This is a genomic window from Flagellimonas maritima, from assembly GCF_003269425.1.
Lineage (GTDB): Bacteria > Bacteroidota > Bacteroidia > Flavobacteriales > Flavobacteriaceae > Flagellimonas > Flagellimonas maritima.
The window spans coordinates 173,014-634,386 of sequence record NZ_CP030104.1 but is presented as its reverse complement, the minus strand read 5'-3'; the positions used below and the strand labels follow the sequence as shown (position 1 = coordinate 634,386).

Genomic DNA, 461,373 nt, shown 5'->3' with positions numbered 1-461,373 from the left:
GGCATAAGTATTCTTATATTGTTTCTTTGGAGCGTAGGTAAAAACCTCGAGCACAACGAATGGTCATTACTGCAAAGGCAGTAATCCGGAGAGAAAGCAGAATTGATTCAAGATTATGCTTCGACTGCGCTCAGCATCCGTATGGAATAACATTAAAAAAGTAGGAATGTTAATGAAAAATATTATTGTATGGATAGGAAAGACAGATAGGGATACATTAATCCAAATGCCCATGGTGTTGTTCGCGCAAGCAAGCAACGGCTGCTCCTATAATACCTGCATGGTTCATTAATTCTGCTTTAACCACATCGGTTTCAATAGTAATAAGATGATTAAATTCCTGCCATCTTTTCGAGGTTCCTCCACCAACGATAATTAAGTCAGGAGAGATTATCAATTCCACCAATTTTAAGAATTTGTTGAATCGTTTGCCCCATTTTTCAAAAGTCAAACCTTCTCTCTCTTTTGCGGACGCAGCAGCGTAGTGTTCAATTTTTTTGTATTTCTTAAAGGGTATTTGGCCCAATTCAAAATTAGGGAGCAATATGCCATTGTAAAAAGCACCGCTACCAAGACCTGTGCCTATGGTAATCATGATAATTAGACCTTCTTTGCCTTTTCCAACGCCGTAGTTCATGGAAGCATAACCAGCTGCATCTGCATCGTTCAATACGGTAAATTCGTGGCCCGTAGCTTTTGTGAACAATTCGTCTATGTTGACACCAACCCAACTCGGATGAAGGTTTCCGGGCGATTGACATACTCCATTTTTCACAATTGTCGGAAAGCCACATCCTACAGGCCCTTTATATTTAAAGTGGTCAACTATTTGAGCGATGACCTTGGCCATATCTTCAGGCTTTCTTGAACTTGGGGTGGGAATGCGATACCTTTCCGTAAGCATTTCTCCAGTTTCAGCGTTTACCAGTGCACCTTTAATACCAGACCCACCAACATCAATACCAAGAATTTCCATAAAAAGGAAGAAAATTAAATTTTAACAAATAAACAAAAAACTTTTGGCGGTCATGGGGTCAATACCACAACAATGTTCAATTATTTGTTAACGGTTCTCTTTTGGAGGCTGAATATAGTAGTCGATTGAGTTCAGGGAATGGTTGGGGTCAATAATGTCCAAAATTTTGTCTATTGCTTTTCCAAACCCTGTTAAGGTATCCAATTGTTTATTTTTTCCCAAAGCACTAGAAATGGTTTCATCCCTGTTACCAAATTCATAACCCCCTTCTTTTATCCAGAGCAGGTTGAACAAATGCTGCATGATTACGTTACCCAATTGATCTATGGAGATGGCCATTTCTAAGGCAAACTCCCCAACCCCTGTCAAACCTCTTGTAAACAGTTGCTGAAAAAAACCGTATATCAAGCCAAGCGGTCCAGTAAGAACGGTCAAAACTATCGATATCAAGAAAAGTAATATACCGATTAAAGGATTGGTTTTTTTATTTTTTTTGCAGTCGCGTTTTTTAAGGATCATGATGCAGTTGCTTTTTGAATAACCTCAAAAACTTTGCTTCCATCACATTTCAATGTTTTATGCGGATATTTAAGAATAAGGGCATAATCATGGGTGGCCATAATGATTGTCCGCCCGTTCTGGTTGATGTCTTGAAGTACTTTCATGACTTCAACACTTGTCTGCGGGTCTAAGTTTCCCGTAGGTTCATCTGCAAGAATCAACTCTGGGTCATTCAGTAGGGCTCGAGCTATTGCAATACGTTGCTGTTCTCCACCGGATAATTCATGCGGAAACTTAAAACCTTTGGTTTTCATTCCCACTTTGTCCAAAACTTCTTCAATTTTACTGTCCATCTTAGTGGTATCTGTCCATCCCGTTGCTTTGAGAACAAAACGTAGATTGTTGTTAATATTTCTATCGGATAGTAATTTAAAATCCTGAAAAACAATACCTAATTTTCTCCTTAAATATGGAATGTCCTTTTCCTGCAGCTTTTTCAAATCAAAATCGACCACATTGCCAGAGCCTTGCTTCAAGGGAATATCCGCATATAAGGTTTTCATAAAACTACTTTTCCCACTCCCCGTTTTACCGATTATATATACAAATTCCCCTTTTTTTACTTCTAAGGTAATTTTGTTCAAGATGAGATTTTCATTTTGGAATATAGCTACGTCTTTTAATTTTACGATGGTTTCGAGCATAATTTTACATTAAAAAATAAAGGTACTAAGTTCTAAATTTATAATGAGTTAAGCGTTTACAAATTATGCTTCCTAACTTTGGAATATACTTTGGCTTAAATTTTGACGTTATGGTAACAATCAATCGAGAACAGCGTAGAACACTATGAATCGAAATCACCTCATTTTCTTCCCCATTTTCTTGGGAACTTTTTTTATTCTTATAGCTCAAGAGACCAAAATCCATACCCACGAAAAAAAGGTCTTTCAAGATGCACTATCACTTTATAATAACCAACAATACCAAGCAGCACAGACTATTTTTGAAAAAGTGAAGGTCGAGACAAAGGACTACGAGACCAAAGCAAATAGTGCCTATTATGCCGCAAATGCAGCCATACGCCTAAACCAACGTGGAGCCGATAAGATGATGGAGGATTTTGTGGAGCGTTACCCAACCTCTACAAAGCGTAACTCGGCTTTTTTGGACGTAGCCGATTATTATTTTGAGACGGGAAAATATCCCTATGCACTCAAATGGTACAAAAAAGTGGATCAGTCCACCATGTCAAATACCGATAAGGAACGTTTCAATTTCAATAATGGGTATGCGCTGTATTCGTCCAACAGGCCAAAGGATGCAGAGCGTTATTTAAGCAAAGTGAGCAATTCGACCAAATATGGATCCCAAGCAAAATATTATTTGGGATATATTGCCTATGAGCAGGATGATTACGATGGTGCTAGTGAGCGTTTTGATCAGATTACCGACCCCGAACTTCTTAATGAAAAGTTATCGTATTATCAGGCGGACCTAAATTTTAAGTTAGGAAATTTTGAGGAAGCCATTGCCCTGGCCAAAAAACAGTTGCCAAAGTCTGACCGTAGTGAAGTATCCGAGCTTAACAAAATCATCGGCGAAAGCTACTTTAATTTGGAACAGTACGAAGAGGCCGTTCCATATTTGGAAAAGTACCGCGGAAAACGTGGGAAATTCAATAATACGGATTATTACTTGATTGGATATTCCTATTATAAAATCGGAGACTATGACAGCGCGGTTCAACAATTCAACAAAATTATAGGAGGCACAAATAGCGTCTCCCAAAATGCATATTATCATCTGGCCGAGTGCTATCTGAAATTAAATAAAAAATCAGAAGCCTTGAACGCTTTTAGAAATGCTTCCCAAATGGATTTCAGTGCAGAAATACAAAAGGATGCTTTCTTGAATTACGCTAGATTGAGCTACGAAATAGGAAATGCGTACGAACCTGTTCCAGAAGTGTTGACTGCTTATCTGGAAAAGTATCCAAAAGATGAACATCAACAAGAAATTCAAGAGTTGTTGGTAGATTCCTATATCACTTCAAGGAATTTTGAGGGAGCAATGGTTCTTTTAGAACAAAACAAGGGATACGCCAGCAAAGAAACCTATCAAAAAGTAGCATTTTACAGGGGAGTGGAACTGTTTATGGACGGTGATTATGAAACAGCTTTTGAGCACTTTTCCAAATCGTTGAAAAGTGCGGAAAATCCAACTTTTGAGGCACGCGCACTGTATTGGAAATCTGAATCCGATTATAGATTAAATCGTTTTGAGGCAGCTTTGGAAGGTTTCAATAGGTTCCAAGGACTTGAGGCTTCAAAAAATCTAGAGGAATATCAAGATTTGGATTATAATTTGGGGTATTGTCATTTCAAACTGAAAAATTACGGTAGTGCAGTAAATCATTTCAAAAATATAGTCAGCTCTGGCAAAGAAAATATAGACATACTCAATGATAGTAACCTGCGATTGGGCGATAGTTATTTCGTTACCAGTCAATACAAACTAGCTCAGACCGCTTATGATGAAGCATTAAAACTAAACGTTTCTGAACAAGACTATGCAGCTTTTCAAAAAACATTGTGCAGTGGGTTTTTAGGAAATAATAGCGCCAAGCTTGAAGGCTTAAATCGATTTTTAACAAGATATCCTAAGTCCTCTTTTAGGGACGACGCCCTTTTTGAGCTGGGCAACACATATGTAAAAATAGATGAAGAGGCCAAAGGCCTTCAAACGTATGACAGGCTTGTTGAAGAATTTGCAACAAGCAAGTTTGCTCCTAGAGCATTGCTTCGCCAAGGATTGGTTCACTATAACGCCAACAGAAATAGTCAAGCATTGACCAAGTTAAAGGAAATTGTGCAAAAATATCCAAAAACACAAGAGGCCAAACAGGCTGTAGGAACTGCCAAATTGGTCTATGTGGATGAAGGAAGGGTAAGTGAATACGCTACTTGGGCAAGAAGTTTGGATTTTGTAGAAGTTACGGACACTGAATTGGATAACGCAAGCTACGAATCAGCCGATAGAAAATATGCAGAAGGTAAAACCGATATGGCCATTCGAGGTTACGAAGATTATTTAAAAGAATTCCCAAACGGCCTACATGCGCTACAGGCCAATTTCAATCTTGCCCAACTCTATTTTGCCAAAGGGGATAAGGAAAAAGCATTGCCAAATTATAAAGCTGTTGCCGATAGCAATGGGGAGTTTACCGAACAGGCACTTTCTAGGGTCTGCGAGATATATGTTGGAAAACAGGATTATGAAAATGCCATTCCTTTTTTGGAAAAATTGGAAAACACTGCTGAAATCCCTCAAAATAGAACCTTTGCGCAATCCAATTTGATGAAGGGCTACTACGAAAAAGAGAATTTTGATAAAACGATAACCTATGCGGAAAAAGTTCTTAAAGCTCCTAAAATAGATAATCGTATTAAAAGTGATGCGCAAATTATGATCGCACGTTCTGCAATCGCAACAGGTGATGGACAATTGGCAGAAACTTCGTATGATGAAGTCAAGAAAATCGCTATTGGGGAGACAGCGGCAGAAGCTTGGTACTATGATGCCTATTTTAAAAATAAGAGTCAGGATTTTGAGGCTTCGAATACATCGGTACAAAAACTGGCCAAGGATTATGCGTCACATAAAAAATGGGGAGGAAAAGGATTGGTATTGATGGCCAAGAATTTCTATGCATTGGGCGATGCATTTCAAGCTACCTATATATTGGAAAGTGTAATTTCCAATTTTTCCGAATTTGAAAGCATTGTGGCAGAGGCCAAGGGAGAACTTTCCATTATAAAGGCACGTGAGGCAAAAAGCAATTCTTCTGTAGATCCTAACGGGAACTAAATTTAAGACACACCATGTACAAAAAGCATAGCTATATATTCACCATATTATTTTTGAGCCTTTGGGGAGCAGTTTTAGCCCAGGAAACCGATGATATAGGTACTGAAACGGTCACTGTGGTAAAACCTTACTCACCGACCGTTTCAGATGCCTTTAAGTTGAAATCATCACCCAATTTAAATGATTCCATTGTCTTGCAAAAAAAGAAAATAAATTACAGCATTTTCTCCGTGCCCGTAGCTTCTACTTTTACTCCCGCAAAGGGAAAAGCATCGCGGGTGAAAAAAACACCGCCACCAACCTTGTACAATTCGTACGCATCGGTCGGTTTGGGAAATTTCAATAATGCTCTGGTAGATTTTTATACGAGCCGCGAATTCAGTAGGGGAGAGGACCTGTTGGATTTTGGACTGAATCATAATTCTTCAAGAGGCAATATTGAGTCGACTCCTTTGGATGCAGATTTTTATAATACCAAAATTGATGTTTCTTATGCAAAAAAGGACAGGGATGTGGATTGGGGTGCCAGTGTCGGACTTCAACATCAGCTTTACAATTGGTACGGAATCGAAAATGATGCTTTTGACGAGGCAGTGGTTGCAAGCATTGACGAAACCCAAAATTATTTCAACGCACAGGCCAAAGCACATTTAAATCTTGAAGATTCCTTCTTTAAGAGTGGAACCATTTTGGTAAGGAGGTTTTGGGATGCTACGGAATCTGGGGAGAATCGTGCCGTACTAGCGCCTACTATTGAGCTACCTGTAACAGAAGAAATGGTGACCATTAGCACTAAATTGGATTATGTTGGTGGAAGTTTTGAAAACGAATCCTTAAACAATACAACAAATGAGGTTGGAATAAACTACGGTCATTTTCAAGTTGGCATAAATCCGAGCCTTACCATGCTTCGCGATGACCTCACGCTTAATCTTGGTGCCAATTTGGTTTATGGAATGGATACAGAAAATAGCGATGGTAATTTTTATATCTATCCAGCAGTTACGGGATCTTACCGTTTGTTAAATGAAACGGTTATAGCCTATGGTGGTGTAGAAGGTGAGCTAAGACAGAATTCTTATTATGATTTTGTAAATGAAAATACGTTTGTCTCCCCAACACTAACTATTCAACCTACGGATCAGCAGTATGAAGGATATTTAGGTATTAAAGGGCAGTTATTGTCCAATGTAGGGTACAACATCAAGGGTTCCTACACTGCTGAAAATCGAAGACCTTTGTTTTTGTTGAATCCAGAAAATCTGTTCAGGAATGATGAAAAGGGCTATTTCTATGGAAATTCCTTTCAAGTGTTCTATGATGATATAAAAACCCTAGGCATTTTTGCAGAATTGAATGTTGATGTGAACCGAAATTTTACTTTGGGGGTCAACGCGGAGTTTTACGACTATGATACCGAAACGGACAACCCAGCTTGGAACCTGCCCAGTATTAAAGGCTCTTTGTTTATGGATTATCAAATAGGTAAACAATGGTATATGGGAGCCAACCTGTTTTTTGTTGGCGAGCGTGAAGATTTGGTTTCTGTGGCTCTTGAGAACGCTGAGCCTTCTGATTTTCCTTCGACTATAGTCACTTTAGATAGTTTTTTTGATGCCAATGCACATGTAGGCTATCGTTTTAATGAACAGCTTTCCGTCTTTGTGAAAGCGTCCAATATTGCCAATAATGATTATCAACGTTGGGCCAATTTTAGAGTTCAAAGTTTTCAGGCCCTAGCTGGTCTTTCTTATAAGTTCGATTTTTGATTCAGAGACTTTTTATAATATTATTCTACAATACATCTATAGTTTGTAGGTAAAAGCACAATAAAGCATACAGAAAATCGTTATATTTTGACTATCAGCCTACTTATCCTGTAGTAATGGGTTATTTTGGATGAATCGGAAGTCATGCGATTACCATTCACGAACATAGTGCCCCTTTCTCTCCTTTCCCTGATATTCTCATCAGCGGTATCACAGAATCTTGTCCAAAACGGAAGCTTTGAAGATTTCATAGAATGTCCTATCAAAATGAGTAACCTCAACAAGGATGCTGAATTTTGGAGTGCTCCCACTTTAGGGACTACTGATTATTTTAATGAATGCAGCAAAACAAAACTTGGAATCCCAATGAACTTTAAGGGCAAGCAAGAAGCTTTTGAAGGCAATGCCTATGCTGGTCTATATTTATATGCACCAAAAGATTATAGGGAATATATACAGGTAGAATTATCTGAAACCTTAAAAAAGGGGCATCGTTATAGCTTAAAACTTTCACTAAGTCTTTCTGAAAAATCTGATGGAGCCGTCATGGAGATTGGTGCTGCATTTTCCGAAAAGCCTCTGTCCATTCATACCAAAAGACAGCTTTCCAATGCCACTTTAGAATCAGAAATAATAAAAACCACGCGGCCAGAGCAGTTTTTGACCAATGGCTTTTATGATGACAAAACAGAGTGGATGCACATTGAACTGGAAATTATAGCAAAAGGTTTTGAGCGCTATTTGATTTTGGGAAATTTTAAAAGTAATGGCGGCACTAATTACTTGGATTTTGGAAAGAACAGAACATCTACCGAAGGTTATTCTTATTATTATCTGGATAATATAATGCTCACCTATGTGGGACCTGACTATCAGCCTAACCAGACCTATGTACTCAATCACGTTAATTTTGACTTTGATCGTTTTGAATTGGGACCAAAAGCAAGAAAAAGTTTGAAGGATGTTTATGAGCATCTAAAAAAACATCCTAAATTAAAAGTAACGATTAGTGGACATACAGACCATTTGGGTTCTGAAGAGTATAATGAAGTTTTGTCCAATCAACGGGCAAATACTGTAGCAAAATACCTTAGAAAACTTGGACTTGAAAATGATAGGATTTCATATATCGGTTATGGGAATAAAATTCCTTTGGACAGTACGCTTACAGATAAGGCCAGAAGAAAAAATCGACGCGTGGAGTTTGTAATGACAGAGTTCGTTGATGAGTGATACAACAACGATATGGATTTGAAATATTTTAAAAATTGAAAACGCCGGCCAAGAGAATTTCTGACTTTGGAATCAGGACTGCTTTTCCCCATGAATTCCGATAAAATTTTTGGTCCAAGCTGGAATTGCCATCCAATAGTTCTTTAATGGTAGCATCATATTCCAATACAATATCACCAGTATTACCGCCACTTATTACAAAAAAAGACTGTGGCTTATAACCCTTGGACTTGATGTTGACCTTCCAATGAAAATCCTTTTCGCTTTTTAATAAAAAAGAACCGTCATAATCGGTATAGGCAACAATGTCCGTTGCATCGATTTCAACAGAAGCCCTATAAACGGGAAATCCAAGTTGATCAACAACTTTTCCGTTTATTTTATTTTGACCAAGGCCAAAATAGGGAACAAGGGACAATAAGAGCATATAGGTTACTATGCGCATTGAAAGATAAGATTTGGACTATAATAACGATTATTTTCGAAAAAAAGTATTCAAAGAAGAACGAACCTGAGAAGATTAAAAAATCCTGATTAAACAATATGGGTAAAAAAACTACGTTAATTTAGGCGGTACGAGAACCTACAAACCAATATAACTATGTATTGTAAGACTACTCGTATTTTTTTATTTTTCGGTTTTAGTATTTTATTGGGGTTTCCAATTTCTGGACAAAATTTGATTTTAAACCCTGGATTTGAAAACTTCAAATCTTGCCCCTCGCACATAACAAATCCCAGTATTTTACTTGAAGATATTTCTTTGCCGACATCAAGTTCTGGCGACTACTTCAACAAATGTGGTTCAAATGATTTTGGGATTCCTTCCAACTTCAAGGGTTCACAAATAACAACAGAAGGCTCAGGTTATGTTGGACTTTATTTCTATGCTTTAAATAACTATCGCGAATATGTTCAATTGAATACCAGCAAAACGTTGAGAGAAAAACATTCTTACAAAATATCAATACAATTAAGTCTTGCTGAAGCATCTAGCTTGGCTTTGAAAAATATATCAATTGTACTGGTCAACAAAAAGATAAAGTTTCCCAACGGTTCAGCTTTGACCAGTTCTCGTTTAGATTTACATGAGGATATTACTTTTTATGAAGTAAAATTAAAACCGAACAAATCTTTGGCAAATACTAACGATTGGGTTACGCTAACAGCAGAATTTGAAGCCAAAGGTTTTGAAAACCATGTCATTATAGGCAATTTTAGCAATAATGCGAACACAGCGTTGTTGGAACATAAAGGTTCCGTATTATCCAGTGACTTCTCTTATTATTATGTTGATAATATAGTTCTTGAGGAGCTTCCAAGAGTCAATTATGAAAAAGATAAGATATACGTTTTGGAGCGAAATCCGTTTGAGCCCAAAGGATACGAATTGGATGCAGAAGCAATAGCAAGTATCAAAAAAATATTCAAGTATCTCAAAGAAAATGCAGCTGTACAGATGAAGATTACAGGGCATTCCGATAATGTTGGAAAACCCGAATACAATAAGTTCGTATCCTCTTTAAGAGCCAGGGCAGTTGCACTTTATCTTAAAAATCTTGGTATTGATGACAAGCGTATTGTTTGGGAAGGTGTCGGGGACACAAGGCCACTTGGAAATGGAAAAATCAAAGAAAACCATCTTTCCAATCGTAGAGTAGAATTTGTAATGACCGAGTTTAGGGATTAGTGATACAACAGCAAATACTTATGATCGCCCGTAGTGCATTTTGCTATTTTACCTATTGGCCCCAAAATTTAGAGGTACACATGTTAAAACAGTATGTTTTTGTTATCGCCCTTAACTTGTTTCAGGGTCCCATACTCAAAATTGGTTGTAAAATTAGGATGTGGGATGCTGAAACGAGTTCAGCATAACACCATATTAAGATTTCCAGCTTTCATAATATACAGCAGTTTTATAATTGTATATTTTAAAGGCTAATGTTTTTAAACGCTTATCAACATAAAGAGACAGGTTATGGCAAGTCGAATTTGGAATGCTTCGAGTTCGCTGGTAACTAAAACCATCTTTACAATAACATTTTCTATTTTTGGAGGAAACCTTCAAAAATGAAAAATCTTCTTTCCCTAGTATCAATTCTTATTTTTCTTATGTCTTGCAATCAAAAAGAAGAAGTGGATTTGATAGTCTATAATGCAAATATTTACACCGTCGATGCTGGCTTTTCCAAAGCAGGTAGCTTTGCTGTTTCCAACAGTAAGTTTATTGCAGTATCCGATTCCACTGATATTTACGAAAAATATTCTGCAAAAAAGGAAATGAACGCTGACGGTAAAACTATCGTCCCCGGACTAATAGATGCACATTGCCACTTTTACGGATTGGGCCTCAACCAACAAGTGGTCGATTTGGTAGGAACCACAAGTTTTCAAGAAATAGTGGATAGAGTAGTAGCTTTTCAAAAGGAGAATCCTTCTAATTTTATTCAGGGAAGAGGATGGGATCAAAACGACTGGGAAGTAAAGGAATTCCCTACCAAAGACAAATTGGACGAACTTTTTCCTAATACCCCGATAGCGTTGGAACGAGTGGACGGGCATGCATATTTAGTCAATCAAAAAGCACTGGAATTGGCAGGAATTACTTTGGACACACAGGTCGAAGGTGGAGAGATTGTGAAAAAAGATGGAAAAATAACTGGAGTACTGGTAGACAATCCTATGGGAATGGTCGATGAAGTTATTCCCAAACCAAACAAGGCTACCCAGATTCAGGCTTTAAAAGATGCCGAGCGTTTGTGTTTTAATTATGGATTGACCACGGTCAATGATGCTGGATTGCACAGACCAACAATTGATTTGATAGACAGTCTACAAAAAGCCGGCGATTTGTCTATACGGGTATACGCGATGGTGAGTAACACAAAGGAAAATTTAGACCATTACCTGAGCAAGGGAATCATTAAAACCAATACATTAAATGTTCGTTCTGTAAAAGTATATGGTGATGGTGCCTTGGGTTCAAGAGGAGCGGCATTAAGAGCACCTTACTCAGACCAAGAAGGACATTTTGGAGCTATGATTACACCGGTAGACCAAATTGAAGCATTAGCGGAACGAATTGCCTCCTCAGAATATCAAATGAATACCCATGCCATAGGGGATTCTGCCAATATCGTTGTTTTAAGGGCATATAATAAAGCCTTAGAAGGTAAAGAAGATAGAAGATGGAAAGTGGAGCATGCACAAGTAATTTCTGAGCAGGATTTTGATTATTTTGAAAATGGGATTATCCCATCTATTCAGCCAACCCACGCAACGAGCGATATGTATTGGGCAGAAGACAGATTAGGTGCAGAAAGGGTTCAAGGAGCCTATGCCTTCAAAAAATTGTTGAACAAAGCAGGGACGGTAGCTTTGGGAACTGATTTTCCCGTAGAACAAGTGAGTCCTTTTTTAACTTTCTATGCAGCAGTGGCAAGGCAGGATTTAGAACAATATCCAGAAGGTGGTTTTCAAATGAAGAACGCGCTATCAAGGGAAGAAACCTTAAAGGGGATGACCATTTGGGCAGCACATTCCAACTTTGAAGAGAACGAAAAAGGAAGCATAGAGGTCGGAAAATTCGCTGATTTTGTGCTGCTGAGCGATGATATCATGACTATTCCAATCGATGATATTCCAAACTTAAATTCGGAACAAGTCTTTGTAGGTGGAGTTCAAGTAAAATAATAAAACTGTTTAATAAGTGCATAAAAGAAATCATTCTGAGTTCACCATTCGTCCAGCAGGATAGTTCAATTTGATGAAAAATACTCCTCACAAAATTTCTTGACAAATAAAAAAGCGAGCCATTTTAGCTCGCTTTTTTTCTAAATATATATTTTCTTTGATTAGAAACTTATAGGTAACGTAGCACGAGTAGTGCCCCAGCCCATAATCATATTGTTTCCATCCTCGTCAAACGCAATGGAGAAAGCTTCCAAAGACTCACCATCAGTACTTGTTTTGGCAGTAACTCTAGTTATGTCTGCCGCATTATCATAAGAATAGGCACCCCATTGGTTTAGATTACTGTTCAAAATCACGGTCCATTCATCTTCTCCAGGAATAGTAAATAAAGAATATGTTCCAGCTTTTACAGCTTTACCGCCAACGGTAGCATCTTTATAAAAAGTAATTTCCGGAGCTTCGTTTGCTCCCGTTCTCCAAACTTTACCTGCAGGGGCAAGTTCAGAAAGACTACGTCCCTTTAATTGGGGACGGCTATAGATGACACGAACGGCTTTGTCGGATACTCTGTAGCTTGTAGGATAAGAAGCAATATCAGCAGGACTTTTGTCCAAACCACTGAACTTTTGTGCTGTAGCCTCTGTTGAAAAAACAAGTGACACGGTTAATAAAGTAATTAAGAATACATTTTTCATGATAAAATTTTTAGTTGCCCTCAAAACTAGGATGTAATTGAATGGCGTTTTTATAAAAAGACGTTAAAATTTGAGAACCTTACAAAGTGTTCGAGATTGGCATTTAAATAAGTAAAGGTGTTTTAATTTTATATTGAATTTATATTTATAGTATAAAATTGAAACGTATTTTAGATTTATTGTTTTATTATTGAAACTATAAGATAATATTTGTATCTAAATCGTTATAAAAATTAAAAATATGTGCGGAATAGTATGCGCGTTTGATATAAAGGAAAGCTCGGAATCGCTGAGACCCCAATTGTTGGAAATGTCCAAAAAAGTAAGACACAGAGGTCCGGATTGGAGCGGAATATATGCTGATGGGAAAACTTTGTTGGCACATGAAAGACTGGCAATCGTTGACCCGGCATCTGGAAAGCAGCCATTGTTCAGTGTAGATGGAAAACTGGTTTTAGCGGCAAATGGGGAAATCTATAACCATAGGGAGTTAAGAAAACAATTTGAAGGGAACTATGAGTTTAGAACCCAGTCTGATTGTGAAGTGATTTTGGCTCTTTATCAACAAAAGGGCCCCGACTTTTTAGATGATCTTAACGGGATTTTTGGTTTTGCACTCTATGATAGCGAAAAGGATGAATATTTTATTGCTAGGGACCATATGGGAATTATCCCCTTATACATTGGCTGGGATAAAAATGGAACCTTTTATGTAGCATCAGAGCTAAAAGCCTTGGAGGGTATTTGTTCCAAAATCGAACTTTTTCCACCCGGCCACTATTTACATAGCTCAGATGGGGAATTTAAAAAGTGGTATACCAGGGATTGGATGGAGTACGAAGCAGTAAAAGAAAATGAGACCAGTATCAGTGAAATTAGGGACGCGCTGGAAGCTGCCGTTCATCGTCAACTAATGTCCGATGTACCCTATGGTGTACTGCTATCCGGCGGATTGGATTCTTCAGTTACTTCTGCAATAGCAAAAAAATACTCACAAAAACGAATAGAATCAGGCGACACGAAAGATGCTTGGTGGCCACAATTACATTCATTTTCAGTGGGATTGGAAGGTTCCCCGGATTTAGCAGCGGCACAAAAAGTGGCAAATCATATAGGGACCATCCATCACGAGATAAAATTTACCATTCAAGAAGGTTTGGATGCTATTAAGGATGTCATATACAACCTTGAAACCTATGATATCACCACGATAAGGGCATCTACACCAATGTATTTAATGGCCAGGGTTATTAAATCCATGGGAATAAAGATGGTATTATCGGGAGAAGGAGCGGATGAACTGTTTGGTGGGTACTTGTACTTTCATAAAGCCCCTAGCCCAAAAGATTTTCATGAAGAAACCGTTAGAAAGTTGGATAAACTGCATATGTACGATTGTCTCAGGGCCAATAAATCATTGGCAGCTTGGGGAATAGAAGGACGTGTTCCATTTTTGGACAAAGAATTTATGGATGTAGCCATGCGTATCAACCCAAAGGATAAAATGATTAATGGTGAACGTATGGAAAAATGGGTAGTTCGTAAAGCTTTCGAATCCTACTTGCCCGAAAGTGTTGTATGGCGACAAAAAGAACAGTTTTCTGATGGTGTTGGATATAGTTGGATAGATACCCTAAAATCTTTGGTAGAAATGGAAATAAGTGACGAACAGCTGGCAAATGCCCATTTCAAGTTTCCCATCCAGACACCAACATCCAAAGAGGAATATTATTATCGTTCCATATTTGAAGGACATTTCCCTTCAGATGCTGCCGCATCGAGTGTCCCACAGGAACCATCCGTAGCATGCAGCACTAAGATTGCGCTGGAGTGGGACGAAGCGTTCAAAAATATGAACGACCCATCCGGGAGGGCTGTAGCAAACGTCCATGAAGATGCTTATGCGAAGTAAACAAAAAATTAAAAGATGAAGATGGAGGATGTTGTTTTGTATCATTTTCAATTAGTCGGAAAAGCCCCTTATTTAAGGGGCTTTTTGGATTAAAGACATATAAAATGTGAGTATCAAATCAACCCTTGTTTTTCACATATTTCTGTTGATAACTTTAAACGTTGAACATGCCCCAACCACCTAATTTCAAAGGGTATTGCTTATATTTGTAGGATTTGAAAATTTCAAAGCTAATACAATAAATATATGAGCGAAGAAGCTAAAAAAAATCAATACTCGGCAGATAGTATTCAGGCCCTTGAAGGCATGGAACATGTGCGTATGCGACCCTCCATGTATATTGGTGACGTAGGTGTTAGAGGATTGCATCATTTGGTATATGAAGTAGTTGATAATTCCATTGATGAGGCTATGGGTGGTCACTGCGATAGCATCCAAGTTACCATCAATGAAGACAATTCCATTACAACAAAGGATAATGGTAGGGGAATTCCCGTCGGACTCCATAAAAAGGAAGGGGTCTCTGCCTTGGAAGTGGTTATGACCAAGATTGGTGCAGGTGGAAAGTTTGATAAAGACTCATATAAGGTTTCCGGTGGTTTGCATGGTGTCGGGGTTTCAGTGGTAAATGCGCTATCTGTTCATTTAAAAGCAACTGTATATAGGGAAGGCAAAGTATGGGAACAGGAATATGAAAGGGGAAAAACCCTGTATCCGGTAAAAAGTGTTGGTGAGAGCTCAGAAACAGGTACCGTAGTCACCTTTATGCCAGATGATACGATTTTTTCACAAACCATAGAATATAATTATGAGACCCTTTCAAATAGAATGCGTGAGCTGTCTTATTTGAACAAGGGAATCACTATAACGCTGACAGATAAGAGGAATAAAGACGAAAAAGGAGAATACATTTCTGAAACGTTCTATTCTGAAGAAGGTTTAAAGGAGTTCATCAAGTTTTTGGACGGAAATCGGGAGCCACTTATTAAAAGTGTAATCGCCATGGAAGGTGAGAAGAATGGTATTCCCGTAGAAGTGGCCATGGTTTACAACACAGGTTACACCGAGAATCTTCATTCCTATGTGAACAATATCAATACCCATGAAGGTGGAACGCATTTGTCAGGATTTAGAAGAGGACTAACTTCAACATTAAAGAAATATGCAGACGGTTCAGGAATGCTGGACAAGCTCAAGTTTGAAGTGGCAGGGGATGATTTTCGTGAAGGACTTACAGCAATAGTTTCCGTAAAAGTTGCCGAGCCCCAATTTGAAGGACAGACCAAAACAAAATTGGGTAACCGTGAGGTTACAAGTGCCGTAAGTCAGGCCGTATCCGAAATGTTGACCAATTATTTGGAAGAACACCCGGACGATGCCAAATCAGTCGTTCAAAAAGTAATTCTTGCTGCCCAAGCACGCCACGCAGCCGCCAAGGCCCGAGAAATGGTACAGCGTAAAAACCCAATGACTGGGGGTGGCCTTCCAGGAAAGCTATCCGATTGTTCTGAACAAGACCCAACTAAATGTGAAGTCTTTTTGGTAGAGGGAGATTCCGCGGGCGGTACCGCAAAGCAAGGAAGGGATAGAAACTTTCAGGCAATATTGCCGTTACGTGGCAAAATATTGAATGTTGAAAAAGCCATGCAGCACAAGGTTTTTGAAAATGAAGAAATCAAGAATATTTACACTGCACTTGGTGTAACCATTGGTACCGAAGAAGATAGCAAAGCATTGAACCTGGAGAAACTGCGCTATCACAAAGTAGTGATCATGTGTGATGCCGACGTAGATGGTAGCCACATTGAAACCTTGATTCTTACTTTCTTCTTTAGGTATATGCGAGAACTTATAGAGGGAGGGCATGTTTACATTGCAACACCACCACTATATTTAGTAAAAAAAGGCACAAAGCGCAGATACGCATGGAATGATGAGGAGCGTGATGAAATAGTAGCATCAATGAATGGAGGAGCTGGTATTCAACGTTATAAAGGTCTTGGTGAAATGAACGCTGAGCAATTGTGGGATACTACAATGAATCCAGAGTTTAGGACATTACGTCAAGTGAGCATAGATAATGCTACGGAATCTGACCGTATATTCTCTATGTTAATGGGAGATGAAGTGCCTCCAAGACGTGAATTTATTGAGAAAAATGCTGTCTATGCGAACATAGACGTATAAATAACCTTTGTTTCACAACAAAAACTCGCCTTATCAGGGCGAGTTTTTTAGTTTTAGGAAAAATTTTACAAAATGAAAAGAATCATTCTTTTACTCATGTTATGTAGTTTTTCTTTTGGAATATCACAATCCAACCTTAATGACCTCTTGGCAGCAGGTCTAAATGATGCCGAAAGATTCACTTCGGATTGGCTTGCGCCAGTATCTGAAGCAGGTATCTATAGCATTTCAAACGGTTGGTACAATTCTGCCGATGCCAAGCCTTTGGGCGGATTTGAGATTTCCATTATCGGAAATATTACTGGATTTAAGAACAAGGACGATAAAAAAGCCTTCACCTTAAATACCGAAGATTATGAAAACCTCCAATTTGTTGATGGAAGTACTTCAAGAGAAGTTTCAACCGCTCTAGGTGATATTCAGGGCGTTCGCGTATTTGTTGAAGCAGAAGTGGTACCTGGTGTTCCTGTTAGGGAAGAGTTTGAATTACCATCCGGATTGGCTTCCGAAGATATTAATTTTGTGCCTTCGGGCTATATACAGGCCAGCGTAGGATTAATAAAAGGTACAGAAATAAAAGCAAGATTTTTGCCTAAAATCGATACTGACGATGTAAAAATCGGCCTTTTTGGGGTAGGGATTCAACATGATTTTACCGAACATCTACCTGCAGATAAAGTGCTTCCCATAGCCATATCCGGTGTTATAGGCTATACGAGGTTGAATGGTGAATATGATTTTACGGATACGGAGATTATTGAGGGAGCAAATCAAAGAATAGATACCAGATTTAATTCTTGGAATTTTAGTGCCGTGGTTTCTACAAAAATGCCCATTATCAATTTTTATGGAGGCTTAGGATATATGACCGGAAAATCAGAAACAGATATCCTGGGGACCTACGTGGTAACGTCTGGCCCTTTTCAAAGTACGTATGAAGACCCTTTTTCAATTACGAATAAAGTAAATGGTGTTATGGCCAGTGTTGGTACTAAATTAAAACTAGGTTTTTTCAGGTTGAACGCTGATTATAATATTGCAGAATTTAATACTTTGACCTTTGGTATTAATTTTGAATTCAGATAAAATCTTTAAATACTAAGGCCCCAAAAACTTTGGGGCCTTAGTAAATTTCTCTATTTGAATTTTCATTTACTCCCTAACGGCATAGACAACGCCATTATCAAGAGCCAATATTTCGGGATCGTTTGTTTCTTGCAAGTTGACGGTAACATCATTGATTTCGGTATCGGAATAAATGATAGTATAAACTCCGTCGTCTTCGGACCATCTAAAATCCGTATAAAAAGTAATCTTGGAATTTGAATACCTTTGGTACCTTCCTAAATAAACATCATTGAAGATCCACTCTTCACGAGTCGTATTTTCTACAGCAGTTTTGCTATCGATGGTTGAGGTGCCTATTGCCCAGATTCCCAAAATAGGGTCGTTGTTTTCAGGGATACTGGTACAGTTGCTTATTGCGATTATAGATATAATCAACAACAATGAAAAAAGCTTTTTCATAGATAAGTAGGTTAATAATGAATTGGGATTAGTATAACGCCAAAAAGATAGTATTTATTGTAATCTATTTCTTACATATTCAAAATATATGTATTTATTCGTTGAACTACGTTTTTTATTAACACAAAATCAATTTTAACAGTACAATATTATAATTCCGTGTAATCATAAGTTTACTTCACCTAACATTTAAATTGAGCACGGTTTAGTTTTTTTGTTGACTTTTTTACCTAGCGTCAATACTTCAGGCGAGTGCCCAAGAAAACAGAAAGTACATTTCAAAACATCTTATTATTGCTGCCTCTACAATTAGGGTAGACAAAACAATATAATAAAGCAATCAAGTTCTAAAATGGTAAAAAGTCAGTTTTTTTCTGATGTAAATGCTGTATTTTTATACCATTAATTTAAAACCAAAGAACATGAAAGTTACCGTAGTTGGAGCAGGAGCAGTTGGGGCAAGCTGTGCTGAATATATTGCAATGAAAAATTTTGCGTCAGAAGTTGTTTTACTGGATATCAAGGAAGGATATGCTGAAGGCAAGGCAATGGATTTGATGCAGACCGCTTCTTTAAATGGTTTTGATACCAAAATTACCGGAAGTACCAGCGATTATTCTAAAACTGCAGGTAGCAATATTGCTGTAATTACCTCTGGAATTCCACGTAAACCTGGTATGACGCGGGAAGAACTTATAGGAATCAATGCAGGTATTGTAAAGACAGTGGCCTCAAGTCTACTGGAGCATTCCCCTGATGTTATTTTGATTGTTGTGAGCAACCCAATGGATACTATGACGTACTTGGTACACAAATCTACAGGTATCCCAAAACATAGGATTATTGGAATGGGCGGTGCCCTGGACAGTGCTCGATTCAAATATAGATTGGCAGAAGCATTGGAGGCTCCGATTTCAGATGTTGATGGTATGGTCATTGGCGGTCATAGCGATACAGGTATGGTTCCATTGATAAGTCATGCAACCCGCAACAGTATAAAGGTTTCTGAGTTTTTATCTAAAGACCGTATGCAACAAGTAGTGGAAGATACTAAAGTGGGAGGTGCAACCCTTACAAAACTTTTGGGCACCAGTGCATGGTATGCGCCTGGAGCGGCAGTTTCCAGCTTAGTGCAAGCTATTGCATGTGATCAAAAGAAAATGTTCCCTTGTTCCTCCATGTTGGAAGGTGAGTTCGGACTTAAAGATATTTGCATCGGTGTACCCGTGTTATTGGGAAAAAATGGTATAGAGAAAATCGTTGAGATTGAATTGAGCGATGCTGAAAAATCAAAGATGAAGGAAAGTGCAGAAGGTGTTGGAAAAACCAACGGTCTGCTCGACGTATAAACTTTTACGTATTTAAAGGATTTAATATAAATGGGCAGGAATCTGCCCATTTGCAATTCCCCCAAAATCTATTGGCAAATCTTTTTGGAAATGATATATTTGCACGCTGTTTAAGAAAAACATCCATAAATATAATAATCAATGCAGAACAAAGGACTTATAAAGCTTTTCGCGCTCCTTTTTGGTTTGGTAAGTATTTATCAGCTTTCCTTCACATTTATAGCCAGTAAGCTAGAAAAGGATGCTGAAAACTATGCTGTAAATGAAATTTCGGAAGCTGAAGAAGATTATGTAGCAAAGCGTGAGGCTTTAGAAGCATCATATTTGGATTCCATTGGTAGCAATCCCGTTTTAGGATATACCAGTTATGACGATGCCAAGAAAAAAGAATTGAACAAGGGATTGGACCTTAAAGGAGGAATCAATGTGACCTTGCAGATTTCTGTAAAGGATATTTTAAAGGGACTGGCAAATAATACCAAAAATCCAGTTTTTAATAAAGCATTGGCGGATGCGGACAATGCTTCCAAAAATAGTGATGATACCTATTTGGAATTGTTCTTTGAAGCTTTTGATAATATAAAAGGTGATACCAAACTGGCATCACCGGACATTTTTGCCAATAAGGGCCTAAGTGATGTCGTAAACTTTCAAATGTCTGATGATCAAGTAAAACCAATCATCAGAACAAAAATTGACGAATCCATTGTTTCCGCTTTTGAGGTGCTTCGCGAACGTATTGATGGTTTTGGGGTTACCCAGCCAAACATCCAGCGAGAAGGAAACTCAGGTCGTATTCTAGTTGAATTGCCGGGAGCGAGAGATATTGGTAGGGCACAGGAACTACTCTCAAGCACGGCACAATTGGAATTTTGGGAAACTTACTCGCAGAGCAATCAAAGCTTGGGTACTTTTTTCGTAAACGCCAATGAAAGGCTCAAGGAGATATTGGAGCCTGTTGAGGCCGAAGAAGAAATTTCCAAGCCCGAATCTGAAATAGACTCACTTTTATCTGATGTTGCACAAGATTCGTTAGACCTGACGGCACAGGCAAATCCCTTATTGGGGAAATTGATTCCTGCCAGTCCAGGTGGTCATGCAATTGCCAGAGTGCAGATTGCCGATACCGCTGAGGTTGGGAAATATCTTAGAATGCCACAAATTAAAAGACTTTTACCTAACGATGTACAGTTTACAAAATTTCTTTGGGAAAGACCAACAAAAGATTCTGAACTTGTAGAGCTTTATGCATTAAAATCCAATAGGGACAATACACCAAGAATAAGTGGTGACGTAGTTTCCGATGCGCAGGACACCTTTGATCAGTTCAATAAGCCAGCAGTGAGCATGACGATGAATACCCGTGGTGCAAAAGAATGGGAAAAATTGACCGGTGATGCATTCAACAATCAAACCGGTATAGCAATCGTTCTTGATAATAAGGTGTACACGGCCCCAGGGGTTTCCACGGGCCCAATATCTGGCGGACGTTCAGAAATTACTGGAACTTTTACCGTAAACGAAACCAAAGATATCGCCAATGTACTCCGAGCCGGTAAATTACCGGCATCGGCAGAGATTATTCAATCTGAAGTTGTTGGACCTTCTTTGGGGCAAGAGGCCATCGATAGCGGCTTTATGTCGTTCTTGATTGCCATGTGTTTTGTATTGGTCTGGATGATTTTCTATTACGGAAAAGCCGGGATTTTTGCAGATATTGCATTGATTCTAAACATCCTTTTGATTTTTGGGGTGCTTACGAGCTTAGGAGCTGTATTGACGTTGCCGGGTATTGCAGGTATTGTTTTGACAATTGGTATGTCTGTAGATGCCAACGTTCTTATTTTTGAGAGGATTAAGGAAGAGTTGGCACGCGGAAAGGGGAAAACGCAAGCAGTTGCAGATGGTTTCAGCAATGCACTCTCCTCTATCTTGGATGCCAATATCACAACAGGTCTTACAGCGATAATATTGTTCGTTTTTGGTTCTGGTCCTATAAAAGGATTTGCAACTACCTTATTGATAGGTATCGTGACCTCATTATTTACAGCCATATTTATCACACGTTTATTGGTAGACTGGTATGTGGCGAAAAAAGGGAGGAGCTTGGATTTCTCTACAGCAATCACCAAGAATTTGTTCAAGAACATGAACATTAAATTCTTGGGCAAGCGTAAGATTGCTTACGTGGTTTCGTTTATTTTGGTAGGCATTGGTGTTTTCTCGTTGGTGACAACAGGATTGCAGCAGGGAGTTGATTTTGTTGGGGGGCGTTCATACCAGATTCGTTTTGAAAAAGCAGTGAATCCTTCTGAAATTGCTTCAGAGTTGAATACTGTTTTCGGAAGTGGAACCAATGTGAAGACTTTTGGAGAAGCCAATCAGATTAAGGTCACTACACCTTATAAAGTTGAAGTAGAAGGAATAGAGGTAGATTCAGAAATACAGAACAAATTATATACCTCACTACAGAGATATCTACCGGATGGAACTTCTTTTGAAGATTTTACCGTAGGGGCTTCTGAAAAATCCATTGGTATCTTACAGTCCGTAAAAGTTGGACCTACTATAGCGGATGATATTAAGAACAATGCATTTTTAGCCATTATCGGTTCTTTGGCTGTAGTGTTTTTATACATTCTATTGCGTTTTAGAAAATGGCAATTCTCTTTAGGTGCCGTTATTGCCGTATTTCATGATGTAATGATTGTGTTGGGAATATTTTCCCTAACAGGAAGCATTATGCCATTCAATATGGAAATTGACCAAGCCTTTATTGCAGCTATCCTTACCGTAATCGGTTACTCATTAAATGATACGGTGGTCGTTTTTGACCGTATTCGTGAAATTGTAAACTTAAAGGGCTGGAACAATGGTCAAAATATAAATCAGGCCTTGAACAGTACCTTGAGTCGTACGTTGAATACCTCCTTGACCACGTTAATCGTATTATTGGCTATCTTTATTTTTGGCGGAGAAAGTTTAAGAGGGTTTATGTTTGCCATGATTGTTGGTGTGCTTGTAGGTACGTACTCCTCGGTATTTATCGCAACACCCATTATGTTCGATGCATTGAAAAAGAAAATAGCGGGAGCGGACGAATAAGGCTCTCCTGAGATTCACAAAATTAAGAACCACCTTCAATATGAAAAGGTGGTTTTTTTATTTTAAAGGCAGTGACATAACGTATTCAAATCCTTTTTTGAGATACTCCCCCAGCTTCTTCTTGTCTTTTAACAAAGATTCGGGAATTAAAACATACTCTCGCATTGTAGCTCCGTACGATTTAAAAGGCTTTGCGCCAAAGGTTTTATCGAACTCATCAGTATTTTCTTTTGAAAGTCTGATACCCAATTCCCCTTCTTTATTAACCTGTGAGAACATATGGCCATTGGCTGATGTATAAGGCATCGTTTTTCCTTTTCTCACAATATTGGGGTTGGATTCGATGATTTCATCATATATTTTCAGTACACCATCTCTCATTATTTCATATTATATAAGGTTTTTAGCCATAGCTTGAAATTCAAAATGCTCTTTCCCAATTTGGAAATCATGGTCACCTATTTTATCAAAGTCATTTTTCTCATAAAAATTAATGGCTCTTGTATTACTTTTCAATACAGAAAGCCAAATTTTTTCAGATTTATCGGCTGCCGCTTTTTCCAAAACTTTCTTTTGTAGCTCCTGTCCAATTCCCAGAGATAAAAAATCTTTTAGAACATATATTTTTTGAAGTTGACATACACGTGGTGAGTTGATAAATTCTGATAAGGAATTAAGCTTTAGTTTGGCATATCCTACTGGGAGATTATCAACATAAGCCAACCAAAAGATATTGTTGGGCTTGTTAAGACTGTTTTTTAGTTTAGGAACGTTAAAAGTCCGTGACAGGTAATCTTGCAAATCTTTTTCGTCATTGAAATAATGACCAAAAGTTTCCTTGAAGGTGAACCTCCCCAATAGGGCAATGTAGGAAGCATCTTCTTCTTTAGCTTCAATTATATGCATGTTGTTTTACTTTTCCGGTTGACCCATTTAAATTTGTCTTTAAAATATAATCAAACTTAGGTAACAATCCACTTTCCTTTCTATGTGAGACAAAAATAACAGTAGTATCACTTTCCTTTGCAATCTTATTGACCAATGCTATAAATAGCCCTGTACTTTTTTCATCCAATCCTGCCGTTGGTTCGTCCAAAATTAAAAGAGGAGGGTGTTTTATCATGGCCCTAGCTGTCATAACAAGTCTTTTTTCGCCAGTTGTAAGGGATAGGAATTTCATGTTTCTTTTATCATCCAACTGTAAAAGCTTTAACCATGAAAGTGCCAGACTTTTTTCTTGGTCAGTAGCATAATTATATAGTCCCACTGAATCGTACAGTCCAGAGATGACCATATCCTCCAGATTATGGTGACCTTTGAACTTATCCGTCATTGATGGTGTGTAGTATCCAATTTTTTTCTTAAGGTCCCAAACACTTTCACCACTTCCTTTTTTTTGTCCAAATATGGTCAGGTCTTGCCCGTATCCTTTATGGCTGTCCCCAGTGATCATGGATAACAATGTGGTCTTTCCACTTCCGTTGGGTCCGATCAATTGCCAAAACTCTCCTTTTTTTATGCTCCAATCAATACTGTCCAAAACTTTGTGCCCTTCAAAACCAACAGATACATTTTTGAATCTGACAAGTACTTCCCCCGCAACCTCTATGGAATGTAGTGGGGGTGGAATGGTTCCCGTGAATTGAGATTCTATATATTGATTTGCTTTTAAAAAAGAATCATGCGAAGTATATTTTTTCAGAGTATCTCCCATCAACTTATAGTAGACCGATTGAATTGGCAGGAAATCTTCCAAACGACTTACCATTTGAATAAGCGTTTTGGTCTTTGAAATAGCTAATAATTGTTCTTTTAAGACGGCTTGTGTATCAACGTCCAAATTATCATACGGATTGACCAAAATCAAAAAATCCGGGTCATGTTGTAAAATGTAGCCCAGCAATGCTTTTTTCTGTTCTCCGCTACTCATCGATTTTAAGGTCTGGGAGGTTCCCTTGGTCAAGATTTTTACATCGTGTCTTTCCTCTTTGTCCATAAAACGTTTAATCTCCGATTTTGAAAACAATAACCCTGTTTTTCCATTCAATCCGCGAAATATTTCTGAACTGCCCGCCAACAAATTGCTTACAAATGCATCGGTTCTGGAAGTATTGTCTATTAGAATTGAAGGGCTTTTTAAATGGGTCATTCTGAAATGGGCATTTTGGGCAAAACGAAATGCACTTCAAAATAAAGATTATCCATGATCTACCCTAAAAATGTGAACGGGATTGTCTTTGTATGTTGTAGTTTTTTCCAAATACATACCAATTTTAATGGCCACTTTTTGGGAAGGAATGTTATCAACATGAATTATAGAGATAAGGGAATCTGCAAGCTTATTTTGAAATGCGAAGTCTTTACATTTATGGGCAGCTTCAAACGCAAAACCTTTGCGCCAAAATTTTGGTAGGACTGAATAACCAATCTCCAATACTTCAACCGAATCAACATGTTGTACCAAAAGACCACATAGGCCCACAAGTTGCCCAGTTTGTTTTAAAATCAGTGCATTCATGCCACCTAAATTCATTTCGTATCGCTCAAAAATTTTATCGAACTGATCTTTACAGGCATCTGCTGGATTCAGGGAAATACCATCCCAATATTTAGTAGATAGAGGGTTGTAAAAAAAGGGTAACCAGTCATTAAAATCAGCTGGCGAAACTCTTCGAAAGAAGAGCCTTTCAGTATTTTCGTTCTCTAAAAGAAAATTTGGCATCTAGTCTTTAATAAAAGAAACGGTATCATCGATTTCCAAGCCCCATTCATCTGAAAGTCCAGCATTGACCTCCAAAACATATTTTACTGGGACTTTAGAGGAAAGCCCAGTTTCATTGAAGGGTTGCGCATTCTTCTGAAAACTGGCAATTTTTAAATCCTCATCGATATAAATGATATCCAGCGCAAATTCGGTGTTCTTCATATAGAAGGAATGTACGGCAACATCAGGAAAAATAAACAGCATACCTTGATTGTCTTTCATTGAATTACGGTACATCAATCCAGTTTGGGTTTCGTATTCCGATTCGGCTATTTCAATATCCAATGTGGTCAAGATGGAATCTGTTTCTGCTCGTGAAATAGTAAGAGAACCTTCTTTTGAGAAAGTTATGGTTTCGGTTTTTATTTCTTGCTTGGTTTCTGTCTTGCAAGAATACAACAGTATAAAAGAAACCAGAAAAAGTGAAAATGTCTTCATCTATTCGGTGGTTTTAGACGGATCTGGTCTAAACATAAAATATAGACCAACAATAATCATGGGAATGCTTAGCCATTGTCCTGTGGAAAAAACTCCCAATGATTCTTCAAAGCCTCCTTGACTTTTCTTAAAGTACTCCACAAAAAAGCGTACGGTCCACAGCCCTACCATAAAAAAGCCGAAAAGGTAACCTGTCTTGTTTCTTTTATCTGTTTTCCAATACAAAAAGTACAAAGCAATGAACAATAAAACATAGCAGAAACCTTCGTACAATTGTGCGGGGTGCCGAAAGGGAATGGATTCCAATACGCTTGAAAATTCTGGATTATGTTCAATAGCCTTATAAGCTGCATTTGCTGTTTCTTCTTTGGTAATTCCCATTGCTTTGTACGTAGGCATGTCATCTGAATCGCGTATAAAGCGGGTGGCCAATGCGAATGATTTATCAACTATTTTTCCATTGATCTCTGAGTTGAAAAAATTTCCAAAGCGCACAAAGCCTGCTCCAATGGCAGAAGCGACAACCATTCTATCGAGCAACCACAACATTTTAATATCCTTCCATTTTCTACAGTATAGCCAAACTCCTATAATCGCGGCGATTGTTGCACCATGGCTGGCCAGACCCGTGAATCCTGTAAATTCATATCCATTGATAAATCCAAACAGGGAACCATCTGAACTTTCACGTATGGGCAAAAGAATCTCTACCAAGTGATTTTTGTAATAATCCCAATCATAAAAAAAGACATGTCCCAAACGTGCACCGAGCATAATGGAGACTACGCCATGAATAAATAGGGAGTCCAATTTTTCCATGGACTTATTTTCATTCAGAAAGATACGTTTCATAATGTACCAGCCCACAATAAAAGCGGCAATCCAAAGCAGATTATAATATTTTATTTGAATGAAACCGAGTGTAAAGAGCGTGCCATCAGGATTCCAATTAAAGCCTAAGAAATACATGTATTAAATTTTTGGGCTAAGATAATTATTTAGATGTTAGTAGTCAGTAGTCAGTAGCCATGGGTCATCGGTTATTGTTCATCGGTCATTATCTCGCATCAGCTACGTTCAGCACAAATGGATGCACTTGAACTTTGATTTTGAACTCGATTTTTGTATTTATGTTCGAGCTTGAGCTTGAGCTTGAGCTTGAACTTGAACTTTGAATTTACTTAGGGAACTGGATCATATCCTTTACCGCCCCAGGGATTGCAACTAAAAATACGTTTAATCGATAGCCATCCTCCTTTGAACAATCCGTGTTTTTTTAACGCTTGAAGAGTGTACGCGGAGCATGTTGGGGAATACCGGCAGGTTGCTGGAGTGTATGGGGATATTAGTAGTTGATACATTCTAACTATCAGGACAAAAGGAGCAATAAGTATTTTTTTAACATTCATTCCCTTGCTGTTCACTATAATGGAACGGTTTAGTTGATACTGAATGTGGTCCCGTCCTTCCCATCTTTGAGTTGGATGCCCAGATCGGTCAATTTATCCCTGATTTGGTCAGAGGTAGCAAAATCTTTATTTGCCCTAGCTTGATTGCGCAGTTCAATCAATAAATCCATGACGCCACCCAAAGTATTGGAGTCATCCTTTATAATAGCTTGGTTCTCTAGCCCTAAAACATCGTATACAAAAGTTTTTAATGTGTTATTCAGCAGATTTTTATCTTCTTGGGAAATATTTTCTTTTCTTTCTTTTATTAGATTGATATGTTTAACGGCATCAAAAAGATTCGCGATTAGGATGGGTGTATTAAAATCGTCATTCATGGCGTCGTAGCACTTCTGTTTCCAAGCATCAACATCAAAACTGGAAGTTTTATCGGTATCAACTTTTTCAAGAGTTCCCATGGCATCCATCAATCGGTTGTATCCTTTTTCAGAAGCAAGTAGAGCATCATCACTTAAGTCCAATATACTTGTGTAATGGGCTTGCATCATAAAAAAACGAACTACTGAAGGAGTATATGCTTTGCTGAGAATCTCATTATCACCACTAAAAATTTCAGAAGGATATATATTATTCCCTGTTGATTTGGACATTTTCTTTCCATTAAGGGTAAGCATATTCGCATGCATCCAATATTTTACGGGAGATTTTCCTGTACTGGCTTCGGCCTGTGCAATTTCACATTCATGATGGGGAAATTTTAGGTCCATTCCACCTCCATGTATGTCAAATGTTTCTCCAAGATATTTTGTGCTCATGGCTGTACATTCCAAATGCCAGCCAGGGAAACCGTCTCCCCACGGTGAAGGCCATCGCATAATGTGCTGTGGTTCGGCCTTTTTCCATAGAGCAAAATCCTGAGGATTCTGTTTTTCACTTTGTGCAGTGAGCTCTCGCGTGTTGGTAATCATATCTTCCAACTTTCTACCACTAAGCTTGCCGTATTCATTGCTCTCACTGAATTTTAATACATTAAAATAAACAGAACCGTTCGTTTCGTAAGCAAATCCCTTTTCTAGAATTTCTTTAATGATTTCAATTTGTTCAATGATGTGTCCTGTAGCTGTTGGCTCAATACTGGGCGGTAAAAAATTGAATTTTTGGAGCGTATTATGAAAGTCTACGGTGTAGCGTTGTACTACCTCCATAGGTTCTATTTGTTCCAGTTTTGCTTTTTTGGCAATCTTATCTTCTCCCTCATCTGCATCGTTCTCCAAATGTCCTGCATCTGTGATGTTACGAACATACCGGACTTTATACCCCAAATGTCTAAAATATCTGAAAATCATATCAAAAGACATGAACGTGCGGCAATTTCCCAAATGTACATTGCTGTAAACAGTGGGTCCACAAACATACATGCCTATGTGACTATCATTGATGGGTTCAAAAATTTCCTTTTTGCCCGAAAGTGAATTGTATACTTTTAGTGTTTGGTTATTGTAGAGCTGCATGGAAAACTGCTATTTAAAAATCGGTATCTAGGTTGATGTAATCCAAAAACTCTCTTCTCACCGCCTCATCCTTGAACTTACCTCCGTATTCTGCGGTAACCGTACTACTTTCAATATCGCGTATTCCCCTAGAATTTACACAGAGATGTTTTGCATCTATCACACAAGCAACATCTTCTGTTCCCAACACTTTCTGAAGTTCTTTGACTACCTGAATGTTCAAACGCTCTTGCACTTGTGGACGTTTTGCATAATAATCCACTACACGGTTCATTTTGGATAAGCCTACAACGGTTCCGTTGGAAATGTAGGCGATATGGGCCCTTCCTACAATGGGCAACAAATGGTGCTCACAAGTGGAGTATAAAACAATATTTTTCTCCACGAGCATTTCACCGTACTTGTATTTGTTCTTAAATGTTGATGAATTCGGTTTTCTATCAGGGTGCAGTCCACCAAAAATCTCTTTTACAAACATTTTGGCAACCCTTTTAGGGGTACCGCTCAGACTGTCATCATCCAGATCAAGACCAAGGGTCAACATGATTTCCCTAACACTTTCTTGTATTCTTTCAATCTTTTCATCATCGCTCAATACAAAAGCATCTTCCCTAATTGGGGTTTCTGTTGAAGAGCCTACATGGTCGTTGCCTCTTTCTTCGTATTGTTCTTCCAATGTCTGCTTTAGTTTCATTACTGAATTCTTCAAGAAAGCAAAGATATACATTAATACCTTATTTAACATCTGGTACATTTGGTTTGACAACATAAATTATTGTTAACCATGGTGGCACACTAATTTTATAAATACCAAACCCACAGCCCTTTATGGTCAGGTTGATTGCGCAATTTTTAGCGATAATTTTCTTTTGTCAAACAGTGTTTTCACAAGTCGCACCGGATTGTGCCAATGCGATACCTATCTGTAGCAATACTCCAATAAATGGCGGTGCCGATGGTTTTGGTATGGATGACTTTAATGGTGGCACTTCTAGCGGATGTTTAGAGCGGTCACTTCCTAATTCCATAGAGTCCAATTCGGCTTGGTATCGATTTAGAACGGCTGCTTCTGGGCAGCTCGGCTTTAATATAGGTCATAATAGTACTGAGGATTGGGATTTCGCCATCTATAAGGCAAATGATTGTAACAATCTTGGTGAACCTGTACGGTGCAATTTTTTTGACAATAGTGATTTTAAATCATTCATCGGGGTTGGGGAAGATCCTACAGGAAATGGGAACTCTGTCCATTATGTAGATTGGTTGGAAGTAGGTCCAGGTGAGGATTATTATTTATTGATAAATAATTTCAGTAATATAAATTCTGGATTTTCCATTCAATTTACAGGCAATATTTTTACAACTAATCCAACCGATGCTCTGGATTGCTCTATAATCAATAATCTTTTGGGACCTCCAATTGCAGCCTGCGAAAATGAAACTGTCGTATTGGACGCTACTACATCAGGGGCGACTGCTTATGAATGGTATAAAGATTCTGGCAATGGGTACCAGTTAATTGGCGGAGAAAGCAATCCGACGCTTAATATTTTGGATTCAGCTATATATCGAGTTATCGTTTCAACGTCAATGGGTTCTCTAATCAGCGATGTGCAAGTTGCATTTAATAAAACTCCTACGACGGCCTATGTAATGGATGAGACTTTGTGCCACACCACAGGTATGATTTTTGATTTGGAATTTAAAGATTTGGAAGCGCTAGGTCTACAAAATCCAGATGATTTTATTGTAAGCTACCATACTTCACAAATTGATGCAGATGCAGGAATAAATCCTTTGCCCAAAGAATATTCAAAGAACGTAGGACAGGAAATGATTTATATAAGAACCACTTCTTTAGCCAATCCAGATTGTTATGATGCGACCGTTAATTTTATTCTTAATGCGATTGAAACCCCTCAATTAATATTTTCGGAAGAGGTAATTATTTGCGAGGGTACGGACGGTATCATCATTGGTGAAACTTCCCCAGATCCAAATTATGATTATCAATGGAATACTGGAGAGCAGACTCCCACAATAAGTGTCTCACGGGATGGTGACTATATATTGACCGTAACAAACTCCTCAGGAATTGTAAATTGTTCTAAAAATAGAACCGTCAGCGTGAGGAATTCTGATCTTCCGTCAATCTCAGCTATTGAAGTAGAAGATTTGAGGACAAGCAACAAAGTAACAATAATTACAAAGGCGATTGGAGAATTTGAATATCGCTTGGATAATGGCAATTTCCAATCAAGCAACATTTTTGAAGGAGTTGCAGGTGGAATGCACACAGTTACGATGAGAGATAATTTTGGTTGCGGTGAAATCATTGAAAATATTGTAGTGGTCGGTTTTTCTCCTATTTTCTCTCCAAACGGGGATGTACTTAATGAAACTTGGCAGATTGAAGGTCTCTCTGTTTTGAATTCACCAATTGTTACCATTTACGATCGCTATGGTAAACTCATTATGGAAATGACCGAAATGAGCCCAGGGTGGGATGGTAGTTTTAATGGAAAACCGCTTCCCTCTACGGATTACTGGTTTAAATTATCATATGTAGATACTGATGGAAATAGGACCTACGCTAAGTATTTACAGAGCCATTTTTCATTGAGGCGGTAATATAATGTGCATTTTATCGATTAACTGCATATTTTTTGGGGTGAAAAATAATAAAAATGTGTTTTACCAAGTTATCTAGGTTAGATTATAGAATAACCTTTAGCCCCAAAATTCTATGAGAGCTCTGTACAGCGCTATCTGTTGTTTATTTCTTTTTTCCATTGGAGCAAGCGCTCAAAATTCAGGTGATTGTAGAACGGCAATACCTGTTTGCGCAGATGCGCCAATTTTATCATTTACCGACGGTAGTGGCGACATAGATGACTTTGACCCCGAAGTAATAACACAATCAGGATGTCTGGAAAAAGGCAGTGTTAGTTCTGCAAATATAGAAAACAACACCTCATGGTATGTTTTTAGGGCAGGAACCGATGGACAAATAGGTTTTGACCTAGAGGCACTTCCCGTCACACCTGGCGGCATACTTACATCTGAATTGGATTTTGCGTTATATGGACCATTTGACCAGACCACGGGACAAAATTTTTGTACCATAGTGGGAGATGGTTCGGCACAGCCCATACGTTGCAATTATGAAGTAAACGATACTGGTTTTACAGGAATAGGGGTCAACCCTGTAAATGGGAGGGAAGGAGCACCTTTTGTAAAGGGTAGCCAAAATACCTATGATGAATGGTTGGATGTTATAGCAGGAGAAATCTACTATTTGTATATAAATAATTACAATACAAACTTTGATGGTGATGCAGAACCATTTTCTCTAACATTTACTGGTAGTTCTGTGGACGAAGACCAAAATACAGCTCTAGATTGTACGCTGCGTGATGAGTTCTTGGGATTGGATATTATAGCATGCGAAGGTGACCCGGATATAATTTTGAGTGCTTTAAATTCTCCAGCCGGACCCGCCATTGCCAATGTTACATGGGAATTGGATGCGGATGATGATGGCACTTACGAAACTGTATTGGCCAGTGGCCCTGCTGCAACTGAGATAACGGTCACAAGTCCAAATTCTGGGCGTTACCGTGTTACTATAGAAACTACGTTGGCAACTATTATTACGGATGATATTCTAATTACTTTTTATGGAGTTCCCGAATTGGACGAAGTGCGAGTTATTGATGATTTGGTGAACAGTGACCAAACTGACCCCTACAATATAGAAGTTGTGCCTTTGGGTGATGGCGATTACGAATATGCCATCAATGACGGGGAATTTCAAGATGACCCGCAGTTCTTTGACGTACCTCCAGGGATTAATACAGTTATTATCAATGACAAAAATGGTTGTGGTACTACAGAGCCTATTGAATTTTTAGTTGTGGGCTATCCAAAATTCTTCACACCAAACGGGGATGGCATTCATGATAATTGGAACGTTTTGGGCATCGAAACGCTTACAAATCCTACTGTTTATATTTTTGATCGCTATGGAAAGTTATTGAAAGAACTGGATATTAACGGTGGATGGGATGGGACGTTCAATGGTAGACAATTACCATCATCTGATTATTGGTTTCGGTTGGATTATAATCGAGACGACGAAGGCGTTGTAGTGGCGCGTTCGGTCAGAAGGCATTTTTCTTTGGTTCGATAAATAAAAAAGACCGGTCAATATTTACTTGTTCCGGTCTCTTAATTTTTTTATAAAAAAACGTTAAAACTTTAAGGTAAAACCTAGAGTGACATTTGTATTAATTCTATTTATCATAGCAGAGCTGTTAACACCTGAATCGAATAGGAAAGTATTGACATCTTGTTCTGATCTGTTAAACCCCAAATCCAATCTGCTTCCACCAAAATTATAACCGATTCCCCCTGAATAGCCCATTAAGTCACCAATAATCTCTCCATTCTCATAAGGACTGTCTTCATATCTATATCCAGCTCGAAGGCTTACATCATCAATCCTAAATTCTCCACCGACCCTATATGTGTTGACAACTCCCAATTCGTTTGCAATAAAATCATTTTCAGCCGTAAAATTTGGATCAGTATTTGGGCGCAGTTCTGCTTGTGACATATCTTGGTATCCGTAATCAAAACTCAAAAGCCCATCTTTACCAAAGATAACCGCTACGCTTCCGGTTAGTTTACCAGGAGTCATTATTCTATATTCCTCAAAAAGATTTACAAGTCTAAAATCGATAAAATCAATATCCGGTTCTGCTAGTGTTGAATTGATCCGTTGTGATGTATCATCAGTTAACTCATACCATGTAGGCGACTGATAGCTACCGCCAACCCTTATATTGTCATTTAATTTGGCTATGGCTCCAACACTAAAGGAAAAGCCGTATCCTTCTGTACGAAGTAAATTGTCAAAAGTTGTAAACTGCACAGGGGATTCAGCATCATAACCATTTTCATCCAAAAGGGTCAAACGCTCGTAGAGTATTGAATGGAAGTTTAAGGAAGCTCCCAAATATAAATTTTCTTGGTATTGTCCTGCAAAGTTTGCTGTAAATTTACTGTTGAACCCCGTAGTTCTCTGCAGATAATCTTGATTTACATTGGAATATTCCGCATTGGAGAAATAAGAAGTGTTCTCATCATCATCTTCAGTTGGTTCTATTATACCTGCCTGAAATCCAAGAAACGCCTGCTGTGCCCCAAAACCAAGGTTTGAGCCAATATCCAAATACGCATCTTCAATAAACTCTCCTTCTTGAACTCGTAAAGGCCCAAGTGCTTGGCCTTGTGCAAAGTTCAAAAAATAATTATCAATTCCTTGATTGGTATTTCCAGAAACGGAAAATTCATTATCAAAATTTTGTACCATGTCATAATTAAATGCCAGTGCAATTTTCTTCCAATTGCTATCATTTGATTTGAAAACAAATACACCTCCCAATTGGTTCAGTTCCAAAGAATTTAACTCTGTTTCAATTGTTGAATTTCCAAATGAAGCCTCATTGGTTCTATTGTAATTGGAACCTGATATAGTAAACTGGCTAAAATTGAAAACAGCGGAACCGGCAGGATTTACATTTAGAGAGGATAAATCCCCTCCCAATGCACCAAAAGCACCACTCATGGCCTGAAACCTTGCGGTTCCAAGTGTATTGTCTATACTATATCTAAGTACATCATTAATATTTTGGGCACTTACGTATGCGCATGCAAATAACAGTATGAAAGTTGAGACTCTTTTCATTTGTTCTGATTTTAGTTTTTGATAAATTTTAGTGGTTAACGTCTTCTACCACCACCGCTCCTACCGGATGATCTAGAACCTGAGGACCTGCTAGACCCACCTCCTGAGCTTCTATAGCTGCCAGAACTTCTTGAACTTCCACCGGAACTTCTGTAACTACCGCTACTTCTTGAGCCACTTGATGATCTGCTATAATTACTGCTTCTAGGCGCAGTTCTTCCTGATGATTGGTATGATGATTGGTAACTTCTGGTACTCCTGCCAGATGTTCTATAACCGGAAGACGAATTTCTATTGGTGCTACCACTTCTATAAGTGCCGCTGGTCCTTGTTCTTGAAGATGGAGAAGTTCCATAAGAACGGCCAGTTCTTGAATTGTTGCTATAACTAGGTGAAGTTCTAGTACTTCTACTTGATCTGTAGTTTCTATTTCTGGCGACAGCATCTGCACTAACAGTTCTTCTTGCATTACTGGCACCACTATATGTTCTCGAACTTCTGCCAGATGACGCACTTCTACTTACATTAGATCGACCACTATTACTTGTTCTATATCTTGAAGAATAACCATTACTTCTGGATGCAAGATTAGATCTCCCCCTTGTATTTAAATTAGATCGTCCACGGATAGCTGTTCCAGGTATAACAGTATTGGAATATCCCCTTCTGGTCCTATTGTACGCATAGCCATTATTGAAGCCACGACCATTGTAACCGTTCCAGCCCCAGGCACCACCCCAATAAGGGTTTCCCCAGCCACCGGCCCAGCCCCATCCAAGACCAGCACCCCAGCCCCAGCCGCCGCCCCAACCAAAGCCACCGCCCCAACCAAGTCCACCGCCCCAGCCCCAACGGTTCCATCCCCATGGGTTGTTCCAGCCCCAGCCAAAGCCACCGCCCCAGCCCCAATTGTTCCAAAGCCAAGGATCGTTCCAGCCCCAACCAAAGCCACCGCCCCAGTTGTTGTCATAAATGTTTACAGTTAGGTTTGTAGGATTATCTCCCCAACCTGGATTACCATTATAGGTATTATTATTTGCAAAATAATCTGTTTGTTCACCTAAGGGAATACTGTCACTTACAGCACCACTGTAATAACTATCAACATCAGTAAAAATTTCATTATCTAAAATTTCATCATACTCATTTGCCTTTTGGCCAAAATAGTCACCATATACGTCGCTTTCCTCTTTTTCGACCCTTACAGCCTGTGCAGGTCTTTTTTCTACCTGTACCACACGATTATTATTGGAATAAATCCCATCATCCTCGTAATAAGAAGCTTGTTGATATGATCCGCAGGAGACCATTAAGAGAGCAGCCATAACAACTATAGCTGATATTTGAAATTTAGAGGTGTGTAAAGACTTTATCATCGCACAATTTTTATTGTTGAACATATTAAAAATAGTTAGTTTTACCGAACTATTTTGATGATTAAGTCACAAGTTTTGTGCCAAACTTATGTAGATGGGTAAAAAATTAACGAGTCGTAGCGATGATTATTCCAAGTGGTATAACGAGCTTGTAGTAAAGGCAGATTTAGCTGAGAATTCTGGAGTAAGGGGCTGTATGGTCATTAAGCCCTATGGCTTTGCAATATGGGAAAAGATGCAGGCCCAACTGGACAAAATGTTTAAGGAGACAGGGCATGAGAATGCTTATTTTCCGTTGTTTATACCGAAATCCTATTTAAGCAAGGAGGCAAGTCATGTAGAAGGTTTTGCAAAAGAATGTGCGGTTGTAACGCACTATCGATTGAAAAATGCCGAAGATGGTAGTGGAATTGTAGTGGACGAAGATGCCAAACTTGAAGAAGAATTGATTGTAAGACCTACATCAGAAACAATAATTTGGGACACTTATAGAAGATGGATCCAATCTTATAGGGATCTGCCACTGTTGATCAATCAATGGGCAAATGTAGTGCGTTGGGAAATGCGTACGAGGTTGTTTTTGAGAACTGCCGAATTCTTATGGCAAGAAGGGCACACAGCTCATGCTACAAGACAAGAAGCTATTGAGGAAGCGGAGCAAATGATGCACATTTATGCAGAATTTGCCGAAGAACACATGGCTGTTCCTGTCATAAAGGGTACCAAAACAGAAAGCGAACGTTTTGCGGGTGCCATAGAAACTTATTGTATTGAAGCACTAATGCAAGACGGGAAGGCTCTTCAAGCTGGAACTTCCCATTTCTTGGGGCAGAATTTCGCAAAAGCCTTTGATGTAAAGTTTGCCAATAAAGAAGGTAAGCAAGAATATGTATGGGCAACTTCTTGGGGAGTATCCACCAGATTGATGGGAGCATTGGTGATGACGCACAGTGATGATAATGGCTTGGTGCTTCCACCTAAGTTGGCACCTATTCAAGTGGTGATAATCCCTATTTATAAGGGCTTGGAGCAATTGGAGGCTATTTCCAAAAAAGTCGAGCCTTTGGTAAAAGAGCTTCGTTCCAAAGGAATTTCTGTAAAATTTGATAAGCGAGATACACATAAACCAGGATTTAAATTCAATGAGTATGAATTAAAAGGGGTTCCCGTACGCTTAGCTATAGGTCAACGAGATTTAGAAAACGATACCTATGAAGTCGCTAGGCGTGATACATTACAGAAAGAATCCGTAAAATCTGAGGAAATCATAAATAAAATAGAATCTCTTATGGATGAGATTCAAGAGAATATTTATAAAAAAGCTTTTGATTATAGAAAACACCATATCTCCAAGGTGGATTCATATGATGAATTTAAGAGAATTATAGAAGAAAAAGGAGGATTTGTTTCCGCTCATTGGGACGGCACCATAACTACCGAAGATAAGATCAAAGAGGAAACCAAAGCTACAATACGGTGCATTCCTTTAGATGTTGAAAAAGAGGAAGGTAAATGTATGGTAACAGGAAAACCATCCACCCAAAGAGTACTGTTTGCAAAGGCCTATTAAAAGGCTCAAAAAATAATAATTACTATTGCAAGACTTAAAAATAATTGTATTTTTGCATCCGCAATTATGCACCCGGCCCGTTCGTCTAGGGGTTAGGACGCCAGGTTTTCATCCTGGTAACAGGGGTTCGATTCCCCTACGGGCTACTAAGTTCAATGAAATATTGGTAAAATTGATCAAGGTTCAATAGGATAAGAAAATATCTTTTTGTTCTTGATTATTTATCATAACGGCCCGTTCGTCTAGGGGTTAGGACGCCAGGTTTTCATCCTGGTAACAGGGGTTCGATTCCCCTACGGGCTACAATAAAGTTATAAGTTCAGAATTTGGAGTTTAATCTAAAACTCAGAAACAATACTGATTTTATAACATAACTCATAATTATTAAAGAATGGCAAATCACAAGTCAGCATTAAAAAGAATTAGAAGAAACGAAGCAGTTCGTTTGCGCAATAGATATCAGCATAAAACAGTTCGTAACGCAATCAAAAAGTTGCGAAGCGAAGAGGATAAAAAAACTGCCCTAACACTATTGCCAACAGTTGTTGGAATGATAGATAAGCTTGCTAAGCGCAATATCATACATGATAATAAAGCTTCAAATTTAAAAAGCAAACTAATGAAAAGAGTTGCAGCAATGTAAATTTTCTACGGTTTTTAATTTATAGAAAGCGCTCCATACTAGGGCGCTTTTTTATTTTCTATATATTAGATTTAACGAGACAAAGAATTTCTAATCAATTTATCCAAAAAAGACCTCATTTAAATATCTTCCTGGTGCTAAAGTAAATCCACCGGCAATAATTAAGGCTCCAAAATATAACAAAATCATTTTTCGTTTGTGAACTTTTATCTTCCCTCTTCTTATCGCCATAATTGCAGTGGGTACAGTATACAAAGTTAAAAAACTAAATAGATGGATAAAGCCGAAATGATTCAAGAATTGGTTTCCTACTTGAGCTGGTAGAAAAAGTGATATAAATGCGGTAAAGAACATTAAGATCATGTAAATTTTTCCGATGGATCTATGATATTTCGTCCCTTTTTTTACGATTAAGAGATATGCTCCTAAAAAAATACATGGAACAACCGTAATAATATGGACATACATTAAAAATAGATAGGTAGTGGTCATAATTTTATTTTTTCCAAAGGAAGAAAAAATCCAAAAATTTCAACTTAATTGATTTCCCATTTGTAAATTTTAATGGACGAACCGTATTCTGACACTATCTAAATGCTTTTCTTTTACCCAATACTAATCCAATCATAAATAGGGAATACATTAAAACTATAGCGACCAACAAAATTGTCCTTAATTGAAACTGTAGTGAGATATTCAAGTTTAAATAATCCGAAAGTAAAATAAATGGAAATACCACATAAAAAATAAATAACCCTAGACCAACCCAAAATAATAAATTGTGTTTTTGGGAAAAAGGATTTTTCTCAGCCCTTTTTTCATTAAAATAAAGGATTAAAGCGAAAATCAAAATTAATGAGCCAACAGCATGGGCATAATTTAATTGTTCGTGCAAAGGATTTTGAAAGAAAGCACTAACAATGTAGGATAGTAAACATACGAAGGCTCCATATTTAATAATCTTTTTTGAAGACTTATTGGTGATGGTCTTCCAATAAACCCAATAAAAAAAGAGAAAAAATACTATTTGATAAATGTTATAAATAATAACATTGTGCCAATCATATCTATCATCTGAGAAAAATTGAAAATCATCATGATTCTTTATAAAATAACCTAAAAGCTCTGTAAAAAAAGTATAAATTATAAGTATGGGAAGATACTTTAACACAGTATCAAAATATCTTCTATATCGATATACTGCTACTGCCCATGTAATTAAGTACAATGGAATGTAAAAGTGGTCTTTACAAAACTGTATAAACTCTTGAGTCATTTTGTCTAAAAATCTCCAGAAGGTGGAGGTCCTGATGATCCATGATTCAAAGTCAAACTTTGGTCTTCTTGAGCTATAAAGGCATTTGAAAAGGAAGGACCAAAACTTGCATAAGATTTTCCTTCAGTTTTAGAAGTATTGCCGATTCCGTTTGGACTGACAGCATCTTTAACGCGTCTGGCGTTACCGTCAGCATCAATGTAAAACCCATAGTTTTGTCCATTAACATTCATGGTCGGGAGCATAAAGATTGAGTTTTGGCGTGGGTGCACGACTTTCTGTCCATCAGAAAATCTTCCTTCATTGGGGTAATTGGCAAAATAAAAACGAATTGTAGAGATATCTACCTTTGCCTCATTCGCTTCCTGTTCAATAAAGGCCATATATTGTTTCATGGTGTCATAATCAAATGCAATAAATCGGGAAGGCTTAAATTTTTCATCCTTGTTTTCATGTAATTCATAATCCCTGATAAGCTCTACACGATTCTTGGTATAATTGTCATAAAGTGATTTTGATTCTTCCAAAGTTATAATTTGCTTTGGAGGTTTTACTTTTTGTGGTGTCGGTTCCGGTTCATGATTGGGGTCCTCCTTTTTTGGTGTTTGTTGGCACGCGCCTAAAAAAAGGAATATAGCTCCCAATATTGGGTAGGCTATTTTTTTGGTGTTTTTCATGTTGTAAGTGTTTTAGTGTGTAGTAAAAGGTATCGGTAATAAAGATATGTTTTTTCTGTAATATGGTGTATAAAAAAACCCTTTGACATTACTCAAAGGGTTTCAAATCAGTACTGTTCAATAAGTTTGAATCTTTAAATTATTGACTCATGGTCAACAAAAATTCTTCGTTGTTTTTTGTTTGTTTAATTCGCTGTTCCATAAACTCCATGGCTTCCACAGGATTCATGTCCGCCAAATACTTACGCATGATCCACATACGTTGAATAGTGGTCTCATCAAGCAAAAGATCATCCCTACGAGTTGATGATGAGATAAGATCAATGGCAGGGAAAATTCTACGATTGGAAATTCTTCTATCCAATTGCAGTTCCATATTACCGGTACCTTTAAATTCTTCAAAGATGACCTCGTCCATTTTGGAGCCCGTTTCTGTCAAAGCAGTAGCAATAATTGAAAGTGAACCTCCATTTTCAATATTTCTCGCAGCACCAAAAAAGCGTTTTGGTTTGTGAAGGGCATTGGCATCTACACCACCGCTCAATACTTTACCGGAAGCTGGCTGTACAGTGTTGTAAGCTCTCGCCAATCTAGTGATGGAATCCAAAAGGATTACTACATCATGGCCACATTCAACAAGACGTTTTGCTTTTTCCAAAACAATATTGGCCACCCGAACATGTTCAGTAGCTTCTTTATCAAATGTAGAGGCAACAACCTCGCCCCGTACATTACGTTGCATATCGGTGACCTCTTCTGGACGCTCATCGATTAAAAGAATAATCTGATAAACTTCTGGATGATTGGCCGCAATGGCATTGGCAATATCTTTTAGCAACATTGTCTTACCCGTTTTGGGCTGTGAAACGATCATTCCACGCTGTCCTTTTCCAATCGGAGAGAACAAATCCATGATACGAGTTGACAGCGTACTTTGACGTTCTGCCAATTTAAATTTTTCTTTTGGGAACAATGGAGTAAGGTGCTCAAATGAAACACGGTCTCTCACAACCTGGGGATCTAGACCATTTATTTTACTGACCTTTATGAGCGGGAAATATTTCTCACCTTCTTTAGGCGGTCTTACGTTGCCCAGCACCGTATCACCCGTTTTAAGACCAAATAATCTAATTTGGGATTGGGAAACATAAATGTCATCTGGAGAAGATAGATAATTGTAATCGGAAGAGCGTAAAAAGCCGTAACCGTCCTGCATAATATCAAGAACACCTTCGCTTTCAATGATACTGTCAAACTCAAATTCAGGTTCTTTATATCTGTTTTTTAAGTCTTTATCAAAATTGCTGCTCTTTTTATCGTTTCCGCTACTTCTTTGATGCTGATTGTTCCTTCTATTGGTGTTCTGATTTTTCTGTGGACCGCTTTGTTTTTGCGGTTCTCTTTTTTTAGGTTGTTTATCTTCTCTTTTCTCAGCTACGTCTTTTTTCTCAGCTACCTCGGTTTCTACTTTAGCTTCAACCTTGGTTTGTGTAGCCGTTTCATTCTGTTCTTTCTTTGGCCGCGGTGCTCTTGCTCTCTTGGGTTTAGGAGTAGGGTTTTCATCGGTAGCGGTGGTTGTTGCTGTTTCTTGTACAGCTTTTGGATTGGATGCCTGTACATCCAGAATTTGGTATACCAAATCAAGTTTTTTTAGGGTCTTAAATTTGGGAACACTAAGGGTTTTTGCAATTTCCTGTAACTCAGGAAGCTTTTTAGCTTTTAGATCTGAAATCTCGAACATTAAATAATAAATAAGTTAGACTTGTATAATGTAATAATTGGAGTAAAAAGTTATTTGGGTACTACGATAGGATAGATTTCCTTGGGTAAGTGCTTCGCTAATAACGACACAAGTATACAAATTATTTTTCAACATAAGGGGACATTTACAGAAAAGACGCTTATTTTTGCCTTCCGAAATCAATTTGGACGATGATTCAACGAATTCAGACACTATATTTGGTAATTGTGGGCTTAGTTGCCGGCATATTGCCATTTCTCTTCAACTTATGGATTGACGGGAAAGGAATTGAATTTTTTGCCCAGAACGAACTGTGGATCAGTATAGCCTTCTATGTTTCCGCTGTTCTTGCAGTGATTTCGATTCTTATGTACAAAAACAGACAAAATCAATTTGTGGTGAACAGATTGAATATGATATTGAATCTTTTTTTACTAGGATTTTTCGTTTACCGATCGCTAAGCTTATCTGGAGAGGCCATGGTCTCAGAGAAGGGTATTGGGATGCTGATTCCTGTATTTTCTATCGTTTTTCTAGTTCTGGCCAATAGAGCTATTAAAAAGGATGAAGATCTTGTAAAATCTGTTGATCGTTTGCGTTAAACCTAACATCTTAGTAGTATTAGTGCGAGAAAACCCGGCCTAGAGCCGGGTTTTTATTTTTTTAACTAATATGGTATAGCTACAGGGTTATAACTTGTTTAAAAGCAGCAATATTAAAATGTTTTTCCAGTACTGCCTTTGATTGCTCGCTGTCCAAATCAAGTAATGGATTGGTATGGTTAAAATGGATGAAATGGATTTTCTTCTTTTCTGCAACAGGCAAATCCTTGAATAGTTTCATGCTTTCGATAATAAATGGATGTGGAATTTCAGAGATATCCCTGTTATCGATTTCAGCACCATCAAAAAAGGTGGCATCCAAAAAAGCATAGTCCACGCGCTTTATTTCTTCAATAATATTTTTCTCCCATTTGGACCATTTATCAATATCCGGAATGAACAGAACAGATTTTGTGGGACCGGTTATTTTGTAACCAACAGTTTCTGAGTATTCATCCCTATGCGGTACCAAAAATGGTGCAACACTTAGGTTTTTTGTAAGCGATATGTTTTTTTGGTGATCTATTTCCTTTAAAACAATATTTTTCAATTGCACCAACTGATTCCAAGGCCCATTATTATTGAGAAATTCCCTCATTTTGGGCATGGCGTAAACAGGCACCCTTTCAGAACCCAAGGCTTCACGCCCTAAGTACATTAGTCCCGTATAGTGCCCTATATGGGCATGCGTCAAAAAAATACCATCTGGGGTTTCATTGTATTTATTGGAGAATTCCTTCAATAATTTTAATTGTGAGGTAATATCAGGCGTAGCCTCAAATAAATAGGTTTTATTATTCTGGTGGTCTACAATACCAAGACTTACTACCTTACGATCGGAATCAGGTTTTTCAAAAAGGGAAGAACAGCAATTTTTTTTACAACCTATATGTGGGCTTCCACCATCTTGTACAGTCCCTAAAATATATAAGGAAACTTTCACATCGTCTAAAATAGGACTTGAAACATCGCTTTTTTCAATCTTTGGTTTATGGGAACATGCCAAAATTAAAAGAACAGGAATTATGCAATATTTCTTCATTATGACTTACCTATTTCTATTACTTCTAAATCAGAAATCTTTTCCCCATCTATCACAAATCGCAACATGGTACGTACATGATGGAATCCATGCTTTCCACATGCCCCAGGATTCATATGTAGCAGCCCCAATTTTTTATCGTTCATGACCTTTAAAATATGGGAGTGGCCGCAGATAAAAAGTTTTGGTGGTTTTCGCTGAATGTCTTCTCTTACACGAATGTTGTATTTGGTGGGATACCCGCCTATATGGGTTATCCAAACATCAACATCTTCACAAAAAAAGCGATTGTTTTCAGGAAACTCTTTTTGAATAATGTGGTCATCAATATTTCCGTACACTCCACGGAGCGGCTTGATTGCTTGTAACTGGTCTGTGACACTAAGGCTTCCAATATCCCCTGCATGCCAAATTTCGTCTGCTTGTGAAGCATACTTTAATATTGTATCATCCATATGTCCATGGGTGTCCGAAAGCAACAGAATTTTGGTCATAAGGCTAAAAATTTCCTAAAAAGGGTAGATTGAATTTAAGTTGGATGGGATTCAAGTATCTTTAACGTTCTAAAAATAAGGTATTCAATTGAGATATTTTATCCGATTTTCCTATTTCGGAAAAGCTTACCATGGATGGCAGAACCAACCCAACGCTATTACAGTTCAAGAAGTACTGGAGAAAGCGCTGTCTACCCTATTGCGCCAAAAAATTGAAATAATCGGTGCAGGAAGAACGGATGCAGGGGTTCATGCAAAGGAAATGTACGCCCATTTTGATTTTGATACAATTACGGATAGGGAAGCCCTTATTTATCGACTTAACGCTTTTCTTCCCGAAGATATATCCGTTAAGGAAATTGAATGCGTTAAAGCAGATGCCCATGCACGTTTTGATGCCATTGAACGAATATATCAATATTGGGTGATTCAGGAAAAAAACCCGTTCTATTCAGATTTTGCCCATTTTGTGAGACAGCCGATAGATATTAATGCCATGAATACATCAGCATCATTTTTGATGGACCATACTGATTTTGAATCTTTTTCCAAATCCAATACCGATGTCAGAACATTCAATTGTTCCATTAAAAGAGCCGTTTGGACCAAAGAAGAAGATAAGCTGGTCTTTACAATTACTGCAGATAGGTTTCTTCGCAATATGGTAAGGGCAATTGTAGGTACATTGCTCAATGTAGGTGTTGGTAAAATGAAACCAGAAGATATCAATACGATTATCAAAAATAAGGATAGGGGAGAAGCTGGAGTTTCTGTACCCGCAAAAGGATTATATTTGACTGGAATATTATATCCCAAACAACTTTTTGATGAGTAAAAAAGATGAAACCGGAACAGCTTTTGATCTAGGATTGTTCAAGAGGGTCTTTGCACATACAAAACCATACAAGACCATTTTTTGGGTAGTTGCCATTGTTGCCATATTTTCTGCGGCTTTTGCAGTTTTAACGCCTATATTGGTAAGGGATATCATCAATCAAGCACTATCAAATAGAGACAGTGACCAATTGGTCATTGTGGTTTTGGCCATGTTGGGTGCGCTGTTCGGACAGGTCATTTGTCAACTTTCCTTTAATTATTATGCCAATCTTTTGGGAGAATCCGTAATCAAGGATATCCGTATCAAGCTTTTTAAAAAGATGATGGGCTTTAAAATGACCTATTTTGATAATTCATCTATTGGGGTTCTTGTAACAAGGGCCGTAGCAGACATGCAACGTATCGGTGAGATATTTAGTCAAGGTTTTTTTGTAATTGTTGCAGATTTATTAAAAATGGTTTCAGGTGCAGCAGTGATGATTTTCATCAATTGGAAATTGGCCTTTATCGTTTTTGCTATTTTACCTGTTATTTTGATTGCCACGCGCTTGTTTCAGAAAGCTATGAAAATTGCTTTTATTGAAGTTAGGGCACAGGTTTCCAATTTAAATTCGTTTGTTCAGGAACGTCTGGCAGGTATGAAGATAGTTCAGCTTTTCAATAGGGAAGAAATTGAAAAGGAGAAATTCAGGATAATTAATGAGAAACATCAAAATGCGTGGTTAAAGACGGTTTGGTACAACTCAATCTTTTTCCCTATTGCAGAGATTTCTTATTCCATTGGTATTGGTTTGGTAGTTTATTTTGGTGTGATTCAGAATATTGAGAACACAGCCTTGAACGATACAGGTTCCATCTTTGCATTTTTCTTCTTGATGGATTTACTGTTTCGTCCATTGCGCCAGATTGCCGATAAGTTCAATACATTGCAAATGGGAATGGTGGCAGCAGGAAGGGTGTTCAAGATTTTGGACATTAAGAGTCATATTCCGGATACAGGAACTTTGGAGAAAGACAAGGTGAAAGGCACTATTGAATTTTCAAATGTCCACTTTGGCTATATTGCGGACGAGGAAGTGCTTCATGGTATTTCTTTTAAGGTCGAAGAGGGGCAAACAGTTGCTATCGTAGGTGCAACAGGTGCGGGGAAATCTACGATAATCAATTTATTGAATCGTTTTTATGAAATAGATTCAGGGGATATCTTAATTGACGGGGTCAATATTCGTGATTACACTTTACAATCGCTTCGATCCCATATCGCAGTGGTATTACAGGATGTCTTTCTCTTTGCAGATTCAATAGCCAATAATATTTCACTTCGTGAAGAATCTGTCACTGTGGCGGAAATTGAAGCTGCGGCCAAACAGATCGGCGTCCATGAATTTATTTCGAGCTTACCTGGCGGTTACCAATATAATGTAAAAGAACGCGGAACCATGCTCTCCAGTGGACAACGGCAACTGATTGCTTTTTTAAGAGCTTATGTGAGCAATCCAAGCATTTTAATTTTGGACGAAGCCACTTCTTCGGTCGATACCTATTCGGAACAATTGATACAGCAAGCTACGGACAAGGTTACCGAAGGCAGAACTTCTATCATTATAGCACACCGTCTGGCAACCATTAAAAAAGCAGATAAAATTATGGTTATGGATGCCGGGCAAATTGTTGAAACCGGAACGCACCAAGAACTACTCAAAAAAGGAGGATATTATAGTAATTTGTACGAGGCCCAGTTTCTAGCGGAAGAAGTTGCTTAGCTATTTCGGTGCGAAATCCTCGAGATTAACATAACCTACCAATAGCGCAGCTGTTATGATTAATATCCCTATTGCCATCATTATAAAAATAAATAATATTAAGTAAATAAACGCTCTAAAGAAAGTGCTCAAAAATGCCGTTTGATGCAATTTTCCAAAAATGTAAAATTGGTATATGATGGTGACCACTAAAAACAACCAATTAAAAATATCATAGGTTATATCAAAAAGTCCAAATAAAGGAATACAAAGCAGGACTTGAACAAACGAAGTTTGCCCAATTATATATGCATTCGCCACCAAGTGTTCCGTATAATTAAATTTCCTCCTATCAATAAACAGAAGCCATGTCATTAAAGCGTAAATAGGCATAATGACATACGATAGTAAACCTTGATAATCAAAAATAAAATCTAGATTTGCCGTTTGCTTGTCCGAAAAACTACTCTTTGTAAGGTTAACGTGATAGACATCTCTGAGAATAAAAAACAAGAGTCCCGAGAGTGTTATCGCAATAGCAAAATAACTTACGGGGTTCATGTATTTTTTACGGGTCCCTGAAATATAACATCCAATCACGACATCCGGGTTTGAAAATAAATGGCGAAAAGTTTTTAAAAAAGTATTGTCCAAATTAAATACCTGGTAGCTTAAATCTTGCCAGACACTTTTTAGGGATATTCGCTTTTTAATAACTTTTGCTCCACAACTTGGGCAAAAACTGTAATCTGTCCGTAGGGATTCGTTGCAATTCTTACAGGCCATTTATTCCAAATCCTTTTTGATAAAATTGATCAGTTCCTCAGGATTTTTATAGGGAACAAACTCTCCGTTCTTTATATAGGAAATTATTCCGGTCTCTTCACTGACGACCAAGCAGATGGCATCAGTTTTTTCGGTTATACCAACCGCTGCTCTATGTCTTAGGCCATAACGTAACGGAATGTTCCTTTCATTGGAAACCGGTAAGATGACCCTTGTAGCGGTTATATAATTATCTTGGACAATGGCGGCACCATCATGCAAAGGACTGTTCTTGTAAAAAATACTTTCTATAATGGGCTGGGTTATTTCAATGTTCATGGTATCCCCGGAAGATCTTACAAAATCCAGGGAGTTGGCCCGTTCAATAACAATGATGGCTCCAGTTTTGGTTGCGCCCATTTTCTCGCATGCCCCAATAATCGCCGTAACATCTGTGTCCGTGGGCATTGCTTCATGTCTTAAAAACTTAAAATGGCGGATAAAATTTCGTTTGGAGGCAAAATTGGTAGAACCCACCATTAACAAAAACTTTCTTATTTCTTGTTGAAAAACAATAATCAGTGCAATCAATCCAATGTTCATGAACCCTCCTACCATACTGCTGATCATTTCCATCTGTAAAAGCTCTGTGAGTTTCCATAGAGCCCAGACGATAACAATACCAATAAATATATTGATGGCAACAGTGCCTTTGACCAATTTATAGATATAGTAGAGTAGTGCGGCTACAAGAACAATGTCTATGACATCTGTAATCTTAAAATCAAGAAAATTCAGGAAATCCAACCGCGATGTTTTTGTAAAATTAACAAAAATAGCAGAACCAAAAGTTACAGACCGTTTGCTTTCAATTCGTTTATGAGTTTTATGCACTCGTGTGCTTCTTTAACGTCGTGTACCCTTAAAATATTGGCTCCTTTCAACAAAGCTATCGTATGTAGTGCAGTAGTTCCGTTTAGTGCTTCTTTTGGAGTTGACCGTAAAATTTTATATACCATGGATTTTCTACTCAGACCAATTAGAATAGGAACTTTAAAAGTTTGGAAAAGATCTAGGTGATTTAAAAGAATGTAGTTCTGTGCCGTTGTTTTGGCAAAACCGAATCCAGGGTCAATTATGATATCATTGATTTTTTTTGACGTAGCGTTGTTTATTTTTTCTGAAAAAAAGAATAAAAGGTCTTTTAGCAAATCATCATAAACCACTCTTTTTTGCATGGATTGTGGCGTACCCTTTAAATGCATCATTATGTAAGGAACTTGGTGTTGCGCAATTACATTCAACATTTCAACATCCAGATTTGCAGCAGAAATATCATTGATGATTGCAGCACCAAGTTGTAGGCTTTCCGAAGCAACTTTGCTCCTAAATGTATCTATGGAGATTAAGGCATCAGGGAAATTTTTGAGTATCGATTGCAGTATGGGCAGCAATCGTTTAAGTTCTTCGGCTTCAGGTACATGATTGGCACCGGGCCTGGAGCTATAGGCACCTATATCGATAAAAGTAACGCCATCATTGAGCATTTTTTCAACCTGACCAAGAATAGCTTGCTCCCCGCTATACTTTCCACCATCATAAAAAGAATCAGGGGTAAGATTAAGGATTCCCATGACTTTTGGGGTACTTAGGTCGATTAAAGTTCCTCTACAGTTTATGGTCATAAAAAATACCTGCTTTGTTGCGTTTCATTATCTTTGATACTGTTTTTACAGCACTTTAGTTTGGACGAAATTTACGCAAATTAGCAAGAATACATGCAGCAGACTTCCCAACAATATGATAAAGTAATCAAGACCTGCCGAGAATTATTTCTCAAAAAAACAAAGGATTATGGTACGGCTTGGCGAATTTTGAGACTTCCCTCCTTAACGGACCAAATATTTATTAAAGCACAGCGCATACGAAGTTTACAGCAAAACGAAGTACGGAAAATTGATGAAGGGGAGCAATCTGAATTTATCGGGATAATAAATTATTCCATCATGGCATTGATTCAATTGAAAAAAGGAGTTGCCGAACAACCTGATTTGGAGGCGGATGATGCTATTGCACTTTATGACAAAGAGGTCGCCACAACCAAAACCCTCATGGAAAACAAAAACCACGATTATGGCGAAGCATGGCGGGATATGCGAGTAAGCTCATTGACCGATCTAATACTGCAAAAGTTACTTCGGGTAAAACAGATTGAAGATAACAAAGGGGCAACATTGGTAAGCGAGGGAATAGATGCCAATTATCAAGATATTATCAATTATGCAGTATTTGCGTTGATTCATCTAAACGAAAAGTCATGAAGTATTTGGTATGGATTTCCAGAATTTTTGTTGGTATCTTATTCATTGTAAGCGGACTTATAAAATTGAACGACCCCGTTGGGTTCTCATTTAAACTGGAAGAATATTTTAGCCAGGGCGTATTGGACCTTCCTTTTTTAATGCCTTTTGCTCTGGGTGTTTCTATTTTTGTGGTTATTGTTGAAGTGATTTTAGGAGTACTGTTGCTTATAGGGGTCAAACCAAAATTTACGTTGTGGAGCTTGCTGTTGATGATAGTTTTCTTCACGTTTTTAACTTTTTATTCAGCCTATTTCAACAAAGTAACCGATTGTGGTTGCTTTGGTGATGCCATAAAATTGACCCCATGGGAATCTTTTACAAAAGACATCATTCTTTTCGTGTTGATACTTATTCTGTTTTTTGGGAGAAAGTATATATTGCCAATTTTTAATCCGAAAATCAATTGGATTATCGCTGGTATATCGCTATTTGCTTGTATTTTGTTTGCCAACCATGTACTGAATCATTTGCCTTCGGTAGATTTTAGGCCCTACAAAATTGGCGCGAATATCCAAGAAGGTATGCGCGTACCTAACAATGCGCCAAAAGCTATCTATGAATATGCTTGGCGTTTTAAAGTGAATGGCAACGATAAAATTGTTGTTACCAATGGAGAATATCCGCAAGTTGATGGTGAGTTCGTTGACGTTGAAACTACTGAGATACAAGAGGGATACGAACCTCCAATCCATGATTTTACTATAGAGAAAGATGGTGTGGACCTAGCTTCCGAGATTTTGGAAGAAAATAAATTGGTCATGGTGATAGCCTATGATTTGGCAAAAAGCAATGAAAAAGTTTTTTCAGAAGTTGCCAAAGTAGCGGAAAATGCAAAAAACAAAGGCTATAGCGTAGTGGGAATGTCAGCTTCCAGCTCAGAAAGGGCGGAAAACATAAAAGCAAAGTTCAATCTGGATCTGGATTTTTATTTTACGGATGAAACTACATTGAAAACGATTGTAAGGTCCAATCCAGGGGTATTGGTTTTGGAAAAAGGCACCATTTTACAAAAGGTACATTATAACGATTTGGATAAATTGGATTTCTAGATAAAAACATTAAAAACACGAGCACATGAGAACCAAAATAGTAGCAGGAAATTGGAAAATGAACAAAAATCTCGAAGAAACCGAGACATTGCTAACAGAATTATCGGCCAAACTACCTGATACAGATGCTGAGGTTATTGTGGCACCGACTTTTGTGAACTTGGCCGCTGCAAAGGAAAGCTTGGATTCATCTATAATACAGGTCGCTGCACAAAATATGCACTATGCTGAAAATGGTGCTTACACCGGTGAGATTTCGGCAGATATGTTATTGAATATTGAAGTTGATATTGTAATTCTAGGCCATTCTGAAAGAAGATCGCTTTTTGGGGAATCTGATGGACTATTGAACAAAAAAGTGAAAGCTGCTTTGGGAAAAGGTATGAAAGTAATTTTCTGTTTCGGTGAAGAGTTGGAAGACAGAAAATCAGACAACCACTTTTCCGTAGTGGAGCATCAATTAAAAAACGGTCTTTTTGATTTGGATGCCAAGGCATGGGGGAGCATTATATTGGCATACGAGCCAGTTTGGGCTATTGGTACCGGTGAGACCGCAAGCCCTGAACAAGCGCAGGAAATGCATGCTTTTATACGGAAAACAATTTCAGAAGCCTATAACAATTCAATCGCGGACGCGGTTTCCATTTTATATGGCGGAAGTGTAAAACCGTCCAACGCCGAGGAGATTTTTTCAAAGCCCGACGTAGACGGCGGTCTTATAGGTGGAGCTTCTCTAAAAGGAGATGACTTTGTAAGTATCATCAAAGCAATCTAAAATCAGTTTCAAATTTGATTTATATCGAGTACAGCTTCAGTATTTCTCCTAAACAGCCAGCCACTGATATTTTGATCGCTGAATTGGGCGAAAAAGGTTTTGAGAGTTTTATTAAAAGCGAAATTGGACTTTTGGCCTATATTTTAAAATCTGAATGGGAAGAAGATATATTGAATGACGTTTTCATCCTGAAGAATCCTGATTTTCAAATTAGCTGGTCCCATAAGGAAATTCCACAGCAAAACTGGAATGCCGAGTGGGAAAAGAATTTTCACCAAATCAAGGTAGGTGATAGGTGCATGGTAAGAGCACCTTTTCACAGGGCCGAAAATCTACAGTATGACATAATCATCGAACCTAAAATGAGTTTTGGAACAGGGCACCATGAGACCACTCATATGATGCTGCAACAAATTCTTGATTCAAATTTAGAAGGTAAATCGGTTTTGGATATGGGTTGTGGCACAGGAGTTTTGGCAATTCTTGCCGATATGAAAGGAGCCAAATCAGTAGACGCCATTGACGTTGATGAATGGTGTTTTTTGAATTCCAAGGAAAATGTAGAAAGGAATAACCGAAATCATATAAAAGTTTATCAAGGAGATAGTAGTTTGTTGGTAGGAAAAAAATACGATGTTATAATCGCGAACATCAATAGAAATGTTTTACTTGAAGATATTTCCATTTACTCAGATTGTTTAAATCCTGATGGGGCACTTTTTCTAAGTGGTTTTTATTTAAAGGATTTAGATGCAATTTCCTCAAAATGTAGCATTCATAATCTGCAATTTGAAAAAAAATTGGAAAAGAATAATTGGGTTTCCGTAAAATATGTAAATTAGAATTGATTAATTCAACAATCATGGGAATTAAAGAAAAAGTTTCAGAAGAATTACTTCTTGAAGAAGAAACGGTAAAGCAGAACGAGATTGTCCTTTTTAATGATGATGTAAACACTTTTGACCATGTCATTGAAACCTTGATAAACGTATGCGAACATACTGCAGAGCAAGCGGAACAATGCTCATTGATCGTTCACTACAATGGAAAGTGTACTGTAAAAACAGGGGAATATACCTATTTAGAGCCAAAGTGCTCCAAATTGCTTCAGGCAGGTCTTAGTGCTGAAATAGTATAGATAAAATATTAAAATTTTCTTATTTCATCCTTGTCCCAAAGTCCCCAATACGCCCCCACGTCACCTTCAGCACCTATCTTCCATGATTCATCAAAAGATGAAAAATAGAAAATTTCGATATCGTCTTCCTGAGCCCATTTTTGGGTATTCATAAAGTATTTCAACATATTGTCCAAGGATGGATATGCTCCTTCCAAACTGGTTCCCTGACTGGGCCAACCTGTTTCAGAGATAATTACTTTTTTACCATTGCCCGCTTTCAGCGCTCTTTGATACATATCCTTCATATACAATAAGGAATAGTCCAAATCACATCCTTCCCAAAATGGATAGCAATTGGCTAAAATTATATCACAAGCGTCCGCGATTCTCGGATGATCCGAAAACTCGTAATACGCATCCACATATCCCATTGGTACGTCAGGAATAGCTTGTTTTACACGGTCCATGAATTCAAGTAGTTCATCCTCAGTTAGGTCGCCCCTCAACAATACTTCATTTCCAACAGCAGCGATATCCACATGCCCCTCTTTGGCCATTTGAATCAGATTGGTTACCTCCTTTTCATTGATCTTTGGGTCATCTCCAAGCCATGCACCCACCATGGTCTTAATGCCAAATTCCCTGGCAATTTTAGGAATCAATTCGTTTCCCTCGGTACAGGAAAAAGAACGGATCCAATCTGTATACGGGCTAATTATCTCCATTCTTCTTCTGATCTGTTCTTCTGTAATCTGTTCACCTGGTTTTTGCCCTTCTTCATACGGACTAAAACAAAGACCATGCATTCCACCTTCCAAAACCTCCTTACAAAGTTTTTTAAGTTCTTTTGTGGTCTTGCCTGCATAATCAAGGGCAGCTAATGCCAAAAACTTTTCTTTTCTTGATGACGACATAATGTTCCTTTAAATTGTACTTTTCATTTATTCAAATTTAGGCTAAAGTTCTCCTCTACGCTTGACCAATTGTGCTTTAATTTCTTTAGCTTTTTTTTCAGATAGACTATATGTCCACATCACCCAAACCGCAAGTGCTGCCGTTAGAGAAGGGACTAATATGTCAGCTATTCTAAGGTCATTCATTGTCTCTGCGGTTTGCACAGTAATATTAGGATCAAAACCTACAATTTTTAAAATAACACCGCCTAGAACAAGCGCAATGGACTGTCCTATTTTAACCATTAGCCAGTAAATAGCACCAAAGGTGCCTTCTTTCCTTGGCATGCCATTGTTTAATTCGTCCAAATCACAGACATCTGCTGTCATGGACATCATCAATGTAAACAATCCTCCCATCCCGAAAGCAAATAAAGGAATCGGTAAAAATATAAGCCATGGCACTTCACTGCCAGGATCTATACTAAACCATGACATTCCTATACTGTCCAGAAATGGGTTTATGCTCTCGAAAATGGAACCTACTCCTGAATTTAAGCTTTTGCCAAATTCAGTTTGGTTAAATTGACTGTTCAATTCTTTATCAAATCCCCACCATTTTAATATGTAGCCAATGATCGAAAGAACAGTAGAAATAATAAATGCTTTTCTTTTGCCCCATTTATTTGCCATTCTAGAAATTATAGGGATAACTATAAAGGCAGTTATCATTGCATTGATCGTGTTGAACCACGCCGGCCAAGTACCTGCCATATCGTAACTACCACTATACATATAGAAAACAATAATAAAAACACCAAATGCCGCTACCAATTGAAAACCGTTAAAAACTAAAAATGTAGCGCCACAGAGTTTCATAAACGGCTTGTTTTTGGAGACTTGTATAATCCCGGCCCATAATTCTTTTAAGTTTACAGCAAGGGTTTTAAAATTAATTTCTTTACGGTTCTCCATGTTGGAAGCGTCAATACCTTTACAAAACAACGCAGGTAATATTCCAAAGACAACGCACATTACGCCAACGATTAAGGCCATGGTTCGTACGCCTTCGGTTTGTGTGTTGAACGTGTTCGAATCTGGAATAATAACGTACAGCCATGGAACTATCATCCATGCAATTTGGCCCATGGTATTGGAAAAAGCCATCAAACGGGTACGCTCGTTATAATCTGAGGTCATTTCATAGCCCAGACCCACCAATGGCGTCGCAAACATGGTATTACCAATAAGGAATAGCAATTGAAGAATCATTACGTGCCAAATGATATAGGACTCAGAAGCATTATCGTCAATTTGCCACATTAGAAAGAAAAGCAGTCCACTTATGATGGCACCAACAAAAATGTAGGGTCTTCTTCTTCCAAACTTGGATTTTGTATTGTCAGAAATGAAACCCATTATCGGGTCTGTTATCGAATCAAATATTCTTGGCAATCCTCCCAAAAGTCCTGCCCACAATGGATCAACCCCCCATGCAGTAAGTAAAAAGAACTGGATGAAGACACCCAGTGTTCCGGGTAATATGTTCAGAATAAAATGACCTGCTCCAAAAGCAGCTTTTTGTCCAACTGGAACTTTATCTTTGTTAATCGCTTTTATCTTAGGCATGTCAATGAGTTTTAGTTAGCATCGGTGGTTTTATCAATAATGATAGTTTGAATAGCTTGTGGACTAATGGAAATTTCTTTGAAATCATCATCTAAAAAGACTTTAAAACTCTTGGGTTTCAAGTCTTGGTTCAAGATTACAATAACAATCGTATCATCTGGATTTTTAACAGCAGTTACCATCAAGGAATCGTCTGAGTTCTCAAATCCAATACGAGTTGCACCTGGTCTAATATACTTGCTGAAATGGGTAAGGGTATAATAAATGGGAGTAAAATATACTTCATCTTTATCTGGATCAACAATTACTGGTGCCACACACCAATTTTTAAACCAGTTTGGACCGCCTTGTGTATCCAAGATCATGTTCCAATCTATCCAACCGTCTACCCAATTGTTTAGACATCCAATAATATCACGGGCATAACGATATACGGGCGCGTATTTTGGATGTAGGTGTTTTTCATGCTCGGGCGCCCAGTCCCAGCCCCAATCCGTAGCTTCTTTGGACCAATACCACTTGTCATCTTTCCATTTGGGGATTTCGGCATCAACACAAGCCTCGGATTGTATCAAATATTTTGAGGGAGCAGCGTTATGTGCAAATTGCAGCGATTCTGGAAACCAATCATAGGTGCTGGCATACCAGTGAATGGCTGTTCCATCAAAATATTTTGATGAAGCCTCATTCTTGAACATCACTTTTACCCATTCTTCCAATTCTTCTCCACGATTTTGATCATAACCCAGAATTTTTGCTTCATGTCCATCAGTTTCTAATTTTGGACCTAAGTGAAACTTCACAAAATTGGTCATTTCTTCTGGAGTGAAATGCATACTTTCCCAGTTATTGTTGTTCCCCAATGGCTCATTTTCAACGGTAAAGCCCCAAATATCTATATCCTCCAATTTATAGGCATCTATATATTTAGAGAAGAACAGTGCCCAAGTATCATAATATTCGGGAAGAAGCTTTCCGCCTCTCCAATCTTTGTTGTTTTTCATCCAAGGTGGTGCTGTCCATGGGGATGCCAGAATCTTGAATCCATCTTTGGAGACAGCCATTGCTTCTTTGATAAAGGGTATAATATCATCTCTATCCTCATCTATGGAAAAGTGCTTTAATTCCAAATCCCCTTCAACAGGCGCATAAGAATAGTTGGATAAGGAAAAATCACAAGAGTTCATATGTGTTCTTGTCAACGAATACCGCGAACCTTCATCGCCAAAATAGGCGGCGATGATTTTTTTTCGGTTTTCTTGACCCAATTGGTTGAGCAGGTAAGCAGAGGCTTCCGTAAAAGAACCGCCAAATCCAGTTATGGTCTGAAAGTTTTGATCGGGCAGCAGTTTTATCTGCGCTTTTACTTTTTGAGGCGGAAAGTCCGTTATCTTGGTCAATTTATTTCCTTGGGCCGAAGTTTCATATACTTCTACCTTCAATTTATTATCTACGCTGCAAGCGCTCAGTGCTAGGGCCAATGTAATTATGAAATTAAATTTGTTAAACTTTTTCATTTTAATGAGTGATAGCTTGTTCTTTTTTTGAGGGTGGTACAAGGACATCTTTCATCAACGCTGCTTTATCACCACTGTAAGTCTTGGTGATTGAATTTCCGTTTCTGGTCAGACCCTCAAAAATTCCTTTGTCGACCATATCCCATAGGGCATATTTTGCTTTTCCATCAATGGTAAAAAGACCAAAATGATTCTCAGACCCTAAAGAATTTTCCGCATCTTTCCATTGCTCGTTAAACGCTTCAAAGTAAAAACATGAAATCCCTTCAGAATTTGTCCACATCCTAATGAGGTTATGATATGCCGCTTCTTTATACTCATCCGTAGCCTTGGACCCCGTTGGCCCGTAAAATCCATTGGATACTGTTGCCCAACCTGTTTCTCCTATATGTATGGGTTTGTCAACACCCAGGCTTTCCATATATTTTTTAACAGCACTATATTGATTTATCGCAAAATCCTTTGCCCTAATCATTGCAGCATCAATTTTCTGGATGTCGGAGAGTTGTTCCTCATCTTTAGGTACGCCCCAAAATTCTGGATTGTAATGTGTATTATGGTATGGATAAGTATGCATGGAGATATAGTCGACCGCCTTTATAAGTTTTTCAAGGTTTTCAGTATGATAGCTTTTATCGCCACCTCCCCAAGAGGCGAAATCGTCTGAGCTGGTTATCCATAAATCTTTGGATAGTTCCCCACTTTTCTTTAAGTCTTGAAGATGATTCACCCATTTTAATATGACACTTGGCTGAACATAATAGCTTGTAGCCCATTTTACCATAGCTTCGTTGCCTACGGCAATGATTTTTACAATATCAGGATATTGATTGGCTAATGTTACGGCTCGGGCAATTTCACCCTCGTTTTGTTCGCTTTCCACATCATGGTCAGGGGTCTCTCCAGTCCACGCATTTTTACAATCAATCCATGCGCCCAACATTACATACATTTCAAAGGTTTCATCCTCGTTTTTTAACTCCTTTATGGCTTTCAGCAAATTAGATGCTTGTTGTAATTGAACATTATAGGTTCTCAAAATTTTAATGCCCATCGCAGAAAGAATCTTCATGTCTTCTTTTAGCTCGTTAATAGTCGGTTGAACATCTCTTGAGGTTTTTCTGTACCCACCATAAGATATTGCCAAGTACTTTGGATTTCCTAAAATATCTTTCGCTGTCACTTCTTTCTGTATTAGGGTTTGATTTTCTTCTGTTTTGACACTTTTATATTTACAGGATTGGTTCACTAGTAAAACCACCATCGTTAATATTACTTTTATTAGTGATTTCATGTTATTTTTTTTTATTTCTTTTTTTGATGCTATGGTCCATTGGCATTCTTTTTAAAGTATCAATAGTGTAATCCAAATCCGTAAGGTAACAAAGGTTTTATGGAATCATCCCAAAAATTTGGCCCATATTTTCCGTTATAATCTTCTTCTGATTTAGGCCAAGAATGAGGTAATTTTCCCTTAAAGTTATGTTCTCCAAATAAGACTTCCGCAATGCCGTCCCCTTCTGAACCTGGTAACCAAGCTGCTACAAATGCCGTGGATTGTTCTATTTGCTTAGTTGTGACCAAAGCACGGCCAGAAATCAACACTACTATAGTTTTCACGCCCATATCAACATAGGTGTCCACATAATTTTGATGACTTTCGGTCAGTGTCAATTGATATGCATCAATTTCACCACCTATATCACCGAAAGATTCGGCATAAGGGGTTTCTCCAATTACTATAATGGCAACATCTGCATCGCTATGGTCTCCTGATGCATCGGTATCATAAATTACTGTTCCCTCAGCTGTTTTTTTGATTCCTTCAAGAATTGTCGTTGCTCCTTTATAGTTTTCCGTGGAGCCCTGCCAGTTTATGGTCCATCCTCCCGACTGCAGACCAGAATTATTGGCATGTTCGCCCACTACTACAATTTTTCCCATTTTCTTATTGAGCGGAAGTAAACTGTTGTCATTTTTAAGTAAAACCAAAGATTCCCTTACGGCTTGACGAGCTATATCCCTATGTTCTTGAATACCAATTTTTTCAATTAAGCTTGAATCTGGAAAAGGATTTTCAAATACACCCAATCTATATTTTTGGCGCAGTATTCTTCGCACTGCATCATCAATTCGCTCTTGGGATACATAACCGCTTTCAACACCTTTTTTTAATCCTTCTTGGTACATTTCAAAATCGCCTTCTACAGCCATGATCATATCTACTCCGGCATTGATAACATCATTTTCTCCAAATCGTGAGTAGCCTTTCCAATCCGAAACCATTATACCATCAAATCCCATATTCTTTTTCAGCACATTTGTAATCAAATCCTTGTGGGCATGCATTGGTATTCCTGACATTGAATTAAAAGAGGCCATTACAGAACCTACTCCTGCATCTACTGCTACTTTGTAGGGAGGTAACAAACGTTCCCGGACTTCTTTTAGGCTTATAGAGGTTTCACCTCCTTCTAGACCAAAATCAGTAGCTCCGTCACCAACAAAATGTTTTGCAGTGGCCATGACCGTTTTGCTATTTTTTAAATCATCTCCCTGCAAGCCTTCAACTGATGCTTTTGTAAGTTGCCCGGTCAACTCGGTGCTTTCTGAAAAAGCTTCGTAGACCCTTCCCCATTTCTCATTATAGGGTATGGCTACGCAAGGAGAAAAAACCCAGTTGAACCCTGTTGCCTGAGATTCAATGGCAGTTATTTTTGCGGCTTGCTTTACCAATTCTCTATTTTGGGTTGCGCCAAAACCAATGTTATGTGGAAAAATGGTAGCCCCTTCATAGGTGTTTTGTCCATGAATGGCATCTACCCCAAAAATCAATGGAATACCCAAACGGGTCGATAGTGCTTTTTTCTGTAATCTTGTAAATTTTGCTTGCCATTCCTCAGCATTATTACCCGGTAATGGACCTTGCGTATGAATTATGGAACCGATAAACTTAGAGGTAATATCATCTTCCTGAATATCATCAAAATGTCTAACCTGTGTCATTTGACCTATTTTTTCATCTAAGGTCATTAATGCCAGCAAAGAATCTATCTTTTGTTCTATCAGTAAGTATGCACTTTTCTCTTTGTCCATCTGTTGTTCTTTACAGGATGATATGCAGCATGCACCAACCATCAGCAGTTTTATAGTGCTCTTTAAAGATTTTAAAACCATTTAAATCTGCTTCTTTTGGCTCAATCGGTTTCTACTATACATAAACAGCTAGTTATTCCATCAACTGTTCAGTATATATAACTATTTATAGCTACGGTTGTAAAACCAGATTTGTTTTAAAAGCCATCTGAGTCTTCAAATGGCTTTTTAATCTATATTCAGTTTTCAATTATATTTCTTCTACCACAACATCGTCTATAATTACCTCTCCAGCACAAGTGCCGACACCACCACAGGTAGCTTGTATAAGTAGTGATAGACCTTCATCTACGTTAGCATCTGTTGTAAATGACCCAGTGTAAGTTTGCCAAACATCAACGGTATTGGTTCCAGGGGCATTGCCCAAATTATGTGGCACGGCGCCACCAACTGAACGTTCTGAAAATGCCAGAACTTCCAGTATCGAACCATCTACAAAGCTCGATGTAATTTTATATCTAAACGTCACCTGAATGTTTTGGTTACCCGCTACGGTCGGAGCAAATCGCTCTTGCTTAAGATTTGGCACTTGTGAAGGACCTGTGGTCAATCTAGCGGAGTAAGTACCCGTATTGGCGTCAGTATCGATAATAGTTACGGAAGAGCCCGCAGATTCATTAAGCTGCCAACAAGCGCCATCACCGGAATTAGCCTCGAAACCACCGTTTGATAATAACTCACCCATCGGTGGGGCCGGACAAGTATCTCCGCCGCCGCTGTCAAGAACAAGAGAAACATTATCAATATTCACCAACCCTGTTTCTGCACCCATATCAAAAAGTATTCGGCTATCCGCTCCACCAAATCCTGTCGCATTAAGATTTAGAACAAATGTCTGGGTATCTGTTGTAAGGTTAATTGTTTGAGTAGTATTTGTAAAAGGTTCCACGTTTAGTCCAATACCCGCAAGAATTGTACGTGAAACATCGGATGATGCATCAAAAGTCAATATATAATCTGCACCTTTCGTTAATTCGATTACTTGGCTCAAATTAACGGAGAAGGGTGTTCCTGCCATAGCAACATTTACTGAATTGAAACTATTTCCGCTATCAGTGACCACATTGAGCCCATTCCCTATCCATGAATCTGTCCCGTTTTCAAAATCACCATTGGTCAACAAGCCATCGTCAAAAGTATTTTCTTCAACATTTACTGTTCTGGTAACTTCGGTAGCGGGATTACCTGCTGCATCGCTTACATTGTATGTTATGGTATATGTTCCTGCTACATTGGTATCTACTGTATCTCCTCCAACAACGATACTGCCAGAGATGTCTCCATCCACATTATCGTTTGCAGTAGCTCCAGCATCTACATAAGCGGGATCTCCCACATTTAGGTTTACAGTTGCATCTCCTGTTAATGTGATTACTGGTGCTTCGGAATCATCTCCTCCTCCAGAACCTCCCTCTACCAAGGAAACGTTATCGATTATTACAATGCCTACTTCGGCACCCATATCAAAAAGTACACGGCTATCTGCTCCGCCAAAACCGGCTGCTGATAATTCAAGGGTAAAGGTTTGGGTATCCGTAGTCAAATCGATTGTTCGCGTATCATTGGTAAAGGGCGCTACATTCAGACCAATCCCGGCAATTATAGTACGTGTCACATTAGATGATGCTTCAAAAGTCAACGTATAGTTTGTGCCTTGTGTAAGTTCCAAAACTTGGCTCAAATTTACATCGAAGGGTTGGCCAGCTGATTGTACATCAGCTTGATTGAAACTATTTTCTCCTTCCGTAACTACATTTGCAGCGTTGCCTACCCAAGGAACTACACCACTTTCAAAATTTCCATTAATCAATAAACCACTGTCAAAACCGCCATCTCCTCCTTCAACCAAGGAGACATTATCTATTACAACAACACCTACTTCGGCACCTAGATCAAACAATACTCTACCATCCGCTCCGCCAAAGTCCGCCGCAGAAAGTGCTACGGTAAAGGTCTGGGTATCTGTTGTCAAATCAATTGTACGTGTATCATTGGTAAAAGGCGCTACATTTAGTCCAATACCGGCGATTATTGTACGTGTCACGTCAGACGAGGCATCAAAAGTTAAAATATAGTTTGTGCCTTGGGTAAGTTCTACAACTTGGCTCAAATTTACATCAAAAGGATTGCCAGCTGTTTGCACATCTGCCAAATTGAAGCTGTTACCGCCTTCTGTTGTTACATTTGCTGCGTTACCAATCCACGGATCTGTTCCACTTTCAAAATCTCCGTTGGTCAATAGTCCACTGTCGAATGCTGGTGGTGTATCAGGAATATCTATTATTAATTCATCTGAAAAATTACTTGAAGCACCTGCTGAATTTGACGCTGTCAGTGTTACGGTATAGGTCCCATCTGCAAAAGTCTTGATAGGATCAATTTCTGTCGAAGTAGTACCATCTCCAAAATCCCATTCAAAAAAATCCGCGTTTTCAGAAATGTTGATAAAGGATACAATTCCAGAATCTTCGATCTGCGTTTGTGTAAAAGCCGCTACGACCTCAGGGAGACCGTTGGCATCGTCATCATCTTCACATCCTAGAAAGGATATGGCCAAAATCATTAGTGAAAGTATTCTGGTTTTTTTAAATAATAGTTTCATTTTATAGAAGTTAGTTTAGTTTATTAATTTTCGTACACCCTTACATAGTCCACGATCATAGTTTGTGGAAACTCGGTCTCTGCATTTGGGGACCCAACAAAGGTTCCGCCCACGGCAAGATTCATTAAAATGAAGAAGGGTTTATCAAATACCCACACTCCTTCGCCATCTGTTTCTTCATCAACATCTTCTGGGGTAATTTGATTGTAAAGCACATCGTCCACATAAAAATTTACGAAGTTTGGTCCCCATTCTATTCCAAATATGTGGAAGCCTGTATCAAAACGGTCATTTTCGAGTGTAAACTCTTTGGAAATGGCATCTCCTCCAGAATACCTTGGTCCATGAACACTTCCTATAAGAATTGAAGGGTCTTGCCCTCGATATTCCATGATATCGATCTCACCGGCACCCGGCCATGGGTTTTCATCAATATCTGCTCCCAACATCCAAAATGCGGGCCATATTCCCTGTCCGAAAGGCAAACGGATTCTAGCCTCAAAACGACCGTACTGCTGCTCAAATTTATCTTTGGTAATCAATCTGGCCGATGTATACTGAGAACCTTCAAAAGACTCTTCCCTAGCCGTAATCAACAATACACCATTTTCAATACGAACATTATCGGAACGGTCCGTATAGTATTGCAACTCTTGGTTGCCCCAACCATCGCCGCCTGGACCATTTCCTATATCGAAACCCCAAATTTGTTCATTTGGTGCTCCATCCGTATCAAAATTTTCTTCTAGTACTAAGTTTGTAAATGTAGCCACTGTCTGTGTTTCATCTGTTTCACAACCTGATATAACGCTCATTGCCATTACCCCAAGGCATACCAGCGCTACCGATTGTATTGTTTTAATCTGTATATATTTCATAATCATTTTTTTCAATTTTCAAGACCCAATTATTCCGTATAGAAGTAAATGTTGTCGAATATGAAGTTTGGTCCACCCGCCAAGATAAGTGCTCCAAGATTGTTTCTTTGAGCAGCCAAATCTCCATCCAATGGAATTTCAATGGAAGTCCATTGTCCTGGTGTCAATCCGTTTATACTAAACCTTTTGTCTGCATCATCCCCAATAGGATTTCCATTATTTACATCTGTTTCCAATTCTTGGTTTGGACCCACATCCCTAATCTGTACCTCAATATTAGTAGCGGCATCTTGTACATATACATCTATATTCAGGAAGGTACGCTCTGTAGCATCGATAGTGTTATTGAGTAGGATTCCCGTGAAATTGTTGTTTGTATAAATCAATACTTCGTCACCACCATTGGAAAAGAGTTGTGTATTTGTCGTTGAGCCTCCAAAATTTGGCACGAAATTACTTTCCGTTGCGTTAGTGTATTCATTACTGAATATGGAGCTTACATTAGTAGACAACTCAATTGGGATTGGGGCATTTGGTAAATTACCTCCAGAATCGATGTCCAATGAACCAGAAGCCCCAACATTGGCCAATTGCGCAGTTATAGCAGTATTTCCTGAGCCTATTACTGAAATTTGCCCCAATTCATTGACTATGGCCACTGAATTATCTGAAGACGTGAAGTCAAAATAGGAGGGGGCAACAGTTACCGTTTGATTTACCCCTGAAGCTAAATTGAAGGTTTGGGTAAGACCAGTCAAAAGAAATTCAAAACCAATGAAGGCCTGAGAATCAATGTCTTGTCCAAAAAAGATAGCGGGACTAGGTTGGGCTACAGTTCCTAGTTTTTCAAACCGTAGCTCATCAATCCAAAAAGTATACCCAAAACCATTGGTAGTTTGTGTTCCCGCCGAGAAAAAAAACATTCCCCTTTCTTGTACCAGTTTTGACGGATCTGGAATGGGAATGACAACTTTTCGCCAATCCGTAGATAAGCGTATATTTTGGGCAGTTACTGCAAATTTGTTTTCCTCAAAATCAGTTCCAAAACCTACTTCCCCAATGGTAGCGGTTATGGAGCCTTTTGCATAAAAGGTCAAGGCGTCAAATCCGGTAAGATTTCTACCATCGCCCCGGTCTAGGAAAATGCCTCCAATAAAGCCACCGTCTGGGTCATCTGGTGCGGGAACATCAATGCGTATGGAAGATGTCCCCATAAAAGCGACATTATCATCCGTACCAAAGCCCTCAGGATTTGCTCCTTCGTTTGGGTCAAAGGAATCAAAAAATTCATCTGTGAGTCCTACTGGTTCGTCTGTAAATATGTCTCCATTGTTAGAAAATGTTGCAAATTGTACATCATCTGAAAATTCTCTTTCACAACTTGAAAAAACAGCAATACCCAAGCTCAAAAGGAGTGTAAAACGTAAGTGTATATTTCTAATATTTTTCATCTTTCAATCTTTTTATTTGCCAATGTTGATGTGTACGTAAGTCATTATCTCCCATTCACTACCATTGCCAAAACCAACAGGGCTAATGGTAGGTTCTGTCGCAAATTCTTCAGCAGCATTTGGAGCAAATCTTGGTGAGAATTGATTTAAAGACCTCCATGTACCGCGGATTCCTATTTGCGTGCTTGGTAAAATGAACCAGTCCGGTTTGCCCAAGGTGGTAGAGAGATCCAACATTAACTGTAATGGGAATGTCAAGTTGAAGTCTCTATGGTAATCAAAAGGTCCCCAATCATTAACTCTTACATGCGTTTCCAATTTCATTTTCTTATAAATGCCACGGATATCCCCTCCAAAACGTTTTATTAATCTGTCGCTATCACCATTGGCCTGTCCATTACCGTAGTAAAAATTCCCTATCAACCCCAATTCTGGGCTTAGCTTTGAAACCATTCTTGAGTGTATTTCCCATAAGTCTTGTGCGGGCGCCGAATTCGGAAAAGAAAAAATGGTACGATCAGCCAAGAATCCAATATGTGCATCCATGGTAGTTGGCAGGTGGCGGTATACAAAGCCTAAGTTCATAGCGAACTTGGCATCTTCAGACCTATCGTTATCCCACTCGTACATCCATGTACCGGGTGTTGGATCAAAAGTTAATAATAGCTCCCCTGCCGTGGTTTCACGATTCCAGCGCACAGAAAAGGGATCATCAATTATATTTCTTAATCGACCGGGGGCTTGTACATCTCGTGGTATGGCATCCACTAATGGTTTTTGCCACATAAAATTGGGGGCAATCTGAAAATTTCCTGCTGCGATGGTAAATCCAGAAAATACACTGGTTACATTACCACTTCCCGTATCCCTTAATTTCCAACCAGTAAAAGTCATCGTTTGGTCCGCACCACCATTGGCAATTAATCCCATGGCTGATGCTTGTCCATACCAATTGAACTTTCCACCTTCATAGGTAACCTTAATTTTACCACCCCAGTTGTCTTCGGCTTGGATTCTATCTTCAAAAACAACGTAGTTTCCAGGCGTGCCCCTAACATCTTGGAAAGAGGTTCCGTTCAATGGACTTCCTGCCCAAATTCCGCCCACCATAACTCCAACTTTTCCAAATTCCCGTTCTATGGCCAATGTTGCTCTTTCAGTGGGCCAAGGTGGAACTACACCACTTCGTAGTTGATTGACATCCAAAACCCTACGTCCGTTTTCATCAAAAACGATTTCAGTTTCAAAATCCCTATGATAGATACCTGTAACGTCGAATTTCCCTATATGTCTCTTGTACTTAAAAAGCATGGTAGGATTAGCGCCCCACCATAATTGTGGCCCTATAGCAGCTTTTAAACCTTTCAAGGGTCCTTTTCCATCTATTTCGGCACCTAAAATCTCTCCATTATAGATATCAAGGTTAGGTCCGTAATTGGCTTCTGGATACAGGCCAAAAAAGTCCCCTTCATACCCCCAGTGGTAGTGTCCAGTTCTATAAAAACCCCTTAAATCGAACTCTTTTGCGTTCCACTCGAATTCTGCTTGGTAAACAGCCACCCTGTTATTATCAACTAGCGGCACATCGCCTTCTGGTGTATTCACTAAAATCGGTCTAGCCCTGTTTTCATAAAAAATCTCATTGATGGGGTTTTGGGCAACATTGCCCACTACATTAAAATTCACTTCGGCCCGCATATTTGGAGCTGGATTCCCTTCCACTCCAATGAAGTAGGATTGCATATGATCAAACCCTAATTGATTTGGAAATGTAATTGCGTCGTCTGGATCTGGGTTATCCGGTGTCGTAATCAAACTACCGCCCGTACTGAAAGTTGAGAGTCTTGCCGTAAGATTGCTTATACGAAGTAAATTGCTTTGCTCCCCATTTAAGGCCGCTTTGTCACCACGAGCTTTAAGAACAGCATCCATCAACTCTATGTTATCAAAATGATTATCTATGAATGCAAGGTCTACACCTTCTTCATAAGGATTTAATTGATGCGCCTCTTTAAGTGCATAATAAGCTGCACGTGGATAAAGTTCGTAAAGCCCTCTTGGATTGGTTGCACCTTTTGCAGTGATTCCAAACCATTCTTCGTTCATGTTGTTGGTACCCGGTGATGCCAAATCCCTTGCATAGCCTCCATTGGACCATGAAGCATTATTATCGTGTACGTCTGCATTTGCTCTGTCATCAAAACCAAATTTCCACCAGCCATCGCTGAATTGAAACGTAAATCCTCCGATAGAGTTTCCAGCTTTGCCTATTCCTGCAGCATTCTCATAGATTTCTTTCCAGTTTTCTACCATGTAATATGCCTGTGAATATTGATCTTCCTTGTTTTCAATGGCGTTAAATGCATCCGCTCCAAACTCCGTGAACATAACAGGCTTATTCAGTTTATCCTTTACTACTTGAAACATATCCCCAAATGAAGCTCCTCGATAGGTGTTGGTTCCGTAGATATCCACATCCTTGCATTCTTCTGCAATGATATCTATGAAGAGCACATCGCCATTACAGAGTGCAACGGGATGGGATGCATCCATAGCTTTCATTTTCTTTGCTGCTTCGTTCATGAGTTTATACATGGGCCTACCCCGACTTTCTCCTATAAAATCTATTCTTCCTTGATCATCTGGAAAGTCTTCGGTTTCTGCACCAGCCCAGAATAGCCCATAATTGTTCTCATTTCCCAAAAGATAAAGTAAAAGTCCAGGTGTGTCTTTGTACCCGTTGACAAGCTCTTCCATCTCGGACATCAAGAACTCTTGTGTTGTAGGATCATCATAAATGGTTACAGGGGTCCATACACCATTTAACGTAAGCCCGTAGCGTCCAAAGGAATGGTTGAGCATGGTATAAATCCCATAATTTTCATAGATGTATTGAATCCATTTTGCAGGTACGCCGGTATACTGTCTAATAACATTGACATTCATGTTTTTAAGAAGCGACATTTCTGTGTCCAGCCCAGCTTTGATAATGTCATCTGGTTTTTCCCAAAACGCTGCGTTGACCGTGTTGGTTCCTATTGGAATATAATCCCAATTCATGCCGTTGATCATGAAATCCTCTCCATTGACGACCAACTTCATCCCATCTTCATTAGTTACGACTGATACTCTATCGGCTTGAGCAAACAGTCCTGTCGTGAACATGAAGAGGAGTAGTCTCACAAAATTGTTTTTCATAGTTATGTTTAGTTTTAGTTGATGATGGGCAATAGCGTATTTTTTTCTATTTCCCAACGGTTAAACTTATCCTAAAAAAATAGATATTCCACAAAAAATAGCTCAACAAAAAGTATACATGGCAAATAAAATGCTGTTTTTTTATCAAATCATTAAAACAGCTTGTTTTCAGAAGGTTTAAAGGGAATCTACGGTATATTGATTTTTACCTAAGATTTAGATTTGTATAGGTATTGTTGAGGTAGTAATTTAATTTTTTAAGAAACTTAAAGCTTGAGTATGTAGTTTACCAGATTCTCATCATGTGTCAAGTCCATTTTTTTACGTAGCCTATACCTTTTTATTTCAACACTACGCGCTGAAATGTTCAATAGTGGTGCTATTTCTTTTGATGATAAATTCAACCTTAGATAGGCGCACAGCTTTATATCGTTTGGGGAAAGATTGGGATGTGCCTTTTTCAATTTCTTTAAAAATTTTCTGTCGGCATTGTTAAAGGCCTCTTTGAACAGCTCCCAATCATCATTTTGGTTAAGACTCTTATCAATTATGTTGATGATGGCTCTTACAGATTCTTTTTTCTCAACGTTAGCTAGAAGTTGCTCTTTGACTTTTGACAATAATTCATTCTTTTTTATAATGCTCAGTGTTGAAGCGGCCAATTCATTGCTCTTACTTTTGAATTCTTCTTTGAGTTGCTCATTTTTAATTTTTATAATCTCCTTTTCGTTCTGTACCCTGGCCAAATCCATTTCGCGTTTATTTTTTAAAATCAGCTTTTGTTGGCGCTTGTGATAATGTCGTTTATAAAGATTATGAACTAGAATGGAGCTGGATAGTATTCCCAAAATATAAATTACGAGCATCAAATTGGAAAAATACCAAGGTCTAGCAATTTCAAAAGAGTATGTAGCTATATTTTTGGATATCTTAGTACCTATCCTGCTCCTTACCTTAAAGGTATAATCACCATAGGGAAGGTTCTCGAACGTAACGGAAGATTTTTTTGACCATTCACTCCAGTTTGGGTACATGTTGGTCAATTGGAACTGATAATGTGATTTAAGGTACTTATCATAATTTGCTGCATAATAAGAGATTTCAAGATTATTCTCGTTAGTCTTAAAACTACCTTTCACATTTTTATTGACTAAATCCTGATTTTTACTGTCCTTGTTTTTTCCTGCTTTCCCAATACTTGCGATATTGACTGTAAATTCTTTTTCTTTAAAATTATCAATGTCAACGGTAATGTAACCAGAACTTGTTCCAAGCAAATAGTAGCTATTGTTTTCCAGTGCGCTAACACTTTCATATCCCACCGTACTGTTTCGCATGCTTTCTGGCAGGGGTATAGATTTGATTTTAGGTGTTTTGACCAATTTTCCTTCAGAAATAAAATTGACTTTTGAGTTTGTGAATATCCACAAATAGCCATTTTTACGATCTACCGTCATTTTGCCCGATATGTATTCGTCTTGGGTATAGACTTTGCTTAAGACACTGTCCCTAATAAAAGTGTCACGCTCCTTATTATATTTTAAGATTCCTTTCTTATAAGCGTACAACAAGTCATCCCTATACCTGATCAATCCAGAATTTGAACCTTTTATCAAAGTATCAACACTTACGTTCATACTTTTTGAAAAGCTACTGTCGACCTCTACCTTGAAAACGCCTTTGTATTCATGATTTACGAAAACGTATTTCCCAAATGGTTCAAAATATCTGGCTGAATGATTAAAGCCCTCTATTTTATTTTTTATTTGCCAGTCATTGCCAATTTTTTGTAAAATATAAAGGCCATCGTAGTTTCCTTGTAGAAGTAAACCTGAAGTTTGGCCAAGACTTGTAACCTTCCATGTACCTTGAATGTCTGCAATCTTCCTGGCCTTATTTTCTTCTATAATAAAAGTTCCCGAATGATGTCCGCAAAATAATTTTCTGTCAATAATGTTCAAAGACCATACTTGGCCCTGCGTGCCCTGTACCAGTTTAAAATCATTATCATTATTCAATTGCTTATAAAAAAGACCTTGGTTTGTTCCCAAATACAAGATACCGTTCATAGTGGTTGAGGCGTACACGCTGCCAGCTACACCTTTTTTGTCATAATAATCTTTGAAGGGAGATTTTAGGTTAATATAGCTGATGCCGTTATCAAGGCCAAGCCAAAGTGTATTATCGGAATCCTCATACAGTGATAGCACCGTATTGTTCCTTAATCCGCCTATTCGGTCTATGTGGTTCAACAAGTTTCCATCTTCATCAAGATGTATTAATCCGTGGGAGATGGTTCCCAAAGCAAATGTTTTATCTTTTAGTTCAATGGCACTGTAAATACTTACTCTAGATAAGAGCGTATCTGAACTGATACTCCACTTGTCCAAAGTTTGGTCCTTTATCTTATAAAAACCATTTTGACGGGTAAGGATTGATAGGGCATTTTTGCTTTTAAAAATATTTATGATTTCGTACTTTCTGAATGGTTCGGCATCGTAAATTAAAATATCCTTTCCATTCTCAATACGATAAACACCTTTATTGGGCCTTTGGAAATAAATATTATTATCTATGTTAAATATTTTTGGCAAAGATGTGTCAGAGTCAATCGTATTTATGGAACCGTCCGTCGTGTCATAAATGTAAATTCGATTTAGTGATTGAAACACTATCCATTGATCTATGTTCAGAATATTCCAAAATTCTTCATCTTGTATAAAAGTATTTTTTATTTTTTTTGATAGTGAAGTATATCGTAGCAGACCAAAACTATCTTTCTGCCAATAACCAAATTCCATATAACATCCAGTATAGATTCTTTCACCGACAACTTTAACAGACCTTAGTATGGTCTCATTTGGTGATAGAAAAAGTGTCCATTTGGCACCATTGAATTGCAAAAGACCTTTACTGTTGGCAACATATATTATTTTGTCCTTGGTTTGTGCAATGGACCAATTTTGACTTTCGGCATTGTATTCTGAAGGAGCGTAATTCTGGATCGGAGGTAATTCCTGTGAAAATATAGAAACGCTTACGAAAAGGAATATTAGACAAAATATTTGTTCTGCTTTATTCACCTGGGCATTTTAATTAAAATTAATGCAAGATTCAAAATACTGAATATCAGTTATCAATGAATAATTACAAAATAAAAAACCATGGATTTTGGGGATACCGACACTTGTTCATTGCTAAAGAGTAATCAATAAATAAAACCGTTTTGATAATACGATATATTGACATACTTAACTAAATGTAGTGATTTTAATAGTATTACTAGCTAAGTTTTTTGCTCTTGACAGTTTTTTAGGAATCTTTACCACTTATAGATAATGAATTCTTTACATTCAATCCATTGATTCACTAGCTGTTTGCAGTAACTTTGATAATAACAACTAAAAGACCAACCCTTTGTTTTTCTTATCTAGAGATGGGAGAATTTTTTAAAGCCGAGCTAAAAGACCGTTTTTTAAAATATGCGCTCAATCGCAGCGATTATTTTGAAATCCAAGTACTCTATGAAGAATTTCTGCATCCAAATTATAGTTTAAATTTTGTCGTAAAATTGGTAAGGGATATTAGGGAGTATGACTCTGGTATTTTGGATGTGATGAGCGGTAATGGAGCTGAAGTATTCATGTTGGCCTCAACGCCAAAAACCCAAGATTTTTTAAATGGTGGTGGATTCACCGACATGTACATTAAAGAAGAAGAGAAATGGGATGTTTTTGTCAACCAACTTTCAGACAAACGTGAATCCTCCAAAGATTCAACACTGCTTTTACATGAAAATTCATTAAACTTAAAGAGAGAGAAAACACTTTTAATTATAATTATTTCAGCGGTAGTTGTAAGTTTTTTGTTCACGATTTTTGGAATATTAAAAGAAGTATTTCTGGAACCCAGATATATTCCTATTGATGAGTTTGATAGAAAAATAGAGTTGCTGAAATCAGAATATATAAGAGGGATTGATAGTTTAAAATTTGACCTTAAGAAGACCGAACTTAAACTGGATTCCTTGCAAAAGGAGTTTTCTATAAAATAGTTTGCAAGAATATTTTATAGAGGTAAGTAGATGGTTACTTATTGAAATTTATGGTTTTCCAACAAATCTCAGGTTGAGCGCAGTCAAAACCTACTTTATACGGACAAGCAGTTGTCGACTACGCTCGAACCGACAATATTCAATATTTTAAAAAATTGACAATCAATTAATTATAAATTATTTTTAGTATGTAACCATCTACCGACCTCTAGTTTTTTAAATTTCTTAACGTCCAAGGTTGATTTAAATGCCTATTTTAATAGGCATAAACGAAAGCAAATAGTGTCCGATAAAACCAATAGCTCAAATCCGTTCCCAAAATTACCTTTAGAAGAGTGGGAGCCAACAAAAGAAACATTACATCGTTACCTTCAGATTGTAGGTAAGATACGATTGGCCTTGATGCCCAGAAAAAATCATTGGTGGTATATAACACTTTATGTAAATAGTAAGGGAATAACCACCCGCTCAATTCTATATGGTGATTTTATTTTTGAAATACAGTTCGATTTTATTCATCATCAACTTCATATACAAACCAGCAATGGGGAAAGCCGTAGTTTTGAATTGACCAATGGTTTGTCCGTCGCCGAGTTTTATAAAAAAATTTCCGCTAATCTGAATGATTTGGGGATATTATTCGATATAGTTGCCAAACCTTATGACCTTTCCGATACGATATCTTTTGCTGAAAGTACGGAACACAAAAGCTATGATAAGGAGTATGTAGTGCGTTTTTGGCAAATTTTGGTACAGGTTGATCAATTATTCAAAGAATTTAGTGGAAAATCGTACAGTAAAACCTGCCCCGTTCATATTTACTGGCACCATATGGATATGGCCGTGACAAGATTTTCTGGAAAAAAAGGCCCTGAAATGCCCAATGCGAAAGCCGCGGATAAAGATGCCTATTCACATGAAGTAATCAGTTTTGGGTTTTGGGCAGGGGATGCAGAAGTGCGTAACCCTGCATTCTATGCATATGCCTATCCATCGCCAGAAGGATTGGATAAAGAACCTTTAATGCCGGATGCGGCCGAGTGGATAGAGTCCAATGGGAGTCCGATGGCTTTTCTTTCTTATGATGCGCTCAGAAAACTTGATGATTCGAAAGCAGCATTATTGGATTTTTTGGAAAGTGCCTACCAAGCAGGCGCTAAGCGTGCTGGATGGAACATCGAAGAACTTACCGTAAAACCTTTGTGAACAATATTCAAAGAAAATATTTACAGGTTATGAACTCGTTGATAATAAAGAAACAAATCAATAGCTCATTACTTTAGAACATTCAATTTTTAATTTTAAGCAATGAAAAGTACATTACATAAAGCAGACTCCCGAGGCCATGCCAATCATGGTTGGCTGAACAGCTATCATTCTTTTAGTTTTGCCAACTATTATGACCCTAACCGTATGGGATTCGGAACCCTTCGCGTATTGAACGATGATGAGGTGTCTGCCGGAATGGGCTTTGGTACCCATGGCCATAGTAATATGGAAATTATTTCCATACCTCTGGAAGGAGACTTGGAACATAAGGACAGTATGGGAAATACCACGATTATCCGTAACGGCGATATACAGGTTATGAGTGCTGGGTCTGGCGTACAGCACAGTGAATATAACCATAGTAAGGAAAAAAAAGTCAAATTTTTACAGATATGGGTAGTGCCGAACAAAGCGAACGTAGAACCGCGATACGATCAGATTACTTTGAAAAAATCCGATATGACGAATACCCTATATCAAATTCTTTCGCCCAGACCGGAGGATGATGGTGTATGGATTCATCAAAATGCATGGTTTTATTTGGGGAATTTTGATACCAAGACCGAAATAATGCATAAGGTAAATAATCAGTCCAATGGAGTTTATCTCTTTCTCTTGGAGGGCGAATGTGAAGTAGGTGGAGAAATACTCAAAAAAAGGGATGCTCTTGCCATCGAGGATGCAGAAACGATTGATTTGGCCATAGAAAAAGATTCTAAAGTACTATTGATGGAGGTCCCTATGGCGAATTAAGGACATATTTTATCCATAGTAATTATAATGATTTTGCATACTGGATTATAAAGTAAAAAAAGCTCCCAATATTTGGGAGCTTTTCTTTTCATCCCACAGGGATTATAGTTCAACTAAACTATTACTTTGTAATCTTTTGTTCTTTATGATCAAGCCAGTAAAGTAGATAAGGAATATTGTAGGCGTGCGTCCATCCAAATACTCTCAATCCCTGATTGATTTCCCAATTGGTAAAGCGCTTATCGCTTTTTGGAAGATTGGAAACTTTTAACAATGCCTCATTGTAGGATTCCACACTGTCAAATTCACTACTATTTTTTGATAATTTTTTAACCTTGAGCATTTCTGCACGTGCCAATGCTTCTTCCAAAAATGCATGTTGACCACTAAATTCATAACCTATCAACAAAGGGTGAATGGAGGCAAGATATGATTCCATTTCGTGATTCAATGGCGGTACGTCCCTGACCCAATTGGCATGTTTTAGAAGTGCTTTTTTAATACGTTCTTCTCCTGTAAGCTGATAATATTTGTACAAGCCCTGTACAACATATGTTTGACTATACCCATACCTGTCCAAGAGTAAATTCCCTCCTTGTTCTTTTTGAAACATCAGCATCAAGTCTACTCTTTCGTCCAGTTCTTTTTTATATTTATCAAGTTTGGTAGCATCGTACAATTCCACTAGATTGAGTACGGATAAGTACAATCTTCTTCCTCTTAGATCATGTTCTCCCCATATACGCTTTAAATAAGTATCACCTGTCATTTTTGCAACTTCAAGTGCTCTATGGTCAGCAGAAATGTAGTAAGATGCAATCCATCCCTGTATCCAAACATGTGCACTTAAGAGGGCATGCCAGTGTTCATTTGCATGTCTTCGGCCAATCCCTAAATAAGGAGTGGATTCTGGCTCATCTTCAAAATCCCAGAAATCTATCGCATCGTTTATCTGGCCCAGATAAGATCTCTTTTTTGGCCAATGAATATTATCAACATCCATGGTATGTCTGCTCATGGCCTGCGCCATATGATAATAATCGGCATTTCCTGTTCTCATAAAGTTGGTCCAGAGCATAAAATCGACGGTAGGTTCATTATTTGTCCATTGAAACCATTTATCCTTAAAGAAATATGTTTTTCCGTCGCCGTAGTCGAACATTCCGTACCAAGGTTGCTTTCTTTGATTAAAGGCCCACCATTCATATTTATACTGTAGGCCGTTCTCAAACTCTAAATATTTATCGGAATAGGGAGCCATATTGCCATAAACTCTTGAAGACGTGTACCATTCTGGTAAGGCGTGCGCAACAGGACTATTGAGCACATAATCCATTTTTTGGTCGATAACCGCATCTGTTTGATTGGTATGAAAATAATATAGAAACTCGGTCGTCTTTGTAATGCCCTGTGCAAAATTTCCCAGCATTTGACCATCCATCTCGGTGTCTTTTCTGGCAAAGTTCATGGGTCCATTTTCCAAAGGCCATATGTTTCCCTTTAACATTTTTGAGTTTGGGTCTACTTCAATTCCTTTTGGGTATTCCTCTAAGAAATTTTTGATTCCTACGCTTATTCCTCTGGTTCCGTCAGAAACATTGATCCATCCTTTTGCTCTTTGCGATTCGGTTACGATTTCTTTGCCCTGGGTGACAGTGGCTTTAAAGGAGGATTTATTGGCTGAAGATGCGTTTGCACTGTTCTCTTTTTTTGATTCGCCAGTAAATAAGCTTCTAGCACTTTCTCCACTATTTCTTTTAGGACCTCTTTGCAGTAAGCTTACTTTTTTAGTGGCACCAAGTTTCTCTATTTTTTGTGTTAATGACATTGCATCCCAATTTTCCTCAAATAAAGGCATAGAAACTTCGGCACTTTCTTGCAAATGATATTTTAATTGTAGGCCACAGGCTGCAATTTGGTCGTTCGGTTGTGTCCATCCAGGATCATCAGCGGTATCTTCTGATAAAATTTCTTTGTTTTGCGTTGCTATATTGGCATGCTCGCCTTTCTGCCTTTTGTGTTTATCCGGAATACCGGTATACGTCATCGTATGCAAAACTTTTACATACGTTTTTCCAGCATAAGCATGCAGCCGAATTGTAAATGGAGATATATTGTTGTCCGCTCTACCATAAACATAAGTACCTTCAACCCTAAATATGGCGTGCATAGGACCTGACCCTTTTTCCCTGAACACCTCGTTTATCACAGCTTTGGAAATATCTATGCCAGAATCGTCCAATAAATCAAGAAAAGTCCCTCTGTTATCTTCTGGGGATGAGGCAATAAGCTCATTGTTGCTAAATTTCCCATCTTGATTGGAATCGAGATAAACCTCATCCAAAAAACCATTTCCCAATTTGTTCAGGGAAAATGATAAAGGGCCCGTATTGACTTTAATACCACCACGAGGTCTCATATTGTTTGTGGAAACTATTCGTTCATCAGGTCTTTTCGGAACAATATCGCTACCGTATTCCAGGGTATAAGTAGACTCCCCCTCCGAAAAGAAAAACACCCAGACCCATTTGATGCTATCATCGGCGGGTTCCCAAGTTGAAACTTCCGTGGTCTGACATAGTATTTCGTTGCCTTTGGAATTTAATAGGCGAATATTATTAGTGGAATGCAATTCTCCCTTTGGAAAAGGAATGCCCAAAGTTATTGGCGCACCTTCCATATTATTTTCAATGGTAACAGTTATTTTTTTTATTTCCGAGGCAAATCCGTTCAAAAACGCACAAATCAATAGCAACAGTAATATTTTCTTCATTTAAATAGTCTTTTTACCGATATCATTGATTTCATGGCAATAAATACGGCATTGTAAAATTATTGTACTTGTTTTATATTTTCTGTTTTTTGATAGCATAGGCTTGCTGCTCCTAAAATTGCAGATTCTGTCAATTCCGATAGCTCAATTTTTAGATTTTTGATTTGCTCCGGATAGGCAAATGAATCCATTATCTTTTCCATGGGCTTTTTAAAAAAAGGATAAGCCTTACTGATAGATCCTCCTAAAATGATAGCTTCGGGCGCCAATACATACAAAATGGTATTGACAGCCTGGCCTAAATGTTCACCAAATTCAGAAAAAGCTTTAAGTGCGATGTCGTTGCCCTGTTTTGCCCGATCGTGTACTTCTTTGGCACTCAATCCATAGTTTTCAGTAAAAAAAAAGCTACTTGCATAATTTTCTAAAATGCTATCCTTGTAGGGAACCATACCTATTTCCCCTGCACCGGAAAGAACACCGTTATAAATTTTGTTATCGATTATTATTCCCATGCCCAATCCTGTGCCAATAGATAGACCAATACAGTCTTTGTAAAGTTTTCCTTTTCCAAATAATGCTTCTCCCATTGCAAAGCAATTGGCATCATTATTTATATAAACTGGAATTCTATAGCGATCTTCCAAGATTCTCTTGAGATGGACTTTTTTCCAAGCTGGGATATTCTGAACCTCATAAACAATTCCCTTTAAACAATCGACTACGGCAGGTACTCCAACGCCTATAGCTTCAGTAGTATCGGAAACCAATTTATCAATACATTTAAATAGACGTTCAAGAGTTTGTTGTTCAGAATCTTCCTTGTCGACCTCAATGTAGAATTGATTTATAATCGATTCTCCTTCAACACGACCAGCATTGATATTTGTTCCTCCTATATCCACTCCAAGCACTTCCATATTATTGAGTAGTCTGCTTACTTTTTAATTGGATGGTCTTATTTTTTACAAGTGGATTTGCGAAAAAACCAATGGATAAAATAAATGCCAAAGGAATAAGCAAAAAGAACATACCCGTTTTAAGACTGGTCGCCTCTCCCAGTGCCCCTACCAAGAATGGAACAATTGCTCCCCCTGCAATACCGGTACATAATATCCCTGAAAGCGACCCATGGTTTTCTTTTACGGAATTGAGTGCCAATGAAAAAATAATGGACCACATTACCGAAATAAAAAACCCTATTGCCGGAAAAGCCAAGAGTGCAACTTTTTCATTTCCTGTAAGCGCCAATATCAAAAAAACCATTGTAATTGCGGTAGCCACTATCAAGAGTTTTCTGCTGTCCATAATTTTTAATAATAACAGACCAAGTAAACAGCCAATAGTAAGCATCGCCCAAAAATAGGCTACGGTATCTGCACCAACAGTTTGGGGGTCCAAACCATGGTATTGGCTAAGGAACTGTGAAATCCAATTGCCTACGCCTTGTTCGGTCCCTACATAGCAGAATATGCCAAGAAAAAAAAGAAGGGTCCATTTATTCTTTAGAAGGGTCAAATACGATTTTGAATCTCCTGCAATCTCATCTTCGTTCTTTTCATATTTTGGATATTTGGTAAAAAAGACTACCGCTAATAGGACCAAGGCAATTACCGAAAAAATCATATAAAGGCCTACCCATGGTAAATTTTCAGGCACCAAGCTTCTTATATAACTTGCCAATCCCGTTTCTTCGGAACTTGTATCTACAACGTATTTGTAAAGGAAAGGACTCAAGAAAGAAGCCAACCCGAATACCAATTGTGCCAAAACGGAATTAAATGCAAAATGTTCCTCACCACCCGCAACCCTCAGCATCGGGTTTATGATAACCTGCAATACTGCCATACAGCAGCCCAAAGAAAACAACGTAATACTGAAAATCACATAGCCTGGAAAGAATGCAAATCCCAAAGAGGCCAAGGCCATAAATAAAAATGATAATGACAATAGCGTTTTATCACTATATTTTTCTGATAAAAACCCTGCTGGAATTGACATAACCCCGTATGCAATAAAAAACGCAAACGGAAGTAACCCTGTCATTGTCAAACTAAGGTCAAAGCTATTTTTCACATCTACAATTATTGAATTGAGAATGTTTGTGATAAAAGAAATGACAAAGAACACCAGCATGACCAAGGCTATGATGTGGTAATACTTTTTTGAAGTCGTTTTTTCGCTATGCATTCGTTTAGCTGTTTATTGAATTTGCAACTATTCTTTACCGACCATTGGAAAAAGTTGTTTTATTTCCTCCTCTGTCGGTTGTTTTCCATATTCGCATACTTCAAAAAACTCCACATGCTTTACATTTGATACATCCGTTTCTGGGTACCATTTTTTTATTGCTTCTGCATCTTCTTGATTCCATTTTCTTTCTTTTGCCCATCTATTTTTTAACCAGTTGAAACGCTCTGTTTTGCCTTCAGGGATTGTACTCATATCAGCACCGCTTACCCATGGTAACCATTCGAACATTTGGGAGTCATGTGCTGCCAAGGCCTTCACCTTTGTATCGATAACTTCGTCCACTACTACGGCTATATCTTTTGAGAATGGATAAGGCTTCTGAAATCGGTCGTTCATATAGAGAAAAACAGGATTCTTTTTTAAAGGTGGTGTATCTGGCGTTACATTGGGTACTATTACAAGATATGCGGCATCTTGAACTGCAATACCTGCATTTCTGTGGTCTGGATGATAATCGTTGGGACGGAGTCCCAAAACAATGTCTGCATCCCACTCACGGATTTTCCGGATTACTTGATGCCTAACGTTGAGCGTTGGTATCAATTCTCCATCGTGGTTGTCCAATACATCGTATTCAATTCCCAAAATTTCCCCGGCTTTTTTAGCTTCGGCGCGTCTTCGTTTCCCAAGCGCACCACCTCCTTGGGTCTGATGGCCTGCATCACCGTTGGTCAAGGCAACAAACTTTACCTTATGGCCCATTTTTGCAAATAAGGCCGCGGTTCCTCCAAATTTGGAGTCGCAATCATCGGGGTGCGCTCCAATGGCTATGATGTTCAATACTTCTTTTTCCTGTGCTTGAATCAAAAATCCAGTGCACATGCATATAATCATTAAAAGCTTTTTCATTATGTGATTCTTTTATTTATAAATTCTACTATAATAAGTGACTTTAACCATTGTCTTTTATAAAAACATAAGCAGGCAAAATTTTGGTAAAGGGTGACTAATCAAACTCAATTAACAACTACTAATTATCGTTTTGAATAAAATCTGTATTGATATCCATTTCTCGTTGTGGAATAAAAAATAAATTTCTGATATCTCCAACTTCAATAACATCGGATTCGGCTTCAATCAATTTCTCGACCACTACCCCAAATCTTTTCAAGTCTGCCCAGCGATGATTTTCAAAAGCCAATTCCAACCGTCTTTCATTGAGAAGTTTCTCCTCGAATGTACCTGGGGTACCGGCATCAATTGGATCTAATCCCGATCGACTTCTAACTTGATTTATCAGTGCATAGCTCTCAGGTGATTCTCCCAAGGCCTCAGCCAACATGAGCAGTACATCTGCATATCTAAAAACCACAAAATTTATATCGGAATCATTTTCGATTGGTGGGTCTCCTTGATATTTAAGTATGTAGTTTTGCTCTACGGTTTCATCTTCATTGTTGACATATGAGGTAGCCATGGAAGCATTAAATCTTTCACTATCCGGTTCATAAGCATTTGCAAGATCATCCGTGGGCCTGTTTCTTCCAAAACCTTGCCCTGTCTGTAAATCTGAACTTGGTGAAAAATCATTTGTAAAAGTGCTCCCTTGTCCAATACCACCGCTTATAAACTGTACTTCAAAAATAGATTCTACATTGTTTTCATTTGCATCGCCCCATAAATCTGCATAGTTGGGTACCAGTTCATAATTATAATCACTGATTATTCGGCGTAAAACCGTTTCTGCATCAGAATCCTGTCCTATCGTCAACAACACCTTTGCCAGCAAAGTGGCCGCAGCTCCCTTTGTTGCCCTACCTACATCACTTGTAGGGTAGGAGACCGGTAAATTGGATTCAGCGATTCCTAAATCTGTAACCAACTGCGCATAAACCGTGTTTGCATCTACTTGAACCAAGTCATCCCCTGGAACAAAGGGGGTCAATTGCAATGGAATGTTCCCAAAGCCAACGGCCAAATGATAATACATTAATGAGCGAAGAAACAATGCTTCACCAATAATCCTATTTTTTATGGCTGTATCAATCTCTATTGATTCTATCCTGTCCAGAATAATATTGCAATTGGCTACCACCCTATATGATGCACTCCAAGCGATGTCTATCTGTTCATTTAGAGGGTCTTCCGTAAATGCATTTATTTCGGTGTATTGTCTTGCCAATCCTGTTGCATCAGGTCCTTGATCGGTATTGTCCGATCGCATTTCGAACATGGTCCAATATGCCCTTCCGTAAACTCCGGGATCCTGCAATCCAGCATAACTTGAATTAAGTGATGCGATAAAGTCATCTGCCGTGTTAAAGAAATCGGCTTCGTTTCTATTTGAAATCGGAGCCAGTTCCGTAAAGCTATCACTACAAGCAGAAATAGTAGATAGCGTTATAAGTATTATGATTATTTTTTTCATCTTCTACGTTTTTAATTAAAAAGTTAGATTGACGCCCATGGTAATCGACTTTGTCAAGGGATAAGCTCCATAATCTTCACCAGGCGTTAGACTATTGGTAGAAATATTGCTGACTTCTGGATTATATCCTAAATAATCGGTAATAGTAAACAGGTTGGTGCCTGTAACGTAAAATCTTAACCTATCTATACTATCTCCAAAGATTTTTTTCGTTGGTATAGAATAGCCTAAAGTAATATTCCGCAATCGAATAAACGAACCATCCTCCACCTGAAAGGAAGAAGGTCTATTATTGTTACCATGATTTCCTGTTTGCCTATCCGCTCTTGGAATGTTTCCGTTGCCAGGTTCCGATTCTGACCTCCATCTATTGTTGAATACTGCATACGAATTAAAGTTAGCCTCCCCATTTTTTAGGTGTCTTGATGTAAGGTTCAAAATCTCATTACCTTCCACACCTTGAATTAAAAAGCTAAAATCGATTCCTTTAAAGCTCAACCTATTATTGATACCCCATGTTATATCTGGAAAGTAACTTCCAGTAACGGTTCTATCATCTGGAGTTATTTCCCCGTCTCCATTAACGTCCCTAAACCTAAAGTCTCCAGGAGATGGATCAGGAGCTTGTGTATCTACTGGGGCAGCATCTATCTCTGCCTGATTTTGATAAATCCCATCTACCACGTAACCAAAATAACTACCGATTGGGTCACCAACCCTTGTAACATGTCGTATCCCTGCACTACCTGCCGAGAAAATGGGCTCGTTATTCTCATTCAATGACAAAACTTCATTTTTATTGGTAGAAAAATTGAATTCCGTATCCCAGGAGAAATCACCCACAAAGTTTTTCGTTCGCAATGCTATTTCAAAACCGCTATTCTCAACTTCTCCCAAATTCTGTAATGTGGTCTGGAAACCTGAGACAGCAGAAATACTAACATTTAATAACAAATCTGAGGTCTTTGTCGTGTAATAATCGGCCAAAAGAAATATTCTGTTGTCCCATAAACCCAACTCAAGTCCTATATTGGTTTGCTGTGACCTTTCCCATGTCAATTCCGGATTGGGAATCGTGGATTGTATCAATCCATTGATTTCATTGCCACCAAGATTATAATTGTCAGGAGAAAGTAATCCTATTGCTCCGTAATTTGGTATTTCAAAGTTTCCGGTTTCCCCCCAACTAAATCTTAGTTTAAGCTCTGAAATTGCTTCTATTGATTGAAAGAAATCCTCTTCGTTTAAACGCCAACCCGCAGAAAAAGATGGAAAATAACCAGTTTGATTGTTGGATCCAAAACGGGAAGATTTATCAGATCTAATAGTTCCCGTAAAAAGATATTTATCCTTAAAGCTATAATTCATTCTAAACAATGCGGAAGCCAAAGTCCATTGCTCTTTGATTGCGTTACCTGCAAAAACTTGTCCTCCACTGATAGTTGGAACTAAATCGTCAGGAAAATTATCCGCTAAAACTTCTTTGATGGTAATATTGTCTTTTTGTGCAGTATATCCAAGCACTGCATTCAAAAAATGATTTCCAAACTCTTTTTCCCAATTTAACGTGTTCTCCCACACCCAATTTACTTCTGTTGAGGATGTCGCCTGCGCATAGGATTCACCTTCTGTTGCAGTTCTGTACAACAGTGTATTGTTCCTAAAGAAATCTTGGTTGAACAAATTTAAATAGGTGCCTCCAAATGTCTTAAAAGTAAGCTCGGGCAAAATCTCATAGGACAGTGCCAATGAAGCCCTGGTCTGAAATTGAAAGATTTCATCTTCAATTGCATTCGTAATCGCCAAAGGGTTGCTTGCTGTAGTGGTACCTCCGCCCAAATAAGATTGGTTGTTCAGTTGGTTGACAGTACCGTCTGGATTAAAAGGAGCAACAGTTGGCGAATGTACAAGTGCTGAATAGACAATACCAGGAGGTCTCGCAAAATAGGGTGCTGAAGCTGGAACTCTTTGGTTTTCAGTAATAGTTGGCGCAACTCTTAAATCAAGATTTAATTTATCGGTCAATTGTGAATTCAGATTTAATAATAAATTATATCTATCAAAGTTCGATTTCTCCAAAATTCCTTCTTGGGTAAAATAGCTGGCCGATGCAAAAAAACTGGTCTTGTTTTGAATTGGTGAGGCATATGAAAAATTATAACTCTGTGTTGTTCCAGTTTTAAAGATCAAATCCTGCCAATCGGTATCGGTGCCGTCCCAATTGATAAAGGATTCAGGCATTTCAAAATTGACATCTCCTCGATCTCCATCTCCAATAGGGTCATTGATTGATGCCCCTTCAACTGATGATAGGTAATTATTGTTCCTGGCATCCCTCGTAAAATCGATAAGTTCTCGTGAATTCATCAAATCAATTTTATTTGCTACGGTTTGAAGACTAAAAAATGAGTCGAAAGAAAATTTCCCTTCGTCAGTTGCCGAACCTTTCTTAGTTGTAATCAACAGTACTCCATTTCCGCCTCGAGAACCATAGATTGCTGCTGCCGAAGCATCTTTCAATACTTGAATGGATTCGATATCATTTGGATTTAATGTAGCCAAAGGATTGACCGGGGGCGGTTGAAAGCTTGCACGCCTTCTTGATACACCACCTATACTTGAGGTAGTAAGATTTCTGGATATTGGAATACCATCAATAACAAATAATGGATCGTTACCCGCCGAAATAGAACCTGAACCTCTAACCCTAATATTTGGGGCGGCCCCAGGTTCTCCAGATACTTCTTGAACCTGAACACCCGCTACTTGACCTATTATAGCGGCTTCAGGGGACAACGCCGGTACTTCAACAATTGATTCGGAACTGATTGAAATAACAGATCCAGTCACTCTCTTTTTTGCTAAAGTACCATAACCGACCACAATTACTTCATCCAATTTAGCTGCGTCTGGTTCTAAAGTTATGGTGAAGGAAGTCTGATTTCCTATTTGAACTTCTTTGGTTCTAAAACCTATATATGATGCCACTAAGGTCGTGCCACCTTCAGGAACAACCATTTCAAAGTTTCCATCAAAATCGGTGATAGTACCGACGTTGGTACCTTTGACTCCAATGGTGGCACCCAATAACGGAACGCCATTGTCATCTAAAATTGTACCGCCTACTGTGGTTTGTAGTACCTCAATTACGTCGTTCTTTATTTTTTTGACTTTTGGAATATCTTTTTTGACCTCTCTTTGTTTAATAACAATTTGTTTGGCCACGATTTGGTGGTTTAAATCCATATCGGCAAACAATTCTTGAAGGAAGTCATCGATACAAATATTAGCCACATCTATGGAAACTCGTTTCTTTATATTGATTTCTGAAGCCTCATAGAAAAAGTTGTAACCACTTTTTTCAGCTATTTCATCAAAGACTTTTTTTAATTCAACATTTTTAAAACTAGCAGTAACCATGTCATTTTGTTCGCATGTAGCTGCTTTTGCATTTGCAAAACAAAGCATGGCAAAACAAAGCAGACAAACTTTGATCGGCCATTTAATTTTGGTATTAGATAAATAATTTTTCATTTATGTTCAGTTTAAGTTAGTATTAGTTTAAATATCTTTATTGTATTTTCATAGGCCTTATCATTTAAGGGTTATCGATTGTCAGTGTATTTCCTTCCATTGAATATGAAAAGCTGGTATGCGCTTGCATAGTCTTTAGAATATCTTCTATATTTTCATTTTTGAATCTTCCGCTATAGCTCAATTCATCTAATTTTTTGTAGTTATTATCAATATCAATATTGAACCGTCGTTCCAATTTTCTCAATATGATATTGATGTTCTCTTTTTCAAACACCATGATGCCCTCCATCCAAGCGGTGTAATTTTTTATGTCCACTTCGTCAATGGTCAATCCGGTACTGTTATCCTTTTTAAGAACTCTTTGATTGGGAACCATAATTTTTGATGATGTATAGACGTCCCCTGGGTCATTATTAAAGACCTCGACCGATCCTTCAACAAGCGTGATTTCCTTGAATGTTTCATTTTTATAGGCGGAAACATTGAATTCTGTTCCCAAAACTTTGGTTGATAGGCCGTCTACATTTACAAGAAATGGAACGCTGGACTTGGCAATTTTAAAATACGCCTCTCCAATAAGCGACACCTGTCTTGATTTGAAGCCATTAAAATTTTTTGGATAACTAAGTTTTGATCCTGAGTTGATATGTATTTGCGATCCATCGGCCAATTGAACTTGAAAAGTTTTACCATTTGGTACATGGATGGTATGATGTTCCGGAGTACTGGTTTTTTGATCATAATCCTTTTTGGATTCATACTTCAGCGATTCGTTATCGTTTAAAACGGCTGAGTTATCGTCAAAATTGAAATTCTTATAATCCTCGAGAGAAATAAATCTTGATGTGCCATTATTTATTTCAAGCGTTATCATGGATTCGTCCATCCCATGATTTTCAGATTGGTCGCTAAACAAATAGAACAATGCTGTTGAAGTCAAGATTCCAATAAAAATAGCTGCGTATTTTATAAAACTGGAGCGAGCCTTTTTCTTTTTTGGCTTAGTAACAATAGATAGAACGGAAAGCTGTTTCTCAATAATTGATGAATTAAAACTATACTTAACCCAGATTTCAGTTTTTAAGTAATCTTCTAAATATGCCCTGTTTTCAGAATCCTTTATCCATTCAATAAGAAAAGTCTTCTCATCTTCCGTTGCATGGTCATCAAGAAATTTTGAAATGACGATATCTATATTACTGTGGTTCTTCAACTATTTAGCATTTTCTTAAGAGTAGACTTAAAAAAAAGTTAACAACCCTTACTTTTTTAACTTCTTTTTTGAAGAAATTTCAAATAAATCATAAAATTTTAATAGAATGAAAGAATAATACTATTGTTCGTTAAGAGTATTCTTTAATCGAAGCATAGCTTTTGATATGTGGACTTCAACAGTTTTTACGGAAATATTCAATTTCAGAGCAATTTCTTTGTATTCAAGTCCTCCTTTTTTCGCAAGCAAAAAAACTGTTTTACATTTTTTAGGAAGTTTTTCAATTTCTTGATGAAGTAGTTTCAGTCTTCGCTCTGTCTCTTCGGAATCTTTCTCTATAACATTCATCATTGCGTTATACTGCAACTCTTTCATTAAACTTAGCTCCTTTAAATTCCTTTTCTGTGAGTCTTTGTAGAGATTGTAGGCCATTTTGAACAAGTACCGCTTAATATTGTCTTTAATGACCAATTTTTTGCGCCGATCCCAAAACTTGATAAAGGTTTGCTGAACAATTTCTTGGGCCAAAACCTGGTTGCCACAGATAACAGAAATGTAACTGTTCAATTCGTTAAAATAAGAGTTGAAAACATGTGTAAAAGCAGGCATTACTCCGTTTTTTAAATCTCCTAAAAGTATTTTTTTGTTGTAGTACTTGTTCTTTTCCATGTTTCTTTTCATTTATTCCAAAACGGAGATATTGTCTTTGGTTAAAATTTCCCTTCTCACAAAAGATGCTCGTTTTACTTTGTCATTTTGAAGTTCAAAAATTGCAATCGCATGTATGGTTTTATTATCGTCAAAACCTTCAATGATCTGTGATTCAACAACTATATTATCATTGATAATTCTATTTAAAGTGGTCACAAAAAGTTGTTTGTTTTTGCCAAATCTTCTGCCGTATACTTTTCTGGCATCTTCGATACCTGAGCATAGGCAATGTTGCGATTCAAATAGGCAAGATGTAAACTCAGGATGCATGAATCCCAAGAATTTTTCCAAATCCCTTTCGTTGTAGGCAGCCATGAACCTATGTATAATTTTACCTGCTCTCATTTAATTTTATAATTTTCTGTCGATTACATATCTTGCCTCTTCTACTTGGTTTGTATTGCTCGAAAGATGCCTCCACCTATATCTTTTGGAGAACATATGGGATTTTCCCTCTATAACATCTGCGGCCATAGCTCCCAATAGCGGGGCCATTTTTAATCCATGTCCACTTCCTCCGGTACTGACCGACAATCCTTTTATTTTAGGATGGTTATCAATCCAAAAATGTCCATCGAGAGTATCTATGTAAAGACACCTTCTTGTAAAGACCAGTGGGGCATCCATCAACTCTGGGAATGTCATTTTAACAAAAGAGCGCATATCCGCTACTTCTGCATCACTAATTTGGCGATCATCTTTTTCGGGATGCACCGAGGTTCCGTTGGAATGTTTAGCAATTTTGACGATACCCTGCTTTTCCAAAAATGGAAATCCATACCACCCAGAATTGGAAATATCGGCAGTGAACACAGAGAATTTTGGAGGAATAAAGTTATTTTTATTTTTGGGTCTGAGCCAGAATACGGGATGCCCTGTCGATTTCATGTAAGGCTGTAGTTCTGGCAGTAACAATGGGGTGTGCGCCCCAGCAGCGACCAGTGCATGACCACATTGAAAAGTGTTCCCCTCCTTGGTTTTTACCCCTGTCAATACACCGTTCTCGATTTCAAAGCTATTTGCGGTTTGCCGTTCATGGATATCGACACCCAAAGTCCTTGCATAATCTGCTAAGGTTTGAACTGTTAATGCAGAATCCGCGTAACCTGCTTTTCTGTTGAAGTTTGCATCTACATATTCCAATGTGTTTACTGCTGGAAACCGTTTTTTAATACTTTTCGCGTCCAAACGATCTGGTTCGTATCCCGCATTCAGCAAATTTTGATAGCTATGTTTTTCAAAAGTGTGTTTTTCACTTTCTATGCTATCCTTGCAAAGCATTAAAAAACCAACTTCGTGATATAATTGTTCTTTAAAAAAATCATTCCATTCATGCCATTTGTCTATTGACATTTCAACCATCTTAAAGTATTCCATATCCGAACCATATTCCATTCTAACGGCCTTGGTCACGTCTGTGGATGCTGCCATGTGATGAGGGATGGTGTCAGGATTAATAAGGCCAACGCTATGTTTTCGCTTTGCCAATTCAACAGCTGCAGTAATCCCATAGATACCACCTCCTACAATAAGGACATCATACTTTTTCATAGTTATCTTTTGCTTTATTTTTTATTTTACTCCAGTCGGCAACCCTTTCCAAAAATTTGATACACTTTTTTAATTGGTCCAATTCAATATATTCGTCTGCTTGATGTCCCTGAGCCATGCTGCCCGGTCCGCAGACCACGGTTTCAAAACCAGCTTGTGAAAAATAGCCAGCTTCGGAAGCAAAAGAAACCGCATTGGTTGACGTGTTTTCAGTAAAAGAATTTACAAGTTTTACTACTTCTGAACTTTTTGGGGTATGAAGACTTGGAACTATTGGAAATTGTGCTTTTGTCTTTATGTTAAATTCAGGAAATGTTTTTTGCTTTTGATCGATACGCTTTTTGTAGAATGCTTCAAAAGAGTCTAGAATCTTTTGTATGGTATTGGACGGAATGTTTCTGACATCCCATTCAAACTCACATTGATCAGCAATGATATTGACCGAAGTCCCCCCCTTGATAGTGCCTATATGAAGGGTCGTATATGGAGGCTCAAAGCGTTCATCAAAATTTCGTTGTTCAATAAATTGGTCCATTTTTGCCAATAGACATTGAATTAAATAAGTGGCTTCTTCAATGGCGCTGATACTTTTTCTTACCTCAGAGCTGTGCGCGGCCCTGCTATAAACCGAAGTCTTAAAAAATGCAGCTCCTTTTTCAAGATTTACGGTTTGCATGGATGTAGGTTCACCGACAATAGCAAAACGCGGCTTTTCCCTGTATTGTGATTTAACTGATAAGAGTAGCTCATTAGTAGCCAAACAGCCAACTTCCTCATCATATGAAAATGCCAGATAGATAGGTTTTTTTAAAACATTTTTTTTAAAATGGGGAATCATAGCTAGGCAGCATGCCAAGAAACCTTTCATATCAGAAGTACCTCTACCGTAAAGTTTGTCTCCGATATGGGTCAATGAAAAACCAGGTTTCGTCCAAGGTTGGCCCTCTATAGTAACGACATCCATATGTCCGGATAAAATGATTCCTCCATCCACTTCTGGTCCAATGCGACAGTGAATACTCATTTTATCTCCAGTAGTATTAAATACTTTATGATATTCAATATTATTCGCTTTCAATATGTTAACAATATATTCAGCAATAGGCAGATTGCTTTGGCCCCCAATGACCGAAAATGAAATCAAATCCTTTAGGATTGATATGGTGTTATTCATTTTTTCTTTTAGCTCTTTATTCATAGTTGCCTAGGTGTTCAAAAGACCATTTATTAGAATGATAAGTAATGAAAAAGGTAATATCCAAAGCAGGACAACTTTCCAATATGCCTTGATCGTTATCTTTTCCAATCCGGTAATGAGATGTGATTTTAGTCTATCAAAACCAACAATGTGACCTGCGAATACAACTATAAGCAATCCGCTCAACGGTAATAATAGGGTGCTCGTTGTATAATCCAAAGTTTCAAAAACTGTTTTCCCAAATATCAGGAATGGATTATCCGAATAAGAAAAAACTGCCAGTATCGCTATTGCTGTGATACAAGAAATCACAACTAATAGAGCAATCGTATCTGATAAGGAATATTTATCTTTGAACGTATCTTTTAAGCCTTGTACGCATGAGATTAGTGAAGTAAATCCGGCCAAAAACAATAGCAAAAAGAATAATGTGCCTATGGCCCACCCATATTCCAATTGATTGAAAACAGTTGCCATCGTAACAAATATTAAGTTAGGTCCCGAATCTGGTTGAAGATTAAAACTGAAAATGGCCGGAAAGAGCATAAGCCCTGCAAGGAATGCAAAAAATGTATCTGCTATAATAATCCATATAGTACTTTTTATAAGATTCTCATTTTTATGGGTATAACTCCCAAATACAAATGCTACTGCCATGCCAACTCCCACTGAAAAGAAAAGCTGCCCTAAAGCGCTCATGATTATTCGAAAATTGATTTTTGAGAAGTCTGGCGACAAAAGCCAATGATAACCTTCAGCTGCACCATCCAAAGTAGCGGCCCAAACGCATAAACCTATCATAAGGATAATCAATCCGAACATCATTCCTTTGGAATAGCGTTCCAAGCCATTTTTTAGGCCTTGCCGTACAACAAAAAATACGGCAAGCATGATTGTGAGAATTACTGTAATAACGATGGACAAGTTTGAAGCAACAACATCAAAATGCCCTGTAATTTCTGGAATCGATAATTTTGAAATTTTACCTGAAAAACATTCCCATAGATAGATTACGATCCATGCCATAATCATGATGTAGAACCCCATGATTAAAATACAGGTAATTGTACCCAGCCAACCTATACTGTTCCATTGGTATTTCTTTGCTAGTTTTTCAAAACCAATAAGAATGGTTGTTTTGGACATACGGCCCAAAGCCATTTCTATGGTCAAAATAGGAATTCCTACCAAGAACATTAAAATAAGATATACCAATATGAAAGCAGCTCCACCTCCTTCACCAGCTATGTAAGGAAACCTCCAAATGTTTCCCAGACCAATTGCAAAAGCAGAGGTTGTGATGATAAATGAAAACTTATTGCTCCATTGATTTTTGGACATGATTAAATTATGCTTATGAAGCTATTGCTCCAATTAGAACAACTCAGATTGCGCAATAGCATTTTAAAATCTTCGTAAGTATCATGAGATGGGATTTAACACAATTTAAGAAAAAATATCATAATTACAATATTATAATCGATATTTTGAAAAAAGCAATATTAATAATGGTATTTGATTTAGATTTTCATAGTGTATTTTAATTTTTTTTTATTTCTTGTAACTTATGAAAACTATGAACGATATAGACTTATCCAAACTTTCAAAAAAAAGAAGGTTAATTATCCAGTATGCTTTGGATTATCCAGATAAAGTCGTGCTGATGCGAATGGAGGAGTTAGGGGATAAGCTGGGGGTAAATCCAGCAACCATTGTAAAAGCTTGTAAAGCTATTGGTCTTAACGGTTTTTATGAATTGAAAGAACTTCTAAAAGATGAAGTTCAACTAACAAGGGTAGATTCTATTTTCAGTGGAATGATCAAGGAAGTTCGTGCTCATACCAATCCACAGAAGGTAGCACAAGATGCTATATTGGGAGATATAATGATGCTTCAAAAAACGTATGACACCATTGATTTTGAAGTAATTGAAAAAATTGCTAATGCCATAATAACTTCAAAACAGACATACATTATCGGATTGGGTCATATTGGTTTGGTAGCTAACTATATGGAGCGGATATGTAGATCGGCAGTTCCCCAAATACACGCAAGTACTGAATACCACGGAGAACTTTTTTTAAATATGGCCCATTTCTCTAAAGATGATGTTGTATTGGCCATTTGCTTGGATAAATGCCAGAACCAGACCATCAAAGCACTAAAATGTGCACGATTGGAGAAAAAATCGACCACTATTTCTATAGTTGATAGTGATTTGTCACCATTGATTGAATATAGTGACCTTCATATTACGATCAACAGTTCCAACAGTTTTTATTTTGGTAGTATGGTGGGGGCATATTGTATTGTGAATGCTATTTTTTACAGCATTGCCAATATTTTAAAACCCGAGACAGTCTCACGGTTTAAATTCTTTAGAGCAATGTCCGAAAAAGATAATGTCTATAAAATATAATTATCAATTGCTCTAGAGATAACTAAATCATTTGAGTGATTCAATACTTTCCTTTATTTGATTTTTTCTATCTGCCGGCGCATACTTAAGGGCGAGTTCATACGATTTTTTAGCATCTTTTCTTTTCTGTAGGTCCTTCAGTGCATGTCCTCTATTAAAATGGGCTCTCCAGTAGGTTTCGTTTTTCTCTATGGCTTGTTTGAAAACATATTCCGCCTGTTCAAAGTCCTTTTCCTTTAGAAGCCTACGACCGTAACGCTCAAGATAGACATCACTACCAACTTCAACAGCCCTTTGTATTGCTTCTTCGGCTTCTTTTTGATTGCCCGATTGTCTCAGTAATTTTGCTTTAACGTCCCAATTGGAAAAGTTTTCCTGGAGTTCAATTGACCTATCAATCCATTCAAGTGCCTCTTTTGTGTTTATTTTATATTCGGCACAGTAATCTGCAGCCTGACACCAACTAAACCATTCCCAATACGCATCTGAGCGAAGTTGTTTTCGAATATTTTCCAGAGCAATTTCATCAATGTCCAGACTTATATTGAATTCCGCTTTTTTATCTGCCCAGCTCAGAACTATCGAAGTCATACCCCTTTCTCGCTTATTGAAATCGTAACTTAGCCATTCTCTTTCCTCTAAGTTATTTTGGACAGGAACCGTTACCCGCAGCGCATCTTCAGCCTCTTCATAAAAATAGCTTCCCCACGAGGTATGATTTTTTGAAAAAATAAAGGTCCATTGGTTCTCATCAGGCAAAAGATGGAGACCATAACTACCCGCAGACAAGCTTTGCCCTTCAATCTGCACATCGTCAGTAATAGTAAATACTGTATTCTCATTGGCACCGGCACGCCATACTTTCCCGTAGGGAACAAGGTTTCCCCAGACCTTTCTACCTCTTGTTCCAGGACTATGGTAATCTATAGTGATGTTAGTATATCCTATACGTTGGGCAATGTTGGACTCCTGACTTTTATCTGGTAGTGTAATGGGATTGTGAATATTGAAATGTTGCGCACTGGCTTGAACAAGTGAAAGAAAAAAAGCCAGGAATATGAGATGTAGTTTGCGATGGTCCATTTGCAATTTTATAAGATGGTTTAATGTACTGAAATTGATTTATATAATATGATTTCTGGTTTTTAACATCAATGAAAAAAAATCTAGGACTAGAAGATATGATTTCAATTGTATGATGTACTTCACATATTACTTTTTTTATATTCCAAAAACATGTAAACGTATTCTTGAAAGTCAAAAGATTTTGGTGTGTTTGTACCCAAGTGGTCGAAATAATTGCAAACAGTTTACATCTTTACCTTTAAATAATTTGTGATGATGTATAACTTAAATAGGGTTTTCCCATTATTATTTCTTTTGATTTCCATGAAAACCGTGTGCCAAGAAACCGAACCTAGAGTTCATACTTTAGTCGATAATTTTCATGGAAACGGATCGGTGGTTGTCGGCCCAAACGGCAATGTTTTTGTAAACGAGTACGGAACAGCAAATCCTGATATTTCAGGTAATGGTAAACGTATTTTTACGGTAAGTCCAAAAGGTAAGGTCAATGTTATTTCCAATAGCGTAAGTGGTGCCGTAGGAAATGCAATTGACAGCGATGGAAATTATTATTTCAATAATGGAAGCTCCTACCTGTCCAGTGATTTTATGCAGTTCAAGAATAATAAAATAAGAAAAATAGCCACACTCGAAGGGTTTTCAGGAGATATCTTAATTGATGCGGATAACAACGGATTGTTTTATATTACCAATTATACGCTTCCTGTTATTAGGAAAGTTTATATAAACGGTAGCGTTGAGGATTTTATTAAAGATGAGAAAGTAAAGGGTGCTACCGGTATTACTTATGGCCCAGATAATATTATTTTCATTAGCAATTTTACTACGGGGAAAATTTATAGGGTAAATGTTGATAAAAATCTTGAGGAACTGGCAAGTATCCCTGTAGTTTATCCAGGTTACGTAATTGGTTATATCACATACTTTGAAAATTATTTATATGCAACAGGTTATGGTTCCAATAAAATATATAGGATAAGCATGAAGGGGGAGGTAAAGGAATTTGCAGGGTCCGGTAATTACCAAACAAAGGATGGTATAGCTTCAAAAGCCAGTTTTGTTACGCCAAACGGTATTGATGTGGACGTGAAGAACAGAAGGTTGTATATTTCCCAGAATGGCAATGGTAAACCAGCTTCACTTCGCTATATTGATTTAAATTAGAAATTGCGGCCTAAATAGGAAATATTAGAGTTTTCAATGGGTTAAGGTGTCTTGAATCCATTATGGAAAATAATTTTTGCGCATCCAGATTAAAATTTGGATAAGACTTTTTATTTGTATACGATTTAATCGTCGTCATCGTCGTCATCGTCGTCATCGTCGTCATCGTCGTCATCGTCGTCATCGTCGTCATCGTCGTCATCGTCGTCATCGTCGTCATCGTCGTCATCGTCGTCATCGTCGTCATCGTCATCGCCGTCATCGCCGTCATCGTCATCGCCGTCATCGCTGTCATCGCCGTCATCGCCGTCATCGTCATCTTCTCCTTCGTCACAGAAATCCTTGAATGTTACAATGCTGTCCTCAAGTTCTTGGATATTTGAAGCGGATACCTCGGTGCCATCTGTAAGATTGAGAAATATAGGGAATTCGACAGTGGCTATGTCATCAGTTTTCAGTAATTCCAAAAACTTGAATAGTTCTTCATCATTTATTATGGAAACTGTTTCAAGGTTTTCAGTATTTGGGTTAAATACTGAGATATTAACGGGATAGATTATATCGACGCAATCAATATTTTCATTTTCAAAATCATCTCTCTCACAGTTTCTGATAAGATTTTCCAGAGAATTTTCACTTCCAACACTTCTGGATTTAAAGTCGGGTAAAATAACTCTAATCGGAAAATCTATAATAAGTGTATCATCATCGTCATCATTTTCATCATATATATCCTGAATTATTTGAAAATCGTCTTCTTTCTCTACAACTAATGGCGTACCATTAACGATTACCGAAACAGGCAGCACTATAGCAATACAGCTTGAGCGATCAACAATATCATCCAAGGAACCATCTACTGAGGCTACGGCCATTAAAAGATTGGCAACATTGGAATTTGCTAAAAGCCTCTGGCCTGATTCAGTTTCCAACAAGAAAGACTCCTCTTCTCGACAGGAATACATCGAGATAATGGTAACGATTGTTATTAAAGAGAATAATTTTGGAAAAAACTTCATAATAATTTTTATTTGGTGCTATTTAGTATATAACAACTGAGCAAAAAAAAATCCTGATGAGTACATATTAAATTGTTTCATTCCCTATTTTTGAAACTAAAAGTAACCCCACTTTGGAAAAGCCTCTTTATAATAATATCTGCGAGGATTCCCTATTTGAAAAAATCTACAATAAACATTCGCAGAACTTACATGATTTTCTTTATTACAAATATGGAGAAAACTATAATCCTGCTGATAAAGCACAGGAAGCTTTCGTAAAACTTTGGGAGAACTGTTCCAAAGTTACCATGGAAAAAGCAAAATCTTATCTCTTCACGGTGGCCAATAATATGATGTTAAACGAGTTTAAGCATCAAAAAGTTGTTCTGAACCATAGAAAAGTAGCTCCAAGGGCATACACGAACGAGAATCCTGAATATTTAATGCAAAAGGAGGAATATTATCAACAGTATCAAGAGTGTCTTGCAAAAATGAGCGAGGAACAGCGCACTGCTTTTCTTTTAAATAAGGTAGAAGGGAAGAAACATGCCGAAATTGCAGAGATGTTGGGCATTACGCGTAAGGTTGTGGAGTACCGTATTTACTCGGCTTTTGACCTACTTAAAAAAGATTTGGAGAATTTTAAGGTAAAATAATCAGGAAAAACAATAACCAAGTTGTTTTATTGCAAAGAAACATAAAAGATGGACCGTAAAGATTTGATTAATAAATGGCTTTTAGATGATCTCAATGAAGAGGAGACCATAGCATTTAATGAATTGGAAGATGCATCTTTTTTCGATGAAATAATCAGTGATGCCAAGTTCTTTAAGGCTTCTGACTTTTCCGAAATGCCTGAATACACGGATTTTAAAAAACGGATTCCATCTTCACCAAGAAAAGAGCGAAGCTTTTCTTTACCGCTTCCCTTTCTTAGAATTGCCAGTATTATGATTGTGGCTTTCGGGCTATATTATTTCCTTGTTTACGATACCAATACGGTTTTGGAAACTGCTGTTGTCGAAAAATCCGATTTATTATTGCCAGATGATACCCGTGTAGTGTTGAACTCCGAATCTAAAATTTCATTTAGCGAAAAGCACTGGAGTTCAAAAAGGGATATAGAGCTTCAGGGCGAAGCCTTTTTTGATGTTGCAAAAGGCTCAAGGTTCGATGTGCGTACTCCAGTGGGTATGGTAAGCGTCCTTGGTACCGAATTCAACGTAAAGCATAGGAATAACATTCTTGAAGTTAGTTGTTTTGAGGGCAAAGTCTTGGTTACATACGGTAATGAAACCAAGATTCTTGAACAAGGCGATAATTTTCGGTTTGCCAATGAAGAGGTTCTTTCTGGTAAACATTCATTTGATGCGCCCCAATGGACAGAAAACAAAAGTTACTTTGAGCGTATTCCCGTATCGGAAGTTTTTTCCGAGATTGAACGTCAGTTTGGCGTTTCAATCCAATTGGATAATATCAATGAAAATCAGTTTTTTACAGGCGGATTTGACCATTCTGACCTTGAAGAGGCATTATTGGCTGTAACCCAGCCACTGGATATCGATTATGAGATACTAAAACAAAAGATAGTACGTTTAAGTACACGTGAATGAAAGACTACTTGTTTTAGTATTTTTTCTTGCTGTTTTAAATCCCCTCAACGCTATTGCCCAAAACAATGTCAATAAATCTTTGACAGATATTTTGTTAGAATTGAGGGAGCGTTTTGATGTACGTTTTAATTATGCTTCCGATTTGGCCGAACAAGTGGAACTTCCACCGCCCGATAGGCACCTTACCCTTCAGCAGTCACTGGATTATCTTCAACAGCAGCTCAATATTGATTTAAGATTTATATCGGAGACCACAATAGCTATTACCAAAAAGAAAAATACGCTCTGTGGCTATGTAAAGGACAAGGATTCCGGTGAAGCATTGCCTTATGTGACCATACGTAATGGAGCTACAGGAACAATTACAAATGAAGAAGGCTATTTCCAAATTGAGTTACATCCTGCTCCCGCTGCCAATATAGTACAGATTAGCCATATTGGCCATAAGCCCCTTGTTAGGGATTCAAAATTTTTGAAAGATTCACAATGCAATATTTTGTATCTAATACCCTTTCAAGAAAAATTGGAAGAAATTGTACTTTACGAATATGTAATTAAAGGAATCTCTAAAATCAACAACGGTTCCTATAAAATTGATTTTGATGATAACAGCTTACTCCCAGGACTTTTGGATGAAGATGTTCTTCAATCTGTACAGGCATTTCCAGGCATTCAGAGCGTAGACGAATCTGTATCAAACATCAATATTAGGGGAGGAAGCAATGACCAAAACCTTTTTACTTGGGACAACATCAAAATGTACCAGTCCGGTCACTTTTTCGGATTGATTTCAATGTACAATCCCTTTATAACTGATAAAGTAATACTTCGTAAAAATGGAAGTCCTGCAAATCTAACGGATGGAGTTTCCGGTTCCATAATTATGCAGACAGATGATTATTTAAACCCTAATTTTAAAGGAGGGGTTTCACTTAACCTTATTGATGCGGCAGGCTTTGTTGATGCACCGATTGGTGAAAATATATCTTTAAAGGTCGCAGCACGTAAATCTCTTAGCGACTTTGTTGATACCCCTACCTATTCGGCCTACTTTGAGAGGATTGTACAGAATTCAGAAATTAATAACGATACCAATTCAATTCCCGATTCTGATATAGATTTCAACTTTTATGATGTTGCAATGCGTTTATTGTACCATCCATCAGATAAGGATAGAATTAGGGTGAACTTTATACAGGTTGCCAACGGACTCACGTTCAATGAAAGTGGTTTTATAAATGGGAACGAAGAAGTACGTGAGAGTACGGTAGACCAAAACAGTATTGCAGGCAGTGTTCATTATGAAAAAGACTGGACCAAGACCCTTAATACAGAATTGACAGTTTACAATACGGATTATCTATTAAAGGGTATCAATGCCAATGTTCAGGAAGACCAGCGTTTTCTACAAGAGAATTCCGTTTCAGAAACCGGGGCAAAAATCAGTGCAAGAAAGAAAGTTGGCCAAGGTATGGAGATATCAGCAGGTTATCAGTTCTTTGAAACAAAAATAAGAAATCTGGATGATGTAGATGACCCCCGTTTTGTACAGATTGAAGGAGAGGTACTCCGTGAACACGCACTGTGGACAAGTTTGGGTTTGGAATCTGCCGATAAAATGACGAAGGTAAATTTAGGGTTGCGCTATAACTATCTGGCAAAATTCCAAAAACATATCATAGAACCACGGCTGAGCGTAAATCATGGCCTTTGGGATTTTTTAAATTTGGAATTGCTCGGAGAGTTCAAGCATCAGAGTACTTCGCAGATCATTACTTTCCAAAATGATTTTTTGGGTATTGAAAAGAGGCGTTGGCAGCTTTCAAACGATTCCTCCATTCCCATAATAACAAGTAAGCAAGTTTCTTTGGGAATTAACTATAATAAAAATGGATGGCTGGTCAACGGTGTTTTCTTTTACAAAGATGTAGAGGGCATCACCTCGCAAAGCCAAGGCTTTCTAGATAGTTTTGAATTTGCGACCACTCAAGGCGATTCTCGTGCCAGTGGTGTTGACATACTGCTTCGTAAACGATTGCAGAAAAATAATATATGGTTGAGTTATTCTTACCTTGATAGTAAGTATAGGTTCGATGAATTATTTGAAACCGAATTCCCGAGTAATTTTGATATTACCCACTCCCTTACAATGGGAGCAAACTATACAATAAAAAATTTTATGCTTGCAACGGGGCTTAATTTACGATCTGGAAGACCATTTACCAATGTGATGCAAGATGAACCAATAGCTGAAAATACCATTAACTACGCTACGGTGAATAGTGAACGCCAAACTCCTTTTATGCGATTGGATTTCTCTGCAACTTATCGATTAAAGGTTGGGCCACGGACAAAAGCCCGATTTGGACTATCCCTTTGGAATGTTTTGGACAGAAACAATGTCTTGAACACCTTTTATAGAATAGACGAAAATGATGAGATTCAGAAAGTAGAACAATTTTCCCTGGGTTTTACCCCCAATGTCTCGGCTAGGATTATTTTTAATTGATTTATTAAAAAAGTTCAATAAAAAAAACCACGCCCTAATTTGGACATGGTTTTTTTGGAACTACGGAAAATTTGGGGCTGTAGTTATATAATTGCCATAAGAAGTGTTACATATATACTAGAGGTTATTGCCATAACCGCAACAATAAGATCGGCTTGTTCTGAATATAATCTTTTAATGATTTCAGTATCTTCTATTCGTATAGCTTGTGTAGATTTGAGGGTTTTCATAGTTTAGATTTTATCCGTTTCTTATTAAACAACCTATTTCTAAAAATTCCTGATAATTTTTCAATTTTTTTTCAAGTTCTTTAGTATAACAAAGAATTTTGGTTGATTACTTTCTCAATTTTCCAGAATTCTGACTGTCCATAATTCTGATAAAAGCAGAAGTTCGAATCAATATTTACTAAAATAAGTTTAAAGTGAATCGGTTGATAAATTCTTAATTGTGGAATATGAAAAGAAGGGTTGAAATTAAATATGATTGAAATATCGCAAAAGCAAAAAACCACGCTCAAACGAGCGTGGTTTTTGAAATAAGTGACCTCGACAGGATTCAAACCTGTAACCTTCTGAGCCGTAATCAGATGCGCTATTCAGTTGCGCCACGAGGCCTTTTTAATGGGGTGCAAATATATTTCTTTTTAAATTTACGACAAAACCGCTTATCCAAAAATTATGGATTTCGAATCTTACATTCGCGATATTGAAGACTTTCCCAAGAAAGGTATCACTTTTAAGGATATTACCCCACTTTTAAACGATACGGAAGCTTTGTACAGTGCAAGTATTGCGTTATGTGATTTCGTCTGCGATGAAAAAATCGATAAAGTTGTAGGTGTAGACAGTAGGGGATTTATATTCGCGCCTCTTATGGCTTTATGGCTTAAAGCTGGGTTTGTACCCGTACGTAAGAAAGGCAAATTGCCATTTACAACGATTTCAGAATCATTTGAGTTGGAATATGGGACCGATATCTTGGAAATCCATATGGATGCCATACAAAAGGGAGAAAAAGTTTTGGTTCATGATGATGTATTGGCAACAGGAGGCACTGCAAAAGCAGTATGTAACTTAGTAGAGAAACTGGGAGGGGAAGTAGTACAGTGCAACTTTTTGATTCAGCTCACATTTTTAAACGGTGCTGAAAAACTAAATGGTTACGATATAAAAGCATTGCTAAACTATTGATTCAGTACTTTTGAAGTCACAAAATAACGCCATCCAATTATCGCCAACTGAAATTTTGAAGCTTTTGATAAATCAAGCCCCTTTTTAGAATAAGAAGGAAGTAATATTTTATTCATTTTGGCCAATAATCGGTAAAACATCATTTATAAATTGGTAGAACAAATATAATCAAGATGTTATAACAATAAATCCCAAAAAAGTGAAGAGGCTGTCTAAAAAGTTTACAGTTGTTTGAATTATCAGGCTGCGAATGTCGGAACCAATATTAAATATCAGTTAATCAAAAAAACTTCAACAGGCGCAATGGATTTTGTACTTGCTTTTAAACAGCCTTATTTAAAATATTAGCTTTTTGCCTTGATCCAATTGTTTATTTTGTCCTCAAGGAGGGCAAGGGGAATACATCCGGTTTCTAAAACCTGATTATGAAATTGGCGAACATCAAAATTATCGCCTAAGGTATTTTCTGCTTTTTTGCGCAGTTCCCTAATCTTTAACTGCCCTATCTTATAAGAAAGTGCTTGTCCAGGGTTTGCCATATATCTTTCTATTTCAGAAATAATACTCGCTTCGGACTCTGCTTCGTTATCCAATGAATATTGAATGGCTTCCTCTCGGGTCCAACCTTTGGAATGTAAACCTGTATCCACTACTAAACGAACTGCCCTATGCATTTCTGCACCTAGCATCCCAAAAAGTTGGTACGGGTCGGTATAAAGGCCCAATTCTTCTCCAAGGGATTCACTGTACAATGCCCAGCCTTCTCCATAACCACTATACCAAAGTGTTTTTCTAAATTTTGGTAGGTCATCGTTTTCTTGGGTCAAAGATATTTGATAATGATGTCCCGGAATCGCTTCATGTAAGAAAAGTGACTCATCTGAGTATGTATTATATGTTGCAACATCTGGGATGGGTACGTAAAAAATACCTGGTCGTGTACCGTCCAATGACCCTGGATTGTATTCAGCACTCGCCGATTTCTCCCTAAATGATTCTGTACGTCTAACTTCAAACGGAGTTTTAGGTTTTACATCGAACAACTTCTCTATTTGGGGTTTCATTCTTTCATATATGGCATTGAAGTTTTCAATTACTTGCTGAGGTTCAGCGAACGGCATAAGCTCTTTGTTGCTTCTTACGTAATCAAAAAATGCTTTTAAATCACCTTCAAAACCGACCTGCATTTTAATTTTTTCCATTTCGGAACGTATTCTTGCTACCTCGTTCAATCCCAATTCATGAATTTCAGCAGCGGTCATGTTTGTGGTAGTATATTTTTTAATTTGATGAGCATAGTAAGCATCGCCATCAGGCTCACCTTGTATTCCACTAGATTCACGACCGGCTTCCATGTACTCTTTGCTCATAAAAGTATATAGACGCTCATAGGCAGGAACGATTTTTTGAATAATCATATCCTTGTAAGCTTCTTCCAAAGCAGACTTTTCTTCATCTGTGAAGTCATTGGGAAAGCTTTTGATGGGTTGATAAAAGAGGTGCTTCTCCAAATCTCTATCAGTAAGTGATTGTAGTTGTGGCAATACTTTTACAATTAAGGATTTAGGAAGTACATGCCCCTTCTCCATACCTTCCCGCATTCTTTCCTCAGCTGAATTCATCCATTCTACATAACCGTCCACTCTTTTCATCCATTTTTGGTAATCTTCAACAGTATTGAAAGGTTGGGCGCTGGAACCACTTGCCAATTGCCCCATAAACAGATTTGGCGACCACATTTGATCAATTGGGGTGAGATTTGCATTGAACTTAAGCTCTGCTAAATGCATATTGCATTCCCAGGTTAAGATTGCCTTGGTCATTTGTTCACTATCAGAAAGGTCTTCATCTGAAAAAGCATCTAATTCGCCCTTGTACTTTTCGTAATGTGATTTGATTTTTGATACATAATCGTCCGAAAGTAAGTTGACAAATTGATTATTATAGCGATGGTCGCCAGCCATGGTCGCGTTAATGGGGTTCAGCTTAAGCCCATCTTCATAATAATAGTCCAAAACTGTAGCAAAATCAGCACTGATGTTTGAGTCTTCTACTTTTTTGGATTCTTGTTTACATGAATACGTGAGAATAAGTACGATGCAGAGGATTGTTATTTTTTTCACCATTGTTATTTTGATTTGTTATAGACGTAAAATAATTAAATAGCCAAAGAATAGGGGTAATGAATTGCTAAACTTAATATAAAAAAGTTGATAATTGGTGGAATTTTATTTGAGTTCCCTGGAACAGCCTTCTTTGTTGATTAAAATTTTAGGCAATGTATAAATAATGAAATTTACAAAAACGTTTTAAACACTCTCCCTCAACAAGACCACGATTATGCTCATCCATCTACAAACTTGACTCAATCCCCATTTTAGGATTGGATAATGCAGATTAGCTTGGAAGAAAATTTAAAAACTTTTAAAATGAAGACAAAATTGCATTTTCTGTTAATACCTATTATAGCAATCGCTGGGATGGTACTTTACGGTGTATTGACGGCTTCTAAGCCAAAAAGAACCTTACAGCCTGAAAAGGGTTGCGTATTTATGACGGTCATGGGCGAACAATCATCCAAAGATTTTGGTCGATACAAATCTGATAAAAATATACAATTGGCTGTGCAAGATGGACTCCAATGGTTGTCAAAAGCTCAATTGCCCAACGGGGGTTATGGGGCAGGTAGTCATTCGGCACAACAAATTAGAGACCCACATGCTGTAGCTGCGGATCCCGCTACTACGGCCATGGTTGGTATGGCAATGTTAAGAAGTGGCACAACACTAGAAAAAGGCATCCATGCCCAAAATCTTAAGAAAGCGCTGGAATATTTACTACAAACCATTGAGAGCAAAGAAGATGATAGTATCTATATAACACATATTAGAAATACCCAAATACAGACAAAACTTGGTGAAAATATTGATGCAGTTTTGGCAGCTCAGTTCCTTTCCAATATTTTGGATAGGGACTTAGCAGGTATGGACAGAAAAAGAATTGCACGATGCTTGGATGTTTGTATTGCTCTTATTCAAGACGGCACGGATGTTCATGGAAAACAAAAAGGTGCTGGCTGGGCCGGGGTTTTGCAGAGCGGGATGGCCAATAGTGCTTTGGAGTCCGCCCAAGCTGTAGGTGCTGTAGTGGATAAAGAGGTTTTGGAAAAATCAAAGCGATATCAAAAAGGGAATTACAATGAAGAAGAAGGTTCAGTAAAAACGGACGATGGAGCTGGAATCATGCTTTATGCTGTTAGCGGTAGTGTTAGGGCAAGCGCCAAAGAAGCCCGTAAAGCCAGGGCGGATATCAATAGGGCAAAAGCCGCTGGTAAGATAGCAGCCGATGCCGAAATAAATGCTGAGACCCTTGAAGAAATAGGTTATGTAAGCGGTGCTGCTCAAAAATATGGTACGGCTTATAAAATATATGAGTCAGCAAAAAAAACCGCACAGAAAGATGAGGTTTTGGATGGTTTTGGAAACAATGGGGGAGAAGAGTTTTTAAGCTACCTTCAAACAGGTGAATCTTTGTTGGTAAATAAAGACGAGGATTGGAAAAAGTGGTATGATGATATGAGTGGACGTATCCTTAAAATTCAAAACGAAAATGGTAGCTGGAATGGACATCACTGTATTACGAGTCCAGTTTTTTGTACGGCAACTAGTTTACTCCTGCTAACTGTTGAGGAAGACCTTCTTTTTTTGCAAAAAATTGGAGCGGAAGATTAAATGAAATCTTTTTTAAAAATTAAAATAACCCGGCCATACACCGGGTTATCCTTTTGGTTATTTATCGGTTTTGTCCATCATCTGTTTGGCAAGGTCAGCACCAATTAGCGATTCCAATAGATTACTGTCTGTGCTTTTCGAAGAACTTCCCTCAATAAATATTTCCGGTAATTGGAGTTCTTTTAGTTCCCTGGCAACACCCACAGAAGTTTTATAATCCCATTCTGCCCGTTCTTGAGGTGTTAAACCTGCATTTACGAGTTTTGCATTTTGATACGCTTCGGCATCGGCAGCTACCTTTTTGCTCTGGGCTTTGAACTTTTCCACTTCAAACTGCTTTTTTTCCTTGACCAGATTGAATTCTGCAACTTTGGCCTCGGTCTCAGCAGCTATGGTTTTTTGTATTTGCTCTTTCTCCAATCTTGCACGTTCAGTAGCTTTTTCGGCCTCACCTTTCGCTTTTTCCTTTTGTGCCCGATAGAATTCACGTTCTGCCTGTTGCTTTTCCAACTGTGTTTGTGCGACTTCTTCTTTTTGGAGCTGCAATCGTTTATCAAAAGTGGTTTCCCAATCAATTTCCGTGACCACAGCTTGAATCACCGTTAGGCCATATCCCTTTAGGGAGTTGCCCTGTACTCTAATAGGTTGGCCATTTTCATATTTAATACGAAATCGCTTCTGTTTGGATTCTTTATTTACCACAGTGCGAACTGTTGCACTATCACCAATGATATCTTTCTGCTCATTGTGCACATACTCTTCCAAAACATACATGCCGTTCTCCAATTGATCTTTAAAATATCGGTCAAAATCAGAAGCTTGACCAGAAATATAGTCTTGTGCATCCATAAGTTTGCACGTATTCTTTATGGATTGATCAATATTTGGAATAATACGGGAGCGAATCATGTTTTTTTCTGTTTTGTTACGATCTGCAACGGACAAGAACTGAACTTCGTCCTCCGTATTTATGCTTATTACTACTGAAGTAGCAATTCTAGCCTTTACGGCATCACTAAAAGCCCAATATTTCGCAGCATCAACATTGGCATATTCGCTCTGCTCTCCCAAACCACCTTCAGTATTTGGAATTACATACTTTATTGGCAATTCAAATTGGATTGGTATTAATCTGCCCCACATTTTTGTGTGTATTCCTTGTCTAAAAACGGCTTTTTGACCTCCCCAAGGATATTGGACCGCATAAGCAGTTCCTGGTTCTGCATAGAAGAATGTTCCTGTGACTATGCTAAGTACTATCCCTAAAACTATTATTTGCAAGCTTCGTTTTTGTGAAAACCATTGCAATAATTTTGAGCTTTTGAGAAAAGGTTTTGCAACTAAGGTGACAACTCCTAAAAGTATAATCAGTATTCCAAATAAAGTAATCATAGTGATTGGTTTTAAAGGTTAGACAAAAATGAACTCGATGAGCTGCACGAGCAACATCACCAAAAATTTTACTATTGTAATCATTGTATAAGTTGATTTTAATGGGTTTAAAAACTGTTGTTGACCGGTTACATTTTTTAATATAAAATGAGAATAATCATGTTTCCAAATTTTTAGATTAAAATCGATACAATTGCATACAAAATTGTAGGTCAAAAAATGAAATAGGATTTAGAATTAATGTGACTTACTTGAAAAAAGTATTAAAATGATATCATAAAGTATGCTTTATATAATAAAATGTTATAAATGTAGAGGCTATTTGTATCTATTTTTAAAAACCAAGGGGCCTTTCATTCCAAAAAGCTGGTAATTTTGCTATTTCATTAATTCATTGAACAAGAAAAAAAGAATTATCTGAAGATGATCAAAGGTTGAATTAGTGACTTTTTTGACAATCAAAATTATTCTGGAGCGATAAATTTTATGAAGCAATTTTTTTTCGTTTCAAAAACAATAGCATATAAATCTTCTTCTATATTTACAGCAAAATTGTTTTTTGGAAAATTTACTCTTTATTGTTCTCGGTCTAGCTTTACTTATTGCTGGAGGTAACTGGTTGTTAAAAGCCGCAGTTGCGATGTCGTTAAGACTTGCGATCCCAAAAATTGTGATAGGTATGACCGTGGTTTCCTTTGCCACTTCCGCACCGGAACTTATTGTTAGTATTAAGGCAGCGTTGGATGGATTTCCAGATTTGGCATTGGGCAATGTTGTAGGTTCCAATATTGCCAATTTAGGTTTAGTACTTGGGATTACCGTACTATTGGGAAGCATTGATGTGCGGAAAAGCTTTTATACTACAGATTGGCCAGTAATGATGGTAGCATCTTTACTATTTGTGGGCTTTATATATTTTGATGGGGTTTTGGAACAATATGAAGGTATTATAATGGTAATCCTCTTGTTTTTGTTCTTGGTTTACCTACTCCGTTTTCAAAAGACAGCAGTAGTGGACGAAATGCCAGAGGATGATATTCCGATGCCGCTATATAAGATAGCTCTTTTCTTGGGAATAGGGGGGACAGCATTATGGGGCGGTTCTGAATTGTTGATTGATGGTGCTGTAGGTCTCGCTTCTACTTTTGGGGTAAGTGATAGGGTCATTGGTATTACCGTTGTATCCATAGGTACCAGTATTCCAGAACTGGCAGCCTCTATTATAGCAATTATCAAAAAGGAAAAAGCAATTTCTTTGGGGAACTTGATAGGCTCCAATATTTTTAATCTTTTGGCTGTTTTGGGAATTACATCTATAATTACACCAATAACCGTCGTGGATAAAGGTCTGCTTTCTAGTGACATCTTTTGGATGCTGGGGATTTCATTCTTGATACTTCCCTTGGTTTTTATTCCAAAAGGATTACGATTGGGGTGGCGTGATGGTATAATCCTCGTTGCTTACTATGTAATCTTTGTTTATTTTACGATTACCTAAATTTCACTATAAATTAATTTTAGGATCATAGCTTCTAAATTAGGATAGAAGGCCTTTTAAAATAGAAGAGAAATTAAAAAACCGCTTCCAAATAGGAAACGGTTTTTTTAAAATCAACAACAATTAGCTCGTATGCTATACATCTGCAGACTTAACGGTCTTGATGATTCTAGCTGCTATTTTGTATGGATCTCCATTGGAAGCAGGCCTTCTATCTTCCAACCAACCTTTCCAACCTTTTTCAACGGTCATAATCGGAATACGGATAGAGGCACCCCTGTCAGAAACTCCATAGCTGAAGTCTTTTATAGATGCAGTTTCGTGATCTCCCGTTAAACGCTGATCGTTGAACTCTCCGTATACTGCGATATGTTCTTTAGTTACAGGTCTAAAAGCTTCACATATTTTTTCATAAACCTCTTTGGAGCCAGCTGTTCTTAAAGTTGTATTTGAAAAATTGGCGTGCATACCCGAACCGTTCCAGTCCCCTTTTATAGGTTTTGGGTGATACTCAATATAGTAACCATAAGACTCGGTCAAACGATCCAGTAAATAACGTGCAATCCATATTTCGTCACCGGCCTTCTGTGCTCCTTTTGCAAATAATTGGAATTCCCACTGACCAGCGGCAACTTCTTGGTTGATGCCTTCAAAATTCAATCCGGCTTCTATGCATTGATTGGCGTGCTCCTCAACCAGATCACGGCCCCAAGTATTTCTTCCGCCCACGGAACAATAATATAGCCCCTGCGGACCAGGATATCCCCCAATTGGGAAACCAAGCGGCAAAAGTGTTTGTGTGTCCATGATAAAATACTCTTGTTCAAAACCGAACCAGAAATCGGAATCGGGATCATCTATAGTCGCCCTTGAATTTGATTCGTGCGCTGTACCATCAGCATTCAGGACTTCGGTCATCACCAAAAATCCATTGATTCGTGCAGGATCGGGATAGATAGCTACTGGTTTCAGCAAACAGTCGGAAGAACCACCTTCTGCCTGTTTTGTAGAACTTCCATCAAAAGACCACATGGGGCAGTCTTCCAATTTGCCACTAAAATCATCTTCAATTTTCGTTTTGCTTCTCAAATTGGCTGTTGGTTCGTAGCCATCCAACCAAATGTATTCTAATTTAGATTTGCTCATAATTCCGGCAGTTATTTATTCTCAATTTTATGATTGACAAAAATATGTTTTTCATTCAATAATTCAGTTTTTTAAGGGTTAAAATAACAAACTACTGCACATAATTTAAATTACCCCTGTTTTAAGTGGGGTCAAATGAAAAAAAAAGTAAATTTTGAAGGATATATTATTAAATTGTTAATTGTAATTTTGTCAACTAAACTTTTATCAATGCCAAATACTAGATTTAAAGCTTTGTCGGAAAGTCGTACCAGGGTTCATAAAACCATTAAGGAAACAGGTAGGCGATCGGAGATGTTCGGAAAAAATGTCTTCAATGAAGAGCGGATGCTTCAATTTTTGACCAAGGAAGCATTTGGTAAGGTTAAGTCCGCCATTTTTCAAGGCAATAAAATAGATAGAAAAATTGCCGATCAGGTTGCAGAAGGTATGAAGGCTTGGGCGTTATCCATGGGTGCCACACACTATACACATTGGTTTCAACCTTTAACGGGATCTACCGCAGAAAAGCATGATGCTTTTTTTGATATACTATCAGATGGTAGGGCGATGGAAAAATTTGAAGGAGGCCAGCTGGTACAACAGGAACCTGATGCGTCCAGCTTTCCAAATGGTGGAATACGGAATACCTTTGAAGCAAGAGGATATACAGCATGGGATCCAACATCGCCAGCATTTATTTATAAGACAACACTATGCATTCCAACAATTTTTGTTGCGTATACAGGTGAAGCTTTGGATAATAAGGCCCCACTGCTCCGGGCTTTACATGCTGTGGACGAAGCTGCAACCGCCGTTGCACAATATTTTGATAAAAATGTTCGTAAAGTTCATGCGACCTTAGGTTGGGAACAGGAATATTTTTTGCTCGATAAATCCTTGGCACACTCAAGGATGGATATTGTGATGACAGGTCGTACGCTGCTAGGGAACCCAGCGGCAAAGGGCCAGCAACTTGATGATCATTACTTTGGGGTTATTCCTCCAAGAGCATTGAGTTTTATGAGCGATTTGGAAAAACAATGCACAAAACTGGGTATTCCAGTAAAAACCCGTCACAATGAAGTGGCACCAAACCAATTTGAACTTGCGCCAGTTTTTGAAGAGGCCAATCTCTCCGTAGATCATAACTTATTGTTAATGGACGTTATGGAAGAAGTGGCGGACAAACATAATTTTACTGTTCTTTTCCACGAAAAACCATTTGCGGGAATCAATGGCTCGGGAAAACATAACAACTGGTCTTTGGCTACGGATACGGGGGTCAATCTTCTCAGTCCTGGTTCCACACCAATGAAAAACCTTCAATTTTTAACATTTTTTATAAATACAATAAAAGCAGTTGATACTTATGAAGAGTTATTGCGATCTTCCATAGCTTCCGCAAGTAACGATCATAGATTGGGAGCCAATGAAGCTCCACCATCAATCATATCAATTTTTATTGGAAAACAATTAAGTGATGTTTTGGATGAACTGGAAGGCGTTTCCAAAGGAAAATTGTCACCACAGGAAAAGACAGAGCTCAAGCTCAATGTGGTGGGTAAAATCCCTGAAATTTTGTTGGATAATACGGACCGTAACAGAACATCACCTTTTGCATTTACCGGAAACAAGTTTGAAATGAGAGGAGTTGGAGCTAAAACCAATTGCGCAAAACCCATGACCATTTTGAATACCATTGTTGCAAAACAACTTAAGGACTTTAAAAAAGAAGTGGATGCGCTGATAGACAAGAAAAGTCTAAAAAAAGATGAAGCGGTTTTCAATATATTGCGAGAGTATATAAAAACCTCTAAAAGAATCCGTTTTGATGGGGACGGTTATGGAACGGAATGGCAAGAAGAGGCCAGAAGAAGAAAACTGAGCAACAACAAAAACACTCCCGAAGCTTTGCAAGTAATAACCTCCAAGGAAAGTATCGCACTTTTTAAGACTATGGATGTTATGAACGAAGTAGAATTGAACGCGCACCAAGAGGTTGAATATGAGGCTTATGTTTTTAATGTTCAAATAGAGGGAAGGGTTTTGGGTGAAATGGTCTACAACCATATTATACCTGCTGCACTTTCTTATCAAAATTTACTTTTGGAGAATATTAAAGGTCTAAAAGAAGTTTATGGTGCCGCCCATAAGAAAGTTGCGGAAAGCCAATTGAATATTTTGGAGCAGTTGGGAGAGCACATGATGGAAATAAAGAAATTGACCGATGAAATGACAGCTGCGCGCAAAAGAGCCAATGGATTATCAACCACCGAGAGAAAATCCCGTGCTTACTGTAACAACGTAAAACCTTATTTTGATACGATTCGGGAGCAATCTGACAAAATTGAAAAATTGATTTCAGATGAACTATGGCCATTTACAAAATATAGGGAACTTTTGTTTGCCAAATAAGAAAGCTCTATAAAGACTGCTTCGTTTCGTTATAAATTAATGGTATTGCTCTATTTTTGCCCAAACTGAATTTATGTCCTCAGATACAAGTAAGAGATATGCTCAGCGCGGTGTTTCAGCATCAAAGGAAGATGTGCACAATGCGATTAAGAATATTGATAAAGGGCTTTTTCCAAAGGCTTTTTGTAAGATCGTACCCGATTATCTTACTGGTAGTGCAGAGCATTGTTTGGTAATGCACGCCGATGGTGCCGGCACTAAATCTTCATTGGCATATTTGTATTGGAAGGAAACAGGTGATATTTCTGTTTGGAAGGGAATTGCCCAGGATGCCCTTATCATGAACGTGGATGATTTAATTTGTGTTGGGGCTACCGATACTATTATGCTTTCTTCCACTATAGGTCGAAACAAAAACTTGATTCCTGCTGAAGTTATTTCAGCCATTATCAACGGTACCGAAGAATTGATATCGGATTTATCAAAACATGGGGTCAATATTTATTCAACGGGTGGTGAAACTGCGGATGTAGGGGATTTGTTGCGTACCATTATTGTGGATTCTACGGTCACCGCACGTTTGGAAAGAAAAAATGTTATCGATAATGCCAATATTAAAGCGGGAGACGTTATTGTTGGTCTGGCCTCTTTTGGACAGGCAACTTATGAGAGCGGGTACAATGGCGGAATGGGCAGTAATGGCCTTACTTCTGCGCGGCATGATGTGTTTGGGAAATATCTAGCCAAAAAATATCCTGAGAGTTATGACCCATCCGTACCTAAAGAATTAATTTACTCTGGCAATACAACACTTACCGATTCCGTACCCAACTCACCTATAAATGCAGGTAAATTGGTATTATCACCCACAAGGACCTATGCGCCAATTATCAAAAAAGTATTGGAAAAGTATACTTCTGAGCAAATTCATGGAATGGTTCATTGTAGCGGTGGAGCCCAAACCAAGATTCTTCATTTTGTGGAAAAATTGCACATTATAAAGGATAATCTCTTTCCCGTCCCACCACTTTTTAAATTGATACAAGAACAATCAGATACCGATTGGAAGGAAATGTACCAAGTCTTTAACTGTGGTCATCGTATGGAACTCTATGTTAGTGAAAAGGTTGCAAATGATATCATTGAAATTTCAAAAAAATTCAATGTTGATGCTCAAATTGTGGGTCGAGTTGAAAAGGCTGCTCATAAGAAATTGACGATACAGAGCACATTCGGTAAGTTTGAATATTAGCATACGATTAAGGTCGTTTTAGCGTTCTTTAAATAAACCTCACGCTATGGAAAGAAAAGCTTTTTTGAAAAGTTTAGGCGCCGGTGCTGCTTTTGCCTTGACTTTTCCCTGTTTACATGGATGTTCCAGTGATTCCGAAGACCTTGAAACATTTCCGGAACCGGATGGGGTAGATTTTACAGTTGATTTAACTTCTTCCGATGCTGCTCCTTTAGCTGACAACGGTGGATTTATTCTGGTAAAATCCAATCCAAGTTTGGGCTATACAGATATTGTGGTTGCCAGGAATTTAGAAGGAAACCTTATAGCGGCAAGCCAAATTTGTAGTCATCAGCAAACAGAAGAGGTACGTTTTATTTCTGAGGATGGTGGTATTTTTAGATGCTCCACCCACGGTTCAAGATTCAATCAGAATGGAACACCTCTAAATTCAATAACCAGCAATCCGTTACGCGTTTTTAATACAGAGCTTACAGGTACTATCCTTCGAGTTTTCGAATAGTTAAATATTATTTTGGTCGGTCAGATGAAAAAACTACTGTTCATAACATTTTGCATGCTCTTTGGTACGTTGCAAGCACAATTGTGGCAAGAGAACTTTGATGCTGCCGTTGCGTTGGCCAATGAAGAGGACAAACCCATCATTTTGGTATTTTCGGGTTCAGATTGGTGTGCGCCCTGTATCCGTTTAAAGCGTAAGGTATTTGATTCTGATGACTTTAAAAATTATGCATCTTCTCATTATGTATTGTACAATGCGGACTTTCCAAGAAAGAAGAAAAACCAATTGCCAGCAGATAAACTGGATTCACATAAATCACTCGCAGAAAAATATAATCCACGCGGTCATTTTCCATTAGTGGTGATTATGGATAAACAAGAGTCAGTTTTAGGCATAACAAGTTATAGCCCTAGGAATACCACAAAAGAATATATTTCGCTATTGAATGATTTTTTAAAATGAAAGCACACATTGTTCTCTTTTGCAGCCTATTTTGTATGCTGTCCAAAGGACAGGTGCAGGAAGAGGTCACTGTAAAAAGAACATTAAAGCTTATGGGCACCAGGTTCGAAATAACTGTGATTGCTCCCAACGAGGACATTGGTTATTTGGACATAGATGAGGCCGTATCAGAGATAAAGCGGATAGAAAAAATGATTTCCTCTTGGGACGAAGCATCTGAAACTTCCTTGATCAATAAAAATGCTGGTGTAAAACCAGTAAAGGTTTCTTTAGAATTATTCCGGTTGATAGAACGATGTAAAAAGATTTCGGAAATAACCGATGGGGCTTTTGATATCACTTATGCATCAATGGATAAAATTTGGAAGTTTGACGGCACCATGAAAAAATTGCCCGCTAAAATATACGTACAAAGGTCTGTGGAAAATATAGGGTACGAGAAAATTGTGCTTGATACACTTGAACAAACTGTTTATTTAAAGGATACGGGCATGAGGATTGGCTTTGGGGCAATTGGTAAGGGATTTGCTGCAGATAAGGCAAAGGAACTAATGGTCTCTAACCAAGTAAAAGCCGGTGTAATAAATGCATCTGGTGATTTGACCACTTGGGGAACTAAAACCAGTGGTGAAAAATGGTTGATAGGCATAGCAAATCCTTTAAGTAAGGATAAAGTATTCAGTTGGTTGCCAATCGTTGAATCTTCTGTAGCCACTTCTGGCAATTATGAGAAATTTGTTATGTTGAACGGGGAAAGATATTCCCATATTATCGACCCCAGAACAGGTTACCCTACAAAGGGAATCAACAGTGTTTCTGTTTTTGCAAAGAATGCGGAATTATGTGACGCTCTAGCTACAGCAGTGTTCATTATGGGAAAGGATAGTGGAATCCATTTGATTAACCAGATTGATGGAGTAGAGGTGGTTGTGGTGGATTCGGACAACAAGGTTCAAAAAAGTTCGGGAATCATTTTTGATAAAAAACAGTAAATTTAAAAATGCGAAAAATCCTAATTTTATTTGCTCTTTTAATATTCAGTAGTTCTTGTGTCGCAGTGAAAGAGTACGATAAGGTCTATCTCAATGATGTGGAAATGCAATTGGGAGCCCGCACCTATGAACGTTTTGAAACTAATTTTCAAATATACCGAGAGGCTTCGGCAGGTGCAAATGGTGGTAAAACAGGAGGCGGTTGTGGCTGCAATTAAAGCAAAAAGTTCAAATTTGAAAATTGAAAGATTTTCTTCAAAGATTTTCAGCTCCCAACACAATGAGTACCGTTGTCGCTTATCACTTATATTGATTTTTCTTCTTAATATTTCTTTTGCACAGGCGCAACAAAACACTACATCCTATAAAAAACGTGTATTGGAGACCAGTGAAATTGACCTTTTGTTCAGCTACTATGAGCAAGATGGTCAAAACGCTGCGGTCACCGGTGGGGAAGGTACAGAAGAACTTACTGATGCCACATCCACGATTGTTTTACGAATACCCATAAACGATGATGATGTATTGACCGTAGATGTAGGACTTTCCGCTTACACCTCTGCTTCTTCCAGCAATGTGAATCCATTGGATGGAAATAACCTGAACACCACACCGTTCGATGCGTCATCTGGAGAATCCAGACGGGATGTATTGACCTATATAAATCCTAGTTACCGGCACAGTTCAGAAAACAGAAATTCCATTTGGAGTGCAAACGCATATTTATCATCGGAATACGATTATTTTTCAATTGGTTTTGGAGGAAGTTATACAAGACTCTTTAATGATAAAAACACAGAGCTCACTATTGGTGGAAATGTATATTTGGATAAATGGGATCTTATTTATCCCATAGAACTGCGCGAAGGTTTTTTTGATGATCGTATTGAGGGAGATGGCACCTATGATCCTGCTTTTTCTGAATTTTCAGAAGCGAATAGAAATTCTTATGCCCTATCACTGGGTTTTTCCCAAATTTTAAACAAAAAATTACAGGGCGCTCTTTTCATGGATGTAGTCTCGCAAAGTGGTTTGTTGAGCACTCCTTTTCAAAGGATTTATTTTGGGAATGCGGAAAACTTCTTTATTGATGATTTTCAATTGGCAGATGACGTGGAACGGTTACCTGATAACAGATTTAAAATCCCCTTTGGGGGCAGATTGAATTATTATGTGAACGACCTCTTGGTTTTGCGTTCCTATTATCGTTTCTATTGGGACGACTGGGGCATAACCTCACATACGGCTAGTTTGGAGGCGCCATTTAAAGTAACCAATAAGTTCACATTGTATCCTACTTACAGATATTATACACAATCTGCAGCAGATTACTTTTTTGAGAAGGAAGACGCACTTTCAACCTTTGAATTTTATACCTCTGATTACGATTTGTCAAAGTATGACGCACACCAATATGGGTTGGGTTTACAGTACAAGGATATCTTCGCAAACTCCAAGATTTTTTCATTTGGATTAAAGACCATTGATTTGCGCTTTAGCCACTACGACAGAAGCGATGGCCTTAGCGCCTACATTCTTACATTGGGAACTACTTTTGTTGGGAACTAGAGCTTAAGTATCCGTCGTTTACTAAATCATCAATATTGTTGATGAGTTTGGAATGGCCATTTTTCAATAAATAGAGGGTGTTTGCTATATTCATTACATCATTATAGAAATGATCCGTAATGATGGTTATTCTATTTTTTTTCTTTGATAAGATCATATCTTTAAAAATATCCACATATATGGGAGCGATAAAAGAAAATGGCTCATCCAATAAAATGATTTTAAAATCTCTATTCAAAATCAAGTATGTTTCCAATATTCTTATTTCACCACTTGAGAGCTCAAAAACCTTATACTTTTCGTAAACTTTAAAACTTTTGAAAATTTCTGTAAACCTATTCCAGTCCACATTGAATAAACTGAAGATTTTTTCGATTTTGATGTTATTTGGTAGTAATTGATGTTGGGGAAGGTATGCTATGGAATTTGATAAAAATAATCTATCCTTACGATTTTTGCCATCGATTCTTATAGATTTGTATTTTGGTTTTAAACTGCCAAATATTATTTTAAGGAGAGATGTTTTTCCGCATCCATTTCTTCCTAAAATTCCAGTTACTTCACCTTCCTTTGCTTTAAGATAAATACCGAACAGAATTTTTCTTGGACCAAAATTCAATTCTATGTTATCTATTTCAAGAATCAATCCACAAAAAGATTAAATAGATTATTACTGATATTATGGTGTCAAAAACAATTGCTAGCAAAAGCAGTAAGGTTTTTGAAACCCCAAAGTTCTTATAAAAGATAAGTTTTTGTTTTAATTTTTCTTCTTTAAAAAGAAAAAACACCAAACCCAGAAATATTATTTTGGAAAACGTAATGGCCATAAAAGGAATTTTGGCGATACATAAGAACACGGTTAGCCCAATAGAAATTGCCAAAATAGATTTACTGAAGAAAAAAGCCAAGTAATAGGTAGTAAGGCGAAGTAGTGCGCTCATAGCTGTTATTAAATGTACAAATTAATCGTAAATTCGTAATCTTAACGCGGATTGATTTATGCTTGACAAACTCAATATAGTAAAACAACGTTTTGATGAGGTTGCCGACCTTATTATTCAACCAGATATCATTTCAGACCAGAAAAGATATGTAAAACTCAACAAGGAATACAAAGATTTAAAACTTCTGGTCGATAAACGTGATGAATATATAACGCTTAGCAACAATATTGACGAAGCAGAAGAGATTATTTCTGACGGTAGTGATGCCGAAATGTTGGAAATGGCCAAGATGCAATTGGAAGAAGCGAAAAATGCACTCCCAAAATTGGAAGATGAAATAAAGTTCCTCCTAATCCCCAAAGACCCGGAAGATGAAAAGAACGTAGTAATGGAAGTAAGGGCTGGAACCGGTGGTGATGAAGCCAGTATTTTTGCTGGTGATCTCTATCGCATGTACGCCAAATATTGTGAGTCCAAAGGATGGAAAACCAATATTATAGATTTGAGCGAAGGAACCAGTGGCGGGTATAAGGAAATCCATTTTGAGGTAAATGGTGAGGATGTTTACGGGACCTTAAAGTTTGAAGCAGGCGTACACCGTGTGCAACGTGTACCACAAACGGAAACCCAAGGCCGTGTTCATACAAGTGCTGCTACGGTAATGGTGATTCCCGAAGCCGAGGATTTTGATGTACAGATCGAGCCAAAAGATGTTCGTATCGATTTTTTCTGTTCATCAGGACCTGGTGGACAATCCGTGAACACAACCTATTCCGCAGTTAGGTTGACACACGTTCCTACAGGCTTGGTCGCGCAATGCCAAGACCAAAAATCCCAACACAAAAACAAGGAAAAAGCATTTAAAGTATTGCGTTCAAGATTATACGATTTAGAGTTGGCCAAAAAACAGGAGGAAGATGCGGCCAAAAGAAACTCGCAGGTCAGCAGTGGTGATCGTTCGGCAAAAATTAGAACCTACAATTATCCACAGGGGAGAGTTACGGATCATAGAATTGGTTTAACGCTCTACGATTTACAAAACATAATCAATGGAGATATTCAGAAAATCATAGACGAGTTAATGCTGGTAGAAAACACGGAGAAGCTAAAGGAGGCCTCGGAGATTTTTTAAATTTAGTAGTTAGTAGTTAGTAGTTAGTAGTCAGTAGTAGTCAGTAGTCAGTAGTCAGTAGTCAGTAGTCAGTAGTCAGTAGTCAGTAGTCAGTAGTCAGTAGTCAGTAGTCAGTAGTCAGTAGTCAGTAGTCAGTAGTCAGTAGTCAGTAGTCAGTAGTCAGTAGTCAGTAGTCAGTAGTTCTGAATTGAATGTCAGTTCGAGCGCAGTCGAGAACCAAATTTTAATGAAAATAGACCATTTAGTTTCACAGATTCATAAAAAAAAATCTTTTCTATGTATAGGGCTTGATACCGATTTGGATAAGATTCCAAAACATTTACTCACAGAAAAGGACCCAATCTTTTCCTTCAATAAGGAAATAATAGATGCTACGAATCAATTTTGTGTTGCTTATAAGCCAAATATTGCTTTCTATGAAGCGTACGGTCTTAAAGGATGGAAATCCTTGGAGAAAACGATGGATTATCTAAATTCTGAACATCCTAATATTTTCACCATCGCAGATGCAAAACGGGGGGATATCGGAAACACTTCCACGAGATATGCGAAAGCTTTTTTTGAAACCTTGAATTTTGATTCAATCACCGTAGCGCCATATATGGGAAAAGATTCTATAGAACCTTTTTTATCTTTTGAAGATAAGCACACCATATTGCTTGCATTGACCTCAAATGAGGGTGCATACGACTTTCAAACAAAGCGTATTGATGGACAAGAGCTATACAAAGAGGTTTTGGAAGAATCAAAATCTTATAAAAATGCAGAAAGATTGATGTATGTTGTGGGTGCCACGAAGGCAGTTTACTTGCAAGATATTAGGAGAATTGTACCTGAGAGCTTCCTTTTAGTGCCAGGTGTAGGTGCACAGGGCGGTAACTTGCAAGAAGTTTGCAAATATGGTATCACAAAAAATATAGGATTACTTGTTAACTCTTCCAGAGGAATTCTTTATGCTTCAAACAACATGGATTTTGCTGAAGCAGCTGCAGAAAAAGCCAAAAATATACAGAGAGAAATGGAAATCGAACTCAACAAATTGGAATAATATTTAAACCAAGCTTTCCAATGTCTTTTTAATTCCTTGTGCCTTTCTATTGAAAAATTCCTTTAAATCGGTGTCCATATATGTTGCATCAGCTGCCTTCTCAATAAAATTCTGATACATAACCTCCAAAACCGAAACGGCTTGATTTAAACTCGTGATCGGAGTCACAGCTCCAACCTTACAATACTGATTATTCATAACTATAAGATTTGTTATATCAAAGATACGTTGAAAACTCTAGTATGGACTACTGTCAAAAGGTGTACACATCTAGAAATCAGGCACTTTATCTAAAATTTAACAGAATTGTAATCTCTCACGTTAGAATCTTACCTTTTGTAAGCGAAAAATTAACGTACATTTATAAAAAACAATAATTGCTACACTACACGGCATATAGGCATGATATTTCAAAAGAGTGGGTCACATTTGTACATGGGGCGGGAGGCAGTTCCACAATTTGGTATAAGCAGTTGAGGGACTTTAAAAAACATTTTAATGTTTTGTTGTTGGATTTGAGAGGGCATGGCAATTCAAAACCCAATATAAAGGATGCTTTCAGTGATAAATACACTTTTGATTCGATTACAGCTGATATCATTGAGGTTTTGGATTATGAGAACATAGAAAAGTCACACTTTATTGGGATATCCCTTGGAACCATTTTGATCAGGAATTTAGCTGAAAAATACTCTGATAGGGTACAGAGCATGGTAATGGGCGGTGCTATAATGAAGCTTAACCTTCGCTCGCAAGTTTTGATGCGGCTGGGCGTTATCTTTAAATCTATAGTGCCTTATATATGGCTTTATAAATTTTTTGCATTTGTCATTATGCCGAACAAAAATCATAGGGAGTCTCGGTCGTTGTTTGTACGAGAAGCTAAAAAATTATACCAAAAAGAATTCATAAGATGGTTCAAGTTAACTTCTGAGATTAATCCGTTGTTGCGTTTTTTTAGGGCAGTTGATATCAAAATTCCAACATTCTACATTATGGGCGAGGAGGATTACCTCTTTCTCCCAACAATAAAAAAGGTAGTGGGTTCACATGTTGCGTCTACACTTCATGTCATCGAAAATTGCGGCCATGTTGTCAACGTGGAAAAACCAATGATTTTCAATGAACAGGTAATCAAGTACTTACAAAATGTGAAGTAGCGCAAAATGATAAAGACTTTTGTAGTACTGGCCTTTTTTGTTTGTATTACATCGTATGGGCAACAGCATACAGAAACATGTTCTTGTTGCTCGGACAATCATCATGCTTTTGATTTTTGGGTAGGAGAGTGGAATGTAACCACTCCAAAAGGTCAGGTTGCTGGCACAAATAAAATCAGTAAGGAAGAAAATGGCTGTGTAATTCGTGAAAAATGGAGCAATGGGAGTACAGGATATACAGGAACAAGTCTTAATTTTTATAATAATGTTTCAGGAAAATGGGAACAATTGTGGGTCGACAATACAGGAACTTTCTTAAAGCTTTCCGGTAACAGAATCGGTAACCGGATGATATTGTCTTCAAAGGAGTTTACCAAAGCTGATGGAAAACTTTATAGAAACAGAATTACCTGGACGAAAAATGAAGATGGAACCATAAGACAGCTTTGGGAACTTTTGCTTAAAGAAGAAGTAGTTAGTGTCCTATTCGATGGATTATATAAAAGAAAATAAAACAGCTCATAGGCAAAAGGTATTATTGCTGACTAATTCAATTATCCCTAAATGAGACCAAAAATGTCTTATTAGTTTCCTGATGAGCTGTTTTCTTGATTAAAAATAGAGATGTTGAAATAGCGAACGGAAATTCCTGATAAACCTTTACCTTATTTCATTTTATTAAAATTGACAATCATGATGTCCTTGCCACTGATTTTTGAAATTGTGAGGGAGTTAGTTCCGTATCCTTTTTGAAAGCTTTATTGAACGTTACCTTATTGTTATAACCAACTTCATACGCTACATTGATAATATTTAATTTTCGGGATTCGTTTTCTATCAGTAATTGCTTTGCTTCTTTTATTCTATAGATATTTACAAATTCATGAAAACTAACATTAAAATGCTCATTAATGATTTGTGATGCGTTGTGTCGTGTAGTATTTAACCTTTGCGCAACCATATCTAAATTGATATTGTTTTCCTTATAGATTTTATCTACAGCAAACAAGTATAAGAGGTTTTCCTTTAATTCATCGGATAGGCTAGGGGTAAGTCCAGACTTTTCATATTTGGGGAACAATCTATTCTTATAAGAGTAAACACCGCTAAAAACATCAGGTTGAATATTTGCAGAATATCCAACATAAAGCACCATCAGAGCCATGGTTGCCGCAGAAATATCAAAAAGTACACCATTGGTATGACCTGTAATTATGACCATGCCATATGCCGTGTAAGCGAAAACATAAAGAATATGAATATGGTATACGTTTTTTTGCCACAGTAAACTTTTCTGTTCAAGCTGTATATTGTTCTTTCCATTTGCATAGACCTTTCCTATAAAAAAACCATAAACTGTCAGTGAAACAATTTTTAAAATAACAAGAATCATTAATCTGTTGGAGTCTTGGGGTCCTAGACCATCTTGCATTCTGGAGAGCATGAGTGCTATCTTGTTTTTATGGGAAAGTACATAGACATCCAGTATAAGATAAATAATCAATACAGCAGTTGGCGTTAAATGCAATATATCGATAGGTTTAAATTTGTATTTAAGGGTCGTTTTTTTAAAATAAAAATATAATAGGGGACCGTACAGGAATACCGCCCAAGTAGACATTAGGTAAGTATGCGGATATTCAAAAAAATAGTTCGAGGAATTGATGCTTATATGTAATATAAAAAACGAATGGATGAAAATGAACGATGCAATGAAAAAACGGGATGCGGGATGAATTTGTTTGTTAAAGCAAAGGATTAAAACCACATAAAAGCCAACTATAGCAACAAATAAATATATTATGGACCAAGTGGTTACTTTTGGAATTAACCTATCAGATATTTTTTTGAATTTGCTTTCTTCCCTAATGGGGTCAAATCCTTCATTGAGCAAAAAATTTGGATTGAATTCCAATTGTAGATACTCCATTAGGCTCGCTGTTGACTCGTCTACATTGCCCAACGCTGCTTGGCTCAATGAAAGCCTTTTTAGTATATATGTTTTTTTGTCAGAATCAATTAGGTTTTTTTCATAAATGGGGATTGCCTTTTTGTACCTATGTATGTTGTAATAGTAATCGGCCCATTTAAGTGAATCGAATACCGAAAGTGAAGTGGTGAGGTCTGATTTGTTTAAATTATACGCTTCAACTTGGTTAGATGTACATAAAAGGATAGATAGGAAAAAAATTAATTTTGACCATCTCATTATTTTGATTGATGAATTAACTCCCTTGAAATTAGTGAAATACGAAAATTTATTTGTTAACGAAACCCTAAAAAAAGTAATTCCCGATAAGAATTTACCTTTTGGAAGCTGTTCCACAAGAATTTTGGAAGTAGAAAACCCCATTGCAAAACTATCCGAAAAAGAAAAAACCAGTGCGAACACTGGTTTTAAACTAACTAACTCAAAAAAATGCTAACTCAGATAATCTTTTGCAAAATTCAATTTTACCTTTTTAGCAAAGGTTAATTAAACTTTAGGATTTTGTTATACTTGATTGACATTCTTAATTTTAAACGGATAATTCTGACGATTATTGCATGTAAAAAAAGTTTGAATTTAGTCTTGGAGCGCAAAAACCCTTCTTAACAGATCCGTAGTTCTGGAAGAAACTTTGTTCCTAATCTCTTTCTCTTCGATGGCTATCATGGTGTAAACGCCTTTTAAAGCTTCCTGTGTTGTATAATCCGTTAAATCCGGGTTTACGTTTTTAGTAAGAGGTATAGTATTGTATCTTGTTATAATGTTGTTCCATATCTGGTCTGCACCCACTTTTTTAAATGAATTTTGTATGATCGGATTAAATTTATCATACAACTTTGACTTAGTGGATTGTTCTAAATAATTGGTGGCTGCATTATCGGCTCCCAGTAGAATTTGCTTCGCATCGTTGAACGTTATTCCTTTTACCGCGTCTATAAAAATAGGTGTGGCTTCACCTACGGCATCTTCAGCAGCCCTATTTAATATTCGCAGTCCTTCATCCGCTAGATTATCGAGGCCTATGTCCCTGAGTGTCTTTTCAACTTTTTTTAATTCATCAGGAAGAAATATTTTGACCAGTTCATTTTTGAAGAAGCCATCTTTGATGGCCAATTTATCAACTTGCTTGTCTATTCCCATATTAAGGGCATCACGGAGTCCCTGGGCTATTTCTGCATTCCCAATGCCAATTGTTCCTTGGGGTAATTGATTAACGACCTGTTGAAGTTCAGTACAGCCTAAAAACTGAAAAAATAAAAAGCATAAAAGAATTCGTTTCATTTGTAAGATTTATGGTTAATGCGATTTTCTGTAGTTTGTTAGTATGCTTTGAATTTAGTTAGAATTTTTTTATGAAAAAATTACGGTCTTATTATTATATACAATTGTTTTTCTAGAAAGATGAAGTTTAACGGCCCGTGAAAGCACAATTTTTTCCAGATCTCTCCCTTTTGCAATAAAATCTTTGATGGAATGTGAGTGCGAAACGGTTGTGACATCCTGCTCTACTATGGGACCAGCATCTAAATCTGCAGTTACATAATGACTGGTGGCGCCTATAATTTTAACACCTCTCTCAAAAGCAGCGTGATATGGCTTTGCACCAGCAAAAGCAGGTAAAAAAGAGTGATGGATATTAATGATTTTCTGAGGATAAGCATCTATTAACTTTGGTGACAGAATTTGCATATATCTTGCAAGTACAATAAAATCTACCTCATATCGGCGTAGCAAATCCAATTGTTTGGTCTCTGCTGACTCTTTGTTTTCTTTCGTGACCGGTATATGATAGTATGGAATTTGAAATTGATCGGCTATATATTTTAGATTTTGGTGATTGCTCAAGATAAAGGGAATATCTACCAAGAGCTCCCCGGAATTAAATCTGCTCAAAAGATCATAAAGACAGTGGTTGTATTTAGAAACAAAAATGCCCATTTTGGGTTTTGTATCTTCCAAATGTACATCCCAGTGCATACCGTATTTTTTTGCCATTCCATTTGCAAATTCTTCTTTAAAACCAGAAAGTGAAATGTTATTTTCAAATTCACTCTCCAACCTCATGAAAAAAATTCCCGCCTCTTTATCCACATGTTGGTCCAGATAAACAATATTTCCACCTTTTTGATGTATAAAATGTGTAACCGAGCTTATGATTCCAGATTTGTCGGAACAATGGATAAGTATGGCAAGTTTCATTCGGTTTATTTAGAAAGGTAAAATTATGATATTCAAAAAAACCTACTCCAAGACCTTTCTATTTTTATAAAATAATAGGTAAAATCGGTTTTAAGTTGCATTTTCTTTAAATTGCAAGACGAAATAAGACCTCTAATTGTCAATGAAACAAACAAAGCCCTATTCGCCAAAAAATAAAATAAGGATTGTAACTGCAGCATCTTTATTTGATGGTCATGATGCCGCCATCAATATCATGAGACGCATAATACAATCCACTGGGGTCGAAGTAATTCACTTGGGACATGATAGAAGTGTTGCCGAAGTGGTGGATTGCGCTATTCAAGAAGATGCAAATGCGATTGCTATGACCTCGTATCAGGGCGGTCATAATGAATATTTTCGGTACATGTTCGATTTGTTGAAAGAAAAGGGAGCCGAGCATATTAAGATTTTTGGCGGTGGAGGCGGTGTTATCCTTCCTAAGGAAATAAAGGATTTGATGGATTATGGCATTGAAAGAATCTATTCCCCTGATGATGGAAGGGAGATGGGGCTACAAGGGATGATCAATGACCTGGTGCAACGTTGTGATGTTGAAGTACCTGATTTGAAATTGGCCAATGGAGAAAAATTGGAAGAACTACTTATTGAAAAACAGGTAAATACTTTGGCCAGATTAATATCCTTGGCAGAGAATAGGCATGAAATTTTTGAAAAATACCAAAATCACATTGGAAAGCATTCCAACAAAATTCCTGTTCTAGGTATAACAGGGACTGGAGGTGCGGGAAAATCTAGTCTTGTGGACGAATTGGTTAGACGATTCTTGAGCGATTTCCCTGATAAGCAAATAGGCATAATTTCAGTAGATCCTTCCAAACGAAAAACAGGAGGTGCCTTATTGGGCGATAGAATTCGAATGAATTCTATCAACAATGAAAATGTTTATATGCGCTCATTGGCGACAAGGCAATCGAATCTGGCACTTTCCAAACATGTAGCAGAAGCTGTTCAAGTACTAAAAGCAGCGCAATTTGATCTAATTATTTTAGAAACTTCGGGTATCGGCCAATCAGATACGGAAATTTTGGAGCACAGTGATGTTTCCCTGTACGTAATGACACCTGAGTTTGGAGCGGCAACACAGCTTGAAAAAATAGATATGTTGGATTTTGCCGATGTCGTAGCAATAAACAAGTTTGATAAAAGAGGAGCATTGGATGCGTTGCGCGATGTAAAGAAGCAATATATGCGCAACCAAGGTCTATGGGATGTGAACCAAGATGACCTTCCAATCTTTGGAACCATCGCTTCGCAATTCAACGATCCGGGCATGAACAGGCTCTACAAAGCAGTGATGGATACCTTGGTCAAAAAAGCAGGTTCAAAGCTGATATCCAGCTTTCAAGTATCGAACGAAGCTACAGAGAAGATATTTGTGATACCTCCCGCAAGAACAAGGTACCTTTCTGAAATTGCAGAAACCAATCGTGCTTACGACAAACGTGTAGACGATCAAGTAGTGGTGGCCCAAAAACTGTTCGGAATTCACCAAACAATTTTATCTGTTCTTTCAGATGAAAACGGAAAATCTTATTTAATTAAGTCCGGTCTTGACCATGATTCTATTCTCGAAGAAGTTCAAAATGATGAAATTCCCTTTGTAAAATTGCTGATTGCACAATTTGAGAAGGTTAAAATGAACCTAGATCCACATCATTGGGAATCCATTATAAAGTGGCAAGAAAAGGTTGCGACATACAAATCAGAAATCTATACATTTAAAGTAAGGGGCAAGGATGTCAATATCCAGACCCACACCACTTCGCTTTCCCATAGTCAAATACCTAAGGTTGCATTGCCAAAGTATGAAGCTTGGGGAGATATTTTGAGATGGTGCTTACAGGAGAACGTTCCTGGGGAGTTTCCCTATACTTCGGGATTATATCCATTTAAGCGAGTAGGTGAGGACCCCACAAGAATGTTCGCTGGCGAAGGTGGACCGGAACGTACCAACAGGCGCTTTCATTATGTTAGCTTGGATATGCCGGCAAAAAGGCTTTCCACTGCTTTTGATTCTGTAACGTTATACGGTAACGATCCAGATCATAGACCTGATATTTATGGGAAAATCGGAAATGCAGGGGTCTCCATTTGTTGTTTGGACGATGCCAAAAAATTATATTCAGGATTTGATTTGAGCAACCCGATGACATCCGTGAGCATGACCATCAATGGACCTGCACCCATGCTCTTGGCATTCTTTATGAACGCTGCAATTGATCAGAATTGTGAAAAATATATTAAGGAAAATGGTCTTGAAAAAGAGGTTGAGAAAAAAATAAATTCGTTTTTTAAAGGACAAGAAAAGACACGTCCATCATATCTAGGAAGTCTTCCCAAGGGAAATAATGGACTTGGTTTATTGTTGTTGGGCGTTACGGGAGACCAAGTTTTACCTGAAAAAGTTTATAGTGAAATAAAAGCAACCACGCTCAATCAAGTTAGGGGAACGGTACAAGCGGATATTTTAAAGGAGGACCAGGCACAAAACACTTGTATTTTTTCTACAGAGTTTGCTCTTAGGTTGATGGGGGACGTACAAGAATATTTCATTGAACATCAAGTACGGAATTTTTATTCCGTATCCATTTCTGGCTATCATATTGCTGAAGCAGGCGCAAATCCCATTACACAATTGGCGTTCACCCTATCCAATGGATTTACCTATGTGGAATACTATCTGAGCAGAGGAATGGACATCAACAAGTTTGGCCCAAACCTATCTTTCTTTTTTTCAAATGGGGTTGACCCGGAATATGCTGTAATAGGAAGGGTTGCCAGAAGAATCTGGGCAAAGGCATTGAGGGAAAAATACGGTGCTGATCCACGAGCACAAATGCTAAAGTACCATATCCAGACTTCAGGCAGAAGTCTTCACGCCCAAGAAATCGATTTTAATGATATTAGGACTACGTTACAGGCACTTTACGCAATCTATGATAACTGTAATTCGCTTCACACCAATGCGTATGATGAAGCAATCACTACGCCCACGGAGGAGTCTGTTCGCAGGGCTATGGCCATTCAGCTCATTATTAATAAGGAATTGGGATTGGCAAAGAACGAAAACCCCATGCAAGGTTCTTTTATTACAGAAGAGCTTACAGATTTGGTCGAAGAAGCTGTTTTATTGGAATTTGATAGAATTACAGAGCGTGGCGGCGTATTGGGCGCTATGGAAACAATGTACCAACGTTCCAAGATTCAAGAAGAGAGCCTTCACTATGAAACTTTAAAGCATAATGGAGAGTACCCTATAATCGGTGTCAACACATTTTTGAGCTCCAAGGGTTCACCGACTATATTGCCAGCTGAGGTAATTAGAGCTACAGAAGAGGAAAAGCAAAACCAAATAGAAACCTTACAGAATCTTCATTCAAGAGATAAAAAAGAAACGGACCAACAATTAAAGGAACTTCAATTGGCTGCAATAAACAATGAAAATCTTTTTGAAAAACTGATGGAAGTAACAAAATACTGTTCGCTGGGACAAATTACCAATGCGCTATTTCAAGTTGGAGGGCAGTATAGGCGTAATATGTAATGCGTCAAAAAAATTAGGAAAAAATAATTACCCATTACCATTTTTAAAGGACTTCCTCCATTTCTTAAAGGATGTCCTAAAAGTTTTGATTTCTTTTCTCAATAAGTTCAAATATTCCTTTTCTTTTACCCCATCCCTTTCAAGACCATTACAATACGCCAAAATATTACGCGTCATGATATTGATAAAAGCAAGACTTTTCATTCTTACGGGGTGGGAATTGCTCAGGACGGCATGTTCTATTTCTTTGGTAATCAACATGGCATCAGTCAAAAGAGACTGGGAAACATCATCTCTAAAACTGCAATAATTATTTAAAGAGAGAATATCCCTATTATGGGAAAAATAATAAGCTACCGCTTCGCTCAGATCTCGAAGGGCAAGCGATTTTCGATAAATTCCCAAAGAATTTAAAGCATTCCTTTCCATAAACTTCAAAGCAAATTTAAAACCTAAAATTACATATCAAATGGATAATATACCTTTGGTTTTAAAATTGAAATTTAATATTTACTTTTGAATATAAAGTTTTTATAATAAATAACTTTTAATATGAAGATAGATGAACTCAATTGGAAAATACTTGATTGTTTACAAAAAGATGCTAGGGAATCTTTTGCCAAAATAGGCCGAAAAGTTGGCCTGACGCCCCCTGCCGTAACGGAACGGGTAAAAAAGATGGAGGATTTGGGATTAATAGAAGGATATAGGACATGTGTATCTTATTCTTTGGCCGGCCACCAATTAAAAGCCATTGTTATGCTCCGTGCTTTTATGGGCAAGCTGAAACCATTTTTGAGCAAAGTAGAATCATTTCAAGAGGTTATAAATTGCTATCGTATCACGGGCAATGAAAATATAATAATGGAGGTGGTCCTGAAAGACCAATCACATTTAGAAAAGTTTATAGATGAGCTTATAGTCTATGGAGAATGTAGAACCCACATAGTTTTATCCAATATTGTAGCCAATGCACCAATCAATGCAAGCAAGAATATCTTATAATTTTCGTTTACTTTTATAAAGTCTAGCAAGCATTTTCTTTTGGCTAGATTTTTGTAGTTGTAGCGTTATGAAAAAAAATTATGCTTTATTATTTTTTGTGGGATTATTCATTCAAAGTGCATTTACGCAAGAAATAGTATTAAAAAAGGGGAAAATTATAGACTCAATAGCTATAAATGATACTATCCCCAATAGCTTTTCCCTTTACCTGCCCACCAACTTTACCACTGCAAAAAAGTGGCCCTTGCTATTGATGTTCGATTTAGAAGGAAAGGAGAAGCAGTCATTGTCCGTGTTTTTAAGTGCTGCTGAAAAAGAAGGTTACATCTTGGCTGCACCAAAAATTTCGGATACCGTTCCCTTATCAAATAATATGGTAAGAACAAGCAATGTCATCAATAAATTGGTGGGAATGCTGCCCATAAACAAGTCGAGGGTTTATACTGCCGGTTTTTCCTCCGGTGCAAGATTTGCCAATCTAGTACCGGTCTTTTTAAAGGACATAGCGGGTACCATATCAATTGGGGCTTCCATTGCGAATTCAGATTTATTGAACCCCAAACGATCGTTTCATTTTATTGGAATAATCGGTAAGAACGATTTTAATTACACGCAAATGCTTGCCGTGGAAAAGGTTTTAGATCGATTCAAATTCCCAAATCAGATATTATTGCACGACGAAGAGAAAAAATGGCCGGATACTGCTTATTTCGAGAAGGCTTTGCAGCTCTTTACATTGTCCGCTATGGGAAAGAAAATCGTAGCTAAAGATTCCATTTATATTGAGCAGGCCTATAAAGAGGATTTGGCAAAAGTCAATAACCTTAAAAGTTCCAGAAAATTACTCTTTGCAGAACAATTTATGGGAGAGATGACGTCCATATACGGGGCACATAAAAATCTGGATTCACTTAGGCAGGTTCAAAAAGCTTTGCGGAAGAATCGTGAATTTAAAAGTATGAAACGGGCCGAAAATGCTACCTTTTTCAAAGAATCCATTTTAAAGGAAGATTACCAATATTATATGGAAGAGGATGTACTGACCCATAACTTCAATAACTTGGGCTGGTGGAATTATCAAAAGACAGAAATCAATAAGTTCACTGCATCGAGCAACGTTTATGAAAAACAAATGGGAAACCGCTTGTTGGGTTTTGTAAATGCTCTCGCAGAAGATAACATCGACATGGTAAAATCTGAAAAGTTGATCGATGAGGATGCACTGGCATTTTTATATATGTTGAAGACTATTTTAGAGCCTCAGAATTTTGATTACTATATGAAAATTATATCCTTAAGTTCTAAAAATGAAGATTTTGGTACCGCTCTTTTCTATCTTGAAGAAGCCTTAAAAAAAGGATTTAAGGATAAGGACAAATTATATGGTCTACCAGATACTGCCTTGTTTCGTATAACCCCAAAATTCAATGAAGTGGTTTCTAAATACCTGAAAGATTCCAGATATGAGATTATTGAAGAATAAGCTTAGGGATTTTGCTCAAATCCCAATCAATAACGAGTCCGCTCGCGAGAGATTCAGCAATCTCTTTCCCATAAAGGTATTCACAAAGGTATAAAGCCGCATCAAAACTTTTTGCTCCACCTGCTGAAGTGATAAACTTTCCATCATGTACAAAAAGAACACTGTCTTTAACGTTTAAATGCGGAAACATGGTTTTATACTTTTCAATATCGCTCGGAAAAGTTGTGGAGACCACATCATTTAAAAGACCCGCTTTAGCCAAAACAAATGCACCATCACAATGTGAAGTCACGTAAAGAGCTTGCCCACTGGCTTTTTTTACAAAATCAAGCATTTTTTCATCCTTCAAATCCGTATCTAAATGATGCTCGGCACTGGGTATAACTAAAATATCGATTTTTGGGATTGAATCCTTGCAGTAATCAAAATCAGGAAGAATCCTGATTCCCTCAAAAGAAGTTATGGGCTCTAAGGTATTAGCGACCGTAAAGGTGTTCATGGCTTTTATATTCTTGCGATACTGTGTGTGCTGAAAAATATCGTATGGGGCAGTGAACTCCGTGTTGAATACACCATCCATGATTAAAAATGCTACGTTGTACCTTCCAGGCTCTAAGTTGGGCAATTCTCTTTTTTCTATGCTAAGAGTAGTTTCTTCTTGCTTTTTATTCGTGCAAGAAACACTTATTAATATTAACGTTATGATTAATGAATTTTTTATCATGGCCAAGTATTTTAATAGTGAGGATTGGCGAAGGTAATATTAAGAACGATTTGCGCTACTTTTACACTAAAGATTTTATCAAGATGAAGTACTCTTTATTGCTGACAGTTTTTTTAGTATTTGCCTGTAAGCCTGATAAAAAATATCATGAAGCCAAAAAAGAGCCTCAATCAGGTTCGACCTTGATAAAAGAAATCAATGATTTTCAACAAGAATTGAACGCTACTTTTAAAAACCCTGAAACATCGCCTTTACCGGACAGGTATAGAAAAGATTTTGATGGGCTTGAATTCTTTCTACCTGACACGACCTACGTTGTTCATGCCAAATTTGAACGTACCCCCGATGCTGTTCCCTTTTTAATGGACAGCACAACCGATGATAAAACAAGGGAGGTTGTCTATGGTATCGTACATTTTAAATTGAACGGTATACAACATCAATTGGAAATTTACCAGAGTCTTGATTTAATTTCTCAAGATAAATACAAAGACTACCTGTTTTTACCGTTTTTAGATGAAACAAATGGAACGGAAACTTATGGAGGAGGCCGTTATATAGATTTAACGATTCCTGAAGGTGATAAAATCGTCATTGATTTCAATAAGGCCTACAACCCTTACTGTGTTTACAATAAAGAATATTCTTGCCCACTAGTACCAAGACAAAATTATTTGAAAACCAAGGTGAGGGCAGGAGTGAAGGATTTTAGTAAGGAATGATAAAGAGATTGTCTAAAAAGTCTGCGGTAATTGGATTTAATGATGTTACTGAATATTTACTTTTTAGACAATCTCTTTATTTGTTTTAGAAAGAATAAACTGCTGCTAGTATAAAAGAAGCAAGGCTGTCACTAGGATTTAAATCACTATCAAGAAAAAAGTCCTCAGATGCACTATCCAAACGAATTTCAGGTTTGATAATCAAATCCCCTATAGTGGCACTTCCTGTTAAAGTCACTGCGAAGACACTAGAATCTTCAACACCGGTACCAATTGCTCCAAAACTACCCGATTCTGCGAAATATTCACCTCTTAAACCAATTGCAAAATTATCGGAAGTAGTCAATTGTGGATATAAGGCAACACCGTAAAAACCAAGGTCATCGGTATCTTGGTAAGTTGCATTGATTCCCAAAAAGAATTTTTCAGTTATATCGAATCCTCCCGTAAAATCAATTTGGAACAATGCCTCATTATCAACTTCTATCAGCGCACCATCTGCGTTTACAAATTCATCCCCGCTTTGATTTCCATAGATAAGGTTTAAGAATTGACCACTATATCCCAATTGTGCACCAAAAGAGATTTCCCCTAAAGGATTAAAATCGGTAAAGTCGGTAGGATTTAAAACCGCCAACATTGCAGACCAATCATTGCCAAGGTCAAAATCCGCTTTTATACCAGTATGGGAAAAAGGACCATAGGAAAACATGTACGAAGTGCTATAATTAAAGTTTGCGGACGGTGAGATTACCTCATATCCCAAAAATGTATTGAAGTTTCCAAATGTTAGTCTGGTATTCTCGCCAACATTCCAAAAAACATATAACTGATTTACTATTGCAGGGGAACCAAACGAGTTAAAAACCGCATCCTCACCACGGGGCCCAAAAACCAAATCCGCTACAAAGCCGACTTTTTCGCTTTCATAGGAGGCTATTAAATTCACCATGCCAATAGCAAAACCTGGATCGTTTGCAAAAGAAGTTCCTGGAGCGGCGGGAACGAAGACTCCTTCGGTTTCACCATCTTCGTCCAAAACAGGAATTTCTTTATTTAATCCATTGAAATTTGCTCTATAATAGGCATCTACCGTACCACTAAACTCGAACTTTGGTTTTGTCTCCTCTTCCTGTCCAAAAACTGTGAAAGATACCAATACCATGATGGCAAAAACTAAATTTTTTATGTATTTTGTATTTATAATCGTTTTCATATCGTAATCATTTTAGGTGCTCTCTTTTAGAGAGACATTTAATTGTATTATTTGAGTTTTGTAAATGAAAAGGTTATACAACGGAGCGTTCTGCCAAACGCTCCGTTTCCTCTTTTAATGCTGGTTCATTCTAAAATCAGCGTAGGCATCCATACCATGTTCGTGAATATCCAGACCTTCCACTTCTTCTTTTTCCGAAACCCGAAGGCCAGAAACCTTCTTAATGGTAAAAAGAATGATGAATGCGGTAATTGAACAAAATGTAGCGGCTGCACCAACGCCTGCCAATTGTACCAAAAATTGGTCAATTCCAGCTAAGCTTCCAAATATCCCAACGGCCAGTGTGCCCCATATTCCGCAAATCAGGTGAACAGCGACTGCACCAACTGGGTCATCAAGTTTAAGTTTATCAATCAAGGCCACACCGAGCACAATGACAACGCCAGCAATCAAGCCGATAAGGACGGCTTCGTTTGGTGACATTTGGTCCGCTCCTGCAGTAATCCCCACCAATCCGCCCAGTATTCCATTTAGAAACATGGTTAGGTCATAGTTTTTATAAGCTAACAAAGAAGCAAGAAATGCTGAGACTCCGCCTGCGGCTGCAGCCAGAGAGGTTGTTACAAGCACTAATGAGGTTGCTTGGGGGTCAGCGGAAAGTACGGAACCGCCATTAAAACCAAACCAGCCCAGCCACAGAATAAGTACACCTGCTGCGGCAAATGGCAAACTATGGCCGGGAATGGCCTTGGGTTTACCATCTTCTCCAAATTTACCAATTCTGGCCCCCAGTAAGAAAATAGCGATCAATGCACCCCATCCTCCTACGGAGTGTACTAACGTTGAACCGGCAAAATCATAAAATCCTTCTGCGTCACCGTACGAAAGTGAAGATAGGAACCCACTTCCCCATTGCCAAGAACCTACTATGGGATAGACCAGGCCTACGTAAAATATTGTAAATAGCATAAATCCTCCAAGTTTAACACGCTCAGCGACCGCTCCGGAAACAATAGTTGCAGCAGTGGCCGCGAACATTCCTTGAAAAAGAAAGTCGGTCCACCAGGTATAACCTCCATCGGCATATTCCGGTGTCATTCCATTTTCAGGAGCTGCAATTCCAAAACCCGCAAATTTTAGGAAACCTAAATCTCCATCTTCAAAACCCGGATACATTAAATTAAATCCTCCAATGTAGTAAAGCAATAGGCCAACACATATAATGAATATATTTTTAAATAAAATGTTTACTGTGTTTTTTTGTCTGGTCAGTCCTATTTCCAAAAATGAGAAACCTAGGTGCATGAAGAAAACTAATCCTGTACAGATCATCATCCATACATTGTTTGCTGTAAATAATCCTGCGTCCATAATCTTTAAATATTGTTAGTTAGTGGTTAGTTTATTCCGGCATTGCCGCTTTCTTTGGTTCTAATTCTGTAGGCCTCTATTACATCAGAAATGAAGACTTTACCGTCTCCCACATTTCCTGTTGATGCTGCTTCCAATAAAGTATTGACCGTACGCTCCAGAAAATCATCTGATACTACTATGACCAGATACCTTCTTTGAATATCTGAAGTACTGTAAGAAATACCACGGTATACATGACCTTGCTTTTCGTTTCCTACCCCAGTTACATCCCAATAACTAAAGAAGTTGACTTCAATCTGATGGAGTGCTTTTTTCACCTCATCAAATTTTGATTTTCTAATAATTGCCTCGACTTTTTTCATGATTATTTGATTAATTGATTCGCCAAATATATGTTAAATGACATCAGGCTATGATAAATGTCATGTTTGTACATATATTTTTATATTTATAAAAAAAATACCCCTAAATATTTAGGGGTATAAGATTTTAAGTAATGTTTTATTAAGTATATGATGATTTTTTCTTAATGTAAAACTTAAATAATCACAGTATCATCATATAAAGTGGGAGTTATATTAAAGAATGTTCAATAATAAACAAATATTGATAAGAAATATAAATTTATAACTAACTACTCAGCTTTGAGAGCCATATACCTAAAGCAATCGCTAAAAGACCTACAAAAATGCTTGAAATCGTGTAAAAAGAGAAATGAAAAAGCTCACCATTCTTTACTAGGGAATGCTTTTCAAATGCGAAAGCGGAAAATGTTGTAAAACCACCACAAAAACCAGTGGCAAGGAATAGTACACTGTTAGAAGAAAGAAGATTGTTCCTTGATGACATTCCTATAATAAGGCCTATTAGCAAAGAACCTATAATATTGACCAAAAAAGTACCAAGAAAGAAATTTTGGAAAACTGGATTTAAGGATTTGGATATTGCGTAGCGAAAAACACTGCCCAGACCACCTCCCAAAAAAACAAGAAAAGCTTGCTTCATGGTCTAAAGGTACAAACTAAACCGCTTTTTTATATTCACTGTCCGAAGACTCTCGTTGAATAATTTTCTTAATGGATGTTTCGGAAGTTTTGTGAACGGAATTGTTCAACCTATTCTTGGCTCCTTTGATACTGAAAATCAAAAGAATCGCATTCACAACAAGTAAAACCAGTAAGATGCCGAAAAATGTTGTCATTTTCTACTAAACTTGTGTTAAACAAAAGTACGTCTTTTCCTATAGTATACGAATCAACCTCTGATTAAAGTTGTAAAACACCTCATTTTTGTGGTAGAATCAATAGAAATGTTAATTTTTAAGAAAGTACTTGATCAGGAATAAAATAGTTATGAATGTGACAAAGGAAATCATGACCCATTTTACACCCTTGTAATTTTTTTGGTGCATGGTTTTATCTCTACGGTAAGAAATTGTTATGATTATAATAAACACTATTAAAAAAAGTGCCGCAAAAATTAATTGTCCTGTGCTGAACATATTTTTATTTTTACGCAAAGCTAAATCAAATCAACTATAATGAAAAGTAAAATAAACGCTGTTGAACTATTCCATAATTCATTTGGACTTGGGGTGCTACAAGTGCCCACTGCAAATTTGGGACCGGCCAAAAACCAATTACGTTTCAATTTAATGGATGAAGAAAACAAAGAATATCTGGAAGCTGCAAATGACGGCGATTTAACCGAAGTTGCAGATGCCCTTGGGGATATGCTCTATATTCTATGCGGGACTATTTTGGAACATGGGATGCAATACAAAATTGAGGAAGTTTTTGAGGAAATCCAGCGCAGTAACATGAGCAAGCTCGGTGCAGATGGAATGCCTATTTACCGAGAAGATGGAAAGGTGCTTAAAGGTCCCAATTATTTTAAACCTGATATTCAAGGAATTTTGGATAAATAGAATAACTGTACAAAAGGTATTTTCGCCGTCAATTCAAGCCTATACTTTTTGTAATATAAACGATGTCCAAAAATTTAATATCTTGATCTCAAATACATCTCGACTCCGCTCGAGATTACAGTAAATTTAAAATATAGCTTTTTGGACTGCCTCTTCAACCTTTTTTATACCTCATAGCGCCATCCAAACTTATCTTCAGCGCGATTGTACTGGATATCCGTAATTCTTTTTTTGAGTCGTGTTGCATAACTTTCGGATAATTCAGGCAGGTCATAATCAACCCCTTTATATCCAAAGCCAGCTATAGGGGATATGACCGCTGCGGTACCCGCACCGAACATTTCTTTTAGCGTTCCATCTTTCGCAGCTTGCACTACTTCGTTGACCGTAATATTTCGCACTTCGGTATCTATTCCTTCGTCTTTGGCAATTTCCAATATACTTTTACGGGTTATGCCATCCAAGATGCGATCACTTGTAGGTCCAGTGATCAAGGTGTCATTGATACGGGCAAAAATATTCATGGCACCGGCTTCCTCAATATATTCATGATTGTTGTCATCCGTCCAAATGACTTGATTGTACCCCTTTTCAATAGCCAGTTGCGTTGGATAAAACTGACCTGCATAATTTCCGCCCGCTTTGGCATATCCGACACCGCCGTTCGCAGAGCGGGAATATTTTTCTTCTATCAATACCCTTACCTTTCCTGAAAAATAGGAGCCGGAAGGCGCACAGGCTATTATAAACTTGTATGCGTCTGCCGGTGAGGCATGAAATCCAGTTCCAGAAGCCAATATAAAAGGTCTAATATATAAGGAACTTCCAGGTGTTTCAGGAATCCAATCCTTCTCTAGTTGGAGCAAGGTCGTAAGGCCTTCTATAAAAAAAGACTCGGGGAGTTCAGGTATTGCCAAGCGTTCAGCAGATTTATTCAAACGTTTGTGGTTTTCCAAAGGTCTAAACAGCCAAGCTTTGCCAGCTTCATCCTTATAAGCTTTCATTCCCTCAAAAATGGATTGCCCGTAGTGGAAAATTTTTGCGGAAGGTTCTAAGGTTATGGGTTGATATGGAATAATTTTTGGCGTTTGCCATGCACCATCAACATAATCACAGACAAGCATATGGTCCGTGTAGGTACTTCCAAAAGAAAGATTCTCAAAATCAACATCATGGATTTTAGAAGTTTTCGATTTTTCGATTGTTATAGCGTTTGTCATTGTTTCCATATCCAAAGAAATTTAACAGCTAAAATTAGCTAATTATCTGAAATTTCTAATGTTTTATTACCTTTAAATCCTGTAATTAGCAGACTAAATATTTATTTTTTTCGATTATGAAAGTATTTAACATTTTACCTGTCATATTCTTACTGTTCCAGATAACAACTTATGGTCAAAATAGCGATTTCCAAGCTTATGGAGCATCCTTTGAGCTAGAGGCAGGCTCCTCTGTAGATAAAACAGTATTTAAAAATATTGCTGTAAATGACAGCATTGCTGCGCAACTATCAGGAACGGTGTCCGAGGTTTGTAAATCCAAAGGCTGTTGGATGAAGGTCGATCTTGAAACTGGAGAACAGGTTTTCGTAAAATTTAAGGACTACGGATTTTTTGTGCCTACCGATTCCGAAAATAATCAGGTTTTTCTCAATGGACTTGCTTTTCTGGAGGAAGTCTCTGTGGATGAACAAAGACACTATGCCGAAGACGCAGGAAAATCAAAAGAAGAAGTTGAAAAAATTACGGTACCTAAAAGAACCTATCGTTTTGAAGCTTCAGGAGTTTTAATGAAGGAATAATCTTGAAGCGAAATATTATTACCACTGCCGATGGGTCCAAAACCATTCAAATTGAAGAATGGAACGAACAATACCATTCAAAACATGGTGCGGTACAAGAAGCATATTACGTCTTTATAGCACATGGACTCCGTTTGTTTAAAGATACAGATCTAGAAATACTTGAAGTAGGCTTTGGTACAGGTCTAAATGCATTTATAACTCTTTTGGAAAGTACTTCACAGAATCTGCGGGTGAATTACACAGGAGTAGAGGCTTTCCCTGTTGATTTTGAAGAGGCTATGGCCTTAAATTATATCGAAGCCTTAGGGGCTCAAAACTATAGAGCATCTTTTGAAAAATTGCATCGTTCACCTTGGGACAAAAAAATAAATATTACCGAACATTTTCGGTTGGAGAAGCAGAAAAAAGATTTTAAAGCAATAAACAGCTCCAATTTGTTCAACCTTATATACTACGATGCTTTTGGTGCACGTGTGCAGCCAGAACTGTGGACCGAAACACTTTTTTTAAAAATGTATAATGCACTGAAGACAAAAGGGGTTTTAGTAACCTATTCCGCAAAAGGTAGTGTCAGAAGGGCTTTGCAACAAGTTGGTTTTGTAGTTGAGCGCTTGCCCGGCCCACCTGGCAAAAGGGAAATGCTAAGGGCAATTAAACCTTGATTTTTGTAAATGGATTATCAATTTGCCGAGTATCGCTTGATTAAATTCAAGTAAAGTTTAAACATTTATGTTAAACCTTAATTAATGTCTCAAAAACAGCACTTTAAAAAACCTAACTTTGTTTTAAAACTGATACATGAAAGTTTTGATTACTGGAGCTACGGGTTTAGTCGGAAATGCTATTACAAAAGTGTTGCATGCTAAAGGTATTTCCGTTAATTATTTAACTACGAGCAAGGAGAAGATAGTTTTATCTGAAAATTATAAAGGTTTTTATTGGAACCCTGCCCAAGACAAAATAGATATTACATGTTTTGAGGATGTTTCAGCAATAATAAATCTTGCAGGTGCAAGTATTTCTAAACGATGGACCAAAGCTTACAAGAAGAAGATACTTTATAGTCGAATAAATAGTGTCGACACTTTATATAACGGCCTTGAAAAAATCGATTTCTCTCATATTAAATCTTTTGTTTCCGCATCTGCCATTGGAATTTATCCAGACTCATTATCTTCCTACTATGATGAAAATGAGACCGCTGTAGATGATAGCTTTTTGGGCGAAGTGGTAAATGAATGGGAGCACAAGATAAATACATTAAATGCATTCGACTTTGATATAGCTAAAATTAGAATCGGTGTTGTTCTTTCCAAAAATGGCGGTGCCTTGCCAAAAATGGCGATGCCCATTAAAAATTACGTTGGTGCTGCTTTTGGAAGTGGTGATCAATGGCAATCATGGATACATATTGAAGATTTGGCCCAAATATTCGTTTTTGCATTAGAACACGGTTTAAAGGGAACATTCAATGCAGTTGCCCCCAATCCCGTGACCAATACCAAAATGACAAAAGAACTGGCTAAAGTACTTGGAAAACCACTGATATTGCCCAACGTACCCAGATTTGCAATGCAACTTCTTTTGGGAGACATGTCCTATCTATTGTATGCCAGCCAAAGGGTTAGTAGCAAGCGCATAGAAAAGGAAGGTTTTGTTTTTCATTTTCCGAATGTTTGTTCTGCACTTGAAGATTTATATCATGCAGAAAAAGAGAAAATCGATAGTCCCAATACAAAAAACTTAAAAAAAGAGTTTGTTTAAGAAGCTGTGTTTTTCTTGAAATATCATCCGCCTTTTGGCGGATTTTTTTATGTTTAGTTGTGACATTTTGACATTTTTAGACAATTGGCAGTACTTTTGCCCTTTCAAAAAAAGATTAAAATATAGTTATATGAGCAAGAAAAGTAAGGTTGAGGAGATGGAAACAGAATTAAACGATTCCCAAACCATTGAAAGTCCTGAACTGAACGATGAGCATAGAGACCCGGAAAGCGTAATGGAGGAAAGTGAAATTTCCGTAGAAGATAAGTTGCGCGAGGATTTGGGAAAGGAAAAGGATAAGTTCCTTAGGCTTTTTGCCGAATTTGAAAATTTCAAAAAAAGAACTTCAAAAGAGAGAATCGATCTGTTCAAAACCGCTGGGCAAGAAGTAATTGTTTCTTTATTGCCAGTAATGGATGATTTTGACAGGGCATTGAAAGAAATTTCGAAATCTGAGGATAAGGAATTATTTAAGGGAGTAGAACTCATCAGCAACAAATTCAAGGAAACCCTTAAAGGAAAAGGACTTGAGCAAGTTGAGGTTGAAGAAGGTGATGTTTTTGATGCCGAAGTGCATGAAGCCATTACTCAAATTCCTGCGCCAAATAAAAAAATGAAAGGAAAAATAATAGATGTGGTCGAAAAGGGTTTCAAACTAGGCGACCGAATCATACGACACCCAAAAGTGGTAGTTGGCAACTAAAAATATATGAAGGAGGATTTTTACGACATACTGGGTGTTTCCAAAGGTGCATCAGCAGCCGAAATCAAAAAAGCTTACAGAAAGAAAGCAATAGAGTTTCATCCTGATAAAAATCCGGGTGATGCCAAAGCTGAAGAAATGTTTAAAAAAGCTGCTGAGGCCTATGAGGTATTGAGCGACCCGGACAAACGAGCCAAATATGACCAATTCGGTCACGCCGCTTTTGAGGGCGGCAACGGATTTGGCGGCGGCGGCATGAACATGGATGACATTTTCAGTCAGTTCGGCGATATATTTGGTAGCGCTTTCGGTGGTGGTGGATTTAGTGGATTTGGTGGATTTGGCGGAGGCGGACAAAGAAGGGTAAAAGGAAGCAATCTCCGTATAAGGGTGAAATTGACGCTTGAAGAGGTGGCGAACGGTGTTGAGAAAAAAGTAAAGGTCCGAAGAAAAGTGCAAGCAGCTGGAGTCACCTATAAAACATGCCCGACCTGTAATGGAAGTGGTCAGATGACCAAAATCACCAATACAATCCTGGGCAGAATGCAGACTGCAACAACCTGTACCACTTGTGGTGGGGCAGGACAAACCATAGATAATAGACCAAGCGGGGCAGATGCCCAAGGTCTAAAGGTTGAGGAGGAAACAGTTTCCATAAAAATTCCGCCAGGGGTGGAAGAAGGTATGCAGTTAAAAGTTTCTGGCAAAGGTAACGGAGCACCTGGCGATGGAATTCCCGGGGATTTATTGGTCGCCATCGAAACTATTGAACATGAAACCCTGAAAAGAGAGGGCGATAATTTACATTATGACCTCTACATCAGTTTTTCAGAGGCTGTTTTGGGTAGTTCAAAGGAGATAGATGCCGTAACGGGAAAAGTTCGTATAAAATTGGAACCAGGAATTCAGTCCGGTAAAATATTACGCCTGCGCGGTAAAGGAATTTCCAGTTTAAACGGTTACGGTAGCGGAGACTTATTGGTACATGTAAATGTTTGGACCCCCAAAGAATTGAATAGAGAGCAAAAGGATTTTTTTGAGCGTATGCAAAATGATGAGAACTTTATACCGAAACCAGAAAAATCGGATAAGTCGTTTTTCGAAAAAGTTAAAGATATGTTCTCCTAACGAATATTAGTTTTCTGTTTAAATAAAAAACGTATATTTGAAACTGATGTTGGGAAACCAATATCTAATTTTCTTTTTCATAGCAATTTTTTTCCCATCCTTAAATCTTATTTTAAGGGTGGGTTTTGTTTTTTGAATACATTCCTATTATCACCCAAATACATATCTTTGAAAAAATTGTTTAGATGGATCATATCCTTGTTGCCAAAAATGTTTCCAAATTTTATGGAAGCTACAAAGCCTTGAGCAACATATCACTGGAAATACCAAAAAACTGTATCTACGGGCTTTTGGGACCAAATGGTGCAGGGAAAACTACTTTTATAAGAATTGTTAATCAAATAACCTATCAAGATACCGGAGAGGTCTTGTTTGATGGCGAACACTTACGGCCAGAGCACATTTCCCTAATTGGATATCTGCCAGAAGAACGGGGACTCTATAAAAGCATGAGGGTCGGTGAACAGGCATTATATCTTGCCCAACTAAAAGGACTTTCTAAAAACGATGCCAAAAAACGTTTAAAGTTTTGGTTTGATCGTTTGAACATTGGGGATTGGTGGAACAAGAAAGTTCAAGAACTCTCCAAGGGCATGGCTCAAAAGATTCAATTTATTGTTACGGTACTTCACGAACCTAAATTATTGATTTTTGATGAACCATTTAGCGGGTTCGACCCAATTAATGCCAATATCATAAAAGACGAAATCCTTCAACTTAAGGAAAAGGGGACTTCGATTATATTTTCTACGCACAGAATGGAGTCTGTAGAGGAGTTATGCGAACATATAGCGTTAATTCATAAATCTGAAAAAATCCTGGATGGTAAACTTTCAGAAATAAAGAAAGCGTACAAGAACAATATTTTTAATATAAGATTGGAATTGGAAAAAAACGCGGAAGGTGTTATTGGGATGTTGGAGGATAAATTTCAAATACTCTCTTCAGATTTTGATGCTTCAGAAAAGCAACTGAATTTTAAAATTCAACTCCCATCAAACAACACTGCCGAAGTGTTGACGGAACTATCAAAACATGCAAATGTCAGACGTTTTGAAGAAACAATTCCATCAGCCAATGATATATTTATCGAAACTGTGAACAATAAGGAAAGCAATGGGTAAGCTCATATTGATTATAAAACGTGAGTATCTGGCAAAGGTTAGGAACAAATCGTTCATCATCATGACCATCTTGAGCCCCATTTTGCTTGTAGGGATGATCGTATTGATAGCTTATCTCACCAAAATCAACGATGGGGAAAAACGAATAATTTCCATTCTCAATGAAAGCGAATTCTTTAAAAACGAATTTGAAACCGATGACAGTATCTCATACGTTCGCTTCAAGGACATTTCGTTGGAAGAAGCCAAGGATTCCACAATTTCATTGGGCTATTTTGGATTGCTGCACCTTCCCAATGGTTCAAATCTGGAAGAAGTTTCGCAAACAACTTATCTCTACACCAAAGACAATCCCAACGCCAACGTTACCCAACGTTTGGAGCAAATTTTTCAAAAGCAGTTAAGACTTAAGAGACTTGGGAGCTTAGGTGTATCAACACAACAATTTTTGGATATAGAGGAAGAGTTTGAAATCAACTTGGCAACATTTAACGGGGAAAAGAGCATAAAGGGAATAAACGAAATAAAGGCATTTATTGGGGGAGGATTTGGATATGCCATTATGATGTTCATTATCATATACGGTGGTTTTGTGATGCGCAGTGTCATTGAGGAAAAAACGAGCAGGATTATTGAAGTAATTATATCTTCGGTAAAGCCTTTTCAGCTAATGTTGGGCAAAATAATAGGGACGTCCTTAGCGGGAATCACCCAATTTACAATTTGGATGATTTCGGCTTCATTTCTATTGTTTTTGGTCGTTCTATTTTTAGAAATCGATTTACGGGCTTTGGCAACCGATACAGCAATTGCTCCTAGCACCATAAATGGAATGTCTCAATTTTCCAGTACGATGGATAATGAAACTTTACTTTATGTCAATGAGATCATGAATATTCCGTGGGCACTTTTAATAGGCAGCTTTCTTATATATTTTATTTTAGGATATTTGATTTACAGTTCTATCTATGCAGCTATCGGGGCCGCCGTAGATAACGAGACTGATACCCAACAATTTATTTTTCCTATTATATTACCATTAATGCTAGCTATTTATGTAGGCTTTTTTTCGGTATTCAGTAATCCCAATGGACCTATTGCCGTGGGCTTCTCATTATTCCCTTTAACTTCCCCCATAGTAATGTTAATGCGACTACCGGGGGGTATTGGAGAAGGAGGAGTACCTTTGTGGCAATTACTGTTGTCAATAGGGTTGCTCATTGTCACATTTTTGGGAATTGTGTCTTTGGCTGCCAAAATCTATAAAGTCGGGATTTTGATGTATGGGAAAAAACCAACATATAAGGAACTGATAAAATGGTTAAGGTATTAAGTTGAAATGCAGGAAGAGACCAACGAAATAAAAGAAATAATAAAGGAAGATATCTGGGGGACCGTCAAGGATTTTTTAAACCTTGGGTTTCATATTGGAGAAGGAGAGCAATCCATTCACCTAACGGTTGGATTGTTGTTGCTCGTTACCCTTGCGTTTATTGTCACCAAATTTGCTCTGAAATGGCTTAGACATTTTTTTACCAGAAAAATGGAGCAGGAGGATAAGCAAAAATTTGCCAGTGTCTTCAAATTTATCAACTATGTTATCTATTTACTGGTCGTTCTGTTGACCTTAAGTGCGGCGGGGATTGATATTACACTTGTCATAACAGCTTCCGCAGTACTTTTTGTTGGATTGGGATTGGCCCTCCAAGAGCTGTTTCAAGATATTTTGGGCGGTATATTCATTATTATTGATAAATCCTTGCAAGTAGCCGATATTGTTGAAGTTGATGGAAAAGTCGGAAAAATTTTTGAAATAAAGTTGCGAACAACAAGGGCACTGACACGCGATGATAAGGTTATTATCATTCCAAATCATAAATTCATCAGTGATATTGTTTATAATTACACCCAAAACCACAGAACAACCAGGGAGAACATAAATGTTGGTGTTGCCTATGGTAGTGATGTTGACCTTGTTACCCAAATTTTGGAAGAGGTGGCTACTGAACAAAAACAGGTATTAAAAAACCCAAAACCCTTTGTTCTTTTTGATGATTTTGGAGATTCTGCCTTACTATTTTCTCTTCACTTTTTTATTAACGATAGTTTTGGCGACCCAAAAATCAAAAGTGCCATGCGTTATAAAATAAATAACAGATTCAAGGAAAATAACGTAAGCATACCTTTCCCGCAAAGAGATGTTCATTTAATACCGCAAAAACCTCTAAAAAAATAAAAACTCCTAGATACCATATTAAAATCTTGACTTCTCTTGTAGTCTTGGTTCTATTGTTCCCTAAGACAATGTTGAGCCAAAGCACGGATATTTTTAGATTGGAATATCTGAACATACCTGAAAATGATACAGGAATAAAAACACAACGGTATAGAGTTCTATTCAACCTTCCCATAAAATTGAACGAAAAAAAGGATTATTTAATAACAGGTCTGGAATATAATAAATTGGATATTGGTTACTCCCGGGACCTCCCTTTTGATAGAAGTGAACTCAACCGGTTCCATGTGGTTGACCTCAATTTAGGCTTCATTACAAAATGGAACGATAATTGGAACCTGATCACTATACTCACCCCAAGACTTGCTTCCAACTTTATAGACGGGGTCATGACAGAAGATTTTTTTATGAATGCCACGGCAACTTTATGGAAAGAGAATTCAAAGGCGGATAAACCTTTTCGAATCATTTTGGGGCTTTCATACAATAGCACCGCTGGTCTGCCCGTACCCCTTCCCATAATAAGTTATTATAGAAGATTCCATCCAAATTGGTCCTATACATTGGGTATTCCGCGTTCAAATTTTAAATATCATATTACAAAGAAGCACACATTGGAGACTACACTATTGCTGGACGGATATTTTATCAACCTACAAAATGATATCATTCTGCCAAGTGGTCAAATAGGCTCTAGAATTACGTTATCAGCATTGGTGGGAGCATTGGGATATCAATATAATATATCTAAGAGAATGTCTCTTTATGCCTTAATGGGGCGTTCATTTGAACAAGATGGCAAGTTAAGAAATAATGGTAGGGATGATGTTTTTTTATTGAATGATGAATCAAATCTCTATATTAGGACAGGATTCAAAATTGGAATTTTTTAAATAGTAAAGTACGATGTCAAAAATACTTGTAATAGAAGATGAATCGGCCATACGAAGGGTCTTGGTGAAAATTTTGGGAGAAGAAAGCGATTCGTACAATGTGCACGAAGCAGAAGATGGGTTAAGAGGAATAGAGGCCATTAAAAGGGAAGATTTTGATTTGGTCCTGTGCGATATAAAAATGCCAAAAATAGACGGCGTTGAGGTTTTGGAAGCTGCAAAGAAAATAAAACCAGAGATTCCGTTCATCATGATTTCCGGTCATGGCGATTTGGATACCGCAGTAAATACAATGCGTTTGGGAGCATTTGACTACATCTCAAAACCACCAGATCTAAATCGATTGTTGACTACGGTCCGGAATGCGCTGGACCGAAAGGAGTTGGTAGTGGAAAATAAAATCCTGAAAAAGAAGGTTTCCAAGAATTATGAAATGATCGGAGAGAGTTCCGAAATCAAGGTTATAAAAGATATGATCGATAAGGTCGCACCTACAGATGCAAGAGTTTTGATAACTGGACCCAATGGAACAGGGAAAGAATTGGTAGCACATTGGTTGCACGAGAAAAGTCCTCGTTCTGCAGCACCTTTTATAGAAGTGAACTGCGCTGCAATTCCATCTGAACTGATAGAAAGTGAACTTTTTGGACATGTAAAAGGAGCATTTACTTCAGCGGTAAAAGATAGGGCAGGTAAGTTTGAAGCTGCTAATAAAGGAACTATTTTTTTGGACGAGATAGGTGATATGAGCTTATCGGCGCAGGCCAAAGTGCTTAGGGCATTGCAAGAAAACAAGATATCACGGGTAGGTACTGACAAGGATATCAAAGTAGATGTAAGAGTTTTGGCAGCAACCAATAAAGACCTTAAAAAGGAGATTGATGAAGGTAAATTTAGAGAAGATCTTTACCATCGCTTAGCTGTTATTCTAATAAAAGTACCCGCTTTAAATGACCGTAGAAATGATATCCCCATGCTAATTGACTTTTTTTCGGAAAAAATCACATCAGAACAGGGAACATCACCGAAGGATTTCTCCAAAAAAGCTATAGAATTACTAAAAGGGTATGACTGGACCGGTAACGTACGTGAACTTCGTAACGTTGTGGAACGATTGATTATTCTGGGGGGCAAAGAGGTCTCCGAAGAAGACGTTAAACATTTTGCCAGTAAATAATCAAATCAATGACTGGTTTTCTTAGCTAGCCTCTCAAGCGCCCCTTGGGTTATAGTCTTAATGCGTTGGTAATATTGTTTTTTAGGTTCGGAGAGTTCTGTGTCCAATAACATAAGCTCGGCTTCTTCATGTATGTTGGCAACAAATTGAGAAGCTTCATCATGCTCTATTTCATTGACCACTTTTTCCAAAGAAGTTTCAAATCCCAAAAGACAATTGTGTACTTTTTCCTTTAGGTGTTTTCCTTTGGGCAATAAACTCCCATCTTGATGTTCCAATGCATCTTTGGTGTTGAGAATAAGCAGGTCATTGCCATAATCGCTTGAAAATTCCAATTCAAATATTCTTAAAACCTTAAGGCCTGTTACGGTATTTTCCAGTGCTTGGTGCAACAAACCCTTTGAAGACTCAAAAGAATCGGCCTTTACTGCATTTTTGAGGTAGGACAGTGATTTTTCTAAACTTTCAATAGCACCTTCACATCCACAATCCAAAAAATTGAGTTTGGTCTTTTCAATACCGTTTAGAGCTTTGTAGCTGTAATATTTGGCAAGTTCAAAATCACTGGCTACAATAGCTGCCTTCATCTGACTTTTAATATATTCCAAATTGGAAGTTGCATATTCGCATGCATTCCGATTTTTAAAGGAACTCGTTAATAAAAGGATGAGAATACCTAATAGGAAGACTATTAAAAGAATAATCTTTTTTGTTTTCATAACGCTAGATTTGGGACTTTGCGTGTCTGTTATTCTCTCTAAGATAATTCAAGAATAGGGTTGGAATACAAAAAAATCGATGAAAAACGCTTCAAAACTATGAGAAGCACAAAGTATCGGTGAAATGGTGATTTTATGAGTTGAAGTAGTTATTAAAAAAGGCTATATTCAGTCTTATGAAAAAAGTGGGTATAGATTCTTATCAAGTTAAAAGTGGCATCAAACTTTCAGAATATAGTACTTATGAAGATTTAGGTGCTACCGAAGACGAATTAAAGAAGGAGCTTAAAGATATAAGGAAAGAATTGGGCAAATTTCAGAATATACTTTATGCACATGGAAAATACAGCGTTCTTATATGCCTACAGGGTATGGATACATCTGGTAAGGATAGTCTTGTGCGGGAGGTTTTTAAGGATTTTAATGTAAGGGGGGTGGTGGTACATAGTTTTAAAGTGCCAACAGAGTTGGAATTAGAGCACGATTATCTTTGGAGGCACTACATTGCATTGCCCGCTCGCGGTAAGTTCGGTATTTTTAATAGAACCCATTATGAGAATGTCTTGGTAACCAAAGTTCATCCTGAATATATTTTAGGCGAAAATATTCCAGGAGTTGAATCGCTATCCGATGTTGATGCATCATTTTGGGAGAACCGTTATCGCCAAATCAATGATTTTGAAAAACATATTTCCGAAAATGGAACATTGATCTTCAAATTTTTTCTTAACCTTTCCAAAGAAGAACAACGACAACGTTTGTTGCGAAGATTGAGATTAAAAGAAAAAAACTGGAAATTTTCTCCTGGTGATTTAAAAGAACGAAAGCTTTGGGAAGAGTATAAGGAATGTTATGAAGAGGCCATCAATAGAACATCTAAACCGAATGCTCCTTGGTTTATTGTTCCCGCAGATAATAAAAAAGCCGCCAGAGTAATTGTTGCATCTATTTTGTTGCAAGAATTAAAAAAGTATAAAGATGTGCAAGAACCTGAGCTGGAAGAAAAAATAAGAGTTAATTTAGATAGCTTTAAGCAAGAATTGGAAAAAGAAATCGAATGAGAACACTTTTGTTAGCGACCATTTTGTTGGTAAGCACCCCATTTTTTTCACAATCTGATGATGAGAAACAGATTAGGGCAATTTATGACCTTTCATTGACCAACGGGAAAGCATATGATTGGCTGAACCACCTTTCAAACCAAATTGGAGGTCGTCTCTCAGGATCGGTACAGGCGCAACAGGCTGTGGATTATACAAAAGGACAATTGGACTCTCTAGGATTGGATAGAGTTTGGCTACAACCCGTAATGGTACCAAAATGGGTGCGGGGAACGCCAGAGTTTGCGTATATCGAGACAAAACCAGGCCTTACGACAAATGTTCCCATCTGTGCACTTGGTGGTTCTGTTGCAACTCCAGAAGGAGGGTTGAAAGCTAATATTATTGAAGTACAGGGAATTGAGGACTTAGAAAAGTTGGGCAAAGAAAAAATCGCCGGCAAAATTGTTTTTTATAACCGTCCTATGGATCCTACACAAATAAGTACCTTTTCCGCTTATTCAGGCTGTGTGGACCAAAGATATTCCGGTGCAGCTGAAGCAGGAAAGTACGGCGCCTCTGGGGTCATTGTCCGTTCCATGAACTTGCGCTTGGACAATTATCCGCATACAGGTTCCATGAGTTATGGCGATACTCCCGTTTCAAGTCGAATCCCTGCTGCTGCAATAAGTACAAAAGGAGCTGAATTGTTGAGCACAACCCTTACTTTGAATCCAGAAATTAAATTCTACTTTAAACAAAACTGCAAACAGTTTAATGATGTACAGTCCTATAACGTAATCGGCGAGATTAAGGGCTCCACATATCCCAATGAGATTATGTTGGTCGGTGGCCATTTGGATTCTTGGGATTTGGGCGATGGCTCCCATGATGATGGTGCGGGAGTGGTTCAAAGTATGGATGTCCTTAGACTAATAAAAGCAAACGGGTACAAACCAAAGCGTACATTGCGGGTAGTTTTGTTCATGAATGAAGAAAATGGCCTTAGAGGTGGCAATAAATATGCAGAAGTTGCCAAAAGTAAGAATGAGAATCATGTTTTTGCCTTGGAAAGTGATGCTGGTGGATTTACTCCTAGAGGCTTTTCCTTTGATTGTACCGATGAAAATTTTAATCAGGTTTTGGGTTGGAAAAAACTGTTTGAGCCTTACTTAATACACATGTTCATTAAAGGTGGAAGTGGAGCGGATATAGGACCCTTAAAAACCGATGAATTGGTCTTAGCTGGGTTAAGACCAGATTCACAACGTTATTTTGATCACCATCATGCGGAGAATGATACCTTTGAACACGTAAATAAACGTGAATTGGAATTGGGCGCAGCTACTATGGCAAGTCTTGTTTATTTAATGGATAAATACGGCACCATCCAATCCAAAAAAATAAAAGGCTAAAATTATTGCAGCAAATTAGCTGTTTCACATTCACCAATATTACTGTTCTTAAGGGAAAAGTAACATTTTATCAGTAAATAGTAAATCTTAAAACCCGTACCTTTGCCGACTTCAACGAGCTACTGAAAAACAGTTGGCCCAACAACACAATTTTATAGTAATGCAAGACGGAATCTACGCAAAATTCAATACAACAAAAGGAGAAATTCTAGTAAAACTAACCCACGAAAAAACTCCAGGTACGGTAGGCAACTTTGTTGCTTTGGCCGAAGGGAATATGGAAAACAGTGCTAAAGCACAAGGAAAACCATATTACGATGGACTTAAGTTTCATCGTGTAATTCCAGATTTTATGATTCAAGGTGGTTGTCCACAGGGAACGGGAACAGGTGATCCTGGATATAAATTCGATGATGAATTTCATCCTGAACTAACCCATGAGGGACCGGGGGTACTTTCAATGGCCAATGCAGGCCCCGGAACAAATGGCAGCCAATTTTTTATCACACATGTTGCAACACCTTGGTTGGATAATAAGCACACTGTGTTTGGGCATGTTGAAGAAGGTCAAGAAGTGGTTGATGCTATTTCCCAAGAAGATAAAATTGAGAAGCTTGAAATTATTAGAAAAGGAGCAGAGGCAAAGAACTGGAATGCTATTGAGGCTTTTAGAACTTTTGAAGGAGCCAGGGAAAAACGAATGGCAGAACAGAAGGCACAAGCTGATACTGAAATGGAAAAATTGGCTGCAGGCTTTGATAAAACCGATTCTGGTCTTCGTTATAAAATGATCCAGCAAGGTAATGGTACCAAAGCGGAGAAAGGAAAAACTGTTTCTGTGCATTACGAAGGTAGTTTGCCAAATGGGCAAGTATTCGATTCCTCATACAGCAGAAACCAACCTATAGATTTTACTTTAGGCGTAGGTCAAGTAATCCCTGGATGGGATGAAGGCATTGGATTATTAAATGTTGGTGATAAGGCCCGTTTTGTAATTCCATCGCAATTAGCCTATGGAAGTGCGGGTGCAGGAGGAGTTATTCCGCCAGATGCAACTTTGATATTTGATGTGGAGTTGATGAATGTCAAATAAGGAAAAATCATCCTAAAACAAAAAAGCTCCCAAAATTTTGGGAGCTGTTTTTATTTGGATTTTTTCAAACTTACCAATAACAAACTAATATTAAGGGCAAGCAATAAAAGTAAAACTGTAAAAAAAGTACTCATCCTGTATTGTTATTTAGATTCTCTATTTAGTATATCTTCTTAGTACAATAACAATCGAACGCTAAAATACCCTACTATATTGTACAATAATTGGTTGGGTTCGGCAATGTTTATTTTTTCGAACTATTTATGCTCAATAAGAGCAGCACTAAATTAATGATTAGCAAAACTGAAAGGATTGCAAAAAAAGTATTCATGGTATCATCTATATTAATGGTTGCGGTAGGTTTAGTTTGTTTAAGCTTTAGATGATAAAAAATCGATAGGTTGCGTTTTTGGTTAAACAAAATAGCATAAAAAAACCCAAGCAAAAGCTTGGGTCTATTTCTATAAAAAAGTGTGCTGTTACCTTAATCTATAACTTGTACATTTACGGCGTTCAATCCTTTTTTACCTTGCTGTAGTTCGAATTCTACAGCATCACCTTCTCTAATTTCGTCAATTAAGCCTGAAACGTGTACGAAGTGATCTGTGTTTGAACCTTCTTCAGTAATAAAGCCGTAGCCCTTTGAATCATTGAAGAATTTTACTGTTCCTTTACTCATAATAAAAACTAATAATTAATTTGAGCTGCAAAGGTACACTTAATTTGCTGGAAACAAAGATTTTTTACTTTTTTTTAAAATTCTCTAAGTAGTGGGGTCGGGTGTTAAACGTAGATATGGCTTTACTTCCTCAACGCCACCGGAAAAAATCTCCTTAGCTTCTTCAGTTGAAATTGATGGACTTACTACCACTTTTTCTCCATGTTTCCAATTGGCAGGTGTTGCAACTTTGTGGTTTGCGGTTAATTGAAGCGAATCGATTACGCGCAATAACTCATAAAAATTACGGCCTGTTGAAGCGGGATACGTTAAAATCAATTTTATCTTTTTATCAGGTCCTACAATAAAAACCGAACGGACGGTGAGTGTGTCGTTGGCATTTGGATGAATCATATCGTACATATCGGATACTTTTCTGTCCTCATCTGCTATAATTGGAAAATTTACAATAGTGTTCTGGGTTTCGTTGATATCCTTTATCCACTCCGCATGGGATTCGGCACCATCTACACTTAAGGCCATCATTTTTACGTTGCGCTTTTCAAACTCATCCTTAAATTTTGCGGCCGTTCCCAACTCTGTGGTACAGACAGGAGTAAAATCCGCAGGATGGGAAAAAAGGATTCCCCATCCATCTCCTAGATAATCATAAAAATTAAGTTCCCCTTGTGAAGTTTCAGCGGTAAAATCCGGAGCAATATCACCTAATCTGATTGATGCCATAAATAATAGTTTTAAAGATTGAAAAATAAATTACTCTACAAAATTAGTAGATTGTATTTATTGGCATTTTTGTTACCGTTAAAAGTCTATTAAAGTTTTAAATGATATTTTTCATCTTTTTTCAAGTTGTCAACTATAAAGTTTTATTTTTAAAATATGGAAGAGAATGTTTTAGAAAAATTACGTTACCCAATTGGAAAGTACATAATTCCTGAATCTATCACCGAAAAGCAATTAGAGGAATGGATAACCATTTTGGAAAATTTGCCCCAAAGATTGACAGCTATGGTAACATCACTTTCCGACGGTCAATTGGAAACACCCTACCGACCAGGTGGGTGGACGGTTAGGCAATTGATACATCATATCTCTGATAGTCATCATCATAGCTACATAAGATTCAAATGGGCCTTAACAGAGGATAAGCCTATCATAAAACCCTATTTTGAAAAAGAATGGGCTGAATTATTCGATGCGAAATCTGCACCTATCCAAATGTCATTAGATCATCTAAAAGCGGTACACGCAAAACTGGTCTATCTTTTGAAAGGATTGACCAAGGAAAATCTACAACGAAAATTTATTCACCCTGATGGTAATACAGAAACAACTTTAGAAGAAAACGTAGGTCGTTACGCATGGCACGGAAGTCATCATTCTGCACATATAAAAAATTTGATTGACAAGGAGGGTTGGTAGTTTACAATTGCTTGGTCAAAATCCACATTGCTTTTTCAGACATTTTGACGCCCAGCAACTCTAACTCACTTTTTTTCTTAATCTGAAAACCATTTTTAATATAAAAATCTAAAGGTTTTCCTTTCTGCATAGTATCTAGCCAAACTATGAGCTTTCCCATGGTTTTAGCATATTCTTCTATTTTTTGCAATACATTTTGTCCTATGCCCTTCCCCGAGTGTATTTTCAATAGATAGATTTTTTGTATCAGTAGTGCTTCATCCTTTGAAAATTCATCTAAAGGACAATCTCGGATAAGTTTGACGATTCCAACAGATGTTCCACCCAACTTGACCAAAAAATTAACCACATTTTCATCATCTAGTTCGTTTTTTACTATCAGCGAAGTAAAACTCGTTTCAATATACGGAGAGGAATCTCCATGTATCCATAGATGTAGATAATGCTCATTATAAGATGTAGTGCCAACAGAAATATATTCATTAATGGTAGTGGAAGAAACAAGTTCCAAAACAATGTTCATTTATCGTTTTGATTTTGCTCACCCCCTTCAGGACCGTAGAATAAAACCCAAGTAGAAAAGTCTTCCGTAAAGTTTTCAAATCGATGCACCACCCCTGCCGGCACAAACAAAAAGTCTCCAGGTTTAAAAGTGGTACGCTCACCATCGTTTAAAAATTCTCCCGTTCCTGAAATAATTATATATACTTCGTCCCGTGAATGGGGTTGCTGTAAATCCACTTTCTCAGGCTTATAGATTTCTACGCTCAACGTACCATGCTCAAATAGGTTTAAAAACGGACTATTTTGATTTGATAACTTTTTTAGAGCTTCTTTAGAATCCAATTTCATAATATATGATTAAAAAGAATTGGTCCATTTAATATTGCAGCCAATACTTGGTTTTTGATGTTCACTAATGGTTTCCCCATTTAATAGCGACTCTATAGCATTACGTAAATCCTCTCCGGTAATGGGGAGCCCATTTCCAGGCCTTGAATCATCCAATTGCCCCCTGTAGACCAATTTAAGGTCAGCATCAAAAAGATAAAAGTCTGGTGTGCAAGCAGCATCGTAAGCCTTGGCAACTTCTTGTGTTTGGTCGTATAGGTATGGGAAGGTGTATTCCTGATCAATGGCATTTTGTTTCATCAAATGTGGTGCATCTTGGGGATAATTTTCCACATCGTTGCTGGAGATAGCTGCAAAACCTATTCCCTTGGATTGATACTCTTTTCCAAGTCTAGAAATTTCTGGATTTATATGAATCACAAAAGGACAATGGTTGCAAATAAACATTATCAACGTTCCTACATCACCTTTTAGCTCTTGGAGTGATACAGACTTGTTCGTTACGGTATCCATCAAACTAAAAGATGGGGCTTTTGTGCCCAGGGGCAACATGTTACTTGGAGTACGAGGCATTTTATAGAAGTTTTGATTACATTATCTGTCCAAAGAAAATAGCGTTCATCAATAATTTATTGGTTCCATACCAAAAAGCCCTAAAGTTAGTATTGTCCGTGAACAGTATTACTCTTCCCTTGCCCATTCTTTTCGCTTTGAAAGGCACACTATTTTTAATGAGTTCCTTGTTCTCCTCCGAGATATATCCACTTAAAAGGGGGTCGGCAGTATACTGGATAGGATTGTCATAACTGTTTTCTTCTGGTTTTAGATAAATATTCGTGTTTCTGAACAAAGCCAGTTTATCATTCTTGTAACCAAAATTAATTGGGTGCGAACGATCTAGTTTTGCTTCAAAAATAGCTCCACCTGTAACTTGGGCACCCGTAAAGTTTCTCTTTTTATCAAAAGGTATATTTTTGGCCACCAAGGTATCCTCCATCATTTCTACTGATAGTAATTCATGTTTATTGAACCAATTGGCCATATTTCTATAGCCGATTACTGTTCCGCCGTTTTTGACCCACAGCTTAATTTTTTCGACACCTTTTTTGTCCAGAACTGTTTCCCTCCATCCGCTTGGGATAATTATGTCCGTGTATTGGTCAAGATTGACCGTATTAAAATAGCGGGTATCTATTTTTGTGATTTTCATATCATAACGAGTGTCGAACAAGTGCCAGATTTCACCTGCATCGTACGAACGTATGCCATCACCGACCAAAATTGCCACTTTCTGATTTTTTATAGGGTCAAAGTCATTGCTCCCTAGATCAATGCCCTCTGTCAGTCCCGTAGAAACTCCATCGATTTTTATCTTGCTATCTTCCGCTACTTTGTTCAAAAATTCAAAAAGTTCCTTTGGTTTCAATACCTGATTTTGTACAGGAATCATTATTGTACCATAATCATATTGCTTGTCTCCCAAAGAAAAAGGAGATTTCGCAGTCTTTGCACGCAGTCCTTTCCCCAGAATTTTGTTCAATGCCTTTGGAGTATAGTATTCATGCCATTCAAATAAATAAGCATAACTACTTTGCCTGTCTACTTTACCCATAATCGGCTTAAAATCAGTTATTTCGGGACCTGCGTTTGATAGTGAGGTCAAATTCGCATAATCCACATTGAAGGATAATGGGAAAGTCCAAGCCGAAACATCATAAAAAAGACTGTCCTTAAACGTAGTTCTTTTCTCGAACATGGTATTGATCAGTCTTGGATTTTTCTGGTTCATTGGAACTATATAGCTAAATCCCTTTTTGAATTTTTTGCCATCGATGGTAGCATCAGAAGCCAACTCATGAAACTTTATTTTATGCCTGTTCAGAATTTCAGCCAAATGCCATGTCTTGGCCGCATCTTTGCTATCTCCAAAAATTATTCCTTTGATTTTGCTTCCAGAAGCTTCACCGCGCATATCGCTATAAAATTTTTGCTGATAGTCCAAAATTTTAGACCGCATATTTTTTGCTGCTTCTATAGTGGACAGTGCAGTGGTAAATTGATTTCGAATTGTAAATGGAAATGTTAGGATGCCATTCTCACTTTCTTGGATATGACCTCTTGAGCTGCCCTGTTCAAAAAGAATACCGATGCTTCCGTTCACATCTGGAAAAGTGGAACCCTTTCCGTAATAATAGTCGTCATAATTTTCTTCTGAATAGTAAAGGGAACCAATTTTATCCAATGCCTTTGCGTGATAGGTTCCTATTTCCTTAGTCAATTCTTGATTGATCTTGGGGGTAAGGGGATTTACCCTTGAAGGTTCCCCTGGCTGAAAGAAAAAAGTTGAATTCGTTCCCATTTCATGGTGGTCGGTAAGGATATTGGGCAACCATTTATGAAAAGTTTCGATCCTTGCTCGGCTTTCAGGTAATTGTACGGGTAGCCAATCCCTGTTCATATCAAACCAATAATGGTTTGTACGTCCACCAGGCCAGACCTCATGGTATTCCCGTTCATTATTATCGGCGTTTAGGTTTTTGCTTCGGTTTACGTTGGCCCAATAGGCAAAACGCTGTAATCCATCCGGATTAAAACTCGGGTCCAAAAGAATCACCATATTCTCAAGCATAGCATCAATTTCAGGACCTTGGGCGGCAGCGAGATAGTAGGCATAGGCTAAAGCGGCATTGGAGCCACTGGGTTCATTTCCATGAATTGAAAACCCCTGATAGACGACTATGGGCATTTTTGATGTATCCAAACCATCATTTCTTTCTGATAGCGCAATATGGTCTTGCCTAATGTTTTCAATATTCTGATGGTTTTTAGGAGTGGTAATCGTCAGTAAAAGTATAGGCCGACCTTCGAAGGTTTCCCCTCGGTTTTCTATGATTACCCTATTGCTCGCTGCGGCAAGTTGCTGCATGTAAAACATAAGTTTGTCGTGCGTAACATGCCATTCCCCAACTTCATGACCAATTACATCCGCTGGTTTTGGAATGTTGGTATCATATGTAACATTACTCGGTAAATAATAGTCTAGGGTAACATCTTGTGCAGTTAGGAAGAAACCTAGCATAACAAAAAACAAAAAGTTGAATAATTTCATGTAAGGGTGTTTGAATTAGTCCGATGTTAAAAATAAAAAACGACCTGCTGATACAGGTCGTTTTTATAAATTTTTTATGCTATCAATTGTTAAATATCATCAAAGTCAACATCGGTAAAATTTTCTGTCGTAGTTCCGTTCTCATCAGTTTTACTAATATCTTCCTCTTTTTTAAAGTCTTTTTGATGGCGTTCAGAGATTACTTCTTGTCCTTTTTCGTCAATAATGTAGTCCATCATTTCCTCCATTATTTCTTTAAAAGCTGTAAAATCTTCCTTGTAAAGATAAATTTTATGTTTTTTATAGTGGAAAGAGCCATCGTCGTGCGTAAACTTTTTACTTTCGGTAATAGTTAAATAATAATCACCTGCCTTGGTACTCCTTACATCAAAAAAGTAGGTTCTTCTCCCTGCCCTTAAGACTTTGGAGTGAATTTCTTCTTGGTCCATGATATCTTTGTCACCCATATGGTCTTGTGTCTATTTAGTGATACGTTGATTAATTCTACCAAAAATGTAAAAAAAAAGCTAATTCAGCAACTTTTTTACTATTCTTTCTCAGAGAGTTGATCTATGTAAAGTTCTTTATAGTAGCCGTCCACGTTATTTAACTCCTCATGGGTTCCCTCTTGTATTATGGAACCATTTTCAAGAACTATTATCTTATCCGCATTTTTTGCAGAAGATACTCTATGGCTCACGATCAACGTGGTCCTGTTCTGGGATAGTTGTTTTAGATTGTTCAATATTTCTTCTTCTGTTTCAGTATCGACAGCGGAAAGACAATCATCAAAAAGATAAATTTTAGGATTTTTCAAAAGAGCCCTTGCAATAGAGACCCTTTGTTTTTGTCCACCACTCAATGTGATACCCCTTTCTCCAAGAACAGTATCATATTTTTTTGCAAAACCTTCTATGTTCTCATGGACCACAGCTTTTTTAGCAGCCGAAACAATTTCTTCAATAGATGCATTCTCATCACCAAAGCGTATGTTGTTTGCTATGGTATCGGAAAAAAGGAAAGCGTCTTGCGGAACTGCGCCAATGGCACTTCTTAAACTATTCAGGTTCAATTCTTTGATAGGAACACCATCAATCAAGATTTCTCCTGATGAAACATCGTACAATCTCGCTACAAGATCAAGAACAGTCGATTTTCCAGAACCTGTTTTCCCTAGAAAAACCACTGTTTCGCCTGCTTTAATGTTGAATGATGTATTTTTTAATGCGGTAATTTCTGTATCTTCATAGGTGAACGTTACGTCCTTGAATGTAATGTTTCCGGTTACTGGGGTAGCCTCTTCAATTTCATTTTTAATAGTCGGTTGGACATTTAAAAATTCATTTATTCTTTTTTGTGAAGCTTCAGCCCTTTGGATTATCGAGGTAAGCCATCCAACTATAGCAACGGGCCATGTAAGCATATTCACATACAAAATGAATTCTGCAATAATGCCGATTGTAGCTATTTCGCCATTTATGTACTGCTTTCCGCCAACATAGATTACGAATATGTTGCTTATCCCTATAAGGAGAATCATTAAGGGAAAAAACCAGGCATTAACTTTGGCCAAATCCATGCTTGTATTTTTCCCTTCCAATGCCAAATCACTGAGTTCGGTATTTATTTTTGGCTCAAGGCTATAGGCCTTTATAACCGCAACACCAGAAAAAGATTCTTGCGTAAACGTTGAAAGGGTAGACAGGTATTCCTGAACTTTAGTACTTCGTTTATGTATTATTTTACTGATTTGATATATTAAAACTGATAAAATAGGTAAAGGAAGCAATGTATAAGCTGCCAAAGTAGGAGCTTTAATGAACATCAATGGAATCAGGCATACAAAAAGTGTGATTGTTTGGATTCCATACATGATTGCAGGTCCACCGTACATACGAACCTGATTGATATCCTCACTGATACGATTCATCAAATCACCTATACGGTTCTTTTTATAAAAGTTTAGATTCAAAAATTGATAATGATCAAAAACCTCATTTTTTAAATCATATTCAATGTAGCGTGAAACATTGATAATCGTCTGCCGCATTAAAAAAGTAAAGAGACCCGATAATAGGGCAGCTCCAATGATAATTAAAATATATTCGAACAAAAGTCCTTTGGCCTCGGATACAGAAATGGTATTGGATATGAAATCCTCAATCGCTTGGATGGATTTATTCACATAAGAAGGCATGATTAGGGAAAAAACACGTGCCACAATGGTGATAAAAATGCCCAAGAGCAATTTTAACCAGTATTTTTTAAAATATTTATTTAAATGCTTTAGTTCCTTCATTGGAGGGGAAAGGCTGTATTTTATTGGAAGTCTTTCTTGACGTACAATTTGGCAAATATATAAGATTGCCCACAAAGTAAATGTTATAAAACTAATAAGAAAACAACTTTGGTAGGTAGGATTAAAATATAAGATTACTTTTGCGCAGTAAAAGCCAATAACGACTTTAAAAGTTCTTTAAAAATGCTTACCAGAAGGCATATCAGAGTAAAAGTGATGCAATGTATCTATGCATTGATCCAGTCCAAGGACGATTCCTTGGAAAAACAAGAAAAATTCCTAAAAGTTAGTATAGCTAATATGTATGTGCTTTACTTACTGGTTTTGAGTCTTTTGGCTGAAATACAACGTTTGGCGGAAAAACATGTGGGGCATGCTTCAAAAAAATATCTTGCCACAGAAGCGGACAGTTATCCAAATCAAAGAAGGTTTGTAGAGAACAAGCTGTTGCTTCAAATTTCGAATAACAAATCTTTGGCAAAAGAACTTTCCCGTAGGAAACTCAACAATTGGTATTTGAACGAAGAGTATGTAAAAATTATCCATAAGGAAATCATCACAAGCGATATCTATAAGAGCTATATGATGAACGAAAAGAGCAGTTACGAGAATGACAAGAATGTGGTGATTCAACTTTACAAAGAAATTATTGCTCCAAATGAAAAAATCTATGAGTATTTTGAAGATGATAAACTTACCTGGGTCGACGATATCCCCATTGTAAACACCTATTTGGTAAAAAGATTGAGAAAGGCGAATGCATCTTCAAACGAATCTTTCTTTTTGCCCGATCTCCTAAAAGATCAACAAGATATGGATTATGCGATTCAACTACTGACAAAAACCTTGTTGAACGATGCCAAATGGGAAGAAGAAATAGAAGGTAAGACCCCCAACTGGGATAATGACCGTATCGCAGAGATAGATTCCATAATACTAAAAATGGCCATATGTGAGCTACTCAATTTTTCTTCAATACCGGAAAAGGTAACACTGAACGAATATTTGGAGATTGCAAAAGAGTATTCCACCCCAAAGAGCAGCATCTTTATTAATGGGGTTTTGGACAAATTGGCAAAGGAATACAAGAGCAATGGGAAAATGCAAAAAATGGGAAGAGGTTTACAATAAACAATATTTGATTAATTTTGAAAAAAATAAATTTTTAACATGAAAAAAATATCTAGATTTTTAGGTCTTGTTTTGGTTGTTTCGCTCATAAGTGTTTCGTGCAAGGACAATGCTACAAACAAAATAGTTGCGGACAACGTTGAAAGTGCTACAAGTAGGGATGAAGCCCAAAAACAACTTCCTGTAATGGAGTTCGAAAAATCAGAGCATGATTTTGGTACAATAGCCCAGGGAACTCCACAGGAGACAATATTTAAGTTTACCAATACAGGGAATGCACCTTTGATCATTACCGATGCTAAAAGTAGCTGTGGTTGTACAATTCCTGAATACCCAAAAAACACACCGATCGCACCTGGGGAATCAGGCGAGTTGTTGGTGAAATTCAACGGTTCCGGTCAAAATCAAGTAACAAAAACAGTAACGGTAACCGCCAATACTGAAAAAGGGGCCGAGCTTTTAAGAATAAAAGCTTTTGTTAACCCAAAGGATGCTGCACAGGCAGTTGGACCTGTTAAATAGAGATAGCACCTGAATGGAAAATATTGGACAGTTTTTACCGCTGATATTGATTTTTGTTGTGGCATATTTTTTTATGATTCGTCCACAGATCAAACGTCAGAAGGATGAGAAAAAATTTACTTCGGAGTTAAAAAAAGGTGATCGTATAATTACCAAAAGTGGACTTCATGGCAAAATTGTTGAATTAAACGATAAAGATTTTTCGTGCGTTATTGAAACTATGGCAGGGCGCTTAAAATTTGATCGTTCCGCAATTTCATTGGAAATGAGCAGAAAGTTAAAAGCTCCGGAAAAAAAATAATCTAAAGACAAGCCACTGAATAAAAGAGCACCTATATTTAGGTGCTCTTTTGCTATCTATAGACATCGTTTAGCCCAACACCTTTCTCAATCATTGGTAGAATTTTTTCTAACCTCCTGATTTTTGTCTTTTCTTGTTTTGCTTCTAAAATATAATTACAGAATTTCTTTTGTTTAGAAATGGATAATGTTTTAAAAGATGCTCTTAAGTTATTTTTTTGTGCTAATCTGTCATTCAATAACTTAGGAATTCCAACTTTTTTTTGTGATTTTTCAATGGTTATTACCTTTCCTTGCTTCTGATTTTCAATTGCTTCAATCATATACTCCAGTACATGTTTTGAGTCAATTTCTTTTATTGAATTAAAATTCCAGTGACGCATTCCCTTAGTTTTTCCTTCTTGGACATTTCTTAAAACCTTTCTTTCATCTTTCAAAAATGATCCGTTAAAAAACCATACTCCAAAATGATTTTAAATCTGCATATACCAAAAACATTTTTGCCATTTACGGTGTAGACAGGAATGTTCCACTTAAAATCTTCCGCAACATTTGTTTGCCTCGCCAAATTTCTCAATTCAACAATTCCTTTTTTAAACTGGTGTTCCTTGTTGTAATATGCGTCAAGCTTTTCAATTTTTTCCATTATTATTTTATTTGAATAGCAGTAAGCTCGCAAATCTTTACAATGACCTGCGTTGCTTTTTCCATACTCTCCAGAGGAACATACTCATACTTTCCATGAAAGTTATGCCCACCTGCAAAAATATTTGGACAAGGTAATCCCATGAAACTTAATTGAGAGCCGTCGGTACCTCCTCTTATGGGCTTGATAATGGGCTCAATTCCCAAGGATTCCATAGCCTCTTTAGCAATTTCAACGATATGAAACACAGGCTCCACCTTTTCACGCATATTTTTATACTGGTCTTCTATCTTGAGCAAAATAGTGTCTCCGTACTTTTTTATCAGCTTATCGGTAATGTCTTTAAGCAGTTCTTTTCTCGCTTGAAAGTGTTCTTTATCATGATCACGAATGATCAATTCGATTTCTGCATTTTCAATCCCGCCTTTTATCTTATGAACATGGAAAAAGCCTTCTCTATCTGAAGTATGTTCCGGGACCTCCCTTATTGGAAGTAAACTCAAGAATTCATTTGCAATTCCTATTGCGTTGACCATTTTATTTTTGGCATAACCAGGATGTACGCTTTTGCCTTCAATACTTATTTTGGCGCTCGCAGCATTGAAGTTTTCAAATTCCAGTTCCCCCACTTGACTTCCGTCCATGGTGTACGCCCATTCTGCACCAAACTTTTCAACGTCAAATTTATGGGCGCCCCTTCCAATTTCCTCATCTGGTGTAAATGCAATTCTAATTTTACCATGTTTAATTTCAGGGTGCTGTATCAAATATTCCATCGCCGTGATTATCTCAGCGATTCCAGCTTTATCATCTGCACCCAATAGCGTAGTCCCATCCGTGGTAATCAAAGTTTGGCCTTTATACTCACCCAGCTCTTCAAAATAGCTGGGTGATAATATAATATTCTTTGCATTATTAAGCATAATATCCTCACCATCATAGTCCTTTATAATTTTTGGCCTCACGTTTTTTCCGATAAAATCCGGTGTAGTGTCAATATGGGATATAAAACCGATTACGGGGACTTTTTTATCGATATTACTTGGGAGCGTTGCCATGATATAGGCGTTTTCATCTATTGAAACATCCTGCATCCCAATTTGATGGAGTTCCAAAACCAATTTTTTTGCCAAATTCCATTGTTTTTCGGTACTGGGGGTACTTTTGGAATAAGGGTCACTTTGCGTGTCAATGGATACATATTCAAGAAATCGGGGTAATAATTTTTCCATAAAAATGCGTTTCATCAAAAATAATGTTTATTCAATCGTAATTATAGGAAAAACGAAATATGAAAAACCTACCTTCCCTTCTTTGAAAACCAAACCAAACCAAATTGAAAAGACCCATTATTTGTATTTTTTTATTTTCCATTATTTTATGTTCCGCACAACAAGATTGTTCTTTAGGTATAGGGGGAGAGAATGACGATACGATAACAGAAGTTTTTCAACTTAATGCCGAGCAAGTTGAAAAAATGAGAAACTGGGGAGCTGAATTGAAAGTGAGGAATGACATTTTAAAAAGTAAAGCTGCATATCTTTTAAAAAAGAATGAAGAAAGTGCACCTGAAGACTTGATTTCAATGTCCTACGAATACAAAAAATTGTTGGACAGCATGAAACAAAATTCACGAATGTTGGATAAGCGCATGCTGTCCATTTTTAACAACAAACAATATAGCCTTTATACTGAACTTTGCGACCAACTTGCATTGACACCGATTTTTGTGAACAGGTCAGTTAACGAAAAATAATAGATTAGTTAAATTCTGTAATCAGAGTTTATATTTTTGCTCAAAATTATTACGATGTACAAGATTTTCATCCGTCCCATACTTTTCTTATTTGATGCTGAAAGCGTACATCACTTTTCTTTTAGAGGTATAAAAGTGCTTTCAAACCTTGGTCTTGATCGGTTGTTCAGAAAAGCGTTTGTCTTGGAAGATATAAATCTGCAAAAAGAAGTTTTTGGACTTCGTTTTAAAAATCCAGTAGGGCTTGCTGCAGGATTCGATAAAGATGCAAAACTCTACAATGAACTTTCTGATTTTGGCTTTGGCTTTATAGAAATAGGAACATTAACACCTAAACCACAAGATGGAAATCCCAAGAAAAGATTGTTCAGACTATTGGATGACGAAGGTATCATAAATCGCATGGGATTTAACAATAAAGGGGTTTTTGAAGCGGTTGAGCAGCTAAAAAAGAAACATAATGTAATAATTGGCGGTAATATTGGAAAAAATAAATTTACTCCCAATGATGAAGCCATAAGAGATTATCTTATCTGTTTTGATGCGCTTTTTGAGCATGTAGACTATTTTGTGGTCAATGTAAGTTCTCCCAATACACCTGGATTACGGGAACTACAGGATAGAAAGCCGTTGACGGATTTATTAAAAAAACTAAAACATCAGAACAGCAAGCTTTCTAAAAAGCTACAAAAAAAACAAAAACCTATACTATTAAAAATTGCACCTGATCTGACCGATGACCAATTATTGGACATTGTAAGAATAATGGAAGATACTTCTATTGATGGAGTAATTGCCACGAACACCACGATATCCAGAAAAGGCTTGAAATCACATTTGACAATTGCTGAGGAAAAAGGAGGATTGAGTGGAAAACCGCTTAAAAGTAGAAGTACAGAAGTAATTCGGTTTTTGGCAGAAAAAAGCAATAAAGCTTTTCCCATCATCGGGGTCGGGGGTATTCATTCTGCAGAAGACGCTCTTGAAAAACTGGATGCCGGTGCAGATTTGATTCAATTGTATACAGGATTTGTTTATGAAGGCCCCGCACTTATCAAAAAAATCAATCAAGCCATTTTGGCAAGAACAAATAGGGTAAATGCCTAGCTTTTGTGTCATTAGTGCTGGTGGTATCGATTATTCCATTCTCATAGGTTTTCTATTTTCCTCTTTGGCACTCGCCATTTCGCCGGGACCGGATAATATATTTGTATTGGCACAAAGCGTGTCAAATGGTGTAAAATCCGGTTTGGCTACAGTAGCTGGGCTAGTAAGCGGATGCTTGGTACACACTACATTGTTGGCATTTGGTATTTCTGAAGTGATAAAAAGAAGTGACACCTTATTTTTAGGCATTAAGTTATTTGGAGGTATATATCTTTTGTATTTGGCATTGATGGTCTATAGAAGTGATTCGACTATCTTATTGCACCAAAAAGGAACATCAAACACGAATTTGTTCAAATTGTTCAAGAAAGGTTTTGCTATGAACGTCCTTAACCCGAAGGTGACTATTTTCTTTTTAGCTTTTTTTCCCGGGTTTCTATTTAGTGAGGATATACATACGGTCATTCAATTTTATGTATTGGGGTTTATCTTTATGTTTTCAGCATTTGTTGTATTTGGAACAATAGCTGTTCTGGGAGGAACCATATCAACCTATCTTTTAAAAAGTCCGAAAGTTGGCATTTACTTGAAATGGTTGCAGATTATTGTTTTTGTGGGAATTGCCATTTACTTATTCCTATCGGATAAATAATGGTAATTTTACATTCAGGCTATGTCAAAAATCAAAATCATAGAATGTCCGCGTGATGCTATGCAAGGCATTAAGACTTTCATCCCAACAGATGAAAAAGTAAAGTATATTCAATCGCTTTTAAGATGTGGTTTTGACACTTTGGATTTTGGAAGTTTTGTTTCACCAAAAGCAATACCGCAAATGACGGATACTGCAGAAGTTCTTGGTAAATTGGACCTTTCAAAAACCAAAAGCAAACTCTTGGCCATAGTAGCCAATGTTCGAGGAGCCAAAGATGCCTGCGAACATCCGGAAATAGATTATTTGGGATATCCTTTTTCCATTTCGGAGAATTTTCAAATGCGAAATACACATAAAACCATTGCGCAATCTGTGGAAACTTTAAAAGGTATTCTAGATTTGGCAAATACATATAATAAAGAAGTGGTTACTTATATTTCAATGGGTTTTGGCAATCCTTATGGAGATCCTTGGAATGTGGAAATAGTAGGGGAGTGGACAGAGAAATTAGCTAGTATGGGCGTTAAGATTTTATCACTTTCCGATACTATAGGCAGTTCTACGCCAGAAGTAATAAATTATCTTTTTTCCAATTTGATTCCGAACTATCCGGATATTGAATTTGGGGCACACCTACACACAACACCCGCTAAATGGTATGAAAAGGTGGATGCTGCATACAAAGCAGGTTGTAGACGTTTTGATGGGGCCATACAGGGATTTGGGGGCTGCCCTATGGCAAAGGATGAGTTGACTGGGAATATGCCGACCGAGAAAATACTGTCTTATTTTACAACGGTAAAGATGGATTCAGGAGTAAATTGGATGGTTTTTGAAGCAGCATACAACAAAGCCACAGCATTATTTTCAAGCTATCATTAGAAAGGCATTTGTTTTTCAGATGCCCACTTAAAATTAATCGGAACAATACTCAATATCTCAGCTCCAATCCAGCATAAATCCCAAAGGGATGTCCAGGACGTAAACCCGCAGGTACCCTTGAAACTGCATAGGTTTCATCGAAAAGATTGATAATATTTGCAGTAATGCCAATATGCTCATTAAACCTATATTTGCCTGCCAAATCAAAAATAAAATTGGATTCGACACGTTCATTGCCAGGAATGGTACCACTACCTGCTTCGGTCCTAAACTCACCATTGAACCTTCCACTCAAATTGACTTCATATTTTTGATGTTCCAACGATAGAATTCCATTGAACTGGTGCTTTGAAATATATGGTAATTCATCACCTGCATTTACTTCTCCCCATAGGTCATCCTCGCTCCCAAAACTATTTAAGAACTCAGTGTCAGTGAGGGTATAGGAAAACGTAAAGGGCAAAATGATTTTTTTTCCATCGGGTAGAAAATTATAGTTCAAAAGAAATTCAATACCCTGTACCTTCACTTCTCCAGCGTTAAACTGGTCAAGGGAACCCGTACCTCCTGTCGCAGCCAAATCACTGCCTAGTAGATTGCTATAATCGTTATGAAAACCTACAAGTTCGCCGGTAAATCCTGCATAAGAAAAGCGAGTTCCGAGTTCGTAGTTTATGCTCTCTTCGGGTTGTTCCCCTTCCTGATTACTGGGGGGTGAAAAACCCTTGTGAACCCCGCCAAATAAGGATATGTTATTAAAGTTGTAATTAAAGCCCATCCCAGGAATCAAAACATCTACTTGATTTTCCCTTTCTGAAATATCAACTCCTGTTCTGTCCACATCACTATTGCCGTAATTCAATCTGCTCAAGGAGATATTTTCGTATCGTATACCAGGGGTCAAAGTAAGATTGTTAAATTTAACTTTGTAAAGTGCATAGCTCGAAAATGCTCTTGCATTACTTATTCTATTTGCATTGGTTCCGGGAATTCCAGCATTTATCAATTGCAACGTACCGTTGGTCATGGCATAATCATCAATCCACTGAAAACGGTCTTCCTCATCAAAGTGATAACGAAATCCAATTTCAAGATCATGAAATGTATTTTTTCCATTCCAATGATAGTCCAATTTTGTCTGAATTCCTGTAGAAAGGTATTCCCTGTTATTGGCCCTTGCGTTCAGGGTATCGCCTTCGCTACTATCAGCATCTCCTGTAACCAAATCGATATAAGGAGAAAAAGCGAATGGATTATCAAAAATATTTCCAATTCCTTGACGCTCGCCATCAATAGTGACAAAATCGACTTTATACCAATTACGGCTAAAATTATTGTAGTATCCTGTTGTCGTAATTCTAAAATAATCATTGAACTTAAGGGTATGTGTTCCCATAAACTGTAGATGATCGTTAGTCATCTCGTCCCTTTGTGAACCTGCGTAACGTTTAAAGGGAGTTGCCTCAAAATCCTGTTGTGTAAGACCTAAATAGGTCTCGTTCGAAATTTCCTCGGAGTATTGAAACTTAATTTCAAATTCCTGTCCTAGCTTCGCCTCTGGGTTGGTATTGATTCGAACCTTGGCTACCAAGTCATTTTTATCAAAACCAGTATTCCCATTATCTGTCAAATCTTTGAAGCCATCTGAATTGTAATTGAGATACTCAATTGAATACCCAAAGTTTTCTTTACTATCTCCAAGTTGTGCATGCAATCTTCCACTTTGAAAGCTCCCATAACTACTGCTTATAAAAGCTTCAAACTTTACCGGGACCTCAGTGGAAATCATATTTATGGCACCACCTGTTGTATAAGGGCCATATTGTACTTGACTGCTACCTTTAAGGATTTCCACCGCCTGCATGCGGGCTATTGTGGGGAAATAGTAAGCGGCCGGGGCACTGTAAGGAGCTGGCGCAATTAGCACACCATCTTCCATTATAGTAATTTTTGAGCTACGCTCGGGGGATGTACCTCTAAGGCTTATGTTCGGTCTAAGACCAAAACCATCTTCCTCATAAACATTTACACCTGGAACACTTCTAAGCGTGCGATTTACATCTGTGTAGTTAAATTTTTTTATTTCCTGTTCAGATAAGTAGTATGCGGAACCTGTACGATTTTTTGCTTCGAACTTGCTCCCCAGAATCACTTTTGCTGATAAGACCACCTCTTTCAATTTTATTAAGGCAGAGTCATTTACAACGGGATATTGTTGTGCATTTGCTAAAGTAATTGAAAGGATAACTATAAAAAATATCGGCAATCTACTCATTTTATTTAAACTGATTTTGAACCAAAAATTTGACGGTGCAAAAGTAAAATTTGATACTAGATAGACAAACTTTTATTTAGAATAAATAAAAACAGTTTTAGTTTTTTTTTTAAATGAGGATAGCATCGTTAGTCGACAAGGCCTACTTTCTCTAACCAATATCACGGATACCCTCACCATATCCAAAAAAGCGTATATTTGCACGCAATTAATCCGTAATTGCAATGGAAGCCCACCTTAACAAAATTCTTGGCGAAGGTCTAACGTACGATGATGTACTACTTGTACCAGGATATTCAGAAGTACTTCCCAGAGAAGTAAACATCAAAACAAAATTTACCAGAAATATTACTATAAATGTACCTATTGTTTCTGCTGCAATGGATACGGTCACAGAATCTCAAATGGCCATAGCAATGGCGCAAGAAGGGGGTATCGGCGTTCTGCATAAAAATATGACCGTAGAACAGCAAGCCATCAAGGTAAGAAAAGTCAAAAGAGCCGAGAGTGGAATGATTATGGATCCTGTTACACTTCCCTTGGATTCTGTTGTTAGGGATGCCAAAGCTAACATGAAGGAGCATAGCATAGGTGGAATTCCTATTGTTGATAAGGAAAAAAAGCTGATAGGAATCGTAACAAATCGTGATTTAAGATTTGAAAAAAATGATGACAGGCCAATTGCCGAAGTGATGACTTCAGATAATCTTGTTACTGTTGGTGAAGGAACCTCTCTTTCCGATGCCGAAGGGATTTTACAAAAAAATAAGATTGAAAAACTCCCTGTAGTAAATGATGACTATATACTGGTAGGCTTGATTACTTTTAGGGACATCACTAAACTGACTCAAAAACCTATGGCAAACAAAGACCAATATGGTCGTTTACGAGTAGCCGCTGCAATAGGGGTTACTCCAGATGCAGTGGATAGGGCAGGAGCGTTGGTCAACGCTGGAGTGGATGCCATTGTTATAGATACTGCGCATGGTCATACCAAAGGTGTTGTAAATGTTTTGAAAGAGGTCAAAAAGGCTTTTCCGGAATTGGAGGTAATCGTAGGGAATATTGCAACTGCTGAGGCAGCAAAATATTTGGTAGAGGCTGGTGCTGATGCCATTAAAGTGGGCATTGGCCCCGGTTCTATTTGTACCACACGTGTAGTCGCTGGGGTAGGGTTTCCACAATTTTCCGCAGTTTTAGAGGTTGCAGCAGCCATTAAGGGTTCGGGTGTTCCTGTCATTGCAGATGGGGGCGTACGTTATACAGGGGATATTCCGAAAGCTATTGCTGCTGGGGCCGATACAGTAATGTTGGGGTCATTATTGGCAGGTACTAAAGAATCCCCTGGTGAAACCATCATTTATGAAGGCCGAAAGTTTAAGTCTTATCGTGGAATGGGCTCCGTAGAGGCCATGAAAGAAGGGAGCAAGGACCGTTATTTTCAAGATGTGGAGGATGACATCAAAAAACTTGTCCCCGAAGGTATTGTTGGCCGAGTACCTTACAAAGGTGATTTGTATGAAAGCATGCACCAATTTATTGGTGGGCTAAGGGCAGGTATGGGTTATTGTGGTGCCAAGGATATTGATACATTGAAAGAATCTGGACGTTTTGTGAAGATTACCTTTAGCGGTATTAATGAGAGTCATCCACATGATGTAACAATTACCAAAGAGAGTCCTAATTATAGTAGGTAAGCCAATATATAACTGTAGGATAATCAACGGTAGTATTTTAGTGAGCTAAATCATTTCGCTATGTTTGCTCTCTTTATTTTGTCTTAACATGAGTTTTACGGAAAATCCTGTCTATGTATTGACAATTCTATGCCTTACGGTGCTTTTATCACTGTATGCGGCCAAGACGAAGTTGGGGAGGCCTATGGGCGCTGCATTATTGGTCATTGTTTTTACCGCTATTATTGCTAATCTAAAGCTAATTCCTTCTGCTTCGAATTCTATCCCATTGTATAACGGAATATTTGGCTATTTGGCCCCGATTTCCATATTTTTTCTACTGTTGGGTGCTAATTTAAGGTCCATAAAAAAAGCGGGTACTCCAATGATCATACTGTTTTTGATTGGTTCATTAGCAACAGTATTGGGTATTCTTGCATCGTGGTATATACTTTCCCCACAACATATCTTAGGAGCCGATGGCAAGATATTGGCAGGTATGTTTACCGGAACTTATACTGGCGGCAGTATAAATTTCAATGCAGTCGCGCTGGCATATAATTTTCAAGAACAGGGTATACTCTATGCAGGAGCAATTGCAGTGGATAATGTTATAACTGCCATATGGATTATATTGACAATTGCTTTCCCTACAGCATTGAGACACTTTTTTAAGGATAAAAAGATTGGCTTGACTTCAATTGAAAAAGATAAAGCTGATAATGATACCATAGATTTACAATCGCTATCGTGGTTGATTATAATGGGGCTCTTGGCATTTTTTGTTTCGGAAGTTATTACCATCCATTTATTTCCAAAAATACCTTCTATTATAACACTTTCCACAATAGGTATTTTATTGGCACAGCTACCTTTTGTAGCCAAATTGAGAGGAGGGCATACCCTGGGGTTATATTTGGTGTACCTATTTCTGGCGGTTATTGGTGCTTATTGTGAAATTGATGCAGTAATAGCTCTTAAGGAAGTTGGGCTTACCTTATTTTTGTTTACTTCGATAGCTGTAATTATTCACGGATTTATCATCATCCTATTAGGAGCTATAACTTTTAAAGATTGGGATATGATTTCAATTGCAAGTCAGGCTAATATTGGTGGAGGTACTTCTGCAATTGCGCTGGCAGAAACCTTTAATAGAAAGGAATTAATATTACCTGCAATATTGGTCGGGACTTTAGGAAATGCTCTAGGCACCTATTTAGGATTTATGGTAGTATCTATTTTATAAATATGCCATACCTCTACTTTCCAGCATATGTCTGCCAATCTTGGTCTTTATAAATATTGTCACCAAAGTAACGAGCTATTTGCATAAAGGGTTTTACTTTCTGATAGCCAGGGACTGGAGAAAGCATTTTTAAGTTTTCGTCAAGAAAAACAACCGTAGGATAACTCATTTTTCCTTGTAGTAATGCAGCGGCGAATTCATGATATCCTCTTCTGCCCGAAGGAATATATTTAAAGCTTTTTCCTTCATATTCAATAGGGTCTTTACCTTCTGCATCCAATTTTACCATATAAAAATTATCTTGCATGTAGGCAGCTACCTCTGGATTTTGAAAAGTATCCTTATCCATTTTTTTGCACCATCCACACCAGTCGGTATAGACGTCCACAAAGATTTTTTTTGTATTGCCCTCATTTTTTGTGAGTGCTACGGCTTCATCCCAAGATAGCCATTGCACATTTTGCGCATTGGATTGAAACCCTATTAAAAGAAAAAAAAGCAAACCAATTTTGGCAGTGTAGGTAAAAATTGTACGCATAATTCCTTAATTATTATGAGACTTAGTCTAAAGACTATTATAAAACTAACGAAAATTGTGCCAAAATAGTATGACCCAAAGACGCATCTATTTTGGATAAAAATTAATTTAAATAGGAAAAATACGGATTTAATAGCTAACTAATCTGCCATAACCTTTCTGGATGGTTCAAAAAGATCTTTCACGTCGACTTGGTTTCGTAGAATATCATCGAAAGTCTCTTGATGTCTTATTAAATGTGCTTTTCCATTAAACCATAGGACTTCCGCAGGTCTAAATCTAGAGTTATAATTGCTCGCCATTGTAAAACAGTAAGCACCTGCATTATTAAAGCACAGCACATCACCTTCAGAAATCTCATTTATTCTACGATTACTGCCGAACGTATCAGTTTCGCATATATAGCCCACTACAGAATAATATCTCTCTCTTCCATCAGGGTTGGATATATTTACAATCTCATGAGAAGAGCCATAGAGCATTGGTCTGATCAAATGATTAAATCCAGAGTCTATACTTGCAAAAACCGTTGAGGTAGTTTGTTTTACCACATTTACTTTTGCCAAAAAGTATCCCGCTTCACTTACTAAAAATTTACCCGGTTCAAATGCCAACGTTAAATCTTTACCGTATTCCTTACAGAATTTATTGAACTTGGCAGTCAATTTTTTTCCTAGTTCTTCAACATTGGTCTCAATATCCCCTGTTTTGTAGGGTACTTTAAATCCACTTCCAAAATCGATGAAATCCAAATGCTTGAAATTCTTCGCAGTTTCAAATAGAATTTCAGAAGCATAAAGGAAAACATCTATATCCAAAATATCACTTCCTGTATGCATGTGAATACCATTGATATTCATTTGGGTAAGATCTACAATGCGCAATAAATGTGGAATTTGATGAATGCTTATACCAAATTTTGAATCGATGTGACCTACAGATATGTTCGAATTGCCACCAGCCATGACATGTGGATTTATGCGAATACAAACAGGTACATCTGGATGTTTGCTACCAAATTGTTCAAGAATCGATAAGTTATCTATGTTTATTTGAACACCGAGCGCAGAAGCTTCTTCAATTTCTTCCAAGGAAACCCCATTGGGTGTGTAAATTATGGATTCAGGTTTAAACCCCGCCATTAGCCCGAGCTTTACTTCTTGAATGGAAACAGTGTCCAAGCCACTGCCCAAACTGTTCATAAGGCGAAGAATGGAAATATTGGATAAAGCTTTAGCCGCATAGTTCAATCTAAGATTGCCAACACCCTCAAATGCTTTGGTTAGACGTTCATACTGTGAAGATATTTTCTCAGCGTCGTACACATAAACAGGTGCTCCAAATTCCTTTGTAATGTTTAATAAATCTTGAGGGCTCATAATCTTCTATCTTTAGCACAAATCTAGAGGTTGCCGGTTAGTTGCACAAAATTATTTTTATAGAATATAAATTTATAACAAATTGTTTTAAAAATAACAAATATGATTATTTGTAGCTTGCCCTTTTAAACTTGTCATTGTACATTTAAGGAAAATTACTATGATGAAATTACCCCTATTCCCATTGCAGTCGGTTTTTTTTCCTGGAGAAACGGTTCCATTACATATTTTTGAGGACAGGTACAAACAATTGATTGTCGATTGTAGAAAAGAAGCAATGACTTTCGGTATACCTGTATACATAAACAATACAATTTCATACGGTACAGAAGTACAATTGGTAGAAGTGGTCACAACCTATGACAATGGAGAAATGGATGTGATGTGCGTGGCAAGACAGGTTTTCAAAGTCCTTTCATTCCAAAATCAAATAAAGGGAAAACCTTATGCTGGAGGCGATGTACAATTTTTGGATATGGAAAATGATGCTAGCGAAAAACTTAGAAAAGAAGTTTTGGAACATGTTGAGAAGCTATATGATTTAATGGAAATGCCTTTTACCAAAACCTCACCAAAACAATTCAATAGCTATTCATTTGCCCATAAAATGGGACTCTCATTTGAGCAGGAATATGAACTTCTCCAAATTTCCAATGAGACAGAACGCTTACTGTTTATAAAAAATCATTTAGAAAATACGACATCGGTTTTGAACGAAGTCAAACGTACCAAAGGAATTATAGAATTGAACGGGCACTTCAAAAACTTTGACCCATTGGATTTTGACAATTTCAAAACCTAGGTATTAAATTGAACTGGCTTTTTTACTTGAAGCCCAATTTTACAATCAATATATAATGATTGAATCTTTGGGCATATTAATTATTCTTTTTTCACCTTCAATTTGTCAATGTCATTTTCTATTTTTGTCACTAAACAAAAGTTAACGCATAGATGAATCTTCACGAATATCAAGGGAAAGAAATTTTAGCCAGTTTTGGAGTACGGATCCAACGTGGAATAGTGGCCCGCAATGCAAAAGAAGCAGTTGATGCTGCAAAACAACTTACACAGGAAACAGGTACTGGATGGCATGTAATAAAAGCACAGGTACATGCAGGTGGTCGTGGAAAAGGCGGTGGCGTTAAATTGGCAAAAAACTTAAAAGAAGTAGAAGAGCTGGCTGGAAGCATCATTGGTATGAACTTAGTTACTCCACAGACTTCTGCAGAAGGCAAAAAAGTACACCAAGTGCTTATTGCAGAAGATGTCTATTACCCAGGTGACAGTGAGACCAATGAGTTTTATATGTCTGTTTTGTTGAATAGGAGTACGGGCAGAAATATGGTCATGTATTCTACGGAAGGCGGAATGGACATTGAGGAAGTCGCCGAAAAAACACCACATCTGATATTTACGGAAGAAATTGATCCCGCTACAGGCCTGCTGCCGTTTCAGGCAAGAAAAATTGCGTTTAACCTTGGACTTTCCGGAACAGCTTTTAAAGAAATGACAAAATTCGTCACTGCTCTTTATAAAGCATATGTTGAAAGTGATTCAAGCATGTTCGAGATAAATCCGGTTTTAAAAACATCCGATGATAAAATCATGGCCGTAGATGCCAAGGTTTCCATTGATGATAATGCACTTTATCGTAGAAAATCCTACGCAGAAATGCGCGATTTGCGCGAGGAAAATCCTATTGAGGTCGAAGCACGTGAGGTAGGTTTGAACTATGTGGACTTGGATGGAAACGTTGGTTGTATGGTAAATGGTGCCGGACTTGCAATGGCAACCATGGATTTGATCAAAATGGCGGGTGGTGAACCAGCCAACTTTTTGGATGTAGGTGGTACTGCTGATGCCAAGAGGGTAGAAGAGGCGTTTAGGATTATTTTAAAAGACCCAAACGTAAAAGCTATTCTTATCAATATTTTTGGGGGAATCGTTCGTTGTGATAGAGTTGCCCAAGGCGTGGTAGACGCTTATAAAAACATGGGAGATGCCATTAAAGTACCTATTATCGTAAGGTTGCAAGGAACCAATGCCGAATTAGCGAAAGAAATAATTGACAATTCAGGCCTGGCGGTACATTCTGCGGTACAGTTTCAAGAAGCTGCAGACAAGGTGAAAGAAGTATTGGGTTAATTTTCCTGATTTAAAATAATAAAAGGGCAACGTTTATTCAATGTTGCCCTTTTTTATTGCTTTGAAGACATCTCTTTCCATAACCTTAGATTTTAACTTCAATGACGATTTAAAATGCCTGCCCAGGGAATTGTGCACTAATACTGAAATTCGAGAGTTTTATTGAACCGATTCTTTAACTCTTTTTGCTTTCGATATACACTAAAGTCTGTAGTTTTAGAGTTATCTTATAGGTGCTAAACCACAAAACCCAAGATCATGGGAACTTATGAAGAAAAATTGAGTATTCTTTCAGAGATGATCGCCTTTGCTAGAGTAGATTATTCTCTTAAAGATTCAGAGTACCAGTTTTTGTTGGGTGTTGCTTCAAACTTGGGAATTGATAAGGCAACTTTTAAAAAACTACTTAAGAAAAAGTCGCCCAAAGTTATATTAAAATCACAGGCTGAGCGTATTGTTCAGTTTCATAGACTGTTACTTTTAATGAACATAGATGAGGAACAGCACCAAAAAGAAATTAATACACTACATAACATCGGTCTTGCCATGGGACTACCGCCTTCTGCTATTGGTCAGGTTCTACAGGTAATGCATAAATACCCAAACAAGGTTATTCCAGTAGATGTGCTCATTAATATTTTTAAGGCCCATTACAATTAACGCCATATTGACAGTATTATTTGTTAAGAAAATGTCAAAATGACATGAATTTTTTAATGGTATAGGATTTGACTATGTATTGGTGATTTAAAAGTTTAACATTAAAATTTATCACCATGAGTATAGTAAAAAGAAATAATCTGTTTTTGCCATCATTGGTAAATGATGTATTTGGACCAGATTGGTTCGGAGGAATGGAAAATCAAAAAAACTTTGTTCCATCCGTAAATATCAAAGACAAGTCAAAAGGTTTTGAATTGGAACTGGCTGTTCCCGGATTCAATAAGGAAGATTTTCAAATAGAGGTAGATAATGATGTCTTGACTATTTCCAGTGAGGTAAAGTCTGAAAATGAAGAAACCAAGGAAAATTATACAAGAAAAGAATTCTTCCATGCTTCTTTTAAAAGAGCATTCTCTTTACCTGAAACAGTGGACGGCACTAAGATAGATGCAAGTTATGAGAATGGAATCTTAAGGTTGACACTTCCCAAAAAAGAAGAGGCATTACCTAGACCCAAAAGATTGATTTCTATAGGATAAGTCATAAAGAAAATTATGAATACACCAATTTAGGTGTTTCATGATGGTTGGTTGGTTAGTTGGAAAGCGCGTTTCTCCGCACTAAAACGGTTGAGGCGCGCTTTTTTTTGCGCCATCATTGCATGGGTTCATTTAGGACTGCAATACACGACATTATTCCTTCTAAAAAATTACCTATTCTTAAATTCTCATTGGGTGCATGAATACTATTATCAGGATTGGGTATGCGCAAAGAAACTGCTGGTACTCCCAGTGTATTGATAAATGGGGCAATGGGTTGTGAACCGCCCGTGGTGCGCATATTGACATAATTAGGACCAAAAATTTTGGACATAGCAGCATTTAGCATTTTACCAAGCGAAGAGTCAAACGAGGTTCTAAAAGGCTTAGAGCCAAGTCTATAGCTAAAAGAAGCCAATTTGTTGTGAGCGGCACGTTCATCATCCGTTGGATTCTCATCTACTAAATGAAAACCTCTACTTACAATATGTTCCCTAAGAGATTCCATCAATCTTTTTCCATCGGATTCTGGTACCAACCGCATGTCGAATTCCACCGTTACTTCAGAAGGAATCAATGTCCTGACCTCTTTCCCTACCCATGCTGCATTTAGGCCTCTAATGTTCAATGAAGGATATTGTAATGATTCTTGATAGGTTTTACCTACCAAGTCAGGTCTTGAAATGCCGAGGTCGGCCTTTATCTCTGTCAAATCTTCTGGAACTTTGTTGAGCTTCTTCTTTTCCGTTTCGGTCAATTGAATATTATCATAAAATCCTGGAATCAACACCCTACCCTTTTCATCTTTCAAAGAGGCGATCAATCGTGCCGTTTCAAAAACGGGATTTGGTGCAAAGTTCCCATACTGCCCGCTATGCAGTGGTTTTTTGGCTCCAAATACTTTGAGGGTGGCCGTTGCTATACCTCTTGCACCATAGGTTAAAGTGGGCAAGTTGGAAATATGTCTTGTGCCATCCATAATCAATATCGCATTTGCATCCAAAAGCTCTCGATACTCCTTAACGGCTTCTGGTAAATCTGGAGAGCCAAGCTCTTCTTGAAAATCCATAATGACCTTTATATTATATGATGGTGTTATTTTCAAATCTTCCAAAATTTTCAATGAAGTAATAAATGCCATTGCGGGTCCTTTGGAGTCTGAGGACGAGCGAGCAAATATTCTCCAGTCCATATCCAATTCAGTAGTTCTGGTATCTTTTGTGATTGTGGACCAACTACCATCTTTGGATTTTTGCTTGATAACGGGCTTATACGGATTTGATTGATCCCATTTAGTTGTATCTACAGGTTGACCATCAATTTGAAGATAAAAAAGGAGACTGTTTGCGTTTCCAACATACTTTTTCTCTGCAAAAAGCAGCGGTGCTCCCTTTGTTTGCAATGTTTTGGTTTCAAAACCAAGTTCATTGAATATTGAAGTACATTCTCTAAGATTATTATTGATGTGATTTTGGTAATTCCCATCATTCGGAATCTTTAAAAAATCAATCAAGTTCTCTACGGCTGTTGGCAATGAATTTTTAGCAGCAATTTTAATTTGTTCCTTTGACAGTTCTTGTCCGTTTAGGTTGAGAATCATAAAGAAACTTGCCAATACAATTAAATTTTTATTATCAAAGATGTATTTTATCATGATTCTTGGAGTACTTTGATTTCATCCCTCAATTTAGCTGCTTCCATAAAATTAAGTTCCTTGGCAGCTTTTTCCATTGCTTTGCGTTTTTCACGGACCATCTTTTCTTTTTGGTCTTGCGTTAGGTATTCCAGCTCAGGTTCTGCTGCGCGTAATTCTTCTTTTTGAAAGTGATAGGTAGAGACCGAGTTTTTGGCCAGTGCATTGTCCAGACTTTTATTAAGGGCTGTTGGGACAAGGTTGTTTTCTTTATTGTAGGCCATTTGTTTATCCCTTCGGTAATTGGTTTCGTCTATGGTTTTTTGCATACTTTCCGTTATGGTATCCGCATACATTATCGCCTTTCCGTTCAAATGTCTGGCAGCACGGCCAACGGTCTGTGTCAAAGAACGGTTACTTCGCAGAAAACCTTCTTTATCCGCATCCAGAATGGCAACAAGTGAAACTTCTGGCAGGTCTAGTCCTTCCCGTAGCAGGTTTACGCCAATTAAAACATCAAAAATTCCTTTTCGCAGATCCTGCATAATTTCAACCCGTTCCAAAGTATCCACGTCGCTATGTATGTAGCGGCATCTTATATCGATTCTCGTTAGATATTTTGCGAGTTCTTCCGCCATGCGCTTGGTAAGGGTGGTCACCAAGGTCCGTTCATCTTTTTCAACACGCTGCTGTATTTCTTCTACCAGATTATCGATTTGGTTTAAACTTGGTCGAATATCGATAATAGGATCCAATAATCCCGTAGGCCGAATCACTTGTTCCACGTATACTCCTTGGCTCAACTGTAATTCATAATCGGCAGGTGTTGCACTCACATAAATTACTTGGTTTTGAAGCGCTTCGAACTCTTCAAATTTAAGTGGCCTGTTATCCATCGCAGCTGGAAGCCGAAAACCGTACTCCACCAAGTTTTCTTTTCTTGAACGGTCACCACCGTACATGGCGTGGACTTGTGGGATGGTGACGTGGCTTTCATCGATAATCATAAGATAGTCATCGGGAAAATAATCCAAAAGGCAGAACGGTCTGGTACCTGGCTCTCTTCCATCCAGATATCTTGAATAGTTCTCAATGCCCGAACAATAACCGAGCTCGCGTATCATCTCCAAATCAAAATTTGTACGTTCTTCCAAGCGTTTAGCTTCGAGTGGTCTGCCTATTTCTTTAAAATAATCTATCTGCTTGACCAAATCATCCTGTATCTGATGTATCGCGTTCTGAAGAATATCGGGAGAGGTGACAAACATATTGGCAGGATAAATATTAAGGGAGTTATAGACCTCAATAACATTGTTATTAAATGGGTCCAAAGCCTCAATCTCTTCAATTTCATCACCAAAAAAATGAATTCGGAACGCATGGTCCGCATAGCCTGGAAATACATCGACCACATCACCCTTGACCCTAAAATTCCCGTTTCTAAAATCTGCGGTAGTTCTGGAATATAAACTTTGCACCAACTGTTTTAAAAATTTGGTTCTTGATATTACTTGATCCCTATGGATTGAAATCACATTTTTCTGAAATTCAACGGGGTTTCCAATACCGTAAAGACAAGAAACCGAGGCCACCACGAGAACATCCCTACGGCCCGATAATAAAGAGGACGTGGAACTTAATCTTAGCTTTTCAATATCCTCATTGATGGAAAGATCTTTTTCAATATATAAACCACTTGTTGGAATGTATGCCTCTGGTTGGTAATAATCATAATAGGATACAAAGTATTCTATGGCATTATTGGGAAAAAATTGTTTAAATTCTGAATATAACTGAGCTGCCAAAGTTTTATTATGTGCCAGTACCAGCGTTGGACGCTGTACCTGTTCTACTACATTTGCAACTGTAAACGTTTTTCCCGAACCTGTTACACCAAGTAGCGTTTGATGCGGCTCTTTTTCATTAATGCCATTTACCAATTGCTGTATTGCTTGGGGCTGATCTCCTGTTGGACTGAAATCCGATACTACTTGAAACTTCATTTTTTAAAATTACGAAGCAAATGGTTACTTCAAAAAGAATTATCGTCTTAATGCAAAATGTCCTTTAAATTCTCTGTTGTCGGTTCCAATTGCCCTGTACCAATAATCGGAAGCGGGTAGGGGACGACCATTCAATTGACCATTCCATTCATTTGAATTAGGTGTAATATTAAAAATAAGTCTCCCATACCTATCGTATATCGAGATGGAAACAATTTGAAAATCCTCTTCTAAATTAGGAGGGCGCGTATATCGCCAAAAATCGTTGATTCCATCTCCATTTGGAGTAAAAAATTTGGGAAAACCTTCTGATATTAAATCCTGTTCAACATCTTGCCAGCGTATACAGCCATTTTCGCTTTTATCCCTAACATAAACAGTATTTTTTCCAATGGGCACGTTGGTAAAAATATTGCTGTCTTGATATGGTCCATTTATGTCATTTAAAGCAAAATCATACTGACTGTTTCCAGATACATTTACCGTCAATGTAATGGTTTCACCCTCTCGTTTTACGTCTATAGAATTTATACTGGGACCTGGTATTACCTCTACGCTAAATTCTTGAGAAGAAGTACACGGAATGTTGTTTCCGTTTGGGTCTGCAAAATTGGTAACATCCAATCGGTAAAGGCCACCTTCCGATATTACAACTTCCTGGGTTTCTGATAAAAGCTCAATTTCGTTCCCCCCAGATGTAATACTTGTCCATCTATAGGTTTCGGCAATAGTATTAGTAGATAACAAAACAGGTTCCGAATTCTCGCATAAAACAAAAGAATTTGGAAAATTTAAATCTGGAAAGAGTGTTATAATTTCTCCAGTCGTTCTATCTAAAAAAGGGCCACAGCCTATTGCAGTAGAGAAAGTTTCTTCACTACAGTTTATAGCTTCACCAAGTTCGTTCTTTGGTATTATAATCACAAATATAGTTCTGTTGGGTTCAAATTCTAAAACAGGTAACATGGTGGCAAACACTTCTCTGTCGCGTAGTATTTCTTTTCCATCTGGTGTAGTACCCAAACTTACTGTGTAACTCTGTGCACCTGATACTGGCTCCCATTGCAATATTGTCGTTAGTGGGATATTTGAATCACCATTTCGAGGGGAAATCAATCTCGTACACCCCAAATTTGTTTCTATATCTTGGGTAATAAATGATTGTGAAATACAATTTTGAGCAATTCCAATATTATTTAAGGGTACAATGGTTACAAAAATTTCTGTATTCAAAGGAAAATCATCAGGGGGATTAAATGTTAATACATTTCCCACATTTTGTGGACCAAAAATTTCAGAACCTCCAATACTTGTACCTATACTCAATCTATAATTATTAGCTTTTGGAGAATAATCCCATCTAAGATTTGTTCTGAAATTTACATCAATCTCATTATTTGAAGGGTTTTTAATTGATGTGCAATTGGGTATGGTATTAACATTTTCAGTATTAAAAGAATTACTTGGACAAACTATGTTCTCTGTTCCGTCAAAAAAAAGTAGTGTAATTGTTATATGAACTTGAGTATTGCTTGGAAGCCCTACTGGTGGTCTAAAGAAATTTGCACTCCCAACGTTTCTTTCAGCAACTATATCTTGTGCTCCTGGGGTAGTTCCTATTGCAATAGAATAGCCCGCTACACCTGGAATTATCTCCCATGATATAGCAGTTTCTACAGGAACATTCGTAGCACCTCCTAAAGGATTAAGGAGTGACGGACAACTCTGGGCAATGGAAAAAAAAGGGATTAATACTAATCCTATGTAAAGCAATTTTTTTAGCATTTGACAAAAATCAAACACTACAAGATACTATAAATCACGCTTTTTTAGCAATGCATAGGATAAATAGATGAAAATAGCTGTCCAACCGAGAACAATCAGAATTTCATACCAGTGTACTTGATAATCTAAATTTATTTTTTCACCTACTTGGTCTGCGACGGTCTGTACAGCTTCCAGTCTTGTTATTGGTTCTTTGATAAGATTGTACATTGATTGCAAAGGAAAAAAGCCCATGACCATTTCCGTGGTTTCTTTATCAAATAATTTCCATCGTATTAGGCCAGTAGTTATGCCCTCTAAAATTTGCCATATTACAAGAAAGCCCAAAGAAAATGCAGACCGTTTTACAAGGATCCCCAAGAAAAGACAGAATGAAAAGAAGCCTACCAGTTTTACAAAAAATGCTACTAAAAATTCCAAATCAGAAAACACGATGGATAGTTCATCATAATCTGAGTAGATAGAACCTAAAATAAGGGATACAACAAACACAAATACCGTAGAGACCAATGCAAAAGAAATTACAGTAAGAAATTTTGAAAGAATAAATTCCTTTTTGGATAGTCCGTCTATTAAATTCTGTTTAATGGTCTTATTGCTATATTCGTTGGCCATCATGGAGACGATTACTATTGCCAAAAACAGTTTAAAGAAAGCAGTTACAAATGTGTTGAAATGCCATATGTAAGGAAAGTTGAAAATACCGATTTCAGCTAAATGAAATTTGATAGGACCTATATCGAACTTTATGGCCGCTATCAATGCAATCGAAGTCAAAAGTACAAAGTAGGAAGATATCAATATCTTACTGGCTCTGTTGTTCCAGAGTTTTATGAACTCTATTTGAAGTAAACGTACCATTGTTTTAGCTGTTTTTGGTCAAGGTTAAAAATTGTTCTTCAAGACTTTCTTTTCTTTTAACTAGATGGGACAGTATCATACCTTTTTCAAAAAGCATTCTATTGAGTGCTTCGGCGTTCATTTCTTCATTTAGAAAAGCGGTCAATGTCCCGTTTTCTTTTATGATTTTCCCAAAACTTGGATTTTTCTCCAATAAAGATTCAAGTTTTTCCATATCGGTTGTCCTCAATTCAAAAAAACCATGACTAGCTAGCATACTGTCTACGGGACCGGAGTACAGTTTTTCACCTTTTCTGAGAATTACCACATGGGAACATACTTTTTCCACTTCATCCAATAAATGTGAGGCAAGTAAAATAGTAGTTCCTTGACTTGTTATTTTTTTAATGATTTCACGAATCTGATGGATTCCCTGCGGGTCCAGACCATTTGTGGGCTCATCAAGAATGAGGATTTCGGGATCGTTCAAAAGTGCGGAAGCAATGGCCAATCGTTGCTTCATACCTAAAGAGTATGTTCTAAACTTGCTGTCTTTCCTGTCCCATAAACCCACCAACTCAAGTTTTTCCTGAATTTTCGTTTCAGGGACTTCTTTAATTTTACAAACTAGTCTTAAGTTTTGCACGGCCGTCATGTAAGGATAAAAGTTGGGTCTTTCTATAATGGCACCAACTTTTTTCAAAGCTTCGTGGGTAGAGGTATTTCCATCGAACCAGCTAAAATCTCCAGATGTTCTATTGACGACATTTAAGATGATGCCAAGAGTAGTGGACTTACCACTACCATTGGGTCCCAAAATACCGTAAACGTTTCCCTTTTCAATAGTGAATGATAGATCTTTTACAGCAGTTAGAAAGCCAAATTTTTTTGTAAGATTGTTTACGGTCAGTATTGTTTCCAAGTCGGAATCGTTTTTTGAATTGTTTATAGTAACTTGACGATGTATTGTCGATTTTGTTACAAATTAGGGAAAGAATGTCCGAGGAAAAATTAATGTCAAAGAAAAAACCTGCTTATCCTGTCAATAAAAAATTGGATGCATACTTGGATAAGTACAACAGAAAAATAGAAATACCCATATTTTATGATGATCTACTTCGTTTTGCAGGCTCTGTTTCAGTTTATGATGAAGAAGGGGAAGATACTTTATGGGTTAGGGTATACTATTCAGAATTTGACCGTGAAGAAATTGATCTGAGCCTAAAAAAGGTTTACTCCATATTGCACTCAGACGGAAGCGAGCGTATTTTGGAGTATTTGAATATTGATGCGGTTGACTATTGCACCTTCGGTAATTCCAAACCCTTCAGAATCAAGGTGCGCAATATTTTGAACGACAACTATACCCATTTTTATGTAAAAAAAACAGATTCTTCAAGGGTGTACGGCCTTGAGCTAGAGCACATGCTTTCCCCTTACAATTTAAACTTTTTGGTCTACAAGGACACGCTCATAGAAGAACATATAGCAGGGATACCGGGAGATGTTTTCATAAAGGACATGTTGCCCAACTGCAGTGAACGGGAGCAGGCACAACTGGCCAAGGAATTTGTAAAATTTAATGAGCGTTGCATGATACGATTATTGGGAGACATGCGTTCCTACAATTACGTAATAGTACCTGTTCATGATTTTGATCACGTTGTTTACCGAATTCGAGCAATAGATTTTGACCAGCAATGCTTTGAAGGAAAATTTAGGGTATACTTGCCGCAGTTTTTTAAGGAAAACTTAAACATGGTCAAATTGGTAAGTTCCAGATTACAAGAATATTCCGTTGATCAGTATAAAATAGAAGAACGTTCCATAGTTGCCAAAAGAATCATAAGTTCAGGAAATAGGATAAGACGATTGATAAATTGCGTGAAAACAGATGAAATATCTTTACCGGAGAATGTCACGCGCTTAAAGGAAGAACTACACAATTTTACCATGGATGTAGACTTTAAGAAGTGCGAAACTATGGGGCAAGTATTGTCCGCCGCACTGGATTTTGTTCGGCGTAACTACGAAAACGTGAGCATGAGCCAAATAATCGAAAAGAAATTTTGATCAGGATTTCTGCTCTTTGTTAAAATAGACCAGATAATAGTACATCTGTTTTTCCTCATCCCATCCTTTTTCGACAAATTTTTCAGCGGATTCAGGATTTATAAAATCCATTTTAATTTGAATATTGGTATCTAGATTGATGACGTTTTTTATTTTCTTTCGTGCATCTGAAACGGCCTTGTTGGCGATATCAAAATTGGAAACGTCCTCGATACTGAATTTTGGCCCTTTCTCTACTTTGTAGTGTTTGAACTCTGGTATAAGTTCAGGGTTTTCCAACACTTCGTTCAAAAAATTACTTTCCTCGAAAGCGTCATTCTTGGCGAAATGATTTACCGCACGGTTCATGAACATGACTTCTTGTTGTTTATCCTCTGCAGGAAGTACAACATCTTTTGCAAAGTTCTGACAGAATTTGAGGTAATTCTTTGTATAGAAATTTTCATCTGTCAATGGAATCAGGCCAAGAAAGTCTTCAAGCCAGTATTTGGCATCATATCGGTTACTATCCACGGATAAAACTTTATAGCCTTCCTCTTTATTAACATTAAAAATGAGACAGCCTTTATCCAATTTATTGATATTGATTCCTTGGCGAATTAAAATTTCAAGGTTTTGCTCTTTTTCCTTGAATTGAAGAAAATCATGCTTCAATTCACTTTTAAAAATACCTACCGCATCTGTTTTTTCATTGTCGATTACCACATCCGAAAAATTGACTACATAAACCTCACCGCTTTTTATGTGTGGATGATTGGATTGCTCAAAAAGATGTGTAGTAATCTTTTTTGAAAGTAAATGTGTTTTTGAAGGATTTCCAAACAGCTCTGCAACTGATTTATAAACTTCATTGAACTCCACATCTACCTCATTCGAAAATCTGAAATAGTTTTCTTCCTTCTCTCTAAAGGGTTTGAAAAAGTATTCTTTTAAAAGCCCCGACATTTCATCATTCAACGAAAAGGGTTCTGCGGATAAAAAAATAGATTCGCCTTTATTTTTGTTGCCAACGCTATGTAACGAAACACTTTCAATTTGGGCAGGATATAGGTTCAGCATTTTTAAGTTTTACTAAAATTTAGTTATAAGTTAGGGCAAGGTCGGTTTAATTCCAGTTTTCATCAAAATCAAGGTCGTCATAATTATCAAAGGAATCATCAAAATCAACTGATGGTTTCGATTCAAATTTCTTCTCAGGTGGGGAATCTGGCAGTTCGCCAAAACTGAATAAAAGATTGGGATAAGGACTGTGGTCCTCTTTTTCTGTAATATCTGCCAGTTCCACGAAAAATGTCCACATACTGAAAAAATCATAGACATAGATTAACTTCGGATTTTGCTCTGTTAAAACATCTTCCAGCACAGTTTCGTTCATCAGTCTTATATCAGAACCGCTCTCGCTCATATCAAAAAGTGCGATTTCTTCATCTTGGTTCCATTCTTCATCACAGGTATAGAAAGAAGCCATTTCACTTCCACCAAATCCAAAAGCTTGTGTAATGGCATTATGGAACTCTTCCAAAGTATTGGAATCCTCTATTTCCAAATCCCTGAAGATATCTTCCTCAGCATCAAGAATAATCCTGATTTTATAAATCATCCGAAAATTTTTAGAATGAGGGCAAAGTTACGAAGTTTTGAGACTTCCCTTAACGTTAATTGTTTCCAAAATCAAATAGAATTGTACACCAAAAAGAAGGGATGCCAATACAAGATGTGCTGGCTGGCTTCCGAACGGGAAATCAATATAGTACATGGAAATTCCCGTGATTATTTCCAACCCAATAAGAACGAGGACCCAGTTAATTTTGGGAAAGTATAGTTTTTTTGCTTTGATGGTAAACCATAAAAAAACATTGGCCGCCAAAACCAATATAGACAATGAGCGGTGTATATAAAATTGCAGGTTTGGTTCAAGCAACCATAGGTCTTTGGAATTTTCACCGACTATTTTCACCTGCTCGTCCACAAATTGCCTAACCTGTGTGCCAAGTATAATTTGAATCAACGTAAGCAACAATACCGCAACAAAAAGATAGTTGAGGGGCAAAAATGTTTTTTGCGATTTTTTATTGGGCTTTACCCTAAAGATTATTACAAGCAAAAATGCAACAATCAACAAGGCCATGACCATGTGAACTGTTATTTTCACAGGTGCTAGGACTGAATATACTACAGTTGCTCCAAGCCATGCTTGAAAACCCATGCCTAAAACTGTAAGCCATGATAAAATAGTGACACTTTTATCGGTTTTCCAATACCTAATGGAATAGACTGCTAAAATTAGCGTAAACAGCCCTGCCAATGCACCGAGCAATCGATTGATGTACTCTATCCACGTGTGCCATACATTGAATATTGCATAATCATGTTTAGTGTAAGGTTTCCAATTCGCGCTGTTGTATTGGCCAAGTGTGGTAAAATTGGACTGTGCTATTTGAAGGGTTTCGTCAACAATGATTACTTGTCCTTTTTCAAATTCCCTTTGCGGTCGCCATTCCAAAACTTCTGCATTTGTTGGAGGAATATAATATCCAAAACACTTGGGCCAGTCAGGGCACCCCATCCCGCTCCCTGTCATACGCACAACGGCCCCTGCGATGATAACCAAATACACAAGCACCAATGTGAGTTTTGCTATTTTTCTGAAGCTCAAATTCATATAGGATCACATATTAGATCGTAAGTGTCTTCCTTTGGAAAAAAATTAGTCTTTTTATACACTTTTGTTATTGATTGCATTGCCTTTTGCCAATTTTTAAATCTCTGAATGTGAACATAATGAATTAAAAAGTTTAACTCATTTATTTTGAATCTTTGTTGCTTGTATTCAAAAGACCCAATTTTTTTCCCTTATCGAGCATAAATTGGTAGGCAGCATCATGATTATTTAAAATTTCACCTTCAAGTATAGCTTCTTTTATGGCATCTTTGATAATACCGATTTCTTTTGACGGATTTAAACCGAATGTTTTCATAATTTCCTCACCTGTAACAGGAGGTTGAAAATTACGCACCTTATCCCTTTCTTCGACCTCAATTATTTTTTCTCTTACAATTTTAAAATTGTTTTTATACCTTTTTTGTTTTTTTGGATTTTTAGTTGTGATATCCGCCTCGCAAAGTGCCATAAGGTCATCAACATTATCGCCCGCATCAAATACAAGTCTACGTACCGCAGAGTCCGTCACATATTCTTGGGAAAGGATAACAGGTCTGGAGCTCATCAACACCATTTTTTGAACAAATTTCATCTTGTCGTTCAAGGGCATCTTGAGCCGCTTAAAGATTTTGAAGACCATTTTTGATCCTACAAACTCATGCGCATGGAATGTCCATCCTATTTTTTTGTGGAAACGCTTCGTAGGGGCTTTACCAATATCATGTAATAGTGCGGCCCAGCGCAACCAGAGATTATCGGTGTTTTCTGAAATATTATCCACAACTTCTAGGGTGTGCCAGAAATTATCCTTGTGTCGTTGTCCTTCAATTTCTTCTATACCTTGTAAGGCGGTAAGCTCAGGAAGTATAAAGTTCAATAAACCTGTTTGGTGCATCAATTTAAAGCCGACAGAGGGCTTTTTACTCAAAATTATTTTATGGAGCTCATCAACAATTCGCTCATTGGAAACGATTTTAATTCTTTCCCTGTTTTCAGAAATAGCCCTAAGTGAATTGGATTCGATGTTAAAATGTAATTGTGTGGCGAACCGAATTGCCCGCATCATTCGCAAAGGATCATCGGAATAGGTGATTTTTGGGTCGAGTGGTGTTTTTATTATTTTATTGTCCAAATCTTTTAGCCCATTGAAAGGATCTAAAAGCTTACCAAAGTTTTTCTGGTTCAAGCTAAATGCCATAGCATTTATAGTAAAATCTCGCCTATTTTGGTCATCTTCGAGAGATCCGTTTTCCACCATTGGCTTTCTACTGTCTCGATTGTAGCTTTCTTTCCTGGCGCCAACAAATTCCAGCTCTAAATCTTGGTATTTGATCATTGCCGTACCAAAATTTTTGAAAACAGAAATATTTGGTTTTCCTTTTAGTTTTAGAGCCAACTTTTGTGCAAGTTCAATTCCGCTGCCAATCGCCACAATATCTATATCCTTTGGCTGATTTCTTTTTAAAAAATAATCCCTGACAAATCCTCCAATAACGTAACAATCGATGCCTAAATCTCTTGAAGTGTCCCCTATAAGTTTAAAAATATGGTGCTGTATTGCTTTTTTGTGGAATTCCTCCGTCATTTTATTCCCTTATGACCTTTACCAGACCATCATTGCTCAATTTTATGATGGACGATGTAATAGGATTTCTGTTTGTGTTCTGCAAATTTACCACATAGTCCACTCCTTTTAAAATTATATAGTGTATCATGTTTAAAACAATAATAAATAAGAAAAAGATTACTATTAATTAACATTTTTAATATTACAAAAATTAAATTATAACCCTAAATTAAATCTACAACATGAAAAAAATTTATTTATTTAGTCTGATTTGTACGCTTATCGCTTGTCAAGATGATATAGCTGAAGACATTGAATCTGTTTCAGAATTTGATGGACAAGAAACGATTGTATTGGATGGCACCGAAGTCACTCTTAATTTTAGAGAAATAAATGGTTAAATAAAGTATGAAGAATCTGAGAGCCTTAATTCTATTAAAAGTTTAGTAAATGGAAATGAAATGGTTTTTATGATAAACTCTGAGATAAACAAGCCTTTATTTTTTTCAAATAAAGAAAAAGCAGAGGGATTCAGTCAAAATCTCTCCGTTATTAAATTATTAAATACTAAATATGGAAGTATTCAAGATGGATTAAGTAAAATTCAAGGGGTTGAAATCTCAAACAAGAATATTCAGGGAGTCGCTAATAAAAGTGTGAATCCAACATTTACTATTGCTCGTTCACATTTATTAAATATACCTAAGTATACTATAAGTGTTTTTAGTAGGTGGAGTACTAGACATTTACTTAGTAATCAATGTACAACAGGTGGAATTGATTTTGACAACGAAATAAGCTCTGTTTCTGTCGATGCAGGTTTGGAAATTCAATTTTTTGAAGACCCAGATTATAAAGGCAAATTATTATGGATTAGCGCGATTAACGAACCTCTTTATATAGCCAATTTGAGGGACTTAAAAAAAGAGTATACCAGAATAGTCGATGGAGATTTATGGTCAGGTTCTCAGTGTGGATGGGCTTGCAGTTCATGGAACGATAAAATCACTTCAGTCAATGCTTATAAGACTAGCTTTAGTTCTCTTCCTAGAAATACATCAAATACATGTCCATAACAAAAGGCTATATTAAACCTCTTCAACTATTTAAATAGTTGGGATTAATTTTATTGTTTTAAAACTAATCTTCCCCAGTATAAGATATTGTGAACAATATCTTATACTGGGATTTTTATATTAATCTAAGTTTATAAACTCATTTTATGATGCTTCTGAACGATGGATGAGTATTCAAAATCATAATCTTTTGATAATATATAACTTTTCTTAGATTTTAGTTTGTAAGGGAATACGTCCATAACAATTTCGTTAAAACGGAATTAATGTAGGGCATTACAGTTAAAAAATATGTTGGGTAGAACTTTAAGCTTTTACGTCATTGATAATACTACTACTTTTCAATGTTATACTGGAAGAAGGTTTTAAATTTATTTTGTTGTGATTTAGATTTACCATATAGTTGATGCCTTTTAAAATTTTTGGGTGTAGATTTTTAAATTGCTCAGTCACTGGAAAACCTGAAATAATTGTAGAAGTTGTACCAATAGATTCCTAAATTTATCAATTAAAAATAAGCAGAATTTGCGTTGAACAATTCTAACGGGTAGAATATTATCATCTTAAACAAAAATTTTGGCAAATCTCTTAGGTTGGTCTAAAATAGTGTCATTGGCGTTACAGCTAAATCTGTGATATCATAAGCTGCATCAGACAACTTTTGTAACATGATGTTAGTATAGTCTAGTTTTCGACCAAACGAATAAATTTATGGAAATCTATATTTTTTATGAATCCATATATCTTTTTCAGCAATTTTTCGTTTATGATATTACAACCCGTACATTATCCTCTTTGAATGGGAAAAAGATTGAATTTCCTCTTTCAGAAAATTTATACGATTATTAATATCTTCAATCAACTAACTTATGCTTTAAATTAAAATAATCACTCAATACTTGCCATTGGACTCTATTTTTATCTTCTATAATATTTATTTTTTTCAATGATACTTTTTGAGAACGTAAAATGGGTATGGGTTCTTTTGTAAAAACTTCTGATTTAAAGGACTCTGTACCTTTTAGTAATGACATAGCCTTAAACCATAAATCATCCGCTTTTGGTGCAAGTAACATAAAGAGTTTTTTATCGTAAACTTTTTCATGCAGAGAGTTGATAGGATATAATATTCCACCAGCTCCAATTGGTAATAACAAAGAATTATTTTCACAGGATTTTTCTATAGAATTCCATTTTTTATACGCAAGTAATTTGCCATTATTATCATATGTTATATATCTTGCCTGATTTGCTATAATTTTTCTAGGATATTTTTTATGCTCCATATATAAGTTTTTTAGCCAATATTTATTGTAAATCATATCATCGTCACACGTGACTATAACAGTATTGATAAAAAGTTTAAGAGTTTCGACCAATTTCCTATGTGAACTTCCATAATTGGAATATTTAATTACGAATATTGATCCAGTTAAATCTCTAAGATTTTTTGGTATTTGGTTTTTTAGGTCTTCGTGCAACCAAAGAATAAGCTTTTTGGGCAGAACATTTTGATTAAGAATACTTAAAATAGTAATATGAACAATATGTAATCTAGACGGTATAGAGGCTAATGAAACAATAACCGGTACCTGTTCTTTTCTTGAAGTTGATATTTTTTTGAATATGAGGGAGAGCCTTAATTGATGAAATAGAGAAACAGGTATTTCTTTTAGTTTCATTATGCTGTCTTTAAAATTCAAAATTAAGCATAACGAATAATATTTCTATTTTTGTCGAAATGAATTTAGAAGAAAAAGAAAACCCTAAAATTTCTGTTATAATTAGCACGTATAATTCAGAGGAATGGCTACAGAAAGTATTATGGGGTTTTAACAGTCAACTTTTTAAGGATTTTGAAGTTATTATTGCTGATGACGGCTCTAGACCTAAGACCAAAGAACTATTGCAGTGTGTTTCAAAAGAGGTCTTTTACAATATAATCCACGTTTGGCAAGAAGATGAAGGTTTTCAAAAATCAAGGATACTCAACAAATCTGTGGAGGCCTGTAGTGCCGAATATATTATTATGACCGATGGGGACTGTATTCCAAGAGAAGATTTCACTGAGGTACATTATATCAATAAGGAGAAGGGTTATTTTATTTCTGGCGGATACTATATGCTTCCCATGAATATTTCCAAAATGATTACAAAAGAAGATATTGAACAACAGAATTGTTTTAATATCCAATGGTTGAAAGAAAAAGGAGTCCCAAAAACATTTAAGAACAATAAACTAACGGCAACAGGATTAATCTCTAAATTTCTAAATACATTTACACCGACCAATGCAAGTTGGAACGGGCATAATTCTTCAGGATGGAAAAAAGATATTCTAAACGTGAACGGCTTTGATGAAAGAATGCAATATGGCGGACAAGATAGAGAACTCGGAGAACGGTTATTTAATTTTGGAATCAAATCCAAGCAATTAAGATACAGTGCCGTTTGTGTACATTTAGATCATAAAAGAGGTTATAAAACGCCTGAATCAATAGCCAAAAATATAGCCATTAGAAAAGAAACAAGAAATAAGAAATCCGTTTGGACCCACTATGGCATTACTAAATAGTAAGCGAGTTTGTTTTTCTTTTCCAAACGTTTTAGTTCTTTGGACCTTTCCAAAACTCCCAAAGCGTTTAAGTAGGAAATTATGATTCCCCTTTTTCCATCCAAAAAACCTAACCTTAAAAAGTAATGGTTAAAAAATTTCCACAATGGTTTGGCAATCATAGAAAAGTAATTGAATTTCTTTTCCTTGTAAAATGCTTCTTTTGCCTTTAACTGACCATAGCGCAACATCTTGCCTTTATAGTCATTATAGTCTTTATAGCAATAGTGGGTAAGTTTTTCTTTAAGAATACAAGATGTACCATCAACTTCCAATGTTTCATGAACTATCTTTTTATCGGTAAATCTAGCCTTGCTCTTCCTGAATAATCTGTGGTTCTTGTCCGTCTGCCATCCACTGAAGTTAAGCGGCTTATTTTGGAACATGAATTTACGATAAAACCAATAAGCTTCACATGCCTTGGGACTGTTTATAGTTTCGATGATTTCATTTTCAAGCTTGTTATTAACGACCTCATCTGCATCTACAAAAAGTATCCAATCATTGGTAGCTTGTTTTAGCGTAAACGATTTCTGTGCCGTAAAGTTCTCGAACGGATTCTGAATTACCTTTACATTTGGGAGTTTTTTTAAATATTCGTAGGTGCCATCAGTGCTAAAAGAATCCACTACGATTATTTCATCGGCAAATGATATGGAATCTATACATCTTTCAATGTAACCCATTTCGTTGTAGGTAATAATCAATGCAGATAATTTCTGTTTTGAGTTGCTCAATGGAGTCATATTTATTGGTATGGGGAATTATGTTGTAAAATTATAACAAAAAAATAGGGTAAAAATTGTTTGCCGTATTATTTTCTTACAACAACTGAAAACTTTAAACTCCTACTTTATTTGATTAATTTTAACATCTTAGGTTGTTATTATTGAGATAAGAAATAAATAAAAGGTTGCTTTATATTTGAACAAATTCTTTTATCGAATGAAAACCATATTCTTAATACTTGCACTTATAGTCATTCTTTTTTTGATTGGAAAGTTAATTAAGCACAAATCATTGTATCCTTTTATGCCTTTTAAATATGATTTTAGGAAAAGAAGGGACACATTTTCCAAAACAATGGAAATAATGAAAGAATTAAATGCGCACACTATTGTTGAAACAGGAACTTCAAGGGAAGGTTTAAAAGGGGCTAAGAGCAATGGCGCTGCGACAATAGTTTTTGGTAAATGGGCAAAGGAAAATATGGCTTTTGTCCATTCAGTTGATATAAACGAAGAATCCATAAAAAGTGCCCAAAAAGAGGTCAATCGTCAAAATTTACAAGATTTTGTCAAAATTCATCTTTCTGACTCTTTGGAATTTCTTGAGGGTTTCGATAGAGATGTAGATCTTCTCTATTTAGATAGTTACGATTATAGTGGTGATATCGAGATTCAAAGGAAAAGCCAACAGCATCATCTAGAAGAATTTAAAAGGATAGAACATAAATTGCATGAGAATTCAATTGTTCTTATAGATGATTGCAATTTACCAAACGGTGGCAAAGGAAAACTCGTGATAGCATATATGTTGGAAAGAGGCTGGAAAATTCTTATGGAAGAATACCAGACCTTATTAGTCAGAAATCACATAATCTTCGATAAAATTTCGTAATTGTGCCTTAAAAAAACGAGGTCTAAAAGTTTTGTAGAGTTCTAAAGAATTCTTCTTTCGGTATTTAGCCGGTATTTTCAATATGTCTGAATTATAATCAGAAAGATGAACAGCTTGGTTGGCATTATTATCATTGAAAGTAAGCCATGCCTGTTTTGAAATCCAAGGCGAGAAAATTGAAAAATTCGGAATATCTAGAGCTTTTGAGATGTTACTCGCCCCCCCCTCATTGCCAATATAACCATCGCATTGACTTAATAAGCCAATAAAAGCTCGTAGAGATCTGCCAAATATCTTCTTATTAATGGCACGCTTTGATTTCTCAGAGCAGAATGAAAGTAATTCTTCTACAGCTTCTTTTTGGTTCGGTAAATAGTTTAACAGAAAAATAACATCAAAGTTCTGCACAATGAAATCCAAAGTTTCCGCGAGGTATTTTAAAGGATAACTTTTACTTTGTCCACTACCAAGAATGCCGACCATAATTACTGGTTTGGATTTTTTAATCCCATGATTTGCCAGAGTTTTTTTTGCAAGATGTACTTCCTTCTCCAAAAGATATATTTTTGGGGCCAAATTTGGCTTTTGCAGTTCCTTTATTATCGGTGTTAATAGTAAAAGTCTATTTTCAATTGCATAGCCCAGTGTTGTGTCTTTGTTTTTTGAATAACTAAACAAATGAGTATAAACAAATTTTGAATACCACTTTTTATAAGAAATCCTAAGATCAGCTCTCGAAAAATAACTAATTAAATTACTTTCCAATTTACAATAGACATCGATAGTAACATCATACTTTTCCTTTTTGATTGATTTTAAAAACCTATAAAAAGCAAGTTGGCTATTTCTATATCTATTCTCGAAAAGGATTATTTTGTCCACATAAGGATTGCCATCAACGACTGCCCGAGTGTTCTCATTGATTAGAAAGTGTACTTCAGATTCGGGATAATGGCTTTTTAGATGCTCACAGAGAATTGTGCTTGCTAAAACATCTCCTACCATTTTTTGCTGAATTATTAAAAACTTCTTCAATATCATTAATTTAAACAGCAACGCTATGTTCCCTTAGGGCGTCGTTCAGTGATGTTTTCTTATTGGTACTTTCTTTTCGTTTTCCAATGATTAAGGCACATGGAACTTGGAATTCCCCCGCAGGAAATTTTTTGGTATAGCTACCGGGAATAACAACTGATCTAGCTGGAACCCTGCCCTTTAGTTCAGCGGCTTGCTTTCCGGTAACATCAATTATTTTGGTAGAAGCGGTCAAAACCACATTGGCTCCTAAAACTGCCTCTTTTTCAACCCGTACTCCTTCAACAACTATACATCTAGATCCAATAAAGGCATTGTCCTCAATAATTACAGGAGCTGCTTGCAACGGTTCCAAAACGCCACCAATGCCTACTCCACCGCTTAAATGCACATTTTTCCCAATCTGTGCACAACTACCTACAGTTGCCCAAGTATCCACCATAGTTCCTTCATCTACATAAGCCCCAATATTTACATAGCTGGGCATTAAAATAGTACCTTTTGAGATATAGGCACCGTGTCTTGCAACGGCATGTGGCACAACACGAACACCTTTTTCTTGATATCCTCTTTTCAGCGGAATTTTATCGTGATATTCAAAAATACCGGCTTCTAAAACCTCCATCTTCTGGATTGGAAAATAAAGAACCACAGCTTTTTTGACCCATTCATTGATTTGCCAGCCTTCGCTGGTTGGTTCGGCACATCTTAATTTTCCTAAATCTATCAAATTAACGACTTCCCTAATAGCCTTTTGGGTTTCTACTTTTTGTAATAAGTCCCTATTTTCCCAAGCTCTTTCTATCTGCGCCCTTAATTGTGTCATTTTTAAAAATTTTGACAAAGATAATCTGCAGAATAGAATATCGGCCAATATTTTAAGCGCATAACATATTTAGGTTTATTTTTGCCAAAAATATACACTTGGCAAGAATTTTAGCTTTGGATTATGGAAAAGTAAGAACTGGTATTGCAGTTACTGATGAGCTTCAATTGATTGCTTCGGGACTTACTACGGTCGAAACAAAAAACTTAATTATATTTCTTAAGGATTATGTGAAAAATGAAACCGTTGAAAGCTTTGTAATAGGACTTCCTAAGCAGATGGACAATACACCGTCTGAATCAGAAAAGCTTATTCAGCCCTTAGTGAAAAAGTTATCGATTGAATTCCCTACTATAAAAATGGAACGCCAAGATGAACGATTTACATCAAAAATGGCCTTCCAGTCAATGCTGGACAGTGGAATGAAAAAGAAAAAAAGACAAAATAAAGCTTTAGTCGATGAAATAAGCGCCACATTGATTTTGCAAGCATATTTGAACAGAATTTGATTTTTTATGATTTTACCCATAGTTGCATACGGAGACCCTGTATTGAGGAAAGTTGCAAAGGATATAACAAACGACTATCCTAAATTGGAAAGCTTGATAGATAATATGTGGGAGACCATGTACAATGCGCACGGGGTTGGTCTGGCGGCCCCACAGGTGGGATTACCGATTCGTTTATTTTTAGTCGATACAACTCCTTTTTCAGACGACGAAGATTTGAGCGAAGTAGAGCAGAAAGCATTGAGAGGATTTAAAAAAGTCTTTATCAATGCCAAGATTGAAGACGAATTAGGAATTGAGTGGGATTTTAACGAAGGATGCCTTAGTATACCGGATATTCGTGAAGATGTTAAACGGAAACCGGAAATTAAGATCAGTTATCTAGATGAAAATTTCAAAGCTCAAAAAGAAACCTACAATGGACTTTTGGCAAGAGTTATTCAACATGAATATGATCATATTGAAGGAATACTTTTTACGGATAAACTTTCTTCGTTAAAAAAACGACTTTTAAAAAATAGGTTGGATAAAATTTCCAAGGGGAAAATAACCGTAGATTACAGAATGCGTTTTCCCAATATTAAAAAAGCACGTTAAAAAAAATGGTGTTTAGGAATAAAGTATAATTTTGCGCCCATAAAAAATTATTTAGATGGCATTGGACAAGATTTTATCCATTGGTGGCAAGCCAGGACTTTTTAAATTATTGACCCAAACAAGAACCGGTTTTGTTGGTGAATCCCTTTTAGATGGAAAGCGCGTAACGGTAGGAATGCGAAGCAATGTTAGCGTGCTATCCGAGATTGCTATATATACCCTTGAGGAAGAAGTTCCGCTACGAGAAGTATTTCAAAAAATCAAGGACAAGGAAGATGGAAAAAAAACAAGTGTTGGTCATAAGGCAGAGAAAATAGAACTGGAAGAATATTTCTTTGAAATTTTACCTGATTATGATGAAGATAGGGTCTATGCCAGCGATATCAAAAAAGTGATTCAGTGGTATAACATTCTTATTGAAAATAAATTGGATGATTTTTCCAATACCGAAGATGAAAGTTCTGTAGAATCCAACGAAGAAGAATAATCAATCTTCCCAATCAACAGATTTGGTTGGATAATACTTGACGCTCATTCGTTGTAAAAAGGGTACTTGATTTGCCAATCGCTTCTTATAATCCTCCCAGTCCAAATTTTTTGAACTGGACCATCCTAGTTCGGCATAACCTATTGCTCTTGGGAAAGCTAAATATTCCAGCTCACCAATGTTTGAAATGGTCTCTGACCAAAGAGGCGCTTCAATACCAAGAATGCTTTCTTTTGGCAGTCCTTCAACATATGTTTCCGGATTCCATTTATAAGCAACGTCAACTGGTATAAATCCAGCCCAATCCAGCCCATGTTTGGAAAGTGAATCATATTTCATGTCCAAATATGCTTTTATGGCCGGCGATAAAATCACTTTACTGTTATTTTCGGAAGCTTTTAAAGCATTTGCCGTTGTATTCCAATGTTGGGCAATACTTGTGGAATCTATATTCCCTTCAACAATTTCATCCCAACCAATCATTCGTTTGCCATGTTTTTGAACAATTTTTTCAACTTTCTCCACAAAATTTATATAATCTTTCTTCTTTGTGACATGGCTCTCATCGCCGCCTATATGAAAATATGGTCCTGGTGAAATGGATGCAATCTCACCGATAACATCATCCAAGAAAGCGTAGACCGTATCTTTTTGCGTTGCAAAAGTACTGAAGCCGACCCGCGTGCCAGTATAGGGCTTTATAATCTTTCCATTCCCGTTTAAAAATGAATAGCTTAAAGAAGCGGCGTTAGTGTGGCCTGGCATATCAATTTCAGGTATTATGGTGATATGCCTTTCTGCAGCATAGCTTACCAATTCCTTATAATCTTCCTGCGTATAAAAACCTCCGATGCCACCACCAACTTCCGTCTGGCCGCCGATTTGTGTTAGCTTGGGCCAAGATTTTATTTCTATGCGCCATCCTTGATCATCCGAAAGATGCAAGTGCAGTGTATTGTATTTATAATAAGAAAGTATGTCCAAGAATTTCTTTACTTCTTCAATAGTAAAAAAATGTCTGGCAACATCAAGCATGATCCCTCTATATTCAAACTTGGGTTCATCAAAAATTTTTCCTGAAGGAATCAACCATAAAGGATGGTCGGTAAGCGTATCGTTACTTGCCTCGGGAATGAGTTGTCTCAAAGTCTGTATTCCCCTAAAAGCTCCTGCAGCGGTTTTTGCGTTCAAAAAAATCGAATCTTTTTTAATGTACAGTTGATATGATTCAGGAGTTTTTAAATTTATACTATCAGACTGGTTGATGTATATTATTTGAGCTATTGGATTATTTTCATTTATGCTATTTACATTGATGTCCAAGCCTGTTTTTGTTTTGATTTTGTTTGCCAAAAACGCACCTACATTTTTAAATTGTTCATCATCTTGAGAAGTGTAGATGACCGTATTTTTAGATAACCCGAATGCTGTTTTTGTTGGAATAACTTTTACGGGTTTTGGAATCAAGTAATTTTTGGAGAGATCCGTAGGAGGATAATCAATTTCTTTTTTTGGTGGTTGGCAGGCCGCCATAAAAGTGATCGCTGTTAAAATTAATAAGGCTTTTGGTAGCATTTTAGGGATTGGTTGTATTCATATAATTTTTGATTACTTCGTACCATAGGTCATATCCTTTTGCATTCATGTGCAGCCCATCCTCGATAAAGAGATCTTTTTTTAGTTTTCTTCTATGCAACATGGTGGTCCAGACATCAGCGTAGAAAACCCTTGGCGTATTTAAGGCCAACTTGTTCAGTCGTTTATTCAGCCGTTTGTATCGTCCTCTAAGATGCCATCTTGAAATACTTGGCTTAGCAGAGATGAGTACAATTTTTATTTTTGGATTTCGCTCTTTCAGAATATGAATTATCCCTTGCATCGTCTCAATGATAACATTGGGTCTTTTTTTTGCGAAGATATCGTTATCGCCCTCGTAAATAAATACTTGACTTGGATTGTAATCCAAAATCAATTCGTTTAAAAAGAGTTTTAGGTCAGATGTTTGTGATCCTCCGAATCCTGTATTAATGATTTGGTCTTCTGGAAATTGATCTTGTAAATTTCTCCACATCCGTATACTGGAACTGCCTGTAAAGACTATAGTTTCCTTTTTGTTGTCCCAAATTGAATCTATTTTGGCCTTAATCTCATTTACCTCTTTTGCAAAAGGAACTATTTCCTGTGCTTGAAAGGTAGTTATGAATAGAAAAAAGAAAAAAAAGTATCGCATCCCATCAAATTTAATCTATTAAGAACGAACCGGTGAGTCCTTCTTGTGAATTGGTACCTACCATAATGTCAAACCTTCCAGGCTCAACGATAAATTCATGGTCATTATTAAAAAACCCTAGCTCTGAATCCGTCAAAACAAATTTGATTTCCTTTGATTCACGAGGGCTGATTTTTATTTTTTGAAAACCTTTTAATTCTTTTACTGGCCTTGTAACACTTGCAACTTTATCATGGATATAAAGCTGTGCCACTTCTTCACCTTCCATATCCCCTGAATTGGTCAATGTAACAGAAACCTTAACATTTTTTTGATCGGAAGTATCAATCTTTAAATTTGAATAGGTAAAGTTTGTATAACTCAATCCATAACCAAATGGGAACAGGGGCTCATTTTTCTCATCGTTGTAATGGGACCAAAAAACATTGGGCTCCTTAATGGGTCGACCTGTATTAAAATGATTGTAATAAATTGGGATTTGCCCCAAACTTCTTGGAAATGTCATCGGGAGTTTCCCACTTGGATTATAATCCCCAAACAATACTTTGGCGATAGCGTTTCCTGCTTGGCTGCCCAGTTGCCATGTTTCTAAAATAGCCGGAATGTTTTCAGCTTCCCAATTAATGGTAAGTGGTCGACCGTTCATTAAAATCAAAACTATGTTTTTGTTTACCTTGTAGACTGCTTTTAAAACATTCAATTGCAACCCTGGTAGGTTAAGTTTGGTACGGCTACGAGCTTCTCCGCTCTGAAAACCATGCTCCCCCAAGACCATAAGCACTATATCTGATTCTTTGGCCAATGCCACGGCTTCATCGATTCCGGAAGTATCTGTTTCATTGATCAAAACATTTTCGAGGAAATTGGCACTATCATCAAATACCTTGGGTCCTTGCAAATAGTTTATCTCATTGGAATATGCCTTTAAGCCCTCTAAAACAGAGACGGCTGTATTGTCATCGGAGCCCAAACGCCAACTTCCCAAAGGACTGTTTTTATCGTCTGCCAAATCCCCAATTACAGCTATTCTTTGTTGGTCTTTTTTAATTGGAAGTAGATTTCCCTCATTCTTTAAAAGTACCATGGATTTCAAGGCCATATCCAATACAGCTTCTTGGTGGTCTTTATGATAAGGACGCTCTCGTTCTCTTTTTTCATCGCAATAACGGTAAGGATCATCAAATAACCCTAATTCAAATTTCACCTTTAGAATTCGACGGACAGCATCATCGATTAGTTTTTCGTCAACTTTTCCTTCTTTTACGCTTTCGACCAAATGGTTTACATAAGCATAGGATTCCATGTCCATGTCACACCCTGCTTTGACCCCCAATTCAGAAGCATGTTTCAAATCATTGGCAAATCCGTGCGGCACCATTTCGCCAACGGATGCCCAATCTGAAATTACAAATCCTTCAAATCCCCACTTTTGTTTCAATATATCGCGTTGCAAAAAAGTGCTTCCGGTTACGGGAACACCGTTTAAAATATTGAACCCGTTCATAACGGTCTTTACATTGGCATCTACGGCAGCTTTAAATGGTGGCAGTATAGCATTGAAAAGTGTGGAGGTCCCTATGTCCACAGTATTGTATTCCCGCCCGGCCTCTGCAAAACCGTAAGCGGCAAAATGCTTGGCACAGGCAGCTATTGTATTTGGTTTGGAAAGGTCATCACCTTGAAATCCCCTTACTCTTGCTTCTGCTATTTTAGCACCTAAGTATGTATCTTCTCCAGCACCTTCCATAACTCTTCCCCAACGTGCATCCCTAGAAATATCTACCATGGGAGCAAAGGTCCAGTTTAGTCCTACTGCAGAAGCTTCATCCGCCGCAATTCTTGCAGAGTTCTGGATGGCTTTAAGGTCCCAGCTTGCGGCTTCGGCCAAGGGGATAGGCGCCAATGTTTTATAACCGTGGATAACATCATATCCAAAAATTAAAGGTATGCCCAAGCGTGTTTCTTCAATAACCAATTTTTGGAGTTTCCTCACCTCTTTTGTACCGGTTACGTTTAGCATGGAGCCTACCAAACCTTGTTTTAAGTGCTGGTATTTTATTTCTGCATTGCCTCCCTGTGGTGCAGGACCGGTCACATCCCAAAATCCATTGTATTGGTTCATTTGGCCAACCTTTTCCTCTAAGGTCATTTGGGATAGTAAGGAATCCACTCTTTGGTCTATTGTATTTTTTTGGGCCATAATCGTATTGTTCATGGTTGCAAAATAAAGTGAAATTATGCAAAGGTTCTTAATGAAATTTTTTATGTCATGCAGATATGTTGAAAAAGCAGTTGATAGTATTCCCAAATAAGCCAAAAAACAATGGTTCGCTAAAGTACGGTCTTTGTATTTTTAGATAAAACTTTTTTGATGAATCCAAGATCTGATCAGCTAGAGGCTTTTGATAGACTATTGACCATAATGGAAGAATTAAGGGCAAAATGCCCGTGGGACAAAAAGCAGACCATGCAGACACTCCGTCACTTAACCATTGAAGAAACCTATGAGTTGGGGGATGCTATCTTGGAGAACGATTTGGATGAGGTAAAGAAAGAGCTCGGGGATTTGTTGTTGCATATTGTTTTTTACGCCAAAATAGGCTCCGAAACGAACAATTTTGACATTGCTGATGTAGCAAACGAAATTTGTGAAAAATTGATTAACCGACACCCCCATATTTATGGTGACGTAAAGGTCAATAGTGAAGATGAGGTTAAACAGAATTGGGAAAACATAAAGCTTAAAGAAGGTAAAAAAAGCGTACTGGAAGGTGTGCCCAATGGTCTACCTGCATTGGTGAAGGCTAGTAGAATCCAAGAAAAAGTTGCCGGAGTGGGTTTTGACTGGGAACATCCTGAACAAGTATTTGATAAAGTAAAGGAGGAACTTTCAGAACTTCAAGAAGAAATAAACTGGGCCAATAATGATAAAATCGAGGCCGAGTTCGGAGATGTTCTATTTTCTCTTGTAAATTATGCCCGTTTTTTAAATGTCAATCCAGAAAATGCGCTGGAGCTTACCAATAAAAAATTCATTAAAAGATTTCAATATTTGGAAAAAAAAGCCAAGAAAGCTAAAAAATCATTAAAGGACATGACACTGGCAGAAATGGATGTTTTTTGGGAGGAGGCCAAGCATTTATAGGCACTTCTTTCTTTGAAAAAGTACATAAATGCATATGATGATATCCCGCCAATCCAATTATCTTTACAAGCTTTTAAAATAAGTTTTGTTTCAGCAATATACCAAAGAGTTCGTTTATAACCTTAAGCTTGCATATCCTGTTATTCTGGGGATGTTAGGGCACACATTTGTTGCATTTGCCGATAACATTATGGTGGGGCAATTGGGAACTGCAGAATTAGCGGCCGTATCACTGGGCAATAGCTTTGTGTTCATTGCAATGTCCCTGGGCATTGGTTTTTCAACCGCAATAACCCCTTTGGTTGCAGAAGCAGACGGTGCAGGCAACAAAGCGGACGGTAAAAGTGCATTAAAACACGGATTGGTATTGTGCACCATGTTGGGACTTTCCCTTTTTGGAATAATCCTATTGTGCAAACCACTTCTGCACTATATGAGACAGCCGCTCGAGGTGGTTGAGCTTGCTATTCCTTATTTGGAATTGGTGGCTTTCTCTTTGGTTCCGCTCATTATTTTTCAAGCTTTAAAACAATTTTCAGAAGGTCTTTCCCAGACAAAATATCCAATGTATGCTACTATTTTGGCCAATGTGGTTAACATAACCATCAACTATTTATTGATTTTTGGCTCTTTTGGTTTCCCAAAACTGGGTATTGTTGGAGCGGCTATCGGAACCTTGGCATCACGTTTTATTATGGTCGCTTACATATGGTTTTTATTGAAACGAAAAGATAAATTTAAGCCATACGTAACCGAAATCAATTTTAGGATAATTGAAAAGAAAGTAATCAGTAAAATCATAAATCTAGGATTTCCATCAGCGTTACAAATGTTTTTTGAGGTAGCCATATTTACAGCGGCGATATGGTTGAGCGGTGTGCTTGGCAAAAACGCCCAAGCTGCCAATCAAATTGCATTGAATTTGAGCAGTATGACTTTTATGGTGGGAATGGGTTTGAGCGTAGCCGCGATGGTACGGGTTGGAAACCAAAAGGGATTGCAGAATTTTAAAGAACTCAGAAGAATTGCAGAGTCCATATTTTTTCTGACATTGCTATTGGAAATTGTATTTGCCGTACTTTTTTTGATAGGCAGATTTTGGTTGCCAACGATTTATTTAGATGTTGATGACATAATCAATCAAGCAGACAATACAGAAGTGATTTTTATTGCCGCCAAATTACTATTGGTCGCTGCATTTTTTCAGATATCAGATGGAATTCAAGTTGTGGTTTTAGGGGCGCTCAGAGGATTGCAAGATGTGAAGATTCCGACCTTGATTACATTTATAGCATATTGGTTGATAGGCTTTCCCATAAGTTATTATTTTGGGCTGTTCACTGAATTTAAAAGTTCGGGGATTTGGATGGGATTATTATTGGGACTTACCGCATCAGCAGTAATGTTGTATATTCGATTCAATTATTTGACCAAAAAGTTGATCACAAATTAAATTTTATTCCTAAACTATCAGAATCCAAAGTTCAAAAAATGGAGTTACCTAAATTTCTCTTGGGCGATAATACCGATCATCCCAATTCAATCTTTATAGTACATACGGAATATCCACGATTTATCATCAATCTTGAAAATGATGAAGTGGAATGGTTGGAGGAGTTTTCCAAAGAAGATGAAAAAGAACTTTCCGAAGAAGCAGAAAATCTGATAGAGGCCGCTACTTCTTTTTATGATAGGGAAGTTGCCAGATATGATTCGTAACAATGCTTGAAGAGCTTATACAGCAGGATAAAGAACTTTTCTTGTTCTTAAATGGATTGGGAACCCAAGTTTGGGACGGTCTTTGGCTAATTATTACAAACAAGTTCAGTGCAATTCCCCTTTATGCTTTGCTACTTTTTTTGGTCTACAAACATTTAGGAGCAAAACACACACTTGTCATTTTGATTTTTGTGGCGTTACTGATTACCGCAACGGACCAATTGGCCAATTTCTTTAAATATGGTGTACAACGACTAAGGCCATGTTATGACGAAGAAATAAATACAATGGTGAGACTGGTCAAAAAATCCTGCGGTGGAAAATTCGGATATTTTTCAGCACATGCTTCCAATGCAATGGCCTTAGCATCCTTTTTTTCGGTTATATTGGGTTCTCGGATAAAATACATATCCATATTTTTGATTATCTGGGCAGTTTTAGTCGGTTATAGCAGAATTTATATTGGAGTCCATTTCCCTCTAGATGTGGCTACTGGAATGGTAATAGGTGCTGTTTTTGGTTGGTTGTTTGCCAAGTTGGCTATATTTGCATTCCAAAAATTCGGACCTTGATATCATCTCTAAGATATTGGTTTTTACTTTTTCTTGTTATTCTGGTGTATATCACCGGAATGTTCGTGACCCTTTTTGAAAATGATTCCGCGCAGTTTGCCGTAATGGCGATGAGAATGGTGCAGGAAAATGATTTTTTCACGCTCATCAAAGGCACTGAAGAATATCTGGACAAACCCCACATGCATTATTGGTTGGCCGCCTTGTCTTTTAAAATTTTTGGAATTCATGATTGGGCGTATAGAATACCGGGAATCTTAGCGACCTTGCTTGGAGCCTATAGTTGTTACGGTTTGGGAAAATTGCTCTATAATATTGATATTGGTAAGTTTTCCGCATTAATTTTTATGACTGCCCAAACTATTGTCCTTTCCACAATTGATGTTCGTACAGATGCTGTTCTGACAGGGTTTACCATATTCGCCATCTGGCAATTGGTAGCTTACATTGAAAAAAATACATTTTGGAATATTATATTGGGAGCCTTTGCTGCTGGGATAGCTTTTTCTACTAAAGGCCAAATCGCATTGGTGGTCATCGGTATTTCAATCTTGTGCCATCTTGCCTATACCAGAAAATGGAACCGATTGTTCAATTGGAAGATTTTCATTGCATTGTTGGTATTTGGGATTACTATTTCTCCGATGCTTTACGCTTATTATTTGCAGTTTGATCTTCATCCTGAAAAAGTGATACGCGGAAAGAGTGCTAGAAGCGGTATTTTTTTTATTTTTTGGGAGCAGAGCTTTGAGAGATTGAGTGGAGAAGGTGTAGGCAAGAACAGTAATGATTTCTTTTTCTTTTTTCATACATTTTTATGGGTTTTCTTGCCTTGGACCGTATTGGCTTTGATTGCATATTGGCGTCGTGTAAAAACGTTTTGGAAACTACGGTTCAAGTACAGACCACAATTTGAATTTTTAACCTTGGGTGGCATCACAATATTATTTTTTGTAATAAGTTTTGCCCAGTTTAAACTTCCCCATTATATAAATATTTTGATTCCGCTGTACGCAATACTGGCTGCATCCTACTTACATAGTTTATATAGGCACTCAAAAGATTTGGTTATAAAAGGGCTTTTGGGTATTCAATATTTTATTCTTAGTCTAGTCTTCATTTTTTCGCTTTTGGTGTGTTTCCATGTTTTTAAATTTCAAAATCTTCACAGTTATTTAATTCTATTGGCACTGCTTGCCACTATAGTATATTTCTGTTTAAAGCGGGAAGAATATTATATGCGGATTATCACATTGTCGGTATATAGTTCTTTATTGTTGAACGGAGTTATGAACGCACATTTTTATCCAGAACTGTTAAAATATCAAGCAGGTTCTACCATGGCCAAAAAAGTTTATGAGCATGGGATTACCGTAAACAATGTTTACAAAATCTCAGAACGCCATACTTGGGCATTGGATTTCTATAATAAAAAGCCTGTTACAATTATTTCGCAATCAGAATTGGAAAGTATCGATGATGCTTGGGTCTATGTGACGGGTAAAGAATTGGAGCAACTTCGTAATTCTGGAATCCGTTGGAGCGAACAAATAACCGTGGACCAGTTTCGGATTACTAGGTTACAGGTAAAGTTTCTGAACCCTCATACACGTCATAAAATACTGAACCAAATGCATTTGGTGCATATCGATTAAGAAAAGGTTTCCAGTTTCGGTTTTTTAAAATGGTAGAGTATCCCAAATAATGAAACTACAGCGGTAATCAGAAAAAATGTAAAACTGATACTGATAGAAATGTTCGGGTCCAATCCCAACCATTTTGCACCATATAGAAAAGTTACCTCCCTACTTCCTATTCCACCAATTGTTAAAGGAATTACGGATATTATTGAAGAAACCAAAAAGATAAATAGATACTCAAAAGTATATAACCCTATACCAAAAGATTTTAAAATACAAAGAACACAAAAAACTTGGGACAATTGAACAAACGTTGAATATCCTATGGATTTCCAGAAAATGGGCATGGTATATGAAAAAAACTTTTTGTGCAAAAGACAAAAGACTATTACACTTATCGGAATACCAAACAAAAATATCCATGAAAAATCCTGAAATAAAACAGTGTTCACAAAAAGCCCAAAAGCACATGCATAAATAAAAATCAATAGCATACCGCTTAAACGGTCCAACAATAATACCGAAACGACTTTTTTTGTTCCCGATCTATATTTTTTCTGAATTACATACCCCTTGTAGGCATCCCCACCTATACCGCCAGGAAGAAAGAGGTTGTAGAACATGCCAAGCAGGTATAATTTTAAATTGCTGAGTTGGGAAATATTTACTCCAATCTGATGAAAATAAAGATTGAGTCTAAACGATGATAAGATTTTGGAAATGACAAAAAGTGACATCCCTATGAACAAATAGAAAGGATTGCTCTTTTTTAGGGTTTGGACGACAGCTTCAAAATCAATTTTAGTGAAAATAAAGTAAATCAAGACCGCACTAATACTGATTTTCAATACGGTAATGAGCCTTTTACGCAGCTTTTCCTTCACCTATTGTAATTTTTTTGACACGATATGGTCTTTTTTGTTGTGATTCGTAATAGGTACGGATAAGAAGTTCCATCACAATACCAATGGTGAAAAGCTGAATACCCCCCAAGATGAACATCATTCCAAATATGAGCAAAGGTCTACTACCTATATCCTCGCCAAATCCAAGTTTAACAATGAGCAGATAAATGTTTATTAAAAATCCTAGAATGATAAGTAAGACACCAAAAATTCCAAAAAGATGTATGGGTCTTTGAAAATACTTTCGGATAAAAAGCAACAGCATCATATCTGCAACTACTTTAAAAACCCGTTCCAGTCCGTATTTGGATACGCCAGCATGGCGTGCATGGTGTTTTACGGGGACTTGTTTTATTTGTGCACCTTCCAAATATGCCAGTAAAGTGATAAAACGATGCATCTCACCGTAAAGGTTCAACCCCTTGGCAATATCCTTGGTAAAAACTTTTAGGGCACAGCCATTGTCTTTAATATCAAGTTTAGTGACCCTTCGAACCAAGAAATTTGCAATTTTTGAAGGTATTTTTTTAACAAGCGAATCTTTTCTTTTTTGCCGTATGCCCGTTATTAAATCATATTCGTCACCAATGGCATATTCCAGCATTTGTGGTATATCAGAGGGGTCGTTTTGCAAATCACCGTCCATGGTGATAATATATTCACCCTCGGCGTAATCGATGCCCGCTGCAAGCGCCAAACTCTGTCCGTAGTTCTTTTTGAGTTCTATGAGGTGTACCTTTTCATCATCCATTCCCTTGGCAATACTTCTCGTATTATCGGTAGAAAAATCATCAATATAGATTATTTGGTAATTGTAACCGGATAGGCTTTTATGGATTTTTTCAGTCAATAAAACCACATTGTCTTCTTCATTATATAATGGGACAACTATGGAAAGTAGTGCGTCGGTGACAGTGCTCATGTATTGGCTTATAATCTGGGCAAATTTACCTTTTTTATTTAAGTTCTTTAATGATGTCGTCCATTAGGGATTTCGCGGCGTAAAATGGGGATACTTTGTTTTCTTCCACTGCTTTTATCATCTTTTCCTTAGCTTTTTTAAAGGACTCTTTTTGATGAAAAAACATTTTTAACTGTTCGTCTATAGTTTGAAGGAACCAATTTTTGTTCTGGATTTTTCGCTTTTTTTTGAAATGGCCGTTTTCTTGGTTCTGTAGTATAAAATCGATAATCATCTCCCAAATTTCAATGATTCCTTTGTTTTCAATAGCTGAACAACTCAACACCTTGGGAATCCACCCATTTTCTTTAGGTGGGTAGAGATGGAGTGCTCTTGTAAATTCGGTTTCTGCCAATTTTGCCTTTTTCAAATTGTCACCATCCGCCTTATTGATGGCGATTGCATCCGCCATCTCCATAATACCCCGTTTAATGCCCTGTAGCTCGTCCCCCGCACCTGATAATTTTAACAATAAGAAAAAATCCACCATACTGTGTACTACGGTTTCACTTTGTCCAACACCAACGGTTTCGACCAATATCACATCAAAACCAGCTGCTTCACAAAGAATGATGCTTTCCCGTGTCTTTCTTGCAACCCCTCCCAATGATTGTCCGGAAGGGGAGGGTCTTATAAAAGCATTGGGGTCTTTGGCCAACGATTCCATTCTGGTCTTGTCCCCAAGAATACTGCCCTTGCTCAAAGTACTTGTTGGGTCTACCGCTAGAACGGCCACTTTTTTCCCCATTTTGGTAAGCGTTTTTCCTAGAACTTCGATAAAAGAGCTTTTCCCTACGCCGGGAACCCCTGTAATACCTATGCGTATACTTTTGTTGGGTTTGGAAAGAGCTTGCTCTATAATTGTATTGGATTTCTCGTAATGTTCTGGTTTGGAACTTTCAAGAAGTGTTATTGCTTTTGCCAAAATGGCTTTATCGCCATTAAAAATACCTTTGATCAGTAAATCCTCAGAAATGTGCTTTTTGCGGAGTTCCTTGATTTTTGAAATAGTGGTAACTGGTATAACTTTGTTTTTGGCCAAGGGTAAATGCATTCTATTATATACGAAGGTATAAAGTTTTCATAGGTTTTAGTTTGGCAATATTGTTTCAATTGATTTGTTGGTCCTATTTTAGGGCGTTAGCTATCAATGAATGGTATTTCACAAAAAATTAGTACTAAGGATCGATAGGAATTCATTGACAATTGGTAACTTTTGCAGTTAAACACAAAATAAGCCATCAAGTAAGATACTGCATGGTAAAATTAAATAAACTTACGTATGAAAACCATTTTTGAAAGTAAAGCCACGAATACAGGAGGTAGGGCAGGACATGTGAAGAGCGAAGACGGAGTTCTGGATTATAGCATAAGTATGCCAAATTCCAAAGGAAAACCAGATTCGGGTTCTACCAATCCCGAAGAACTTTTTGCAGCAGCATATTCCACTTGTTTTGCAGGTGCTATACAGGCTGTTGCCAAAGAGCATGACATAGACGACCTAGGTGACTTTACTGTAACTGCAACAGTAGCATTTAATAAAGAAGATGACGGTTTTTTTCTTGAGGCCACCTTAGATTCGTATTTGCCGACTGTAAATAAAGAAACGGGTGAAAAATTGATCAATGCCGCACATGAGATATGTCCGTACAGCAAAGCAACAAGGGATAATATTACCGTCCATTTAAACTTGTTAATGGATGCATAGAATAAATAGCGTCAAAAATGAAAAATCCCGTTGAATCTGCAACGGGATTTTTTTATGGAAACCTATTAAATCGTATTTTTTGCAACGCTCCGTTTTTTTTATCGTCTTTATCACAAACAACTAAAACACCAAATACCAAAACCAACCATGTTTCAAATTGAACTGGTAGAACAATGCAAGGCTAATGACCGAATGGCACAGTTAAAGCTATATAGGCAATATTGTGACGGAATGTATGGAGTGGCAATGCGCTTTTTGAAGAATCCGGATGATGCCGAAGATGTGTTGCAAGAATCATTTATCAAGGCATTTCAAAGAATAGACCAATTCAAGGGAGAAGTAACATTTGGCGCATGGTTAAAAAGAATAGTGGTGAACGGGAGTATCGATTTTTTAAAATCTAAGCACCAAAAGACAGTGGAATTAAATGAAAGCTACATGCAAGTAGTGGAGGATGATGACTGGACGGTGAGCGATGGAATACCGCTTACAAAAATTAAAGAAGCTATGGAGCAATTGCCTGAAAAATATAAATATGTGGTACAGCTGTTTCTTGTTGAAGGGTATGATCATAATGAAATATCCCAGATCTTAAAAATCAGCGATACCGCTTCTAGAACCAGATTATTGCGGGGCAAGCTACAATTAAAGGAAAAACTAAAAGATATTTCTTATGGCACAAGATATTAGGGAATTATTTGCAAAGGAAAGAGCGCAAAAGAATTTTATCATGAAAAAGGGGCATGAAGCTCGTTTTTTATCAAAGTTGGATGAAGAAATGCCCAGCCAGTCGATAAAAAAGAAGTCCAGTTCATTCTTTTGGGTTGGGATAGCTGCATCTGCAATGATCATTCTTGGTCTTGGGATATACTTTTTTTCCGTTCAAGATACTGTTGACACAAAATCAAATCAAACAGTCGTTAAGAATGAAGAGTTGATTAAAGAAGCGAATCCTATTTCATTGGGAGATCTTTCTCCGGACTTAAAGAAAATTGAAAATTATTATGTTACCAATATCAACCTGCAATTATCCGATCTTGAATTTACCGGTGATAACAAGGACGTTATTGACGGATATATGGAACGACTTGCAGAATTGGACAAAGAATACCAAAAACTTAATGTGGAATTGAACGAGATAGGCCCAAATGACCAAACTATCGCGGCATTGGTCAGAAACCTTCAGTTAAGGTTACAATTATTACAAAAGCTCAAAACAAAGTTGAATCAATTAAAATCATCAAAAAATGAACAAGAATCATCAAACATTATTTAATTTTTTTCTGATAATCTTAGCGGGAACCACCTGTTATGGTCAAGAAAAATCCAAAACGTACAAGGAAACCTTCAACGTAGATAAGGACGCGGTACTGAACGTAGATACCAGCTATGCTGATATTGAATTTGAAACTTGGAGCAAAAACCAAGTAGAAATCACCGCTGTAATTGAAATAGAGGACGCCACCCAAGAAGAAGCCGATTCCTACTTTGAAAAGGAAATAGTTAGAATAGTGGGTAACAGCAGGGAAATTGAAGTGAGCACAAGACAGCATGGTCTTGGGGGCAACTTTAATCTGGGAAACATAGATATCGACATACCGGACATGTCCTTTATAGGACCACTTTTTGATGATATCGCGATCCCCGAGTTACCTCAAGTTATCGTGATTCCAGAATTGCCGCCCATGCCACCTATTCCAAGCATTCAATTTGACTATGATGCTTACAAGGAAGATGGCGATAAATATCTGAAAAAGTGGAAAAAGGATTTTGATGAAAATTTTGATGAAGAATACCAAGATCGTTTTGAAGAATGGGGCGAGCGCGTAAAAGAAATGGCCGAAGAAAAAGCACAAAGAATGGAAGATCGTAGAGAAGAGCGTGACGAACTTCTTGAAAAACGTGATGAACTTAGAGAAAAAGCCCATGCCACGAGAGAAAAACACAGAGCGGCAATCCATAAACTCAAGTCAAAAAAAGTTTACCATATCAATGGGGACTGTGATGCCGATGCATTCTATTTTTTCTCTGATGGTGAAAGCAAGCGATATAAAGTAAAAAAACATATAAAGGTTAAGATGCCCAAATCCGTTAAATTGAAAATGAATGTTAGGCACGGGGAGGTAAAATTGGCCGAGAATACAAATAATATTGATGCAAGCTTGTCCTACGCAAGCTTGCTTGCCTCAACAATTGGAGGCAGTAAAACTGATATTAGAGCTTCTTATTCACCTGTTATCGTTCAAAATTGGAACTATGGACAATTAAGAACCGATTATTCTGAAAAGGTGGATTTAAATGAAGTAGGGGATTTGAATTTGAATTCTGTTTCTTCAAACGTTGTTATAAACAGATTAAACGGGAGGGCTTCTGTGAGGAATAATTTAGGGGCCATTCACATAAACTCAGTAGCTGATGACTTTTCAACCATTGATATTACTGTTGAAAATGGTGAGGTCGATTTTAAAATACCATCTTCACCATTTGTTGTTTATGTAAATGAAAAGATTTCAGAATTCAGATACCCAAAAGTAATTTCAATGGAATCTTCCAAAAATTCCGGTACCAATGTTCATAAAGGTTATCATATTAACGCTAAAAATAATAAATCCATTACCATCAATTCAAAATATAGTGAGGTTGTTTTAAAACAATAACAATCACTTAAGTATCAGCGTCCCGAATATATCCGCATCTATCCAACCCTGATTTTTATCCTCTCCTGGAACAAAGACCGACCCAATAAAATTTTCCCGTTCCAAACTTTCATCATTATCACAATAGGCTAAAGCAAAGCCAACTTTCTTGTTTTTAGATAAACGCTCTGGATTATTTTCCTCTCCGTCCTTAAAGTCATCCGAAAAAAGTTTTACGGCGATTTCCCATACAGTAAGATTATCGTTAGTGATATGTTTTGACGTAATGTGGTCGTTGTAAAGTCTTGGTTGTTCGTCTGGGGCTAAATCCACTACATTTCCATCCAATGCCACGTGGTAAGCAAATGCATTGTGCGAAAACTGGTGCTCACCACCAGAATTATCCTCATCAACAAATATTTCCACACAATCATCGTCCCACCATAACTTTAAGGGATCTTCATATTGGTCAAAAAGAACATCATCTGTAATCTCGACAAGAATATACAGCGCGTCCTCGTCCCAACTCAATTTATATCTACCGTTAAAATCTTCGTTGGAGTAGGAATCCCCTAACCAAAGTTGGTCAAGTGCCAACCATTTGGCATTTCCCCAGCAGGCATCTAAAGCATGCCCATCTATTATTGGTTTCTTTTGGGCCTTATTTACAATGATTTGTTGGTGATTTTCTTTTTTGGAGGATATACATCCAATTACCAAAAAGAAAAAAGCCACGCTAAAACACTTTTGCATGGCTCTAAGATAGTTATTTTCAAAAATTCCTATATTTTATCAATGTTGTATCTCTTTTTTTAAATATGATTCAAAATTTTTCTTGAATCTATTCAATCTGGGGATTGAAACATTTCTTATATATGAATTGTTTGGATTCTTTCTTTCATAATCTTGATGGTATTCCTCAGCTTTATAAAAAGTATTAAATTCTACGACCTGTGTAACAATGGGACGGTCATATGCATCTTTAGATTCCAAAAGGTCGATATAATCTTTAATGATTCTCTCTTGTTCGTCATTTTTGTAGAATGCGATGGAACGATATTGTGCACCTCTATCAGGTCCCTGTCTGTTTAGGGAAGTTGGGTCATGAGAACCAAAAAAAACTTGGACCAACTTTGTAAAAGATATTTTAGCGGGGTCGTAATAGACCTCAACAGCTTCGGCATGACTGGTACGGCCATAAGCAACTTCTTCATACGTTGGATTTTCCTCCTTGCCGCCCGAATAGCCAGAGTAAACTTCCTTTACGCCTTCCACACTTTCAAATATTGCCTCAACACACCAAAAACAGCCACTAGCAAAATAAGCCGTTTCATAATTTTGCAATTCTTCCGTAGTAAAAGCCTCTTTTGGAAAAGTCGTCTCTTTGGCAATATCAGATTTCGTGGATGTATTCTTGGGCTGACAATTTGTGGATGCCATTAAAATAATTCCTAAAAATGTAATTCTTATTATCTTCATTTTGGTTTTGGTCTTTAGTAGCTTCAATGTAAGAAGTATTACGTTTCTTATTGTTAAAATTTGTTAACCCTTTTATGAATTTATTTAAATGGATTTAAAAACTGTTCTTAACAATTATAGTGAGGGTGCCACTCAAATACTGGATACCGAAATCCAATTATCGGAATACTGCCCCATTGACCTCTCTTCTTCCAATAAGAAATTGGAAGAATTCGATATTACATCACCTATTGAATGCCAAAAATACATTGATAACGTACTTAAAAGAAATAGTGCTACAGTTGCCTATGGTGGTTACCTCGAAAACAGGTCGCTCTATTCAAAATCTGAACGTTTTTCCAACACTGGGCAACGTAACATTCATTTGGGAATGGATTTCTGGTGTTCCGCAGATACTGAGGTTGTTGTTCCCGTAGATGGCATAGTACATAGTTTTAAAAACAATTATGACTTGGGTAACTATGGTCCAACCATTATTCTACAACATGAAATTGGTGATACTATGTTCTATACGCTCTACGGGCATTTATCCCTGCGGTCGATAAAAGAATTAAAAACGGGTATAGGTTTAAGAAGAGGGGAAACACTTGGAACATTGGGTACTACTGATATCAATGTAAATTATGCTCCGCACCTACATTTTCAAATTATTTCAGATATCGATGGTTATGAGGGTGATTATCCAGGTGTTTGTTCTAAAAAAGATTTGCCTTTTTACGAGAAAAACTGTCCAGATCCAAATATTCTACTAAAAATTGATACTAAAAGCATCGACTAAAGACACATAGAATCGGTGGACTGTTTTGCTTGTTCAAAACGTTTGTCGACGATAAAATACACTTCGACTGAAAAAGATTCCCACACCGAAAAAAAAGTGAAGTTGAGCGAGTTAAATCAGGTTCAGATGCCATGTCAGGGTACATTTACATCGTAATAAAAACCCAAATCATGAAAGTAATTTTAACCATCATCGCAATAATTTTCTTCGGAACTGTAGCCATGGCTCAAAACGTTTCTGGGGAAATTAAAGTTGAAACAATCAGCGTTGGTGTGGAACTGAACATTGAGATTCAGGAACAAGCTGCAAAAGAAACTAAAGTAGCTAGATTGTACATGTTCAAAAATTCCAGAGTTAAAAAGGCGCTTACTTTTAAAACTAAGAGAAACAAGGCTAAATTGGCATAATCTTCATAATATGGGAACTGCAATTACAATAACTTTTTTCTTTAGTATAGCATTTGTGATAGCATCACTTCTTTTCTCATTACGGAAAAAGAATCATAGAAGTTAATCAGAAATTAAATAATCATTTAATGGTTTTATAGCCAGAAACATTTAATCGGAAAAAAATGCACTAGACCGATTTTTAGAGTTTTCGGCAAAAGGGATATTTTACTTTTACAAATAGAAAGCCCCAAGACCGTGTGTGCATGTATACTATTTTAACCCTGGTTGCCTTAATTTATAGTTTAGTTTTTGTTTTTGCTGCTGTACTGTTGTTTTTACGTCTTTCAAAAGTGCCTTTGCGTCGTAAACAACGCCGTCTTTAATTGTATATACTACGCCGCCAACACGTACTACCTCATTATCCTCTGTAAGTTTAATAGCCCCGGTTCCGTACAACACTTTTAAATTTTTCAACGGATTTTCGTTAAGAATTACAAAATCAGCTAGTTTTCCGACTTCTACCGTTCCAATTTCGTTTGAGACCCCAAGTGCCTCGGCACCGTTTAGAGTGGCCGACCGAATAATCTCCAATGGGTGAAACCCAGCTTCACGTAGCAATTCCATTTCCCGAATATAGGCGAATCCATAGAGTTGGAAAATGAAGCCTGAATCTGAACCAGTTGTCACCCTACCGCCCCTGTTCTTGTATTCGTTGACAAATTTCATCCAAAGATTATAATTCTCCCGCCAAGCAACTTCTTGTTCGGTTCCCCAATCATGCCAATAGGAACCATGGGATATTTTACTGGGTTGGTAAAAGTCCCAAAGGGAAGGTAGTGTATAATCTTCATGCCATTCTGCTCTTCTGGCACGGTGTAAATCCCTGCTTGCTTCGTAAATGTTAAACGTTGGGTCTAGTGTAAAATCCAAACTTATCAACTCATCCATGACTTTGTTCCAGTGTTCGGAATATGGTTTTGCCGCTTGCTTCCATAATTTTCCAGCTTCTTCAAATCGATGTTGTTCATTTTGGTAATTGTAATCCAGAGGATAATCCTGTAATGTCCTATCCTCGAATAGTGCTTCTGGCAAACCATACCAATGTTCCATACTGGTAAGACCTGCCCTTGCAGAATTGAGTACGTTCCAACGGCCAACATCCATTTGCGCATGGTGGCAAGCGGAACGTAATCCCAATTTTTTGTTTTCATCCAAGGCTGCGGCCATTATTTCTGGTGGAGCACCAAAAAATTTAATGCCATCCGCACCTTTATTGGCGTTTTCACGCACCCATTCCCTTGCCATTTCTGGGGTACTTATCGGTTTTTTGCTACCTTGCCCAAAACCTGTATAAGCAAATATTCTTGGAGCGATAATTTCATTTTTTTCACTTTTACGCTTTAAATCCAAAGTCCAATCTATACCTCTTCCACTTGGTTCTCTAACAGTGGTTACACCATGGGCCATCCAAAGTTTGAAAACATAGTCGTAATCTGCGCCTTGCGAAATTCCACCGATATGACCGTGCATATCTACAAAACCTGGTAAGAGATACATACCGCTACAATCCAGTTCTTTTCCGCCCGTTTTTAATTTTGGCCGTTTGGACTCATCGATTTCAACACCTGGATAACCGACCACTTGGATATCCACAATGTTGTTGTTCTCAACAACGATATCAATTGGACCTCTAGGTGGTGCTCCATTTCCATTTATGAGCGTTACGCCTCTAATAATGAGCTGGTCGAAGGGTCCTTCGCTAATTTTTTCTTGCCCGAAACTTATCAAAATTTGGAAAAACAGTAAAATGGATAGTATTTTTTTCATAATGTAATTCTTATTCTGGAATTCTAATTTTATCTCCTAAAAACAAAGCATTCAAAAACAATCTGTTGGTACCGTACCAAGAACCTCTAAAATTTGGATTGTCCGCAAACAGCACAACTCTTCCATTTCCCAATTTGCTTACAATCAAGGAGGCTGAAGGCTTAAGGTTTTCTTCTAAATTTTTTGTTGTTATGAACCCATCAATATGTGGGTCCTTTGCATATTTTGCTACCGTGGCATATTCGTTCTTGCTGGGTTGTAACCAAACAGAATTGTTTTTATATATGGGAATCGAAGTATCGGTATAACCAAATCCCAGCGGGTGTGTTATATCCAAATCCACTTTAAAAATAGCGCCGCCCAAACTTTCTTTTCCTAAATTTTCCGGAGCATTTACGTATGGTTTGCGTTCAATTATCTTTGTTGAGTCTTTTTCTTCGCTTTTAAGGCTTTCTTCTACTATTTTCTCATCGATAAGCCATTTTGATGCGGTTCCAATCGTGATTAAGGTATTTCCCTTGCTCACCCAATTTTTTATCTTTTCATTTTGTTTCTTACTAAAACCATACTGCCCAGAAACCATGACCAGAGTATTGTACTTATCAAAATCTGTCCTGTCAAAATTTCGAACTGGAATTTTAGTTATTGGCATATGTACCCTTGTATCCAACAGATGCCATACTTCACCTGCTTCGTAGGAACGAACCCCATCACCGATTATCATTGCCGCTTTGGGCTTTGTAACAGGGGAAATCCATCGACTTCCCAAGTCTATTCCTTGTAGGCTATATCCAGAATTAACGGCGTAGATGGGTACTTGGTATTTCTTCTGGGCTTCCATTACTAAATTATAGACTTCATCTGAGCTTATTTTTTGAAGACTTACTGGAACGACCAAGGCTCCATAACCTAGATTTTTGTTTCCATCTGTTGTTTTAGCGGTAAATGGTTTTGATGATGAGGAAACTACCAATCCCTTTGATTGTAAATAGTTTAATACTGCAACGGCATTATAATCGTTGTAGTCGATAATGTAAGCATATTTTGTTTTTTGTACCGGCGATGGTTTCACTAAATTATCCAAAGAAGTAACTTTTTCCCCTAGATCTAAAGAGGAAGTAGGTTTGTACTTCATATTATAAAAGTTTGCAACAGACCATGCCGATGCGTCATAATAAACACTGTCCCTATATGTATCATAGGTCTCAAACATAGTTTGGACCATTCTATATTGTGGTTGTTTTGTGGGAACAACAAATCCGTCACCAGATTGATACACGTCGATTTTATGGAGTAAAAGTTTATCCACGAAAGCTTTAACCCGGTTTGGGTCGTTCGTATCTTTAAAACTGTATCCTTTAATTTTACTTTTAGAAGCATTTTCAACACCACTTCTAAAAAAATCTTGTTGGTACTTTCTCAAAAGTGCCTTGTTTTCCACTGCGGCCTTAATCGTTGTGATACTTGATATATATTGGTTTCGAATAGTAAAAGGAAAAGTAATTTCCCCAAAGGCCGTAGTTTGTTTATGCCCCCTAGAACTTGCTTGTTCAAATAATAATCCCAATCCGCCCTGTAAATCTGGATAAGACGAACCGTAACCTGGATAGGTTCCATCAAATACTTCTTTGGTAAAGTAAAATGAACCAATGCTGTCCAGAGCTTTGGAGAAATAATCCCCAAAAAGATTGTTCAAATCCACGTAGTTTTCCTTTGGCATTATCGGATTCATAGAGCCATTGTCCTTCATGGGTTCAAAAAAATAGGAGCTTTGCGTGCCCATTTCATGGAAATCGGTAACCACATTAGGGTACCATTGGTGATACCAGTTCAATTTTCCCCTACTTTCAGGATTAATTCCCAGTAGCCAGTCCCTGTTTAAATCAAACCAATAATGATTGGTCCTGCCCATGGGCCAATATTCGTTATGTTCTGCATCTTGTGGATCGGCTACCAATGGATTCCCTTGGTACATATTTGCCCATTGTGTGTGTCTGTCACGCCCATCGGGATTTATTGTTGGGTCTATGAAAATCACTCCTTTGTTTAAATAGTTGAGTATTTCCGGGTGATTGGAAGCGGTCAAGGTATATGCTGTAAGCAAAGCGGCTTCTGAACTTGAAGGTTCGTTGCCATGCACGTTGTAACCTAGATTGATAAATATGGGTACTTCATCATAATTGGACGGATTTTTGGCAGGATCTGTAAATTGTAGGTGATCGGTCTTAAGTTTTTCCAGATTTTTGATATTTTCTGGAGAGGTAATTGTCAGAATTACCAATTTTCTTCCCTCGTGCGTTTCCCCATATTCCTGGATACTGGCTCTATCTGATACTTCTGACAATTTTGTCAGATAGTTAACAATAAGGTCATGTCTTGTATGTTTTTCACCAATACCATACCCCAAAAATTCTTCTGGAGATGGAATATTTGAATCGAAAGGTTGAAATTTACTAAAGAAATAGTCTTGGGCCGATGCAATGGATGCGCTTAAAAAAAGGACTCCAAGGAGTAGTTTTTTCACCATGTATAGAAAGATTATGTTAATCTTCTAAAGATATGAAAACGTTTTAATCGACAGAGTTGAATTCCTCTATTATTTCATCAAACTCAATGCGGTAATATGTTCCTTTTCTTGACATGTCCCTAGCGATGGTTCCACGCAATTGTCTTGTTAGATTATAGATAAGTTTTAAACCAAGGGACTTTGAATTCTTGGGATCAAAATTATGCGCGTAACCTTTACCATCATCACCTATATAAAGTTCGTATCGTTTATTCGATAAATTTTTTAACGAAATGGTGATTTCTCCACCTTTTTCTGATGAAATACCATATTTGAGCGCATTGGTTATAGTTTCATTGATGATAAGGCCAAGTGGAATTACTGTATCAATACTTAACTTATTATCATCAATATCAAGGTTTACTTTTACGTTATTGGTATTACCCTTTACGGAACGTACTAAATATTCGGACAATTCCTTAACATAAGGTTTTAGTTCGATTTTGGACAGATAATCATCACGTTTATATAGCATTTCATGTACCATTGCCATGGATACGACCCTATTCTGACTGCTTTTTATAATACTGCTTATCTTATCGTCTGCTATAGCTCTTGATTGTAGGCTCAGCAAACTTGAAACAGTCTGTAAATTGTTCTTGACCCTGTGGTGTACTTCCTTCAAGAGTGTTTCTTTCTCACCTATGCGCTCTAGAATCTCTTTACGGGATTTATATAGTTTATGGTGTGCCTTCAATAGATTTTTTCCGAAAACCCCTCCCAATAAATACACTGCAAAAACCGAACTTATAAAAGCAAACCAGCTCTTGGACTCTAAAGGAATAACATTATCTAAAATCCTAAAATCGCCTAGATCATAAAGAAACAAGATTGCGAGAACGACCAAATTGATGATTAAATAAAAATGACCATATATTTTGGTGGTCACGTATCCTGCAAAGACGATTATCGCCAAAACAAATATAAAGGGACTCTGTATTCCTCCACTGCACAGCGTAACCACAATTGCACCTATCATGGATAGCATAGATGTAATATTGTAGGTTAATAGTATGTTCTTGTGCTTTCTGTATAATAAAGTGTTCACAATATTTAGAACAGCAAAAAAGATACAAGTAATAGGTATGATTTCAGTGATGCCCAAAAAGAAAAAGCATATTGCACCAAATACAAGAGCGAACAAAGACGAACTATAATTAACCTTAAGTACCAAATCAATCTTATCTAGTAAACGATATTTATCCTTGACAGGAATTTTCATATGCTACGATTGGTTGTTTAGCTATCCACTATTTGTTGGGTTCATGTACTGTGGGATATGCTATGTATGGGGTCTTTGTGCTGTAAATCTAAACATGTTTTTCATATAAACAAAAACGACAACCTAATTAGGTTGTCGTTTTTGAATCTTTACAAGGTTATAGCTAGTCTTCTGTTAAGACCCATTCACCTTTATCTATAAGAGGTTCAGCCTGTTTGTATTTAACCGTTTTACTTTCACCGGACATTACATTTTTAATAGTGACCCTATCATTTCTGCCAATTTTAGGTTTTTCGCGAACAATCGTCTCGGTTACTTGCGGCCTATTTCCTTGTGTTTGGCCCGCAGCTCTGTTTTGGGAAGCTAGTTCATCACTGTTGGGAATTTCTTCCTTTGATGTTTTTAATTTTTCCTTTGGCCTACGAACATTCCTTGCTTCTTGTATTTGACCTGTACTCTCTGTAGGCAATTCACCTTTAAATAAGAATGAAATAATCTCTTTGTTTACTTTATCGATCATTTCCTTAAAGAGTTCAAAAGCTTCAAATTTATAAATCAACAATGGGTCTTTTTGTTCATGAACTGCCAATTGTACGGATTGTTTTAGCTCATCCATTTTACGAAGGTGTGTTTTCCATGAATCATCGATGATGGCCAGAGAGATATTTTTCTCAAAATCAGTGATCAGTTGTTTTCCAACGCTAGTATAGGCGCCTTCAAGATTGGTAACGACATTCAATGTTTTGATTCCATCTGTAAATGGCACTACAATGCGTTCAAACTTATTGGATTGGTCTTCGTATACTTTTTTAATGACCTGAAAAGCCACTGTTGCGCTTCGTTCCATTTTTTGTTGATAGAAGTTGTAAGCAGCTTTATAAACAGAGTTGGCAATATCTTGAAAACTTAGTTTTTTAAACTCTTCCTCGGTTACCGGCGATGTAATGGAGAAGTATTTGATAAGTTCAAACTCGAAGTTCTTGTAATCATCAGCCATCTTATTGGTTTCCGCAATTACCTCGCAAGTATCATAGATCATATTGGCAATATCCACTTTCAATCGCTCGCCCTGCAGTGCATGTTTACGTCTTTTGTAAACTACTTCCCGCTGCGCGTTCATGACATCGTCATATTCCAATAAACGTTTACGAATACCAAAGTTGTTTTCCTCAACTTTTTTCTGTGCACGCTCAATGGATTTGGTCATCATGGAATGCTGAATGACTTCACCTTCTTCCAAGCCCATACGGTCCATCATCTTGGCTACTCGATCAGAACCGAACAAACGCATCAGGTTATCTTCCAATGAGACATAAAATTGAGAACTTCCAGGGTCTCCTTGACGTCCAGAACGACCACGAAGCTGTCTATCTACACGTCTGGAATCATGCCGTTCCGTACCTACGATTGCCAATCCACCAGCAGCTTTTACTTCTGAAGATAATTTAATATCGGTACCACGACCCGCCATATTGGTGGCAATGGTCACTACACCGCCTTGACCCGCTTCAGCAACAACGTCCGCTTCTTTTTTGTGCAATTTTGCATTCAATACGTTGTGGGGAATCTTTCTTACGCTCAACAATTTTGAGAGCAATTCTGAAATCTCAACAGAGGTCGTACCAATCAAAACGGGCCTTCCTGACTTGGACAGTTGTGTTACCTCATCTATAATAGCATTATATTTTTCTCGTTTTGTCTTGTAGATGAGGTCTTGTCTGTCATCCCTCGCAATAGGCCTATTTGTAGGGATTTCCATAACATCAAGTTTGTATATTTCCCAAAACTCTCCAGCTTCTGTAACAGCAGTACCCGTCATACCGGCAAGTTTATTATACATTCTAAAGTAGTTCTGTAAGGTAATGGTGGCGAAAGTTTGGGTCAATGCTTCAATCTTTACATTTTCTTTTGCTTCAATGGCTTGGTGCAAACCGTCCGAATAACGCCGGCCATCCATAATACGACCAGTTTGTTCATCGACGATCATGACCTTATTGTCCATGACAACGTATTCCACATCTTTCTCAAATAGGGTATAGGCCTTTAGCAATTGGCTCATAGTGTGGATACGCTCACTTTTTACGGCAAACTCCTTGAAAAGTTCTTCCTTTTGCTCCGCTTCTTGTTCAATTTCGAGGTTTTGATTTTCAATCTTCGCAATTTCACCGCCAATGTCCGGCATTACAAAGAAATCTTTATCGCCATCTCCAGAAATATAGTCTACTCCTTTATCTGTAAGCTCAATTTGATTGTTTTTTTCATCGATTGTGAACAATAAGTCTTCATCAACCTTGGGCATTTCCCGATTGTTGTCCTGCATGTAGAAGTTTTCTGTTTTCTGCAGTAACTGTTTTACCCCTTCTTCGCTCAAAAACTTGATGAGCGCTTTGTTTTTTGGAAGTCCTCGATAAACACGTAGCAATAAGAATCCACCTTCTTTTGAATCTCCCTCTTTTATCAATTTTTTTGCTTCGGCCAAAACGCCTGTCAAATGTTGGCGCTGTTTTTGGACAATATCTGAAACCCTGGGTTTAAGCTCATTAAATTCATGCCTATCGCCTTCGGGAACTGGCCCTGATATAATTAGTGGGGTACGGGCATCGTCTATCAAAACGGAATCCACCTCATCCACAATGGCGTAATGATGCGGCGGTTGTACCAAATCATCTGGCGTATGTGCCATATTGTCCCTTAGATAATCAAAACCAAACTCGTTATTGGTGCCATAGGTGATGTCAGCGTTATATGCTGCTCTTCTACCCTCAGAATTGGGCTGGTGCTTGTCTATACAGTCCACAGAAAGTCCATGAAACTCAAAAATAGGAGCCATCCAGGCACTGTCCCTTTTTGCTAGGTAATCATTTACGGTAACCAAATGTGCTCCTTTGCCAGAAAGTGCATTTAGATAGAGCGGGAGGGTAGCTACCAATGTTTTCCCTTCTCCAGTTTGCATCTCAGCAATTTTTCCTTGGTGCAATGCAATTCCGCCAATGAGCTGAACGTCATAATGTACCATGTCCCAAGTTACTTCTTTACCTGCGGCGTCCCATGAGTTTTTCCAAATGGCGTTTTCTCCGTCTAAGGATACATAATCTTTTGATCCAGAGAGCAACCTATCAAATTCTGAGGCTTTGACAGTAATGGTTTCATTTGACGCAAAACGTTTTGCGGTTTCTTTTATTACTGCAAAGGCTTCTGGCAGAATGGTATTTAGTGTTTCTTCAGAAATTTTATAAGCTTCTTCTTTGAGTTTATCTATTTCTGTATAAATTTCTTCGTTTCGATCTATATCCGTGGAGTTCTCGACTTCTCCTTGCAACTCTTTGATTCTATCATCGATTTCCTTACAATCTTGCTGTATTTGAGTTTTAAAGGAAAGGGTTTTTTCTCTTAGTTCGTTGTGTGTTAACCCTTCCAGTTGTTCTTCGAAGGATTTTATTTCTTTCACTAAAGGCTGTAATGATTTTACATCTTTTTCCGATTTATCTCCAACGAAAACCTTTAATACGGAATTAATAAAGCTCATGAATAATTTTTCTTTTGTTTTGCAAAAGCTGTTCCATTGTCCCGAGTAGGCAGAAACCTTCTGCTAAGCTGCCAAAATTACATAAAAAAAAGCCTCAAAAGAGACTTTTTAACTGTGTTTGTTTATCTTAAATTAATACTCATCCTCGTTCCAGAGGTAGTCTTCCTCGGTGGGATAATCGGGCCAAATTTCCTCGATGGACTCGTAAATTTCGCCACCTTCTTCTTCCATTGACTGAAGGTTTTCTACAACTTCCAACGGTGCTCCAGTTCGGATGGCATAATCTATTAATTCGTCTTTGGTGGCTGGCCAAGGCGCATCACTTAAATATGAAGCTAATTCTAATGTCCAGTACATAGTAACGGTTTGATTTTAAATTTTTGCAAAAATAATTTTTAAACCCAATTTGTCAAGTAAAAACAGGATTATTTAAAGAATTATTTTCAACATGTTAATCTGTAACGCAGAAAACGGGGATTTATTAGCCTATTTTCTCAGGAACCCACTTGACCTCTTCTGCATGCAAATCTTTTGACAACTTTCGTGCCAATACAAAAATATAGTCAGAAAGGCGGTTAACATACATTAAAACACCTTCGGGCACTGGTTCGTTCTCGTGCAGATAGGAAATCATTCGTTCTGCTCTACGGCAAACTGTTCTGGCAATATGGCAGTATGACACGGTGGTGTGCCCCCCCGGCAATATAAAGTGGGTCATTTCCGGTAGTTCCTTGTTCATATTGTCCATCTCCTTTTCCAGAAGTTCAATGTCGTTTTCCTGTATCCTCGGTATTTTTAAACGATTTTCCTTGTTGGGTTCGGTGGCCAAAATAGCACCCACGGTAAAAAGTTTATTCTGAATAACTGCCAGAATTTTTTTGGAACGTGAATCGATTTCTTGATCTCTTACCAATCCAAGATGTGAATTAAGCTCGTCAATGGTTCCATAGCTCTCTATGCGAATATGGTGTTTGGGAACTCGTTTGCCCGTAAAAAGTGCCGTCGTAGCCTTATCGCCTGTTTTTGTATATATCTTCATGTTCTTTTTTGTCAGTATTCAGTAGTCAGAAATCAGTAGTCAGTGTTTATTATTAAATATTTTTGCTAATTGCTAATTGCTAATTGCTAATTGCTAATTGCTAATTGCTAATTGCTAATTGCTAATTGTACACTATTCAGTATAGCTTATTTATTAAGAATCTTTGTGCCTTCTTTTTCCATCCATAAACTTTCGTGACTTTCTATTTCTTGAACCTCTTCGATTTTTAAAAAGAATAGCCAAATAAATAATGGCCAAAACACCAAAAACATAATAAATTATATCGCTCATTTAAGAAATTCTTTGATAATTAAATTTACTTTTTTAAATCCGAACGGTAAAATGCTCTTTTACCTGTTCTTTTCGTATGAACAAAGCACCTAAATAAAACATATCTATACTTACCGTTATGGTTGGCAAAGCAATAAGTTTTTCCCAAGATTGATTTTTTTGGACATCCTTATGGATGGAATTGATGAGGATAACGCTGTTGTTATGAAATTTTTTTTGAGCTAACATTTTTTCCATTTTATCAGGATGTAATTCTTCCGTGTATAAAATATCGATACGATTTGTATTCAACTTGGAGTTTGGATATGATTTCTTGATGTCTACCGCCAAGTGCCGTGCTCCTGACACGCAGATATTTTCGAAGCCAAAATAACCAATAGTCTTGAGCAGCACGTTGTGTGCCTTGATGTTGGATATCATCTTTTCAGCATACAGACATTTGGTAACATAGTTGTAGATAAAAGGGGAATGGACACCATGTTGATTGGTAGATTTCAGAAGAAATTTTAAATAATTTATAGTTTGGAACATAACAATATATCTTGTCAGTTTGAGTGCAATCAAGAACCGTTTTTTTATACATTATAAAACACCTCTCTCCGCTGTCTGCTTACAAAGACAGGTTCTGAACGACATAAAATTAATTTTCCAAAATAGCGGAAAGCTCAAACCAACGTTCAGTTTTTTTCTCTACATTATCTGAAATTTCCTTTAACTCAATGGATAGCTTTGCTATTTCGTCCCCATTCAAATTAGAATCAACAAACTTGTTCTGAAGGATTGCTTTTTGTTCTTCCAACTTTTGGATTTCCTTTTCCAACTTGTTATATTCTTTTTGCTCTTGATAGGACAATTTTTGTGAACTGTCTTTTTCCTTCCAATGGGTTCTTTCAGATTTTTTGCCGCTTTCAATAGCTTTGGACTCCCGCTCAGAAATAACTTTACTACCCTCATAAATACGATAATCAGAGTAATTGCCCGGAAAATCTTCTATGATTCCATCACCCTTAAAAATAAATAAATGGTCCACTATCTTGTCCATAAAATAACGGTCATGCGACACTACGATCAGGCAGCCGGGAAAATCCAACAGAAAACTTTCCAGTACGTTGAGCGTTACAATATCCAAATCATTGGTGGGTTCATCTAAAATCAAAAAATTAGGATTTTGAATTAAGACGGTACATAGGTAAAGGCGTTTGCGTTCACCACCGCTCAGTTTTTCCACAAAATCATATTGTTTTTTTCTATCGAAAAGAAAACGCTCCAATAATTGCTGGGCCGATATTTGCTTTCCTTTTTTCAGTGGAATGAAATCCCCAAATTCCCGAATGACATCGATTACTTTTTGGCCTTCTTTTACATGAATTCCCTTTTGGGTGTAATAACCAAATTTTAAAGTATCGCCAACAATAACTTTACCCCCATCCACACTTTCTTTTTGGGTAATTATATTTAAAAACGTGGACTTCCCCGTGCCGTTCTTTCCTATGATTCCAACCCGTTCGCCTTTGGTGAAACTATAATCGAACTTTTCTAAAATCGTTTTGTCCTCAAAAGATTTGGAAACATTATGAAGTTCTAGAATTTTACTTCCCAGACGCTCCATATTCAATTCCAGCTGTATTTGGTGGTCCGTTCTTCTTTGGTGTGCCCTTTGCTTTATTTCTTTGAAATCATCAATGCGGGATTTGGATTTTGTGGTTCGGGCCTTGGGCTGTCTTCGCATCCAATCCAGTTCTTTTTTAAAAAGTAATTTAGACTTGTGTTGTTCCACGGCCTCCCGTTCAAGACGGGAATCTTTTTCACGTAGGTAGTAAGAGTAATTCCCTTTGTAGTTGAACAATTGATTGTTATCCAATTCTATGATCTCATTGCAGACACGCTCTAAAAAATAGCGGTCGTGGGTAACCATGAAGAGTGAAATATTTTCTTTGGAAAAATAAGCTTCCAGCCATTCTATCATTTCTAGATCCAAATGATTTGTTGGTTCGTCCAAAATGAGCAGATCGGGTTTATTGAGAAGTACATTGGCCAGGGCCAGTCTTTTCTTCTGTCCACCTGAAAGCATACGTACTTTTAGGTCCAGTTTATCCAAATTTAGTTTAAAGAGAATCTGCTTGTACTGTGTTTCAAAATCCCACGCGTTCAAACGTTCCATTGCTTCAAAGGCTTTTTGATAAGCATCGGAATCTTCGGGATTTTGTACAGCATGCTCGTAATTGGCGATAACCTTTAAGATTTCACTATCTGTATCAAAAATGGTTTCTTCTACAGTTAAATCTGGGTTTAAGTTGGGTTCTTGTTCCAAAAAGGCAATTTTGATTCCTTTACGCTTGGTGACCAAGCCTGTTTCTGATGCGTCCTTTCCTGAAATAATATTCAGTATCGATGTTTTACCACTACCATTTTTGGCAATGAGTGCAATCTTTTGGTCATTATTGATTCCGAAGGAAATATTGGAAAAAAGAACCAATTCGCCGTAAGACTTGGATATATTCTCTACTGTTAGCAGATTCATTATAAAAAATTAGTTTGGCAAGTTACGGCTTTGAAAATTTAAGGAGATAACCGTACCGAATGGCCATAGTTAAAAGTATGGGAACCAAGACAGGTGAAAAAACCTGAATTTCTGCAATCCACAAAATAATCAGTACCCCCAAAGACGCTATGGCAAACCATATATATTTAGAAAACCAATTTGGAAGTTGTTTTTGGAAAATAATAACAAAGGCAATAAAAATATGAAAAGGAACGGCCCAGAGAACATTGAAATTTTTAGGGGTAGACGTATGGTCTGTGGCCAACCAGAGCAACATCAAACACAAACCTATCAAACCGGTAATTAAGAACAGGGAAAAGTCAAGCCACCGACTTCTTGTTTTGTGCTTATAATCGACATAGGTTATGACTCCCGTGAATAAGAACAGCAATATGAACCAGAACAAGGGGGATGCAGCAAAAGAACCATTTTTTACATACTTACCATAGTCCAAAACGATACGCTCCCTCTCTAGTAATGGTTTACCGTCTTTTGTAGTATTCCTTATCTGTTTCATGGCATAATAAGGTAAGAACATATGTTCTTTTAGCGTAGCTTTTCTATCCACTACGGAACCAAACGCCAAATCAATACCAAAAGCTGACCACGAGTTTATTTTTAAATGCTGTCTTACAAGTTCCCTGAATGTATATCTCTTTTCAAGATAAGAGCCATCAAAATTAATGGAATCGCCAAATTGATCAATCAATATATCGCCCACAATACTGGAACAATTATTTAAAAGTGGGTCATAAAGGTAGTCTCGGTTCTCTGGTAAATAGTTGTTTTCAAAAAATTGAAGCATTTCATTTCGCTCGGCTAAGGATAAATCAAAAATTTGTTCTTTGACCCATCTCTTTTCCAGTTCATATTCAAAAAGAAAGCTATCAAAATTTCTTCTAGAAAGGGAATAGATCAATTTACCCTTTACAAAGTTTAGATAGAAATTTGGTCGGTTAAAATCAAAGGTCCCATAATTATAAACCACGTCGATACCCAGGGTTGGGTCTTGAACCCGAAAAGCGCTATGTCCAAAAGCATAGTACAGCTCATCACCTGCCGCACATGTCAATAAGCTGACCTTGGATTTTTCTGAGAGGGTCGGAACTTGTGAGAATGCACTTTTTCCGACCATAAGAATTAATGCCAAAAATAATATGCTTTGCTTCATTTGAAATAATATCGGCGCAAATATCAGAATAAATAACACAAGGTGTAACATGAAAATCCACCACTTTGTTTTTTACCTTATTTTTACTGAAATCTAATTTCATGAAGCAATATATTCCCAATTTTATAACATTGCTCAATCTTTTTAGTGGTTGCGCAGCTACGGTATTTGCAGTGCTCAATCATTTGGAATTGGCCGCACTTTTCGTGTTTTTTGGAATATTCTTTGATTTTTTTGATGGATTGGCAGCCAGAATCCTGAAAGTCCAGAGCGAAGTAGGAGTACAATTGGATTCTTTGGCAGATATGGTTACCAGTGGATTGGTACCTGGTATAGTTATGTTTCAATTGCTGAAAATGGCCGAAACCGGAGGGTGGAACATGGGTTTCTTTGGTCATGGCACCGATATAACCTTATTACCATTTTTTGGATTTATAATTACTCTAGGTTCTGCATACCGTCTCGCTAAATTCAATGTGGACGAAAATCAGGTTTCCTCTTTTATTGGGTTGCCAACCCCAGCAAATGCACTATTGATACTTTCACTGCCATTAATTCTTCTTTACCATAACAATGATGTGCTTAATGGAGTTATTCTAAATCAATGGTTTTTAATGGCATTGACATTAATCAGTGCTTTCTTGCTCAATTCCAGAATAGAACTTTTTGCCCTAAAGTTTAAAAATTGGAGTTTTAGGGACAATGGGTTGCGCTATCTTTTTGTAATCGGTAGTTTAATTCTGTTGTTGACGTTAAAGTTTTTGGCAATTCCTATAATCATCCTATTTTATGTTGTTACTTCTTTGCTAACGCCAAAAGGGTGATTTATTTTTGTGGTACCTAGTAGTTTTTTGAATAGGTGGTTCAATTTTATACTTTATCGATATGAAACGAATAGTTGCTTTATTGTTTTTAGTCATTACATCCGTCTTTCTTTCTTCCCATGAGTTATTTTTAAAAACGGATGCTTATTTTTTAGATGCTGGCCAAGCCAGTGAGCTGTATCTTTTCAACGGTACTTTTGACAAAAGCGAGAATGTGATTACGCGCGATAGGATTTCAGATGCACGAATTATTGGACCTGATTACCAAAAAATAGTTGGTGAGGAAAATTACTATGATAAGGAAAACGTAACCTATTTAAGATTTAAGTCAGGAGGGGGCGGCACATATGCGGCAGGTATTTCAACCCTTTCGAGAATTTTGGAAATGAACGCCCAAGATTTTAATAACTATCTGGAACATGAAGGTTTGGAAAAGGTACTCGAGGAAAGAAAAGAAGAAAGTGTTCATAATTCCGGAGCAAGAGAAAAATACTCTAAACATGTGAAGATGCTTTTTCAGGTCGGAGATAAAAAAAGTGAACAATATAAAACTGTTTTCGGCTTTCCTATTGAATTTGTTCCAATGGACAATCCCTACAATGCGAAAGCTGGAGAACGGATTTCGTTTCAATTGTTGAGTGGAGGAGAGCCTTTAGCAAATCAAATTGTGCATTTTAGCACCTCAATGCCAGGAAAGGATTCCCATGAAAATGAGAATTCTACCAGAACAGATGAAAATGGGGTATTGCAAATAGTGCCAAGCCAAGCTGGAAATTGGTACGTTGCGACAATCCATATGGTAAAAAGTGATGAAGAGGGTATTGATTACGAATCCAACTGGGCCACATTGACCTTTGCGGTGAAGTAAATTAGTTTAAAAATCCAGTTTCTTTTTTCTTAGCTCAAAGTTCTGGCCCAAATATACCTTACGTACCATTTCATCTTTCGCCAAATCTTCTGGAATGCCTGCTTTTAATATTCCTCCTTCAAACATTAAATAAGATCTTTCCGTTATGGCCAAAGTTTCTTGAACATTATGATCTGTAATCAAAATACCAATGTTTTTGTTTTTCAATTGGGCTACGATACGTTGAATATCTTCAACGGCTACGGGGTCTACCCCTGCAAAAGGCTCATCCAATAAGATAAATTTGGGGTCGGTAGCAAGGGCACGTGCAATCTCGGTACGTCTTCTTTCTCCACCTGATAGTAGGTCACCCCTATTTTTTCTAATGTGTCCCAATCCAAACTCATCTATGAGAGACTCCATCTTCATATGTTGTTCCTTCTTGCTTAGCTTGGTGAGTTGTAGTACGCTCAATATATTCTTCTCAATACTAAGCTTACGAAAGACAGACGCTTCTTGGGCGAGATAACCAATGCCGTTTTGGGCTCTTTTGTACATGGGGAAATTGGTAATTTCCATAGTGTCCAAAAAAATCTTCCCATCATTTGGTTTTATCAAACCAACAATCATGTAGAAAGAAGTGGTCTTACCAGCCCCATTAGGGCCCAAAAGACCTACAATTTCACCTTGGTTGACCTCTAGGGAAATTCCTTTAACTACTTTTCGACCTCTATAGGCCTTCATAATATTATCAGCTCTTAACTTCATAGGAATCTGCCAAAACTAAACATATTCTTTATTGCAGTACTGGACTTTTGGTTTTTTTTAAGCTCCATGTTCTTCCAGTGCTTCCCAAAACTCATAGGCTTTTCGTAGATGGGGAATAACAATAGTACCTCCTATTAAAGTAGCTATTCCCAGAGTCTCCATAACTTCTTCCTTGGTCGCTCCTTCTTTTTTGGAATTTTCCAAATGGTATTTTACACAATCATCGCATCTCAGTACAGCAGAAGCGACAAGCCCCAATAGTTCTTTAGTTTTAACATCCAGTGCACCGGCCATGTAGGCATTGGTATCCAGATTGAAAATACGTTTTATGAGTTTGTTGTTTTCCGCCAATAACTTCCCGTTCATTCTAGAACGATAGGAATTGAACTCGTCTACTTTATTTTGCATTTCTTTTTTCTTTTTTAGATTCCCTTTTCAAAACCCATTTAGAAATATAGATACTGATTTGATATAATATTAATACAGGGACCGAAACCACTATTTGACTCGCAACATCCGGTGGAGTTATTACTGCGGAGAGAATCAGTACGATGACCAGTGCAATTTTTCGATACTTTTTCAGGATTTCCGGAGTTACCAAGCCAACCTTTGTTAAAAAGTAAATGATGATTGGCAGCTCAAACATAATTCCACAAGCAATGACGGAAGCTCTGACGGTAGCAATAAAGGAACCTATATCAATTTCATTGAGAACCTCTTTGCTTACTTGGTAAGTACCCAAAAAATTAATGGATAATGGTGCCACAACATAATAGCCAAACAATACACCCATAAAAAAAAGTGCGGAAGCCACTAGAATGAAACCCCTTGAATGTTTACGTTCATTTTGATGGAGCCCTGGACTTATAAACCGCCATAACTCCCATAAAACATAGGGGAAAGCAATAATGAAGCCAGCCCAAATAGAGGTCCAGATGTGTGCGGAAAACTGGCCTGCCATAGTTCTATTCTGTATGGTAAAAGGCAAAGTGTCCGCACAGAATTCAGAATCTATTCCAAAAAAGGTGGCGATTTCGCAAAAGAACCTATAGGTAGGGAAATCCATTTTTTTTGGTCCAAAAATGACCGTATCAAAAATGAAATCCTTCATTATAAAAGCACCGCAAGCAATAATAACTATTGCCAAAACTGATCGTATCAGATGCCATCTTAGTTCCTCAAGATGGTCCAAAAAGGACATTTCATCTGGATTTTCCACTGTTTTTGCCATTACAGGATCCCTTCATTTATGAGATTGTGGATATGTACTACCCCTTCGTATCTATCACCATCAAATGCAAGCAGTTGCGATATTCCCTTTGCTTGGAGCACTTCCAAAGCTTTGACCGCTAAGATATCTACATCCACAGATTTGGGATTGGAGGTCATGATATCTTTTGCTCTCAATCCACTTATGTTATCGTATCTACTGAGCATTCTACGTATGTCACCGTCAGTAACAATGCCCACAACACTATTGTTTTCAATAACCGCGGTAACACCAAGCATTTTTTTTGAAATCTCAACAATCACCTCTTTTACGCTGGAATTGATATCGACTTGTGGTTTTTGATTGTTTGCAACAATGTCCGCTACCCTTAGATAAAGTTTTTTTCCCAAAGCCCCACCAGGGTGATATTTTGCAAAATCAGCACTGCTAAATCCTCTAAGCTCCAAAAGACTGATTGCTAATGCATCACCCATTGCCAGTTGCGCCGAAGTACTTGTGGTAGGTGCAAGGTTATTGGGACATGCTTCTTTTTCAACAAAGGTGCTCAGCGCAAAGTCTGCTTGTTTTGCCAACAAAGAATCCATATTTCCCGTAATGCCAATTAATTTATTTTTTCCAATTTTTATTAAAGGAAGCAATGCTTTTATCTCTGGAGTATTACCACTTTTGGAAATACAGATAACCACGTCATTTTTTTGAATGGTTCCCAAGTCACCGTGAATGGCATCTGCCGCGTGCATAAAAATGGCAGGTGTTCCCGTAGAATTCAGGGTTGCTACAATTTTAGATGCTATTATGGCACTTTTGCCCACCCCTGATACAATTACCCTTCCTTGTGAATCCAAGATATGTTGTACAGCGTGCGCAAATTGCTCATCGAGCAGGTTGACTAGATTTTGAATGGCCTTGCTCTCGGTTTCTAGCGTTCTTTTCGCAATGGATAAAATGGATTGGGTGTTGCTCAAGGTAATAAATAGATTATCTAATTGTATTCCTAAAAGAATATCTTATATTTAAGATTACAAAACTAAACAAACTATCTTTTACAACCATTTATTAAGAAGATAATGCTACTAGGCTTACATTAAAACTCTAAACAAAAATTTGGCAGCCTACTTATTTAGGTCGTTTGGTATAAATTGAAAATACGGAAATGGGTCTCATAAACACCGATTTGCACGCTTCACTTAAAAAATATTTTGGTTTTTCACAGTTCAAGGGGCTACAGGAACAAGTAATACAGAACATACTTAAAGATAGGGATACCTTCGTAATAATGCCTACGGGAGGTGGCAAATCATTATGCTACCAACTACCGGCTATTATGAAAGAAGGTACTTCTATAGTGGTATCCCCGTTAATTGCGTTGATGAAAAATCAAGTCGATGCTATTCGTGGTGTATCGGAACATCATGGCATCGCACATGTACTTAATTCTTCCTTAACCAAAACCGAAGTGAAACAAGTAAAGGAAGATGTAAGAAATGGAATAACCAAATTGTTGTACGTTGCCCCTGAATCTTTGACCAAAGAAGAAAATATTGAATTTTTAAAAGCCGTTCCCCTTTCTTTTGTAGCTGTGGATGAAGCACACTGTATTTCTGAATGGGGGCATGATTTTAGACCGGAATACCGTAATCTTAAAAGTATCATAAGCCGTTTGGGAGATGACATACCAATAATTGGACTCACGGCAACGGCTACTCCAAAAGTGCAGGAAGACATCATCAAAAATCTTGGAATGACGGATGCCAAAGTATTCAAAGCATCGTTCAACAGACCAAATTTGTTTTATGAAGTACGTCCCAAGACCCAAAATGTAGATGCCGATATTATCCGTTTTGTAAAACAGAATCAAGGTAAATCAGGTATTATTTATTGTTTAAGCAGAAAACGGGTCGAAGAACTTGCGCAGGTTCTACAGGTTAATGGTGTAAGTGCGGTTCCCTATCATGCTGGTTTTGATGCAAAGACACGTTCCAAATATCAAGATATGTTTCTTATGGAAGACGTAGATGTTGTTGTGGCCACAATAGCGTTTGGTATGGGCATCGATAAACCGGATGTTCGTTTTGTTATCCATCATGATATTCCCAAAAGTATAGAAAGCTACTATCAAGAAACGGGTAGAGCTGGCAGGGACGGTGGCGAAGGTCATTGTTTGGCATTCTATTCCTATAAAGACGTGGAAAAACTTGAAAAATTCATGTCCGGGAAACCTGTAGCGGAACAGGAGATAGGCAATGCATTGCTACAGGAAATCGTAGCGTATGCGGAAACATCCATGTCCCGCAGAAAATTTATACTGCACTATTTTGGGGAGGATTTTGACGAAGAAGAAGGTGATGGAGCCGATATGGACGATAACACCAGAAATCCCAAAGAAAAAGAAGAAGCTAAAAATGAAGTCGCAAAGCTTTTAAAAGTGGTGGATTGCACCAATGAAAAATACAAAACAAAAGAAATTGTAAAGGTGTTGGTAGGCAAGGTCAACGCCATGATATCTTCACATAAGACCGATGAAAAAGATTTTTTTGGTATAGGTTCGGAGAAAGAAGAAGCATACTGGATGGCATTGGTTCGTCAAGTTTTGGTTGCAGGACTGCTTAAGAAGGAAATTGAACAATACGGGATTCTACACTTAACAGAAGCTGGAAGGGTTTTTCTTCAAAAACCAGTTTCATTTTTAATGACAAAGGACCATGTTTACAGCGAAGAAAACAACGATGCCATTATCACAGCTAGTAAATCGGGAGGTGGAGGAGTAGCTGATGATAATTTATTGAAACTATTGCGCGATTTACGAAAAAGAGAGGCCAAACGGATGGATGTACCGCCATTTGTAGTCTTTCAAGATCCTTCACTGGAGGACATGGCCTTAAAATATCCCATCACAATTGAAGAGCTCTTGACCATCCATGGTGTTGGAGAGGGAAAGGCCAAGAAGTATGGTAAACCTTTCATTAATTTGATTGAAAATTATGTAGAGGAGAACGATATTATTCGTCCAGACGATCTTGTGGTAAAAAGCACTGGAGCCAATTCTGGACTAAAATTGTATATCATTCAAAATGTGGATAGAAAACTGCCCTTGGATGATATTGCTTCGGCAAAAGGATTGGAACTGCCGGACCTTATCAAAGAAATGGAGCAAATTGTATTCAGTGGTACAAAACTGAATATTGGTTATTGGGTTGATGAAGTCTTGGACGAAGATCAACAAGAGGAAATCCATGAATACTTTCTTGAAGCGGAAACGGATTCCATTTCACAGGCCATAGATGAGTTTGATGGTGACTACGAAGATGAGGAACTAAGACTCTACCGGCTCAAATTTATTAGTGAGGTGGCCAACTAAGGCGCTAGATACTCGAAAGGAAAAACCTTAATATTCCTAAGAATCATAAAGAGTAGGACTATAGCTAAAACAATAAATGGAGAATAGCTATAGTTAAGAAATCTTTTTTGATGTAAAATACCCAATCTTACAGAAAGATCTTGAACAATTACTATTAGTGCAGGAAGCAGTAATATATTATGGCTCAATGCTTCCCCTATCCTAAAATGCAACAAATCATGAATTGCCCTTTGGCTACCACAGCCCGAGCAGTAGATTCCTAGATAATTATTAAATGGACATTTAGGAAAAAAAAGTCCATTCTCTGGATTAAAGGAAAAATAAAGGAGTATTGTCAAAATTGACAACACTCCTAAAGATATTATCCAGAACGATTTCTTAATAGCTTCCTGAATTTGCCATACCGCTAAAAAAAGCAAGTCCGAATATGGCGAAATAAACAATCCAAATCAAAAGCGATAGACCAGCTCCTATCAATGCCCACATTTTTGCATTCTTAGATGCTTTTATCGCTTCTTCATATTCGCCCCTGGCATAAGCTTCATTTACTTTTTGATGCGTAAATAATACTCGCTATTCCTGTTCCTATACAACAAAAAATTGTACTTAAGATAGCCCAAACCAGATAATTATCTGGTTTGGGCGGCATGTTCATATTGTTTTCCATTATAAATTATTGAATAGTTGGTTATTGTTCTATTCCGTATTGCTCTAGCATCTCATTTACTTTTTCCATATATCCGTCAATACCTCCCATTTGATTGATTTGTATAATGGTCCATATTAAAGTTATCACTCCTAAAACCAATCCAATGATAGCAATTATTTTAGCTGTTTTTAATTGACTATAGTTAGTGTAAATCTCAGGATTTGATTGATATTTTTGCTCATCCTTTCTCAAAAGAAAAAATGCAATACCGGACATGATAATACCACCAAGGCCTGAACTTAAACAGCAACATGCAAATGATATGATGCCTAAAACTAAACTGATAGTAACGTTGGGTAATTTTTGTTGTTCCATAATTTTAAAAGTTATTGATATATAAGTTTAAGTAAATAATTGATTAGAATAGTACCGACCGTTAAAACGCTGAGCACGATTATAGTTTGATTGTTGTATTTAAATTTTAGAAAAGTGTTGATAATCAAAAAAACGAATAAAAGTAATAGTGGATAAATGGCAGGATACATTTTGAATGCAGCCATAAATTCTCCTTGTAAAAGCAAATGTGCGGAACGTTGCATACCGCACCCTGGGCAATCGACCCCGAACAGTTTTTTGTTAAGACAGGGCAACATAAAATCCTTGGCTTTTACCAATAAAGGGATAAATTGTTGAAACATGAACGCCATTTACTTCCGAGAAAAATACTACTATTTTTGTTATTGTGTAAACTTTTAAATTTTTTTTAATCACAAATAGTTATGGCAAATCTTGTTATCGGAGATTGGGTGGAAGTTTTGGATGAGTCGATTTCTGGTGAGGTAACATCCATAAAAGAGGATTTAGTGACCATAACTACCATTGATGGTTTTTCTTTGCAATATCAATCAAGAGAATTGGTCAAAAGCGAAAATGATATTCAAGTGTCCAATTTTGATGTGGCCAAGGTCAAACAAGAAAAAGAATCACCAAAGAAAAGAAAGGTGATCGCTCCCAGACAGAAAGAAAGAAATGTTCCAAAAATGGAAGTGGACCTCCACATCAACCAATTGGTGAAATCTACTAGAGGACTTACCAATTTTGATATGTTGAACCTACAACTGGAAACAGCTAAAAGACAGTTGGATTTTGCTATAAGAAAGCGCATACAGAAAGTGGTCTTTATACATGGGGTAGGTGAGGGCGTGTTGAAAGAAGAACTTTTCTATCTTTTTAAAAAGTATGACAATCTAAAGTTTTATGACGCTGATTACCAAAAATATGGATTGGGTGCCACAGAAGTCTACATTTTTCAAAATAATTAGCTGTTAGTGGTAGTGAATTCTCCAAATACGTATGGCTCATCATCAAACGTACCGGCATTTGCCCCATTCAAATCCTGAAGCGTAAAATTTACCAGCGAAATGGTATGGGTATACGTAACAACTCCTTCAGAATTTGGTTCTGATGCCGTCGTGGTTACAGAAACTGTTCCTTCCGTTGTGGAAAATTCATTTTCGAGGTCAGAAAGACTACCTGCACAAACACTGTCCACAGTAACTGCAGATATGGCTGTACCATTTTTGAACACAATGGTCTCCGATAAACTTGCCTCCCTAGGTGTTTCACCAGTCTCTGAGTTCTCCAAAAGACTTATTGGGAGCGTAAAGGAAAGGAATTCATCATTTAAAACTTTGACCAAGGTTATATTTTCGTTTGTCACTTCGCATGAACTTATCGTGACATTATTAAAATTGGAAAAAATCAGCCCAACACTACTATCCTCCGTAGTCGTATAATTACCGAATTCAATTCCAGTTTGGTCCGTTATGGTTTCTCCAAGACTGTTCTCAAGGGTCACCTCCAGAATTGTGATTTCATGGTTATATGTTTTTGTCGTTCTGGATATCGTATCCAATGTTGTTATAATCTGTACGGAACCACCTGTAGCCAGAACTTCCTCAACAACAGTTGGTGTAGCTGGTGGAACTTCTCCGCAAAAATAGGCCTGAGTTACATCATCTGAAAAAAGGCGGTATGTCAAATTGGATTGAGCAGGTATAGTGCTAATAATAGGGTCGTCCGAAGGTTCATTTTCTATTAAGCTCGCTTGTAGGTCCAAAATAAGTGTTTCATCTCCAATAATCTTAAAAAACAGGGTTGTTTCGGTATCTTCTTGTCCACCACTGCAAAATTGTATGGAACCTTCGTCAAAATCAATAGCTTCAATCTGTAGGTCGCCGTCACCGCATGCAGCTAAAAAGCACACAGCTAAAATTGGGAAGAAATTTTTTTTCATGCGCCAAATTTAAAGGAATTCCATTTTAATACGCTAAACATCAACAATACTTTAAAAGAAATTAACTTAATTTCACTTATTTTTGATGCTAGTGTAAAACTGTAACCAAACCATGCAGAAAGTGTACCTCGACAATGCAGCGACCACTCAAGTTAGAGATGAGGTCATTGCAAAAATGCAAGAGGCATTGGCCTCGTTTTATGGAAACCCTTCTTCTACACATAGTTATGGGAGGTCAGCAAAGACTGCCATAGAAAAGGCACGTAAAACAATTGCAAAAATACTGAATGCACAGCCTTCAGAAATTATATTCACCTCTGGTGGAACAGAGGCAGACAATATGATATTGCGCTGCGCAGTAAGGGATTTGGGCATTACCACTATTATTACCTCCAAAATTGAGCACCATGCTGTCTTGCATACTGCCGAAGAATTGAAAAGGGAGTATGGAATTTCGCTCCAATTTGTGGATTTGGATGAAAATGGGAACCCAAAATTGAGCCATTTAGAGGAACTGTTGCTACAGGATGGTGCTAAAAAATTGGTAAGCTTAATGCACGTGAACAACGAAATTGGTAACATCGTCGATATTGATGCTATTGGCAAATTGTGCAAGGACCATGATGCACTTTTTCATTCCGATACAGTACAGTCAGTAGGGCATTACCCATGGGACGTTCAAAATACCCCAATTGATTTTTTGACCGCGGCAGCTCATAAATTTCACGGACCAAAAGGGATAGGTTTTGCATTTATCAGAAAAAATTCCGGTTTAAAACCAATGATTTTTGGTGGGTCACAAGAAAGGGGATTTAGAGCTGGAACCGAACCCTTTCATAATATTGTAGGGTTGGAAGAAGCTTTTGTAAAAGCTTACGATAATCTGGAAGAAGAAATAAAAATTGTAAGAAACCTTAAAAGTCATTTCGTAAAAAAGCTAAAGCGCGAAATCCCTGAAGTAAATTTTAACGGTCTTTCAGATGATTTGGAAAAAAGCACCTATACATTGACCAATGTACGTTTGCCATTTGACAAACAGAAAGGGTTAATGTTGCTTTTTCATTTAGATATGAAAGGAATTGCATGTTCCAAAGGAAGCGCCTGTCAATCCGGTAGCAATCTTGGTTCCCATGTTCTCAATGAAATACTAAACGATGAGGAATTGGAAAAACCGTCGCTCCGGTTCTCATTTTCAAAATACAATACTTTAGAGGAACTTGATTACACAATAGCGGTTTTAAAGGAATTTGCGGATAGTTAGTTCTTGTTTTTGCGTTGTTTTTTTTCCTTGTCGTAGGGAAACTTTCTAGAAGCTAATTTCATCATTCTATCGATCAGCTCAGTAGTATTTTTGCCTGTTTTTTTGGTAATGGCCTTTTCATATTTCCAAAGAAGTTTTCCAGAAGTTCCATCACTGACCTTAACGCCTATTCTACCATAATTGGCATCTCCGCTAAAATAATCGAATAAGCTAAAATCTGTTGGTACACCTTTGGACAACAATATATTCAAACTTAGGTTACCGCTGATGATTCCATCGACATTAAGGATTTTGCTAAGCTGGTTAGTGGTATAAATATCCAAATTATCGTAAGTGATGCCATTTTGGCTCAAAATTGCATTGGTATCTTCTATGTTTTGAAATTCTACATTGAATTTTTTGCGTTTCTTCCGTTTGGAAAAATAAGTCTCAAGGGCATTTTGAACAGCATAGCCTTCTTTTTGGGCCAAATTTTTCAATTCAGCTTGATTAACATCCCTTTTTAGGTCAAGATTGGCGATGAAGGGTACAATGGCCAAAACTTTATGGTTCTCGCTTAATTCATCGAATTTTCTGTTCTCGTAAATATTCTTTTGTGCCATCGCAAATGCTACGGACAATAAAGCAATAAGAAATATAATTTTCTTCATCAAAATAAATTAGAATCGCATCCCAAACTTTACATTTAAAATACGGCTTGTCAAAAAATTAGGAACGGCAAATTGCCTTTGGGTATCTACGTCCCTGACCCAGGTATTCGTAATGGAATTTTGATTGTTGAACATATTGAAAATCTCAAAACCAAAACTGAGTTCCTGAAACTTGTGCAACCAATGCCCTTTGGGATATTGATTGTTACTGTCGGCAAAAATATAGGAAATTCCCATATCGGCCCTTCTATAATCTCTTAATCTATTCTGAAAATCGTACGGATCGGCATTATTTGGAGAACCGCCCGGTACACCAGTATTATAGACTAGATTTAAGTAAAGTTTTAAATTTGGTATGCTCGGCACATAATCTTGAAACAAAACGGCAAATTTTAACCGTTGGTCCGTAGGACGGGATATAAAACCTCTGTCATTTCTATTCTCCTGTGTTTGTAAATACCCAAGACTGACCCATGATTCCGCACCGGGCACAAAGGTTCCCGTAAGTCTGAAATCGAATCCGTAAGCATAGGCAATCGCATTGTTATTGGCGGCATATCTGATTCTTACATCTTCAATGGTATATGTGTTTACGTTATCCAAATCTTTGTAGTATGTCTCACTGATCAAGGTGAACGGTCTGTTCCAAAGGTTGAAACTGAATTCGCTGCCAAGCACGTAGTGAATTGATCTCTGCGCTTCTACATCTGGATTTATGTTTCCAGTAATATCGCGTAGTTCCCTATAAAAAGGCGGCTGCTGATAACTTCCGACAGCAAAACGAAACAGCATGTCTTTCCTCCAATTGGGTTTTAAGGAAAATTGCCCTCTTGGACTAAAAAGTGTTTGTGAATTATCATCGAACCCTTCACCGCTCAAAATCCAATGCTGTGCTCTTATCCCGAGATTAAAATAGGCGTCGTGTTCGCCCAATTTTGTTTGTTGACCATATTGTACAAAACCTGAAAACCTGTTCGTTTTTACAAAGTTTGTAGCCTGTACGCTTTCAAATGCTACTATATCTTCCGTAAAAGGTTCTTGGGGCTGGTTGTTCACAAATTCAGGCTCGGAAGGCCGAATGAAAAATCCGGCAGAATCTATAAACTCAGCTTCCCGAAGCTGGTCCCTAACATCCTCGTGTGCATATTTTATGCCCCATTCCAAAGATTTGTCACCCTTTTTATATTTTCCGCGATATGAAAAATTGAGAATCAATGCATCAAGCTGGTTTCTTGCCCTATTAAATTGAGACCCAATACCTCTGGAATTCGTAACCTCACCTAAATTTTCACTTCCTAGGTCCGTATCTATTTCGGCCAATTCATAAGAAGCTATGATATCTGAGAACTCTTCTTCTTGGGTATGGTAGACAGAGGCGGTAATATCCATTTTTATGTTATCGTTAAGAAAATAATCTGCTTTTAGAGCCCCTAATTTATTATCGAAACTACTATTCTCTTTTCCTTGATAAAAAACCAATAGTGCCCTGGGGTCGTTTATGGTCCCAAAATTGGTCTGCCTGGTCAAAGGTTCATTTTCATAATCGTTCACGGAATAAGTACCCAAAAAATTGAGATGAAATTTTTTTGAAAAGCGATAGGTAAGGTAGTTTTGTACATCTATAAATCTTGGATTGAAATTGGTTTCGGTCTGTTGGGTGTTAACGAATAGGCTATTATCCCTATAACGCACACCAGTAATACTGCTAAATTTCTTATTTTTGGATAACGTTTCCAGCGTTGTGCTCGCACCTAATAAACTGCCTTCTATTCGCAATCCAAAATCCACAGGATTTTTATAAGTAATATCCAAAACGGAGGATAATTTATCACCATATCTAGCTTGAAAACCTCCTGAAGAAAATTCAAGATTGGAAATCATATCGCTGTTTACGAAACTTAATCCTTCCTGTTGGGCAGAACGAACCAAAAATGGACGATACACTTCTATTCCATTGACGTACACCAAATTTTCATCAAAGTTACCACCTCTAACATTGTATTGTGTGCTCAGTTCATTATTGAACGATACTCCTGGCAGCAGCTTTAAAATATTTTCCACACCGGCATTTGCTCCAGGTATTTTTCGAACTATTTCTGGGGAGATCGTAGTAATGCCCTCAATACTTTTTTTCCCGTTGGGTGAGACTTCAACGCCTGCAATCTGGGTAACATCAGTTTTCATTACAGGATTAAACTCAAAAGTTTCATTGGTCGTCAAAATCAGGTTTTCCAATACCACCTTTTTATGACCTAAATGCGAGAAGGTTATTATATTTTTAGTATCTGCCGTAAGCTGAAGCAGATAATACCCGTTACCGTCCGTTGTTGTGCCAGTATTTCCAGAAACAATATTCACATTTGTAATGGGAAGATTATTTTCATCTAAAACCGTACCCAAGACAGTGGCTGTTTGACCGTAACCAGCAAACATACATAAGATAAATATTGTGGGAATTAAAAAACTTGAACGGGTCAAATACACTATTTTCTAAAAAAGGTAGACTCAAAAGTACTGGAATTGCCAACATTATCTGTAACGACCACTTTAAGGTCACATTGCGCTTTGTTCAGGATTTTATCATCGAAATTATAGGTGATAGTCCTAGTTTTAGGTTCATATTCCATAAGAATCCACTCTCCGTTTACAGTCGCACTATAGGTATTTATTCCACTTAGGTCATCTTCTATTTCCAAACTTAAATAACTATAGTTGCTCAACCACTGTTTTTCTTTGAAATTCCTTGGTTTTATAGTAGGGGCAATGCTATCCTTGGCAATAGTATATGTTCCAAAGGTTCGCGTTCGTGTAGTAAAAGCATCATCACGTTTATAAGTTTTTGAGTGCCTAGAGGTATTTTTCTCATCGAGACGGGCTATGAACAGTTGTTTTCTTTCTTTTGGGTCATATTTGGATACATCAAAACTTATGGTGAAGTTTCTATGTGCGGCCACACTGTTATTATGGATTTTGATAGTGTCTTTCCCTTTTTCCAAATCAATGTAAAAATCTTCGTAAAATGTGTTTGAAGGGAAGTAGACTTTTGCTGCAGTTAAATCAAAATTATTGGGCTTATCTGAAATTATGAAATCACTGGTCTTGGATTCATCCTTTTTAATTTTTATGGCTTGCTGTTTTCCTTCTACGGGTATAACGAGTTTGGTTTCGTTTCCTTCAATATCCGCTATAAGGATTTGCACGTTATAGGAAAGTCCTTCTTTAATCATTATTTTTCCATTATTATGAAGAGTTTCATAGATTGTCAATCTATTGTATGGCTCTTTAAAACACTTCTGTATACGTTGTTTGAATTTTCCAAAATAGGGATAATCTATCAAGGTATTGATATACCTTGTTTCCGTAAAAGAAAATGTTTTAAAATTGTATGCTGAGTATGTTTTTCCGTTAACGATTTGTTTTACTGAAAATACCCCATTTTTATTTGCGGCCAAATCTTGGCGGTCAAAGCCATTAAATCCAAAACCTATTGTACCTATAGCGGTCAGTTTATCAGCCAAGAACGTACCATCGGCCTGTTTGGTAAAGCTTAGTTGAATTCTCTCTGCACTTTGGTTGACCAAAGCATCATTTGATAAGGGATAAGCATAAAGTCCGGACAAAGTTGGGTTGGTCGCATCTCTGACTTCATACCCATAAAGCAATGGGTTTGTAGGTTTTTCTGTTACGCTGCTGCGTATCTCAAAGTGTAGATGGGGACCTGCCGAACTACCGGAATTACCGGAATATCCTATTACATCTCCCTTAAACACTTTCAATTCGCCGTAATCAGGAAATACTTCCACTTCAAAAGACTTTTTTCCATACTGTACTTTTTTAATGTAGGCTTCTATCTCTGGGCCAAATTTTTGAAGGTGTGCATATACCGAAGTGTATCCGTTTGGATGTGCAATGTATAGTGCTTTGCCATAGCCCCAGTGGGATACTTTTATTCGGGTTACGGTACCATCGGCGATTGTCAAAACTGGCAATCCCTGTCTTCTTTGTGTTTTAATATCAATTCCGGAGTGAAAATGGTTGGAACGCAATTCGCCAAATGTACCTGATAAAATCAAAGGAATCTCTAAAGGTGAGCCAAAAACATCCTGTGGATATTTTTCTTGTGATGTAAGGGATAGGGTCAATAAGAAAATGGCTCCAAAACAATAAAGGCGCATAAAGTAATTTATTATTACTTACGAAAGTAACCAATGTTTTGATTTGTAAAAAGAGTTTCGTAAAGCTTTGAACGCTTAAAGTTATACTTGAAGAATAAATCTTAAAAGTATTGCGAGGTTGGGCAAGGTTGGTTAACTTTGTTTGATACGCATTGTTGTTTGCATATGGGCGAACTAGTTGAGATTGTTGATTCTCTGGAGAATAAAGTGAGCAAATTGTTGCACAAGTTAGAATTGTTGCATCAGTCCAACACCAAATTAAAGGATGAACTGAACCTTGCAAAAGAGGAAAACCAACTAAAACAGAACGTCGTTTTGGAATGGGAAGAAAAGTACAATTCCCTAAAAATGGCAAACACAATGTTGGGTAGTAATACTAATAAAACAGAAGCTAAGCTCAAAATAAATACATTGATTCGCGAACTGGATGTTTGTATCGCCAAACTTGCAGATTAGTTTGTAAATATAATATGGAGGAAAAGCTCAAAATAAAGCTTTCTATTGCGGATAGGGTATATCCTTTGACCATAGACCCCAAGCAAGAGGAAGGATTGCGTAAAGCGGCTAAGAATATAGACAATCTTGCCAAAAAATTTGAGCAAAATTACGCCGTACGGGACAAACAGGATGTCTTGGCCATGTGCGCACTGCAATTTGCCTCTAAAATTGAGCAAGGCGGAATAGACCGTTCGGAGAATTCCAAAGCAGCATTTGAGCGCTTAAGGGCCTTAAATGATTTGGTACATTCCAAACTTGGCGAATAAGTTCTTTTAAATAAAATATTATTACTGCCCACATTGGTAATTATTTTTTGACAAACTCAACACTATTATATTTGAAAAGGGTGAGTTTAAGTTGTAAAAGCAGGCCCTACTCGTATAGGGATCCTTGAGCAGCTTGGTAGCCCTAAACCTGTAATTTGGAGTTTGTACAAAACTTCGGCCAATGTGGGCTTTTTTTTTAACCAAACACAATCAACATGGATAACACTATAGTAATTATAATAGCTACGATAGTAGGGTTGGCAATAGGATTTGTTATTGCCAAGATGATGGAAAAAGGAAAGGCTACAAAAATCATCTCAAATTCAAAAAAAGAAGCTGCAGATATTATCAAAGAGGCAAAAAAGGAAGGCGAGAATATTAAAAAGGATAAAATATTTCAAGCAAAAGAGCGCTTTCTGGAATTAAAGGCGGAGCACGAAAAGGTAATTATAAATAAAGACAAAAAAATCGCCGAGGCCGAAAAACGCACAAGGGACAAAGAATCCCAAACAACCAGTGAGCTGGCCAAGAACAAAAAGCTGAACGAGCAATTACAGCAAAAGATAAAGGAAACCAACCACAAGGCTGAAATCCTTGAGAAAAAACAATCTGAAACTGATAAATTGCATAAAAGTCAAGTTCAACAGCTAGAAGTCATCTCCGGGCTTTCTGCCGAAGATGCGAAAGCCCAATTGTTGGAATCCCTTAAAGAAACTGCAAAGACCGATGCAATGGCATATTTGCAGACGACTCTGGAAGAGACAAAATTGACTGCGCAGCAAGAGGCCAGAAAAATAGTTATAAATACCATTCAGCGTATTGGTACCGAAGAAGCTGTTGAGAACTGCGTATCCGTTTTCAACTTAGAGTCAGATGACGTAAAAGGGCGTATAATTGGTCGTGAGGGTCGTAATATACGAGCAATAGAATCTGCAACAGGTGTAGAAATCATTGTGGACGATACTCCCGAAGCGATAATTCTCTCATGTTTTGATTCTGTCAGGCGAGAAGTGGCAAGACTTTCATTGCACCGTTTGGTGACCGATGGAAGAATTCACCCCGCACGTATCGAAGAAATCGTGAAAAAGACCGAAAAACAAATCAATGAAGAGATTGTCGAAATTGGTAAGCGTACAGTAATAGATTTGGGAATTCATGGGCTACATCCAGAATTGATAAAAGCCGTGGGGCGAATGAAATATCGTTCTTCTTATGGACAAAACTTGTTACAGCACTCCAGAGAGGTCGCCAAGCTTTGCGGAGTAATGGCTGCAGAACTGGGACTCAATCCCAAGATTGCAAAAAGGGCAGGTCTATTGCACGATATTGGAAAAGTGCCCAATACCGAAGTGGAGGTGGAAACGCCCCATGCCATTTTGGGAATGCAGTGGGCACAAAAATATGGTGAGAACAAAGAGGTATGCAATGCTATTGGTGCCCACCATGATGAGATTGAAATGAATACATTGATTTCTCCCATAGTTCAGGTCTGTGATGCCATCAGCGGAGCAAGGCCAGGAGCGCGCAGACAAGTATTGGATTCTTACATTCAACGTTTAAAGGATTTGGAGGACATTGCATTTGGTTTCAACGGGGTCCAAAAGGCCTATGCAATACAGGCTGGTAGAGAACTACGGGTTATTGTAGAGAGTGAAAAGGTGAGCGATGACAAGGCCGCAGAACTTTCTTTTGAGATTTCCCAAAAAATACAAACAGACATGACATATCCCGGCCAGGTCAAAGTGACCGTGATAAGAGAAACAAGGTCAGTAAATGTAGCTAAATAGCCACTGACAATTATCATGCTTTTTCACTAACAAACCAAGTAACTTCATAGGTGTAATTAAAAACATCAATGATGAAAAAGCGTGTACCCGTATCGGAAATAATGACCAGAGAACTGGTTACCTTGACCACAGACAGCGACTTGGTAAGTGCCGAAGAACTTTTTAAAAAGCATGGCATAAGGCATATCCCAGTTGTTGATGGAAAAAATATAGTAGGTATTCTGAGCTATACTGATTTATTGCGTATCAGTTTTGCGGATGCTATTGAAGATGATGGTGAAAGAGTCGATACTACGGTCTATAATATGTTCTCCATAGCTCAAGTGATGGCGAGGGATATAACTAGCGTATCATCTGACACGACCATAAAAGATGTAGCACAGTTTCTTTCAAAAAAAGAATTTCATGAACTTCCTGTAGTAGATGATGGAGAATTGGTTGGAATAGTAACTACGACCGACTTGATAAATTATCTTCTTCAGCAATATTGATATTTAAATCTATCACGGTCAGTAGATAAATATATATAATTTCAACTATCTATTAGATTAAAAATCAGAACACTATGATTTTTTTTAAACCGTCAGTTCGAATGCAGTCGAGAGCACTTCACATCTCACTTCTAAAATAGGGGTTCGACCGTGCGTACGTTCCAATAAATGTAGGCTCAGCTTAACATTATTCATCTAAACCAATATTACAATGGAAGATTGGACTGGAGATGAAATTAATACGCGTTCAAGCTAATTCTAATTCGTTTTGTTCAAGTCTATTCTTCTTCGCCACTTTCTTTTTGCCCGTCTTCTTCAACCTCTTTGTTAAGGTTGTTCTGCATGATGTTTAGTTTTTTGAGCTTGGCCTTCCAGGTTTCAAGAGCTTCTTTATGTTGGTTAATGTTTTTCACAACATCTTTTACCAAAGGATTATCTTCAGAAGTATTGGAAAAAAATTGTAGGTTATTTTCCAGTTGTCTTACTTCGGATTTACTTTCATCAATTTTTCTACGGATAAAAGTACGTTCGTTGCTTATTGCCAAACTATCGTCGGCCTTAGCCAATTGCTTCATTTTATCACCGTACTTTAACAACTCTGATTGTTGCCGGCTGAGTCCTAGCTTTTTAAAAAGAGCATCTACTATTTTATTGAACTTGCCGTTAATGTGTTTTTTGTTATGTGGGACGCGTCCATAAGACTTCCACTCAGAAATTAACTTTTTTAATGAATCGATATCCTTATCAGAGTCGCCACTTAGCTCAAATGCTTTTAAACGGTCCAAACATGCACTCTTCTTTTCAAAGTTTTTATATTCTTCTTTTTGGCTCTCACTTTTTTCTGCATGCAGACGGTTAAAATAATGATTGCAGGCATCTTTGAATTCCTTCCAGATTTTATCGGAATATTTACGGGGTACGTGTCCAATTTTTTTCCATTCGCTCTGTATTCGCTTCATTTCAGGGGTTGCCGTTTCCTTATCTTCACTATCTTTAAGTTTTAGGGCAAGTTCCAAAAGGGCCTTTTTCTTTTCTAAGTTATCGTGTTGCTCCTTTTTTTGATTTTTATAGAAAGAATTTTTATTGCGATTGAACTTCCGGACAGCTTCTTTAAAAGTGCTCCAAGTATCTTCGTTCACTTTTTGAGGTACTTTCCCTGCTTTAAAAAAAGCATCGCGCAAAGCTTCAATCTGTCTTATTTGCTGTTGTAGCGCTTTATGATTGTCGGTTACATTTTCTGCAATCTCCAATATTGATGTGATAATTTCATGCTTTTTTTCTAAGTTCTTTTCATAGGATTTTTCAAGTTCCTGATAATGTAGTTGCCTGCGCTGGTGCATAGCCTTAGTTGCATTGCTGAACCTTTCCCAAATTTGGTCACGCTGTTCTTTTGCAACGGGACCAACATCTTCTTTCCAGATTTTGTGAAGGGTCTGTAGTTCTCTAAAAGCCTTTCCAAGGTCTTGTTCATTGGCAAGTGATTCAGCACGCTCCACCAGTTTCAATTTTTCTTCTAGATTGTGTTTAAAATCCAGATCGCGCAACTCCCTGTTCAGATGTAAAAAATCGTAAAAAATTTCCATGTGATGGTGGTAGGTGCGCCATACATCGTTATAACTGTTTCGTGGAACAGGACCTGCATTCCGCCAGTTTTCCTGTAACTCCTTGAAGTTTTTATAGGTTGTGTTAATATCTTCCTCCACGTTCATTAACCCTTTGAGCTCCTCTATGATTTCCAATCTTTTTTGAAGGTTGCTTTTCAGGTTTTGATCTAACTGCTTGTAGTAATGGTCACGTTTTTCCCGATACTCTCCATAAACCTCGTTAAACTGTCTTTTTGACACAGAATTATACCGAAAATCAATTTCATTCCCGCCATTGGCAATAAACTCTTCCTTTTTGTGTTCCAAAAATTCTTGGAATTTTTGGTCAAACTCATATTTAATTGAGCTTACATGCTTATTTATGGCTTGTACTTTTTCATTCTTGACCAGACGTTGTAACTCCCCGACCAGATTTTCCATGGACATGGCATGGTAATCCATCATTGGAATGTGATGCCGTTTTTCATTGTCCTTATCTTCTGCATCCTCGGCATTGGATTCTTCTATTTCCTCGATGACCTCGTCCTTGTCATCAGTTTTGGGGGTCATTTCTGGGACTGGGGAATCATTATGCGGTTTAATTTTCTGGTCTTGCTCTTGAATTTTTTCTTCTGCTGAATCCTCGGATTTTTCATGTTCAGAAATGGGGCTTTCTTTGACAATATCCTTAGTATGCTCCGAATTAAGTTCAGCATCACCTTCAGTATCCTGAAGTTTTTGTTCATTTTCCTGCATCAGTAGTGTCTTTTCCTTTTGAATTGATGATAATTATAGCCAAGTTAACAACTAAATTACCCAATAACAAAAGTAACGCTCCTTCTTTTGTTTAAGCAAAAACCCTATATAGATTGAACAAAATTAAGTGTAGATGACAATTTTATGGACTGTTCCAGATTTCCCAAGCTTTTTCTGCCTGTAATTCCAACATTTTCAAACCATTACATATTTCGGCACCTTTAGCTTCACCTTCACGCAAAAATGCAGTTTTTTTTGGATTGTAAATAAGATCAAACAAAAGGTGTTGACCTGTTATGTCTGTATAGGGAATGGATGGTTTTTCATCTATTTTTGGGTAGGTTCCCAAAGGGGTACAGTTGATAATGATTCTGTGATTTTTCACGATGTCCTCGTTCAATTCACTATAAAGAAATTGATTTTTCATTTTGGTCCTTGAAACATAGGAATGGGCAATACCGAGTTCTTCTAAAACATAGCGTATAGCTTTTGATGCACCTCCAGTGCCCAGTATAAGTGCTTTGTTATGGTGTTTTTTCAAATAGGGTTCTATCGATTTTTTAAATCCATAGAAATCCGTGTTATACCCCTTTAAACCTTTGCTCGTAAATTTAATGGTATTTACCGCTCCAATTTTTCTTGCCGTACTATCCAAGTCATTTAAATGGGGGATTACTTGTTCTTTGTACGGTATGGTAACGTTAAGGCCTTTAAGGTCATTTTGGTTCAAAAGCTTTTTTAATTCAGATATATGGGGAATGTCAAAGTTTTCATAGCTATGGTTTTCAAGTTTAAGGTCTTTAAACTTTTGTACAAAGTAACCTTGGGAAAAAGAATAAGAGATATTCTTACCCAATAGTCCGTACCTGTTCTCTTTCTTTTCTGTTTTTTCCATACCAATCCAGTACCAATAATAACATAATTCCTAAAATCACAAAAAATATGGCCCACCATGTATCGGGAGCCGATAAATCAGGAATGTAGCGCTTATAGTTCAATACTATTTTGTCCCCATTGGAATCGAGCAGGGGGTTGCCAGCTTCATCAATTTTGAACATCGTTCTTTTCCATGGCCACAATACCCCCAGTGATCCCGTTATAAAACCTACGATAACAGCTGTAGATATTTCCTTATAATGTTTAAGTAAATAGCTCAGCAAGTGTGAAAAGGTAACAAGTCCCGTAGCGGAGCCAAGTGTGAATACCCCGAGTATTATTAGGGAATCTATGCGCTGTGCATTGTCCAGAAAACCAAAATCTCCCGCGAATATTTCTGAAAACGTATCATATAGAGCATTTACCGAATCGACCAGCAACAATACATAATTACCAAAAAGAATTAAGATGAAAGAGCCTGAAAGTCCAGGCAAGGTCATCCCCGATACGCTTATAATTCCACAGAAAAAAATAAAGAGAAGATTATCATTTTCCTTCGCAGGGTTCAAAAAGCTTATTGAGATACCGATCAGTAAACCAATAATTCCCGCTACGACAGTCTTCTTGTTCCAATGGTCAAATTCTTTGGAAACGTAATAAATAGACCCTAGAATCATACCAAAAAAGGAGGCCCAGACAAAAAGTTCATTTTGTTCCAAAAAGAAGTCCAAAATTTTTGAAATACTAAAATAACTGATAAGCATTCCAAAAATCAGTAAAAGCAAAAACTGCCCGTTTACATATTGATAAAAGCTTTTGAACCTGCCATTGACAAGCAATTTAAAAGCCTTTGAATTAATCTTTTGTAGGGAATAGATAAATTCTTCATAAAAACCACCTACAAAGGCGACTATTCCTCCTGAGACGCCGGGAACCTTGTTTGCAGCACCCATGCAAAGCCCTTTAACTACCAAGAAAAAATTATCAAGAAATGTTCTGGGTTGATGCATATAATGTTTTACACTTATTCTTTGGAAGCAAATTTCTCCAAGATAAAAATAAGCGAAAAACCGATTATAGCTAAGATTATGGCAAGTATTAGTTGGTTATCTCCATTATATGCCCACGGCCAAACATTCATATCGTCGATAATAATAATTTTATCACTAAAAGTCTTGGTTTCCAATACCTTTTTCCAAGGCCATATTTTGTTCAACGAACCTAAGATAAAACCAGTCAATAAGGCCAAAGTGATATTTTTGTAATGACTAAACATCCATTTAAGAATCCTTGCAAAGCTTAGTAGGCCAAATACTGCACCTATAGCGACGGTTATAATTATTTTCATGTCCCGTTCGTGCAACGCATCTAAAATAGTTTTATAAGAACCTAACAGAACTAGAATAAACGCCCCGGATATGCCCGGTAGTATCATGGCGCATACCGCTAAAGCTCCAGATAAGAAAAGATAGGGTAGACTGTCAACATTTTCACTGGGAGGTAGTTCCGTTATAAAGAAAGCCAGAACAGCTCCTGCACAAAATGTGACTATAGTAGCTACGGTCCATTTAGTAATTTCTTTTCCCACAAATATTATACTTGCCAATACAAGCCCAAAGAAGAAAGACCACAATAAAATGGGTTTATTATCCAATAGCCAGCTAAGAATTTTGGCGAGTGAGAGTACGCTTATAAAAATCCCCAGAAAGAGTGCCAGTAAAAAATTCCCGTTGGCCTTTTCCCAAAAAGCTTTTAGGCCTTCTTTTCTTAAAGTCGTAAAGAGTGATAGGTTGATATTATTGATGGAACTGATAAGTTCTTCGTAAATACCGGAAATAAACGCGATAGTACCGCCCGAAACTCCTGGAACGACATCTGCAGCTCCCATAGCCATCCCTTTTAGCGTGATGAACACATAATCAAAAAATTGACGTGTTTTCATGAATTTTAGGTAGGAATCAGGTATTACGTAGATGTCTTTTTAATTTCCGAAACCAATTTTTGGAGCCATTTGATTTCACCAAACTCTGGAAATTCCGCTTCAAATAATTGAAATTTATCGATATCGAGCTGCATCGCCTGGGATAATTTCTCTTTAGCGTTTGGAATTTCATTATTTTTTAGATAGAGTCCTGCCAACTTATATAAAAGATCGGCACTTTCCGGATAGAATTCGATACCTTGAACGAGTACTTGGATGGAAGAACCATAATCCCCAACATTTTTAAGGACATCTGCCCAATTTTGCCATGTATCCTGTTCGTAATTACCTAAATCTACGGCTTGTTTGTAGGCAAAATCGGCTTCATCAAAGTTATCAAGGGCAAAATAGATTTTTGCACATTTCTTCCAGTACAACGGATTTTCTCCATCAATATTTATAGCTTTATTGATGTAGTACAGTGCCTTCTCATAATTCTCCAATTTATAATGAAAATCGGTTATTGCCAGCCAGCCCTTGTCAAGCAACGGGTCTTCATGTACCGTGTTGTAATAGTAGTATTTTGCCAAATCGTCATTGCCCAATTTCTCGTGACATCTTCCGATACGGAGATACGCATGAGAGGTTGGGTCCTCTATGGATATGGTAATTTCATAATTTTCAATGGCATCGTTGTACCTGCCCATTTTTTCGAGCACTTTTCCTTTTTCAAAATAAGCCCCAATAAAGGAGTCATCTGATATAATGGCAAAATCGAATGCAGTAAGTGCTTCATCGTACATATCCATAGTGTAGTACATCTTGCCCAATTGGTGCCATGCTACTTCACAATAAGGATTACGTTCCAGATAATCATTTAAGTAATAGACCGCCCCGTTAAAATCTTCCAGAAATTCAAAGCAATACACCACGTTATAAAGCGAGGAGTAGTCCCTGTCATCGAATTCTACGCATTTCATGAAACTGCGTTTGGCTTTTTCAAAATCATCAAGAAATAGATATTCCATTCCTAAAAGCGAATGAATGTCAAAGCTATCTTCGCTGATATGCAAAGCTTCCATCAATAAACTTACTGCCTCATAATGATTGTCCTGCTTGGACTGGATATTGGCGCGCTGTATATAAATTTCCTCATTATTGGAATCTATGTTCTGAAGTTCATCCAATAGTTTTCCCGCATCTTCGTACCTATCTTCAAAAACCAATACCTCAACACGGAGCAATTTTATTTCCAACGCGTTGGGATGTTGTTCCAGACCTATTTGAATCGCTTTTTTTCCCAAGGATATTTTTCCATTGTTGAGATAATGGTGAATAATTTCCTCAAAGTCCTCTGCATCGAAAAAATAGACATCATCCGTTTTGAGCATGGACTCGAATTTATTGATGGATTTGTCTGGATATTCGTTGGAATTTAACGCCATAGGAACATGTTTGGTTTGACTATGGACTTAAAATTAGCCCTTTGCCTTTATGTTTAAGTTCGTAATAAGGGTATGTTATCAACAATTTAGTTAACAGCAGCTGGTCTGTACTCATTTAAAATAGTTATTATTTGGTCGCATCCTATACTGATTTCTTTCATTGAAATCGTTAAAGGTGGCGATATGCGAACGGCATTCGGTTCAAATAACAACCAGAAAAGAATAAGTCCTTTTTTGGCGGCAGTCAATACTAAATAATTGGCTACTTTCTGGTTTTCAAACAATAACGCTAGCATTAAACCTTTACCTCTTATTTCCTTAATCAAAGGATGTACCAAAAGCTTACGGAACAATTCTTCTTTTTCAAGTGTCTGCTCTATGAGCTGTGTTCCGGTAATTTCACGTAAGGTTGCCAAACTGGCAGCAGCAATAACGGGATTACCGCCAAATGTGGTAATATGACCCAATTTAGGTTTTTCCCTTAAAGACATCATTATTTTTTTTGATGCAACGAATGCTCCTACGGGCATTCCTGACGCCATACCCTTGCCTAAGACTAATATGTCAGGAACACAATTAAAATGCTCAAATGCAAATAGCTTTCCCGTTCTCCCAAAACCAGGTTGTATTTCATCCAAAATCAATAAGGCTCCAACTTCATTGCAACGACTCCTTACCTTTTTTAAATATCCTTTTTCAGGCATGATAAACCCTGCTCCACCTTGAATGGTTTCTAGAACGACCGCCGCGGTTTTCTCCGTTATCTTGGCTAAATCCTTTTTATCATTGAATTCGATAAACGAAACATCTGGAATCAAAGGTCTGAAGGCACTTTTCCGCTCTTCGTAATCCATTAGGCTTAGACTGCCCATTGTGTTACCATGATATGCATTTTTTGCCGCAATAAGTTGAGAACGGCCAGTATACCTCCTTGCTAATTTTAAGGCACCTTCTATAGCCTCGGTTCCTGAATTTACCAGATAGGTCGTTTCCAGATTTTTAGGTAGATAGGACGCTAAGAGTTTGGTCAGTTCTACTGCTGGTTGTTGCACATACTCTCCGTATACCATAACGTGCAAATATTTTTCAGTCTGTTCTTTGATTGCTGTTACGACACTGGGATGACAGTGGCCCAAGCTGCAGGCGGAAACCCCGGCTACAAAGTCCAAGTGTGCATTTCCTTGAGCATCGTAAATGTAACAACCTTTTGCATATGAAATTTCCAAACCAAGTGGATGCGGTGTGGTTTGTGCCTGGTATGTGTGGAAATCGTCCCTTAGCATTAGGGTTTTTGGACTTTTTTTATTGAAGTTGGCTTGGAAACTATAGCTTTCGTATTTGGGATATTGTTTACAGGGTCATTTTCGTTTTTACTTCGTTCTTCCTCCTCGGCATCAATGTCTATGGGATTTTCGATTCCTCGTATTTTTACTAGTTCTATATTATTATCATCTTCATCAAAAATATCATCCTTGCTCAAGATCCTTTCTTCGCCACGCCAAACAAAACCTTTTAATTTACGGCTTTCCAAAGGTAAATCCGTCTCAGGAAAAATATCCCCATCCGGGTTAACAAAGAAAGTAATATCCTCAATATCGTTATTGGCCATCAATAGTCGGATTTTACTGCAAATGGTTTTATCGATGCCGATCAACTCTTGGTCATCATTGTACATGTAATAGATGACTTCGGTATTTTTGACAAGGTCGATTATCTTTAGTTCGTTTTCTATAAATTTCCCAAACAGGTCTTTCCCCTTTGCTTGATTGTAACCTGTTTTACTTATTGTATCCAAAGAAATTATAAATGCATTTTCCAATACTTTGAGCGAATCCAGTTTTTCTGTTTCCAAGTCAGAAATTAGATGGATGCTGTCTCCTGTAATTTGGTTGTTAACGTTCCAAAGGATAGGATTTCGTATAAGTTGTGTTATACCCGTTTTTTCTTCGGAATGAATGGAGTCGCACTTGCCACTTAGGTCTGTTTTGTAGAATTTGGCATTTCTAAATGCTCTCAGAATACGGGATTCAGTCTTTCCAGTAACCATTAGGGTATCGCCATGCATATACAAAGAATCTTGTTCCACCAAACTTACAGAAACAGCTCTTTTTGTAGCAAAAACAGAATCCTTCGCTTTAAAGACCTCGGCATAATGAGCCCGTATAACACCATTGTTTATGGTGTCCGTAATTTGAATATTATTGGTTGCTGATGCAAATTCCGATGCTTTGTCAAAATATAGGCTATCTCCAATAATAATTTTATTGTCATAATCTATCTGGGTATTTTTTATGCCATAGCCCTGTTCAATCTTTGTGTCATAAAAACCACGTTCACAATAAATTTTGTACTCTTTCCCAGTAATAGTGGAGGAACCGTACATATAGGCATTTTTAGAAACACGGTAATAATCCAGTTGCTCTGAATCTATAATATATTCGGGATTATCAATATGCACGCTATCTCGAAACTGAACTTTTTTTAGCTCCGTAAAATAGGTGCCAACCCTGCTTGTAAGAACATTAACAGAATCCACAACCTTTCCTCCAGAATTATAATAGGATATTTGTTTTTCCCTGTCAAAGTACAATGTATCTGTTGTCAAGGTCATTTTACCATCCGATAAATCTACACTTTCCCAAGCCTTGGCCAAACTGGTATCGCCGTTCCAATTAAGTTTTGCGCTGTTCATTTCAATGGAATCACCTTGTTGCAAACGCACATTGCCAATGGCCTTCAATCTGTTTTCCTGTGAATAAAAGATAGCAATGTCGCACCATAGGTCGGCGCCTTTATGTTCAAACTGCACTTGGCGCTCATCATCCTTGCTAAAAATTGATGCTCCAGGGAATTGGGCTTCATCTTTAGTGAAATTTGCTCCGTAAACAATATTTATTTGTTTTCGCTCTGATTCCGGCGCATCCTCTTGTCCAGAAACAAAAAGATAAGTAAAAGTAAAAATGAATATTAAAATCCTTCTCAATACTTGAAATTTTGCCCAAAAGTAGGACTTTTAGTCAAAGAAGAGAAAGGATTTAGAAAGGTTTGGGAATTGAGGGAAAGCCAGATTTTCTTTAATCGTTTCTTTCTACTTCGCTTTCAAGTTTCAATACCTCGCTCCCATCTTCTTGTTTTATAAAAAGCGCTTTATCATCCGAAGAACCATTTCTGGTCACTTCGCTTCCCTCAATTTTCCTTGTGACGGATTCTTCATAGGTTTTCTCAACTTTACCAGTTGCATGCCCATTGCCCCACTTCCATTTTACTTCTGTTCCTTCTCTAATCATAGCTGTTTAATTTATTTTTATTTATAAAAGATATTTTATGAAATGCTCATTGATGCATACTTGGATTTGACCAACATGAACACACCATATCCTAAAAGTCCAAAAGCCATTAACGCCAACGGAATACTTCCAAATTCATCCTGAACATAGGAGAATACATCAGTTTTACCAGAAACATTGGAACTATTGGCTTTTATGGTCAAATATGCCATAAGGACAAAAACAACACCTCGCATGGTATAACCTAAACGCCCCCATTTGAGCATTGTTGATTGTGCACTACTGCTGAGACCGGTGTTTTCCAAATCTTCTTTATATTTTTTGGAATAGGCTTGATATATATCGTAGATACCCTTACCAAAAATTATAATACCGATTATCCATCCTACAATTTCAGAACTTCCTGAACCAAAAGAATTTCCCCCTCCACTGCTAGATTGTGATGAGTTGCCCAGAATCAAGCTTATGGCATAGTAACATAAAAAACCATAGATGATTCCACTTACTACATAGGCAATACGCTTTACAATACCTTTAGTATCATTGTCCAAGTCTTTAGGGTTGTAAAATCCTTGATAGAACCTCCAAAATACATAACCGAGGAGTCCGAGGGCTACAATGCTCAAAAGAATAGTACCATAACTTTGATTTGCAATATATTCAATGGCATCCCTACTTCCTGATTGTTTCCCACCCGCATTGAATGCGGATAATAATGTTAGAATACTTACGATTATGTAAACAGTACCTTTTGAAGCGATACCGAACCGTGCAAAAAGCTCTTTTTTGGATGACATAGTTAAAAAGTTTAGTTAGTACTGTAAAGATAGAATTGGCCCAAATCAATTTTTGACCCAAATGCTCGGAAATGTAACTGCAAAAGGAAATTATCCGTTATAAATACTTTTTATTGATGTTTAACAAGATTTGGAGAAAATAAAGTACCAACTGTGCGAAGGGGTTGAAAACCAATGCATAGAAGATTTGGTCAGTTGTATTGCGAAGATTCAAATATGAGATATTTACTGATTCTGAACAGTGTAACTTCAATTTAAAATAGTAGATAACCCTGTTGTGGATTTATTATTTTGTCTTGAAAATTTATTTCTTTTATTGTTCTGGACTTGTTTCAGACTCTCATCTCAAAAATCGATGTTCAAAATAGTTTAATGATGTTGAAATAAATTCAACATAACGATTAATTGAAATTTTAGTTTTTAAAATGTAGAAAGTGTTTCATAAATATGCTTGGACTATCTATGAATTGTCTGCAGTCTATCCGGTCCTACGGAAACTATTTTAATAGGTACGTTCAACTGTTCTTCCAAAAATTCGATATAGTCATTAAGGGTAGAAGGTAGTTCTTCTGCTTTGGTAAGCTTTGTAAGATCTTTTGCCCAGCCCTTCATCTCTTTGTAAATGGGTGTTACATATTCACTTTCAACATTATAGGGAAGATGGGTTATTTCTTCACCTTTATATGTGTAAGCTGTACAGACTTTTATGGATTTAAAACCGCTTAGCACATCAGCTTTCATCATCATCAATTCGGTAACGCCATTGATTTTAACTGTATATTTCAACGCCACCAAATCCAACCATCCACATCTTCTGGGTCTTCCTGTAGTTGCACCAAATTCATTGCCTACGCGTCCCATGGTTTCGCCATCCTCATCAAACAATTCGGTAGGGAAGGGACCACTACCTACGCGTGTGGTATATGCCTTAAAAATCCCCAGCACACGGCCTATTTTATTCGGTGCTACGCCCAGACCTGTGCATGCACCTGCAGCCGTTGTATTGGATGATGTCACATAGGGATAGGTTCCAAAATCAATGTCCAATAAAGAGCCTTGGGCTCCTTCGGCCAGTATTTTTTCACCTTTATCCTGTGCGCTAAAAATATATTCTTCGCTATCTATGAATCTTAAGTTTTTTAGGGTGGCAACACCTTCATAGAATTCAGCTTCCAGCTCTTCAAGATCATATTGGATATCTACATCGTAAAACCCTATCATGGCCTCATGTTTGTTAGCCAAAGCTCTGTATTTCTCTTTCCAATTATCAAATTCCAAGTCGCCAACGCGCATGCCGTTTCTACCGGTCTTATCCATATAGGTGGGACCGATGCCCTTTAGTGTAGAACCTATTTTAGCTTTGCCCTTGGCAGCTTCAGATGCAGCATCCAAAAGACGGTGCGTAGGCAAAATAAGGTGTGCTTTTCTTGAGATAAAAAGTTTGGAAACAATATCGATATTAAATTTATCAAGATTGTCAAGCTCTTTTTTAAAAATGACGGGATCTATGACTACTCCGTTGCCCACAATATTTATGGCATTTTTATGGAAAATCCCTGACGGAATTGTATGCAATACATGTTTAATACCATCAAATTCCAAAGTATGTCCGGCATTTGGGCCTCCTTGAAATCTAGCTATGATATCGTAATCTTTGGTAAGTACATCAACGATTTTCCCTTTTCCTTCATCTCCCCATTGGAGTCCAAGCAATAAATCTACCATGAAATGTGTTGGTTATTCGGTTAGGTTTTCTTCTTTGCCATGCCGCTCGGCAGGCAGGTTTCTGGTTCCGTAGAAATATAATGAATGGTTATTGATTTTGATGTCAAAAACCTCTTCAATGGTTTTTTTTATGGATTGGATTCGGGGGTCGCAAAATTCCACAACTTCGCCGGTATCGGTCAAGATTACATGATCATGTTGGCGATCAAAATATGATTTTTCGTATTGTGCCTGGTTTTTCCCAAACTGATGTTTTCTGACCAATTTACAATCCAATAAAAGTTCAATGGTGTTGTACAATGTTGCGCGACTTACCCTATAGTTTTTGGTCTTCATTTTTATATAGAGGGATTCCACATCAAAATGATCGTCACTATTGTAAATTTCTTGTAGAATGGCGTAGCGTTCGGGTGTTTTACGATGTCCATTATCTTCTAAAAAAGAAGTGAACACATTTTTTACAATTTCCTGATTTTTATTGTTACCCATTGCTTTCTCGCCTATACTAAAGGACAAAGGTACAGCTAAAAATTAAATTCTTGCTACTTTGTCTATACCCTCCACTTGCTTCAAATTGTTGACCAGTTTTTTAAGAATTGTGTTGTTTTTTACGGCCAATGTTATTTTGCCGGTGAAAGTTCCTCCATCGGCACTAAAATTTAAGTTGCGCATGTTTACGTGCATATTGTCCGAGATAATATTGGTAATATCATTTACAAGACCCAAATTGTCTATTCCACTAATCTTTATATCGACCATAAATTCTTCTTGTGTGGAATCTATCCACTTGGCCGTCATGATCCTATAGGCGTAATTGGATTGCAAAGAAATTGCATTGGGGCAGTTCTTTTTATGGACTTTTATACCGTCGTTTACGCTAACAAAACCAAATACGTCATCACCGGGAATAGGGTTACAGCATTGGGAAAGTTTATAATTTAGCTTTTCTTCCTCCTTGCCGAATACGAGCATGTCGTATTTTGTGGTAATTTCTTCCTTGTCAATATCTTTGGGAGTTGGATTCCTTCTAATTCTGTTTTTAAAGAAGTTAAGAAATGCGTTGTGGTAAGACGAAGCAAACTCTTTAATACGCTCATTGTCAATTACACCGATGCCTACACGATAAAATAAATCCAAACTGGTTTTTAATTTAAAATATGTTACCAGTTTATTGACCGTATCCTCATTGAGGGTAATTTTTTGGGATTTGAGCTTTCTTCGAAGGATTTCTTTTCCATCTTGGGCAATATTCTTTTTTTCCTCACTCAAAGAAGATTTGATTTTTGACCTTGCCCTGGCCGTTTGGGCATAGTCCAACCAACTCTGATTGGGTTTGGCACTTTCTGAGGTTATTATTTCTACTTGGTCACCGCTATGGAGCTCTGACCCCAACGGAACCAGTTTGCCATTAACTCGTGCTCCCCTTGTTTTCATACCGATTTCGGTATGGATATGAAATGCAAAATCCAGTGGTGTTGCTCCTTTGGGCATGGATTTTAGCTCGCCTTTTGGAGTAAATACAAAAATTTCCTTGGAATAGAGATTGAGCTTGAACTCTTCTACAAAATCAACGGCATTGTTGTTTGAAGTTTCCAACGCCTCCTGTAACCTATTGAGCCATTCTTCAATGCCCTGCTCTTTTTGATCACCATGTTTGTACTTAAAATGGGCAGCATAACCTTTTTCTGCGATTTCGTGCATGCGTTCACTCCGTATCTGTACTTCTACCCATTTCCCTTTTGGCCCCATTACCGTAATATGAAGGGCTTCATAACCTGTGGATTTTGGTGAGGTGATCCAATCGCGCAAACGGATTGGGTTTGGTGTAAAATGGTCGGTAACAATGGAATAGATTTTCCAAGCCAAGAATTTTTCGTTCTTTTTATCGGATTTATAGATAATCCTGAGTGCGAACTTATCATAGACCTCATCAAAAGAAACATTCTGTACTTTCATTTTTCTTCTAATGGAAAAAATGGATTTCATCCTTCCTTTGATCGTGTAGTTCAGCCCTTCTTTATCCAGAGAATTACGGATAATTTCCGAGAAATCCTCGATATAGGCCAATCGCTCTTCTTCGGTATCTTCAATTTTGGCCTGAATATCGTTAAAGACGTCAGGCTCAGTATATTTTAAGCTAAGGTCCTCTAAATGGGTCTTGATGTTGTACAGACCTATTCGGTGTGCCAGCGGGGCATAGATATATAAGGTCTCTGATGCTATTTTCACCTGTTTGTGCTCTGGCATGGAATCCATGGTGAGCATGTTGTGGTACCTATCCGCAATTTTAATGATGATTACCCTAACATCATCATGCAGGGTCAACAGCATTTTCCTGAAGTTTTCAGCTTGTTGGCTGATATCCTTATCTTTTTTGAGATGGGAAATTTTTGTGAGTCCATCCACAATACGCGCAACCGTTTCGCCGAACATACGCTCAATATCATCAAGGGTATAGGGCGTATCCTCAACAACATCATGGAGCAGGGCAGAGGCTATGGAAACCGCATCCAGTCCAATTTTTGATGCAACGATTTTCGCCACGGCAATGGGATGGAAAATATAGGCTTCACCTGATTTCCTCCGTTGGTCTTTATGCGCATCCACGGCAACATCAAAAGCAGAGCGTATCAACTTCTTGTCCTGAGGGCTCAAGTTTTGATAACTTATGCGAAGCAACTCTTTATACTGTTTCGCAATCTCCTTGTTCTCTTTTTCAATAGCAGCCTCCGTCATATTATATTAAAGTTACCATAATCTTTAAATGTAAACAACAATAATTATGCCTTTAAGTTTCTAATCCGTTCAATTAGAGGAGGGTGGGAGTAGTGCACGAAAACGTATGCGGGATGAGGGGTTAAATTGCTCAAATTGTTTTTGGACAGTTTTTTAAGGGAGGTTACCAAAGGTGTTGCAGCAAAGGTTTTTTTGGCATAATCATCGGCCTGAAATTCAAATTTTCTGGATAGATAGTTCATGGCCAAACCTGTAATTTCAGAAATGGGACTGTATAATAACACAAAACCTACAAGACCTGCATGAAAACTTGGGATGGATACACCTATGGCCAATGATATTTGCGGATTGTTGATGAAAAGTGAAAGAATAAATAGGGTAAAACCTGTTAATCCCAAGGAAACGACCAAATTGAAAATAATGTGCTTTCGCTTGTAATGACCAACTTCATGTGCCAAAACTGCTACAATTTCGTCTTCGTTCAAATCATTGATCAACGTATCAAAAAGCGTTATCCGTTTTTCTTTTCCAAATCCAGAAAAATAAGCATTTGCTTTTGTAGACCTCTTTGACCCATCAATTACAAAAATATTCTTCAATTCAAAACCCACATTTCTAGCATAGTTTTCTATGGCACTTTTCAAGTTTCCTTCCTTGAGTGGGGTTTGTTTGTTAAAAAGCGGTACTATCAAACGGCTATAGAACAAATTTATGAAGAGGGTTACCCCACCGACCATTAACCATGCATATATCCAAAAATTTGGTCCTGTCCATTGATAGAAAAGTATAAAAAGGGACAATATCGCACCTCCAAATATAATGGTCAGTACCGCTCCTTTGATTTTATCCAAAAAAAACAATTTTTTCGAAGTTTTGTTAAAACCGTATTTTTCCTCTATAACAAAGGTTTGATAATAAGAGAAAGGTATGCCCAGAATGCTGCTCCCCAGTAAAATGATTCCAAAGAACAATAAGGCCATGGGAATTGTGCTCTCCGTTATAGAACGAGTCCATGTATCTACCAGTTCAAAGCCACCAAAAAATAAAAAGCAAAGCGTAAGCAACAATGAGAACCCATCTGAAAAAAGTCCAAATCTATAATTTGTTTTTTTGTATTGTTGGGACTTTTGGTATTCGGTTTCATCAAACACATCGCTCAGTTCAGAAGGCACTTTTGATTTAAAGCGTTTTGCATTCAGGTATTCCAATAATTGATGAATCAAATACTGAACCACTAGGATACCGATAATAATGTAAAAGAGTGTAGTTTTTTCCATAGGCTATTGTACACGTTGCCGCTTGGCCTCAAATATAAGTATTGCCGCCGATACGGAAACATTCATGGAATCGATTTCACCTTCCATCGGTATGATGATGTTTTGGTCGGAATTTTGGAGCCATAGTTCTGATAAACCTAACGCTTCGGTACCCACTACTATTGCAGAGGAAGACTTAAAATTACAATCCATGTATTTTTTTGAAGCTGTTAATGCGGCACAGTATATCTTGACTTTTTTTTTCTTTAAAAAATGAACAATTTCTTCCGTAGAGCCCATTCCAATTTGGTTTGTGAACAAACCACCTACGCTGGAGCGTATAATGTTCGGGTTGTAGACATCAGATTTGGGATTGGCAATCAGTACGGCATCTACCGCTGCTGCATCTGCTGTTCTCAATAAAGCACCTATGTTACCTGGTTTTTCAGGGGCCTCCGCAACCAGAATCAACGGATTTTTATTTTTAAAATGAATAGCGTCCAAAGAATGTGATTTACTTTTAGCAATTGCCAAAATCCCTTCGGTAGTCTTGCGATAGGCAAGTTTTTCGTAAACAGACTTGGATATCTGAACAAGCTCAATTGATTGCTTGTCAGAAATTTTAAGAGTATTGAAATCACCTAAAATTTCTTCACAATAGAGAAGGGTATTCAACTTATACCCCCCCTTTTGCGCAAGTTCAATTTCACGCCGGCCTTCCACAACAAAAAGTCCGGTTTTTTTCCTTTCGCGGGATTTTTCCTTTAACGCCAATACTTTTTTTACCAAAGGATTTTGAACACTGCTAATTATTTTGCTTTCTATCACATATCAAAAATACATATTCTTGTAATCCCAAAAAGATATTTCCGACGAAGGTGTAAACTACAAACTCATGAATAAAATAACTATCCTATTCTTGGCGATTGCAATTGTCGCGTGTAAACCCAATCCGAAAAAAGAAGATACAAAAGATCGTGCCGAAGAGGTGTCCGTTGAAGCCAAAAAGAAGTTTCCTGAAGCTTTGGAAAAAGTTTTTATGGCTCATCGAGGATTGGAAGCCTGGAAAAATCAGCAGACGTTAACGTATGACTTACCTAAAACGGATTTTACGGAAACCCACACCATTGATCTATGGTCAAGGAAGGATAGAGTAGATGCAGAAAATTTTTCACTTGGTTTTGATGGTAAAGAAGTTTGGCTTTTGGATGATGAAAACATCTATAGGGGAGATGCGGGTTTTTACCATAATCTTATGTTCTATTTTTACGCGATGCCCTTTGTTTTGGCAGATGATGGCATAATCTATTCCGAAACGGAGAATTTGATATATGGGGATAAAGCCTATCCTGGTATTCGAATTTCTTATGAATCTGGGGTGGGGGCATCTTCCAAAGACGAGTATTTTATTCATTACAATCCTGATAATTACCAGATAGAGTGGTTGGGATACACCGTCACCTATCGCTCGGGCGAGGCATCGGATAATATCAAATGGATTCGATATGATGATTGGCAAACTGTTGAAGGCTTGGTTCTGCCAAAGTCAATTACTTGGTACAATTTGGAAGATGGAAAAATTTTGGATGCCAGTAACAAGCTTGCTTTTGAGAATGTTTCATTAAGTGTTGTTTCTAAACCGGATAGTTTTTATGCAAAACCTGAAGGTGCAAAGTTTGTAGAGGTGAAAAAAAATTGATAAGTTGATAGGTGAGCTGGACTTTAATGACTTGTACCTTTTTGATTACAGTTGGCTTCTGTCATATCGAGCGCAGTCGAGATATGCTGTATTTTCATTTAAAGGTTCTCGACTGCGCTCGAACTGATATCGTACACTTTTAATATCTCTTTTGAAGAAGATAAAATCCTCTTTTTTAATCGATAGCTTTAGCTATTATTTGATCCATATTTTTAAGTCAAACTTCAAAAAGCTCAAAGTGTATTGCGTACAGAATTTGTACGGTACTATTTCCCTTCGTACTTGCCCATATAGCGTTTCCATAATTCAGTTTGATGTGTTTCCAGGGAAATATCCCGTCCATCAATAAAAGCTCTGGAAAGTTGGTTGGTCCGCATATCCAAAGCATCGCCTTCAGAAATGAACAATGTTGCACTTTTACCTACTTCCAAAGTGCCGTAATCCGCATCTATTCCTAATATTTTGGCATTGTTTCCAGTTATCAGTTGAAGTGCTTTTTCTTTTTCCAATCCTTGCGCTACAACCTGACCTGCATAAAATGGAAGGTTCCTGGTCTGAAAGTTCGAGGCCGAGGCGTTTTGAAGTCCCACAGTGAGTCCTTCGTCCATTAAAAGTTTGGGCAATTTGTATGTGAGATCATAATCATCATCATCAAATTTTGGAAGTGTATGGGTAAAGTTTACCAAAACTGGAATACTGTTTGTTTTTAAAAAGTCAATGATTTTATGTGCGTGGTATCCCCCGACAAGCACTATTTTTTCCACTCCGGATTCTTTTGCATTTGTAATGGCGTCCATCATTTCCTTTTCACCATCGGCATAGATGTATAGGTGTTTTGAACCATTGAACAAACCTTGCATTGCAGCAAAAGGGGCATTGATTTCATCGGAAGTGCCTTTTCCATATGCACTTGCGTTCTGCATAAACGTTTTTACCTCGCTCACTTGTTTATCATAATCCTTGTTTGGAATAAAACCTCTGGGCTCTCCCATCCACCATCTGCCATTTCTAAAAAGTGTTGGCCAGTTCAAGTGGATGCCATCATCGGTTTTCACCGCTGCATCTTCCCAATTCCAAGCATCAAACTGGACAATGGACGATGTACCTGAAATTCTACCTCCTTTTGGGGCAATTTGAGCGAGCAGTACACCATTGGGCCGCATACTCTCTACAACTTTAGATTCAGCATTATATGCAATAATACTTCGTATATGTGGAATTATATCGCCAATTTCATCTTGGTCGTTACTTGCCCTAACGGCATTTACCTCAACTAAACCCAAAGATTTTCCTGGTGCTATAAAGCCCGGATAGATATGCTTTCCATTGGCATCGATAATTTGACCTTTGCTCTCTGTTTCAGAACCACCAATGGCAGTAATTTTTCCACTTTCAAAGATTAGGGTGCAGTTTTCCTTTATTGTGCCATCACCAATATGTGCGGTTGCTCCCGTAATCGTAATCGCTTCAGATTGCTTAGGGGCAGGGGTCTGTTGGGCCAGTATGTTTAAATTGCTCAATAGCCCTAAAATCAATAGTAATGTTATCGTCTTTTTCATCTTTTATGGTTTTAGAGGCTGTCGCAGTGAAACCTGATTTTTTTATTTTGTTGTGGGCCTTGCATCTTTTTTCCGTTCTTTTTTTCGTTCAGCATCAAATTGATCAGTTTGCTTCGTTCCTGTTTCGCCGACTCGCGTAGCATTTTGTCTTTTTCCAAATCAAAATAAACTGCTCCTTCAATCAGTGTTTTTTCTGCTTTTGCATATACGGAAAGTGGATGGTAGTTCCAGAGGACAATGTCGGCATCCTTACCAACTTCTATGCTTCCCACCCTGTTATCTATATGGAGTAATTTGGCAGGATTCAGTGTTACGGTTTTCCATGCTTCAATTTCTGACATACCACCATATTTAACTATTTTGCCGGCCTCTTGATTTAATCTTCTGGACATTTCTGCATCATCACTGTTTATGGCAACGGTAACCCCCTGGCTGGCCATTATTGCCGCATTGTAGGGTATAGCGTCATTCACTTCATATTTATAGGCCCACCAATCGCTGAAGGTAGAACCGCCAACGCCATGTTCCGCCATTTTATCAGCTACTTTGTAGCCTTCCAGGATGTGGGTAAAGGTGTTTACGGTAAAATCGAACTTTTCAGCGACTTTCATCAACATATTTATCTCGCTCTGTACATAGGAATGACAACTGATAAATCGTTCCGCGTTCAAGATTTCGGCAAGGGTTTCCAGTTCTTCGTCATATCGATATGGTTGGCCGCTTTTCTTCTTGGCATCGTATTCCTTTGCCCTTTGAAAATAGTCAACAAAAACCTGTTCCACGCCCATTCTCGTTTGTGGGAATCTTGAGAAGCTCTGCCAATTGGATTGTTTTACATTTTCACCCAAAGCAAACTTGATAAATTTGGGTTGGTTCTCAAAAATAAGTCCGTCTGCATTTTCTCCCCATTTTAAGCGCAATATGGCCGAACGTCCACCAATGGGATTTGCCGATCCATGGAGCAATTGAAGCGCAGTGACACCACCTGCAAGATTTCTGTAGATATCCATATCCTTTGGGTCTACTACGTCGGTCATCTTTACTTCGGCGGTCGAATTATGACCTGCTTCGTTGATTGCCAATGCCGCAATGTGGGAGTGCTCGTCTATAATACCAGCAGTTAAATGTTTATTGGTCGCATCTATAGTTTTAGTACTTCCTGCACTAAGGTCTTTACCAATTTTGGAGATTTTTCCATCTTTAACTAACACATCGGTATTCTCCAGAATGGTCTCTCCTGTCCAAACTGTTGCATTTTTAAAGAGGAAATTTTCCTGCTTCGGCTTTGTTTTGTAGCCATAACCCACATTGGGATAAGAGAGCGATACTAATTCAGGAACATTATTTTTGGCATCTTCTTTCGCTTTTTCTTCAAAGGATGAGATTTTGCGAAGACCAATGGATGATTCCTTGCCACTTGGAAGCACAATTTTTCCATTGATATTTTGTGAATCCTTACCAACCAAGGAAATCAATCGATATGATTCTCCCTCTTTGGTTGAAAAAGACAAATTCAACCAATCCTTGTTATAATCAATTTTAGAATTAAGCTTTACAGTATCTGCTTTAACGGTAACCTTTGGTTTACTGATTTCACCGGTTATTGAAACATCGTAGGTATTTCCGTTAATGGCAAAGTTGTATTCCCCCCGAATATCCTTCTGGTCCTTGGAATTGATAACGTTTTTTGAACCTTGCACCCAATTCTCATATAGCGTATTCCCCTTCTCAAAAATGTCTCCTGAAGTAATCAAAAAGTTTGCCTCTCTACCAGCTTGCAAAGAACCAATTTTATTGGATTTACCAAGTATGCCCGCAGGAACCGTGGTCAACGCTTCCAATGCTCTGGTTTTAGAAAGACCATAGCTTATGGCCTTCATCAATTTTGATGTAAACTCCGACGGGGATTTTAAATTGTGCAAAGTGAGCGCAAATTGAACTGCATTTTCTTGCAGTACTTTTGGATTGGTAGGTGCCAAATTCCAATGCCGCATATCTTTCAAGGACACATAATGTGCTTCGTACGGGTTTGAGACATCGTAAGCTTTGGGAAAATTGATAGGAACGATTAGTTTGGCATTTGTAGCTTTGACATCGTCGATAAACTCGTATTCATCTCCTCCTGCAAGAATAGCGTACTGAATCCCGAATTTATCCCCAATTTTATCGGCTCTAAGTACATTTCCATTATTCCCAGCAGAAAATATCTGCATCATATTTTTATTCTCAATAAGAGCTTCCAAGGAACGGTCTTTGGTATCTCCGTCGCCCTTGCTGTACCAATCCATATCGTAATATAGTTGTCTTAGCAATGCGGTCGCACCCATCAATGATGTCGGATAAGATTGATTTTTGGCAATACTTTTTTTAAAAGAAAAATACTGTGCAGACTTGTCTTCCAATATTCGTCTGGATTCGTTTCCTTCATCATTAAGGGCTACCAATACACCCGTGCCTCTAACTATTCCATCTTGAATGTGTGAATTGACCACCCCAAAGCCAAGTTTTCGCAATTCTCCGGCTTTTTTCTTATCGTAGCTAAAATTGGATATTGCATTGTTCTCCGGCATCACATGATCGTTCCAATAGAATCCTTCTCTTGAAGGGCCATATTGTGCCGATCTTCCGTCACTTTTTGCTTTTTCCGGCATCTTTACACCAAACCCGGAAAACACATCGATAAAAGACGGATAAATATATTTTCCTTGTAAATCTTCCGTAATCGCATTTTTCGGAATTGAAATATTCTTCCCTACTTGAACCACTTTGCCATTTTGTATAAGCAATGTAGCGTTCTCAAAGATTTGGTTAGGGGTAACGTATATTTTGGCATTTGTAAACGCCCTGTAATTGTTGTTCTTTGCTTTTACACCGTCATTTTTGGGAAAATAATCTTGTGCAAACAAAGAAAAACCGCCCAAAAGCAGCGCGAGTGCCAGAAGTTTCATTTTCATATGTTCGAGTATTGGATTAGTCTGTTTAAAGGTAGCGGAAGTAAGGGTATTGTACAAACTGGATTTTAGAAACCGTACTTTTCGTGATAATTAATGACAAGACCTACTACAGAGTTATAACTTTGGATACCTTCCTGTTGATTGTTCGCTTTTAGAAAAGCACTGAAAACCGACTTGAAAACTGGTTCTAATGGATTGGCATATTGCTCCCAAAATTCGGATATTTCCTTAAAATTCTTCTTGACTCCCGGGTTAAGTTTTTCAAAGAGTTCCCTGAACTTTACCTCATCTTTTCTTAATAAATCCGATAGGCAATATCCCAGGGCATGTGAGTAGGCAGTATGTTTAAAATAGATATCATCATTTTTTATAGTGACCAAAAAGCCAATAAGGTTGGTGGCATCTTCTGCGGAATACCCCAATTGATGACCTACTTCGTGACCACTTACCGTAGGCAATCGAGAAGCCGGCATTAACCCATTTACTTGTGCTTCATTGGAAAAAGGGTTCAAGTAACCGCCATATCCCATATAGGTGAGTGGTAGACTGTATAATGAAGCTTTCAGACTTGAAGTATTGTATTCGAAATCAGGGTAATGCCTGCTTAAATTGGAATACCCTTCTTTGGTCCTTTTGAATATTTCTTTTCTGGAATATGGAATTTTCACCATGTTCGTTGTATCTCTTGTTATCTGAACTTGATATTTATTTACCTTTTCTATCAAATATTCATTGATGGAAACCAATTCTTCCATCGTGTATTCTTTTTCAATCTGTAATTTCCATGTTATAGGTTGGCGATAGTAGTTTAGCCCCCAAAATAAGTGAAATGTGAAATATGCGATAGACAATACCACAACAATATCTTTTAGAAATTGCAGCGGTCTTTTTCTGATAAACCTGTGGTTTTTGTAAATGTACCTTAAAGCTAAAAAGGCCAAAAGTGTATAGAAAATGTCTCCTACAGAGAAAGGAACCCATCCAAAAAGGATTCTCAAAAATTGTGAGATGTAAGGATATATTCCATTGCTATAATATTCCTCTACAAGTCCAGGATAGTTTGCGAGCCATTTGACCAAAATTACTTGAAGGGGAAGAGCAATTGCAATTATCGTTTTGACTTTTTGTCCCATTAAAACGGTGAGGCTTATGAATGCTTCTAATCTAGCTCTTATATCTTAAGTGACCAATGTCCAAAGATGTCTTAGCCATACTTTAGACTAAAAAAGAGGCTGTATAAAATATACCTTTTTAGACGGCCTGTTTTGTTCTATCTTTTTGTATTGTTATTGTATTCCGGTAATCTCCAAGTCGAAAATTAAATCGGAATTTGGAGGGATAGGGCCTCCTCCTTGAGCTCCATATCCCAAATGCGGTGGAATGAACAAACGTACTTTGTCACCAACTTTCATCGCTTGTAGCCCTTCCTTAAATCCTGGAATCAAGCGTGCTTCTGGACTGTATTCCATGGGAACTGGTGCATAACCGCCACCTTGCATTCTTCTGTCGTCATACATGTTGTACTTTTTTGCCATTTCTTCTCTATTACTATCGAACAAATCACCATTTGGTAACCAGCCCGCGTAGTTGACAAGAACTTTTTGACCAACTTTTGGTTCTTCACCGTCCCCTTCAACCAACGTATAGATTTTTAATCCAGAATCGGTCTCTTCAGCAGCTTCTTTCTGCTTTTCAAATTCTGCTATGAGTTCTGTTTTCATTTTTTCAAAAGCCGCAACTACAGCCTCCTCTTCTTTAAAATAATCCGTCATGATTTGAACAGCATCAAATTTTTTGGCTTCTTTACCATTCCTGATTATTTCAACCTTATTCATGACGACATCTACTTTTGGCTTGTCCCTTTCTAGAGTTTCTACAGTGGCAAGTGTATCCACTACGTCCATTCCGTTGACCACCTCGCCAAATACGGTATGTCTTCTATCGAGCCAAGGGGTGGCTTTGTGCGTAATGAAAAATTGGCTGCCATTGGTCTTTGGTCCAGAATTGGCCATGGACAACATACCTTTCTTTGAATGTGAAAGTGAATCATGGAATTCATCCTTGAACTTATAGCCTGGGTTTCCACTCCCTGTTCCCGTAGGATCTCCACCTTGAATCATAAAATCCTTAATAATCCTATGAAAAATAAGGCCGTCATAATATTTTTTATCTTTTAAACTGTCACTTACAAAAGGACTGTTTCCTTCAGCAAGTGATACAAAATTTGCTACCGTGACCGGGGTCTTTTCGTGTTCCAATTTTACGATAACATCGCCCATGCTCGTTTGAATATCGGCAAAAATACCATCTCCCAGATCGGCATATTTTCCTGATTTGCATCCCAGGAGAACTATAACACATAGTGTAATTAAAACAAGTGATTGTTTCATTGTAATTCAGATTTTAAATTTAAACTGTCTTGATTTATAAGTATTGTATGTAATTCTATAGTAGATTTTAAAGGAGTCCTAGGACCTATCTTATCTCCGTCCCCATGATAACCATATGCTTGTAATGAAGGAAACAAGAATGTGGCCCTCTCGTTTATTTTAAGCAATTTGACCGCATTCTGAAGCCCCGAGAACAATTGTTCCTTGTCGATTACGTAGGAAATAGGACCCAAATCCTGCATAGAATATATAGTGTCGTTGTCTAAGGTAACAAGATTGTAGGAAAACAATATTTGGTCATTTGTTCTTGGATAATAAGTGGCCGTATCATTATTGATTTCAAAAAAATATGAAAACCCACTAGGACTTGCCAAATAGGTGTTGGCAGAATCTTTCTGGATAATTTCCTGTATCAGTTTTTCTTCTACCGCCAGCAGCGCTTTGTTCCGCTCTACTGATTCCTTAAAAAAGCTTCCGGATTTTATTTTTACAGGTCTACGTGGTTCTGGCCCCCCACAGCTTATGTATAAAATCGCGATTAAGAAGAAAACCACTATTCTCATGGGTTCAATTGACTTTTATATGTTTTCAATATAATATTGAAGTTTTGTATTGTTTCCTCCATAGTAACTTCACTTCTGCCACCAGCGGCATTGTCATGACCCCCTCCATTGAAATGTTTTCTTGCAAATTCATTCACGGAAAAATCACCTATTGACCTGAATGAGATTTTTATGATACCCTCTTCCTTATTTTCGATAAAAATAACAGCAAAAATAATTCCTTCCAAAGTCAATCCATAATTTACGAATCCTTCGGTATCCCCTTTTTTAAATTCATGAAGGTCCAATTCTTCTTGGGATAGTGTAATGTAAGCAGTTCTATATTCTGGTAGGATTATCATGTTGCTAAGAGCGACTCCAAGTAAATGTAACCGAGATGATGAGACGGTATCGTAGACCTGTTGATGGATTTCCATGTTGTTGGCACCTCTATCTATCAAATCTGCAACTACGCGGTGAGTTCTACTGGAAGTCGACCTATACTTAAAAGAACCTGTATCCGTCATAATTCCTGTATAGATGTTCGTAGCTATGGCTTCATCAATTTTATCAAGTTCTTCCAAAAAATCGATAAAATTATATACCATTTCACAAGTGGAGCTCATGCTCACGTCAGAATAGGTAACGGTAGCATATTCACTGGGCTGTTGGTGATGGTCGATCATTATGAATGTACATTCTTTCTCCTTCAGGATGGGTTCCAATTGGCCTATTCGAGAAAGATCATTGAAATCCAGCGTAAAGATTAATGTCGCTTCTTTCAATAATTTATGGGATTGAAAGTTCTCTTTCTCAAAATTTAAAATTGCATCGTTCCCAGGCATCCACTTTAAGAACTTTGGAAAATCGTTGGGAGAAATAACAGTGGGTTTTTGCCCCATTTTAGTAAGAAAAGCTTGTAATGCCAAACATGAGCCGATAGCGTCGCCATCAGGATTTTTATGAGGTATGATTACGATGTTTTGGGGTTGGGAAAGAATAGACTTGACCGTCTTTATGTCCTCTAAATTCATGCGTTCAAATATACAATAATATAATATAGTGGTAACTTCACAAAACCTATTTTTGTTGTATTCAAAATCATTGTTCATGAGAAATGTTTTTTTTCTATCTTTTATTATTGTTTCATTTTTTGCCTGTAAATCCAAGCAAAATATTCCCTATCCTGCCAAGCCTGAATCAAAGGAATCAAATGCTGTTTTTACTATTGCATTTGGCTCTTGCAATAAACAAAATGAAACAAATCCTTTTTGGGATGACATCTTGCACCAAAATCCAGATGTATGGATTTGGGGAGGCGATAATATTTATGCGGATACGAAGGATATGGACGAACTGAAATCCATGTATGCACAACAAACTGAAAATGAAGGATATAAAAAGCTAACGGAGGCGATTCCCGTAATAGGTACTTGGGATGATCATGACTATGGTTTAAACGATGCTGGAAGGGAGTTCAGTATGAAAAAGGAGAGCCAACAACAGTTTTTGGATTTTATGCAGGTTCCCAAAAATAGCGAACGAAGAAACCAAGAAGGCGTATATGCTTCGCACATTTATGAAACCGATAAAGGTCAGATTAAGATTTTTGTTCTAGACACAAGATATTTTAGGAGCCCTTTAGAAGCGGACCCCGACCCTGACCGCCGCTATAAACTAAATACCGATGCTGATGATACGATTCTTGGCAAAAAACAATGGAACTGGCTCCAAGAAGAATTGAAAAGTTCCAGTGCCGATTTTAACCTCATCGTTACAAGTATCCAATTCTTATCTGGACAGCATGGTTTTGAAAGCTGGAGCAATTTTCCAAAAGAAGTTGAAAAACTCAACTCATTGATTACAGAATCAGGTGCCAAAGGGGTCATAATCTTATCCGGTGATCGTCATATTTCAGAATTTTCAAAAACTACGCTGAAGGGCATGGAATACCCATTAATAGATTTTACCAGTAGTGGACTTACGCATTTCTATGCCAGTTATAAGGGGGAACCCAATAAATTTCGGGTAGGTGATGTAACCAAGGTGCAAAGTTTTGGTGTTATAGAACTGGATTTGGAAAACAAAAAGGCGACTTTAAAGATCATGGGGGAGGACAATAGTATTTTTCAAGAACTAAAACAAACCTATTGAGCGTTGTTCGTTGTTCGAAAAACCGTAAGTTTGCGGAAAATTCAAAAAAATGACTGGAAATAGAACATTTACCATGATAAAACCAGATGCCGTTGAGAACGGATATATTGGTGCTATTTTGGAAAAAATAACAGCTGCGGGTTTTAAAATCGTTGCTATGAAATACACACAATTAAGTAGAAGGGACGCCCAAGAATTTTACGAAATACATAAAGAGCGACCTTTCTTTGGCGAATTGGTAGAATTCATGACCAGAGGACCCATAGTAGCTGCTATATTGGAAAAAGACAACGCAGTTGAGGATTTCAGGGCTTTAATAGGTGCTACCAACCCTGAAGAGGCTGCAGAAGGCACAATTCGTAAATTGTATGCGTCAAGTATTGGGGAAAATGCCGTTCACGGTTCAGATAGTGATGACAACGCAAAAATTGAAGGTTCTTTCCATTTTTCCGGAAGGGAAATATTTTAGACAGCTCTTCAATATAATTTATAAATGAAAAGCCATTCGTTTTGAATGGCTTTTTTACCTTAAAACCAGTTTCTTTACCAAATTTTTACCCAATTCTTCATTGAGCATGGCAATAATTTTTGTTTTCCCCAAGCTTAGTTCCTCCCTAAGTACCGAAGATGAAAGAGATACGAACAAGGTTTCGTTCTTGAGTTCGACACCAGTGGTATAATTGTTGACCCCATTGCCCATCAGTTTGACCCAAGCATCTTTAGCATCCACTTTATCCATACCTTTTTGGAGCTTGTTTTCTTTGATAAACTCCCCCAGGGCATCGCTTAGATTAAGATGTGAATTATGCCGTTTTGCCATTATTTTGGAATTGAAATGGGTTGAAAACGTTTATATGAGTATAATTTTCCTTCCTCGTTCATCACGGAAAATGTCATCGAATCCAAATGGACCAATTTTTCCTCCCACTCATTTTGGGCTTTTTTATATTGAATAGTAAACGCTTCGTTTACATGGACTATTTTAAAAACTTCCTTGTCATTTGAAGTGCTGTATGTACCGTTGAAAGAGGGCTGCAACTTTTTCCGAAATCCCTCCATGTGGTCAATCTGAATGAAATCGACGTTCGGGTTTACAGAATAGGTCTTTTTATTCCCATCAGGAAATTCCACTTCAGCAATCTCCCAATATCCATTTAAATAAGAAAGATCATCTTTTGATATTGATGTTTTGTTACATCCCCAAATTACCAAAAATGCAAAATACAAAAAAACGCTCTTCATGCTACAAGGTAAATATTTTATAGGTCTGGCGGATATTTTTAACTACATTTTCTGTTCGCTCTGCGTGGGTGTCGCTGATAAATATCTGTCCGAAATTGTCATTATTGACCAAGGCTACGATTTGGGAAACTCTGTTTTCATCCAATTTGTCAAAAATATCATCCAAAAGAAGTATTGGTGTAGTTTTCGCTTGCTCTTTGATGAAATGGAACTGCGCCAACTTTAAAGCGATTAAAAATGTTTTTTGTTGTCCCTGGCTTCCAAATTTTTTGATGGGATGTCCATCAATGGTAAAATTTAAATCATCTTTATGGATGCCCATACTTGTATATTGCAATGCCCTGTCCTTAGTTATTGAGCTCTCCAAAAGCTCAGATAGTTTTTTCTCAGAAAGTTGACTTTCGTAGGAAAGCATTATCTGTTCTTCTTTCTCAGAAATATGTGCATATTGCTCTTTAAAGATTGGAACGAAAGCGGAAATGAATTCCATTCTTTTTTGGTGTATTTCAGTTCCAAAACCCTGTAATTGTTCGTTATAAATAGTTAAGGTATCATTGTCAAACGTATGGTTTACGGCAAAATATTTTAGTAGCGAATTCCGCTGCATCAGTACTTTGTTATACTTAATGAGTGTTTGCAAATATGCCTTGTCCGATTGGGAAATGACACCATCCATAAACTTCCTGCGTGTGTCACTTCCTTCAATAATCAAATTTCTATCCGAAGGGGAAATGATAACCAGTGGTAAAAAACCGATATGCTCAGAAAATTTTTCATAGGCCTTATCATTTCTTTTGATAATCTTTTTCAATCCTTTTTTAAAACTGCAAATGATTTTTTCGGCACGGCCATTCTTTTCAAACTCCCCTTCAATGACAAAAAAATCGGTTTCGTGCTTAATGTTTTGCGTTGCAACGGGGTTAAAATAACTTTTTCCGAAAGAAAGATGATAGATTGCATCCAAGATATTGGTTTTGCCAACACCATTATCACCAACCAAACAATTGATTATGGGGTCAAATTCCAGATTCTTGGAAGAGAAATTTTTATAATTAACTAAAGATAAGTGCTTTAAAAACATAAAAAGCTAAAGAAACATAGTGATTTTAGTCGATGCACGACAAATTAAAGATTCCAAAAATAACGAATAAATTACCTTTCGGTTTTGGATAAAAACTTTATTTTTGCCCGATTAACAAAATCAAGAATGGCAACATACAAAAAGCGAGGCTTTAAGCCAAAAAATAAGGTTGAGGAAGCCCAGTTGGACGAACAAAACAGTACCACTGCAGAAGTTTTTAGTTCGTTGGATGAAGGAGCCTCCAAAACTGAAGCCTGGGTACAGAAAAACCAGAACTACATATTAGGCGTAATTGGAGCTATTGCGATAGGTGTTCTTGGCTATTTAGGGTATAATGAATTCATTCAAAAACCTAAAGAAGCATCGGCTGCCAACGAACTTTATTATCCACAGCAATATTTTGATCAGGCTTTGACCAGCGAAACCGAAAAAGATTCTCTGTTTTCACTGGCTTTGAACGGTGCTGAAGGAAAATATGGTTTTTTGGACATTATTGAAGAATACAAAGGAACAAAAGCGGCAAACCTGGCAAAATACTCAGCAGGAATGACGTATCTTAATATGCAGCAATACGGAGAAGCAATCACACATCTTGAAGATTTTTCCTCTGATGACGCTATTTTGGGCGCAATGGCTAAAGGAGGTATTGGAGATGCATTTTCCCAATTGAATCAACAAGAGGATGCCTTGGATTATTATGAAAAAGCTATAGCACACAATGCCAATGACTTTACAACGCCAAGGTTTTTATACAAGGCAGGTATCATTGCAATGGATTTAGGCCAAAAAGAAAAGGCTTTAGGTTTCTTTGAACGAATTAAGAACGAGTTTTCCAATTCACAGGAAGCGAACAATATAGACGTACTCATAGGTTTGGCCAAAACTTAATAATGGCTACAGAGAACAAAAATCTTTCGGCTTACGATAAATCATCAATCCCAAACGCTGCAACGCTTCGATTTGGGATTGTTGTTTCTGAATGGAACGAAACCATTACAGAAGGCTTGTACAATGGCACTTTTGAAGCACTTGTTGATTGTGGTGCACTGACGGAAAATATTATCCGTTGGAATGTTCCCGGTAGCTACGAGCTCACCTTTGGATGCAAGAAAATGCTAGCCACCCAAAATGTGGATGCTGTTATAGCCATAGGTAGCGTAATCCGTGGAGAGACCAGTCATTTTGATTTTGTTTGCAGTGCTACTGCACAAGGGATAAAAGATTTGAACGTTAAGTATGATACTCCCGTTATTTTCTGTGTCCTAACAGATAACAACTTACAACAAGCTTTGGACCGCAGCGGTGGAAAACATGGCAACAAAGGTACCGAAGCTGCTATCGCTGCAATTAAAATGGCAGTTTTGGGGACGTAAATACAAATTCAAAAACAAAACCCAAATACAATCCCACTCGTATGCGGGCAGTAACTTTACATGTAAGTACAATATATTCACAGGCTCAAAAAACTAAAAATAGCCCTATCCGTCATAATTTGAAATGTATAGTATGAACTTGCGATAGTTTAACTGAATTTGAACTTGAGTTTGGTTTTTGAATTTGTATTTGAGCTTGCACTGGAACATCAAACTTTCCAGACTGTTAACACTTTTTGGGACTTGTTGCTCATCTGTTTTTTCGATTTTAAGTACCTTTGAGGGTATACGGAAAAGGATACAATGCGAAATTTTCTAAAACTTAGAAAAAATAGAAGTTACAATTATTCACCACGCTACTATAAAGGTGAAAACAGTCCTTTTAAAATAGAACATAAACTAGATAAATACAGAAGTACGGCACATACCCAAAGAGGACTTAAAAACAAGTTTTCCTCCGCAGTGGATGATTTGAAAAACGAAGGCGATAAGAACGTAAAGTTAAGATTCCTGATTATCGTAGCCATTTTGATACTGCTATTCCTATTCATCATAGATTTTGATTTATCAATATTCCTCAATCCCTAATGGCAGATATCATTAAACTTTTGCCAGACCATGTTGCCAATCAAATAGCAGCAGGGGAAGTTGTTCAACGACCAGCTTCAGTGGTTAAGGAACTTTTGGAAAATGCCATTGATGCCAATGCATCCTTGATAAAGTTAATAATAAAAGATGGTGGCAAGGCTTTGATTCAGGTAGTTGACAATGGTAAGGGAATGAGCGAGACCGATGCCAGATTATCCTTTGAACGGCATGCTACATCCAAAATATCAGATGCAAAAGATTTATTCAATTTAAAAACGAAAGGTTTTAGGGGCGAGGCTTTAGCATCTATTGCAGCAATAGCGCATGTAGACATGCAGACCAAAACAGAAGACTCTGATGTTGGTACGTATTTAAAAATTGAAGGGAGTCAGGTCGTTGCCCAAGAACCTATAGCTACGCCGACAGGAACGTCGATCGCTGTTAAGAATCTCTTTTTTAATATTCCCGCACGTCGTAATTTTCTCAAATCGAATCAAGTTGAGTTGCGTCACATTACAGATGAATTTCATAGGGTCGCTTTAGTACACCCAAGCATCGAATTTCATTTTTATAATAATGGTTCAGAAGTTTTTAATCTTCCGCAAGTAAATCATAGGCAAAGAATCAATCATGTTTTTGGAAGCAAGATGGAAAATCGTTTAGTGCCGGTGAACGAAGAGACGGAAGTAGTAAAGATATCTGGGTTCATTTGCAAGCCTGAGTTTGCCAAAAAGAGTAGGGGAGAACAATTTTTCTTCGCCAACAATAGATTCATCAAAAGTCCATATCTGCATCATTCCGTAATCGCAGCTTTTGAGGGACTTATAAAATCTGATGTATATCCAGGTTATTTTTTGTATTTGGATGTTGACCCATCATGTATAGATATCAATATTCACCCTACGAAAACCGAGGTCAAGTTTGATGATGAAAACACGATGTATGCTATATTGCGTTCAACTATAAAACATAGTTTGGGCCAATTTAACATAGCGCCCGTATTGGATTTTGAGCACGATCCAAATTTGGATACACCCTATGCCTATAAAGGAAGGGGTGTTGTACTCCCAAAAGTTACCGTCGATGCTGCTTTTAACCCATTTGCAAAAACTGGAGAACAAAGTGTTAAATCACATACCTATCAAAAAGTGAGTGCAAAAGGCTGGGAAAATCTTTACAAAGATTTGGATACCGGTGCAAGTACGGATAATTTTAGCAGCGTTGAAATTGAGTCTGATGTCTTGTTGCAAGGAACCTTTTATTCAGAGGAAGATGTTGAAGAACATACAAGTACTACATTTCAACTTCGTCGTAAATACATTGTTAGCACTATCAAATCCGGGATGTTGGTCATCAATCAAAATAGGGCACACGAACGTATATTGTTTGAAAAATTTTTAACGGAGATTACGGTAAAAGAGGGGATAAGTCAACAACTATTATTTCCTTTGGAACTCTCTTTTTCAAAACAGGAACTGGTTACATTGAACGAATTGAAAGATAGTCTGGGAAACATTGGTTTTGCCTTTGAGAATTTGGAACAGGAAACTGTAAAGGTGACAGGTGTCCCTTTGATTTTATCTGAAAGTAGAATTGGCACGGTATTAGATCGTCTGATAGCTGATTATAGGGAAGGATATTCGGAAAGTACAATTTCCCAAGCAGAGGTATTGGCAAGGGCACTTTCTAAAAACCTAGCTGTAAAAACAGGAGAATTATTGAACCAAGAATCACAACTGGCTTTGGTAAATGATTTATTCGGGTGTAAGGAGCCCAGTCTAAGTCCTTTTCAAAAAATGACGTACACTATTATTTCCGAAAGGGATATTGAAAAAAAATTAAGTTAGATGGGTAGATTGACCGAGGCAGTTAAACACTTGTTGATTATCAACGTTATTTTGTTTTTGGCCACTCAAGTTTATGGAGATCAGATGTACCAGTGGCTATCACTTTGGTTCCCCAAAAACGAGAATTTTCAATGGTGGCAGGTGATTAGCCATATGTTCATGCATGGCAACTTTATGCATATTCTTTTTAATATGTATGCGTTGTGGGCATTTGGAACACCATTGGAGCAAGCTTGGGGAAGAAACAAATTTCTGTTTTTTTATTTTTCAGCAGGACTTGGCTCTGCTTTTTTACATACTGGAATGAATTATTATTATATACAAGAAGGTTATGATATACTTAGCGGTTATATTTCTAGCGATGTTTATTATGAAATGTTGAATGTAGATAGTCAAGTTGGGACACAATACTCAGGTGAAAAATTTTATAACAATGCATCAAAGTTTTTATTAAATAACAATATAAATCCTAGTATATTAAATATTGATTTCCAAACAATTTTTGATTCACATGCAAGTTTAAAAACCCCTGCAGTTGGAGCTTCTGGTGCCATTTATGGAATTTTAGTGGCATTTGCCTTTATGTATTCAGAAGCAAAGTTAATGTTGATATTTCTTCCCGTACCCATTAAGGCCAAATATTTTGTGCCGCTTTTATTGGCTGTAGATTTGATTTTTGGTATTGGTAATATCAATACGGGGATTGCACATTTCGCTCATATAGGAGGTGCGCTCATAGGATTTATTATGATGTGGTATTGGAAAAAGAATCAGTTTAACCAAAACAGATGGAATTGATATATGGCGAACGGAAATTTACAATATAACTTTGCCAGATTGAACATAGCGGAAAAGCTTATAGTGCTTAACGTATTGGTTTTTGTTCTTGGCGGTTTGGGTATTGCCCTTCTCGATATTTCGGTTGTTGAATGGTTCCAGTTACCTAAAGATTTTTTGGAGTTTTTTGGACAACCATGGTCGATTATCACGTATTCTTTTTTTCATGCTGGGTTCGGACATATTTTTTGGAATATGTTGATGCTCTATTTTACAGGTCGAATATTTTTAAATCTATTTGATGCTCAAAGATTTATAAACGTATATTTTTTGGGTGTTATCGTTGGCGGAACTGTTTTCTTGTTGAGCTATAATATTTTCCCAACATTACTGAATACCAATACGGCATTGATAGGAGCATCTGCGGGAGTAACGGCTGTGTTAATTTTTATCTGTGCCTATATACCCAATCAAGAGGTGCGTGTCATATTTTTTAATGTTAAACTTTGGTACGTAGGGGCATTTTTTGTTTTGGTGGATTTGATTCAAATTCCCTATGGTGGAAATATTGGGGGTAGGCTAGCACATTTGGGAGGAGCATTGCTCGGTTACATTTATGCAAGACAATTGTTGAAGGGAACTGACATTGGTTCTGGATTTACCAAGTTTAGGGATTCCATAGCAATGCTGTTTAAATCCGGGAATAAAAAAGCTCCATTGAAAACGGTGTACAAAAAAAATGCATCCAAGTCCAAAACTGGTGTTGACTATGATAAAGAAGCCCATCAACGCAAAATAGACATGATTTTGGACAAAATCAGCAAATCTGGGTACGAGAGCTTATCCAAAGCGGAAAAAGACTTTTTGTTCAAGGCGGGAAAAGAGGATTAATTTGTAAAAAAACCTTCTGTTATGTTGGGCAAGTTAACATTTGGATTAAATATTATTGTTGCTTTGGCGCTATTGTTAACTTGTATTCTCTCTTTTTTCAGCGTTCAAATTATTCCCATCCTTTCCGTACTGAGTTTAGGTGTCCCCTTTCTGTTTATTTTAAATATAATTTTTTTGTTTTACTGGCTATATAGCAAGAAAAAAAAGTTTCTATTATCCTTTACAGCTTTATTATTGGGGTATTTAGTTTTTGGTTCTTTCTACGGTATTTCCAAGAAAGATGATAGCGCCAGTGAATCTGATTTAAAAATCATGACCTTCAATGCATGGAGCTTTAACAAAAATGAGTGGATTAAAGAGGCTGGTATCGGTGATAGCATCGTAAAATTTATAGCAGATGAAAACCCGGATATACTATGTATCCAAGAATATAACAGAGAAAGAAACGAGGACTTTTCCCAGTATCCACATAAAAGTGTAACAACTTATTCCCGACGTAAAACTACACAGGCAATTTTTTCTAAATTTCCAATTATAGAAAATGGTTCACTTAGCCTACCCAGTACGGGAAATAATATTATTTATACTGATATTCTATATAACTCGGATACGATAAGAGTCTACAATCTACATTTGCAATCTTTCAAAATAGTTCCTTCATCAGATTCATTCTCCGAAAAAGAATCAGAAAAAAATTATAAAAGATTGGTGGATACGTTCTCAAAACAATTGGAACAGGCCAAGATTTTTGAAGCACATATGAGTAAAAGCCCTTATAAAAATATAGTTTGTGGTGATTTCAACAATACCCAATTCTCAAATGTCTATAGAATAGTAAAAGGTGATTTGCAGGATAGTTTTTTGGAAAAAGGCAACGGATTTGGACGTAGCTACAGCTTGTTCGGGTTTCCACTACGTATAGATTATATTCTTTCCGATCCTTCTTTTGAGGTTATCTCCCACAATAATTTTAATTTAAAATTATCTGACCATTATCCTGTAGCAGCTACTTTGCGCTATACATCAAATCAATAGGCAATCGGTAAGGTCCGCTATAATATGAATGATAAGTGCCAGGCCAATAATTCTGGTTCTTTTAAAAAAAGGTAGTATGCAATATATCAGTATTGCAAAATAGCTATGGAGGGGATGAAAGTTTATACTACAACGATTGGGGTCAAAAATAGGTTCTGCCAACACATGGTCCACATCGATAAGAATACCTGCTAGAAGAATAAGGGTAACCTTGACCTTGTTATTCTTTACAATAAAAAGACCAATAAGTATAGGAAGTATAAAATGTATGCTGTAATGGATAATAAATCTATGCATTTAAAAAATCCAATGATTGGTTTTTCAAATATTCCAGCGCATTGGTTCCTTCATTAAAAAGCAGATCCAAGACACTGAGATTTCCTATAAAGCCATTCCTTTCTTCAAACACTTGGGAATATTCAACAATTTTAATGTTCTGAGATTTCTTTGCTTTCACCAAGTTCCTTAAATCTTTGAACATGTCTGGATTTTTCTCAAAAGAATTATTTTTCTCATGGGCTATTTTAATTCCCAAACATGCTCCAATAGTGTGTATTGTTTTTAAATTGAGGTCAAAAAGTAAATGCTCAGGTTCAAAAAACAAAGGTTTTATATCATCTTCATAGAATTCAAAAAAAGGTGATGTTCTATAAGCGGTTTCCAAAGTTCGCCAATGTTGTTTTCGCCAATTGGAACTATCATCAATTTCAACATCACGGTATTTTTGTCGTCCTTCCCGTGCCCCAACATGTTTAATGGGTATGGTCAACATGTATTTCCCTTGGTCAGTGGATACATAAGAACGATTTCTATAGGTTTGCTTCTGGAAATTATCATGGGCTTCCCATAAAAAATCTTTTTGTACAATTACTGCAAAAGTGGCAATATTCGGAAAATATGTAGGATGTAGTAATGTTTTCAATGAATTATTTTACGAACTACGGAGCGTGGCTTACTCCGCTTTCTTTTTTCTTTTTCTAAAAAAATCGAACACAAACCAAGCGCCCAAGGCAATTAAAAAGTAGATTAAATAGGATACAGGTTTTCCACTTCCCCCAACGGTAGTAAAAATACGTTCCCATCTAGGTCTCCAGTTTGAGAGACCTTCATCAAAATTGTCAAAGCTCATCCAAAGAAAAACAGGTTTCCCCACAATATGGTCTGCAGGCACATATCCCCATGTTCTTGCATCCTCAGAATGGTCTCGGTTGTCTCCCATCATCCAATAATAATCTTGTTGAAAGGTATACGAGTTTGATTCTTGGCCATTTATGTAGACCTTTTGTCCCTTTACTTGGACTTCGTTGTTCTCATAGTCTCTAATGATTTTCTTATATAATGGGATTGTTTTCGAATTTATTTCCACAGTGGCCCCTGCTTCGGGAATGTAAATAGGCCCGAAATTATCATTGTTCCACGGATAAAGATTGGGCTTTTGGGGATAGGCACCTCCGTAAACACCCTTTTTCTCATTAGTTCTTACCACGGAATCTATACTTTTATTATTCCGTAGTTCGGTGACCATTTCATCGGTCAGGTTTGCAATTCTTGATCTCGGTTTTTCTTCTGTAAGTGAAAGTCTCAACTGCCGTATTACATCAGTTGGTATTCCCTTTTCTTCCGTAACGAGTTCAATCTTTCCATCATCCGTGCGGTTGGCGCCCAAAACAAAGGGAGCAAGTGCGTTATATTGATTTTGATCCAGATTGGATGTAATATATTTTCTGTAGTAATCTGAAGCATCAACTTGGGCAAGTAACCTACTGGACACACCTTTTTGGGAATAAATGGTATAATCATACATTACCTTTGCCCTATCAGAAAGCTGAAGTTTTTTTCCGTTGATATGGACAAAACCATCAATTACAGCTAGGGAATCCCCTGGAGTCCCCACACATCTCTTTACGTAGTTGGATTTTTTATCGATTGGCTTTTTTACCGCTTTTTCAGCTTTAAAAAACTGGTACAGCGTATCTGAAGGCAAACTAAAGACAACAATATCGTTTTTCTTGACCGTATTGAATCCGGGAAGGCGCAAATAGGGTAATTGAAGTTTATTTTTCCATGAGGACTTGTAAGTTTCAGGATTTACATCTGCTATGTAAGATCTACTTTTTAAGACAGGTAACGTATCATGTACCATGGGAGCTGCCAAGGTGGTCATTGGTACGCGCGCACCATAATGAAATTTGCTTACAAACAGAAAATCACCAATTCGTAACGTACGTTCCAAAGAACCCGTTGGAATTACATAGGGCTGTATAAAATAAGTATGCACAAATGTTGCCGCTACGATTGCAAAAACAATGGAACTTACCCATTCGCCAAGCCCTGTTTTAGGTTTTAAACTTCTATCTTCTATATATTTTACATCTTCAAAATAATTGATGTAATAGATATAAAACCCCAAGGTTAGAATAACAAGCCAGGTATCCCAAAGTTTGTTTTTTCCAAAACTCCTAATGGTTTCTACCCAGACAACGGGGAACATCAATAAATTGATGATAGGTAAAAAAAGTAATAGGACCCACCACCAAGGTCTATTTATGATCTTCATCAAAACAATACCATTATAAATAGGTATAGCGGCTTCCCAAGCTTTCCTGCCAGCTTTTATGTAGAGTTTCCAAGTTCCAAGAAAATGAATGATCTGTACAATCAAAATAAAAATGATCCATTGAGTACCGTTCATGTGCAATAATTTATTAGTAAGACAGACAGTCTATTTTTTTGTTACGTTCTAATTTAAGTTTAACACATCTTTCATAGAAAAAACACCGATTTTCCCCCTGATCCATTCTGCTGCAATTACAGCTCCCATGGCAAAACCTTCACGATTATGGGCGATGTGCTTTATTTTGATGGAATCTATTTCAGATTCATATGAAATTGTATGGGTGCCCGGAACAGAACCTTCTCTTTTGGATGTTATCCCAATAGTTTCTTCATCGGTTTTGTTCAATTGCCAATTTTGGTACTGAGAATGTTCCATAATCCCTTCTGCCAGGGTTATTGCCGTGCCGCTGGGAGCATCCAATTTTTTTGTATGATGGATTTCCTCAACGGAAACAGCATACTGATTTAGGTTCGCCATTACTTTTGCCAGATATGAATTCAACTCAAAAAATACATTTACTCCCAAACTAAAATTGGAAGCATAGATAAATGCACCCTTTTCATCATTGCAAATGCTTACGGTTTTATCGTAATTGGCCAGCCATCCCGTTGTACCCGAAATTACGGGGATTCCATTTTTAAAACAATCCGTTATATTTTTAAAAGCTGCATCTGGAGTGCTGAAATCTATGGCAACATCCATTGAATCAAAATCTATCTCAGGAGTGCCCGCATCGATCTTGGCTATAATTTTATGACCTCTATGCAGTGCTATTTGCTCTATCATTTTACCCATTCTCCCGTAGCCGAACAATCCTATATTCATCGATTAAAATTTTACGACCAAAGCCAATCCATAGTTTGGTCTGTTGCTTAACGGGTCTACATCTAAAAAAGGCTTAAAGTCCAGACTAAGATTTTCATCTACGTTAAATTGTTTAAGATGTGCATCTACATTAGCGTCCACAATATTGAGCACATACAGCGCAATGGTAACCAACAATGAAAGATCTCTGTCACGCTGGCTGCTTTCTTGCGCATCTTGCAATGCTTCATCAGAGATGTCGGGTTCCGCACCAACAGCATTATCATTGTTTAAATCATAGAATTCATCATCCGTAAAACCTGCCCGTCTTCTTTTAAAGGCATCACGTGCTCGGTTATACTCGGTATTATTAAAGGAATAAACATAGATGCCTGTTCCAATTGCCCCTATAACAATGGGTACTTTCCAATACCGTTTGTTATAAATCTGTCCCAAGCCTGGAAAAATAGCTGAGTAAAAAGCAGCTTTACTGGGAGCTAGGGGATTGATCGCTTTTTTTTCATAAGTAACTTCTTGTATAATGATCCCATTACCTTCCAAATCTTGGGCAAGCGAATCAATTTCAGTAGGGTGGGGCAGGGTTTCATCTTCTTGTGAAAAAGCAAGTTGAAAGAATACTGTAGAAAAGACCAGAAAAAATAGGTACTTATTCACCTGTCAATAATTTTCTTAAACGTTGAAATTCTTCTTTGGAATGAAATGGAATGACTATTTTACCCTTACCATTTTGGGAAGCTGTAATAGCTACTTTAGCGGAAAGATGTTCTTTTAGTGCATCCATTCCTTTGGAAACGTAATTTGGAACATCTTTGGTAAGCTTATTTATTTTCTTAGTTCCGTCATGGTTTTTAGCTTCTCTGTACGCTTTTACCAGAGCTTCCGTTTCCCTTACGGATAGACTGTCGGCAACTATTTTTTCATAAATACTGATTTGGTCTTTTGTTTCCTCGATATTGATTAAGGCACGACCATGGCCCATGCTTACAAAACCGTCCCGCATTCCTGTTTGAATAATGGGGTCCAATCTAAGAAGACGAAGATAGTTCGTGATTGTAGAACGCTTTTTACCAACGCGATCGCTTAGTTTTTCTTGGGTTACTTCAATTTCATCGATTAGACGCTGGTAAGAAAGCGCAATTTCAATCGGATCTAAATCCTGCCTTTGAATGTTTTCCACTAAGGCCATTTCCAATGATTCCTGATCATTGGCAATACGTATGTATGATGGGATTGTTTTTAGCCCTACCAATTTAGATGCACGAAATCTTCTTTCTCCAGAAACCAACTGAAATTTATTGAAATCGAGTTTTCTAACAGTTATAGGTTGGATAATGCCGAGTTCCCGAATCGATATCGCCAGTTCTTTAAGTGCTTCGTCATTGAAATTGGTACGTGGTTGAAAAGGATTTACTTCAATTGCATCAATATCCAGTTCAACAACATTACCGATTACTTTATCCGCATTTTTATCTGAAACCGATTGAATATCATTTTCAGGATCTTTCAACAGTGCGGACAGGCCCCTTCCCAAAGCCTGTTTTTTAGTTGCTTTCGCCATTTAAACTTTTTCCTTGTTTTTCTTCAATAATTCATTGGCCAAGTTCAGATAATTGCTTGCACCCTTGCTACTGGCATCATACTTAATAATACTTTCACCATAGCTGGGAGCCTCACTTAGCCTAACATTTCTCTGAATGATGGTATCGAAGACCATGTCCGCAAAATGTTTTTTGACTTCTTCCACAACTTGATTGGAAAGTCGCAGTCTAGAATCGTACATGGTCAAGAGCATCCCTTCGATATCCAGGTCATTGTTGTGTATTTTCTGAACGCTTTTAACGGTATTGAGCAGTTTTCCCAGACCTTCAAGTGCAAAATATTCACACTGTATTGGAATCATCACCGAATCGGCCGCGGTAAGTGCGTTTAGTGTCAGCAATCCCAAAGAAGGTGCACAGTCTATCAATATAAAATCATATCTATCTCCCAAGCCTTTCAGCGCTTCCTTCAACATGTACTCCCTATTGTCCTTATCTACCAACTCAATTTCGATGGCAACTAAATCTATGTGCGCAGGAATAAGGTCAACATTAGGAGAATCTGTGGGTATGATTACTTCATCCACGCCCATGGTATGTTCCAATAGTTGATAGGAACCTTTCTCAATACCATCTACATCTACTCCTAAACCGGATGTGGCATTGGCCTGTGGATCTGCATCTATGAGCAGCACTTTCTTTTCCAACACACCAAGAGAAGCAGCAAGGTTTACAGTAGTGGTAGTTTTACCTACGCCACCCTTCTGATTTGCTATAGCAATAATCTTGCCCATTTTAATAGTAAGTTAGAGGCTAAAATACGATTATTTAAGATGCTATAAAATGTATTTTGTTAACAGAATATGAATAACCTTAACATAGTGCGTTAAAGAAGGTTAAAGTTTTAATTTTGATAATTTTATGGCCTTTCAGTCCATTAATATATTTAAAATTTCAATTGCGGCAGCACTGATTTTTGTACCAGGGCCAAATACGGCTACGGCACCATGCTTAAATAGATGCTCGTAATCTTGTTTTGGAATAACTCCCCCCACAATGACCATAATGTCTTCCCTTCCATGTTCTTTTAGCGATTTAACAACCTCGGGGACCAATGTTTTGTGCCCCCCGGCCAATGAAGATATTCCCAGTACATGAACATCGTTCTCAACGGCTTGTTTTGCAACTTCGGAAGGTGTTTGGAAGAGAGGTCCAATATCTACATCGAAACCAAGGTCGGCATACCCAGTCGCCACTACTTTGGCGCCACGGTCGTGGCCATCCTGCCCCATTTTTGCAACCATGATTCTTGGCCTCCGACCTTCTTCCAAAGCGAAATCATCTGCCATCTTTCTGGCTTTTTCAAAGCTTTCATCGTTTTTGATTTCCTTGGAATACACTCCCGTAAATGATTGAATTTTTGCTCTATAGCGCCCAAATGCACTTTCCATCGCATCACTGATTTCGCCCAATGTTGCACGGAGTTTTGCCGCCTCTACAGCTAAAGCTAGTAAATTTTTACGCTCGGAATTGTTTTCCATCGCTTTCTTTGAGGCAAAAGTAATTTGGTCCAACGCTTTTTGAACGGCATTTTCATCCCTGGTAGATTTAATCTGCTGCAATTGTGCTATCTGCTGTTTACGAACTTTATCGTTATCGACTTCCAGGATTTGAAGGTCATCTTCATCTTCCAAGCGATACTTGTTTACGCCCACAATGGTATCTTGTCCGCTATCTATCCGAGCCTGTTTTTTTGCTGCTGCCTCTTCGATGCGCATTTTTGGTATTCCAGCTTCTATGGCTTTGGTCATTCCTCCAAGCTCTTCTACTTCTTGTATAAGTTCCCAAGTATTTTCTGCAATTTGGACAGTCAATTTTTCTAGTTTATGGCTACCTGCCCAAGGATCTACGGTTCTGGTAATATAGGTTTCCTGTTGCAGATAAATTTGTGTATTTCGGGCAATTCGTGCAGAAAAGTCCGTTGGTAGCGCTATGGCTTCGTCCAGTGCATTGGTGTGCAAGCTCTGTGTTCCACCGAATACGGCTGCCATTGCTTCAATAGTGGTACGAGCAACATTGTTGAACGGATCTTGTTCCGTTAGGCTCCAACCGCTGGTCTGGCTATGGGTGCGTAGCATCAAAGACTTCTCGTTTTTTGGTTCAAACTCTTTCACCAATTTGGTCCAAAGCATTCTACCCGCCCTCATTTTGGCAATTTCTGTAAAGTGATTCATGCCAATTCCCCAGAAAAAAGAAAGGCGTGGTGCAAAATCATCAATTTTAAGACCGGTCTTTAATCCAGTCCTAATGTACTCTATGCCATCTGCAAGCGTATATGCCAACTCTAGTGGAGCAGGAGCGCCAGCTTCGTGCATATGGTACCCAGATATGCTAATGCTGTTGAACTTGGGCATATGTTTACTGGTAAACTCAAAAATATCGGCGACCAGTTGCATGGATGGAGCGGGGGGATAGATGTAGGTATTCCGCACCATAAATTCTTTTAAGATATCGTTTTGTATGGTACCTGAAAGTTGTTCCATGGAAACGCCTTGTTCCTGCGCCGCAACAATATAAAATGCCATAATGGGCAGTACGGCCCCGTTCATGGTCATGGAAACTGACATTTTATCCAAGGGGATTCCATCAAAAAGGACTTTCATGTCCTCGACAGAATCAATGGCCACTCCAGCTTTACCTACATCGCCAACTACCCGTTCGTTATCACTGTCATAACCTCTGTGCGTGGGTAGATCAAATGCCACAGAAAGACCTTTTTGCCCCGCCTCAAGATTTCTGCGATAAAATGCATTGCTTTCCTCTGCCGTTGAAAATCCTGCATATTGCCGTATGGTCCAAGGTCGCCGCACGTACATAGTAGAGTAAGGACCGCGGAGAAATGGAGGAATGCCCGCCGCAAAACTTATCGGGGTCTTCTCTGGACTTTTTCCTGCTGTTTCTGATAATAGTATATTCTGAAGGTTCTTTCTACTCATCATCCAATCTTTTTTGTTCCAACATTTCTGCCAGGCGTTTAGCGATAATGGGTTCTATGATTGTTTTTCTAGGTTTGGTTTTAACAAAAGGGTGACGTTCCAAATCACCTTTCATACGGTCTTCCAAATTTTGATATTTATTGGTACCCACTAACGTTAGTGCCGTAGAATTGAAAAGTTGCTGTTCTTTTTCGGCACTTTCCTTAATCTTTCTTTGGATGTTTCCTTTTTTCAGTTCTTTTAAGAAACCACCTGAACTTTCAATCTGTTTAAAGAGTTCCAATGCTTTTTGTGCCAATTGTTGGGTCAAGGATTCAATGTAGTAGGCTCCCTCTGCCATTTTTGAAGCGTTGTCAAAATAGCTTTCTTCCTTTAATAAAAGCAATTGATTGCGTGCGATACGTTCCGCGAATTCGTTTGTCTTATGATATACGGCATCGTAGGGTAAATTTATGATTGTATCAGCTCCTCCAAGTATTGCCGACATACATTCTGACGTTGTACGGAGCATATTAACATTGTAATCGTATAATGTTTTGTTACGGATTGAAGGCTTGGCAATAATTTGGCAATCATTTTCCAATCCGTATGCTGTTGCCAAACTTTTCCAAAGCCATCGCAATGCTCTCAATTTGGCTATTTCAAAGAAATAGTTGCCGCTAACCGAAACTTTAAAGGTTATAGGAAATGATTTTTTCCCGGATAAACCGTCTGTAAGATAATTGAGGTATTCGTTGGCATGTGCCAGACCATAGGCCAATTGTTGCACCATATTGGCCCCAGCATTTTGATAGTGTAAGATATCCACGCCAATTATGCTGAATTTATTTTTATCGCAAGACAGCGTGTAAATTTCCTCTAATAGAGCGTGATCTTTTTCTAATTTGTGGTACCAATTACCTGTTTTGGCCAAGTTGCCTATGATGTCAATAGTAAAGCTAAGCTTTGCTTTTATACCCTGTACAAGTTTCAATATTTCCTTGATGGGAGCAACGTCCAAAAATTGAAAGCTAAAGTGCACTGGTGTTTGTTCCAAATTAATTTTTGAAAGTAAACCTTCAAAATCGATATCCTTGTTCGGTATAACAAAAAGTATACTGTCAACACCTTTTTTTAAACAGTCTAGGGCCTTGGTATTTGCTGTTTTGGAATCTTCAACATAAATAGACTGTGCAATGTTCCAATCGTGATCTTTAGGGAATTGAAAAACCTTTAAACCTTTTAGGTCTTCGGCATGGTAGAAAGGTTTTACATTGATGCCTTCCAGAGATTCCCAAAGCAAGGTTTCGTTATAATCTGCGCCCTTTAGATCAAACTGTATTTTTTGCTTCCATTGCTTGGCGGAAACACTTTGAAATTCATCAAACAAATTTGGCTTACTCATTCTTTTTTGTCTTTACGCTATCTTCATATTCGATCAAGAAAATCTCTTCATTTTTTTTCTTCATATAATATTTTTCCCGGGCAAACTTTTCCAATTCGCTTTTATTCGAAAGTTTTTTAAGGATTTCCTTGTCCTTATTGATTTCATCTTCTAAAAATTCTTTCTGTTTCTCTAATTTCTTTACCTCGTTTCGCAATTCTAGATGAATCATCATCGAATTGGTATCAAAAAAAGCCATCCAGATCACAAAAATTGTCAATACCAAAACGTACATGTTTGTCATGACCTTAAACCACTTTTTTTGCTTTAATTCTTTAAATCCCATTCCCTAACTTAATCTATCGTTTATAATGGTTCTCACCATATCAACTGCGACAGTATTATAGTGATTGTTCGGGATTATGATATCCGCAAATTCTTTGGAGGGCTCTATAAATTGTTGGTGCATGGGCTTTACCGCAGTTTGGTATCTTGTCAACACCTTGTCCAAATCATGGCCACGTTCACGAATATCCCTTTGCAACCTTCGTATCAAACGTTCATCAGAATCTGCATGAACGTAGATTTTGATATCGAACATATCTCTCAACCTGGGATTGCTCAGAACCAAGATTCCCTCAACGATCATTACTTTTCTTGGTGGGGTCAAAACAGTTTCTTCCAATCGTGTTTCCTCTACAAATGAGTATATTGGCTTGTTTATTGACTTGCCCTGTCTTAATTGTTCAAGATGTGAAATCAATAAGTCGAAATCAATGGAATTAGGATGGTCAAAATTTACCTTTCCCCGTTCTTCCTTACTCATGTGTGAAAGGTCGTTATAATATGAATCTTGAGAAATAACACCTACTTCATTCTCTGGAAGTTCATTCACAATTTGATTGACAACTGTAGTTTTTCCACAACCCGTGCCGCCCGCAATTCCTAAAATCAGCATAACGATAATTTGAATCTCAAAAGTAAGCAATTGATAAGATTTTTAGTTTGCCAATATTGTTGCATAATTAATGGATATTAACAAACTAATCGATGATTATTGTCATAATCCTTAAAAGTTTATAGAAGTAGTTTTGCATAAGATCAATGCTTTAATCTTATATTTATATAGACAACCTAAGGCAAAAATTTTATGGAGAATTCATATGTATTAAATGTCAATGAAGATTTTGATTTTCAGATTTCAGAAAGTGATATTTCTTCTTTGGACATACTTAAAACTGACAAGGGTAAATTTCATATGCTAAAGGGAGGGGTCTCTTACCATGTGCAGATTCTAAGTGCAGATTTTTACAGTAAATCCTATACCATCAAGGTCAATGGTGATGAATACAAGGTTTTGATTAGTACGCCACTGAACCAACTCATAAAAAAAATGGGTTTTGCCACAAACGGCTCTAAGAACATTGATTCAATAGCCGCGCCAATGCCAGGCTTGATTTTAGATATAGTTGTTGAAGAGGGCCAAGATGTCAAAGAGGATGACCCACTATTGATTTTGGAAGCCATGAAAATGGAAAATAGTATCACTTCTCCTAGGGACGGAATCATTAAAAAGATTTCTGTAAAGCAGGGCGAGGCTGTCGAGAAAAAACAACTACTTATCGAATTTGAATAAATCAAGTATGAAAAAAATATTGATTGCCAATCGTGGTGAAATAGCGGTCAGAGTAATGAAGACCGCAAAAAAAATGGGAATACGTACCGTTGCCGTATTTTCTGAAATCGACAGAAATGCCCCTCATGTAAGGTTTGCTGATGAAGCGGTGTGCATAGGCGAAGCACCATCCAACAAATCATATTTGCTGGGAGACAAGATTATTGAAGTCGCATTAAAACTAAATGTTGATGGAATTCATCCCGGATATGGATTTTTGAGCGAGAATGCGGATTTTGCCGAAGCGGTCGAAAAAAACGGACTCACTTTTATTGGTCCAAAATCCAAGGCAATACGGGTAATGGGAAGCAAGCTTGCAGCCAAAGAAGCTGTAAAAGCTTACAATATTCCTATGGTGCCCGGTATTGATGAGGCTATTACCGATGTTGGAAAAGCGAAGAAAATTGCAAACGAAATTGGATATCCAGTTTTGATAAAAGCTTCAGCTGGAGGTGGTGGAAAAGGTATGCGCGTCGTTGAAAAAGAAAAAGATTTGGAGTCCCAAATGAAACGGGCCATTAGTGAAGCCACTTCTGCTTTTGGCGATGGTTCCGTTTTTGTTGAAAAATACGTGACCTCACCAAGGCATATCGAAATACAGGTAATGGCAGATACCCATGGCAATGTGCTTCACTTTTTTGAACGTGAATGTAGTATTCAAAGGCGACATCAAAAGGTAGTGGAAGAAGCCCCGTCCTCCATTTTGACCCCAGAATTAAGAAATGAAATGGGGATTGCGGCAACAAAGGTTGCAGAAGCTTGTGATTACGTAGGAGCGGGAACCGTCGAGTTTTTAATGGATGCTGACCTCAATTTCTATTTCTTGGAAATGAATACCCGTTTACAGGTGGAACATCCGGTAACTGAATTGATTTCTGGCGTTGACTTGGTTGAACTACAGATTAAGGTTGCTAGGGGTGAGGAACTGCCCTTAAAACAAAAAGATTTGAAAATAACAGGACATGCCATGGAACTACGGGTGTACGCTGAGGACCCCTTAAATGATTTCTTGCCCAGCGTTGGCAATTTGGAAGTTTACAAATTGCCCAAGGGAGAAGGTATTCGAGTAGATAATGGCTTTGAAGAAGGTATGGACATTCCTATCTATTACGATCCTATGCTTTCAAAATTGATTACTTATGGTAAAACCCGTGAAGAAGCCATTGAATTAATTTTGGATGCTATTCAAGATTATAAAATAAAAGGAGTACAGACCACATTGCCCTTCGGTACATTTGTTTTTGAGCATGAAGCATTCAGGTCTGGAAATTTTGATACGCATTTCGTAAAGAATTATTATTCCCCTGAGATTCTTAAACAAAAGAATACCGACGAGGCGGAAATGGCGGCAATGATCGCTTTGCATCAATATCTTGAAGATCGAAAAATAGTAAAATTACCAACAAACTGATTTGTATGGATTCCAAGCAAAAGATATTAAAGGATAAAATAGCGCAGGCCCATTTGGGCGGTGGTGAAAAACGGATTGAAAAACAACATCAAAAGAAAAAATTAACGGCACGGGAACGTATCAATTATCTTTTGGATGAAGGTTCTTTTGAGGAAATGGGGATTTTGGTGACCCATCGTACCACAGATTTTGGTATGGACAAAGAAGTTTATTATGGAGATGGGGTGGTGACCGGTTATGGAACCATAAATGGAAGATTGGTTTATGTATATGCACAGGATTTTACCGTTTTTGGCGGGGCATTATCAGAAACACATGCAGAAAAAATTTGTAAAGTGATGGATCTGGCCATGAAAGTGGGGGCTCCAATCATAGGATTGAATGACTCTGGCGGCGCTCGAATTCAAGAAGGCGTAAAATCGCTAGGTGGATATGCCGATATTTTTTATAGAAATGTTCAAGCATCTGGAGTAGTTCCCCAAATATCCGCAGTTATGGGTCCTTGTGCCGGTGGCGCAGTATATTCTCCTGCTATGACTGACTTCATCATTATGGTAGAAGAAACAAGTTATATGTTCGTTACTGGACCCAACGTAGTAAAAACGGTAACGAACGAAGAGGTGACATCAGAAGAATTGGGGGGAGCCAGTGCTCATTCCACAAAATCAGGAGTTGCGCACAAAACATCCTCCAATGATGCAACCTGTCTGGACGATATTAGGAAGCTATTGGAGTATTTGCCACAAAATAATTCAGAAGCTCCAAGATTAATACCATACCAATTGGATGATGAAATTAGGGAGCAGCTTTCGGGCATTGTCCCTGATAATCCAAATAAGCCTTATGACATGCACGATGTCATCGGTGGAATCATTGATGCTGACTCGTTTTACGAAATCCATAAAGACTATGCTGAAAATATTATTGTCGGCTTTGCGCGATTAGGGGGTAGAAGTATAGGAATTATCGCCAATCAGCCCATGTTCTTAGCTGGTGTACTTGGCGTCAAGAGTTCAAGGAAAGCAGCTCGTTTCACGCGTTTTTGTGATGCTTTCAACATTCCTTTGCTAGTGTTGGTTGATGTACCTGGTTTTTTACCCGGTACAGACCAAGAATGGGACGGTATTATTGTGCACGGTGCTAAATTGTTATATGCTTTAAGCGAAGCTACCGTGCCAAGGGTCACAGTAATTACCAGAAAGGCATACGGTGGTGCTTATGATGTAATGAATTCTAAACATATTGGGGCAGATTTCAATTTTGCTTGGCCCAATGCGGAAATCGCTGTAATGGGTGCCAAAGGAGCAAGTGAGATTATTTTTAGGAGGGAAATTGCGGCGGCAGAAGACCCTTTGCAGAAATTAACCGAAAAAGAGGCGGAATACGCTGAAAAATTTGCTAATCCATACCGTGCGGCACAGCGTGGATTTATAGATGAAGTAATTCTTCCTGAAAATACAAGGCGTAAATTGTTAAAGGCCTTTGCCATGCTTGAGAAAAAAGAAGTACAGACACCAAAAAAGAAACACGGAAATATACCTTTGTAACCTTCAGAGAATCAAGAATCAAGAATCAAGAATCAAGAATCAGGAATCAGGAATCAGGAATCAGGAATCAGAAATCAGGAATCAGGAATCAGGATTCAAGAGTCAAAACTGAAATCTAGTTTTTTTTGGCTCTTGGAGCAAAGCGGTATTGATTGTTTTCGACTTAGCCCCCAGAGTACTTCATCAAGTTAGAGGTTAAGGATAAAAATTGTATAGTTTATTTAGGAAAAGTCGCTATTATTTTGGATAGTTTTTATAGTCTGAAAAGTATTTCTATCCATAAAACACCCCAATGATTTCAAAGAAAATTCTACAGTATTAAAGATGTGTTTTTGGTCAATCATTTGAAGATTAAAATTTGGGAATGTTCACTCGATACCCCGTAACGGTAAAAAGTTATCTGAGGGAAAAATATGTAAAGTAAATTTTTTAGCTCGCATTACCGAATAGTCAATATGGCAAATATGATATGAACATAATCAATTTGAACGATTCAATTTCCGTCCATTCAAAATAATCCTGTCCAGTAGTAAAATAATGCAAAATACTTTCTAGAAATACTTCTCACTTATTAGGGTATACCTAGTTTTGCAGCATGCAAAAAGATACCCAAAAACCCAATTTTGAATTTATTGCTTTAATGGCTGCATTAATGTCCATTGTAGCTTTATCCATAGATGCCTTACTACCTGCAATTCCAAATATCGGTGAAGCAATCAATAGTACAGACCCTACGGACAACCAAATGCTCATCACCATGATTTTTTTGGGACTGGGTGTCGGGCAGTTGTTTTTTGGCCCGCTTTCTGATTGCTACGGAAGAAAACCTGTTGTGTATCTGGGAATGTTGGTGTTCGGTGTCGCAAGTTTTATTTGTATAGCAGCTCCAAATCTGGAATGGATGGTTTTTGGTAGAATATTGCAAGGAATAGGTTTGTCTACTGCCAGGACTATTGCAATCGCTATTATTCGTGATACGTATAAAGGGGATTATATGGCAAGGGTTATGTCCTTTGTAACGGCATTTTTTATTTTGGTTCCCATTGTTGCCCCCGCTATAGGCAAGGTGATTTTGGATGCATTTAATTGGCAGGCGATTTTTTATATGCAATTGGTGTTTACGTTCATTGTGGGTATCTGGTTTTGGAAGCGTCAGCCCGAAACCCTACATCCAGAATATAAGATTCCAATAACTTCCCATATGTTTACCGATGGTCTCAAAGAGTTTTTACGCTATCGCGAAACAGTGGCGTTTACTTTTGTTTCGGGGTTAATTACAGGAGCTTTTCTGGTGTATCTGAGTGCTTCCCAACATATTTTTGAGGATATGTACGGTTTAAAAGATACTTTCCCTTACATATTTGCAGGACTTTCTGTATCCATTGGTCTTTCTACGTTTTCGAATGGTACGCTCGTAATTCGTTTTGGAATGCGCAAGCTATCGTTTATGGCACTCATTGCATTTTGTATAGTCGCCATTTTGTTTGTCGTATTATTTTGGAGCTCGGCAAATCCAAACATTTTTATTTTAGTAGCGTTTCTGTTCCTACAGTTTTTCTGTTTGGGTTTTATGTGGGGGAACTTCCGTTCCATAGCCATGGAGCCCATAGGTCATATTGCTGGAATAGGAGCAGCCATAAATGGTTTTGTGTCCACAGTGATATCCGTGCCCATAGCATCTTTTATAGGAAACTTTGTTGATGATAAAGTACTGCCACTTTTTGTTGGCTTGGCAATTTGTGGTTTAGCTTCATTGGCCATTTTTTTAATGGTGAAAAAGCCAAGGCCATTGCTAACGGCATAAGAATAACTGATCTTACTATGCTGGATGGTATACTGTTCCACTGGAAGAATCCCTTTTGGCTCCGGTCACCGTACTCAGAACATTGATTTTTTCCTCTAGGCGTAATGCTCCCATTAAAGCGAAAACCAATGCCTCTTTAAATGCTACCAATTTTTTAGGGGGGACGATTACTTTAATATCAGGCCCAAGCTTTTCTTTTAATGTATCTATGAAAAAAATGTTCAGAGCACCACCGCCGGCAACCAAAATAGTTTGATTTGACCCTGATTTATGCTCATGGACATCCTTTGCTATTTGTTCGCAATTGTGATGGATAAAAGTATGTAGTAAATCAACATCAGATATATTTGAGGCTTCAATCAATGGAACGACTTGCTCAGTAAAAAACTCGTAACCTGTTGACTTGGGGTAGGGTAATTTGTAATATTCCAACTGATTGAGTTTTTGAAGTAATACAGTATCCAAGTTTCCGCTTCTTGCAAGTTTTCCTCCTTCATCATAAGCGAGTCCCATTTTTTCTGTTATAAAATTCAAAGGCATATTGGCCAGACCTATATCATAGGCAATACGATGCCCTTCTTTTTCAAATGAAATATTACTGATTCCACCAAGGTTCAAGCAAAAATCATACTGATGGAACAATAATCTGTCACCGATAGGGACCAAAGGAGCACCTTGTCCACCGAGTGAAACATCTTCTGTTCTAAAATCGCAGACCACTTGTTTATTGCAAGTATCTGCCAACAATTGTCCATCGCCCAATTGAAAGGTAAACCCATCTTCCGGTCTGTGATGGGATGTGTGCCCATGGCTTGATATGAAATTAACTTCAAGATTGTTTTCTTCGATGAAGTATTTAACCTGTTCCCCTAACCAAACACCATAATCTTTATGAAGTTGGGCATGGTCATTTTCTGTTAAGTAAATGGCATTTTTTAGATAGTCCCGCATTTTCTCGCCGTATTGGACTTCTTTTGTAAATTCAATAGAAAATTCCCAATGCTCATTGGTTTGCCAAAGATGACAATAGGCCAAGTCCAATCCATCCAAAGATGTTCCCGACATCAACCCTACGACCTTGTATTTCTTCATGATATCTTTTTTAGTTTGAAAATCAACGAAATGGGTTTTTCTTCGTCATTTAAAATTTCTTTTATGGATATTTCAATATTTTCCAACGAAGAGAGTACTTTATACCAATCTTCAAAAGTTCTAGCATACCAAGAATGGCCGTCCTCAAATTTTCCCGGCAAGCCTTTCCATGAATCTGTTAGCCATTGACTTTTGTAGGCTAGTCCATTTTGAAGAAGGAAAAACGGATGTAATGTTTGAATAAGAACATATCCGCCAGCCAAAATGCTTTTCAGGGTATGTTCCAAAAGTGTTTTCAATTCTTCGTTCAGATAGAGACAGAAGTTGAAGATTGCAACATCAAAAGGCGCATTGGGAATAGGTTTTGCTTCGATGATATCTTCAAAAGTAAATACATGATAATCTTCCGAACCTTTTTTTCTAGCCTCCAAAATCAGGTTTTCAATAGCATCCAAACCACTGGCATTGAATCCAATATTACTTATTTCCCGTGTCAACCAACCTTCTCCACAGCCTATATCCACAAAATTTTTTGCATCCAATTCTGCAATCGTTTCCAATATTGCCTTGTTGGTGAATCTTCTTGATGGAATACTATTATCTCGAATCACTTTAATCCATTCCGAAGCATTCTTTTCCCAGGAAGAAAGAATATCATTACTCATGCTTCAAACGTTTTTAGGGTTATGGGAAGTTTGCCCAAGGCTTGTATTTTTTCAGAAAAATGAGAAAAAGCTTCTTGCTGAAATTCGATAAAATCTTGATAAATCACGACTGCATTGGAATCGGGCTTTAATCCTAGCTCATCCAAGACATAGGGATTTCCAAAGAGATAGATCAAAATGTTTTTTTGGGCGATTAAACTCCTGATAATGTCTAACAGTTTTCTGGGAAACCCAAAATGATTTTTTGGCTTTACCGAAGGTGGAAAGAGTGCCAATACTATATGCTGATGTTGGGAAGCTTTTGTTTTGACCTCATCAATTGTTAGATTGTTCAATGTTAGCCGTTTTTTTCCATATTCTGATTCAATTTCAGATGAAAAAAAGTTTTTGGAATGATTTTCAATGGAAAGATTCAAGAAATGGGTTTTGTTAAAATCCTTTATGTTGTTAGGTTCTCCATAAAGCTCGGTGATACATTTGCTGGCAATTTTCCGATTCAATTCTGAAGTGGATTTACATTTAAGGTCTGCTTTTCCATTGACCTCAAAGAATATTTTTTCTTTTAACTTCCATAATCGCCTAAAACTACATTCAATATTATGCTCGGAAGCTGTGGACAAAATTTTCGCAATACCTTCTTCCGAATTTTCAGAAAAGCACATCATGTCCATTCCAGCAGCAAAAGCATTGGCTTCAAGTGCTCCATTTTGGGAATACTTTTTTGATACGGCATGCATGTTTAAAGCATCGGAAATGATAACGCCTTCAAAGTTCAATTCGTTTCGCAGCAAATCCGTTATAATTTTTGGTGATGTTGTGGAGGGGTTACCGGAATTGTCCAATCCAGGCACCGACAAATGCCCAACCATAACAGCATCCACACCTTTTTTTATCAATTTATTATAGGGGTAGAGCTCATTTTCAAACAGCTCCTGTCTTGATTTGTGTATTACTGGTAATCCCAAATGGGAATCTGTATCCGTATCGCCGTGGCCTGGAAAATGTTTGATGGCATTGAGTACTCCCACACTTTTCATTCCATTGATATAAGCTTCCGCTTTAGCGGTAACTTCATTTTTGTCATCACCAAAAGCCCTATATCCAATTACAGGATTCTTTGGATTGTTATTGATATCCACTACGGGCGCCAAATTCCAATGAATCCCAGCTTTTATACAGTCCAGCGCTATTTGTCTTCCAACTTCGTGAATCAGTTCGTTATCTTCCTGTATTGACCCCAAAGTGATAGCGTAGGGATATTGATTTGTATTTTCTATCCGCATGGCAAGCCCCCATTCAGCATCAATGGCTACGAGCAAAGGAATGTCAGCGGCTTTTTGGTATCTTTTAATGAGTTGTTTTAATCGCTCATAACTGTTTTCATTATATATTACATCCTTCTTTCCCTCAAAATTTGTTGCTGCACTGGCCCTACTGTGAAAAAAGCAAATGGCCCCTATGGTGTTTGTTCGTATTAAACTTTCGATTTTAATAATTTCTTCTTCGCTGTCATTGATAAAAACTGCAGGCATGAACAATTGCCCCACTTTTTGTTTTATCGTAAGTTTTTCTCTTGCCGTTTTGTATGGAAGCAGTTTATTGGACATCGCTTTCATTTGATTTTTTTCCGTAATCGGCAGGGTATTCCAAAAATCGAAGTACAAAGAAGGCTGGCAAAGCGGCGATTACGACCCAAAGAAAGAATCCATCATATCCCAGCCATTCTTGTATGTAACCACTTAACATTCCTGGAATCATCATTCCCAATGCCATGAATCCTGTTGCTATGGCATAATGTGAAGTTTTTGAGATTCCTTCAGATATATAAATGAGATAAATAAGAAAGGCTGCAAAACCGAATCCATAGCCAAATTGTTCCAAAACGACTGTTCCCACAACTGCAAAAAGACTTGTGGATTGTGTGTAAGCCAATATTGCATATAGTACATTTGGAAGATTAAGTGCCAAAAGCATTGGTAGCATCCATTTTTTTAAACCGTCCCTGGAGATTAGGATTCCTCCTATGATTCCGCCCAGTGATAACATAATAATTCCAACGGTTCCATAGATGGTTCCCACAGCTTCAGTTGAGTATTCCAAACCTCCGACTTCCAATGTATCCAATAAGAAGGGAGATGCCATTTTTACCAATTGCGATTCGCCCAAACGATATGTCAGAATAAATAACAATGCAACCCAGATATGATTTTTTCTAAAAAATGAGGCAAATACTTCTAAAAACCCTACTGGTTTTTCAGTTGATTTTTTTTGTGGTTCTTCAAATTTTGGTGCCGCGAAAAAGTTTGATACGGTCAAAACTAGCATCAAAATTGCAGCACATATCATGGTCATGGACCAAGCTTTTGTATTATCTCCATATTTGTTTTCAAGAAATCCTGCAAAAATCACCAATAGCCCTTGTCCCGTAACCATGGCAAGCCTATAAAAAGTGCTGCGCAGCCCTATAAAAAAAGATTGCTTCTTTTGAGTAAGACCAATCATATAATAACCATCTGAGGCTATATCATTGGTTGCCGATGCGAATGCAGCCATCCAAAAAAACGCCAACGTAATTGTGAAGAATGCATTTGAAGGAAGAAATAGTCCAATGCCCAAAAAGGCCAAAGCAACAACAAACTGCATTGCCAAAAACCATTTTCTCTTTGTTCCATTTAGATCGACCAAAGGGCTCCATAAAGGCTTTATAACCCATGGTAAATAAAGCCAACTGGTATATAGGCCTATTTCGGCGTTACTTATTCCCAGGCGTTTATACATGATTACGGAAACTGTTACCACCAAAATATACGGGATACCTTGTGTAAAATAGAGCAATGGTATCCAGGCCCACGCGCCTTTATCTTTTTTTTCAGCGCTCATTTTGGATGTTTTAACAAGTTTTGATAGATGCTTTTTTCCGATTTTTCAATAGTACGGGCATGTACTGTTTTTTCATAATATGATACTGGACCTACACCTCCTATGATTGCATAGGCATACCCCATTTCTTTTAATGCATCGAGCGATTTTACGAGAAGTACTTTCCCAATACTTTTTCCACGTTCTGATGCGAGTACACCCGTTGGGCCAAAAAAATTCTTTGAGGTACATTCGAAACACGCAAAACCCAAAATTGACTGTCCACGTTGCGCGATATAACAATTAACGGGAAGATTGGCAAAAGCTACATCAACCTCATCGGCCCAATTAGTGCTAAAATTGGATGTTACCCAAGATGTGACTATGCTTTTCTCAGGTGCAATGGGTCTTTTAATTACAATATCTTCGGTTTTCAAAAGAAAATCTTCCTCTTTAGCGATATCTGGTAAATCTAAAAGCCTAACAAGCATATCTTGCATAATCAGTCTGATTTTAGTTTCAATGGCTGCAATTCACTTTCATTTCCATAGGCATCGATTACCGAAACTACCATCATATTCTTAAGCTGACTTTTTGGTAATTGAATTTGGGTCGTGTTCAAATTTTCATTTTCGGAAAGGTAACTTTTTTTAATAAGCAACTTTTCATTGGAGTCCAGCTTTAGGTAAAACTGAAGAAATCGGGGAATACTGTCTTTATGTACCGTGTTTATTCTAATATTGGTTTCATTTACTTGTATGGATTCAATTTTAGGCTTTGGGACGTTTCTTTTTGACTTCACCAGGCCATCTGGGTTTTGTGCAGGAAATCTATAAAATTTCCTTTTTAAGATTTTTGTTACATTTTCGTTTTGTCCCAATAATGATTTAGCACTAAAAAAAACATTCCCTGTAATATTTGGCTCTTCTCTGGCGAACGCTATCTGTTTTGGGATTTCTTTCTTTTTGTTCCAGGCTTTATCTGTATTGTTCTTGATTTTATAGGGACCGTTTCCCATATAAAGATTAGTGTTCTCTATGGTATTGGCCCACCAAGTTGCTATTGTTCTGTGCGAAGCAGGGTCATAATCCATGCTCCAATAGGCTTGCGGAACCAAATAATCGATCCACCCTTTTTCAATCCATAACAGTGGGTCGGCATATAAATCTTCATAAGTGGTTTGCCCCGCCTTTGTGTCCGATCCTTTGGGATCTGTACTTTTATTTTTCCATACTCCAAAAGGGCTGATTCCAAATTGAACCCATGGTTTATTTTTTCTGATGGATCTATGTACTTTTTTTACCAACGAGTCTACATTGCTTCTTCGCCAGTCATCCAACCTTTGGTTTTGTAAACCGTAGGTCTTAAAAGTGATACTGTCGTTAAAAACTTCATCTTTAATTTTATAGGGGTAGAAATAATCATCAAAATGGATTGCATCCACAGGATAATCTGTAACGATTTCTGTAATTATGTTGGTCAGCTTGTGTTGCACTTCTGGCAAGCCAGGATTATAATAGTATTTTTTTCCATACTTGAGCATCCAATCTGGATGCTTGTAAAAATCGTGCTCTTTTGAAAGTGAAAGTGTATCCAAATTAAAAGTGGCCCTATAGGGATTCAGCCATGCATGAAATTCCATTCCACGCTTATGGGTCTCTGCTATCATCCAGTTTAAAGGTTCGTTAAAGTCTTTGGGGGCCTCGCCTTCTTTTCCGGTTAAGTATTTGGACCAAGGAGCCAAATTTGTCTTATAAAATGCGTCGCCAGCTGTTCGTATCTGAACAATAGCTGCATTGAAATTAAGCTTTTGATAAAAATCAAGGATTTTCAAAAAATCCTTTTTCTGTTTTGCAGAATCGTCATTGGCATTTTTTGGCCAGTCGATGTTTACAACTGTTGCAATCCATACGCCTCTAAATTCTTTTTTGGGCGCATTGCTTTTTTTGTATGTACTACATGATATACAGCAGAGTAGAAGAACGATGTAACAGATTCTTTGCATATTATAGTAACTAAAAAAGGCCTACCGTGGACTAAATGTAGGCCTTTTCGCTTGATTAAATTGAAACTAACAACTAACTCAAAATTAATGTTGTTTAATTTGTTGGATCAGGCGGGGTATTGGTATTATTGTCCCTTTCCGTATCTGGATATGGATAATAATTCCTGTTTCGCTCAGAATTGGCGTCACCTGGACCTGGTCTATTAAATCTTCTACTATCTTCTAGTGACATTCCACTTAAAAATAATTCAATACGTCTATTTCTATAGATTTCTTCCAAAACTGCTTCTTCGGTTGCTGCCCCCGCATAAGGAGGTAAATTAGCACCAACTCCAAAGGCATCTTCCGCAGCGGTTTTTGTCAATACCTCGTTCAATACTGTGATAGCCTGAGGAACTTGACCTTGCCTGGCCAATGCTTCCGCTTCAATCAATAGCATTTCACCAGGAAGATAAACAGGAATCTCATCTAAATTATCATCAAAGAAACCAACTGCAAAAAATGCATCTTCATTTGTAGAAGGGTCATTCGCAATGGTAACGTAGAAATCAACACGTTCATCGTCTGGGTCTGGTAAGAGGTCATCCGGCAGTCCAAATTCATCGTCTTTTGCTTCAACAACATTGTTGGTCCCGTAAGTTTCGGCAATAGGATTTGGTATCGCCGCATCATATGACCAAGTAGATTGTACTGATAGGTCAACAGCATTTGCGGCTGTAACCGCTTCTGCATAGTTACCTGCCATTAAATGATATCTTGCAAGTAATGCTTGGATAGAATTCTCCAAATCTACAGATTGGAAAACACCTGAAGATACGGATGAAGAAATACCATTCTGGACATATCCTAAAGCAATATTTAAATTACTTATTGCATCAGCCAATACTTCTGCTCTACTGTTAAACTCTGCGTTTTGTTCGGTCGCCAGAGGTACTTGTTCAAAAAATCTAATTAGCGTTCCATTCGCCAAAGCTTCATAAAACAATGCATAAGCTTTTAGACTATTGGCTTCTGCTTCGTCTGCTGCCGCAGCATCAGCACTTTCAAATACAGTCAAGGATTCATTTCGAACTAGCATAATTCCTCCCCACATACTTCTAATAACACCGTTGTTGATGGAAATTTCATTGCCACCATTTGTTAATTCGGCTTCTCCTAAGTTACCAGGGTTGATCAATCTCAATTCGTCAGCAGTTAATCCAGATGCAGTAACCGTTGTATATTTAGCACCTGCACGGTCAGTACTGAAACGTTGCTGGATTCCATTTATAAGCTTAACAAGGTTTTCAACACTTCCTTCAACTTCTGGATCGGAAATGTTAATCGGATCTATAAATTCTTTGTCACAAGATACAATGACAGAGAAAAAGGTAATTGCTATAAAAATTTTATTTATATTTTTCATTGTTTTCTTATTAGAAATTTGCGCTTAGTGATAAAATAAAAGTTCTCGGAATTGGAACGTTTCCAAAGTTCACAGCACGTAACAAATTTGATTGCCCACCAGCATTTGTTTCTGGATCATAACTAAAGAAGTTGTCAATGGAAATCAAGTTTCTTCCTTTTAGAGCCACTGTAAAGTTTTTCACACCTTTAAATAATTCTGGAAAAGTATAACCTAAGGATACCTCGCGCAGTTTTACAAATGAACCGTCTTCCATTCTAAACTCTTGTATAGGATAGATTGAAGATATATAGCCTCTTGGCAATTCTCCTGATAATTCTTGCTCTGCCAACCTTCCTACACCAACACCTTGTCTGGTACGTTTATCAGCATCAAAAACATCAAAACCTTGTACAGACTCCCATAGCATAGAGAAAGAAAATTGCTTGTATTGTAAATCTGTTCCTATTCCCAAAAGATAATCTGGGTTTGGATCACCGATTACCCTTCTCAGCGGATCGCCAGTTGGTTGTCCGTCTTCATCTCTTTGAATTGTTCCCGCCAAGGCATCACCTCTTTCCTGTTGAGGTAAACCATCTTCGGTCAATAATAAACTACCGTCATCATTTCTTGCAAAATAAGTTCCGAAAAATACCCCTAGCGGTTCACCTTCTCTTACCTGTGGTGGAGCTCCACTAACAGTTGCAATGGATATTGGTCCGCCTGTAGTTGCGATAACTTCATTTCTATTTCTGGAGAAGTTGAAATTTAAATCCCATTTTAAGTTATCTGTTCTAATAGGAGTAACTCTCAGGTAAATTTCCAAACCATTGTTTTTCATGCTCCCAACGTTTTCAAATCTGGAAAGACCTCCTTCAGATGGCGCTAATGTACGTTGAACAATTAGATCTGATATTTGCTGATTGTAGTAAGTGAACAATATAGAAGCTCTGTTATCGAATAAGCTGAGATCTGTACCAATTTCAAATTCTTTCAATCGCTCCACTTCCAAATCTTCGTTACCAAGTGCACTGGATTGGCTCAAGGTCGTTGTACCTTGAAATTCGTTCGGGTTATATCTACCGAATCTTGCATAAGGACCTACAGCAGTTAAATTTCCCGCTTCACCATAAGATGTACGTATTCTTGCTGAATTAATTACATTGGATATGCCTGAATTTTCCCAAAAGGGCTCGCTTGATAATACATAGGAACCTGAAACCTTTGGATAGAAGTTTGTTCTTTTGTCTGGGTCAAAGTTTGTTGCTCCATCAACCCTTCCAGCAAATGTTAAAAAATATCTATCACTGAACGATAAAGTTTCTTGAATAAATCCTCCAAAAATATCTAATCTATCATCACCAAATTGTGGTTGTAAAGGAACTGTAGGTACACCGTTGGCATCTAAATCCCTTCCTTGAGTTCCAGAATCTTCTACGCTACTGGATTGAAAATTGTATCCAACAATGGTCTGTGAATTGATATTGTTGGTGATATCAAAGTCAAACGTGGCATTTATATCATAATTCCAATTGAAAACCGTTGCTTCGGCATTACCTTGATACCCTTGATTAAAATATGCTGCATTTACAGGCTCATAAGGATAGATTGGAATTGAAATATTACCTTCTTGCTTATAGGTATCCATACCCAAAATCTGATCTATTGTTAAAAAATCAGTTGGTCTCAAGGATACCGTCAAATTAGGAATGAACCTAGTAACATCTTGAGTAATATCAAAGTCTTCAATAATTGACAATGGGTTGACTCTTGTTGGCTCCACGCTCTGTAGATTTCCGTTTGAGTCTCTTTGAGATGCATCGTAAATATTATTGGTAATATTGACAGAATTTATAGGACTCCAAAAAACATTACCATCAGGTTTTTCATCGGATGAGCTATTCATAAAATAAAGACCTACATTATAAGAAAGCCAATCATTGACGGAATGGTTAAAATTGAGTCTAGCAGAAAGTCTATTGTATTTTGTATTCTTAATAATACCTTCATTGGATAAATATCCCACCGATGCCGCGTAACCCATTTTTTCGTTACCATCCCTGATTGATAAGTAGTTATCGGTACCAAGGCCCGTTTGGAAAATCAAATCTTGGTAATCAAAACGTTGTACGTCTACTTTATTTGTCAGAAGATTTGCGAAAGGGGTTGTATTGCCTTCAGCATCTCTACCAAATATTGGCCAAAGTCTTACATCTTCCCCTCCAAACTGTTCACCTCTCAAATTTACATCAACTTCTTTCCTTAAATCATTTACATTAAAAGATGTCTTAAAAAAGATTTCAGGACCGTCTACCATATTGGTTCCTCTTTTAGTTGTAATTACAACAACACCATTAGAAGCACGTGATCCATAAATAGCAGCAGCGGCTGAACCGTTCAGAATATTAATATCCTGAATATCATTTGGATTGATGTCCACCATTCTGTTTTGGCCAGGACTCGCATCTCCCGCGCTGACGTTAAGATTTGTTACATTCGTTGTTAAGTTACTTGCAATAACACCATCAACTATATATAAAGGTTCTGAAGATCCGCTAATAGTACTTGGACCTCTTAACCTGATGGAAAATCCCCCCGCTGGATCACCTGAGTTCTGTGTTATCTGTGCGCCAGGAACTTTACCCTGTATTGCAGAAGTAACGTTAATAGGATCAGCTTTTAAAAGTTCTACACTTTTTACGGTAGTTACGGCGTTACCCAGTTTTTTTCTTTCTTGTACTACTGTTGATCCCGTTACTACCACTTCGTCCAAATTTAACAAATCTTCTGTGAGAACAAAATCAGCACTTACAGAACTACTTGATCCGAAACTAAGTTCAGATTTTGAAGATGAAAATCCCAAATAGCTAGCTACAAGGGTATAATTGCCCGAGGATAAATTTGCAACGAAAGTATAGTTCCCATCAAAATCTGTTACACTTCCAAAAGAAGTGTTTTCAATAAATACAGAAGCTCCAGGTATTGGAGTTCCATTTGCGGCATCTGTCACTGTTCCTGTAATCGTATATTGATCGTTCTGTCCATAAGCAATTGCGCTGGAACAAAACAGAATCAATAAAGGCAGGAAAAGCAATAGCCTTCCTAAATTTAAATGCATTTTTTTCATAGAGTAGTTGAGTTTAATTAATTAGAGTTAAAAATTATATCTTACAAAGCCCTCCATAGCTTCATATTCTGCCATACCGAGTGCATTGTATCGGTTTGCGGTCTTTTTGTTTCTTTGTTCGGCACGCTCCCAGAATTCCCTTTCATCATTACCGGGGAACATGGCACTATCCTTTTGTGATTGATGCTTAAAAATTGCATTTTTCTTTCTGGCCATGTCTTTTGGTCCAATGGGAACTGCCATTTCCATATCTGCTATTTCCCATTCTTGCCATGCACCTCGATAAAGCCATACATAGCAATTCCTGACCCATTCCGCCCTTTCTTCTTTTAATCGCTCCAAGGTCTTAAATACAACTTCCAGACAGACCCTATGTGTTCCATGTGGATCGGAAAGATCACCAGCGGCAAATATCTGATGTGGTTTTATAGTATTTAATAAATCATACGTTATTTGTATATCCTCATCTGAATAGGGTTTTTTGCGAATGGCTCCCGTTTCGTAAAAAGGAAGGTTGAGGAAATGGGCATTTTTTTCTTTCACCCCACAGTACCTACAGGCTGCCAATGCTTCGCTTTTTCTTATGAGGCCTTTATAGTGTTGTATCTCGGCACTGTCTATTTCTCCAGGTTTTTTATTGGCCAAGAATTCACGGACCTTCTTTACTTGTTTTTTAAGTTCCTTATCATCTTTTTGGATATCGGTAGCAAAATCCAAAAAGCGAATGACTTCATCATCAAACACAGCAATATTTCCAGAGGTTTGGTATGCTACGTGCACATTATGTGCCTGATCTACCAATCTTAACAGTGTCCCGCCCATTGAAATCACATCATCATCAGGGTGCGGGCTAAATATTAGTGACGTTTTTGGATGTGGCGCTGCACGTTCAGGTCTCTGGCTATCATCCGCATTTGGCTTTCCGCCCGGCCAACCTGTAATGGTGTGTTGCAATTGATTGAAAACTTTTAGATTAATCTGTTCTGCAGAACCAATCTCTGCGACCAAGTTGCCCATCCCATACTCGTTATAATCTTCGTTGGTCAATTTAAGTATGGCTTTACCCAATTTTTCTGACAACCAAATTGTAGCACTCTTGATTAGGCTATCGTCCCAATCGCAATCGGTTACCAGCCAAGGCGTCTTCATTCTGGTAAGTGATGATGCAGCTGCTCCATCCAATACAAACTCACAATTTTCATGGTGCTGTAAAAAGGTAGCGGGGACCGATTCCCTTATTTTACCTTCAACTGCTTGTTTTATGATTTCAGATTTTCCTTCGCCCCATGCCATTAGGATGATTTTTTTAGCATCCATAATAGTTCCAACCCCCATTGTGATTGCTCTTTTGGGAACGTTTTCTTCACCAAAAAAATCACTGGCCGCATCCAATCTGGTGACTCGGTCAAGACGTATCAATCGTGTTTTACTGTTTAGAGCGGAACCTGGTTCGTTGAAACCAATGTGTCCTGTTCTACCGATACCAAGAACCTGTATATCCAATCCACCTACGTTTTGGATTTTTTGTTCATAGTCCTCACAGTATTTACGAACTTCATCTCTATTGAGGTTACCATTTGGAATGTGGATATTGTGGCGTTCAATATCTATATGGTCAAAAAGATGTTCGTTCATGAACCTTACGTAACTATGGATGGAGTCTGGCTCCATTGGAAAGTATTCGTCAAGATTAAAGGTTATAACATTTTTAAAACTTAACCTACCTTCTTTATGAAATTGAACCAGGTAATCATACATTTTTGTAGGGGTAGAACCTGTTGCCAATCCAAGAACAGCATGTTTGCCCTGTTTCTGTTTTTGGTTGATCAAGCTTGCAATTTCGTTTGCTACAGATAGTGAAGCAATATTTGAATCCTCATGGATGATGGTCTGAATTTTTTCAAACCTTAGGTCTTCTTGATAGTGGTTATTCATCGATAATTATATAGTGTTCTCGCAAAATATCGAAACATTAACTCCAAATATATGCAAAAAACCGCATCAATTGCAATTAATTGCAGTTTTATTGAATTTAATTTAATTATTTATTCATTTTGCCGTATTTTGCTGCAATCGATAGTTTTTAAGATTTATTTAACTTTACATTCTATATGTTAAAGGAAGAAAGGCACCAGTTTATTTTGAACGAAGTACGAATACACAACAGGGTATTACTGACTGATTTGAGTAACTTGCTAAATGTTTCTGTCGATACCGTTAGAAGGGATATTAAAGAATTGCACAATTCCCAACAATTAAAAAAGGTTCATGGAGGAGCTATTTCTTTAGGATTTAATAATTATAATCCTATAGGAAAAAAGATTTATTCTCTCGAAAAAAAATCGCAAATTGCCGAAAAAGCACTTAGCCTTATAAAAGAAGGTCAGGTAATTTTGTTGAGCGGGGGAACTACCAACCTTGAGTTGGCAAGACGATTGCCTTCAAAAATTAAACTGACATGTTTTACGCCAAGTCTTCCAATTGCTGTACAACTATTGGGAAAAACCAATATTGAGGTTATTTTTATTGGTGGTCGAATGTCTAAAGATTCTCAGATTGCCGTTGGCGGTAGTGCAATCAATATGTTATCAGAGATTAAAGTCGATATTTGTTTTTTGGGGACGAATTCGATTCACGCCATTGAAGGATTAACAGAGTTCGATTGGGAGATTGTACAAATGAAGAAGGCAATGATACACAGTTCCAGAAAAGTTGTGTCTCCATGTATTTCTGAAAAAATAGGATCTTTGCAACGTTATAAAATATGTGGGGTAGAGGAAGTGGATGTTTTGATAACTGAATTGGAACCCTGGGACATTAAACTTGATGTCTTTAAGAATATGAACATACAATTATTGTAAAAGTGGCAGAAAAGCACGTAAAAATTACAGAGAAACCGTCCTTATATGATCAGTTAGATCAAATGAATACTTTAGATATTATAATCAATATCAACAATGAGGACAAAAAAGTTGCCGAGGCCGTAGAAAGGGTTTTGCCAAAAGTCGCTGAATTGGTGGATGCACTGGCCACAAGATTTGAAAATGGAGGTAGATTATTTTATATAGGTGCTGGTACAAGTGGTAGATTGGGCATTCTGGATGCTTCTGAAATACCGCCTACGTTTGGAATGCCTCATGATAAAGTTATAGGGTTGATTGCCGGTGGTGACAATGCGATTCGTAAAGCTGTGGAATTTGCAGAAGATGATGTCCACCAAGCTTGGAAAGATCTGAAAGCTTATGATATCAATGCCAATGATGTTCTGGTAGGAATAGCTGCTTCAGGAACCACACCTTATGTGCTAGGAGGTATCGCTTATGCAAAAGACCATGGTATTTTAACTGCAGGCATTACCAACAATCCAGGTTCACCCTTGGCTACTGACACTGATATCGCCATGGAAGTTAATGTAGGCCCAGAATTTTTGACGGGGAGTACCAGAATGAAAAGCGGTACAAGTCAAAAAATGGTACTCAATATGATTTCGACCGCTTTAATGATTCGTATTGGAAGAGTAAAGGGAAACAAAATGGTGAACATGCAATTGAGCAACACTAAATTGGTAGACAGGGGAACACGATATTTGGTTGAGGAACTTGGCCTGGACTATGCAAATGCAGAAAAGGCATTAAAAAAATATGGTTCTGTAAAACGTGCCATTGAAGCGATGAAGTAATTTCAACACCATCTCCCTATTAATTTTTGGGTATCAGTTTATATATTCCTTTCCCTTCGATACCAACATAAATATATCCATCAGGAGCCTGCTTTACATTCCGCAACCTGCCCATGCCATCCAATAATTTTTCACGATATGTAATTTGATTGTCTACAATGACCAAGCGTTCCAAATATTGAAATGCCAAAGAACCGACCAGTAAATTTCCTTTCCAATCCCGATATTTATCCGAGGATACAAATGTCATTCCACAAGGGGCAATGGAAGGTGTCCACTGGTAAATTGGTTGTTCCATTCCTTCCTTTGAGGTCTGGTCTGTAATCTTTGTGCCACTATAGTTTATACCGTAGGTAATAACGGGCCAACCGTAGTTTTTTCCTTTTTGTACTATATTGATTTCATCACCACCCCTTGGACCATGCTCGTGTTCCCATAAATTTCCCGTTTCCGGATGTATTGCCAAACCTTGGGGGTTGCGATGGCCATAGCTATAAATAGCGGTTTTTGCATTGGAGCTGTTTATAAATGGATTGTCTTCTGGAATACGCCCATCATCAAGTATCCTATAAATTTTTCCACCATCTTTGGTTATATCTTGTGGGTTCACGTCTCTATTGCCTCTGTCCCCAATAGAAAAAAACAAAAAACCTTCTCCATCAAATTCCAGTCGCGAACCAAAATGCTGCCCTTTGGTAGTATTTGGTATTCCTTTATATAATAACTGTTTCTCTGTTAATGAATTTCCAGAAAGTTTGGCCCTTAAGATTGCTGTATTTCCACCTTTGCCACTACCGCTCGCAGATGAATATGAAAGATAGAGCCATCCATTATTTTCATAATCCGGGTGTAATGCGATATCCATGAGTCCGCCCTGTCCTCTTACGTATATATCAGGCAGATTATTGATTTCCGTAATTTTTCCGTTAGTACATAGAAGCAACTTTCCCGCTTTTTCCGTAATCAGAATAGTTCCATTTGGAAGGAATGCCATACCCCATGGGTTTTGAATTCCATCAATAACAAGTTGTGTATCAAAACCCACTTTTTTTGGAATATTAATATCCTTGTCTGAATTTTGGGCACAAGATGAGGTGAGCATTACAACGAAAAAATAAGGAAGGAATACACTTTTTTTCATAATTTGACGTTGAAATAGTAGTTTTTATAGATTAAATACGGCTAAAATCAGTCGAAAGATAAATAGAAATATATAAGTTTAGATAATTACAAATTAGAATATAAGGATCCCCAAATCTGAAGTATTCTTTCTTAATAAGACTTAACCTATGCTTCCTCAAAAGAAAAAGCATTTGCTTTATGCGGTGGTTTTGATTTTCATATCAATATTTTGCTCCACGGTATTAGCGAAAACAGAGGTCAAAACTTTTTTGACCGAATTAATGCTTACAACCTCAGAAACCAGCACCAAAAACTCTCCTTCGACTTCTAGGATTGATAACTCGGTCACTAATTCATCTACTTTTTCCACCGTTAGCAGTAGTATGTTCATGACCATTATCCAAGGTGCAAATGAAGAAGTAGTCTGTCCCAACGATGGTAGTACCTTAGCAAAATTCTTTCTATGTGGTACAAGTGATATTAGAACATTGACATTGAGCCAATCAGGAAGTAACTACGAGTGGCAACAACTTGATCCCAATACTTGTGCTCCCACTGTTGTTGATGACTGTCCTACCATAAACGCAGCATGTACTTGGAATACTGTAGGTACAAGTGCTACATTTAATTTGGATTCTGCAGGTGAGTTTAGGGTTAGGGTCGATTCAGGTCAGTTTTTCTATTTTAAGTCAACACTAAACCCTCTAAATCCACAATTGATTCATGAAGATATAATATGTGGGAATCCCGGTAGGGTAGAGGTGACCAATGTACCCGCAGGATATGAATACAGTTTAAATAGTTCCGCAGGACCTTACCAAGATGATCCATTTTTTGACATAACTACACCAGGGGATTATAGAGTTTGGGTTCGTTTAAAAAATGTTTCTGCAAGTGCATGTTTGTTCCCATCAAATACCGTTACAGTTCAAGATTTGGATGTTACCGTAGAAGTTACTGCAAACGATATCCTTTGCCCCAGCGAGTTGGGAAGCATCGATGTGCAAGTTTCAGGAGTACCTGGATTCTATACCTATAGGTTGATAAAAGGTGGCGTTACCGTAGATACGTTCGGACCCAATGGTTCGGATAACTATACTTTTGCGAACGTTAGCCCAGGAACCTATAGTATTAGAGTCGAAACCAATAAATGTTCTGAAATTATAACTCAGGACATTAATGGTGACCCTATAGAGATAGGCAACGGTATAAGTCCTTTGGATGTTTCCGCGACTGCATCAGAAAGTTTTGGTTGCGGCGCGACTTCTGTTGATGTTGATTTGAATACCTCAGGAGGGACCGCTCCATATCGATTTAGCGTAGATGGTGGACCTTTCGGAGCAAATTATTCAGGTATTACTACTTTCAATGTAACCACACCTGGGACTTATGCCATTTTGGTTGAGGATGCCAATGGTTGTCAACGAAGTGCCTCAGTGGATGTACCGGATATTCCACCTCCAATTTTTTCTATTACGGAAGAAGATGCCGATTGTGGCGGATCCAACAATGGTAGGATTACAGTAAATGTTACCAATGGTTTTGGTTATGAAATAGAATACAGTAATAATAATGGAGCCACATACCAAGTAAGTAATGTATTTTCCAACTTGGCACCTGGAAATTACGATATCGTGCTCAGATATGAACAAGACTCATTTACTTGTACCACAGCTCCTGTAATAGGGACAGTAGGTACACCATCAAATATTAATGCTACAGCAGCCGCGGACTCTGCTCCTACGTGTACCGATGAAAATGGTGGACAAATAACAATTTCAGGTGTTTCAGGGGGAACGGGACCTTATGAATTTAGCATTGGTGCAGGTTTTAGTACAAACCCTGTATTCGCCAACTTGGGAACAGGAAGCTATACTCCTTTAATCAGAGATTCCAATGGATGTGTACAAGCTTTGGCACCTATCATTTTTAATTCTTTGGATAAACCTACAGATTTAGCCTTCACTATATCCAGTTTAGACTGTATAACAACAACAGCTACTGTTGGACTTATCGTAACAGGGGGAACGGGACCTTACACCTATGAAATTATTGCTCCAGCAGCAAGTGCTGTCAATAACGGAACAAATAGTGACTTTTCTGGATTGGGATTGGGTACCTATACCTTTAGGGTAACCGATAATGAAGGTTGTTCCTACGATGAAAATTACGCAATAACAGACATTAGTTCAATTGGGGTAACAGCCCAGCAGACCAGGGTAGTTACCTGTGTTGGGGATTCTGATGGGGAAGGACGCTATCTAGTAGATGGATTCAATTCAACCTATAGCTACAGTATAGATGGCGGCCCATTGCAAACCGCGCAAAGCAGTGGAATTGTTCCAGTAACAGGATTGGCCGCGGGTAGTTATGTGATTTCTGTAACCGATGAGGAAACGAACTGTACAGATACCGCTACATTGGTGATTGAAGAGCCGTCTACGGCTTTTACGATTTCTGGTTTGGATGTTACGGACATGAGCTGCCAAAATGGTAATATTGGTTCGGTCAGAATAAATACCGCAGGAGGTTGGGGAGGTAATCGTTATACCATGACACAGCCCGATGGTTCAACGAGAGGTCCAAAAAATGGACGCGTTTTTTCAAACTTATCACAAGACGGGCTTTACCAAGTAAGTGTTACTGATGCCAATGGTTGTACGGTTACGGATAGTTTCACGCTCACTGAATTGGAAGCACCGACCTTGACCTTGGATTTGGGAGCTTCAGATTTTTGTTATGATAATTTTACAGCCGCGACCCTAGCGGTAAATGCCACATTAGGTACGGCTCCTTATCAATATCGAATTAATGGAGGTTCGTTGGGCGCAAGCAATATATTCTCTGGACTTACACCAGGAAACTACACCATAGAAGTCGTAGATGCCAATGATTGTAGGGATACAGTTACTGCTACAATAGAACCTCAAGTTACTGCTCTGGCAACAACTATTCAAGAATTGGATTGTGCCGGGCCTCCAGGTCAGATTCAGGTAAACATAAGTAATGGGTATACCTCAAGCGGAAATTATGATATTTATGAAGTAAGAATCAATGGCGGTACCTACACTTCCGATAATAATAATATAACAGGAAATTCTTTTACCTACAGTGTACCTAACGACGGTTCTATAACTTCTGATACTACTTATCAATTTTTGATTACGGATAGCCGCGGATGTACTACCGAATCCAATATAGTCACTATTTCTCCACCTGAAACTATAGCAGGTTCAGCATCTGCGACAGATACACAATGCGGTGATCCTACTAGTGGAATCGTTGAATTGACCCCTGATACAACACAAGGAATACCGCCGTATGAATATAGTAATGATGGTGGTGCGACATTTAGTTCGCAGAATATTTTTTCTGGTTACGGACCTGGAACCCATGGAGGGTTTGTAATACGAGATAGTAGGGGTTGTGAAAGTCCCCCATATAGCGTAACAATTGGTAATAGTTCTGCTTTGGACGCTACAGTTACCCCAACAGATGCAATATGTACATCTGGACCAATACTTGGTTCAGTGTCTACAACAATTTCAAATGGTGTGGCACCTTTTGACTATGTTTTATTGGATGTAAATGGCAATCCTGTAGCCTCTTCGATAGGAACTGCAAGTACTACCGTTAATTTCCCAAATCTTCCACTAGGAAACTATACCGTTGTCACTACAGATTCGCAAGGGTGTGAAGATCGGGATGAATTTATTATTGACCAAAATGTTTTGGATTTAACACCGTTGGATTCGCCTCCTCCATCATGTTCAGATACCTCATTTCCTTATAGAGTTCAAGCCAGTGGGGGAACTGCACCATATGAATTTAGATTGGTGGGAGACCCAACTTTTCAACTTGGCACTGGACCTGGGAACGATATTTTTGATGTTACCGGCTTAGTTGTTCCAAATGTCACTTATTTTGTTGAAGTCAGGGATGCAAACGGCTGTACCTATATAGAAGAGATTGATCCCATTTCGGCTTCAAGTCCTGTTGCAGTTAATGCTACAGCTACAACAGCTTCTTGTAATGTCTCAGGAAGTGGCACAATCAATTATGAAATAACAGGTATTCCTTCTGGAAATTTTACAGTCACCTTAGAGAACACCGATACAGGCGCAATCATTGACGGGCCAACACCACGTACTGGAGAATCAATGCCTTTTAGTAATAATTTCAGTGGTCTAGCACCCGGTAATTATCAAATTCTTGTTACAGATGATAGTACGGGTTGTAGTGGAAGCACCTTGGTTTTTATAGGTTTTAGTTCACCTTCTATCATTATAGATAATAATGTTGCAGCAACCTGTAATGCAGGGGCTTTTGTAACAGTTAGAGGCTTTGGTGGAACTGCTCCGTTCACCTATGCGTTTGTACCTACGGGAGACCCTGCACCCACAACTTTTTCAGCTGATACCACTTTTGAAGTTGCAGGTCCATATCCTGGCGATTATGACTTTTATGTCCAAGATGCCAACGGCTGTACCGCTTTAACAACAGCAACAATTACGCAAGATGCGGGAGTGCCTACACCAACTATTGATGTAACCAATCAATGTACCGCGGTAAGTGGCTATCAAATTGAAGTAACAGCTCCATTGTCCACAGGGTCGGGGCTTCCAGAAGAGACTTTTGAGTATAATATTGGGAGTGGCTTCCAAAGTAATGTAAACTTTGTTGTGCCAAACCCAGGAAGTTATATCATCACGGTTAGAGATGGTAATGGATGTACAAATACAGTTACGGCAGAAGTTTTTGATTTCTTTGCTATTACTGCTGATGCAACCTCGTTCCCCACTTGTAATGCTGGTGATGGTGTTATCGAGGTAAATACTACAGGGGGTAGTGGTAACTTTAGATATCAATTACGGGACGATGCGACTTTGACCGATATTGGCCCTCCACAAAGTTCCAACATATTCAATAATGTATTGCCCGGTGATTACAATATATTGGTAACCGATTTGGATTCCAATACGTCACCCCTATGTTCGGATGAAGCAGTTGTAAATGTATCAACGGTAGATACACCGGTAATTACAGCTACTCCAAGTACGGACATTACATGTAACGGAGCAAATAACGGAACAATAGCTATAGAATTACAACCTGGGAGTGATACGGACACACCTATAAACTATATATTGTACGATGGAGCAAGCTCAACGGTGATTGCAGGACCTCAGGGCTCTCCTTTATTCGATAATTTAGCACCCGACACCTATCAGGTAGAAGTTGTGTCCGATAGAGGATGTACAGACCGTTCAACTGATATTATTATCAGCGAGCCTACATTATTGTCGGTCAATGCCATTAACACAGAATTTAGCTGTAACCCATCAAGTAATCAGTTTAGTACTGCAAACATCACAATTTTTACAGATACAAATGGGGATGGATCGGGCACAGCAACTGGGACAGGACCTTACACCTATAGTATGAATGATGGTACACCGCAGTTTGATGGTACCAATTTCCAAACAAGCAACACATTTGAGGTTATCGATAATGGTACCAATCAAAGTATCATATTAACCGCTAGAGACCAAAATGGATGTGAAGAGACAGCAACTGTCAATATAAATACTCCAACGGATATAACATTTACATATAATGTTAGTGAAATTACCTGTGACACCTCAGGTACAGGAGTAAGCCCAGGATCTATAACGATAATCATTAATGAAGGCGCAGGAGATTATCAGGTGGAAATTTTGCCATTAGGTTCAGAAGCACCACGAAGCTCATCCGGAACTGATAGGGTAATCTGGCCAATCTCAACACCGGGAGATTATATTTTTGCGGTGACCGATGTTGGTAATGGCGGCTGTTCCTATTTAACGGCAACGGTTAATATGCCCGAGTATAACAACATTGAAGCTATAATAGCTGAGGTAGGCCCAGTAACATGTTTTAACGGTAATGATGGTGAAATCAGTTTAGAAATAAACAATTATAGTGGTCAATACAACTATGAGGTCTTTTCAAGGGATAACTCAGGTGTAGAAACAACAACGGGTGTAACGGGAAGCTTTGATACTAATGCCCCTATAAGCTCACCGGAAATAATTACAGGATTGCCTGCGGGTAACCTTGTTGTTCGAGTGGAAGCATTGAATACACCCTTTTGCGATGTGGTAAGTAATGTTACTACTGTAAGATCACCAGATAGACCACTAACGGTCGCTACAATTCAAACAGCTGAAGTTACTTGTAATGTTCCTGGTTTGGGAGAGATTACTGCTACAGGTGACGGTGGTTGGGGTACTTACCAGTATCAATTAATAGCGCCTGATGGTGCAACGGTTCTAGTGGATTATCCGAATACCAATCCAGTGTTCGATAATCTATCCGAAGGTATAGGCTATACAATAAATGTTAGAGATCTTGAAGGTTGTGAGTCATCAATAACCCAAGATTTATTATTGCCAGACCCTATTACTGCAGATATTCGAATCGTACAAGGTTTAGCATGTAACAACGATAACAATGGTATTATTGAGGTCCATAATGAAATTGGAGGGCAGGGTCCAGGAAATTATTTGTATCAATTGAATAGAATTACAGACGGTACCAATAGCGGATTACAGACTACACCGACATTTGCAAACCTATCAGCAGGGGAATATAGAATTACCATTTTTGACGGATGGAACTGTGAAGGCCAGACAGCATTGATAGAGATTAGAGATCCGGAAATCGTTGTTGCCGAATTGGTAGAGCTTCAACCTCCGGGTTGTGGAGATGTTGGAAGAATGGAGCTGAGAATAACCAATCCTGAGGCTGGTGTAAGCTATTTTTACAGACGTTCTGGTACGAGCGATATTTTTGAACCTTTCAGCACAATCGATCCATTGGCAACATCTGTTGAAATTCCAGAAGATATTACTATTGATCCAGGACCTTTCCAGTACGATGTTCAAAATTCAAATGGCTGTCCATCTGAGCGTTCCAATCAGATTTCATTGGATCCTGCAGCACCATTGGTAATTAATTTGGATCTTACCAATGCGACTATTAATTGTGCGGGTGAAGCAACTGGAATTATACGTTCTGAAGCTTTTGGCGGAATTGGTAGCTACGTTTACACTCTTGTGAACAATGATTTGGGCAGTGCCGCTAACGGTGGTGTTCCCAATCCTCCAATAGCAACGGACATTGTACCTAATGGCGGCCCTCAAGCATCAGGAATCTTTAGAAATCTGAATCCAGGAACGTATTATGTATACGCACAAAGTGGTGGTTGTGAAGCAATCTCTACCCCAATAGTAATTACTCCTAAACCACCTTTGGTATTGGATTATTTGGAAGCAGTTCCCGTTATATGCGCAGGAGACACAAATGGCCAAATCATTATAGAGGCCAGTGGTGGAACAGGGCAAATCCGGTATTCTATTTCTGATACGTTGAGCGAATTTTTTGAAGGTGATGATCCTTCCAATCCAAATCGTAAAACGTTTAACGACCTATCACCAAGAACTTATGATGTTATTATTCAGGATGATTTAGGATGTACCATAACAAGGACTGTTGAAATAACTCAACCAATGGAGCTGGTTGCTGCCGTAGCATCGACTACGCCAGAGATATGTTTGGGTGATGGCGATGGTACATTGACATTATCCGTTAGTGGTGGAACAGCCCCATATTATACCAGCGTTAATTCTACTGATGATGCTGATTTTGTTCAAAATGATACATTCTTCTTTGATAACTTGAACGGTGGCGAAACTTATGTAATTTTTGTGCGGGATGAAAATGGTTGTCAGACAAATGTTATTGCGGATATAGGCGTGGGTATTGAGCTGATGGCCGAGCCGATAGTAGAATATGGTTGTGACGGTATATTCCCAAATAGCACTGCAACAGTTGCTATTACCGATAGTTCCCTATTGCCCAATCTTCTATTTTCTTTGGATGTAGAAGATATTAATTTGGCTACGGACCAGAGAACGTATGGAGATTTAGCCGCGGGAGAGCATACGGTCTATATTTATCATCAAAATGGTTGTGTCACCTTTGTAGAATTTGAAATAGATGAATATGAACCATTGATTCTTGAAGCAGAAAAAACAGGTCCAAATGAAATTACGGCAATTGCGACCGGTGGATTTGGAGGGTACGAGTACTTCTTTCAAGAAGAATCATTTGGCGAGACCAATGTATTCACAACTGTTGAAGATTCAAATATCAATATTATGGTAAGGGATCAAAATGGATGTGTTGCCATGCTTGTAATGCCATTTGATTTTGATGGAATGCCTGAGATGCCAGATTTCTTTACCCCTGATGGTGATAGTCTAAATGATTTTTGGAGAATAGGTAACAGCGAGTTTTTCCCTAACCTAGAAGTGAAGATTTATGATCGCTATGGTAGGGTTGTTGCCATACTGGACGAGGTAAAAGGATGGGACGGTACGTACGAGGGCAGTGAATTACCTACTGGTGATTATTGGTACGTTGTCAATGCAAATGATGAGGACAAACAACAATTTGTAGGTCACTTTACATTATATAGGTAGTTGTAGGTTTTTATGTATATTTACTAAAGAACTTGGTTCTACAGTAATAAACTATTAAGCAGCCCTACCAATTTAATATTGTTCAAAGGATTGGGTTGATTTCTAAAATTTGGCTGTAGATTATTGTGCTAAATTTTGAACAAACCAATATATGAATGATAAAATCCCTGCCCTGATTCCTTCCTTTTTAACCTATGAGAAGGATACATTGGACTACTCTATTTTTCAATTGAATTTATACCTGAACGGTTTTGGTGAAGTAGATAAACCATATAGAATAGATTACAATACACTTTTGTTGAGTTATCATCTTTGGAAAGGTAAAAATTTGGATGAATTCTGTCAGAAACAGACCTTAAGCTATTTTTTATTGAATCCTATTAACGATTCTGCAGAAGCAAGAGAAGCTTTTTGTATAGAGATAAGAGAATTTTTATCTAAAGCTTCATAAAGGATATCATATAGAAAAATTCTTTTCTTATTGACTTTCATAGTACTAAAATGTCATTAAAATTTATATTTTTGCAATCCATTTTCGGGATGTAGCGCAGCCCGGTAGCGCACACGCCTGGGGGGCGTGGGGTCGCAGGTTCAAATCCTGTCATCCCGACGAACCACTTTTAAAGTGGTAGCAAAACACTGTTAACTGACTGGTTGACAGTGTTTTTTATTTTATTTGGTTTCAAATGAATTCATTTGATATCATATAAAAGGTGTAGAGTTCGGTGAATGGATTGGTATACAAGTTGTTGTAATTTTAAGTAGCATTTAAGGCTATTTAAGGTCGTCTTTGCAAACAAGGTTTGTTTAATTAAAAGACGTGTATCATGCGCAACAACAGCACTTTAGCAGTACTCATTTTCACTCGGGACATTACTTACAATCCCCAAAAACTTACGATTTATGCCCGAATCACGGTTGATGGAAGACGTGCGGAAATCAGTCTAAAACGCTACACATCGGTGAATGTTTGGGACGTTTCCAAAGGAAGGGTCATAGGCACTACGCAAAAAGCAAGACTTCTTAATAGCTATTTGGACGAGGTATATGTGCAGATTTTGGAAGCTCATAAGCAACTGCTTTCCGAAGGCAAGATGATTACCGCACAGGCCGTAAAAGCCCGTTATTTAGGGCAAGACGAGCAGCACAAGACCTTAATGGAGCTCGTCAAGTACCACAATACTACCATGGATTCCATATTGAAATACGGTACGATGAAAAACTACTATTCCACTGAACGCTATCTGGACAAATTCTTAAGGGATAAATTCAAGACCCCCCCGACATCTACCTAAAGCATTGATTAAATAATATTGGCAAGTCGCGCTCTATTTCAATTTTATTTAACGCTTATCTACCTGAATCACTACAAAAAACCGCACAGGATCCACGCGCAAAGTTTAAAGGTAAGGATTTGGGACTTTTAAGACCAAGCTCTTTCATCGTTAGTTACAGTTCTATTCAATATTTTGAACAAGCACTTTAGCCTCTAAATAGTTCTTTCCCGTTCTGTAGTTTTTTTCCTTTGTAAAATTCAGGTGTATGACCTCTCCAAAGGTCGATTGGCTTTCAATTACGTAAACAGTCTCTATGATAGGGGCATACCCCCCCCGTAATTTAAAATCATACGTGGTCAGGGAACTACCATCTTGCGCAAACCTATTTGGAGGATTGAAATCAATAACCTTCAAGTTGTTTTTGGCAGCCTCACTATTGATTACTCTCAACAAATTGTTCTCCATCGAGGTATTGTTCAGATTTAATTTCTGCAACATGGAATCCAAATATTTTTCCTTCTTGGAAAAGAAAATCAATTGCTGTGGAATATCTTTCAATAATTTTTCTTCTTGCTTTAAGGAAATATATTCTTTTCGCAAAGCCAAGGTGTTGGATATTGCTAGCTTATAACAAATCAAAAAACTCAAGGAAAGAAAGAGCAATAAGATTGCAATCTTGTTTTTAAAGAGCTGCGACACTGATCTTTATCTTAAAAGTTGAACTGTTCTGATTTTTGTAGTCGTAATCCAAAGTCTCCACAGATTGGACCCATTCAAATATTTCCAATCCTGCAATCCAAGATGAAAAGTCTTCACTATCGATACAATTCCCCATCACGATTATAATGTTCTCTTGTAATTCTATTGGTTTTTCCGGCTGTACAGGTTTTGTTAAAGGTTGGTATTGTATTTCATCCAACAAGATACTTTTGGGAATGGAACTTCCCAGCTTATCCAAAAAATAAGACGTTCTTGAATTTGAAACAGACAGCACTGCATCTACCCTTCTTTCCTTTTTGCTCACCCTGTTCTTTATGGTCACAAGATTTTTCTTGTTTTCATTTTCAAAGGTCAAACTCTCTGTCAACGAATCAACTTGGTTAAAGTAAAAATTGAAAAACAGGAAGTTGGACAAAAGCACAAAGAGCAAAACAACCAAATACGATTTCCAGATAATCTTAAAGATTCTATTTCTCTTAAATTCATTTTGAAGCTTTTGAATATAGGTATTGAAATTTGAATCATGGGAAATTCTGTTCGATAAGAAGTCTAGAACACCTGAAAATGCTACAAGAGCCGAATTTTCAATTTGCAAACCGTTCACTGTGTACGTGACATTGGAACTTTCCTCTATTTTGGAAATCGAAAATTTGGCATTTACGTTACTCCCAAAGGTTATTCTTTTGGAATTCGTATAAATTGTCTCTGAGTCTATGTAATTCAATATAGTGCTTAGAGAGGTCAATCCCAAGGAAAACCCAACCACATTGAAATCCATTTTTTTTAACTGGTGCAGATGGGCGTCCACACTTTTCTTTTTCGCTATACTTACCAACAATTGATTCTTCAGTTCGGAAATCTGATAATAGAAATTTTCCAATTCCAAACCTGGAAAAGAATATTCCACTGCTGCAAGTTTCTTAAGATTGAACCCTGAATCCAACTGCTTTGTTATCACGTCGGATGTATTGCAAATCAGATAGATGGGAATGGAAGTTTTACATAGTTTGGAAAGTTCTTGTAAGGTGTCAAAACCTTGACTATTTGTTATGGTCAACTCGCCTTTCTTTTTAACGACCTCTACAAGATGAAATTTAGTGATATTTTCCACTTGATATACTTTCAACCCGTAAAAAGTGTTCCCTTTGGTGAAATATGTCTTTAAAAGCTTGAGCATCAATATATCACTGTTGGTTTGATGAGTATGGTAAGTTTTTGCTTGGTGTCCTCTCGTCTTCTTTGACTAAAAAGCCATTTTATTACAGGGATTCTTGCCAAAAAAGGAACACCGTTTCCAGAATCATTTTTCACTTTTTCCTCCAACCCCCCTAAAATGGCCAGATCCTGGTTTTGCATTCTAATAATCGAACTGAATTCCCTAGAAGTCAGACCAGGCGGTGCATCCTCATCGATTCTTTCAGAACTGAAATCGGATTGTATGACATTAATGTCAAGGGTCACCTGTCCGTTCCCTGATACCAAAGGTTTTATGCTCACTGCAAGTTCGGCATCAATGGGTTGAAAATTACGTACCTCGGAGGTAGTTGGAATTTGGGAACCAAAAAAGTTCTGGCTTGTTACCACATAATAAGTGGTCTCTCCTATAGAGAGATTGGCGCGATGACCGTTTAGTGTAGAAAGTTTGGGAGTGGACCTTATTTTTAAATTTCCGTTGGCCTCCATGGCCTTTATGGTGGCAAAAAATTCTGGAACGACCCTCCCAATATTAAACGAACCGAAACCATCAAACCCCCCTATAATTTTATTGACGGTCTTTGCACCCAAAGTCAAATCCGTCTCAGGAAAGATTCTACCACTTGTTTCCACTGGCTCCTCTCCAATGCCCCAACTGATACCCGTTTCTACCGTTGCCGATTTCCTTACTTCTATAATCATAACCTCTATGAGCACTACAGGAACGGGCTTATCTATTTCATTGATGAACTTTTTAAACCTATTGATATTGGCAGCGGGACCGCTGATCAAAAAACTGTTCAGTTCAAAGTCTATTTTGATATCCAGGTCGGCAATTACATCATCCGGCAGTATATTGACTATTGCTTCTGCATTTGAGGAAAAGTTATTAAATTGATTTTGTTGTGTATTAATTCTTCTTGTGCTGTTCGGATTTTGTCCAAAATTTCCCTGATTGGTTCCAAATCCGTTTGCTCCACCCTGAAAACCGTTGTTCCCTAAAAAATTTACCGCTGCCGGAATAGTCCTTCCAGCTGATCTGCCAAAACTGCTCGATTGCATAGGGTCGCCCAGTAGTTCTACCGACCTGTGCATCATCTGGACTATTTCGAAGCTTCTGACGCTGAGTTGGTCGGTTGTTCCAAAAAAATATACGTCGTTCTCTTTCTTGAAAGTAAAGCTCGATGTTTCAAAATTTTCGGGTGAGCCAGGTAAAGTCCTATTTTGGTTTCTATTTGGTAACTGATTGGCGGGTTGATTGTCAGTATTGGCGTTGGCCGCATTTGTAAACTTCGACTTGCTTTCGAACATCTTGGTCAATAGCTCGTCATAGTATATCTGTTTGGCCTTAAAACTTATGTTTCCTGCCTCGGTCAAAGGTGTCGCCATATATACATCCAAATCTAGGTCCAAGCTTATTTCCTTTACTATATTGGCAATGGGTATATTAATAAAATCTACGTTCAATATTCTGTTCACCGTATCCAAAACCTGATAGTTGAAGTTAGCTTTACCAAAATATGACCCATTGGAAGCATCGCTGTTCAATAACGTATTTGGATTTATTTTATCAAACAAGTAAAAGCCATCCCTTGATTTTTTGTGTTTCAAGTTATTGGTTTCTGCCAGTTTTTCCATGGCCATATCAATAGGGACATCCCTGATATAGAGAGTTAATGGAATGTTTTCCATTCCGCTGTTGAACAGCAGGTTTTGTCCAGAAACACCCATAATCTTCCGGAAGACCTTTTCCAATGGATCACCCTTCAAATCCATGGAAATTAAACTGTTCAACGCATCAAAAGAAACCAGTATTTCCTTTTCGGGGACAACTTCAGGGGGAGGTTGGAATTTCTGAATGGAAAGTATATTCCCGGTAAAGTTAATATCCAGATTGTATTGCTTACATAAAAAAACCAAAAGATCTGAGACAGTTACATTTGAAAAATTATTTACAATGTTGATTCCCTGTAAACTAGGGTCCACATTGATGTTCACCTTATGGACCTGTGACACGGCCAATAAAAAGTTGGATAATGAAACGCTATTTACATTGATGTTCAGCTTTAAATTTTCAGAAAGCCCTGGATTTTCTACTGCTAACACCTCCAGATTGTTCTTTATATTTTGTATTCTGTTTTCTTCTTGGCCAAAACCCAAAGAAACGGTGAACAATACTAATAGGATCAGGTTCTTTTTCATGGGTTCAATTGGTTAACATTGGGTAAATTTCCTCTATGGAGGTTATGCCTTCGGAAACGAATAAAATCGCGTTATCACGGAGCTTGGGTATTTTGTTGTCTTCAAGATAGTCCTCTATGTCCAGAACATTGTTTTTTATATGCGGAATCAGTTTTTTTGTAATCGGGATTATTTCATATATGGCCCTTCTACCATGGTAACCGGTATGATGGCATTTTTGGCAACCTACGGGCGAATAGTGATGGGTAAGATTTTCAGGAGGGTTGAACCCTTCTGGAAAAAGACTTTTTTCAACCCTATCCCTTTTTTTACAGTTGGGGCATAATTTTCTTACCAGGCGTTGGGCCACACTCGTATTAAGCGTGCTGGCAATTAGAAATGGCGGTATATCCATATCGATTAGTCTGGAAATCGTGGACCAAGCGGAATTGGTATGGATTGTGGATAACACCAAATGTCCCGTTAAGGCTGCCCTAATGGCCATATTGGCCGTTTTTACATCACGTATTTCACCCACCATGATAATGTCTGGGTCTTGCCTTAGAAAGGTTCGTAACGCACTGGCAAAATCCAATCCAATATTTTCCCTTAGCTGAACCTGATTAACGCCCTCCAAGGTATATTCAATGGGATCTTCTATGGTAAGGATATTCGTTTTGGAATCGTTCAGGAGCTTTAAGGTAGCATAGAGTGTTGTAGTTTTTCCCGACCCTGTTGGCCCGGAAATCAGTATGATCCCATTGGGCATTCTAATACCTTCTTTGTATCGTCCGAGTTCTGAATCATTAAATCCTAAATCTTCCAAGTTTACTGATTCCGTATCTTTGTTCAAGATCCGGAGAACAATTTTTTCCCCGAACAGCGTAGGTAGTGAGGAGACACGAATATCAAATTCATCATTGTCCATCTTCATGGTGATCCGCCCATCTTGGGGCAGTCGCTTCTCAGCTATATCAAGATCCGCTTTAATTTTAATTTTATTGATTATGGTTGGGTATTCCTTTATCGGTACTTTAAATTGCTCCGTTAGTTTTCCATCGAGCCTAAAGCGAACCCGGCAATCATTTTCATAGGGTTCAAAATGGATGTCGCTACTGTCTATTGCCTTTGCATTGATCAGTATTTTCTCCAAAAAATCAGGGGTATAGTGCAATTCAGTATGCTGATTTTTATGTGATTGCCTGTAGTTGGCGGTCAAAAAATCCTGTAATTCCTCAGAGGGCAATGGCTCGAGTTCTACTGGAAAGTCCAAGACTATTTTTAGTTCATCCATAAGATTTTCGGGATCAGGTGCATCGGTCCAAAGAATCAAAACATCCTTAGCCATTTTTTTTGGAACGATTCTATAGTGGAAGGCCTGCTCTGCCGAGATGCGCTGGACTAGGCCAGGCAGTATTTTTAACTTGTGCTCAATATCAATGGCCATATAGGGTGGGGTTTTTGGAAATGATACTATATAGCATTACAAAGACCATAAAAACACTCATTAGGCCAGCCAGTGGAACACCCTTTTTTTTCAAACTATTTTTGATACTCAAAAAACCAAACAAAGAAAATATAGTTGCACCTACAAATAGGATAAGAAAAGTGATAGTGGGAAATCCAATGGCAAAAGCGTAGAAAAAGAGAATGTCCCCTAGGCCCAAACTGTGATTTAAAAATTTTTTTTGATTGATAAAACGCGTGTATAGATACAAGATTGTTATAATACCTGTTACCAAGAGAGTATTGACGAGCGCATAATAAAGTAGGATTTCGAAACTTTCAACATGTAGAAAATGAAGCATTCCCAACAATACCATTACCAGTGGAAAAAGAAACCAAAAGACCTTTCTTTCCTTAAAATCTTGATAAGTAATAAAAGCAAGACACGCCATCAATACAATTTTTAAAAAAATAATCAATCTTTTATGATTTGTTTGGGATTACCGTTTTCGTCCACCTCCCAGATATTGAAGATTCCATCCCCATCGAAGTCGGTAATGGCCTCTGCCCTTGCTTTGAATGTTGCATTGTCCGCACTTATAATCTCGTATATGTAATTGGCCGTACCATTCTCCTTTACGGTGCTCGGAGCTTCAAAATCAAGTTCTTCCATGACAGGGGAATACTTGCTGTGCATATACCTGTACGTAGTTTGCGCATTATAGATGGCCTTTAATTGTACTTGGGCCTCTACACTTTTTGCCTTGGATATCAATGGCATCAGGTTGGGAAGGGCCAACAATAAAAGGATACCGATAATGGCCAGGACTATAAGGGTTTCTTGTAAATTAATGGACGGCACCTTTGTACGTAGCAAATTCCAAAAAAATGCCTTTTTAAAATCTTTCATGATTCAGAAGATAGGAAAATTTCCGAAAAATGTACGAATAATATCTTACTTAACAACTGACTTTTTTCATATTAAATAAAGCGAGTATTGGTATACACCGTGTAGGTTAAGTAATTGTTAATTCTTTAAGATTTAATAATCTTGGTTTCAGCCAAGTTATTGAATTAACAATCTGTAAATCAGTTAATTGTTATGATTATCAGATATAGCTTAATACAATAGTAATTAAAAACAATGATTTTTGTAATAAAAAACTTCCGAAAAATTTATTACTTTTCAATCAATTAATTTTTAACCTAACAATCCAAAAACCTAACATGAAAAAATCTTTTATTGACTTCCCTCCCTGTTTTCTGTAATTGTCCCTTGTAGGCAGAATAGAACTATTAGCTCTATTAAGATAACGACATACGGTACCATTTTCATTGACAAGTACCTTAAAGAACTCTATTTGAAGACATTGATATTGAGAGCCAAGATCAATTATTTCAAAATTTGAAGGAAATACGTATTTAATCAAAAGCATGCTACAAGTAGTTTTTTTTTGACCACTTGTTTTTTGCAGTAGTATACAGACACGATTATGAACATCAAAACAACAATAACCCTTATACTTTTATTTGCAGCAAAAACTTGCTTGGCACAGGACCTGCCAAAAATCACGCCACCATCGCCAGAGGCCACGGCTTTGGCAAAGTTCACCGAAATACCGGTTTCCCATTACACAGGGGTACCGAGCATCTCCATTCCCATCCACACCATCCAACAGAACGGGATCAGCATCCCTATAAGTTTGAACTACCATTCCAGAGGCATTAAAGTTGGGGAAATAGCCCCAAGGTACGGCCTGGGATGGGCATTGCAATATGGGGGCTCCATTTCCCGACAGACCCGTGGAGGAACGGATGAGAGCCAGTACGGTTACTTGAACAATAACTATGATATGGACTTTTTTACGGACGCTAATAAGCGAGGTGATGTTCAAGATACATATACGTTCAATCAAGAATATGATTTCACTCCTGATCTGTTCCATTTCAATGCAAACGGGATAGGGGGCAAGTTCATAATCGACAAAACCGATGGCGAAGTACTTGTACAGGGTTTCGATGATATTGACATTACGTACCTCAACCAAAGTGTGGGCAACTTCAATGGAATACAAAGTTTTACAATTACGGACAAACATGGCAACAAGTTCTATTTTGGTGTATCTAAAAACGGGATTCGAACCGCACGGAATTATGATAAACCGATTAGAAGTAGCCATATACCTATGGGTGGCGGTAGGCAAGATTTCGGTTTTTCAGGTGAAAATTATTTCAATTCCTGGCAATTGATGGAAATCGAGACCACCTATGGGCATATGATCGAGTTCCACTATGGTTCCGAGGAGATTTCTCGAACATTCCGGCACTCCTATGACAAATTGGAAAACAATGTACCGGTGCACCACTCCTTGGAGCTTGAGATACATCAATTTCAACTGTCCGAGATTCGTTTCAACAAAGGAAAACTCATGTTCCAATCTGGCGCCGAACGAGATGACTTGCAAGATTCCCATATGCTGGACAAAATCAGTCTTTACGACAAACAGGACAACCTGATCAAATCGTACGAGCTCGATTATATATACACTACAAGCATTGTGGACAACAATGTGCACGATTTTTTGGAAGCCCAAGAACCAAGGGCCAATAAACGATTGTTTTTGAATTCAATACAGGAGACGGCTCCAAACCTAGAGCAACTGCCTCCCTATCTTTTCGAGTACAGTACGGAACAGCTTCCCAACAGGTTTTCCACTTCCCAAGACCTGTGGGGATACTTTAACGGAAAGAACAACGGGCAACACCTCACTTTTTTCGATTATGGAAACGTCAATATCGATAGGACCGTGGACGTGGTCAAGTCTGAGGCCGGTTTGCTGAAGAAGATCACCTACCCCACGAATGGTAGTTCCGCCTTTGTGTACGAAGATAACATTGCCTTAACACCTTTAGAGTTTGGTCAATTGGTGTTTCAGAATGTGAACCCGCTTATAAAAAAAGGTGTGGCACTTTCCCAAATTTCGTACAGCCAGTACTACAACACAAATACTAACGAGTATGTACATCCATTCACAATAGGCCCGGGAATCGTAGGTGCAATAAGTAGTTTTGTCCGTTTCAATAGCCCTGATCAGTGCTCATCTTCAGAATTTATCCAAGGATGTAAATTCCGGGTATATGTCCAAGGTAACGGTACGGCCTTTGAACTTTTTATAGGAAAAAACGATAACCATTTCAACCTTGCCCCTGGAAATTACGAACTCATTGTTGAACCCCGAGGAACTCATGACCCACTTGATCCTGAAAATGATGGTTTCGCTGTTTATCTTGACTGGTTTGAAGAAGCGGATAACTCTGATGATGTTGTATACGGTGGAGGCAAGAGAGTCAAACGAATCCTTATGGACGATGCACATGGTACGATACAGACCAAGGAGTACGAGTATCTCGATTTATTTGGAAGAAGTACCGGACGAATCTTCGGCCTGCCCAACTTTTATTCGATTTCTGACTATAGTGTTGGACAGTTCACCATTCTGGATGCCTTTGGTGCCGTGCCTGGCAGCCCTTTGGGGACGCCCCAGGGCAATTCGGTCGGCTATTCCAAGGTCACGGAATATTACGGGAGTATAACCGCAAACAGTGGAAAGACAGAATATGAGTTTTCTGTGATTCCAGATGCAGGAAAATACTATGAGTTTCCCTATCCGCTACCCACAGACAATGAATGGCTACGGGGAAAAATACTGAAAACAGAGATGTTTAGAAAAGACCCTTTAGACTATACCCTTCTACAGAAAACGGAGAACACCTACTTGTATGGGGACATCTTGGCGAATTATCCTTTGCCACCACCAGTGTTCAACCCTGGTAGCTATTCCACTTATTGTAACAATGATTCCAATCCTGGCTACTCCAAAAATCAAAGAAGGTATCACTTGCCCTTGATTCAGTTTATCAACCCTGGTGATATCACCTGCCAGAACGGAGGAAATTTAGCTTACGATACCTATTATCTTACCGGGGGAACCTTGGATCTTGGTAGATCTGTAGCGACGAGTTATTTTGACAATGGCAGGGAACTGACCACCACCAAGGATTATTTCTACAACTACGATGACCACTACCAATTGGGTAGTACGCAAACACGGGACAGTGAAGGGCTGACCCGAATGACCAAAATGTACTACTGGACAGATGTGAACGATACCGAGCTGGGGAACCGCCACCGGTATTCGGATATCGTCAAACAGGAAAACTTTCTTGATAAAAATGATGATGGCATATTCCAACCCTCAGAACTTATCGGAAAACAGGAAACAGATTACAGGCTCTGGACCAATGCCAATAACCAATACCTGCCAGAATATATAAAAGCACAAAAAGGTTCGGGTCCGCTTGAAAATAGAATTATCTATCATGACTACGATGATTACGGGAACCCGCTCCAAGTGTCCAAGCCCAATGGCCAGAACATAAGTTATATCTGGGGCTATAACAACCAATATCCCGTGGCAAAGATTGAAAATGCCAACAGGACCGAAATTGACGCACTGTCAGGGTTTGGTACCGACTTTGATTCGGGCACGGGAGGCCTTACTTCCATCCAAGAAAATAGGCTTCGGTCAGATTTGCCAAAGGCGATTATTACTACATACAGCTATTCACCTTTGATTGGCCTAAAAAGCGTTACCAATCCTATGGAAGATAGTACCAAATATTCTTATGACCAGTTCAATAGACTGAAACAGGTAAAGGACAGGAACGACAAGGTAATATCAGAATATACTCATAAATATAAAAACTAGCGATATGATGAAACCTATATACCAACATGTTCGTTTTTGTATTTTTCTTTCTGCCCTCTTAATTGGTAGCTTTTCATATGCACAATGTGGTATAAGTTCCATAGCTCCCGTTTCACAGAGCATCGGTAGTTCGGGAGGTCAGGAATTCTTTACGATAACATTTACGTCATCATCATGTGATGGCGGCACCATTACTTTCAACAATGTTCCTTCGTGGTTGACGGTAAACCGTAGTGGTGCCAACAGTATTAGGGTTTCCGCTACTGCCAATACAGGTTGTAGTCGGGATGCGTTTGTCGGGTACAGTTATAATGGCAGTCTATCGGGAGCTTTCAATGTAAACCAATTGGGTGTTGACCTGAACGCGGGAACTATTACCGGAGGGGGACAGTCCATCTGCCAGGGTACGGTTCCTTCTACCTTTGGGAACAGTGCAAGCGCTTCCGGAGGCAATAACAGCTATTCTTATCAGTGGCAGGAGCGTCCCAACGGAACAAGTACCTGGACCAATATCAATGGGGCGACTTCCTTATCCTACAGCCTTTCAGTTGGTTTGACCGTCTCCAAAAGATTTCGTAGAAATGCTACATCCTGCGAAGAGACCTTGCCATCGAATGAAATTCAGGTGATAGTGACACCAAGACCAGTTTGGTACGCTGACACCGACAATGACGGATTTGGGGATGCCAATTCCAGTGTGGAATCCTGTTCACAACCTACGGGTTATGTATCGAACAACAGCGACTATGACGATACCACGGAAAACATCACCGATATTCCTCCACAGTATTTTTATAGGGATATCGATAATGATATGTTCGGGGACCCCAATGACAGTGTTTTTTATAGTGAGATGCCATCGGGGTACGTAACCAACAACACCGACGCCTGTCCAAATGAGTTTGGGACCGATAACGGATGCCCCAACCTATTGGCAAAGCTGAGCAATGAGAACAGTTTTGCCTCGCGCATCTATCAAAAGGAACTGAACGATAGTACGGAGATTACAGCCGTGGGGGACGTTATCGAAAATGTTACCTACTATGACGGCTTGGGAAGACCTTTACAACAAGTGGCCATAAGGGCCTCAAAGGAACAAGGGGATCTGGTGACCCATATCGGGTACGATGCCTACGGCAGGGTTGACAGGGAATGGTTGCCGCTATACCGCCAAGCAAGCGAGGCGTTCGGAAGCTTTAGGCACGGCATGGCAGGAGCTGCACAAACGTATTACAAGAATAGTTACGCCTCTGACTTTACAGGGCTGAGCGTTCCCAATATTAATGCCTATTCCCTGAAGGAGTACGAACCCTCCCCCCTGAACCGTGTATTCAAACAGGCCGCCCCCGGAGAGGACTGGAAGATGGGCAGCGGGCATGAGATAGTATTTGGCTATGACACCAATGATACCGACGAGGTACGGTTCTTTAAGGTGAGCACAAGCTTTACAAACGGTATCTATGAACCGATCTTGGTACAAAGTGGATACTATGCAGTGGGCGAACTTTACAAAACCGTGACCAAGGACGAGAACCATGACGGGACAACCTCCAAGCTGCACACCACCGAGTCGTATACCGACAAGCTGGGCCATGTGGTGCTCAAGCGGACGTATGGGGAAGTGGGGTCGCCGAGCGCAGTCGAGGAGCACGATACCCATTACGTGTACGACGACTATGGCAACCTTACCTTTGTGCTGCCGCCAAAGGTGGACACCTCCAATGGGGTAAGTAGTACTGAGCTCGACGAGCTCTGCTACCAGTACAAGTACGACCACCGCAACCGCCTGGTGGAGAAAAAGGTACCGGGCAAGGGCTGGGAACATATCGTCTACAACAAACTGGACCAACCCGTGATGGTACAGGATACGGTGCAGCGAACCGACAACGAATGGTCCTATACCAAGTACGATGCCTTTGGCAGGGTGGCCTATACGGGCATTGCGGACCTTGTCGCGACCAGGTCGCAGGCACAGGCCAACGTTGACGGGGCGGCCGCACAGTTCGAGGAAAGGGACGGCCCTGTGTACACCACAAACACCTATCCTTCCATCTACGCCGTTCCCAACGTGCTGCACACGATGAACTATTACGATGCCTATGACTTTGACCTGCAGGGCTACACCATCCCCACCACGGTGCTGGGCCAGACGGTCTCCCAGAACGTAAGGGGCCTGCCCACTGGCGGGGGCGTACTGGTGCTGGACGGCAACGGGGACAAGTGGGTGAGCTGGGCCAGGGCCTATGACGAAAAGGGCAGGGTCATAACGGAGGGCACCTTGAACGACTACCTGCAGACCTTCACGCAGGTGGAGACCAAGCTTGACTTTGTGGGCAGGCCCGAACAGGTGGTCACCACCCACACCAAGGGGGCAAACCCGCCGATAGTGACAACGGACGACTATGCGTACGACCATATGGGCAGGCTCACCCAGCAGACCCGGACCATAGGGGCCCATACCGAGACCATCGTGGAGAACACCTATGGTGAACTGGGGCAACTGGTAGGGAAGAAAGTTGGCGGCAACCTACAGACGGTGGACTATGAGTATAATGTACGGGGATGGCTCAAACGTATCAACGACCACACGAGCATGGGCAACGACCTTTTCGCCTTCGATATCAACTACAACACGGCGGACCATGGGGGCACACCGCTCTACAACGGGAACATCAGTGAGACGGAGTGGAAAACGGCCAATGTGGACAACGGCCTGAAATGGTACCGCTACGGCTATGATGCGCTCAACCGTCTGGGCCATGCGGTAAGCAACAACGGGAGATATGACGTTGGTAGCCCCACGGAGCCGATTGCCTATGACAAGAACGGGAACATCACCTTCCTGAAGAGAAAAGGGCACGTGGTGGAGAACCCCGATAATGCCATCACCGGAGACTTCGGTTCCATGGACCGCATGTACTATTATTACCCCGCCCAGAGCAACAAGGTGAGGAAGGTATCCGATTTTGCCAACGACGACCAGGGCTTCAGGGAAATCCCCGGCAGCACCGGGGACGATTTTAGCTATGACCTAAATGGGAATATGACCATTGATCTCAACAAGGGCATTAGGGGGGCAACTACCACGGACCCGGGTATTGTGTACAACCATTTAGACTTGCCCGAGAGTATTTCGGTGAACGGCAACGGTAACAACGGCACCATTTCGTATATTTACGATGCCACGGGCAGAAAACTAAAAAAGATTGTGAGTACGGGCAACACTACAGAGTATGCGGGCAACTACGTCTACGAGAACGGACAGCTGCAGTTCTTTGGACACCCAGAGGGCTATGTGGTCCCGGATGGACAGGGAGGCTATGACTATGTGTACCAATACAGGGACCATCTAGGGAACATCAGATTGAGCTATCAGGACATCAACGAAGATGGCTCGGTCGACAGCTCCGAGATACTCCAAGAAAGAAACTATTATCCCTTTGGGCTTGAACACAAAGGTTACAATAATAGCATAAATGGAGTTGAGAACAACTACATGACCTACCAAGGGAAAGAGCTTGACGAGAGTCTTGGTCTTGATTGGCACGATTTCGGGGCGAGGAACTATGATGCAAGTTTGGGAAGATGGATGAACCTTGACCCTCTAGCTGAGCAGATGCGTAGGCACTCACCTTATAACTTTGCATTTAACAACCCATTACGTTTCATAGACCCTGATGGAATGTCCCCTGAAGATATAGTGATTAGGATGTTAAATGAGCAAGGAGAATCCGTAGAAGCATTTAGAATCCATACTGATTTAATAGATACCGAAATAAATCTAGAATCCAAAGGGTTAACTTATACTGGTACAGAAACCACCAATGTTTATTTTGATGACCAATTGGCTGATTATACCGAACAATTGGGTGGCAGCGAATATTTGCCTGATGCATTAGCAGTAAATGCAAGTGCCGAAGCTGCTTATAAAGGAGGTGCGCAACTCGAAGTATCAGTTTTGGGTATTTTGAAAGGTGAGAACAAAGGTGATTTTGGGGTTAACTTACAAGTAAATGGTTTACTGGGAATTGAAGCAGGTGTTACGGGTAGTGTTACTGGATTTTTTGCAACAGATCCTAACCCTGATTTAGATGTATTCAGAGGAGCTGAAATAGGATTGCAAGCAGATGTAAGAGCCTTTGGTCCAGCTTCAGTAGCAGGAGCATATAACCAAGGTACTGAATTTCAATGGCCAATTGGAAGTGATGGTAATTGGCGTGGATTTACAAAGACAACGTACGAAGGCATTTCTTTAGGTGTTTCGGGCGGTGTAGTTCCTCTACCTGTTAGTTTTTCGGGTTATCTTGGAGTTTCAGATTATTTATATAGGTCAGACAGATGAAAAAAGAATATATCATATTAGGAGTAGCAGTGTTGTTGATTATGGGCTACTTATATTTTCCTAAGAACATTGTTTCTCCTGATGAATATTTTTTGGATGAAAAAACTGCTAATATTTATCTAGAGTTCAAAAAAGGAGGTAATTTAAATTACCATTCTAACGCCCCAGATGGGAGAGTTACAATTGATAACGAAAAAGACATAAACGAGTTTTATGAATTGTTCAAATCCTTAGATTTTGATGTGCAAGCCCCTCATAGAGGTGATAGAGACTATAGTGTTTATATCAATATAGGTAATTATAGAGAGTCTAAATACCTAATTAAGATGAGTCGCATTGATGATGGTTATGTATTCTTCTTCAAAGACGGCTTATATCGAAAAGAGGTCTTGGCACGAAAAATTAATGAGTTGTTAGAAATACAATCAAATTAATTAAAAAGCAATCAATATAAAACCGCCCATCGAGGCGGTTTTTTTATGCTTTGGAATAAGTTTTTTTAGTGATTTCCCATCAAAAATTTAGATACAAGACTTAAGTATTTTAACATCGTTCCTATATAATGATTTTAGTGTAATCAAGATCTGATTGCGAATTTTACGAAGTTTTCCAAACCATGTCCTCCTATTCTATTTAACCCTAAAGCGGGTTTGGTCAGTAGCAGATGGTTTTTCGTGGACGAGTTTAAATGACAATCGGCATAACGGTCTTAAGTATAATGTTATGAAATCATATTTTATAAGAAATACAAATTGTTTCTAGGACTTCAATAATCCTCCATAACTCCAAATAATAAGGAATTTACCTTCAATAAAATCTATATTTTCTGTACCTTCATACTGCCAATGAAACAGTAATATGAAGTGCTTTAAAATCTATGGATCAACCGTAATCGGGGTATTCTTCTTGTTGGGATGTAACGCGTACAAAGCCCAAAAACAGGAAGCACAGTTAAGTTTTCCGGAATTGGGAACCCTGATAAAAACAAAAGATGAAATTTGGTACAGCGCTGTGGAACAAGTAGGGGTACCCAATTGGTCCGTGCTCAAGGTCAGTGCAAAACAGCTTCCTTTCAATAGAACAAGTTATTCTTCCTATACCAAATATGTGGAACAAGCAGGGAAAATCAATAGTATTTCTTTTAGTGATTCTTTGCCCTTAAAACCTAAATACTTAAGATTGGAACTTTTGGACAAACTTGATCTAACCACGTTATTGAACAATGATGCCCATGATGCCCTTCGGACTTACATATCTTACAATGAGGATTATAAACTGATAACCGGCCTTAATCTCACAGTACCAGAAACTGCAATGTCCGATTTCACATTGGCAGAGGCAATACAATTACAAAAAGACGATTATGGCAACATTCAGCTAGTGGTCATCAACGGGGAATTGGAAAGCAGATATTTTTTCTCTGAGCTGCAGGTGTTCGGTTACCAATATGTTAATTTTTGTTGGGGCGAGGATCGATACCATAATCTAATAATCAAAAATTTGATGCCCAAAGGAGAAAGATGCCCAAAAGGAACTTATGCAAAAGCTTCCAAGGTTGGCACAGACAGGGCATATTTAAAATTCTAATGGAATGCACACAAACTATAAATTTATTTTAGGTTCCATTTTCATTATCCTTCTAGGTTGCGAGGATATTCTGGAGGTTCCCGATATATCCGACCGGACAGTTCCTGTTCTGGCACCTTTGGATGAGACGTTACTTTCATCAAATACCGTAAATTTTAATTGGCAGGCCGTGGACGATGCCACCGCTTTTGAAATCCAGATTGCTACGCCCAATTTTGATAATACGACCCAAATTGTATTGGACAGTATTATTGTAGAGGATACATTGGGCAATATAGCGACCAGAATTGTACAAAATTTACCCAATGGCAATTATTCATGGCGCATAAAAGCAATGAACAGCGACTACGAAACGGCTTATGCCTTAAATGATTTTCTAGTGGATGGAGATGAAGACCTTGATGTTACCCCTCCAAACACCCCACAACTGGTAATGCCGGCAAATGGAGTAACGCAGAGCGAGAACGAAGTTAATTTTTCATGGACAAGAACAGATGTTTCGGGTACGGCAGAACGCGATAGCATCTTTATTTTTTCAGATGAAAGCTTACAAAGTTTGGTCACCAAGGCCATAGGGGCCAACAAGACCTTTACTACCAATATGGCTGCGGGAACTTTTTATTGGCGTGTACGTGCTTATGACGCTGCCGGTAACGAAAGCGATAATAGTTCTACGTTTAATTTTACGGTCGAGGAGTGAGCAAAAATATAAAAACATATCTACTATTGGCCATTGTTTTGGTTGTATGGGGAATTATTGGCTTGAGAATACTTGACGTATTTTCTAAGGAACAAGAAGCACCGACCTTTGCTGAAAGACCAAATTTTAAACCTAAAGAGATAATGGAAAAAGATACGTTCAATATTGTAGCAGATTACCGAGATCCTTTTTTGGGCACATTGAGCGCTTCCTTAAAAAAGACCAATAATGTTGTAAAATTCAAAACACCAACTGTTGAGTTTCCCTCGATTATTTATACGGGCCTGATTACGGACCAGCAAACCAATGCCCATATTTTTTTTGTGACCATAGCCGGTAGCCCATACCTCATGCAAAAAAAAGGAAGAGAGAATGGTGTTACTTTGTTAAGTGGAAACAGTAAGCACATAAAAGTGAGATTTAAAGGAACACTAAAGACAATACCATTACAAAGTGCCATACAAAACTAAAATAAAGGCCGGTGCACTCCAGTTTGTGCTTCTTGTTGGTGCCGTAATAGCTGTACTGCTACTCACTTTTGCTCTATTGCACAAAACCCATGTGCTCTTTGGAAAAAAAACATCCAAGACCATTGCAGTAATCAAAAAAGCGGACTTGGGCCTCAACTATGCCATGAGGCAAGATATTTTGATCAATGACTCCGTAACCTTAAAAATACCATTGGATGAAGATGGTGTAGAAGTATCGGTATTCAAATCTTACTGGGGCATATTTGAAAAGTACACTGTTTCATCCCGGTTTAAAAAAACCGTATTCGAAAAAACAGCTTTGGTCGGCGGTGCAGTGGAAGGTCAATTCCCCGCATTGTATCTTAAAGACAATGACCGCCCTATGATCATTGCGGGAAGTGCCAAAATAACGGGAAATGCATATTTGCCGGAACAAGGTATCCGACCAGGTACCATCGCAGGAGAATTCTATAAATTTAACTTGCCCGTATACGGTGCTGTAAAACAGAGCTCCAATGAATTTCTAATTATCGATACTTCCCTGAAAAAATATCTTAAAGAGTTGCCAAAACGTGGGAATTATGATTTCAGGGAAAATCATATCCGTTTTTCGGAAGGTTTGGTTCTGATAAATTCCTTTAAAGCCCCAACAAAATACATAGAAGGTGATGTAATACGACTTTCACATGTTGACTTGCGTGGCAATATCATGGTAAAGGCATCACAAAAGATATACGTTGGGAAAAATTCTAACTTAAAGGACATTGTCCTCATAGCACCAAAAATTAGTATAGAAAGCGGATTCAACGGAATATTACAGTGCATAGCTACGGAAAGTATTAAAGTCGAAAATAGAGTGATCTTGGATTATCCTTCAGTCTTAGTAGTGAATAGGGGAGATATGCCCAACCCCAAAAACCGGTCGGAAACGAACATTCAGATAGGAAAAAATGTTTTGATCAAGGGCATTGTTGCCTATATGGAAGACGGTGATGAAGAAAATTTTATCCCGCAAATAAAGGTGAATGAAAATACTACGGTTTTTGGAGAGATTTATTGTGAAAAAAACCTGGAACTAAAAGGTGGGGTTATCGGAAATATAACAACGGATGCTTTTATTGCTTTGGAAAAAGGCAGTATCTATCAGAACCATTTGTTCAACGGCACTATAAATTCAAAATTGCTGCCCACTGCTTACGCGGGGCTGTTGTTCAACAAGGAAAAAGCTTTGGCAAAATGGCTGTACTAAGAAAAGTTAAGTCATCCACACTAATGGAAACTATGGTGGGTACCGTACTCATCGTAGTGATTTTTATGCTTTCCAGTTTGGTAATGAATTCCTTGTTTTCTTCTCAGGTGAAAGGAAATCTTCAATCCATACACACCTATTTGGACCGATTGGAATATCAAATTATAAACCAAAAGGTGACCCTACCTTACTTTGAAGAGTGGGAAACATGGAATGTTACCGTTGATGAAAACCACCAAGAAGGAACCGTTACTATTCAAATAACCGAAAAAGAGAATAAAGGTACAAGAACGATAAAAAGAAAAATCAATAGTGATAAAAACCTTTAAAAAATTAGAAGCTTTCACGCTCAGTGAGATGCTGATTGTGCTGATATTGACTATAATCGTTGTAGGACTTGCCTTTTCAGTTCTTGGTCTGGTACAAAAACAGATAAACGGCATACAAGTAAACTATGAAGAGCGAACAACAGATAATCTTCTGCGACAAGCACTGTGGATAGATTTTAATCTGTACTCCGATATTTATTTTTTTCAGCAAGAACGTATACTAACATTGACCAACGAAATGGACAAAAAAGAATATTTTTTTCGCAATGGATATGTCCTTAATAAAAAAGACACGCTCTTCACAGATTTCAAAATCAGCAAAATATTCCTCTTGGGTGATGAGGTGGGTAATGGGAAGTTGGATGCAATTGAACTTGTCAACGATGCCAATCATACACTTTTTGTTTACAAAAGAAATGCCGCTACGGATTTTATGAACTGATATGGGATTTAAACTGGAGAACACAAATATCGACGCTTTAGTCAAGCCAGATGATTTAAAAATAAAAAAGAGGACCTCTATTTTAGAACGTGAACTGGTTTTCTTCGGGAAATCGTTTTCAAATAAAAAAAAGGAAGATTTTTACACAGAATTGAGCGTGCTCTTAAAGGCTGGCATCACGCTTAAAGAATCCTTAAAGCTGATTGAAGAAGGACAAAAAAAAGAACAGCAAAAGAGCTTGTTCAAAGATTTGGGGGATAGCTTACTTTCGGGGAATAGTTTCTCCGACGCCATAAAAAGTAGAAGTGAATTCTCGGAATATGAGTACTATTCTCTTAAGATAGGTGAGGAGTCTGGAACGCTTACCATAATTACAAACGAACTAGGGTTATTTTTTTCCAAGAAGAACGAGCAGCAAAGAAGTTTGGTAAATGCGTTGACCTACCCTGCAATAATATTGATTACTGCCGTTTTGGTAGTCATATTCATGTTACGATTGGTAGTGCCGATGTTTCAGGATATATTTGAACAGAACAATGTAGACCTTCCGTGGATTACAAAGTTTATCGTTGCAATATCGGATTTTATCAAAGACTATGGATGGTGGATGGTTCTCATCATCATAAGCGTTTTGCTTCTTCGAAAAGTACTTTTTGGGAGTGATTGGTTTAAAAGAAAGATAGACTATATTTTGATTAAAATTCCTTATTTGGGAAATTTTCTTAAAGCGGTATACTTGGCTCAATTTACACGGGCAATCAGTCTGTTGACTGCTTCCAAGGTTCCAGTTTTGAACAGTATAGAGCTTGCCGGGAAAATGATAAGCTTTTACCCACTACAGGATGCTCTTGAAGTAGTGAAATCTAAAATCTTACAAGGTGAAAGCCTGAGCAATAGTTTAAAAGGAAACAAGGTTTTTAGCAAAAAAATGATTTCCATGGTAAAAGTTGCTGAGGAAACCAATCAAACAGAGTTTATGTTCGAACGTTTGAACCAGCAGTATAGCATTGAAGTACAACAAAAATCCAAACTGTTGAGCACGCTGTTGGAGCCTATGATAATTTTGGTTGTAGGAATTTGTGTTGGAGTTATTTTGGTTGCAATGTACTTACCCATGTTTAAACTGGGCAGTGTGCTTGGATAGTTTTTTATGGAGCTGATTTTATTTTTGTAAAAAAAGCATTTAAATGTAAAGTGAAAATCGTATTTTTAGTATTGCAAGACGACATTTTATTTGCATCAATTTGTATCATTTTGAACTGAGTTTAGTTTTCGGTTAATCATTCAAAAAAGAATCTGTAAAAATCTGATAGTTAACACGTTGCGATGATATAATTAGTCCTGTCATCCCGACGAACTGCCATTCTGGCAATATCAAAACCCTGCTAATCGTATGATTATCAGGGTTTTTGATTTTGTAGGGGATTGTATGAATACATCTGAAATCATCTAAAATATGTCCTATACGGGAACAGTCTAGTATTGTATTTGTTGTAACTTTAAGTTGCATTTAGGGCTATTTAAGTTGTCTTTGCAAATAATGTTTGTTTAATTTGAAAGATGTGTATCATTATCAATAAAAGCACTTTAGAAATATACTTTTATTTGAGACATTTCCTGTAATTCTGAGAACCTCACGATTTAAGCCCCAATCATTTATATGTAATAGGAATTAGATTCCGATATTCGCATTACTAAATGTTATAACCAAATGTTAGACCAATCCGTTCGCTTCCCAAAGCTAAAGTTCTTAGTAACTCTCCTAGGGGCGGTAGTTATCATTTTGACCTTTATACCCTACATATCAACTGAACATTGGTCGATTAGGGTATTTGATTTTCCACATCTACAATTGACCATATTCACTGCATTAATATTATTGGCCCTTGTTTTTTTATTTAATAAGCGTCGTGTAAAAGATTATATATTAACGATCGCGCTGCTGGCTTGTTTAATATATCAAGGAACTAAAATCCTGCCATATACAGTCCTTGGAAAGGTCGAGGTTGACAATGCTTCAGCGAAAACAAAAGAAACATTAAGCATCTATACCGCCAATGTTCTTCAGGACAATAGAGATGTCAAAAGCTTGATTAAAGACACAAAAAAGTTTAATGCCGATGTAGTTTTATATACTGAGACAAACTCCAAATGGACGGAATCTTTGAACGAATATTTGAATAAAGAATATCGGTATACAGTACAAGTGCCCCAAGAGAATACTTATGGTATGCTTCTTTATTCAAAATTTGAATTGGAACAATCGACTATTGAATATCTTGTAGAGGACACCATACCTTCTATCCATACTAGATTAATTTTACCATCCGATAAAACAATTCAGTTATATGCGATTCATCCTGCACCGCCTACGCCCATCCATAATCCATCATCCCTAGATCGCGACGCCGAGCTAATGAAAGTCGGTCGCTTGTCAAAGAATTCCGAATTTCCGGTTATAGTAATGGGGGATTTTAATGATGTTGCTTGGTCAGAAACTACGTCCTTGTTCCAATCATACAGTGGGCTTTTAGATTTGCGAAAAGGGAGGGGGCTTTTCAATACCTATAATGCCAAATACTGGTTCATGCGATGGCCATTGGACCATGTATTCGTTTCACCCGACTTTCGGGTTTTGGAGGTAGATCTTGGTAGTAACATTGGCTCAGATCATTTTCCTTTTTTTACAAAACTTTCGCTAGAATCTAGTACGGCATCAAAACAGCGGTTGCCATCACCATCAAAAGAAGTTATTGACGATGCAACTGAACAGATAAGGGAAGAGAAAGAGGAAGAAGGCTCTTGAAACTAACTCTACAATAGTTCAAACCGCGTAAAAAATCCATTCGAACAAAAAATAAATGAAATGTGGCAGTACGGTCTTGCCTTAAGTTGTTTATTTATATCAACAAATAGAGCATGACTTTTTTAACCTGTTTAATTTTAGGATTTGCCATTGCTGCCTCGGGAAGCATTGTACCAAGTTTCTTGAATCTGACCGTGGTAAAGTTTAGTTTAAAAAGTGGAAGAAAATCAGCACTTTATCTTATCGGCGGCTTTGCGACCGTATTGTTTTTTCAAGCCAATATTGGAGCTTATTTATCAAGTATCCTTATGAAAAATTCGGAGTATATTACCAGTATTCAGAAGGTAGGTATTGGTATTCTAATAATTTTGTCTATTAATTTTTTCAGGATGCACTTTAAAAAACAGAAGCCGAAAAGAAAAACAGAAATCCAAAAGTCCAAGGCCTATTTCCATGGAATAGGAATGTCCCTTTTAAATACATTTGCCATCCCGTTCTATTTTACTTCCATTTCGTTTTTAATAGGATTGGGATATTTTGAATATTCTCCTATGAATAGTCTGTATTTTTCAATTGGATCAACCCTTGGTTCATTTTGTTTATATACGCTTTATGCAACTGTAGCTAGCAAAATTGAACATAGACTTTCTTTTTTGGCAGTACGGATAAATTTTATTCTAGGTTGTTTAACAGGTATTGTGGGATTAGGCAATTTGTTCTACTTGCTTTATTAGTTGTCCTAAAATTTGGAATATTCCCTTACGTTTTAAGGACATAATTTTCATATGGGTGAAAATTTTTAAAAGCAAAATATCATGCTAAAGTAATCTGGCAACACTTTAGAAGCTTTTTGTATGTGCCGGTCCCTTTGTTTATAAATAAGGCCTGTAAAAATTAAAAAGGGTGCGGGGTAAGGATAGAACGGTCAATGGATAAAGAGAAGTTTACAGAATGGGTGGCTCAACGTAGTACCCCAAGTTTGTCCTAAGAATCGATTAAGAATTGTTCTAACATCGTACGCTGTAGCTGGGCAGTATTTTCCAATAAATTTACGGAACTACTGTCCATAGTATTGGAATCGATAAGGTCATTGCAATAACCGATTATTTTTCTTGAACAAAAAATAACCTTGTTCAGAATGCTCCGTTCTGTCAACATGTTTTCTTCATTCTCAATACTGAACCAGTAATCCTTGACAGGACGGTATTTTGTACTGTTCAGAACCTGTCGATATCCGTTTTTTTGAAATATTCGCTCAGTTATACGACAACTTTTTTTATTTTCTGTTAGTAATATTTCAATACGCTCTAGACCAAGAACTTTCACTAACAAGGATTGGTTTTCTTCGATACTTTCAACGAATCCGTGCAATTGTTCCCTTAAATGGTATATCTGTAGAAGTACGTCCTGTTCATGATACGTCATAGCAATATTTTAGTGCAATATACTCAGAGAGCAGATTGTAGGATATTTCAATCACTCAAATTGTTGATTCAAACAGATTATTATAATCTACTTAAGTAGCCTTAAGTTTAAAATTCCATATGGAAAGTCCATTGATCATGATTTTTGACAAATTGAATGAACTAGGATGCCGAATTTCCCTTATTTATAATTCTCGTTTTTAATCCCAATGGCGTCGTGCCATAGCATAATTTAAATATCATAGAGAAATAACTTTTGGAATGTAGACCTAGTTCATAGGTAATTTGCGATATAGATAAGTCAATGTATTTTATAAACTATATTGCCTTTTCGACCTTTTCTATCTGGATGAAATCGGAAACGCTTATACCATATACAGTCCTGAACCCATTTTGCAATGTACTGGAACTGATGCCTTGGCTACCTGCCAATTTTTTTACCACTACCTTTTTCCTAACATTTTTTATAAACGGATACATTCTTTATACTTCCTAAATGTTTATTCCTGGAATGTTATAAGATATTATGTTCCCCATGTTCTCCATATCTGTCTCTTCTGGCGTGCATACATAAAAATGGTATTACGTGAAAGATAGTTCGGCTGCAATTTAAATTGTTTATCCAATCCAAAAATCTTTGATTGAAACCGTTTTTATTTCTTTGGGGCTAGTAATTTATTTTAAGCCTGGCTACATTGTGATGAAGTTTCAATAAATAAAGCATGATCGTAAAGCACCATAGTGAAGGTTGGGAGATTATATCCCATTATGCACACGGACTCCTAGCAGGAAAGATCGCTTCGCAATTATCCAAGGACCTAATGCCGGAGCATTGGGTCGACGTATTGACCGCTATCGTTGAACATGACGATCATCTTTTAAATTTCGAGGAACAGGATTACCTAACCAAAAATGGAACTCCAAAAGATTTTACGATGGAGTCCAACAAGAACAGAGAGGCTTTGGAACACGCACAAAGGGTCTACGCCAATGCTATGCAAAAATCTCAATTGGTTGCCCTACTGGTAGGAAGACATTTAGAGTTTCTGAACGAAGATCTCGCGGAAGATTTTAAGCCCATGGAGCAATTTTTGGAAGATATCGATGCACTTAGGGCACAACAGCGAAAATTGTACGGTCTATTGAAAAAGGACGAAGATAACCTCTACGACATTATGCTCTTCTCCGATCGTTGCTCGCTAATACTTTGCCAAGACAAAATTCCCGAGGTAGGGAGAAAGTTGGAAATCAACAATACCATTCGAAACAAAACTTATTTTATTCATCGGGATAATACAGAAAAGATAACCGTCGAGCCTTGGCCGTTCGAAAATGACAAGATCAAACTGGATTTTGAGTATAGGATAATTCCCCAAGCAACGTTCAAAAACAATCAAGAACTTAAAAAACTATTGGACGACGTTGAAATTGGGCTACACCTTAAGATTCTGAAAAAAACGAACGGCTGACAGCAAATATTCCAATATTTAACCGATACCTTCTTTATGCAATCCACTAAACTATATGCTCTAAGAATATATAAAGCTATCAATGCCAATGTTAGAGATGTTTAAATTATTCATTTGCCTTACGGAAGAATGACTAAAATGAGTTAAAATCCATTTCCTTATTCGCGTTTACTATAATACTTTGCAATTAGCCTTAGAGAATTTTATGTATAAAATTCAATTAACCAGGTTAGCGCTATTTCAAGTGCGGAGAGCCCATCTCAGGATAAGCTATAGGTAACACTATTGCAGTAACTTATAACAGTATTCCGCCACAGTTAAAAATGATTTCTTTAGCATCAAATTAGTGCCGTGCCTAAGCCTAAATTTCATAAAGATTGGATGGCCACTTTTAAAATTTGGTTATTCTGCAATGCTATACAAAAATTCTTATGAACGATAAATTAGCTAACAATATTAATGACGTTGCAACTATTGATCGTATTTTGGAGGAGGATAGATATCACGCCTACTTGCTTCATGATGACTTGAAATCAAAGAAATACAAGAAGTTTTGGAATTGTCATCTAAGGTTTCGGAATTTTATTTTGCAGGAAGGCTATCCATGTATAGGCGCGCAAACGGCAATGAACGCAAAATCTTATGCTATGGGGATCTTTGATACTATGGGCGCGACCCAAACGGTCGAGGATTTAGCGATCGGCCTTAATAAATACATCGAGGAAATGAGCGAAAGACCCAGTGATTTTTTTACCTATATCGCTATATTCAAGGAACAGCCCTTGCAAACTGAGATGGAGTTTGAAAAGAGCCTGTGGGAAATTCTTGGAAAACTAAACGTTGAGGACAGTAAAAATCACGATTGGTCTCCAGAGGTCGATGATGACCCATCAAGCCCGAATTTTTCTTTTTCATTTGCGAACAAGGCGTTTTATATTGTTGGGATGCACCCGCACAGTTCAAGAACATCAAGACGTATCGGTATGACCGCAATGGCATTCAACCTCCATAGTCAGTTTGAAAATCTTCGAAAAAAGGGAAGGTATCAACGTATCAAGAATGTCATCAGAAATAATGAACTTTCTTTTAGCGGTAGTATCAATCCGATGCTGAATGATTTTGGGGAAGGGTTGGAGGCCCCCCAATATTCTGGAAGGAAAGTAGACCAGAATTGGAAATGTCCTTTTTTAAACCATAAATAAACAATAGAATAATGGAAGTCTGTACTATTGAACCAAAGTCGGGTACCGCTCTTCAGCTAAACAAGGGCCAGAGCCTGAAGGTTATCTGTCCACACGGAGAACAGGTCGCCGATATGACCGCTTACAATGCCACTGACTTTAAAGAATGCTTAAGCAATGGGAAGACTTTTGACTATGAAGAGACCCTGCGTTTGACGGTCGGCAATATGTTGTTCAGCAACTTGAGCAACCCAATGTTGGATATCATTGAAGATACCTGCGGCATTCATGACTTTCTTTTGGCACCATGCTGTGAGAACACCATGAAACACTTCTACAATATTGTACAGGACCATCCAAGCTGTCTTGATAACCTATACATTGCACTCAAGAAATATGAGGTCGAAAAATGGGCAATACCCACAGCATTCAATATCTTTATGAACGTAGAACTTGATAATGACCGTTCAATCAAAGTAAGACCTCCCAAAGCCAAGGCTGGAGATTATATTATTTTCAAGGCAAAAATGGATTTAATTATAGGTCTTACGGCCTGTTCGGCAAAGGATTCCAATGGAAATTCTTTTAAGGCTATTGAATATCAAATTCTTGACTAGGGGTAATTTTTTAGGTTATAATACCGCAATTTCTTTTGAGAGCGTAATATTTGATTATTTATCACAATCGCCAAATTTAAATGTTTATGAAAAAAATTGTTCGAGCCTTGCTGGCAGGATGGGGCGCAAAAAAAATAGGTGGAGGTCGATGTGGTTGTATCGGCACCATCATAGTTTTTATTATCCTTTACTGGTTGCTGGGTTACGTTTTCCAAGTATTCTAGTAAAATTCCAGATCGCCAAGGGTGGCGCTTGTTCAAAATAACAATTCAATCGGTGATGGACAATGACTCCGTATTCAGTAGATTATATTCCCCGGTCGTTTTCCTAACCTAGTAATCCCAGCCATGGAAAGTGACTTTGATCGAGTTAAAAACCAACACTTGGCCTATGCGGAGGCAAGGGGACATAATGCAACATATTGTCCTTCCGAAGTGGCAATAAGCTGCTTTCCTATGAATTGGAGGGAAAAAATGGAATTTGTTCGTGAGGTTGCGGACGAACTTGTTCTAGAGGGGCTCATCGTAGTCAAACAGAAAGGTAAAATCATTACCATAATGGCTAGTGACGCTAGAGGCCCGATAAGACTCCAAAAAAAGATGGAATAGCTTTAAATCCAATATTCCTCAAGGGTGAGTCATCCAACTATGGTTCTTAAATTTGCGTACTAATCTTTCAAATTCATTTATAATAACCTTGCTGATTCAATACATTTATTGAGAACCATTTCACGCAGTAAATTGAATTCTGTTCAGCAGATTTTAGCACACTCATTTATAATAAAAATGCTCAATTCTTTAGAAGCGAAATTTACAGATGAATTTAAATTTCGTTTATCATTTAATAAATTTATAAACCTGACTATCCAAGTAGAATTTTATTGAGTCTCTTTGCCAATTTTCTGGGAGTTTCCAGCGGGATTAAATGACCGCACCTTCCAAAAACCGTGATTGTTGGTAAGGATAGGTATGGGAGCACATCTTTTCTTATGCTTTCCATGGTTATAACGGGGTCTTTCTTTGCACAGATCACGTAGGTGGGCATATCCAATCCTTGTATTCTATCAGATATATCCTCCTGTCTCCCTTCGTTCCACCACCATTGCCAAGTACCTTTTTTAATGGCCAGCCTTTCGTTAACAGCTTGCTCAAGAAATTTCTTCCTTAACCTCTTTGAGCTCATTTGTCTGATTGCTGAAATAGCCTCGGCCTTATCTGGATGTCCCGATATATGTTTTCTTTCCTCCTCGGATATTTTTTCACCAATTGGAAGAGAGGGTGCTATCAAAATGAGTTTTTTTGGTCTATTTTCAATATTTATCTGAGCCGCATAACATGCTATTTTAGCTCCCATAGAATGTCCGCAGAGCGTGTAATCGCCAAAACCAAGTGAATCCACCAGTTCATTAACATATTTTGCATAGCCATAAATGGATGGATCATCCATTGGCGGATGCAGGCCAAAGCCTGGCAGCGTTACCGAAAGTGCTGTGATTTTCTTCGATAGTTTGCGCAAAGAACGTTTCCAGCTATCGGAAGAACCCCCAAAATAATGAATGAGCACTAATTTGATGGGGCCGTTCCCAAGAAGTTCATAACTATATTTTTCGGTTTGCTGTATTGCTTCCATATCTCTATAAAGTAAAACCGCAATTTAAGAACCATCAAAAGTTATTCTTAACATAAATAAATAAACAATTGATACATTAAAGAAAATTCTCTGTCAGGGAATGGGTCAATTATGGATTTCATAATTTATTTGGTAATCTTTTGATTAGAGCAGGAAGTACATACACCAATACTAATAGTAGCACCTTCATTAAATTTCTATTTTCAGATGGCAATGGTTTATCCTATGTTAATTCAAGCGTTGTTGATTATTGCTTTTTCTAATTTGAACAGTAAGGGAGTTGCACGTTAATAATTGGTTTGGCATAAAACCCACCATGAAATAATCAAACCTATAGCACTTCGAACAAAACCAAACTTCATAGGACCAAAAAACAAAAATACATTAAGTGAAGGTGCATCTATAGCTGTAGTAATCCGTCCTTAACTTCCAAAACACTTAAAAATTTTCTTTTAAAATCAATCTTTTGTGCTATACTGTCAATTTCCCGTATTGTATTGTTTTACCTTGTTGTTTTAGTTGGTTGGGGATGATTTACCTTATAAAATTTTGACAATGCACCCAAATGAAATCATAGATGTATTTTGGTTCAAGCGCGATTTGCGTTTGGTGGACAACGATGCACTGAATGAGGCAATAACTTCAAAAAACAAGCTTCTTCCGGTCTATCTATACGAACCATCCATTTGGCAGGATGCACATTATGACGAGAGACATTATCGATTCATATTTGAAAGTATTCAGGATCTTGATAATGATTTATTGTACGAAACAAAAATACTTGCCGTACAATCTGAAGTAATACCCTTTTTTAAAACTTTGTCGGACTTATATCAAATCGAAAATATTTTCAGTACCGAAGAAACAGGTTTGGATATAACGTATAGACGGGATATTGAATTTCAAGATTTTTGTTTTACCAACGGGATACGATGGTCGCAGTTTCAGAACAATGGGGTAGTACGGGGACTTACTGATCGGAGTTCTTGGCGAAAAGATTGGTACAATTACATGAATTTACCTCAAAAAGATTTTGAAACAAAGCATACAAACTTTATTGGCCATAAGACAATCAGCGATTTGTACGTTCGGTTTGACGCGTTACAGGAACCTTCTAAGCGCAGTAAGTTCCAAAAAGGAGGCCGAAAGGAAGCTTTACGATGGCAAAGCTCATTTTTTGAGGAAAGGATTGCATTTTATAGTGATTACATTTCCAAGCCTGAATTATCACGTTACGGATGCAGTAGACTCTCACCATACTTTGCTTGGGGAAATTTATCAATCCGTGAGGTCTATCAAAAAGCCGTAGAGCTCAAGAAAATCTCTTCCTATAAAAAACAGTTGAACGCTTTCATGTCAAGGTTGCGATGGCAGAGCCATTTTATTCAAAAGTTTGAGATGGAGCCGCGTATAGAATTCGAGGCCTTTAATAAAGCCTTCTTATCCTTGGAACAACCCATCAATGATTCTTATATAAATGCATGGACAGAAGGTGGCACAGGATACCCCTTGGTCGATGCTGCTATTCGTTGTGTGGTTCAGACGGGTTATATCAATTTTCGTATGCGCGCCATGATAGTTTCTTTTCTGACACATCATCTATTCCAACACTTTACAACTGTGGGCCCTTGGTTGGCCAGACAGTTCTTGGATTTTGAGCCCGGCATTCATTATGGGCAAATGCAAATGCAGGCAGGTTTTACTGGAATAAACACCGTGAGGGTTTACAACCCTACAAAAAATGCCATGGACCATGATAGCGATGCGATTTTTATAAAAAAGTATGTTCCTGAACTGTCAGGCCTTCCTACAGGATTGGCCATAGAACCTTGGAAGGTTACAGCCATGGACTCAGAAATGTACGGCTTCAATTATGGGGTGGATTATCCAGAGCGCATTGTGAATATCTCTGATACAAGAAGAATGGCACTTCAAAAGCTATACGGACAACGCAAGAGCGAATTTGCCCAATTGGAACGGCAACGAATATTGGAAACGCACACAATACCCAGAAATTGATTATGGGAAATATACTGCTATGGTTTAAAAACGATTTACGGCTCCACGACAATGAAAGTTTGGTAGAAGCCGTTAATAGTGGAAAAAAAATTCTTCCTGTTTACATTTTTACGCCATCACTTTATCAGGAACTGTCTATCGGCTTTAAGAAAACGGACTTTTTACGTTTTGAATTTTCCAAACAATGTGTACTTGATTTACGTAGGAACCTAAGGAATATTGGGGGAAATCTTATGATTTTGGTCGGAGAGCCACAATCCTTATTGCCCGATCTAGTGAGAGAACATGATTGTGATACGATAATCGCTGAACAGGAATTCGCAACAGAAGAATTAAATCAAATTGCAGCAATTGATAAAGCATTGCCAAAGAATTGTTGTTTTAAATTTTATTGGGGAAGAACACTGTACCATATTGATGATATCCCCTATAAAATCAAAGAGATTCCATTGACTTCAAAAGCGTATCGAATTAATACTTCAAAAAAATCTACGGTAAGGGAACCTCTCAAAATACCGGAGCGATGCAATTTTTTAGATATTCCTGATGAATCATGGGGTAATGTTCCAGATACCGATTCCTTGAATTTTAACCAAAAGCCGGATATGGATACACCCTATGTTAAAGGTGGTGAAACAAAGGCTTTGGAACGCCTTGAACATTATCTTTTTGAAACAGAACAGTTGAGTTCATATCGTTGGACAAGAAATCGTTCACTTGGCATGGATTACAGCTCCAAGTTCTCACCATATCTAGCATTGGGTTGTCTATCGCCCAGAACCATCTACAAAGCGGTGAAACGCTACGAAAAAACCGTAAAAAAGAATCAGAGTACTTGGTGGATGGTCTTTGAACTGGTTTGGCGCGATTACTTTACGTTTAAATTAATGCGTTTTCAGAACAAGGTATATAAAACCGAAGGCTTTACCAATAAAACCATGGAATTTACAAACAATCAAAATCTTTTTGATAGATGGTGTGCAGGGACTACAGGTATTCCATTTGTAGATGCCCATATGCGACAATTGAACAAGACAGGGTTTATGAGCAACCGTGGCAGGGTAAATTGCGCAAGTTTTTTGGTACATGATTATATGGTGGACTGGACTTGGGGCGCTTCATATTTCGAATCCAAACTTATTGATTACGATGTTGCTTCAAACTGGATGAATTGGCACGTACAGGCATATCAAATCTGGTATACCAATCCAGTCAACCAAGCACTGAAATATCGTGCACAGGAATTTATCAGAAAATGGATTCCGGAATTGGGCAGCTTGGATGATAGAAATATTCTAATCCCATGGGAAACTGAAGTGAAGAATTATCCGAAACCGGACAAGGTTTTTAAAAAGTGGACAAGGGCCATCAATAAAATAAAAGCTTTGGAGGTAGATAATTCCTAATCGGGTTATTACTGAACCCTTTTGAGCTATACTTTAGCTCAATCAACCCATATCTTTATATCCCTCACTTTTAATGGAACAGTGAATAATTCTAATTCTTTTTGAAAAGACCAACTTTATTATTAATATCCACTTAACTAATAAGAACCATGCCCATCAGGAAATACTTGCTTTACAAACTTGCCACAAGAAACAAAAAAATGGGACTATTATATTTAGGATATAAAGCGGCAAAATATGGCTTGGGAATATATCGCAAAAGGCGTAGGAAGAAAAAATTTTAATCTGTGTTTTCAAAACCTGATATAACGCCTAGAAATCATTTAATTTTATGCCTACGGATAAATCTTTAAGACGATAGCATACTGTTTTTTTCCTTGGATTGTTGTGATGATAATCTTTTCAAAACACCTTTAGCCCATAGTTCTGACCTTTCGTTAAAACATTCAAGAATGGCATCAACCCCAATTAGGGTTCCTTTTGCTATACGACCCAATACGGCCAATGGAACCACCTCATTGTGGTCTTCTACAACCACTCTTCCATCTTTGTAGGTTTCTATTCCAAGTTCTGAGTGAACAGGATGTACTATAGATTGGCTTAATAAGTGGCGAACGACGGGGGAGTTTATTTTTAACAGTTTAGGGGCGTCAAGAACAGAATTTATCATCAATTTCGCCTGTATGGATTTTTCATTTTTTTCCAATCTCCATCCTTTGCTAGTGGTGACAACATTGGGATTGTTAACGTAATCCAAGCTTATTAATCCAGCTTCCAGTAGAGCGATAAGTTGTTGCAGACTGGCCACAGGGGGCCCATAGGAATATCGTTTGAGCCGTTCATCCAATTGTACTATTTCTGAGATTACCTCATCAGGAAGTTTAGAAAAGGACAGTGCTTTGTACATTGTTGGCTGGCTATGTCTCCACACATGTCCGATACAAAAATCCAGACTTACACTAGACTCATCGGTAGCCATTCCAACAAATGCCCTAAGGGTATTTTCAGCGGGTTGGCCTTTGGGAACAATTAGGTCATGTTCAAACTCCTCGTCCAATAACCAAGAAGATATCACGTTTCCAAGAGTATCATCATCCAAATTGTGATTATACGCTCTGGAACCCAAATCATTATAGAGGCGTATAATTATCGGTACAATGGCATTCACCACAAACGTAATATCTTTTGTGGCTCCACTTTGCGCAATTGCTTCAAGATGATTTTCAAAATCTTCTTTTTCGGCTTTTGTAGGCATAAATCGTTTATCAATATCCAGATTGACCAGTTTTGGTGCCATGGGAAGTCCATCCAATGAAAATGGAACCATTAATTTAGGTTCGTTGCCACTTTTTATATAGCGTAATTGCTGCGTAGATTCATCCAATGTCTCAAATCTTCCTCCCATTTTTATCGTGAGCGCCCTCATGACATCTATCATGGCAAGACCAAAACCCCTTATCGCCACATTGGTATCTTGTTGTAACACTTTGGAAGAAAGAATACTGCTTATGGGATAAGGCTGTGTTATAAGGTGTACCGAGTCATTTTGATCATCAAACTCAGACCACTTTAAAATTTGCTCAGAATGCTCGGTAGGTTGATGTCCTATCGTAAGAACAACTTCATTTGAATGATATATAGCACCACCATCAGTTCCAATATTAAAAGCATCTTGCTCCCAATCTACTTGCTTCACGCTTTCTCCAATTACGTGAAACCAATCACATTGTTTCAAAACTTTAGCTATAGTATCATATCGTTCATTTAGGTATTTCCCGAGCGTGGAACGCGGTACAAATTTGTCTGGAGTTTTTCCAGCATCACTTTTTTTGTCATAGCTGGCCCAATCTTGATAGGACTTAAAAGCTGGTATGGTCAAACCTCTCAAATGGATTTCGTTTCGTGAAGGAATGGTGAGACCCCTATTCGAGATATTCAACCAGTTGGTATCGGGTTGTTCTAAATCATATACAAAACCTGCTCCTAAATAAGTTCTGGATTCGAAAAGCAAAATATTGAGTGGTATAGAAGTATCATTTTTTGAATATTGGTCAAGAATACTTTCAAGCGCTGAGAGACCTCGTGGGCCTCCACCAATTATGGCTAGCGAATATCGCTTTTGGTTTGAATCAGTAAGGTTCATTTATAGATATGTGATTGCAAATTCTCAATTTTCTTTGAAAATTATTGATTTGATGTAGTGATCTGAACTGTATCTCCGACTTTAATTAGTCCTTCATTTAACGGAACCAAATAAATACCAAAGGTCAATCCCTCATTTCTTTTTTTGCGAAAACCTGCAAGCGTAGCAAGTGGTTCCATTGCATCATCCTTAACAGACGTGATGGGATCTATCGTTGTAAATATACAGCGCTCACACTTTTGCTGAACCCGAAATTCGCTGTTACCTATCCGAACCGTTTCCCAATGATCTTCTTCAAATGGTTTACCCCCGCTAATAATTAAGTTAGGTCTAAACCGCATAGGATTAATGTCATGGTTCAATTCCGTGCCCAGAGACGCTACAGACTCTTTTAGAATGACATGAATTGGAGAGGCGTCGGCATAGGCCATTCGCTCATTGTTTGTTCCTCCACGTTTTGGGGTTATTGGCCGATAATGCTCTTTTATATATACCAAGCGTAAATTCATCCCCAACACGTCACTTATCCAATCTGACGCTTTTTTGTCAAACAACAGTCCTTGAACTTTGTTCCTGAACAGCTTAAATTCGATCAGACGCTGTTCATCACTCGGCAAATCAATTATGAGCGGATTGTTTTCTTCAATTGAAAGGTGTAAAGAGTTTCCGTTGATTTTTGCAGATATCAGTGTAAGGCGTTGACACTCGCGACCGGTCAATGTTTGGTTTCTCTCGTTGATGGCAACAATGCTCCTATCAAAAGGGATTCCCGTGGGAAGTACTCGGGTAGGTGATACTTCTTGTGCTGTACAGGATTTTAAGGGATAAATATAAATATCACTTAGTTTCATATGTTAAACTTAAATCTTTTAAAATACTATGTATTTACAGAACATTGGGATTATTTACAGTTTATTTTTTAGATCGATTTTCCTCATGGCAATCTTATTTCGGTACTCGGAAGGCAAAAGGCCATATTCGACTTTGAAAATTTTAGAAAAATAACTTTTACTTTTATAGCCGATCATTGAGGATATACTGGACAATGTATAATCAGTGTTCTTTAAAAGATGGCGCGCCATCAATAAACGTTGTTCCCTTATGTAACTGTTCACCGATTTTCCCAATAACTCCCTAAATCCCTGTTGCAATTTTTTTTCGTTCAGCCCTACTTGCACTGCAATGGATTCAATGGTGGGCAGATCATCGATTTGGTTGGTAATGATATCGATTGCCCTCAACAACTGTTTCAATTCTGATTGCCTAAGTAAAGTCTTGTTCCCTTCTTTTCTGAGATCATCTTGGAATTGTACAATTTGGAGCGTTAAGATTTTATACGCCAGTCCTTCCAGGTACAGTCTTTTAATGAAATTGTCATTGTCAAATTCGCTCCACTCCTTAAAATGCCCTGCTAATTCCAAACTATAGAATCCGTCATGATAAAAGGTATTTTTTGCCAAAATATCGTTCAAAAGCCCGTTCCAGGGTTTGCCCAGACTTTTTAGTTCACAACTCACCTTACTTTGAAATTTTCTTCTATCCAATTCCAGACTGTTCAACAGTGTACGTTCATTTTTCTTAAACTGTATAACATGGCCGTTATGTTCCGAACTGGCCACTATGGCATTCTTTAACTGTGGGATATTGTGCCAAATGGATTCGTTCATAAATTGGTGCGCAATACAACCTTCTTGACAGAACAGAAATTTTAGGGGGTGAACCTTATCAACGGAAAACTTGATTTCGGTATCCTCAAAAAACACGCAGTCATATTGGATAAGCCCCAATCCTTCATTAAAATCTATCCCGTTTACTTTTCCTTTTCCTATTTTTTCGGGAAGCAGGACCTCATAAATGGAACAGTTCTCGGTGTACGGAACGTCCCATTCACGGGCTATATCTGTGATAACATCTTTAATGGGCAAAGAGCTGACCTGTACGGTTTTCATCTTGGAACTTTTTAGTCTAATTTACAATAAATCATGTAGTTGGTAAATTATTTAAAATACCAAAGCTCTCTATATAAAAGGCGCATCCATAACACTATAAGAGAATATTTTAACTCGATTCAGTAATCTGTTATAGTTATACTCAAAAGTGTTGATCATTCTTTACTTCGGTAAGTAATTTTAGCTAAAATTGAATTTGCTATGACCATCCTCAAGAGCCCTATATGGAAATCCGTAGGTACTGTTTTACTATTAATGACATTATGTCTTTGGTTTCTTCCCGCCATGGCCTTGATAATAGGTTACGTTTCAATTATTTTGATCCTACTGGTAGAGGTGAGCACATTCCTACTGGGAATCCATAGGAATACCAAAGTTTCCGAAACAACGATACCGGGAAACCCAAAAATTTCTGTCCATCTCGCCATTTATAATGAACCACCCTCTATGGTCATTGCCACCATTGAAGCCATACTAGATCAAAATTATCCCTTTTTTGAACTTATTATAATCGATAACAACACCAAAGCTGAACGCTTATGGAAGCCCGTTCAACAATTTTGCTCAAAATATGAAAAAATTCGATTTTATCATTTGAACAATTGGCCAAACTATAAATCCGGTGCACTAAATTTTGCGCGTAGAATTACGGATTCAGAATCTAAATACATTTTCGTTGTAGATGCAGATTATATTTTGAAAAGAGATGCGCTGTTAACTGCCATATCCAAAATAGGCAATCCTGATCTGGCCTTGATCCAGTTTCCACAATCGTATAAAAGAACGTCCGAAAGGCACATCCCATTGTTGGAAGAATTCAACTACTTTTTTAAGTATTACTGTCTTAGTGCAAACAATTGTCTTGGTGTGCTAGCAACAGGGACGTTGAGTTTGATAAGGATTGAATCTTTAGACAGTGTTGGTGGGTGGCCGACAAATTCAATAACCGAAGATGCAGAATTGGGCATAAGGTTCCAGACCTCTGGATATGATATAAAATATGTGGATGAAATAATAGGGCAGGGAATAGCACCGATCGGGCAAAATGAATTTGTAAAGCAGCGTAAAAGATGGATTTATGGGAATGCACAGACATTGTCCCATTACCTAAAATTTATGCCTAAAAACTTTGGAAAATGGCATTCCGGATTTTCCCAATTGACCGCCTGGATCAATTTTCTTGGTATCCCGTTTCTATGTATCATAGCATGTTTACTGATATTCCCTCTGGTACCATTGGCTGTTTTGGAAAAGGTAGTGACTTTGTCCTCAATAGCTTTTTGGATCTATATCATATCAAAATTGATACGCTTAATTTTAATGTATCCACGTAGACCTTGGTTGGCCATAAAGATACTTTTGGTACAATTTGCATGCTTGAACATAGGTATGTTCCATTGGTGGCCTGCGATGATGGGCCATGAAAAACCCTTTGAAAAAACAGAGAAGTTTGAAGTAACATCACCTTACAAAGTTCAACTCCTATATCCTTTGATTTTTATGCTCACCACCCTTATGGGACTGTATTTATCAAACATTTTTATTTCGGTAAGTTCATTTTTGTTGTTCATATTACTTATCGGCGCAACAGTTTTTGATTGCTATTCTAGACAGACCGATTTGGATTACACGGACAAACAACTCAAGTTCACTTTATGAGAATAGCAGTTATAGCACATTCGCTCTATCCTATACGCGAACCTTTTGCCGGGGGACTGGAAATGATAACCCATTCTCTGTGCAGCACCCTGCAAAGCAATGGGCACATCGTACATTTATATGCGCACAAGGATTCTGATGATAGGTTTGAAGTAAGGCCATTAAGCTCTAACGGTTTATTTCCAAGAAGCATCTTATTGGACATCGAAGCACAGAATCTTGGTGTAGATGGGGAATCCTTGTCCTATATTTCCGCAATAAATACCATTTCTGCAGAAAACTATGACATAGTCCATAATCATTCACTGCACCATATCCCTATTCTTATGGGTAATCTAATGGATGCACCTGTAATTACAACAATACATACTCCACCATTTACGCTATTAAAAATTGGGGCCTATGGTACAAAAGGGAACAATAGGCAAATTTTCACTATGGTGAGCAGAAGTCTTCATGAGACATGGAAGTCGATAATACCCAATGCTGAGATAATATACAACGGTATCGATTTAAACAAGTGGAGCTTCAACGAATTTCCAAAAGGTGATTATCTGTTTTGGTATGGCAGAATATGTCCAGAGAAAGGTACGGTAGAGGCAATCGAAGCCGCAATTAAATCCAACTGCAAGCTTATATTGGCAGGTCCTATCAATAACAAGGAATATTTTGAAGATAGTGTCGAATCGTTATTGGAAAACCAGAATATATCCTATGTAGGTCATTTGTCCCAAATGGAAGTAGGAGAATATTTAAGTAATGCCCAACTCATGCTTTTTACCAGTCTATGGGAAGAACCCTATGGTTTGACCTTGGCTGAATCCTTGGGGTGCGGTACGCCCGTTGTTGCTTTTGAGGGAGGCGCCACGCAAGAAATATTAACACATGAAACAGGGGTCGTAGTCCCAAAACACAGTATTTATGGTTTGGTGAAGGCAATCCACAAGGCCAGAAACCTATCAAGAAGAAAATGTAGGGAACGTGCTGTAGCCTTTTGCTCGAGCGATTCCATGATCAGAGGATACACCAACCTCTACGAAAGTCTGCTGACGCCAAAAGAATCAAAAATAAAGTTGGTATCATGATAGGTTACTACGCACACGGTCAAGGTTCCGGGCATTGCAATTATGCACAGCTATTGGCGGACTTCTTACAAGAAAAATTGGTGGTCTTTACGGACAGTCTGTTTAAATTTAAAGAGGATGTCCAAGTGGTCAAGCTTTCTGATGAGCATATAGATGGAACGGAGTTCAATAGAAAACTGTATAGGGAACCTCAATCCCTCCACTATGCACCGATAAATTTGAGAAAGATTACGTCCAGAAACTCTTTGCTGCTTCAATCTGTCCTGAACTTTGATGTTAAACTATTAATTGTAGACGTAAGTGTGGAAATTGCAATGTTGGCCAGGGTCAGCTCAATTCCTTATGCTTACGTCCGCTTAATGGGCGAGCGTTCAGACTTTGCACATACCGGTGCATATCAGGGAGCGGTTTTTCTAATGGCCTATTTTCCAAAGGAAATGGAAATGGAGGACACCCCGGAATGGGTTATTAAAAAAACTATTTATTTGGGTTTTATCTCCAAATATCTTTTTAAAGGACAAAGCACACCAAAACCCCAGGTCTATAACAACAATAAGAAAATACATATTCTGCATCTGCTGGGTTTTGGTGGTACTGAAGCAATAAAATATAACTTGGACCCGTCCAAGTTCAACCTTGTTAGTGTTGGTCCGGGTAGAACGCACAACCATGAACCCTATGTCACTCATATGGGCGTGGTCGATTGTACTCGGGCCTTTATCGAACATGCGGACATTATCATAGCGGCCTGTGGTTCCAATACCACATCAGAGATATTGAACTTGGGCAAGACCTTTATAGCCATTGAAGAAAAAAGGCATTTTGATGAACACGGAAAAATGGCAGAGGCATTATATTCAAATCGATGGGCCTTGCCCTTACGTTTTTTTAAATCGCTTCCAACGGCCATTAAGGCTTTTGAGTCCATGGCCCAAGTTCCTTCCATACCCAATGGAAAAAAAGAATTGATCAAGTTCATCATTTATCTGTGCGCAAACATGAACCATATTGATAGGCTTCGCTTTGCATATCCTGACCGTGGAGTAGCCAATATAATGACAGGCATAAAAAATAATAGTATTTCGGCATGAAAAAACAATCCCCGACATTTATAGATTGCACCGTTGTCCTAACACATTATAACCGTCAAAAAAATTTAGAAAATACCTTGGAGGGGCTCAATATGCAATCTTCCTTGCCCAAAAAAGTGGTTGTGGTCAATTTCGGAACGGAGCCTGAATTGAGTGTGGATTATAGGTTCGAGCTTTCGATCATACCTTTTAGGAATGAATGGCAATTTCTTCCCGTAGCGGCGGCTAGAAACCTTGGCGTTGAACATGCCGATACCGAGCATCTTGTTTTTTTGGACGTGGATTGCATTCCTTCAAGAAATTTCTGTGGAACCATAGTGGGGAATGTACGGAACAACGGAGGGTTGGTTATGGGAACACCCAGGTATATGTTGGTCAAAAAGCAACAATGCCATAATCTGGAACAACTCGAAAATTTAAGTACACCGCACCCCGCCCGACCTATCGTATCCAATATTCAAAGAGAAAATTGCTATGAATTGTTCTGGAGCCTATGTTTCTGTATCAATATCAATGACTTTAAGAGGATAGGCGGATTTGACGAAAATTATGTTGGGTACGGCGTAGAAGATACTGATTTTGGACTAAAATCAAAACAGCTTGGCGTACCGTTCTACCTTTCCCCGGCAGAAGTCTACCACCAGCAGCATCCATTGTTTATACCGCCCCTGAACCATATTGAATCCATCATAGGCAATTGCAACCATTTCCATTCAAAATGGGGCTATTGGCCCATGAGCGATTGTCTAGAAGATTTTAAGTATATGGGTTTGATCGAGTGGAATTTTTCAAGAAATCGCCCAATATCTCTTTTGCGACTGCCCGATCAACATATTATAGATAAACATTTGGTGCAGAACGCCCCCTATCGCTAATATATAAATCCGAATCGACAAAACATTATAACATAGAAATCTAATCATATAAAAAAATGTAATGGAAACACTAAGCATTATTACAAATTTCATGGTTGTGACCTTAGCTTATCTCCAAACACCGATAACAGCGGATGGATTTGTCCTTGACCCAAATTTCTTGGTAACCATTCTCGCCGGTACTGTGCTCGCGCTTGCTTTTCAATTTATCCTTACCGCTATTTCCGTTGCTGGTGGAGTAAGCGCCATAGGAAATATAAAGTCCAATTACGCCAAGTCACAGGCAGAACCTAAAGATTCTGATCTAGAAGATAATTATACTTTTGATCAGGATAATGATGTGGATACCGCAATGGGAGTAAAGATTACCACTGTTTTTGGAATCTGGAGCGTTGTTACCAGTTGCTTGGCACTTTTTGGTGCTACCGCCTTGGCGCTGAATCTGAATATCGTAGAGTCCGAATCCGTGAACATTACTACAGCCTTGGTCATTTGGGCCCTGTTTTTTTTGATTCTTTTCTATTTGGAGGCAAAAATTGCAAGAACGCTTATTGGAAACCTGATTTCCGTCGCTACGTCCAGCCTACGGAGTTCAGCTAATTTAGTGGGGTCTTTTTTCGCACCTTCTCCGGAATCCAAGGTCGAGAACGTTATAGGCAATACAATTGACAAGGTTCGAAAGGAATTTGACTCTGGATTCGATACCGATAAAATATCCAAGGTATTGGACAATTTTTTAAACCGCGTGGACAACAAAATTCCTGACTATGAAAATCTAAAGAATGATTTGGAAGGAATTGCAAAGAAATCCCGAAATAAGAATACTGCCGGTAAATGGTTGGCAATACAACAGGTATTGACCAAGATGATTTCCGAGAACGAAAGTAGCGATGACCCAGAACGCCACGGCAAGGCGAAGCGTTTAAAGGATTTAATGGATACCGTGGTTTCAAAATATGAAGAATCACCGGGGAAGGTTGGTAGTGTTAAGAATATTATAGAGGAATTTACACCTTTGGAACGTCAAGAGATTGACGAAAAGATACAACAGGTCAAAGAATTTATTGCATCCTCAAATCCCAACGATCTTTCAATTGAGAACATACAGAAAAAATTTAGGGAGATTTTAGAAAATCCAAATGTAGTGACATCAATGGTATCCAACAATTTCACGGAAATGAACCGTGAAAATATAATAGCTGCCCTGGATAAAAATACCGGCCTAGAAAAAGAAAATCTTGAGAACTACGCAGATCGGATCTATGGTGCCGTTCAAAGTATCAATAAAGAATTTGACAAACAAAATGAGGATAGGCTTATAAAAAGAATCGAAAAACGGGTAGCCAACTTCTTTAATGCTACAGATAGGCAAGAACTTGATTATTCGTTATTGAAAAATGATGTAAAACGAATTATGGACAACCCATCGGATAGTCTGGACATCATCAAAAATCGATTATCAACCTTTGATACGAATACTATTCGAGCACTGATAACCAACAATCCGTACGTAAAGGAGGAACAGATCGATACTATCCTGGATTCCATTGAAGGCGTAAAGAAAGAGGTCTTGGATAAAGTGGACCAAATACGGACTACTGCTGCACAACAGATTCAAATCGCAAAGCGAAAAGCAATCATTAAAGCAGAACATACCCGTGCCACGGCGGCGTCTGCAGCATGGTGGCTTGTGCTCACTACAATCCTATCCGGGGTTGCGGCATTGGTCGGATGCATAGTTACAATGTAGAGAATTTCACCTATACAAGAACGGTGTAGTTGGATTTTACGTTTTTATAAAGTTTAATTTAAAAAGGAATCGTAATACTGACTATCTTACTACGGTCTTAATAAAAGAGTACGATGAAATATATAAAGGTTTCTGTAATAATCATCGTCTTTGTCCTATTTGGGTTTATCGTACTGACCTATATATCTGTGTCAAGTACATCTAATACGTTCAAAACCTGTGAGATCCTTGAAGAATCCATTCTATCGGACATCGATTTTAAAAATCATGACTCGGTGCTAGTATCGGCGAGTACTCTATATGACAGTAACTCCATTAAAAGAATAATGCAGGGCCAACAGTATAGAAATGCCTGGAGGACCCCAGTTAAATTTCCAATAATTTATTTGGATACCCTTTTTGGCGGTTCCAAGGTAATCGAAGAGGGTGGGGGAAAGCAAACACATTCCCTAAAAATAAAGGATACGTCTGGGTTGATTTATTCATTACGGAGTATCAATAAGGACCCTCAAAAGCTAATTCCCGAATCTTTCAGAAATCTAGGTCTGGAAAATATTATTGTAGATGGTATTTCTGCCCAGCACCCTTACGCGGCACCAGTTGTCTCAAAATTGGCAGTCGCGGTAAATGTTCTACATACAAATCCAAAAATCTGTTTTCTTCCGAAGCAGAAAACTTTGGGGAATTTTAATGACAAATATGGAAATAGAATATTTCTTTTGGAGCACGAAACCGAGGGAGGAACAAATTGGACCTCATTTGAGAATGTCATTGGGATTATGGATACCGATGATTTACAGGTGCTAAAGAAGAACTTTGGAAAAAGATTGCGAATCAATGAAAGTGCTTTGGTGCGCACAAGACTCTTCGACATTTTAATAGGTGATTGGGATCGACACGCCAAACAATGGGGATGGATAGTGAGAAGTGAAAATGAGGATTATATTGCAGAGCCTTTACCCGGCGATAGGGACAATGCTTTTTTCAAAATAGAAGGGATAATCCCAACAATATTGTCCAATAAGAGAATTCTTCCAGGGTTGCAGTCCTTCGAAAAGAATATAGATAACCTAGAGGGATTGGTTATGCCGTTTGATATATATTTTTTAAAAAACGTTGAGCAGGATGTATTTGAGCGGCAGGCGGTATATCTTCAAAAATATATGACCGATAGCGCTATCCACGAAGCGTTCGATATTTGGCCAAAATCAATCAGAATGAACGATGGTCCTGAAATCATATCCGCAATAAAAGAGCGAAGGAGCAATTTAGTGGAGATTGCATTTGCATATTTCGATATTTTAAAGAAAAAAGCGGTGCTGTCAGAACCTTTGAAGGGTTCAGAAGAAACCGATTTAAGCGAAAACCTTTTAAAATGTTTTGATTGCGACTAGTTTATTCTATCCTCCTCATTAACTTATATATTAAACTATAAATAGTATGACTATGAATTTATCTCGATATACAAAACGCGCCATAACGGGGGGAGTAGTTGCCCTTATAGTAATAGGAATAGGCATGTATTTGCTTGGCAACTTGAGTGGCTACGAAGCGAAGGAATTGATAAAATCAAGCATATCCGGTCTCAATACGCTCTGCAATACCATAGTGTTGGCTTCTGCAACAATTTTGGCATTAATGCTTACACTATTGGGGGTAAGCGCGGGTACGTCATCAAAACTGAAAGATGATCATTATCATCACGTAATGGAAATCGCAAAGGTCGATACCGTAATATTTATTGCTTCACTACTATTCTTCCTATTGTTCAATCTTCCCGTTGCTGAAAGCGATAATATTCCGGAAAACTGGTTTTCCACTATCTATTATATTTCGTTGGGCGTTAGTACTATTTTGAGTTCGGCATTGATCGTAGTTGTACTCATGCTCTACAACACAATCGTAAATATTATCAAGATAGTTGGATTGGGAATTAAAGATCATCCACTATCGGTTGAAGAAAAGAATAGCGAAACCGACGATAAATGATGGATTGAAATTTGTGACGTTTGATGAATACCTAAAAATTGTTGGTAAGCTATTCTAAAGATTTTGGTGTATTATTTAAAAAAAAACAAAAAGGCTGTCCAAAAAGTATACAATTATTAAATTCGTCACGTTGGGACTGTTAGCAGATAGCCTCAATGCGATTTGATAATTACTTTTTGGACAGCCCCATTTTGAGGATAGCCAAAATTCTATCTATAATCTTCCAAGATGTCAGAAGTTTCCAAATCATTTTGGATGGAGTCCCTTTGTTCTCTTAAAATTCCTTTTACCGACATGGGAACATGGGATTCTGCCAATACTTTGTTGTACTCTTCAACTGCTGCTTTATCTCCCCTTACAGCCTCTTCCAACATAGCTTCATCATTATCAGTAGAAAAGAAAGCCTTTATATCCATCCAAGTTCTATGCATTGCGCCGGTAGTACTTCCCGTGATATCTGTATCACCCAAATTCAATTCTGAAGCAGAGTTTCTAAGTTGTGTTAAAAAAGTTCTCCGGTTCTGTGCACGTTGTGAAAAAAAACTTTGTATTGCGACTTCCTTTGCATTTTCTGCCGCCTTTTCAAAACCTTTGATAGCGTCTTCGTTCTTTTCAATAATATTGCTCAATTTTGATTCAATTTCTTTTACTTGTTCGTTCATACATTAAATTTTAGCGGTAACGTTAACAATGTCTACCGTTTGACATTCAGATAATGAATATAATATGATGGATTCTTTATCATTGACCCATAAACTAAAGGTTTTGACGCCATTGAGATTACCAATAATTCGGATGAAAATTTATTTTTTAAAATCTAAAACGAATCAAGTCGACTAAAAATAGAGGAGATATGAGAAACTTTTGAAAATTCCAGCGAATATCAAATAATACAATGGTTTGCAAATATTATATGAATTACTAAGTTGAAATCATTGGAATGAAAATATGACACTAGCCTTTATATTAAAATATAAAGAACCCCATTAAACATTTCATTGAGTTCAATGGGGTTCCTAGTAAATCAATCAAATCTAGTTAACTCTAAGAAGCTTTTCTTCGGTATCACCATTTGCGAAACCAATTTTAAAGATATAGAGTCCTTGCCCAAGTGTTTCTAGAGGAACAATAATTTTATCCTTTGAAAATTGATTGGGCTCGTACGAATTGCTTGCAGTTACCCTTCCCATCATATCATAAATCCGTATTTCTATGATTTCTTTTGTTAGTCCAGATTGTTTCTGTGACCCGGAAAAAGATACGGTAACATATTCAGATGCAGGGTTGGGATAAAGTGCAAAGAGTCCTTCATCCACAATGTACTCCAACGGAATCGAAGCTCTTAGTGCTGTACTGCCACTAACAGGAAGTATTTCCTCTAACCTAATATCTTCCCACCATACAGAACCTGTACCGTTAAAAAGTTGAAGATTGATTTCCATATTGGTTGTGCCGGTTGGTGGAACAATGTTGTTCAGGCCAATGAATTTATAGGTCAGGTCAATACCACCAAAACTTCCAAATTGTGTGGCCTTGGTAATATTTTTTCCATTACCGTCTTGAACATAATCTCCATTTGCATCAATAAATTGAACGAAAAATCGAGAGAATCCTTCAGTAAGCGACCTTTTAACTTTTCCTGATAAGTTGTACGTACTACCCTCGTTGATTTTTACCAATTGTCTAGATCCGCTAAAGCCTTTCGAAGAACGGAAAAGTCGCATGATCGGACTTTCCGCGCCCTCTGCATTCACAACATCGGTTTCAACAGTACCACCATTGGTCCATGGACTTTTTTGGTTGCTATTGAAATCACCGTTGCGTAAAATACTTATAGGTGCGGTATTGGTATTATCCGCCATCTCAATATCATCAAACCATGCGGTTCCCGTAGCTGCCAAAATCTGTGGGGTTACCTCTACCTGTGTGCAACCTTCGGGAGTTGTAAAACTGGTCGCCATCAATTTATAACTGGGCGAGTTCGCAAAGAAATTAGAGCTAGCCTGTCCAATTTCGTTGTTGCCCGCATCCAGAAACTTTACAAGAATACGAAAAGCACCTGTTTCAGAAGTCCGTTCCCCTTTAAAATAACCTTGTACCGAGTATTGTCCCAATGGTTGAACAGGAACGGTTTGTACTGCTCCAAAAAAACGGGAACCTTCGGGCGTGTCTGGCGGCAAAAACAGACGAAGTGCTTTACTGCCCGACCTGGACTCGGTCTCATCATCCACCACTGTTCCCGCATTTGTCCACGGCGCTTTTGATGCATCTTCAAAATCCCCATTGCTCAAGAGGTTCCCAGGTCCTTGCCCGGTGAGCGATAATGTAATTCTTGCTTCTTCGGAGTCATTACTTTCAATACTTAAACTTGCCCTTCTTGAACTGGATTGCGAAGCAGTAAACGTAACCTCCAATGCTGTGGATGCTCCAGGTTCCAACGTATTGCCAGATTGGTTTTGAAAGGTAAAAAGTTGTGCATCGGGTCCTTCTACGGTAATACCGTTGAGCTGTAATAAAGCTGTACCTACATTTGTAACGTTTATGGTCTTGGTCTTGGAAGCGTTTAGGTCAATGAGGCCAAAATCCAAGGAACCGCTTGTTATCAACGTATTTGTTTCCGCATCATAAAGGGCAATATCCGGTTCGGGCTGCGCTGAGTCAGGAACAATAACGGCCTCTTCAAAAACTGCTGTGGAAAGCTGCCCGTTTATGGTACTTGAACCTGCGAGTCCCAAAGAGACTTCAAAAGGGAATACCACAATGGTACTTTCCAACACTTCAAAAGCAATCCCATCCGTTGAGTACGAGGTAGTAAACCTATTTCCCGAGCGGTCGACCCTTAACCATATTGGTGCGGATGCACTTACCGTTGAAACCTGTTCTGTATCAGTTCCCCGAAGCGTTCTTTGTTGAAGTACCAATGCCGTTGCTTCCGATAATCCCAGAAACAGGTTTTCGCTGTCCACAACATTCGATTTACGCACCATGATTCCAAAGATTCCTGTCTGTGGCACCGTTGACAGTTTTGTGGTAAATTCAAAATCACCTTCCAACCTTTCATAGATGTATCTAAATTGGTCGGAAGTTCCACCTATTCCAGCACCGGAAGCATTCATCGTAAATATGCCATTTGAAGAACGCACCCTTCCTGATGGGTTTGCGCCACCTACATTGCCATTCTTGGCAACAAAAACAGTTCTCCCGTCCGAATAAGCAGTTTGGCTTGATGCTTTTGTATCCAGATTATTACCTTCAAAAAACAATTTATGGGTTGCACTATTGGTGATATATGAACTACGTATAAAAGCCTCTTTATTTTTTTTGATGGTAAACGGGTACTCAAAACTATTATCAACGGATTTTAGGATAACTTGCTTATTTTCTTCGGATGAGTTGCGTACCCTCCAAATGGTGTAAAGGCTGCTGCCGTTTGCATCTTTGACCCTTCCAAAAGAAGTCAAACGTAATCCGGTATTCTGTTTTCCCGAATCATTGCCGTTATATGGAATGTCCTTGAACCCATCTGCAATCACCGTAACGTCCAATCGATTAAACGCAAAGGCTCGTGATGTCGTTCCCGTTACGGTAAAACTAAATGGGGATTCATCCGGGTCATTGCTGTCAATGTTCACTGTTGCAGTGCGTGTACCATCGCCGGTAGGTTCAAATTGAATAGATAAAATCGTAGCTTCCCTATTGGCCAAAGATGTGCTGGGCTGTACCGTAATCTGAAAATCGTTTGCATTTGCACCATCAATGGTAATGGCTGAAAGAGTGAGATTGCCACCCCCTAAATTTGTGATTTCAAAATCATTTACAACGCCATTGCTCCCTAACCGCAAGGTTCCAAAATCGAATGTTCCACCATCTTCCAAGGTTAAATCGATTCCAGCAACTACCTGAATATCAGGAAGATTTGTAGTCAATAATGTGGTTACGGAATTAGGTGGAAGTTCAATGGTGCCATCAGGTAAGATGACCGTTTCCGTTGGATCATTTTTGCTTCCCAGCGTACCGGCGGATTGGTACATGACCTTGCCTGAAAAGCCCAAATTGGAAATATCCAATGTTTTGGTCTCACCGCTTACATTGGTAATCCAGAAGTTTTTATTGTTATTGTTCGAGAATGAAAAACCGAACAGTTCTGGGACATTCGTACCAGCAAGGTTGGAAATTCCTGAAAACGATAATTCTTGCCGTTGATTCATTCCAGAAGTTGCCAAGCTAGCCAAGGAAATTGCACGACCAACGGCATTTATACCTCCATCATTAGTGGTCATCCCATTGAATTCGTGCATTTGTAAAAGTTCTGAGGACGGCAATTCGAGATAACTGACAATATTATAATTTACGACCAGTGCATTTTCCCAACTGAATCTATCCTGATTGACTCCTGGACCGATATTAAAAAAATTCGGCATGTATTCTGTCCACCAAACGTCCCAATTATCGGCAGTCACTACATTGGTAAAATCGGTATTGATTTTAGCTTGGTCAAATATTGTACGAAAAGAATCCAGCATGGTATTCAACTCGGCCTGATTTGTTGCGGTTTGGTTTGGATTTGACTCGATATACGCATGCATGGTAAGCGCATCGACCAGACTTCTATCCAATCTAGGAATTACGTACCCATTCCAAAAATCCTTTCGTTTACCTGAGGAACCTTCTGTATCAAAATAGGCGACAGCGGAGAATTTAGCATTTGGAAATTCTTTTTTTATTTCGGTTATAAAGTAATGACACGCTTCGGGGTAACCGAATCCTGCATTATCTTCCCTAAAGCCTTGAAAGTTCAAAAATTGGTATTTTCCAGCACCAAAATAGACCTCATTGGAAAGTTCTATAAATGTAACGGGCATTCCGCTTGCTTCGGCACGTCTCAACATCTCTAGATTGCGTTGCAACCTATCTTCAAAAGCTCGCCACCAATCTGGTTGTAAGGGCTGAAAAGTTTCACTATCCTCTGGAACACCAAATTTCTCGGCATAGTAATCCAGACCTGGAGTGGTCATGTTCATAACGTACACGGGCTGAAAATCATTCGCTTCCTGCGCTTTTGAAAAATTTTCGATGGAGTTGGTCTTTCCCGTTCCGTTTTCGATAATCGATTTTACGAATCCTATCATTTGTGTAGGGTCTACCCAACCATCCTCACTCCCGGGAGTTCCTTTGGCAGGGAAAAAAGTATCGTTTCTGTAATCCCAGTTTTCGGATACCGTGCCTCCAGGAAAACGGAGGTTGGTCACCCTTGATTCAATCAATGATGATATTCTGTTCTCGTTGTTCCAAGGTTCTTCTATAAGTGTGGTGTTGTTGTTACATCCTATAATATTAGGATTGTTGGACATCGTGGTTCCTTCAGTCACTTGTATTTGTGCCTGTATGGCAAATACAGAAAGGAAAAAAATCAGTAAAATAGTTTTTGTTTTCATTGCTATGGGGTTTGTTAATTTTTTAACTAATTCTTATCGAAAATCACAAAATGTGTTGAGCTAAAACGATGGATTTGTAAATCAAAAGCAATTATGTAAGCATAATCTCTTAATTGCAGTAGTAATTCGTTTTCACGATTCTGAAATTTCTGAGAACTCAATTTAAATTCAATAACACGTTCAACAATGACATATTACAAATGCCTTTTACTTATTATTTTCTTATCCATTTCTGCAAAAATCAATGCACAAGAAGAAGAAAAAACTGGCAATCCCATATTTAAAGAGTGGTATGCCGACCCGGAAATCGTAATCTTCGATAATACATACTGGATATTTCCCACTTTTTCGGGAATTGTAAAAAAACAGGATTTTATGGATGCCTTTTCCTCTAAAGATTTGGCCAACTGGAAAAAGCATGATAGCATAATAACACCAAAGGACGTGGCATGGATAAACAATGAGCTATGGGCACCTTCGGCCATTGAAAAGGATGGAAAATACTTTGTCTTTTTCAGTGCCAATGATATTCAAACTCCCGACAGTTATTGGTGGGATCCGCAAAAACATGATAGTACGGAAGTTGGCGGAATCGGCGTTGCGGTATCCAGAAAACCGCAAGGACCTTATACCGATCATATTGGCAAACCATTGATCGGTAAGGTTCTGAACAAGGCCCAACCTATAGATCAATTTGTCTTTAAGGCAGAGGATGGAATTCATTACATTATATATGGTGGTTGGGGCCGATGCAACATAGGAAAGTTGAACGATGATTTTACGGATTTGTTACCGTTTGAAGACGGACAACTTGTAAAGGAGATTACCCCGGAAAATTATGTTGAAGGCCCTGTAATGTTCTACCGCGGGGGAAAATATTACATGATGTGGTCCGAAGGCAGTTGGGGAAAGGATTCTTACAAAGTAGCGTATGGTATTGCGGATACGCCGCTTGGTCCTTTTGATAGGATAGCGACCATTTTAGAATCCGAACCTAGTGTTGCCACAGGTGCTGGACATAATTCGGTGCTACGTATGCCAGATACAGATGATTGGTATATTGTTTATCATCGTAGACCCATACCCAACGAACATCGAAACCATAGGGTAATTTGTATCGATAAAATGGAATTTAACGGTGATGGCACTATAAAACCTATAAAGATGACTTTTGAAGGTGTAGGCAGCATACCCTTAAAAAAATAATAAGGGTTAGTTCTTTTTTCAAAATAATAACATAATCCTTCGTCTTTAGGCAAAAGAATTTTGTGTATCCTACTGTTCTGTTTTAAAATGCACACCAAGATGTTCAAAGCAATATGACTATGGCGTTGAGCTATTTTTTTACTTTGGACGAAATGATGGTTTATTAAAAACTCGCTATTTTACTTTGGACTTATTTACCCAAAAAGGAGCAGTTGCACACCAAATTAGCGTTCCCAAAAGCATCAAATTCTTGTAAAGCTCCAATTCCATTGCCTGCATGAATACCAAAAATGATGGAACTAGCGTTAAAACAAGACCCATGTACGATATTAGTTTTACTATTTTCATTTTCTTATTTAACGGTTGAAGTCAACTTTACGGTTTCTTTTTTCATCATATAATTTTGTTGTATGAAAGCGAGGGCAAGGTAACAAACGCCACCTATTATCCATCCCGGCACAGCAACGAAGAAGTAAAAATCAGCATTGCTATATTCGTATATGAAATAACTCGCAGCAATTGCAATTACCCATGCGCCCAATACCGAAAAGTTCACTTTGATGTTCTTAAAAGATGCCAGATTGGATTGTAGACCAATTTTGGGAAATAGAAAAATGTCGAGAATGACCACAGCACCTACGGGAGAGGCCAACAGAGCGTATAGACCCAAAAACTGGTCCAGTTTGCTGATGATGACAGGGGAACATGCTAATATTGTTGCCGTGATTCCAACAATCATCGTGATTTTCCAGCGTTTGAATTTCGGCAATAATGCCTGTATGGCGAGTCCCGCTCTATAAATTGTTGGATTAGCGGTTGTCCAGCCAGCCACGACTACGCAGATTGCCCCTGAAAGCCCAGCGCCCATAAACGCTATTTCCCCTGGAGTGGGATTTGAATTTCCGGCTTGCAATGCCACGGCACAGAGAATCCCAGAGGCAATCCACGCCATAAAATGACCTATGAACATTCCAAATGCCGAAGCCAGTCCGTAGTATGATTTTTTTGCATATCTGTAAATCGACATATCTGCAAGACCAATGTGCATGGAACTATTGCAAAGCCAAGCAAAAATAAGGACATGCCAAAACGTATATTTGGTCTGTCCTTCGGCGGGAACGCCCGTCCATATTTTTTCACTTCCAATTTCCCAAAAACTATCCAAAGAATTTATCCCTAGGGAGGGAAGCATGGCAATACCTGCCGCCAAGAATATCAGTGGCATCCATGGAGCAAAAATATTGGCAAATTTGGATACCCTGTCAAAACCAAATGTTGCCACAATGGTGATGACCAACCCAATAAAAGCAATAATTAAGATCCATAAAAAGCTCGTGGGGTATAGATCGGTAAGCCCTGGACCGGGCACATTGAGCAATAGACCAATGGCAGAAGCCGAAACCCCTATCATGGCAGAAGCAGTAACACAGAACAAGAGACCGTTTACCAAATTATAAATGGACACCAGACCCACACCGCTTATCTTTTCCAATTGATAAAAAATGGTAAGCCTGGTCTTTACGGCTGCCGGAGCACAAATCAATGCCCAACTTAGCGTTGCCAATAAATTACCGATAAACAGCCCCAGAAAAATATCGCCGATTGCGACACCGTGCAATACGAATAAAGGCCCAATAATGAATTCAGTGCCGGCAATGTGCTCACCGGCCACCATGCCTATAAAGCTCTTGAGTCCCTTGACCGATTTTTTAGGAACGGGTTCCCGTTCGTATTCATCAATTTCGGTCAACTTCTCTTTATAGGAAATTGTATTTTCTTTCATACCTGATTTATCCTTTTATGGATTAAACACTGTCTCAAAGTCATGTTTTTATGCTGTCTTTCTCTTTCAATTTGGAAAACACAAGGTATTAAGACTAGTTTTTAAGGATATTTCAACTTCGGCAAATAAAGGGGACGTGATCAAAAAGAGTTTTTAAACCCAATACATGAAACAATATATTGTATTTTCTATTCTTGCCCTTGTACTATTATCGGGTAATTTTTTGAGTGCCCAGATTTCAAAAGAACAATCCGGGCAAATTCTTGATTATGTAAAAAGAGCTGCGGATGGAGATCATTTGGCGCTGGAAGGTGGACATCTTGCCTTGGATGGTCATGTAATGCCCTATCCCTTTTTTGAAGCACATGAAATCCTCTATCTCTATCGATTGAGCGAGTTGCGGCACAAAACCATCTGGAAAGCTGATAGTCTTTACTTTAAAGAAGAATGGAATGAAGACTTTCCGTTCAAAGAACCGCAAAAGGTAAACTCAAAAAAAGTCGGTGCAAACTATATGTCGGGTGGTAGGCATACCTACGAGACCTATTGGTTTACCATACCCGACCTCCCGAAGAAAACAAACAGTTGGGAGCGGTTTCTTTGTGTCAAACCTATGGAAATGGCACTGAGCGGATGGCCAGAAACCGCAATCTATGTAAACGGCGAATCCAAAGCGGCTTTATTGCGAAACCATTTCTACTGGGCCACGGAACATATTTTTGATGACACCAAACCCAATAAAATCTGCTTAAAGTCCTATGGAGTTTTTGATACTCCGAGGGGTTACAGGGAGATAAGCGTAGTGGAAAGAGACCCCTTAATCGATGCCTACTATTGGAAGCTTCGGGTGTTGATAGAAGCTAAATCGATTCTCTCCGAAGATGAGGTTGGCTATAGTGAAATTAAAGCATTGGTCGACTATTCCATGAATTCCCTGGATTTAAACCTGAGCGGAACGAGTCAATTCGGAGAAAAGCTCGGACAGGTTTTACCTATTATTTCTGAAAAATACAAGAAGCTGGAATCCTTGTCCATCAATCAACCTACTTTAAAAATTTTGGCACACGGACATTTGGATACCGCATGGCGATGGACGTTGCAGCATACCGATGAAAAAATTGAACGCTTGGTCAGGAACAATCTGTATTTGATGAATCGTTATCCCGAGTACAAATACATTTTTACGACACCCTATCATTACGAAAGGCTTGGCAGTCTTTATCCTGAATTGTTTGAACGGGTAAAAGCAAAGATGAAAGAAGGACAATGGATCGCCAACGGAAGCACGTATGTGGAAAACGATATGAATTTACCAGGTAGCGAAAGTATTGTTCGTCAATTCCTTTATGGCCTGGATTATTACCAAAATATACTCGCTGTTGAAAATAACGTGCTCTTTTTACCGGATACCTTTGGTTTCCCTAGATTTTTGCCCCAAATAGCAAAGAGTTTTGGTCTAGACCATTTGATTGGAATGCGAACAATTTCGCCAGAATTCGAACACACACTTTATCAATGGGAGGGAATCGATGGTTCAAAACTTTTGGTGAACGGATTAAGTACCCCGGCTTGGGAATATCCCTTTGTGGATGCAGTCCATAAATACCGAATCAAAAACCCAGAAACAATTACTACATATAATGCCCCAGAACCTGGTCCCAGAAGACTGAAGGGAACTTGGGAACAGTTCAAGGATAAAGAAGCTACGGATGAGCAGTTATTACTTATCGGTTGGGGCGATGGGGGCGGGGGAGGTACCGAAGACCAAATCGAATTGAAGCGCAATGTAAGTTCCCTACCGTCTTTTCCAAAAACGGAGTGGACTACCCTTTACGATTACATGACCGAACAAAAAAAGAATATCGAGAAATTGGCGGTCTTTGACAGACGCATTCTTTCTTCCAGCTGGATTCATCGCACGTTTTTAATGGCAAACGGTATAAAGACCTTAAATAGAAAGGCGGAACAACATTTACGTGAAGCCGAAGCTTTGTCCGCTATGGCGGAACAGTTCGACGATTCTTATCCAAGGGAAGAAACCAAAAAACTTTGGAAGTCACTTTTAATCAATCACTTTCATGATATTATTACGGGCATGGCGGTACCGGAAGTGCTGATTTCAGCTCGTGACAGTCTTATCAAAATCGATAATGGAGCAAAAAAAATAAGGGATTCCAAGTTTGATTTACTATCGGAAAACTTGAACATGGGAAAAGATGGTTTTGTGGTTTTCAATCCCTCTGGAGTTATCATGAACGGTGTAACCAAAATCCCCAATGTGACAAATACCGATGGATTGGAATTGCAAGATAGTGCGGGTAAGGCTATCGAGTACACTGTTGTCGACAATCAAATGTTTATGGTTATCGATAGCCTTGCACCCATGTCCTTCAAAAAATATTATTGGGATGAAAGTAAGAAAACTATAAAAGAGACTGCACTTAAGGCCACGACCAAATCACTTGAAAATGAACTGGTAAAAATCACATTCAATCCTGATGGGGAAATCACAAGCTATTTTGATAAGGAAGTTGGAAAAGAGCTTGTTCCGAAAGGACAAGTTTGGAACAAATTTTATGAAAGAATCCATGAAGAAAATGGCTCTTTGGTACCGCGATTAAAAACTTCGGAAAATACTATCGTAACATCCAATATGAACGGTACTGTTCAAAACCCAAGGGCTAACGATTTAACGGCTTCTTTGGACATGGAAAAAAAATATAGAAATTCCAGTATCCATCAAAACATCCTCTTAAAAAAAGGAAGTAAACAACTGGATTTTGAAACCACCATCGATTGGCAAGAACCAAATGCCTTGGAAGTGGCATTTCCCATGATATTGAAAACCGATATTGCACATCACGGAATTCAATGGGGTTACGATAAAATTGCTAGAGTTGATACAAAGGATACCAAATCCATTGATAATACCGTATGCGCGTTTCAATGGGCGGATGTATCCGATGCGGATTACGGTATTGCATTGTTCGATAATGTTCGTTACGGGTACAATATTAAAGAGGGCGGCATTGGGCTGATTCTTTCCTACGGACATAAACCGCACGATTATTCGGAAATAAAAAACCTTAAGTGGGATAAAGAAGCATCGGGGGATTTGGGCGGGGAAGCATTCTCTTATGCCATATATCCACACCGGGGAAATCTCAACATGGCCAACGTTGTTCAAAAAGCCAAAATCTTCAATACACAATTGTTGGCAAAAGGAGTTCAGAAATCAAGCCATCCAGAAAAACTGACATCGCTTTTAAGAAATTTACCTGAAAACATCATATTGCAAGCCATTAAAAAAGCAGAGGATGGAGAAGGCTTTATCGTTAGACTCTACGAGACCAAAAAAATAGCTACCACAGCTTCTATCTTATTTTCTGAAAATATTGCGACAGTATTTGAAACCGATCTCAGCGAAAAGATACTATCCGAAATTCCAAAAGTATCCGATACGATTCAACTAGAATTCAAACCTTTTGAAATCAAAACAATACGGTTAAAACCAATAACTAAAGTAAGATCATGAAAAAAATAGTAGGAGTATTGATACTATCAATCTGCATCACTTCTTGTAAAGACAAAAAAAACAGTTCCAACGATTCGATCGTTAGTACACAACAAAAACCAAATATCGTGCTGATCGTGGCCGATGATTTGGGGTGGTCGGATCTTGGCGTTTACGGAAATACCTATTTTGAAAGTCCAAACTTGGATGAATTGGCCAAAAACGGTATGCGATTCGATAATGCCTATGCGGGGAGCCATGTCTGTTCCCCTACCAGGACAAGTCTTTTGACGGGGCGTTACCCGGCCAGGGTAGGGTTGACGAATTATCTTTATGGCACAAAGCAAGTTGAGGATTCTCCCGTGTTGCCTGCCGAATATGAGAACCATCTACCATTGGATGAAATCACCATAGCGGAAGAACTTAAAAAAGATGGTTACAAAACGGCGTTAATAGGTAAATGGCATTTGGGCGAGAATACAACTTTTGGAAAATCCGACCCCAAGTTCCAAGGTTTTGATGTTACTGAAGGATTTGATTACGAGTTGTTGCCCGTAGATGAAACCTACAAATGGTACAAAATAGGTGATAATACAGAAGCTTATGAATTACCGTATATAACGGATGAAATTACGCGGAATTCCATAAAATTTATCGAACAGAACAAGGACACCACCTTTTTTATGACGGTGGCGCATTTCGCAGTTCATCTGCCGCTTCAGGGAGATTCAACCTTAGTGGCGAAGTATAAAATGAAGGAAAATCCAAGGCCAAACGACTTTAATCCCGTGTATGGCTCCATGATCGAACAGATGGACGCATCGGTAGGCGAAATCGTAAAGAGCCTTGAGGAAAACGGGCTTATGGAAAATACATTGCTAGTATTTGTATCGGACAATGGTGGGCTTGCGGTCGGTGAAGCAGGAAGCAAACCTACGGTGAACGATCCGTTGAAGTCTGGGAAAGGAACCATGTACGAGGGCGGCCTGCGCGTACCGATGATTGCATATTGGAAAGGAAATTGGGAAGGGGGGTACGTTAATTCGTCCGTCATATCTACCATTGATATATTCCCGACGTTCCTAAAACTTGTTCGGGAAAATGAAAACGTACCGCAGACCATTGATGGTGAAAACAAGCTCAAAGCTTTTGAGGCTGGGGAAACTTTGACCAGGGAATCCCTTTATTTTCATTATCCACACTTTAGCAATCAGGGCGGAAGACCAAAGGCTGCATTAAGAAAAGGTGATATGAAACTTATTCTATCATTGGAAGACGAGACTACGGAACTTTATGATTTAAAAAATGATTTGGGAGAGCAGGAGGATTTAAGTACAAAGTATCCTGAGGTTACCTCAAAAATGAAAGACAGCATTAAACAATGGTTGATTCGAACCAATGCACCCATGCCAATAAATAAAATGGAGGATGAATCAAGTAAATAGCTATAGTCTACTCCTATTTTTTATTTTGATTTCTGCTGAAGTTCAAAGCATGCAACATGTAAAGGATTCGATAGTCTTAAAGAACAAAAGTCTGAAATTGGTACAAAATTTACATGGAGGCGCAATCACTTCTTTAGAATTTAAGGACAATCCTGTTAACCCATTCGATTGGTCACTCCCTGTGGAAAATCAACCGGAAATCAATAAAGATGGTTTTGCATTTCGTGGACACTTTATAAGCCTGGGGACCTGGGGAATGCCTACCGAAGGTGAACAAAATGCAGGTATTCGTTTGTATGGCGAACCTACGGCGCAAATTTGGAAAAGAAATAACTTCAGTATTGATAGTCTAGGAAATAAGATATTGAAAACAGGTTTTCGATCAAAGATCGAGGGTCTTAGCCTGGAGAGGAAAATCACATTATATCAAAATGAAGCACTGATACAAGTGAAAGAATCCGTCACAAACGATTTGCCCATATCCAGAGTATACAATTTTCTGCAACACCCAACATTTGGCGGTGCATTTGTTTCCAAAAATTTACGTATCGATACCAATGCGGGAAAAGGATTCTATCAAAAAGGAGCTTATCCAAGAACTACGTACAATAATTTGGAAGCTGATTCCTTTTATTGGCCCAATGGAATCTTGCCAGATGGTAAAATCGATTTACGAACTTCTGGCAGTCGAAAAAAGACCTATTTGACGTCCCATATTTTTTCTGAATCGGATAAAACTGGTTGGGCTACCGCCAGCAACCCTGATAAAAAGCTTCTGATAGGCTATATCTGGAAGATAAATGAATACCCTTGGTTAAATGTTTGGCATCAATCTGTGGATGGCAAAGTAGTGGGGAGGGCCATTGAGTTTGCCACTTGTGGAGTGGGATTGGGCTTTAAAGAACTAATCACCGGTAATTACACTTATTTTGCGAACCTTTCCTTTGAGTTTATTGATGCTGGGCAGACCTTGGACAAAACATATTATATGTTCGCAATGGAAATTCCAGCAAAATTTTTAGAAACTACCCATGTGTTTCTAACCGATGAAACCGTAATTGTACAGTATGCTACTGAAAAAGGTGAGGTCGAGAAGATTTTTTCAAAATTTAACTGATTCACTTACATCCACTTTAAAATAAAAAAAGCTGCTCTCATTGAGAGCAGCCCTTGAACTAAACTTAACTAATAAAAATCGTTGTTCATCATAAAAACTGGAAATCTTAATCTGGCGTCATGTTGAACCCGTTTCAACCTCAAATTCCCTAATTTTACAAACGATTCCGAGGATGGGACCCTGAAACAAGTTCAGGGTGACGGCAAAAATGTGCTATTTTAACATGTGTATCTCCAAATTTTGGTTAAAAAGTAAAATAGCAAAATGCATTACGTTAATAAAATCATTTAACCTAATACCCATCATTCTGATCAAGGTTTGGATTGTCAATCAATTCTATTTCTGGAATAGGTAATACTTCATTCTTCCCTACCGTAAAACCGGGCATTATAGCTGGCAATTCACTACTTTGTATTTTTCCACTATTCGCCCAGCGTACCAAATCAAAAAACAGCGAATATTCAAACGTAAGTTCCAATCTTCGCTCTGTTCTTAGTCTGTCAAAAAAGTCAGCTGTATTGAGTCCTTCGGGGAAAGGGTCAACTCCTGCACGTACCCGTACTTGGTTCACTGCACTATAGGCCAAGGATGTTGGGCCGTTAACTTCGTTTTCCGCTTCTGCGAACATCAAAAGCACATCTGCCAAGCGGATTGCCCTATAATTGTTCGCATTTTGATTAAAACTATCTGGATCGTCCGGTCCTCCGGCATATTTGCGTATACCTAAAAATGGTAATGTTGGGTCTGGAAAGACCAGTACTCTATCCCGCCACTGATTAGCCGCCACGGGATCATCGGCTATCGGGTTCCAAGTACCCCAAACATCTCCTGGTTGTGCATAAGTTCCAGTACGCCTTATAGCATCTTCTTCTGGAAATTGTTCAAAGAATTCAATGGTCTGTCTTCCTGGGACCGCATTTCTAAACCCGATTCTTGCAGGGCTGAACCAGTTGTTCATCCAACTGGCTTCATTGGGTCCGCCACGGTTGGGCTGATCAAAAGCAGCACCAAAACCGGATTGAAACTGTACCTCAAAAATTGATTCACCATTATTCTCATTGGATTTCGGGAAAATATTGATGAAATCCGATTCTAAGGCATAGACCCCAGAAGTAATGACCTCGTTCAATATGTCTCTCGATTTTTGATATTCACCGTTATAGAGATAAGCTTTGCCCAATAGGGATTTTGCCGCTCCAGAAGTAGCCCTGCCCGTATTGTTGTTATCATAGCTTTCAGGTAAATCGGGAATGGCATCCAATAAATCGGCTTCTATGACCCCATATATTGCGGACGGAGGTGACTGTAAAGGAAATAATTGTTCATCATCTGAAAGATCACCATTAAATACCTGATTGTAAATAGGTACGTTGCCGTATAGTTTCACCAGTTCAAAGTAATAAAAAGCCCGTAAAAATTTTGCCTCCGCTACCACTCGGTTCAATAAGTCTTCATTGGGGGAGTCAATTTCCGGTACCCTTTCTATAACTTGATTTGCCCTGTTAATGCCTTTATAACATTCTTCCCAAGCCTTAGGAATCAAATCCCCGGAGGCTGGGTTAAAATTGAAGTTGACATACACCTGTTCGTTGGAACGGGTGCCATTTGTCAATGCAGTTTCACCGGTAAAATGTGCAATATACATGTAAAACCTTTTAAAAAGACCTTGGTCATTCAATGGTGCGTATACGGAATTTACAGCACTTATGGCATCGGCATCGGTTTTATAAAATGTACTGGAATCAAGCTCTCTAAATACATCTGCTTCGTCAAGGAACGAATCGCTACAGCCTACTGTACCAATGAGAAACAGCATTAACAAAAAAGATGTTGAAATTTTCATATTGTTTATATTTTTCATTGTTACCTTATTAAAAACCTAGTTGAACTCCTAAAGTGAGACGTCGTGATTGGGGATAGGATACAGGATCAAATCCATTTAATGCCTGCTCTGGGTCAAAACCACTATAATCGGTTATGGTGAATACGTTTTGACCTGCCAGATAGAATCTAGCATTGGAAAGTCCTCCCAATTGGTCTAGTATCTGTTGTGGAAAACTATAGCCGATCTGAAGATTTTTCAATCTAAAATATGATCCATCTTCAACAAAATAAGATGAAGCAATATTGTTGTTGGATAGGCCATTTGGTATGGCCCTAGGCTGGGTAGTACTTGGATTTTCGGGTGTCCATGCATCCAAAACCCTAGTGGATAGGTTACCGTTCAAAAAATAGCCTTCGGTGTAGAATTTGGTATCGCTAAAAATATCGTTACCGGCAACTCCCTGAAATTGAGCGGATAGATCAAAACCTTTGTAGCCCAAGTTCAACGTAATGCCATATTGAACATCTTGTGTAGCATCTCCTATTATGGTACGGTCATCTTCGGTAATTTCTCCATCTGGAACACCATCCGGTCCACTAACATCGGCAAAGCGTATATCTCCAGGTTGTGTATTTGCTAGTGGTGTTGGGCCCGCGTCAATTTCTTCCTGCGACTGATAGATTCCATCTGCTTGATAACCGAAGAAATTGAACAATGATTCCCCAACCTGTACTCGGGTCCTAGGAATGTTTCCAAATAGTCCACTGCTATTCTGGTTAATGAATTCAACACCATTGGCAAGTTGTGTGACCTCATTTTCTAAAAAGGTTACATTAAAACCGATTCCGTATGTAAAATCTCCTTTTTTATCATTAAAGTTGGCGGATAGTTCCAAACCTTTGTTCTCTACCTCACCGGCATTAATAAAAACATTGTTGAATCCTGTTACTGAAGGTAAAGGGAATTCCAATAACAGGTCTTCGGATGTTTTTACAAAGTAATCTGCGGTAAAGCTAAACTTGTTGAACAAGCCCAAGTCGAGCCCAACATTCAATTGTTTCTGCTTTTCCCATTGTAAGTTCGGGTTTGCGAATCTTCCCGTAGGTGCAACACCGATCAACTCCTCCTGATTGCCACCAAGAATATATCGTATACCGGAATTAAGTACTGAATTGGCAGCATTTGCATTAATTCTATCATTGCCAAGAAAGCCGTAACTAGCCCTGATTTTTAGGTTGTCCAAAACAGTACTATTTTTTAAAGAGCCTAGATTACTAATGACCAAACCTACTGAACCGGAAAAAAAGTTATCCCAGTAATTGTCCTCTGTAAAAATAGAGGAGCCATCTCTTCTAAAGTTAAAAGTGCTCAAAAATGTATTGTCGTAATCGTATACGACCCTTCCTATATAAGATAAGGTTCGCTGTTCTATTTTGCGACCCGTTGCAGGAGCCGTAGCGACCGTAGAGGCACTTAATACGGGAAATCCTGGACTTATAAAGCCGCCTACATTTCTTGCCTGTATTCTTGATTCCTCATCATCTTGGATGTTGTATCCCAATAGAAAATCAAAGTTGTTTTTACCAAGGGAAGTTTTATAGGTAAGAATATTTTCCAATAGGATGGAAATGCTCTCCCCGCGTGTTTCATCCACCTCTGCACCGTCGGATAGCCCGATAATGTCTCCAGGTATGCCATCTGGAACCTGCTGGTAATAAGGTGCAAAAAATCGATTCTGGAAATTAATAATATCCGCCGATAAACGTGTTCTGAAGCTTAATCCTTTAATAATTTCATATTCAGCATAAACGTTCCCTAAAAAACGGTTGATAGTACCTTCGTTCTCCACTAAATTCTGCGCGGCAACTGGGTTCAAAATTTGTCTTCCTCCATCATCGTCGGTAGGTCCTCCAAAACCACCTATGGTATTTGGGTTAAAAATATCAACGGTAGGAGCGTTTAAAAGTGACCAAGCCAGAACGTTTCTTCCATTTGCCGAATACTCTCGATCAAACTCAGAACGGGAATAGGTCATGGAATTACCAATTTTGAACTTACCGAGTTTAGTATCTGTGTTCAATCGAAGGGTTGTACGCTTTAATCCCGTTCCGATAATAATTCCGTCCTCACTATAATGTCCCAGAGAAGTAAAATAACGCGTGTTTTCACCTCCGCCCGTTGCGTTTATCTCATAGTTTTGGATAGTCGCTGTTTGTAAAACAGCATCTTGCCAATCGGTGCTTGTATTGAACGTAGTCCCGTCAAGATTTGGGATACGGTTCTGCTCAGCATTATCCAACACTTGGTTGTATACTTGTTGGTATCCCTGTGCATCCAATAAATCCAAAGTATTGGTGGCTTGTTGAAACCCTGCAAAAGTATTCAGTGAAATCTTAGCCCTTCCTGAAGAACCTCTTTTGGTAGTAATAATAATGACTCCATTTGCTGCTCTTGCCCCATATATGGCAGCAGCGGAAGCATCTTTTAAAACATTTATAGATTCTATGTCAGAAGGATTTATTGTAGCCAGAGGATCTCCAGAGCCTCCGCCAGAAGTGCTTATTATTGATCCATCAATAACATAAAGCGGATTGCTATTGCCCGTAATGGATCCCGTACCCCTTATCTGTACTTGCGTGCCTGCCCCAGGTCGCCCCGAGCTATTGGTTATCTGTAGACCGGCAACCTGTCCTTGTATGGCATTGGTAAAGTCTGCAACAGGTCGCCCTTCGATCGCTTCCGCAGAAACTGTACTAATGGCAGCGGAAACGTTCTGTCGTCGCTGGGTACCATATCCTATGACCACTACTTCGTCCAGTTTTGAGACATCTTCTTGTAGCGTAACATTTATAGTTGTCCTACCGCCTATATTTTCTTCTTTACTGGAAAACCCAATGTAGGAGAAGACCAATGTAGCGTTATCATTGCTAGGAATAATGGTATAGTTTCCATCAAAGTCGGCTTGTACACCATTTGTTGTTCCTTTTTCAATAATGGTGGCACCAGATAACGGAACACCTCCAGGGTCCGTTATCGTTCCTGTAATTTGTTGGGAATAAATGAATGCACCCATTCCATAAAACAACATACAGAAAGCTATTGTTTCTTTTTTCAACAACATTTTCATCATAGTAGCTTAGTTTTTTGAAGTTAGTTTTTGCTATTTTCAGCTTGTTGGTTCGTAATGATGATTCATTAAATTATAGAATCGTCAATTTAACAAAGCTAAAATTGAATTAATAGAAACTTTATCCCTTTTAATTTCCAAATTCACATAAAATAGAAGAAACAATTCGAGAATATTTTTAAGACAATCGAGTGCTGACGCGACCTTATCAAATGTTTGGAAACGGATAAATCCTAAAGGCTTTTTTAGCCCGTTCGATTGATTTATATACTAAGGAGTTTCAAATCCGAAGGAAAAGAATGAAAGTATACATGTTATTGTAAAGTCAAAAAATAAAATCAAACAACTAACGATTTAAATGAAAAAAACTTTACAATACGCCAACTATATCGATAAAGTACGTGGTGGTTGGGTAGGTAAGTGTGCGGGCGGTATCCTTGGCGCCCCAATTGAAGGGTATAAACGATTTAATACAATTGCATTGAACGATTCCCTTTTTGAAAATAATTTTGCCAACGACGATCTGGACCTACAATTATTATGGTTAGACATGGTTCTTCAAAAAGGCTCACAGGTAAGGGAAAGCGATTTTAAGGAGCATTGGATAAATCACGTTGCTTTTCCATGGAACGAATATGGTATAGCAACGAGAAATATACGCCTTGGTCTGGATAACCCCGATTCCGGTTCCCACAACAACAATTACTGGAAACAAAGTATGGGGTCGCCCATCCGCAGTGAGATTTGGGGTATGTTATGTGCTGGGAACCCTGAAAAGGCCGTATTTTATGCAAAGATGGATTCGACACTTGATCACGAAGGATTTTCGGTCGAGGCAGAACAATACCTGGCAGCATCTGCAGCCATTGCTTTCACAGAGGACGATATGTTCAGAATTCTGACCAAAGCATTGAAGTTTATACCCAAACAGGGTCTTTGTGCAAATTTGATTCGTGCCATCATTTTTTGGAACCGCGAATATGGTGAGGATGTAGCATCAAAAAAAATAAAAAGCTTATACGGTGATGCCGATTTTACATCGGCCCCTATGAATATTGGATTTACCATTCTTTCCTTGTTAAATTCCGAGGGAAAAATAGATAACTTGAACTCGGCCTTGCACTATGGGCACGATAGTGATTGCATCATTGCTACCGCAGGCGCTTTATTGGGCATCGTTATGGGATTTAAAGCTCTGCCCGAAATTTGGAAAAAGCGAGTAGGGGACGAAATTTTAGTGAGTCCCGAAATAACAGGAATCAGTTGCCCAAATACGATTACCGAACTCACGGAATTTACCTGTACAGCAGCCAAACCTTTTCTTGACCTGAATCCAGATTTTGGGATTACGGGCCTTCCTACGGGCAAATCAACACCTAAAATTCCCTTGAGGGAATATGCACTTCATGTTAGTCTAAAGGAATATCCTTGTCTAACATCGAATAAAACGGGGGTAGTATTACTTACGATTGAAAACCTAAAGGATTCGGCACTTCAACTTAAAATCAATCTCACTTCTGATTTTTTTGGAAATTTTACTGATGAAATGACCGTACCTGCCCGTCAAAAAGTCGTTAAAGATTTACAGCTTGTTTGTGAAATCGATGCTTTTCCGACCAAACCAAGCCTTACTTATCGGTTGGAAGTTGATTCAGGAACAGAAAAAAAGATTTTTAGAAAGGGTATGCCCAATTATGGCAAATGGCTACTGCTCGGGCCTTTTATCGAAGATGATTCAAGCTTGATACCGATGGATAAAAAATATCCCGATCATGGAATGAGCTCATTGCCATCTGTCATTTATATGAACCATGATGCAGGGCGGCCTTCCACCGAATTTATTGATCAAAAGAAAATCGATGCACTCCTAGAATTGCCCGATTTTAAAAATGTACCCTACGGCAGCCAACTTATCTTTCCCAAGTCCATGGAAATAGATTTAGGGGATTATTTCTATGGAAAAGGAGAGCGAACACTCTATTTGTATACCGAAATCGATTCTACGGAAAGTATAAAAAAATGGTTAAGTCTTGGTCATAGCAATTATTGTAGTCTCTGGCTCAATGATAAAAAACTTCATGAAACAGCTACTCCAAAGAGAAGATGGCCGGGAACAGAAGCTATAGAACTTCAGCTCAACAAGGGTGTAAATGGATTGCTGCTGCGATTCGACTTTATTAATGATGATTTTTTGGTGAATATTGGACTAAAAGAACATAAAGAAAAACATCCCCACCAATCGCAATGGGATACGGAATTGCTGTTTAACATAAAAGATTTGCATGATGATTAAAAAAAGAATTTTACATGTATTCTGGAAAACAAGAATTCAGAACAGCTTGAAGATTTTTTTTGTTTGTAGTGTTTTTATATTACTATGCTGCTGTAAATCCAAAACATCGCAAGAAAAAATAAGTAATGCCACAATCGGTGAATGGAAACCTGTTCAAGAAAATTTAATTGGTGCGAATGCCAATCTTATCAGTTTCAATGACCCCTGGAGCACCAAAGATTTGGTCGAAGTCACCAAGAAAACACAAATAAAAACATTGCGCTATCCTGGTGGCACCATCGGAAATTATTGGGATTGGGATATAGGTGCCGTTGATAGGGACGTACCCGATAGTCTAATGATAAAATGGGTGGTGGAGAACGACCATAGGGCGAGCCCCGACCGATATACTATTGAAAGTCTGGCAAAAATGTACCAACAAACAGGTATAGTTCCAGTCTTTATGTTGAACATGTTGAGCAAAGATTTGCAGCATAGTATCAGAAATTTGAAAAAAGCTGAATCTTTGGGGATTCCCATAAAATATATTGAAATGGGCAATGAACTTTATTTCAATATTCCGTTTCCGCTCTTAAGATTCCCCACCCCTGAATCCTATGGGGAAACCTGTCAGGTTTGGATAGCTAAACTAAGAAAAGAGTTTCCCAATGCATCTTTTGCAGTAGTTGGAAGCTATATAACAAGACACCCTAGACAAGTGGATTGGAACAAGAGGGTCTTGGAAAAGTGCACTAATGCTGATGCCATCGTAATACATTTGTATTCACCTTCTGGTTTGGACGGACGATTGGAACGAAAAAAAATAGCCCCTGGCAAAGAAGGGCTGGGTGAATCCCAAACTGCAACAAGAACAGGTCCCGAAGCAATTGGTGAACGGCAACAATGGGAATTGGAACTTCTAAAGGACAAGCAGGCATATAGTAATATGTTCACTACAGCTTCAAAAAATTTAAAAAAATTAGATGATTTTTATGTTCCTGATGATATGAATCTGTGGGTCACCGAATTCAATATAAGGGACGATAATTCCGTTATACTTCATAGTTGGACCCAGACGTTGATTTTGTCCAAATACCTTTTTAAATTTCTGGAAAGTGATGTTGAATTATCCAGCATGCATAACTTAACTGGAACTCTTTTTGGTATGGTGCATACCGATTCACTTAATTACCAACACCTAAAATCCCAAAACGTTAAATCAATACCTTATACGCTATCCGCAGGTGGGATGATAACAAAACTGTTCGGTGATGCAATGAAAGACAAAGTAGAGGGTGCAGTTTTAAATTTTGATATAGCTTCTACTTTGACCGATGATAGGGGAGAACAGGCAAAAAATTTGAAGGGATATATGTTCAGGAATAAAAACGGAAATACCGCAATCGTCGTAAACTATGATTTTACGGATCAAAAAGTTGATTTTTCTACTATTCCCAATTTCAAGGGCAAGATGAGTACCTATGCTTCAGACCCTTCCAATCCTGTGATAGGTTTTGAGAATATTTTAGTAGACGAGGTAGATGTTGTGGATACCATCAAATTGCCCCCGCATTCCATAGCTATAATCAAATTTCAATAGTCGACCCAATGAAGTTTAAACATTTGTACATACCAATAATCGCCGTCTTCACACTGGCAGTTCTGGCATGTAATTCCAAAAAGAAGGAAATCAGGGAAAATACGGTTTTAGTGGAAAATCGACCCAATATCATCTGGTTGGTGGCGGAAGACCTTAGTCCAAGATTTGCTGCCTACGGAGACAGTTTGGCGCATACACCCAATATAGACCAATTGGCATCAAATGGGATTGTATATGAAAACGCCTTTACGGTTTCAGGTGTCTGTGCTCCCAGTCGCTCTTCAATGATAACAGGGATGTATCCCACAAGTATTGGAACGCAACATATGCGACAAAAATCCGGGGTAATCGATATACCCGGGTTTCCAAAGTACAATGCCGTACCACCACCAGAGGTCAAGGCGTTTCCTGAAATCCTTAGAAAAAACGGATATTGGACCGCTTCCTATAAAAAGTTGGACTATCAGTTTGGAGAGCCCTTCACTATTTGGGACGAAGTATCTGCATATCCATCATGGCGAAACAGACCTGAAGCGGATAAAGAACGCCCATTTTTTATTTATTACACTTTTGAAATCACCCACGAAATCAATATTTGGCCAGATAGCACCAAGAATCGTTTTTTTGATGAGTTCAACATCAAAAGACCGAATTTGGCTCCCGACGTCCGAAAAAGACCTGCCTTTGATGAGGAAAACAGTGTTGCTCCTGAAGCGGTAGTCGTTCCGCCATTTTTACCGGATACACGAACCAGTCGCAGTCACATAGCACGACTGTATGATAATGTGAGCAGAATGGATGTTCAAATAGGAGAGGTCTTAAAGGATTTGGAAGAAGACGGTCTTTTGGAGAATACCATAGTAATGTTCATGAGTGATCATGGGGATTGCCTACCAAGAAGCAAAAGATGGATTTATGATAGTGGCATAAAGGTTCCGCTAATCATCCATTATCCAGAAAAGTACCTGCCAAAAAATAGGGAACAACCTTCAAGGGACAAAAATCTTTATAGTTTTGTTGATTTGGCCCCTACCGTGCTGGAACTGGCGGGTGTCGAAGTTCCGCAGTGGGTACAGGGAAAGTCTATGGTCACGGAGCTTGCACAAAATCCAAGGGACTATGTATATGCAGCCAGAGACCGTATGGACAACAGATATGATATTAGAAGGGCGATAAGGGATAAGGATTACAAATACATAAAAAATTTCACTCCAGAAGTGCCCTACTCACAAGAAATCACTTTCTTAAACCAAATGCCTTTGATGACAGAAATTAAGCGCATGGATAAATTGGGTACCTTAAACAGAAATCAGTCCTATTGGTTAAAAAGGCCAAAACCAAGCGAAGAACTCTATAATTTAAACGATGATCCATTTGAATTGAATAACCTGGCTTCAAGTCCTAGTTATTCCGAAACGTTAGAACGAATGAAAATTGCTTTGGAGTACTGGCAGAATACCTATGGGGATTTAAAAGACGTCCCAGAAATGGAACAGGCCGAGCTCATGTGGCCGGGCGGTGAACAACCCAAAACCAAAGAGGGAAAGCTAATTTTTAAGAACGACAGTATTTTACTGGAATGTGAAACAGAAGGAGCGACCATAGCCTACCGAACAAACGATACGGAGAGATGGCTTATATATGATGAGCCACTTTCAAGAGAAAAAATTTACAAAATTGAAATCAAAACGGTACGCTACGGTTACGAAGAAAGTGAACCAATTTCTTATGAAGTTCCATCGAATTGAGTTTTTACCATGAACTTGTTGATTAAAACGAAGATTAATGAATTTTAGGACTATTTTTTTTGGGGTATTTGTGTTTGTCATGCTGATCACGATTTCTTGTGCTGAAAAAGAACAAAAGTCGGAGGGCGACCATAGGTCAGATATAACTGCAAAACCCAATATTGTCTATATCTTGGCCGATGATATGGGGTATGGTGATATTAGTGGTCTCAATCCCACTGCTAAAGTCAATACACCGACCCTGGACTCATTGATCACTTCGGGAATGAGTTTTTCAGATGCCCATAGCTCTTCTTCAGTTTGCACACCTAGCCGATATAGTATACTAACTGGGAGGTATGCGTGGCGAACCCGATTGAAGCGAGGGGTTACCTGGGGATATTCACCGCCATTGATCGATTCAAATAGAACAACGGTTGCCTCTTTGTTAAAAACTAAGGGGTACAAAACAGCTTGTATTGGAAAATGGCACTTGGGCATGACATGGCCCGTTAAGGAAGGTAAAGAAATACCTTGGGAGAACAAGGACCTTCATCCTGCACAATACCCTGGCGATGCCATAGATTTTACAAAGCCGATTGAGAATGGCCCAATTTCGGTAGGGTTTGATTACTTTTTTGGAGTTTCGGCATCTTTGGATATGCGACCTTATTGTTATATAGAAAACCAGACCATTCAAGGTCTTCCGATGAAATCGGTAGAAAAGGAATTTTTAATAGAAAGGGATGGCCTAACGCAATGGCATGCCGGTTTGGCGGCAACTGATTTTAGGCATGCCGAGGTATTGCCAAAATTGACGGAGAAAGCCGTAGATTTTATAACGGAGAACAAGGAGCGGCCCTTCTTTCTATATTTTCCCTTGACCGCACCCCATAGCCCGTTGTTGCCTTCGGAAAAATTCAAGGGAACCAGTAGAGCTGGAACCTATGGGGATTTTATCCATATGGTCGATGACGTGGTCAATACCATTTCCAATACGTTGAGGTCACAGGGTTTGGTAGGGAACACACTTTTTATATTTACAAGTGATAATGGTACATTTCAAAAAGCGTATATAGACCCCAGTTACGAACACGATGGAAATTTTATATACAGAGGACAAAAGGCCGATATCTATGAAGGGGGTCATAGAATCCCGTTCATTGCAAGTTGGAAAAATCGGATACCCGCCAACTCAAAATCGGATACCCCAATATTACTAAATGATCTAATGGCAACACTTGCCGATTTAACAGGGGCGACCCTTGGGGAAAACGAGGGTGAGGACAGTGTGAGTATATTGCCCATTTTGAAAAATGAAAGAAAGGAATTGACAGAAAGGGATTTTTTGATCCATCATTCCTCAAGAGGCTTTTTTGCCATTCGAAAAGATTCTTTAAAACTGATTGCCGGCTTGGGATCAGGGGGATTCACGGTACCTTTTCAAATAATTCCTAAATCCAATGAAGAAGCCTTTCAACTTTTCGACCTTAATGCGGATATTTCAGAAACCAATAATATTTTTGACAGTACGGATAAAAAGTATAGGGAGTTGGTAAAAACTTTGGAAGAATTTTCCAATGAAGGCAAGAATTAATTTTTTAAGCTCAAGTTTGATTGTTTCCATACGGATTTATTAATGATGTATGATTTTATTCTTATTATTAAATTCGAATAATGGTTACACTTGATTGGTTTATTAAGTTTCAATAAAAAATGGCAGTTATTTTTTTTATTTGGGGATGTGTGCAAAGTCTAATCGTGGGAATTTTTATACCTATCGTTAAAAAGGCTCGGAACAACTATATCCTTTCCCTTATATTCTTTGTCACTTCCTTGAACATATTGTTTCAATACCTTTTAAGGTATCAAGATTGGAAAATTGAATTTCCTAGATTATTGGTCATACCGGATTTTTTGGACCTTTTATTGCCAACTTTGTTGTTTCTCTACATTAAGGCGGTCGTGGGCGGGGGCATCGATAAAAAAGACCAAAAGTATTTATATGTTCCAATAATTGCCGGAACGATTTTGGTGCTGAGTGCCTTTATCAGGAGTGATTTTAGCTTTTACAATTACGTAGGCTCACTTTATCACAAAGTAGTATTGACAACTATTCTTATATGGAAGCTGTTTCTTTTTCTAAAAGGATGGAATATTATTCAAGGACAGAAAGATATCATCAAAAAGAAAGCGATTCTCTGGTGGCCCAGAATGCTGACCTATTTTCTAGGGGTACTTACCTATATTACATTTCTGAACCTGTGCTATTTTTTGTTGATCGTTCCCAATTTTGACCTCGATTCACCTGTTAGGAATACCATACAGAAACTGGTAGAACTCAACTATATTATTTTCACGTGCTCCATCATATTTATAACCATATATTTCTTCTTCAAGTATCCAAAAATACTATCTGGGCTACCCATTTTTAAGTCAAAAAATACATCCAAGGTTCCAGATGGGCAGGTTTATATAGATAAGCTGAACAAATTGATAATCGAGGATAAAATTCATTTGGACACGGAATTGAACGAACAAAAACTGGCCGATACATTGGAAGTCCAGTCTTATATACTTTCTATAGTTCTCAATGATTATTTGGGAAAATCCTTTAGTTCTTATATCAATGAAAAACGAATAGAAGAGGCCAAAAGGTTATTAGAAAGTGAGGAGCACAAAGACCTTACAATTTTTGCCATTGCCGTGGACAGCGGATTTCGTTCCGAGTCCGTCTTTTATGTTAATTTCAAGAAACTAACGGGGCTTACCCCAAAACAATACAAAAAAAAGTACTCAGAAACTTCTTAAACCAATATAGGTTTGTTTGCTTTTGGGAATCATATATGCAATTCATACTTGAAATGTTTTGATGGCAAAGTCTATGTTAAGTTATAAAAACATTGCATTGAATTTATGCCATCAAATAATCACGAGTAGAACTTAAAGTAATTTTAAGCAAATTATATTGTCTCTTATTTTCCAAAATAGCAGTATTGAGCGATATCACCATTTTAAATTCCTTGTTTTAATCAAAAAGGTGCTGGATGAGAAAATTTAGATACAGCTTTTTATGTGTGATACCATTGCAGTTCATTTTTGTTTTTAGCTGTAAAGAGCCTTCAGGGAATACGCTGGATAATCCGAACGTTAATTCTAAATATACATCCTATGTCAATCCATTCATAGGAACTGAGGGGAACGGAACAAAGCACTCCATAGGTAATGTGCACCCAGGTGCTGTTCGCCCTTGGGGAATGGTTTCCGTAAGCCCACAGTCCTTTGATTTCACAAAGATGCAATCGCCCAGTGGATACCGTCACGAGGAAAAGAAAATATTCGGGTTCAGTAATGTCAATTTTTCGGGAGTCGGATGTCCTGCTACGGGGAGTATTCCTTTCAAATTTTCCACTCGTGATTTACCTTCTGGGTACGAGGGTTCAAGTTTTTCCCAACAAATAGCACGACCTGGATATTACAGTGTAAGATTGGATGAAGATGAAATCACGGTTCATGCTACGACTACCAAAAGATCGTCCATTGTCAAATTGGAATTGCCAAAAGGCAGTACCAAAATATACCTGGACCTTATGGCACAACAAGCGCATGTAAAAGGGGGAGTCATCGAAAATTATACAAATACAGCTGTGAGCGGGTATCAATTGGAAGGCAACTTTTGTGGTGCGGCGAACAGAAGCTTCGTTTTTTTTAGTGCACATTTAAGTAAGGAAGCAGATTCAACCTATTTGGAATACAATAACAGAACCGATACCCGATTCAATCAAAATCTGGACGATAAGCCAAGTGGAATTAGCTACGTTTTTGATAACGAAGCCCCTGCCGAGCTATACATTAAGGTCGGAGTGTCCTACGTGTCCACTGCAAATGCGGAAGAAAACCTGAATAAGGAGCAAACAGGCTATGATTTTGAAAAGGTAAAAAAAGAAGCTGAGGAAGAATGGGAAAAAGAATTGGGCAGAATAAAGGTGACCGGCAATTCGGATGACGACAAAACGGTCTTTTATACGGCGCTTTATCATAGCCTTTTGATGCCAATGACCTATAGTGACCATAACGGGGATTATGTAAGAATGGGAAGCACGGAAATTGGGAAATCGTCATACACGCGATACACTGGTTTTTCGCTTTGGGACACGTACAGGACTACTCATCCATTATTAACTTTGGCGTACCCGGAAAAACAGGAAGAATTTGTAAAAAACATGCTTGACATCTATGACGAATCCGGGTGGCTTCCCAAATGGCCCATATTCAATTTTGAGCCTTATTTAATGGTGGGCGACCCTGCCCCAATTGTTATCGGTGACACCTACACTAAAGGCATCGACAATTTTGATGTGCAGAAAGCTTACGAAGCAATGGTCAAAAGTGCCGATTACGAAGAAGGAAATCTTAATAGACGGGGAATTAGGGATTATAATACCTATGGCTACATCACTATGGACGGTAATTTTAGCGAGGTCGAGAATTTTCAATGGAACAATGGAATAGTCTGGGGTGCAGTGTCCAATACGATGGAATTCAATCTAGCGGATTACAATATCGCACAAATGGCCAAATTGATGGGCAATGAAGAGGATTATCAAAAATACCTTAAACGTTCAAAATCCTTTATGTCCTTTTATAACGACGAGATCGGTTTGCTTCAGCCCAAGAATAAAGATGGAAGTTGGTACAAACCGTTCGACCCCACTCAAGAATTATGGGACAGGATGAATTTTGGTTTGCGAGGCGGTCCAGGATTCGTAGAGGGTAGTGCCTGGCAATACTTATTTTCCGTACCACACGGAATCGATACGTTAAAGAATAGAATGGGGGAAGAGCAATTTTTAAAGAACCTCGATACCATTTTTGATAAAAAGTATTTCGACATGACCAATGAACCAGGTTTTGGTTTTCCTTTTTTTTATAACCTGACCAAAGAAAAAAACTGGAAAACTGCTCACACGGTCCATAATCTTTTAAAAGAGCATTTTCCGAACGCTCCCAACGGTCTTCCAGGTAACGATGATGCAGGAGCCATGTCCTCATGGGTGGTTTTTGCCATGATGGGCCTTTATCCCCATACACCTGGGAATCCTGAGTATTTTGTCACGGTTCCCGTATTTGAGAAGATTGAGATACAGTTGAACAATGATTTTTATAAGGGAAGTCAAATCGTTATCGAGCGCCGAGGCCCTAAAGATGGCGCCATCAAGTCAATCCGTTTGGGCGACAAAGATGTTGATTACAAGGTAAGTCATGGGGCCTTGACATCGGATAACGGGATGTTGCTCATTGAGACCGAAAACAGGGAAACAGCTCAAGAATAATAAATGTTTTAATTGCCTGAGGCAAAATATGTCCATCTTGCCCGTTGTTCATTTTGAAGACTGAAAATCTTGTGTTGCCGTCATGTTGAACTTGTTTCAACATCTTATTACACTATTTTGAACATTGACTGCGGAGATGAGACTCTGAAACGGGTTCAGAGTGACGAGAAAAATATATTATTTTGATATGGAATTCGATTTAAGATTCCAATGACAATGACTCCAAGGTTAATAAACAGTACCGATGTCAGGTCGAGCCTTTCGACTTGGCTCAAGGTGAACCAAGGTCGAGACCAGTTTGGAAGATTAATCATTAGGATTTCTCGACTGCGCTCGAAATGACAGCTACTATACTCAATGAAATACTTCTGCAATTTGTTAACATTTCATATCGTACTAGTTATTCTAAATTAAAATAACAAAATGCACAACGGATTCATATATTATTTGCTTAGCGATTTAACTTTATTGGGCTCTATCTTTTCAAGAGAATCATCTGTCTTAATCAATCTAGGGCTATAAAAACCATAAAATATAATGTACAGATAACAGACAAAAGGCACAATAAATGAAAACTGTAAGCCCAGAGTATCAGCCATTATCCCTTGGATCAACGGAACCAATGCAGCCCCAAGAATAGCCATTACCAACAGGGAAGAACCTTGACTGGTATATTTTCCAAGGCCTTTGATGGCTATGGTGAAAATATTCGACCACATGATTGAATTAAAGATACCGACCCCAATAAGTGCCCACATGGCCGAACTGCCCGAGCCCATTATCGCATACATTACCAATCCCGCACTCACAATAGCAAATAATGCCAATGTTCTTGACGGGATGCTCTTTCCGAGTAAAAAAACTATAAAATTCAGTCCTACAATACCAACATAGGGCAAGACCGTTTTGAATTCGATTCCAGAAATAGAGAATATCAAGGTGAAAGAAAGTACCGTCAGCACAATCATGAGCGCATACTTTTTAAAATTGTCCAGATTGCTAAGCGATAGTGCTCCGGAAAAACGACCTATCATCGTACCGCCCCAATAATAGGCCAGAAAATTTTTCCCTACGGCCTCGTCGAGACCCATAATATTTTCGAGTCCAATAAAGTTTATAAGAAAACTACCAATAGCAACTTCGGCTCCCACATAGGTGAATATGGCGATAGTTCCCAATGAAAGATTTGGAAAACGAAGCGCACCGATTCCTTTTACAATTTCTTCTTCATTCTTGAACCTGGGCAGTTTAACAAATCGGAATACAATCGCGAGAAGAACGAAGATAGTCCCAAAGATTACGTACGGTATTTTGGTGGAATCACCTTCGGCACCCTCAACAAAGAAAAATTCATAGATGAGATAACCACCAAAAATCGGTGCTATGGTCGTACCCAAAGAATTGAATGCCTGTGACATGTTTAGACGTGAGGATGCCGTTTCCGGCTTACCTAAAATCGATACATACGGATTTGCCACAATTTGCAGTAGCGTAAAACCGAGTCCCAGAATAAATAGCGCGGACAGAAATAATCCATAAATTTCAAACTCCGTTGCTGGGTAAAACATAAAACAACCCAATCCAGAAACCGCAAGCCCTATAATGATTCCATTTTTATAGCCAATTTTGTTGATGGGGTCCCCTTTTTTTAGAGAAACTAGGAAATAGGTGAGCGACCCTATAAAATAGGCCCCAAAAAAACAGAACTGTATCAACATGGCCTGCCAATATTTCAAAATGAAGATTTCCTTCAAATAGGGAATCAGAATATCGTTCATGCATGTCAAAAAACCCCATAGGAAGAATAGAATGGTTAAGACGAACAAACTGGTACTATGATTTTTTTGTGTCATTGTAAGTTGGATAATTACCAAGTACTTAAAGATTATCTGTTCTATATCATGATGATGATATCATTGTCATTCTGAACTTATTTCAGAATCGCATCATATCAATAAAGAAATAACTAGGTGTAAACCTGAAACGAGTTCGGGTTGACGCTGGATAGTTACCATATGTTTTCATATTCAAAAAAACTTTTATAAAAACTCAATGTATACCTTCTGATATTTACTTGTATTTCAATTCGCGAAATAGAAGTTAATGAAAGATGTATTTCGAGATTTTTGAACTGAACGGCAAGCACTATAATTTTTCAAACGACCACATGGTGAAAGAAAGCAAAACAGGGCAAGTTCTCTGCGGTATTGATTTAGGAGGTACCAAAATCGAAGGTATCGTGCTTGTTGAAAACCATAATGGTTTTGACGTAATCGAAAGACTTCGCGTACCAACGGAACAACAAAATGGGTACGAACATATCCTTGCTCAAATTGAAAAGCTGGTCGGTGAGCTGAAAAATAAAGGTGGTGTCACTATTTCAAAACTGGGTATCGGTACACCTGGTACGCTAGACCCTACAACAAATACCCTAAAAAATAGCAACACGGTCTGTTTGAACGGAAAATCGATAAAAGCGGATTTGGAAAAACTGCTTGGATTTCAAGTCGAAATCGCAAACGATGCCAATTGTTTTGCATTGGCGGAAGCCACAATGGGCTCCGTGCCGGAAGCTGTACCGGATGCCAATGTGGTTTTTGGGGTGATCATGGGAACGGGTGTTGGCGGCGGTGTGGTGGTCAACGGTAGGTCAATACATGGAAAACATGGTATCGGCGGAGAGTGGGGGCATAATTTTTTGGATGCTTCGGGCGGCGAATGTTATTGTGGGCGCAAAGGTTGTGTAGAGACTATAATCTCGGGAACAGGTCTGGAGCGCTATTACGAACTGCAAAGCGGAAATCGAAAGAATCTGAAAGAAATCATGATGGCCTATAAAAGAGGAAATGACGAATATGCCGAACAAACGGTTGAAAGGTTGTTGGATTTTTTTGGTAAAGGTATCGCTTCCATCATCAATATTCTCGATCCACAGGCCATAGTATTGGGCGGTGGTGTAGGCAATATCGATTTATTATATACAGAAGGTGTTGAACGTGTGCGGAAATACATTTTCAATAGTACATTGGAAACATCGTTTCTTAAACCCAAATTGGGCGATAGTGCCGGTGTCTTTGGGGCAGCAATGTTGACAAAATAAACCATGGAGCATCTAAAGCATAATATAAAAAATGAATTTCTTCAAGCCCGGGACGTACTTGAAGATTTTATAGGTTCCGATGCCAATTTTGATACCATTTTAGAAATCTCCAAGAAAATGACAGAAGCCTTCACTCGTGGAAACAAGGTCATATCTTGCGGTAACGGGGGTTCCCATTGCGATGCAATGCATTTTGCGGAAGAACTTACGGGACGTTATCGCGAGAACCGTAAACCATTGCCGGCAATTGCCATTTCCGACCCAAGTCATTTATCGTGCGTTAGCAATGACTATGGATATGAACATGTTTTTTCCAGATTTGTGGAGAGTTTGGGGTCTTCTGGCGATATCCTCTTGGGAATAAGTGCCAGTGGTAATTCGCAAAGTATTGTCGAAGCATTTAAAACCGCACGAACCAAGGGTATAACCACTGTTTTGCTTTCTGGAAAGTCAGGCGGAAAATTGAAACAGCTATCGGATATTTCAGTGGTGGTTCCTTATGAAGGCTATGCGGATAGAATTCAGGAAATACATATTAAAATCATCCACTCGATTATCTTCAGTATCGAAAAAATGATGAATCTTTAGTCTTAAATCATATTGAATCATTTCAAAAAGTATGAAGATGAAAATTTTTAGTTATACGGGATTATTATTGCTATTGGTTCTTTCCTTCAATGACGCTATAGCACAACAACAGAACGAAAGACCGAATATTATTTTAATCATTACCGATGACCAGCAAACGGGGCTGTTGGGCGTGGAAGGCCATTCGCACCAAAAATTGGAAATATATTCAATATACGGAGGGGGACATTCCAGCGGAATTGTACAATCTTGAGAAAGATCCTGAGGAAACCCATAACTTGATTAACGAAGCAGGTTCAAAAGTGCACGTTGATAGGTTGCAACAGCTCATAAATGGGTTTCTATCCAAAGGAGAATAAATTTTTAAGCTTCGTTTTTTTTAGGAAAGTTTAATTAAATGTTTCGGCAAGTTTTCAACCTTTTCACAACACAACTGCTCCATTACTTGTTTGAACTGTGTTTTTAGCATGCTTATGGTATGGTCGCCCCCGTTGGTTCCCAAAGCTCCACAACCGTATAAAAAAGAACGGCCCATGAACGTGAACTTTGCTCCTGCGGCCATTGCGCGGGCAATATCGGGCCCCGACTGTAGCCCGCTATCCATCATTATTTCTATTTGGTCATTGTATTTTTCCGCTATTTCCAATAGTGCGTTAATACTGGATTGTGCTGCATCCAATTGCCTGCCACCATGGTTGGAAACAATGATTCCGTCAAAGCCCATGCGTATGGCATCTTGGGTGTCCTGTTCCGATGCCACTCCTTTTAGCACCAATTTCCCTTTCCATCTATCACGGATCGGTTGTATTCTTTCTTTGTTTAGTTTGCCGGAAAATGTTTTGTCCATAAACTTGCCCAATTGTTTTAGGTTAAGTCCTTTTGGGGTATACGGTTTTAACGTTTCAAACGTGGGCTGTCCAAATCTTAGGGTATTTAAAGCCCATGCCGGTCTTCCCAAAATCTGTAGGATATTCGCTAGGGTCATTTTTGGGGGTAGGGCAAGACCATTGCGGATGTCCCTTGGACGGTATCCAAATGTGGGAACATCGCATAATAATACCAAAACTTTGCACCCAGCGGCTTCTGCGCGTTCTATAATATCATTTCGCAATGCATCTTCTGCGGGATTGTACAATTGAAACCAAGCTTTTCCTTCGGTTAGTTCGCTTGCCCGTTCTATGGATGTGGTGGTGACCGTACTTAAAATGAACGGAATGTTGTGATCAAAAGCGGATTTGGCTAAAATCTCGGCGGCATTCGGCCACATTAGCCCTTGTAGGCCAACCGGGGCAATACCAAAAGGGGCGTCAAACTCCATCCCCAAAATTTTTGTTTTGGTAGTGCTTATAGCGGTGTTTCGCAAGTAGCGTGGTCGTAATTGTATTTTTCGTATTTCGGAGGTGTTGCGTGCAAGACTTACATCTTCATTGCAGCCACCGTCCAGATACTCAAAAGCAAACTTTGGGATTCTTTTTTTTGCCTTGCTTCTAAGGTCTTCTACGGACGGATAGTTTGGGTTGAAAGCCATAGTGCTATTTTGTTATAAAGGGATTGTGTTTTTTTAACGAATAGTTTCGCTTTAAGAATTTAGAGTCGAGCTTTGCGTTCGAGATGACCAAAGCTGCACCCAATGCTGAACCCAGCGAAGCATCGGTAGTTCTCAGTTCCATATCCTTTAAAAAGTGGGAAAGCAATTTAATATATACATCGTTACTGCTGAATCCGCCATCTATGTATAGTCTTTTAATGGAGTCATTGCCCTTGGACAAATTAATATTTTCAACCTGAAACTTTACCAACTCAATCATTAAATGATGATAGGCATATTCGTAAGAGTCATACTTAAAAATAGTTTCATTTGGCATGTCCGAAGTAGAGAAGCTTGTCCAACGAAACATTGGTCGAAAATCTTTGATTATATCGGTATAAATTTTAGAATCAAAGCGGATTTTCTTGTGCTTGTCTTTCTCTACATTGTAAAAATTGGATAATTCGATAACCTGTACCTTATACTCGTACCCTAAAAATAAACGGGCCGCTTTTACTGGTTTTCCATTGATTCTCATATAGTTTATACAGTTTTTGGAAATATCCTCTTTTGATAACGCCCTCTCGGTAAAAGGATTTAGGGAAATGCTCCATGTTCCAGTGGAAACTAAAATAAATTTTTTCTTTATACTTCTAACATAAGGCAATAGGGCAGCAGAACTATCGTGAATGCCGACACCGATTTTTATACGTTTGCCCCCATAATCCATATTGATGCTTGTCGCCGTTGAAACTATCGGTGGCAATACCCTATCAATACCTTCTTTGTATACCCAGTCATGATAGTTGTTTTTAGAGTAGTCCCAAAGCGATGTATGGCAACCTATACTGGTATACTCGCTAAGTGGAATTCCCGTAAACAGATAACTTATGTATTGCGGTAAGTGCATGGAGGTATCTATATTGTTGAAGACCTCGGGTTTTTCATGTTTCAACCAATACAATTGTAGTCCAGCGTTTAACATTCCCTCAATAGTGGCTCCAGTTTTGGAAGCGAACTCCATTTTTGGCCCATATTTTTCATGGAATGTGGCTATCAATTCTGAATGTATAGCTTTTGTATAATTGTACAGAGGTGTAAGAACTTTTCCATTTTTATCCAAGTGGACCAAGCTGGCGCCGTAGCTTGAAAAATTGATTGCGGTTATGGAATATTCCTTGTTTCCCAATAGTCTTTTAAAAACATCCTTTAACCATTTTTGAAGAGAGGCGAGGTCTTCGGTCGGATGGCCGTCTTCATCCTGAATTGTATCAAACTGGGCATATTCCCTGTAGACTTCTTGATGCTGTTTATCGAACAAGAAGATTTTTTTATTGGTTTTTCCAATGTCGAATATTGCCGTTACTTTTTGCATCAACCTTAGTTATAGTCCTGAGGCGACAGAATTCGCACCTCTTTTTTTGATCAATTCTTTTCTGATTTTTAAACTTCTATAGGTTGCTATTGGTTGTATGGCTCCACCAGAATTCAAACGTGCTTGTCTTAAAAGGGGCCTAACATCTGTTCTGTATGCATTCTGTAGCATTTCTTGACATCGTACCACATCATTTTCTTGTTGTGCTTTTAACAATCCTTTTTGGTCCACCAAAAGTGCTTTGGCATAGGCTTCTTGAATGGCTTCCAGTGATTGCATCAAATCTTCCAAGGGGTCTTTTATATTGTGGCTTGCATCTATCATCCATGCAGGGTAGGGATTTTGCGGATTGTTTTCCATACCGTAGACCAAGGCGTTGAATATTAAGAACAATGTATAGGGTTTAATACTGCCAACAGTAAGGTCGTCATCACCGTATTTACTATCGTTAAAATGAAATCCGCCCAATTTGCCTTTCATCATTAATGTTGAAACAATTTGTTCAATGTTCGTGTTCGGTAAATGATGGCCAAGGTCGACCAAGGTATACGCTTTTTCACCGCAAGCGTTCGCCAGCATGAACGAGGTGCCCCAATCTTGGATAACCGTACTATAAAAATTGGGTTCATAAGGTTTGTATTCGATAAACATTTTCCAATCCTGCGGCAGATGTTCATAAATACTTTTTAAACTGGTTTCGGTATGCTGCAAAACAGTTTGAAAATTGCTTTGTCCCGGAAAACTGGCTCCATCAGCCAACCAAACCGTCAGGCTTTTGGAACCCAGTTTATTGCCAATGTCTATAACCTCTTTGTTATGTTGAATGGCTTGTTCCCGTACAGCTTTTGTCATATTGCCCAATGAACCATATTTGTAGCTTTCTTTCGCCGTTTTTTGGTCTTGAAATGTATTGGAGTTCACCGCATCAAAAACGATGTTTTGTGATTTTGCCCTTTCTTTTACGGTATCGTAATCCGTGGGTACGTCCCAAGGAATATGCAATGAAATTGCCCCTGCAGTTTGTGTAAGACTATGTAGGATTCCCACATCATCAATTTTTTCTTCTAAATTGGATGGCTCCCCTTGGAAACCAAACCGACCGAATCGGGTTCCGCCTGCACCAAGTGCCCAACTTGGTATGGCTACTTGAAATTGTGATAGTTTCTTCAGGATATTGGTCACGTCTCGTCCTTGTGAGCAAAGTTGGTTCGAGAGGAAATCAAACGTCTCCGTATGGGTTTGTAGGTATTTTTTATTACTATCTAGAATCTTATTTTTATCCAAAATCTTATTTTTTAATCATTAGAATTCACCAAGTTCTGCCTAGGATTTAACATCGCGATAATTACGACATGCAAATAATCAAGTAATCATGAACCAAGACCAAAAAAATCTACTAACCATTTTTAGGGCAGCGGTCTTAATCCTGACACATCCGATGGCTCTGCGGGGTAGTGCCTAAATTATCCGTTCATGCTTATCAACGTAATGCATGCCCCTGAATTAGTTCTCCTTTCTCAGGTGGTATTTTAGGTTCTCATGATTTTGTTTCTATATAAATTGAACATATGAATTTTAAAAAAAAAGTACTTCCAAGGACAAATTTGCCCTTGGAAGTTTGCTAAAAAAACTAACTCAAACTAATTTATCTAACAAATGCATTTGCCATACCACCATCAACATTAATGATATTGCCCGTGGTCTTATTTAGTATTCCGACCAAGGAGAATACACCATTGGCAATGTCTTCCGGATAGATGATTTCGTTCAATAGATTTCTTTTGGCATAGTGGGCGGGCAACTCTTCTACAGAGATTCCGTACGCTTTTGCCCTGCCTTCTGCCCAGTCACCTTCCCAAATTTTGCTGCCAATTATAACACCATCAGGGTTTATAGTATTGACCCGTATTTTGTTTTTTCCAAGTTCGGCCGCTAAAAGTCTGGACATGTGCTGTTGTGCGGCTTTTGACGTTCCATAAGCAACATTGTTGGGACCTGCTACCAATCCATTTTTACTGGCTATACTTATAAAGTCGCCGCCCAGGTCTTGTTTTCGCATAATTTCAACGGCTGCTTTTGCCAGTTCAAACTGACCTTTAACAAGTACATCTTGCAATAGATTCCAATCTTTCTCCGTGGTATCTTCCAAAGGTTTTGAAATGGCAAGACCTGCACTGTGCACCACAATATCCACTCCTCCAAAGTCAAGACATGCTTGTTTATAGGCATCTGCAATGGATTCTTTTTGGGTAACATCGCATACGGCATAGCTGGCAGTATCTTTTGCGTAGGTGGCAAGACCTTCTTTGAGTCTATCTTCGGCAATGTCCGTGAGTACTATATTGGCACCTTCTTGAGCCAATTTATCTGCAATTGCTTTTCCAATACCTCCACCAGCACCTGTAACGAGTGCAACTTTTCGTGAGAGTGGCTTTTCTTTTGGCATGCGCTGCAATTTCGCCTCTTCCAATAGCCAGTATTCGATATCGAACGCCTCTTGTCTCGGTAAGGAAGTGTACTTGGAAATTGCTTCCGCTCCGCGCATTACATTTATGGCGTTGATGTAGAATTCACTGGCTACCCGAGTGGTCTGTTTGTTCTTCGCAAAGCTGAACATACCAATTCCTGGAAATATGATGATAACCGGATTGGGGTCGCGCATAGCGGGACTATTGTTTCTTTTACAGGTTTCGTAGTACTCTCTATATTCCTCACGGTAGCTTTTAAATGCGGGCTTTAATTTTTGTAGTAGTGTTTCAGTGTCGTTCAAGTCAAAATTGGTCTCCAATTGCAATACCAAGGGCTGTATTTTAGTGCGTAAAAAGTGGTCGGGACAAGAGGTTCCCATAGGTGCCAAACGTTCCAGGTCATTACTGTTTATGTATTCCATCACCACATTGGCATCGGTAAAATGCCCAATCATCCTATTATTAGATGAGCAGATACCTCTTAATACTGGCATCAAAGCCGCGGCCTTTTCCAAACGTTCCGCCTTTGGCAGCGATGCAATCTTCTCACCTCCAAAAACAGTTCCGTTCTCCGCTATTTTATTTTCAATAAATTCAGATGCCATTTCAATGACCTCCAAACTGTTCATGTAGCATTCGTAAGATGTATCGCCCCATGTAAAAAGTCCGTGACTCCCTAGCACGATACCACGAATACTTGGATTATCGTTCAGACATTTTTCCAGTTGAAGCCCCAAATCAAAGCCCGGTCTTTGCCAAGGCACCCAGCCCATGGTATCTCCCCAGATTTCTTTGGTAACTTTTTCGCTGTCTTCCGCAGCGGCCACTGCAATCAATGCATCAGGATGTAAATGGTCTATATGCTTAAAGGGCAACAGTCCGTGCAAAGGAGTGTCTATGGAAGGTGCCTTACTATCCAAATCGTAGATGCAATGGTTGAACAGGCCTACCATTCGGTCTTCATCTTCCAGACCCCCATAAACATTTTTCAAATTTCGCAATCTTTCGGTATATAAACCTGCTATTCCAGCACGCGTTAACGTACCAATGTCGCCACCAGAACCCTTTACCCACATGACTTCTACCTCCTCATTGGTCAAAGGGTCTTTTTCAAAAGTCTTGCAACTGGTATTACCGCCACCATAATTGGTGATGCGTAAGTCGGCTCCCAATATGTTCGACCTGTAAAGGAAAAGTGCGACCTGGTCATCTTCAAGTTCTGATGCTTTTTTATCGTCCCATAGATAATCTACATGTTTGAAATCGGTTTTTATAAGATTCATTACGTTGTTCGATATTTATTTTAGAATACTTAAAATTCGATGATGACAGGGATTAAACCATTCTGATTTGAAATATAGAAGAGAAAAAAAGAGTTAAGAATCTATATTTCAAAATCGTCAGCGGTAGAGATTAATTTGTTATAAGCTCAATTAAAGCTTTGTGTTTAACGTACAAAGGGAAAGATCAAAATGACCAAAAACATAAAACCTGATCATAAAAGTGAAAAGAAGAAAATTTTTGAAGACAAAAGCGTTAGCATTAGGTAGTTTCGGAATAATGCCAATGAATAGTATTTTGGGTACTAATTTTTTAAAGGTACCAGAAGATTTTATTTCTAAAAGGCCACCCTTGGACAAGAGAACATTTGTAAGTTCCGAAGTGGAAAAGCTCATTCTTAGGGTTAAATCCGTTATAAAGGACAAGGAGTTGGCTTGGATGTTCGAAAATTGTTATCCGAATACCCTGGATACCACAGTTGATTACGAAGTTATCGATGGCAGACCGGATACCTTTATCATAACAGGCGATATTGATGCAATGTGGCTAAGGGATTCCACAGCGCAGGTCTGGCCTTACATGCCTTTGGTTCAAAAAGATGCAGAACTAAAAAATTTGATTATCGGTTTAATCAACCGACAGGTAAAATGTGTCTTGCTCGATCCTTACGCGAATGCTTTTTACAAGGATTTGACCAAGGTTTCCAAATGGAACGATGATATGCCAAAGTCAAAAGCTGGCGTACACGAACGGAAATGGGAAATAGATTCTCTGTGCTATACTGTTAGATTGGCCCATGGTTACTTTAATCTGACCGACGATTCATCCATTTTTGATGATAATTGGGATAAGGCAATGAAACTTATCGTGAAAACCTTTAGAGCTGAACAGCGTAAAGATGGCACCTCTCCATACACTTTTATAAGAAAAACGAGCAGAATGACAGATGCTCCGATATTCGAAGGAACAGGAAGACCGATAAAATATACAGGGTTGATCTGTTCTATGTTCCGACCATCGGATGATGCCACTTTGTATCCCTATTTAATTCCGTCAAACCTATTTGCAATGGTGTCGCTCAGGCAGCTTGCAAAAATCTATAGTGAAGTTCTGAAAGACAACGAATTTGCCAAAGAATGTAACGATTTTGCTATTGAAATAGAGAATGCAGTCAATACATATGCGATTTCCGAACATCTGGATTTTGGAAAAATATATGCATATGAAGTGGATGGATTCGGAAATCAAGTTTTTATGGATGATGCAAACGTACCTTCCCTGATGTCTTTAGCTTATTTGAACGATAAATTTCAAAATGAACCCATCTATAAAAATACACGGGCCTTTCTTATAAGCGAGGACAACCCTTATTATTTAAAAGGTGAAGCGGCGGAAGGACAAGGAAGCCCACATACCGGGAAAGAAAAAATATGGCCAATGGGTATTATTCTAAGGGCGTTGACTTCCAATAATAAAGAAGAAATAAAAAAATGTCTCAAGATGCTCAAATCTACCCATGCGGATACAGGGTTCATGCATGAGGCATTCCACAAAGACGACCCCAGTGCTTATACACGTGATTGGTTTGCTTGGGCCAATACGCTTTTTGGCGAGTTGATCATAAAAGTACATTCAGAATACCCTGAATTATTATAAAACTATAAATGATATAGCAACAATTTTGCTTCTATCTGACTTCTTAATATGCAATTGGTCGAATTTAATACAGGGTAAACATAAGAATTAGGTGATTTTATTAATTTACATGAAATTTCCTACTTATGATGAATTATATAACCCTATTTTGTTTCTTCGCAATATGTTATGTATTAGGATGTATAGTTATTGTTCTCTTTTCTAAAGATTCAAAGTAATTACTACGTTTTCCAAGTTATATCAATAGCAAGACGGTAATTCTTCAATATTATTTTTATACTATTAAGGCGGCAATTAATTGCACCAATATGCCTTATGATACTACAAATGAATTGTCAAGCTACTCATAAATAGTTCTGAGGCTGATATTGCTCTATTATTTATAAAAACTTATTACAAAATTATTTCATCGATATAAACTATTTATTAGATTTGTCTAAATTTTTATTTAGAATATTTTAAATTAATTATATTGAGTTTAAAATTATTTTTCTTTGTAGGGCTAATTACTTCTCATCTTACCATTTTGGCTCAAACCAATGAGGCCAGAATTACTGGACGTGTTACTTCGGACGGGGAAGCCGTCCCCTTTGCGACAATTTTTATAGAAAACGGAATTGAAGGGACCACTACAAATTCAAAAGGGTTTTATGACCTAAAAGTGAAACCAGGGCAAATGAATATTAAGGTCAGTTCGCAAGGATATCGCAATATTACAAAAACCTTAATCTGCAGTGCCAAGGAGAATATTACTTTGAACTTTGAATTGGTTGAAGACGCTTTGGGATTAAACGAAGTTGTTATAAGTGCTACAAGAAACCGTGTAGAACGTAGAAGCGCACCTGTAGTGGTTTCTACATTAAAGCCAAGGCTGTTGACCGCTACTCAATCTATTTCTCTTGCTGATGGTCTTAGTTATGCACCAGGTGTTCGAGTGGAAACAAATTGCCAAAATTGCGGATTTACCCAAGTTCGATTAAATGGTCTGGACGGCGGATATACCCAAATATTATTGAACAGTAGACCTGTATTTAGTTCTCTATTAGGTATTTACGGTTTGGAACAAATCCCAACAAATGTTATAGAACGTGTGGAAGTTGTACGTAGTGGCGGTTCGGCGCTCTACGGTTCCAATGCGATAGCGGGAACGGTTAATGTCATTACCAAGGACCCTATTTTAAATACGTGGGAGGTTGGAACCAATCTTGCCCTTGTCGATGGGGAAGCCCTGGACCGCATATTGACATTCAATACTTCTGTAATCTCAGATGATTTAAAAAGCGGGTTCACGCTGTTTGGTACCTATCGAAATCGTGAAAGCTATGATGCAAATGATGATGGTTTTACGGAATTGGTGGAATTGCGGAACAATACCGTGGGTGCAAAAGCCTTCTTGAGACCTAGTGACCGTAGTCGGATTTCTGTAAATTTAAATGCTATCCGAGAATATCGTAGGGGAGGGGACCGATTGAATTTAGCACCTCAGTTTACGGATATTACGGAAGAATTGGATCATGATACATTTATTGGAGGAGCGGATTACGAGCATACCAGCAAGGACCATACAGAAAAAATTCAATTTTATACATCAGCTTCATATACTAATAGAGACAGTTTTTATGGAGGTCTTGGTGGTGGACGAACCAGACAGGATAGTATTTTGGCAAATAATGCTTTTGGTAGTACCAAAGATTTGGCTTGGGTAAATGGATTGCAGTTCACAAAATCATTTAAAAATCAAGATGTTTTAACCGTAGGTGCCGAGTTTAACCATATAGAAACAGAAGATATTATAATGGGTTACAATCGTTTGATAGACCAAAGTGTAAATTCCCTTGGCGGTTATGCACAGTACGAATGGAAACCCAATGAAAAATTTACGGCTTTGATCGGTACTCGTTTGGACAACGTACATGTTGACGGAGATTACACTATCGGTGGTATTGATAGAGGTGTTGATATAGTTCAGACTACGGTATCTCCAAGATTCACTTTCTCGTATCAATTCACAGAAGAATTGAAGCTTAGAAGTGGCTATGCAAGGGGATTTCGAGCGCCGCAAGCCTTTAATGAAGATTTACATATTTCAAGTGTTGGTGGTGAACCTCAATTTGTAATTCTTTCCAACGATTTAAATACCGAGTATTCAAACGCATTTACAGGTTCTTTAAATTATTCCAAATCCATAGGATTGTTGCAAATGGATTTTCTGGTCGAAGGATTTTTTACAATATTGGAAAACCCTTTTACATTGGTAAGTACAGGAGCGGTTCTGGAAAATGGTTCTATTTTGGAAGAGGTACGAAACGGTTCAGGTGCTAAAGTGTATGGCTCAAATTTTGAGTTTGGAGTTTCACCTGACCCTAAATGGCAATTTCAATTTGGTGGAACTGTACAGAAAGCTCAATATGATGAACCCCAAATTCTATTTGAAACCGATGGAACTCCTGGAGAATCTGATGTTATTCTTAACGAGTTCGTAAGAAACCCAAACTTGTATGGGTATTTAAATACAGCCTGGATTCCTAATAAAACATTCAATATTGATATAACAGGAACTTATACAGGTGAAATGATAGTTCCTTTGGTCATTAGTGATACAGGTTTTTTGCAACTGAACGATGTAAGCCCTTTTTTCGATTTGAACGTCAAATTAGAATCCCATGTAGATTTTAATGAGAATTTTATGGTTACATTCTCCGGGGGTGTCAAAAATATTTTTAATAGCTTTCAAAATGATTTTGATACAGGACCTACAAGGGATTCTGATTATGTTTACGGTCCCAATGCACCAAGAACTTTTTTTATAGGAGTGAAATTTGGAAAATTCCACTGAATTTCATCACTGAATTTATTAAGAGAAGAATATATTGTACGAAAACATATTTGATAAGTTTCATGTAGCAGTATTACCGATATGGGTTTGAGAAATTTTTTATTGTGTACTTATTTTATTACATCGTTCTCCATTGCGTATTCGCAAGTGCAGGAAATCAATTGGTTGAGTTTTGCACAGTTGGAAGATTCACTCACAGTAAAGCCCAAAAAAGTTTTTATAGATTTTTATGCTGATTGGTGCGCCTATTGCAAAAAAATGGATAAGGCTGCTTATAGTGACCCCAAAGTGATAGCTTTATTGAATGCGGATTACTATGCAGTAAAAATGAATACCGAGTCCAGGGACAGCATTGTATTTGGAGGGGATATCTTTTACAACAAAGAGTTTGGCCAAAAGCGCAACCCGGTTCATCAAATCCCTTTGTTGTTGGCATCCAGGGATGAGCGTCCATTTACACTCCCTGCAATAGTTGTTATGAATGAAAAATTTCAGGTGATAAAGCGTTATTTTGAATATATTCCGCCAAAGAAAATCCTAAAAGTTTTGGAGTAACACGTATTGGTTATAGATTTAGCTTCCTTTTTTTTTAGCATTTGATTTTCTTCAAATTATTAAAAGTTGTATTGAACAAGCAAATTAATACTGCATATTTCTTAATCAATTTTGTTCGTTGTAATTGCTAAATCTGAAAACCATCCTTATCTAAGTCATTTGGAACAATGGATTTCTTTGGAAAATAGTATTTTCGAATATGGTGTCGTCAAAAAAATTTAAAATTGGTCATTTACCAAAGCTTATAGTGGAAACTTATAAAGCTTGGGAATCCAAAGACCCTTTTCGGTTGAGTGCTGTAGTGGCTTACTACGCGGTACTTTCCTTACCGGGTCTTTTGGTCATTATCGTAAACTTGGTCGGCGCTATTTGGGGTGTAGAAATCGTTCAAGGCCAGCTTACTCGAGAAATATCAAATGCTTTGGGACAAGACGCCGCACAATCCATACAGAGTATTATGGTCGAGACTCAAAATGACAAAAAAAGTACCTTAGCTACTATTTTGGGAATAGCCACCTTAATTTTTGGTGCTACTGGGGTTTTCTATCATTTACAATTATCGCTCAACGAAATTTGGAACTTAAGACCCAATCCAAAATCCAATATGCTGAAACTACTTATAGATAGAGCGAGAAGTTTTGCTTTTATCGTAGTCATTGGTTTTTTATTACTGATAAGCTTTTTAATGACCACGGCAATTTCCGCATTGAACGACTATATAAAAAGTATTTTTCCAGATATAGTAATATACATCGCTTTTCTAATGGATACACTAATATCCATTGGAATTATAGCGTTACTTTTCGCATTGATATTCAAATACTTACCAGATACAAAAATACGCTGGAAAACAGTTTGGGTAGGTTCATTGATTACCTCAGTGCTCTTTGTATTCGGTAAATTTCTTTTGGGGCTGTACTTTGGAGAGGCCAATCCAGGATCTACTTATGGTGCGGCAGGAACAATAGTACTTATACTACTTTGGGTTTCATACTCGTGCTTAATTTTATTTTTTGGAGCACAGTTTACTTGGGTCTATTCTAAAAATTATGGTTTGGCAATTGGGATTACTGATGAGGACTCCCAGTAAATTCTAAAGGATTTTATTTAAAACAAAAAAAGGTCAAGATAAAATCTTGACCTTTTTCTTTTGGAATTTTCAATCTACATAGATTCAATTTCCTTTTTCAATTCTTCTTTTTTCTTCCCTGTTTTCTCTTGGAGTTTTCCGAGCATCTCATCAAACTTACCTTCGCTGTATGTTACGTCATCATCCGTAAGACTACCGTACTTCTGCTTAAAATTTCCTTTGACCTGATTCCATTTTCCTTCTAATTCTTGTGAGTTCATGATGTATTTTTGTTTATAAGATTATTAAATATGTTGCACAAAACTAAACAGTTACATTTAATTTTATTTGCTTAAAACATTCAATTGTTAGTGCAAATAAATAGCTTGGGCCCATAATTTTGCACGCAGTAGTGATAAATAAACTTTTGAATGGATTAAGTACTATCCAAGCGCTGTATTAATTTAGATATATGTACTGCAATAGAGTTTTATCAAATCAAATTTTTATAATATGCCAGGAAAAAGAATAAAGAATCAAGATCAATACGAAGCACTTAGAGACAAGGGGTATAGTAAAGAAAAATCTGCTAGAATAGCAAATACATCTGATTCCGGTAAGAAAGGTGGCAATTCTAAACCTTATGAAGAAAGGACCAAGAACGAATTGTATAAACAGGCCAAGAATATTGGAATAGAAGGCCGCTCAAAAATGGATAAACAACAACTGATCGAAGCACTCAGAAACAATTAAGCTTCTTTGGCTTCATTTCTATTTAATTATAACAACACTGATTTTTAAAAAGGCATTCAAGTCAATCATCATTCGAATTGAGTAAATGTTTCCAAGCAACGAACGCTAGTTTTGTGTCAAATTAAAAACAGCATATTATGAAATTAGAAAATAAGAATGTAGCTATCCTAGCTACAGACGGATTTGAAAAATCAGAACTCTTTGAACCTATGAACGCCCTGAAAAACAACGGTGCAGCTGTTCATATTATTTCCATAAAAAGTGGCGAAATTAAAAGTTGGGACGGAGATAATTGGGGAGAATCGATAAAAGTAGATAAAACCTTGAATGAAGTAAGCGAAAGCGATTATCACACATTGGTTCTTCCAGGTGGTGTGTTCAATCCAGATTCTTTGAGAACAAATGAAGATGCATTAGCGTTTATCCGTTCATTTTTTAAGAGTGGAAAACCAGTAGCGGCAATATGCCATGCGCCATGGTTGTTAATCAGTGCCGGAGTGATAGAAAACAGAAAAATCACATCGTACCATAGCATTAAAGATGATGTTATAAATGCTGGAGCTGAATGGTCAGACGAAGCAGTTGTGGTCGACCATGGACTTACAACCAGTAGAAACCCTGATGATTTACCACAATTTATAGAAAAAGTTATAGAGGAACTTTGTGAAGGTAAACACGAAGACCAAGTGGTAAACGCATAGAATGATAAAATGAAGGGTAGGCAAAATGCCTACCCTTTTAAATTTATAGATATGGCTATTATTGGAAATATTATTAAAGGGGTTATCAACGTAACGGATAAATTATCCGATGATGGGAACCCAGTAGAAGAGCAGAAACGTGTTCTTAAGATGCTTTTGGAAACTGCTTCAAAGACTTCTTTTGGAAAACATTATGGGTTTGATGAAATGCTTGAACTGGATGACCCGCGCAAGATGTTCGCCAAAAAAATACCATATCATGATTATAGCCAACTATCAAAGGCATGGTGGAACAAGGTGATAGATGGAGAGGAAAATATTACATGGCCCGGTAATCCTGATTATTTTGCTTTAAGTTCCGGTACCACAGGTAAAACAAGCAAACGAATCCCTGTAACAGATGCAATGATTTCCGCAATAAAAAGCGCAGGAATTCAGCAGGTTTTAGCATTGAGCAATTTTGACTTCCCTGCAGATTTTTTTGAAAAAGAGATTATGATGTTAGGCAGTTCTACCGATTTAGAAGAACGGGATGGACATTTGGAAGGAGAGATTAGCGGTATCAGCGCGAGCAATATACCATTTTGGTTCAAGGGATATTATAAACCTGGGGAAGACATTGCTAAAATAGATGACTGGGATGAACGCGTACTAAAAATTGCCAAACAAGCCAAAAATTGGGATATTGGTGCGTTGAGCGGAATACCATCATGGATGGAATTAATGCTCAAAAAAGTAATTGATTACAACAATTTGGAACACATCCATCAGATATGGCCCAATTTAACGGTATATACTTCTGGCGGAGTTGCATTTGATCCTTATGAGAAAAGTTTCAATGCTTTGCTGGGAAAACCAATTCAAATCATAGATACGTATTTGGCATCAGAAGGATTTATAGCATTTCAAAGTAGACCGGAAACCTCTGCAATGAAGCTAATAACCGATAATGGAATTTATTTTGAATTCGTGCCTTTTGAACCTGATTACGTAAATCAAGATGGCTCACTTACGCAAGATGCCCCTTCATGTACCCTGGACGAAGTAGAGGAAGACCAGGATTATGTTCTTATTATGTCAACTGTTTCAGGAGCATGGAGATATATAATAGGGGATACCATCGAATTTACCGATGTTAAGAGGGCCGAAATTAAAATTACGGGCAGAACCAAATTCTTTCTAAACACTGTAGGTTCACAATTATCCGTAAATAAATTGAACAAGGCAGTTAAGCAATTGGAGAAGGAGCTTGATCTTCAAATCCCTGAATATACATTATGCGCAAAACGCTATGATGATGGTTTTTATCATACATGGTATTTAGGTTCAGAAAAGGGTGATGATAATACCAAAGCTGCCAATATACTTGATGAACACCTAAAAGAAGCGAACAAAAATTACAGGGTTGCCAGAGGAAAAGCCTTGGAAGGTGTCAAAGTGCATTTTGTAGACCCTGTCATGTTTTCAGAATGGAACGGGGCCAACAAAAAGAAAGGTGGTCAAGTAAAAATGGAACGCGTTATGGGCGAGGATAAGTTCGCCGAGTGGGAAGAATTTGTGGCATCTATGTCGTAGTGCTTTAATTCTCTTTTTCATGTTTTTCTTGTACCATTTCCATAATTTCTTCTGGAGATAGATAATATTCCCTTATTCTACTTTTATAGGACTCTGCAATTTCGGCATTGTTCAGTATAAAATTTTTGGTTTTGATAATATAATCGGCCATGCCCCTTTCAACAGCAGCTCTATCTGCGGTTCTTTCTGCCTCTTTAATATGTTCTTTGAGCAGAACATATTTTATCCCAAAAGAAATCATTTCTAAATTTCCCCTTGTCTGATAATCAATAACATGGCCAAGCTCATGACCCAACCAACCGACCAATACATCTTTTGGAACATTGATAGTCTTGAATTCTTGCCCAGTAATCTTAAATTTTTCACTGATCAGAATTATGTAAGCTCGATTTTCCCTAGACTTGAACAGACTGGTAAAAGTAGGTTGCGCAAGCATTACGGATTTTTTAATATTCTTTTTAAACTTGAATTCTATAGGAACGTTTTCCAAACTAGGATAATAGCGTAATGCAATGTTAACTTCATTTTTGATAGATTCCGGGAATTTGGATTTTGTGTGCATAAAAAGTATGGGGAATATTAACGTTTGCAATAAAAAGGCAAAGTTACGATGAAAAGTATTTTATATATGTGCGAACAACTTACAATAGTGGCTTGAAGAATTTGGAAAGCCCCTCCAAAAATTTTCTCCATCTTGACCTTTCCTTAAACCTTTCCAATGATAGTTCCTCTGCATCGGCTATGAGTTTATCAAATACACTATTTATGTCTTCAGATATTTTTCTGTCATATAGAAGTACGTTTGTCTCATAATTATGCTCAAAACTTCTATTGTCAAAATTACCTGAACCAATGGACACTATTTCATCATCTATGGCCAGAATTTTACTGTGTGAAAAATCATCCCTTAAAAAAATCCGAATGCCAACATCCATCAACTCTTCAAATTGGGAAAACATGGCATTGAGCGCAGCTTGGGAATCAGATTTTCTAGGTACTAGAAGAGATACTTCCACCCCACCAAGTGACGCTATTTTTATTGCTTGCAAAAATGCTTCGCCAGGAAGAAAGTAAGGATTTGCAACCCTTATTTTTGTTTTTGCGTAATTAACCATAGAAATGTATTGCTGCATTACCGCAGGATGACGGTAATCCGGCCCACCTGCAACTACCTGTGCAATAACATCGCCCTCATTCTTGGACAAGGTCAAATACTTTTTCACATCAAATTCCTCATCCTTGCTTGCGAAAAAATAGTCCTTTAAGAAAACAACATGAATATCATTGACGATTGGTCCTTCCAAACACATGTGGGTATCTTTCCACCGGCCTAGGTCCCCTTCTGCCTTAATGTATTTGTCAGATATGTTGACACCACCGGTGAAAGCGACTTCGCCATCGATAATTACAATTTTTCTATGGTTCCTAAAGTTTATCGAGAATAGTAAATTGCCAAATCGAATCGGCATCATTGGGTAAATGGAAGCTCCTATTTCGAGAAACTTTTTCTTTATTCGACCCCGAAAGGAAAAGCTGCCAAAAGAATCATAGATAATACGGACCTCAACGCCTTCAGAAACTTTTTTCTTTAATATTTTCAGGATTTTTTCCAATAAATCCCCTCTCTCGAGGACGTAATATTGTATATGGATAAATTTATTGGCTTTTTCCATTGCCGAGAACAGCGTTCTAAATGTTTCCTCACCGTCCTGTAAAATGGTTACTTTATTCCCGTTGAGTGCTTCAAAGCCTGAATTTTTTGAAAGTAGGGAACAAAGCTTTCGCTTATGGATATCGTCAAAACTTACTGTAAAGTCCTTGCCCGAATCTGGTTTTGCACTCTTGTATTTTTGTCGCTTTTCAAATTGTTTTATAGAGAAAAATTTAAATTTTCGCCTATTTACACCAAACAAATAATATAACGCAGGTCCTGCGAAGGGCAGTGTTATTACTGCTAAAACCCAGCTTATGGATTTTGTGGGCCTTCTGCCATAATATATTATTACAGTGATGGACCACAATGTAATAGCAATATATGCAACCAAAAGAATTGTTCTGACCGTAGGGCTCATAAATAAATACTATAATCCCCTAAGCTACTAAGCCTGTACGTAACGCACAAAAAAGATTTTCATTGAGTTACTTAAAACTTTGTATGCGTTAACATTAAAAACCCTGCATAACTATTTTAGATGCTAAAACAAGATGGGTATTATTGCCAAAGATGATAATCAAGTAAATTTATATTATAACTCAAATTCCATTAATGATAAAGAGGCCAATTCTTATCTTAAAGCATTTGACGAGGATTTATTGGCAATAGATACCGCCAATGAAATGTTGCCAGAATCACATTGGGCAGAACTTATTGAAGGTGTAGACAAGCCAATCAAGGAAATAGTGGATTTGGATATGTTGGAGTCCGATCAAGTGGAACAAATAAACGCTTCGGATTTTTCTATTGAGGATTGGTTAACGATCATAAAAAATAAACCTGAACTGATTCAGGGCGTTATTGCAATCATCAATGGTAAGTTTAAGCATTTTAATAGTCCAAAGTCCTTGATTTCCTTTGTGGCTGATAACTCATCCAGCAATAATGATAGCCGAACTTAAATAATCAATATCATCGATTAAATAGAGGTAATTCAAATCAAATATTGAGAAAGAAACTATTTATAACAGTAATTACCGTAGCTGTTCTTTTTTTAACGGTAAAGTTACTAGTTCCTATATTCATTAAAAATCACTTGAATAAAACTTTAAAAACCATACCGGAATGTACCGGTACGGTCGATGATGTTTCCATTTCGTTCTTTGGGAGTACCCTTTTCATTTCGGGCATTGTTCTTAACTACGAAACGCAGGCAGTAAATATCGATATTGACATAAAGGATTTAGAGCTTTCCACTATGGGGCTCATCGATGTTGCACGTAAGAAAACACCCAGTTTTTCAAAAATCAAAGTTGATGATTATGTGCTGAATATTACAAAAAGGGTTGTAGATACTACGTTGCAAGGCGATAAAGCAAAAAAAAAATCAAGTTTTTACATCGATAAATTTGAAAGCTTCAATGGAAGGGTTATATATAATGATGCCACTACAAAGAAGCAGGATGTAATTTTGGAGGCCCCTTTGTTTTCAATTAAAAACATTGATTATTCAGATGGTAAACTTTCTTTTTTTGATACTGAAAAGCAAGAATTAAATCTAGAACTGGATAAGGTAAACCTTGCCCTTGGTGACTACGAAAAGCTCTCTTTAGCAAAACTATCCTTCAAAAATAGCAATGCCAAAATCGATGGTTTTGCAATTGAGACCATCTATGATATATCCCAATTATCAAAAATACGATCTACGGAAAGGGACCACTACAAATTTTCTGTTGATTTGTTGAGCTTGAACCAATTGAATTTTTCTAAAGAGAACGGCGATTCATTGTATATAAAGGGAACCAATATTTTGATGGATTCCCTAAACTTGGAAATATATAGGGACAAAACCTTGGCAGACGATTTGACCGTGAAAAAATACTACGGCGAAATGCTCAGGAGTATCCCTGCAAAAATGAAAATTGACAGTATTTTAATTGCTAACAGTAGCATTGTATATACCGAAAAGATTTCCAATGACTTGCGTGCCGAAAATATTTATTTTAATAATATAGAAGGAAAAATTACGGATTTATCCAGTTATATCGATAAAGACATCAATTTAGAGTTGAAGGGATTGCTAATGGGCGAAGCGCCAGTTGATATTAATTACAGCGTTAACCCTACAGACACCGATGAAAATTTTTTGGTCTCCGGCAGTATGCACAATCTAGATACCGAAGCAATCAATCCATTTTTAAAAATTAGTATGAAGGCCGTGGCGGAAGGCAAGGTAGACCGTACCTATTTCACTTTTGGGGGAAATGCATATGCAGCTTCCGGTGATATAAAGATGGAGTATGAGAATTTACACTTTAAATTTTTGGATAAGGATTTGTTGAAAATTAAGAAAGTGGTGTCTTTTGTTGTCAATTTATTTGTAAATGATGGCTCAAAGAGCAATTCCAGGGGATTTCGTTTTGGTACTATCGATACAGAACCCGACAAAACCAAATCGTTTACAAATTATGTATGGGTCTGTATACGGGATGGAATTTTGGATACCATAACCGGAAATGGAAAAAAAGACTAAGAAATAATTATGGCGAAAAAAAAAGTATACAAGAAAAAACGATATATAGTACCCATTAGCATAGTAGTATTGTTGATAGTCGGTAGGTTGTTACTACCATATTTTGTGAAAAACTATGTCAACAAGGTCCTTGCGGATATCCCTGGCTATTATGGCCAGGTTAAAGATATAGATATTTCGCTATTGCGGGGAGCGTACGTAATCGATTCACTTTATCTAAAACGGGTCAACGCAACCTCAGAAGTCCCGGTTTTGACCATTCCCAAAGCAGATATATCTGTAGAGTGGGGCGCATTGTTCAAAGGTAAAGTTGTAAGCGAAATTTACCTTTCGTCCCCTGAATTCATTTATGTATTCGAGGATCAACAGGAAAACGATACTGCCGACCCCGAGTTGGATGATTGGACCAAAGCTTTGACTGATTTGGTACCCATTGATATCAACAAATTTGGCATTACTAATGGAAAAGCTGCATTTGTGCAATTGAGCGCAGAGCCAAATATCGATTTACATTTTGCAGAACTGAACCTAAATGCAACCAATTTGAGGAATGTGGTACAAAAACAGCTCAATTTACCATCTGAGATACATGCTACAGCTATCTCAATTGGGAATGGCAAGGTAAATTTAGATGGTAGAATGGATTTGGTAAAACAAGTACCTGATATGGATATGGGTTTTTCTCTTGAGGGAGCTTCGGCAACAGCACTAAACGATTTTACAGAACACTATGCAGAAATCGATTTTGAAAGTGGTGATTTTAATCTTTACAGTGAAGTTGCCATTGCTGACGGGTATTTGACGGGTTACGTGAAACCATTGCTCAAGGATGCTAAACTGGTAGGGAAAGGGGATAGTTTTTTAGGAGTGCTTTGGGAAGGTTTTGTAGGTTTCTTCAAATTCTTATTGAAAAATAAAGGAAACAATACTTTAGCGACAAAGGTACCCATCGAGGGCGATTTAAACCAAGTTGAAGGTAAGGTTTGGCCAACGATTTTCAATATTGTAAAAAATGGGTGGATCAAGGCTTTTGAAAATCAGACGGAAGGAAATATCGAATTTGAGGATGCCGTAGAGAAAAGTCAAAATGAGAACTAATTAAGATATTTATGATATAAAACCAAAAACTCTGGCAATTGCCAGAGTTTTAAATATCTACTATGATGTTCCAATGTTAATTAGTTATCATCAGTTTCACCGTCCATTTCTTCTTTAACATCATTTGCTGCATCTTCCATTTCCTCTCCAACTTCTTCTCCTGCATCTTCTATATCTTCACCAACTTCTTCAATGGCATCTTCAGCTTTCTCTTCTTTAGTTTCACGACACTGTACTAAAGTAAATACAGATAACATCAAGATTGCTAATACGGTACTAAATTTTTTCATGATATATATTTTGGTTAATATTTTTTACAGAATTTTTTTTCTTCCGCTAATCAAAGATATAACAATTAGTACGAGAAATATAAAAAATAGAATTTTAGCGATTGAAGCTGCCCCGGCAGCGATTCCACCAAATCCAAAGATTGCGGCTATAATTGCCAATATAATAAATGTAACTGTCCAACGTAACATATTTATAAGTTTTAAGGTTAATTCTGATTAACTCTTAATCAGTACGTTACAAATTTGCTTAATTAATCCCATACCATTTACCGTAATAGCATGAGATATTGACTCATAAACTAAAAATATGTACACTATTAGTTTTCAGTATATTAAAAGCTTTAATTTGTCTATCTTTAAAATCGATATAAAGCTGTAGAATTGTGGTTAAAAAAATTAAGATAAAGGATCAGCACGCTCAAAAAATGATGGCTACCATTGCTTCAAGCCTTAACGCGGACTGGGCCGAGGATAACAGGGAATTTTCTATAAACTTACCGGAAGAGATAGGACATGGCTATATAAAGGCGTATGATTTTGACCATGGTATTACGGTATACGAGTTTGACTGTACATTGTCTAAAGTGTTGCATCTCGTTTTAGAAGAAGCGACAGTCCAGCCCTTACTGATTCTATTCAATAGGGAGGATGAAGTTAACTTTGAAGGCAGTGAAAGCGGAAGCAAGACAATTAAACATCTTGAGAGTGTCATTAGTTCTGAAGGGCTGAAAGGTACCCAAACATTAACTTTGAACAACCAGGATTCTACGTGCTTTTTTCTGATTCTTCTCAACAGAAAAGATTTTGAAGCTAAAATCGATGATTTTTTAGAAGATATGAAACCGCCCCTTTCAGATATTTTTAGGGACGTGAACGGTATAAACCCTTTTTACCATCAAGGATATTTCAGCCTGGATATTGCACAATTTATGGAGGAGTTCACCACCACGAGCTTGACGGGATTCATGCGATATGTTTTTCTTGAGGGTAAGGTCTTTGAGATACTGACACATTTTCTAAAGCAGTATGTGGATGATAGTCGAGACCCCAACGGACGGAAAATACCAAGAATCAATACAGTAGAGAAAATAGAGGAGGCGAGCAACATTATAAAGGAGGAGATGGCTCAATTAGGTAGTATATTGTCCTTGGCCAAAAGGGTAGGACTAAACCAAAATACATTACAGGAAGGATTTAAACAACTCTATAATAAATCTGTAAATCAGTTCATTCAAGAGGTTAGAATGGACAAAGCAAAAGATTTGATTGAATCAACTGAAGATAACATAACGGAAATCACTTATAAAATCGGAATAAATTCAAGGAGTTATTTTTCCAAGCTTTTTAAAGAACGTTTCGGTATTTCTCCAAAAGATTATGTTACAAAGCACCGCTCTTCTGAAGGAGACAAATCTGCGTAACCCTATTATTGTTTAACTTATTTTAGATATACTTTAACATTTTTGACATATTAACCAGTCAATATTGCTAGTTTATATTTCAAAATTGCTAAACCAAAAAATCAATACATTCTTTCTTTGCATAAATTGTCAATTACACAAAATGCAAGAAATTCGTATTGAAAATCAGAGTGTTGACTCCTTATTGGATGAACTAAACGTCATCTTAAGGGGTACTCTTGAAGAAAAATGGGGAGAGCGAACCTTGACTTTCGACAATGAATTGGGCAAGGGCATAATTCGCAGTATATCTTTTGACTGGGGCGTTTCGCTCATCGATTACGATGTAAACTTTAATCAAGATTTAAAATTGGTACATATCACCAACGGTGATACTCCCATAGAATTTATATTTATTACAGAAGGAAACCTTCATTATATACAAGATATCGAAAAGGAATCTGTTACACTTGAGCGATATCAAAATATTATCATATCCCCTAAAAAGAAATCCAAGAAAACATTTATTTTTCCAAATAGGGTAAATGTAAAGGTGAACTTTATTCAAATATTAAAAAAGAAATATGCTAAAAAGAAAAATAACAATTTAGCGTATTTGGGGGATGTTCTTAGTTCAATTTTTAAAGATGATACTGTTAGCCTTCCCTTTAAGCATCTGGGGAACTACAATCTAGAAATTGCCGATTATGTAAAACAAATCCGTTCAGACACCAATGAGGGTATGATAAAGACCTTGGGAATTGAAGGGAGATTAAATGTTATATTGGCCATGCAGTTGTTGGAGCACCATAAGTTTGAAAATAACATGACCTTGCCGGAATCTCTTGCCAGGGAAGATATTAAAAAGGTACAACGGCTCGCGGAATACATGGTGGACAATATATCCGGGCCATTAAATATTGCAACGTTATCTTCCATATCTGGATTGAGCGCAAAAAAGCTTCAAATTGGTTTTAAGGTATTATATGGAAAAACGGTAAATGAGTATTCCAAAACCCTTAAATTGGAAATTTCCAGGGACTATTTAAAAAATACAGAACTTTCAATTTCAGAGATTGTCTATAAAATAGGTATCAGTAGCCGTAGTTATTTTTCAAAAATATTCCATGAAACCTATGGCATTACGCCAACTGAATATCGTTTGAAATTATTGAAAAGAGCTAAAATTTAGAGGAAGTGTTTCCGCCAGGTATCCCTTCATAATATACAGGGTTTAACAGACTATCATAAACAATGTTTTTTTTAAAAAATTCACCAGCTATGGGATCGGCACGCAATTCCATAGCTGGTGGATTTTTGATGATATCGTTCACTAAATCTGTTTCCGTTGATTCGGAAAGCCATAAATCTTTCACATCGCTTGGTATCAGCAAAGGTTTCTCATTGTGCAAGTTGTGGTAATTGGCAATGAATTTATCTGTCTTGGTAGTAATTATGGAGCAACTGAGAAAACCGTCATCAAGCGTGCTATAGATTCCTGCAATACAAAAAGGCTTTTGGTCTACAGAACTTACATAATATGGGTATAGCTTCCCTTTTTTTAAGAAATATGTGAAGAATCCAGATACCAACACCAGAGATCTTTTGAACATCAGTAAATTTTTCATCCATTTAATGGAACTGAGTTTTGCCACATTTATATTTAGTGTATTCATTCCATTCTGAAAAATTTTCCAATCCTCTTTATAATCATCGGGCATCAATCCCCATATGGCATAATTTATATGTTCTGAATCCTGCATGGTTATAACGGAAAGAATGGATTCCGTCATTCCATCAATAATCATGTTGGGCGAATATAATTTTGGGTATTTAAATTTAAGTCCAAATACTCTCTCCATCTCTTCTCTATCTGCAGCATTTGAAAGTCTATGATACATAGTTCTATTTTCTTGATGCAAGTAACATTAAATTGTAAAATAGGCTTGACCCAAAAAAAAATAATTGTAACACGTTTAAAACTAAATGTTTAATAGTTTATGTTAATTGGCTATCATATACCCTTTTTCGTTAAACATTTCATTGATACTGTTAAACATGGCATTCTGAATAGTCTAATTTTGGCCATGATAGTTTGGTTGTCAGCTATCTAAATCCAAAAAAAATCCGATGGAAAAAAGAAAACAACGTGCCTACAAAGAGTTGAATCGGCTTTCATTGAATTTGAAAGGTGAAGTTCAGCAAGAGAATGATACGAATATTTTAAAACTTGCCGATGGTATCGGTAGGGGAGAAGTAAAATGTATCAATTTCGATGATGGTCTCTTTATGATGGAGTTTAATGTGCATCTTAAAGAGGATACTTATCTGGGGCTTGTGTCTGAAAACGACCAATCCATATACTTTTTATATTGTTTTGAAGGCGATTGTTTTTATACGGCCCACCACAATAACCATTTGGTCAAGCTCAACGAGCTGCAAACGGCAATCATAAAGACTACCAATGGTTTTACCGGAGGCCTGATACTCAAACCCAATTCTGATATTACATTGAATTTGCTTAGGGTAGATGTAAAAACCTATTTTGAAAAACATAACAACAATCCTACTTTTATAGCGCAAAAGTTTAAAAGCTTTCTTTCCGAACTCAACAGTAAGCACCATATGGTCCATTTGGGTAAAATGAATCTCGATATTGCGGACTACATTAAAAAACTTGGCAAGGCAAAATATGCTGATTCACTTTCCGAATTGCTTTACTTTGAAGGTATCTGTGTATTAATTCTGGCCAGTCACATTGAGCAGTATAAAAGGGAAATCAGCGGTGTGGTCAATCCAACAAAATTAATAAAGCGGGAATTGGTCAAGATAATGGATGTTGCCAAACATATACAGGAAAATCCTGAAATGTGTTTTACAATTGATAAGCTTTGTTTAAGGTCTAGTCTATCTGCCGCCAAACTCCAAGAAGGGTTTAAGTTTCTATACAACAGAACCGTATCCGATTTTATTAGAAACACCCGTTTGGAAAAAGCGGAAGCACTTATAAAAAATACGGATATGAACATTTCTGAAGTTGTTTATTCGGTTGGGTTAACCAGCAGAAGCTATTTTTGTAAAATCTTTAAGGCAAAATATAAGTGCAATCCAAAAGAATATAAATCGAAACTCAATATACGTATGTCAAGTGAGGTTTCGGAGCAACATGATTAGTCTTAAGAATCACATTGAATATATTCGTATTAAGAAGCTATCTGAAAAGTAAATTTTAAGTCATATTGAGTCCATTTGCAGATGGACTCAACATGACAAATACGATGACTATGGACTTTTTGGAATTTGGTACTAATGCAAATATTCCAGAGTTCTGATATGATTCAACATTGCTTCGGCCCTGTTTTTCATTTTTAAGAACACATTTTTGGAACCTCTCGAAAAAAAGGTCCTATGATTTAATTTCGAACCTTTATTGATGTCCACTTCATCTTTACGAAACACTTTCTCTTTTTGTTTTTTCTCAGTTTCTGACATAATCAATGAATTCGTTTCCATCCAAAGTTTAAAGACCTTTGAATTGATTTCTTCATTACAATGAAAATCTTTTTCTTGAAATTCCCGTGCATTCTCTTTGTTGGAAAGTTCTTTATTTTTCATGGTCTTACCAATCTATTTTGAATATTAACAATATCTTGTATATTTCAGATAATGGCAGCTATTTTTTATTGTTTGAGATAACCTTTAAATTTCTTTGCCCACTCTTTGTAACATGATTCACTTCTTCATTTCGATAATTTGAAGTTCTGCTGTTAAAAGTGGAAGGTTCTGAAATTAAGGTTTCGTATTCCACTGTTTTTGAAAGTTTGCTATAGTATTGTTTGTTATAAACTCTACTATTAATTACCATAACAATGATTCCCAATGCAAAACCCATAACCAAACCAAAATAGATTTCCATCTGTAAGCAATGTTTTAATAAAGTTAATTCTGATGTATTTCTCGGGTGAACTCAATACATAGAATAATTGATTCTTATAGCATCATACATGGATTTTAGCATCACCAGCCCAATGTTTGTAGGGGATACCTTATATTTTTGGAATTCAAGAATTACAAAATAATTTTTTAACTAAAGAAGAGATTATTTTAAACAGCGATATCCTCTTCCGTAAAAATTTCATTTGTGGCGGAGGTTCTTCTTGCCAGCACTGCCAATCCAAAAGTTAATACTCCCAAACGTCCAATGAACATTAAGACAATAATCACTATTTTTCCAAACTCGGTAAGATTTCCAGTAATTCCCGTGCTCAGACCTACTGTTCCCAATGCGGAAGCCACTTCAAAAAGTATATTCTGAAATTCTGATTGTTCCGTAAAAGTGAGCAAGAAAGTTCCAAAAAATATAATGGAAGTATAAAATATAAAAGATGAAGTAGCAATATAAAGTCTTTCAAAAGGGATTTTTTTGCCCAAAAAAGTTATTTGTTTATTGCCTTTAAGTCTGCTTACAATGATGGCAACCATAGCGGTCAACGTTGTTATTTTCATTCCCCCTGCAGTGCCTGAAGGAGATGCACCAACGTACATTAAAAAAATGACAATCAATAAAACGGGCAGTAAAAGCACACCGTAATCTACGGTATTAAAACCTACAGTTGTCATTGCACTCATTGCTTGAAAAAATGAGACTAGAAAACGTTCTGTACCCTGTAAATCGCGTATGGTGGGCTCAAATAAAAACAAGAACAAAAAACCAATGGCGAGCAAAGAAATGAATCCAATAAAAATAATTTTTGTAGTGAAACTCAATTTATGTCCTTTTTTTCGAACCCATAAAAAGGAATCGGTAACCACGATAAAACCTAAAGAACCTGCGATTGCTAAAAATGAGATGATAAAATTAATAAATCCGTTATCCGAGAATTCCGCAAAACTGGAATTGTACAAACTAAAACCTGCGGTACAGAAAGCACTGATACTATGAAAAAGAGCACTCCATAAAGCTTCACCAGTGGCTTGCCCATCCATTTTAAAAGCAATAAAGAACAGGATGGTGCCAATAAATTCCATTATAACAGTAAAAAAAATCACTGATTTTAAAAAGTCGGAAATTTTTATGGTAACGGGCAGAGTAAATTCAGATTTTAAAATCTTTTGGTGCCAGTGGGTCAGTTTTCTGGTGGTGGACAACAACATAAAGGTAGTAAATGTAAGATACCCAATACCGCCAAGTTGAAACAGGCACATAACGATGAACTGGCCAAATCCCGTATAGGAATCCACAACGCTTACCGTAACCAAACCTGTAGTGGATACTGCAGAGGTTGCAATAAATAAATTATCCAAAATATTTATGGGTACTTTTTGGGACCAGGGTAAAAGTAGCAGTATAAAGCCCGCTGTAACGTAGGTCAGAAAACCATAGAATAGATTTTGTTGGGGACTTAGGCCCAGTTTAAATTTAAAATACTTAAGATTTAAAGACCTGTAAATAGATTTTAAATTGGCCATGATGCCTTGGTCGTCGGTTTATTGTTGGTATTTAGTGATTACTTATTGGCTATATCTATCGGCTTTGGAATGTTCAATGTTCTTATTGGGAAAGGGATATCAATGTTGTTTTCATCAAATACACTTTTTATTTTGATCATAGCTTCGGTCTTGGCCTTTGCCACTTCTAGAGCGGATGTTGAATTTATCCAAAACCTGGTTTCAAAATTTATGGAACTATCACCAAATTCCCTGTAGAGAAATAATACATCAGTTTTATTCTCAACAGCCTCAAAGTTTTTTGCGATAGTACTTGTTACCAAATTACGAACTTTTTCCAAATCCGAATCGTACCCAACGCCACATTCCAATATTACCCTGGATTGTGCCGTTGTAGAAAAATTCTTTATTGGATTCTCTACCACCAATTTGTTGGGAATATAGACCATATTATTGTCGACTTGCTTAATGGTCACTACCCTTAAATCAATATCCACAACCTCTCCTTCATAAGAATTTGTCTCTATCCAATCACCAAATTTTATTTGTTTGACATAGGATAGAATAATACCGGAATATGTGTTTGCCAAAGCCCCTTGAAGTGCCAGACCAACAGCCAAACCAGCAACACCTGCCCCGGCAAGTATGGTGTTGAGCGCTTTGCCAAGATTTAAGATACCTAGTACAAAAAACAGTCCAACGATGATGACGAGTATGGCAACAATTTGTGAAATCAATTGCTTCATACTTTCTTGTAGATTGGTTCTTGAGGCCAGTCTATAAGCAATTTTCTTTATGTATTTTGAAATAAGAGCTGCAATTGCAAAAACCAATATCGCCAAAATGATATTTGGCAAACTGACAACGAAAGCATTGAACCATCCATCCAGTTTGTCCCACATTTTGCCCAGTGCATTTTCAAATTTCTCTTTCATGTATTTAGTTATTTTTTAAGGTTACCGGAAAATAATCTTTGATCATTTCCAAAAATAGTATTTCGTAATTGGATTGATTGTCGATTTTTCCATTTATTATTTCCACATCGTTAGGTGTTTTCAAAACTCCTTTTTCATAATAGGTTCGTTCAATCTTAGGATGCACATAATATTTTCGGCATACGTTTCTCGTATTTCCCAAAACGGATGCTGCACTGTCGTATCCTTCCAGAATTTTCTTTTTCTTATCGTCCTCAGAATCAGCGACGCCACTTTTGTACAAAAACTCGAAAAAGGCGACCGATGCGCTCCAAGTCCTAAAATCCTTTGCCGTAAACTCAGCTTTACAAACATCAAATAAAAAGTCATTGACCATAGTACTGTCAACCCTTCTTTTTATACCGTTCTCATCATAAAATTGAAAAAGTTCCCAGCCAGGCAACTCTTCACATTGGCGAACAAGACGTATTAATTTTTTATTCCTTATAGTGACTTTATGTTTTTTGCCCCGCTTACCTTGATATTCGAAACGTAGATTTTTACCTGAATGATTGACGTGGCGCTTTCTAAGGGTAGAAAGACCGTACGTGTGATTGTGGTTGGCATAATAATCGTTCCCAATTCTCATACTCGTTTCATCCATGAGCGCAATGACCAAACTTACTAATTTTTGCTTTGACCAATCTTTTAATGCAAGATTTGCCTCAATAATCGATCTTAGTAGAGGTAATTTCCTGCCAAATTCCTCCATTCTATAGAATTTGGTTTCATTTCTGACTTTTGACCAAAGGGGATGGTATCGATATTGTTTTCGTTGTTTTAAATCCCTGCCAACAGCCTGTAAATGTCCATTGGAGAGATAGGAAATTTTTACATTTTCCCAAGCGGGTGGTATGGCAAGTGTTTTAATGCGATTTTCAGTAGCCTCATCGATAGGCTTGTCTTCGTTGAAATAGGCAAATTTTTTACGATTTTTTTTTCTGTAAATGGAAAGATGTTCGTCATTGGTATAAATTAAATCCAGTTTTTCAATATTATCTTCTGGATTTTTTATGATTCCATCTATTATCTGTTGAATATGGTGAGAGGCCATGATATTATCGTTCTACTCCCTTATCCTTCATATAGTTCTCGTAGGAAACCGCTAAATCTTTTTTCTGATTATCTTTTAGTGCCTTCCCCGCTAATTGAAAAACCTCTTGTTCTTCTTCGTCTAAATGATGCTCTACTTTTTCTTTTAATTTTTTAGCAGTGACCAACCAAGCAGGAGAACTATATTCTGTATCATCAAGTTCTTCAAGGAGTTCGTCTATTTCATGATGTTCCGCGATACTATGTCTTGCTTTTTCCTGTGTAATATCTGCAGAGATCAAAGGTTTGTAAAAAAACCGTTCTTCGGCATCTGCATGTTGCTCAAGTTGCTCCTTTAGTTTGCCGTACAATGTATTTCTATCCTCACTATCACCTGTGGTATTAACCAATTTATCCAGTAACGACCTCTGTTTATCGTGGTCTACGCGCAGTGCTTCAAAAATTGTTTTCATAGTTTCTTTTTTAAGTGTAAAATGGCCCCTAATATAGGAGCCATTTTTGGGTAACCAACCAATCAAACCAAAATTGACTTACACTAGTTATAGATAACAGTGTAGTCATCAATTTTGCTCTTAAGATCTTCTATGGAAGTTATATACTTGTATCTTGAATTAAAAACCCTGTCAGGACGCTCACCTACAATATAATATTTTACGTTAAGATCAGGCGCATTAAGTGTTACTTGATCGGATATTCTCATTTTCTTATCATCCAAAGAGGTATCTGATTTCTCAAGTTTCGCTATAACGTGCAATGTATTCTTACTTGCAAATATTTCTTCAATTTCAATATCGTGTTCGTAGTCGGAAACTTCGGCCTCGATCATTAATGTGCGCTCTTCTTTATCCCCAAATTTATTATCCGGCATATCTACATCAATATAGGGCACTTCTACTTCTTCCTCTTCCATTACAATTACGACTTTTGGCACTTCAACGGTTTTTGTAGTGGTTCCTACATTTACATCTGCCCATTTTACATCGTATTCCGGCAATTCGCCTGCTTCCGTATCTACGTCAACATCAATGGAAGGAAGCTCTCCCTCTTTTTTCTTTTCTATATTGCACGCAGATAAAGTTGACATTACTATTGCCAATAAAAATAATTTTTTCATGGTATTGTGTTTGTTTTTTTCAAAAGTAAGTCTGTATGTCTTGGATTAAGTGCTTTAACGATTTAATGATTATCGTAAATAATTCTTGAATTTTGGCGGATGATAAAAGCACTAATTATTCGTTTAGAACAAACGATATTTAATAAGCTTCATATCTTCGGCATTTAAAAAGTAGTTCAAATGGAAGGAAAATTTTCAAATGTAAAGGCATTGTACGTTAACTGTACGCTAAAGCCATCTCCCAAAAAGAGCCATACAGAAGGTTTAATGAAGGTTTCCATGGAAATAATGAAAAAAGAGGGGGTTAATGTTGATTATATCAGGTTGGCAAATCACGAGATTCCTCCTGGACTGGTACCTGATATGACTGAAAAAGGATTCGATAAGGATGAGTGGCCAAAATTATACGAAAAAGTAAATACTGCAGACATTTTAATTATAGGTACCCCAATATGGTTGGGCGAACGTTCCTCGATTGCGTCACGGTTAATTGAAAGATTATATGGCATGAGTGGAAAAACCAATGATAAAGGGCAGTATTTATATTATGGTAAAGTAGGAGGCTGTATTATTACGGGCAATGAAGATGGTATAAAGCACTGTAGTATGGGCATTTTATATGCACTACAGCACTTGGGATATAGTATTCCACCGCAGGCCGATTGTGGATGGATAGGTGAAGCAGGGCCTGGACCAAGCTATTTGGATGAGGAGTCTAATGCAAAAAAAAATGAGTTCACCAATAGGAATACTACCTTTATGACCTATAATCTCTTACATTTGGCCCATATATTAAAAGCCAATGGGGGATATCCTCCCTACGGAAATTCCAGAGATGAATGGGATGATGGCACACGATGGAATTTTGAAAACCCTGAATACAGATAATATGAAAGCAGAACAGACATTAATTTGCATACCGGATATAAGTGGGTTTACGGAATTTATGAGCGATGTGGATTTTGAATTGAGTTCAAGGGTCATACCATCATTGCTCAACAAAGTAATTTATTCCAATACTATAAATTTAAAGGTATCTGAAATAGAGGGTGATGCCGTACTTTTCTATCGCCATGGCAAGTTGCCAAAGCTGACAGACTTAATAAACCAATGCAGAACTTTTTATACCGAATTCTATAAGCAATTGGATGTACTGAGAAAAGCATATTCCTCTGATGACAAAGCCATAAAGATTCCTCAAATTCTAGGTTTAAAAATTGTACTGCACTATGGTAATGAAATTGCATCGGCACAAGTCGGCAATAGAATAAAGTTACTGGGAGAAGATGTGATAATCGCACATAGATTGTTAAAGAACGATATAGAAGCAAAAGAATATCTTTTAATCAGTAACGTGCTCCTTGAACAATATGATAAAGATGAAATAGGAGGTGAGTTTGATTGGGCCATTTTAAAGGAGGGTGGTACCACTTATGAACATATAGGAGAATTAAAATATCATTATATACCCCTAAATCCATTAGTTGATTAATCTTTAGCATAAATTTTTAAACCAAAAAAACAAATTTCAAGATATATTATTATTAAAATTAAAGTGTAACAATTTGAATTGAGAGCATTTTTTGTTTTATTAGCTTAACAAAATACTTAAACAAATTTGTAATTTTACAATGGGTAAGAACTTCGGTTCATAATTAATCAAATACAGTTCTTTATGATTACTATCAAAATTGATGCTGAGGATACTGAAGGAACAGTTAAGCAGATACGCGACAAAATTGGTGGTCAAATTGTTGAACGTTGGGGTGAGTATACCTTAAATATTGAAAATGAAAATGCTTCGGGAAATATACGGTTCATAACATTTGATTGGGGCGTTAGTTTATTGGAATACGATATCACTTTTTACAAAGAGGTTACATTGATAATGAACACCTCTAAATTTAATCCCATACATTTCTCATATTGTTTAGAAGGTTATTGTGCCCATAAATTCGGTTTTCAACGCGATGAGGAAATCAAAATTTTAGAACAGTACCAATCAGTAATTATAACCAGTAGAGATGGAGATTATAATTATGGTTACTTTCCAAAGGATTTAAAATTGGCAATCAATGTGATTCAAATAGCACGAAAACCCTTCTTGCGCAAACGTTTAAATCAAGGCGAAGAACTCAATCAGAAATTATATAGTGTATTTCTTGATACGGACCATGAAAAGGTGTTTTCATATTTTGGCACCTATAATCTAAAATTAGCTGACAAAATCAGTGCTCTAAGAACTGTTAAAGGGAAAGGCATGATCAGAATTATGCAAATTCAAGGTCTGGTATACCAAATACTCTCAATGCACATGCTTCAACATAACAGAGAGGTAAACAATAAGCCATTACCGACAACGCTATTAAAGAGAGAGTTGGCGGTTATTAGAAATTGCGCAAAAAATATAGAAAAGAATATTTCCAAGCCCTATACATTGGAAACTATATCTATGGATACTGGTCTTACGCAGGCCAAACTTCAAGAGGGCTTTAAATTGCTTTACAGTCAAACCGTTACTGAATTTATAAGAAACGCAAGATTAGAAGTTTCCAGGGACTTAATCAACAATACTGATTTAAGTATTTCAGAGATCGTATACACGATAGGTTTTACAAGTAGAAGTTATTTCTCCAAAATTTTTAAAGAAAAATATGCTTTAAGTCCCAGTGAGGTGAAAAATAATAAAAAGCAAATGTCAGCGGTGGCCTAACAATTTTTACTTAATAATTTTCTTCAACATGTAAGCTATGGCAATTTTTTTGAAGGGACTGATAAATTTATTGATTAAACTCAAAGGTTGCATTGCCTCTTCAAAATCATCTTTATTTGATTTGAGCTCTTCCAAACTAATGTCTTTCTTTAGTCTCAAGATTTTCAGCTCTTGTTTAATGTCAGATATAGAGTCATAATCTACTTTATTCATCGTGTAGCATGGATTTAGAAAGTTTGCTGACAATAATCTTTTCAATCTTTTTTCTCATAATGATGATAACCATCAAAAATAGGCCATAAATCAAAGCTGCAATTACAAAACCAATTGCAGTATTTCCCATAGCTTCACCAATATATAGAGCCAGTGCTATAGATAAAAACAACAACAAAAATAGACCAAGACTTCCGATCAAAGAATATTTCACAAGATTCGTGCTGAATTCTGCAACGTGCAAAAAAAGCTTTAATTTATAATACTCCCAAGAATGTTGAATCAATTCTTGGGAGTCTTCAAAAGATTTTGATGTTAGGGTACTCAGTTTCTTAGGCGAGCTCATTAGGGTGCGGTAATTTCTGATTAGGACGTTGCAATTTTTTGTTCTTTAATTTCAGCTCTTTCAATTTTGCTTCCAATGTAGTAATTACGTCTTCCGTTTTGTAGCTAGCAGAGCTTACCAAAGACTCCATTTTATCCTCCAAAGTTGAAGCTTTGCTGGACAATGTATCCGCTACCTGCTGCTTAATCTCGCCTGTTTTGGTTGCTACCTCGTCAACTAGGGAGTTTGATTGCTCTGCCAATTTTCTTCTGGTGTTTGTACCTTTGTCAGGAGCAAATAAAATTCCCACAACGGCACCGATTGCGGTACCCGCCAAGATTCCTAATAATGTATTGCTGCTATCACTCATAATTTGTTTTTTTAAGATTTATCAAAAATAACCCGAAATAGGACGATCATTTATCGCTATTGCATTAATCCTTGACTTGAATCGGAAAAGGGAATGGGTCAAAGAAGATATCGTTTGAAACAAATATCTATAAAGTACCAAAGTATCTTGCACCGTTAGAATGAATAATACTGAATAGTTATGAAACAAGGTGAAGAAAATACAAAGTTCGTTAAGAACGAAGAAGAGCCTACAAGAAAGTATATCTTTCAGAATAATACTAAAACCAAAACTGCTTTCTACTTTATACTTGCGGCTTTGATTCTGTTAATTATAGCAGTAGCAATAACAGGTTTTGGATTTTAGACCAAACACTTATTTTCTCCCAATCATTTTACCAATCAATAAACCAAACACACAACATTATGTTGAACAAACGCTGCAAGATTCCTTCAGTACTTTTAATTTTTGTTAGTTTTTCAATTCTTTTCTTAGGGTGTGCGTCTTATAAAGAACAACAAAAAAATCTTGAACCAACCCTTAGTATAAATAATAAAGTGAACCATACTTTTTTTATTGCCGGTGGTATGGGAAATGTTACTGAGACCCCCACAGACGAATTATACCAAAAGTTGCAATCAGAATTGAAATCTGCCGGCTCAAAGAGCACCGTCATTTTTACAGGTGATAATATTTCTGAAAAACTGGGAAATTGGGAAGCGGACAAATCGCTGATGGATAAACATCTCAATATCACAAGCGAATTTTTGGGGAACACAATCTTTATTCCGGGAAACAATGAATGGAAGGCTTACAATAGCAAAAAAGTAGAAAAAATTGAAGACTATATTAAAGACAAGGATAATGATAGACTCTCGTTTTTTCCCGAAAATGCTTGTCCTATAGAACATAAAGTAATCAACGATGATTTGGATTTGATTTTGATAGATTCAAAATGGTTTATTGCAAATTGGTCCAGAATTGAGAATATCAATAAAAAATGTACAGATATTGTAACCAGGAGAAGGTTTATGGAAGAACTGGAAGGTTACATTAACGATGGCCAAGGAAAGAATATTGTAATTGCAATGCACCATCCAGTTTTTAGCAACGGTGTTTATGCAGGAAACCAGACCATTGGCGACCATTTAAAACCAATTCCCGTTTATGGAACCCTCAAAGAGGCCGTTATGGATTTAGGGTCGTTTAACCCAGACCATTTAAATTCAAGAAGGTACAACTACCTCCGTATTTTGGTAACTGCCTTGGCACAATCTTCAGAAAGGGTAACCGTTGTTTCCGGGCATGAAGAAAACCTGCAATATTTATATGGTGGTGGAATACATCAACTGATCAGTGGTTCTTTGGGAAGCAAAAGTCCTACACATATTTCCAAAGAAAGAATCACAGCCATAGGCGGTACGCTTGAGTATGAAGGTAAATATACTTATGGAGCAAGGGGATTTGTAAAGCTCGAATATTTTGATGATGGAAGCTCTAAAGCCACTTTCTATAATGAAGATGATATGGAAGGAAAAGTGCAAATAAACCTTCTTCCAAAACTGGAAAAAGACACCACAATCAAAAAATACGATAAAGTTGAAAAGAAAACCGTTAAAGACGTGGTTTTGGATGACCCAAAAGCTTATGAAAAAAGTGGTTTTTATAAATTTCTTTGGGGTGAACGCTATCGAAAATACTTTGGTGAATCCGTAACTGCCCCCGTGGCTTATTTGGATACACTGCATGGAGGATTAAAAGTTGTAAAGGAAGGTGGAGGACACCAATCCTTCTCGTTAAGGCTAGAAGATGAACAGGGTAGGCAATATTCAATGAGATCTTTACGGAAAAACGCACTAAAATTTCTAAAATTCAAACTTCCGGGAATTGCTTACAATCAAGATGACTATCAAGATACTTGGGCAGAAAAGGTAATTTCCGATTTCTTTACCACAGCACATCCCTATATGCAATTGACCGTTAATCCATTGGCAAAGGCTGCTGGCGTCAACCATTCGGACAATGACCTGTTCTATATCCCAAAGCAGGACGCCTTGGAAGAGTACAATGAAAATTTTGGTGATGAGCTTTATTTTGTGGAGCGTAGACCTTCAGAAGAACAGGCAAATTATAAAGGGTACAGAAGAACAATAAATGAATCCGGGAAGGTTACAGATTACGAAAGCACTACCGATATGCTGGAAAAAATCAAGAGCGATGAATCATATACCGTAGATCAAAAAAACTTTATTAGAGCTAGAATTTTTGATATGTTGATAGGGGACTGGGATAGACACCAAGATCAATGGAGATGGATAGAGTATGAAGGAAGGGATGGTGAAAAAGAGTTCATGCCAATACCTCGCGATAGGGACAATGTGTTCCCCAAGTTTGATGGATTCGCAATGGGCCTTATCAAACTTTTTGTTCCAAACAGCAGAATGTGGCAGACTTTTGATGAGGATATCAATAATGTAAAATGGCAGAACATGGGAGGCCAAAAATTAGACCGCGCATTATTGAACAGTCACGGGACACAAGTCTGGGTAGATGAAGCGAAAGCGATTCAAAAGAATTTGACAACTGCGGTCATAGAAAAAGCTTTTCAAAGACTCCCAGCCGAAGTAAGGGATGAAACAATCGAAGAAATCAAGGAAAATTTGAAAAAAAGGCTTCAAATGTTGGATGAAGCGGCCGAACAATATGCAGAATACCTAAATAAGATAGTGACCATAACCGGAACAGAGAAGGATGATTTATTTGAAGTTGAACGTAGGCCTGACGGTATAACGGAGGTCGTAGTAAAACGTTTGCTGTCCGATGAGAAAAACGAAATAATTTATCAACGGGTATTCAATAAGGATGAAACCAAGGAAATCTGGCTTTATGGTCTTGGAGATGATGACGAATTCAATATTGGGGGTAACGGGGACAATGAAATAAAAATCAGGATCGTAGGAGGCTACGGGGAAGATGAATTTAATATTAAAAATAAGAAACGACTAAAAGTTTACGAATGGAATCATGAAGAAACCATTTTTAATGATCAAGTTCCATCTAAACAAATAAGTGACATCTACAAAACCAATTCCTTTCATTGGCGATATTTTAAACCAAATATGAACATACTTGTTCCAAATATTGGCTTTAGACAAGATGATGGCCTGTTTTTGGGCCTCAGCGATACTTATACCATAAATGGTATAAATGGAAACTCTTTTAGACAAAGGCATCAATTGGCAGCTAATTACTATTTTGGTTTTCAAGCTACCGAAGTCAAATACAAAGGCGTTTTTGGCAATATATTTCCTTCATGGAATTTTGAGATCGATGGCTATTATACAAGCGATAGGTTTGCGAAAAACTTTTTTGGATTCGGCAATGAGACCGTGAACGAAGAGAATCAATTGACCAGGGATTTTTACAGGGCTAGGCTAAGACAACTTAAAGCCAGCGTAGGTTTGGCTTACTACAGTCTAAGATTTAGGGGACTCGTAGAATCTTTCCGGTTAAATGAAAATGACCAGAGGCTTTTCAATACAGATAATTTTTCTCCCGAAATATTTGAGAATCAGACATTTTTGGGAGCAGAATTAACTGGTGATTACGACAGAACCAATGCTGATGATTTCCCGACCAAGGCAATTTATTTTGGTTTTGCAGCAGGGTATAAATACAATTTAAATACGGATAACAACAAATTTGGTTATGCTTCTTTAAGAGTAGGCTTTGACTATAAATTGATTCCATCTGGCGACCTTGTTCTGGGGTCTACCGCCAAAGTAATGACCAACATTGGGAATAATGAATTCTTTTTCTATCATGCACCTTCAATTGGCGGGGACAATGGATTAAGGGGCTTTAGGGACGAACGTTTTTCAGGTAAATCCTATTTCTTCCAGAGTACGGACCTTAAACTTCGCCTAAAAAGATACATAACTGCAGTTTCCCCCGTAACCATCGGTATTTATGGAGGATTTGATTACGGTAGGGTTTGGGTAGAAAACGACAATTCAAATGTTTGGCATATATCGCAAGGTGGAGGATTCTGGATCAGTAGTCTAAAAGCACTAAAGTTTCAGATAGGGTATTTCAATTCAAGAGAGACCAATCTACTTCAGGTAGGTCTTGGAATCCCTTTTTAAATAATAAGTATGAACGTATCGGATCAATTATTACAGATATTAAAAAACGAAGGTGTAAAACACATATTCGGTGTAGCAGGCGATGCTTTGAATCCATTGGTTGATGCTATTGCAAAGCAGGATGATGTAAAATGGATTGGAGTCAATCATGAAGGCAATGCTTCTTATGCGGCCTTTGCGCAAGGGGAATTGGGTAACAACTTTGGAGTTTGTGCAAGTACGGTCGGTCCTGGAGCATTACATTTGGTCAATGGTCTTTACAATGCAAAAAAAGAGCGTTCCCCAGTTTTGGCGATTACCGGACAGATACCCATTGAGCATTTAGGAACAGCATACCACCAAGAAGCGGACTTGACGAAAATATTTGATGACATTTGTGAATATCAAGCTGTAGTACGTTCCCCTGAAGAAGCACCAAGGGTAATTCTCAGGGCAATTAGAATAGCAGTCAATAAAAACTGTGTCTGTAGGGTAGAACTCCCATCCGACATCGCTTTTATGAAAGCTGAAAATGAATTCTTCGTTCATAAAGTCTTTCGTTCCAAATCATTGACCGTGCCAAGCAGCGAATACTTATTGGAAGCCTCAAAAATGATAAATACTGCTGAGAAAGTTGGAATTTTGGCCGGTGCAGGTTGTAGAGAAGCAAGAGCTGATGTTCTAGAACTTTCAGAACATATAAAAGCTCCCATTACCCATTCTTTAAGATCATCGGACATCTTTGATCATAGCACTAAAAATGTAGTCGGTCTAACGGGATTGATAGGAAACAAATCAGGCTACGAAGCAGTAATGGACTGTGACCTATTATTGATGCTTGGTACTGACTTTCCTTATACAAACTACTTACCAAAAAATACCAAAATAATCCAAATTGATAAAAGGGAAGAAAATATAGGCAATAGAACACCTATAGATTTGGGTATACACGGCGATATAGTTTCTGTAATCCCCCAATTAAGAAAATTGATACATGCAAAAGAAGATGGTTCGTGGCTTAATTCATTGAACGAAAATTTCAGAACATGGAAAAACAACATGCATGAAAAAGGCAGCACGGACAGGGAGATGTCACCTACACACCCCCAGATAGTTGCTAAATCTGTTAGTGACCTGGCCAGTGATGATGCTATTTTTACCATAGATACAGGGACTTCTGCCATATGGTCTTCCAATATCATGAATTTCCACTCTGGACGTAGGATTATAGGTTCCTTCAATCATGGCTCTATGGCAGTGGGGCTTCCTGCGGCTATTGGTGCACAACTACAATTTCCCAAGAGAGAAGTTTGGGCAATGGTCGGGGACGGAGCCTTCAATATGTCAATGCATGACTTTAAAACTGCGGTCACCTATAAATTACCCATTAAAATCATCATTTTCAATAACTCAGAGTTAGGTTTTGTTAAAATTGAAATGGAAGAAGCGGGGCTGGCTCCAAATCTGGATGCATTGGCAGTTAATAATATAGATTTTGCCGCTTATGCAAAACTTTGTGGAGGAGACGGAATAACCATAAGCGAAGCGGATCAGGTCCATGATGCTGTGATAAGGGCAAAAAACTCAAAATTGCCTTTTATTATCAATGCTGTGGTCACTAGTGGAGAACTTGCACTTCCGCCCAAGATTGAATTGGAACATGCCGTTAACTTTGGCGTTTCCAAAACAAAAGAATTGTGGAGGGCCTTAAAAGGGGATAGGGCACAATGGGATAATATTAAAAAAGAGATTGAATCATATTTTGATTAGGGTTTTCCCATTATGCGAACAAATAGAAGTTGAATCTTAAAACATTCGAAATGGACAATATTGTAGAAGAAGCCAAATTACATATTAAACAGCTTTACGAAGAGTCTAGAAAAGACGGCCTGTTATTTCGCAATTGGGAATTAAAATCGAGATTGCTTGATAATGCAGATGATTTGTTGGAGACTACAGCGCTTGAAAAGAAAGAAAAAGAATCAATATACCTTGTTGTTCTTTTTATGGATATCCATTTATTAAAGAACGGTCTGGATATCTATTCTTCGATTCAACAGCTACAGCTGTTCCTAAAAACAAAAAAATACACCGACAACGAGTTAAAAACCCTTGAAAGTCTGTTACTTTTTACAGATAATGACGAAATCCCAAATAACAAGATGGAGGAAATCATTAGCGATATCCAATACTCTTTTTTGGGTGGGGAAGATTATAGATTACTCTCAGAATTATGGCGAGAAGAGCTTCAAAATTTGAGGGATGAAGATATTTCTTTATCAGAATGGCGAAAAAACCAATTGTATCTCTTCAGAAGCAAACACCAGTTCTATACAGATTATGCAATTGAAAATTGGGGTCCACAAAAAAAGACGAACCTAAAAAAATTGGTGAAGGCCAAAAAAAAGGGAAAGAAACTGGTCCGAAAAGAAAAACTGAAAGCCAAATTTAAAGGAAAGATTGTTGATAGGGGAGTGCAGACGCTCTATAGGGTAACCTTACGAAACCATATAAAGTTGAGTGATATTGCCGACACCAAAGCCAATATCCTACTCTCTGTAAATGCAATAATCATATCCTTGGCGTTGGCAAACTTGATTCCTAAACTCGATAATCCCACCAATTCGTATTTGATCTACCCAACCTTTATTTTTATAATATTTTGTATTGCTGCTATGGTAATGTCCATCATGGCAACTAGACCAAATGTTACAAGTGGGGAGTTTACAAAAGAAGATGTAAAAAGCAAGAAAGTAAATTTATTGTTTTTTGGTAATTTTCACAAAATGGAATTGGCAAATTATGAGTGGGCTATGCAGGAGTTGGTGAAAGACAGGGATTATATTTATAATTCGTTGACTAAAGACCTCTACTATCTTGGAATCGTACTAGAGCGAAAGTATAGACTGTTACGATGGACGTATACCGTTTTTATGATTGGTATGATTGTATCGGTGATTGTGTTTTCCATATCCCTAAAATTCTTCGGTCCGGAAAGGGTTCTTCCCGTTGAAAATCTTTTGGGTCAATAATCCAAGTATAATTCTATATGCATCAATCTTAATATGTATTGTTACAATTAGATTTTAGGACTATCTTACCTTTATACATATATCAAAAAATTATTAATCATTTAAAGAGACAAAATATGAAACACTTAAGAAAAGCAATAGTGCTATTATTTGTTGTTGCAGGAGCTACAGCATTTGCACAATCGGATTCAGAAAAGATAAAGGGACTTATGAGCGATGCCGATAGCGCTAAAACATCTTTATTGGCCGCAGATCCAAATCTGGAAGATTTTTTTGATAATTCTGCGGGTTATGCTCTTTTTCCCAATGTGGGTAAGGGCGGTCTTATAATTGGAGGTGCATCTGGGAACGGAATTGTTTATGAAGATGGTATGGCAATCGGGAAAGCGGGCCTAAAAAAGCTGAATGTTGGATTGCAGGCTGGAGGACAGTCAATCATTGAAGTAATATTTTTTGAGACTACCGAAGATTTGGAAAAATTCAAGGAAGGTGATTTTGAATTTGGTGCTGAAGTATCCGCAGTTGCAGTAAAATCCGGTATCGCTGCTAATGCAAAATATAAAGATGGCGTGGCAGTCTTTGCACTTCCAAAAGCTGGGCTAATGGCTAGCGCATCAGTGGGCGGTCAAAAATTCAGTTATGACGAGTTTGACAAGTAGAACTAAAACACCTCTAATTAAAAACGGGGCAATTATAGAATTGCCCCGTTTAGTTTGGTAATAGTTTTTTAAAATCTCTAAAGTGGTTTTTTACCTGAAATTACATTGTATAGAATTACGATTACCGCAATCACCAACAATACATGGATAAGACCACCTGTAGATAGGCCTGGTATAACACCTAAAAGGCCTAAAAGCCAGACTACAATACAGATAACCGCAACAAGCCAAAGTAAACTTCTCATAATTTGTATGTTAATTTGTTCGGTGAAAAAATATATATTTCCAAGAAGTATCCTAAACTCTTATGGTTTTAGTTTTAACTCAATTGAAATTTTCAAAAAACAAATATGCTGCATATAAAGAATAATTTTTTTGTTTTAAGCACTTATATACTTTTAACATGCTCTTGCATATCCGAAACAAAAGGGCAGGCGCCCCAAGAGGTAAAAAGTACTTTTATTGATATGTACCCAAATGAAAATGATCCTGATTGGCATTTGGACAAAAATGGGAATTATGAATCACATTTTAAAATTGACGGCATCTCTTACAGGGCAGACTTTACACCTGAGGGAAAATGGATTGAAACAGAAAGTTCCATCGATAAAAAAGATGTGCCCAAAGCAATAAAAGAGGCTATAGAAGATAATTATAAGGATTTAAAAATTGTTGAAATAGAAAAAGTTCAACACCATTCTAAAGGGACGTTTTATGATGTTGAGTTCAAAAAGGATGGATCTAAGGTTGATATTGAATTCAATTCAAAAGGTGAAATAATAAATTAATTCCTTTATCTAAATTCCATATTCATTTTTATAGATTTTAACGATAATCAGGAAAAGACTTATTAAAAGTGGCCCAAAAATCAAACCGATGAACCCAAACATGGGTATTCCTATAATAACACCGATTAATGTAATAAGAGGATGTACATCATCGATACGTTTAAGAATATAGAGTCTTATGAAATTATCAGTGGTGCCTATAACGAAAAATCCATAAATAAAAATAGCCCAAGCTGTTGAAGTTTGCCCGTTGGAAAGCAACAACAAAAAAAGTGGTAGAATTCCAATTGCCGTTCCTACAAAAGGAATCATTGAGCCAATGGTAACAATTAGTGCCCAGAACCAAGGTTCATTTATTCCGAATATCAAGAACCCGATAAGTGCCACTATACCTTGTGCAATAGCCACAAGTGGAATGCCCAGGGCATTTGCCCTTACCATTTGGCGTACTCCACTGCCAATTAAATTTAAATTTCTATCAGTTATAGGTATATATTCGAACAAGGTTTCTTTAAGGCGTTTTTGATTTGTAAGCATATAAAATAAAAGAAAGTACATAATCGCGATTGAAACAGTAGCATTAAAGGCTCCACCTGCAAAATTGTTCAATTGGTCGGAAATAAACCCTGAAATACGTTCCGAATCGAAAACTGGTGCTATATCTACTCCAAGTCTATCATTGATATTCTTTAGTTTCTCAGATACCAATTTAAAAACTGCTTCGGATTTTACCACGGCCTTACCTATTTTATCAGCTGTCATAAGAACAATTCCTAAAAACGGGAGAAGAATGGCAATAAGAGAGAACAACATTAGGATTAAAGCAGAAAAATTTTTTCCTAAACCCTTTGAAAGGAGTTTTTTCATATGTTTTCTTAATAAAACATAAAAAGTTATCGCTCCTAAAACACCCGAAAAATACGGGAGAAGTTCCATAAAAATTAAAATAGATATTACAGTGATACTGACCAGAACAAAAATCTGTCTAATGGAAAGGCTGCTTATTTTACCCATATTATATGGTTGGTTTTATTTTTTGAAATTACATAAAGTCGGTGTAACAGACTTAAGTTATTACCAAATAAGTTAAGCTTTGTAGTAAAACAGTTCCGTTATCTTTTATGTTGAAGATAATAATATAACAACATTAATATTTTTTCAAAAAAATCAGAAAAGAAAGTATTACTATTATATATTAATAGTTTAACTATTATTTATGAATAGTAATAGTATCAGATTTATTTAATTATTTATTTTTGTCGACTAATAAAAATTAAATCAATTATTATGAAAAATTATTTTAAGCCCTTTGTTTTTATAGCGCTATCAACAGTTGTAATAGCTGTCCAAGCGCAGGATATGGATACATCAGAAAACAATAAAGTTCTAATAGATAAAAATCGTATTCTAGTTGAGGATGTATTAAGCGCTGAGGAGCAAGCTTTGCTTTCACCTGAAGATGTATTAATGAATCTCCGAGCTGGAAATGAACGATTTGTACGTAGTGATTTAACAGCTAGGGACCATTCTGTTCAAATTAGGGAGAGTGTAGCAGGTCAATATCCTAAAGCTATTGTTCTTTCTTGTGTTGATAGTAGGGTGCCGGTAGAAGATGTTTTTGATAAAGGAATTGGTGATATGTTTGTGGCACGGGTAGCGGGAAACTTTATAAATAATGACATTTTGGGAAGTATGGAATTTGCGTGCAAAGTGTCAGGAGCTAAATTGATATTGGTAATGGGCCATGAGAACTGTGGCGCAATCCACGCTGCCATTGATGATGTGGAATTAGGAAATATAACCGGTATGCTGGCCAATATAAAGCCGGCAATTAAAATGTCAACTAAAGCCAAAGGAGAAAGATCTTCCAAAAATCGTCTTTTTGTTCACGAAGTAAGCGAGAACAATGTAAAACATGCAGTAGAAAAGATAAAAGCCGATAGTCCTATACTCAATGAAATGTATATAAAAGGAGAAGTTGCAATTAAAGGTGCAGTCTATGATATGGACACAGGCGTTGTTAATTTTCTAGATTAACCAATCGCATTTAATACATGGCATCTAATCTAAGTCAATTCTCTAGTCACTCTATATAAGGTATAGTCGGTTTTATTTTCTTGTCAAATAGGCTATCCAAGCAGTTAATAGTTTCCAAACATATATTTGGAATTATTAGCTGTTTTTTTATCTCGTTATTTTTATGGGAACCGTTTTATAAATCTTGATTTAAAAATTAAATATTGATCCAGAAGGCCCATTCGTAAACGGAAACCGCCCATTGGTTAATTGAGGTGTCTAAAATCAATAATTCAATACTAAGTTTACACCGAGTTAGTAGTCATAAAATAAATGACACTTTAGATAAACCTTCAAGAATAGATATGAATTTGAATGTTAATGCTTTAAGAGTATTTTTTCTTAACCATTTTATTTGAAAGAGGTTTACGTTACGCCAAGGAGTTATGAGGTTGAGCTCCTTGGTTGTAACGTTTTTAAAAAGATTTTATTGATATACTTATACACTTAACCTACTTATTTATAAAAAGAGCCTTTTTCCTAGGGCTCTTTTCGTTTTGGTTGAACTTCGATAGTATAAGCTGTTCTTATGTCCTTTTTTTTGAAAACTTTGCCTAAATCAATTAATTTAATAGCGGTAGAACACTTTGTAAGTTTCTGTTCAAAAAACCTACTTTTGTAAAATCAATATATGTATAAAGCACGAGTATGTCTGAACAAATAGAACGATTAAAAACATTGATTATAGGATCTGGTCCAGCTGGTTACACTGCTGCTATTTATGCAGCTAGGGCAGATTTAAAACCCGTTATGTATACAGGTATGGAACCTGGCGGTCAACTTACCACAACGACCGAAGTAGATAATTTTCCAGGTTATCCAGAAGGAATAGATGGTCCTACGATGATGGTACAGCTTCAAAAACAAGCGGAAAGGTTTGGAACAGATGTTCGAATTGGAATGGTCACTAAAGTGGATTTCAGTGATGAAGTTGGAGGTATACATAAAATTACTGTAGATGATACAAAATTAATTGAAGCCGAAAGTGTCATTATCTCAACAGGGGCTTCAGCAAAATATCTGAATATTCCAAGCGAGCAACGATTGCGTGGAGGCGGAGTATCTGCTTGTGCTGTTTGTGATGGATTTTTCTATAAAGACCAAGAGGTTGCAATAGTTGGTGCTGGGGATACAGCAGCAGAAGAAGCCTCTTATCTTGCCAATATCTGTAAAAAAGTAACAATGTTGGTGCGTAAAGATTATATGAGAGCTTCCAAAGCAATGCAGCACCGTGTCAAAAATCTTGATAATATTGTTATTAAATACAATACTGAAGTAGATGAGGTCCTAGGTGAACAAGTAGTAGAGGGTCTAAGGATGGTAAACAATCAAACAGGAGAAAAAGAAGAAATTGCTATTACTGGACTTTTTATAGCTATCGGGCATAAACCAAATACCGATATTTTCAAAGGCCAATTAAACATGGACGATACTGGTTATATATTAACTGAAGGAAAATCGACCAAAACAAACAAACCGGGAGTTTTTGCAAGTGGAGATGTACAAGATAAAGAATACAGGCAAGCAGTTACTGCTGCAGGAACAGGATGTATGGCCGCTTTGGATGCCGAAAGATATTTGGCCTCAGTTGGATCAACTGAAGAAGTGACCGCTCGTTGGGATTAAAATACATCTAAAACAATCATTTTATTTAGAAAAGTAAGCGCCTTGGAATCAAATAGAAATCGATTTCTGGGCGCTTTTATATTTAAAAAACATATAGGGGCTAATCAATACGTATATAATTTTCGGAAAATGTTCTATTACCTTCATCATCAAGTGTAATCTGACTAAAGGTATCCTCTTTTAATTTTAGTTCAAAAGTAAAGTTCCTCATGGTGTCCAATGCTTTCATCATATTGTCATCGCCGTACTCTATAGTTTCAGTTAATGAGTTTTCGGTAATTCTGTAAGAACCATAGCCAAATCTTCCGTTGGGGTCATCAGGGACATATCTGGTCCACATAATCTTACCTTTAGAATACATTTTGACCTGGCGGTATCCCTCAGATTTTTTTATGGTATCCGTAATGTCCTGTCCATCGTAGCTATAGAAGCTTTGTAATTCCCATGTGCCTTCAATGGAATTATTTGCTTCAGGTTTAGAAGATGTAAATTCTGTGGCAGAAACAAAAAGTAACATCAACAAAACCAATCCAAGTAGTTTTTTCATATCCTCGACTTTTAAGATTAGTATTAATTAACCCTTTAATTTACAAAGAATTATGTACAAAATCGATTTTACAGATTAAAATATTTGGATGGTACGGAAAAGTAATGTAATACGATTCTTTCAATATTAATTTAAAAGCAAACACTTGATTAAGGAAACAGATTTCACAGCTACATTAAAAGCAAAAAAATGCATTTTTTGAAGGTATTAATGGATTCGACAAGAATTTTGCGGTATTTTGCTGCTAATTTTTACCATTTTCAATGATAATACTGCAAAAAATCGGTACTAAATCGCTAAATCTGTTAATTGTTGATTAGAAATCAAACATTTTAAGATAATATTGTTTGATAATTAACAATTTTTATACACTTTTAGCCACCATTTTTAATAACTAACTTATGACAAAAGCAATTTTCACCACTTTTACTTTATTGTTTGCAGCATTCTCCTATGGTCAGACCATTACGGGAAGTGTTGTTGACGAATCAGGAACTCCTTTACCTGGAGTATCCATTGTTGTACTTGAAACCAACAATGGTACCACCACGGATTTTGATGGAAATTATTCTATAGCTGCAAACCAAGGCGACATTTTAGAATTTTCTTATTTAGGTATGAAAGCTCAACAAGCAACAGTTGGGTCAAGTAATACGATCAATGTTGTTATGCTTGAGGACTCTCAAGCTCTGGACGAAGTAGTTGTGACTGCATTTGGTGTTGAGCAGAAGCGACGTTCACTTGGGTATGCTGTTACGCAAATAAAAGCAGAAGATGTTAATCTTATTGGTCAAGCAAATCCAATTGAGACCTTACAGGGTAGGGTAGCAGGTGTTCAAATTAATAGGACTTCGGGTGCAGCAGGTGGAGGTGTTGATATTCTAATTCGTGGGGTCACTTCTGTTAATCCTAATAGAAACAACCAACCTCTTATAATTGTGGATGGTATAGCATTGAACAATGATACTTTTTCGGGAGAAGTGAGACCTAGTGCTGGTTCCAATTCTCCAGATAGTGCTGAACAGTTTGCTTTTTCAAATAGAGCTGGAGACATAAACCCAGAAGATATTGAATCTTTCAGCGTTTTAAAAGGAGCCGCAGCAACTGCTCTTTATGGTGTACGGGCTTCTAATGGAGCTATTATAATAACCACTAAAAGAGGTAAACAAGGTAAAGCAAAAGTTAATTTTACGGCATCTACAACATTTAGAAATGTAAGAACTACACCAGAATTGCAGACAACCTATAGAGAGGGATTTAGAGGAGCTCCAAGATTACTTTACGACCCTGGATCTGAAACTGGCTTTAATAGAGTTCAGAACGGTACGGTTTTTTGGTCATGGGGACCACGATATTCAGATGATTCTTTTACGTTGGAAGATGAAACTGTAGTAGATTTATCTGATGATCGCTTCTATAGTCCTTATGATATATTTAGGACAGGATTCAATTCTCAAGTAAACTTGAGTTTGAGTGGAGCTAATGAAAAGTTAGATTATTTTTTCTCTTTGGGAAATAATAATGAACAAGGAATTTTACCAAATACAGATTTTGAAAAAACAACTTTTAGATTAAATACTGGTTATAAAGTGACCGATAGATTTAAAATTAACACTTCTATAGCTTATACAAAATCTGGCGGAAGAAGGGCTAACGGAGGAGATAAATCTGTTATGAGCGCTTTGTCTTTCTTTTCTGGTACGTTCCCCATCAACGATTATATAAATCCTGATGGCAGTGAGAGGGACTATTCTTTTGGAATTATAGATAATCCCCGTTATCTTATGGAGACAAGCAGCTTAATAGATAATGTAAACCGCTGGGTAGGTAATACTACTTTAAACTGGAACCCCAAAGACTGGGTCAATGTAACCTATGCAGCACAGATTGATAACTACTCAGATAAAAGAAATCGATTTGTTGGCGCGGATTTAGATGGCGGATCTCAAGTTGGTGGTTTCATTCTCAACCAGAATATAAACTTCACTGCTTTGGAATCCAACTTATTGGTAGCATTCAATAAAGATTGGTCAGATGATTTTTCTACCGATCTAACATTAGGACATCAAATATCCGATACCAAAAGAGATTATGACGAGGCAAGGGGAGAACGATTGAATGTTCCAGGAATAAATGAAATAGGTAATACTATAAATTTCTTTATAGATAATGATGTTCAACGAATTAGAAATGTTGGTGTTTTTGGCGAGTTGAAACTAGGTTACAAAGAAAAATTATTTTTGACACTTACAGGCAGAAATGATTGGTTGTCTACATTGCCAAAAGATAATAGGTCTTTCTTTTATCCATCAGTAAGTTTAGCATATGATGTATCCAGCTTGTTTGGTGAAAATGATATTTTCACTTTTGGAAAACTAAGAGCCTCATGGGCTGAAGTAGGAAAGGGCCCTGGTTTTGGAGATGTAGGTCAATTTTTTGTGGTTGATGAAGATTTCCCTTTTGGGGGCACTGGAGGATTCCGGAGAAGTACACGATTCGGGGATTTAGAGATTATTCCAGAAAGAAATCAATCTACTGAATTGGGTGCCGACTTTCGATTTTTGAAAAATCGTATCCGCATGGATTATGCTTATTTTAATACTCGTGTAAAAGACCAAATCTTTACAGTTGGAACGGCTCAATCTTCCGGTCTATCTGGCATAACAAGGAATGCTGGAGACTTTGAAGTTTTTGGACATGAATTATTAATAAGTGCAGATGTTATTCAAAAGAAAGATTTTAAGTGGGAACTTATACTTAACTGGTCTACGAGCGAAGGAAAGGTATTGGAAATTCCTGATGATATAGAATCGATAGTATTTGCAAATTCAGGATTTGCTGGAATTACTTCAGAAGTTAGGGAAGGAGATGAAATGGGTTCGCTTTATGGATGGAGATGGCGCTATGAAAATGGAGAGCGATATATTGATGAAGAAGGAAAACCCGAAATAGATTTTGAGGAACGTCAAAAAGTGGGAAATGCTTTTCCAGATTTTATCTCGTCTCTAGGTAGTAACTTTAGTTGGAAAGGTTTAGGGTTCAATTTTTTACTTGAATATAAAAAAGGAGGTGATTTATATGATTCAGGTAGAAGAAATGGTATTAGAAATGGTATTTTAGGAATTACTGAATTTAGGGATGAAACTACAATACTTGACGGTGTAATGGATGATGGTAATGGTGGTTTTATTCCAAATACTACCGAAACACTTATAGATCAGGATTATTATAGAAGTTCTACAGACTATAACAGAGCATCAGAGATTTTAGTACAGGATGCATCATGGGTAAAACTAAGGAATATTGGATTTAGCTATAACTTGAGCGGAAAATTGTTAAGTAATTTGAATCTATCACGTGTAAGCCTTTCCGTAAACGCCAATAATATACTTTTATGGACACCCTATGAAGGATACGATCCCGAAGGAAATCAGTTCAGTGCCGGTAGTAATGTATATGGTTTTGCAGGATTAAGCGTTCCTTTAGCGGAAAGCTATTCATTTGGTATTAATGTAGGATTTTAAAAAGATTATTATGAGAAAACAATTTTTAAATATAACAATTAAAGTATTGGTCCTGTTTTTCTTTATAGGGTGTAGTGATAGTTATTATGATATAAATACACCTTCAAATACGGCTACGGTAGACCAATTAAGAATGCAGGATTTAGTAGGACCTGTTCTTCTGAACACTATGCAAGGACAACGCTCGGCAGAGCTCTCTTTTGGGAATTATGTTCAAAATTTTGTAAGTACTGGAGGAGGAGCGGCTGGTCAGACAACAGCAAGTGGTCTTTGGTTACAGGTGTACTTAAATGCATTGCCAAATCTTAGAATTATAAAAGATAAAGCTATTGAAAACGATGCTCCGCACATAAATGCGATTGCAGATGTTTTAATAGCAATAAATATAGGTATTGCTACAGATACTTGGGATAATGTACCTTTCAGCGAGGCGAGCGAAGCCCCAGAAAATACGTTTCCCGCATTTGATGCGCAAGAATCTATATATAATCAATTATTTTCAATTCTGGACAATGCCATTTCTGCTTTAGAAAACCCTGATAATTCCAACCTCACTCTTGGAGATTCAGATATAGTATATGGTGGTGATGTTGAAAAATGGTTGCGTACTGCGTATACTATTAAAGCTAGATATCAATTGCATCTAGTTAACAAGGGTGTTGTTTCTTCTAATGAAGTTTTAGCAAGTATTGCAAATGGATATAGCTCAACAGAAGATGATTTTTTATTGTTTTTCGATGAAAGAAATATCAATCCTTGGTATTCAGAAGAAATCTTAGCTAGGCAAACAGGTAATTTGAGCAAAGATATAGCGAGCCAACTTGTAAGTTCTATGAATGGGGATTATTTTCCTTTTGAAGGCGGCATTGTTGAAATTGACCCTCGCCTTCCCTTATTTGCAGAAAATGGTGGTGAAGATGAATATAAAGGATTTGTAAGTGGTAGCGAGGGGCTTGCACCAGATGGTACCGACGCCAATACTAGATTTAGAACCGACGGATACTATACCAGCATTGATTCTCCACTACTTTTAATTAGTTACGCTGAAGCAAAGTTTATTGAGGCAGAAGCTGCTTTTCTTGCTAATGGTGGTACAACTACAAGTACTGGATCTAGTGAAGCAGCATATTCTGCTTATCTAGAAGGTATTCAGGCAAGTATGGATATGTATGGTGTTGATGGTTCTGACTATTTGGCTGATCCAGCCATAGCAGTTGGCGCAGATGAACTTATGTTGAACCATATAATGAAAGAAAAGTACATACACAATTTCTTAAATCCCGAAACCTTCGTCGACTTTAGAAGATATGACTTTTCTGATGAGGTTTTTGTTGGACTTGAAATACGCCAAGAAGAAGCCAGCGATGACAGTGATTTCTTTGGTCAATGGTTTAGAAGGGCTGAATACCCAGCTACTGAGTTAAATAGGAACGAAGAAAACGTTTTGGCCAATCAAGAAACGCCAGTTACTCCAGTTTGGTGGGATAGAGATTAAATAAAATAAGTAATTAGTTAATTAGTTTCAAGAGAGGGTATTCAAACATCTAACAAGATACTGGATATCCTCTTTTTTATGAGCGGCACTGATTATGATTCTATTTGTCGATACCGAGTCCTCGTTGGGGTATTTAAAGTTGGTAATTAGGATATTGTTTTCTTCAAGGTAGTTTGCCAAAGTGTCATCGGAAAAACCAAAAGCGGGATGATTTGGCATATGTTCAAATTTGTTCTTTTGCTTCAAACTATTTAAAAAAAGTTCAATATTGTTTTTTAAGGCAATTCTCTTTTTTTCATAAATTTTCTCGCTACCCACAAGTGTTGCCAGACCAACTGGAGCAGCTGGGCTTGCACCGCCAAAAAAAATCGTATTTTTTAATTCGGCAACTCTATTCTTTGTTCCAAAAATAGCCCCACCTTGTATACCGTAACCTTTCCCTAAGGAACAACATACTATAAGTTCTTTGGGTTCTAGTTTTTTTAATATTTGGTATACGCCACCGCCGTTTTTGCCCAGAATACCAATGCCGTGTGAATCATCCGCGACAACAATAATTTTTTCAAGTGGTAACGATTGCAAGCCCATAAAACTTGGATAATTTAGTCCTGAAAAATCAATGGAATCCAGAAAAATAACTGGGATTGATTTTTCATTTGAGTTTAAATGTTTTCGCACAGAATCATTGAGCTCCTCAAAAGAAGGATACGCACTGACCTCCCTGTGATATAGGGCAGAATGCGTATTTGGGGCATAAAAAAAGTGATAGCCATTGGTATTTAAAAATTGGGAAATCAATTGACCTGCCAAATAACCCGAAGATAAACTTATACACGCTTCACTGCCCACAATATTGGCCAAATGGCCCTCGGCTTTTTCAAAAATGGACATCTGAACATTTGATTTTCTTGAAGCTCCATAATTAGTACCAAATATCCGGGTATTTTCAATAAAGATATCTTGAAAGTTTTTGTCCGTTTGAAGTCCTAAATACGAAGTGCCCCCAAAGTAGCGGTATTCTCTGTTCTTTATAGTAATTGTTCTGCCAGGAAAAAAGTCTATATGATGTATCATTACCAAAGCGTAACGCCGCTTCCAGCTATTTTAGGAAATTGAACAATGCCATCTTTTGTAATTTCAACACCCGATGCTATGTCTTTTTTAAGAAGCATCGCTCCGTCCATATCCACATAATCCAATTGCGGTAGCAGTTGTGCAATTGCAGAAATCCCTACTGTAGATTCAGTCATACAACCTACCATTACCTTTAGTCCCATTTCCTTGGCTTTTTTAATCATACGCAGGGCAGGGGTAAGGCCTCCACATTTTGTTAGTTTTATATTTATGCCGTTAAAATGCAATCCACATTTTTCAACGTCCGTTTCCACGATACAACTTTCATCTGCTATAATGGGAAGAACGCTTTTGTGCATCACCTTTTCCATACCGCTCCAATCGTCTGCTTTAAGGGGTTGCTCTAAAAATTCTACACCCAAATCTTTTAATAAAGGCGCATTGTGAATGGTTTCTTCAAATGTCCAGGCACAGTTTGCATCTATTCTAAAAACAGCATCAGTATGTTTTCGCAGTTCCCTTACGATAGCAACATCATCATCAGTACCTAATTTAATCTTATATATAGGCCATGGGGTTTCCTTCATTTTGGAAACCATTTTCTCTATGGACGCAATACCTATGGTATAATTGGTGGTTGGATAGGTTTGGATGTCCGTGCCCCATATTTGATAAAGAGGCTTGTTTTGCAGTTTTCCATATAGATCGTGAGCTGCAAGGTCAAGTGCGCAGACTGCAAAATTTGTCAAGCCCTTTCCCGTCAAAAACTGATGAAAAACCTCAGGAGTAGTAAAATTAAAAGCTTCTAGCTCTTTTCTTATAGCTTTGATCTCCTTCATCATACTTTCAACGGTAATCGAATAATATGGATTGGAGGTAGCTTCTCCATAACCCGTTGTTTCATGCAGCTCCAGAGCTACGATCAACGAATCTTGAAAATCAT

The 461,373-nt window shown here is 37.8% G+C and carries 402 protein-coding genes, 4 tRNA genes, 1 other RNA gene and 3 pseudogenes (1 of these 410 only partly in view); 192 read left to right on the top strand and 218 right to left on the bottom strand.

Annotated elements, in window-relative coordinates; genetic code table 11:
• Positions 1 to 217: 217 nt before the first annotated feature.
• From ppgK to HME9304_RS02815, 3 genes are all read right to left on the bottom strand, one after another.
• Positions 218 to 976 (bottom strand): polyphosphate--glucose phosphotransferase, encoded by a 759-nt coding sequence (gene ppgK, locus HME9304_RS02825; RefSeq protein WP_112377149.1) that lies wholly within the window; start codon positions 974 to 976, stop codon positions 218 to 220.
• Positions 977 to 1,063: 87 nt separating this feature from the next.
• Positions 1,064 to 1,495, bottom strand: coding sequence for a hypothetical protein (locus HME9304_RS02820; protein WP_206170488.1), 432 nt, complete (start codon positions 1,493 to 1,495; stop codon positions 1,064 to 1,066).
• A complete protein-coding gene (locus HME9304_RS02815) occupies positions 1,492 to 2,181 on the bottom strand; it encodes a cell division ATP-binding protein FtsE (RefSeq protein WP_112377148.1) in 690 nt (229 codons plus the stop codon). The genes HME9304_RS02820 and HME9304_RS02815 overlap by 4 nt, the downstream gene beginning before the upstream one ends.
• Before the next feature lie 145 nt (positions 2,182 to 2,326).
• Here HME9304_RS02815 and HME9304_RS02810 point away from each other — a divergent pair, with 145 nt between their 5' ends.
• The 3 genes from HME9304_RS02810 (at position 2,327) to HME9304_RS02800 (ending at position 8,349) form a co-directional block, all read left to right on the top strand.
• The gene (locus HME9304_RS02810) at positions 2,327 to 5,347 is read left to right on the top strand and encodes a tetratricopeptide repeat protein (protein ID WP_112377147.1); all 3,021 of its coding nucleotides are present in this window, start codon (positions 2,327 to 2,329) and stop codon (positions 5,345 to 5,347) included.
• 14 nt (positions 5,348 to 5,361) lie between these two features.
• Positions 5,362 to 7,116, top strand: coding sequence for a TonB-dependent receptor (locus HME9304_RS02805; protein ID WP_112377146.1), 1,755 nt, complete (start codon positions 5,362 to 5,364; stop codon positions 7,114 to 7,116).
• Positions 7,117 to 7,260: 144 nt separating this feature from the next.
• Complete coding sequence (locus HME9304_RS02800; protein ID WP_112377145.1) at positions 7,261 to 8,349, top strand: OmpA family protein; 1,089 nt, start codon at positions 7,261 to 7,263, stop codon at positions 8,347 to 8,349.
• A gap of 28 nt (positions 8,350 to 8,377) precedes the next feature.
• On the opposite strand, the gene HME9304_RS02795 is transcribed toward HME9304_RS02800, so the two are convergent.
• Positions 8,378 to 8,794, bottom strand: a complete 417-nt coding sequence (locus HME9304_RS02795) for a peptidase associated/transthyretin-like domain-containing protein (RefSeq protein ID WP_123877323.1) — start codon at positions 8,792 to 8,794, stop codon at positions 8,378 to 8,380.
• Between the two features lie 156 nt (positions 8,795 to 8,950).
• On the opposite strand from HME9304_RS02795, the gene HME9304_RS02790 reads away from it, so the two are divergent.
• Both HME9304_RS02790 and HME9304_RS02780 read left to right on the top strand, forming a co-directional pair.
• Positions 8,951 to 10,039 carry an OmpA family protein gene (locus HME9304_RS02790; protein ID WP_112377143.1) on the top strand — a complete coding sequence of 363 codons (1,089 nt, stop codon included), beginning with the start codon at positions 8,951 to 8,953 and terminating at the stop codon, positions 10,037 to 10,039.
• A gap of 383 nt (positions 10,040 to 10,422) precedes the next feature.
• Positions 10,423 to 12,045 (top strand): amidohydrolase, encoded by a 1,623-nt coding sequence (locus HME9304_RS02780; RefSeq protein ID WP_112377141.1) that lies wholly within the window; start codon positions 10,423 to 10,425, stop codon positions 12,043 to 12,045.
• A 161-nt stretch (positions 12,046 to 12,206) separates the two neighbouring features.
• Here HME9304_RS02780 and HME9304_RS02775 read toward each other — a convergent pair whose 3' ends face one another.
• Positions 12,207 to 12,740, bottom strand: coding sequence for a DUF2911 domain-containing protein (locus HME9304_RS02775; RefSeq protein ID WP_112377140.1), 534 nt, complete (start codon positions 12,738 to 12,740; stop codon positions 12,207 to 12,209).
• A gap of 241 nt (positions 12,741 to 12,981) precedes the next feature.
• On the opposite strand from HME9304_RS02775, the gene asnB reads away from it, so the two are divergent.
• The 3 genes from asnB (at position 12,982) to HME9304_RS02760 (ending at position 17,925) form a co-directional block, all read left to right on the top strand.
• Positions 12,982 to 14,652, top strand: coding sequence for an asparagine synthase B (asnB, locus tag HME9304_RS02770; RefSeq protein WP_112377139.1), 1,671 nt, complete (start codon positions 12,982 to 12,984; stop codon positions 14,650 to 14,652).
• Positions 14,653 to 14,898: 246 nt separating this feature from the next.
• A complete protein-coding gene (gene gyrB / locus HME9304_RS02765) occupies positions 14,899 to 16,839 on the top strand; it encodes a DNA topoisomerase (ATP-hydrolyzing) subunit B (protein ID WP_112377138.1) in 1,941 nt (646 codons plus the stop codon).
• 72 nt (positions 16,840 to 16,911) lie between these two features.
• Complete coding sequence (locus tag HME9304_RS02760; RefSeq protein ID WP_112377137.1) at positions 16,912 to 17,925, top strand: DUF6588 family protein; 1,014 nt, start codon at positions 16,912 to 16,914, stop codon at positions 17,923 to 17,925.
• A 66-nt stretch (positions 17,926 to 17,991) separates the two neighbouring features.
• Here HME9304_RS02760 and HME9304_RS02755 read toward each other — a convergent pair whose 3' ends face one another.
• Positions 17,992 to 18,366, bottom strand: coding sequence for a hypothetical protein (locus HME9304_RS02755; RefSeq protein ID WP_112377136.1), 375 nt, complete (start codon positions 18,364 to 18,366; stop codon positions 17,992 to 17,994).
• Positions 18,367 to 18,788: 422 nt separating this feature from the next.
• On the opposite strand from HME9304_RS02755, the gene mdh reads away from it, so the two are divergent.
• Entirely contained in the window at positions 18,789 to 19,715 is a 927-nt protein-coding gene (gene mdh, locus HME9304_RS02750) for a malate dehydrogenase (protein WP_112377135.1), read from the top strand.
• A 141-nt stretch (positions 19,716 to 19,856) separates the two neighbouring features.
• A complete protein-coding gene (gene secDF, locus HME9304_RS02745) occupies positions 19,857 to 22,820 on the top strand; it encodes a protein translocase subunit SecDF (RefSeq protein WP_112377134.1) in 2,964 nt (987 codons plus the stop codon).
• A gap of 57 nt (positions 22,821 to 22,877) precedes the next feature.
• On the opposite strand, the gene HME9304_RS02740 is transcribed toward secDF, so the two are convergent.
• From HME9304_RS02740 to folE, 9 genes are all read right to left on the bottom strand, one after another.
• Positions 22,878 to 23,201: a hypothetical protein gene (locus HME9304_RS02740; RefSeq protein ID WP_112377133.1), complete on the bottom strand. Its 324-nt coding sequence runs from the start codon at positions 23,199 to 23,201 to the stop codon at positions 22,878 to 22,880.
• A 9-nt stretch (positions 23,202 to 23,210) separates the two neighbouring features.
• Positions 23,211 to 23,726: a GNAT family N-acetyltransferase gene (locus tag HME9304_RS02735; RefSeq protein WP_112377132.1), complete on the bottom strand. Its 516-nt coding sequence runs from the start codon at positions 23,724 to 23,726 to the stop codon at positions 23,211 to 23,213.
• A complete protein-coding gene (locus HME9304_RS02730; protein WP_112377131.1) occupies positions 23,713 to 24,969 on the bottom strand; it encodes an ATP-binding cassette domain-containing protein in 1,257 nt (418 codons plus the stop codon). Before HME9304_RS02730 ends, HME9304_RS02735 begins: the two co-directional genes overlap by 14 nt.
• Positions 24,970 to 25,017: 48 nt before the next feature.
• Entirely contained in the window at positions 25,018 to 25,542 is a 525-nt protein-coding gene (locus tag HME9304_RS02725) for a GNAT family N-acetyltransferase (protein ID WP_112377130.1), read from the bottom strand.
• Entirely contained in the window at positions 25,543 to 26,022 is a 480-nt protein-coding gene (locus HME9304_RS02720; RefSeq protein WP_112377129.1) for a DUF192 domain-containing protein, read from the bottom strand.
• Positions 26,023 to 26,991, bottom strand: coding sequence for a prolipoprotein diacylglyceryl transferase (lgt, locus tag HME9304_RS02715; protein ID WP_112377128.1), 969 nt, complete (start codon positions 26,989 to 26,991; stop codon positions 26,023 to 26,025).
• 212 nt (positions 26,992 to 27,203) lie between these two features.
• Positions 27,204 to 27,431, bottom strand: coding sequence for a membrane protein insertion efficiency factor YidD (gene yidD / locus HME9304_RS02710; RefSeq protein ID WP_112377127.1), 228 nt, complete (start codon positions 27,429 to 27,431; stop codon positions 27,204 to 27,206).
• 29 nt (positions 27,432 to 27,460) lie between these two features.
• A complete protein-coding gene (gene cysS, locus HME9304_RS02705; protein WP_112377126.1) occupies positions 27,461 to 28,942 on the bottom strand; it encodes a cysteine--tRNA ligase in 1,482 nt (493 codons plus the stop codon).
• A 13-nt stretch (positions 28,943 to 28,955) separates the two neighbouring features.
• Positions 28,956 to 29,636 carry a GTP cyclohydrolase I FolE gene (gene folE, locus HME9304_RS02700; protein WP_112377125.1) on the bottom strand — a complete coding sequence of 227 codons (681 nt, stop codon included), beginning with the start codon at positions 29,634 to 29,636 and terminating at the stop codon, positions 28,956 to 28,958.
• A 185-nt stretch (positions 29,637 to 29,821) separates the two neighbouring features.
• On the opposite strand from folE, the gene HME9304_RS02695 reads away from it, so the two are divergent.
• Together HME9304_RS02695 and HME9304_RS02690 are read left to right on the top strand one after the other, a co-directional pair.
• Entirely contained in the window at positions 29,822 to 31,573 is a 1,752-nt protein-coding gene (locus tag HME9304_RS02695; RefSeq protein ID WP_313789990.1) for a T9SS type B sorting domain-containing protein, read from the top strand.
• A 115-nt stretch (positions 31,574 to 31,688) separates the two neighbouring features.
• Positions 31,689 to 33,134 carry a T9SS type B sorting domain-containing protein gene (locus HME9304_RS02690; protein WP_112377123.1) on the top strand — a complete coding sequence of 482 codons (1,446 nt, stop codon included), beginning with the start codon at positions 31,689 to 31,691 and terminating at the stop codon, positions 33,132 to 33,134.
• 60 nt (positions 33,135 to 33,194) lie between these two features.
• Here HME9304_RS02690 and HME9304_RS02685 read toward each other — a convergent pair whose 3' ends face one another.
• Positions 33,195 to 34,694 carry an OmpP1/FadL family transporter gene (locus HME9304_RS02685; protein ID WP_112377122.1) on the bottom strand — a complete coding sequence of 500 codons (1,500 nt, stop codon included), beginning with the start codon at positions 34,692 to 34,694 and terminating at the stop codon, positions 33,195 to 33,197.
• A gap of 35 nt (positions 34,695 to 34,729) precedes the next feature.
• Entirely contained in the window at positions 34,730 to 36,070 is a 1,341-nt protein-coding gene (locus HME9304_RS16810; RefSeq protein WP_123877319.1) for a hypothetical protein, read from the bottom strand.
• Positions 36,071 to 36,164: 94 nt separating this feature from the next.
• On the opposite strand from HME9304_RS16810, the gene proS reads away from it, so the two are divergent.
• From proS to rpsT, 4 genes are all read left to right on the top strand, one after another.
• Positions 36,165 to 37,640 carry a proline--tRNA ligase gene (gene proS, locus HME9304_RS02670; RefSeq protein WP_112377119.1) on the top strand — a complete coding sequence of 492 codons (1,476 nt, stop codon included), beginning with the start codon at positions 36,165 to 36,167 and terminating at the stop codon, positions 37,638 to 37,640.
• Between the two features lie 74 nt (positions 37,641 to 37,714).
• Positions 37,715 to 37,786: transfer RNA gene (locus tag HME9304_RS02665), tRNA-Glu, on the top strand.
• Positions 37,787 to 37,871: 85 nt separating this feature from the next.
• Positions 37,872 to 37,943, top strand: a tRNA-Glu gene (locus HME9304_RS02660).
• A gap of 88 nt (positions 37,944 to 38,031) precedes the next feature.
• Entirely contained in the window at positions 38,032 to 38,283 is a 252-nt protein-coding gene (gene rpsT, locus HME9304_RS02655; protein WP_112377118.1) for a 30S ribosomal protein S20, read from the top strand.
• 99 nt (positions 38,284 to 38,382) lie between these two features.
• Here rpsT and HME9304_RS02650 read toward each other — a convergent pair whose 3' ends face one another.
• The 4 genes from HME9304_RS02650 to rho form a co-directional block, all read right to left on the bottom strand.
• The gene (locus HME9304_RS02650) at positions 38,383 to 38,775 is read right to left on the bottom strand and encodes a DUF2306 domain-containing protein (RefSeq protein WP_206170487.1); all 393 of its coding nucleotides are present in this window, start codon (positions 38,773 to 38,775) and stop codon (positions 38,383 to 38,385) included.
• A gap of 94 nt (positions 38,776 to 38,869) precedes the next feature.
• A complete protein-coding gene (locus HME9304_RS17070; RefSeq protein ID WP_206170486.1) occupies positions 38,870 to 39,178 on the bottom strand; it encodes a hypothetical protein in 309 nt (102 codons plus the stop codon).
• A gap of 386 nt (positions 39,179 to 39,564) precedes the next feature.
• Complete coding sequence (locus HME9304_RS02640) at positions 39,565 to 40,236, bottom strand: flagellar basal body L-ring protein FlgH (RefSeq protein ID WP_112377116.1); 672 nt, start codon at positions 40,234 to 40,236, stop codon at positions 39,565 to 39,567.
• A gap of 139 nt (positions 40,237 to 40,375) precedes the next feature.
• Complete coding sequence (rho, locus tag HME9304_RS02635; protein ID WP_112377115.1) at positions 40,376 to 41,977, bottom strand: transcription termination factor Rho; 1,602 nt, start codon at positions 41,975 to 41,977, stop codon at positions 40,376 to 40,378.
• A 191-nt stretch (positions 41,978 to 42,168) separates the two neighbouring features.
• Between rho and HME9304_RS02630 the strand changes: the two genes are divergently transcribed.
• On the top strand, positions 42,169 to 42,579 hold the full coding sequence (locus HME9304_RS02630) for a DUF4293 domain-containing protein (RefSeq protein ID WP_112377114.1): 411 nt from the start codon (positions 42,169 to 42,171) through the stop codon (positions 42,577 to 42,579).
• Positions 42,580 to 42,658: 79 nt separating this feature from the next.
• Here the strand turns inward: HME9304_RS02630 and HME9304_RS02625 are convergent, their stop codons facing one another.
• Complete coding sequence (locus HME9304_RS02625) at positions 42,659 to 43,621, bottom strand: MBL fold metallo-hydrolase (protein WP_112377113.1); 963 nt, start codon at positions 43,619 to 43,621, stop codon at positions 42,659 to 42,661.
• Positions 43,621 to 44,115: a metallophosphoesterase family protein gene (locus tag HME9304_RS02620; RefSeq protein WP_112377112.1), complete on the bottom strand. Its 495-nt coding sequence runs from the start codon at positions 44,113 to 44,115 to the stop codon at positions 43,621 to 43,623. The genes HME9304_RS02625 and HME9304_RS02620 overlap by 1 nt, the downstream gene beginning before the upstream one ends.
• An 88-nt stretch (positions 44,116 to 44,203) precedes the next feature.
• Between HME9304_RS02620 and truA the strand changes: the two genes are divergently transcribed.
• Both truA and HME9304_RS02610 read left to right on the top strand, forming a co-directional pair.
• Positions 44,204 to 44,950: a tRNA pseudouridine(38-40) synthase TruA gene (truA, locus tag HME9304_RS02615; RefSeq protein WP_112377111.1), complete on the top strand. Its 747-nt coding sequence runs from the start codon at positions 44,204 to 44,206 to the stop codon at positions 44,948 to 44,950.
• Positions 44,943 to 46,715, top strand: coding sequence for an ABC transporter ATP-binding protein (locus tag HME9304_RS02610; RefSeq protein WP_112377110.1), 1,773 nt, complete (start codon positions 44,943 to 44,945; stop codon positions 46,713 to 46,715). The genes truA and HME9304_RS02610 overlap by 8 nt, the downstream gene beginning before the upstream one ends.
• Here HME9304_RS02610 and HME9304_RS02605 read toward each other — a convergent pair whose 3' ends face one another.
• From HME9304_RS02605 to folP, 3 genes are read right to left on the bottom strand one after another with little or no spacing between them, the layout of a single operon-like run.
• On the bottom strand, positions 46,716 to 47,480 hold the full coding sequence (locus HME9304_RS02605) for a DUF3667 domain-containing protein (RefSeq protein ID WP_112377109.1): 765 nt from the start codon (positions 47,478 to 47,480) through the stop codon (positions 46,716 to 46,718).
• Entirely contained in the window at positions 47,481 to 48,266 is a 786-nt protein-coding gene (locus HME9304_RS02600; protein WP_112377108.1) for a diadenylate cyclase, read from the bottom strand. It lies immediately after the preceding gene.
• Positions 48,267 to 48,310: 44 nt separating this feature from the next.
• Positions 48,311 to 49,144, bottom strand: coding sequence for a dihydropteroate synthase (gene folP / locus HME9304_RS02595; protein ID WP_112377107.1), 834 nt, complete (start codon positions 49,142 to 49,144; stop codon positions 48,311 to 48,313).
• A gap of 93 nt (positions 49,145 to 49,237) precedes the next feature.
• Here folP and HME9304_RS02590 point away from each other — a divergent pair, with 93 nt between their 5' ends.
• The 5 genes from HME9304_RS02590 to HME9304_RS02570 are packed head-to-tail and all read left to right on the top strand — an operon-like array spanning position 49,238 to position 52,784.
• A complete protein-coding gene (locus tag HME9304_RS02590) occupies positions 49,238 to 49,780 on the top strand; it encodes a DUF1599 domain-containing protein (protein WP_112377106.1) in 543 nt (180 codons plus the stop codon).
• Positions 49,777 to 50,871 carry a BT_3928 family protein gene (locus tag HME9304_RS02585; protein ID WP_112377105.1) on the top strand — a complete coding sequence of 365 codons (1,095 nt, stop codon included), beginning with the start codon at positions 49,777 to 49,779 and terminating at the stop codon, positions 50,869 to 50,871. The genes HME9304_RS02590 and HME9304_RS02585 overlap by 4 nt, the downstream gene beginning before the upstream one ends.
• Before the next feature lie 25 nt (positions 50,872 to 50,896).
• On the top strand, positions 50,897 to 51,646 hold the full coding sequence (gene tpiA / locus HME9304_RS02580) for a triose-phosphate isomerase (RefSeq protein ID WP_112377104.1): 750 nt from the start codon (positions 50,897 to 50,899) through the stop codon (positions 51,644 to 51,646).
• A gap of 14 nt (positions 51,647 to 51,660) precedes the next feature.
• On the top strand, positions 51,661 to 52,488 hold the full coding sequence (gene prmA, locus HME9304_RS02575) for a 50S ribosomal protein L11 methyltransferase (RefSeq protein WP_112377103.1): 828 nt from the start codon (positions 51,661 to 51,663) through the stop codon (positions 52,486 to 52,488).
• Positions 52,489 to 52,508: 20 nt separating this feature from the next.
• Complete coding sequence (locus HME9304_RS02570) at positions 52,509 to 52,784, top strand: ATP-dependent Clp protease adaptor ClpS (protein ID WP_112379703.1); 276 nt, start codon at positions 52,509 to 52,511, stop codon at positions 52,782 to 52,784.
• A gap of 8 nt (positions 52,785 to 52,792) precedes the next feature.
• Here the strand turns inward: HME9304_RS02570 and HME9304_RS02565 are convergent, their stop codons facing one another.
• From HME9304_RS02565 to HME9304_RS02520, 10 genes are all read right to left on the bottom strand, one after another.
• Positions 52,793 to 53,680, bottom strand: coding sequence for a glycoside hydrolase family 17 protein (locus HME9304_RS02565; protein ID WP_112377102.1), 888 nt, complete (start codon positions 53,678 to 53,680; stop codon positions 52,793 to 52,795).
• Positions 53,681 to 53,722: 42 nt separating this feature from the next.
• A complete protein-coding gene (locus tag HME9304_RS02560; protein WP_112377101.1) occupies positions 53,723 to 55,288 on the bottom strand; it encodes an MFS transporter in 1,566 nt (521 codons plus the stop codon).
• An 11-nt stretch (positions 55,289 to 55,299) separates the two neighbouring features.
• The gene (locus HME9304_RS02555; RefSeq protein WP_112377100.1) at positions 55,300 to 56,805 is read right to left on the bottom strand and encodes a glycoside hydrolase family 30 protein; all 1,506 of its coding nucleotides are present in this window, start codon (positions 56,803 to 56,805) and stop codon (positions 55,300 to 55,302) included.
• Position 56,806: 1 nt separating this feature from the next.
• Positions 56,807 to 58,099, bottom strand: a complete 1,293-nt coding sequence (locus tag HME9304_RS02550; protein WP_112377099.1) for a glycosyl hydrolase family 17 protein — start codon at positions 58,097 to 58,099, stop codon at positions 56,807 to 56,809.
• 59 nt (positions 58,100 to 58,158) lie between these two features.
• Positions 58,159 to 59,901, bottom strand: a complete 1,743-nt coding sequence (locus tag HME9304_RS02545) for a glycoside hydrolase family 3 protein (RefSeq protein WP_239023376.1) — start codon at positions 59,899 to 59,901, stop codon at positions 58,159 to 58,161.
• Between the two features lie 250 nt (positions 59,902 to 60,151).
• On the bottom strand, positions 60,152 to 62,563 hold the full coding sequence (locus tag HME9304_RS02540; protein ID WP_112377097.1) for a carbohydrate binding domain-containing protein: 2,412 nt from the start codon (positions 62,561 to 62,563) through the stop codon (positions 60,152 to 60,154).
• Between the two features lie 23 nt (positions 62,564 to 62,586).
• Positions 62,587 to 63,441 (bottom strand): glycoside hydrolase family 16 protein, encoded by an 855-nt coding sequence (locus HME9304_RS02535; protein ID WP_313789989.1) that lies wholly within the window; start codon positions 63,439 to 63,441, stop codon positions 62,587 to 62,589.
• Positions 63,442 to 63,470: 29 nt separating this feature from the next.
• On the bottom strand, positions 63,471 to 64,892 hold the full coding sequence (locus tag HME9304_RS02530; protein ID WP_112377096.1) for a glycosyl hydrolase family 16: 1,422 nt from the start codon (positions 64,890 to 64,892) through the stop codon (positions 63,471 to 63,473).
• Between the two features lie 12 nt (positions 64,893 to 64,904).
• The gene (locus HME9304_RS02525) at positions 64,905 to 68,090 is read right to left on the bottom strand and encodes a glycoside hydrolase family 2 TIM barrel-domain containing protein (RefSeq protein ID WP_112379701.1); all 3,186 of its coding nucleotides are present in this window, start codon (positions 68,088 to 68,090) and stop codon (positions 64,905 to 64,907) included.
• A gap of 266 nt (positions 68,091 to 68,356) precedes the next feature.
• Positions 68,357 to 71,173 (bottom strand): helix-turn-helix and ligand-binding sensor domain-containing protein, encoded by a 2,817-nt coding sequence (locus HME9304_RS02520; RefSeq protein WP_112377095.1) that lies wholly within the window; start codon positions 71,171 to 71,173, stop codon positions 68,357 to 68,359.
• Between the two features lie 353 nt (positions 71,174 to 71,526).
• Here HME9304_RS02520 and HME9304_RS02515 point away from each other — a divergent pair, with 353 nt between their 5' ends.
• From HME9304_RS02515 to HME9304_RS02505, 3 genes are all read left to right on the top strand, one after another.
• Entirely contained in the window at positions 71,527 to 72,144 is a 618-nt protein-coding gene (locus HME9304_RS02515) for a hypothetical protein (protein ID WP_112377094.1), read from the top strand.
• A gap of 282 nt (positions 72,145 to 72,426) precedes the next feature.
• Positions 72,427 to 73,350 carry a DUF5996 family protein gene (locus tag HME9304_RS02510; protein ID WP_112377093.1) on the top strand — a complete coding sequence of 308 codons (924 nt, stop codon included), beginning with the start codon at positions 72,427 to 72,429 and terminating at the stop codon, positions 73,348 to 73,350.
• A gap of 102 nt (positions 73,351 to 73,452) precedes the next feature.
• On the top strand, positions 73,453 to 74,166 hold the full coding sequence (locus HME9304_RS02505) for a pirin family protein (protein ID WP_112377092.1): 714 nt from the start codon (positions 73,453 to 73,455) through the stop codon (positions 74,164 to 74,166).
• A 121-nt stretch (positions 74,167 to 74,287) separates the two neighbouring features.
• Here HME9304_RS02505 and HME9304_RS02500 read toward each other — a convergent pair whose 3' ends face one another.
• The 13 genes and pseudogenes from HME9304_RS02500 to HME9304_RS02445 form a co-directional block, all read right to left on the bottom strand.
• Positions 74,288 to 76,258, bottom strand: a complete 1,971-nt coding sequence (locus HME9304_RS02500) for an exo-rhamnogalacturonan lyase family protein (protein WP_417935253.1) — start codon at positions 76,256 to 76,258, stop codon at positions 74,288 to 74,290.
• A pseudogene (locus HME9304_RS17265) lies at positions 76,253 to 76,846 on the bottom strand (RIFT barrel domain-containing protein); the annotation flags it as partial. The gene HME9304_RS02500 and the pseudogene HME9304_RS17265, both read right to left, overlap by 6 nt.
• A gap of 152 nt (positions 76,847 to 76,998) precedes the next feature.
• On the bottom strand, positions 76,999 to 77,859 hold the full coding sequence (locus HME9304_RS02495) for an ROK family protein (protein ID WP_112377090.1): 861 nt from the start codon (positions 77,857 to 77,859) through the stop codon (positions 76,999 to 77,001).
• Position 77,860: 1 nt separating this feature from the next.
• A complete protein-coding gene (locus tag HME9304_RS02490; RefSeq protein WP_112377089.1) occupies positions 77,861 to 79,129 on the bottom strand; it encodes an MFS transporter in 1,269 nt (422 codons plus the stop codon).
• A gap of 27 nt (positions 79,130 to 79,156) precedes the next feature.
• Positions 79,157 to 80,041 (bottom strand): PIG-L deacetylase family protein, encoded by an 885-nt coding sequence (locus HME9304_RS02485; protein WP_112377088.1) that lies wholly within the window; start codon positions 80,039 to 80,041, stop codon positions 79,157 to 79,159.
• A 121-nt stretch (positions 80,042 to 80,162) separates the two neighbouring features.
• Positions 80,163 to 81,560 (bottom strand): RagB/SusD family nutrient uptake outer membrane protein, encoded by a 1,398-nt coding sequence (locus HME9304_RS02480; RefSeq protein ID WP_112377087.1) that lies wholly within the window; start codon positions 81,558 to 81,560, stop codon positions 80,163 to 80,165.
• 15 nt (positions 81,561 to 81,575) lie between these two features.
• Entirely contained in the window at positions 81,576 to 85,094 is a 3,519-nt protein-coding gene (locus HME9304_RS02475; RefSeq protein WP_112377086.1) for a TonB-dependent receptor, read from the bottom strand.
• Between the two features lie 64 nt (positions 85,095 to 85,158).
• Positions 85,159 to 86,310, bottom strand: a complete 1,152-nt coding sequence (locus tag HME9304_RS02470) for a FecR family protein (protein ID WP_112377085.1) — start codon at positions 86,308 to 86,310, stop codon at positions 85,159 to 85,161.
• Between the two features lie 120 nt (positions 86,311 to 86,430).
• Positions 86,431 to 86,979, bottom strand: coding sequence for an RNA polymerase sigma factor (locus tag HME9304_RS02465; protein ID WP_164674723.1), 549 nt, complete (start codon positions 86,977 to 86,979; stop codon positions 86,431 to 86,433).
• 12 nt (positions 86,980 to 86,991) lie between these two features.
• Entirely contained in the window at positions 86,992 to 87,366 is a 375-nt protein-coding gene (locus tag HME9304_RS02460) for a nuclear transport factor 2 family protein (RefSeq protein ID WP_112377083.1), read from the bottom strand.
• Between the two features lie 6 nt (positions 87,367 to 87,372).
• Positions 87,373 to 88,572, bottom strand: a complete 1,200-nt coding sequence (locus HME9304_RS02455; protein ID WP_112377082.1) for an NAD(P)/FAD-dependent oxidoreductase — start codon at positions 88,570 to 88,572, stop codon at positions 87,373 to 87,375.
• Positions 88,559 to 89,746, bottom strand: a complete 1,188-nt coding sequence (gene argE, locus HME9304_RS02450; protein WP_164674721.1) for an acetylornithine deacetylase — start codon at positions 89,744 to 89,746, stop codon at positions 88,559 to 88,561. Before argE ends, HME9304_RS02455 begins: the two co-directional genes overlap by 14 nt.
• Before the next feature lie 30 nt (positions 89,747 to 89,776).
• Positions 89,777 to 91,111, bottom strand: coding sequence for a sodium-dependent transporter (locus tag HME9304_RS02445; protein ID WP_112377080.1), 1,335 nt, complete (start codon positions 91,109 to 91,111; stop codon positions 89,777 to 89,779).
• 235 nt (positions 91,112 to 91,346) lie between these two features.
• On the opposite strand from HME9304_RS02445, the gene HME9304_RS02440 reads away from it, so the two are divergent.
• Entirely contained in the window at positions 91,347 to 92,189 is an 843-nt protein-coding gene (locus HME9304_RS02440; protein ID WP_164674719.1) for a MurR/RpiR family transcriptional regulator, read from the top strand.
• A 27-nt stretch (positions 92,190 to 92,216) separates the two neighbouring features.
• Here HME9304_RS02440 and HME9304_RS02435 read toward each other — a convergent pair whose 3' ends face one another.
• Positions 92,217 to 93,272: a DUF2911 domain-containing protein gene (locus HME9304_RS02435; RefSeq protein WP_112377078.1), complete on the bottom strand. Its 1,056-nt coding sequence runs from the start codon at positions 93,270 to 93,272 to the stop codon at positions 92,217 to 92,219.
• Between the two features lie 255 nt (positions 93,273 to 93,527).
• On the opposite strand from HME9304_RS02435, the gene HME9304_RS02430 reads away from it, so the two are divergent.
• A complete protein-coding gene (locus tag HME9304_RS02430) occupies positions 93,528 to 94,439 on the top strand; it encodes an NHL repeat-containing protein (protein ID WP_123877317.1) in 912 nt (303 codons plus the stop codon).
• 125 nt (positions 94,440 to 94,564) lie between these two features.
• Here the strand turns inward: HME9304_RS02430 and HME9304_RS17065 are convergent, their stop codons facing one another.
• Positions 94,565 to 95,458 (bottom strand): hypothetical protein, encoded by an 894-nt coding sequence (locus HME9304_RS17065; RefSeq protein ID WP_206170485.1) that lies wholly within the window; start codon positions 95,456 to 95,458, stop codon positions 94,565 to 94,567.
• A 113-nt stretch (positions 95,459 to 95,571) separates the two neighbouring features.
• Between HME9304_RS17065 and HME9304_RS02420 the strand changes: the two genes are divergently transcribed.
• From HME9304_RS02420 to HME9304_RS02410, 3 genes are read left to right on the top strand one after another with little or no spacing between them, the layout of a single operon-like run.
• Entirely contained in the window at positions 95,572 to 96,096 is a 525-nt protein-coding gene (locus HME9304_RS02420) for an RNA polymerase sigma factor (protein ID WP_112377076.1), read from the top strand.
• Between the two features lie 48 nt (positions 96,097 to 96,144).
• Positions 96,145 to 97,053 carry a FecR family protein gene (locus HME9304_RS02415; protein ID WP_112377075.1) on the top strand — a complete coding sequence of 303 codons (909 nt, stop codon included), beginning with the start codon at positions 96,145 to 96,147 and terminating at the stop codon, positions 97,051 to 97,053.
• Positions 97,046 to 99,562 (top strand): TonB-dependent receptor, encoded by a 2,517-nt coding sequence (locus HME9304_RS02410; protein ID WP_112377074.1) that lies wholly within the window; start codon positions 97,046 to 97,048, stop codon positions 99,560 to 99,562. The genes HME9304_RS02415 and HME9304_RS02410 overlap by 8 nt, the downstream gene beginning before the upstream one ends.
• 543 nt (positions 99,563 to 100,105) lie before the next feature.
• Here HME9304_RS02410 and HME9304_RS02405 read toward each other — a convergent pair.
• Positions 100,106 to 100,179 (bottom strand) — tRNA-Arg (locus tag HME9304_RS02405).
• 63 nt (positions 100,180 to 100,242) lie between these two features.
• On the opposite strand from HME9304_RS02405, the gene HME9304_RS02400 reads away from it, so the two are divergent.
• Complete coding sequence (locus tag HME9304_RS02400) at positions 100,243 to 100,755, top strand: adenine phosphoribosyltransferase (RefSeq protein ID WP_112377073.1); 513 nt, start codon at positions 100,243 to 100,245, stop codon at positions 100,753 to 100,755.
• Here the strand turns inward: HME9304_RS02400 and HME9304_RS17145 are convergent.
• Both HME9304_RS17145 and HME9304_RS02390 read right to left on the bottom strand, forming a co-directional pair.
• A complete protein-coding gene (locus tag HME9304_RS17145) occupies positions 100,749 to 100,895 on the bottom strand; it encodes an SsrA-binding protein (RefSeq protein WP_112377072.1) in 147 nt (48 codons plus the stop codon). The two genes, HME9304_RS02400 and HME9304_RS17145, sit on opposite strands and share 7 nt — an antisense overlap.
• Positions 100,896 to 101,099: 204 nt before the next feature.
• On the bottom strand, positions 101,100 to 102,881 hold the full coding sequence (locus HME9304_RS02390) for a DUF885 domain-containing protein (RefSeq protein ID WP_112377071.1): 1,782 nt from the start codon (positions 102,879 to 102,881) through the stop codon (positions 101,100 to 101,102).
• Between the two features lie 303 nt (positions 102,882 to 103,184).
• Here HME9304_RS02390 and HME9304_RS02385 point away from each other — a divergent pair, with 303 nt between their 5' ends.
• The gene (locus HME9304_RS02385) at positions 103,185 to 104,486 is read left to right on the top strand and encodes a prenyltransferase/squalene oxidase repeat-containing protein (RefSeq protein ID WP_123877315.1); all 1,302 of its coding nucleotides are present in this window, start codon (positions 103,185 to 103,187) and stop codon (positions 104,484 to 104,486) included.
• Positions 104,487 to 104,543: 57 nt separating this feature from the next.
• Here the strand turns inward: HME9304_RS02385 and HME9304_RS02380 are convergent, their stop codons facing one another.
• Positions 104,544 to 105,878 carry a cell envelope integrity TolA family protein gene (locus tag HME9304_RS02380; protein WP_112377069.1) on the bottom strand — a complete coding sequence of 445 codons (1,335 nt, stop codon included), beginning with the start codon at positions 105,876 to 105,878 and terminating at the stop codon, positions 104,544 to 104,546.
• A 559-nt stretch (positions 105,879 to 106,437) separates the two neighbouring features.
• Between HME9304_RS02380 and HME9304_RS02375 the strand changes: the two genes are divergently transcribed.
• The gene (locus HME9304_RS02375; protein WP_112377068.1) at positions 106,438 to 107,376 is read left to right on the top strand and encodes a calcium/sodium antiporter; all 939 of its coding nucleotides are present in this window, start codon (positions 106,438 to 106,440) and stop codon (positions 107,374 to 107,376) included.
• Between the two features lie 135 nt (positions 107,377 to 107,511).
• Here the strand turns inward: HME9304_RS02375 and HME9304_RS02370 are convergent, their stop codons facing one another.
• Complete coding sequence (locus tag HME9304_RS02370; protein ID WP_112377067.1) at positions 107,512 to 108,522, bottom strand: glutamine synthetase beta-grasp domain-containing protein; 1,011 nt, start codon at positions 108,520 to 108,522, stop codon at positions 107,512 to 107,514.
• A gap of 210 nt (positions 108,523 to 108,732) precedes the next feature.
• Here HME9304_RS02370 and HME9304_RS02365 point away from each other — a divergent pair, with 210 nt between their 5' ends.
• The 7 genes from HME9304_RS02365 (at position 108,733) to HME9304_RS02335 (ending at position 115,696) form a co-directional block, all read left to right on the top strand.
• Positions 108,733 to 110,919 (top strand): glutamine synthetase III family protein, encoded by a 2,187-nt coding sequence (locus HME9304_RS02365; RefSeq protein WP_112379700.1) that lies wholly within the window; start codon positions 108,733 to 108,735, stop codon positions 110,917 to 110,919.
• Positions 110,920 to 110,992: 73 nt separating this feature from the next.
• The gene (locus HME9304_RS02360) at positions 110,993 to 112,171 is read left to right on the top strand and encodes an AIR synthase related protein (RefSeq protein WP_112377066.1); all 1,179 of its coding nucleotides are present in this window, start codon (positions 110,993 to 110,995) and stop codon (positions 112,169 to 112,171) included.
• A gap of 46 nt (positions 112,172 to 112,217) precedes the next feature.
• Complete coding sequence (locus tag HME9304_RS02355) at positions 112,218 to 112,673, top strand: QcrA and Rieske domain-containing protein (protein ID WP_112377065.1); 456 nt, start codon at positions 112,218 to 112,220, stop codon at positions 112,671 to 112,673.
• 24 nt (positions 112,674 to 112,697) lie between these two features.
• Entirely contained in the window at positions 112,698 to 113,135 is a 438-nt protein-coding gene (locus HME9304_RS02350) for a thioredoxin family protein (protein ID WP_112377064.1), read from the top strand.
• Positions 113,132 to 114,127, top strand: coding sequence for an FAD:protein FMN transferase (locus tag HME9304_RS02345; protein ID WP_112377063.1), 996 nt, complete (start codon positions 113,132 to 113,134; stop codon positions 114,125 to 114,127). Before HME9304_RS02350 ends, HME9304_RS02345 begins: the two co-directional genes overlap by 4 nt.
• An 8-nt stretch (positions 114,128 to 114,135) precedes the next feature.
• Positions 114,136 to 114,345: a DUF4266 domain-containing protein gene (locus HME9304_RS02340; RefSeq protein WP_112377062.1), complete on the top strand. Its 210-nt coding sequence runs from the start codon at positions 114,136 to 114,138 to the stop codon at positions 114,343 to 114,345.
• Positions 114,346 to 114,433: 88 nt separating this feature from the next.
• Complete coding sequence (locus HME9304_RS02335) at positions 114,434 to 115,696, top strand: DUF3570 domain-containing protein (RefSeq protein WP_417935252.1); 1,263 nt, start codon at positions 114,434 to 114,436, stop codon at positions 115,694 to 115,696.
• Here HME9304_RS02335 and HME9304_RS02330 read toward each other — a convergent pair.
• On the bottom strand, positions 115,677 to 116,342 hold the full coding sequence (locus HME9304_RS02330) for an ATP-binding cassette domain-containing protein (RefSeq protein ID WP_112377060.1): 666 nt from the start codon (positions 116,340 to 116,342) through the stop codon (positions 115,677 to 115,679). The two genes, HME9304_RS02335 and HME9304_RS02330, sit on opposite strands and share 20 nt — an antisense overlap.
• 356 nt (positions 116,343 to 116,698) lie before the next feature.
• On the opposite strand from HME9304_RS02330, the gene prfA reads away from it, so the two are divergent.
• Together prfA and pyrF are read left to right on the top strand one after the other, a co-directional pair.
• A complete protein-coding gene (gene prfA, locus HME9304_RS02320; RefSeq protein WP_112377058.1) occupies positions 116,699 to 117,775 on the top strand; it encodes a peptide chain release factor 1 in 1,077 nt (358 codons plus the stop codon).
• 226 nt (positions 117,776 to 118,001) lie between these two features.
• Complete coding sequence (gene pyrF, locus HME9304_RS02315) at positions 118,002 to 118,823, top strand: orotidine-5'-phosphate decarboxylase (RefSeq protein WP_112377057.1); 822 nt, start codon at positions 118,002 to 118,004, stop codon at positions 118,821 to 118,823.
• A gap of 3 nt (positions 118,824 to 118,826) precedes the next feature.
• Here pyrF and HME9304_RS02310 read toward each other — a convergent pair whose 3' ends face one another.
• Complete coding sequence (locus tag HME9304_RS02310; protein ID WP_112377056.1) at positions 118,827 to 119,021, bottom strand: hypothetical protein; 195 nt, start codon at positions 119,019 to 119,021, stop codon at positions 118,827 to 118,829.
• A gap of 179 nt (positions 119,022 to 119,200) precedes the next feature.
• Here HME9304_RS02310 and HME9304_RS02305 point away from each other — a divergent pair, with 179 nt between their 5' ends.
• Positions 119,201 to 119,983, top strand: coding sequence for an alpha/beta fold hydrolase (locus HME9304_RS02305; protein WP_112377055.1), 783 nt, complete (start codon positions 119,201 to 119,203; stop codon positions 119,981 to 119,983).
• A gap of 6 nt (positions 119,984 to 119,989) precedes the next feature.
• On the top strand, positions 119,990 to 120,496 hold the full coding sequence (locus tag HME9304_RS02300) for a hypothetical protein (protein WP_112377054.1): 507 nt from the start codon (positions 119,990 to 119,992) through the stop codon (positions 120,494 to 120,496).
• A gap of 178 nt (positions 120,497 to 120,674) precedes the next feature.
• On the opposite strand, the gene HME9304_RS02295 is transcribed toward HME9304_RS02300, so the two are convergent.
• The 3 genes from HME9304_RS02295 to purU form a co-directional block, all read right to left on the bottom strand.
• Positions 120,675 to 122,192 (bottom strand): helix-turn-helix domain-containing protein, encoded by a 1,518-nt coding sequence (locus tag HME9304_RS02295; protein WP_164674714.1) that lies wholly within the window; start codon positions 122,190 to 122,192, stop codon positions 120,675 to 120,677.
• A gap of 357 nt (positions 122,193 to 122,549) precedes the next feature.
• Positions 122,550 to 123,254 (bottom strand): DUF4197 domain-containing protein, encoded by a 705-nt coding sequence (locus tag HME9304_RS02290; protein ID WP_112377052.1) that lies wholly within the window; start codon positions 123,252 to 123,254, stop codon positions 122,550 to 122,552.
• Between the two features lie 69 nt (positions 123,255 to 123,323).
• The gene (gene purU, locus HME9304_RS02285; RefSeq protein WP_112377051.1) at positions 123,324 to 124,172 is read right to left on the bottom strand and encodes a formyltetrahydrofolate deformylase; all 849 of its coding nucleotides are present in this window, start codon (positions 124,170 to 124,172) and stop codon (positions 123,324 to 123,326) included.
• Between the two features lie 142 nt (positions 124,173 to 124,314).
• On the opposite strand from purU, the gene HME9304_RS02280 reads away from it, so the two are divergent.
• Complete coding sequence (locus HME9304_RS02280; RefSeq protein WP_112377050.1) at positions 124,315 to 127,761, top strand: methylmalonyl-CoA mutase family protein; 3,447 nt, start codon at positions 124,315 to 124,317, stop codon at positions 127,759 to 127,761.
• A 27-nt stretch (positions 127,762 to 127,788) separates the two neighbouring features.
• On the opposite strand, the gene HME9304_RS02275 is transcribed toward HME9304_RS02280, so the two are convergent.
• On the bottom strand, positions 127,789 to 128,190 hold the full coding sequence (locus HME9304_RS02275; RefSeq protein WP_112377049.1) for a hypothetical protein: 402 nt from the start codon (positions 128,188 to 128,190) through the stop codon (positions 127,789 to 127,791).
• 123 nt (positions 128,191 to 128,313) lie between these two features.
• On the opposite strand from HME9304_RS02275, the gene HME9304_RS02270 reads away from it, so the two are divergent.
• Entirely contained in the window at positions 128,314 to 128,766 is a 453-nt protein-coding gene (locus HME9304_RS02270; RefSeq protein WP_112377048.1) for an Lrp/AsnC family transcriptional regulator, read from the top strand.
• A 67-nt stretch (positions 128,767 to 128,833) separates the two neighbouring features.
• Positions 128,834 to 130,249: an alpha/beta hydrolase gene (locus HME9304_RS02265; protein ID WP_112377047.1), complete on the top strand. Its 1,416-nt coding sequence runs from the start codon at positions 128,834 to 128,836 to the stop codon at positions 130,247 to 130,249.
• Here HME9304_RS02265 and HME9304_RS02260 read toward each other — a convergent pair.
• On the bottom strand, positions 130,236 to 130,973 hold the full coding sequence (locus tag HME9304_RS02260; RefSeq protein WP_112377046.1) for a DJ-1/PfpI family protein: 738 nt from the start codon (positions 130,971 to 130,973) through the stop codon (positions 130,236 to 130,238). The two genes, HME9304_RS02265 and HME9304_RS02260, sit on opposite strands and share 14 nt — an antisense overlap.
• Before the next feature lie 83 nt (positions 130,974 to 131,056).
• On the opposite strand from HME9304_RS02260, the gene HME9304_RS02255 reads away from it, so the two are divergent.
• Positions 131,057 to 131,695, top strand: a complete 639-nt coding sequence (locus tag HME9304_RS02255; protein ID WP_112379699.1) for a DUF1684 domain-containing protein — start codon at positions 131,057 to 131,059, stop codon at positions 131,693 to 131,695.
• 85 nt (positions 131,696 to 131,780) lie between these two features.
• Here HME9304_RS02255 and HME9304_RS02250 read toward each other — a convergent pair whose 3' ends face one another.
• The 5 genes from HME9304_RS02250 to HME9304_RS02230 form a co-directional block, all read right to left on the bottom strand.
• Positions 131,781 to 132,911, bottom strand: a complete 1,131-nt coding sequence (locus tag HME9304_RS02250; RefSeq protein WP_112377045.1) for a porin — start codon at positions 132,909 to 132,911, stop codon at positions 131,781 to 131,783.
• Positions 132,912 to 133,025: 114 nt separating this feature from the next.
• Positions 133,026 to 134,282 (bottom strand): ammonium transporter, encoded by a 1,257-nt coding sequence (locus HME9304_RS02245; RefSeq protein ID WP_112377044.1) that lies wholly within the window; start codon positions 134,280 to 134,282, stop codon positions 133,026 to 133,028.
• Between the two features lie 26 nt (positions 134,283 to 134,308).
• Positions 134,309 to 134,647, bottom strand: coding sequence for a P-II family nitrogen regulator (locus tag HME9304_RS02240; RefSeq protein WP_112377043.1), 339 nt, complete (start codon positions 134,645 to 134,647; stop codon positions 134,309 to 134,311).
• 268 nt (positions 134,648 to 134,915) lie between these two features.
• Positions 134,916 to 135,290: a fluoride efflux transporter CrcB gene (gene crcB, locus HME9304_RS02235; protein WP_112377042.1), complete on the bottom strand. Its 375-nt coding sequence runs from the start codon at positions 135,288 to 135,290 to the stop codon at positions 134,916 to 134,918.
• Between the two features lie 16 nt (positions 135,291 to 135,306).
• Complete coding sequence (locus HME9304_RS02230) at positions 135,307 to 135,486, bottom strand: hypothetical protein (protein ID WP_112377041.1); 180 nt, start codon at positions 135,484 to 135,486, stop codon at positions 135,307 to 135,309.
• 339 nt (positions 135,487 to 135,825) lie between these two features.
• On the opposite strand from HME9304_RS02230, the gene HME9304_RS02220 reads away from it, so the two are divergent.
• Positions 135,826 to 136,212, top strand: a complete 387-nt coding sequence (locus HME9304_RS02220; protein WP_112377039.1) for a pyrophosphohydrolase domain-containing protein — start codon at positions 135,826 to 135,828, stop codon at positions 136,210 to 136,212.
• 164 nt (positions 136,213 to 136,376) lie between these two features.
• Here HME9304_RS02220 and HME9304_RS02215 read toward each other — a convergent pair whose 3' ends face one another.
• Positions 136,377 to 137,441 (bottom strand): branched-chain amino acid aminotransferase, encoded by a 1,065-nt coding sequence (locus tag HME9304_RS02215; RefSeq protein WP_206170484.1) that lies wholly within the window; start codon positions 137,439 to 137,441, stop codon positions 136,377 to 136,379.
• A 107-nt stretch (positions 137,442 to 137,548) separates the two neighbouring features.
• Between HME9304_RS02215 and HME9304_RS02210 the strand changes: the two genes are divergently transcribed.
• From HME9304_RS02210 to HME9304_RS02165, 10 genes are all read left to right on the top strand, one after another.
• A complete protein-coding gene (locus HME9304_RS02210) occupies positions 137,549 to 138,013 on the top strand; it encodes a DUF4920 domain-containing protein (protein ID WP_112377038.1) in 465 nt (154 codons plus the stop codon).
• 2 nt (positions 138,014 to 138,015) lie between these two features.
• Positions 138,016 to 138,678, top strand: coding sequence for a tRNA (5-methylaminomethyl-2-thiouridine)(34)-methyltransferase MnmC2 (mnmC2, locus tag HME9304_RS02205; protein ID WP_112377037.1), 663 nt, complete (start codon positions 138,016 to 138,018; stop codon positions 138,676 to 138,678).
• Between the two features lie 136 nt (positions 138,679 to 138,814).
• Positions 138,815 to 139,780, top strand: coding sequence for a TIGR01777 family oxidoreductase (locus HME9304_RS02200; protein ID WP_112377036.1), 966 nt, complete (start codon positions 138,815 to 138,817; stop codon positions 139,778 to 139,780).
• Positions 139,781 to 139,910: 130 nt separating this feature from the next.
• Positions 139,911 to 140,483 (top strand): nucleotide exchange factor GrpE, encoded by a 573-nt coding sequence (locus tag HME9304_RS02195; protein ID WP_112377035.1) that lies wholly within the window; start codon positions 139,911 to 139,913, stop codon positions 140,481 to 140,483.
• 6 nt (positions 140,484 to 140,489) lie between these two features.
• On the top strand, positions 140,490 to 141,611 hold the full coding sequence (gene dnaJ / locus HME9304_RS02190) for a molecular chaperone DnaJ (protein ID WP_112377034.1): 1,122 nt from the start codon (positions 140,490 to 140,492) through the stop codon (positions 141,609 to 141,611).
• Between the two features lie 185 nt (positions 141,612 to 141,796).
• On the top strand, positions 141,797 to 142,735 hold the full coding sequence (locus HME9304_RS02185; RefSeq protein ID WP_112377033.1) for an ABC transporter ATP-binding protein: 939 nt from the start codon (positions 141,797 to 141,799) through the stop codon (positions 142,733 to 142,735).
• Complete coding sequence (locus tag HME9304_RS02180; protein WP_112377032.1) at positions 142,728 to 144,068, top strand: ABC transporter permease; 1,341 nt, start codon at positions 142,728 to 142,730, stop codon at positions 144,066 to 144,068. Before HME9304_RS02185 ends, HME9304_RS02180 begins: the two co-directional genes overlap by 8 nt.
• A 6-nt stretch (positions 144,069 to 144,074) precedes the next feature.
• The gene (locus HME9304_RS02175) at positions 144,075 to 144,971 is read left to right on the top strand and encodes a mechanosensitive ion channel family protein (protein ID WP_112377031.1); all 897 of its coding nucleotides are present in this window, start codon (positions 144,075 to 144,077) and stop codon (positions 144,969 to 144,971) included.
• A 26-nt stretch (positions 144,972 to 144,997) separates the two neighbouring features.
• Complete coding sequence (locus tag HME9304_RS02170) at positions 144,998 to 145,864, top strand: DUF6268 family outer membrane beta-barrel protein (RefSeq protein WP_239023374.1); 867 nt, start codon at positions 144,998 to 145,000, stop codon at positions 145,862 to 145,864.
• A 13-nt stretch (positions 145,865 to 145,877) separates the two neighbouring features.
• Positions 145,878 to 147,041 (top strand): sigma-54-dependent transcriptional regulator, encoded by a 1,164-nt coding sequence (locus tag HME9304_RS02165; RefSeq protein ID WP_112377029.1) that lies wholly within the window; start codon positions 145,878 to 145,880, stop codon positions 147,039 to 147,041.
• A 5-nt stretch (positions 147,042 to 147,046) separates the two neighbouring features.
• Here the strand turns inward: HME9304_RS02165 and HME9304_RS02160 are convergent, their stop codons facing one another.
• Complete coding sequence (locus HME9304_RS02160; RefSeq protein ID WP_123877313.1) at positions 147,047 to 147,760, bottom strand: hypothetical protein; 714 nt, start codon at positions 147,758 to 147,760, stop codon at positions 147,047 to 147,049.
• Between the two features lie 176 nt (positions 147,761 to 147,936).
• Between HME9304_RS02160 and HME9304_RS02155 the strand changes: the two genes are divergently transcribed.
• The 3 genes from HME9304_RS02155 (at position 147,937) to HME9304_RS02145 (ending at position 151,308) form a co-directional block, all read left to right on the top strand.
• Positions 147,937 to 148,821 (top strand): PPK2 family polyphosphate kinase, encoded by an 885-nt coding sequence (locus HME9304_RS02155; protein WP_112377027.1) that lies wholly within the window; start codon positions 147,937 to 147,939, stop codon positions 148,819 to 148,821.
• The gene (locus HME9304_RS02150) at positions 148,818 to 150,215 is read left to right on the top strand and encodes a M20/M25/M40 family metallo-hydrolase (RefSeq protein WP_112377026.1); all 1,398 of its coding nucleotides are present in this window, start codon (positions 148,818 to 148,820) and stop codon (positions 150,213 to 150,215) included. Before HME9304_RS02155 ends, HME9304_RS02150 begins: the two co-directional genes overlap by 4 nt.
• Before the next feature lie 160 nt (positions 150,216 to 150,375).
• Positions 150,376 to 151,308, top strand: a complete 933-nt coding sequence (locus HME9304_RS02145; protein WP_112377025.1) for a peptidylprolyl isomerase — start codon at positions 150,376 to 150,378, stop codon at positions 151,306 to 151,308.
• A 484-nt stretch (positions 151,309 to 151,792) separates the two neighbouring features.
• Here HME9304_RS02145 and HME9304_RS02140 read toward each other — a convergent pair whose 3' ends face one another.
• The gene (locus tag HME9304_RS02140; RefSeq protein ID WP_055397609.1) at positions 151,793 to 151,987 is read right to left on the bottom strand and encodes a cold-shock protein; all 195 of its coding nucleotides are present in this window, start codon (positions 151,985 to 151,987) and stop codon (positions 151,793 to 151,795) included.
• Positions 151,988 to 152,071: 84 nt separating this feature from the next.
• Positions 152,072 to 152,710: a peroxiredoxin gene (locus HME9304_RS02135; protein WP_112377024.1), complete on the bottom strand. Its 639-nt coding sequence runs from the start codon at positions 152,708 to 152,710 to the stop codon at positions 152,072 to 152,074.
• A 156-nt stretch (positions 152,711 to 152,866) separates the two neighbouring features.
• On the opposite strand from HME9304_RS02135, the gene HME9304_RS02130 reads away from it, so the two are divergent.
• Complete coding sequence (locus HME9304_RS02130) at positions 152,867 to 153,409, top strand: YfiT family bacillithiol transferase (RefSeq protein WP_112377023.1); 543 nt, start codon at positions 152,867 to 152,869, stop codon at positions 153,407 to 153,409.
• 1 nt (position 153,410) lies between these two features.
• On the opposite strand, the gene HME9304_RS02125 is transcribed toward HME9304_RS02130, so the two are convergent.
• From HME9304_RS02125 to HME9304_RS02100, 6 genes are all read right to left on the bottom strand, one after another.
• Positions 153,411 to 153,932: a GNAT family N-acetyltransferase gene (locus tag HME9304_RS02125; RefSeq protein WP_112377022.1), complete on the bottom strand. Its 522-nt coding sequence runs from the start codon at positions 153,930 to 153,932 to the stop codon at positions 153,411 to 153,413.
• Entirely contained in the window at positions 153,929 to 154,261 is a 333-nt protein-coding gene (locus tag HME9304_RS02120; protein WP_112377021.1) for a cupin domain-containing protein, read from the bottom strand. The genes HME9304_RS02125 and HME9304_RS02120 overlap by 4 nt, the downstream gene beginning before the upstream one ends.
• Positions 154,262 to 154,270: 9 nt before the next feature.
• A complete protein-coding gene (locus HME9304_RS02115) occupies positions 154,271 to 154,834 on the bottom strand; it encodes a thioredoxin family protein (protein WP_112377020.1) in 564 nt (187 codons plus the stop codon).
• Between the two features lie 16 nt (positions 154,835 to 154,850).
• A complete protein-coding gene (locus tag HME9304_RS02110) occupies positions 154,851 to 157,370 on the bottom strand; it encodes a M14 family zinc carboxypeptidase (RefSeq protein WP_112377019.1) in 2,520 nt (839 codons plus the stop codon).
• 89 nt (positions 157,371 to 157,459) lie between these two features.
• A complete protein-coding gene (locus HME9304_RS02105; RefSeq protein WP_112377018.1) occupies positions 157,460 to 157,837 on the bottom strand; it encodes a PUR family DNA/RNA-binding protein in 378 nt (125 codons plus the stop codon).
• Positions 157,838 to 157,917: 80 nt separating this feature from the next.
• The gene (locus HME9304_RS02100) at positions 157,918 to 159,669 is read right to left on the bottom strand and encodes an ABC transporter ATP-binding protein (protein WP_112377017.1); all 1,752 of its coding nucleotides are present in this window, start codon (positions 159,667 to 159,669) and stop codon (positions 157,918 to 157,920) included.
• Between the two features lie 183 nt (positions 159,670 to 159,852).
• Here HME9304_RS02100 and nusB point away from each other — a divergent pair, with 183 nt between their 5' ends.
• The 3 genes from nusB to yajC are packed head-to-tail and all read left to right on the top strand — an operon-like array spanning position 159,853 to position 161,623.
• Positions 159,853 to 160,800 carry a transcription antitermination factor NusB gene (nusB, locus tag HME9304_RS02095; RefSeq protein WP_112377016.1) on the top strand — a complete coding sequence of 316 codons (948 nt, stop codon included), beginning with the start codon at positions 159,853 to 159,855 and terminating at the stop codon, positions 160,798 to 160,800.
• A gap of 39 nt (positions 160,801 to 160,839) precedes the next feature.
• The gene (locus HME9304_RS02090; RefSeq protein ID WP_112377015.1) at positions 160,840 to 161,322 is read left to right on the top strand and encodes a DUF1573 domain-containing protein; all 483 of its coding nucleotides are present in this window, start codon (positions 160,840 to 160,842) and stop codon (positions 161,320 to 161,322) included.
• A gap of 13 nt (positions 161,323 to 161,335) precedes the next feature.
• On the top strand, positions 161,336 to 161,623 hold the full coding sequence (gene yajC / locus HME9304_RS02085; RefSeq protein ID WP_112377014.1) for a preprotein translocase subunit YajC: 288 nt from the start codon (positions 161,336 to 161,338) through the stop codon (positions 161,621 to 161,623).
• A 52-nt stretch (positions 161,624 to 161,675) separates the two neighbouring features.
• Here the strand turns inward: yajC and HME9304_RS17230 are convergent, their stop codons facing one another.
• Genes HME9304_RS17230 through pepT form a run of 3 tightly spaced genes read right to left on the bottom strand, consistent with a single transcriptional unit; the run spans position 161,676 to position 163,500 of the window.
• Entirely contained in the window at positions 161,676 to 162,059 is a 384-nt protein-coding gene (locus HME9304_RS17230) for a YdeI/OmpD-associated family protein (protein WP_313789988.1), read from the bottom strand.
• Positions 162,056 to 162,268, bottom strand: a complete 213-nt coding sequence (locus HME9304_RS17225; protein ID WP_313789987.1) for a hypothetical protein — start codon at positions 162,266 to 162,268, stop codon at positions 162,056 to 162,058. Before HME9304_RS17225 ends, HME9304_RS17230 begins: the two co-directional genes overlap by 4 nt.
• 2 nt (positions 162,269 to 162,270) lie before the next feature.
• Positions 162,271 to 163,500, bottom strand: coding sequence for a peptidase T (pepT, locus tag HME9304_RS02075; RefSeq protein WP_112379697.1), 1,230 nt, complete (start codon positions 163,498 to 163,500; stop codon positions 162,271 to 162,273).
• A gap of 104 nt (positions 163,501 to 163,604) precedes the next feature.
• Here pepT and HME9304_RS02070 point away from each other — a divergent pair, with 104 nt between their 5' ends.
• The 4 genes from HME9304_RS02070 to HME9304_RS02055 are packed head-to-tail and all read left to right on the top strand — an operon-like array spanning position 163,605 to position 166,668.
• Entirely contained in the window at positions 163,605 to 164,024 is a 420-nt protein-coding gene (locus tag HME9304_RS02070) for a hypothetical protein (protein ID WP_112377013.1), read from the top strand.
• A gap of 54 nt (positions 164,025 to 164,078) precedes the next feature.
• Positions 164,079 to 165,131 (top strand): quinone-dependent dihydroorotate dehydrogenase, encoded by a 1,053-nt coding sequence (locus HME9304_RS02065; RefSeq protein WP_112377012.1) that lies wholly within the window; start codon positions 164,079 to 164,081, stop codon positions 165,129 to 165,131.
• The gene (locus HME9304_RS02060) at positions 165,124 to 165,783 is read left to right on the top strand and encodes a LysE family translocator (RefSeq protein ID WP_112377011.1); all 660 of its coding nucleotides are present in this window, start codon (positions 165,124 to 165,126) and stop codon (positions 165,781 to 165,783) included. The genes HME9304_RS02065 and HME9304_RS02060 overlap by 8 nt, the downstream gene beginning before the upstream one ends.
• A 21-nt stretch (positions 165,784 to 165,804) precedes the next feature.
• Positions 165,805 to 166,668, top strand: coding sequence for a hydroxymethylglutaryl-CoA lyase (locus tag HME9304_RS02055; RefSeq protein ID WP_112377010.1), 864 nt, complete (start codon positions 165,805 to 165,807; stop codon positions 166,666 to 166,668).
• A gap of 49 nt (positions 166,669 to 166,717) precedes the next feature.
• On the opposite strand, the gene HME9304_RS02050 is transcribed toward HME9304_RS02055, so the two are convergent.
• Complete coding sequence (locus HME9304_RS02050; RefSeq protein WP_112377009.1) at positions 166,718 to 168,943, bottom strand: TonB-dependent receptor family protein; 2,226 nt, start codon at positions 168,941 to 168,943, stop codon at positions 166,718 to 166,720.
• A gap of 224 nt (positions 168,944 to 169,167) precedes the next feature.
• On the opposite strand from HME9304_RS02050, the gene guaB reads away from it, so the two are divergent.
• Together guaB and HME9304_RS02040 are read left to right on the top strand one after the other, a co-directional pair.
• Entirely contained in the window at positions 169,168 to 170,640 is a 1,473-nt protein-coding gene (guaB, locus tag HME9304_RS02045) for an IMP dehydrogenase (protein ID WP_112377008.1), read from the top strand.
• 88 nt (positions 170,641 to 170,728) lie between these two features.
• Entirely contained in the window at positions 170,729 to 171,865 is a 1,137-nt protein-coding gene (locus HME9304_RS02040; protein ID WP_112377007.1) for a DUF819 family protein, read from the top strand.
• 13 nt (positions 171,866 to 171,878) lie between these two features.
• On the opposite strand, the gene HME9304_RS02035 is transcribed toward HME9304_RS02040, so the two are convergent.
• The gene (locus HME9304_RS02035) at positions 171,879 to 172,403 is read right to left on the bottom strand and encodes a thioredoxin family protein (RefSeq protein WP_112377006.1); all 525 of its coding nucleotides are present in this window, start codon (positions 172,401 to 172,403) and stop codon (positions 171,879 to 171,881) included.
• A 140-nt stretch (positions 172,404 to 172,543) separates the two neighbouring features.
• A complete protein-coding gene (gene lysA / locus HME9304_RS02030) occupies positions 172,544 to 173,782 on the bottom strand; it encodes a diaminopimelate decarboxylase (RefSeq protein WP_112377005.1) in 1,239 nt (412 codons plus the stop codon).
• 160 nt (positions 173,783 to 173,942) lie between these two features.
• Between lysA and HME9304_RS02025 the strand changes: the two genes are divergently transcribed.
• The 4 genes from HME9304_RS02025 (at position 173,943) to HME9304_RS02010 (ending at position 177,132) form a co-directional block, all read left to right on the top strand.
• Positions 173,943 to 174,584 carry an LON peptidase substrate-binding domain-containing protein gene (locus HME9304_RS02025; protein ID WP_239023373.1) on the top strand — a complete coding sequence of 214 codons (642 nt, stop codon included), beginning with the start codon at positions 173,943 to 173,945 and terminating at the stop codon, positions 174,582 to 174,584.
• Positions 174,585 to 174,736: 152 nt separating this feature from the next.
• Positions 174,737 to 175,930 carry an ADP-forming succinate--CoA ligase subunit beta gene (sucC, locus tag HME9304_RS02020; protein ID WP_112377004.1) on the top strand — a complete coding sequence of 398 codons (1,194 nt, stop codon included), beginning with the start codon at positions 174,737 to 174,739 and terminating at the stop codon, positions 175,928 to 175,930.
• Positions 175,931 to 176,188: 258 nt separating this feature from the next.
• Positions 176,189 to 176,590, top strand: a complete 402-nt coding sequence (locus tag HME9304_RS02015) for a TerB family tellurite resistance protein (protein WP_112377003.1) — start codon at positions 176,189 to 176,191, stop codon at positions 176,588 to 176,590.
• A gap of 116 nt (positions 176,591 to 176,706) precedes the next feature.
• On the top strand, positions 176,707 to 177,132 hold the full coding sequence (locus HME9304_RS02010) for an Hsp20/alpha crystallin family protein (RefSeq protein ID WP_112377002.1): 426 nt from the start codon (positions 176,707 to 176,709) through the stop codon (positions 177,130 to 177,132).
• 115 nt (positions 177,133 to 177,247) lie between these two features.
• Here the strand turns inward: HME9304_RS02010 and HME9304_RS02005 are convergent, their stop codons facing one another.
• Genes HME9304_RS02005 through HME9304_RS01985 form a run of 5 tightly spaced genes read right to left on the bottom strand, consistent with a single transcriptional unit; the run spans position 177,248 to position 184,315 of the window.
• Positions 177,248 to 178,786, bottom strand: a complete 1,539-nt coding sequence (locus HME9304_RS02005) for a M20/M25/M40 family metallo-hydrolase (RefSeq protein WP_112377001.1) — start codon at positions 178,784 to 178,786, stop codon at positions 177,248 to 177,250.
• On the bottom strand, positions 178,783 to 180,768 hold the full coding sequence (uvrB, locus tag HME9304_RS02000) for an excinuclease ABC subunit UvrB (protein WP_112377000.1): 1,986 nt from the start codon (positions 180,766 to 180,768) through the stop codon (positions 178,783 to 178,785). The genes HME9304_RS02005 and uvrB overlap by 4 nt, the downstream gene beginning before the upstream one ends.
• A gap of 39 nt (positions 180,769 to 180,807) precedes the next feature.
• The gene (locus HME9304_RS01995; RefSeq protein ID WP_112376999.1) at positions 180,808 to 182,553 is read right to left on the bottom strand and encodes a T9SS type B sorting domain-containing protein; all 1,746 of its coding nucleotides are present in this window, start codon (positions 182,551 to 182,553) and stop codon (positions 180,808 to 180,810) included.
• 27 nt (positions 182,554 to 182,580) lie between these two features.
• On the bottom strand, positions 182,581 to 183,414 hold the full coding sequence (locus HME9304_RS01990) for an ABC transporter permease (RefSeq protein WP_112376998.1): 834 nt from the start codon (positions 183,412 to 183,414) through the stop codon (positions 182,581 to 182,583).
• Positions 183,415 to 183,418: 4 nt separating this feature from the next.
• Complete coding sequence (locus HME9304_RS01985) at positions 183,419 to 184,315, bottom strand: ABC transporter ATP-binding protein (RefSeq protein WP_112376997.1); 897 nt, start codon at positions 184,313 to 184,315, stop codon at positions 183,419 to 183,421.
• A 74-nt stretch (positions 184,316 to 184,389) separates the two neighbouring features.
• Between HME9304_RS01985 and HME9304_RS01980 the strand changes: the two genes are divergently transcribed.
• Positions 184,390 to 185,466, top strand: coding sequence for a hypothetical protein (locus HME9304_RS01980; RefSeq protein ID WP_112376996.1), 1,077 nt, complete (start codon positions 184,390 to 184,392; stop codon positions 185,464 to 185,466).
• Here HME9304_RS01980 and HME9304_RS01975 read toward each other — a convergent pair whose 3' ends face one another.
• The 5 genes and pseudogenes from HME9304_RS01975 to HME9304_RS01955 form a co-directional block, all read right to left on the bottom strand.
• The gene (locus HME9304_RS01975) at positions 185,467 to 186,525 is read right to left on the bottom strand and encodes a nucleoid-associated protein (protein WP_112376995.1); all 1,059 of its coding nucleotides are present in this window, start codon (positions 186,523 to 186,525) and stop codon (positions 185,467 to 185,469) included. It lies immediately after the preceding gene.
• 46 nt (positions 186,526 to 186,571) lie between these two features.
• Positions 186,572 to 187,066: an IS1096 element passenger TnpR family protein gene (locus HME9304_RS01970; protein WP_112376994.1), complete on the bottom strand. Its 495-nt coding sequence runs from the start codon at positions 187,064 to 187,066 to the stop codon at positions 186,572 to 186,574.
• Between the two features lie 27 nt (positions 187,067 to 187,093).
• Positions 187,094 to 188,128, bottom strand: a complete 1,035-nt coding sequence (locus tag HME9304_RS01965; RefSeq protein WP_112376993.1) for a COX15/CtaA family protein — start codon at positions 188,126 to 188,128, stop codon at positions 187,094 to 187,096.
• Between the two features lie 142 nt (positions 188,129 to 188,270).
• Positions 188,271 to 189,713: a CCA tRNA nucleotidyltransferase gene (locus HME9304_RS01960; RefSeq protein WP_112376992.1), complete on the bottom strand. Its 1,443-nt coding sequence runs from the start codon at positions 189,711 to 189,713 to the stop codon at positions 188,271 to 188,273.
• Between the two features lies 1 nt (position 189,714).
• Positions 189,715 to 189,828 (bottom strand): annotated as a pseudogene (locus HME9304_RS01955) (L-threonylcarbamoyladenylate synthase); the annotation flags it as partial.
• A 109-nt stretch (positions 189,829 to 189,937) separates the two neighbouring features.
• Between HME9304_RS01955 and HME9304_RS16865 the strand changes: the two are divergent.
• Both HME9304_RS16865 and HME9304_RS01950 read left to right on the top strand, forming a co-directional pair.
• Entirely contained in the window at positions 189,938 to 190,096 is a 159-nt protein-coding gene (locus tag HME9304_RS16865) for a hypothetical protein (protein WP_164674712.1), read from the top strand.
• A gap of 69 nt (positions 190,097 to 190,165) precedes the next feature.
• Positions 190,166 to 190,771 carry a hypothetical protein gene (locus tag HME9304_RS01950; RefSeq protein WP_123877311.1) on the top strand — a complete coding sequence of 202 codons (606 nt, stop codon included), beginning with the start codon at positions 190,166 to 190,168 and terminating at the stop codon, positions 190,769 to 190,771.
• Positions 190,772 to 191,625: 854 nt separating this feature from the next.
• Here HME9304_RS01950 and HME9304_RS01945 read toward each other — a convergent pair.
• Positions 191,626 to 192,453 carry a zinc-binding alcohol dehydrogenase gene (locus tag HME9304_RS01945; protein ID WP_112376990.1) on the bottom strand — a complete coding sequence of 276 codons (828 nt, stop codon included), beginning with the start codon at positions 192,451 to 192,453 and terminating at the stop codon, positions 191,626 to 191,628.
• Positions 192,454 to 192,512: 59 nt separating this feature from the next.
• Between HME9304_RS01945 and HME9304_RS01940 the strand changes: the two genes are divergently transcribed.
• Positions 192,513 to 193,346: a glycosyltransferase family 2 protein gene (locus HME9304_RS01940; RefSeq protein WP_112376989.1), complete on the top strand. Its 834-nt coding sequence runs from the start codon at positions 192,513 to 192,515 to the stop codon at positions 193,344 to 193,346.
• Here HME9304_RS01940 and HME9304_RS01935 read toward each other — a convergent pair.
• A complete protein-coding gene (locus HME9304_RS01935; RefSeq protein WP_112376988.1) occupies positions 193,328 to 194,131 on the bottom strand; it encodes a glycosyltransferase family 2 protein in 804 nt (267 codons plus the stop codon). The genes HME9304_RS01940 and HME9304_RS01935 overlap by 19 nt on opposite strands.
• A gap of 199 nt (positions 194,132 to 194,330) precedes the next feature.
• Here HME9304_RS01935 and HME9304_RS01930 point away from each other — a divergent pair, with 199 nt between their 5' ends.
• Positions 194,331 to 195,005 carry a class I SAM-dependent methyltransferase gene (locus HME9304_RS01930; RefSeq protein ID WP_112376987.1) on the top strand — a complete coding sequence of 225 codons (675 nt, stop codon included), beginning with the start codon at positions 194,331 to 194,333 and terminating at the stop codon, positions 195,003 to 195,005.
• On the opposite strand, the gene HME9304_RS01925 is transcribed toward HME9304_RS01930, so the two are convergent.
• Entirely contained in the window at positions 194,967 to 196,040 is a 1,074-nt protein-coding gene (locus HME9304_RS01925; RefSeq protein WP_164674711.1) for a glycosyltransferase family 9 protein, read from the bottom strand. The two genes, HME9304_RS01930 and HME9304_RS01925, sit on opposite strands and share 39 nt — an antisense overlap.
• Positions 196,041 to 196,050: 10 nt before the next feature.
• A complete protein-coding gene (locus HME9304_RS01920; RefSeq protein ID WP_112376985.1) occupies positions 196,051 to 196,866 on the bottom strand; it encodes a 2,3,4,5-tetrahydropyridine-2,6-dicarboxylate N-succinyltransferase in 816 nt (271 codons plus the stop codon).
• Positions 196,867 to 196,964: 98 nt separating this feature from the next.
• Between HME9304_RS01920 and ruvX the strand changes: the two genes are divergently transcribed.
• The 3 genes from ruvX to HME9304_RS01905 are packed head-to-tail and all read left to right on the top strand — an operon-like array spanning position 196,965 to position 198,459.
• On the top strand, positions 196,965 to 197,375 hold the full coding sequence (gene ruvX / locus HME9304_RS01915) for a Holliday junction resolvase RuvX (protein ID WP_112376984.1): 411 nt from the start codon (positions 196,965 to 196,967) through the stop codon (positions 197,373 to 197,375).
• A 6-nt stretch (positions 197,376 to 197,381) separates the two neighbouring features.
• Positions 197,382 to 197,972: a peptide deformylase gene (gene def, locus HME9304_RS01910; protein ID WP_112376983.1), complete on the top strand. Its 591-nt coding sequence runs from the start codon at positions 197,382 to 197,384 to the stop codon at positions 197,970 to 197,972.
• 55 nt (positions 197,973 to 198,027) lie between these two features.
• Positions 198,028 to 198,459: a DUF5606 family protein gene (locus HME9304_RS01905; RefSeq protein WP_112376982.1), complete on the top strand. Its 432-nt coding sequence runs from the start codon at positions 198,028 to 198,030 to the stop codon at positions 198,457 to 198,459.
• On the opposite strand, the gene HME9304_RS01900 is transcribed toward HME9304_RS01905, so the two are convergent.
• The 3 genes from HME9304_RS01900 to bglX are packed head-to-tail and all read right to left on the bottom strand — an operon-like array spanning position 198,460 to position 202,904.
• The gene (locus HME9304_RS01900; protein ID WP_112376981.1) at positions 198,460 to 200,034 is read right to left on the bottom strand and encodes a family 20 glycosylhydrolase; all 1,575 of its coding nucleotides are present in this window, start codon (positions 200,032 to 200,034) and stop codon (positions 198,460 to 198,462) included. It lies immediately after the preceding gene.
• A 1-nt stretch (position 200,035) separates the two neighbouring features.
• Positions 200,036 to 200,689 carry a GDSL-type esterase/lipase family protein gene (locus HME9304_RS01895; protein ID WP_112376980.1) on the bottom strand — a complete coding sequence of 218 codons (654 nt, stop codon included), beginning with the start codon at positions 200,687 to 200,689 and terminating at the stop codon, positions 200,036 to 200,038.
• 10 nt (positions 200,690 to 200,699) lie between these two features.
• Positions 200,700 to 202,904, bottom strand: coding sequence for a beta-glucosidase BglX (gene bglX / locus HME9304_RS01890; protein WP_112379695.1), 2,205 nt, complete (start codon positions 202,902 to 202,904; stop codon positions 200,700 to 200,702).
• Positions 202,905 to 203,060: 156 nt separating this feature from the next.
• Between bglX and mazG the strand changes: the two genes are divergently transcribed.
• The 5 genes from mazG (at position 203,061) to HME9304_RS01865 (ending at position 207,780) form a co-directional block, all read left to right on the top strand.
• Positions 203,061 to 203,834: a nucleoside triphosphate pyrophosphohydrolase gene (gene mazG, locus HME9304_RS01885; RefSeq protein ID WP_112376979.1), complete on the top strand. Its 774-nt coding sequence runs from the start codon at positions 203,061 to 203,063 to the stop codon at positions 203,832 to 203,834.
• Positions 203,835 to 203,919: 85 nt separating this feature from the next.
• Entirely contained in the window at positions 203,920 to 205,287 is a 1,368-nt protein-coding gene (locus tag HME9304_RS01880) for an MATE family efflux transporter (RefSeq protein ID WP_112376978.1), read from the top strand.
• A gap of 38 nt (positions 205,288 to 205,325) precedes the next feature.
• Positions 205,326 to 205,553 carry a hypothetical protein gene (locus HME9304_RS01875; protein ID WP_112376977.1) on the top strand — a complete coding sequence of 76 codons (228 nt, stop codon included), beginning with the start codon at positions 205,326 to 205,328 and terminating at the stop codon, positions 205,551 to 205,553.
• A 2-nt stretch (positions 205,554 to 205,555) separates the two neighbouring features.
• Positions 205,556 to 206,125, top strand: a complete 570-nt coding sequence (locus HME9304_RS01870; RefSeq protein WP_112376976.1) for a phosphatase PAP2 family protein — start codon at positions 205,556 to 205,558, stop codon at positions 206,123 to 206,125.
• On the top strand, positions 206,122 to 207,780 hold the full coding sequence (locus HME9304_RS01865; protein ID WP_112376975.1) for an ArnT family glycosyltransferase: 1,659 nt from the start codon (positions 206,122 to 206,124) through the stop codon (positions 207,778 to 207,780). Before HME9304_RS01870 ends, HME9304_RS01865 begins: the two co-directional genes overlap by 4 nt.
• On the opposite strand, the gene HME9304_RS01860 is transcribed toward HME9304_RS01865, so the two are convergent.
• From HME9304_RS01860 to meaB, 3 genes are read right to left on the bottom strand one after another with little or no spacing between them, the layout of a single operon-like run.
• A complete protein-coding gene (locus HME9304_RS01860) occupies positions 207,777 to 208,649 on the bottom strand; it encodes a lysylphosphatidylglycerol synthase transmembrane domain-containing protein (RefSeq protein ID WP_112376974.1) in 873 nt (290 codons plus the stop codon). The two genes, HME9304_RS01865 and HME9304_RS01860, sit on opposite strands and share 4 nt — an antisense overlap.
• On the bottom strand, positions 208,630 to 209,592 hold the full coding sequence (locus tag HME9304_RS01855; protein ID WP_112376973.1) for a glycosyltransferase family 2 protein: 963 nt from the start codon (positions 209,590 to 209,592) through the stop codon (positions 208,630 to 208,632). The genes HME9304_RS01860 and HME9304_RS01855 overlap by 20 nt, the downstream gene beginning before the upstream one ends.
• A 34-nt stretch (positions 209,593 to 209,626) precedes the next feature.
• Complete coding sequence (gene meaB / locus HME9304_RS01850) at positions 209,627 to 210,673, bottom strand: methylmalonyl Co-A mutase-associated GTPase MeaB (protein ID WP_239023372.1); 1,047 nt, start codon at positions 210,671 to 210,673, stop codon at positions 209,627 to 209,629.
• A 240-nt stretch (positions 210,674 to 210,913) separates the two neighbouring features.
• Between meaB and HME9304_RS01845 the strand changes: the two genes are divergently transcribed.
• From HME9304_RS01845 to HME9304_RS01830, 4 genes are all read left to right on the top strand, one after another.
• The gene (locus tag HME9304_RS01845; RefSeq protein WP_112376971.1) at positions 210,914 to 211,339 is read left to right on the top strand and encodes an organic hydroperoxide resistance protein; all 426 of its coding nucleotides are present in this window, start codon (positions 210,914 to 210,916) and stop codon (positions 211,337 to 211,339) included.
• Positions 211,340 to 211,486: 147 nt separating this feature from the next.
• Positions 211,487 to 212,029, top strand: coding sequence for an RNA polymerase sigma factor (locus HME9304_RS01840; RefSeq protein WP_112376970.1), 543 nt, complete (start codon positions 211,487 to 211,489; stop codon positions 212,027 to 212,029).
• On the top strand, positions 212,013 to 212,615 hold the full coding sequence (locus HME9304_RS01835; protein WP_112376969.1) for a hypothetical protein: 603 nt from the start codon (positions 212,013 to 212,015) through the stop codon (positions 212,613 to 212,615). Before HME9304_RS01840 ends, HME9304_RS01835 begins: the two co-directional genes overlap by 17 nt.
• Complete coding sequence (locus HME9304_RS01830; RefSeq protein WP_112376968.1) at positions 212,587 to 213,996, top strand: CCDC34 family protein; 1,410 nt, start codon at positions 212,587 to 212,589, stop codon at positions 213,994 to 213,996. Before HME9304_RS01835 ends, HME9304_RS01830 begins: the two co-directional genes overlap by 29 nt.
• Before the next feature lie 3 nt (positions 213,997 to 213,999).
• On the opposite strand, the gene HME9304_RS01825 is transcribed toward HME9304_RS01830, so the two are convergent.
• Entirely contained in the window at positions 214,000 to 214,728 is a 729-nt protein-coding gene (locus HME9304_RS01825; RefSeq protein ID WP_112376967.1) for a CBM9 family sugar-binding protein, read from the bottom strand.
• A gap of 39 nt (positions 214,729 to 214,767) precedes the next feature.
• Positions 214,768 to 215,454 (bottom strand): peptide-methionine (S)-S-oxide reductase MsrA, encoded by a 687-nt coding sequence (msrA, locus tag HME9304_RS01820; protein ID WP_112379694.1) that lies wholly within the window; start codon positions 215,452 to 215,454, stop codon positions 214,768 to 214,770.
• Between the two features lie 88 nt (positions 215,455 to 215,542).
• Here msrA and HME9304_RS01815 point away from each other — a divergent pair, with 88 nt between their 5' ends.
• Positions 215,543 to 216,232, top strand: a complete 690-nt coding sequence (locus HME9304_RS01815) for a peptidoglycan DD-metalloendopeptidase family protein (protein WP_112376966.1) — start codon at positions 215,543 to 215,545, stop codon at positions 216,230 to 216,232.
• A gap of 170 nt (positions 216,233 to 216,402) precedes the next feature.
• Positions 216,403 to 216,639, top strand: a complete 237-nt coding sequence (locus HME9304_RS01810; RefSeq protein WP_112376965.1) for a hypothetical protein — start codon at positions 216,403 to 216,405, stop codon at positions 216,637 to 216,639.
• Between the two features lie 252 nt (positions 216,640 to 216,891).
• Here the strand turns inward: HME9304_RS01810 and HME9304_RS01805 are convergent, their stop codons facing one another.
• The 10 genes from HME9304_RS01805 to HME9304_RS01765 form a co-directional block, all read right to left on the bottom strand.
• Positions 216,892 to 218,448: an amidohydrolase family protein gene (locus HME9304_RS01805; protein WP_112376964.1), complete on the bottom strand. Its 1,557-nt coding sequence runs from the start codon at positions 218,446 to 218,448 to the stop codon at positions 216,892 to 216,894.
• Positions 218,449 to 218,458: 10 nt separating this feature from the next.
• Positions 218,459 to 220,975, bottom strand: a complete 2,517-nt coding sequence (locus tag HME9304_RS01800; protein WP_112376963.1) for a M14 metallopeptidase family protein — start codon at positions 220,973 to 220,975, stop codon at positions 218,459 to 218,461.
• A gap of 43 nt (positions 220,976 to 221,018) precedes the next feature.
• Positions 221,019 to 222,236, bottom strand: a complete 1,218-nt coding sequence (locus HME9304_RS01795; protein ID WP_112376962.1) for a sensor histidine kinase — start codon at positions 222,234 to 222,236, stop codon at positions 221,019 to 221,021.
• Positions 222,237 to 222,399: 163 nt separating this feature from the next.
• Complete coding sequence (gene secA / locus HME9304_RS01790; protein ID WP_112376961.1) at positions 222,400 to 225,762, bottom strand: preprotein translocase subunit SecA; 3,363 nt, start codon at positions 225,760 to 225,762, stop codon at positions 222,400 to 222,402.
• 132 nt (positions 225,763 to 225,894) lie between these two features.
• The gene (locus HME9304_RS01785; protein ID WP_013551418.1) at positions 225,895 to 226,119 is read right to left on the bottom strand and encodes a DUF2795 domain-containing protein; all 225 of its coding nucleotides are present in this window, start codon (positions 226,117 to 226,119) and stop codon (positions 225,895 to 225,897) included.
• A 124-nt stretch (positions 226,120 to 226,243) separates the two neighbouring features.
• Positions 226,244 to 226,801 (bottom strand): cob(I)yrinic acid a,c-diamide adenosyltransferase, encoded by a 558-nt coding sequence (locus tag HME9304_RS01780; RefSeq protein WP_112376960.1) that lies wholly within the window; start codon positions 226,799 to 226,801, stop codon positions 226,244 to 226,246.
• Positions 226,802 to 226,954: 153 nt separating this feature from the next.
• Entirely contained in the window at positions 226,955 to 227,092 is a 138-nt protein-coding gene (locus HME9304_RS16860; protein WP_164674710.1) for a hypothetical protein, read from the bottom strand.
• A gap of 33 nt (positions 227,093 to 227,125) precedes the next feature.
• Complete coding sequence (locus HME9304_RS01775; protein ID WP_123877309.1) at positions 227,126 to 227,623, bottom strand: hypothetical protein; 498 nt, start codon at positions 227,621 to 227,623, stop codon at positions 227,126 to 227,128.
• Between the two features lie 109 nt (positions 227,624 to 227,732).
• The gene (locus HME9304_RS01770) at positions 227,733 to 229,613 is read right to left on the bottom strand and encodes an ABC-F family ATP-binding cassette domain-containing protein (protein ID WP_112376958.1); all 1,881 of its coding nucleotides are present in this window, start codon (positions 229,611 to 229,613) and stop codon (positions 227,733 to 227,735) included.
• 22 nt (positions 229,614 to 229,635) lie between these two features.
• Positions 229,636 to 230,805, bottom strand: coding sequence for a lipoprotein N-acyltransferase Lnb domain-containing protein (locus HME9304_RS01765; RefSeq protein ID WP_239023371.1), 1,170 nt, complete (start codon positions 230,803 to 230,805; stop codon positions 229,636 to 229,638).
• A 101-nt stretch (positions 230,806 to 230,906) separates the two neighbouring features.
• Here HME9304_RS01765 and HME9304_RS01760 point away from each other — a divergent pair, with 101 nt between their 5' ends.
• Both HME9304_RS01760 and HME9304_RS01755 read left to right on the top strand, forming a co-directional pair.
• Complete coding sequence (locus HME9304_RS01760) at positions 230,907 to 231,629, top strand: CDP-alcohol phosphatidyltransferase family protein (protein ID WP_112376956.1); 723 nt, start codon at positions 230,907 to 230,909, stop codon at positions 231,627 to 231,629.
• Positions 231,630 to 231,690: 61 nt separating this feature from the next.
• Positions 231,691 to 232,497 (top strand): DUF4198 domain-containing protein, encoded by an 807-nt coding sequence (locus tag HME9304_RS01755; RefSeq protein WP_112376955.1) that lies wholly within the window; start codon positions 231,691 to 231,693, stop codon positions 232,495 to 232,497.
• A gap of 6 nt (positions 232,498 to 232,503) precedes the next feature.
• Here the strand turns inward: HME9304_RS01755 and lptB are convergent, their stop codons facing one another.
• From lptB to HME9304_RS01735, 4 genes are read right to left on the bottom strand one after another with little or no spacing between them, the layout of a single operon-like run.
• The gene (gene lptB / locus HME9304_RS01750; RefSeq protein ID WP_112376954.1) at positions 232,504 to 233,244 is read right to left on the bottom strand and encodes an LPS export ABC transporter ATP-binding protein; all 741 of its coding nucleotides are present in this window, start codon (positions 233,242 to 233,244) and stop codon (positions 232,504 to 232,506) included.
• 57 nt (positions 233,245 to 233,301) lie between these two features.
• Positions 233,302 to 233,652, bottom strand: a complete 351-nt coding sequence (locus tag HME9304_RS01745) for a carboxymuconolactone decarboxylase family protein (RefSeq protein WP_112376953.1) — start codon at positions 233,650 to 233,652, stop codon at positions 233,302 to 233,304.
• Positions 233,642 to 234,475: a twin-arginine translocase subunit TatC gene (tatC, locus tag HME9304_RS01740; RefSeq protein ID WP_112376952.1), complete on the bottom strand. Its 834-nt coding sequence runs from the start codon at positions 234,473 to 234,475 to the stop codon at positions 233,642 to 233,644. The genes HME9304_RS01745 and tatC overlap by 11 nt, the downstream gene beginning before the upstream one ends.
• The gene (locus HME9304_RS01735) at positions 234,475 to 235,440 is read right to left on the bottom strand and encodes a KpsF/GutQ family sugar-phosphate isomerase (protein WP_112376951.1); all 966 of its coding nucleotides are present in this window, start codon (positions 235,438 to 235,440) and stop codon (positions 234,475 to 234,477) included. Before HME9304_RS01735 ends, tatC begins: the two co-directional genes overlap by 1 nt.
• A gap of 188 nt (positions 235,441 to 235,628) precedes the next feature.
• Here HME9304_RS01735 and recQ point away from each other — a divergent pair, with 188 nt between their 5' ends.
• On the top strand, positions 235,629 to 237,833 hold the full coding sequence (recQ, locus tag HME9304_RS01730; RefSeq protein WP_112376950.1) for a DNA helicase RecQ: 2,205 nt from the start codon (positions 235,629 to 235,631) through the stop codon (positions 237,831 to 237,833).
• On the opposite strand, the gene HME9304_RS17260 is transcribed toward recQ, so the two are convergent.
• The 5 genes and pseudogenes from HME9304_RS17260 to HME9304_RS01710 all read right to left on the bottom strand — a co-directional run bounded on the left by HME9304_RS17260 (position 237,830) and on the right by HME9304_RS01710 (position 239,180).
• Positions 237,830 to 238,183, bottom strand: coding sequence for a DUF2752 domain-containing protein (locus HME9304_RS17260; RefSeq protein ID WP_417935237.1), 354 nt, complete (start codon positions 238,181 to 238,183; stop codon positions 237,830 to 237,832). The genes recQ and HME9304_RS17260 overlap by 4 nt on opposite strands.
• A gap of 28 nt (positions 238,184 to 238,211) precedes the next feature.
• Positions 238,212 to 238,373, bottom strand: a pseudogene (locus HME9304_RS17255) (CD225/dispanin family protein); the annotation flags it as partial.
• A gap of 1 nt (position 238,374) precedes the next feature.
• A complete protein-coding gene (locus tag HME9304_RS17250; protein WP_417935251.1) occupies positions 238,375 to 238,482 on the bottom strand; it encodes a CD225/dispanin family protein in 108 nt (35 codons plus the stop codon).
• A gap of 39 nt (positions 238,483 to 238,521) precedes the next feature.
• Positions 238,522 to 238,857 carry a CCC motif membrane protein gene (locus HME9304_RS01715; protein ID WP_112376948.1) on the bottom strand — a complete coding sequence of 112 codons (336 nt, stop codon included), beginning with the start codon at positions 238,855 to 238,857 and terminating at the stop codon, positions 238,522 to 238,524.
• A gap of 11 nt (positions 238,858 to 238,868) precedes the next feature.
• The gene (locus tag HME9304_RS01710; protein ID WP_112379693.1) at positions 238,869 to 239,180 is read right to left on the bottom strand and encodes a DUF2752 domain-containing protein; all 312 of its coding nucleotides are present in this window, start codon (positions 239,178 to 239,180) and stop codon (positions 238,869 to 238,871) included.
• Positions 239,181 to 239,261: 81 nt separating this feature from the next.
• On the opposite strand from HME9304_RS01710, the gene HME9304_RS01705 reads away from it, so the two are divergent.
• Positions 239,262 to 239,804: a Smr/MutS family protein gene (locus tag HME9304_RS01705; protein ID WP_112376947.1), complete on the top strand. Its 543-nt coding sequence runs from the start codon at positions 239,262 to 239,264 to the stop codon at positions 239,802 to 239,804.
• Here the strand turns inward: HME9304_RS01705 and HME9304_RS17060 are convergent.
• Positions 239,801 to 240,778 carry a hypothetical protein gene (locus HME9304_RS17060; protein WP_206170483.1) on the bottom strand — a complete coding sequence of 326 codons (978 nt, stop codon included), beginning with the start codon at positions 240,776 to 240,778 and terminating at the stop codon, positions 239,801 to 239,803. The genes HME9304_RS01705 and HME9304_RS17060 overlap by 4 nt on opposite strands.
• A 112-nt stretch (positions 240,779 to 240,890) precedes the next feature.
• On the opposite strand from HME9304_RS17060, the gene HME9304_RS01695 reads away from it, so the two are divergent.
• On the top strand, positions 240,891 to 242,039 hold the full coding sequence (locus HME9304_RS01695) for a cysteine desulfurase family protein (RefSeq protein WP_112376946.1): 1,149 nt from the start codon (positions 240,891 to 240,893) through the stop codon (positions 242,037 to 242,039).
• Here the strand turns inward: HME9304_RS01695 and HME9304_RS01690 are convergent.
• Genes HME9304_RS01690 through HME9304_RS01680 form a run of 3 tightly spaced genes read right to left on the bottom strand, consistent with a single transcriptional unit; the run spans position 242,036 to position 246,864 of the window.
• A complete protein-coding gene (locus HME9304_RS01690) occupies positions 242,036 to 242,689 on the bottom strand; it encodes a hypothetical protein (RefSeq protein ID WP_112376945.1) in 654 nt (217 codons plus the stop codon). The genes HME9304_RS01695 and HME9304_RS01690 overlap by 4 nt on opposite strands.
• Before the next feature lie 9 nt (positions 242,690 to 242,698).
• Positions 242,699 to 245,122, bottom strand: a complete 2,424-nt coding sequence (locus tag HME9304_RS01685; protein ID WP_112376944.1) for a TonB-dependent receptor — start codon at positions 245,120 to 245,122, stop codon at positions 242,699 to 242,701.
• A 50-nt stretch (positions 245,123 to 245,172) separates the two neighbouring features.
• Positions 245,173 to 246,864 carry a M23 family metallopeptidase gene (locus HME9304_RS01680; protein ID WP_112376943.1) on the bottom strand — a complete coding sequence of 564 codons (1,692 nt, stop codon included), beginning with the start codon at positions 246,862 to 246,864 and terminating at the stop codon, positions 245,173 to 245,175.
• Positions 246,865 to 247,029: 165 nt separating this feature from the next.
• Here HME9304_RS01680 and HME9304_RS01675 point away from each other — a divergent pair, with 165 nt between their 5' ends.
• The 5 genes from HME9304_RS01675 (at position 247,030) to HME9304_RS01655 (ending at position 249,906) form a co-directional block, all read left to right on the top strand.
• Positions 247,030 to 247,320, top strand: coding sequence for a hypothetical protein (locus tag HME9304_RS01675; RefSeq protein WP_112376942.1), 291 nt, complete (start codon positions 247,030 to 247,032; stop codon positions 247,318 to 247,320).
• Positions 247,321 to 247,334: 14 nt separating this feature from the next.
• Positions 247,335 to 247,628 carry a cell division protein ZapA gene (locus tag HME9304_RS01670; RefSeq protein ID WP_112376941.1) on the top strand — a complete coding sequence of 98 codons (294 nt, stop codon included), beginning with the start codon at positions 247,335 to 247,337 and terminating at the stop codon, positions 247,626 to 247,628.
• 54 nt (positions 247,629 to 247,682) lie between these two features.
• Positions 247,683 to 247,792, top strand: a non-coding RNA gene (gene ssrS, locus HME9304_RS01665) — 6S RNA.
• Positions 247,793 to 247,843: 51 nt separating this feature from the next.
• Positions 247,844 to 249,415 (top strand): ribonuclease Y, encoded by a 1,572-nt coding sequence (gene rny / locus HME9304_RS01660; protein WP_112376940.1) that lies wholly within the window; start codon positions 247,844 to 247,846, stop codon positions 249,413 to 249,415.
• Positions 249,416 to 249,486: 71 nt separating this feature from the next.
• Entirely contained in the window at positions 249,487 to 249,906 is a 420-nt protein-coding gene (locus HME9304_RS01655) for a CBS domain-containing protein (RefSeq protein ID WP_112376939.1), read from the top strand.
• A gap of 278 nt (positions 249,907 to 250,184) precedes the next feature.
• Here the strand turns inward: HME9304_RS01655 and HME9304_RS01650 are convergent, their stop codons facing one another.
• The 14 genes from HME9304_RS01650 to HME9304_RS01585 all read right to left on the bottom strand — a co-directional run bounded on the left by HME9304_RS01650 (position 250,185) and on the right by HME9304_RS01585 (position 267,077).
• Positions 250,185 to 252,245 carry a DUF349 domain-containing protein gene (locus HME9304_RS01650; protein ID WP_112376938.1) on the bottom strand — a complete coding sequence of 687 codons (2,061 nt, stop codon included), beginning with the start codon at positions 252,243 to 252,245 and terminating at the stop codon, positions 250,185 to 250,187.
• 142 nt (positions 252,246 to 252,387) lie between these two features.
• A complete protein-coding gene (locus tag HME9304_RS01645) occupies positions 252,388 to 253,140 on the bottom strand; it encodes a shikimate dehydrogenase family protein (protein WP_112376937.1) in 753 nt (250 codons plus the stop codon).
• On the bottom strand, positions 253,094 to 254,131 hold the full coding sequence (locus tag HME9304_RS01640; protein ID WP_112376936.1) for a DUF368 domain-containing protein: 1,038 nt from the start codon (positions 254,129 to 254,131) through the stop codon (positions 253,094 to 253,096). The genes HME9304_RS01645 and HME9304_RS01640 overlap by 47 nt, the downstream gene beginning before the upstream one ends.
• 14 nt (positions 254,132 to 254,145) lie before the next feature.
• A complete protein-coding gene (locus HME9304_RS01635; protein WP_112376935.1) occupies positions 254,146 to 255,063 on the bottom strand; it encodes a polyprenyl-phosphate transporter in 918 nt (305 codons plus the stop codon).
• A gap of 23 nt (positions 255,064 to 255,086) precedes the next feature.
• Positions 255,087 to 256,487, bottom strand: a complete 1,401-nt coding sequence (locus HME9304_RS01630; protein ID WP_112376934.1) for a tetratricopeptide repeat protein — start codon at positions 256,485 to 256,487, stop codon at positions 255,087 to 255,089.
• Between the two features lie 86 nt (positions 256,488 to 256,573).
• Positions 256,574 to 257,770: an aspartate aminotransferase family protein gene (locus HME9304_RS01625; protein ID WP_112376933.1), complete on the bottom strand. Its 1,197-nt coding sequence runs from the start codon at positions 257,768 to 257,770 to the stop codon at positions 256,574 to 256,576.
• Positions 257,770 to 259,461, bottom strand: a complete 1,692-nt coding sequence (locus HME9304_RS01620; RefSeq protein ID WP_112379692.1) for an OstA-like protein — start codon at positions 259,459 to 259,461, stop codon at positions 257,770 to 257,772. The genes HME9304_RS01625 and HME9304_RS01620 overlap by 1 nt, the downstream gene beginning before the upstream one ends.
• Positions 259,462 to 259,561: 100 nt before the next feature.
• Positions 259,562 to 259,774, bottom strand: coding sequence for a hypervirulence associated TUDOR domain-containing protein (locus HME9304_RS01615; protein WP_112376932.1), 213 nt, complete (start codon positions 259,772 to 259,774; stop codon positions 259,562 to 259,564).
• A gap of 35 nt (positions 259,775 to 259,809) precedes the next feature.
• Positions 259,810 to 260,571, bottom strand: a complete 762-nt coding sequence (locus HME9304_RS01610) for a DUF1206 domain-containing protein (protein WP_112376931.1) — start codon at positions 260,569 to 260,571, stop codon at positions 259,810 to 259,812.
• A 456-nt stretch (positions 260,572 to 261,027) separates the two neighbouring features.
• Positions 261,028 to 262,296, bottom strand: a complete 1,269-nt coding sequence (locus HME9304_RS01605; protein ID WP_112376930.1) for an adenylosuccinate synthase — start codon at positions 262,294 to 262,296, stop codon at positions 261,028 to 261,030.
• Between the two features lie 12 nt (positions 262,297 to 262,308).
• A complete protein-coding gene (locus HME9304_RS01600) occupies positions 262,309 to 262,785 on the bottom strand; it encodes a Fur family transcriptional regulator (protein ID WP_112376929.1) in 477 nt (158 codons plus the stop codon).
• A 42-nt stretch (positions 262,786 to 262,827) separates the two neighbouring features.
• A complete protein-coding gene (locus HME9304_RS01595) occupies positions 262,828 to 265,032 on the bottom strand; it encodes a RelA/SpoT family protein (RefSeq protein ID WP_112376928.1) in 2,205 nt (734 codons plus the stop codon).
• A gap of 44 nt (positions 265,033 to 265,076) precedes the next feature.
• Positions 265,077 to 266,309, bottom strand: coding sequence for a M48 family metallopeptidase (locus HME9304_RS01590; RefSeq protein ID WP_112376927.1), 1,233 nt, complete (start codon positions 266,307 to 266,309; stop codon positions 265,077 to 265,079).
• Between the two features lie 3 nt (positions 266,310 to 266,312).
• Positions 266,313 to 267,077, bottom strand: a complete 765-nt coding sequence (locus HME9304_RS01585) for a TrmH family RNA methyltransferase (protein WP_239023370.1) — start codon at positions 267,075 to 267,077, stop codon at positions 266,313 to 266,315.
• 106 nt (positions 267,078 to 267,183) lie between these two features.
• Here HME9304_RS01585 and HME9304_RS01580 point away from each other — a divergent pair, with 106 nt between their 5' ends.
• A complete protein-coding gene (locus HME9304_RS01580; protein ID WP_112376925.1) occupies positions 267,184 to 267,987 on the top strand; it encodes a DUF6503 family protein in 804 nt (267 codons plus the stop codon).
• A gap of 266 nt (positions 267,988 to 268,253) precedes the next feature.
• Here HME9304_RS01580 and HME9304_RS01575 read toward each other — a convergent pair whose 3' ends face one another.
• From HME9304_RS01575 to HME9304_RS01550, 6 genes are all read right to left on the bottom strand, one after another.
• On the bottom strand, positions 268,254 to 269,546 hold the full coding sequence (locus HME9304_RS01575; RefSeq protein WP_112376924.1) for an amidohydrolase family protein: 1,293 nt from the start codon (positions 269,544 to 269,546) through the stop codon (positions 268,254 to 268,256).
• A gap of 11 nt (positions 269,547 to 269,557) precedes the next feature.
• Positions 269,558 to 272,500: an amidohydrolase family protein gene (locus tag HME9304_RS01570; RefSeq protein ID WP_112376923.1), complete on the bottom strand. Its 2,943-nt coding sequence runs from the start codon at positions 272,498 to 272,500 to the stop codon at positions 269,558 to 269,560.
• Positions 272,501 to 272,565: 65 nt separating this feature from the next.
• Positions 272,566 to 273,633 carry a DUF3810 domain-containing protein gene (locus HME9304_RS01565; protein ID WP_112376922.1) on the bottom strand — a complete coding sequence of 356 codons (1,068 nt, stop codon included), beginning with the start codon at positions 273,631 to 273,633 and terminating at the stop codon, positions 272,566 to 272,568.
• Between the two features lie 153 nt (positions 273,634 to 273,786).
• Entirely contained in the window at positions 273,787 to 274,890 is a 1,104-nt protein-coding gene (locus tag HME9304_RS01560) for a peptidylprolyl isomerase (RefSeq protein WP_112376921.1), read from the bottom strand.
• The gene (gene gldI / locus HME9304_RS01555) at positions 274,887 to 275,453 is read right to left on the bottom strand and encodes a gliding motility-associated peptidyl-prolyl isomerase GldI (RefSeq protein ID WP_112376920.1); all 567 of its coding nucleotides are present in this window, start codon (positions 275,451 to 275,453) and stop codon (positions 274,887 to 274,889) included. The genes HME9304_RS01560 and gldI overlap by 4 nt, the downstream gene beginning before the upstream one ends.
• Positions 275,450 to 276,466, bottom strand: a complete 1,017-nt coding sequence (locus HME9304_RS01550) for a DHH family phosphoesterase (RefSeq protein ID WP_112379691.1) — start codon at positions 276,464 to 276,466, stop codon at positions 275,450 to 275,452. The genes gldI and HME9304_RS01550 overlap by 4 nt, the downstream gene beginning before the upstream one ends.
• 76 nt (positions 276,467 to 276,542) lie before the next feature.
• On the opposite strand from HME9304_RS01550, the gene HME9304_RS01545 reads away from it, so the two are divergent.
• Complete coding sequence (locus HME9304_RS01545) at positions 276,543 to 277,586, top strand: alkaline phosphatase D family protein (RefSeq protein WP_112376919.1); 1,044 nt, start codon at positions 276,543 to 276,545, stop codon at positions 277,584 to 277,586.
• Between the two features lie 49 nt (positions 277,587 to 277,635).
• Complete coding sequence (locus HME9304_RS01540) at positions 277,636 to 278,055, top strand: nucleoside-diphosphate kinase (RefSeq protein WP_112376918.1); 420 nt, start codon at positions 277,636 to 277,638, stop codon at positions 278,053 to 278,055.
• 54 nt (positions 278,056 to 278,109) lie between these two features.
• Here the strand turns inward: HME9304_RS01540 and HME9304_RS01535 are convergent, their stop codons facing one another.
• From HME9304_RS01535 to recF, 3 genes are read right to left on the bottom strand one after another with little or no spacing between them, the layout of a single operon-like run.
• Positions 278,110 to 278,406, bottom strand: coding sequence for a DciA family protein (locus tag HME9304_RS01535; RefSeq protein WP_112376917.1), 297 nt, complete (start codon positions 278,404 to 278,406; stop codon positions 278,110 to 278,112).
• A complete protein-coding gene (locus HME9304_RS01530; RefSeq protein ID WP_112376916.1) occupies positions 278,406 to 278,828 on the bottom strand; it encodes a hypothetical protein in 423 nt (140 codons plus the stop codon). The genes HME9304_RS01535 and HME9304_RS01530 overlap by 1 nt, the downstream gene beginning before the upstream one ends.
• A gap of 1 nt (position 278,829) precedes the next feature.
• Positions 278,830 to 279,909, bottom strand: a complete 1,080-nt coding sequence (recF, locus tag HME9304_RS01525; RefSeq protein WP_112376915.1) for a DNA replication/repair protein RecF — start codon at positions 279,907 to 279,909, stop codon at positions 278,830 to 278,832.
• A gap of 126 nt (positions 279,910 to 280,035) precedes the next feature.
• On the opposite strand from recF, the gene HME9304_RS01520 reads away from it, so the two are divergent.
• From HME9304_RS01520 to HME9304_RS01490, 7 genes are all read left to right on the top strand, one after another.
• Complete coding sequence (locus HME9304_RS01520; RefSeq protein ID WP_112376914.1) at positions 280,036 to 280,797, top strand: tetratricopeptide repeat protein; 762 nt, start codon at positions 280,036 to 280,038, stop codon at positions 280,795 to 280,797.
• Positions 280,798 to 280,799: 2 nt separating this feature from the next.
• Positions 280,800 to 281,282, top strand: coding sequence for a 6,7-dimethyl-8-ribityllumazine synthase (gene ribH / locus HME9304_RS01515; RefSeq protein WP_112376913.1), 483 nt, complete (start codon positions 280,800 to 280,802; stop codon positions 281,280 to 281,282).
• Between the two features lie 303 nt (positions 281,283 to 281,585).
• Positions 281,586 to 281,870, top strand: a complete 285-nt coding sequence (locus HME9304_RS01510) for a riboflavin synthase subunit beta (protein ID WP_112376912.1) — start codon at positions 281,586 to 281,588, stop codon at positions 281,868 to 281,870.
• Positions 281,870 to 283,717, top strand: coding sequence for a DNA mismatch repair endonuclease MutL (gene mutL, locus HME9304_RS01505; protein ID WP_112376911.1), 1,848 nt, complete (start codon positions 281,870 to 281,872; stop codon positions 283,715 to 283,717). The genes HME9304_RS01510 and mutL overlap by 1 nt, the downstream gene beginning before the upstream one ends.
• Entirely contained in the window at positions 283,718 to 284,515 is a 798-nt protein-coding gene (locus HME9304_RS01500; RefSeq protein ID WP_112376910.1) for a rhomboid family intramembrane serine protease, read from the top strand. It begins immediately after the preceding gene.
• A 3-nt stretch (positions 284,516 to 284,518) separates the two neighbouring features.
• Positions 284,519 to 285,385 carry a rhomboid family intramembrane serine protease gene (locus HME9304_RS01495; protein ID WP_112376909.1) on the top strand — a complete coding sequence of 289 codons (867 nt, stop codon included), beginning with the start codon at positions 284,519 to 284,521 and terminating at the stop codon, positions 285,383 to 285,385.
• Between the two features lie 174 nt (positions 285,386 to 285,559).
• Positions 285,560 to 286,420: an endonuclease/exonuclease/phosphatase family protein gene (locus tag HME9304_RS01490; RefSeq protein ID WP_164674706.1), complete on the top strand. Its 861-nt coding sequence runs from the start codon at positions 285,560 to 285,562 to the stop codon at positions 286,418 to 286,420.
• Here HME9304_RS01490 and HME9304_RS01485 read toward each other — a convergent pair.
• The 11 genes from HME9304_RS01485 to udk all read right to left on the bottom strand — a co-directional run bounded on the left by HME9304_RS01485 (position 286,409) and on the right by udk (position 296,717).
• On the bottom strand, positions 286,409 to 286,717 hold the full coding sequence (locus HME9304_RS01485; protein ID WP_112376907.1) for a DUF6122 family protein: 309 nt from the start codon (positions 286,715 to 286,717) through the stop codon (positions 286,409 to 286,411). The genes HME9304_RS01490 and HME9304_RS01485 overlap by 12 nt on opposite strands.
• Entirely contained in the window at positions 286,710 to 287,342 is a 633-nt protein-coding gene (locus HME9304_RS01480; protein ID WP_112376906.1) for a WbqC family protein, read from the bottom strand. The genes HME9304_RS01485 and HME9304_RS01480 overlap by 8 nt, the downstream gene beginning before the upstream one ends.
• Positions 287,343 to 287,372: 30 nt before the next feature.
• Positions 287,373 to 289,112 carry a signal peptidase I gene (lepB, locus tag HME9304_RS01475; RefSeq protein WP_112376905.1) on the bottom strand — a complete coding sequence of 580 codons (1,740 nt, stop codon included), beginning with the start codon at positions 289,110 to 289,112 and terminating at the stop codon, positions 287,373 to 287,375.
• Between the two features lie 48 nt (positions 289,113 to 289,160).
• Positions 289,161 to 289,862, bottom strand: a complete 702-nt coding sequence (dapB, locus tag HME9304_RS01470; protein WP_112376904.1) for a 4-hydroxy-tetrahydrodipicolinate reductase — start codon at positions 289,860 to 289,862, stop codon at positions 289,161 to 289,163.
• A gap of 3 nt (positions 289,863 to 289,865) precedes the next feature.
• Positions 289,866 to 290,516 (bottom strand): DUF5683 domain-containing protein, encoded by a 651-nt coding sequence (locus tag HME9304_RS01465; RefSeq protein WP_112376903.1) that lies wholly within the window; start codon positions 290,514 to 290,516, stop codon positions 289,866 to 289,868.
• On the bottom strand, positions 290,509 to 291,420 hold the full coding sequence (locus tag HME9304_RS01460; RefSeq protein WP_112376902.1) for a ParB/RepB/Spo0J family partition protein: 912 nt from the start codon (positions 291,418 to 291,420) through the stop codon (positions 290,509 to 290,511). The genes HME9304_RS01465 and HME9304_RS01460 overlap by 8 nt, the downstream gene beginning before the upstream one ends.
• Positions 291,421 to 292,194 (bottom strand): ParA family protein, encoded by a 774-nt coding sequence (locus HME9304_RS01455; protein ID WP_112376901.1) that lies wholly within the window; start codon positions 292,192 to 292,194, stop codon positions 291,421 to 291,423. It lies immediately after the preceding gene.
• A gap of 135 nt (positions 292,195 to 292,329) precedes the next feature.
• On the bottom strand, positions 292,330 to 294,396 hold the full coding sequence (gene scpA, locus HME9304_RS01450; protein WP_112376900.1) for a methylmalonyl-CoA mutase: 2,067 nt from the start codon (positions 294,394 to 294,396) through the stop codon (positions 292,330 to 292,332).
• A complete protein-coding gene (locus HME9304_RS01445; RefSeq protein WP_112376899.1) occupies positions 294,389 to 295,780 on the bottom strand; it encodes a methylmalonyl-CoA mutase subunit beta in 1,392 nt (463 codons plus the stop codon). Before HME9304_RS01445 ends, scpA begins: the two co-directional genes overlap by 8 nt.
• Positions 295,773 to 296,105, bottom strand: a complete 333-nt coding sequence (locus HME9304_RS01440) for an FtsB family cell division protein (RefSeq protein ID WP_112376898.1) — start codon at positions 296,103 to 296,105, stop codon at positions 295,773 to 295,775. The genes HME9304_RS01445 and HME9304_RS01440 overlap by 8 nt, the downstream gene beginning before the upstream one ends.
• 3 nt (positions 296,106 to 296,108) lie before the next feature.
• On the bottom strand, positions 296,109 to 296,717 hold the full coding sequence (gene udk / locus HME9304_RS01435; protein WP_112376897.1) for a uridine kinase: 609 nt from the start codon (positions 296,715 to 296,717) through the stop codon (positions 296,109 to 296,111).
• A 192-nt stretch (positions 296,718 to 296,909) separates the two neighbouring features.
• Between udk and HME9304_RS01430 the strand changes: the two genes are divergently transcribed.
• The 4 genes from HME9304_RS01430 (at position 296,910) to HME9304_RS01415 (ending at position 302,196) form a co-directional block, all read left to right on the top strand.
• A complete protein-coding gene (locus HME9304_RS01430; protein WP_112376896.1) occupies positions 296,910 to 297,395 on the top strand; it encodes an acyl-CoA carboxylase biotin carboxyl carrier protein subunit in 486 nt (161 codons plus the stop codon).
• 7 nt (positions 297,396 to 297,402) lie between these two features.
• Complete coding sequence (gene accC / locus HME9304_RS01425) at positions 297,403 to 298,845, top strand: acetyl-CoA carboxylase biotin carboxylase subunit (RefSeq protein ID WP_112376895.1); 1,443 nt, start codon at positions 297,403 to 297,405, stop codon at positions 298,843 to 298,845.
• A 5-nt stretch (positions 298,846 to 298,850) separates the two neighbouring features.
• The gene (locus HME9304_RS01420; RefSeq protein ID WP_112376894.1) at positions 298,851 to 300,392 is read left to right on the top strand and encodes an acyl-CoA carboxylase subunit beta; all 1,542 of its coding nucleotides are present in this window, start codon (positions 298,851 to 298,853) and stop codon (positions 300,390 to 300,392) included.
• Between the two features lie 595 nt (positions 300,393 to 300,987).
• Positions 300,988 to 302,196, top strand: a complete 1,209-nt coding sequence (locus HME9304_RS01415; protein WP_112376893.1) for a multidrug effflux MFS transporter — start codon at positions 300,988 to 300,990, stop codon at positions 302,194 to 302,196.
• A 15-nt stretch (positions 302,197 to 302,211) separates the two neighbouring features.
• Here HME9304_RS01415 and HME9304_RS01410 read toward each other — a convergent pair whose 3' ends face one another.
• The 9 genes from HME9304_RS01410 to nagB all read right to left on the bottom strand — a co-directional run bounded on the left by HME9304_RS01410 (position 302,212) and on the right by nagB (position 315,263).
• Positions 302,212 to 303,288 (bottom strand): anhydro-N-acetylmuramic acid kinase, encoded by a 1,077-nt coding sequence (locus HME9304_RS01410; RefSeq protein ID WP_112376892.1) that lies wholly within the window; start codon positions 303,286 to 303,288, stop codon positions 302,212 to 302,214.
• Entirely contained in the window at positions 303,285 to 303,953 is a 669-nt protein-coding gene (locus HME9304_RS01405) for a class I SAM-dependent methyltransferase (RefSeq protein WP_112376891.1), read from the bottom strand. The genes HME9304_RS01410 and HME9304_RS01405 overlap by 4 nt, the downstream gene beginning before the upstream one ends.
• The gene (locus tag HME9304_RS01400) at positions 303,950 to 305,560 is read right to left on the bottom strand and encodes a glycoside hydrolase family 3 protein (protein ID WP_112379690.1); all 1,611 of its coding nucleotides are present in this window, start codon (positions 305,558 to 305,560) and stop codon (positions 303,950 to 303,952) included. The genes HME9304_RS01405 and HME9304_RS01400 overlap by 4 nt, the downstream gene beginning before the upstream one ends.
• Positions 305,550 to 306,833, bottom strand: a complete 1,284-nt coding sequence (locus HME9304_RS01395) for an MFS transporter (RefSeq protein ID WP_112376890.1) — start codon at positions 306,831 to 306,833, stop codon at positions 305,550 to 305,552. The genes HME9304_RS01400 and HME9304_RS01395 overlap by 11 nt, the downstream gene beginning before the upstream one ends.
• Entirely contained in the window at positions 306,830 to 307,312 is a 483-nt protein-coding gene (locus HME9304_RS01390; protein WP_112376889.1) for an N-acetyltransferase, read from the bottom strand. Before HME9304_RS01390 ends, HME9304_RS01395 begins: the two co-directional genes overlap by 4 nt.
• A gap of 2 nt (positions 307,313 to 307,314) precedes the next feature.
• On the bottom strand, positions 307,315 to 308,817 hold the full coding sequence (locus HME9304_RS01385) for a glycoside hydrolase family 10-like protein (protein ID WP_112376888.1): 1,503 nt from the start codon (positions 308,815 to 308,817) through the stop codon (positions 307,315 to 307,317).
• Positions 308,818 to 308,911: 94 nt separating this feature from the next.
• Positions 308,912 to 310,222, bottom strand: coding sequence for a RagB/SusD family nutrient uptake outer membrane protein (locus HME9304_RS01380; RefSeq protein ID WP_112376887.1), 1,311 nt, complete (start codon positions 310,220 to 310,222; stop codon positions 308,912 to 308,914).
• A 10-nt stretch (positions 310,223 to 310,232) separates the two neighbouring features.
• Entirely contained in the window at positions 310,233 to 313,328 is a 3,096-nt protein-coding gene (locus HME9304_RS01375; RefSeq protein ID WP_112376886.1) for a SusC/RagA family TonB-linked outer membrane protein, read from the bottom strand.
• A gap of 27 nt (positions 313,329 to 313,355) precedes the next feature.
• Positions 313,356 to 315,263: a glucosamine-6-phosphate deaminase gene (gene nagB / locus HME9304_RS01370; protein WP_112376885.1), complete on the bottom strand. Its 1,908-nt coding sequence runs from the start codon at positions 315,261 to 315,263 to the stop codon at positions 313,356 to 313,358.
• A gap of 176 nt (positions 315,264 to 315,439) precedes the next feature.
• On the opposite strand from nagB, the gene HME9304_RS01365 reads away from it, so the two are divergent.
• Together HME9304_RS01365 and murQ are read left to right on the top strand one after the other, a co-directional pair.
• Entirely contained in the window at positions 315,440 to 316,189 is a 750-nt protein-coding gene (locus tag HME9304_RS01365; protein ID WP_112376884.1) for a DeoR/GlpR family DNA-binding transcription regulator, read from the top strand.
• 2 nt (positions 316,190 to 316,191) lie between these two features.
• A complete protein-coding gene (gene murQ / locus HME9304_RS01360) occupies positions 316,192 to 317,007 on the top strand; it encodes an N-acetylmuramic acid 6-phosphate etherase (RefSeq protein ID WP_112376883.1) in 816 nt (271 codons plus the stop codon).
• Between the two features lie 19 nt (positions 317,008 to 317,026).
• Here murQ and HME9304_RS01355 read toward each other — a convergent pair whose 3' ends face one another.
• Both HME9304_RS01355 and HME9304_RS17135 read right to left on the bottom strand, forming a co-directional pair.
• The gene (locus HME9304_RS01355) at positions 317,027 to 318,148 is read right to left on the bottom strand and encodes a PQQ-dependent sugar dehydrogenase (protein WP_112376882.1); all 1,122 of its coding nucleotides are present in this window, start codon (positions 318,146 to 318,148) and stop codon (positions 317,027 to 317,029) included.
• A 177-nt stretch (positions 318,149 to 318,325) separates the two neighbouring features.
• Positions 318,326 to 318,520: a hypothetical protein gene (locus tag HME9304_RS17135; protein ID WP_239023368.1), complete on the bottom strand. Its 195-nt coding sequence runs from the start codon at positions 318,518 to 318,520 to the stop codon at positions 318,326 to 318,328.
• Between HME9304_RS17135 and HME9304_RS01350 the strand changes: the two genes are divergently transcribed.
• The 4 genes from HME9304_RS01350 to HME9304_RS01335 all read left to right on the top strand — a co-directional run bounded on the left by HME9304_RS01350 (position 318,519) and on the right by HME9304_RS01335 (position 327,949).
• Positions 318,519 to 326,654 carry a T9SS type B sorting domain-containing protein gene (locus HME9304_RS01350; protein WP_239023367.1) on the top strand — a complete coding sequence of 2,712 codons (8,136 nt, stop codon included), beginning with the start codon at positions 318,519 to 318,521 and terminating at the stop codon, positions 326,652 to 326,654. The two genes, HME9304_RS17135 and HME9304_RS01350, sit on opposite strands and share 2 nt — an antisense overlap.
• A 151-nt stretch (positions 326,655 to 326,805) precedes the next feature.
• Positions 326,806 to 327,105 (top strand): hypothetical protein, encoded by a 300-nt coding sequence (locus tag HME9304_RS01345; RefSeq protein WP_112376880.1) that lies wholly within the window; start codon positions 326,806 to 326,808, stop codon positions 327,103 to 327,105.
• Positions 327,106 to 327,190: 85 nt separating this feature from the next.
• Positions 327,191 to 327,264, top strand: a tRNA-Pro gene (locus HME9304_RS01340).
• A 217-nt stretch (positions 327,265 to 327,481) separates the two neighbouring features.
• On the top strand, positions 327,482 to 327,949 hold the full coding sequence (locus tag HME9304_RS01335) for an Arm DNA-binding domain-containing protein (RefSeq protein ID WP_206170482.1): 468 nt from the start codon (positions 327,482 to 327,484) through the stop codon (positions 327,947 to 327,949).
• Between the two features lie 162 nt (positions 327,950 to 328,111).
• On the opposite strand, the gene HME9304_RS01330 is transcribed toward HME9304_RS01335, so the two are convergent.
• From HME9304_RS01330 to HME9304_RS01305, 6 genes are all read right to left on the bottom strand, one after another.
• Complete coding sequence (locus tag HME9304_RS01330; protein WP_123877304.1) at positions 328,112 to 328,531, bottom strand: hypothetical protein; 420 nt, start codon at positions 328,529 to 328,531, stop codon at positions 328,112 to 328,114.
• A gap of 82 nt (positions 328,532 to 328,613) precedes the next feature.
• On the bottom strand, positions 328,614 to 329,828 hold the full coding sequence (locus tag HME9304_RS01325) for a hypothetical protein (protein ID WP_112376878.1): 1,215 nt from the start codon (positions 329,826 to 329,828) through the stop codon (positions 328,614 to 328,616).
• Complete coding sequence (locus tag HME9304_RS01320) at positions 329,828 to 332,047, bottom strand: type II secretion system protein GspD (RefSeq protein ID WP_112376877.1); 2,220 nt, start codon at positions 332,045 to 332,047, stop codon at positions 329,828 to 329,830. The genes HME9304_RS01325 and HME9304_RS01320 overlap by 1 nt, the downstream gene beginning before the upstream one ends.
• A gap of 4 nt (positions 332,048 to 332,051) precedes the next feature.
• Positions 332,052 to 333,473 (bottom strand): GspE/PulE family protein, encoded by a 1,422-nt coding sequence (locus HME9304_RS01315; protein WP_112376876.1) that lies wholly within the window; start codon positions 333,471 to 333,473, stop codon positions 332,052 to 332,054.
• A complete protein-coding gene (locus tag HME9304_RS01310; RefSeq protein ID WP_112376875.1) occupies positions 333,463 to 333,924 on the bottom strand; it encodes a hypothetical protein in 462 nt (153 codons plus the stop codon). The genes HME9304_RS01315 and HME9304_RS01310 overlap by 11 nt, the downstream gene beginning before the upstream one ends.
• 23 nt (positions 333,925 to 333,947) lie before the next feature.
• Complete coding sequence (locus HME9304_RS01305) at positions 333,948 to 334,382, bottom strand: general secretion pathway protein GspG (RefSeq protein WP_112376874.1); 435 nt, start codon at positions 334,380 to 334,382, stop codon at positions 333,948 to 333,950.
• Positions 334,383 to 334,965: 583 nt separating this feature from the next.
• On the opposite strand from HME9304_RS01305, the gene HME9304_RS01295 reads away from it, so the two are divergent.
• From HME9304_RS01295 to HME9304_RS01240, 12 genes are all read left to right on the top strand, one after another.
• A complete protein-coding gene (locus HME9304_RS01295) occupies positions 334,966 to 338,241 on the top strand; it encodes an RHS repeat domain-containing protein (RefSeq protein ID WP_112376872.1) in 3,276 nt (1,091 codons plus the stop codon).
• Between the two features lie 4 nt (positions 338,242 to 338,245).
• A complete protein-coding gene (locus tag HME9304_RS01290; RefSeq protein WP_112376871.1) occupies positions 338,246 to 342,583 on the top strand; it encodes a DUF6443 domain-containing protein in 4,338 nt (1,445 codons plus the stop codon).
• A complete protein-coding gene (locus HME9304_RS01285; protein WP_112376870.1) occupies positions 342,580 to 343,017 on the top strand; it encodes a hypothetical protein in 438 nt (145 codons plus the stop codon). Before HME9304_RS01290 ends, HME9304_RS01285 begins: the two co-directional genes overlap by 4 nt.
• Before the next feature lie 424 nt (positions 343,018 to 343,441).
• The gene (locus HME9304_RS01280; protein ID WP_112376869.1) at positions 343,442 to 344,170 is read left to right on the top strand and encodes a hypothetical protein; all 729 of its coding nucleotides are present in this window, start codon (positions 343,442 to 343,444) and stop codon (positions 344,168 to 344,170) included.
• Positions 344,171 to 344,174: 4 nt separating this feature from the next.
• Complete coding sequence (locus HME9304_RS01275; RefSeq protein WP_112376868.1) at positions 344,175 to 344,870, top strand: hypothetical protein; 696 nt, start codon at positions 344,175 to 344,177, stop codon at positions 344,868 to 344,870.
• On the top strand, positions 344,867 to 345,340 hold the full coding sequence (locus tag HME9304_RS01270; protein WP_112376867.1) for a hypothetical protein: 474 nt from the start codon (positions 344,867 to 344,869) through the stop codon (positions 345,338 to 345,340). Before HME9304_RS01275 ends, HME9304_RS01270 begins: the two co-directional genes overlap by 4 nt.
• On the top strand, positions 345,324 to 346,589 hold the full coding sequence (locus HME9304_RS01265) for a hypothetical protein (RefSeq protein WP_112376866.1): 1,266 nt from the start codon (positions 345,324 to 345,326) through the stop codon (positions 346,587 to 346,589). Before HME9304_RS01270 ends, HME9304_RS01265 begins: the two co-directional genes overlap by 17 nt.
• The gene (locus HME9304_RS01260; RefSeq protein WP_112376865.1) at positions 346,577 to 346,918 is read left to right on the top strand and encodes a hypothetical protein; all 342 of its coding nucleotides are present in this window, start codon (positions 346,577 to 346,579) and stop codon (positions 346,916 to 346,918) included. Before HME9304_RS01265 ends, HME9304_RS01260 begins: the two co-directional genes overlap by 13 nt.
• Entirely contained in the window at positions 346,902 to 347,360 is a 459-nt protein-coding gene (locus HME9304_RS01255) for a PulJ/GspJ family protein (protein WP_123877302.1), read from the top strand. The genes HME9304_RS01260 and HME9304_RS01255 overlap by 17 nt, the downstream gene beginning before the upstream one ends.
• A 1-nt stretch (position 347,361) precedes the next feature.
• The gene (locus tag HME9304_RS01250; RefSeq protein ID WP_112376863.1) at positions 347,362 to 348,504 is read left to right on the top strand and encodes a type II secretion system F family protein; all 1,143 of its coding nucleotides are present in this window, start codon (positions 347,362 to 347,364) and stop codon (positions 348,502 to 348,504) included.
• A gap of 567 nt (positions 348,505 to 349,071) precedes the next feature.
• Positions 349,072 to 350,166, top strand: coding sequence for an endonuclease/exonuclease/phosphatase family protein (locus HME9304_RS01245; RefSeq protein ID WP_112376862.1), 1,095 nt, complete (start codon positions 349,072 to 349,074; stop codon positions 350,164 to 350,166).
• Between the two features lie 113 nt (positions 350,167 to 350,279).
• A complete protein-coding gene (locus HME9304_RS01240; protein ID WP_112376861.1) occupies positions 350,280 to 350,900 on the top strand; it encodes a LysE family transporter in 621 nt (206 codons plus the stop codon).
• A 250-nt stretch (positions 350,901 to 351,150) separates the two neighbouring features.
• Here HME9304_RS01240 and HME9304_RS01235 read toward each other — a convergent pair whose 3' ends face one another.
• Together HME9304_RS01235 and HME9304_RS16855 are read right to left on the bottom strand one after the other, a co-directional pair.
• Complete coding sequence (locus HME9304_RS01235) at positions 351,151 to 351,591, bottom strand: hypothetical protein (RefSeq protein ID WP_112376860.1); 441 nt, start codon at positions 351,589 to 351,591, stop codon at positions 351,151 to 351,153.
• A gap of 317 nt (positions 351,592 to 351,908) precedes the next feature.
• Complete coding sequence (locus tag HME9304_RS16855; RefSeq protein WP_164674704.1) at positions 351,909 to 352,070, bottom strand: AraC family transcriptional regulator; 162 nt, start codon at positions 352,068 to 352,070, stop codon at positions 351,909 to 351,911.
• Positions 352,071 to 352,312: 242 nt separating this feature from the next.
• Between HME9304_RS16855 and HME9304_RS01230 the strand changes: the two genes are divergently transcribed.
• The 4 genes from HME9304_RS01230 to HME9304_RS01215 all read left to right on the top strand — a co-directional run bounded on the left by HME9304_RS01230 (position 352,313) and on the right by HME9304_RS01215 (position 355,465).
• Positions 352,313 to 353,059, top strand: coding sequence for a DUF3891 family protein (locus tag HME9304_RS01230; RefSeq protein ID WP_112376859.1), 747 nt, complete (start codon positions 352,313 to 352,315; stop codon positions 353,057 to 353,059).
• A gap of 431 nt (positions 353,060 to 353,490) precedes the next feature.
• Positions 353,491 to 354,261: a guanitoxin biosynthesis heme-dependent pre-guanitoxin N-hydroxylase GntA gene (gene gntA, locus HME9304_RS01225; protein WP_112376858.1), complete on the top strand. Its 771-nt coding sequence runs from the start codon at positions 353,491 to 353,493 to the stop codon at positions 354,259 to 354,261.
• Positions 354,262 to 354,272: 11 nt separating this feature from the next.
• Positions 354,273 to 354,857, top strand: coding sequence for a DUF1989 domain-containing protein (locus tag HME9304_RS01220; RefSeq protein ID WP_112376857.1), 585 nt, complete (start codon positions 354,273 to 354,275; stop codon positions 354,855 to 354,857).
• A 347-nt stretch (positions 354,858 to 355,204) separates the two neighbouring features.
• Positions 355,205 to 355,465 (top strand): DUF3253 domain-containing protein, encoded by a 261-nt coding sequence (locus tag HME9304_RS01215; RefSeq protein ID WP_112376856.1) that lies wholly within the window; start codon positions 355,205 to 355,207, stop codon positions 355,463 to 355,465.
• 253 nt (positions 355,466 to 355,718) lie between these two features.
• Here the strand turns inward: HME9304_RS01215 and HME9304_RS01210 are convergent, their stop codons facing one another.
• A complete protein-coding gene (locus HME9304_RS01210; RefSeq protein ID WP_112376855.1) occupies positions 355,719 to 356,486 on the bottom strand; it encodes an alpha/beta fold hydrolase in 768 nt (255 codons plus the stop codon).
• A gap of 555 nt (positions 356,487 to 357,041) precedes the next feature.
• Between HME9304_RS01210 and HME9304_RS01205 the strand changes: the two genes are divergently transcribed.
• Both HME9304_RS01205 and HME9304_RS01200 read left to right on the top strand, forming a co-directional pair.
• On the top strand, positions 357,042 to 358,505 hold the full coding sequence (locus tag HME9304_RS01205; protein ID WP_239023366.1) for a cryptochrome/deoxyribodipyrimidine photo-lyase family protein: 1,464 nt from the start codon (positions 357,042 to 357,044) through the stop codon (positions 358,503 to 358,505).
• Positions 358,506 to 358,507: 2 nt separating this feature from the next.
• Positions 358,508 to 359,911 carry a DASH family cryptochrome gene (locus tag HME9304_RS01200; RefSeq protein WP_112376854.1) on the top strand — a complete coding sequence of 468 codons (1,404 nt, stop codon included), beginning with the start codon at positions 358,508 to 358,510 and terminating at the stop codon, positions 359,909 to 359,911.
• 349 nt (positions 359,912 to 360,260) lie between these two features.
• Here the strand turns inward: HME9304_RS01200 and HME9304_RS01195 are convergent, their stop codons facing one another.
• From HME9304_RS01195 to HME9304_RS01185, 3 genes are read right to left on the bottom strand one after another with little or no spacing between them, the layout of a single operon-like run.
• Entirely contained in the window at positions 360,261 to 362,054 is a 1,794-nt protein-coding gene (locus HME9304_RS01195) for an FAD/NAD(P)-binding protein (RefSeq protein WP_112376853.1), read from the bottom strand.
• 41 nt (positions 362,055 to 362,095) lie between these two features.
• On the bottom strand, positions 362,096 to 362,905 hold the full coding sequence (locus HME9304_RS01190) for an MOSC domain-containing protein (protein ID WP_112376852.1): 810 nt from the start codon (positions 362,903 to 362,905) through the stop codon (positions 362,096 to 362,098).
• A 54-nt stretch (positions 362,906 to 362,959) separates the two neighbouring features.
• A complete protein-coding gene (locus HME9304_RS01185) occupies positions 362,960 to 364,003 on the bottom strand; it encodes a helix-turn-helix domain-containing protein (protein ID WP_112376851.1) in 1,044 nt (347 codons plus the stop codon).
• Positions 364,004 to 364,204: 201 nt separating this feature from the next.
• Here HME9304_RS01185 and HME9304_RS01180 point away from each other — a divergent pair, with 201 nt between their 5' ends.
• The 7 genes from HME9304_RS01180 (at position 364,205) to HME9304_RS01150 (ending at position 372,452) form a co-directional block, all read left to right on the top strand.
• Entirely contained in the window at positions 364,205 to 365,662 is a 1,458-nt protein-coding gene (locus tag HME9304_RS01180) for a glycosyltransferase family 2 protein (RefSeq protein WP_112376850.1), read from the top strand.
• Complete coding sequence (locus tag HME9304_RS01175) at positions 365,659 to 366,747, top strand: glycosyltransferase (protein ID WP_112376849.1); 1,089 nt, start codon at positions 365,659 to 365,661, stop codon at positions 366,745 to 366,747. The genes HME9304_RS01180 and HME9304_RS01175 overlap by 4 nt, the downstream gene beginning before the upstream one ends.
• On the top strand, positions 366,744 to 367,838 hold the full coding sequence (locus HME9304_RS01170; protein WP_112376848.1) for a hypothetical protein: 1,095 nt from the start codon (positions 366,744 to 366,746) through the stop codon (positions 367,836 to 367,838). The genes HME9304_RS01175 and HME9304_RS01170 overlap by 4 nt, the downstream gene beginning before the upstream one ends.
• Positions 367,835 to 368,713, top strand: coding sequence for a glycosyltransferase family 2 protein (locus HME9304_RS01165; RefSeq protein WP_112376847.1), 879 nt, complete (start codon positions 367,835 to 367,837; stop codon positions 368,711 to 368,713). Before HME9304_RS01170 ends, HME9304_RS01165 begins: the two co-directional genes overlap by 4 nt.
• Before the next feature lie 61 nt (positions 368,714 to 368,774).
• Positions 368,775 to 370,463 carry a hypothetical protein gene (locus HME9304_RS01160; RefSeq protein ID WP_112376846.1) on the top strand — a complete coding sequence of 563 codons (1,689 nt, stop codon included), beginning with the start codon at positions 368,775 to 368,777 and terminating at the stop codon, positions 370,461 to 370,463.
• A gap of 113 nt (positions 370,464 to 370,576) precedes the next feature.
• Positions 370,577 to 371,857: a hypothetical protein gene (locus HME9304_RS01155; protein ID WP_239023365.1), complete on the top strand. Its 1,281-nt coding sequence runs from the start codon at positions 370,577 to 370,579 to the stop codon at positions 371,855 to 371,857.
• 52 nt (positions 371,858 to 371,909) lie between these two features.
• Entirely contained in the window at positions 371,910 to 372,452 is a 543-nt protein-coding gene (locus HME9304_RS01150) for a hypothetical protein (RefSeq protein ID WP_112376845.1), read from the top strand.
• Between the two features lie 209 nt (positions 372,453 to 372,661).
• Here HME9304_RS01150 and HME9304_RS01145 read toward each other — a convergent pair whose 3' ends face one another.
• Complete coding sequence (locus HME9304_RS01145; RefSeq protein WP_112376844.1) at positions 372,662 to 373,114, bottom strand: ferritin-like domain-containing protein; 453 nt, start codon at positions 373,112 to 373,114, stop codon at positions 372,662 to 372,664.
• A 372-nt stretch (positions 373,115 to 373,486) separates the two neighbouring features.
• Positions 373,487 to 377,887 (bottom strand): choice-of-anchor D domain-containing protein, encoded by a 4,401-nt coding sequence (locus HME9304_RS01140; protein ID WP_112376843.1) that lies wholly within the window; start codon positions 377,885 to 377,887, stop codon positions 373,487 to 373,489.
• Positions 377,888 to 378,073: 186 nt separating this feature from the next.
• Here HME9304_RS01140 and HME9304_RS01135 point away from each other — a divergent pair, with 186 nt between their 5' ends.
• Positions 378,074 to 379,093 carry a glycoside hydrolase family 43 protein gene (locus HME9304_RS01135; protein ID WP_112376842.1) on the top strand — a complete coding sequence of 340 codons (1,020 nt, stop codon included), beginning with the start codon at positions 378,074 to 378,076 and terminating at the stop codon, positions 379,091 to 379,093.
• Positions 379,094 to 379,267: 174 nt separating this feature from the next.
• Here the strand turns inward: HME9304_RS01135 and HME9304_RS16850 are convergent, their stop codons facing one another.
• On the bottom strand, positions 379,268 to 379,441 hold the full coding sequence (locus HME9304_RS16850; RefSeq protein WP_164674702.1) for a hypothetical protein: 174 nt from the start codon (positions 379,439 to 379,441) through the stop codon (positions 379,268 to 379,270).
• A 4-nt stretch (positions 379,442 to 379,445) separates the two neighbouring features.
• Positions 379,446 to 380,876: a purine-cytosine permease family protein gene (locus HME9304_RS01130; RefSeq protein ID WP_112376841.1), complete on the bottom strand. Its 1,431-nt coding sequence runs from the start codon at positions 380,874 to 380,876 to the stop codon at positions 379,446 to 379,448.
• 166 nt (positions 380,877 to 381,042) lie between these two features.
• Between HME9304_RS01130 and HME9304_RS01125 the strand changes: the two genes are divergently transcribed.
• From HME9304_RS01125 to HME9304_RS01115, 3 genes are read left to right on the top strand one after another with little or no spacing between them, the layout of a single operon-like run.
• Entirely contained in the window at positions 381,043 to 384,411 is a 3,369-nt protein-coding gene (locus tag HME9304_RS01125; protein WP_112376840.1) for an alpha-mannosidase, read from the top strand.
• The gene (locus tag HME9304_RS01120) at positions 384,408 to 385,835 is read left to right on the top strand and encodes a sulfatase (RefSeq protein WP_112376839.1); all 1,428 of its coding nucleotides are present in this window, start codon (positions 384,408 to 384,410) and stop codon (positions 385,833 to 385,835) included. The genes HME9304_RS01125 and HME9304_RS01120 overlap by 4 nt, the downstream gene beginning before the upstream one ends.
• Positions 385,819 to 386,952 (top strand): aldose epimerase family protein, encoded by a 1,134-nt coding sequence (locus tag HME9304_RS01115; protein ID WP_123877300.1) that lies wholly within the window; start codon positions 385,819 to 385,821, stop codon positions 386,950 to 386,952. The genes HME9304_RS01120 and HME9304_RS01115 overlap by 17 nt, the downstream gene beginning before the upstream one ends.
• A 292-nt stretch (positions 386,953 to 387,244) precedes the next feature.
• Here the strand turns inward: HME9304_RS01115 and HME9304_RS01110 are convergent, their stop codons facing one another.
• Entirely contained in the window at positions 387,245 to 388,795 is a 1,551-nt protein-coding gene (locus HME9304_RS01110; RefSeq protein ID WP_164674700.1) for a RagB/SusD family nutrient uptake outer membrane protein, read from the bottom strand.
• Between the two features lie 28 nt (positions 388,796 to 388,823).
• Positions 388,824 to 391,907 carry a SusC/RagA family TonB-linked outer membrane protein gene (locus HME9304_RS01105; protein ID WP_112376836.1) on the bottom strand — a complete coding sequence of 1,028 codons (3,084 nt, stop codon included), beginning with the start codon at positions 391,905 to 391,907 and terminating at the stop codon, positions 388,824 to 388,826.
• Between the two features lie 355 nt (positions 391,908 to 392,262).
• Here HME9304_RS01105 and HME9304_RS01100 point away from each other — a divergent pair, with 355 nt between their 5' ends.
• The 6 genes from HME9304_RS01100 (at position 392,263) to HME9304_RS01075 (ending at position 402,836) form a co-directional block, all read left to right on the top strand.
• The gene (locus HME9304_RS01100; RefSeq protein ID WP_112376835.1) at positions 392,263 to 394,197 is read left to right on the top strand and encodes an ADP-ribosylglycohydrolase family protein; all 1,935 of its coding nucleotides are present in this window, start codon (positions 392,263 to 392,265) and stop codon (positions 394,195 to 394,197) included.
• Positions 394,187 to 395,776, top strand: a complete 1,590-nt coding sequence (locus tag HME9304_RS01095) for a hypothetical protein (protein ID WP_123877298.1) — start codon at positions 394,187 to 394,189, stop codon at positions 395,774 to 395,776. Before HME9304_RS01100 ends, HME9304_RS01095 begins: the two co-directional genes overlap by 11 nt.
• 8 nt (positions 395,777 to 395,784) lie before the next feature.
• Positions 395,785 to 397,524 carry a sulfatase family protein gene (locus HME9304_RS01090; RefSeq protein WP_112376833.1) on the top strand — a complete coding sequence of 580 codons (1,740 nt, stop codon included), beginning with the start codon at positions 395,785 to 395,787 and terminating at the stop codon, positions 397,522 to 397,524.
• 37 nt (positions 397,525 to 397,561) lie between these two features.
• A complete protein-coding gene (locus tag HME9304_RS01085) occupies positions 397,562 to 399,100 on the top strand; it encodes a sulfatase family protein (protein ID WP_112376832.1) in 1,539 nt (512 codons plus the stop codon).
• A gap of 119 nt (positions 399,101 to 399,219) precedes the next feature.
• Positions 399,220 to 400,314: a helix-turn-helix domain-containing protein gene (locus tag HME9304_RS01080; protein ID WP_112376831.1), complete on the top strand. Its 1,095-nt coding sequence runs from the start codon at positions 399,220 to 399,222 to the stop codon at positions 400,312 to 400,314.
• 236 nt (positions 400,315 to 400,550) lie between these two features.
• The gene (locus tag HME9304_RS01075) at positions 400,551 to 402,836 is read left to right on the top strand and encodes a GH92 family glycosyl hydrolase (protein WP_112376830.1); all 2,286 of its coding nucleotides are present in this window, start codon (positions 400,551 to 400,553) and stop codon (positions 402,834 to 402,836) included.
• A gap of 443 nt (positions 402,837 to 403,279) precedes the next feature.
• On the opposite strand, the gene HME9304_RS01070 is transcribed toward HME9304_RS01075, so the two are convergent.
• Positions 403,280 to 404,614 carry a sugar MFS transporter gene (locus tag HME9304_RS01070; protein ID WP_239023364.1) on the bottom strand — a complete coding sequence of 445 codons (1,335 nt, stop codon included), beginning with the start codon at positions 404,612 to 404,614 and terminating at the stop codon, positions 403,280 to 403,282.
• A 332-nt stretch (positions 404,615 to 404,946) separates the two neighbouring features.
• Here HME9304_RS01070 and HME9304_RS01065 point away from each other — a divergent pair, with 332 nt between their 5' ends.
• Genes HME9304_RS01065 through HME9304_RS17245 form a run of 4 tightly spaced genes read left to right on the top strand, consistent with a single transcriptional unit; the run spans position 404,947 to position 406,883 of the window.
• Positions 404,947 to 405,936 (top strand): ROK family protein, encoded by a 990-nt coding sequence (locus HME9304_RS01065; RefSeq protein ID WP_239023363.1) that lies wholly within the window; start codon positions 404,947 to 404,949, stop codon positions 405,934 to 405,936.
• 3 nt (positions 405,937 to 405,939) lie between these two features.
• Positions 405,940 to 406,524 (top strand): D-sedoheptulose 7-phosphate isomerase, encoded by a 585-nt coding sequence (gene lpcA, locus HME9304_RS01060; protein ID WP_112376828.1) that lies wholly within the window; start codon positions 405,940 to 405,942, stop codon positions 406,522 to 406,524.
• Between the two features lie 37 nt (positions 406,525 to 406,561).
• Positions 406,562 to 406,777 (top strand): hypothetical protein, encoded by a 216-nt coding sequence (locus HME9304_RS17130; RefSeq protein WP_239023362.1) that lies wholly within the window; start codon positions 406,562 to 406,564, stop codon positions 406,775 to 406,777.
• Positions 406,707 to 406,883, top strand: a complete 177-nt coding sequence (locus tag HME9304_RS17245) for a sulfatase/phosphatase domain-containing protein (RefSeq protein ID WP_417935250.1) — start codon at positions 406,707 to 406,709, stop codon at positions 406,881 to 406,883. Before HME9304_RS17130 ends, HME9304_RS17245 begins: the two co-directional genes overlap by 71 nt.
• A 20-nt stretch (positions 406,884 to 406,903) precedes the next feature.
• Here the strand turns inward: HME9304_RS17245 and HME9304_RS01050 are convergent, their stop codons facing one another.
• From HME9304_RS01050 to HME9304_RS01035, 4 genes are all read right to left on the bottom strand, one after another.
• On the bottom strand, positions 406,904 to 408,052 hold the full coding sequence (locus HME9304_RS01050) for an alpha-hydroxy acid oxidase (RefSeq protein WP_112376826.1): 1,149 nt from the start codon (positions 408,050 to 408,052) through the stop codon (positions 406,904 to 406,906).
• A gap of 4 nt (positions 408,053 to 408,056) precedes the next feature.
• A complete protein-coding gene (locus HME9304_RS01045; RefSeq protein WP_112376825.1) occupies positions 408,057 to 409,430 on the bottom strand; it encodes an FGGY-family carbohydrate kinase in 1,374 nt (457 codons plus the stop codon).
• A 6-nt stretch (positions 409,431 to 409,436) separates the two neighbouring features.
• On the bottom strand, positions 409,437 to 410,714 hold the full coding sequence (locus tag HME9304_RS01040) for a sugar isomerase (RefSeq protein WP_112376824.1): 1,278 nt from the start codon (positions 410,712 to 410,714) through the stop codon (positions 409,437 to 409,439).
• 358 nt (positions 410,715 to 411,072) lie between these two features.
• The gene (locus HME9304_RS01035) at positions 411,073 to 413,178 is read right to left on the bottom strand and encodes a bifunctional aldolase/short-chain dehydrogenase (protein WP_206170481.1); all 2,106 of its coding nucleotides are present in this window, start codon (positions 413,176 to 413,178) and stop codon (positions 411,073 to 411,075) included.
• Between the two features lie 283 nt (positions 413,179 to 413,461).
• On the opposite strand from HME9304_RS01035, the gene HME9304_RS01030 reads away from it, so the two are divergent.
• The 4 genes from HME9304_RS01030 (at position 413,462) to HME9304_RS01015 (ending at position 419,313) form a co-directional block, all read left to right on the top strand.
• A complete protein-coding gene (locus tag HME9304_RS01030; RefSeq protein ID WP_239023358.1) occupies positions 413,462 to 414,832 on the top strand; it encodes a glycoside hydrolase family 125 protein in 1,371 nt (456 codons plus the stop codon).
• Positions 414,833 to 415,304: 472 nt separating this feature from the next.
• Complete coding sequence (locus tag HME9304_RS01025) at positions 415,305 to 417,668, top strand: TonB-dependent receptor (RefSeq protein ID WP_112376822.1); 2,364 nt, start codon at positions 415,305 to 415,307, stop codon at positions 417,666 to 417,668.
• 81 nt (positions 417,669 to 417,749) lie between these two features.
• A complete protein-coding gene (locus HME9304_RS01020) occupies positions 417,750 to 418,223 on the top strand; it encodes a thioredoxin family protein (RefSeq protein ID WP_112376821.1) in 474 nt (157 codons plus the stop codon).
• A 247-nt stretch (positions 418,224 to 418,470) separates the two neighbouring features.
• Positions 418,471 to 419,313: a YihY/virulence factor BrkB family protein gene (locus HME9304_RS01015; RefSeq protein ID WP_313789986.1), complete on the top strand. Its 843-nt coding sequence runs from the start codon at positions 418,471 to 418,473 to the stop codon at positions 419,311 to 419,313.
• A 74-nt stretch (positions 419,314 to 419,387) separates the two neighbouring features.
• Here the strand turns inward: HME9304_RS01015 and HME9304_RS01010 are convergent, their stop codons facing one another.
• Positions 419,388 to 419,573 carry a CsbD family protein gene (locus HME9304_RS01010; RefSeq protein ID WP_112376819.1) on the bottom strand — a complete coding sequence of 62 codons (186 nt, stop codon included), beginning with the start codon at positions 419,571 to 419,573 and terminating at the stop codon, positions 419,388 to 419,390.
• Positions 419,574 to 419,805: 232 nt separating this feature from the next.
• Here HME9304_RS01010 and HME9304_RS01005 point away from each other — a divergent pair, with 232 nt between their 5' ends.
• From HME9304_RS01005 to HME9304_RS00995, 3 genes are all read left to right on the top strand, one after another.
• Positions 419,806 to 420,045: a DUF7218 family protein gene (locus HME9304_RS01005; protein WP_112376818.1), complete on the top strand. Its 240-nt coding sequence runs from the start codon at positions 419,806 to 419,808 to the stop codon at positions 420,043 to 420,045.
• Positions 420,046 to 420,182: 137 nt separating this feature from the next.
• The gene (locus HME9304_RS01000; protein WP_112376817.1) at positions 420,183 to 420,746 is read left to right on the top strand and encodes a type 1 glutamine amidotransferase domain-containing protein; all 564 of its coding nucleotides are present in this window, start codon (positions 420,183 to 420,185) and stop codon (positions 420,744 to 420,746) included.
• A gap of 51 nt (positions 420,747 to 420,797) precedes the next feature.
• Positions 420,798 to 422,321 carry a GH3 family acyl-acid amido synthetase gene (locus HME9304_RS00995; RefSeq protein ID WP_112376816.1) on the top strand — a complete coding sequence of 508 codons (1,524 nt, stop codon included), beginning with the start codon at positions 420,798 to 420,800 and terminating at the stop codon, positions 422,319 to 422,321.
• Positions 422,322 to 422,325: 4 nt separating this feature from the next.
• Here HME9304_RS00995 and HME9304_RS00990 read toward each other — a convergent pair whose 3' ends face one another.
• Together HME9304_RS00990 and cls are read right to left on the bottom strand one after the other, a co-directional pair.
• Positions 422,326 to 422,883, bottom strand: coding sequence for a hypothetical protein (locus HME9304_RS00990; protein ID WP_112376815.1), 558 nt, complete (start codon positions 422,881 to 422,883; stop codon positions 422,326 to 422,328).
• Positions 422,884 to 422,962: 79 nt separating this feature from the next.
• A complete protein-coding gene (cls, locus tag HME9304_RS00985; RefSeq protein ID WP_112376814.1) occupies positions 422,963 to 424,393 on the bottom strand; it encodes a cardiolipin synthase in 1,431 nt (476 codons plus the stop codon).
• Positions 424,394 to 424,526: 133 nt separating this feature from the next.
• Here cls and HME9304_RS00980 point away from each other — a divergent pair, with 133 nt between their 5' ends.
• The 3 genes from HME9304_RS00980 (at position 424,527) to HME9304_RS00970 (ending at position 427,606) form a co-directional block, all read left to right on the top strand.
• On the top strand, positions 424,527 to 424,937 hold the full coding sequence (locus HME9304_RS00980; protein WP_112376813.1) for a hypothetical protein: 411 nt from the start codon (positions 424,527 to 424,529) through the stop codon (positions 424,935 to 424,937).
• Positions 424,938 to 425,071: 134 nt separating this feature from the next.
• A complete protein-coding gene (locus HME9304_RS00975) occupies positions 425,072 to 426,508 on the top strand; it encodes a DUF748 domain-containing protein (RefSeq protein ID WP_112376812.1) in 1,437 nt (478 codons plus the stop codon).
• Positions 426,509 to 426,517: 9 nt separating this feature from the next.
• Positions 426,518 to 427,606 (top strand): AsmA family protein, encoded by a 1,089-nt coding sequence (locus HME9304_RS00970; RefSeq protein WP_112376811.1) that lies wholly within the window; start codon positions 426,518 to 426,520, stop codon positions 427,604 to 427,606.
• Positions 427,607 to 427,686: 80 nt separating this feature from the next.
• On the opposite strand, the gene HME9304_RS00965 is transcribed toward HME9304_RS00970, so the two are convergent.
• Both HME9304_RS00965 and HME9304_RS00960 read right to left on the bottom strand, forming a co-directional pair.
• Positions 427,687 to 427,896 carry a hypothetical protein gene (locus tag HME9304_RS00965; RefSeq protein WP_112376810.1) on the bottom strand — a complete coding sequence of 70 codons (210 nt, stop codon included), beginning with the start codon at positions 427,894 to 427,896 and terminating at the stop codon, positions 427,687 to 427,689.
• Between the two features lie 24 nt (positions 427,897 to 427,920).
• Positions 427,921 to 428,085 (bottom strand): DUF1328 family protein, encoded by a 165-nt coding sequence (locus HME9304_RS00960; protein ID WP_112376809.1) that lies wholly within the window; start codon positions 428,083 to 428,085, stop codon positions 427,921 to 427,923.
• Positions 428,086 to 428,321: 236 nt separating this feature from the next.
• On the opposite strand from HME9304_RS00960, the gene HME9304_RS00955 reads away from it, so the two are divergent.
• Positions 428,322 to 429,317 carry a helix-turn-helix domain-containing protein gene (locus HME9304_RS00955; RefSeq protein ID WP_112379685.1) on the top strand — a complete coding sequence of 332 codons (996 nt, stop codon included), beginning with the start codon at positions 428,322 to 428,324 and terminating at the stop codon, positions 429,315 to 429,317.
• A gap of 142 nt (positions 429,318 to 429,459) precedes the next feature.
• On the top strand, positions 429,460 to 430,488 hold the full coding sequence (locus tag HME9304_RS00950) for a helix-turn-helix transcriptional regulator (protein WP_112376808.1): 1,029 nt from the start codon (positions 429,460 to 429,462) through the stop codon (positions 430,486 to 430,488).
• Here the strand turns inward: HME9304_RS00950 and HME9304_RS00945 are convergent.
• On the bottom strand, positions 430,478 to 431,197 hold the full coding sequence (locus HME9304_RS00945; RefSeq protein WP_112376807.1) for an SOS response-associated peptidase: 720 nt from the start codon (positions 431,195 to 431,197) through the stop codon (positions 430,478 to 430,480). The two genes, HME9304_RS00950 and HME9304_RS00945, sit on opposite strands and share 11 nt — an antisense overlap.
• A 229-nt stretch (positions 431,198 to 431,426) precedes the next feature.
• Between HME9304_RS00945 and HME9304_RS00940 the strand changes: the two genes are divergently transcribed.
• Positions 431,427 to 432,470, top strand: coding sequence for a helix-turn-helix transcriptional regulator (locus HME9304_RS00940; protein WP_112376806.1), 1,044 nt, complete (start codon positions 431,427 to 431,429; stop codon positions 432,468 to 432,470).
• A gap of 132 nt (positions 432,471 to 432,602) precedes the next feature.
• Here the strand turns inward: HME9304_RS00940 and HME9304_RS00935 are convergent, their stop codons facing one another.
• The 7 genes from HME9304_RS00935 to HME9304_RS00905 all read right to left on the bottom strand — a co-directional run bounded on the left by HME9304_RS00935 (position 432,603) and on the right by HME9304_RS00905 (position 437,885).
• Entirely contained in the window at positions 432,603 to 432,911 is a 309-nt protein-coding gene (locus tag HME9304_RS00935; protein WP_112376805.1) for a hypothetical protein, read from the bottom strand.
• 58 nt (positions 432,912 to 432,969) lie between these two features.
• The gene (locus HME9304_RS00930; protein WP_112376804.1) at positions 432,970 to 433,212 is read right to left on the bottom strand and encodes a hypothetical protein; all 243 of its coding nucleotides are present in this window, start codon (positions 433,210 to 433,212) and stop codon (positions 432,970 to 432,972) included.
• Between the two features lie 188 nt (positions 433,213 to 433,400).
• Positions 433,401 to 434,765 (bottom strand): TrkH family potassium uptake protein, encoded by a 1,365-nt coding sequence (locus HME9304_RS00925; RefSeq protein WP_112376803.1) that lies wholly within the window; start codon positions 434,763 to 434,765, stop codon positions 433,401 to 433,403.
• Positions 434,766 to 434,803: 38 nt separating this feature from the next.
• Positions 434,804 to 435,679, bottom strand: a complete 876-nt coding sequence (locus HME9304_RS00920) for a mechanosensitive ion channel family protein (RefSeq protein ID WP_112376802.1) — start codon at positions 435,677 to 435,679, stop codon at positions 434,804 to 434,806.
• A 4-nt stretch (positions 435,680 to 435,683) separates the two neighbouring features.
• The gene (locus tag HME9304_RS00915; RefSeq protein ID WP_112376801.1) at positions 435,684 to 436,772 is read right to left on the bottom strand and encodes a DNA topoisomerase IB; all 1,089 of its coding nucleotides are present in this window, start codon (positions 436,770 to 436,772) and stop codon (positions 435,684 to 435,686) included.
• A 4-nt stretch (positions 436,773 to 436,776) separates the two neighbouring features.
• Positions 436,777 to 437,223, bottom strand: coding sequence for a hemerythrin domain-containing protein (locus HME9304_RS00910; protein ID WP_112379684.1), 447 nt, complete (start codon positions 437,221 to 437,223; stop codon positions 436,777 to 436,779).
• 83 nt (positions 437,224 to 437,306) lie between these two features.
• On the bottom strand, positions 437,307 to 437,885 hold the full coding sequence (locus tag HME9304_RS00905; RefSeq protein ID WP_112376800.1) for a hypothetical protein: 579 nt from the start codon (positions 437,883 to 437,885) through the stop codon (positions 437,307 to 437,309).
• A 180-nt stretch (positions 437,886 to 438,065) separates the two neighbouring features.
• On the opposite strand from HME9304_RS00905, the gene HME9304_RS00900 reads away from it, so the two are divergent.
• From HME9304_RS00900 to HME9304_RS00890, 3 genes are all read left to right on the top strand, one after another.
• The gene (locus HME9304_RS00900; RefSeq protein ID WP_112376799.1) at positions 438,066 to 438,773 is read left to right on the top strand and encodes a flavodoxin family protein; all 708 of its coding nucleotides are present in this window, start codon (positions 438,066 to 438,068) and stop codon (positions 438,771 to 438,773) included.
• Positions 438,688 to 439,377 carry a DUF2652 domain-containing protein gene (locus tag HME9304_RS00895; RefSeq protein WP_239023356.1) on the top strand — a complete coding sequence of 230 codons (690 nt, stop codon included), beginning with the start codon at positions 438,688 to 438,690 and terminating at the stop codon, positions 439,375 to 439,377. The genes HME9304_RS00900 and HME9304_RS00895 overlap by 86 nt, the downstream gene beginning before the upstream one ends.
• 183 nt (positions 439,378 to 439,560) lie before the next feature.
• On the top strand, positions 439,561 to 440,598 hold the full coding sequence (locus HME9304_RS00890) for a helix-turn-helix domain-containing protein (RefSeq protein WP_112376797.1): 1,038 nt from the start codon (positions 439,561 to 439,563) through the stop codon (positions 440,596 to 440,598).
• A gap of 6 nt (positions 440,599 to 440,604) precedes the next feature.
• Here the strand turns inward: HME9304_RS00890 and HME9304_RS00885 are convergent, their stop codons facing one another.
• Genes HME9304_RS00885 through HME9304_RS00875 form a run of 3 tightly spaced genes read right to left on the bottom strand, consistent with a single transcriptional unit; the run spans position 440,605 to position 441,506 of the window.
• Entirely contained in the window at positions 440,605 to 440,811 is a 207-nt protein-coding gene (locus HME9304_RS00885) for a DUF6327 family protein (RefSeq protein ID WP_112376796.1), read from the bottom strand.
• Positions 440,804 to 441,157 carry a hypothetical protein gene (locus HME9304_RS00880; RefSeq protein ID WP_112376795.1) on the bottom strand — a complete coding sequence of 118 codons (354 nt, stop codon included), beginning with the start codon at positions 441,155 to 441,157 and terminating at the stop codon, positions 440,804 to 440,806. Before HME9304_RS00880 ends, HME9304_RS00885 begins: the two co-directional genes overlap by 8 nt.
• Complete coding sequence (locus tag HME9304_RS00875) at positions 441,144 to 441,506, bottom strand: YtxH domain-containing protein (protein WP_112376794.1); 363 nt, start codon at positions 441,504 to 441,506, stop codon at positions 441,144 to 441,146. The genes HME9304_RS00880 and HME9304_RS00875 overlap by 14 nt, the downstream gene beginning before the upstream one ends.
• A 180-nt stretch (positions 441,507 to 441,686) precedes the next feature.
• Between HME9304_RS00875 and HME9304_RS16845 the strand changes: the two genes are divergently transcribed.
• The 5 genes from HME9304_RS16845 (at position 441,687) to HME9304_RS00850 (ending at position 449,300) form a co-directional block, all read left to right on the top strand.
• The gene (locus HME9304_RS16845; RefSeq protein ID WP_164674698.1) at positions 441,687 to 441,851 is read left to right on the top strand and encodes a hypothetical protein; all 165 of its coding nucleotides are present in this window, start codon (positions 441,687 to 441,689) and stop codon (positions 441,849 to 441,851) included.
• 191 nt (positions 441,852 to 442,042) lie between these two features.
• Positions 442,043 to 445,630: a ShlB/FhaC/HecB family hemolysin secretion/activation protein gene (locus HME9304_RS00865; RefSeq protein WP_239023355.1), complete on the top strand. Its 3,588-nt coding sequence runs from the start codon at positions 442,043 to 442,045 to the stop codon at positions 445,628 to 445,630.
• 9 nt (positions 445,631 to 445,639) lie between these two features.
• The gene (locus HME9304_RS00860; protein ID WP_112376791.1) at positions 445,640 to 447,379 is read left to right on the top strand and encodes a thiamine pyrophosphate-dependent enzyme; all 1,740 of its coding nucleotides are present in this window, start codon (positions 445,640 to 445,642) and stop codon (positions 447,377 to 447,379) included.
• 50 nt (positions 447,380 to 447,429) lie between these two features.
• Positions 447,430 to 448,641 (top strand): Pycsar system effector family protein, encoded by a 1,212-nt coding sequence (locus HME9304_RS00855; RefSeq protein ID WP_112379683.1) that lies wholly within the window; start codon positions 447,430 to 447,432, stop codon positions 448,639 to 448,641.
• Positions 448,642 to 448,757: 116 nt separating this feature from the next.
• The gene (locus HME9304_RS00850; protein ID WP_112376790.1) at positions 448,758 to 449,300 is read left to right on the top strand and encodes a lipid-binding SYLF domain-containing protein; all 543 of its coding nucleotides are present in this window, start codon (positions 448,758 to 448,760) and stop codon (positions 449,298 to 449,300) included.
• Between the two features lie 77 nt (positions 449,301 to 449,377).
• Here the strand turns inward: HME9304_RS00850 and HME9304_RS00845 are convergent, their stop codons facing one another.
• Positions 449,378 to 449,545, bottom strand: a complete 168-nt coding sequence (locus HME9304_RS00845; protein WP_112376789.1) for a lmo0937 family membrane protein — start codon at positions 449,543 to 449,545, stop codon at positions 449,378 to 449,380.
• A gap of 105 nt (positions 449,546 to 449,650) precedes the next feature.
• On the opposite strand from HME9304_RS00845, the gene HME9304_RS00840 reads away from it, so the two are divergent.
• On the top strand, positions 449,651 to 450,088 hold the full coding sequence (locus HME9304_RS00840) for a PepSY-like domain-containing protein (protein ID WP_112376788.1): 438 nt from the start codon (positions 449,651 to 449,653) through the stop codon (positions 450,086 to 450,088).
• Between the two features lie 9 nt (positions 450,089 to 450,097).
• Here the strand turns inward: HME9304_RS00840 and HME9304_RS00835 are convergent, their stop codons facing one another.
• Entirely contained in the window at positions 450,098 to 451,102 is a 1,005-nt protein-coding gene (locus HME9304_RS00835; protein ID WP_112376787.1) for an AI-2E family transporter, read from the bottom strand.
• Positions 451,103 to 451,375: 273 nt separating this feature from the next.
• On the opposite strand from HME9304_RS00835, the gene HME9304_RS00830 reads away from it, so the two are divergent.
• Together HME9304_RS00830 and trxB are read left to right on the top strand one after the other, a co-directional pair.
• Positions 451,376 to 452,125: a carbonic anhydrase family protein gene (locus HME9304_RS00830; protein WP_112376786.1), complete on the top strand. Its 750-nt coding sequence runs from the start codon at positions 451,376 to 451,378 to the stop codon at positions 452,123 to 452,125.
• Positions 452,126 to 452,812: 687 nt separating this feature from the next.
• A complete protein-coding gene (gene trxB / locus HME9304_RS00825; RefSeq protein ID WP_112376785.1) occupies positions 452,813 to 453,790 on the top strand; it encodes a thioredoxin-disulfide reductase in 978 nt (325 codons plus the stop codon).
• 100 nt (positions 453,791 to 453,890) lie between these two features.
• On the opposite strand, the gene HME9304_RS00820 is transcribed toward trxB, so the two are convergent.
• Positions 453,891 to 454,337, bottom strand: coding sequence for a hypothetical protein (locus tag HME9304_RS00820; protein WP_112376784.1), 447 nt, complete (start codon positions 454,335 to 454,337; stop codon positions 453,891 to 453,893).
• A gap of 401 nt (positions 454,338 to 454,738) precedes the next feature.
• On the opposite strand from HME9304_RS00820, the gene HME9304_RS00815 reads away from it, so the two are divergent.
• On the top strand, positions 454,739 to 457,861 hold the full coding sequence (locus HME9304_RS00815) for a SusC/RagA family TonB-linked outer membrane protein (RefSeq protein ID WP_112376783.1): 3,123 nt from the start codon (positions 454,739 to 454,741) through the stop codon (positions 457,859 to 457,861).
• A 10-nt stretch (positions 457,862 to 457,871) separates the two neighbouring features.
• Positions 457,872 to 459,356, top strand: a complete 1,485-nt coding sequence (locus tag HME9304_RS00810; RefSeq protein ID WP_112376782.1) for a SusD/RagB family nutrient-binding outer membrane lipoprotein — start codon at positions 457,872 to 457,874, stop codon at positions 459,354 to 459,356.
• A 27-nt stretch (positions 459,357 to 459,383) separates the two neighbouring features.
• On the opposite strand, the gene HME9304_RS00805 is transcribed toward HME9304_RS00810, so the two are convergent.
• Together HME9304_RS00805 and HME9304_RS00800 are read right to left on the bottom strand one after the other, a co-directional pair.
• Positions 459,384 to 460,430, bottom strand: coding sequence for an aminotransferase class I/II-fold pyridoxal phosphate-dependent enzyme (locus tag HME9304_RS00805; protein WP_112376781.1), 1,047 nt, complete (start codon positions 460,428 to 460,430; stop codon positions 459,384 to 459,386).
• Positions 460,430 to 461,373 carry the 3' portion of a dipeptide epimerase gene (locus HME9304_RS00800; RefSeq protein WP_112376780.1) on the bottom strand. 67 nt of this gene lie beyond the right edge of the window, so only the last 944 of its 1,011 coding nucleotides appear in the window; its start codon lies beyond the right edge, outside the window — the gene reads right to left on this strand; the stop codon is at positions 460,430 to 460,432. The genes HME9304_RS00805 and HME9304_RS00800 overlap by 1 nt, the downstream gene beginning before the upstream one ends.

Excerpts from the sequence above, each read along its gene's own strand:
- HME9304_RS01645 (WP_112376937.1), bottom strand. The coding sequence starts at position 253,140 with ATGGAAAAAACAGAAAAGAAAGAGAACAGGTACGGACTATTGGGTAAG.
- HME9304_RS01305 (WP_112376874.1), bottom strand. The coding sequence starts at position 334,382 with ATGAAAGATTTTAAAAAGGCATTTTTTTGGAATTTGCTACGTACAAAG.
- rny (WP_112376940.1), top strand. The coding sequence starts at position 247,844 with ATGGATAACACTATAGTAATTATAATAGCTACGATAGTAGGGTTGGCA.
- HME9304_RS02490 (WP_112377089.1), bottom strand. The coding sequence starts at position 79,129 with ATGCATAGCGAAAAAACGACTTCAAAAAAGTATTACCACATCATAGCC.
- nagB (WP_112376885.1), bottom strand. The coding sequence starts at position 315,263 with ATGAATAACCACTATCAAGAAGACCTAAGGTTTGAAAAAATTCAGACC.
- folE (WP_112377125.1), bottom strand. The coding sequence starts at position 29,636 with ATGAAACTAAAGCAGACATTGGAAGAACAATACGAAGAAAGAGGCAAC.
- HME9304_RS01090 (WP_112376833.1), top strand. The coding sequence starts at position 395,785 with ATGAAGTTTAAACATTTGTACATACCAATAATCGCCGTCTTCACACTG.
- HME9304_RS01195 (WP_112376853.1), bottom strand. The coding sequence starts at position 362,054 with ATGAACCTTACTGATTCAAACCAAAAGCGATATTCGCTAGCCATAATT.
- HME9304_RS01760 (WP_112376956.1), top strand. The coding sequence starts at position 230,907 with ATGAAGCAATATATTCCCAATTTTATAACATTGCTCAATCTTTTTAGT.
- recQ (WP_112376950.1), top strand. The coding sequence starts at position 235,629 with ATGGGTCTCATAAACACCGATTTGCACGCTTCACTTAAAAAATATTTT.
- HME9304_RS00830 (WP_112376786.1), top strand. The coding sequence starts at position 451,376 with ATGAAAAATTATTTTAAGCCCTTTGTTTTTATAGCGCTATCAACAGTT.
- HME9304_RS02350 (WP_112377064.1), top strand. The coding sequence starts at position 112,698 with ATGAAAAAACTACTGTTCATAACATTTTGCATGCTCTTTGGTACGTTG.
- yajC (WP_112377014.1), top strand. The coding sequence starts at position 161,336 with ATGGAAAATATTGGACAGTTTTTACCGCTGATATTGATTTTTGTTGTG.
- HME9304_RS00835 (WP_112376787.1), bottom strand. The coding sequence starts at position 451,102 with ATGGGTAAAATAAGCAGCCTTTCCATTAGACAGATTTTTGTTCTGGTC.
- HME9304_RS02725 (WP_112377130.1), bottom strand. The coding sequence starts at position 25,542 with ATGCCAAATTTTCTTTTAGAGAACGAAAATACTGAAAGGCTCTTCTTT.
- HME9304_RS00910 (WP_112379684.1), bottom strand. The coding sequence starts at position 437,223 with ATGAAAACAATTTTTGAAGCACTGCGCGTAGACCACGATAAACAGAGG.
- lepB (WP_112376905.1), bottom strand. The coding sequence starts at position 289,112 with ATGAACGGTACTCAATGGATCATTTTTATTTTGATTGTACAGATCATT.
- lpcA (WP_112376828.1), top strand. The coding sequence starts at position 405,940 with ATGGAGCATCTAAAGCATAATATAAAAAATGAATTTCTTCAAGCCCGG.
- HME9304_RS02200 (WP_112377036.1), top strand. The coding sequence starts at position 138,815 with ATGAAAGTTTTGATTACTGGAGCTACGGGTTTAGTCGGAAATGCTATT.
- dnaJ (WP_112377034.1), top strand. The coding sequence starts at position 140,490 with ATGAAGGAGGATTTTTACGACATACTGGGTGTTTCCAAAGGTGCATCA.
- HME9304_RS01155 (WP_239023365.1), top strand. The coding sequence starts at position 370,577 with ATGAAATATATAAAGGTTTCTGTAATAATCATCGTCTTTGTCCTATTT.
- gldI (WP_112376920.1), bottom strand. The coding sequence starts at position 275,453 with ATGAGAATAGTGGTTTTCTTCTTAATCGCGATTTTATACATAAGCTGT.
- HME9304_RS01395 (WP_112376890.1), bottom strand. The coding sequence starts at position 306,833 with ATGAGCGCTGAAAAAAAAGATAAAGGCGCGTGGGCCTGGATACCATTG.
- HME9304_RS02250 (WP_112377045.1), bottom strand. The coding sequence starts at position 132,911 with ATGAAAACGATTATAAATACAAAATACATAAAAAATTTAGTTTTTGCC.
- HME9304_RS01285 (WP_112376870.1), top strand. The coding sequence starts at position 342,580 with ATGAAAAAAGAATATATCATATTAGGAGTAGCAGTGTTGTTGATTATG.
- HME9304_RS02795 (WP_123877323.1), bottom strand. The coding sequence starts at position 8,794 with ATGCGCATAGTAACCTATATGCTCTTATTGTCCCTTGTTCCCTATTTT.
- HME9304_RS01325 (WP_112376878.1), bottom strand. The coding sequence starts at position 329,828 with ATGCTCAAGCTTTTAAAGACATATTTCACCAAAGGGAACACTTTTTAC.
- HME9304_RS01160 (WP_112376846.1), top strand. The coding sequence starts at position 368,775 with ATGGAAACACTAAGCATTATTACAAATTTCATGGTTGTGACCTTAGCT.
- ppgK (WP_112377149.1), bottom strand. The coding sequence starts at position 976 with ATGGAAATTCTTGGTATTGATGTTGGTGGGTCTGGTATTAAAGGTGCA.
- HME9304_RS01575 (WP_112376924.1), bottom strand. The coding sequence starts at position 269,546 with ATGAAAAAGACGATAACATTACTATTGATTTTAGGGCTATTGAGCAAT.
- HME9304_RS02390 (WP_112377071.1), bottom strand. The coding sequence starts at position 102,881 with ATGGTGAAAAAAATAACAATCCTCTGCATCGTACTTATTCTCACGTAT.
- HME9304_RS01110 (WP_164674700.1), bottom strand. The coding sequence starts at position 388,795 with ATGAAAATTTCAACATCTTTTTTGTTAATGCTGTTTCTCATTGGTACA.
- tpiA (WP_112377104.1), top strand. The coding sequence starts at position 50,897 with ATGAGAACCAAAATAGTAGCAGGAAATTGGAAAATGAACAAAAATCTC.
- HME9304_RS02345 (WP_112377063.1), top strand. The coding sequence starts at position 113,132 with ATGAAAGCACACATTGTTCTCTTTTGCAGCCTATTTTGTATGCTGTCC.
- HME9304_RS00990 (WP_112376815.1), bottom strand. The coding sequence starts at position 422,883 with ATGCACACAAAATCCAAATTCCCGGAATCTATCAAAAATGAAGTTAAC.
- HME9304_RS17135 (WP_239023368.1), bottom strand. The coding sequence starts at position 318,520 with ATGAACATACTACTGCTAACGGTGGAAAAAGTAGATGAATTAGTGACC.
- HME9304_RS01375 (WP_112376886.1), bottom strand. The coding sequence starts at position 313,328 with ATGAAAAAAATGCATTTAAATTTAGGAAGGCTATTGCTTTTCCTGCCT.
- HME9304_RS02240 (WP_112377043.1), bottom strand. The coding sequence starts at position 134,647 with ATGAAAAAAGTCGAGGCAATTATTAGAAAATCAAAATTTGATGAGGTG.
- HME9304_RS01895 (WP_112376980.1), bottom strand. The coding sequence starts at position 200,689 with ATGCGATACTTTTTTTTCTTTTTTCTATTCATAACTACCTTTCAAGCA.
- argE (WP_164674721.1), bottom strand. The coding sequence starts at position 89,746 with ATGAATAACACCATATCAATCCTAAAGGATTTGATTTCATTTTCGGTC.
- def (WP_112376983.1), top strand. The coding sequence starts at position 197,382 with ATGATTTTACCCATAGTTGCATACGGAGACCCTGTATTGAGGAAAGTT.
- HME9304_RS01785 (WP_013551418.1), bottom strand. The coding sequence starts at position 226,119 with ATGTACTGGACATTAGAATTAGCTTCATATTTAAGTGATGCGCCTTGG.
- HME9304_RS01390 (WP_112376889.1), bottom strand. The coding sequence starts at position 307,312 with ATGCAAGATATGCTTGTTAGGCTTTTAGATTTACCAGATATCGCTAAA.
- HME9304_RS01215 (WP_112376856.1), top strand. The coding sequence starts at position 355,205 with ATGGAAAGTGACTTTGATCGAGTTAAAAACCAACACTTGGCCTATGCG.
- secDF (WP_112377134.1), top strand. The coding sequence starts at position 19,857 with ATGCAGAACAAAGGACTTATAAAGCTTTTCGCGCTCCTTTTTGGTTTG.
- HME9304_RS02130 (WP_112377023.1), top strand. The coding sequence starts at position 152,867 with ATGGAAGAGAATGTTTTAGAAAAATTACGTTACCCAATTGGAAAGTAC.
- trxB (WP_112376785.1), top strand. The coding sequence starts at position 452,813 with ATGTCTGAACAAATAGAACGATTAAAAACATTGATTATAGGATCTGGT.
- HME9304_RS02590 (WP_112377106.1), top strand. The coding sequence starts at position 49,238 with ATGCAGCAGACTTCCCAACAATATGATAAAGTAATCAAGACCTGCCGA.
- HME9304_RS02465 (WP_164674723.1), bottom strand. The coding sequence starts at position 86,979 with ATGGAAAAGAACAAGTACTACAACAAAAAAATACTTTTAGGAGATTTA.
- prfA (WP_112377058.1), top strand. The coding sequence starts at position 116,699 with ATGCTTGACAAACTCAATATAGTAAAACAACGTTTTGATGAGGTTGCC.
- HME9304_RS01275 (WP_112376868.1), top strand. The coding sequence starts at position 344,175 with ATGCACACAAACTATAAATTTATTTTAGGTTCCATTTTCATTATCCTT.
- HME9304_RS00980 (WP_112376813.1), top strand. The coding sequence starts at position 424,527 with ATGGGTATTATTGCCAAAGATGATAATCAAGTAAATTTATATTATAAC.
- msrA (WP_112379694.1), bottom strand. The coding sequence starts at position 215,454 with ATGAAGATAATAAGAATTACATTTTTAGGAATTATTTTAATGGCATCC.
- HME9304_RS17060 (WP_206170483.1), bottom strand. The coding sequence starts at position 240,778 with ATGAAAAAAAATTTCTTCCCAATTTTAGCTGTGTGCTTTTTAGCTGCA.
- HME9304_RS00845 (WP_112376789.1), bottom strand. The coding sequence starts at position 449,545 with ATGAGAAGTTTACTTTGGCTTGTTGCGGTTATCTGTATTGTAGTCTGG.
- HME9304_RS02570 (WP_112379703.1), top strand. The coding sequence starts at position 52,509 with ATGGGAATTAAAGAAAAAGTTTCAGAAGAATTACTTCTTGAAGAAGAA.
- HME9304_RS01715 (WP_112376948.1), bottom strand. The coding sequence starts at position 238,857 with ATGGAACAACAAAAATTACCCAACGTTACTATCAGTTTAGTTTTAGGC.
- HME9304_RS00815 (WP_112376783.1), top strand. The coding sequence starts at position 454,739 with ATGACAAAAGCAATTTTCACCACTTTTACTTTATTGTTTGCAGCATTC.
- HME9304_RS01310 (WP_112376875.1), bottom strand. The coding sequence starts at position 333,924 with ATGGCGTGTCTTGCTTTTATTACTTATCAAGATTTTAAGGAAAGAAAG.
- HME9304_RS01445 (WP_112376899.1), bottom strand. The coding sequence starts at position 295,780 with ATGAGTAAGCCAAATTTGTTTGATGAATTTCAAAGTGTTTCCGCCAAG.
- HME9304_RS17065 (WP_206170485.1), bottom strand. The coding sequence starts at position 95,458 with ATGAAGTTTTTTCCAAAATTATTCTCTTTAATAACAATCGTTACCATT.
- HME9304_RS02015 (WP_112377003.1), top strand. The coding sequence starts at position 176,189 with ATGGGAACTTATGAAGAAAAATTGAGTATTCTTTCAGAGATGATCGCC.
- HME9304_RS01680 (WP_112376943.1), bottom strand. The coding sequence starts at position 246,864 with ATGCGCCTTTATTGTTTTGGAGCCATTTTCTTATTGACCCTATCCCTT.
- HME9304_RS02810 (WP_112377147.1), top strand. The coding sequence starts at position 2,327 with ATGAATCGAAATCACCTCATTTTCTTCCCCATTTTCTTGGGAACTTTT.
- HME9304_RS01385 (WP_112376888.1), bottom strand. The coding sequence starts at position 308,817 with ATGCAAAGAATCTGTTACATCGTTCTTCTACTCTGCTGTATATCATGT.
- HME9304_RS02790 (WP_112377143.1), top strand. The coding sequence starts at position 8,951 with ATGTATTGTAAGACTACTCGTATTTTTTTATTTTTCGGTTTTAGTATT.
- HME9304_RS00955 (WP_112379685.1), top strand. The coding sequence starts at position 428,322 with ATGATGGCTACCATTGCTTCAAGCCTTAACGCGGACTGGGCCGAGGAT.
- HME9304_RS01945 (WP_112376990.1), bottom strand. The coding sequence starts at position 192,453 with ATGAAACTAAAAGAAATACCTGTTTCTCTATTTCATCAATTAAGGCTC.
- mazG (WP_112376979.1), top strand. The coding sequence starts at position 203,061 with ATGAATCCAAGATCTGATCAGCTAGAGGCTTTTGATAGACTATTGACC.
- HME9304_RS02280 (WP_112377050.1), top strand. The coding sequence starts at position 124,315 with ATGAAACAAACAAAGCCCTATTCGCCAAAAAATAAAATAAGGATTGTA.
- accC (WP_112376895.1), top strand. The coding sequence starts at position 297,403 with ATGAAAAAAATATTGATTGCCAATCGTGGTGAAATAGCGGTCAGAGTA.
- HME9304_RS01105 (WP_112376836.1), bottom strand. The coding sequence starts at position 391,907 with ATGATGAAAATGTTGTTGAAAAAAGAAACAATAGCTTTCTGTATGTTG.
- HME9304_RS00945 (WP_112376807.1), bottom strand. The coding sequence starts at position 431,197 with ATGTATCATAGACTTTCAAATGCTGCAGATAGAGAAGAGATGGAGAGA.
- HME9304_RS01795 (WP_112376962.1), bottom strand. The coding sequence starts at position 222,236 with ATGAAAATTCCTGTCAAGGATAAATATCGTTTACTAGATAAGATTGAT.
- HME9304_RS17130 (WP_239023362.1), top strand. The coding sequence starts at position 406,562 with ATGAAAATTTTTAGTTATACGGGATTATTATTGCTATTGGTTCTTTCC.
- HME9304_RS01615 (WP_112376932.1), bottom strand. The coding sequence starts at position 259,774 with ATGATTAGAGAAGGAACAGAAGTAAAATGGAAGTGGGGCAATGGGCAT.
- HME9304_RS01130 (WP_112376841.1), bottom strand. The coding sequence starts at position 380,876 with ATGAAAGAAAATACAATTTCCTATAAAGAGAAGTTGACCGAAATTGAT.
- HME9304_RS01630 (WP_112376934.1), bottom strand. The coding sequence starts at position 256,487 with ATGGCGTTAAATTCCAACGAATATCCAGACAAATCCATCAATAAATTC.
- purU (WP_112377051.1), bottom strand. The coding sequence starts at position 124,172 with ATGAAACTTGCCATACTTATCCATTGTTCCGACAAATCTGGAATCATA.
- HME9304_RS02755 (WP_112377136.1), bottom strand. The coding sequence starts at position 18,366 with ATGAAAAAGCTTTTTTCATTGTTGTTGATTATATCTATAATCGCAATA.
- HME9304_RS01900 (WP_112376981.1), bottom strand. The coding sequence starts at position 200,034 with ATGCTACCAAAAGCCTTATTAATTTTAACAGCGATCACTTTTATGGCG.
- HME9304_RS02125 (WP_112377022.1), bottom strand. The coding sequence starts at position 153,932 with ATGAACATTGTTTTGGAACTTGTTTCTTCCACTACCATTAATGAATAT.
- HME9304_RS01990 (WP_112376998.1), bottom strand. The coding sequence starts at position 183,414 with ATGGTACGTTTACTTCAAATAGAGTTCATAAAACTCTGGAACAACAGA.
- HME9304_RS01840 (WP_112376970.1), top strand. The coding sequence starts at position 211,487 with ATGTTTCAAATTGAACTGGTAGAACAATGCAAGGCTAATGACCGAATG.
- HME9304_RS01810 (WP_112376965.1), top strand. The coding sequence starts at position 216,403 with ATGAAAGTAATTTTAACCATCATCGCAATAATTTTCTTCGGAACTGTA.
- HME9304_RS01185 (WP_112376851.1), bottom strand. The coding sequence starts at position 364,003 with ATGAAAACCGTACAGGTCAGCTCTTTGCCCATTAAAGATGTTATCACA.
- HME9304_RS02220 (WP_112377039.1), top strand. The coding sequence starts at position 135,826 with ATGAAAAGTAAAATAAACGCTGTTGAACTATTCCATAATTCATTTGGA.
- HME9304_RS17145 (WP_112377072.1), bottom strand. The coding sequence starts at position 100,895 with ATGTTTTACCGATTATTGGCCAAAATGAATAAAATATTACTTCCTTCT.
- lgt (WP_112377128.1), bottom strand. The coding sequence starts at position 26,991 with ATGTATTTCTTAGGCTTTAATTGGAATCCTGATGGCACGCTCTTTACA.
- HME9304_RS01570 (WP_112376923.1), bottom strand. The coding sequence starts at position 272,500 with ATGAAAATGAAACTTCTGGCACTCGCGCTGCTTTTGGGCGGTTTTTCT.
- HME9304_RS01695 (WP_112376946.1), top strand. The coding sequence starts at position 240,891 with ATGCAGAAAGTGTACCTCGACAATGCAGCGACCACTCAAGTTAGAGAT.
- HME9304_RS01650 (WP_112376938.1), bottom strand. The coding sequence starts at position 252,245 with ATGCAGGAAAATGAACAAAAACTTCAGGATACTGAAGGTGATGCTGAA.
- HME9304_RS01080 (WP_112376831.1), top strand. The coding sequence starts at position 399,220 with ATGGCAGTTATTTTTTTTATTTGGGGATGTGTGCAAAGTCTAATCGTG.
- HME9304_RS01975 (WP_112376995.1), bottom strand. The coding sequence starts at position 186,525 with ATGCTGAACCTATATCCTGCCCAAATTGAAAGTGTTTCGTTACATAGC.
- HME9304_RS01800 (WP_112376963.1), bottom strand. The coding sequence starts at position 220,975 with ATGGTGAAAAAACTACTCCTTGGAGTCCTTTTTTTAAGCGCATCCATT.
- HME9304_RS01545 (WP_112376919.1), top strand. The coding sequence starts at position 276,543 with ATGAGAAATGTTTTTTTTCTATCTTTTATTATTGTTTCATTTTTTGCC.
- HME9304_RS02035 (WP_112377006.1), bottom strand. The coding sequence starts at position 172,403 with ATGCGTACAATTTTTACCTACACTGCCAAAATTGGTTTGCTTTTTTTT.
- HME9304_RS01500 (WP_112376910.1), top strand. The coding sequence starts at position 283,718 with ATGGGTAGATTGACCGAGGCAGTTAAACACTTGTTGATTATCAACGTT.
- HME9304_RS01565 (WP_112376922.1), bottom strand. The coding sequence starts at position 273,633 with ATGGGACAAAAAGTCAAAACGATAATTGCAATTGCTCTTCCCCTTCAA.
- HME9304_RS01805 (WP_112376964.1), bottom strand. The coding sequence starts at position 218,448 with ATGAAAAAAATACTATCCATTTTACTGTTTTTCCAAATTTTGATAAGT.
- HME9304_RS01050 (WP_112376826.1), bottom strand. The coding sequence starts at position 408,052 with ATGGCTTTCAACCCAAACTATCCGTCCGTAGAAGACCTTAGAAGCAAG.
- lysA (WP_112377005.1), bottom strand. The coding sequence starts at position 173,782 with ATGAGCCCTCAAGATTTATTAAACATTACAAAGGAATTTGGAGCACCT.
- HME9304_RS01530 (WP_112376916.1), bottom strand. The coding sequence starts at position 278,828 with ATGAAGAGCGTTTTTTTGTATTTTGCATTTTTGGTAATTTGGGGATGT.
- HME9304_RS01970 (WP_112376994.1), bottom strand. The coding sequence starts at position 187,066 with ATGATTTATAAAATCAGGATTATTCTTGATGCTGAGGAAGATATCTTC.
- HME9304_RS01670 (WP_112376941.1), top strand. The coding sequence starts at position 247,335 with ATGGAGGAAAAGCTCAAAATAAAGCTTTCTATTGCGGATAGGGTATAT.
- HME9304_RS00960 (WP_112376809.1), bottom strand. The coding sequence starts at position 428,085 with ATGTTACGTTGGACAGTTACATTTATTATATTGGCAATTATAGCCGCA.
- HME9304_RS01690 (WP_112376945.1), bottom strand. The coding sequence starts at position 242,689 with ATGAAGAAAATTATATTTCTTATTGCTTTATTGTCCGTAGCATTTGCG.
- HME9304_RS02475 (WP_112377086.1), bottom strand. The coding sequence starts at position 85,094 with ATGAAAAATTATTTATCTAATACCAAAATTAAATGGCCGATCAAAGTT.
- HME9304_RS01775 (WP_123877309.1), bottom strand. The coding sequence starts at position 227,623 with ATGTTCCAAACTATAAATTATTTAAAATTTCTTCTGAAATCTACCAAT.
- HME9304_RS01030 (WP_239023358.1), top strand. The coding sequence starts at position 413,462 with ATGAATAGTATTTTGGGTACTAATTTTTTAAAGGTACCAGAAGATTTT.
- HME9304_RS01870 (WP_112376976.1), top strand. The coding sequence starts at position 205,556 with ATGCTTGAAGAGCTTATACAGCAGGATAAAGAACTTTTCTTGTTCTTA.
- HME9304_RS01230 (WP_112376859.1), top strand. The coding sequence starts at position 352,313 with ATGATCGTAAAGCACCATAGTGAAGGTTGGGAGATTATATCCCATTAT.
- HME9304_RS00805 (WP_112376781.1), bottom strand. The coding sequence starts at position 460,430 with ATGATACATCATATAGACTTTTTTCCTGGCAGAACAATTACTATAAAG.
- HME9304_RS01580 (WP_112376925.1), top strand. The coding sequence starts at position 267,184 with ATGAATAAAATAACTATCCTATTCTTGGCGATTGCAATTGTCGCGTGT.
- HME9304_RS02210 (WP_112377038.1), top strand. The coding sequence starts at position 137,549 with ATGAAAGTATTTAACATTTTACCTGTCATATTCTTACTGTTCCAGATA.
- HME9304_RS01120 (WP_112376839.1), top strand. The coding sequence starts at position 384,408 with ATGAAAAAAATAGTAGGAGTATTGATACTATCAATCTGCATCACTTCT.
- HME9304_RS02155 (WP_112377027.1), top strand. The coding sequence starts at position 147,937 with ATGAAAAAAGTGGGTATAGATTCTTATCAAGTTAAAAGTGGCATCAAA.
- nusB (WP_112377016.1), top strand. The coding sequence starts at position 159,853 with ATGCTTACCAGAAGGCATATCAGAGTAAAAGTGATGCAATGTATCTAT.
- HME9304_RS02760 (WP_112377137.1), top strand. The coding sequence starts at position 16,912 with ATGAAAAGAATCATTCTTTTACTCATGTTATGTAGTTTTTCTTTTGGA.
- cysS (WP_112377126.1), bottom strand. The coding sequence starts at position 28,942 with ATGCAGCTCTACAATAACCAAACACTAAAAGTATACAATTCACTTTCG.
- mutL (WP_112376911.1), top strand. The coding sequence starts at position 281,870 with ATGGCAGATATCATTAAACTTTTGCCAGACCATGTTGCCAATCAAATA.
- HME9304_RS01590 (WP_112376927.1), bottom strand. The coding sequence starts at position 266,309 with ATGGAAAAAACTACACTCTTTTACATTATTATCGGTATCCTAGTGGTT.
- HME9304_RS02625 (WP_112377113.1), bottom strand. The coding sequence starts at position 43,621 with ATGAAGAAATATTGCATAATTCCTGTTCTTTTAATTTTGGCATGTTCC.
- HME9304_RS02180 (WP_112377032.1), top strand. The coding sequence starts at position 142,728 with ATGGGTAAGCTCATATTGATTATAAAACGTGAGTATCTGGCAAAGGTT.
- HME9304_RS02415 (WP_112377075.1), top strand. The coding sequence starts at position 96,145 with ATGGACCGTAAAGATTTGATTAATAAATGGCTTTTAGATGATCTCAAT.
- HME9304_RS00970 (WP_112376811.1), top strand. The coding sequence starts at position 426,518 with ATGGCGAAAAAAAAAGTATACAAGAAAAAACGATATATAGTACCCATT.
- bglX (WP_112379695.1), bottom strand. The coding sequence starts at position 202,904 with ATGAACAATACGATTATGGCCCAAAAAAATACAATAGACCAAAGAGTG.
- HME9304_RS01035 (WP_206170481.1), bottom strand. The coding sequence starts at position 413,178 with ATGAATCTTATAAAAACCGATTTCAAACATGTAGATTATCTATGGGAC.
- HME9304_RS01240 (WP_112376861.1), top strand. The coding sequence starts at position 350,280 with ATGACTTTTTTAACCTGTTTAATTTTAGGATTTGCCATTGCTGCCTCG.
- HME9304_RS01710 (WP_112379693.1), bottom strand. The coding sequence starts at position 239,180 with ATGTTTCAACAATTTATCCCTTTATTGGTAAAAGCCAAGGATTTTATG.
- HME9304_RS01830 (WP_112376968.1), top strand. The coding sequence starts at position 212,587 with ATGAACAAGAATCATCAAACATTATTTAATTTTTTTCTGATAATCTTA.
- HME9304_RS02025 (WP_239023373.1), top strand. The coding sequence starts at position 173,943 with ATGATGAAATTACCCCTATTCCCATTGCAGTCGGTTTTTTTTCCTGGA.
- HME9304_RS00950 (WP_112376808.1), top strand. The coding sequence starts at position 429,460 with ATGCAAGAAATTCGTATTGAAAATCAGAGTGTTGACTCCTTATTGGAT.
- HME9304_RS02545 (WP_239023376.1), bottom strand. The coding sequence starts at position 59,901 with ATGGACAAAGAGAAAAGTGCATACTTACTGATAGAACAAAAGATAGAT.
- HME9304_RS02165 (WP_112377029.1), top strand. The coding sequence starts at position 145,878 with ATGTCAAAAATACTTGTAATAGAAGATGAATCGGCCATACGAAGGGTC.
- HME9304_RS01400 (WP_112379690.1), bottom strand. The coding sequence starts at position 305,560 with ATGTCCAATAAACTGCTTCCATACAAAACGGCAAGAGAAAAACTTACG.
- HME9304_RS01540 (WP_112376918.1), top strand. The coding sequence starts at position 277,636 with ATGACTGGAAATAGAACATTTACCATGATAAAACCAGATGCCGTTGAG.
- HME9304_RS00965 (WP_112376810.1), bottom strand. The coding sequence starts at position 427,896 with ATGAAAAAATTTAGTACCGTATTAGCAATCTTGATGTTATCTGTATTT.
- HME9304_RS02100 (WP_112377017.1), bottom strand. The coding sequence starts at position 159,669 with ATGAAGGAACTAAAGCATTTAAATAAATATTTTAAAAAATACTGGTTA.
- HME9304_RS00850 (WP_112376790.1), top strand. The coding sequence starts at position 448,758 with ATGAAACACTTAAGAAAAGCAATAGTGCTATTATTTGTTGTTGCAGGA.
- HME9304_RS01845 (WP_112376971.1), top strand. The coding sequence starts at position 210,914 with ATGAAAACCATTTTTGAAAGTAAAGCCACGAATACAGGAGGTAGGGCA.
- HME9304_RS01170 (WP_112376848.1), top strand. The coding sequence starts at position 366,744 with ATGATAGGTTACTACGCACACGGTCAAGGTTCCGGGCATTGCAATTAT.
- HME9304_RS02270 (WP_112377048.1), top strand. The coding sequence starts at position 128,314 with ATGAAGATAGATGAACTCAATTGGAAAATACTTGATTGTTTACAAAAA.
- HME9304_RS01940 (WP_112376989.1), top strand. The coding sequence starts at position 192,513 with ATGAATTTAGAAGAAAAAGAAAACCCTAAAATTTCTGTTATAATTAGC.
- HME9304_RS02115 (WP_112377020.1), bottom strand. The coding sequence starts at position 154,834 with ATGCCTCGTACTCCAAGTAACATGTTGCCCCTGGGCACAAAAGCCCCA.
- HME9304_RS02005 (WP_112377001.1), bottom strand. The coding sequence starts at position 178,786 with ATGATAAAATACATCTTTGATAATAAAAATTTAATTGTATTGGCAAGT.
- HME9304_RS01205 (WP_239023366.1), top strand. The coding sequence starts at position 357,042 with ATGCACCCAAATGAAATCATAGATGTATTTTGGTTCAAGCGCGATTTG.
- HME9304_RS02605 (WP_112377109.1), bottom strand. The coding sequence starts at position 47,480 with ATGGCCTGTAAGAATTGCAACGAATCCCTACGGACAGATTACAGTTTT.
- HME9304_RS01165 (WP_112376847.1), top strand. The coding sequence starts at position 367,835 with ATGAAAAAACAATCCCCGACATTTATAGATTGCACCGTTGTCCTAACA.
- HME9304_RS02685 (WP_112377122.1), bottom strand. The coding sequence starts at position 34,694 with ATGAAAAGAGTCTCAACTTTCATACTGTTATTTGCATGCGCATACGTA.
- HME9304_RS01070 (WP_239023364.1), bottom strand. The coding sequence starts at position 404,614 with ATGAACGATATTCTGATTCCCTATTTGAAGGAAATCTTCATTTTGAAA.
- HME9304_RS02230 (WP_112377041.1), bottom strand. The coding sequence starts at position 135,486 with ATGACAACATTTTTCGGCATCTTACTGGTTTTACTTGTTGTGAATGCG.
- HME9304_RS02805 (WP_112377146.1), top strand. The coding sequence starts at position 5,362 with ATGTACAAAAAGCATAGCTATATATTCACCATATTATTTTTGAGCCTT.
- HME9304_RS00860 (WP_112376791.1), top strand. The coding sequence starts at position 445,640 with ATGAACGTATCGGATCAATTATTACAGATATTAAAAAACGAAGGTGTA.
- HME9304_RS17250 (WP_417935251.1), bottom strand. The coding sequence starts at position 238,482 with ATGCCGCCCAAACCAGATAATTATCTGGTTTGGGCTATCTTAAGTACA.
- HME9304_RS01350 (WP_239023367.1), top strand. The coding sequence starts at position 318,519 with ATGACCATTATCCAAGGTGCAAATGAAGAAGTAGTCTGTCCCAACGAT.
- HME9304_RS00855 (WP_112379683.1), top strand. The coding sequence starts at position 447,430 with ATGGACAATATTGTAGAAGAAGCCAAATTACATATTAAACAGCTTTAC.
- HME9304_RS02400 (WP_112377073.1), top strand. The coding sequence starts at position 100,243 with ATGGATTTCGAATCTTACATTCGCGATATTGAAGACTTTCCCAAGAAA.
- lptB (WP_112376954.1), bottom strand. The coding sequence starts at position 233,244 with ATGAAGTTAAGAGCTGATAATATTATGAAGGCCTATAGAGGTCGAAAA.
- HME9304_RS01100 (WP_112376835.1), top strand. The coding sequence starts at position 392,263 with ATGAAAAAAACTTTACAATACGCCAACTATATCGATAAAGTACGTGGT.
- HME9304_RS02445 (WP_112377080.1), bottom strand. The coding sequence starts at position 91,111 with ATGTCCAAAAATCAATGGAGCAATAAGTTTTCATTTATCATCACAACC.
- HME9304_RS02195 (WP_112377035.1), top strand. The coding sequence starts at position 139,911 with ATGAGCAAGAAAAGTAAGGTTGAGGAGATGGAAACAGAATTAAACGAT.
- HME9304_RS01655 (WP_112376939.1), top strand. The coding sequence starts at position 249,487 with ATGAAAAAGCGTGTACCCGTATCGGAAATAATGACCAGAGAACTGGTT.
- cls (WP_112376814.1), bottom strand. The coding sequence starts at position 424,393 with ATGAGCCCTACGGTCAGAACAATTCTTTTGGTTGCATATATTGCTATT.
- HME9304_RS02505 (WP_112377092.1), top strand. The coding sequence starts at position 73,453 with ATGAAAAGTACATTACATAAAGCAGACTCCCGAGGCCATGCCAATCAT.
- HME9304_RS02185 (WP_112377033.1), top strand. The coding sequence starts at position 141,797 with ATGGATCATATCCTTGTTGCCAAAAATGTTTCCAAATTTTATGGAAGC.
- HME9304_RS02040 (WP_112377007.1), top strand. The coding sequence starts at position 170,729 with ATGAGTTTTACGGAAAATCCTGTCTATGTATTGACAATTCTATGCCTT.
- HME9304_RS02485 (WP_112377088.1), bottom strand. The coding sequence starts at position 80,041 with ATGAAAAAGCTTTTAATGATTATATGCATGTGCACTGGATTTTTGATT.
- HME9304_RS02160 (WP_123877313.1), bottom strand. The coding sequence starts at position 147,760 with ATGAAAACAAAAAAGATTATTCTTTTAATAGTCTTCCTATTAGGTATT.
- HME9304_RS01595 (WP_112376928.1), bottom strand. The coding sequence starts at position 265,032 with ATGACGGAGGCTGCTATTGAAAAAGAGAACAAGGAGATTGCGAAACAG.
- HME9304_RS16845 (WP_164674698.1), top strand. The coding sequence starts at position 441,687 with ATGAAACAAGGTGAAGAAAATACAAAGTTCGTTAAGAACGAAGAAGAG.
- HME9304_RS01000 (WP_112376817.1), top strand. The coding sequence starts at position 420,183 with ATGAAATTAGAAAATAAGAATGTAGCTATCCTAGCTACAGACGGATTT.
- HME9304_RS01220 (WP_112376857.1), top strand. The coding sequence starts at position 354,273 with ATGGAAGTCTGTACTATTGAACCAAAGTCGGGTACCGCTCTTCAGCTA.
- HME9304_RS02010 (WP_112377002.1), top strand. The coding sequence starts at position 176,707 with ATGAGTATAGTAAAAAGAAATAATCTGTTTTTGCCATCATTGGTAAAT.
- HME9304_RS01835 (WP_112376969.1), top strand. The coding sequence starts at position 212,013 with ATGGCACAAGATATTAGGGAATTATTTGCAAAGGAAAGAGCGCAAAAG.
- HME9304_RS01770 (WP_112376958.1), bottom strand. The coding sequence starts at position 229,613 with ATGAATCTGCTAACAGTAGAGAATATATCCAAGTCTTACGGCGAATTG.
- HME9304_RS01440 (WP_112376898.1), bottom strand. The coding sequence starts at position 296,105 with ATGGGATTTAAAGAATTAAAGCAAAAAAAGTGGTTTAAGGTCATGACA.
- HME9304_RS01405 (WP_112376891.1), bottom strand. The coding sequence starts at position 303,953 with ATGAGTAATGATATTCTTTCTTCCTGGGAAAAGAATGCTTCGGAATGG.
- HME9304_RS00995 (WP_112376816.1), top strand. The coding sequence starts at position 420,798 with ATGGCTATTATTGGAAATATTATTAAAGGGGTTATCAACGTAACGGAT.
- HME9304_RS01085 (WP_112376832.1), top strand. The coding sequence starts at position 397,562 with ATGAATTTTAGGACTATTTTTTTTGGGGTATTTGTGTTTGTCATGCTG.
- HME9304_RS02740 (WP_112377133.1), bottom strand. The coding sequence starts at position 23,201 with ATGAGAGATGGTGTACTGAAAATATATGATGAAATCATCGAATCCAAC.
- HME9304_RS01380 (WP_112376887.1), bottom strand. The coding sequence starts at position 310,222 with ATGAAAAATATAAATAAAATTTTTATAGCAATTACCTTTTTCTCTGTC.
- HME9304_RS01485 (WP_112376907.1), bottom strand. The coding sequence starts at position 286,717 with ATGCATAGATTTATTATCCATTACAGCATACATTTTATACTTCCTATA.
- HME9304_RS01430 (WP_112376896.1), top strand. The coding sequence starts at position 296,910 with ATGGAGAATTCATATGTATTAAATGTCAATGAAGATTTTGATTTTCAG.
- rpsT (WP_112377118.1), top strand. The coding sequence starts at position 38,032 with ATGGCAAATCACAAGTCAGCATTAAAAAGAATTAGAAGAAACGAAGCA.
- HME9304_RS01180 (WP_112376850.1), top strand. The coding sequence starts at position 364,205 with ATGACCATCCTCAAGAGCCCTATATGGAAATCCGTAGGTACTGTTTTA.
- HME9304_RS01010 (WP_112376819.1), bottom strand. The coding sequence starts at position 419,573 with ATGAACTCACAAGAATTAGAAGGAAAATGGAATCAGGTCAAAGGAAAT.
- HME9304_RS02440 (WP_164674719.1), top strand. The coding sequence starts at position 91,347 with ATGAACGATATAGACTTATCCAAACTTTCAAAAAAAAGAAGGTTAATT.
- HME9304_RS01115 (WP_123877300.1), top strand. The coding sequence starts at position 385,819 with ATGAATCAAGTAAATAGCTATAGTCTACTCCTATTTTTTATTTTGATT.
- HME9304_RS01200 (WP_112376854.1), top strand. The coding sequence starts at position 358,508 with ATGGGAAATATACTGCTATGGTTTAAAAACGATTTACGGCTCCACGAC.
- HME9304_RS02720 (WP_112377129.1), bottom strand. The coding sequence starts at position 26,022 with ATGAAGACATTTTCACTTTTTCTGGTTTCTTTTATACTGTTGTATTCT.
- HME9304_RS02370 (WP_112377067.1), bottom strand. The coding sequence starts at position 108,522 with ATGAGCAAATCTAAATTAGAATACATTTGGTTGGATGGCTACGAACCA.
- HME9304_RS00895 (WP_239023356.1), top strand. The coding sequence starts at position 438,688 with ATGGGGGATATCCTCCCTACGGAAATTCCAGAGATGAATGGGATGATG.
- HME9304_RS01905 (WP_112376982.1), top strand. The coding sequence starts at position 198,028 with ATGGCATTGGACAAGATTTTATCCATTGGTGGCAAGCCAGGACTTTTT.
- yidD (WP_112377127.1), bottom strand. The coding sequence starts at position 27,431 with ATGAATGTTAAAAAAATACTTATTGCTCCTTTTGTCCTGATAGTTAGA.
- HME9304_RS02780 (WP_112377141.1), top strand. The coding sequence starts at position 10,423 with ATGAAAAATCTTCTTTCCCTAGTATCAATTCTTATTTTTCTTATGTCT.
- uvrB (WP_112377000.1), bottom strand. The coding sequence starts at position 180,768 with ATGAAGTTTCAAGTAGTATCGGATTTCAGTCCAACAGGAGATCAGCCC.
- HME9304_RS01150 (WP_112376845.1), top strand. The coding sequence starts at position 371,910 with ATGAATTTATCTCGATATACAAAACGCGCCATAACGGGGGGAGTAGTT.
- HME9304_RS02110 (WP_112377019.1), bottom strand. The coding sequence starts at position 157,370 with ATGAAATTATTCAACTTTTTGTTTTTTGTTATGCTAGGTTTCTTCCTA.
- HME9304_RS01365 (WP_112376884.1), top strand. The coding sequence starts at position 315,440 with ATGTTAAAGGAAGAAAGGCACCAGTTTATTTTGAACGAAGTACGAATA.
- HME9304_RS02525 (WP_112379701.1), bottom strand. The coding sequence starts at position 68,090 with ATGAAAAACAATTTTGTGAGACTACTCCTCTTCATGTTCACGACAGGA.
- HME9304_RS16860 (WP_164674710.1), bottom strand. The coding sequence starts at position 227,092 with ATGAGCGATATAATTTATTATGTTTTTGGTGTTTTGGCCATTATTTAT.
- HME9304_RS01520 (WP_112376914.1), top strand. The coding sequence starts at position 280,036 with ATGGCAACATACAAAAAGCGAGGCTTTAAGCCAAAAAATAAGGTTGAG.
- HME9304_RS01675 (WP_112376942.1), top strand. The coding sequence starts at position 247,030 with ATGGGCGAACTAGTTGAGATTGTTGATTCTCTGGAGAATAAAGTGAGC.
- HME9304_RS01415 (WP_112376893.1), top strand. The coding sequence starts at position 300,988 with ATGCAAAAAGATACCCAAAAACCCAATTTTGAATTTATTGCTTTAATG.
- HME9304_RS01250 (WP_112376863.1), top strand. The coding sequence starts at position 347,362 with ATGGGATTTAAACTGGAGAACACAAATATCGACGCTTTAGTCAAGCCA.
- HME9304_RS01510 (WP_112376912.1), top strand. The coding sequence starts at position 281,586 with ATGCGAAATTTTCTAAAACTTAGAAAAAATAGAAGTTACAATTATTCA.
- HME9304_RS01685 (WP_112376944.1), bottom strand. The coding sequence starts at position 245,122 with ATGTTTGCTGGTTACGGTCAAACAGCCACTGTCTTGGGTACGGTTTTA.
- HME9304_RS00930 (WP_112376804.1), bottom strand. The coding sequence starts at position 433,212 with ATGGAAATCTATTTTGGTTTGGTTATGGGTTTTGCATTGGGAATCATT.
- HME9304_RS01950 (WP_123877311.1), top strand. The coding sequence starts at position 190,166 with ATGATAAACTCTGAGATAAACAAGCCTTTATTTTTTTCAAATAAAGAA.
- HME9304_RS01455 (WP_112376901.1), bottom strand. The coding sequence starts at position 292,194 with ATGGGCAAGATTATTGCTATAGCAAATCAGAAGGGTGGCGTAGGTAAA.
- HME9304_RS00875 (WP_112376794.1), bottom strand. The coding sequence starts at position 441,506 with ATGAGTGATAGCAGCAATACATTATTAGGAATCTTGGCGGGTACCGCA.
- guaB (WP_112377008.1), top strand. The coding sequence starts at position 169,168 with ATGGAAGCCCACCTTAACAAAATTCTTGGCGAAGGTCTAACGTACGAT.
- HME9304_RS01550 (WP_112379691.1), bottom strand. The coding sequence starts at position 276,466 with ATGAATTTAGAGGACATAAAGACGGTCAAGTCTATTCTTTCCCAACCC.
- HME9304_RS01290 (WP_112376871.1), top strand. The coding sequence starts at position 338,246 with ATGATGAAACCTATATACCAACATGTTCGTTTTTGTATTTTTCTTTCT.
- HME9304_RS02820 (WP_206170488.1), bottom strand. The coding sequence starts at position 1,495 with ATGATCCTTAAAAAACGCGACTGCAAAAAAAATAAAAAAACCAATCCT.
- HME9304_RS00880 (WP_112376795.1), bottom strand. The coding sequence starts at position 441,157 with ATGAGCTCGCCTAAGAAACTGAGTACCCTAACATCAAAATCTTTTGAA.
- HME9304_RS01605 (WP_112376930.1), bottom strand. The coding sequence starts at position 262,296 with ATGGTAGATTTATTGCTTGGACTCCAATGGGGAGATGAAGGAAAAGGG.
- HME9304_RS01190 (WP_112376852.1), bottom strand. The coding sequence starts at position 362,905 with ATGAAACTAAGTGATATTTATATTTATCCCTTAAAATCCTGTACAGCA.
- HME9304_RS01210 (WP_112376855.1), bottom strand. The coding sequence starts at position 356,486 with ATGGAAGCAATACAGCAAACCGAAAAATATAGTTATGAACTTCTTGGG.
- HME9304_RS01600 (WP_112376929.1), bottom strand. The coding sequence starts at position 262,785 with ATGGGTAACAATAAAAATCAGGAAATTGTAAAAAATGTGTTCACTTCT.
- HME9304_RS02690 (WP_112377123.1), top strand. The coding sequence starts at position 31,689 with ATGAGAGCTCTGTACAGCGCTATCTGTTGTTTATTTCTTTTTTCCATT.
- HME9304_RS02265 (WP_112377047.1), top strand. The coding sequence starts at position 128,834 with ATGAAAAAAAATTATGCTTTATTATTTTTTGTGGGATTATTCATTCAA.
- HME9304_RS00890 (WP_112376797.1), top strand. The coding sequence starts at position 439,561 with ATGATTACTATCAAAATTGATGCTGAGGATACTGAAGGAACAGTTAAG.
- HME9304_RS01930 (WP_112376987.1), top strand. The coding sequence starts at position 194,331 with ATGAAAACCATATTCTTAATACTTGCACTTATAGTCATTCTTTTTTTG.
- HME9304_RS02060 (WP_112377011.1), top strand. The coding sequence starts at position 165,124 with ATGCCTAGCTTTTGTGTCATTAGTGCTGGTGGTATCGATTATTCCATT.
- HME9304_RS00810 (WP_112376782.1), top strand. The coding sequence starts at position 457,872 with ATGAGAAAACAATTTTTAAATATAACAATTAAAGTATTGGTCCTGTTT.
- HME9304_RS02610 (WP_112377110.1), top strand. The coding sequence starts at position 44,943 with ATGAGTAAAAAAGATGAAACCGGAACAGCTTTTGATCTAGGATTGTTC.
- HME9304_RS01145 (WP_112376844.1), bottom strand. The coding sequence starts at position 373,114 with ATGAACGAACAAGTAAAAGAAATTGAATCAAAATTGAGCAATATTATT.
- HME9304_RS02055 (WP_112377010.1), top strand. The coding sequence starts at position 165,805 with ATGTCAAAAATCAAAATCATAGAATGTCCGCGTGATGCTATGCAAGGC.
- HME9304_RS01235 (WP_112376860.1), bottom strand. The coding sequence starts at position 351,591 with ATGACGTATCATGAACAGGACGTACTTCTACAGATATACCATTTAAGG.
- HME9304_RS02455 (WP_112377082.1), bottom strand. The coding sequence starts at position 88,572 with ATGAAAAAGTATGATGTCCTTATTGTAGGAGGTGGTATCTATGGGATT.
- HME9304_RS01335 (WP_206170482.1), top strand. The coding sequence starts at position 327,482 with ATGCGCAACAACAGCACTTTAGCAGTACTCATTTTCACTCGGGACATT.
- HME9304_RS01095 (WP_123877298.1), top strand. The coding sequence starts at position 394,187 with ATGATGATTAAAAAAAGAATTTTACATGTATTCTGGAAAACAAGAATT.
- HME9304_RS02530 (WP_112377096.1), bottom strand. The coding sequence starts at position 64,892 with ATGAAAAATATTAGAAATATACACTTACGTTTTACACTCCTTTTGAGC.
- HME9304_RS02360 (WP_112377066.1), top strand. The coding sequence starts at position 110,993 with ATGTCCTCAGATACAAGTAAGAGATATGCTCAGCGCGGTGTTTCAGCA.
- HME9304_RS02650 (WP_206170487.1), bottom strand. The coding sequence starts at position 38,775 with ATGACCACTACCTATCTATTTTTAATGTATGTCCATATTATTACGGTT.
- HME9304_RS00905 (WP_112376800.1), bottom strand. The coding sequence starts at position 437,885 with ATGAAAAAATTATTTTTATTGGCAATAGTAATGTCAACTTTATCTGCG.
- HME9304_RS02435 (WP_112377078.1), bottom strand. The coding sequence starts at position 93,272 with ATGGACCATCGCAAACTACATCTCATATTCCTGGCTTTTTTTCTTTCA.
- HME9304_RS17225 (WP_313789987.1), bottom strand. The coding sequence starts at position 162,268 with ATGGAAAAAATTGAAAAGCTTGACGCATATTACAACAAGGAACACCAG.
- HME9304_RS01295 (WP_112376872.1), top strand. The coding sequence starts at position 334,966 with ATGAACATCAAAACAACAATAACCCTTATACTTTTATTTGCAGCAAAA.
- sucC (WP_112377004.1), top strand. The coding sequence starts at position 174,737 with ATGAATCTTCACGAATATCAAGGGAAAGAAATTTTAGCCAGTTTTGGA.
- scpA (WP_112376900.1), bottom strand. The coding sequence starts at position 294,396 with ATGAGTAGAAAGAACCTTCAGAATATACTATTATCAGAAACAGCAGGA.
- HME9304_RS01075 (WP_112376830.1), top strand. The coding sequence starts at position 400,551 with ATGAGAAAATTTAGATACAGCTTTTTATGTGTGATACCATTGCAGTTC.
- HME9304_RS00915 (WP_112376801.1), bottom strand. The coding sequence starts at position 436,772 with ATGGCCTCTCACCATATTCAACAGATAATAGATGGAATCATAAAAAAT.
- HME9304_RS02550 (WP_112377099.1), bottom strand. The coding sequence starts at position 58,099 with ATGAAATCACTAATAAAAGTAATATTAACGATGGTGGTTTTACTAGTG.
- HME9304_RS01175 (WP_112376849.1), top strand. The coding sequence starts at position 365,659 with ATGAGAATAGCAGTTATAGCACATTCGCTCTATCCTATACGCGAACCT.
- HME9304_RS02815 (WP_112377148.1), bottom strand. The coding sequence starts at position 2,181 with ATGCTCGAAACCATCGTAAAATTAAAAGACGTAGCTATATTCCAAAAT.
- HME9304_RS02620 (WP_112377112.1), bottom strand. The coding sequence starts at position 44,115 with ATGACCAAAATTCTGTTGCTTTCGGACACCCATGGACATATGGATGAT.
- HME9304_RS01320 (WP_112376877.1), bottom strand. The coding sequence starts at position 332,047 with ATGAAAAAGAACCTGATCCTATTAGTATTGTTCACCGTTTCTTTGGGT.
- HME9304_RS01965 (WP_112376993.1), bottom strand. The coding sequence starts at position 188,128 with ATGAATTTGAGCTTCAGAAAAATAGCAAAACTCACATTGGTGCTTGTG.
- HME9304_RS01135 (WP_112376842.1), top strand. The coding sequence starts at position 378,074 with ATGACATATTACAAATGCCTTTTACTTATTATTTTCTTATCCATTTCT.
- pyrF (WP_112377057.1), top strand. The coding sequence starts at position 118,002 with ATGAAAATAGACCATTTAGTTTCACAGATTCATAAAAAAAAATCTTTT.
- HME9304_RS01560 (WP_112376921.1), bottom strand. The coding sequence starts at position 274,890 with ATGAAACAATCACTTGTTTTAATTACACTATGTGTTATAGTTCTCCTG.
- HME9304_RS02385 (WP_123877315.1), top strand. The coding sequence starts at position 103,185 with ATGAAGACAAAATTGCATTTTCTGTTAATACCTATTATAGCAATCGCT.
- HME9304_RS01875 (WP_112376977.1), top strand. The coding sequence starts at position 205,326 with ATGGAGTTACCTAAATTTCTCTTGGGCGATAATACCGATCATCCCAAT.
- HME9304_RS16855 (WP_164674704.1), bottom strand. The coding sequence starts at position 352,070 with ATGTATCCGTTTATAAAAAATGTTAGGAAAAAGGTAGTGGTAAAAAAA.
- HME9304_RS01705 (WP_112376947.1), top strand. The coding sequence starts at position 239,262 with ATGGCAAATCTTGTTATCGGAGATTGGGTGGAAGTTTTGGATGAGTCG.
- recF (WP_112376915.1), bottom strand. The coding sequence starts at position 279,909 with ATGTTTTTAAAGCACTTATCTTTAGTTAATTATAAAAATTTCTCTTCC.
- HME9304_RS01755 (WP_112376955.1), top strand. The coding sequence starts at position 231,691 with ATGAAACGAATAGTTGCTTTATTGTTTTTAGTCATTACATCCGTCTTT.
- HME9304_RS00840 (WP_112376788.1), top strand. The coding sequence starts at position 449,651 with ATGCTGCATATAAAGAATAATTTTTTTGTTTTAAGCACTTATATACTT.
- HME9304_RS02340 (WP_112377062.1), top strand. The coding sequence starts at position 114,136 with ATGCGAAAAATCCTAATTTTATTTGCTCTTTTAATATTCAGTAGTTCT.
- HME9304_RS01535 (WP_112376917.1), bottom strand. The coding sequence starts at position 278,406 with ATGGCAAAACGGCATAATTCACATCTTAATCTAAGCGATGCCCTGGGG.
- HME9304_RS02175 (WP_112377031.1), top strand. The coding sequence starts at position 144,075 with ATGCAGGAAGAGACCAACGAAATAAAAGAAATAATAAAGGAAGATATC.
- HME9304_RS01280 (WP_112376869.1), top strand. The coding sequence starts at position 343,442 with ATGAAGTGCTTTAAAATCTATGGATCAACCGTAATCGGGGTATTCTTC.
- HME9304_RS01765 (WP_239023371.1), bottom strand. The coding sequence starts at position 230,805 with ATGAAGCAAAGCATATTATTTTTGGCATTAATTCTTATGGTCGGAAAA.
- HME9304_RS01745 (WP_112376953.1), bottom strand. The coding sequence starts at position 233,652 with ATGCAAAATAAAGTAGACGAGTTCAATTCCTATCGTTCTAGAATGAAC.
- HME9304_RS01780 (WP_112376960.1), bottom strand. The coding sequence starts at position 226,801 with ATGAAGATATATACAAAAACAGGCGATAAGGCTACGACGGCACTTTTT.
- HME9304_RS01825 (WP_112376967.1), bottom strand. The coding sequence starts at position 214,728 with ATGCAAAAGTGTTTTAGCGTGGCTTTTTTCTTTTTGGTAATTGGATGT.
- HME9304_RS01815 (WP_112376966.1), top strand. The coding sequence starts at position 215,543 with ATGGATTTAAAAACTGTTCTTAACAATTATAGTGAGGGTGCCACTCAA.
- HME9304_RS02105 (WP_112377018.1), bottom strand. The coding sequence starts at position 157,837 with ATGGGTGACAAAGATATCATGGACCAAGAAGAAATTCACTCCAAAGTC.
- HME9304_RS02735 (WP_112377132.1), bottom strand. The coding sequence starts at position 23,726 with ATGCATATAATTGAAGCTAAAGAAGAAGATGCTTCCTACATTGCCCTA.
- HME9304_RS01980 (WP_112376996.1), top strand. The coding sequence starts at position 184,390 with ATGTCCGAGGAAAAATTAATGTCAAAGAAAAAACCTGCTTATCCTGTC.
- HME9304_RS02430 (WP_123877317.1), top strand. The coding sequence starts at position 93,528 with ATGATGTATAACTTAAATAGGGTTTTCCCATTATTATTTCTTTTGATT.
- HME9304_RS01640 (WP_112376936.1), bottom strand. The coding sequence starts at position 254,131 with ATGCATCAACCCAGAACATTTCTTGATAATTTTTTCTTGGTAGTTAAA.
- HME9304_RS02460 (WP_112377083.1), bottom strand. The coding sequence starts at position 87,366 with ATGAGAGCAGGTAAAATTATACATAGGTTCATGGCTGCCTACAACGAA.
- HME9304_RS00920 (WP_112376802.1), bottom strand. The coding sequence starts at position 435,679 with ATGAAAGAGAAATTTGAAAATGCACTGGGCAAAATGTGGGACAAACTG.
- HME9304_RS02585 (WP_112377105.1), top strand. The coding sequence starts at position 49,777 with ATGAAGTATTTGGTATGGATTTCCAGAATTTTTGTTGGTATCTTATTC.
- HME9304_RS00885 (WP_112376796.1), bottom strand. The coding sequence starts at position 440,811 with ATGAATAAAGTAGATTATGACTCTATATCTGACATTAAACAAGAGCTG.
- HME9304_RS01855 (WP_112376973.1), bottom strand. The coding sequence starts at position 209,592 with ATGAGCACTGTCACCGACGCACTACTTTCCATAGTTGTCCCATTATAT.
- HME9304_RS02140 (WP_055397609.1), bottom strand. The coding sequence starts at position 151,987 with ATGAGTAAAGGAACAGTAAAATTCTTCAATGATTCAAAGGGCTACGGC.
- HME9304_RS16850 (WP_164674702.1), bottom strand. The coding sequence starts at position 379,441 with ATGAAAATAGTAAAACTAATATCGTACATGGGTCTTGTTTTAACGCTA.
- HME9304_RS02540 (WP_112377097.1), bottom strand. The coding sequence starts at position 62,563 with ATGAAACTATTATTTAAAAAAACCAGAATACTTTCACTAATGATTTTG.
- ribH (WP_112376913.1), top strand. The coding sequence starts at position 280,800 with ATGGCTACAGAGAACAAAAATCTTTCGGCTTACGATAAATCATCAATC.
- HME9304_RS02145 (WP_112377025.1), top strand. The coding sequence starts at position 150,376 with ATGCAAGACGGAATCTACGCAAAATTCAATACAACAAAAGGAGAAATT.
- HME9304_RS02380 (WP_112377069.1), bottom strand. The coding sequence starts at position 105,878 with ATGATTACTTTATTTGGAATACTGATTATACTTTTAGGAGTTGTCACC.
- HME9304_RS01610 (WP_112376931.1), bottom strand. The coding sequence starts at position 260,571 with ATGTCATCCAAAAAAGAGCTTTTTGCACGGTTCGGTATCGCTTCAAAA.
- HME9304_RS01260 (WP_112376865.1), top strand. The coding sequence starts at position 346,577 with ATGGCTGTACTAAGAAAAGTTAAGTCATCCACACTAATGGAAACTATG.
- folP (WP_112377107.1), bottom strand. The coding sequence starts at position 49,144 with ATGACCATAAACTGTAGAGGAACTTTAATCGACCTAAGTACCCCAAAA.
- HME9304_RS01065 (WP_239023363.1), top strand. The coding sequence starts at position 404,947 with ATGTATTTCGAGATTTTTGAACTGAACGGCAAGCACTATAATTTTTCA.
- HME9304_RS01125 (WP_112376840.1), top strand. The coding sequence starts at position 381,043 with ATGAAACAATATATTGTATTTTCTATTCTTGCCCTTGTACTATTATCG.
- HME9304_RS01315 (WP_112376876.1), bottom strand. The coding sequence starts at position 333,473 with ATGGCCATTGATATTGAGCACAAGTTAAAAATACTGCCTGGCCTAGTC.
- HME9304_RS02090 (WP_112377015.1), top strand. The coding sequence starts at position 160,840 with ATGAAAAAAATATCTAGATTTTTAGGTCTTGTTTTGGTTGTTTCGCTC.
- HME9304_RS01355 (WP_112376882.1), bottom strand. The coding sequence starts at position 318,148 with ATGAAAAAAAGTGTATTCCTTCCTTATTTTTTCGTTGTAATGCTCACC.
- HME9304_RS02150 (WP_112377026.1), top strand. The coding sequence starts at position 148,818 with ATGAGAACACTTTTGTTAGCGACCATTTTGTTGGTAAGCACCCCATTT.
- HME9304_RS02310 (WP_112377056.1), bottom strand. The coding sequence starts at position 119,021 with ATGAATAATCAGTATTGTAAGGTTGGAGCTGTGACTCCGATCACGAGT.
- HME9304_RS02560 (WP_112377101.1), bottom strand. The coding sequence starts at position 55,288 with ATGCCTAAGATAAAAGCGATTAACAAAGATAAAGTTCCAGTTGGACAA.
- HME9304_RS00935 (WP_112376805.1), bottom strand. The coding sequence starts at position 432,911 with ATGAAAAATAAAGAACTTTCCAACAAAGAGAATGCACGGGAATTTCAA.
- HME9304_RS01495 (WP_112376909.1), top strand. The coding sequence starts at position 284,519 with ATGGCGAACGGAAATTTACAATATAACTTTGCCAGATTGAACATAGCG.
- HME9304_RS02775 (WP_112377140.1), bottom strand. The coding sequence starts at position 12,740 with ATGAAAAATGTATTCTTAATTACTTTATTAACCGTGTCACTTGTTTTT.
- tatC (WP_112376952.1), bottom strand. The coding sequence starts at position 234,475 with ATGGCAAAAACAGTGGAAAATCCAGATGAAATGTCCTTTTTGGACCAT.
- HME9304_RS02295 (WP_164674714.1), bottom strand. The coding sequence starts at position 122,192 with ATGAGATGGTCAAAATTAATTTTTTTCCTATCTATCCTTTTATGTACA.
- HME9304_RS00925 (WP_112376803.1), bottom strand. The coding sequence starts at position 434,765 with ATGGCCAATTTAAAATCTATTTACAGGTCTTTAAATCTTAAGTATTTT.
- HME9304_RS02260 (WP_112377046.1), bottom strand. The coding sequence starts at position 130,973 with ATGATAAAAAATTCATTAATCATAACGTTAATATTAATAAGTGTTTCT.
- HME9304_RS02800 (WP_112377145.1), top strand. The coding sequence starts at position 7,261 with ATGCGATTACCATTCACGAACATAGTGCCCCTTTCTCTCCTTTCCCTG.
- HME9304_RS00940 (WP_112376806.1), top strand. The coding sequence starts at position 431,427 with ATGGAAAAAAGAAAACAACGTGCCTACAAAGAGTTGAATCGGCTTTCA.
- HME9304_RS01995 (WP_112376999.1), bottom strand. The coding sequence starts at position 182,553 with ATGCTAAAAAAATTGCTTTACATAGGATTAGTATTAATCCCTTTTTTT.
- HME9304_RS02555 (WP_112377100.1), bottom strand. The coding sequence starts at position 56,805 with ATGAAAAAGTTTAACAAATTTAATTTCATAATTACATTGGCCCTAGCA.
- HME9304_RS02050 (WP_112377009.1), bottom strand. The coding sequence starts at position 168,943 with ATGAGTAGATTGCCGATATTTTTTATAGTTATCCTTTCAATTACTTTA.
- HME9304_RS01635 (WP_112376935.1), bottom strand. The coding sequence starts at position 255,063 with ATGAAAACACGTCAATTTTTTGATTATGTGTTCATCACGCTAAAAGGG.
- HME9304_RS02300 (WP_112377054.1), top strand. The coding sequence starts at position 119,990 with ATGATAAAGACTTTTGTAGTACTGGCCTTTTTTGTTTGTATTACATCG.
- HME9304_RS02495 (WP_112377090.1), bottom strand. The coding sequence starts at position 77,859 with ATGGAAGTGCTTGGAGTGGATATAGGAGGAACAAATATCAATGCTGGT.
- crcB (WP_112377042.1), bottom strand. The coding sequence starts at position 135,290 with ATGAAGCAAGCTTTTCTTGTTTTTTTGGGAGGTGGTCTGGGCAGTGTT.
- HME9304_RS01920 (WP_112376985.1), bottom strand. The coding sequence starts at position 196,866 with ATGACACAATTAAGGGCGCAGATAGAAAGAGCTTGGGAAAATAGGGAC.
- mdh (WP_112377135.1), top strand. The coding sequence starts at position 18,789 with ATGAAAGTTACCGTAGTTGGAGCAGGAGCAGTTGGGGCAAGCTGTGCT.
- HME9304_RS02630 (WP_112377114.1), top strand. The coding sequence starts at position 42,169 with ATGATTCAACGAATTCAGACACTATATTTGGTAATTGTGGGCTTAGTT.
- HME9304_RS02515 (WP_112377094.1), top strand. The coding sequence starts at position 71,527 with ATGGGAGAATTTTTTAAAGCCGAGCTAAAAGACCGTTTTTTAAAATAT.
- HME9304_RS02355 (WP_112377065.1), top strand. The coding sequence starts at position 112,218 with ATGGAAAGAAAAGCTTTTTTGAAAAGTTTAGGCGCCGGTGCTGCTTTT.
- HME9304_RS01140 (WP_112376843.1), bottom strand. The coding sequence starts at position 377,887 with ATGAAAACAAAAACTATTTTACTGATTTTTTTCCTTTCTGTATTTGCC.
- HME9304_RS02535 (WP_313789989.1), bottom strand. The coding sequence starts at position 63,441 with ATGAAATATATACAGATTAAAACAATACAATCGGTAGCGCTGGTATGC.
- proS (WP_112377119.1), top strand. The coding sequence starts at position 36,165 with ATGGGTAAAAAATTAACGAGTCGTAGCGATGATTATTCCAAGTGGTAT.
- dapB (WP_112376904.1), bottom strand. The coding sequence starts at position 289,862 with ATGAATATAGGATTGTTCGGCTACGGGAGAATGGGTAAAATGATAGAG.
- HME9304_RS01935 (WP_112376988.1), bottom strand. The coding sequence starts at position 194,131 with ATGACTCCATTGAGCAACTCAAAACAGAAATTATCTGCATTGATTATT.
- HME9304_RS01625 (WP_112376933.1), bottom strand. The coding sequence starts at position 257,770 with ATGCTAAGGGACGATTTCCACACATACCAGGCACAAACCACACCGCAT.
- HME9304_RS02135 (WP_112377024.1), bottom strand. The coding sequence starts at position 152,710 with ATGGCATCAATCAGATTAGGTGATATTGCTCCGGATTTTACCGCTGAA.
- HME9304_RS02255 (WP_112379699.1), top strand. The coding sequence starts at position 131,057 with ATGAAGTACTCTTTATTGCTGACAGTTTTTTTAGTATTTGCCTGTAAG.
- HME9304_RS02065 (WP_112377012.1), top strand. The coding sequence starts at position 164,079 with ATGTACAAGATTTTCATCCGTCCCATACTTTTCTTATTTGATGCTGAA.
- HME9304_RS01020 (WP_112376821.1), top strand. The coding sequence starts at position 417,750 with ATGGGTTTGAGAAATTTTTTATTGTGTACTTATTTTATTACATCGTTC.
- asnB (WP_112377139.1), top strand. The coding sequence starts at position 12,982 with ATGTGCGGAATAGTATGCGCGTTTGATATAAAGGAAAGCTCGGAATCG.
- HME9304_RS01005 (WP_112376818.1), top strand. The coding sequence starts at position 419,806 with ATGCCAGGAAAAAGAATAAAGAATCAAGATCAATACGAAGCACTTAGA.
- pepT (WP_112379697.1), bottom strand. The coding sequence starts at position 163,500 with ATGGAAAAATTATTACCCCGATTTCTTGAATATGTATCCATTGACACG.
- HME9304_RS01410 (WP_112376892.1), bottom strand. The coding sequence starts at position 303,288 with ATGAAGAAATACAAGGTCGTAGGGTTGATGTCGGGAACATCTTTGGAT.
- HME9304_RS16865 (WP_164674712.1), top strand. The coding sequence starts at position 189,938 with ATGAAAAAAATTTATTTATTTAGTCTGATTTGTACGCTTATCGCTTGT.
- HME9304_RS02215 (WP_206170484.1), bottom strand. The coding sequence starts at position 137,441 with ATGGAAACAATGACAAACGCTATAACAATCGAAAAATCGAAAACTTCT.
- HME9304_RS01345 (WP_112376880.1), top strand. The coding sequence starts at position 326,806 with ATGAATGATAAAATCCCTGCCCTGATTCCTTCCTTTTTAACCTATGAG.
- HME9304_RS02245 (WP_112377044.1), bottom strand. The coding sequence starts at position 134,282 with ATGGACGCAGGATTATTTACAGCAAACAATGTATGGATGATGATCTGT.
- rho (WP_112377115.1), bottom strand. The coding sequence starts at position 41,977 with ATGTTCGAGATTTCAGATCTAAAAGCTAAAAAGCTTCCTGAGTTACAG.
- gyrB (WP_112377138.1), top strand. The coding sequence starts at position 14,899 with ATGAGCGAAGAAGCTAAAAAAAATCAATACTCGGCAGATAGTATTCAG.
- HME9304_RS02120 (WP_112377021.1), bottom strand. The coding sequence starts at position 154,261 with ATGAAATTGGATTCTAAAGAAGCTCTAAAAAAGTTATCAAATCAAAAT.
- HME9304_RS01245 (WP_112376862.1), top strand. The coding sequence starts at position 349,072 with ATGTTAGACCAATCCGTTCGCTTCCCAAAGCTAAAGTTCTTAGTAACT.
- HME9304_RS01460 (WP_112376902.1), bottom strand. The coding sequence starts at position 291,420 with ATGGCGAAAGCAACTAAAAAACAGGCTTTGGGAAGGGGCCTGTCCGCA.
- HME9304_RS01420 (WP_112376894.1), top strand. The coding sequence starts at position 298,851 with ATGGATTCCAAGCAAAAGATATTAAAGGATAAAATAGCGCAGGCCCAT.
- HME9304_RS02480 (WP_112377087.1), bottom strand. The coding sequence starts at position 81,560 with ATGAAAAAAATAATCATAATACTTATAACGCTATCTACTATTTCTGCT.
- udk (WP_112376897.1), bottom strand. The coding sequence starts at position 296,717 with ATGCTGATTTTAGGAATTGCGGGCGGCACGGGTTGTGGAAAAACTACA.
- HME9304_RS00820 (WP_112376784.1), bottom strand. The coding sequence starts at position 454,337 with ATGAAAAAACTACTTGGATTGGTTTTGTTGATGTTACTTTTTGTTTCT.
- HME9304_RS01960 (WP_112376992.1), bottom strand. The coding sequence starts at position 189,713 with ATGACGGAGGAATTCCACAAAAAAGCAATACAGCACCATATTTTTAAA.
- HME9304_RS02290 (WP_112377052.1), bottom strand. The coding sequence starts at position 123,254 with ATGAAACGAATTCTTTTATGCTTTTTATTTTTTCAGTTTTTAGGCTGT.
- gntA (WP_112376858.1), top strand. The coding sequence starts at position 353,491 with ATGAACGATAAATTAGCTAACAATATTAATGACGTTGCAACTATTGAT.
- HME9304_RS02730 (WP_112377131.1), bottom strand. The coding sequence starts at position 24,969 with ATGACCCATTTAAAAAGCCCTTCAATTCTAATAGACAATACTTCCAGA.
- HME9304_RS02275 (WP_112377049.1), bottom strand. The coding sequence starts at position 128,190 with ATGGAAAGGAATGCTTTAAATTCTTTGGGAATTTATCGAAAATCGCTT.
- HME9304_RS02640 (WP_112377116.1), bottom strand. The coding sequence starts at position 40,236 with ATGAAAAACACCAAAAAAATAGCCTACCCAATATTGGGAGCTATATTC.
- HME9304_RS02565 (WP_112377102.1), bottom strand. The coding sequence starts at position 53,680 with ATGTCGTCATCAAGAAAAGAAAAGTTTTTGGCATTAGCTGCCCTTGAT.
- HME9304_RS02365 (WP_112379700.1), top strand. The coding sequence starts at position 108,733 with ATGCCAAATACTAGATTTAAAGCTTTGTCGGAAAGTCGTACCAGGGTT.
- HME9304_RS00900 (WP_112376799.1), top strand. The coding sequence starts at position 438,066 with ATGGAAGGAAAATTTTCAAATGTAAAGGCATTGTACGTTAACTGTACG.
- secA (WP_112376961.1), bottom strand. The coding sequence starts at position 225,762 with ATGAGCTTTATTAATTCCGTATTAAAGGTTTTCGTTGGAGATAAATCG.
- HME9304_RS16810 (WP_123877319.1), bottom strand. The coding sequence starts at position 36,070 with ATGATAAAGTCTTTACACACCTCTAAATTTCAAATATCAGCTATAGTT.